At 67.0% G+C, this 378,475-nt stretch carries 363 protein-coding genes, 3 tRNA genes, 1 other RNA gene, 1 pseudogene and 1 riboswitch; of the genes and pseudogenes, 140 read left to right on the top strand and 228 right to left on the bottom strand.

All coding sequences use genetic code 11. The features are described 5' to 3' along the window. Positions 1-245: 245 nt before the first annotated feature. On the bottom strand, positions 246-665 hold the full coding sequence (locus GU927_RS04240) for a PaaI family thioesterase (protein WP_161761102.1): 420 nt from the start codon (positions 663-665) through the stop codon (positions 246-248). Positions 666-723: 58 nt separating this feature from the next. Between GU927_RS04240 and GU927_RS04235 the strand changes: the two genes are divergently transcribed. After that, positions 724-1,515: an enoyl-CoA hydratase gene (locus GU927_RS04235; RefSeq protein WP_161761101.1), complete on the top strand. Its 792-nt coding sequence runs from the start codon at positions 724-726 to the stop codon at positions 1,513-1,515. 263 nt (positions 1,516-1,778) lie between these two features. On the opposite strand, the gene GU927_RS04230 is transcribed toward GU927_RS04235, so the two are convergent. From GU927_RS04230 to GU927_RS04215, 4 genes are all read right to left on the bottom strand, one after another. Continuing rightward, a complete protein-coding gene (locus tag GU927_RS04230; RefSeq protein WP_161761100.1) occupies positions 1,779-2,948 on the bottom strand; it encodes an MFS transporter in 1,170 nt (389 codons plus the stop codon). Beyond that, entirely contained in the window at positions 2,938-4,410 is a 1,473-nt protein-coding gene (locus GU927_RS04225; RefSeq protein ID WP_161761099.1) for a carboxypeptidase M32, read from the bottom strand. Before GU927_RS04225 ends, GU927_RS04230 begins: the two co-directional genes overlap by 11 nt. Then, a complete protein-coding gene (gene ctaA, locus GU927_RS04220; protein WP_161761098.1) occupies positions 4,407-5,576 on the bottom strand; it encodes a heme A synthase in 1,170 nt (389 codons plus the stop codon). The genes GU927_RS04225 and ctaA overlap by 4 nt, the downstream gene beginning before the upstream one ends. A 215-nt stretch (positions 5,577-5,791) precedes the next feature. Next, on the bottom strand, positions 5,792-6,538 hold the full coding sequence (locus GU927_RS04215) for an RNA methyltransferase (protein WP_332838485.1): 747 nt from the start codon (positions 6,536-6,538) through the stop codon (positions 5,792-5,794). A gap of 128 nt (positions 6,539-6,666) precedes the next feature. Between GU927_RS04215 and GU927_RS04210 the strand changes: the two genes are divergently transcribed. After that, the gene (locus tag GU927_RS04210; RefSeq protein ID WP_161761097.1) at positions 6,667-7,284 is read left to right on the top strand and encodes a thiamine phosphate synthase; all 618 of its coding nucleotides are present in this window, start codon (positions 6,667-6,669) and stop codon (positions 7,282-7,284) included. Positions 7,285-7,380: 96 nt separating this feature from the next. Here the strand turns inward: GU927_RS04210 and GU927_RS04205 are convergent, their stop codons facing one another. The 3 genes from GU927_RS04205 to GU927_RS04195 form a co-directional block, all read right to left on the bottom strand. Next, positions 7,381-8,175 carry a lysophospholipid acyltransferase family protein gene (locus GU927_RS04205; protein ID WP_161761096.1) on the bottom strand — a complete coding sequence of 265 codons (795 nt, stop codon included), beginning with the start codon at positions 8,173-8,175 and terminating at the stop codon, positions 7,381-7,383. A gap of 32 nt (positions 8,176-8,207) precedes the next feature. After that, positions 8,208-8,981, bottom strand: coding sequence for a GNAT family N-acetyltransferase (locus GU927_RS04200; protein WP_394357656.1), 774 nt, complete (start codon positions 8,979-8,981; stop codon positions 8,208-8,210). Positions 8,982-9,105: 124 nt separating this feature from the next. Then, positions 9,106-9,285, bottom strand: a complete 180-nt coding sequence (locus GU927_RS04195) for a DUF3553 domain-containing protein (RefSeq protein WP_161761095.1) — start codon at positions 9,283-9,285, stop codon at positions 9,106-9,108. A 32-nt stretch (positions 9,286-9,317) separates the two neighbouring features. Between GU927_RS04195 and GU927_RS04190 the strand changes: the two genes are divergently transcribed. Then, positions 9,318-9,914, top strand: coding sequence for a histidine phosphotransferase family protein (locus GU927_RS04190; RefSeq protein WP_161761094.1), 597 nt, complete (start codon positions 9,318-9,320; stop codon positions 9,912-9,914). Here GU927_RS04190 and GU927_RS04185 read toward each other — a convergent pair. From GU927_RS04185 to GU927_RS04150, 8 genes are all read right to left on the bottom strand, one after another. Continuing rightward, entirely contained in the window at positions 9,904-11,199 is a 1,296-nt protein-coding gene (locus GU927_RS04185) for a glutamate-5-semialdehyde dehydrogenase (RefSeq protein ID WP_269770103.1), read from the bottom strand. The genes GU927_RS04190 and GU927_RS04185 overlap by 11 nt on opposite strands. An 8-nt stretch (positions 11,200-11,207) precedes the next feature. Continuing rightward, on the bottom strand, positions 11,208-11,732 hold the full coding sequence (locus tag GU927_RS04180) for an antibiotic biosynthesis monooxygenase family protein (RefSeq protein WP_161761092.1): 525 nt from the start codon (positions 11,730-11,732) through the stop codon (positions 11,208-11,210). Position 11,733: 1 nt separating this feature from the next. Continuing rightward, positions 11,734-12,837: a glutamate 5-kinase gene (gene proB, locus GU927_RS04175; RefSeq protein WP_232489123.1), complete on the bottom strand. Its 1,104-nt coding sequence runs from the start codon at positions 12,835-12,837 to the stop codon at positions 11,734-11,736. Positions 12,838-12,854: 17 nt separating this feature from the next. Then, a complete protein-coding gene (gene obgE, locus GU927_RS04170) occupies positions 12,855-13,877 on the bottom strand; it encodes a GTPase ObgE (RefSeq protein ID WP_161761091.1) in 1,023 nt (340 codons plus the stop codon). Between the two features lie 177 nt (positions 13,878-14,054). Beyond that, complete coding sequence (locus GU927_RS04165) at positions 14,055-14,615, bottom strand: GNAT family N-acetyltransferase (RefSeq protein WP_161761090.1); 561 nt, start codon at positions 14,613-14,615, stop codon at positions 14,055-14,057. A gap of 228 nt (positions 14,616-14,843) precedes the next feature. Continuing rightward, positions 14,844-15,113: a 50S ribosomal protein L27 gene (gene rpmA, locus GU927_RS04160; protein ID WP_161761089.1), complete on the bottom strand. Its 270-nt coding sequence runs from the start codon at positions 15,111-15,113 to the stop codon at positions 14,844-14,846. A 12-nt stretch (positions 15,114-15,125) separates the two neighbouring features. Beyond that, entirely contained in the window at positions 15,126-15,578 is a 453-nt protein-coding gene (rplU, locus tag GU927_RS04155) for a 50S ribosomal protein L21 (RefSeq protein ID WP_161761088.1), read from the bottom strand. Positions 15,579-15,772: 194 nt separating this feature from the next. After that, positions 15,773-16,723, bottom strand: coding sequence for a DUF2059 domain-containing protein (locus GU927_RS04150; RefSeq protein WP_232489118.1), 951 nt, complete (start codon positions 16,721-16,723; stop codon positions 15,773-15,775). 213 nt (positions 16,724-16,936) lie between these two features. Between GU927_RS04150 and GU927_RS04145 the strand changes: the two genes are divergently transcribed. Next, positions 16,937-17,026, top strand: a tRNA-Ser gene (locus GU927_RS04145). A gap of 93 nt (positions 17,027-17,119) precedes the next feature. Here the strand turns inward: GU927_RS04145 and GU927_RS04140 are convergent. Next, a complete protein-coding gene (locus GU927_RS04140) occupies positions 17,120-18,121 on the bottom strand; it encodes an urea transporter (protein WP_161761087.1) in 1,002 nt (333 codons plus the stop codon). A 443-nt stretch (positions 18,122-18,564) separates the two neighbouring features. On the opposite strand from GU927_RS04140, the gene GU927_RS04135 reads away from it, so the two are divergent. Then, entirely contained in the window at positions 18,565-22,314 is a 3,750-nt protein-coding gene (locus GU927_RS04135; protein WP_217765523.1) for a response regulator, read from the top strand. A 91-nt stretch (positions 22,315-22,405) separates the two neighbouring features. Continuing rightward, positions 22,406-24,376 (top strand): glucose/sorbosone family PQQ-dependent dehydrogenase, encoded by a 1,971-nt coding sequence (locus tag GU927_RS04130; RefSeq protein ID WP_161761085.1) that lies wholly within the window; start codon positions 22,406-22,408, stop codon positions 24,374-24,376. Here GU927_RS04130 and GU927_RS04125 read toward each other — a convergent pair. From GU927_RS04125 to tpa, 11 genes are all read right to left on the bottom strand, one after another. After that, positions 24,370-25,125 carry an SDR family NAD(P)-dependent oxidoreductase gene (locus tag GU927_RS04125; RefSeq protein WP_161761084.1) on the bottom strand — a complete coding sequence of 252 codons (756 nt, stop codon included), beginning with the start codon at positions 25,123-25,125 and terminating at the stop codon, positions 24,370-24,372. The two genes, GU927_RS04130 and GU927_RS04125, sit on opposite strands and share 7 nt — an antisense overlap. 11 nt (positions 25,126-25,136) lie before the next feature. Further along, a complete protein-coding gene (locus tag GU927_RS04120; protein WP_161761083.1) occupies positions 25,137-25,964 on the bottom strand; it encodes a sulfite exporter TauE/SafE family protein in 828 nt (275 codons plus the stop codon). A gap of 111 nt (positions 25,965-26,075) precedes the next feature. Further along, positions 26,076-26,705, bottom strand: a complete 630-nt coding sequence (locus GU927_RS04115; RefSeq protein WP_161761082.1) for a response regulator transcription factor — start codon at positions 26,703-26,705, stop codon at positions 26,076-26,078. 177 nt (positions 26,706-26,882) lie between these two features. Next, positions 26,883-27,755 carry a dimethyl sulfoxide reductase anchor subunit family protein gene (locus GU927_RS04110; protein ID WP_161761081.1) on the bottom strand — a complete coding sequence of 291 codons (873 nt, stop codon included), beginning with the start codon at positions 27,753-27,755 and terminating at the stop codon, positions 26,883-26,885. Beyond that, the gene (locus GU927_RS04105; RefSeq protein ID WP_161761080.1) at positions 27,755-28,492 is read right to left on the bottom strand and encodes a 4Fe-4S dicluster domain-containing protein; all 738 of its coding nucleotides are present in this window, start codon (positions 28,490-28,492) and stop codon (positions 27,755-27,757) included. Before GU927_RS04105 ends, GU927_RS04110 begins: the two co-directional genes overlap by 1 nt. A gap of 139 nt (positions 28,493-28,631) precedes the next feature. Continuing rightward, positions 28,632-31,403, bottom strand: coding sequence for a molybdopterin oxidoreductase family protein (locus GU927_RS04100; protein ID WP_161761079.1), 2,772 nt, complete (start codon positions 31,401-31,403; stop codon positions 28,632-28,634). After that, entirely contained in the window at positions 31,403-32,545 is a 1,143-nt protein-coding gene (locus tag GU927_RS04095) for an acetate/propionate family kinase (RefSeq protein WP_161761078.1), read from the bottom strand. Before GU927_RS04095 ends, GU927_RS04100 begins: the two co-directional genes overlap by 1 nt. Beyond that, positions 32,545-33,285, bottom strand: coding sequence for a sulfite exporter TauE/SafE family protein (locus tag GU927_RS04090; RefSeq protein WP_161761077.1), 741 nt, complete (start codon positions 33,283-33,285; stop codon positions 32,545-32,547). The genes GU927_RS04095 and GU927_RS04090 overlap by 1 nt, the downstream gene beginning before the upstream one ends. Next, entirely contained in the window at positions 33,285-35,060 is a 1,776-nt protein-coding gene (gene xsc / locus GU927_RS04085; protein WP_161761076.1) for a sulfoacetaldehyde acetyltransferase, read from the bottom strand. Before xsc ends, GU927_RS04090 begins: the two co-directional genes overlap by 1 nt. 201 nt (positions 35,061-35,261) lie before the next feature. Then, positions 35,262-36,722 carry a MocR-like pyridoxine biosynthesis transcription factor PdxR gene (gene pdxR, locus GU927_RS04080; protein WP_161761075.1) on the bottom strand — a complete coding sequence of 487 codons (1,461 nt, stop codon included), beginning with the start codon at positions 36,720-36,722 and terminating at the stop codon, positions 35,262-35,264. 291 nt (positions 36,723-37,013) lie between these two features. Beyond that, positions 37,014-38,396, bottom strand: coding sequence for a hypotaurine--pyruvate aminotransferase Tpa (gene tpa / locus GU927_RS04075; RefSeq protein ID WP_161761074.1), 1,383 nt, complete (start codon positions 38,394-38,396; stop codon positions 37,014-37,016). Between the two features lie 531 nt (positions 38,397-38,927). Here tpa and GU927_RS04070 point away from each other — a divergent pair. From GU927_RS04070 to GU927_RS04060, 3 genes are all read left to right on the top strand, one after another. After that, positions 38,928-39,998 (top strand): DUF475 domain-containing protein, encoded by a 1,071-nt coding sequence (locus GU927_RS04070; protein ID WP_161761073.1) that lies wholly within the window; start codon positions 38,928-38,930, stop codon positions 39,996-39,998. 104 nt (positions 39,999-40,102) lie between these two features. Then, a complete protein-coding gene (locus GU927_RS04065; protein WP_161761072.1) occupies positions 40,103-40,888 on the top strand; it encodes a ThuA domain-containing protein in 786 nt (261 codons plus the stop codon). Next, a complete protein-coding gene (locus tag GU927_RS04060; protein ID WP_161761071.1) occupies positions 40,888-41,952 on the top strand; it encodes a Gfo/Idh/MocA family protein in 1,065 nt (354 codons plus the stop codon). The genes GU927_RS04065 and GU927_RS04060 overlap by 1 nt, the downstream gene beginning before the upstream one ends. On the opposite strand, the gene GU927_RS04055 is transcribed toward GU927_RS04060, so the two are convergent. The 5 genes from GU927_RS04055 to kbl all read right to left on the bottom strand — a co-directional run bounded on the left by GU927_RS04055 (position 41,953) and on the right by kbl (position 47,519). After that, positions 41,953-43,722 (bottom strand): hypothetical protein, encoded by a 1,770-nt coding sequence (locus GU927_RS04055; RefSeq protein ID WP_161761070.1) that lies wholly within the window; start codon positions 43,720-43,722, stop codon positions 41,953-41,955. A gap of 443 nt (positions 43,723-44,165) precedes the next feature. Beyond that, a tRNA-Cys gene (locus GU927_RS04050) sits at positions 44,166-44,239 on the bottom strand. 15 nt (positions 44,240-44,254) lie between these two features. Beyond that, positions 44,255-45,232, bottom strand: coding sequence for an NAD(P)/FAD-dependent oxidoreductase (locus GU927_RS04045; RefSeq protein WP_161761069.1), 978 nt, complete (start codon positions 45,230-45,232; stop codon positions 44,255-44,257). Between the two features lie 57 nt (positions 45,233-45,289). Further along, positions 45,290-46,315, bottom strand: coding sequence for an L-threonine 3-dehydrogenase (gene tdh, locus GU927_RS04040; RefSeq protein ID WP_217765527.1), 1,026 nt, complete (start codon positions 46,313-46,315; stop codon positions 45,290-45,292). Positions 46,316-46,328: 13 nt separating this feature from the next. Next, positions 46,329-47,519, bottom strand: a complete 1,191-nt coding sequence (gene kbl, locus GU927_RS04035; RefSeq protein ID WP_161761067.1) for a glycine C-acetyltransferase — start codon at positions 47,517-47,519, stop codon at positions 46,329-46,331. Positions 47,520-47,856: 337 nt separating this feature from the next. Between kbl and GU927_RS04030 the strand changes: the two genes are divergently transcribed. Further along, the gene (locus GU927_RS04030; RefSeq protein WP_232489117.1) at positions 47,857-49,449 is read left to right on the top strand and encodes a phosphoethanolamine transferase; all 1,593 of its coding nucleotides are present in this window, start codon (positions 47,857-47,859) and stop codon (positions 49,447-49,449) included. A gap of 13 nt (positions 49,450-49,462) precedes the next feature. Here GU927_RS04030 and GU927_RS04025 read toward each other — a convergent pair whose 3' ends face one another. Together GU927_RS04025 and GU927_RS04020 are read right to left on the bottom strand one after the other, a co-directional pair. Beyond that, positions 49,463-51,433, bottom strand: coding sequence for an oxidoreductase (locus GU927_RS04025; RefSeq protein ID WP_161761066.1), 1,971 nt, complete (start codon positions 51,431-51,433; stop codon positions 49,463-49,465). 100 nt (positions 51,434-51,533) lie between these two features. After that, the gene (locus GU927_RS04020) at positions 51,534-51,953 is read right to left on the bottom strand and encodes a MarR family winged helix-turn-helix transcriptional regulator (protein ID WP_161761065.1); all 420 of its coding nucleotides are present in this window, start codon (positions 51,951-51,953) and stop codon (positions 51,534-51,536) included. Between the two features lie 113 nt (positions 51,954-52,066). Here GU927_RS04020 and GU927_RS04015 point away from each other — a divergent pair, with 113 nt between their 5' ends. The 10 genes from GU927_RS04015 to GU927_RS03970 all read left to right on the top strand — a co-directional run bounded on the left by GU927_RS04015 (position 52,067) and on the right by GU927_RS03970 (position 64,032). Beyond that, entirely contained in the window at positions 52,067-52,897 is an 831-nt protein-coding gene (locus GU927_RS04015) for an FAD binding domain-containing protein (protein WP_161761064.1), read from the top strand. After that, a complete protein-coding gene (locus tag GU927_RS04010; RefSeq protein ID WP_161761063.1) occupies positions 52,894-55,569 on the top strand; it encodes a molybdopterin-dependent oxidoreductase in 2,676 nt (891 codons plus the stop codon). Before GU927_RS04015 ends, GU927_RS04010 begins: the two co-directional genes overlap by 4 nt. Before the next feature lie 97 nt (positions 55,570-55,666). Next, positions 55,667-57,106, top strand: coding sequence for a 6-hydroxynicotinate reductase (locus tag GU927_RS04005; protein WP_161761062.1), 1,440 nt, complete (start codon positions 55,667-55,669; stop codon positions 57,104-57,106). Continuing rightward, positions 57,103-57,960 carry a UPF0280 family protein gene (locus GU927_RS04000; protein ID WP_161761061.1) on the top strand — a complete coding sequence of 286 codons (858 nt, stop codon included), beginning with the start codon at positions 57,103-57,105 and terminating at the stop codon, positions 57,958-57,960. Before GU927_RS04005 ends, GU927_RS04000 begins: the two co-directional genes overlap by 4 nt. A 133-nt stretch (positions 57,961-58,093) precedes the next feature. Further along, entirely contained in the window at positions 58,094-59,416 is a 1,323-nt protein-coding gene (locus GU927_RS03995) for a hypothetical protein (protein WP_161761060.1), read from the top strand. Positions 59,417-59,494: 78 nt separating this feature from the next. Then, on the top strand, positions 59,495-60,769 hold the full coding sequence (locus tag GU927_RS03990; protein ID WP_161761059.1) for an ABC transporter substrate-binding protein: 1,275 nt from the start codon (positions 59,495-59,497) through the stop codon (positions 60,767-60,769). Positions 60,770-60,835: 66 nt separating this feature from the next. Beyond that, the gene (locus tag GU927_RS03985; protein ID WP_161761058.1) at positions 60,836-61,717 is read left to right on the top strand and encodes a branched-chain amino acid ABC transporter permease; all 882 of its coding nucleotides are present in this window, start codon (positions 60,836-60,838) and stop codon (positions 61,715-61,717) included. Continuing rightward, a complete protein-coding gene (locus GU927_RS03980) occupies positions 61,714-62,640 on the top strand; it encodes a branched-chain amino acid ABC transporter permease (protein WP_161761057.1) in 927 nt (308 codons plus the stop codon). Before GU927_RS03985 ends, GU927_RS03980 begins: the two co-directional genes overlap by 4 nt. Then, on the top strand, positions 62,628-63,350 hold the full coding sequence (locus GU927_RS03975) for an ABC transporter ATP-binding protein (RefSeq protein ID WP_161761056.1): 723 nt from the start codon (positions 62,628-62,630) through the stop codon (positions 63,348-63,350). Before GU927_RS03980 ends, GU927_RS03975 begins: the two co-directional genes overlap by 13 nt. After that, positions 63,337-64,032 (top strand): ABC transporter ATP-binding protein, encoded by a 696-nt coding sequence (locus tag GU927_RS03970; protein WP_161761125.1) that lies wholly within the window; start codon positions 63,337-63,339, stop codon positions 64,030-64,032. Before GU927_RS03975 ends, GU927_RS03970 begins: the two co-directional genes overlap by 14 nt. An 18-nt stretch (positions 64,033-64,050) precedes the next feature. Here GU927_RS03970 and GU927_RS03965 read toward each other — a convergent pair whose 3' ends face one another. The 17 genes from GU927_RS03965 to GU927_RS03885 all read right to left on the bottom strand — a co-directional run bounded on the left by GU927_RS03965 (position 64,051) and on the right by GU927_RS03885 (position 82,089). After that, positions 64,051-64,962 (bottom strand): ABC transporter permease, encoded by a 912-nt coding sequence (locus GU927_RS03965; RefSeq protein WP_161761055.1) that lies wholly within the window; start codon positions 64,960-64,962, stop codon positions 64,051-64,053. Next, complete coding sequence (locus tag GU927_RS03960) at positions 64,959-66,038, bottom strand: ABC transporter permease (RefSeq protein ID WP_161761054.1); 1,080 nt, start codon at positions 66,036-66,038, stop codon at positions 64,959-64,961. Before GU927_RS03960 ends, GU927_RS03965 begins: the two co-directional genes overlap by 4 nt. Next, positions 66,035-67,546, bottom strand: coding sequence for an ABC transporter ATP-binding protein (locus tag GU927_RS03955; RefSeq protein WP_161761053.1), 1,512 nt, complete (start codon positions 67,544-67,546; stop codon positions 66,035-66,037). The genes GU927_RS03960 and GU927_RS03955 overlap by 4 nt, the downstream gene beginning before the upstream one ends. Positions 67,547-67,555: 9 nt before the next feature. After that, complete coding sequence (locus GU927_RS03950) at positions 67,556-68,650, bottom strand: BMP family ABC transporter substrate-binding protein (RefSeq protein ID WP_161761052.1); 1,095 nt, start codon at positions 68,648-68,650, stop codon at positions 67,556-67,558. 30 nt (positions 68,651-68,680) lie between these two features. Then, entirely contained in the window at positions 68,681-70,051 is a 1,371-nt protein-coding gene (locus GU927_RS03945; protein ID WP_161761051.1) for an amidohydrolase, read from the bottom strand. 2 nt (positions 70,052-70,053) lie between these two features. Next, positions 70,054-70,701: a glutathione S-transferase family protein gene (locus GU927_RS03940; RefSeq protein WP_161761050.1), complete on the bottom strand. Its 648-nt coding sequence runs from the start codon at positions 70,699-70,701 to the stop codon at positions 70,054-70,056. Then, complete coding sequence (locus GU927_RS03935; protein ID WP_161761049.1) at positions 70,698-71,543, bottom strand: aromatic ring-hydroxylating oxygenase subunit alpha; 846 nt, start codon at positions 71,541-71,543, stop codon at positions 70,698-70,700. Before GU927_RS03935 ends, GU927_RS03940 begins: the two co-directional genes overlap by 4 nt. Then, on the bottom strand, positions 71,540-72,163 hold the full coding sequence (locus tag GU927_RS03930; protein WP_161761048.1) for a Rieske 2Fe-2S domain-containing protein: 624 nt from the start codon (positions 72,161-72,163) through the stop codon (positions 71,540-71,542). The genes GU927_RS03935 and GU927_RS03930 overlap by 4 nt, the downstream gene beginning before the upstream one ends. A 174-nt stretch (positions 72,164-72,337) precedes the next feature. Then, on the bottom strand, positions 72,338-72,580 hold the full coding sequence (locus GU927_RS03925; RefSeq protein ID WP_161761047.1) for an acylphosphatase: 243 nt from the start codon (positions 72,578-72,580) through the stop codon (positions 72,338-72,340). Between the two features lie 75 nt (positions 72,581-72,655). Beyond that, entirely contained in the window at positions 72,656-74,281 is a 1,626-nt protein-coding gene (locus GU927_RS03920; protein ID WP_161761046.1) for an AMP-binding protein, read from the bottom strand. Between the two features lie 58 nt (positions 74,282-74,339). Next, the gene (locus GU927_RS03915; RefSeq protein WP_161761045.1) at positions 74,340-75,788 is read right to left on the bottom strand and encodes an APC family permease; all 1,449 of its coding nucleotides are present in this window, start codon (positions 75,786-75,788) and stop codon (positions 74,340-74,342) included. A gap of 88 nt (positions 75,789-75,876) precedes the next feature. Further along, complete coding sequence (locus tag GU927_RS03910) at positions 75,877-76,389, bottom strand: flavin reductase family protein (RefSeq protein ID WP_161761044.1); 513 nt, start codon at positions 76,387-76,389, stop codon at positions 75,877-75,879. Positions 76,390-76,394: 5 nt separating this feature from the next. Then, a complete protein-coding gene (locus GU927_RS03905) occupies positions 76,395-77,735 on the bottom strand; it encodes a glutamine synthetase family protein (protein WP_161761043.1) in 1,341 nt (446 codons plus the stop codon). Further along, entirely contained in the window at positions 77,732-78,412 is a 681-nt protein-coding gene (locus tag GU927_RS03900; protein ID WP_161761042.1) for a TetR/AcrR family transcriptional regulator, read from the bottom strand. Before GU927_RS03900 ends, GU927_RS03905 begins: the two co-directional genes overlap by 4 nt. Beyond that, the gene (locus tag GU927_RS03895; RefSeq protein WP_161761041.1) at positions 78,409-79,695 is read right to left on the bottom strand and encodes an alpha/beta fold hydrolase; all 1,287 of its coding nucleotides are present in this window, start codon (positions 79,693-79,695) and stop codon (positions 78,409-78,411) included. Before GU927_RS03895 ends, GU927_RS03900 begins: the two co-directional genes overlap by 4 nt. A 1-nt stretch (position 79,696) precedes the next feature. Continuing rightward, entirely contained in the window at positions 79,697-81,040 is a 1,344-nt protein-coding gene (locus tag GU927_RS03890; protein ID WP_232489115.1) for an acyl-CoA dehydrogenase family protein, read from the bottom strand. Then, positions 81,040-82,089, bottom strand: a complete 1,050-nt coding sequence (locus GU927_RS03885; protein ID WP_161761040.1) for a peptidase M29 — start codon at positions 82,087-82,089, stop codon at positions 81,040-81,042. Before GU927_RS03885 ends, GU927_RS03890 begins: the two co-directional genes overlap by 1 nt. A gap of 208 nt (positions 82,090-82,297) precedes the next feature. Here GU927_RS03885 and GU927_RS03880 point away from each other — a divergent pair, with 208 nt between their 5' ends. Then, complete coding sequence (locus tag GU927_RS03880; protein ID WP_161761039.1) at positions 82,298-83,302, top strand: LacI family DNA-binding transcriptional regulator; 1,005 nt, start codon at positions 82,298-82,300, stop codon at positions 83,300-83,302. Here the strand turns inward: GU927_RS03880 and GU927_RS03875 are convergent. The 3 genes from GU927_RS03875 to GU927_RS03865 are packed head-to-tail and all read right to left on the bottom strand — an operon-like array spanning position 83,299 to position 86,485. Continuing rightward, positions 83,299-84,456, bottom strand: a complete 1,158-nt coding sequence (locus tag GU927_RS03875) for a Gfo/Idh/MocA family protein (RefSeq protein WP_161761038.1) — start codon at positions 84,454-84,456, stop codon at positions 83,299-83,301. The genes GU927_RS03880 and GU927_RS03875 overlap by 4 nt on opposite strands. A gap of 12 nt (positions 84,457-84,468) precedes the next feature. Continuing rightward, positions 84,469-85,359 carry a sugar phosphate isomerase/epimerase family protein gene (locus GU927_RS03870; protein ID WP_161761037.1) on the bottom strand — a complete coding sequence of 297 codons (891 nt, stop codon included), beginning with the start codon at positions 85,357-85,359 and terminating at the stop codon, positions 84,469-84,471. A gap of 10 nt (positions 85,360-85,369) precedes the next feature. Next, positions 85,370-86,485 (bottom strand): Gfo/Idh/MocA family protein, encoded by a 1,116-nt coding sequence (locus GU927_RS03865; protein WP_161761036.1) that lies wholly within the window; start codon positions 86,483-86,485, stop codon positions 85,370-85,372. 107 nt (positions 86,486-86,592) lie between these two features. On the opposite strand from GU927_RS03865, the gene iolC reads away from it, so the two are divergent. From iolC to GU927_RS03850, 3 genes are read left to right on the top strand one after another with little or no spacing between them, the layout of a single operon-like run. After that, positions 86,593-87,603 carry a 5-dehydro-2-deoxygluconokinase gene (gene iolC / locus GU927_RS03860; RefSeq protein WP_161761035.1) on the top strand — a complete coding sequence of 337 codons (1,011 nt, stop codon included), beginning with the start codon at positions 86,593-86,595 and terminating at the stop codon, positions 87,601-87,603. Next, positions 87,584-88,423 carry a 5-deoxy-glucuronate isomerase gene (locus GU927_RS03855; RefSeq protein ID WP_161761034.1) on the top strand — a complete coding sequence of 280 codons (840 nt, stop codon included), beginning with the start codon at positions 87,584-87,586 and terminating at the stop codon, positions 88,421-88,423. Before iolC ends, GU927_RS03855 begins: the two co-directional genes overlap by 20 nt. Next, positions 88,420-89,262 (top strand): class II fructose-bisphosphate aldolase, encoded by an 843-nt coding sequence (locus tag GU927_RS03850; protein WP_161761033.1) that lies wholly within the window; start codon positions 88,420-88,422, stop codon positions 89,260-89,262. Before GU927_RS03855 ends, GU927_RS03850 begins: the two co-directional genes overlap by 4 nt. A gap of 73 nt (positions 89,263-89,335) precedes the next feature. On the opposite strand, the gene GU927_RS03845 is transcribed toward GU927_RS03850, so the two are convergent. Beyond that, positions 89,336-89,572 (bottom strand): hypothetical protein, encoded by a 237-nt coding sequence (locus GU927_RS03845; RefSeq protein ID WP_161761032.1) that lies wholly within the window; start codon positions 89,570-89,572, stop codon positions 89,336-89,338. A gap of 165 nt (positions 89,573-89,737) precedes the next feature. Here GU927_RS03845 and GU927_RS03840 point away from each other — a divergent pair. Continuing rightward, a pseudogene (locus tag GU927_RS03840) lies at positions 89,738-90,479 on the top strand (Crp/Fnr family transcriptional regulator). Positions 90,480-90,527: 48 nt separating this feature from the next. On the opposite strand, the gene GU927_RS03835 reads toward GU927_RS03840, so the two are convergent. After that, entirely contained in the window at positions 90,528-90,683 is a 156-nt protein-coding gene (locus tag GU927_RS03835; RefSeq protein ID WP_232489114.1) for a hypothetical protein, read from the bottom strand. Between the two features lie 274 nt (positions 90,684-90,957). Next, entirely contained in the window at positions 90,958-91,311 is a 354-nt protein-coding gene (locus GU927_RS03830; protein ID WP_161761031.1) for a hypothetical protein, read from the bottom strand. Positions 91,312-91,529: 218 nt separating this feature from the next. Between GU927_RS03830 and GU927_RS03825 the strand changes: the two genes are divergently transcribed. Genes GU927_RS03825 through GU927_RS03810 form a run of 4 tightly spaced genes read left to right on the top strand, consistent with a single transcriptional unit; the run spans position 91,530 to position 95,686 of the window. Then, entirely contained in the window at positions 91,530-92,453 is a 924-nt protein-coding gene (locus GU927_RS03825) for a sensor histidine kinase (protein WP_217765522.1), read from the top strand. A 49-nt stretch (positions 92,454-92,502) separates the two neighbouring features. Continuing rightward, positions 92,503-93,804, top strand: coding sequence for an HlyD family efflux transporter periplasmic adaptor subunit (locus GU927_RS03820; protein WP_161761029.1), 1,302 nt, complete (start codon positions 92,503-92,505; stop codon positions 93,802-93,804). Further along, positions 93,801-94,973, top strand: a complete 1,173-nt coding sequence (locus GU927_RS03815; protein WP_161761028.1) for an FtsX-like permease family protein — start codon at positions 93,801-93,803, stop codon at positions 94,971-94,973. Before GU927_RS03820 ends, GU927_RS03815 begins: the two co-directional genes overlap by 4 nt. 8 nt (positions 94,974-94,981) lie before the next feature. Then, entirely contained in the window at positions 94,982-95,686 is a 705-nt protein-coding gene (locus GU927_RS03810; RefSeq protein ID WP_161761027.1) for an ATP-binding cassette domain-containing protein, read from the top strand. A 44-nt stretch (positions 95,687-95,730) separates the two neighbouring features. Here the strand turns inward: GU927_RS03810 and GU927_RS03805 are convergent, their stop codons facing one another. The 5 genes from GU927_RS03805 to GU927_RS03785 form a co-directional block, all read right to left on the bottom strand. Then, positions 95,731-96,930 carry an HD-GYP domain-containing protein gene (locus GU927_RS03805; protein ID WP_161761026.1) on the bottom strand — a complete coding sequence of 400 codons (1,200 nt, stop codon included), beginning with the start codon at positions 96,928-96,930 and terminating at the stop codon, positions 95,731-95,733. A 34-nt stretch (positions 96,931-96,964) separates the two neighbouring features. Continuing rightward, positions 96,965-98,053: a GGDEF domain-containing protein gene (locus tag GU927_RS03800; protein ID WP_161761025.1), complete on the bottom strand. Its 1,089-nt coding sequence runs from the start codon at positions 98,051-98,053 to the stop codon at positions 96,965-96,967. Between the two features lie 240 nt (positions 98,054-98,293). Beyond that, a complete protein-coding gene (locus GU927_RS03795) occupies positions 98,294-99,196 on the bottom strand; it encodes a DMT family transporter (protein ID WP_161761024.1) in 903 nt (300 codons plus the stop codon). 153 nt (positions 99,197-99,349) lie between these two features. Beyond that, entirely contained in the window at positions 99,350-100,675 is a 1,326-nt protein-coding gene (locus GU927_RS03790) for a Tm-1-like ATP-binding domain-containing protein (RefSeq protein WP_161761023.1), read from the bottom strand. Positions 100,676-100,771: 96 nt separating this feature from the next. After that, positions 100,772-102,253, bottom strand: a complete 1,482-nt coding sequence (locus tag GU927_RS03785) for an aldehyde dehydrogenase (RefSeq protein ID WP_161761022.1) — start codon at positions 102,251-102,253, stop codon at positions 100,772-100,774. A gap of 110 nt (positions 102,254-102,363) precedes the next feature. Between GU927_RS03785 and GU927_RS03780 the strand changes: the two genes are divergently transcribed. Further along, complete coding sequence (locus tag GU927_RS03780) at positions 102,364-103,215, top strand: IclR family transcriptional regulator (RefSeq protein WP_161761021.1); 852 nt, start codon at positions 102,364-102,366, stop codon at positions 103,213-103,215. Further along, complete coding sequence (locus GU927_RS03775) at positions 103,212-104,564, top strand: aminotransferase class III-fold pyridoxal phosphate-dependent enzyme (protein ID WP_161761020.1); 1,353 nt, start codon at positions 103,212-103,214, stop codon at positions 104,562-104,564. Before GU927_RS03780 ends, GU927_RS03775 begins: the two co-directional genes overlap by 4 nt. Positions 104,565-104,623: 59 nt before the next feature. Here GU927_RS03775 and GU927_RS03770 read toward each other — a convergent pair whose 3' ends face one another. The 5 genes from GU927_RS03770 to hmgA all read right to left on the bottom strand — a co-directional run bounded on the left by GU927_RS03770 (position 104,624) and on the right by hmgA (position 110,126). Beyond that, positions 104,624-104,821, bottom strand: coding sequence for a DUF2783 domain-containing protein (locus tag GU927_RS03770; protein ID WP_161761019.1), 198 nt, complete (start codon positions 104,819-104,821; stop codon positions 104,624-104,626). A 2-nt stretch (positions 104,822-104,823) separates the two neighbouring features. After that, a complete protein-coding gene (locus GU927_RS03765; RefSeq protein WP_161761018.1) occupies positions 104,824-106,440 on the bottom strand; it encodes an FAD-dependent oxidoreductase in 1,617 nt (538 codons plus the stop codon). An 11-nt stretch (positions 106,441-106,451) separates the two neighbouring features. After that, the gene (locus GU927_RS03760; RefSeq protein ID WP_161761017.1) at positions 106,452-107,402 is read right to left on the bottom strand and encodes an MBL fold metallo-hydrolase; all 951 of its coding nucleotides are present in this window, start codon (positions 107,400-107,402) and stop codon (positions 106,452-106,454) included. An 11-nt stretch (positions 107,403-107,413) separates the two neighbouring features. Continuing rightward, positions 107,414-108,667: a fumarylacetoacetase gene (fahA, locus tag GU927_RS03755; RefSeq protein ID WP_161761016.1), complete on the bottom strand. Its 1,254-nt coding sequence runs from the start codon at positions 108,665-108,667 to the stop codon at positions 107,414-107,416. 103 nt (positions 108,668-108,770) lie between these two features. Then, a complete protein-coding gene (gene hmgA / locus GU927_RS03750) occupies positions 108,771-110,126 on the bottom strand; it encodes a homogentisate 1,2-dioxygenase (RefSeq protein WP_161761015.1) in 1,356 nt (451 codons plus the stop codon). 115 nt (positions 110,127-110,241) lie between these two features. Between hmgA and maiA the strand changes: the two genes are divergently transcribed. From maiA to GU927_RS03735, 3 genes are all read left to right on the top strand, one after another. Next, positions 110,242-110,880 (top strand): maleylacetoacetate isomerase, encoded by a 639-nt coding sequence (gene maiA, locus GU927_RS03745; protein WP_161761014.1) that lies wholly within the window; start codon positions 110,242-110,244, stop codon positions 110,878-110,880. Positions 110,881-110,930: 50 nt separating this feature from the next. After that, a complete protein-coding gene (locus GU927_RS03740; protein WP_161761013.1) occupies positions 110,931-111,398 on the top strand; it encodes a MarR family winged helix-turn-helix transcriptional regulator in 468 nt (155 codons plus the stop codon). Between the two features lie 107 nt (positions 111,399-111,505). Next, complete coding sequence (locus tag GU927_RS03735; protein WP_161761012.1) at positions 111,506-114,064, top strand: cation-translocating P-type ATPase; 2,559 nt, start codon at positions 111,506-111,508, stop codon at positions 114,062-114,064. 45 nt (positions 114,065-114,109) lie between these two features. Here the strand turns inward: GU927_RS03735 and GU927_RS03730 are convergent, their stop codons facing one another. The 3 genes from GU927_RS03730 to GU927_RS03720 all read right to left on the bottom strand — a co-directional run bounded on the left by GU927_RS03730 (position 114,110) and on the right by GU927_RS03720 (position 119,059). Continuing rightward, positions 114,110-116,773 carry a phosphoenolpyruvate carboxylase gene (locus GU927_RS03730; protein ID WP_161761011.1) on the bottom strand — a complete coding sequence of 888 codons (2,664 nt, stop codon included), beginning with the start codon at positions 116,771-116,773 and terminating at the stop codon, positions 114,110-114,112. A 1-nt stretch (position 116,774) separates the two neighbouring features. Next, a complete protein-coding gene (locus GU927_RS03725) occupies positions 116,775-117,746 on the bottom strand; it encodes a 2-hydroxyacid dehydrogenase (RefSeq protein ID WP_161761010.1) in 972 nt (323 codons plus the stop codon). A gap of 68 nt (positions 117,747-117,814) precedes the next feature. Beyond that, on the bottom strand, positions 117,815-119,059 hold the full coding sequence (locus GU927_RS03720; protein WP_217765521.1) for an aminotransferase class V-fold PLP-dependent enzyme: 1,245 nt from the start codon (positions 119,057-119,059) through the stop codon (positions 117,815-117,817). A 247-nt stretch (positions 119,060-119,306) separates the two neighbouring features. Here GU927_RS03720 and GU927_RS03715 point away from each other — a divergent pair, with 247 nt between their 5' ends. The 3 genes from GU927_RS03715 (at position 119,307) to GU927_RS03705 (ending at position 122,271) form a co-directional block, all read left to right on the top strand. Next, complete coding sequence (locus tag GU927_RS03715; RefSeq protein WP_217765520.1) at positions 119,307-119,954, top strand: response regulator transcription factor; 648 nt, start codon at positions 119,307-119,309, stop codon at positions 119,952-119,954. Between the two features lie 90 nt (positions 119,955-120,044). Then, positions 120,045-121,022 carry an HpcH/HpaI aldolase/citrate lyase family protein gene (locus tag GU927_RS03710; protein ID WP_161761009.1) on the top strand — a complete coding sequence of 326 codons (978 nt, stop codon included), beginning with the start codon at positions 120,045-120,047 and terminating at the stop codon, positions 121,020-121,022. 4 nt (positions 121,023-121,026) lie between these two features. Then, the gene (locus GU927_RS03705; protein WP_161761008.1) at positions 121,027-122,271 is read left to right on the top strand and encodes a glycerate kinase type-2 family protein; all 1,245 of its coding nucleotides are present in this window, start codon (positions 121,027-121,029) and stop codon (positions 122,269-122,271) included. 189 nt (positions 122,272-122,460) lie between these two features. On the opposite strand, the gene GU927_RS03700 is transcribed toward GU927_RS03705, so the two are convergent. The 7 genes from GU927_RS03700 to cycA all read right to left on the bottom strand — a co-directional run bounded on the left by GU927_RS03700 (position 122,461) and on the right by cycA (position 131,872). Further along, on the bottom strand, positions 122,461-123,498 hold the full coding sequence (locus tag GU927_RS03700; protein ID WP_161761007.1) for a GlxA family transcriptional regulator: 1,038 nt from the start codon (positions 123,496-123,498) through the stop codon (positions 122,461-122,463). A gap of 119 nt (positions 123,499-123,617) precedes the next feature. Continuing rightward, positions 123,618-126,464, bottom strand: a complete 2,847-nt coding sequence (gene gcvP / locus GU927_RS03695; protein ID WP_161761006.1) for an aminomethyl-transferring glycine dehydrogenase — start codon at positions 126,462-126,464, stop codon at positions 123,618-123,620. Between the two features lie 10 nt (positions 126,465-126,474). Then, a complete protein-coding gene (gcvH, locus tag GU927_RS03690; protein ID WP_217765526.1) occupies positions 126,475-126,834 on the bottom strand; it encodes a glycine cleavage system protein GcvH in 360 nt (119 codons plus the stop codon). A 14-nt stretch (positions 126,835-126,848) separates the two neighbouring features. Continuing rightward, entirely contained in the window at positions 126,849-127,985 is a 1,137-nt protein-coding gene (gene gcvT, locus GU927_RS03685) for a glycine cleavage system aminomethyltransferase GcvT (protein WP_161761004.1), read from the bottom strand. Then, positions 127,978-128,940: a lipoyl synthase gene (gene lipA, locus GU927_RS03680; protein ID WP_161761003.1), complete on the bottom strand. Its 963-nt coding sequence runs from the start codon at positions 128,938-128,940 to the stop codon at positions 127,978-127,980. The genes gcvT and lipA overlap by 8 nt, the downstream gene beginning before the upstream one ends. A 10-nt stretch (positions 128,941-128,950) precedes the next feature. Then, positions 128,951-130,339, bottom strand: coding sequence for a dihydrolipoyl dehydrogenase (gene lpdA, locus GU927_RS03675; RefSeq protein WP_161761002.1), 1,389 nt, complete (start codon positions 130,337-130,339; stop codon positions 128,951-128,953). A 72-nt stretch (positions 130,340-130,411) separates the two neighbouring features. Then, positions 130,412-131,872, bottom strand: a complete 1,461-nt coding sequence (cycA, locus tag GU927_RS03670; protein ID WP_161761001.1) for a D-serine/D-alanine/glycine transporter — start codon at positions 131,870-131,872, stop codon at positions 130,412-130,414. 264 nt (positions 131,873-132,136) lie between these two features. Between cycA and GU927_RS03665 the strand changes: the two genes are divergently transcribed. After that, positions 132,137-133,057, top strand: a complete 921-nt coding sequence (locus tag GU927_RS03665) for a LysR family transcriptional regulator (RefSeq protein WP_332838484.1) — start codon at positions 132,137-132,139, stop codon at positions 133,055-133,057. A 172-nt stretch (positions 133,058-133,229) separates the two neighbouring features. Here the strand turns inward: GU927_RS03665 and GU927_RS03660 are convergent. Next, a tRNA-His gene (locus GU927_RS03660) sits at positions 133,230-133,306 on the bottom strand. A gap of 118 nt (positions 133,307-133,424) precedes the next feature. Between GU927_RS03660 and GU927_RS03655 the strand changes: the two genes are divergently transcribed. Next, complete coding sequence (locus GU927_RS03655) at positions 133,425-133,637, top strand: DUF6324 family protein (protein WP_161760999.1); 213 nt, start codon at positions 133,425-133,427, stop codon at positions 133,635-133,637. 1 nt (position 133,638) lies between these two features. On the opposite strand, the gene GU927_RS03650 is transcribed toward GU927_RS03655, so the two are convergent. From GU927_RS03650 to GU927_RS03620, 7 genes are all read right to left on the bottom strand, one after another. After that, positions 133,639-134,109 carry an MmcB family DNA repair protein gene (locus GU927_RS03650; RefSeq protein ID WP_217765518.1) on the bottom strand — a complete coding sequence of 157 codons (471 nt, stop codon included), beginning with the start codon at positions 134,107-134,109 and terminating at the stop codon, positions 133,639-133,641. A gap of 284 nt (positions 134,110-134,393) precedes the next feature. Further along, the gene (locus tag GU927_RS03645; protein WP_161760997.1) at positions 134,394-134,687 is read right to left on the bottom strand and encodes a hypothetical protein; all 294 of its coding nucleotides are present in this window, start codon (positions 134,685-134,687) and stop codon (positions 134,394-134,396) included. A 107-nt stretch (positions 134,688-134,794) separates the two neighbouring features. Next, positions 134,795-135,121 (bottom strand): hypothetical protein, encoded by a 327-nt coding sequence (locus GU927_RS03640; protein ID WP_161760996.1) that lies wholly within the window; start codon positions 135,119-135,121, stop codon positions 134,795-134,797. Between the two features lie 119 nt (positions 135,122-135,240). Beyond that, positions 135,241-135,702, bottom strand: coding sequence for a transcription antitermination factor NusB (gene nusB / locus GU927_RS03635; RefSeq protein ID WP_161760995.1), 462 nt, complete (start codon positions 135,700-135,702; stop codon positions 135,241-135,243). Continuing rightward, positions 135,699-136,199 (bottom strand): 6,7-dimethyl-8-ribityllumazine synthase, encoded by a 501-nt coding sequence (locus GU927_RS03630; RefSeq protein ID WP_161760994.1) that lies wholly within the window; start codon positions 136,197-136,199, stop codon positions 135,699-135,701. Before GU927_RS03630 ends, nusB begins: the two co-directional genes overlap by 4 nt. A 1-nt stretch (position 136,200) precedes the next feature. Then, positions 136,201-137,298 (bottom strand): 3,4-dihydroxy-2-butanone-4-phosphate synthase, encoded by a 1,098-nt coding sequence (gene ribB, locus GU927_RS03625; RefSeq protein WP_161760993.1) that lies wholly within the window; start codon positions 137,296-137,298, stop codon positions 136,201-136,203. Positions 137,299-137,476: 178 nt separating this feature from the next. Beyond that, the gene (locus tag GU927_RS03620; RefSeq protein WP_161760992.1) at positions 137,477-138,076 is read right to left on the bottom strand and encodes a riboflavin synthase; all 600 of its coding nucleotides are present in this window, start codon (positions 138,074-138,076) and stop codon (positions 137,477-137,479) included. A gap of 158 nt (positions 138,077-138,234) precedes the next feature. Here GU927_RS03620 and GU927_RS03615 point away from each other — a divergent pair, with 158 nt between their 5' ends. The 3 genes from GU927_RS03615 (at position 138,235) to GU927_RS03605 (ending at position 142,808) form a co-directional block, all read left to right on the top strand. Continuing rightward, positions 138,235-139,527 (top strand): capsule biosynthesis protein, encoded by a 1,293-nt coding sequence (locus GU927_RS03615; protein ID WP_161760991.1) that lies wholly within the window; start codon positions 138,235-138,237, stop codon positions 139,525-139,527. A 96-nt stretch (positions 139,528-139,623) separates the two neighbouring features. Then, a complete protein-coding gene (locus GU927_RS03610) occupies positions 139,624-140,757 on the top strand; it encodes a polysaccharide biosynthesis/export family protein (protein ID WP_217765517.1) in 1,134 nt (377 codons plus the stop codon). 5 nt (positions 140,758-140,762) lie between these two features. Further along, positions 140,763-142,808, top strand: coding sequence for a capsular polysaccharide biosynthesis protein (locus GU927_RS03605; RefSeq protein ID WP_232489113.1), 2,046 nt, complete (start codon positions 140,763-140,765; stop codon positions 142,806-142,808). 351 nt (positions 142,809-143,159) lie between these two features. On the opposite strand, the gene GU927_RS03600 is transcribed toward GU927_RS03605, so the two are convergent. Beyond that, a complete protein-coding gene (locus GU927_RS03600; protein ID WP_161760989.1) occupies positions 143,160-143,657 on the bottom strand; it encodes a MarR family winged helix-turn-helix transcriptional regulator in 498 nt (165 codons plus the stop codon). Positions 143,658-143,726: 69 nt separating this feature from the next. Next, complete coding sequence (locus GU927_RS03595; protein WP_161760988.1) at positions 143,727-144,002, bottom strand: FAD assembly factor SdhE; 276 nt, start codon at positions 144,000-144,002, stop codon at positions 143,727-143,729. An 86-nt stretch (positions 144,003-144,088) separates the two neighbouring features. On the opposite strand from GU927_RS03595, the gene GU927_RS03590 reads away from it, so the two are divergent. Both GU927_RS03590 and GU927_RS03585 read left to right on the top strand, forming a co-directional pair. Continuing rightward, on the top strand, positions 144,089-145,291 hold the full coding sequence (locus GU927_RS03590; RefSeq protein ID WP_161760987.1) for a pyridoxal phosphate-dependent aminotransferase: 1,203 nt from the start codon (positions 144,089-144,091) through the stop codon (positions 145,289-145,291). Between the two features lie 11 nt (positions 145,292-145,302). Next, positions 145,303-145,719 (top strand): hypothetical protein, encoded by a 417-nt coding sequence (locus GU927_RS03585; protein ID WP_161760986.1) that lies wholly within the window; start codon positions 145,303-145,305, stop codon positions 145,717-145,719. 109 nt (positions 145,720-145,828) lie between these two features. On the opposite strand, the gene GU927_RS03580 is transcribed toward GU927_RS03585, so the two are convergent. The 4 genes from GU927_RS03580 to ppk2 form a co-directional block, all read right to left on the bottom strand. After that, positions 145,829-147,205, bottom strand: coding sequence for an MATE family efflux transporter (locus GU927_RS03580; RefSeq protein ID WP_161760985.1), 1,377 nt, complete (start codon positions 147,203-147,205; stop codon positions 145,829-145,831). Positions 147,206-147,388: 183 nt separating this feature from the next. Further along, on the bottom strand, positions 147,389-148,321 hold the full coding sequence (locus GU927_RS03575) for a nickel/cobalt transporter (protein ID WP_161760984.1): 933 nt from the start codon (positions 148,319-148,321) through the stop codon (positions 147,389-147,391). Next, the gene (locus GU927_RS03570; protein WP_161760983.1) at positions 148,306-148,935 is read right to left on the bottom strand and encodes a DUF1007 family protein; all 630 of its coding nucleotides are present in this window, start codon (positions 148,933-148,935) and stop codon (positions 148,306-148,308) included. Before GU927_RS03570 ends, GU927_RS03575 begins: the two co-directional genes overlap by 16 nt. A 63-nt stretch (positions 148,936-148,998) precedes the next feature. Continuing rightward, entirely contained in the window at positions 148,999-149,943 is a 945-nt protein-coding gene (gene ppk2 / locus GU927_RS03565; protein WP_161760982.1) for a polyphosphate kinase 2, read from the bottom strand. A 152-nt stretch (positions 149,944-150,095) separates the two neighbouring features. On the opposite strand from ppk2, the gene GU927_RS03560 reads away from it, so the two are divergent. Continuing rightward, complete coding sequence (locus tag GU927_RS03560; RefSeq protein ID WP_161760981.1) at positions 150,096-150,740, top strand: glutathione S-transferase family protein; 645 nt, start codon at positions 150,096-150,098, stop codon at positions 150,738-150,740. 36 nt (positions 150,741-150,776) lie between these two features. Here GU927_RS03560 and GU927_RS03555 read toward each other — a convergent pair whose 3' ends face one another. Then, positions 150,777-151,067, bottom strand: coding sequence for a helix-turn-helix domain-containing protein (locus GU927_RS03555; RefSeq protein WP_161760980.1), 291 nt, complete (start codon positions 151,065-151,067; stop codon positions 150,777-150,779). Next, positions 151,051-151,401 (bottom strand): type II toxin-antitoxin system RelE/ParE family toxin, encoded by a 351-nt coding sequence (locus GU927_RS03550; protein WP_161760979.1) that lies wholly within the window; start codon positions 151,399-151,401, stop codon positions 151,051-151,053. The genes GU927_RS03555 and GU927_RS03550 overlap by 17 nt, the downstream gene beginning before the upstream one ends. A gap of 255 nt (positions 151,402-151,656) precedes the next feature. On the opposite strand from GU927_RS03550, the gene GU927_RS03545 reads away from it, so the two are divergent. Beyond that, the gene (locus GU927_RS03545) at positions 151,657-151,923 is read left to right on the top strand and encodes a hypothetical protein (RefSeq protein WP_161760978.1); all 267 of its coding nucleotides are present in this window, start codon (positions 151,657-151,659) and stop codon (positions 151,921-151,923) included. A gap of 13 nt (positions 151,924-151,936) precedes the next feature. Here the strand turns inward: GU927_RS03545 and parE are convergent, their stop codons facing one another. After that, entirely contained in the window at positions 151,937-153,892 is a 1,956-nt protein-coding gene (parE, locus tag GU927_RS03540; RefSeq protein ID WP_161760977.1) for a DNA topoisomerase IV subunit B, read from the bottom strand. A gap of 99 nt (positions 153,893-153,991) precedes the next feature. Beyond that, complete coding sequence (locus GU927_RS03535; RefSeq protein WP_161760976.1) at positions 153,992-154,210, bottom strand: hypothetical protein; 219 nt, start codon at positions 154,208-154,210, stop codon at positions 153,992-153,994. A 91-nt stretch (positions 154,211-154,301) separates the two neighbouring features. On the opposite strand from GU927_RS03535, the gene GU927_RS03530 reads away from it, so the two are divergent. Continuing rightward, the gene (locus GU927_RS03530) at positions 154,302-155,186 is read left to right on the top strand and encodes an NAD-dependent epimerase/dehydratase family protein (protein ID WP_161760975.1); all 885 of its coding nucleotides are present in this window, start codon (positions 154,302-154,304) and stop codon (positions 155,184-155,186) included. A 132-nt stretch (positions 155,187-155,318) separates the two neighbouring features. Here GU927_RS03530 and GU927_RS03525 read toward each other — a convergent pair whose 3' ends face one another. From GU927_RS03525 to proS, 5 genes are all read right to left on the bottom strand, one after another. Next, positions 155,319-155,738: a c-type cytochrome gene (locus GU927_RS03525; protein WP_161760974.1), complete on the bottom strand. Its 420-nt coding sequence runs from the start codon at positions 155,736-155,738 to the stop codon at positions 155,319-155,321. A gap of 66 nt (positions 155,739-155,804) precedes the next feature. Further along, positions 155,805-156,482 (bottom strand): ABC transporter ATP-binding protein, encoded by a 678-nt coding sequence (locus tag GU927_RS03520; protein ID WP_161760973.1) that lies wholly within the window; start codon positions 156,480-156,482, stop codon positions 155,805-155,807. Next, the gene (locus GU927_RS03515) at positions 156,475-157,758 is read right to left on the bottom strand and encodes a lipoprotein-releasing ABC transporter permease subunit (RefSeq protein WP_161760972.1); all 1,284 of its coding nucleotides are present in this window, start codon (positions 157,756-157,758) and stop codon (positions 156,475-156,477) included. The genes GU927_RS03520 and GU927_RS03515 overlap by 8 nt, the downstream gene beginning before the upstream one ends. 106 nt (positions 157,759-157,864) lie before the next feature. Continuing rightward, positions 157,865-158,530 (bottom strand): PAQR family membrane homeostasis protein TrhA, encoded by a 666-nt coding sequence (trhA, locus tag GU927_RS03510; RefSeq protein WP_161760971.1) that lies wholly within the window; start codon positions 158,528-158,530, stop codon positions 157,865-157,867. 185 nt (positions 158,531-158,715) lie between these two features. After that, positions 158,716-160,053, bottom strand: a complete 1,338-nt coding sequence (gene proS, locus GU927_RS03505; protein WP_161760970.1) for a proline--tRNA ligase — start codon at positions 160,051-160,053, stop codon at positions 158,716-158,718. Positions 160,054-160,206: 153 nt separating this feature from the next. Between proS and GU927_RS03500 the strand changes: the two genes are divergently transcribed. The 9 genes from GU927_RS03500 to GU927_RS03460 all read left to right on the top strand — a co-directional run bounded on the left by GU927_RS03500 (position 160,207) and on the right by GU927_RS03460 (position 169,193). Continuing rightward, entirely contained in the window at positions 160,207-161,295 is a 1,089-nt protein-coding gene (locus GU927_RS03500) for an AI-2E family transporter (protein WP_161760969.1), read from the top strand. Further along, entirely contained in the window at positions 161,292-161,972 is a 681-nt protein-coding gene (locus GU927_RS03495) for a DnaA/Hda family protein (RefSeq protein WP_161760968.1), read from the top strand. Before GU927_RS03500 ends, GU927_RS03495 begins: the two co-directional genes overlap by 4 nt. A 130-nt stretch (positions 161,973-162,102) precedes the next feature. Then, a complete protein-coding gene (locus GU927_RS03490; RefSeq protein ID WP_161760967.1) occupies positions 162,103-164,298 on the top strand; it encodes an RNA degradosome polyphosphate kinase in 2,196 nt (731 codons plus the stop codon). An 80-nt stretch (positions 164,299-164,378) separates the two neighbouring features. Then, the gene (locus GU927_RS03485; RefSeq protein ID WP_161760966.1) at positions 164,379-165,932 is read left to right on the top strand and encodes a Ppx/GppA family phosphatase; all 1,554 of its coding nucleotides are present in this window, start codon (positions 164,379-164,381) and stop codon (positions 165,930-165,932) included. Further along, positions 165,932-166,543 carry a VOC family protein gene (locus tag GU927_RS03480; protein ID WP_161760965.1) on the top strand — a complete coding sequence of 204 codons (612 nt, stop codon included), beginning with the start codon at positions 165,932-165,934 and terminating at the stop codon, positions 166,541-166,543. The genes GU927_RS03485 and GU927_RS03480 overlap by 1 nt, the downstream gene beginning before the upstream one ends. Next, positions 166,540-167,028, top strand: coding sequence for a GNAT family N-acetyltransferase (locus tag GU927_RS03475; RefSeq protein WP_161760964.1), 489 nt, complete (start codon positions 166,540-166,542; stop codon positions 167,026-167,028). Before GU927_RS03480 ends, GU927_RS03475 begins: the two co-directional genes overlap by 4 nt. 31 nt (positions 167,029-167,059) lie before the next feature. Further along, entirely contained in the window at positions 167,060-167,758 is a 699-nt protein-coding gene (locus GU927_RS03470; RefSeq protein WP_161760963.1) for a molecular chaperone DjiA, read from the top strand. Further along, entirely contained in the window at positions 167,758-168,837 is a 1,080-nt protein-coding gene (locus tag GU927_RS03465; protein ID WP_161760962.1) for an endonuclease/exonuclease/phosphatase family protein, read from the top strand. Before GU927_RS03470 ends, GU927_RS03465 begins: the two co-directional genes overlap by 1 nt. After that, a complete protein-coding gene (locus tag GU927_RS03460) occupies positions 168,834-169,193 on the top strand; it encodes an AAA+ family ATPase (protein ID WP_161760961.1) in 360 nt (119 codons plus the stop codon). Before GU927_RS03465 ends, GU927_RS03460 begins: the two co-directional genes overlap by 4 nt. Here GU927_RS03460 and GU927_RS03455 read toward each other — a convergent pair. Together GU927_RS03455 and scpA are read right to left on the bottom strand one after the other, a co-directional pair. Next, positions 169,190-170,485, bottom strand: a complete 1,296-nt coding sequence (locus tag GU927_RS03455) for a flavin monoamine oxidase family protein (protein ID WP_161760960.1) — start codon at positions 170,483-170,485, stop codon at positions 169,190-169,192. The two genes, GU927_RS03460 and GU927_RS03455, sit on opposite strands and share 4 nt — an antisense overlap. A 69-nt stretch (positions 170,486-170,554) precedes the next feature. After that, positions 170,555-172,684, bottom strand: a complete 2,130-nt coding sequence (gene scpA, locus GU927_RS03450; RefSeq protein WP_161760959.1) for a methylmalonyl-CoA mutase — start codon at positions 172,682-172,684, stop codon at positions 170,555-170,557. Positions 172,685-172,789: 105 nt separating this feature from the next. On the opposite strand from scpA, the gene GU927_RS03445 reads away from it, so the two are divergent. Beyond that, a complete protein-coding gene (locus GU927_RS03445) occupies positions 172,790-173,242 on the top strand; it encodes a DUF4174 domain-containing protein (protein WP_161760958.1) in 453 nt (150 codons plus the stop codon). Between the two features lie 45 nt (positions 173,243-173,287). On the opposite strand, the gene GU927_RS03440 is transcribed toward GU927_RS03445, so the two are convergent. The 6 genes from GU927_RS03440 to GU927_RS03415 form a co-directional block, all read right to left on the bottom strand. Then, entirely contained in the window at positions 173,288-175,291 is a 2,004-nt protein-coding gene (locus GU927_RS03440) for an acetyl-CoA carboxylase biotin carboxylase subunit (RefSeq protein WP_161760957.1), read from the bottom strand. A gap of 120 nt (positions 175,292-175,411) precedes the next feature. Next, positions 175,412-175,618 carry a hypothetical protein gene (locus GU927_RS03435; RefSeq protein WP_161760956.1) on the bottom strand — a complete coding sequence of 69 codons (207 nt, stop codon included), beginning with the start codon at positions 175,616-175,618 and terminating at the stop codon, positions 175,412-175,414. Positions 175,619-175,814: 196 nt separating this feature from the next. Then, entirely contained in the window at positions 175,815-176,222 is a 408-nt protein-coding gene (locus tag GU927_RS03430; protein WP_161760955.1) for a hypothetical protein, read from the bottom strand. Positions 176,223-176,345: 123 nt separating this feature from the next. Beyond that, complete coding sequence (locus GU927_RS03425; RefSeq protein WP_161760954.1) at positions 176,346-176,483, bottom strand: hypothetical protein; 138 nt, start codon at positions 176,481-176,483, stop codon at positions 176,346-176,348. Positions 176,484-176,697: 214 nt separating this feature from the next. Continuing rightward, a complete protein-coding gene (locus tag GU927_RS03420) occupies positions 176,698-177,144 on the bottom strand; it encodes a DUF6497 family protein (RefSeq protein ID WP_232489111.1) in 447 nt (148 codons plus the stop codon). Between the two features lie 10 nt (positions 177,145-177,154). Next, on the bottom strand, positions 177,155-178,687 hold the full coding sequence (locus GU927_RS03415; protein WP_161760953.1) for an acyl-CoA carboxylase subunit beta: 1,533 nt from the start codon (positions 178,685-178,687) through the stop codon (positions 177,155-177,157). Between the two features lie 298 nt (positions 178,688-178,985). Here GU927_RS03415 and GU927_RS03410 point away from each other — a divergent pair, with 298 nt between their 5' ends. The 3 genes from GU927_RS03410 (at position 178,986) to GU927_RS03400 (ending at position 182,307) form a co-directional block, all read left to right on the top strand. Next, positions 178,986-179,339, top strand: coding sequence for a DMT family protein (locus GU927_RS03410; protein ID WP_161760952.1), 354 nt, complete (start codon positions 178,986-178,988; stop codon positions 179,337-179,339). Between the two features lie 66 nt (positions 179,340-179,405). After that, a complete protein-coding gene (locus GU927_RS03405) occupies positions 179,406-180,617 on the top strand; it encodes a multidrug effflux MFS transporter (protein ID WP_161760951.1) in 1,212 nt (403 codons plus the stop codon). A 292-nt stretch (positions 180,618-180,909) separates the two neighbouring features. Next, positions 180,910-182,307, top strand: a complete 1,398-nt coding sequence (locus GU927_RS03400) for a helix-turn-helix domain-containing protein (protein ID WP_161760950.1) — start codon at positions 180,910-180,912, stop codon at positions 182,305-182,307. A gap of 135 nt (positions 182,308-182,442) precedes the next feature. Here GU927_RS03400 and GU927_RS03395 read toward each other — a convergent pair whose 3' ends face one another. From GU927_RS03395 to betI, 6 genes are all read right to left on the bottom strand, one after another. Further along, positions 182,443-182,679: a YdcH family protein gene (locus GU927_RS03395; protein ID WP_161760949.1), complete on the bottom strand. Its 237-nt coding sequence runs from the start codon at positions 182,677-182,679 to the stop codon at positions 182,443-182,445. Between the two features lie 77 nt (positions 182,680-182,756). After that, positions 182,757-183,416, bottom strand: a complete 660-nt coding sequence (locus GU927_RS03390; protein WP_161760948.1) for a thermonuclease family protein — start codon at positions 183,414-183,416, stop codon at positions 182,757-182,759. A gap of 80 nt (positions 183,417-183,496) precedes the next feature. Then, the gene (gene betA, locus GU927_RS03385; protein WP_161760947.1) at positions 183,497-185,155 is read right to left on the bottom strand and encodes a choline dehydrogenase; all 1,659 of its coding nucleotides are present in this window, start codon (positions 185,153-185,155) and stop codon (positions 183,497-183,499) included. A 23-nt stretch (positions 185,156-185,178) separates the two neighbouring features. Next, positions 185,179-186,183 carry a threonine ammonia-lyase gene (locus GU927_RS03380; RefSeq protein WP_161760946.1) on the bottom strand — a complete coding sequence of 335 codons (1,005 nt, stop codon included), beginning with the start codon at positions 186,181-186,183 and terminating at the stop codon, positions 185,179-185,181. Next, positions 186,170-187,624 (bottom strand): betaine-aldehyde dehydrogenase, encoded by a 1,455-nt coding sequence (gene betB / locus GU927_RS03375; RefSeq protein ID WP_161760945.1) that lies wholly within the window; start codon positions 187,622-187,624, stop codon positions 186,170-186,172. Before betB ends, GU927_RS03380 begins: the two co-directional genes overlap by 14 nt. Continuing rightward, a complete protein-coding gene (betI, locus tag GU927_RS03370; protein WP_161760944.1) occupies positions 187,621-188,205 on the bottom strand; it encodes a transcriptional regulator BetI in 585 nt (194 codons plus the stop codon). Before betI ends, betB begins: the two co-directional genes overlap by 4 nt. Before the next feature lie 90 nt (positions 188,206-188,295). Here betI and choX point away from each other — a divergent pair, with 90 nt between their 5' ends. The 3 genes from choX to choV all read left to right on the top strand — a co-directional run bounded on the left by choX (position 188,296) and on the right by choV (position 191,175). After that, positions 188,296-189,222 carry a choline ABC transporter substrate-binding protein gene (choX, locus tag GU927_RS03365; RefSeq protein WP_161760943.1) on the top strand — a complete coding sequence of 309 codons (927 nt, stop codon included), beginning with the start codon at positions 188,296-188,298 and terminating at the stop codon, positions 189,220-189,222. Positions 189,223-189,310: 88 nt separating this feature from the next. Continuing rightward, positions 189,311-190,144, top strand: a complete 834-nt coding sequence (gene choW / locus GU927_RS03360; protein WP_161760942.1) for a choline ABC transporter permease subunit — start codon at positions 189,311-189,313, stop codon at positions 190,142-190,144. Further along, positions 190,141-191,175, top strand: a complete 1,035-nt coding sequence (choV, locus tag GU927_RS03355; RefSeq protein ID WP_161760941.1) for a choline ABC transporter ATP-binding protein — start codon at positions 190,141-190,143, stop codon at positions 191,173-191,175. The genes choW and choV overlap by 4 nt, the downstream gene beginning before the upstream one ends. Before the next feature lie 17 nt (positions 191,176-191,192). Here the strand turns inward: choV and GU927_RS03350 are convergent, their stop codons facing one another. The 3 genes from GU927_RS03350 to dprA form a co-directional block, all read right to left on the bottom strand. Continuing rightward, positions 191,193-191,831: a hypothetical protein gene (locus GU927_RS03350; RefSeq protein ID WP_161760940.1), complete on the bottom strand. Its 639-nt coding sequence runs from the start codon at positions 191,829-191,831 to the stop codon at positions 191,193-191,195. An 88-nt stretch (positions 191,832-191,919) separates the two neighbouring features. Next, complete coding sequence (gene topA / locus GU927_RS03345; protein ID WP_161760939.1) at positions 191,920-194,520, bottom strand: type I DNA topoisomerase; 2,601 nt, start codon at positions 194,518-194,520, stop codon at positions 191,920-191,922. A 340-nt stretch (positions 194,521-194,860) separates the two neighbouring features. Continuing rightward, the gene (gene dprA / locus GU927_RS03340; protein ID WP_161760938.1) at positions 194,861-195,976 is read right to left on the bottom strand and encodes a DNA-processing protein DprA; all 1,116 of its coding nucleotides are present in this window, start codon (positions 195,974-195,976) and stop codon (positions 194,861-194,863) included. 199 nt (positions 195,977-196,175) lie between these two features. Here dprA and GU927_RS03335 point away from each other — a divergent pair, with 199 nt between their 5' ends. From GU927_RS03335 to GU927_RS03320, 4 genes are all read left to right on the top strand, one after another. Then, positions 196,176-197,453: a 4-aminobutyrate--2-oxoglutarate transaminase gene (locus GU927_RS03335; protein WP_161760937.1), complete on the top strand. Its 1,278-nt coding sequence runs from the start codon at positions 196,176-196,178 to the stop codon at positions 197,451-197,453. Between the two features lie 146 nt (positions 197,454-197,599). After that, complete coding sequence (locus tag GU927_RS03330; protein ID WP_161760936.1) at positions 197,600-198,337, top strand: energy-coupling factor ABC transporter ATP-binding protein; 738 nt, start codon at positions 197,600-197,602, stop codon at positions 198,335-198,337. Continuing rightward, positions 198,312-198,911, top strand: coding sequence for an energy-coupling factor transporter transmembrane component T family protein (locus tag GU927_RS03325; protein WP_161760935.1), 600 nt, complete (start codon positions 198,312-198,314; stop codon positions 198,909-198,911). The genes GU927_RS03330 and GU927_RS03325 overlap by 26 nt, the downstream gene beginning before the upstream one ends. Positions 198,912-198,940: 29 nt before the next feature. Further along, on the top strand, positions 198,941-199,483 hold the full coding sequence (locus tag GU927_RS03320) for a biotin transporter BioY (protein WP_161760934.1): 543 nt from the start codon (positions 198,941-198,943) through the stop codon (positions 199,481-199,483). 99 nt (positions 199,484-199,582) lie between these two features. Here GU927_RS03320 and GU927_RS03315 read toward each other — a convergent pair whose 3' ends face one another. From GU927_RS03315 to GU927_RS03285, 7 genes are all read right to left on the bottom strand, one after another. Beyond that, positions 199,583-200,656 (bottom strand): thiolase family protein, encoded by a 1,074-nt coding sequence (locus GU927_RS03315; RefSeq protein ID WP_161760933.1) that lies wholly within the window; start codon positions 200,654-200,656, stop codon positions 199,583-199,585. 73 nt (positions 200,657-200,729) lie between these two features. Beyond that, positions 200,730-201,938 (bottom strand): AMP-binding protein, encoded by a 1,209-nt coding sequence (locus GU927_RS03310; RefSeq protein WP_161760932.1) that lies wholly within the window; start codon positions 201,936-201,938, stop codon positions 200,730-200,732. A 19-nt stretch (positions 201,939-201,957) separates the two neighbouring features. Further along, positions 201,958-202,725 (bottom strand): aldolase/citrate lyase family protein, encoded by a 768-nt coding sequence (locus tag GU927_RS03305; RefSeq protein ID WP_161760931.1) that lies wholly within the window; start codon positions 202,723-202,725, stop codon positions 201,958-201,960. Beyond that, a complete protein-coding gene (gene aroQ, locus GU927_RS03300; RefSeq protein WP_161760930.1) occupies positions 202,722-203,162 on the bottom strand; it encodes a type II 3-dehydroquinate dehydratase in 441 nt (146 codons plus the stop codon). The genes GU927_RS03305 and aroQ overlap by 4 nt, the downstream gene beginning before the upstream one ends. 114 nt (positions 203,163-203,276) lie before the next feature. Further along, positions 203,277-203,675, bottom strand: coding sequence for a universal stress protein (locus tag GU927_RS03295; RefSeq protein ID WP_161760929.1), 399 nt, complete (start codon positions 203,673-203,675; stop codon positions 203,277-203,279). Between the two features lie 97 nt (positions 203,676-203,772). Next, a complete protein-coding gene (locus GU927_RS03290) occupies positions 203,773-204,231 on the bottom strand; it encodes an Lrp/AsnC family transcriptional regulator (protein WP_161760928.1) in 459 nt (152 codons plus the stop codon). Beyond that, positions 204,228-204,686, bottom strand: a complete 459-nt coding sequence (locus GU927_RS03285) for an Lrp/AsnC family transcriptional regulator (protein ID WP_161760927.1) — start codon at positions 204,684-204,686, stop codon at positions 204,228-204,230. Before GU927_RS03285 ends, GU927_RS03290 begins: the two co-directional genes overlap by 4 nt. 129 nt (positions 204,687-204,815) lie before the next feature. Between GU927_RS03285 and ilvC the strand changes: the two genes are divergently transcribed. From ilvC to GU927_RS03270, 3 genes are all read left to right on the top strand, one after another. Further along, positions 204,816-205,838, top strand: coding sequence for a ketol-acid reductoisomerase (gene ilvC, locus GU927_RS03280; RefSeq protein WP_101922059.1), 1,023 nt, complete (start codon positions 204,816-204,818; stop codon positions 205,836-205,838). Positions 205,839-205,994: 156 nt separating this feature from the next. After that, positions 205,995-207,812, top strand: a complete 1,818-nt coding sequence (locus tag GU927_RS03275) for a hypothetical protein (protein WP_161760926.1) — start codon at positions 205,995-205,997, stop codon at positions 207,810-207,812. A 251-nt stretch (positions 207,813-208,063) separates the two neighbouring features. Further along, positions 208,064-208,210 carry a hypothetical protein gene (locus GU927_RS03270; protein ID WP_161760925.1) on the top strand — a complete coding sequence of 49 codons (147 nt, stop codon included), beginning with the start codon at positions 208,064-208,066 and terminating at the stop codon, positions 208,208-208,210. Positions 208,211-208,412: 202 nt separating this feature from the next. Here GU927_RS03270 and glmM read toward each other — a convergent pair whose 3' ends face one another. The 8 genes from glmM to GU927_RS03230 form a co-directional block, all read right to left on the bottom strand. Beyond that, positions 208,413-209,759 (bottom strand): phosphoglucosamine mutase, encoded by a 1,347-nt coding sequence (glmM, locus tag GU927_RS03265; RefSeq protein WP_161760924.1) that lies wholly within the window; start codon positions 209,757-209,759, stop codon positions 208,413-208,415. Beyond that, entirely contained in the window at positions 209,756-210,763 is a 1,008-nt protein-coding gene (gene folP, locus GU927_RS03260) for a dihydropteroate synthase (RefSeq protein ID WP_161760923.1), read from the bottom strand. Before folP ends, glmM begins: the two co-directional genes overlap by 4 nt. A gap of 47 nt (positions 210,764-210,810) precedes the next feature. Next, complete coding sequence (locus GU927_RS03255; RefSeq protein WP_161760922.1) at positions 210,811-211,719, bottom strand: dihydroneopterin aldolase; 909 nt, start codon at positions 211,717-211,719, stop codon at positions 210,811-210,813. Between the two features lie 102 nt (positions 211,720-211,821). Next, positions 211,822-212,514, bottom strand: a complete 693-nt coding sequence (locus GU927_RS03250; RefSeq protein ID WP_161760921.1) for a cell wall hydrolase — start codon at positions 212,512-212,514, stop codon at positions 211,822-211,824. A 198-nt stretch (positions 212,515-212,712) separates the two neighbouring features. Beyond that, positions 212,713-215,256 carry a putative PEP-binding protein gene (locus GU927_RS03245; protein WP_232843622.1) on the bottom strand — a complete coding sequence of 848 codons (2,544 nt, stop codon included), beginning with the start codon at positions 215,254-215,256 and terminating at the stop codon, positions 212,713-212,715. Positions 215,257-215,423: 167 nt separating this feature from the next. Then, positions 215,424-217,544 carry a glycine--tRNA ligase subunit beta gene (gene glyS / locus GU927_RS03240; protein ID WP_161760919.1) on the bottom strand — a complete coding sequence of 707 codons (2,121 nt, stop codon included), beginning with the start codon at positions 217,542-217,544 and terminating at the stop codon, positions 215,424-215,426. 4 nt (positions 217,545-217,548) lie between these two features. Beyond that, the gene (locus GU927_RS03235; RefSeq protein ID WP_161760918.1) at positions 217,549-218,022 is read right to left on the bottom strand and encodes a DUF6446 family protein; all 474 of its coding nucleotides are present in this window, start codon (positions 218,020-218,022) and stop codon (positions 217,549-217,551) included. Beyond that, positions 218,019-218,960 carry a glycine--tRNA ligase subunit alpha gene (locus tag GU927_RS03230; protein ID WP_161760917.1) on the bottom strand — a complete coding sequence of 314 codons (942 nt, stop codon included), beginning with the start codon at positions 218,958-218,960 and terminating at the stop codon, positions 218,019-218,021. Before GU927_RS03230 ends, GU927_RS03235 begins: the two co-directional genes overlap by 4 nt. Positions 218,961-219,119: 159 nt before the next feature. Between GU927_RS03230 and GU927_RS03225 the strand changes: the two genes are divergently transcribed. Continuing rightward, the gene (locus GU927_RS03225) at positions 219,120-220,874 is read left to right on the top strand and encodes a serine protease (RefSeq protein WP_161760916.1); all 1,755 of its coding nucleotides are present in this window, start codon (positions 219,120-219,122) and stop codon (positions 220,872-220,874) included. On the opposite strand, the gene GU927_RS03220 is transcribed toward GU927_RS03225, so the two are convergent. The 4 genes from GU927_RS03220 to metZ form a co-directional block, all read right to left on the bottom strand. Further along, the gene (locus GU927_RS03220) at positions 220,875-222,323 is read right to left on the bottom strand and encodes a TrkH family potassium uptake protein (RefSeq protein ID WP_161760915.1); all 1,449 of its coding nucleotides are present in this window, start codon (positions 222,321-222,323) and stop codon (positions 220,875-220,877) included. It abuts the gene before it with no gap. 76 nt (positions 222,324-222,399) lie between these two features. Continuing rightward, positions 222,400-223,845, bottom strand: coding sequence for a TrkH family potassium uptake protein (locus GU927_RS03215; protein WP_161760914.1), 1,446 nt, complete (start codon positions 223,843-223,845; stop codon positions 222,400-222,402). Positions 223,846-223,890: 45 nt separating this feature from the next. After that, the gene (gene folE2, locus GU927_RS03210) at positions 223,891-224,982 is read right to left on the bottom strand and encodes a GTP cyclohydrolase FolE2 (protein WP_161760913.1); all 1,092 of its coding nucleotides are present in this window, start codon (positions 224,980-224,982) and stop codon (positions 223,891-223,893) included. A 209-nt stretch (positions 224,983-225,191) separates the two neighbouring features. Next, entirely contained in the window at positions 225,192-226,370 is a 1,179-nt protein-coding gene (gene metZ, locus GU927_RS03205; protein ID WP_161760912.1) for an O-succinylhomoserine sulfhydrylase, read from the bottom strand. A 50-nt stretch (positions 226,371-226,420) separates the two neighbouring features. After that, a riboswitch (SAM riboswitch) is annotated at positions 226,421-226,498 on the bottom strand. A 146-nt stretch (positions 226,499-226,644) separates the two neighbouring features. On the opposite strand from metZ, the gene GU927_RS03200 reads away from it, so the two are divergent. Both GU927_RS03200 and GU927_RS03195 read left to right on the top strand, forming a co-directional pair. Continuing rightward, a complete protein-coding gene (locus tag GU927_RS03200; RefSeq protein ID WP_161760911.1) occupies positions 226,645-227,346 on the top strand; it encodes a glutathione S-transferase N-terminal domain-containing protein in 702 nt (233 codons plus the stop codon). Positions 227,347-227,673: 327 nt separating this feature from the next. Beyond that, entirely contained in the window at positions 227,674-227,880 is a 207-nt protein-coding gene (locus GU927_RS03195; RefSeq protein ID WP_101922075.1) for a cold-shock protein, read from the top strand. A gap of 202 nt (positions 227,881-228,082) precedes the next feature. Here GU927_RS03195 and GU927_RS03190 read toward each other — a convergent pair whose 3' ends face one another. The 4 genes from GU927_RS03190 to ftsY are packed head-to-tail and all read right to left on the bottom strand — an operon-like array spanning position 228,083 to position 231,083. Then, positions 228,083-228,532: a GNAT family N-acetyltransferase gene (locus tag GU927_RS03190; RefSeq protein ID WP_161760910.1), complete on the bottom strand. Its 450-nt coding sequence runs from the start codon at positions 228,530-228,532 to the stop codon at positions 228,083-228,085. Next, a complete protein-coding gene (locus GU927_RS03185; protein WP_161760909.1) occupies positions 228,533-229,147 on the bottom strand; it encodes an inner membrane-spanning protein YciB in 615 nt (204 codons plus the stop codon). Positions 229,148-229,149: 2 nt separating this feature from the next. After that, positions 229,150-230,049 carry an EamA family transporter gene (locus GU927_RS03180; RefSeq protein WP_161760908.1) on the bottom strand — a complete coding sequence of 300 codons (900 nt, stop codon included), beginning with the start codon at positions 230,047-230,049 and terminating at the stop codon, positions 229,150-229,152. Continuing rightward, complete coding sequence (gene ftsY, locus GU927_RS03175; protein ID WP_161760907.1) at positions 230,046-231,083, bottom strand: signal recognition particle-docking protein FtsY; 1,038 nt, start codon at positions 231,081-231,083, stop codon at positions 230,046-230,048. Before ftsY ends, GU927_RS03180 begins: the two co-directional genes overlap by 4 nt. A gap of 323 nt (positions 231,084-231,406) precedes the next feature. On the opposite strand from ftsY, the gene GU927_RS03170 reads away from it, so the two are divergent. Both GU927_RS03170 and GU927_RS03165 read left to right on the top strand, forming a co-directional pair. Continuing rightward, positions 231,407-232,438, top strand: coding sequence for an alkane 1-monooxygenase (locus tag GU927_RS03170; protein ID WP_161761118.1), 1,032 nt, complete (start codon positions 231,407-231,409; stop codon positions 232,436-232,438). A gap of 52 nt (positions 232,439-232,490) precedes the next feature. Beyond that, positions 232,491-232,910 (top strand): hypothetical protein, encoded by a 420-nt coding sequence (locus GU927_RS03165; RefSeq protein WP_161760906.1) that lies wholly within the window; start codon positions 232,491-232,493, stop codon positions 232,908-232,910. Between the two features lie 111 nt (positions 232,911-233,021). Here GU927_RS03165 and xseA read toward each other — a convergent pair whose 3' ends face one another. Further along, positions 233,022-234,581 carry an exodeoxyribonuclease VII large subunit gene (xseA, locus tag GU927_RS03160; RefSeq protein ID WP_161760905.1) on the bottom strand — a complete coding sequence of 520 codons (1,560 nt, stop codon included), beginning with the start codon at positions 234,579-234,581 and terminating at the stop codon, positions 233,022-233,024. Between the two features lie 246 nt (positions 234,582-234,827). Here xseA and purD point away from each other — a divergent pair, with 246 nt between their 5' ends. After that, complete coding sequence (gene purD, locus GU927_RS03155) at positions 234,828-236,090, top strand: phosphoribosylamine--glycine ligase (protein WP_161760904.1); 1,263 nt, start codon at positions 234,828-234,830, stop codon at positions 236,088-236,090. Between the two features lie 290 nt (positions 236,091-236,380). Here the strand turns inward: purD and GU927_RS03150 are convergent, their stop codons facing one another. Next, positions 236,381-237,469 carry a PA0069 family radical SAM protein gene (locus GU927_RS03150; RefSeq protein ID WP_161760903.1) on the bottom strand — a complete coding sequence of 363 codons (1,089 nt, stop codon included), beginning with the start codon at positions 237,467-237,469 and terminating at the stop codon, positions 236,381-236,383. Between the two features lie 157 nt (positions 237,470-237,626). On the opposite strand from GU927_RS03150, the gene GU927_RS03145 reads away from it, so the two are divergent. The 4 genes from GU927_RS03145 to GU927_RS03130 all read left to right on the top strand — a co-directional run bounded on the left by GU927_RS03145 (position 237,627) and on the right by GU927_RS03130 (position 239,713). Further along, positions 237,627-238,325 carry a corrinoid protein gene (locus GU927_RS03145; protein WP_161760902.1) on the top strand — a complete coding sequence of 233 codons (699 nt, stop codon included), beginning with the start codon at positions 237,627-237,629 and terminating at the stop codon, positions 238,323-238,325. A 164-nt stretch (positions 238,326-238,489) separates the two neighbouring features. Continuing rightward, positions 238,490-238,648, top strand: coding sequence for a hypothetical protein (locus GU927_RS03140; protein ID WP_161760901.1), 159 nt, complete (start codon positions 238,490-238,492; stop codon positions 238,646-238,648). Next, positions 238,648-239,289: a DUF1638 domain-containing protein gene (locus GU927_RS03135; protein WP_161760900.1), complete on the top strand. Its 642-nt coding sequence runs from the start codon at positions 238,648-238,650 to the stop codon at positions 239,287-239,289. The genes GU927_RS03140 and GU927_RS03135 overlap by 1 nt, the downstream gene beginning before the upstream one ends. Positions 239,290-239,329: 40 nt before the next feature. Beyond that, complete coding sequence (locus GU927_RS03130) at positions 239,330-239,713, top strand: DUF4440 domain-containing protein (protein ID WP_161760899.1); 384 nt, start codon at positions 239,330-239,332, stop codon at positions 239,711-239,713. Positions 239,714-239,935: 222 nt separating this feature from the next. Here GU927_RS03130 and GU927_RS03125 read toward each other — a convergent pair whose 3' ends face one another. The 14 genes from GU927_RS03125 to metF form a co-directional block, all read right to left on the bottom strand. Beyond that, positions 239,936-240,091, bottom strand: a complete 156-nt coding sequence (locus GU927_RS03125; protein WP_161760898.1) for a DUF3563 domain-containing protein — start codon at positions 240,089-240,091, stop codon at positions 239,936-239,938. Between the two features lie 126 nt (positions 240,092-240,217). Further along, a complete protein-coding gene (gene recN, locus GU927_RS03120) occupies positions 240,218-241,864 on the bottom strand; it encodes a DNA repair protein RecN (RefSeq protein ID WP_161760897.1) in 1,647 nt (548 codons plus the stop codon). 19 nt (positions 241,865-241,883) lie between these two features. Then, complete coding sequence (locus GU927_RS03115; RefSeq protein WP_161760896.1) at positions 241,884-242,717, bottom strand: outer membrane protein assembly factor BamD; 834 nt, start codon at positions 242,715-242,717, stop codon at positions 241,884-241,886. Between the two features lie 107 nt (positions 242,718-242,824). Beyond that, positions 242,825-243,763, bottom strand: a complete 939-nt coding sequence (lpxC, locus tag GU927_RS03110) for a UDP-3-O-acyl-N-acetylglucosamine deacetylase (RefSeq protein ID WP_161760895.1) — start codon at positions 243,761-243,763, stop codon at positions 242,825-242,827. Between the two features lie 251 nt (positions 243,764-244,014). Then, entirely contained in the window at positions 244,015-245,652 is a 1,638-nt protein-coding gene (gene ftsZ, locus GU927_RS03105) for a cell division protein FtsZ (protein ID WP_161760894.1), read from the bottom strand. A 207-nt stretch (positions 245,653-245,859) separates the two neighbouring features. Next, positions 245,860-247,194: a cell division protein FtsA gene (gene ftsA / locus GU927_RS03100; RefSeq protein ID WP_161760893.1), complete on the bottom strand. Its 1,335-nt coding sequence runs from the start codon at positions 247,192-247,194 to the stop codon at positions 245,860-245,862. Then, positions 247,191-248,093, bottom strand: coding sequence for a cell division protein FtsQ/DivIB (locus GU927_RS03095; RefSeq protein ID WP_161760892.1), 903 nt, complete (start codon positions 248,091-248,093; stop codon positions 247,191-247,193). The genes ftsA and GU927_RS03095 overlap by 4 nt, the downstream gene beginning before the upstream one ends. Further along, positions 248,081-249,001: a D-alanine--D-alanine ligase gene (locus tag GU927_RS03090; protein WP_217765516.1), complete on the bottom strand. Its 921-nt coding sequence runs from the start codon at positions 248,999-249,001 to the stop codon at positions 248,081-248,083. Before GU927_RS03090 ends, GU927_RS03095 begins: the two co-directional genes overlap by 13 nt. Positions 249,002-249,036: 35 nt before the next feature. Continuing rightward, on the bottom strand, positions 249,037-249,957 hold the full coding sequence (murB, locus tag GU927_RS03085) for a UDP-N-acetylmuramate dehydrogenase (protein WP_161761116.1): 921 nt from the start codon (positions 249,955-249,957) through the stop codon (positions 249,037-249,039). Next, complete coding sequence (locus GU927_RS03080; protein WP_161760891.1) at positions 249,957-250,214, bottom strand: DUF2484 family protein; 258 nt, start codon at positions 250,212-250,214, stop codon at positions 249,957-249,959. Before GU927_RS03080 ends, murB begins: the two co-directional genes overlap by 1 nt. Next, entirely contained in the window at positions 250,211-251,632 is a 1,422-nt protein-coding gene (gene murC / locus GU927_RS03075; RefSeq protein ID WP_161760890.1) for a UDP-N-acetylmuramate--L-alanine ligase, read from the bottom strand. The genes GU927_RS03080 and murC overlap by 4 nt, the downstream gene beginning before the upstream one ends. Next, positions 251,629-252,726: a UDP-N-acetylglucosamine--N-acetylmuramyl-(pentapeptide) pyrophosphoryl-undecaprenol N-acetylglucosamine transferase gene (locus GU927_RS03070; RefSeq protein ID WP_161760889.1), complete on the bottom strand. Its 1,098-nt coding sequence runs from the start codon at positions 252,724-252,726 to the stop codon at positions 251,629-251,631. Before GU927_RS03070 ends, murC begins: the two co-directional genes overlap by 4 nt. Then, positions 252,726-253,892, bottom strand: a complete 1,167-nt coding sequence (gene ftsW, locus GU927_RS03065; RefSeq protein ID WP_161760888.1) for a putative lipid II flippase FtsW — start codon at positions 253,890-253,892, stop codon at positions 252,726-252,728. Before ftsW ends, GU927_RS03070 begins: the two co-directional genes overlap by 1 nt. Before the next feature lie 573 nt (positions 253,893-254,465). After that, complete coding sequence (gene metF / locus GU927_RS03060; protein WP_161760887.1) at positions 254,466-255,332, bottom strand: methylenetetrahydrofolate reductase [NAD(P)H]; 867 nt, start codon at positions 255,330-255,332, stop codon at positions 254,466-254,468. Between the two features lie 97 nt (positions 255,333-255,429). On the opposite strand from metF, the gene GU927_RS03055 reads away from it, so the two are divergent. Continuing rightward, positions 255,430-256,347: a LysR family transcriptional regulator gene (locus tag GU927_RS03055; RefSeq protein ID WP_161760886.1), complete on the top strand. Its 918-nt coding sequence runs from the start codon at positions 255,430-255,432 to the stop codon at positions 256,345-256,347. Positions 256,348-256,441: 94 nt separating this feature from the next. Here the strand turns inward: GU927_RS03055 and GU927_RS03050 are convergent, their stop codons facing one another. From GU927_RS03050 to GU927_RS03040, 3 genes are all read right to left on the bottom strand, one after another. Further along, on the bottom strand, positions 256,442-256,687 hold the full coding sequence (locus GU927_RS03050; RefSeq protein WP_217765515.1) for a DUF6525 family protein: 246 nt from the start codon (positions 256,685-256,687) through the stop codon (positions 256,442-256,444). Next, on the bottom strand, positions 256,684-257,898 hold the full coding sequence (locus GU927_RS03045; RefSeq protein ID WP_161760884.1) for a GTP-binding protein: 1,215 nt from the start codon (positions 257,896-257,898) through the stop codon (positions 256,684-256,686). Before GU927_RS03045 ends, GU927_RS03050 begins: the two co-directional genes overlap by 4 nt. Before the next feature lie 237 nt (positions 257,899-258,135). Next, complete coding sequence (locus GU927_RS03040; protein WP_232489110.1) at positions 258,136-260,715, bottom strand: AMP-binding protein; 2,580 nt, start codon at positions 260,713-260,715, stop codon at positions 258,136-258,138. A gap of 168 nt (positions 260,716-260,883) precedes the next feature. Between GU927_RS03040 and GU927_RS03035 the strand changes: the two genes are divergently transcribed. Next, on the top strand, positions 260,884-261,672 hold the full coding sequence (locus GU927_RS03035) for an inositol monophosphatase family protein (RefSeq protein WP_161760882.1): 789 nt from the start codon (positions 260,884-260,886) through the stop codon (positions 261,670-261,672). An 18-nt stretch (positions 261,673-261,690) separates the two neighbouring features. On the opposite strand, the gene GU927_RS03030 is transcribed toward GU927_RS03035, so the two are convergent. From GU927_RS03030 to GU927_RS03010, 5 genes are all read right to left on the bottom strand, one after another. Continuing rightward, the gene (locus GU927_RS03030) at positions 261,691-262,452 is read right to left on the bottom strand and encodes a rhomboid family intramembrane serine protease (RefSeq protein WP_161760881.1); all 762 of its coding nucleotides are present in this window, start codon (positions 262,450-262,452) and stop codon (positions 261,691-261,693) included. Between the two features lie 57 nt (positions 262,453-262,509). Beyond that, on the bottom strand, positions 262,510-263,121 hold the full coding sequence (locus GU927_RS03025) for a LysE family translocator (protein WP_161760880.1): 612 nt from the start codon (positions 263,119-263,121) through the stop codon (positions 262,510-262,512). Between the two features lie 125 nt (positions 263,122-263,246). Continuing rightward, positions 263,247-264,485: a ribulose-bisphosphate carboxylase large subunit family protein gene (locus tag GU927_RS03020; RefSeq protein WP_161761115.1), complete on the bottom strand. Its 1,239-nt coding sequence runs from the start codon at positions 264,483-264,485 to the stop codon at positions 263,247-263,249. Positions 264,486-264,498: 13 nt separating this feature from the next. Further along, on the bottom strand, positions 264,499-265,380 hold the full coding sequence (locus GU927_RS03015; protein ID WP_161760879.1) for an SMP-30/gluconolactonase/LRE family protein: 882 nt from the start codon (positions 265,378-265,380) through the stop codon (positions 264,499-264,501). 28 nt (positions 265,381-265,408) lie between these two features. Continuing rightward, positions 265,409-266,239, bottom strand: a complete 831-nt coding sequence (locus GU927_RS03010) for a phosphogluconate dehydrogenase C-terminal domain-containing protein (protein WP_232489109.1) — start codon at positions 266,237-266,239, stop codon at positions 265,409-265,411. Positions 266,240-266,324: 85 nt separating this feature from the next. On the opposite strand from GU927_RS03010, the gene GU927_RS03005 reads away from it, so the two are divergent. Beyond that, complete coding sequence (locus tag GU927_RS03005; RefSeq protein WP_161760877.1) at positions 266,325-267,686, top strand: four-carbon acid sugar kinase family protein; 1,362 nt, start codon at positions 266,325-266,327, stop codon at positions 267,684-267,686. Positions 267,687-267,786: 100 nt separating this feature from the next. After that, entirely contained in the window at positions 267,787-269,076 is a 1,290-nt protein-coding gene (locus tag GU927_RS03000) for an O-acetylhomoserine aminocarboxypropyltransferase/cysteine synthase family protein (protein ID WP_161760876.1), read from the top strand. A gap of 70 nt (positions 269,077-269,146) precedes the next feature. Here the strand turns inward: GU927_RS03000 and GU927_RS02995 are convergent, their stop codons facing one another. Continuing rightward, the gene (locus GU927_RS02995; RefSeq protein ID WP_161760875.1) at positions 269,147-269,869 is read right to left on the bottom strand and encodes an SIMPL domain-containing protein; all 723 of its coding nucleotides are present in this window, start codon (positions 269,867-269,869) and stop codon (positions 269,147-269,149) included. A 166-nt stretch (positions 269,870-270,035) separates the two neighbouring features. On the opposite strand from GU927_RS02995, the gene GU927_RS02990 reads away from it, so the two are divergent. Together GU927_RS02990 and GU927_RS02985 are read left to right on the top strand one after the other, a co-directional pair. After that, on the top strand, positions 270,036-272,945 hold the full coding sequence (locus GU927_RS02990) for a translation initiation factor 2 (RefSeq protein ID WP_161760874.1): 2,910 nt from the start codon (positions 270,036-270,038) through the stop codon (positions 272,943-272,945). 75 nt (positions 272,946-273,020) lie between these two features. Beyond that, positions 273,021-275,012: a cation:proton antiporter domain-containing protein gene (locus tag GU927_RS02985; RefSeq protein ID WP_161760873.1), complete on the top strand. Its 1,992-nt coding sequence runs from the start codon at positions 273,021-273,023 to the stop codon at positions 275,010-275,012. A 70-nt stretch (positions 275,013-275,082) separates the two neighbouring features. On the opposite strand, the gene cobT is transcribed toward GU927_RS02985, so the two are convergent. Then, a complete protein-coding gene (cobT, locus tag GU927_RS02980; protein ID WP_161760872.1) occupies positions 275,083-276,099 on the bottom strand; it encodes a nicotinate-nucleotide--dimethylbenzimidazole phosphoribosyltransferase in 1,017 nt (338 codons plus the stop codon). An 82-nt stretch (positions 276,100-276,181) separates the two neighbouring features. Between cobT and cobS the strand changes: the two genes are divergently transcribed. Continuing rightward, on the top strand, positions 276,182-276,940 hold the full coding sequence (cobS, locus tag GU927_RS02975; protein ID WP_161760871.1) for an adenosylcobinamide-GDP ribazoletransferase: 759 nt from the start codon (positions 276,182-276,184) through the stop codon (positions 276,938-276,940). Between the two features lie 72 nt (positions 276,941-277,012). Here the strand turns inward: cobS and GU927_RS02970 are convergent, their stop codons facing one another. The 5 genes from GU927_RS02970 to GU927_RS02950 all read right to left on the bottom strand — a co-directional run bounded on the left by GU927_RS02970 (position 277,013) and on the right by GU927_RS02950 (position 281,978). Then, positions 277,013-277,522: a CarD family transcriptional regulator gene (locus GU927_RS02970; RefSeq protein ID WP_161760870.1), complete on the bottom strand. Its 510-nt coding sequence runs from the start codon at positions 277,520-277,522 to the stop codon at positions 277,013-277,015. Positions 277,523-277,833: 311 nt separating this feature from the next. Beyond that, on the bottom strand, positions 277,834-278,172 hold the full coding sequence (fdxA, locus tag GU927_RS02965; RefSeq protein ID WP_161760869.1) for a ferredoxin FdxA: 339 nt from the start codon (positions 278,170-278,172) through the stop codon (positions 277,834-277,836). A gap of 48 nt (positions 278,173-278,220) precedes the next feature. Further along, positions 278,221-278,556: an RNA-binding S4 domain-containing protein gene (locus tag GU927_RS02960; protein ID WP_217765514.1), complete on the bottom strand. Its 336-nt coding sequence runs from the start codon at positions 278,554-278,556 to the stop codon at positions 278,221-278,223. A gap of 1 nt (position 278,557) precedes the next feature. After that, the gene (locus GU927_RS02955) at positions 278,558-281,404 is read right to left on the bottom strand and encodes a helicase-related protein (protein ID WP_161760868.1); all 2,847 of its coding nucleotides are present in this window, start codon (positions 281,402-281,404) and stop codon (positions 278,558-278,560) included. Between the two features lie 13 nt (positions 281,405-281,417). After that, positions 281,418-281,978 carry a tetratricopeptide repeat protein gene (locus tag GU927_RS02950; protein ID WP_161760867.1) on the bottom strand — a complete coding sequence of 187 codons (561 nt, stop codon included), beginning with the start codon at positions 281,976-281,978 and terminating at the stop codon, positions 281,418-281,420. Between the two features lie 103 nt (positions 281,979-282,081). Between GU927_RS02950 and GU927_RS02945 the strand changes: the two genes are divergently transcribed. Then, positions 282,082-282,369 carry an SCP2 sterol-binding domain-containing protein gene (locus tag GU927_RS02945; RefSeq protein WP_161760866.1) on the top strand — a complete coding sequence of 96 codons (288 nt, stop codon included), beginning with the start codon at positions 282,082-282,084 and terminating at the stop codon, positions 282,367-282,369. Next, the gene (locus GU927_RS02940; protein ID WP_161761113.1) at positions 282,369-283,301 is read left to right on the top strand and encodes an alpha/beta fold hydrolase; all 933 of its coding nucleotides are present in this window, start codon (positions 282,369-282,371) and stop codon (positions 283,299-283,301) included. The genes GU927_RS02945 and GU927_RS02940 overlap by 1 nt, the downstream gene beginning before the upstream one ends. A gap of 153 nt (positions 283,302-283,454) precedes the next feature. Here the strand turns inward: GU927_RS02940 and GU927_RS02935 are convergent, their stop codons facing one another. Genes GU927_RS02935 through GU927_RS02920 form a run of 4 tightly spaced genes read right to left on the bottom strand, consistent with a single transcriptional unit; the run spans position 283,455 to position 287,362 of the window. Then, on the bottom strand, positions 283,455-284,177 hold the full coding sequence (locus GU927_RS02935) for a proteasome-type protease (RefSeq protein ID WP_161760865.1): 723 nt from the start codon (positions 284,175-284,177) through the stop codon (positions 283,455-283,457). A gap of 26 nt (positions 284,178-284,203) precedes the next feature. Next, positions 284,204-285,013: a transglutaminase family protein gene (locus GU927_RS02930; RefSeq protein ID WP_161760864.1), complete on the bottom strand. Its 810-nt coding sequence runs from the start codon at positions 285,011-285,013 to the stop codon at positions 284,204-284,206. Beyond that, positions 285,013-285,963, bottom strand: a complete 951-nt coding sequence (locus GU927_RS02925) for an alpha-E domain-containing protein (protein WP_161760863.1) — start codon at positions 285,961-285,963, stop codon at positions 285,013-285,015. Before GU927_RS02925 ends, GU927_RS02930 begins: the two co-directional genes overlap by 1 nt. 7 nt (positions 285,964-285,970) lie before the next feature. Beyond that, positions 285,971-287,362, bottom strand: a complete 1,392-nt coding sequence (locus GU927_RS02920; RefSeq protein ID WP_217765525.1) for a circularly permuted type 2 ATP-grasp protein — start codon at positions 287,360-287,362, stop codon at positions 285,971-285,973. A 185-nt stretch (positions 287,363-287,547) separates the two neighbouring features. Between GU927_RS02920 and GU927_RS02915 the strand changes: the two genes are divergently transcribed. The 3 genes from GU927_RS02915 (at position 287,548) to GU927_RS02905 (ending at position 292,138) form a co-directional block, all read left to right on the top strand. Further along, entirely contained in the window at positions 287,548-288,561 is a 1,014-nt protein-coding gene (locus GU927_RS02915; protein ID WP_161760861.1) for a ligase-associated DNA damage response exonuclease, read from the top strand. Continuing rightward, entirely contained in the window at positions 288,558-290,156 is a 1,599-nt protein-coding gene (locus GU927_RS02910; protein WP_161760860.1) for an ATP-dependent DNA ligase, read from the top strand. Before GU927_RS02915 ends, GU927_RS02910 begins: the two co-directional genes overlap by 4 nt. Before the next feature lie 155 nt (positions 290,157-290,311). Further along, positions 290,312-292,138, top strand: a complete 1,827-nt coding sequence (locus GU927_RS02905; RefSeq protein ID WP_161760859.1) for a M3 family oligoendopeptidase — start codon at positions 290,312-290,314, stop codon at positions 292,136-292,138. A gap of 7 nt (positions 292,139-292,145) precedes the next feature. Here GU927_RS02905 and GU927_RS02900 read toward each other — a convergent pair whose 3' ends face one another. The 7 genes from GU927_RS02900 to GU927_RS02870 form a co-directional block, all read right to left on the bottom strand. Further along, a complete protein-coding gene (locus tag GU927_RS02900) occupies positions 292,146-292,514 on the bottom strand; it encodes a baeRF12 domain-containing protein (protein WP_161760858.1) in 369 nt (122 codons plus the stop codon). A gap of 153 nt (positions 292,515-292,667) precedes the next feature. Then, positions 292,668-293,651, bottom strand: a complete 984-nt coding sequence (locus GU927_RS02895; protein ID WP_161760857.1) for a Gfo/Idh/MocA family protein — start codon at positions 293,649-293,651, stop codon at positions 292,668-292,670. Between the two features lie 71 nt (positions 293,652-293,722). Beyond that, on the bottom strand, positions 293,723-294,346 hold the full coding sequence (locus GU927_RS02890) for a class I SAM-dependent methyltransferase (RefSeq protein WP_161760856.1): 624 nt from the start codon (positions 294,344-294,346) through the stop codon (positions 293,723-293,725). After that, positions 294,346-295,113: a CDP-diacylglycerol--serine O-phosphatidyltransferase gene (pssA, locus tag GU927_RS02885; protein WP_161760855.1), complete on the bottom strand. Its 768-nt coding sequence runs from the start codon at positions 295,111-295,113 to the stop codon at positions 294,346-294,348. Before pssA ends, GU927_RS02890 begins: the two co-directional genes overlap by 1 nt. 3 nt (positions 295,114-295,116) lie before the next feature. Further along, on the bottom strand, positions 295,117-295,860 hold the full coding sequence (locus tag GU927_RS02880) for a phosphatidylserine decarboxylase (RefSeq protein ID WP_269770095.1): 744 nt from the start codon (positions 295,858-295,860) through the stop codon (positions 295,117-295,119). An 83-nt stretch (positions 295,861-295,943) separates the two neighbouring features. Next, positions 295,944-296,840, bottom strand: a complete 897-nt coding sequence (rpoH, locus tag GU927_RS02875; RefSeq protein ID WP_161760853.1) for an RNA polymerase sigma factor RpoH — start codon at positions 296,838-296,840, stop codon at positions 295,944-295,946. A gap of 183 nt (positions 296,841-297,023) precedes the next feature. Next, positions 297,024-298,070: an RluA family pseudouridine synthase gene (locus GU927_RS02870; RefSeq protein WP_161760852.1), complete on the bottom strand. Its 1,047-nt coding sequence runs from the start codon at positions 298,068-298,070 to the stop codon at positions 297,024-297,026. Between GU927_RS02870 and GU927_RS02865 the strand changes: the two genes are divergently transcribed. Then, positions 298,069-298,365 (top strand): DUF6476 family protein, encoded by a 297-nt coding sequence (locus tag GU927_RS02865; protein WP_161760851.1) that lies wholly within the window; start codon positions 298,069-298,071, stop codon positions 298,363-298,365. The genes GU927_RS02870 and GU927_RS02865 overlap by 2 nt on opposite strands. On the opposite strand, the gene GU927_RS02860 is transcribed toward GU927_RS02865, so the two are convergent. Beyond that, on the bottom strand, positions 298,344-299,129 hold the full coding sequence (locus GU927_RS02860; RefSeq protein WP_161760850.1) for a cobalamin-binding protein: 786 nt from the start codon (positions 299,127-299,129) through the stop codon (positions 298,344-298,346). The genes GU927_RS02865 and GU927_RS02860 overlap by 22 nt on opposite strands. Before the next feature lie 242 nt (positions 299,130-299,371). Between GU927_RS02860 and GU927_RS02855 the strand changes: the two genes are divergently transcribed. The 6 genes from GU927_RS02855 (at position 299,372) to GU927_RS02830 (ending at position 306,279) form a co-directional block, all read left to right on the top strand. Further along, positions 299,372-300,829, top strand: a complete 1,458-nt coding sequence (locus GU927_RS02855; RefSeq protein WP_161760849.1) for an amidase — start codon at positions 299,372-299,374, stop codon at positions 300,827-300,829. Positions 300,830-300,899: 70 nt separating this feature from the next. After that, on the top strand, positions 300,900-301,964 hold the full coding sequence (locus tag GU927_RS02850; RefSeq protein WP_161760848.1) for an ABC transporter ATP-binding protein: 1,065 nt from the start codon (positions 300,900-300,902) through the stop codon (positions 301,962-301,964). A gap of 4 nt (positions 301,965-301,968) precedes the next feature. Further along, positions 301,969-302,883, top strand: a complete 915-nt coding sequence (locus GU927_RS02845) for an ABC transporter permease (protein ID WP_161760847.1) — start codon at positions 301,969-301,971, stop codon at positions 302,881-302,883. Further along, entirely contained in the window at positions 302,876-303,679 is an 804-nt protein-coding gene (locus GU927_RS02840; RefSeq protein WP_161760846.1) for an ABC transporter permease, read from the top strand. The genes GU927_RS02845 and GU927_RS02840 overlap by 8 nt, the downstream gene beginning before the upstream one ends. 33 nt (positions 303,680-303,712) lie before the next feature. Then, positions 303,713-304,738 carry an ABC transporter substrate-binding protein gene (locus GU927_RS02835; RefSeq protein ID WP_161760845.1) on the top strand — a complete coding sequence of 342 codons (1,026 nt, stop codon included), beginning with the start codon at positions 303,713-303,715 and terminating at the stop codon, positions 304,736-304,738. 113 nt (positions 304,739-304,851) lie between these two features. Further along, on the top strand, positions 304,852-306,279 hold the full coding sequence (locus tag GU927_RS02830; protein ID WP_232489108.1) for an amidase: 1,428 nt from the start codon (positions 304,852-304,854) through the stop codon (positions 306,277-306,279). Here the strand turns inward: GU927_RS02830 and thpR are convergent. The 3 genes from thpR to GU927_RS02815 are packed head-to-tail and all read right to left on the bottom strand — an operon-like array spanning position 306,274 to position 308,470. Then, the gene (gene thpR, locus GU927_RS02825) at positions 306,274-306,813 is read right to left on the bottom strand and encodes an RNA 2',3'-cyclic phosphodiesterase (RefSeq protein ID WP_161760844.1); all 540 of its coding nucleotides are present in this window, start codon (positions 306,811-306,813) and stop codon (positions 306,274-306,276) included. The genes GU927_RS02830 and thpR overlap by 6 nt on opposite strands. Continuing rightward, a complete protein-coding gene (locus GU927_RS02820) occupies positions 306,810-307,955 on the bottom strand; it encodes an acetoin utilization protein AcuC (protein WP_232489107.1) in 1,146 nt (381 codons plus the stop codon). The genes thpR and GU927_RS02820 overlap by 4 nt, the downstream gene beginning before the upstream one ends. Next, complete coding sequence (locus GU927_RS02815) at positions 307,952-308,470, bottom strand: glutathione peroxidase (protein ID WP_161760842.1); 519 nt, start codon at positions 308,468-308,470, stop codon at positions 307,952-307,954. The genes GU927_RS02820 and GU927_RS02815 overlap by 4 nt, the downstream gene beginning before the upstream one ends. A 194-nt stretch (positions 308,471-308,664) precedes the next feature. Here GU927_RS02815 and GU927_RS02810 point away from each other — a divergent pair, with 194 nt between their 5' ends. The 3 genes from GU927_RS02810 to GU927_RS02800 all read left to right on the top strand — a co-directional run bounded on the left by GU927_RS02810 (position 308,665) and on the right by GU927_RS02800 (position 310,476). Then, the gene (locus GU927_RS02810) at positions 308,665-309,180 is read left to right on the top strand and encodes an NUDIX hydrolase (RefSeq protein WP_161760841.1); all 516 of its coding nucleotides are present in this window, start codon (positions 308,665-308,667) and stop codon (positions 309,178-309,180) included. 80 nt (positions 309,181-309,260) lie between these two features. After that, positions 309,261-309,692: a DUF1178 family protein gene (locus tag GU927_RS02805; protein WP_161760840.1), complete on the top strand. Its 432-nt coding sequence runs from the start codon at positions 309,261-309,263 to the stop codon at positions 309,690-309,692. A 136-nt stretch (positions 309,693-309,828) separates the two neighbouring features. Continuing rightward, positions 309,829-310,476 carry a Hint domain-containing protein gene (locus tag GU927_RS02800; protein ID WP_161760839.1) on the top strand — a complete coding sequence of 216 codons (648 nt, stop codon included), beginning with the start codon at positions 309,829-309,831 and terminating at the stop codon, positions 310,474-310,476. A gap of 3 nt (positions 310,477-310,479) precedes the next feature. Here the strand turns inward: GU927_RS02800 and GU927_RS02795 are convergent, their stop codons facing one another. Beyond that, entirely contained in the window at positions 310,480-310,803 is a 324-nt protein-coding gene (locus tag GU927_RS02795; RefSeq protein ID WP_161760838.1) for a 2Fe-2S iron-sulfur cluster-binding protein, read from the bottom strand. A 196-nt stretch (positions 310,804-310,999) separates the two neighbouring features. On the opposite strand from GU927_RS02795, the gene GU927_RS02790 reads away from it, so the two are divergent. From GU927_RS02790 to GU927_RS02780, 3 genes are read left to right on the top strand one after another with little or no spacing between them, the layout of a single operon-like run. Next, positions 311,000-311,389, top strand: coding sequence for an OB-fold nucleic acid binding domain-containing protein (locus GU927_RS02790; protein WP_161761111.1), 390 nt, complete (start codon positions 311,000-311,002; stop codon positions 311,387-311,389). Positions 311,390-311,433: 44 nt separating this feature from the next. Then, positions 311,434-312,021, top strand: coding sequence for a peptidoglycan-binding domain-containing protein (locus GU927_RS02785; RefSeq protein WP_232489106.1), 588 nt, complete (start codon positions 311,434-311,436; stop codon positions 312,019-312,021). Further along, positions 312,018-312,656, top strand: a complete 639-nt coding sequence (locus GU927_RS02780) for an HD domain-containing protein (RefSeq protein ID WP_217765513.1) — start codon at positions 312,018-312,020, stop codon at positions 312,654-312,656. The genes GU927_RS02785 and GU927_RS02780 overlap by 4 nt, the downstream gene beginning before the upstream one ends. 48 nt (positions 312,657-312,704) lie before the next feature. On the opposite strand, the gene GU927_RS02775 is transcribed toward GU927_RS02780, so the two are convergent. From GU927_RS02775 to GU927_RS02745, 7 genes are all read right to left on the bottom strand, one after another. Beyond that, positions 312,705-314,129 carry a DegQ family serine endoprotease gene (locus GU927_RS02775; protein WP_161761109.1) on the bottom strand — a complete coding sequence of 475 codons (1,425 nt, stop codon included), beginning with the start codon at positions 314,127-314,129 and terminating at the stop codon, positions 312,705-312,707. 270 nt (positions 314,130-314,399) lie between these two features. Further along, positions 314,400-314,594 carry a DUF2065 domain-containing protein gene (locus GU927_RS02770; protein WP_161760836.1) on the bottom strand — a complete coding sequence of 65 codons (195 nt, stop codon included), beginning with the start codon at positions 314,592-314,594 and terminating at the stop codon, positions 314,400-314,402. Beyond that, entirely contained in the window at positions 314,591-315,496 is a 906-nt protein-coding gene (gene hflC, locus GU927_RS02765; protein ID WP_161761108.1) for a protease modulator HflC, read from the bottom strand. Before hflC ends, GU927_RS02770 begins: the two co-directional genes overlap by 4 nt. Continuing rightward, a complete protein-coding gene (gene hflK, locus GU927_RS02760; protein ID WP_161760835.1) occupies positions 315,493-316,698 on the bottom strand; it encodes an FtsH protease activity modulator HflK in 1,206 nt (401 codons plus the stop codon). Before hflK ends, hflC begins: the two co-directional genes overlap by 4 nt. Before the next feature lie 77 nt (positions 316,699-316,775). Beyond that, positions 316,776-318,134, bottom strand: a complete 1,359-nt coding sequence (gene gor, locus GU927_RS02755; protein WP_161760834.1) for a glutathione-disulfide reductase — start codon at positions 318,132-318,134, stop codon at positions 316,776-316,778. Next, positions 318,131-318,916: a ribose-5-phosphate isomerase RpiA gene (rpiA, locus tag GU927_RS02750; protein ID WP_161760833.1), complete on the bottom strand. Its 786-nt coding sequence runs from the start codon at positions 318,914-318,916 to the stop codon at positions 318,131-318,133. The genes gor and rpiA overlap by 4 nt, the downstream gene beginning before the upstream one ends. Positions 318,917-319,010: 94 nt before the next feature. Then, a complete protein-coding gene (locus tag GU927_RS02745; RefSeq protein WP_161760832.1) occupies positions 319,011-319,574 on the bottom strand; it encodes a hypothetical protein in 564 nt (187 codons plus the stop codon). A 183-nt stretch (positions 319,575-319,757) separates the two neighbouring features. Between GU927_RS02745 and GU927_RS02740 the strand changes: the two genes are divergently transcribed. From GU927_RS02740 to GU927_RS02730, 3 genes are read left to right on the top strand one after another with little or no spacing between them, the layout of a single operon-like run. Next, on the top strand, positions 319,758-320,417 hold the full coding sequence (locus GU927_RS02740) for a glutathione S-transferase family protein (protein WP_161760831.1): 660 nt from the start codon (positions 319,758-319,760) through the stop codon (positions 320,415-320,417). Positions 320,418-320,419: 2 nt separating this feature from the next. Then, on the top strand, positions 320,420-321,799 hold the full coding sequence (locus GU927_RS02735; protein WP_161760830.1) for an L-serine ammonia-lyase: 1,380 nt from the start codon (positions 320,420-320,422) through the stop codon (positions 321,797-321,799). A 49-nt stretch (positions 321,800-321,848) separates the two neighbouring features. Then, the gene (locus GU927_RS02730) at positions 321,849-322,784 is read left to right on the top strand and encodes a DMT family transporter (RefSeq protein ID WP_161760829.1); all 936 of its coding nucleotides are present in this window, start codon (positions 321,849-321,851) and stop codon (positions 322,782-322,784) included. Here GU927_RS02730 and GU927_RS02725 read toward each other — a convergent pair. Then, on the bottom strand, positions 322,711-323,424 hold the full coding sequence (locus GU927_RS02725; protein ID WP_161760828.1) for a thiamine diphosphokinase: 714 nt from the start codon (positions 323,422-323,424) through the stop codon (positions 322,711-322,713). The two genes, GU927_RS02730 and GU927_RS02725, sit on opposite strands and share 74 nt — an antisense overlap. A 140-nt stretch (positions 323,425-323,564) precedes the next feature. Between GU927_RS02725 and GU927_RS02720 the strand changes: the two genes are divergently transcribed. Next, positions 323,565-325,856, top strand: coding sequence for a hypothetical protein (locus GU927_RS02720; RefSeq protein WP_161760827.1), 2,292 nt, complete (start codon positions 323,565-323,567; stop codon positions 325,854-325,856). 87 nt (positions 325,857-325,943) lie between these two features. On the opposite strand, the gene GU927_RS02715 is transcribed toward GU927_RS02720, so the two are convergent. Together GU927_RS02715 and GU927_RS02710 are read right to left on the bottom strand one after the other, a co-directional pair. Beyond that, the gene (locus GU927_RS02715; RefSeq protein ID WP_161760826.1) at positions 325,944-326,177 is read right to left on the bottom strand and encodes a DUF2842 domain-containing protein; all 234 of its coding nucleotides are present in this window, start codon (positions 326,175-326,177) and stop codon (positions 325,944-325,946) included. Positions 326,178-326,189: 12 nt separating this feature from the next. After that, a complete protein-coding gene (locus GU927_RS02710; RefSeq protein WP_161760825.1) occupies positions 326,190-327,482 on the bottom strand; it encodes an adenylosuccinate synthase in 1,293 nt (430 codons plus the stop codon). 182 nt (positions 327,483-327,664) lie between these two features. On the opposite strand from GU927_RS02710, the gene GU927_RS02705 reads away from it, so the two are divergent. From GU927_RS02705 to GU927_RS02695, 3 genes are all read left to right on the top strand, one after another. Then, a complete protein-coding gene (locus tag GU927_RS02705; protein ID WP_161760824.1) occupies positions 327,665-328,042 on the top strand; it encodes a VOC family protein in 378 nt (125 codons plus the stop codon). A gap of 65 nt (positions 328,043-328,107) precedes the next feature. After that, a complete protein-coding gene (secG, locus tag GU927_RS02700; protein ID WP_161760823.1) occupies positions 328,108-328,494 on the top strand; it encodes a preprotein translocase subunit SecG in 387 nt (128 codons plus the stop codon). A gap of 158 nt (positions 328,495-328,652) precedes the next feature. Next, the gene (locus GU927_RS02695) at positions 328,653-330,296 is read left to right on the top strand and encodes a CTP synthase (RefSeq protein WP_161760822.1); all 1,644 of its coding nucleotides are present in this window, start codon (positions 328,653-328,655) and stop codon (positions 330,294-330,296) included. A 168-nt stretch (positions 330,297-330,464) separates the two neighbouring features. Here the strand turns inward: GU927_RS02695 and GU927_RS02690 are convergent, their stop codons facing one another. Next, positions 330,465-331,127 carry a TerC family protein gene (locus GU927_RS02690; RefSeq protein ID WP_161760821.1) on the bottom strand — a complete coding sequence of 221 codons (663 nt, stop codon included), beginning with the start codon at positions 331,125-331,127 and terminating at the stop codon, positions 330,465-330,467. A gap of 181 nt (positions 331,128-331,308) precedes the next feature. Here GU927_RS02690 and rlmJ point away from each other — a divergent pair, with 181 nt between their 5' ends. The 12 genes from rlmJ (at position 331,309) to GU927_RS02630 (ending at position 343,079) form a co-directional block, all read left to right on the top strand. Next, positions 331,309-332,094: a 23S rRNA (adenine(2030)-N(6))-methyltransferase RlmJ gene (gene rlmJ, locus GU927_RS02685; RefSeq protein ID WP_161760820.1), complete on the top strand. Its 786-nt coding sequence runs from the start codon at positions 331,309-331,311 to the stop codon at positions 332,092-332,094. 70 nt (positions 332,095-332,164) lie between these two features. Then, on the top strand, positions 332,165-332,614 hold the full coding sequence (locus GU927_RS02680) for a tellurite resistance TerB family protein (protein ID WP_161760819.1): 450 nt from the start codon (positions 332,165-332,167) through the stop codon (positions 332,612-332,614). Next, positions 332,611-333,378: a phosphate/phosphite/phosphonate ABC transporter substrate-binding protein gene (locus tag GU927_RS02675; protein ID WP_161760818.1), complete on the top strand. Its 768-nt coding sequence runs from the start codon at positions 332,611-332,613 to the stop codon at positions 333,376-333,378. The genes GU927_RS02680 and GU927_RS02675 overlap by 4 nt, the downstream gene beginning before the upstream one ends. 104 nt (positions 333,379-333,482) lie before the next feature. Continuing rightward, positions 333,483-334,262: an ABC transporter ATP-binding protein gene (locus GU927_RS02670; RefSeq protein ID WP_217765511.1), complete on the top strand. Its 780-nt coding sequence runs from the start codon at positions 333,483-333,485 to the stop codon at positions 334,260-334,262. A gap of 44 nt (positions 334,263-334,306) precedes the next feature. Continuing rightward, the gene (locus GU927_RS02665) at positions 334,307-335,038 is read left to right on the top strand and encodes a transporter substrate-binding domain-containing protein (RefSeq protein ID WP_161760817.1); all 732 of its coding nucleotides are present in this window, start codon (positions 334,307-334,309) and stop codon (positions 335,036-335,038) included. Positions 335,039-335,077: 39 nt separating this feature from the next. Next, positions 335,078-335,962 (top strand): ABC transporter permease, encoded by an 885-nt coding sequence (locus GU927_RS02660; protein WP_161760816.1) that lies wholly within the window; start codon positions 335,078-335,080, stop codon positions 335,960-335,962. A 9-nt stretch (positions 335,963-335,971) separates the two neighbouring features. Further along, a complete protein-coding gene (locus GU927_RS02655) occupies positions 335,972-336,799 on the top strand; it encodes an ABC transporter permease (RefSeq protein WP_161760815.1) in 828 nt (275 codons plus the stop codon). A gap of 149 nt (positions 336,800-336,948) precedes the next feature. Beyond that, a complete protein-coding gene (locus GU927_RS02650) occupies positions 336,949-338,286 on the top strand; it encodes a glutamine synthetase family protein (RefSeq protein ID WP_161761106.1) in 1,338 nt (445 codons plus the stop codon). A 94-nt stretch (positions 338,287-338,380) separates the two neighbouring features. After that, entirely contained in the window at positions 338,381-339,061 is a 681-nt protein-coding gene (locus tag GU927_RS02645) for a type 1 glutamine amidotransferase (RefSeq protein ID WP_161760814.1), read from the top strand. Between the two features lie 41 nt (positions 339,062-339,102). Next, complete coding sequence (locus GU927_RS02640; protein ID WP_161760813.1) at positions 339,103-340,458, top strand: glutamine synthetase family protein; 1,356 nt, start codon at positions 339,103-339,105, stop codon at positions 340,456-340,458. 3 nt (positions 340,459-340,461) lie between these two features. After that, positions 340,462-341,763: an NAD(P)/FAD-dependent oxidoreductase gene (locus tag GU927_RS02635; protein ID WP_161760812.1), complete on the top strand. Its 1,302-nt coding sequence runs from the start codon at positions 340,462-340,464 to the stop codon at positions 341,761-341,763. Between the two features lie 128 nt (positions 341,764-341,891). Next, positions 341,892-343,079, top strand: coding sequence for a DegT/DnrJ/EryC1/StrS family aminotransferase (locus tag GU927_RS02630; protein ID WP_161760811.1), 1,188 nt, complete (start codon positions 341,892-341,894; stop codon positions 343,077-343,079). 119 nt (positions 343,080-343,198) lie between these two features. Here GU927_RS02630 and GU927_RS02625 read toward each other — a convergent pair whose 3' ends face one another. From GU927_RS02625 to phaC, 4 genes are all read right to left on the bottom strand, one after another. Beyond that, a complete protein-coding gene (locus tag GU927_RS02625; RefSeq protein ID WP_161760810.1) occupies positions 343,199-344,146 on the bottom strand; it encodes a LysR family transcriptional regulator in 948 nt (315 codons plus the stop codon). Between the two features lie 17 nt (positions 344,147-344,163). Further along, positions 344,164-344,727, bottom strand: a complete 564-nt coding sequence (phaR, locus tag GU927_RS02620; RefSeq protein WP_161760809.1) for a polyhydroxyalkanoate synthesis repressor PhaR — start codon at positions 344,725-344,727, stop codon at positions 344,164-344,166. A 152-nt stretch (positions 344,728-344,879) separates the two neighbouring features. Further along, positions 344,880-345,329 carry a Phasin gene (locus GU927_RS02615; protein ID WP_161760808.1) on the bottom strand — a complete coding sequence of 150 codons (450 nt, stop codon included), beginning with the start codon at positions 345,327-345,329 and terminating at the stop codon, positions 344,880-344,882. A gap of 142 nt (positions 345,330-345,471) precedes the next feature. After that, positions 345,472-347,277, bottom strand: coding sequence for a class I poly(R)-hydroxyalkanoic acid synthase (gene phaC / locus GU927_RS02610; protein ID WP_161760807.1), 1,806 nt, complete (start codon positions 347,275-347,277; stop codon positions 345,472-345,474). Positions 347,278-347,382: 105 nt separating this feature from the next. Between phaC and phaZ the strand changes: the two genes are divergently transcribed. Next, positions 347,383-348,660: a polyhydroxyalkanoate depolymerase gene (gene phaZ, locus GU927_RS02605; RefSeq protein ID WP_161760806.1), complete on the top strand. Its 1,278-nt coding sequence runs from the start codon at positions 347,383-347,385 to the stop codon at positions 348,658-348,660. Here phaZ and GU927_RS02600 read toward each other — a convergent pair. The 3 genes from GU927_RS02600 to GU927_RS02590 are packed head-to-tail and all read right to left on the bottom strand — an operon-like array spanning position 348,638 to position 351,086. Beyond that, positions 348,638-349,369, bottom strand: a complete 732-nt coding sequence (locus GU927_RS02600) for an alpha/beta fold hydrolase (RefSeq protein WP_161760805.1) — start codon at positions 349,367-349,369, stop codon at positions 348,638-348,640. The genes phaZ and GU927_RS02600 overlap by 23 nt on opposite strands. Next, positions 349,366-350,346, bottom strand: a complete 981-nt coding sequence (locus GU927_RS02595) for an alpha/beta hydrolase (protein WP_161760804.1) — start codon at positions 350,344-350,346, stop codon at positions 349,366-349,368. Before GU927_RS02595 ends, GU927_RS02600 begins: the two co-directional genes overlap by 4 nt. Continuing rightward, positions 350,346-351,086: an alpha/beta hydrolase gene (locus GU927_RS02590; protein WP_161760803.1), complete on the bottom strand. Its 741-nt coding sequence runs from the start codon at positions 351,084-351,086 to the stop codon at positions 350,346-350,348. The genes GU927_RS02595 and GU927_RS02590 overlap by 1 nt, the downstream gene beginning before the upstream one ends. Positions 351,087-351,258: 172 nt before the next feature. On the opposite strand from GU927_RS02590, the gene thrS reads away from it, so the two are divergent. Together thrS and GU927_RS02580 are read left to right on the top strand one after the other, a co-directional pair. Continuing rightward, positions 351,259-353,205, top strand: a complete 1,947-nt coding sequence (gene thrS, locus GU927_RS02585) for a threonine--tRNA ligase (protein WP_161760802.1) — start codon at positions 351,259-351,261, stop codon at positions 353,203-353,205. 289 nt (positions 353,206-353,494) lie between these two features. Next, a complete protein-coding gene (locus GU927_RS02580) occupies positions 353,495-353,701 on the top strand; it encodes a cold-shock protein (protein WP_161760801.1) in 207 nt (68 codons plus the stop codon). A 33-nt stretch (positions 353,702-353,734) separates the two neighbouring features. Here GU927_RS02580 and GU927_RS02575 read toward each other — a convergent pair whose 3' ends face one another. Beyond that, complete coding sequence (locus tag GU927_RS02575) at positions 353,735-354,058, bottom strand: arsenate reductase family protein (protein ID WP_161760800.1); 324 nt, start codon at positions 354,056-354,058, stop codon at positions 353,735-353,737. Between the two features lie 80 nt (positions 354,059-354,138). Next, positions 354,139-354,534: a DUF2177 family protein gene (locus tag GU927_RS02570; protein ID WP_161760799.1), complete on the bottom strand. Its 396-nt coding sequence runs from the start codon at positions 354,532-354,534 to the stop codon at positions 354,139-354,141. A 118-nt stretch (positions 354,535-354,652) separates the two neighbouring features. Between GU927_RS02570 and GU927_RS02565 the strand changes: the two genes are divergently transcribed. Both GU927_RS02565 and GU927_RS02560 read left to right on the top strand, forming a co-directional pair. Then, the gene (locus tag GU927_RS02565) at positions 354,653-354,931 is read left to right on the top strand and encodes a type II toxin-antitoxin system RelE/ParE family toxin (RefSeq protein ID WP_161760798.1); all 279 of its coding nucleotides are present in this window, start codon (positions 354,653-354,655) and stop codon (positions 354,929-354,931) included. Next, positions 354,909-355,205 (top strand): HigA family addiction module antitoxin, encoded by a 297-nt coding sequence (locus GU927_RS02560; protein WP_232489105.1) that lies wholly within the window; start codon positions 354,909-354,911, stop codon positions 355,203-355,205. The genes GU927_RS02565 and GU927_RS02560 overlap by 23 nt, the downstream gene beginning before the upstream one ends. 51 nt (positions 355,206-355,256) lie before the next feature. Here the strand turns inward: GU927_RS02560 and GU927_RS02555 are convergent, their stop codons facing one another. Beyond that, positions 355,257-355,619 (bottom strand): hypothetical protein, encoded by a 363-nt coding sequence (locus GU927_RS02555; RefSeq protein WP_161760796.1) that lies wholly within the window; start codon positions 355,617-355,619, stop codon positions 355,257-355,259. Positions 355,620-355,881: 262 nt separating this feature from the next. Between GU927_RS02555 and GU927_RS02550 the strand changes: the two genes are divergently transcribed. Together GU927_RS02550 and GU927_RS02545 are read left to right on the top strand one after the other, a co-directional pair. Further along, complete coding sequence (locus tag GU927_RS02550) at positions 355,882-356,115, top strand: ribbon-helix-helix protein, CopG family (protein WP_161760795.1); 234 nt, start codon at positions 355,882-355,884, stop codon at positions 356,113-356,115. A gap of 20 nt (positions 356,116-356,135) precedes the next feature. Further along, positions 356,136-356,444, top strand: coding sequence for a hypothetical protein (locus GU927_RS02545; RefSeq protein ID WP_161760794.1), 309 nt, complete (start codon positions 356,136-356,138; stop codon positions 356,442-356,444). A 10-nt stretch (positions 356,445-356,454) separates the two neighbouring features. Here the strand turns inward: GU927_RS02545 and GU927_RS02540 are convergent, their stop codons facing one another. Both GU927_RS02540 and GU927_RS02535 read right to left on the bottom strand, forming a co-directional pair. Continuing rightward, on the bottom strand, positions 356,455-356,928 hold the full coding sequence (locus GU927_RS02540) for a dihydrofolate reductase (protein ID WP_161760793.1): 474 nt from the start codon (positions 356,926-356,928) through the stop codon (positions 356,455-356,457). Positions 356,929-356,941: 13 nt separating this feature from the next. Beyond that, positions 356,942-357,721: a thymidylate synthase gene (locus tag GU927_RS02535; protein ID WP_161760792.1), complete on the bottom strand. Its 780-nt coding sequence runs from the start codon at positions 357,719-357,721 to the stop codon at positions 356,942-356,944. A 101-nt stretch (positions 357,722-357,822) separates the two neighbouring features. On the opposite strand from GU927_RS02535, the gene GU927_RS02530 reads away from it, so the two are divergent. Next, complete coding sequence (locus GU927_RS02530) at positions 357,823-358,251, top strand: VOC family protein (RefSeq protein WP_161760791.1); 429 nt, start codon at positions 357,823-357,825, stop codon at positions 358,249-358,251. A 72-nt stretch (positions 358,252-358,323) separates the two neighbouring features. Here the strand turns inward: GU927_RS02530 and ribD are convergent, their stop codons facing one another. The 3 genes from ribD to GU927_RS02515 all read right to left on the bottom strand — a co-directional run bounded on the left by ribD (position 358,324) and on the right by GU927_RS02515 (position 360,452). Next, the gene (ribD, locus tag GU927_RS02525; protein ID WP_332838482.1) at positions 358,324-359,409 is read right to left on the bottom strand and encodes a bifunctional diaminohydroxyphosphoribosylaminopyrimidine deaminase/5-amino-6-(5-phosphoribosylamino)uracil reductase RibD; all 1,086 of its coding nucleotides are present in this window, start codon (positions 359,407-359,409) and stop codon (positions 358,324-358,326) included. Then, entirely contained in the window at positions 359,406-359,873 is a 468-nt protein-coding gene (gene nrdR, locus GU927_RS02520) for a transcriptional regulator NrdR (protein WP_161760790.1), read from the bottom strand. The genes ribD and nrdR overlap by 4 nt, the downstream gene beginning before the upstream one ends. A gap of 186 nt (positions 359,874-360,059) precedes the next feature. Then, entirely contained in the window at positions 360,060-360,452 is a 393-nt protein-coding gene (locus tag GU927_RS02515; protein WP_161760789.1) for a rhodanese-like domain-containing protein, read from the bottom strand. A 167-nt stretch (positions 360,453-360,619) separates the two neighbouring features. Here GU927_RS02515 and GU927_RS02510 point away from each other — a divergent pair, with 167 nt between their 5' ends. Both GU927_RS02510 and GU927_RS02505 read left to right on the top strand, forming a co-directional pair. After that, complete coding sequence (locus tag GU927_RS02510; RefSeq protein WP_161760788.1) at positions 360,620-360,820, top strand: type II toxin-antitoxin system HicA family toxin; 201 nt, start codon at positions 360,620-360,622, stop codon at positions 360,818-360,820. Position 360,821: 1 nt separating this feature from the next. Continuing rightward, positions 360,822-361,025, top strand: a complete 204-nt coding sequence (locus GU927_RS02505; RefSeq protein WP_161760787.1) for a type II toxin-antitoxin system HicB family antitoxin — start codon at positions 360,822-360,824, stop codon at positions 361,023-361,025. Positions 361,026-361,050: 25 nt separating this feature from the next. Here GU927_RS02505 and GU927_RS02500 read toward each other — a convergent pair whose 3' ends face one another. From GU927_RS02500 to GU927_RS02480, 5 genes are all read right to left on the bottom strand, one after another. Continuing rightward, positions 361,051-361,569 (bottom strand): hypothetical protein, encoded by a 519-nt coding sequence (locus tag GU927_RS02500; protein ID WP_161760786.1) that lies wholly within the window; start codon positions 361,567-361,569, stop codon positions 361,051-361,053. Positions 361,570-361,610: 41 nt separating this feature from the next. Continuing rightward, positions 361,611-363,605 carry an RNA polymerase sigma factor RpoD gene (gene rpoD / locus GU927_RS02495; protein WP_161760785.1) on the bottom strand — a complete coding sequence of 665 codons (1,995 nt, stop codon included), beginning with the start codon at positions 363,603-363,605 and terminating at the stop codon, positions 361,611-361,613. A gap of 132 nt (positions 363,606-363,737) precedes the next feature. Beyond that, entirely contained in the window at positions 363,738-365,717 is a 1,980-nt protein-coding gene (gene dnaG / locus GU927_RS02490; protein ID WP_161760784.1) for a DNA primase, read from the bottom strand. Between the two features lie 40 nt (positions 365,718-365,757). Beyond that, complete coding sequence (locus GU927_RS02485) at positions 365,758-366,558, bottom strand: inositol monophosphatase family protein (protein ID WP_161760783.1); 801 nt, start codon at positions 366,556-366,558, stop codon at positions 365,758-365,760. Positions 366,559-366,668: 110 nt separating this feature from the next. Further along, positions 366,669-367,031, bottom strand: a complete 363-nt coding sequence (locus GU927_RS02480; protein ID WP_161760782.1) for a helix-turn-helix domain-containing protein — start codon at positions 367,029-367,031, stop codon at positions 366,669-366,671. 343 nt (positions 367,032-367,374) lie between these two features. Here GU927_RS02480 and GU927_RS02475 point away from each other — a divergent pair, with 343 nt between their 5' ends. Next, the gene (locus GU927_RS02475) at positions 367,375-368,337 is read left to right on the top strand and encodes an NADPH:quinone oxidoreductase family protein (RefSeq protein ID WP_161760781.1); all 963 of its coding nucleotides are present in this window, start codon (positions 367,375-367,377) and stop codon (positions 368,335-368,337) included. Here GU927_RS02475 and GU927_RS02470 read toward each other — a convergent pair. Further along, the gene (locus tag GU927_RS02470; RefSeq protein WP_161760780.1) at positions 368,334-369,185 is read right to left on the bottom strand and encodes a LysR family transcriptional regulator; all 852 of its coding nucleotides are present in this window, start codon (positions 369,183-369,185) and stop codon (positions 368,334-368,336) included. The two genes, GU927_RS02475 and GU927_RS02470, sit on opposite strands and share 4 nt — an antisense overlap. A 72-nt stretch (positions 369,186-369,257) precedes the next feature. Here GU927_RS02470 and GU927_RS02465 point away from each other — a divergent pair, with 72 nt between their 5' ends. The 3 genes from GU927_RS02465 to GU927_RS02455 all read left to right on the top strand — a co-directional run bounded on the left by GU927_RS02465 (position 369,258) and on the right by GU927_RS02455 (position 370,984). Then, positions 369,258-369,530, top strand: a complete 273-nt coding sequence (locus GU927_RS02465) for a DUF1127 domain-containing protein (protein WP_232489104.1) — start codon at positions 369,258-369,260, stop codon at positions 369,528-369,530. Positions 369,531-369,692: 162 nt separating this feature from the next. Then, entirely contained in the window at positions 369,693-370,415 is a 723-nt protein-coding gene (locus GU927_RS02460) for a Bax inhibitor-1/YccA family protein (protein WP_161760778.1), read from the top strand. A gap of 248 nt (positions 370,416-370,663) precedes the next feature. Continuing rightward, positions 370,664-370,984 (top strand): hypothetical protein, encoded by a 321-nt coding sequence (locus GU927_RS02455; RefSeq protein ID WP_161760777.1) that lies wholly within the window; start codon positions 370,664-370,666, stop codon positions 370,982-370,984. On the opposite strand, the gene GU927_RS02450 is transcribed toward GU927_RS02455, so the two are convergent. The 7 genes from GU927_RS02450 to gatC form a co-directional block, all read right to left on the bottom strand. Continuing rightward, entirely contained in the window at positions 370,981-371,520 is a 540-nt protein-coding gene (locus GU927_RS02450) for a GNAT family N-acetyltransferase (protein WP_161760776.1), read from the bottom strand. The genes GU927_RS02455 and GU927_RS02450 overlap by 4 nt on opposite strands. Positions 371,521-371,629: 109 nt before the next feature. Then, positions 371,630-371,797, bottom strand: a complete 168-nt coding sequence (gene rpmG / locus GU927_RS02445) for a 50S ribosomal protein L33 (RefSeq protein WP_023666545.1) — start codon at positions 371,795-371,797, stop codon at positions 371,630-371,632. Positions 371,798-372,094: 297 nt separating this feature from the next. After that, positions 372,095-372,484, bottom strand: an RNA gene (gene rnpB, locus GU927_RS02440) — RNase P RNA component class A. A gap of 11 nt (positions 372,485-372,495) precedes the next feature. Then, positions 372,496-373,170, bottom strand: a complete 675-nt coding sequence (locus tag GU927_RS02435) for an N-acetylmuramoyl-L-alanine amidase (RefSeq protein ID WP_217765510.1) — start codon at positions 373,168-373,170, stop codon at positions 372,496-372,498. After that, positions 373,167-373,976 (bottom strand): hypothetical protein, encoded by an 810-nt coding sequence (locus GU927_RS02430; protein WP_232489103.1) that lies wholly within the window; start codon positions 373,974-373,976, stop codon positions 373,167-373,169. Before GU927_RS02430 ends, GU927_RS02435 begins: the two co-directional genes overlap by 4 nt. A 29-nt stretch (positions 373,977-374,005) precedes the next feature. Next, a complete protein-coding gene (gatA, locus tag GU927_RS02425; RefSeq protein WP_161760775.1) occupies positions 374,006-375,484 on the bottom strand; it encodes an Asp-tRNA(Asn)/Glu-tRNA(Gln) amidotransferase subunit GatA in 1,479 nt (492 codons plus the stop codon). Next, on the bottom strand, positions 375,481-375,768 hold the full coding sequence (gene gatC / locus GU927_RS02420) for an Asp-tRNA(Asn)/Glu-tRNA(Gln) amidotransferase subunit GatC (RefSeq protein WP_161760774.1): 288 nt from the start codon (positions 375,766-375,768) through the stop codon (positions 375,481-375,483). The genes gatA and gatC overlap by 4 nt, the downstream gene beginning before the upstream one ends. 171 nt (positions 375,769-375,939) lie before the next feature. On the opposite strand from gatC, the gene GU927_RS02415 reads away from it, so the two are divergent. Further along, on the top strand, positions 375,940-376,632 hold the full coding sequence (locus tag GU927_RS02415; protein ID WP_161760773.1) for a metal-dependent hydrolase: 693 nt from the start codon (positions 375,940-375,942) through the stop codon (positions 376,630-376,632). On the opposite strand, the gene GU927_RS02410 is transcribed toward GU927_RS02415, so the two are convergent. Further along, complete coding sequence (locus GU927_RS02410; RefSeq protein ID WP_161760772.1) at positions 376,629-377,078, bottom strand: nucleoside deaminase; 450 nt, start codon at positions 377,076-377,078, stop codon at positions 376,629-376,631. The genes GU927_RS02415 and GU927_RS02410 overlap by 4 nt on opposite strands. A gap of 134 nt (positions 377,079-377,212) precedes the next feature. Between GU927_RS02410 and GU927_RS02405 the strand changes: the two genes are divergently transcribed. Beyond that, positions 377,213-378,475: pseudouridine synthase (locus GU927_RS02405; RefSeq protein WP_161760771.1), on the top strand; the 1,263-nt coding region annotated here is incomplete at its 3' end.

Genomic DNA, 378,475 nt, shown 5'->3' with positions numbered 1-378,475 from the left:
TGTAGACGGTAAGGCGGGCACCTTGGTGCGGGTTGTTCATCCTGCGGAATCCTCGGCTGGAGTTTGGCGATTGCAGCCTAACCCCGCTTCGGGTGAACAACCTCCCGAGAATTCACACCTAGCGGCGGAGGGGTGGAGGGGTCCACTGGACCCCTCCACCCCTCCTTGCGCTCCGGGATGCATAGGACGGGGTCCACGCCGCTATAAACGGGTTGCCCCCCGGCGCGGCCCCGGGCCTCACCCCCTCACCGCGGCGGGATCGAATAGGTCATCCCCGCCCGCGCCACAGGCTCCGCGCTGCCTTCCGAAAACAGCAGCACATCCCCCACCGCCAGCACACGCCCCAGCTTCAAAAGCCGCGCCTCGGCCAGCACATCGCGCCCCGCCACCGGTTTCCGCATGAAATCGATCGAACAATTCGTGGTGACGGCCAGTGCCACCGGTCCGATCCGGCTCAGGATCGCCAGATACATCGCCACATCCGCCAGCCCGAACATCGCAGGCCCCGACACGGTGCCCCCGGGTCGCAGATGCCGCTCCGCAACGCGCAGCCGCAGCGTCACCCCCGCCTCCTCGGCCCGCTCGACGGTGAACTCCCCCGCCACCTGCCCGAAATCGCTTTCCAGAAACGCCGCCAGCGCCCCGCGATCCATCACCAACGCCATCCGCTTCCCCTTGCCGCCATCTGCCCCTATCGTCTCGCCCAGACCAAAGGGGGATGCAATGACCGACGACCTGATCCAGCGCCACGACGAAGACCATATCGCCACCCTGACGCTCAACGCCCCCCACAGCCTGAACGCGCTCTCGCAGGCCATGATCGCGCGGCTCACCGCCGAACTCGACCGCCTCGCACAGGACCGCACCACCCGCGTCGTCATCCTGCGCGGCGCGGGCCGCGCCTTCTGCGCGGGCCACGACCTGAAGGAAATGCAGGCCGCCCGCGCCACCCCCGACAAGGGCGCCGCCTTCTTCCGCACCCTCTTCGACGCCTGCGCCGCCATGATGCAGCGCCTGCCCGCCCTGCCCCAGCCGGTGATCGCCGAAGTCCACGGCATCGCCACCGCCGCCGGCTGCCAGCTTGCCGCCTCCTGTGACATGGTCGTGGCCTCCGACGACGCCCGCTTCGGCGTCAACGGTGTGAACATCGGCCTCTTCTGCTCCACCCCCATGGTCGCCCTGACCCGCAAAGTGCCCCCCGCCGTCGCCTTCGAGATGCTGACGACCGGCGACTTCCTCCCCGCCCCCCGCGCCCGCGAGGTGGGCTTCGTCAACCGCATCGCGCCCGCGGGCCAACTCTCCGCCGAAACGCGCAAGCTCGCCGCAACGCTGGCCGCGAAACTCACCGCCGCCGTCCATATCGGCAAACGCAGCTTCTACGACCAGCAGGGGCTGTCCCTGGCCGAGGCCTACCGCCTGACGGGCGAGCGCATGACCGAAAACATGCTCTGGCGCGACACCGAGGAAGGGGTTGCCGCCTTCCTTGAAAAGCGCAAACCCGACTGGGCGGAATAGGCAGGATTTTCTGGCGAAAATCCTGCGCCCCGATCCTTCTGGCGAAGGATCACCCGCCCCCAGCGGCACCCGCTCCCCCGACACCACCCCGATCCTTCGCAGAAGGATCGTCCCCAAAATTCTTCGCAGAAGAATTTTGCCCCCCGACCGGATGGTTAACGCGCCCTTGGGGCACCGCGCGTATGCACAGCCGGCGGTACACCCGTCTGCACGACAACCGGACAACCGCCCTCGTCACAAGACCGACAGTAAATCCAGCGCCCTCAACGACTTGCCGCCAGCGCCCCCGCCGCCGCCAGCGCAAAGCAGAACCCCGTCCCGATCATCAGCCAGACCCCGCCAAGGCTCTCCAGCCCCGTCCCGATCAGGGGGGCCACCGCCATCGCCGCCAGCCCCGGAATGGCCATCATCCCCGCCACCGCGCCATAGCGTTCCTGCCCCAGCGTCTCGGCCACCAGCACGGGCCGCAGGATGGTGATGATCCCCATCGCCGCCCCCTGACAGGCCGCAAACCCCACCGCCGCCACAGGCCAGACCACTGCCAGCACAAGGAAGACCGGCGCCACGACCAGGGCCGACACCGTGACCCACGAAGCCAGCCCCGTCCCCATCCGCGCCCCTGCCCCCGCCAGAACCAGCCGCCCCGCCACCTGCGCCGGACCGATCACCGCCGCCGCCACGATCCCCAGTCCCGCCGGAACCGCCAGCGCCTCCAGCATGGGCCGGATATGGTTGACCAGCATCCAATGGTTCAGGTTCACCAGCGAAAACAGCGCCGCCAGCCCCAGAAACCCCTGCATCCGCAGCACCTCGCCCCAGCGCAGCCGCGCGGCCCCGCGCACCTCTGCCGCCTCGGTCCGCCGCACCAGAACCCGCGCCGCCCCGACCTGCAGGGGCAGCATCACGCCCACCACCACCGCCACCGCGCACCAGACCGCCCCGCGCCAGCCCAACGCCTCGGCCAGCCACGCCCCCGCCGGAAAGGCCAGCGTCGAGGCCAGCCCCGCCACCAGCGTGACCCGCGTGATCGCCCCCCGCGCCTCGGCCCCGAAACGCCGGATCATCATCCCGAAACAGACATCATACAGGCACAGCGCCTGCGCCAGCCCCAGCCCCGACCAGGCCAGCAGCCACAGCCCCGCCCCCCCGGACAGCGCCAGCAGCACCAGCGCGGCCGCCCCGATCACCGGCCCCGCCGCCATCATCGCCACCGCCTGCCCGCGATCCACAGCCCGGCCGACCGCAGGCGCGACCAGCGCGCTCACCATCGTCGCCAGCAGCGGCCCCGCCGCGATCACCCCGTCCGACAACGGCGTCCCCCGCTGCCAATAGATCAGCAGCGCCGCGAAAATGTAGAAGAAACAGGCATATCCCAGCGCCTGCGTCAGGGCGAGCGTCCAGACCGCCCGCCCCTCGCCCCGTTCAAAGGTCATAGATCGCCGCGAATTTCGCCTCGATGTAATCCAGAAGCGGCCCCTCGTCCGGCTCGAACCCGCAGGCATGGGCAATGGTCGCGCGCGGCTCCCTCAGCCCGCCATGCCGCTGCACCCTTTCGCGCAGCCAGCCCGTCGCGGGCGACGCATCCCCGCGCGCCAGCGCCTCGTCCAGATCGGGGATATCCGCCCGCAGCGCACGGTGCAGGCAGCCTGCGTAAACATTGCCCAGCGTATAGGTCGGGAAATAGCCGAACAGACCCACCGACCAATGCACATCCTGCAACATGCCATGCGACGGACGATCGACCTTAACCCCGAAATCGGCGGCGAACCGGTCGTTCCACGCCGCCTCCAGATCGCCCACCGCCAGATCGCCGCGGATCAGCGCGCGTTCCAGATCGAACCGCATCATGATGTGCAGGTTGTAATGCACCTCGTCCGCCTCGGTCCGGATGAACCCCGGCTGCACGCGGTTCACCGCCGCATGGAAGGCGTCCGCATCGTCAATACCGAATTCACCAAAGCGCGCGCGCATCTCCCCGAACATCCAGCCCGTAAAGGCGCGGCTCCGCCCCAGCTGGTTCTCATAGATGCGACTCTGGCTCTCATGGACACCCATGGATACGCCCGATCCCAAGGGAGTCAGGCGATAATCTAGGTCTATGCCCAGCTCGTAACAGGCGTGGCCCACCTCGTGGATGGTGGAATAGAAACAGTTGAACGGGTCCGTCTCCGCCACCCGCGTCGTGATCCGCGCATCATCGCCCGACCCCGACGAGAACGGATGCACCGCAATATCCAGCCGCCCCCGGTTCCAGTCATAGCCGAAGGCCGTAGCCAGATCGCGGGCGAAACGCATCTGCGCCTCTTCCCCGAATTTCCCTGACAATCCAGCGGGTTGCTTCGCAGCCCCCAGCACCCGCCCGCGCAGCGCCACCAGCCTCGGCCGCATCCGGTCGAACATCGCGCCGATGGTCGCGGCCGTCGCGCCGGGTTCGTAATCGTCGATCAGCGCGTCATAGGGATCGCCCCCCGCCGCCAGCGCCGCGCCCTCCTCCTGCCGCAGGCGGATCACCTCGGCCAGCACCGGCAGGAAGCCCGGCACATCCTCCTTGGCCCGCGCCTCGGCCCAGATCCCCTGCGCCATCGACGTCACCCGCGCGATCTCCTGCGCCAGCGACGCGGGCACCTTCGTCGCCCGCTCGTAGCTCCGCCGGATCAGCCGCAATTGCGCCGCCGCGACGTCATCCGCCGCCCGCGCCTGCCCCAGCCAATCCGCGATGCGACGGTCAGTGCGCCGCGCATGCAGCACGCCTTCCATCGCCGCCATCTCCTCGGACCGCTGCTCGGCCGCGCCGCGCGGCATCACCGTCTCCTGATCCCAGCCAAGGCGGCCCGCCACCTGCGCCAGCGCCTCCGTCTCGCGCTGGAAGGCCATCAGATCGTCATAGGCGCTCATGCCGTCCCCTCCCGGATCGAACCCGCCACGGGATAGCCCGCCAGATGCCGCGCGCGGATGATCAGCACCCACAGGATCACGGCGCCCACCTGATGGGTGATCGCCACATGCACATGCGCCGCCGTCAGCACCGCCGCGATCCCCAGCGCCATCTGCGCCACCATCATCGCCAGCACGGCATGAAACGCCGCCCGCGTCGCCCCATGCGCCGACCGCCGCCCGCGCAACCAGACCACCACGCCAAAGACGAACAGCAGATAGCCCGACATCCGGTGCATGAACTGCACCAGCCCGGGGTTTTCAAAGAAGGCATGCCATACCGGCAGGCTGCCGCCATTGCCATCCGGCACATAGAAGGCATCCGCCGGAAAGAACGACCCGTTCATGTCCGGCCATGTCGGAAAGGCCCGCCCCGCATCGATCCCCGCCACCAGCGCGCCCAGCAAGATTTGCAGGAAGGCGAAATGCATCAGGCCGGTGGACATGGAAAACAGCTTCGCCTCGCGCCCGCGCCGCGCCTGCATCAACTCTGCCTCGCTCCGCCCCAGCAGGAAGACATACCACGCGATCAGCCCAAGGATGACAAAGGCCAACCCCAGATGCGTCGCCAACCGATAGGACGCCACATCCAGCATCGTCCCCGTCAGCCCCGACGACACCATCCACCACCCGATGGCCCCCTGCAAACCACCCAGCGCCCCCAGCCCCAGCAGTCGCCCCGTCCATCCCGCGGGTATCTGCCACGCGACAAGGAACCCGAAAAAGCCCACAAACCAGACCAGCCCGATCGCTCGTCCCAGCTGCCGGTGCCCCCATTCCCACCAATAGATGACCTTGAATTCCTCAAGGCTCATCCCCTTGTTCTGCAACTGGTATTCGGGAATGGCGCGGTACTTCTCGAACTCCGCCTCCCACGTCGCCTGATCCAGCGGCGGGATGGCCCCCGTCACGGGCCGCCATTCGGTGATCGACAGCCCCGAATCCGTCAGCCGCGTCATCCCCCCCACGACGATCATCGCAGCCACCATCAGGAACAGCACCACCAGCCACAGCCGTATCCCGCGCCGCGCCCCCGGACGCTTCGCCGCGATCATCCCCCCCTGCGGCGGCGGGGCGGATGCCACCCCCTGCCCCACCTCTTCGAAGATGCTGCGCTTGCCTGCCATGCTGACGTCTCCCCGTTTCGGCGCGGAGGGTATGCCGCCCCCCCGCTCCCTTCAAGGCCCTGCGGCGAAGAGCGCACGGATGCCAACCCGTTCCGTCGCCTGCACATTTTCCGTCCCCAAATATCCTGCGGGGTCAGCCATCGAGTCGCCATCGGTTCGAGACCGATGGCTGACGGGGTGCAAAACCCCCGGTTCCGCCGCAGAACCGGAGAGACTCACTCCCCCATCTGGCGCAGCTTGTAGGCGATCTGCCGCAGCATCCCGTGGAAGGTCTGCACCTCGGCCCGCGTCAGGCCCAGCCTTGCGAACATGTTGCGCATATTCAGCTTCATATGCGGTGCCTTCGCGGGCGGATAGAAGAACCCCGCCGCCTCCAGCCGCTCCTCGAAATGGTCCGAGAGCCGCTCCACCTCCTGCCTCGTGGCAAACTCCGTCCGGGCCAGCCCCATCACCTCGGGCGCCACCACCTCGGTCTGCCGCCGCCACTCATAGCCCAGAAGCAACGCGCATTGGGCAAGGTTGAGCGAGGGGAAATCCGGATTCACCGGCACCGTCACGATGGCATTGGCGGGCGCGATATCCTCGTTCTCCAGCCCCGCGCGCTCGGGTCCGAACAGCACGCCCACCCGCTTGCCTTCGGCCACCATGGCCCGCGTCATCTCCATCGCACGCTCGGGTGTGACAACCGGCTTGACCAGTTCCCGCCCCCGCGCCGTGGTGGCAAAGACGAAATCGCAATCCGCAATCGCCGCCGGAATGTCGGGAAAGATCCCCGCATGGTCCAGCACGCGCCCCGCGCCGGACGCCATCGCCACGGCCTTGGGGTTCGGCCAGCCGTCGCGCGGGTCGACGATCCGCATCCGCTCCAGCCCGAAATTCAGCATGGCGCGCGCTGCCGCCCCGATATTCTCGCCCATCTGCGGGCGCACAAGGATGAAACAGGGCGGGATGATCTCGGTCACGGCGCGCACTCCGGCTCGGGGGTCTGCGCGCCAGATACGCGCGCCGCCCCTGCGCGGCAAGGCCAAGCCACCCTCGCCATCGCGCGAAATCTGCGCTAATGACCCCCGAAACCTCGCCGGAGCGCCCCATGTCCGACCAAGAACGCCCGCAGATCTATCTCGTCACCCCGCCCGAGCTGGACCTCGACACCTTCCCCGACCGGCTCGCCGCCGTGCTGGACACGACCGAGATCGCCTGCCTTCGCATCGCGCTGGCGACCAAGGACGAGGACCGCATCCTGCGCGCCGCCGACGCGATCCGCCTGACGGCCCATGCCCGCGACGTGGCGGTGGTGATCGAACGCCACGTGCTGCTGGTGGAACGTCTGGGCCTTGACGGCGTGCACCTGACCGATGGCGCGCGCTCGGTCCGCAAGGTGCGAAAGGACCTGCCCGACGCCATCATCGGCGCCCATTGCGGCACCACGCGGCATGAGGGGATGTCGGCGGGCGAGGCGGGGGCGGATTACGTCTGCTTCGGCCCCATCGGCGAAACGCCGCTTGGTGACGGCTCCCGCGCCGACTGGGACCTGTTCCAGTGGTGGTCAGAAGTGATCGAGGTTCCCGTGGTCGCCGAAGGCGCGCTGACCGCGGAACTTGTGGAAAAATTCGGCCCCGTCACCGACTTCTTCGCCGTGGGCGAGGAAATCTGGACCAAGGACGACCCCGCCGCGGCATTGAAGGCGCTGCTCGCGCCGTTAGGGTGATGGCGGGGCGATGGCGGGGTGAACCCCGCCCTACGGACGGCCCTCTTTCAACCCGAGTAGGGCGGGGTTCACCCCGCCACCGCCTGACAGCCGGTCCTACAACCGCCCCTCCAACCCCCGCCGCACCTCCGCCTCGCAATGCGCGGCCAGCGCCTTGCGGTCGGGGAAGGCATCCACCGGCACGGGGTCGTGGAACACCACCTCCACCCGCCCCTGCCGCCCCTGCGCCAGCACCATCAACAGGTGCCCCGCAAATTCCATATCCCCCCACCAGCCGTAAAAGCGCGGATCACACCCCGCAGGCGCGCGATAGGCCAGCGTCACGGGCTGGATCCACATCACCTCTTCCAATCCGTGCGACCAGAAGGCGGCAAAGAGCGTGGACTTGAACGGCAGCACCCGCACCGCATCGGTGCTGGTCCCCTCGGGAAAGAACATCAGGTGATGCCCCGCCCGCAGCCGCTCTTCGAACACCGCCTGCTGCTTTTTCGCCTCGGCCCCCTTCCGCGCGATGAAGACCGTCCCCGTCGCGCGCGCCAGCCAGCCGATCGCGGCCCAGTGCTCCACCTCGGACTTGGCGACGAAATAGCCCCGCTGCGCCGCGTTCAGCGCGAAGATGTCCAGCCAGGACACATGGTTGGCCACCACCGCCCCCCGCTGCCGCATCACCCGCCCCCGCACCACCAACGGCAGGCGCAGGATGACGAAGGCGGATTTGCAGACGAATTGGGTGATCCACGGCGTCCACGGCCGGCGCAGCCCGAACAGCGGCCGCTCCACCACCCGCACCATGAGAAGGATCGCCAGACAGCCATAGACGACACCGCCGAACAGCGCCCCCCGCCACAGCACCCGCACCCACCCCGCAAGGGTGATCGCGGGCACGTCCATGCGCGCCTCCTTCCAGTCCTCGCCGTCCCCCGTCACACGCGCCCCCGCGTGTAGAAATCGCGATGCCGTTCGGACATCCGCGCCGTGTCCATCACCAGACAGACATCCGTGGTGTTGAAGGCATGGTCGATGAAGGCCCCCTCGCCCACGAACCCGCCCAGCCGCAGATAGGCCTTCATCAGCGCGGGCGTCGCCGCCATCGCCGCGCGCCGGTCCAGCGCCGCCTCGGGCAGCAGGTCCATCCGCTGGAACCCCTCGGGCCGCGCCCAGACCCGCAGCGGCGGCGGCGCCAGATGATGGTGATGCAGCCAGGCCAGCGACTGCGTCAGCGGCGCGATCTCCGTGCCATGGAAACTCGCCACACCGAACAGGATCTCGATCTCCCGCTCCAGCACATAATCGGCCAGCGCGTTCCACAGATGGAACATCGCCGTCCCGCCGCGATGGTCGGGATGCACGCAGGACCGCCCCAGTTCCAGCAGCTTCCGCCCGCTCTGCCGCAACGGCGTCAGGTCATATTCCCCCTCGGAATAGAACCGCCCCCCCGCCGCCAGCCGGTCACTCGGCAACAGCCGGTAGGCCCCCACCACATCCTCCAGCGTCGCCGGATCGCGGCGTGTGTCGATCAGCAGAAGATGGTCGAAGATGTCGTCGAACTCGTCCCGCTCCAGCCGCGCATCATGGTCGACCAGCGGCCCGTCCGCGCCCAGCTCCTCGACAAAGACCGTATAGCGCAGCCTCTGCGCCGCCCGAAGGTCGCGCGCATCCCGCGCCAGACGCAGCGCAAAGACGGATTCCTCGGCAATCGTCGTCACGGCCAGCCCCGCATTCCTGCGGCTGATCTACGTCTCGCCCCCCTCCGATGCAACACCCGCCCCCCGCCTTCCCGCCACGAACAACCAAGGGTTGCAAATTCCGCGCGCCGCCCCATCATCCAGAGATATCGAAGACAAGACGCAACTCCACCTGCCGCGTATCAATGACGACCTTGCCCTGATGCTCGAAATTCACCGTCACCTTGCCGCCGATATTGGACTGGACCTGCCCCAGCCCCCAATCCGGCTGGGCCGGATGGCGCACGAACATGCCGGGTTCCAGAAGCCTGTCCATTTGTCCCTGTTCCTTTCCCGTAAAGGCGACCCATGCCCGCCACACCCGACCTTGCGGCCCTTCTCGGCTCGCGCCTCTGCCACGACCTTATCGGCCCGATCGGCGCCATCGGCAACGGGGTGGAACTGCTCCGCCTCACGCCCGCCGGAACAGGGGACGAGGTCGCGCTGATCGCCGACAGCGTCACCACCCTCTCTGCCCGCCTGCGCCTGTTCCGCGTGGCCTTCGGCATCGCCCGCCCGGACCAGAGCTTCGCCCGGGCCGAGGTGATGGATATCCTCCCCCCGCTCTTCCCGTCCCGCCGCGTGACGCTCGACTGGACCAGCCCCGCCTCCCTCCCGCGGACCGAGGTGAAGGCGGTCTTCCTCCTGCTGCTCTGTGCCGAAGGCGCGATGCGCGGTGGCGGGACGATCCGCATCCTCAGGGACGAGATCGGCTGGAACCTCACCCTCGCCTCGCCCCGCCTCAAGGCCGACCCGCGGCTCTGGCCGCTCCTGACGGGTGCGCCCCTTCCCGACAGCCTCGAACCCGGCGAGGTGCATTTCGCCCTTGCCGCCGCCGCCCTTGCCGCGCTCGGCCGCAGGGCCGACATGGAAACCGGCCCTGACAGCCTGCGTCTCAGCTTCTGATCGTCCCGTCGCCGGTCACCAGATACTTGAAGGACGTCAACTGCTCGGCCCCCACCGGCCCGCGCGCATGCAGCTTGCCCGTGGCGATGCCGATCTCGGCCCCCATGCCGAATTCCCCCCCGTCCGCGAACTGGGTGCTGGCGTTGCGCATCAGGATCGCGCTGTCCAGCCGCTGGAAGAACCGCGCGGCGGTGGCGTCATTCTCGGTCAGGATGCTTTCGGTGTGCTGGCTGCCATACTGGCGGATATGGGCAATCGCCCCGTCCACACCATCCACGATCCGCGCCGCGATGATCATGTCCAGAAACTCGCGCCCGAAATCATCGGCCTTGGCCGGAACCGTTCCCGGCACCGACAGAAGATCCCCCTCCGCCCGCACCTCGACCCCCCGCGCCATAAGGTCGGTCAGCAACACGCCCCCGTGGCGGTCCCAGAAGCGCCGGTCGATCAGCAGACATTCCGCCGCCCCGCAAATGCCCGTCCGGCGCGTCTTGGCATTGACCACCACCCGCCGCGCCTTTTCCAGATCGGCATCGCCATCGGCATAGACATGGCAGATGCCCTCCAGATGGGCAAAGACCGGCACCCGCGCCTCGCGCTGCACCAGCCCCACCAGCCCCTTGCCCCCGCGCGGCACGATCACGTCGATCCACTCCACCGCGCGCAGCATCGCCTCGACCATGTCCCTGTCCCGCGTCGGGACCAACTGGATCGCGGCCTCGGGCAGACCCGCCGCCCGCAGCCCCCGCACCATGCAGGCATGGATCGCGGTCGAGGAATGGAAGCTCTCCGATCCCCCCCGCAGGATCACCGCATTCCCCGCCTTCAGGCACAGCGCCCCCGCATCCGCCGTCACATTGGGGCGGCTTTCATAGATCACCCCCACCACGCCCAAGGGCGTCCGCACGCGGCGGATGTTCAGACCCGACGGCCGGTCCCAGTCGGCGATCACCTCGCCCACCGGATCCTTCTGCTCGGCCACCGCGCGCAGACCGTCCACGATCCCGCGGATGCGCCCCTCGTCCAGCGTCAGCCGGTCCAGCATCGACGGCGACAGACCCTTGGCGCGCCCGAATTCCATATCCTGCGCATTGGCCGCGATGATCCCCTCGCGGCTCTCCCACACATATTGCGCCGCAGCGACCAGCGCCGCATGCTTGCGCTCGGCGCTCGCATAGGCCAGCTCTGCCGCCGCCGCCTTCGCCGCCGCGCCCATCCGGCCCATCATGCCGGTTGCGTCTTCCTGTGCCCCGTCCGCCATCGTCCCAACCTTCCGCTCTGCCAGCCCGCCCCTCACAGGGACGGCGCCTCGGCCCTGTCCGTCATGCCGTAATCGCGCGAGACGGCAAAGATGCGCACATCCTCCGCCCCCTCTGCCCGCGCCCGCGCCGCGATCTCCCGCGCCACCTCACCCTGCCCCGCCTCGGCCAGCGTCAGGAACCGCCCCGCCCGCGTCACGCTCTCATGCACGCGCCCCGGCCCCGCAGGGCCGTCGCCATAGGCTGCCACGACGAACCGCCCCGCGCCCTCCGGCACGACCTCCGGCCCCACGCGGATGCGATAGCTCTCGAAATGCACTTTCCGCCCCGCCGCCTGACTGGCCCGATGCGTCCCGTCACAGCGCCATGCACGGATCGCCACCTCGCCCGCCCAATGCTGGTGCGACAGGATGGCGTCGGGCCGGTCCAGGGGCCGGAACCGCTCCAGATACAAAAGCCCCTCATGCGCCGCCAACAGCGGCCGCAGCCTGTCCACATGTTCGAAGTAATGCGGCATATGCCCTGCCTTCGGCTGCATGTCGAAGAAGAGCGCATGCATCTCAGACCACCATGTCATCCCGATGAATCAGCGCCGCCCGCCCGGCATAGCCGAGGATCCCCTCGATCTCGCCCGACTTGTGCCCCGCGATCGCCTTGGCCTCCGCCGCCGTATAGCGGATCAAGCCCTTGCCCAGCACGGCACCATCCGGCCCAAGGATCGCCACCGGCTCCCCCCGCCCGAAGCTGCCCTTCACCGCCCGCACCCCCGCAGGCAGCAGCGACTTGCCGCCGCGCAGCGCCACCACGGCCCCCGCATCCACCACGACCTCGCCCTTCGGCTTCATCGCGTTGATCCAGCGCTTGCGCGCCACCTGCGGATCGGCGCCGGGCACGAACCATGTCCGGTGCGCGCCCTCGGCCAGCGCCTTCAGCGGGCGCAGCACCGACCCTTCCATGATTGCCATGGCACAGCCCCCTGCCACGGCGGTCTTGGCCGCCAGAAGCTTGGTCTTCATGCCCCCCTTGGACAGGCCCGAAATCGGATCGCCCGCCATCGCCTCGATCTCCGGCGTGATCTGCTCCACCACGTCAAAGCGGACGGCAGACGCATCCTCTTTCGGATTGGCCGAATAGAACCCGTCCACATCCGACAGCAGGATCAACTGGTCCGCCCCCACCGTCACCGCGATCTGTGCCGCCAGACGGTCATTGTCCCCGAACCGGATCTCATCCGTCGCCACCGTGTCATTCTCGTTCACGATGGGCACGACCCCCAGCCCCAGCAGCGTCTCCATCGTCGCGCGGGAATTCAGGTACCGCCGCCGGTCCTCGGTATCCTCCAGCGTCACCAGAACCTGCGCCGTGGTGATGCCATGCGGCGCCAGCACCTCCTCATAGGCCCGCGCCAGCCGGATCTGCCCCACCGCCGCGGCGGCCTGGCTCTGCTCCAGCGTCAGCTCCCCCGCCGGCAGGCCCAGCACCTTGCGGCCCAGCGCGATGGACCCCGACGACACCAGCACCACATCGGCCCCGCGCACCTTCGCCTCGGCCACATCCATGGCCAGCGCCGACAGCCACCCCTGCCGCAGCCCCGCCGCGCGGTCCACCAGCAGGGCCGACCCGATCTTCACCACCACCCGCTTGGCCGCGCGCACATCCGGCACGGCCGCCCGCACCTCGCTCACGGCTGCCACGGCCCCGACTCCTTCTCCGGCTCCGCGCCCTGTATCTCGGCCCAGATCGCGCGCAGCACGTCCTGCAGACCCATCCCCGCCGCGCCCGAAATCACATGCACCCGCCCGCCCGACGCCTTCTCCAGCGCCTTCCTGCGCGTGGTGATGGTCTTTTGGTCCAGCGCATCGCATTTGTTCAGCGCCAGCACCCGCGGCTTGTCCCCCAGCACCTCGGAATAGGCCTCGAGCTCCTTCACGATGGTGCGGTAATCCTTGGTGATGGTGGATGACGTCCCGTCCACCAGATGCAGCAACACCTTGCACCGCTCCACATGGGCAAGGAACTGCATCCCCAGCCCCCGCCCCTCGGACGCACCCTCGATCAGCCCCGGAATATCGGCCATCACGAATTCGCGCCCGTCCACGCCCACGACCCCCAGATTCGGGATCAGCGTGGTGAACGGATAATCCGCGATCTTCGGCCGGGCATTGGACACGGCGGCAAGGAAGGTCGACTTCCCCGCATTGGGCAGCCCCACAAGCCCCGCATCGGCAATCAGCTTCAGCCGCAGCCAGATGGTCCGCTCCACCCCCTCCTGCCCCGGATTGGCCCGCCCGGGTGCGCGGTTGGTCGAGGATTTGAAGAACAGGTTGCCGAACCCGCCATTGCCGCCCTTGGCCAGCAGCACCCGCTGCCCCACGGTCACCAGATCGGCGATGACGGTCTCCTCGTCCTCGTCGATGATCTCGGTCCCCACGGGCACCTTCAGGATGATGTCATCCCCCGATTTCCCCGTGCGCTGGCTTCCCATTCCGGGCTGGCCGTTCTTGGCAAAGAAATGCTGCTGATAGCGGAAATCGATCAGCGTGTTCAGCCCGTCCACGGCTTCCGCCCAGACCGACCCGCCATTGCCGCCATCCCCGCCATCCGGCCCGCCGAATTCCACGAACTTTTCGCGCCGGAAGGACACGCAGCCCGCCCCGCCGCCGCCCGAGCGGATATAGACTTTGGCAAGGTCGAGGAACTTCATGGCATCAGGCTTTCATAAGGATCGCCCAAGGCGATAGTGGACAATCGGCAAAGGCTCAAGCCTTACGCAGCCAAAGGCCCGCGCCCTTCTGCACAAAGCCCCTTCATCTCGGCCCAAATACTCCGGGGGGTGCGGGGGGCTGGCCCCCCGCTCCGACGCCAGACACAGGCGGAACGCTCAATCCAGCTTGCGGATATAGGTCCAGGTCGGCACCCGCGCCCCGCGCGCGACCGAAAACGTCTCGGCATCGCCCAGATACTGGAAGCCCGCATTGGTCAGCACCCGCGCCGATCCGGGATTGTCCTGGAACACCTCGGCAAAGATCGTCCGGCTCTTCTGCGGATTGGCCGCGATCAGCGCCCGCACCGCCTCGGAGGCAAAGCCCGTATTCCAGAAGGCGGGCGCGACCCAATAGCCGATCTCGGACTGGTCGCGGTTCCACTTGGCCACATCCATGCGCTTCAGGCTGATCACGCCCAGCACCTCGGCCAGACCGGATGCCGCGCCGTCCATGACCCAGACATCCTCGTCCCCGCCCGCCTGCATGGCGCGGGTCACGAAAGCCTCTGCCGCGCCGGGGGGCAGCGGGTGCGGGATCGACCGCGTCGCCTCGGCCACGCGTTTGTCGCCCGCATAAAGCGCGAAAAGCCCTTCGTCGGAACGGCGCACGGGGCGCAGCACGAAACGTCCGGCGGCAATGGCCCCTTCGGGCAGCGCGGCGATCTTGTCCAGCATCATGGCTTCCCTCCTGACGAAGCACATGTCGGGGGCGCAAAACCCCCGTTCAAGGTCTAAACGGCCATACTGACGGCGGTTTGAGCCGCCCTCCGGCCTTTTCGCGACCGGCCCCGAAGGCCCGCCCGCCTGTCTCCTCCCGCCCCATCCCGGCCACAGCGCCGGAAAATGAGGAAGGGGACCGGCCTTTCAGCCGATCCCCCATCTACATTCCGAATGTAAAGGTTCGGCTTACTCGGCTGCCTCCGCGACGGGCAGAACCGAAATGAAGGTACGGCCTTTGAGGCCCTTCTTGAAGGTCACCTTGCCTTCGGTCACGGCGAAGATCGTGTGATCCACGCCCATGCCGACGCCCTGGCCCGGGAAATAGGTCGTGCCGCGCTGGCGCACGATGATGTTGCCCGGGATGGCGGCCTGACCACCATAGAGCTTCACGCCCAGACGACGACCGGCGCTGTCGCGACCGTTGCGGGAAGAACCGCCTGCCTTTTTATGTGCCATGGGTGTTGCTCCTTATTCCGCAGCGGCTTCAGCGGCCTTCTTGGCGCGCTTCGGTTTCGCAGCTTCCGCAGCCGGGGCGGCGGCAGCATTGTGGGCGGCGCGGCGCGCATCGGCGGTGCCGGTGGCGGCAGCCACGCCCGACTTCTCGGCGCCCGAAGCCAGAACCTCGGTCACGCGGACCAGCGTCAGCTGCTGGCGGTGGCCCTTGGTGCGCTGCGAGCTGTGCTTGCGGCGGCGCTTGACGTAGTGGATCGTCTTCTCGCCCTTGATCTGGTCGATCACTTCCGCGACCACGCCCGCACCCTTCACGGTGGGCACGCCGACGGTGACGGTGTCGCCGCCGACCATCAGGATCTCGTTGAACTGGATCTTGTCGCCAGCATTGGCGGCCAGCTTCTCAACGCGCAGCACGTCACCCGCCTGCACCTTGTACTGCTTGCCACCGGTCTTCAGGACCGCGAACATGGGTCTTCCTCTTCTTCGCTCCGCGCCCTGTGGCCCCCGATCTCTCGGGCGTTGTCGGGGTTTCCCCGCCTCGGACAGCGCGCCCTCGCGGGCGTCATTGAAATAGGCCCCGGACGAGACTCGCGCCTCGCCGGGATGCGCGCTTATCGGGAAAAGCCCCCCCGATGTCAAGCGCGATCCCCGCAGGCCGCGCCCTAGATATCCTGCCCCTGCATCTGCCGCGCCACCGCCACGCCCAGCGCCTCGGAAATCGGGGTAAAGACCCTGTCAAAGGCCCCGAACAGCGCGCGGTTGACCCGCTGCCCCGCGGCCGTTTCCGAGAAATCGGCATAGGCGCCCAGTTCGGCATCGCTCAACGGCCCGTAGGCAAGGTTCAGATAGGAATAGACCCAGTCCTCGGTCGATTGCCGGATCTCCGGCTCCTGCCCCCAGACGTCTGACAGCATCTGCTCCTCGGTCATCTTGTCCCCGAAGGCCCCGCCCCGCTGCATCCCGCGATAGAAGGCCAGATTGGCATTTAACGCGCCCGACACATTCGATTCGACCAGATCGTTGACGGTGACAAACCGCTCCAGCAGATCCAGCCGCGGCCCGTCCACGGCGCGCAGGTCCTCCAGCGCCGCCTTCGACGCCTCTTCCACCGCATCATCCAGCAAGGACCGCCGCCCCTCGATCTCCAGATCGACGACCTTGCGCCCAAGATCGGAGGCGAAGAATTCCGTGATCGGCGCGACGGCGGCGGGATCGGCGGCGAAATCCTCGACCAGCGCGGCGCGGAACGCCGCGCGCATCCGCGCCCCGTCATAGATCAGCGCGACAGTCGCCCCCCAGGACGCGCCACCCGCACCGGGGAACATGTCGTCCTCCAGCGTCTGGCCATATTCCAGCCCCTCCTCGCGCAGGATCGCGATGGTGTCGTCGATCCGGATCGCGGCCAGCAGCGCATCGACCTCGCGCTCCACCGCCTCGGAGGGGGCCTGCGCGCCACCGGTGGCGGGGGCCTCCTGCGCCACCGCGACCGCAGGGGTCAGGGACGGGCCCGCCACGGCAAGCCCGAGGACCAGCGCAAGCATCCCCGCACCGCCCGCCACCGGCCCTGTCCCGCGTCCCGCTCTTGCCCAGACACCTGCTCTTGCCCAGCCCATCGCCGCCGCTCCTTCTGTCCTTTCCGAACAGCTAAGGACTGCACCCCGCCTTGCCAAGTCACAGCAACGGCATCGCGCGCCGATCCGCCCGCCCGCGGCCCTGCCCTCGCCCCGCCGCCCGCCTCGGAAATTTCCCCGCCAAAAGCGCGAAATCGGCCTTGCAAGCCCCGAAGGACGCCGCTAAACCCCGCCGCACTGACGACCCCCAATCACGGAGAGGTGGCGGAGTGGTCGATCGCGCCGGTCTCGAAAACCGGAGTAGGTGCAAGCCTACCGTGGGTTCGAATCCCACCCTCTCCGCCATTACCCCCTGAACCAGAACGGCATTCCCGGCGTCCCTTGCGCCCCCCCCCCGCGACACGCCTCCCGAACCGCGCGCCTGCACGGATCCCGCCCCTATCGCGGCGGCCACAACCGCTCAAAGGGGCGCAGCGCAAGAAGGGCCAGCCATGTCGCGGTGATGAAGGGCACGCTCATCGTCGGCAGACCGGCCGACATCAGCACCTTGGCGCAAAGGATCTGGTAAAGCGGCATCGCCGCCGCAATGCCCGTGGCCAGCACAAGCGGGATCCGTCCCGTCCGCAGATAGACCACGCCCAGCGCCAGCCCCGCCAGCACCGCGTTGAAGCCGAACAATCCGGTGCGGATCGCCTCTTGCGGCACATCCGCCACCGACGCGACCGCCGCGCTGACAAGACCCGACAGGCAGGCAACCAGAAAGACCGCCCGCGACCCGACCAGCAGCGCCACCGCGATGACCAGCCCCGACAGCGCGCTCGGCTGGAGATAGACCTGCGCCAATCCGGCAAGCGCCCCCTCGACCACCGTCCAGTCCGCCAGAACACCCGCGGCAGGAACCGGCACGTCACGCAGGCTTCCCGCTCCGGCCGGCCCGACGGGATTCAGCGCGCGAAACAGCAGGATGACGACCCAGCTGCACAGGACGAAAGGCGCGGTCAGGACCGCAAACCCCGACGGCCCGTGGCGGCGCAGCGCCAGAAGCAGCAGCGACGACAGCCCCGCCCCCGTCACGGCCAGCAGCCAGACCGCAGCCCCCCCGCCCAGAAACAGCGGCAGCGCCATCCCCACCAGACAGCCGTTATAGCCGTAAAGCCCGCTCCGCACATCCGCGGCCTCCGCCCGGACCAGCAGCCCGACAGCGGTACCGGCCACCGTCCCGACCAGAGCGGCGGCACATTGCACGGGCGAATGCAGGAAGATGCCGATAAGACAGAGCAGCCCCGTATAGCTGTTGTTCAGGAAGATCACCTGCGCCACGCCGCGCAACACCGCATCGGCAAAGCCCGTCAGACCATACCTTCCGGCCGGATCGTCGACCTGCAATCCGGTCCGGCCCAACCGCGCCCCGTTTCCCCCCGAAATCGCCCTCGTCGGCATGTCTGGCGCCTGCTCCGGACCCTTGCTCTGCACCGGCAGGCTATACCGGCCCCGCCGGAAAGGAATAGGTCATCCCGACCTATAGGGAAATCAACGCGACACGGGGCGCGCGCCGACCCTGCCCACGACCGCGCTTCCCGCCTGTCGTTCTGTGACGGCGCGGCGTCACTCCCCTCCTGATTGTGAAAAGCCTTGCGATACCGCTTGCAGAGCGAGCCGCGCGACGATACCCGAAAGGACATATTCCTCTGGCGCCATTCGCAAATTTTCTGGGCGGGGCGCGCAAACCGCAGTTGATCTGCCGCAAGGCAAGACGAATTCTTCATGTTTATTTCTGTAAACAGAACCTAGCTTATCATATCGAGACCCTTCGCTTCGCTCCAACCCCGCCGCGACACCGACCGACCGAGGTTTGCATGACAAAGGTCTGGCATCCTGCCAGCTTGGCCAGATCCGCCACGGTCGCCCTTGCGGCCCTTCTCGCCAGTCCCGCACCGGCGCAGCAGGGCCAGCCGGTGGCCGAACTGGCGGACGGCCTGACCGTGGGCTTCACCGAACAGATCTCCCCCTATGTCATCGTGGACCCGACCGACCGCATCAGCGGCATCCGCGCGGAACTCTGGCAGCTCTGGTCGCGCCGCACGGGCATCCCCGTCTCCCTGGTCCATGTCGAAGCCGAAGACCTGCGCGCCGCGATGGACTCGGGCAGCATCGACCTTGTCGACATGACCAGCCCCGCCCTTGACCGCGAGGACTGGCTCGACTTCTCGCCGCAATATGCCGAGGTCAGCCTCGCCCTCTTCCACCGCACCGACATGGCGCGCCTTGTCGACATCGACGACATCCGCAACCGCCGCGTCGGCGTCACCTCCCGCAGCGCCTGCGAGGAACTGCTCGCCGCCCGCGGCATCCCGCTGGAAATCTACCCCACGCTCCACGAGCTCGGCACGGCGGCCAAGGCAGGACAACCCGCCCCCGCCATCTTCTGCCTGCCCGTCGTGGTGGGCGACACGCTCTTCTCCAGCCTCGGCATCGGCACGGTCTATACCCATACCGCCCCGATCGTCGTGGCAACCGGCCATTGGGCCGTCCTGCGCGGCAAGACCGATCTCTACGCTGCCGTGGAACAGGGCCTTTCCGCCATCCCGCCCGAGGAAATCACCGCCCTCGTGGAACGCTGGAGCGGCGAGAACCTCTCCTCCCTGCTGGGCTACTCCTCGCGCGACGTGCTGCGCCTGATCCAGACCCTCGCGCTTATGGTGGCGGTGGCCATCGCCACGGCGGCGATCCTGCGCTGGCGCCTTGGCCGCGCCATGGCTGCCCGCGCCGCCGCCGCCGATGCCCTGCGCCAGCGCATCCGCGAACAGGCCTGCCTGCACGACATCTTCATCGCCACCGAAGACATGGGCCGCCCCCTTCCGGTCATCCTTTCCGAAATGGCGCAGGCCCTGTCGCGTGGCTGCGACAGCGGCGGTCGCGCCCGCTTCCGCATCCGCCTGTACGACACGCTGCATGACGACTTCCCCGCAGGCCATACCCCCGCCTTCGTCCACCCCATCCTGATCGAGGGCGTCCAGCAGGGCGAGATCGCCGCTGCCTGCACGGGCGGCGAGAACGCCGTTCCGGCCGAGGCGCGGCTGCTGATCGAACTCGCCGCCTCGCGCCTTGCAGGGCGCAGTCTGGGTGCCATGGCCTCCCGCCGCCTCGCGCTCAGCGAAGAGAGGTTCCGCCGCACCTTCCGCCATTCCGCGCAGGCCACCGCGATCATCCAGGACGGCTATTTCACCGAAGCCAACGCCGCCGCCCTGCGGATGCTGGGCTATGGCGAAGGCGAAACCTTCGTGGGCCTCCGCCCCGACCAGATTTCCCCCGAATTCCAGCCCGACGGCCAGCGCTCGCGCGACAAGGCCGCCCTCCTGATCGCCGAGGCGCTGGAAGGCGGCAATATCAAGTTCGACTGGGAACACCTGCGGACCGACGGCAGCACCGCCCTGATCGAGGTGATGCTGACCGCCGTCGCCGATGGCGACCGCATCGACGTCTTCACCCTCTGGAACGACGTCACCGTCAAACGCCAGGCCGAGGCCGCGCTGTCGGCCTACCAGCGCACGCTGGAAGAACAGGTCGCCCAGCGGACCGAGGATCTCAGCAAGCTCTACGAGGAACTGCAGGCCATCCTCGCCACAGCCGACAGCGGCATCTGCCTTGTCCGCGACCGCGTCATCCAGACCTGCAACCCCTCCATGGCGCAGCTCCTGCTCCGCCCGCAGGAACAGCTGGTGGGGGCCTCCACCCGTATCCTGTTCAAATCGGACGAGGACTGGACCGAAGGCGTGGCCGAAGCCTATGCCCTCATCGCCTCGGGCCGGACCTTCACCGCGACCCGCGAGCTCACCCGCGGCGACGGCACCACCGTCTGGGTCAGCCTGCGCGCCACCGCCATCGACCCCGCCGATCCGGCGCGCGGCACGGTCTGGGTGATGCAGGACATCTCGAACGAACGCGCCGCGGCCCAGAACCTCGCCGCCGCCCGCGACCTTGCCGAACAGGCCGCGCGGCTGAAATCCGAATTCCTCGCGCATATGAGCCATGAACTGCGCTCGCCGCTCAATGCCATCCTCGGCTTCACGGAACTGCTGCTCGGCACGCCGCTCAGCCCCCACCAGATCGACCATATCCGCAAGGTTCAGGCCGCAGGGCGGCATCTCCTGATGATCATCAACGACGTGCTCGACCTCTCCAAGGTGGAGGCGGGCAAGCTCCGCATCGAACGCACCGAATTCCTGCTGTCCCAGTCGCTCAAATCCGCCGTCGACACGGTGGCCGCCGCCGCTGCCGACAAGGATCTCGAACTCATCGTCGATGTCGACCCTGCGGTCCCGCCCCGCCTCATGGGCGATCCGCTGCGGATCACCCAGATCCTGATGAACTACCTGACCAACGCGCTCAAATTCACCCAGAGCGGCGAAATCCTCCTTTCGGTGACAGCGGACGGGGCCGACCGCATCCGCTTTGCCGTGACCGACACCGGCATCGGCATGTCGCCCGAACAGGTCGACCGCATGTTCCAGAGCTTCAGCCAGGCCGAGGATTCCACCGCCCGCCTCTATGGCGGCACGGGCCTTGGCCTGTCCATCTGCCGCCAGCTTGCCCATCTCATGGGCGGCGAGGTCGGCGTGGAAAGCACCCCCGGTCAGGGCAGCACATTCTGGGCCAGCCTCCCCCTCGCCCCCGCCCCGCGCCAATCGGCAGGCCGCCGCACCGTGCCCCTGCGCGGCCGCCGCATCCTTGTGGCCGATGACAGCGCCCGCGCCGCCGCCGCCGCCGCCACGCTCCTGCGCGCCAGCGGGGCCGTCGCGGACACCGCCGCCAGCGGGGCCGAGGCGGTGACCGCCGCCACCGCCGCCCTGCGCGCAGGCCAGCCCTTCGACGTCATCCTGATCGACCGCACCATGCCCGAACTCGACGGCGTCGCCACCGCCCGCGCCCTGCGCCACGCGCTGGGTCTTGCGACCCCGCCACTGGTCCTCATGTCCCGCCGCGGCGGGCAAGAGGCGGTCGATCTGGCCTTCCGCGAGGGGCTCGATGACCTGATCCCCAAACCGCTGGAACGCGACGTGCTGGTCGACCGCGTCGGTGCCCTTGCCCGCGGGGCCAAACACGCGCCGCTCGCCCCCACTCCCACTGCCCGCGCGTCCCTGCCCGACGCCCCCGCGCCCGTACCCGCGCCCGTGCCCGCACCACCGCCACCGCCCGCGCCAGTCGCCACGCCGACCCCTGCCACGCCCGCCCCCGACCTGCCCTATTCTGGCCGTCAAGCGCTGGTCGTCGACGACAACCCGATGAATGTCGAAATCACCGCCGCCCTCCTGTCGCGTCAGGGCCTGACGGTCCGCACCGCCAGCAACGGGGCCGAGGCGCTTCAGGCCGTTGCCGAGCACAGCTTCGACCTCATCCTCATGGATTGCCAGATGCCCGTCATGGGCGGGATCGAGGCGACGCGCCGCATCCGCGCGCTTTCGGGCCCTGCCGCGCGGACACCGATCATCGGCCTGTCGGGCAATGCCGAAAGCGACGAACGCGACGCGGGTCTGGCGGCAGGGATGGACGACTACATCGTCAAACCCGTGCCCGCCGCAACCCTGCGCGCCCTGCTGGCGCGGATGCTGGTCCCCGACGAACCCGCGCGCTGACCTCGCGCAAGTTCCGCGCAGGTAACGCCCCCCCCGCGCAACCCTTCGCGCCGCACACCGTTCCCCCGTGACCCATGCCACGGAGGATCCCATGCCGCACCGCAGACCCGCCCCCGCAGCCGTCATCACCACCGCCACCGCCCGCACGCCACTCGCCCCCGCCGCCACCGCAATCTTCCTCGGCTGTGGCCTCGCGCTCGCCCTGTCCGCCGCCGCATGGGCGCAGGACACCCCCGACAGCGTCCAGCCCGGCACCGAAGGTTTCGACCTGCGCGTCGTGGCCGAAGGGCTCGAAGGCCCGTGGGAACTGGCCCTCGGCCCCGACGGCCAGCTATGGGTCACCGAACGCACCGGCAAGCGCATCACCCGCATCGATCCCGCCACCGGCGCCGCCACCACCCTCGCCACCCTCCCGCAGGTCGAGGCGCCGGGCGGACAGGACGGACTTCTCGGCCTCGCGCTCGACCCCGCTCTAGGTCAGGGCGCGGGGCGCGACCATGTCTATGTCGCCTATACCTATATCGACGAAACCCTCCCCGCCGACCCCACCGTGCAGGACCGCGCCAGCCCCTACCTGCACCTCTATACCAAAATCACCCGCCTCACCCTCGCCCCCGACGGCGCCACCCTGACCGACCCGCAGGACATCCTGACCGGCCTTCCCGCCTCGAACGACCACAATTCGGGTCGGCTGAAATTCGGCCCCGACGGGATGCTCTACCTGACCGTGGGCGATCAGGGGAACAACCAGCTCGGCAACTGGTGCATCCCGATCGAGGCGCAGCGCCTGCCCACACAGGCCGAAATCGACGACGCTACCTATCTCGCCTATGTCGGCAAATCGCTCCGCATCGCGCCCGACGGCACGATCCCCGTCGACAACCCCGAACTGGCGGGCGTGAAAAGCCACGTCTTCACCTATGGCCACCGCAACATGCAGGGGCTGGCCTTCGGCCCCGACGGCACGCTCTACGCCTCCGAACAGGGGCCAAAGACGGATGACGAGATCAACATCCTGCGCGCGGGCGGCAATTACGGCTGGCCCCATGTCTCGGGCTTTGCCGACAACAATGCCTATGTCTATGCCCGCTGGGCCGAATCCGAAGAAACCCCCTGCGCCGATCTGGAATTTTCCGACCTCGAAATCCCCTCGGGCGTGCCCTTCGACCGCGAAACCGACTGGAAGGGCGCCGACGCCATGACACCCCCCCTTGCCACCATGTTCACCGTCCCCTCGGACTGGACCTTCGCCGACCCCGCCTGCAAGGGCATCGACTTCATCTGCTGGCCCACCGTCGCGGCCTCCTCCATCGAACACTACCCCGCCACGGGCGGCATCCCGGGCTGGGGCAACTCGCTCCTCGTCACCACGCTCAAACGCGGCTCGCTCTACCGCATCGGGCTAGAGGCCGACGGTCAGGCGACCATCCCCCCCTTCGAACGCTATTTCCAATCCGAAAACCGCTTCCGCGACACCGCCCTCGCGCCCGATGGCCGCACAATCTATGTCGCCACCGACCCCGGCGGTCTGGCCGAGGCCCTGAACGGCGGCACCACGACCGACATGCAGAACCCCGGCGCCATCCTCGCCTTCACATGGCGCGCGGGCGGGGCGCGGCCCGACGACGGCCAGATGGTCACGGGCAGCACGACAGCCCCCGACAGCCCCGCCCCGCTGGAGCAATCCGAGGAAATCGCAACCGGCCAGTTCCTGCCCGCCACCTTCACCGAAGATCAGGTGAACGCGGGCAAGGCCAGCTACAACACCGCCTGCGCCGCCTGCCATGGCAACACGCTGCGAAACGGAACCATGGGCCCGCCCCTTGCAGGGGAAAACTTCGAGGCAAAATGGAAAACCCGCACCGTGGCCGACCTCTACGCCGACAGCCACGACCGGATGCCGCCCTCGCGCCCCGCCTCGCTGCCGGACGCAACCTATGCCGCCATCACCGCCTATATCCTGCGGGTGAACGGCACCGAACCGGGGGAACAGCCGCTGCTGACCGATCCCGACGCGCTGGCCAACCAGTATGTCATCCCGCCCGAAAAGCAGGATCAATAGGGCCAGGGCGCCTGCGAAAAGACGCCGCCATCCACCCACAGCGTCTGCCCCGTCACGAAATCCGCGGCGGACGAACAGAAGAACAGCACCGGCCCCGCGATATCGGCCGGTGTCCCCACCCGCCGCAAGGGCGTGAGGGGCGACCACAGCCCCGCGTAATCCCCCGCCTCCTGCGCCGTGCGTTCGGTGGCAATCGCCCCCGGCGCCACGCAATTGACCCGTATCCCGTGCGGCCCCAACTCCGATGCCGCCGCCTTGGTGAACTGCTCGATCCCGCCCTTGGACGCGGTGTAATCCACCAGCCTCGGGAAGGCGACCTTGTTGCACCCCGACCCCAGATTGACGACCGACCCCTTCACGCCGCCCTCGATCATCAACCGCGCCGCCGCCTGCGTGTTCAGGAAGGTGCCGCGCAGATTGGTCCGCATCACCGCATCCCACTGCTCGGCCCGCAGCTCCATCAGGCCGGCCCATGTCTGGATGCCCGCATTGTTCACCAGAACCGCGGGCGCGCATCCCGCCCAATCCGCCGCCGCCGCGTGAAAGGCGACCACCGCCGCCTCGTCCCCCGCGTCGCACTCCACCGCCATCAGCCGCCGCCCCAGCGCCGCCACCTCGGCCTCCAGCCGCGCCGCCACCTCGCCCGACCCGAGATGCGAGATCGCCACGTCATGCCCCGCCCCCGCCAGCGCCACCACCAGATGCCGCCCGATCTCGGACGTCCCCGCCGTCACCACCGCCAAACCCATGCGACCCTCCCTCAGCCAAGGATATCCCAAACGAACCGCGCGCAGACCGTCAACAGGAACAGCCCGAAAGCCGTCTCCAGCGCCCGCTTCGGCAGGCTATGCGCCAACCGCACCCCCAGCCGCGTCGTCAACAGCGTCGTGGGAATCGTCAGCGCGAAGGTCATCAGGCTCACGTAGCCCAGCGCATCCCCCGGCAGCCCGTCCTTGCCCCAGCCCGCCGCGACATAGCCGATCGTTCCGGGCAGCGCGATCAGCACCCCCACCCCCGACGCCGTGGAAATCGCCCGCCGGATGTCATAGCCGTGCAGCGTCAGGATCAGGTTCGTGATCGCCCCGCCGCCAATCCCCATCAGCGCCGACAGGAGCCCGATCCCCCCGCCATAGGCGCGCAGCACGCCCCGCGCGGGCAAGCCCTCGCGCAGCCGCCACCCCGCGCCCCCCAGCAACAGCTTGGCCGCATTCACCAGCGCGACAAAGATGAACACCAGCTGGAACACCACCGGATCGGCATGGCGCGCGATGGCCGACCCCGCCAGCACGCCCAACACCACAGGCACCGCCCAGAGCCGCAGCAGGTCCATGTCCACCGTGCCGCGCTTCCAATGCCCCCGCGCCGAATTCAGCGATGTCGGAATGATAACGGCCAGCGAGGTGCCGACTGCCATCGGCATCCGCACCTCTTCGGGATAATCCAGCACACGGAACAGCTCGAAAAAGACAGGCACCGAAATCGCGCCGCCCCCCACGCCGAACATCCCCGCCAACAGGCCGATGGCTCCCCCCGCCACGACCAGCGCCACGATCACCGGCCCCAGCGTCACCAGATCAAAGGCACCCATGCATCCCGCCCCCGCAAACGGGGTCTGCGCGCGACCCCGCCCCGTCTTAGGACCAAGCCCGCCCAAGGACAACCACGCCCGCAACCGGCAGGCGACCCCGCCCGCCCGCCGTCAGACCAGACCCGAGGTCAGCACGATCACCGCCGCATGGGTCCGGTTCGCCGCGCCCAGCTTGGTGCACAGCGTCCGCACATGCATCTTCACCGAAATCTCGCTCAGCCCCAGATCATCGGCAATGTCACGGTTCGTGGCCCCGGCACAAAGCCCGCGCAACACGTCGGATTCGCGCTTGGACAGAACGGGGTCCGCCTCTCCCGACCGCGTCTGCCGCATCGTCTCCGAGGCAGGGAAATAGGTCTCGCCCGCCACCACCAGCCGGATCGCGGCGGCAACGGCCGAAGGGCTCATCGTCTTGGGGAAATAGCCCGCCGCCCCCGCCTCCAGCGCGGCCAGCGCCCCCTGTGACCGCACCACGCCCGAAAACAGCACGACCCGCCCGCCATTCGCCGCGACCGCCCGCTCCAGCCCCGCGATCCCGGCCATGCCCGGCATGTCCAGATCCAGCAGCACCACATCGAACGGATCGCCCGCGCCGATCTCGGCCAGCGCCTCGTCCAGCGTCGCGGCATAGGCGACGGCAAACCCGCCCGACGCCTCCAGACAGGTCCCCAGCGCCTCGCCCAGCAACCGGTGGTCATCCGCGATCAGCACGGAAATGCGGTGGTCTTGCGGTCTTTTCATCAAGCGCCCCTTCCATCGCCACCCGACTGCGGCGCATGGCATCGACACTTGTTACAAATTCATTTTGATAATTATAACCTATCCTCGCGTCTGTCGCGCCCCCTGCGTCGATGCCGCGAAAGTCCGAAAAGCGCGGGCCGTGGCAACCTTTGGCCCCGCCCCTATTCCAAAGGATGATCAGCCCGCGCGCCGCCCGTAATACAGCCCCACCACATGCTCGGCCTCGGCAAAGAACAGCCAGCGATGCGCCAGCGCCCCCAGAAGATGCGCCCCCGCCGCCAGCACCCCCGCCGCAGGCCCGGGCACGAAGGCCAGCGCCAGCGCGGGCAGCATCACCGCCGCCACCATGGCGATCATCCGCACCCGCGCCGCATGCTTGCGCCCCACGGAGAAGATCATCTCGCGCATCAGGTAGTTGCCCCCCGTATGCGGCTGCTCGAAGACCGACACCCGCCCGATCCGGCCCAGCCCCGTCGCCGTCTCCATGCTCGACCCCGCCGCCGCGAACCGCCCCGCGCCGCCCTGCCACTGCACCGCCATCAGCACACCCAGCACGCAGAGCGCGGGCAGCCCGAAGACCGCATTCCCCGCCAGCACCAGCCCCCCCGCAACCGCAAAGGCCAGAAACACCGCCGGCGTCGTCCAGTGGTGCCAGCGCGGCACGCTCCGCAACTGGGCATAGATCATCGACGTGCAGAATACGGTCGCGACGCAACCCACGGCCCCCGCGATCCCGAACCCGCGCCCCCAGCCAAAGCCCAGCCAATCCGACAGCGCCTGCGGCGCCAGCAGCCCCAGCGTCACGACAGACGCCCATCCCTCGCGGCTCAGCCAGCTCGTCCGCCACTGGGTAAAGGCCAGCAGCGCCCGCTGCGGATTGCCCAGATGGAAGGTCGACGCCACCAGCCCCGCCACCGCCAGCCCGTATCCCAGCGCCCAGAGCGCAAAGCCCGTCCAGCCTGACGCGCCGAACAGCCCCATCAGCGCCAGAAACCCGAAGCCCATGCCCGACAGCACGGTAAAGACAATCACCGACGGTGCCGGATGCATTAGAACCTCCCCAAAACGCGGTCCAGCCATCCGGCCAGCCCCGTCGCCCTGATATCCAGAAGCGGCGCCAGCAGCGACGCCTCCTCGGGCCTGTCCTTCTTCCGCGGCGGCAGATAGCGGTTCACCGGCTTCGTCCCCAGCTCGGGCATCAGCGCGAACCCCTCGCGCTCGGCCACCAGACGGCTCACCGCGCTGTCCGGATCGCCCAGATCCCCGAAATGCCGCGCCCCCGTCGGACAGGTCCGCACGCAGGCGGGCTGACGGTCCTCTTCGGGCAGTTCCTCGTTATAGATGCGATCGACGCAAAGCGTGCATTTCTTCATCACCCCCGCCGCCTGATCCATCTCGCGCGCGCCATAGGGGCAGGCCCAGGCACACAACCCGCAGCCGATGCAGGCATCCTCGTTGACCAGAACGATCCCGTCCTCGGCCCGCTTGTAGCTGGCCCCCGTCGGGCAGACGGTGACGCAGGGCGCATCCTCGCAATGCAGGCAGGACCGCGGGAAATTGACGATTTGCGCCGCATTATCATCAGGTTGCACCGCATAGCTGTGAACGCGGTTCAGGAAGGTGCCCGAAGGATCGGCGCCATAGGGGTCCTGATCCGACAGCGGCGCGCCATAGCCCTGATCGTTCCAGCCCTTGCAGGCCGTCACGCAGGCATGACAGCCCACGCAGGTATCAAGGTCGATCACCAGACCCAGCTTCCTGTCGGTCTTGGGCGGCAGGCAGGTCATGCCGCACCCCCGTTTTCTGACACAGAAAACGGCGCGGAATTTGACGCAAATTCCGCCGACCCACCACCTGCGCCCCCGAATTCTGCGTCAGAATTCGGCGCGATTTCTGCGTCAGAAATCGCCTTCCCGAAGCCAGTCCTCACGCCCGCCCCCTCCCCTTCGGCACCACGCGCGGCAGCACAGGAAACACGGGCTCCGCCACCTCCCGCGGCCCCACCCGCTCCACCCGCACGCGCAGGTCGAACCACGCCGCCTGCCCCGTCACCGGATCGGAATTGGAAACCCGCCCCCCGCCCGGCAGCACCTCGGAAATCAGATGGTTCAGCAGGAACCCCTGATTGGCCTCCGCCGCCCCCTCGTCCAGCGCCCATGCCCCCCGCCGCTTGCCGATCGCGTTCCAGGTCCAGACCGTATCAGGGTTCAGCGCCGCCATATGCGCCACCGGCACCACGATCTGCCCATTGGGCGACGTCACCCGCGCATAATCCCCTTCGGCAAAGCCCTGCCCCTCCCAGATCGCGGTCGGGACATACAGGTAATTCTTCCCGTGAATCTGCCGCAGCCACGCATTCTGGCTGCCCCAGCTATGGTACATCGCCATCGGCCGCTGCGTGATCGCATGGACCGGATAGCCCTCCGCCGCCTCCTCCCCGAACGGGGGGTACCAGACCGGCAGCGGGTCCATCGCCACCTTCAACCGCGCGCGCAGATGGTCGGGCGGTTGCAGGAACCCGTGCCCCTCGGCCGCCAGCTGGAACTTCCGCATCGGCTCGGACCAGATGGAAAACAGATAGGGCTGCGGGCTTTCATAAAAGGACGTCGCCACCGCCCAATCCTGATAGGCCATGTTCCACGGCTTCATATAGGCTGCCCCCTCGGGCACATGCGCCTGATAGAAGCCGCCATTCTCGATATACCGCGCCAACTGGTCGGGGTTCGCCTCTCCCCGCCCCTCTGCCGTCCCGTCCGCACCACGGAACCCGATCAGCGGCCCCACACCGGGCCTGCGGATATGGTTCACGATGTAATCCGCGTAATCCCTGAACTTCGCGGACCCGTCCTCCGTCACCATCCCCGGCAGGCCCAGCCGCACCCCAAGGTCCAGCAGCACCGACTGGAACCCCCGCACGTCACGGTCCGGCTCCACCACCGGCCAGCGGATCGCATCCCCCGCCGCGTCCGGTTCGGAAATCGGGCGGTCCAGCAGGGAAATGCAGTCATGCCGCTCCAGATAGGTCGTGTCGGGCAGGATCAGGTCGGCATAGGCCACCATCTCGGACGCATAGGCATCGGAATAGATGATGCGCGGGATGACATATTCCCCGTCCTCGCCCCTGTCCGTCAGCATCTCCATGACGCGGGCCGAATTCATCGACGAATTCCACGACATGTTCGCCATATACAGAAACAGCGTATCCACCTTGTAGGGATCGCCCGCATGGGCATTGGGGATGACCATATGCATCAACCCATGCGCGGAAAACGGGTTCTCCCAAGTGAAGCCCTTGTCGATCCGCCAAGGCGTCCCGTCCTCCTTCAAGGCCAGATTCTCCGGCCCCCGCACATAGCCCAGATGCGGCCCGCTCAGGGGTTTCCCCGGCGCCGCCACGAAATGCGGCGTGGGATGCGCCTCCACGGGTTTCGGATAAGGCGGCTTCAGCCGATAGCCCCCCGGAACCTCCACCGTTCCCAGCAGGATCTGCAACAGATGCAGCGCGCGCGCCGTCTGGAACCCGTTGGAATGCGCCGAAATCCCCCGCATCGCGTGGAAACTGACAGGCCGCCCCGTCATCCCCTCATGCCGATCCCCCCGGAAATCCGTCCATTCGACAGGCAGCTCGAACGCCTCATCGAACGCCACCCGCGCCAGCTCCGCCGCCAGCGCCCTGATCCGCCCCGCAGGCACGCCACAGCGCCCCGCCACCGCCTCTGGCGCGTATTCCTCCGACAGATACCGCTCCGCCATATGCTGGAACACCGTCCGGTGCCCCTGCCACACCGCGCCAAGGTCCGGCTGCACCCCCGCCCCGTCCCAAGGCGCAGGCATCCCCGTCCGCTTGTCGATCACGAAGGGCTGGCTTTCCGCATTCTTCAGGATCAGCCCCTTGTCGGGCCCCTCCGTGCCATTCACCAGCAAAGGCGCATTCGTCCACCGCGCCAGATAGTCGAGGTCGATCTTCCCCGCCTGCAACAGGCAATGGATCAGCGACAGGATCAGCAGCCCGTCCGTCCCGGGCGTGATCCCCACCCATTCATCGGCCACCGCATTGTACCCCGTCCGCACGGGGTTCACGCCGATGACCTTCGCCCCCCGCGCCTTGAGCCGACCTATGCCGATCTTGATCGGGTTGCTGTCATGATCCTCGGCCACCCCGAACAGCACGAACAACTTCGTATGCGCCCAATCCGGCTGCCCGAATTCCCAGAACGCGCCCCCGATCGTGTAAATCCCCGCCGCCGCCATGTTGACGGAACAGAAGCCCCCATGCGCGGCATAATTCGGCGTGCCGAACTGCTGCGCCCACCACCCCGTGAAACTCTGACTCTGATCCCGCCCCGTGAAAAACGCCAGCTTCTCCGGCGCCTCCTCGCGCAGCGGCTTCAACCACGAAACCGCCGTCTCCAGCGCCTCGTCCCAAGTGATCTCTTCAAACGCCCCCGACCCGCGCGGCCCTACCCGCCGCAAGGGCGCGCGCAGGCGCGACGGCGCCGTCACCTGCATGATGCCGCTCGCCCCCTTGGCACACAGCACCCCCTTGTTCACCGGATGGTCGCGGTTCCCCTCGATATAGGTCACCTTCCCGCTGGTCAGATGCACATTGATCCCGCAGCGGCAGGCGCACATATAGCAGGTGGTCTTTTTCACCTCGTCCGACACCTTGGGCGATGTCTCGACCTTCGGCTGCCCCATCACGCCTCTCCCGCCATCACCTGCATGGCCTCCATCGCAATCTGCCGCTCTTCCTCGGCCGCCACGATCCGCACCGCGACCCGCGCCCCCGCCGGATGCAGCGCCAAGGCCCCCGCCCCGTTCGCCGCCTCGTCGAACTCTACGCCCAAAAATCCCAGACCGTGCAGGATTTCCGCCCTGACACCCGCGTCATTTTCCCCGATGCCACCGGTGAAACAGACCGCATCCACCCCGCCCATCGCCGCAGCCAGACTGCCGCCATGCCGCACGGCCCAGTAACAGAAATGCGCCACCGCGAACCGCGCCGCCTCCGTCCCCGCCCGCCGCAGGGCCCGCATGTCCGACGCCCCGCCAAGGCCCAAAAGCCCGCTCTCGCGGTTCAGGATACGCCCCGCCCCTGCCACCCCGAACACCTCGGCCAGCCGCAGCACCGCATTGCCGTCAATCCCCCCCGCCCGCGTCCCCATGGTCAGCCCGTCGAGCGGCGAATACCCCATCGTCGTCGCCACCGACCGCCCGTCCAGAATTGCACAGGCCGACGCCCCGTTGCCCAAATGGAACGCAAGAACCCGCCGCGGCAGCCCACCACCCCCCGTTTCCTGCACTTTTCGAACAAGCGACGCGTAACTGATCCCGTGAAACCCGTACCGCCGCAGGCCCAGCGCCTCTGCCTCCGCAGGCAGGGCATAGCGCGCCGCGACCTCTGGCATCCCCGCATGGAAGGCCGTGTCGAAACTGGCAAACTGCGGCAACTCCGGCACCAAGGCCGCCACCGCCCGCATCCCCGTCAGGTTCGCCGGATTGTGCAGCGGCGCCAGCGGCACGCAGGCCTCCACCTCCGCCATCACCGCCTCGGTCACGCGGCACGGCGCCACCAGCGCCGCCCCCCCATGCACCACACGATGCGCCGCCGCCCGCAGCGAGGCGACGGGAACCCCCGCCTCCTCCATCCCCTCGAAACACAGCGCCATCGCCGCCGCATGGGACGCCACCACCCGCGCCCCCTGCAACGGCCCGATCTCCACCCGCGCCTCGGCCCCGCCGATCTCGGTCACGCGCCCCGCCAGCACCTCGCGCAGGGCGTCATCGAACACCGCCACCTTCAGGCTGGACGACCCCGCATTGACCACCAGCACCGACATCAGATCACCGCCTTCACCAGCCCCATCCCCGCCAGCCCCGCCAAGAGGAGGATGGCAAAGCGCCGGAAATCCTGCGGATCGGTGTTCAGGAAATGCCGGCTGCCCAGCCAGTTGCCAAGGAAGGTCAGCGGCAGCGCGATCAGCGACGCCCACAGCGTGTCCCACGTCACCAGCCCGTGCCACCAGTAAAGCGGCGCCGAATACAGGTCCAGCAAGGGGAAATAGGCGATCAGCGTCGCCCGGAACACCGCCGCCCGCATCGGCTGCGCCGCGAAATAGGCCGCGATCGGCAGCCCCCCCATCCCCGGCGCATTGGCAAGGCCCGACACCACCCCCATCACCAGATTGGACCCGCCCCGCGCCTCGCCCGCCAGCCGCCATCCGGCCAGCAGCACGAAACACATGGTCAGGACATAGGCCGAAATCACCGCCCGCGCCGCATCCTCGGATATCCCCGTCAGCGCCCAGAGACCCAAGGGAAGACCCACCGCAGCCCCTGCCAGCAACAGCCCCACCCGCCGCCAGTCCACATCCGCCGACACGCCGCGCGCCGCCTGCACGGACATCGCGGTTTCAAGGATGACCACCACCGCCACCATATGCAGCGGGTTCATCACCAGAGAGGATGCCGCGATCACCATCGCGGAATAGCCGAACCCCGAATAGCCGCGGATGAAGGCGGCGACCAGAACCGCCACCCCCATCCAGACCGTCCCGATCAGGGACAGGTCAAAGGGCATCACACCACCTGCGGACGCATATCCGCCTTGGAAATCCCCGCCACGGCGACGGGCTTCTTCATCGCATCGCGGCGGAAGGGCTCGCCCAGTTCCTGATTGATCATCGCCTCGATCAGGGTGGTCTTGCCATGGACCATCTGGTCCTCGATGGCGCGGGCCAGCGCATCGCGCAGCCCCTCCATCGTCCGCGCCTGCACACCCTGCAACCCGCAGGCCTGCGCGATCCCGGCATAGCTCACATTGTCGTTCAGCTCGGTCCCGATGAAATTGTCATCGAACCACAGCGTGGAATTCCGCTTCTCCGCCCCCCACTGGTAGTTGCGGAAGACGACCATGGTCACCGCAGGCCATTCCGGCCGCCCGATGGCCGTCAGCTCCGTCACCGCGATGCCGAACGCCCCATCCCCGGCAAAGCCCACGACCGGCACATCCGGGCAGCCGATCTTCGCCCCCACGATGGCGGGCAGGCCATAGCCGCAGGGCCCGAACAGCCCCGGCGCCAGATATTTCCGCCCCGCCTCGAAGGTCGGATAGGCATTGCCGATCGCGCAGTTGTTCCCGATATCGGACGAGATGATGGCTTCCTTCGGCAGCGCGCTCTGGATCGCCCGCCACGCCATGCGCGGGCTCATCCAGTCCGGCTTCGCCGCCCGCGCGCGCTCGTTCCAGCTGGTGCCCGGATCGTCATCCTCGTGATCCATCGACGCCAGTTGCTGCGCCCAGCGGCTCTTGGTGGTGGAAATCAGGTCCAGCCGCTCCTTCCGCCCCGCCTCTCCGGCAGAGGCGGACAGCTTGCCCAGAATCCCCTCGGCCACCTTCCTGGCATCCCCCACGATGCCGACCGTGACGCGCTTGGTCAGCCCGATCCGCGCGGGGTTGATATCCACCTGGATGATCTTGGCCTCCTTGGGCCAGTAATCCAGCCCATAGCCGGGAAGGGTGGAGAACGGATTCAGCCGCGTCCCCAGCGCCAGCACCACATCGGCCTTTTGGATCAGCTCCATCCCCGCCTTGGACCCGTTATACCCCAAAGGCCCCGCAAACAGCGGATGGCTGCCCGGAAAGGCGTCATTGTGCTGATACCCCACGCAAACGGGCGCCCCCAGCCGCTCTGCCAGCGCCATCGACGCCGGAATCGCCCCGCCGATCACCACCCCCGCCCCGTTCAGGATCACCGGAAACTTGGCAGAAGACAGCAACGCCGCAGCCTCGGCAATCGCCGCCTCGCCCCCCGAAGGCCGCTCGAACTCCACCACCGCGGGCAGGTCGATGTCGATCACCTGCGTGAAGTAATCGCGCGGCATGTTGATCTGCGCCGGTGCCGAATGGCGCTTGGCGTTCAGGATCACACGGTTCAGCACCTCGGCCACGCGCGACGGATCGCGCACCTCCTCCTGATAGCAGACCATGTCCTTGAACAGGGCCATCTGCTCCACTTCCTGGAACCCGCCCTGCCCGATGGTCTTGTTCGCCGCCTGCGGCGTGACCAGCAAGAGCGGCGTGTGGTTCCAATAGGCCGTCTTCACCGCCGTCACGAAATTCGTGATGCCGGGCCCGTTCTGCGCGATCATCATGCACATCCGGCCACTGGCGCGGGTGAACCCGTCCGCCATCATGCCCCCCGACCCTTCATGCGCGCAGTCCCAGAACATGATCCCCGCCCGCGGGAACAGGTCCGAAATCGGCATGAAGGCCGACCCGATGATGCCGAAGGCATTGTCGATGCCATGCATCTGCAAAACCTTCACAAAAGCCTCTTCCGTGGTCATCCGCATGGGTCGCTCTCCGTCTGTCTGCACCGCACGCCGCACGGCGCGCCTTGCCCCCGTTCTACCCGCCCCTCCGCGCCCCCCTTAGGGCCAGACCGACAGGCCGCTTAAGTCCAGATCGCCCGCCCGCATTTTCCGTCCGCAAATATCCCCGGGGGGTGAATTGGCCGCAGGCCAAGAGGGGGGCAGGCAGCCCCCCTCGCCCGCTCAGACCTCGCGCATCGCCCGGGCCACCAGCGCGATCCCCTCGGGGATCTTGCCCAACGGGATCGAACTATAGGCCAGCCGGTAGAAATTCCGCCGCTCCGTCCCGGGGTGAAAGAACACCCGCCCCGGTTCGATCAGCACCCCCTGCCCCCGCAGCCGCAGCGCCAGCGCCTCGGTATCCACCGCTCCGGGGGCCTCCATCCAGAAGGACGACCCGCCAAAGCCCCCCTGCCCCGCCACCTTCAGCCCGTGTTCCGCAATCGCCTCCTCCATCGCCTGCCGCCGCTTGCGGAAGGCCGCCTTCATCCGGTTCACCAGCGCGTCGTAATGTCCAAGGCTCAGGAAATACGCCGCCGTGCGCTGCACATGCCCCGGCGGATGGCGCAGCACCTGCGCCCGCAGCGCGCGCGCCTCGCGGATAAAGGGCGCAGGCCCCACCAGCCAGCCCAGCCGCAACCCCGGAAACAGCGATTTCGAGAAAGACCCCGCATGCACCACACGCCCGCCGGTATCCAGGCTCTTGACCGACGGTGACACGGGTTTCAGGAAACTCATCTCGAACTCGTAATCATCCTCCACCACGATGAACCCCCGCTCCTCGGCAGCCCTGAGCAGCGCCTCGCGCCGCGCCACGGGCATGGTGGCATTCGTGGGGCTCTGGTGGCTGGCCGTGGTGAAGACCACATCCACCCCCCCGGGCAGCGCCTCCACCACCAGACCGCCCTCGTCCACCGGCACGGGCGTCACCCGTGCCCCCGCCTGCGCCACCATCGCGCGGAAGCCGGGATAGCCCGGGTTCTCCACCACCGCATGCCCGCCCGGACGCAGCAGCACCTGCGCCGCCAGCCACAGCGCGTTCTGCGCCCCCATCGTCACCAGCACCTCGTCGGGCCGCGCATCGATCCCGCGCCGCGGCAGGATGTTGCGCAGGATATATTCGATCAGCATCGGATCGTCGCTTTCATAGCGGTCCGCCGTCAGCGTCTCGAACTCCCGCCGCCCCAGCGCCTGCAACGCACACAGCCGCCAGTTCTGGTGATCGAACAGCGCAGGGTCCGCCTGCCCGTAGATGAAGGGATAGGGAAAGCCGCGCCAGTCCTCGGGCCGCTCCACCCGCTCCATCCCCGAAAAGCGCCGCCCCGTCACCGCCTCCCAGTCGACCGTCCCCGCCGCCCGCGGCGCGGGGCGGAAGGCGGGCTGCACCGGCACGCCTTCGCTGACGAAATAGCCCGACCTCCCGCGCGAGGTCAGGTAATCCGACGACACAAGCTCGGTATAGGCCAGCGTCACCGTGATCCGGCTGACGCCCAGATGCTCGGCCAACCCGCGGGACGAGGGCATCTTCTCCCCCGCGCGGAACCGCCCTGACAGGATGCCCTCGGCCACCATCTGCCGGATGCGCTGCTGCAACGTCCCGCTACCGCCTTGCGGCAGAAAGAAACTTTCGACCGGAATCGCCATCTGGCCTTATCTCCCCCCGATCTGGCCATAAGGCGCGCGCCTGCTGCGGGCGTCAAGGCCGGCCGCACCGGCGCAGGGGGGCTGTCTGCCCCCCACGGCCCTGCGGGCCTCCCCCCGAGAGTATTTTTCCCGAGATGAAGCCCATGGCCTTTTCATGTGGCCCCTTCATTTCGGCCCAAATACCCGAAACCTCCCGGGGCCGGCGCGCGTCCCGCGCGCGGGCGAGACAAAAGCAATGCGCGGCCCCCTCTTCAGGGGGCCGCGCATATCAAACTTGCCGACAGGTCAGGATCAGCCGAAGACGCGGGTCAGCGCGGCATCGATGGCGCCCGTGATGTGGTCGATATCGTCCTTCGTGGCGATCAGCGCGGGCGACAGGCACAGCGTGTTGTTCAGCCCGGGCAGGCTGCGGTTCGTCGCCCCGATGATGACGCCCTGCGCCATGCAATCGGCCACCACGGCCTGCACCTTCTTCTCGTCCGCCGCTTCCTTGGTGGCCCGATCCGCCACCAGTTCGGCGCCAAGGAACAGCCCCTTGCCGCGCACGTCGCCGATGACCTTGTGCTTCTCCATCAGCGCCTGCAGGTTCGACAGGCAATAGTCGCCCATCTTCACCGTATTCTCCAGCAGACCCTCGCGCTCGATGATGTTCATGTTCTCCAGCGCCGCCGCAGGCCCGCTGGTGCAGCCCCCGAAGGTCGAGATGTCGCGGAAATAGCTCATCGGATCGGTCGGGTCGTCCTTGAACATGTCAAAGACCCGCTCGGTCGTGACCGTGCAGGAGATGGCGGCATAGCCCGAGGCCACGCCCTTCGCCATGGTCACGAAATCGGGCTGGATGCCGTAATGCTGATAGCCGAACCACGTCCCCGTCCGGCCCACGCCGCAGACGACCTCGTCGATGGCCAGCAGGATGTCGTACTTCTTGCAGATCTCCTGAACCCGCTCCCAATATCCCTTCGGCGGGACGATCACGCCGCCCCCTGCCGTCACGGGTTCAAGGATCAGACAGCCCACGGTATCGGGCCCCTCGCGCAGGATCACCTCCTCGATGGCATCCGCCGCGCGCTCGCCATAGTTCTCCACATCCCATTGCTTGCGGTATTCAAGGCAATGGGGCACGCGGACGAACCCGTCGGGGAAGGGCCCGTACTGCATCGCGCGCTGGTCCTGACCGGCGCTCGCCAGTGCGGCGATGGTCGTGCCGTGATAGTCGCGGTCGCGATAGAGGATCTTCCACTTCTTGCCGCCGTGGTGACGGTGCGCGATCTGGCGCACCATCTTGTAGACCTTCTCGTTCGCTTCCGACCCCGAGTTGGAATAGTAGACCCGGCTCATCCCAGGCATCTTCTCGATCAGCCGCTGGGCAAAGATCGACCCGGGCACCGATCCGGCAGCACCCGCAAAGTAGTTCATCTTGATCAGCTGGTCGCGCACGGCATTGGCGATGCTCTCGCGGCCATAGCCCACATTCACCGTCCAGACGCCACCGGACACGGCATCGATATGCTCCTTGCCCTTGGCATCCCAGACCTTCATCCCCTTGCCTTCGACGATCACGCGCGGATCGACGCCGGTCTCGTATTGCTTGTGCTGGCTCAGGTGGTGCCAGACATGGGCGCGGTCGGCCTCGACCACCTCGGAAATGTCATTGAACCGGTCCAACCCTTCCATGGGCGCGTCCTTTCCTGAAATGCATCCGGCCCCGCAGACCAGCGGGGCGTTGGGCGCATAATCCCCCAGCGCGGCCCGCGCCGATAGGGCCAGAGGCCATATCGCCATAAGGCCAGATGCCCCGCGGGCCCACGTGACTCGCCCCCTCCGCCGCATGGTTAACGCCCCGTCACCGTTCGCTGCGTGCTGACAGGGTGCGGTACAGCCGCCTGCACAGGAAACGGACAACTGCGGCGGGCCGGAACCGGCGGGTTCACACAGCGTTCGCAAGGGGTTACGGGAAGGCGGGCAGAAATCGTTTGATTTTCATATCCGAACCCGTATGTACGACCCCAGCCGCGCCCCGATCCGGGGACGGGCGAAACCCTGGTGACCGGGCCCCTCTGGCGGACGTCCTGCGACGCGTCCGCGATGTCGGCACCTTGTGGAAACAGTCGCAAGGACCTGACCGACCCGCCGGACATCCACGACGCACCCCTTGCGCCGCGCCTCCGCCCGTCTGCCATCTCCGCCTCAGGCAAGGGACTTCCCATGACCCCGACCACCCAGAAATCCACGCTTCAGTATTTCACCTGGGCCTTCATCGTCACCGCCGCCGGCCTCGCCCTTGGCGCATGGCTTGGCTGGCAATCGACCGGCACCCTCTCGGGGATGCTGTCGATCTTCTTCATCTGCTGCGTCCTCGCCGTCCTCGAAATCTCGCTCTCCTTCGACAACGCCATCGTGAATGCCAACAAACTCAAGGACATGCGCCCCGAATGGCAGCGTGCCTTCCTGACCTGGGGCATCCTGATCGCGGTCTTCGGGATGCGGATCGTCTTCCCGCTGCTGATCGTCGTGATCGCCGCCAATATCGGCCCGTGGCAGGCCGTCGTCCTCGCCTCCACCCAGCCCGAGGAATACTCGCGCATCATGCACGAAGCCCATCTTCCCATCGCGGCCTTCGGCGGGGCGTTCCTCATGATGGTGGGGCTGACCTACTTCTTCGACGCCGAAAAGGACGTCCACTGGGTGCACTGGCTGGAACGGACGGTCGCCTCCACCGCCACCATCCGCGGGGTCGAGGTGGGGGTGGTCCTCATCACCATCCTCGTCTTCTCGAAGTTCCTGCAAGGTGCTGAATCCACGGCCTTTGTTTCGTCGGCCATCTACGGCCTCGTCACCTTCCTCGTGGTGGAAACCGTGGGGGGCCTTCTGGACAAGTCGCAGGAAACCATGTCGGCGGCGGCCAAGGGGGGCTTGGGTGCCTTCCTCTATCTGGAAGTGCTGGATGCCTCCTTCTCCTTCGACGGGGTGATCGGCGCCTTTGCCTTGTCGAACAACCTCTTCGTCATCGCCATCGGCCTTGGCATCGGGGCGATGTATGTGCGCTCCATGACCATCATGCTGGTGGAAAAGGGCACGCTGGCCCAATACCGCTACCTCGAACACGGGGCCTTCTACGCCATCCTGATCCTGTCGGTGATCATGTTCTGCCAGACGCTGGTCCACATCCCCGAAGTCATCACCGGCCTTGGCGGCGCGGCCCTGATCGGCCTGTCGCTCTGGTCCTCGATCCGCTGGAACAGGACCAATTCGGACATGGCGCTCGATCCGCGCTGACCAAAGCGATTTGACCGCAACAAGACCTCTGCCGCCCCACGAATCCTTGACAGTCGCGGGGCGGCGGCCCTAGCCCTTCCAAAGCGCTTTCAAGGGAGGGGCCAATGGCAATCCGCGTCACCGTCTGGGGCGAGAACGTCCACGAACGCAAGAACCGCATCGTCGCGGAAATCTATCCGAACGGGATGCACGCCACCATTGCCGAGGCGCTGGACCGCGACGCAGGCGTCACCGCCACCACCGTCACCCTGCAAGACCCCGACCACGGCCTGACCCCTGCCAAACTGGCCCAAACCGATGTCCTGATCTGGTGGGGCCACGCCGCCCATGGCGAGGTGCAGGACGAAATCGTCGACCGCGTCTGCGATGCCGTCTGGTCCGGCATGGGGATCATCTTCCTGCACTCCGCCCATTTCTCCAAACCTTTCAAGCGTTTGATGGGCAGCCCCTGCAACCTCACATGGCGCGAGGCGGGCGAACGCGAACGGCTCTGGCTCACCTCCCGCAACCACCCCATCGCGGCAGGACTTCCCGACAGCTTCGAGCTTGAACACGAAGAGATGTATGGCGAACCCTTCGGCGTGCCGGAACCCATGGAAACCGTCTTCGTGTCGTGGTTCCAGGGGGGCGAGGTGTTCCGCTCCGGCCTGACCTACAGGCGCGGCGCGGGCAACGTGTTCTACTTCCGCCCGGGCCACGAAACCTATCCGACCTATCACGACGCCAATATCCAGCGCGTGATCCTGAACGCGGTGAAATGGGCGCATAACCCCGCCGCGCGGATCGCAGATCCGAACGCCGCGCCCAACGTGCCGGTCGATCAAGCCCCTGAAAAGATACAGGAACGCGGCCCCCGCCTGCATCAGGCCGGCGAGGAAGGGTTCCGCTGATGTCTGACCCGAAACCCGTCCGCCTGCTGATCCTCGGCACCGGCGGCATGGCCGGCAACCATGCCGAAAGCTTCGCCGCCATCCCCGGCGTCACCCTCGTCGCGGGGGTGGACACCCGCCCCCAACAGCTCGCCGCCTTCTGCGACCAGCACCACATCCCCCACCGCTTCGACAACCTCGACGCCGCCCTCGCATGGGGCGAGTTCGACGCCGTCACCAACGTCACACCTGACGCCGCCCACTACCCCACCACCCTGCCGCTCCTGCACGCGGCCAAGCATGTGCTCTGCGAAAAACCCCTTGCCACGAACGAAGGCCACGCGGCCGAGATGGCAGAGCTCGCCCAGCGGGCGGGGGTCGTGGGCATGGTCAACCTGACCTACCGCAACGTTCCCGCCCTGCAGAAGGCCGCCGAAATGGTGGCAGAAGGCGCCATCGGCACCGTCCGCCATTTCGAGGCCTCGTACCTGCAAAGCTGGCTCACCCAGCCCGCATGGGGGGCGTGGAACGAACAGGCGCAATGGCTCTGGCGGCTGTCCACGGCCCACGGGTCCAAGGGCGTGCTGGGCGACGTCGGCATCCATATCCTTGATTTTGCGACCTATATCGCCGGTCTGGACGTGGCCGAGATGTCCTGCCGCCTTGCCACTTTCGACAAGGCACCGGGGGGCCGGATCGGGGATTACGTGCTGGATGCCAATGACAGCGCCACGATGCAGTTGCGCCTGTCGAACGGCGCACTGGGAACGGTTGCCGCCACCCGCTTTGCCAGCGGCCACCTGAACGACCTGCGCCTGCGGCTCTATGGCGACCAAGGCGGGCTGGAGGTCAGCTTCGAGAACCGCATCTCGCGCCTCTCCGCCTGCCTTGCGCCCGATCTGGAAACCGCCCGCTGGACCGAAATCCCCTGCCCGCCCGTCCCCACCGTCTATGACCGCTTCATTGCGGCAATACGGGGCGAAGGGCCCGCGACCCCCGACTTTGCCCGTGGCGCGGCGCTGCAACGCCTGCTCGACCGCGCGGAACACTCCGCCGCCGACGGCGCGCGCGCCCTGCCCGTCTGATCAAAGGCCGAAAAGGAACAGAAGCGGCATCAGCGCCAGCGCAAAGCCGCCTTCGCCAGCCCCGCCGGAGTCGTGATGCACGACTTCGGAATCCGCATGGGTCACGCTGTCCGGCTCGGGCTCTTCCATCGGCACCACGGGCAGGTCGGCCATCTGCGAATGCAGCATCACCTGCGGCCCGCCACCGGCCAGTTCGTCGGGCGTCCATTCCGGCCCGATCTGCAGTGTCGGCGCTTCGGTGAACGTGGCAATCTCGGCCGCACCGGCAGCCGTCTTGGCAAAGGACAGCCGGATCACCTCGTTGGGCGCGGAGAAGCCGACCTCCACCGCCCCGTCCATCACCACCGGCGTCACGGCCTGACGCACACCCAGCGCAAAGGTCCCCGCCTCGGGCGTTTCGTCCACCTCCGAATTGTCGGCAATGCCGAAACGGGCCATCCAGTCATCGGGTGTCCGCGCCGTCAGGCTTTCGGCCGTCACCTGCCGATAGACCGACCCCAGACCGGAAAGCTTCAGCGTCACCCCGTCAGGCGGAGTGGAATCCGCCGACAGGAAGATCACCAGCTTGTCATCATTCTCGAACCCGTAGGTCCAGATCTCGTCCGCGCGGTCGTTCTGCAGGTTGATCGACAGCGACCTTGTCCCGCCGATGCTTTCGGCCATCATATCAAGCATTTCCTGCCCGATGAACTTCTGCGCGACGCCCGATCCATCCTCCAGCGACAGCCGCCCCGGGTGGATCATGTCGGTCCCGTGGGACGAGGCCGCGACCATCCCCTCGGCCCCGTATTCCGACATCATCTCCAGCAGCAGGCGCGGATGCTCGGCCCCGTAGTCGCGCAGGCCAAGCTGTTGCTGCCAGAAAGTCTCGAACCCCGTATGGGTGCGCGCCTGCAGGTCCACATCCCGTGCGGACAGAGTGCCCCCCGCGGCTTTGTCTGCAGCCAGAAAGTCACGCAGCGCCTCGTCCCGCGTGTAGGACCCCACACCGTAGGCGCTCAGGAACAGGTCCGGCCCGTCGCCGCCAAGCTCTGCCGCATCCATGCGCCAGGCCTCGATCACGGTGTGGAACTGGTCCGCGCCCTTGTCCACACCCGTGGCGTTGAAGGCAAAGCGGTGATGAACGATCTGGTCCACCTCGACCAGCGCATCATCGGACAGCTGGTCGCGGATGATCTCGTCATCGGCCAGCGTCCGCCCCGCCTGTACCGCGATCACAGGGTCAAGCCCGATCAGGTTGACCGCCGGATTGTTCAGCGCTGCGGACAATTCTTCCATGTAGACATTGGCGATGTGGCCGTAATCCCGCGCCTCGGTCGCTCCGACGGGGAAGTTCACGTAATACTCGCTGCCGATCTCGAAGATTAGGTCCGACGGAGCCGCGCCATACTGGCCCGACAGAAGATCGCCCATGAAATTGCGGATGTCGGCCCGAAGCAGGGCATCATTGCCCACATAGCGCGCCGTCGGAAGGATGATCGCAAGGGCAGCCCCCTGCCGGTCGGCAAGGTCGAACATCTCGGCCAGCCCGGGGCGGTTCTCGCCCGGGTTGAACAGCCCGTCAAAGCCCAGCCCGTAGCGGCTCTCGGCCGTTTCCGAAAGATAGCCGCCCGGCCAGGTGATCAGCCCCGTCCCGTTCCCACCAAGCTGCTCTTCGAAGCGGTCGAGGCTTCGAAACCCCGTATACCGCGACCCGAACATCGCCTCGCTCCAGAGATGGCCCGTTTCTACCGCCGCCATCCCGCCCGTCTGTACCGTAAGCACCGTCATGACCGACCCTCGCACAGGGAGCCATTCTGGCCCCTCTTGCGACCGGAGGTTGCGAATTCCGTGCCCGCGCAGACCGCGCCCGCCCAATGTCCCGCCACGACCCATCCGGAAGTCGAGCCAACCAAGACAAACGCGTCCCCGCGCGCCACCGCGGGTCGGGAAACGGGGTCGAACCTTCTGGTCATTTTTTTCCGCCACTGCCCTAAAACGGCGCCAGACGGTGCCGTAAGAACAGTTAACGATCAGGCTGCGCCGCTGGCGAAGCGGCGTCCGTATGCCTTATTTGATCTTTCGATCATCAAGGCATCATTCGTCTGCAATTTTTCGATCTAAATATGTAGCTCTTTGAACCCTACGTTGGTTCCACCCAGACGAAAGAGTGTGGCAGCACGTCGCTGTGATTTGCGACCAACCGGAAGATGCCAGATTTTCGGGGACAGCTCTGGAGGCGGGTACCGGAATCGAACCGGTCTTCACGGATTTGCAATCCGCTGCGTAACCTCTCCGCCAACCCGCCGAGAGCACGCTTGACCTATACGACCCGCTTCCCGCGCGCAAGCCCCGCGCGTGCAAAACCCGCCGCCCGGCGGGCAGGCATATCGGAGTTGGTCAGGGTCATTCCTTCGGCCGTCCGCAGCCGGTTGTGGATCGCCACGGCTGCCACCTCGGCCTGCGCCATCGCTACGGCGATCTGGTTCAACCCCGTGACGACGTCCCCTGCCGCAAAAAGTCCGTCCACGTCCGTCTCCTGCCGCCTGTCGGTCAGGATGCGGCCCTCGCCGTCGCGCTGCGGGGCAAGCTTGCCCAGACAATCCAGCCGCGGCACCACGCCAAGCGCGGCATAGGCGCAGTCGAAACCGGTCGTGGTGCCATCCGCCATCCGCAACACAAGACCATCCTGTGCAACCATCCGCGCCACCGCCCGCTCCTCGATCCCGATATCCGCCCGCCGCAACCGCACGATGTCCTCGGGCGCGACCTGCAACGGCCCGCCCAGCGTGACCACCGTCACCGAACCGGCAAAGGGGCGCAGGAACAGTGCCTCGCCCGCTGTGCACGGCAGATCGCCGATCACAGCCACCCGCTGGCCGCGCACCTCGTACCCGTCGCAGATCGGGCATTGCCGGATCAGTCCCGCCCGCACATGGCCCGCCGCATCCGCCAGCGGCGGCAGCCTGTCTGTCACACCGGTGGCCAGCAGGACGAACCGCGCCTCCAGCCGCTCTTCGCCCGCGTCGAGAACGAAACCGTCTTCCCCTCGCGCCATGCCACGCACCCGGGCGGACACCGTGCCGGGGGCATAGCGCGCGAGCTGTTCGCGCATCCGCGCCAGCAGTGCCTCGCCACGTATGCCGTCAGGAAAGGCCGGATGGTTATGCGACCGCGGGATCAGCCGCGCGCGGCTTTCGCCATCCTCCAGCACGCAGACGCTGCGCCCGAAGCGGGCAAGGAATATGGCCGCCGTCAGCCCCGCAGGCCCCGCCCCGACAATCGCCACATCCGTCCGCATCCCGCCCTCCGGCCCCGCCAAAGGAGGGGAACGGACAAGGACGCCGCCTGTTCCCCGTCAGGTCCAGTCGAGCACGACCTTGCCCGACTGGCCGGATTTCATCGCCATGAAGCCGTCGCGGAACGCGTCCACCCCGAAGCGGTGGGTGATGACCTTGCGGACGTCCAGCCCGTTTTCAAGCATGGCGATCATCTTGTACCATGTCTCGAAGATCTCGCGCCCGTAGACGCCCTTGATCGTAATGGCCTTGAAGACGATCCGGCTCCAGTCCACGGGGCTCTTGCCCGGGGGGATGCCCAGCATCGCGATGCGCCCGCCCATGACCATCGCCTCGACCATCTGGTCGAGTGCAGCCTGATTGCCGCTCATCTCCATCCCGACATCGAACCCCTCGGTCATCTTCAGCCGCGCCTTGACGTCGGCCAGATTCTCTTTCGTGACATCGACCGGCACCACATCCGCCACCTGCGCCGCCAGCTCCAGCCGCGCCGGGTTCACGTCCGTGATGACCACATGCCGCGCCCCCACATGCCGCGCCACCGCCGCCGCCATGATCCCGATGGGACCGGCGCCGGTGATCAGCACATCCTCGCCCACCAGATCGAAGGAGAGCGCGGTATGCACAGCATTTCCCAACGGATCGAGGATAGCACCGATCTCGTCATCGATCGCATCGGGAAGAGGCACCACGTTGAAGGCAGGCAGGCGCAGATACTCGGCAAATGCGCCCTGTTCGTTCACCCCGATCCCGCGCGTGGCCGGGTCCAGATGGAACTTGCCCGCGCGGCTCTGCCGCGACTGCCGCCCGATCAGATGCCCCTCGCCCGAACAGCGCTGCCCGATGGCCAGCCCTTCGACGTTGCGCCCGATCTCCACGATCTCGCCCGCGAATTCATGGCCCGTCACCAGACCCACAGGCACCGTGCGCGCAGCCCAGTCGTCCCAGTTCCAGATGTGGATATCCGTCCCGCAGATGCCCGTCTTGCGGATGCGGATCAGCACGTCATCCGGCCCGATCTCGGGCACCGCGCGGCGCTCCATCCACAGCCCCGGTTCCGGCTTGGTCTTGGCCAGCGCCTTCATCATGTTCGACATGTCAGATCACCCCCAGCGCACGGCCAGCCCCAACAAAGGCCTCCAGCCCGAAATCCAGATCGTCCCGCGTCAGGCGCGCATTCATCTGCGTGCGGATGCGCGCGCGGCCCTGCGGCACGACGGGGAAGAAGAACCCCGCCACATGCACGCCGCGCCGGCCCAGCTCCGCGGCCATCTCCTGCGCCAGCCACGCCTCGCCCAGCATCACAGGCACGATGGGATGCTCGCCGGGCAGCAGGGTGAAACCCGCCGCCTCCAGCCCCGCGCGCCAGTAGCGGGCATTGTCGAACAAGCGCGCGCGCAAGTCATCGGCACCCTCGACAATGTCCAGCGCCGCCAGCGCCGCGCCCACCACCGCAGGCGGCAGCGCGTTGGAAAACAGATAGGGCCGCGCCCTCTGCCGCAGCAGGTCAACAACCGCCTGCGGCCCGGCGACATAGCCGCCCAGCGCGCCGCCCAGCGCCTTGCCCAGCGTGCCGGTCAGGATATCGACATCTACCCCGAAATGCGCGGGCGTCCCCTGCCCCTTCGGCCCCATGAACCCTGTGGCGTGGCAATCGTCCACCATCACCAGCGCGCCGTACTCTTCGGCAAGCGCCGTGATCTCGGGCAGGTTCGCCAGATAGCCGTCCATCGAAAAGACGCCATCCGTCGCGATCAGGATGAAGCGCGCACCATCCGCCCGCGCCTTGTCCAGTTGCGCCGCCAGATCGGCCATGTCGGAATTGGCATAGCGATAGCGCCGCGCCTTGCACAGGCGGATGCCGTCGATGATGCTGGCATGGTTCAGCGCGTCCGAGATCACCGCATCCTCGGGCCCCAGCAACGGTTCGAACAGCCCGCCATTGGCGTCGAAGCAGGCGGCAAACAGGATTGCGTCCTCCTTGCCCAGATAGCGCGCAAGCCGCGTCTCGAGCGTCCGGTGCAGGTCCTGCGTGCCGCAGATGAAGCGCACGCTCGCCATGCCATAACCGTGATCCGCCATCGCGGCGGCAGCCGCCCCGATCAGGCGCGGATCATCGGCCAGTCCCAGATAGTTGTTGGCGCAGAGGTTCAGCATGTCGCGCCCGTCCATGCGGACATGTGCCCCCTGCGCGCCAATGATCATGCGCTCGCGCTTGAAAAGCCCGTCACGGTCGAGCCCGGCAAGCTCGTCTTGAAGATGGGACAGGAAGGCGATCTTGTCTGCCATGTCGGAACCTCATCCGTTTTAGCGGATATACGTCCATTGCACCCGCTTCGTCAATATCACGGAAAACGATTCCGGCAAAACGGATACATCGGCAGCCGCGCGCCCGTAGCCGCCTGCAACTCAGGTTCTATCCCGTGCAGGCCGCACCTTCGGCCCATGGTGCGCGCCCGCACGACCCGCTAGCGGCCGGCGGAACGGCACCCGTCGCGGTGCGCCTTCAGGATGACATGACGTGACCGCACCGACCTTGCCCGCCGACCGGACCGGCACACCGGACGCGCCCCCCCGGACCTGGACACGCGGTCTTGCGGACAGGCGGCTGTCCCGTCGCCCCGAAGTGTCCGCACTGACCTATGCGCTGGGCGTGTCGGCCTTCATCATGGCGGCGGACAACGCCACCTTCTGGGGCCGCGCCTATGCGGTCTTCGGGGACCACCCGCTGCAACTGCTGGGCTGGGGGATGGCAGTCTGGATGCTGACGCTCCTGACGCTGGTCGTCTTCGGTCTGCGCGTCCTGTTGCGCCCCGCCGCCGTTGTCCTGCTCACCCTGTCCGCCGTCACATCCTACTACATGGACAAGCTCGGTATCGTGATCGACCGCGAGATGATCCAGAACGCGATGCTGACGACAGTGACCGAGTCGAAACACCTCGTCACCGCGAACTTCGTGATCCATGTGCTGGTCTGGGGCATCCTGCCCTCGGTCGCGGCCATGTGGTTCAAAGTGCGCCCGGCGGGCATGCTGGGTGGCCTTTGGCGCTGGGTGATGACCGTAGCGCTGACCGTTGCGGTGTTCGCCGCTGCGCTGTTTTCGGATTACAAGGCCTTCTCCGCCGTCGCCCGCGAGCGCAAGGACGTGCTGGCTAGCTACCAGCCCGGCGCAGCCATCGGCGGCGCGGCACGCTATGCAAAGATGATGCTGAAATCCCGCGACGTGACGGTCGCTCCGCTGGGCCGTGACGCAAGGAAGGGGCCGCTTGTCACTGCGGCAGCAAAGCCGGTGCTGACCGTGGTCTTCGTGGGCGAAACCGCCCGCGCGCAGAACTTCGCGCTCAACGGTTACGACCGCCCGACCACGCCGCAACTGGCGAAGCGCGGCGTCGTGAACTTCTCGGACGTCACCGCTTGCGGGACGTCGACCGCCGTGTCGGTCCCCTGCATGATGTCGAACCTGACGCAGGACGGCTATTCCTACGATGCGGCCATCAGGCAAGAGAACCTGATCGACGTGCTGGGCCATGCCGGTGTCGATGTGCTCTGGTGGGACAACAACACAGGCGATCAGGGCACGGCATCGCGGCTGGGCAGGGTGCGGCGGATGGGCCCTTCGGACGACCCCGCCGCCTGTGCCCAAGGCGAATGCACCGATGCGGTCTTCCTTGCCCCCCTCGCTGCCGCCCTTCCCGACATCACCCGCGACACGGTGCTGTTCATCCACATGATCGGCAGCCACGGCCCCTCCTACTACCTGCGCTATCCGCGCGAATTCGAAACCTTCAAACCCGCCTGCCACACCGCCGAATTTGCCGATTGCACGGCGGAAGAGATCACCAACGCTTATGACAACACGATCCTGTTCACAGACCACGTCATCTCGCGGACCATCGACATGCTGAATGCGCAGGAAACGGTGCTCCCCGCCGTCGTCTTCCTGTCCGACCATGGCGAGTCGCTGGGCGAGAACGGGCTTTACCTGCACGCCGCGCCCTACTTCATGGCGCCCGAAACGCAGACCAGCGTACCGATGGTCATGTGGCTTTCCGATGCCTACCGGAACGCGCTCGGGGTCGACGGGAGCTGCCTGGCGGCAAAGGCAGACGCTCCCGTCACACAGGACAACCTGTTCCACACCGTGCTGGGCCTGATGGACGTCACGACCGCGGTACGAAGCGCCGATCTTGACCTGACGCGCGGCTGCAACGGCACGTGAGCGGGCGCGCGGGTCAGACCGCGTTCCCCGCCTTCAGCCCCTCGAAGACCGCCTCTTCCGCCGTCCTCGGCGCAAGGCAGTCACCGGCCATCCACACCTCGATCCCCATCGCCTCGATGGCCGCCGACAGATCGTCCACGGGGCAGTGGCCAAGACAGAGCACCAGCGTGTCCACGCCCTCCACCTCCATCGCCTCGCCGCTGGGTGTGTGCTGGAGAAAGACGGTATCCCCCGCCGTTCCGAACAGCCGCGCATAGGGCCGCACCTCGACCCGCAGGCGATGCAGGTTGGCGGCGATGTCATCCCGCACGTAAAGGGGCAGCACCTCGCCCGCGTGCAGACCGTTGACGGCCAGCGTGACCGACGACCCCGCCCGCGCCAGCCGCTCGGCCACGCCCGGACCGATCCAGTCACAGCGCCAGTCGGCCACCACCACGCGCGCCCCTGCCGCCACCTCGCCGCGCAGGACGTCCCAGGCCGTCACCACCTGCACCCCCCCGTCGGTGGGCAGCTCCGGCACATGCGGCACTGCCCCCGTGGCAAGGATCACCGCATCGGGCCGCTCTGCCGCAACCAGCGCGGCATCCACCCGCACGCCCCGCCGCAGACCTACCTGCGCCAGTTCCATCTCGCGCATCAGGTTGGTGACGATCCCCCCGAACTCCGCCCGCCGCGGCAAAAGCTGCGCCAGAAGCGCCTGCCCGCCCGGTTGCGCGGACGCCTCGTAAAGCGTGACATCGTGCCCCCGCCTCGCCGCCGTGACCGCCGCCTTCATCCCCGCAGGCCCGCCCCCCACCACCATGACCCGCTTGCGCCGCGCCACGGGCCGCAACGTGCCATAGGCCAGTTCGCGCCCCGTTTCGGGATGCTGGATGCAGGACACCGGCAGCCCCTTGTGGAAATGCCCGATGCAGGCCTGATTGCAGCCGATGCAGGCGCGGATGTTGTCCACCGCCCCGCGCGCGGCCTTGGCAGGCATCTCGGGATCCGCGATCAGCGCCCGCGTCATGCCGCAGACATCCGCCCGCCCCGCGGCCAGTATCGCCTCGGCCTCCTGCGGCTGGTTGATGCGACCCGCAACAAAGACCGGAACCTTCAGCGCCTTGCGGAACGCCGCCGCATCGGGTGCGACATAGCCGGGGGCAAAGGCCATGGGCGGCGCGATATGCACGGCCCCGCCGACCGTGGCCGACGTGCCCGTCGTGACGTTCACGTAATCCAGCCCCTCGCCCAGCGCGACACAGGCCGCCAGCGCCTCGTCTGCCGTCAGCCCCTCGTCATCGCGCTCGCCCGCGCTGATCCGCAGGCCGACCACGAAGGTCTCGTCCGTCGCCGCACGGATGGCCCCCAGCACCTCGCGCAGGAAACGCAACCGCCCCGCCGCATCGCCGCCATATCCGTCGCTCCGCAGGTTCACGCGCGGGTTCAGGAATTGCGCGGGCAGATAGCCGTGACTGGCCACCACTTCCACCCCGTCCAGCCCCGCCTGCCACATCCGCCGCGCCGCCGCCCCGTAGCCCGCGACGATCTCGTCGATCATCGGCTGGGTCAGCGCGCGCGGCATCACATGGAACCGCTCGTTCGGCACGCTGGACGGCGCATAGGCCACGGCAAGCAGTCCGTCCGCGCTTTCCATGATCTCGCGCCCCGGATGGAACAGCTGCGAGAAGATCGCACAGCCTTCGGCCTTCACCGCCTCGGCCAGACGGCGGTATCCCGCGATGCAGCCGTCATCCGTCGCCATCAGCAGGTGCGAGGTATAGCGCGCCGTCTCGTGCACCCCCGCCACCTGCGTGACGATCAGCCCCGCCCCGCCCTTGGCCCGCGCGCGGTGATATTCGACCAGCGCCTCGTTCACCGTGCCATCCGTCGGCAGGACCGTATCATGCCCGGTCGACATGATCCGGTTGCGAAGTCGCGCGCCCCTGATCTGCAAGGGGCTGAAAAGATGCGGAAACGCTGCGGATCGGGCGGGGTCTGCCATGCCTGTCGCTCCTTCTGGCTGCCTGCAGGCTGCCCGTTCCCCCGCCGCCGCACATGCCCGCCCGCGACGACGGCTTGTCCCGCCGCGACCTCCGCGCCCGTCAGACCAGCCGCGCCAGAAGGTCCAGCAGGACGCGCCGCTCCTCCGGCCCCAGCGGGGCAAGCGTCTCGTCCGATACGCGGGCCGCGCTGGCCAGAGCCTCCTCGCAGAAGGCACGCCCTTCGCCGGTCAGCCCCACGATCAACCGCCGCCGGTCCGAGGGATCGGGCGCAGTCGCCACCAGCCCCTCGCGTGCCAGACGGTCCACCACGCCCTTCACGGTGGCGGCATCCATCGCCGTCTCGCGCCCCAGCAGGTTCTGCGACAGCGGTCCAAGTTCCATCAGGCGCGCCAGCACCGCCCATTGCGTCGTCGTCACGCGCGGGATGCGGGCCGAGAAAATCGCCAGATGCCGCTGCGTCGCGCGTCGCAGCAGATAGCCGATCTGCTCGTCCAGAAGATAAGCGGTCGCCTTGCCCATATCCCCTTATCCGCCCCGCTCCGCCGCCGTGCAAGTCTCGCCTGCAAGGCTGTTGACAGAATCCCCGGCACCACCCCAATCTCGTATGCATACCAACAATCGACGGTCCAAGGATGCGCTACTCCCGCCCCCAGACCCTGCCCGAGGCGGTCGCCCTGCTTTCGTCAGGCACGGCGCAGGTTCTTGCGGGGGGAACCGACCTCTATCCCGCCACGCAGGCGCAGGACCTTGCCGGTGACGTGCTGGATGTGACCGCCATTCCTGCCCTTTGCGGCATCGACCGGACTGCGGATGGTCTGCGGATCGGGGCCGCGACCACATGGTCCACCTTGGCCGAGGCCGCGCTTCCCCCAGCCCTGCACGCCCTGCAACAGGCCGCGCTGCAGGTGGGCGGGCGACAGATCCAGAACGCGGGCACGATCGGCGGCAACCTGTGCAATGCCTCGCCCGCCGCCGATGGCATCCCGCCGCTGCTGGCGCTGGACGCTGGCGTGGAACTCGCCGGACCTGACGGCAGCCGCCATCTGCCCCTCGCGGCCTTTCTGCTCGGCCCCCGCCGCACCGCGCTTGGGCAGGGCGAGGTGCTGGCCGCAATCCATATCCCCGCCGCCGCACTCGCGGGTCGCTCCTGCTTTCTCAAGCTCGGCGCGCGGGCCCATCTGGTGATCTCCATCGCCATGGTTGCCGCCAACCTCACGCTGGATGGGCCCCGCATCGCCAAGGCCCGGCTTGCCGTGGGCGCCTGCGGCCCCGTCGCCACCCGCCTGCCCGAACTGGAACACGCCCTGACCGGTCACAGCCTGCAAGACGCGCCCGCCCTGATCACCGAAGCGGCCCTTGCGCGGGCGCTTGCCCCCATCGACGACATCCGCGCCACTGCCGCCTACCGGCTGACGGCAGCGACCGAACTGCTCCGCCGTGCCGTTGCGGGGTGCGCGGCATGATCGACTTCACCCTGAACGGCCGATCCGTCTCGGCGGATTGCCCGCCCACCCGCCGCCTGACCGATGTGCTGCGCGAAACCTTGGGCCTCAGGGGCACCAAGGTCGGCTGCGACGCGGGGGATTGCGGGGCCTGCACGGTGCTCGTGGACGGGCGTGCCACCTGTGCCTGCCTCATCCCCGCCGCCCGTGTCGCAGGCCGTCGCGTGGAAACGGTCGAGGCGGACACCCCGACCCTCACCCGCCTGCGCGCGGCCTTCCTGCGCCACGGCGCCGCGCAATGCGGCATCTGCACGCCGGGAATGCTGATGGCGGCGGCGGACCTCCTGTCCCGCACCTCCGCCCCGACCACGGCCGAGGCGGAACAGGCCCTTGGCGGCGTCCTCTGCCGCTGCACCGGATACGCCAAGATCATTGCGGCGGTCTGCGACACGGGCTTGCCCGTGGACCCGCCTCCGGATGGCCCCGCCGTGGGCCAGCCGCTCCAGCGGCTGGACGGTGCGGCAAAGGTGGCGGGCGATCTCTTCGGCGCGGATGTGATCCCCGAAGGCGCGCTGACCCTGCACGCCATCCGCTCGCCCCATGCCCATGCCGCCTTCACCTTCGGCGACCTCGCCGCCTATGCCAACCGACCCGGCATCGCCGCCGTCTTCACCGCCGCCGACATCCCCGGCCGGAATGCCTTTGGCGTCATCCCGCCCTTCGCCGACCAGCCCGCCCTCGCCCCCAGCCCCGCGCGCTTCCGTGGCGAAGCCGTGGCCCTGATTGCCACCGAACCAGGCCACGACCCCGACCTCTCCGCCTTCCCGATCAACTGGACCCCGCTCCCCGCCCTGACCGATCCCGCCACGGCGGAAACCGCGCCCGACCTCGTCCACCCGAACCGCCCCGGCAACCTGCTCACGCAGGGGCGCGTGGTCAAGGGAGAGGTGGACAGCGCGCTCGCCACCTCGGCCCATGTCGTCGAAGGCTCCATCACCACCGCCTTCGTCGAACACGCCTATATCGAACCCGAGGCAGGCGCCGCATGGATGGAGGGCGACACGCTCTGCATCCGCGCCTGCACGCAGGCCCCCGTGATGGACCGCGACGACACCGCCACCATCCTCGCCCTGCCGCCCGACCGCGTCCGCATCCTCCCCTCTGCCGTGGGCGGGGGCTTCGGCTCCAAGCTTGACCTCTCGCTGCAACCGCTCCTCGGCCTGGCCGCGCTGAAACTGCGACGCCCCGTGCGGATGACCTATACCCGCGCGGAAAGCATGGCCTCCACCACCAAACGCCACCCCGCGCAGATGTCGGGCCGCATCGCCTGCGACGCCACGGGTCGCATCACCGCGCTGGACTTCGACGGGCGCTTCGACACCGGCGCCTATGCCAGCTGGGGCCCCACCGTCGCCAACCGCGTGCCTGTCCACGCCACCGGCCCCTACCTGACCCCCAATGTCCGCGCCACCGCCCGCGCGATCCACACCAACAACCCCGTCTCGGGTGCCTTCCGCGGCTTCGGCGTCCCTCAGGCCGCCATCTGGCAGGAAACGCTCTATGACCGCCTCGCCGAAAAGGCGGGCCTCGACCGCCTCGACTTCCGCCTGCGGAACGCACTGCGCGACGGCGACGCCTCCGCCACCGGCCAGATCCTGCACGCCACGGGCATCGCGCACTGTCTGGAGGCGCTCCGCCCCCACTGGAAGCGCGCGCTGGACGAGGCCGCCGCCAGCCCCCACCGCGGCGTCGGCATCGCCTCCTGCTGGTATGGCTGCGGCAACACCTCGCTGCCCAACCCCTCCACCATCCGGATCGGCCTCACCCGCGACGGCACCCTGACCCTGCATCAGGGCGCCACCGACATCGGCCAGGGCTCCAACACCGTCATCGCCCAGATCGCCGCCGAGGCACTGGGCCTGCCCGTCGCGCAGTTCCACCTCATCGGCCCCGACACCGCCCTCACCCCCGACGCCGGCAAGACCTCCGCCTCGCGCCAGACCTATGTCTCCGGCCGCGCCGCCCATGACAGCGCCCGCGCGCTGCGCGCCGCCATCCTGCGCCACGCAAACGCCTCCGACGCCGCCACCCTCTCGCTCGACGGTCCCGTGCTCACCATCACCGACGCGGGCACCACCCGCCGCATCGACCTCGCCTCCCTGCCCACCGACCCGCTCGGCTACGCCCTCTCGTCCGAGGCGACCTACGATCCCCCCACCGCCCCGCTTGACGAAAACGGCCAAGGCCGCCCCTATGCCGTCTACGGCTACGGCGCGCAGATGGTGGAACTGTCCGTCGACCCCGCGCTCGGCACCGTCACCCTGCACCGCATCACCGCCGCCCACGACCTTGGCCGCGCGATCAACCCCCTCCTCGCCACCGGCCAGATCGAAGGCGGCATCGCGCAGGGCATCGGCCTTGCCCTGATGGAGGAATACACCCCCGGCCGGACCGAGAACCTGCACGACTACCTCATCCCCACCACCTCCGACGTCCCGCCCATCACATCCATCCTGATCGAGGTCCCCGATCCCGAAGGCCCCTTCGGTGCCAAGGGCCTTGGCGAACACGTCCTCATCCCCACCGCCCCCGCCATCCTGAACGCCATCCGCCACGCCACAGGGGCCGAGATCACCCGCCTGCCCGCCCTGCCCCACCGCATCCTCGCCGCGATCAAGGGGGCAGAGACATGATCCGCCCCCTTCATCTGTTCCCAAATATCCTCGGGGGGTGCGGGGGGCAGACAGCCCCCCGCCGAGGCCAGCCCGGCAAAGCGGCGCGGGGCCGTCCATGACAGCCGCCCCCGAAAAGATCCGCTGCGATGCCTGCCCCGTGATGTGCTACATCGCGCCGGGCCAGACGGGGGCCTGCGACCGCTATGCCAATGACGCGGGCCGCATCGTCCGTACCGATCCCGTCGCGCTGCTGACCCATGCCCTTGACCAAGGGCACCGCATCATCCCCTTCGCCGCCGCCACATGGACCGACGGCCTCGTCCCCGACGACACCACCGTCACCGGCATCGGCTCGGGCACCACCTATCCCGACTACAAACCCGCCCCCTTCATCGTCAGCCAGCAGATCGACGGCGCCGACATGGTCACCGTGGTGACCGAGGCGATCTTCTCCTACTGCGGGGTCAAGGTGAAGATCGACACCGACCGCCACCTCGGCCCCGAAGGCGCAACCGTGCGGCACATGGGCGAACCCGTGGGACATGTGACCACCGCCGAATACGGCTCGCAGATGCTCTCGCTCGGCGGCGTCCACCACCTGACCGGCGGGGGCAAGGCCGAAGGCCGCCTCACCTGCTCGGCCCTCCTCGCGCTCTGCAACGGCGAGGCGGTGGAATTGTCCATCGACCACGGCTCCACCGTCACCGTGCAGGCAGGTCACCCCCCCATCGTGGACGGCACGCCCGAACGCCGCATGCGCGTCGGCTGCGGCTCCGCCACCATCGGCATGTTCGCCAGCCAGTGGCAGGGTCTGGTGGACGAGGTGGTGGTCGTGGACGACCACATCACCGGCGTCGTGTCCGAACATCAGGCAGGCAAGGTCATCGGCTGGGAACCCACGGGCATCCGGATAAAGGGTCACCGCTCCACCCCGGGCCGCTATTTCCGCGTCTCCGAACCCGGCCTCGGCTGGGGCGGGACGAAACTGACCGACCCGCTCGAAATCCTCGGCGACTGGAACCCGAAGAAAGGCGCGCGTCCCGGCCTGCGGCTCCTCATGGTCTCCACCACCGGCGAAGATTACGTATTTTACGTATTGGATGACAACCTCAAGCCGCAACGCCACCCCCTCCCCCCCGATCTCCTTCCCACCGTCGCCCTGATTGACGAGAATTGCGAACCCTCCCTCTGCACCGTCCTCTTCATGGGCGGCGCCGGCGGGTCGCTGCGGGCGGGCGTGACGAAGAACCCCGTGCGCCTTACGCGGTCCGTCCAGTCTGGCGAGACGCGGCTGACCTCCGGCGGGGCGGACTGCTACATCTGGCCGGGCGGCGGGATCACCTTCATGGTCGATGTCACCCGCCTGCCGCGCGGGGCCTTCGGCTATGTCCCCACCCCCGCGCTGGTGGCCCCGCTCGAATTCACCCTGCCCCGCGACGCCTACCTGCGCCTCGGCGGCCATGACGACGCGATCCGGTCGCTGCCCGACATCATCGACCGCGGCGGCGAATATCCCACCGCCGCGAAACTCCACCCGAGAGGCGGCCCGACATGACCGCCCGCATCGCATGGCTTCCCGGCAACCGGCTGCACCTGAACCACGGCCCCATCGACGTGATCCTGCAGGGCTGGGGCGACCCGCGCGCCCTGACCGAAGGCTACGCCGCCGTGGCAGACCGCTTCCCCGCGATCCTGCCGGAACTCTGCGCCGAACTCCCCGCCCTTCGCGCGCCCGATGCCCCCCTTCACGGCCCCGTCGCCCGCCGCATGGCCGCCGCTACCGCCCCCTTCCGCCCCGCCTTCATCACCCCAATGGCCGCCGTGGCGGGGGCTGTGGCCGAAGAAATCCTGCGCCTCTTCGTCCGCCCCGGCATCACTCGCGCCTATGCCAACAACGGCGGCGACATCGCGCTGCATCTCGACCGCGGCGAAAGCCTGACCTGCGCCATCGCCGCCCGCCCCCATCAGCCCCATCATCTGCCCGACCGTGTCACCATCCGCCACGCAGATCCCGTCCGCGGCATCGCCACCTCCGGCTGGCGCGGGCGGTCCCATTCGCTGGGCATCGCCGATGCCGTCACCGTGCTTGCCCGCTCCGCCCCCATGGCCGACGCGGCGGCGACCATGATCGCCAATGCCGTGGATCTGCCCGGCCATCCCGGCATCACCCGCCGGCCTGCCCTCGACCTTGCCCCCGACAGCGACCTCGGCCACCGCCTTGTGACGACGGCTGTCGGCACAATAGGCAGACAGGAAGCGGTCATGGCGCTTTGCGCCGGAGAGGCCGCCGCCCGCGCCTTCCGCACGCAGGGACTCATTGAGGCCGCCGCACTTTTCCTGCACCCTGAACACAGGACGGTCGGCCCCCTCGCCCTGTCCGTTCCCGAACCGGAGTCCACCCTTGCCTGACCCCACCCACCGCCGCGCGACGCTTACGGGCAGGACCCGCGGCACGATGGGCCGGAGCGGGTGGGCAGCACCACGGAATGGCCGGATTTGCCTAACAAAACAAAGTGTTGCAGCCTTCACGGCACAGGTTGCCGTGCTGTTGCCGACAGCCGCCTTCGCCTGCGCGCTGCCGCCTTCGGTGGTCCTGACGCTTCCCACGGGCTGGTACATCGCAGGGGCGGCCGTCACCGTTGCCATGACGGCCCTGATCGGCGCGGCCACCCGCGCCCTGCCCGATCCCCAGCCCCGCCGGATCATGGAACGGCGCGTCCTGCTGCCGGAAACCCTGAGTTCCTACCTGTCATTCCTTTGTTTTCTGGGACTTGTCCTTGTGGGCTGGCTTGGCGCCCGCGACCCGATGCACAACCTCATGACGCTGGTCTTCTGGACCGGCATCTGGATCGCGGTCCCGCTCGGCTCTATGCTTTTCGGGCACCTGTGGCGCCCGATCAATCCGTGGACCGGCCCCGTCCGGATCATGCGCACCCTGCTTGGCCGGACAGGCGGGATCGGCCTCGCGCGGCTCGGCCACCTGCCCGCCGTCGCGGGCTATGCGGGCTTTGTATGGTTCCAGATGATCTCGCTTTCGCCCGACGATCCCTTCGTTCTGGCGACGACGGCCCTGATCTATTGGGGCGTGATCTTTGTGCTTGCGGTGCTGGAGGGCGAGGACTGGCTGGAAAAGGGAGAGTTCCTGACCGTCCTCATGGGCTATCTCGCCCGCGTTGCGCCGCTCTGGCTCGACCGGTCGGGGGATCGCGTGTGGCTGATGCTGGGCTGGCCCGGCGCGCAGGTCCTGCGGATGGAGGCGCTGACGCCCAGCGCCACGGCCTTTGTGACGCTGGCCCTTGCCGCGCTGACCTTCGACGGGCTTATGGAGACCTTCTGGTGGATGGGCCTGATCGGGGAGAACCCGCTGGAACCGACGGGCCGGTCGGCGGTGATGGGGGTGAATACGGCGGGGCTTCTGGCAACATGGGCGCTTACCGCCACAACGATCCTCGGCGCGCTGCGGCTGGGCCAGTGGAGCGGCGGCAGCCTCCGCACCGGTCCGGTGATGCTGTCCTTCCTTGCCATCGCCGCAGGCTATCACGCAGCGCATTATCTGGTGACGCTGCTGACGGCGGGGCAATATACGCTGGCCGCCCTGAACGACCCGCTGTTCCGCGGCGACAGCCTGCTTGGCCTGTCGGAATTCTTCGTCTCTTTCGGCTTCCTGACCGATCCGACAGTCATGCCCGCCATCTATGGCGCACAATTCACGGCCATCCTGCTGGCGCATCTGCTGGCCGTCTACCTGACCCTGAAACTTGCCGGCCCTGCCGCCCGCGCGCTGTCACATCTGCCGATGACCGTGCTGATGGTGGGCTATACCAGCCTTGGCCTGTGGCTCTTGTCCACGGCGCGCAGCGGATGACCCGCCATGTTCAAAAGTGACCAGTTCCAACCCGAAGGCGCGCGACAGACGCGTCCCACCAACAGCGGAGAGTGAACCATGACCAACCTGATCACCCCGACCCGCCGCACCCTGCTGAAAGGCATGGGCGCGGGCCTTCTCGCCTCGGCGGCCCTGCCCGGCCATGTCTGGGGGCAGGCCGCCCCCATCAAGCTGGGCTTCCAGCTGCACCGCACCGGCATCGGCGCCGCCTATGGCCGCTGGTACGAACGCACCGCGCAGGCCGCGCTGAAGGTGGTAAACGACGCGGGCGGCATCAACGGACGCCCCGTGGAAATCGTCTTCGAGGATGACGCCACCGACCCCAAGCGCGGCGCGGAAGTGGTGGAAAAGCTGGCCTCGCAGGCCGGTTGCGACCTGATCTTCGGCCCGCTCTTTTCCCACGTCGTCATCGGGTCCGCCCCCCGCGCGGGCGAGTTGAAGATCCCCTACCTCGTCTGCTCCGAAGGCTATCACGTGGCCTCCGGCATGCTGAACCGCTGGACGATGCAGCCCGGTATCACCGACGTGCGCGCGCAGGTGTCGTCGATGGCGCCTTGGGTGACGCAGAACCTCGGCAAGAAGGTCACGATGGTCTATCCCGACTACGCCTTCGGCTATGACCACCGCGATTTCTTCACCGAAGCGGTCAAGGCGCAGGGCGGCGAGGTGATCGCCCAGATCGCCATCCCGCCGACCGAGACCACCTTCACCCGCTATCTGCCGCAGATCCCGACAGAGACCGAGGTGCTCTACCACGTAATGGTCGGCCCTGCCGTCCTGACCTTCGTCAAGGAACTGGGCGATTTCTACGGATCGGGCGCGCGGCCCCAGATCTTCGGCTTCATCGACAGCCTCGAGGCCGTCGACACCGCCTCGCCCGGTCTCGAATTCCTCGAAGGCACGCATTTCTGGGAAGCGCATAACCGCGTGAAACAGGCCGATGCGTCCGAGGCGGAAACCTTCTACCGCGCCGCCGTGGGCGTGGACGACAACGGCGCCTCGGTCAGCGATGCGGCGGATGTGGCCACCTACAGCCACATGTTCAGCGTCTGGGAAACCCTGTCGGTCATCAAGAAAGGGATGGAGGCCGCAGGCTACCAAGGCCCCGCCGACCGCCAGAAATTCGTCGAGGCGGTGGAAGCCATGACCACCTTCGACGCAGGGCAGGACCACCCGCAGGGGGCCAAGGTGTTCAACGGCAAGACCCATCAGGTCTTCGGCCACCAGTTCATATCGAAGGTCGAAGGGGGCAAGCTGATGCGCGTCCACCAGACCGCGATCGAGGACGGGCAGTACGCCGACGCTGTGGACTATTCGACCCAGTCGTTCTGACCGGTTCCCCTTCAACGCAACCAGAGGGGGCGGGTCCGCCCGCCCCCGACCAGAACGGGTGTCCCCTTGGGTTTCGGTCCCTTCCTCCTTCTCGCGCTGATGGAAAGCGCGGTCACGGCTGCCACGCTGGCGCTTACCGCCGTGGGGCTTTCGCTCGTCTTCGGCGTGATGCGCGTCGTGAACGTGGCCCATGGCGAATTCTTCATGCTGGGCGCGGTCTCGGCATGGTTCATCACCACATGGGTGGGCGGGCCTGCATGGGCCTCCTTCCTCGTGGCGCTGGCCGTGGCGCCGCTGTTCGTCGCGGCGCTGGCTGCGCTGGCGGACCGGATCGTCCTGAAACGGCTGGACTACGAACCCGAAGCGACCATCGTCGCCACCATCGGGCTGATGTATATCTTCCAGCAAGCCGCGCTGTCCTTCTACGGTCCGCAGGCCATGCCGGTGGAACCGCCCTTCAACTTCCGCATCCAGCTGCCATGGTTCGGCTATTCCGCCTACAAGCTGTCGGTGATCCTCTTTGCCACCCTCGTCCTGATCGGGGTCTGGCTGTTTCTGACCCGCACGAAGGCGGGTCTCGTGATGCGCGCCACGCAGGTAGACCGCGAAACCGCGCAGGCCTTCGGCATCGACGTGGACCGCGTCTATGCGGGCGTCTTCGCCCTTGGCGCGGGACTGGCGGCCATCGCCGCCGTGCTGATCGTGCCCATCCAGCAGGCGCATTACCTGATGGGACATGACCCGCTGCTGCTGGCCTTCATCACTGTCATCGTGGGCGGGCTGGGATCGCTGCGCGGCACCATCATCGCGGCCGTCTTCATCGGCCTGTCCGACGGGCTGATCGCCTTCTTCTGGTCGCCCACGCTGGCCAAGATCCTTGCCACGCTGCTTGTGGCTATGGTGCTGGTGTTCCGCCCGCAGGGGCTGTTCGGGGCGAAACAGGCATGAGGATCTGGACACTCCACCTTTTCACGCTGGCTGTGCTGGCCGTGCTGCTGGCGACCCTGCCGCCCTACCATGCCACCAACCTTGCGCGCATCCTCGTGCTTGCGGTCTTTGCCATCGGCTACAACCTTGCCTTCGGCTATACGGGGCTTTTGTCACTGGGCCATGCGCTGTTCTTTGCGGCGGGGGTCTATGGTGCGGCACTGCCGATCACCTATCTGGGACTGCCGCAACTGCCCGCCCTTGTCGCGGGACTGCTCGCCGGGGGGCTCGTGGCGGGGGTGACGGGCCTTCTGGCGCTGCGGACGGCAGGTGTAAGCTTCATGATCGTGACGTTGATGTTCGCGCAGGCCGGATACCTGACACTTTTGTATTTCGGCCCCGTCACCGGCGGGGACGAGGGGCTGGTCCTGCCCGATGCGGCGGCACTGCTGCCCGGCCTGTCAGCGGACGTTGCCCGCGCAACCATCGCCTATGCGCTCTTCTCGGCGGCGCTGCTCTCCTCGCTCGCGCTGGTGCAAAGCCGGCTCGGCCGGACGCTGGTCGCGATACGGGAAAACGAGGACCGATCGCGGATGCTGGGCTACAACACCTTTGCGGTGAAGCTGACCGCGCTGGTCCTGTCGGGATTGTTCTCGGGCGCGGCAGGGGCGGCCTATGCGCTGCTTTTCGGCTATGCGGGGGCCAGCTTTGCCACCATCCAGTATTCCATCCTGCCCATGCTCTGGGTGCTGATGGGCGGGGCGGGAACCGTCCTCGGCCCCTTGGTCGGTACGGCCGCCATGTTCTATCTTGTCGACATCGCGGGCAGCTACACCACGGCGACGCTCCTTTTCGTCGGGGTGGCGCTTGTGCTGCTGATCCTCTTCGCGCCGAAGGGCATACTCGGCACCATCCGCGAAAGGTGGCTGACATGGCTTCCGTGATCCTGTCCGCGCGAGGGCTGACGCGCCATTTCGGGGGGCTGCGGGCGGTCGACGGGGTGGATTTCGACCTGCAGACGGGCGACATCCATGCCCTGATCGGCCCCAACGGTGCGGGCAAGACCACCTTCGTCGGCCTCTTGTCCGGTCGTATTCCAGCCCAGTCCGGCACCATCGCGCTGGCGGGCGAGGATATCACCCGCCTGCCCGCCCATGCCCGCGTGAAGAAGGGCATCGCCTATACGTTCCAGATCACCTCGGTCTACCCGCGGCTGTCGGTCTTTGACAACGTCGCGCTGGCCGTCCAGCAGACCGCCACCCGCGATCTTGCCTCAGACGTTGCCGCCGCCCTGTCGCGCGTGAACCTTGCCGACCGCGCGACCCAGACGGCGGGCACCCTGTCCTATGGCCACCAGCGCCTGCTCGAACTGGGGATGGGCCTTGCCCTGCGCCCGCGCGTGCTGATCCTCGACGAACCGACACAGGGTCTTGCTTCGGGCGAGATTGCAAATTTCAAACAATTGGTCCGGTCCTTAGCGCCAGAAACAACCGTTCTTTTGATCGAACACAACATGGATGTGGTCATGGACCTTGCAACCCGCATCACCGTCCTTGCCGCGGGCCGCCACCTTGCCACGGGCACACCGTCGGAAATCCGCGCCAATCCTGCGGTGCAGGACGCCTATCTCGGGGGACATGATGCTTCGGCTTGAAGGGGTGAGCGCAGGCTATGGCGCCGTCACGGTCCTGCGCGACCTGACGTTCGAGGCGCGGGCGGGCGAGATCACCTGCGTCATGGGCAGGAACGGTGCAGGCAAGTCCACGCTGATGAAATGCATCATGGGCCTTGTGCCTGCCACGCGTGGCACTGTCACGCTGGACGGCACGGCGCTGCACGCCCTGCCTGCCCACCGCGTGCCCCTGCACGGCATCGCCTATGTTCCGCAGGGCCGTCGCCTGTTCGGTCCGCTGACTGTGGCCGAAAACCTGGGGATCGGGCTGATGACACGCGGCATGGGCGAGGAGACGCGGGAACGTGTCCTGACACTCTTCCCGCGGCTGCGCGAAAGGCTGGATCAGGTTTCCTCGACCCTCTCAGGGGGAGAGCAGCAGATGCTCGCCATCGGCCGCGCACTCTGTCTGGAGCCGAAGGTGCTGTTGCTGGACGAGCCGACCGAGGGATTGCAACCCTCGATGATCGCGCTGATCCGCGACGTGGTCGTGCAACTGAAAGAGACAGGTGTCGCGACGGTGCTTGTGGAGCAGCGCCCCGATGCCGTGCTGCGGATGGCAGATCGCATCGCCTTCATGGCGGGCGGCCGCGTGGCCGAGATGGTCGAGGCACGCGGACTCACCGCCGATGCGCCGCAATTCATGGCCTATGTCGGGGTCTAGGACAGGCCGTCGCGCGCATCAGGGACCGAAGGGTTCCCCCAGCGAGGCGACGCCGTTGACCTTGAGCAGCCGTTTGTTCGAGGTGATGATCCCGAGGACAATGATGGTCACGATATAGGGCAGGCTGGACAGCAGTTGCGACGGTACCGCCCAGCCTTCGGTCTGGGCCACCAGACTGGCCAGAGACACCGCCCCGAAGAGCAGCGCGCCGAAGAAGATGCGCCCCGTCAGCCATGTGCCGAAGACGACCAGCGCCAGCGCGATCCACCCCCGCCCCGCGATCATCCCGTCGGCCCAGAGCGGGGTATAGACGGTCGAGGCATAGGCCCCCGCCAGCCCCGCCATCGCCCCGCCGAAGGCCACCGCGCCATAGCGGATGGCGATGACGCGGTAACCGATGGCGCGGGCGGCCTGCGGGTTTTCCCCCACCGCGCGCAGGATCAGGCCCAGCTTGGAAAAGCGGAACATCCCCCAGATCGCCGCTGTCGCCAGCAGCGACAGCCACACCACGATGTCCTGCACGAAAAGACCGCCCACCACCGGCAGGTCGGCCAGCCCCGGCACGGCCCATTTCGCAAGACCCGTCACCGTCAGGCTTTCATAGGAATTCCCGATCAGCGACGACAGCCCCTGCCCGAGGATGCCCACCGCCAGACCTGCGGCCACCTGATTGGCCCTGACCCCCAGCGCAAGGAACCCGAAGACCAGCGACAGCGCACAGCCCGCCAGCGCCGCAACCGCAAAGGCCGCCGGATGCCCGCCGCCGTGATAGACCACGATGAAGGCCACCACCGCACCCAGCGCCATGATGCCTTCGAGGCCAAGGTTCAGCACCCCCGCCCGTTCCACGACCAACTCGCCCAGTGCCGCCAGAAGGAAAGGCGTCGCCGCCGCCAGCATTCCGGCAAGGATGAAGGACATGCCGCTCATACCCTGCCCCCCTCGACGCTTGCGCCAAAGTCCAGTCGGAACCGCACAAAGGTGACTGCCGCCAGATAACAGACCAGCAGCGTTCCCTGGAACACCCGCACCGCCGCGACCGGCAGGTCAGCCGACACCATCGCGTTGTCCCCGCCGATGTAGAGCGCCGCCATGAAAAGCGACGAGGCCACAATCCCGACCGGATGCAGCCCGCCCAGATAGGCCACGATGATCGCGGCATAGCCATAACCGGTGGAAATCGACCGCTGCAACTGGCCGATCGGCCCCGCCACCTCGGCCGCGCCTGCAAGCCCCGCCGCGAAGCCGCCGATCAGCAGCGAAAGCCAGATCGCCCGCGCCTCGGAAAAGCCCGCATAGGTCGCCGCCTTGGGCGCAAGCCCGCCCACGAGGAACTGATAGCCGCCGAAACTGCGCTGCATATAGGCCCAGGCCAGCAGCGCAGAAAACAGCGCGATCAGCAGCGATACGTTCACCCGCGTGCCGGGCAGAAGGATGGGGATCATCGCGTCATACTGGAACATCACCGATTGCGGGAAATTGAACCCCATCGGATCCTTCCACGGACCCAGCAGCAGGTAGTTCAGCACCTGAATGGCGATCAGGCTCATCATCAGCGTCACGAGGATCTCGTTGGCGTTCAGCCGCACGCGCCAGAAGGCGGGCACCACCGCCCAGAGCGCGCCACCCAGCGCGCCGAGGACCAGCATGGCGGGCCAGATCCACGCCCCCGTCGCCTGCGGGAAATAGACAGGAATGGCAGAGGCGAAAATGGCCCCGAGGATGAACTGCCCCTCGGCCCCGATGTTGAACACCTTGGCGCGGAAGCCGATCGCCAAACCTTGGGCGATCAGCAGAAGCGGTCCCATCTTCAACAGCACTTCCGAAAATCCCGCCCAGCTGGAAAACGGCTCCAGCAGCATTGCATGAAAGACCGCCGCAGGATCCTTGCCCATGGCAAGAAACAGCAACAGATTCAGAACCATCGCCGCCAGCAGGGCCAGCAGCGGTGCCAGAACCGCCATGCGGGTCGACGCTTTCTCCCGCCGGACCAGCCGCAGGGTCATGCCGCCACCCCGTCGGCACCGATCATCAACCGCCCGATCTCTTCCGCGCGGGTCGTGCGCGCATCGAGCGACGCGGACAGATGGCCCTTGTGCATGACCTGAATGCGGTCGCAGACCTCGAACAACTCTTCCAGTTCCTCGGAAATCACCAGCACGGCCACCCCTTCGTTTCGCATTGCCACCAGCCTTTGCCGGATCGCCGCCGCTGCCCCGACGTCGACGCCCCAGGTGGGCTGCGCCACGAAGAGCACCTTCGGGCGCAGCGAAATCTCGCGTCCCATGATGAATTTCTGAAGGTTGCCGCCCGACAATGCGCCCGCCTCTGCCTCGGGGCCCGGGGTGCGGACGTCGAAATCGCGGATGCAGGCAGCGGTGAATTCCGCCTCGCGCACGCGGTCGATGAAACCGCGACGGAGCATCCCCTGACCATGCGCCGTCAGCAGGCTGTTGTCCGACAGCGTCATCTCGGGCACCGCCCCGCGTCCCAGCCGTTCCTCGGGGACAAAGGCGAAGCCCAGCGCCCGCCGCGCGCCGGGGCCCAGATGGCCGACCCCCTGACCAAGCATCCGGACGTCATCCCGCCGCGCCTCGGACAGGCGCACCTCGCCGGAAATCAGTCGCGACAGCTCGGACTGTCCATTGCCGGAAATTCCGGCGATTCCCAGAACTTCACCCGCGCGCAGAGACAGGCTCACCCCCTGCAACGCCACGCCGAAAGGATCATCCGGCGCGTGGTCCAGCCCCGAAAGCTCCAGCCTGACCTCGCCCGGCTCGACCGGATCGGGGTGCAGCGGCGGGGGCATGTCGCGCCCGATCATCATGCGCGCCAGATCATGCGCGTCATGCTCGCGCGGGTCGACATTGCCCGTCACGCGTCCCGCCCGCAGGATCGTCGCGCGGTCGCAAATGGCCTGAATCTCGTCCAGCTTGTGCGAGATGAAGAGGATCGACACCCCGCGATCGCGCAGCCGCCGCAGTGTTTCGAACAGCAACCCCACCGCCTGCGGCGGCAGAACCGATGTCGGTTCGTCCAGAATGAGAAGCTTCGGTTCCGTCATCAGGCAGCGGATGATCTCCACCCTTTGCCGTTCACCGACCGACAGGGCGTGGACCTCGGCGAAGGGGTCCACCTCCAGCCCGAAGTCGCGGCCCAGTTCGCGGATGCGCGCGGCCAGCGTGGCCTTCGTGCCCGCCACGATGAGCGAGATGTTTTCCACCACCGTCAGCGTCTCGAACAGCGAGAAGTGCTGGAACACCATCCCGATGCCCAGACGCCGCGCCTCGCCCGGGGAATGCAGGTGGACGGGGGCGCCGTTCCAGAACACCTCGCCCGCGTCCGGCGCCTCGACCCCGTAGATCAGTTTCATCAGCGTGGATTTGCCCGCGCCGTTCTCGCCCAGGATGGCGTGGATGGAATTGGGGGCCACGTCCAGATCGATGGCCTGATTGGCCTTGACCGGACCATAGCCCTTGGTCATCCCCCGCAGGGACAGAAGCGGCGCGGACATGGGCCGCCCTTACTGCGGCAGCGGCGTCACGACGCCCTTCACGTGCCAGTCCATCGCCACGATCTCGGCATCCCCCATGGATGCGCCTGCGGCCACACCCTCGCTGTCATCGGCCTTGGTGATCGGGCCGGTGAAGGGGGTAAAGCTGCCGTCGGCGATCTTCGCCTCGGTCTCGGTGATCCTGGCCATGATGTCGGCCGGAATGTCGGGCGACCAGTCCACCACCTCGACCACCTGATCGGCCACGCCGAGGAAGGCGTTGGCGCCCACGAAATTGCCCGCCAGATGCGCATCGACGGACGCCTTGAAGAAGGGCGACCAGTCGGTGGCGACGCAGCCGAGGTATCTGGTCGGTGCGTAGGACTTCATCGAGGAGTTGAGGTTGAAGGCGTAGACCCCCGCCTCTTCGCAGGCCGCGATGACCGAGGGCGTGTCCTGCGCGTTCGAGAAGATCACGTCGCAGCCCTGCGCGATCAGGGCCTTGGCAGCCTCTTGCTCCTTGGCGGGGTCGAACCAGGTGTTCACCCAGACGACCGACACTTCCACATCCGGATTGACCGCCTGCGCGCCCAGCGTGAAGGCATTGACCGAAGTGATGAGTTCCGGAATCGCGAAGGCCGAGACGGAGCCGAGCTTGCCCGTCTTGGACAGCGCCGCCGCCGCCATGCCCAGCAGGTAGGTGCCCTGGAAATACTTGGCCGCGAAGGGCGAGAAGTTGGGGGCCACCATGAAGCCCGAGGCGTGCAGCACCGTCACCGACGGGTCGCGCTTGGCAATCTGCATCGCGCCGTTCTGATAGCCGAAGGAGCCCGCGATCAGGACCTTGTTCCCGTCGGCCACCGCCTTGTTCATGATGCGGTCGGCATCGGGGCCTTCGGCGATGTTTTCCAGCAGCGTGATCTTGACCGCATCGCCATAGGCGGCCTTCACCGGGTCAAGCCCCGCCGCCAGCGTATGCGACCAGCCCACATCGCCAAGGGGCGAAGGCAGCACCAGCGCGATGCCCAGCGGTTCCTGCGCGGAGGCCCCGCGCGCGCCGATGGCGGCAGCAACGGCGGCAAGGGCCGATGTCTGCAGGAAGGTCCGTCTTGCGATCATGTTCATATGTCTCTCCTGTTGGTCTGTTATTGTTGGTTAGAAGTCGATCTTTGCCAGCGCCGCCTCGGCCTCGGCGGCCATTTCGGCCTCGTCCAGCCCGGGGAATTCGCCCTTGGCCCAGACGATGCGGCCATTGACCATGGTCAGGTCAACGGGGCTGCCGACGCCCACCTTGGCGATCAGGCTGGCAGGGTCGTGGCGGGTGCCCACGTAATCCATCTTGCGGGTGTCGATAGCGAAAAGGTCTGCCGCCATGCCGGGGGCCAGACGCCCGATGTCGGACCGCCCCAGCAGCGCCGCGCCGCCGGTGGTGGTATAGGCGAGGAAATCCCGCGGGTCGGGCACGGGATGGGCGCGTTTCGACGCGACGAGGCATTGCAGCATGTAGGCCGAATGGATGCAGTGCATCAGGTTGGAATTGTCGTTCGACGCCGCCCCGTCGCAGCCCAGCCCGATGCGCACGCCATACGCGGCCATGGCGGGAATGTCCGTCACCTCTGCCCCCACCAGATAGACGGGTTCGGGGCAATGGGCGACGCCCGTGCCGCTGGCTGCCAACTGGCGCAATTCGGCATCGGTCAGTTCCCAGCAATGGGCGTAAAAGGTATCGGGGCCGCAGAAGCCGATCTTTTCCAGATAGTCGACCGTCCGCATCCCGTGGCGGGCCTTGATGACCTCGCTCTCGCCTTCGCCCACATGGCTGTGCAGGAAGACGCCTTTGTCACGCGCCAGTGCGACGGATTCGGTGAATGTGTCCAGATGGCAGTTCACCGGTTGGCAGGGCGACACCACGACCTGCCCCATGCTGAAGCGGCCCGCATCGTGATAGGTGTCGATCAGGCGCGCGCAATCAGCGATGAATTCATCGGTGGATTCCAGCATCTCGTCCGGGATCGTCGATCCTTGGGATTTCGGCAGGGTGTTCCCGCCGCGTCCCGCATGGAAGCGCAGGCCGATCTTCGCCGCCGCCTGAAACTGCCGGTCGACGATGCGTTTTCCGGCATGGCGGGGGAAGTTATACTGGTGGTCAAAGGCGGTGGTGCAGCCATGCTTGGCCAGTTCCGCCATGGCGGTGAGGGAGGAGTGGTAGAAGCAGTCCTCCGTCAGGCGCGAGAAGATGGGATAGATCAGGTCCAGCCATTCGATGACAGACAGCTTCGTCCAGTCAAGGTTGGCGCGGTTGCGCACGAAGGTCTGGAAGAAGTGGTGATGGGTGTTCACCAGACCGGGATAGAGGAACATGCCACGGGCATCGATCACCTCGGTCCCCTGCGGCGCGGAAAGGCCCGCGCCGATGGCGGTGATGGCCGGGCCCTCCACCAGCAGATCCACGTCGCGCAGCACGCCATCCGCCGCCCCCGCATCGGTGACGACTGCCGCGCAGCCCTTGAACAGGTAACCGGCCATGGTCATGCCTTTGCGGGTTCGGGTTTCAGGTCATGCAGGCGGTGGATGCCCGGCATTTCGACGAAGCCCGGAAGGGCGCGGATGCGGCGGGTCCATAGGCGGATCGCGGGGTAGGCATCCACGCTGATGCCGCCATCGGGGGCGAGCATGGAATGGGGGAAGCAGGCGATGTCGGCCAGCGTCGGGCGGTCGCCCGCGAGGAAGCGCGCGCCAAGGATATCCTGTTCGACCAGCGCCGCCTCGATCTCGCGCAGGCACTGGATGCCGCCAGCGCGGCAGGCGTCTATGTCGGCGGGCTTTTGCAGCATGTCATGGGTGCGCGCCTTGCCGATGCTGGCCGACAGGCGCTGCGCGAAGGCGAGCCATTGCGCCACCCGCGCGCGCATCCGCGCGTCGTCATCGCCCAGCCATTCAGGCCCCGCCTTGGCCGCGACATAGGTCAGGATCGCCGAGGAATCGGTCAGGACCAGACCGTCCTCCTCCATCACCGGAATGGTTCCGGCGGGGTTGATCTTCAGGAACTCCGGCTTGCGGTGTTCGGCGCCGGGGTGGAAATCCACCGCCCGCAGGGTGATCTTGGCCCCCGTCAGCGCGGCAAGGAGCCGGACCTTGTAGCAATCGGGGCTGAGGACGTAGTCGTAAAGGATCATGCCGCCACCAGTTGCGCGCCATAGGTATAGCCCCGCCGCTTGAGCCAGCGGCGATAGGCGACGGAGGTGAGGTCCGCCCGCGTCGGGATCTCCATCCCCGGATCCAGCGGCAGGAGGCGCGGCAGCTGGTTTTCGAGGATGGACCGGTCCTGCAGGAAGATGGTCTGCTGGAAGTGGATGAGGTCGGTCATCGGGGTTTCGTCATCAAACAGCGCCATCCACGGCCAGACCTCGCACAGGTTTTCTTCCAGCGGTTGGACGAAGAGCGTGATGACATCCCATTCGCCGGGGCGTGGAGGGCAGGTCTTGTAGAGGATCGACACGGTCGGCGCGGGCACGCGGTACATGTATTCCGTGGTGATCCCGCCCGCCGCCGATTTGGCGGCCTGCGGCTGGTAGAAATGCACCTTGGTCGCCCAGACCTCGTCCACCTCCTCGCGGATGGCGACGTCGTACTTGCCCACCTCGGTATGCGGTTCGGCGCCAAGGATGTCTGTGTGGACAAAGGGGAAATGCGCGATGTCGAGGAAGTTTTCCACCGCGCGCAGGGGCGAGCATTTCACGCGGACGACGCCCACGTCGACCAGACGGCGGCCGGGCTGGTCGGCCTCGGGGATGTCGAACAGCTCGCGCGAGGGGGTGCCGGGGCAGGCCCAGATGTGGCCATAGCGCAGGCGGGTGGCCATCTCGCGCCCGTCCGCCGCACGGACGCGGGGTCGGCCTTGGGCGGCCCAGTCGACGCGGATGGGTTCGCCCAGAAGGCGCGTGTCGCGGCCTTCGGGGCCAAGCTGGCTGGCCAGCGCCACGGGATACCATTCGTTGCGGATCGCTTCGCTTGTCATGCCGCCATCTCCCCCGCTTCCGCCCGCCGCCGCAGTGCGTCCAGTTCGCGCGACAGGGCGATCCGCTCTGCCGCCCCCGCCGCACCGGTCAGCACATGCAGCGCACAGCGCGCCGGACCGATCGGCTGGACGGCCACCGTGACCTCGACCCCCGCAAGGTGGCCGCGCGCAAGGGTGTCACCCGCCAGACCGGCCAAAGACAGCACCGCCGCCGTGCCCGCCTCGACCGTCAGCGACCGCAGCGGTTGCAGCGCGCCCGGATCGGGCGGGGGCGCCTCGGGTGCAGAGGGGGCAACCCAGATCAGCCCGCCCGCCTCGGCCGCGACATGGACGGCCACGCGGATCGTCTCGGGCGGTTCCAGATCGGGATGGGCAGGGATGCGCAGGCAGTTGCCCGCCGCGCCATAGCTCCAGCCGTGATAGATGCAGGACAAAGCCTCGCCCCGCACGAAACCGTGCGACAGGCGCATCCCGCGATGCGGGCAGCGGTCCGCCCATGCCGCGATCCGTCCCGACGCGCTGCGCCACAGTGCCAGTTCGCGGCCCCCCGCCACCACGGGCAGCACCACAAGCGGCGGCACATCCCGTGACAGCGCGACCGGCGTCCACATGATCGACATCCTGCCTTCCCACCCCATACGGACCCGAAGCTAGAACCGCCACCGCCCCCTTGTCCTGCCCTCGCGGGTCAGGAGCGGGTTTGCGGCACGGAATCGGGTCGCCTGCCCAAATCCTAGACCGGCCTGCCCGATAAAGCATCACAATGTGATCAATGAATTCGGAGGGGTCGGCCCCTAAAGGCTGTTGAGGGGGGCGCGCTCTATCGACTCGACCCAGGCCTCGATCGGGCCCAGCGACACGCCCATCTCCAGCGCGTCGATCAGGTCGGGCGGGCCTTCGACCCGCAACTCCACCAGCGCCTCGCCGCTCTGGCCCAGTTCGCCCGTCAGGCCAAGCTTGCCCATGTGCCGACGGACCCAGGGAAGGAAGGTCGCGGCGCCAAGATCGCCCCGGATGATGAACCGTTCCGCCGCCAAGACTACCCCCCGCCACCGTGCCCGCCGTCGCCCAGCATGGACCGAAGCGGCGGCAGGCGGAAGTCCCGTCCCGTGTCAGGTCCGCAGGCGGAACCGCTGGATCTTGCCCGTCTGCGTCTTGGGCAGGGCCTCGGTGAAGACCACGCGGCGGGGATACTTGTAGGGGGCAATGACCTTTTTCACATGATCCTGCAACAGCTTGACCATCAGCGCGTCGCCCGTCTGCCCTGCGGCCAGAACCACATGCGCCTCGACGATCTGGCCGCGATCCTCGTCCGGGGTGCCCACCACGGCACATTCCAGCACTGCGGGATGGGACAGGAGCGCCGCCTCCACCTCGGGCCCCGCGATGTTGTAGCCTGAAGAGATGATCATGTCGTCCGAGCGGGCGGCAAAGTGGAAGCGCCCCTCCTCGTCCTGCCAGAAGCTGTCGCCGGTCAGGTTCCAGCCGTCGCGGACATATTTCGTCTGCCGGTCATCTGCCATGTAACGGCAGCCGGTGGGGCCGCGCACCGCCAGCCGCCCGACCTCGCCCCGCGGCAGTTCCTCCATATCCTCGCCCACGATGCGCGCCTCGTATCCCGTGACGGGGCGGCCGGTGCAGGCGGGGTGGTGGTCGTCGAAGCGGTTGGTGATGAAGATGTGCAGCATCTCGGTCGCGCCGATGCCATCGAGCATGGGCTTGCCGGTCCTGGCCATCCATTCCTCGTAGACCGGAGCGGGCAGGGTTTCGCCCGCGCTGACGGCGGCGCGCAGCGACGACAGGTCGGCGCCCTCTTCCATCGCCTTGAGCATGACGCGATAGGCGGTCGGCGCGGTGAAGCAGACGGTCGCGCGGTGCTCCTCGATGATCTGCACCATGTTCGGCGGGCTGGCCTGTTCCAGAAGCGCCGCCGCCGCACCGAAGCGCAGGGGGAATATGGCAAGCCCGCCAAGGCCGAAGGTGAAGGCCAAGGGCGGAGAGCCCACGAAGACATCCTCGGGCGTCACCCCCAGCACCTCGCGCGCGTAGCCGTCCGCAATGATAAGCAGGTCGCGGTGGAAATGCATCGTGGCCTTGGGCTCGCCCGTGGTGCCGCTGGTGAAGCCCAGAAGCGCCACGTCATCGCGGCCCGTGGGTGGCGGGGTGAATTTCACGGGCTTCTTCAGGGCGATGCGGTCCAGTTCTGCGTCATGGTTCGCCGTGCCGTCAAAGCCCACGACCGTTTTCAGGAAGGCGGATCCCTTCTGGCAGGCGACCAGTTCCTCCATCAGGCGGGTGTCGCAGAGGGCGTGGGTGATCTGCGCCTTGTCGACGATCTTTCCCAACTCGCCCGCGCGCAGCATGGGCATGGTGTTGACCACCACCGCCCCCGCCTTGGTCGCGGCCAGCCAGCAGGCCACCATCGCGGGGTTGTTGGCCGACCGGATCAGCACACGGTTGCCGGGTTTCACCCCGTAATCCTCGACCAGCGCATGGGCGATGCGGTTGGACCAGTCGGTCATCTCCTTGTAAGTGCGCGACCGGCCATTGCCGATCAGCGCCACATGATCGCCGAAGCCGCGCTCGACCATACGGTCGGACAGTTCCACCCCCGCGTTCAGCCAGTCGGGATAGTCGAAACCCTCCACCCGCAAATCGGGCCATTGGCCGGCAGGCGGCAGGTTGTCACGCGCGAAACTGTCGACATGGCCCGTCGGGCCGAGCGATGCGTTGGACATCGGATCTTCCTCTCTCGGGCAGACAGGGGCGCGCGCAAGGCGCGCACCCCCTTTTGCGTCAGGCGCGGTTCTCGCCCATACGGGCAAAGCCGGCGGGATCAGCCTTTTCCAGTCGCATCGCCGCGATCCATCCGATCACCGCCGCCAGCGGGATGAGGCCGGGAAGGATCCAGCTCAGCCCGCCGCCCGCCGTCCCGGTCAGGTCACCGAAATTGGCGAAGATATAGACGAAGAGCGCCGCCATGATCAGTCCCGACAGGGCCGGAAGGATCACCGTCGCGATCGCCGACCCGCCGCCCTGACGGCGGAAGAACATGATCACGGCCAGCGAGGTCACCGTCATCATCCCCAAAACGCCCAGCGTGCCGATCTGGCTGATCCATGTGAACATATTCAGCACCGGATCGAGGCCGAGACCGGCAAAAACCGCCAGCACCGCCAGCGCACCCACCGTCTGCACGACAGACCCGACATGCGGGCTGGAATGTGCGTCATGGGTGCGCCCGAAGGCGGCAGGAAGCAGCCCCTCGCGCCCTGCCACATAGGAATAGCGCGCGATGTAGTTGTGAAAAGCCGACAGCGCGGCGAACAGGCTGGAGACCAGCAGGATGCCCGCGATCGGCGGAACGGGGCCGCCCACATACATGTCGGCCAGCATGAAGAAATATTCCGTCGGATCGGCCAGCCCGCCGATGGTGGGCAAAAGGTTCTCTGCCCCCACACCGGCGATCATCAGCCATGTAGTGAAGACGAAGAACAGCCCGATCATCAGCACCGACAGATAGGTCGCGCGCGGAATGGTCTTTTCGGGATCCCGCGCCTCTTCGGCATAGATCGTCGTCGCCTCGAAGCCGATGAAGGACCCCAGACAGAACAGGATCGCCGCGGTGAGCGACCCCGAGAAGATCGCGCCCGTGTCGAACAGGTTGACCGAAAGCCCCCCCGCATCGACCGCCCCGCCCTGGGCAAGGATGGCGAAGTCGACGACCAGCACGATCAGATATTCCAGCGCCACCAGAACGATCAGCACCTTGGCCGACAGGTCCACTTGCCGGTAGCCCAGGATGCCGACAAGGGCGATGGCGATCAGGCTCCACCCCCACCACGGCAGGTTGATGCCGAAACTGCCGAAGACCCCGGCGGCGATGCCGCCCAGAAGCCCGATCAGGCCGAATTGCATGGCGTTGTATGCGGCCAGCGCGGTAAAGGCCGTGGCCCCCGCCCAGCGCCCGCCAAGGCCGCGCGCGGCATAGGCATAGAAGGCGCCCGCGTTCTTCACATGTCGCGACATGGCCACGTAACCGGCCGCAAAGGCCAGCATGACCAGCGTCATGAACAGGAAGGTCGCCGGAACCCCCGTTCCGTTCCCGAGAAGGAAGGCGATGGGCACTGCGCCCGCCACCCCTGTCAGCGGGGCCGCCGCCGAAATCACCATGAAGGTGACCGCGATCAACCCCAGCGAGTTCCGGCGAAGCTGGTTCGCCCCGTCCCCCGTTTCATTCGTCATCCACTCACTCCTTGTTGGTTGCAGGCACCGGTCTTGCGCCGGTTGCCCCCGTTTTCCCCCGGCCTCTCCGTGCCGGTGGGTATCCCGTTCAGACCTTGGCAGCGGGCAGGTGCACCGCCCGTCGATAGGCCCGTTGACCGTATAGCAGCGCCGCCGGGCTCTCTGACAAACGGACAGACATGACACGGCCGACGATGATGTGATGCGTCTCCCACAAAAGCGCGGTCGCCAGACGGCATTCGAACACAGCCGTAGCCCCTGACAGCAGCGGCTGGCCCAGAGGCCCCGCTTCCCAGTCCGTCCGATCAAAGCGCAGCGCGTGGTCACCACCGGCGCGTCCCGCGAAAAGGTCGGAAACCGCCTGCTGATCCTCGGCCAGCAGATTGGCGCAGAAGGCGCGGTTTCTCAGGATGGCCGCAGCCGCAGGACTTTGATGATGGATGCAGGCCAGCAGCGACGGCCCCTCTCCATCCGCCGAGACAGAGGTCAGCGACGAGATCGTGACCCCCGCCCGTCCACCCTCGCCATCGGTCGTGGCGACCGCGACAAAGGTGGCCGCGCGGCTCATGCCTTCCAGAAAGCGGGCGCGCAGGTCATCCATGCCCGTCATCCCAGATCGAAGAAGCGTTCGAGTTCGACATCCGGCACCTTGCGCCGGAATTCGTCATACTGCCCCTCGCGCGTGGCGGTGAAGGCCTCGACAAAGCGCGGACCCAGCCAGTCCTTGGCAAAATCGGACCCGCGCAGGCGGTCGATCGCCTCGGGCATGGACCGCGCGAAATCGCGGGGCGGGGTCTGGGCATAGCCCGAGCCTATGGTTTCGGGATCGGGTTCGACCTGTTCCATGATGCCCGCCACGCCCGCCGCAATGGTGGCGGCGGTGGTGAGGTAGGGGTTGGTATCCGCCCCCGGCAGGCGGTTTTCCACCCGCAGGCTGCCCGCGTCATGGCCCACGATGCGGAAGCAGGTCGTGCGGTTCTCGTATCCCCATGTCAGACCGGGCGGCGCAAAGGTGCCCGGCGCAAAGCGGCGGTAGCTGTTCACCGTGGGCTGGAAGACCAACGTCATGTCGCCGATGTATTTCTGCAACCCGCCAAGGAAGTGCAGGAAGGTCCGGCTGACCCCGTTCTTTCCGGCGGGATCGTGGAACAGCGGCTTTCCAGCCTTGTCCTTCAGGCTGACATGCAGGTGGATCGACTGGCTGTCGGCCTGTTCGTTCCAGCGCGGCATGAAGGTGACGGACCGCCCCTGCCGCAAGGCCAGCGCGCGGATGAAGTTCTTGAGCAGCACCAGCTGGTCCGCAGGCTCCAGCCCCTCGCCCGCGCCGATGCAGGCCTCCATGAAGCCCGCGCCGATCTCCTCGTGCATCTTGGCAAGGTCGATGCGCAGGGGTTCGCACATGGCCGCAATCGCCTCGTACCATTCGGTCTGCACGGCCTGATAGATCGTCAGGTCATGGCTGGCATGCTGTGTGGCGGGTTTGAGATTGCGGTATCCTTTGGCCCGCGCGCTTTCGGGGCTTTCGTCGAAGAGCGTGTATTCCAGTTCCATCCCGTATTTCGGAACGAACCCCGCCTCCCCCGCTCGCGCCAGCACGGATTTCAGGATGGAACGGGGGCACATCTTGGCAGACTCGCCCGTGAAATTCGACAGCACCAGCAGGTCATGCCCCGGCTTCGACCACGGCAGGCGGCGGACCGTGGCGGGGTCCACCTGCAAGGGGTCGTCGTGGAAATCGCCCGTCTCGTCATTCACCCCCGGGATGGTCAGCAGAACATCCGTGGGGTCCAGCGACAGTTGCGCGGGCGCCATGCCCATGCCGTTCTTGGCGATCCCCTTCAGGCTGTTCACCGACACCATCTGCCCGCGCAGCAGGCCGTTCGTGTCGGCCATCGCCACGGTGGCAAATCGGCTGGCGGGATCGGCAATGTACTCTTCCAGTTTCATGGTTCTGTCCCTGTCATTCGGACGCTTGCAAGCGTCTCTAGCTTTTTCAGATCGGTGGCCGGATCGGTAGAATAGGCCCGCAGGAACACCCGCAGGCCGTTCAGGATGTATCGCGCCAGTTCATCCCGCGACGGCATGGCATCAGGTTGATAGAGCGCCTGCGTCCGCGGTGCCGACAGGATCAGACCCCAGAAATCCTGCGCCGCCAGTTCCGCATCGTCGAATGCCAGCCGCCCCTCATCACGCTGCGCCGTCATATAGGCCATGATGCCGGCCAAAAGACGATCCGGCCCGCTGGCCTGATAGGCGCGCCCGATCTCGGGGAAGCGCTGGACCTCTCCGATGATCAGCCGCGCGAGAGAGAGCATGTCGGGGCTCATCACCACATCGGCGTAATCCCATGCGAAGGCGTGCAGGTCATGCACCATGCCCTGCGGCGAGGGATGGTCGAACACATCCATCATCCGGTCACGCAGGCCCGCCATCATCGCCTGGAACAGCGCATCCTTGCTGTCGAAATACTGGTAGAGCGTGGGTTTCGACAGCCCCGCCGCCGCCGCCACGGCATCCATCGTGGTGCCAGAATAGCCTGCCCCGGCAAAGACCCGCAGCGCGCCGTCAAGAATGCGCCGCGTCCGCTCCATGCGGTTGAGTTCACGGCGCGAGGGGGCGTTCATGCCGGCAGCCCCTGCAGGAAGTCGGTGAGGTGACAGGAATAGGTGTCGGGCCGTTCCACGTTGCAGACATGGCCCGCGCCCGCGATCACCTCGAAGCGCACATCGGGGCGGCGGGCACTGTCCCAGATGCGGCCCGCGACGCCCCGTATCTCGGTCGGCGGGGCCAGACGGTCATGCTCGCCCGTTATCATCAGGACGGGCATGGTCAGGCGGGAAAAGTCGAACCGCTCGCGCGGATTGGTGAAGCAGACCAGCGCGTCGCGATAGGTCGCCGCCGGAATGGCCGACATGGAGGCAAGGAGGTCTGCCCTGACCGCTTCCGATGCATCTGGCCCCGCAAGCACCTTGACCACGGCGGGGGCGAAATCCGCCGGAACCTGCCCCGCGTTCAGCGGCACCTCGCGGCTGACGCGGAACGCCTCGCGTTCTTCCGGCCCTGCCTCGGACATGCCGGTGCAGCCGCCGGACAGGACCAGCCCGTCCAGCAAATCGGGATGGCGCATGGCAAAGGAGGTGGCGATCCACGACCCGTAGGACAGGCCCGCAAGGACCAGTCGTTTCGCCCCCAGCACCTCCATCACCCGCAGGATATCGGCGCAATAATCGTCGACCATGGATTGGCGGGGGCCGAGCGTGCTGTCGCCATACCCCCGCAGGTCCATCGCGGCGGCGCGGATATGGTGCCCCGCTGCACCGAGTTGCGCGCGCCAGTTCACCCGCCCGCCGCCGATCCCGTGCAGGAACAGGCACAGCCGCACGTCCCCGCGGTCGGGCGTCACATCCAGCGCAAGGCGCGGCAGGTCGTCGAAAACGACCCGCTCCACCGCCACCGGCGCGGGCAAGGGGGCCGCATCCTGTGGCGCGCGGGCCAGCCCGCCCAGCGCGTCGATGCCCGCGCGGAACACCGCCGCCGTCCCGTCGCAGATCGGCGCCAGACGCGCCACGGGCGCGCTGACCTGCGCGGTCCAGGTCACCACGCTGCCGCCCTGCTCGGACGGGGATACGGTTACGCGGGCATCATAGGCCTCGCAGCCCGCGATCCCCTCCAGATGGGTATAGGCCAGCACGCGGTCGCTGTCCGACAGATAGGTCCGCTGCTCGCGATAGACCGTCACCTCGCCTGCCACCGTAAAGGCGCGGATCAGGCTGCCCCGCGCGTCGCGTTCCGCCTGCATCGTGGCGATCCACGGATGCCACGGCGCGCAGAAGTCGCGCAGCACGGCCCAGACCGCCGCCGGATCGGCGGCGAGGTGGCCGTGGACATGGACGCTGTCCTTCGGCACCTCAGCGCAGCCCCTTGAGCGACCCCGCATCCCCGCGCCAGAGCGAGTTGCGCGCGCCCCCCTCGTCGCCGGGGGCATCGTCGATCTCGTCCATGTCGTAAAGCGTCAGGATGGACAGGTAATCTTCCATGATCTCCGACGTATAGGGCAGCATCAGCGCGCCGCAGCGGCTGTCGCGATACATCCGCTCCAGCGGCAACGACCGCAGCATGGATTGCCCGCCGCAGGTGCGGATGGCCATGCTGGTCATTTCGGCCGCGCCTTCCATCACGTTGTACTGCGCGGCATACATGCGCATCACCTCGGCCTTGGTCGGGAACCCCTTCGCTTCGGAAAATGCCTGCCACCAGAGCGCGCGCATGTTGGCCAGACGGGCATACATCTTGCCCACCGCGATACGCTTGGTCGCATACATACGCCGGTCGATGGGCGGCTGACCGGGGACCTGACCCTTCAGATAGGCCACGGTAAAATCGAAGGCCCCCTGCGCCACACCCATATAGGTGGGCGACAGCGTCGCCATCATATGCGGCCAGTTGGGCAGGGTCTTGCCAAAGATGCCACGCGGCATCAGCAGATCATCGGCGGTGACGAAGACATCCTTCAGGATCAGGTCGCGGCTGTTCGTCCCGCGCATCCCCAGCGGGTCCCACTCGCCCTTGACCGACAACCCCGGCGCGTCCTTGTGGACGACGAAGAGCATCGTGTCCTCATGCCGCGGCTCCACGCCTTCGAACACCTCGGTGCAGACGATGGTGTAGTAATCGCAATAGCCCGCAAGCGAGGCGAATTTCTTGAACCCGTTGATCTTCCAGCCGCCTTCGACCGCACGGCACTGGGTCTGGTTCGGCTTCGACGTCCAGTTCTGCCCGCCTTCGGAAATGGGCTGCGAATAGATCGCCCGCTCCGCCACCGCGCGCCGGAACTGCCGTTCGCGCATCGGGGCGAAGGCGGCCTTCTCCTCGACCGTCAGGTTGGGCATGTCATACATGAAGCGCGACCATGCCATGGATGAATTGTGCATGTTGAAGGTCAGCGCGGTCGCCCCGCAATACTTGGCGATTTCGGCCCCGACCATGGCATATTCCCACATGGAAAAGCCCATCCCGCCATATTCCTCGGGGATGCACAGCGTCAGGAACCCTTCCGCCGCCAGATCGCGGTAATTCTCGACCGGAAAGGACGCCTCGTCATCCACCGCCTTGGCCCGCGCGGCAAAGGTTGCGCCCAGCGCGTTCACCTTTTCCAGCATCGCCAGAACCTCGGGGCGGATGCGCGACAGGTCGTAATAGTCGCCGGGATGGCTCATCGGCATGGCGGCGGCGATGGGGCGCTGTTCGGTCATCAGGCAAGCTCTCCCTGCAAAACGCCGTCGCGCACGACGACGCGCCCGTCCAGGGCGATGGTGCAATTCCTCATCGGAAGGTCGAAATGGCCGAGCGTGTAGCGCCCCGCATACTGGTTCGCGCCGGTGGACCAAAGGAAGGATCCCGCAATCGCGCGGAACTCCACCGCCTGCATGTCGCGCTTGTCGTACATCGTAGCCGACACCCATTTCGCGCCGTGGTTCATCCCCCAGCCGACATGGGACATGCCAAAGGCGTTCCGGTCCTCCCAGGCCTCCATGTATTCGCGCAGGTGCAGTGCATCGATGCCGTCGCCGCCGATCTGCGTGACGAAGTCGTTCTCGATGGTGAAGTCGACACGGCTGGTCAGAAAGGTCTTGAACGTCAGGTTCATGTCGCCCACGTCCATGACGATCCGGCCGTTCACCGCATCCTTGCCGGGAAAGGCCAGACAGAGCCCCCCCGGCCAATGCGCCACCGCCCCCGGCGTGGTGCCGAAACCCGCCGTCCCGCCGCAGGGCGCGCCGCGCAGGTCCACCGTCAGGTCAGTGCCGGCCTTCGACGTCACCCGCATCTCGGACGCCTCGCGCAGCATCTGGATGCCCAGTTGCAGCTTGATGTTGTCCTCGGCCTTCGGCTCTGTCCGTTCAAGGATTTCGGGGTGTTCGTTGGTGATGACGAGCAGGCGCGTTCGCCCCGCCTCCTCGATTTCCGGCCATTCGGGGGCGTGGATGATCCCCTCGACCGTGCAATCCACGATCACCTCGACCAGTTTCAGCGCCTCGACCACTGCGCGGTTGCCGGCGATGGCCCAACTGGTGCCGGTGGATTTCACCGGAACGGGCGCGCTTTGCGGCGGGGTGGGCATCTGGATCATGCAGAACTCGGCGCCAAGGTCATAAGCTGCCAGTTCCGACAGATGTACCAGAACGGGGCGAGACTGCGTTTCCGACAGGATCGCCACCCGCGTCCCCTGCCCGATCCCGTTCAAGGCAAAGACACGCCGGAAAGCGGCAAGCCATTTGCCCTCGATGCGTTCCTGAAGCATCGGACCATCCCTGATATACGATTCGCCGTGATGCGAAATTCTTAACTCTTGGGTTAAGATTTTACGGGGCCATCCGTTCTGTCAACGAAAATTTCGAACTCAAAATTCCTGTCCGCCCCGCAGCCCCCGCTTCCACGCTGCCGGACAGCAAGGTTTTTCCTTTCGGCTCCGCCATGTATAGTCACGGCGGAAAAGGTTGGATGGGTCGATGGCGATAACCCTGAAAGAGGTGGCCGCGCGCGCGGGCGTGTCGCGTTCGGCGGTGTCGCGCACCTTTACCGACGGTGCCTCGGTGTCGGCCAAGACCCGCGCCAAGGTGGAAAAGGCCGCGCGGGAACTGGGCTATGCGCCGAACGCGCTTGCCTCCAGCCTGACGACGGGGCGCACAAAGCTCGTCGGTCTGATCATCAACAACTTCCGCAATCCCCTGATCCTTGAAGTCTGCGACCTCTTCACCCGCGGGCTTCAGGATCGCGGCCTGCGTCCGCTTCTCGTCAATCTCAGCGGTGCAACGGACCCCGCTGCCTCGGTGCGGATGCTGCGCCAGTACTCGGTCGACGGCGTGATCGTCGCGTCATCGACCTTGCAACCCGACTTCGCCGCTGCCTTCCAACGGGCGGGCCTTCCGGTCGTCCATGCCTTCGGGCGCGGCAGCCCACGGCCGGATGTCCATGTCGTCGGCATAGACAACATCGCCTGCGGGCGGATCGCGGCCAGCGAACTCTTGCGACGGGGATATCGCAGGCTGGGCTTTCTGGGCGGGCCGGAAAGCGCAAGCTCGACACAGGACCGCGCCGCAGGCTTCCTCTCGGCCCTTGCCGACGCGCCCGACGCCACCGCGACCGCCAGTTATGCAGCCGCCTACACGCATGACGCAGGCCGCGCCGAAATGGCCCGCCTGCTGCGCGCCGCACCGGCCGAGGCCTATTTCTGCGGCGACGACCTGCTCGCCGTCGGCGCGCTGGACGCTATCCGCGCGGCGGGGCTGTCCGTGCCACGCGACATAGGCCTGATCGGACTGAACGGGATGGAGATGTCGGGCTGGGACATGATCGGCCTCACGACGATCCGCCAGCCCTTGGCGCAGATCATCGACGCCGCCATCGATCTCGTGACAGCCGCGATCGACGATCCTGCCCGCCCCCCCGAAATCCGCCTCTTCCCCTGCGAGGTGGTGGAGCGCGCAACCCTGCGCGCCCCCGCAACTCCCTAGCGGAACATCGGCGGGCGCGCATCCAGCCAGACGCCCTGCGCCTTGCCGCTGGCCGCAACCGCATGGACCGCCGCCATCGACCGCAGCCCGTCCTCGGCACGGGGGAACAGATCCGCCGCCGGATCGGGTGTCCGCCCCGCCTTCCGCGCCGCAATCACTTCGGCCAGATCCTTGTAGATATTGGCAAAAGCCAGCGGCATCCCCTCGGCATGGCCAATGGTCACGCGGCTGCTGCGGTCCGCCTCGGGCGACAGTCCCGCCTCGCCGCGTTCGATCACCTGCAACCGCTCGCCCAGCGGCATCCAGTAAAGCTGGTTCGGCTGCTCCTGCGCCCAGCGCAGCCCGCCCTTCTCGCCAAAGACCTGCAAGGTCAGCCCGTGCTGCCGCCCGATGGCAATCGAGGATGTCCACAGCCGCCCCGCCGCGCCACCGTCAAAGCGCAGGTTCACCTGCGCGTCATCCTCCAGCACCCGCGACGGCAGACAGGACACCGTATCGGCCGCCAGACGCTCGACCTGTTGGCCGATCACGAAACTGGCCATGTGCAGCGCATGGATGCCGCAATCGGCAAACTGCGCGGAGATTCCGGCCTGCGCCGGATCATAGCGCCAGCGCACACGCGGATTGTCCGCATCCGCCGCATCGGCATGATGGCCATGGGCAAATTCCGCCACCACCATCCGAACGCGACCCAGATCACCGCGCGCCACCATCGCCCGCATGTGCCGCACCAGCGAATAACCGGTATATCCGTAATTCACCGCGCATATCCGCCCTGTCTCGCGCGCCAGCGCGACGATCTCCTCGCCTTCTTCCACGGTCATGGTCATGGGCTTTTCGCACAGCACATGGAATCCTTCCTTCAGGAAGGCGCGCGTGATCTCGAAATGCGTGGCGTTGGGCGTGGCCACCGTCACCAGATCAACGCGGTCCGCGCGTGCGCGCTCGCCCTCCAGCATCTCGCGCCAGTCGCCATAGGACCGGTCCGCCGCCAGCCCCAGCCGCCGCCCGTAGTCGCGCCCCGCCTCGGGCCGGTGATCCAGCGCGCCCGCTACGAAGTCGAACAACCCGTCCACTCGCGCGCCCAGCCGGTGGGCCGGCCCGATCTGGCTGCCCTCCCCGCCGCCGATCATCCCCCAGTTCAACACAGCCATGCCATTCCCCTCTCAGAATCCGATCGACCGCAGATAGGCGCGGTTTACCGCCGCATCGCCCGCAGGGTCCACATCCAACGTCGGGTCGCAATCCTGCTCCACCGTGCACCAGCCATCGAACCCGGCCTCCAGCAGAATCCGCCGTACCGCCGGAAAATCCACATCCCCCGTGCCCAGATTGCAGAAGATGCCCTGACCGCAGGCCTCGTAGAACCCCGTGCCGCGGGCGATCACATCTGCCTTCACCTTGGGATCGATATCCTTGAAATGCATATAGCTGACCCGCCCGACGTGACGGCGCAGGAAGGCCACGGGATCGAAGCCTGCATAGGAATGGTGCCCCGTGTCGAAACAGATCTTCAGCAGACGGTCGTCCACCTCGTCCAGCAACCGCTCGAGCTCGGGCTCGAAATCGATGAAGCCCGCCGCATGGGCATGGATGCCCACGGTCAGCCCGAACTCTTCCACCCCGAGCCGCGCCACCTGCACGATCCGGTCGCGGAAGGCCGTCCATTCCGCGCGGTCCATCTGCTCGGCCGCATCGGCCCGCCCTGCCGTCGGCGCACGGCGGGGCGAGATGGAATCGATCAGCACCAGATGCTGCGCCCCGTGTGCCGCCAGCGCGCGGCAGGTCCGCCATGCCGCATCCCGCACGTCATCCCATGCCGCCGGATCGTGGAAGGGACGGAACACAACCCCGCCGATCAGTTCCAGCCCGTTCTCCTCCAGCGCATCGAAGAGTATGGCTGGGTCCTCGGGCATATAGCCGATGGGTCCCAGCTCGATGCCCGTATACCCCGCCGCCGCGCAATCGCGCAGCACCTGCCGCCACGGCGGGTTGCGCGGGTCACCCGCAAACTCCACGCCCCACGAACAGGGCGCATTGCCGATCCTGATGCCCATTCTCCGCCCCCTATGCCCTGACCACGTCCTGCCAACGTCCCGTATCCTGCGACCGCCATGCCGCCTCGATCACCTCGGACACGGCCAGCCCGTCGCGGAAGGTCGGCCAGACCGGCTGCCCCGTCGCGACGGCCTGCAGGAAATCCCGCGCCTCGATGATGATCTGGTCCTGATACCCCGTCCCGTGCCCGGGCCCGAGGCAGAAATTCACGTAATCCGGATGCGACGGCCCCGTCAGGATGCGGGTATACCCCCGCCCCGCCTCGGGCCCTTCGGCGCGATAGAGCCAGACCGAATTCTGGTCTTCCTGATCGAAGCGTATCCCGCCCTTGGTCCCGAAGATCTCGTAGGCGTAGCCCATCTTCCGCCCGGTCGCGATGCGGCTGACATAAAGATGGCCCATCACCCCCGAGGCAAAGCGCAGCATCAGTTGCGCCTGATCGTCATTGTCCACCACGACCCGCCCCGCCGGTCCGGGACGCGAGACATGGACCGTCTCGATGCGCGCCGACACCTCGGCGACCGGCCCCATGAGCGCCAGCGTCAGGTTCACGATATGCGGGGCAAGATCACCCATCGCCCCGTTGGCCCGTCCGCTGGTCCGCCATGTCGCGGGCAAGTCCGGATCGGCCAGAAAATCCTCGGCATGTTCGCCACGGAACAACGTCACCTCGCCGATCGCGCCTTCGGCCAGCAACTGACGCACGAACCGCGTCGCAGGTGTGCGGACATAGTTGAAGCCGATCATATTGGGCAGCCCCGACGCCTCGGCGGCGGCGACCATCGCCTTCCCGTCCGCCAGCGATGCCCCCAGCGGCTTTTCGCAGAACACGGGCTTTCCCGCGGCAAAGGCCGCCTCGGCGATCTCGCGGTGGGTCCACTGTGGCGAGGCGATGACCACCGCCCCGACCCGCGCATCCGCAACCAGTTCGCGCCAGTCCGCCGCGGCGCGCGCAAATCCGTAGGCCCGCCGGTATGTCTCGGCCGAAGCAGGGGTCGATGCCGCCACCATCTCCAGCCGTGGCCGCAAGGCCGTGCCGAAGACTGCGCCGACGGCGGAATAGGCCACGGCATGGGCCTTGCCCATATAGCCGCCGCCGACCAGACCAATACCGATTTCCGTCACGGCCGCCCTCCCGAAGCACCGGTATTGCAACCGGTTGCAAAAAATGTATCCTCACCCGACACCCCGCGCAAGCCCGTTGCGCGGTCCACAAGACGGGGGCACAGGCCATGCCGGACCTTTCACGACTGTCGGGCGGCTCCTTCCTCGTGCTCGGCCGCGCCGGAATGGACCTTTACGCCGACCCGCCCGGCACCCGCAGCCACGAGGCGACGCGCTTCACCACGGCGCTTGGCGGTTCTTCGGCCAATATAGCGGTGGCGCTCGTCCGTCAGGGCGCCCGCGCCGCCCTCGTCACCTGTGTCTCGGACGATGCCATCGGCCGCTTCGTGCTGGACCAGCTCGACCGGTACGGCATAGACCGTCGCCACGTCCGCATCACGCGCGACGAGACGCGCACCTCGCTCGCGCTGGTGGAAACGCGGATCGAGGACCACCAGTCCGTCATCTACCGCAACGCGGCCGCCGATTTCGCCATGTCGGTCGCGGATGTCGAAGCGGTGGATTACGCGGCCTACTCCGCCCTTGTGGCAACGGGCACGGTCCTTGCCGCCGAACCCTCGCGCGGGGCGACCGTCCGCGCCTTCGACCTTGCCCGTGCCGCAGGATTGCCGCTGGTCCTCGATATCGACTACCGCCCCTATTCCTGGCCCTCTGCCGCCGTCGCCTCGCAGTGCTACACCCGCGCCGCCGCCCTGTGTGACGTGATCGTCGGCAATGATGTCGAGTTCGGCTTTCTGGCAGGCGACCCCGCCCGCGGACTGGATGCCGCCCGCCGCCTCGTGCAGCAAGGCGCGCGGCTCGTGATCTACAAGATGGGCGAAGACGGGGCGATCACCCTGACGCCCGAAGGCGAATTCGCCACCGGCATCTTCCCCACTGCCGCGCTCAAACCGACGGGCGCGGGTGACAGCTTCCTCGGCTGCCTTCTCGCCGCCCTCATGCGCGGACTCCCCCTGCACGAAGCCGTGCTGCGCGGATCGGCGGCCGCAGCGATGGTGGTGGCCCGCGTCGGCTGCGCCCCCGCCATGCCCGACCGCGCCGAGCTTGACCATTTCCTCGCCACCCATCCCGGCCCGACTTCGCCGCGAAAGGACGCCGATGCACATTCCGCCCCATGACAACGCGAACCGCCCCATCGTGGACCGCGACGACGCGCTCGTCCCGCTCGTCTATTTCAACCGTATCCGGCTGAAGGCCGGAGAGCATTTCGATTACCGTGTCGCCGGCTATGAAACCTGCATCGTGCCCGCGACCGGCACGGTCACGGTTGAAACCGGCAACGACACCTTCGCGGCCATCGGCAACCGCGGCGTCGACGTCTGGGACGGAGAACCCGAGGGCGTCTACATCCCCACCGACACCCCCGCCCGCATCACGGCGCTGACCGACACCGAAACCTTCATCGCCGGTGCCCGCTTTGCCGAAACCCTGCGCCCCTTCGCGGTCCGCGCCGCCGACCTCGATCTCGTGCAATACGGTTCGGACGACACCAAGACACACCGCAAGATCAAGCACATTCTCGGCACGAAGTACCACGACCGCGTCGGCCGCCTGCTCGTCTCGGAGCTTTTCACCGTCGGCACCGGCGGCTGGTCCGGTTTTCCCAGCCACAAGCACGACACCGACCGCCTGCCCGACGAGACGCGCCATGACGAATGCTACAACTTCCGCTTCCGCCCCGACACCGGATCGGGATTGCAGATGCTGCAACGCACGGAAATCGATCCGGGCGATGCCTATCATGTCATGAACGGCTCCACCGTGCTGATCGACCGCGGCTACCATCCCTGCTGCGTCCTGCCGGGATACGAGATGTATTATTTCACGATCCTTGGCGGCCTGTCGCAACGCAGCCTCAAGCAGCATTTCCAACCCGCCCATGCCGCACAGGTCCATACCATCCCCGGCATCCTCGACATGGTGGCCAAGTTCAAATGACCCTCGCCACGCTCGCCTCGGTCCTGCAGCCCGCCCTTGCGGGCGGCTATGCCGTACCGGGCTTCGTCTGTCTGGGGTGGGAGGATGCGCGCGCCTTCACCCTTGCCGCACAGGCCGAACGCGCCCCTGTGATCCTTCAGGCCGGACCCGGCGCGCGCGCCCACATGCCCTTGCCGCTCTGGGCCGCCCTGTTCCGCCAGCTTGCCGCCAGCGTGGATGTGCCGGTCGTCGCCCATCTCGACCATGGCCTCACCCTCGAGGAATGCCGCGCCGCGATCGGAGAGGGCTTCTCATCGGTGATGTTCGACGGCTCGCGCCTGCAGCTGGATGCCAACATCGCCGCCACCGCCGAGGTCGCGGCACTGGCCCGTCGCGCGGGCATCTCCTGCGAGGGCGAGATCGGCCTTGTCGGCTATTCCGGCGGTGCGGCCTCGACCGGCACCGATCCTGCCGAAGCCGCCCGCTTCGCCACAGAAACGGGCGTGGATGCCATGGCCATCTCGGTTGGCAACCTGCATCTGCAGACCGGCCCTTCGGACGGGATCGACCTGCCCCGCCTGCGCGCCATCGAAGCCGCAAGCCGTCTTCCCCTTGTCATCCATGGCGGCTCGGGCGTGCCACCGGCCCAGCGCAGGCAACTCTCGGCCAGTTCGCATGTGTGCAAGTTCAACATCGGCACGGAAATCCGCCAGATCTTCGGCGCTGCCCTGCGACAGACGCTGGCTGTCCACCCGGACCGCTTCGACCGGATCGAAATCCTGCGCGACACCGAACAGCCGGTCACGACCGCCGCCCGCGCCATCCTCGCCAACCTCGGGGCCTCGGGCCGCGCCCCCTGACCCGACACGCCGCCCCCCAAACCGCGCACCCTACACCGCTCGCAGGCCTCTCCCCCCCCACGCGGCCGGCGGGTCACGCGTCCTTGCGTCGAACCGAATTTCCGCCATCGATGATGCGCTCGATCAGCCGCACCACCTCGCGGTGCAACGCGTCATCCCCGTCCGTGGCCTGTTCATGGGCGGATGCGGCGTCGCGCAAGATGCCCATGATCTCGGTCTCGGGCAGGATGTCACGGTCGTTCAGGGCCAGAAGCAGGGACTCGCAGATGGCGAGCGCGGCATGGCCTGCGGGATCTGTGTTGGCGGTCATGTTTTTCGACTTTCCAGCGGTTTTGTGGCAGTGTCGGTGAATGATTGGTGATCGTGGCAGGAAATCTGTCCGGCATCATGATGTGGATCAGCCCCGGCCCGGCTCATCTGCGGAACATGGGGCAGAGTTCGCGCGCAACCTGCGTCGCTCCGGGAAAGCAGTGGCATGAAGGAACGGACCCTTACGCCTTCGGTTCAGGACAGCCCCTTCGCGCGCAAGCTGTCGGCTTTCGTTCGCCTGTCGCAGGACGACATCACGGTGATGTCAGACCTCTACCGCCGCAGGCGCCGGTTCCCGGTCGGCTTCGACATGATCCATCAGGGCCAGAAGGACCAGTCGGCCTTCGTCCTCGCCTCGGGCTGGGCCTCGTCCTACAAGATCCTCCCCGACGGCACCCGCCTTCCAGATACCCGGCGATTTCCTCGGCCTGCGCTCGGTGCTGTTCCGGACCTCGGACCACAATGTCGAACCGATCACCGCCGTCCAGGCCTCGGAAGTGCGGCCGCAGGACCTGCTCGACGCCTTCTCGCGCACGCCGCGACTGGCCACCGCCGTCCTCTGGGCCGCCTCGCGGGACGAGGCGATGGTGGTCGAGCATCTGGTCAATGTGGGCCGTCGCTCGGCCACGGTCCGCATGGCGCATTTCCTGCTGGAACTCGGTTCAAGGCTCCGGCTCGTCGGGCTGGCAGACCATCAGGGCTATGCCTGCCCGCTGTCACAGTATCTTCTCGCGGATGCCCTCGGCCTGACGGCGGTGCATGTGAACCGCGTCCTGCGGCAGTTGCGGGAAGAGGGTCTGGTGACCTTCCAGCGCGGACGTGTCACCTTCGACAATTACGACGGTCTGGCCGATTTCGCCGGTTTCGACAGGTCCTATCTCGATCAGGACGGGCCGATACTGCAATAGACGGGCGGCCTTCCCGCACCCACTGCGGGCCGGAAAGGCCGCAGGCAGTCACGCCAGCGCTTGCTTCGCCGCATCCAGAGATTTCAGGCAATCGGCATCATTCTTCGCCGTCTGGGCCTTCTCGGCCGCCTGATAATGCGTCAGCGCCGCATCTTTCTTCGGACCGGCGGGCGCCTTGTCCCACGCGGCCTTGACGGCCTTCATCTGGTCTTGGGTAGAGGTAAAATTGTTCATCGACATGTGGTCTGTCCTCGGTTGTGCGCAGCCCCGGCAGCCTCAAATGCTCCGCCACCGCGGGGACGGGATCGGTTTGGATCGAGACTGCCGGGAACTGGCATCGGTACGGGTCGCAAACATTCACGACCCGCACTGACCTTGCGCCGATTCGCAGGTGACCGGACTGATGCAGGTTGGCGTGTGGGGCGGATGGCATCACCCCCGCCCCCTGTCGGCCGGATCCCGCCCGAGACGGACCCCGTCAGGGCGTCTTGATGGCCAAGGCATCCAGACAGGCCTGAGCGATGTCACGATCCGCACCTGCCGCCCCCGGCATGGTCGCCCAGCCCGTGTCCATCATCAGGTCCCTGCGCGTCGTGCTGCTGGCCTGCGCCAGCAGCGCAAGGCGCGCGTCCCGCGACGGGTCGCGGCTCGACCGGTCCAGACAGACGGGCACCATGGCGGCGACGACGGCGGCCCTCGACTCCGTCGCGGCCCGCTTGGAACTGCTGCGCCCCGTCTCCCACCCGCCCCAGGAAAATCCCACGAACGCCACCGCGGCCATTCCCGCTGCCGCGCCAAAGATAGCGGGCCTGATCCACTGCATATCGCTCATGTCCTGTCCTTTCGGGGCATAGATCCATCCGCCGACGCGGTTTGTGTCGCAAGCTCGTCCCTGTGCCGCGCCGCCTCGAGATCGGCCTCGGCGATCGGCCGCAACTCGACCTGCCCTGCCAGTGCCCCCTGCCCGCGCACACGAAGAAAGGTCGCCAAGCGGCGATAGGCATCGAAGGTCAGACCTTTAGCCGCCTGCGCGGCCCGTGAAACACCATCATGGACCAGTTCCAGTTTCCCGTGCTGATGCAGGTCAGCGTCCCCCGACCTTCGCCCTTCGCCCTTCCGGCGGGCGGACGGCCCCGCGCAAACCGCAAGAACCCGGCGCCCCCTAACGTGGGTCAGCGCAATCAGCAGGCGAATCGACTAGCAGTCAAAACGACACCCGACCTCGTGCCAACCAAGGAGACCAGAATGTCGCTTACCGCTTCCGGTGGAGTCTCAGGGTCGTATCACTCCGCACACCGCGCCGCGCGCGCCCTGCGGCAAGAGCGGTCGCCGAACCTCCCGAAAACCAACGTCAGGAACCTTCGCATCGCCCGTCACGAGGCCGAGCACCGTATCCTCAACAGCCTCCAACTGGTCGCCTGCCTGCTGCGCGACAGCCTGCGGCACAGCTCCTGCGACGAAGCGCGGCAAGAAATAAATGCCGCCCATGACCGCATCCTGTCCGTCGCCTCTCTCCAGCGCGCACTGTTCATCGAAGACGGTCAGGTGCCCCTTGCCACCCACCTTGACGCCATTGCACGCAACCTCGGGCAGACCCTCATCGCCAAAGACCGGCACCTGACCATCACGGTCGCCTGCCCCGAGATCAATTTGGACGCCACAACCGCGACATCGCTCGGGCTTATCGTCAGCGAACTGGTGATCAACGCGATCAAACATGCCTTTCCGGACAATGCAGCGGGCACCATCACCGTGTCGTTCACCTCTGACGGCTCGGGCTGGCACCTGTCCGTTGCTGATGACGGGATCGGACGGGGAACGCATCCCGCGACACGGGCGGGCAGCGGTATTGTCGCGGCCCTTGCGGTGCAGCTCGACGCGCGGCTCGTCACCCGCTCGGGCACTGGCGGCTTCAGAACCGACCTGACGGGGTCCACCCGCCGAACTCCCACATGCGGAACCCATCTGCGCTGAGCGGGGGTCGCGGCAGGGACAAGGGCTGCAGGGATCAGGCATTCCCCGCTTGACCGACGTCAAGGTCGGCGCCGTGCAGGCATGCGACAAGCGGGAAATCTTCCTCCGCATTCAGGATTTTCCCGACATGCCCGCCCACAGCCCCGACGACCTGCCGCTGGAGATCAGATCGACGGGCCCCGCCGGATCGCCCCGCCTGCCGCCGCGCAGATTCCGGCGCCGCTACCTTCTGGTCCTGCTCGTCCCCCTGCTCATGTTCACCGGCGCGGTCATCGGCATGTATTTCCAGCCCCCCCTCCTGCGCGCCTTCTACGGCATCACCGGCCTGCAGCCCGGTGGCGGGACCGAAACACCCATCGCCCTTCCCCCCAATGTCGACCTTCCGCCCCGCATGGCAGAAACCATGCTGCCCAGCGACGTGATCGGACTGGCACGCATCATGCCGGCCGGCGATGTCTCGGTCGTTGCAGCCCCCTATGGCGCGGGCGACGCGCGCATCTCGGAAATTCTCGTTTCGATCGGCCAAAGGGTCATCAGGGGCGATGCCCTTGCGCGGCTCGACAACGCGCCCGCCCTGCAGGGCGCGCTGCTGACCGCCGAGGCGAACCTCGCCATCCGCGAGGCGACCCTGATGCAGACCCGCGCCGCCGTTCTGGCCAGCCGCGACGAGGCAAAGGCTGCCCGCGATCAGGCCATGGCATCCGCATCCGAGGCGGCGACCGCCCTGCAGCGCGCCGAAGACCTGTTCCAGCGTGGCGTCGCGCCGCAGGAAACCCTCGACGCGGCCCGCACCGCCGCGGAAAGCGCCCGCCTCGCCGTCACCCGCGCCAATGCCACATTGGCCCGCTTTTCCTCGGTCGCACTGGACGACCAGCCCGACATCGTGGTCGCAATGCGCAATGTCGCGGCCGGCAAGGCCGATCTGGCCCGCGCGCGGCTGGACCTGCAACGCGCCGTCGTCGTCGCCCCGATCAGCGGCGCGATCCTCGACATCAACGCAAGACCGGGCGAACGTCCGCCCTCCGGCGGCATCATGCAGATGGGCGACACCAGCCGCATGATGGCCGAGGTCGAAATCTGGCAGGACCGGATTGCCCGCGTTTCGGTGGGCCAGCCGGTGGAACTCGTCTCGCCCGTCCTGACCCGCACCCTGCAGGGCAGGGTCCACGCCATCGGCCTGACCGTGGGCCGTCAGGGGCTGATCTCGGACGATGCAGCCGAAAACAAGGACGCCCGCGTCATCCGCGTTCTGGTAGCCCTCGATCCGGCCTCATCGGTCATCGCGGCGCGCTTCACGAACCTCGAAGTCATCGCCCGCATCGACACCTCTGCCGCGACGGCTGCACCATGAGCGGCCTCTTCCAGCGCCTGCTCGGCCGCCTGCCCATCGGCTGGCTGCAACTCACCCACAATCCCATGCGCTTTGCCGCCGCCCTCACCGGCGTGGCCTTCGCCAATGTCCTCGTCTTCGTGCAACTCGGCATCATGAACTCGATGGGCACCGCCGTGCTGCGTCCCTACACCTTCTTCAAGGCCGACGTGATGATCTCGGCCACGGATGCGAACGGGCTGACGGACGGGGGCAATGTCGCGCGCCAGTGGCTGCTGCAAGCCCTGGCCGACCCCGATGTCACCGGCGGCACGGGCCTTTTCATCGGCACCGTTCCCTGGGATCGTGCCGAGGCGGATATCGGCTTCACCACCTTCGGCATCGATCCGGCCCGGACGGATTTCGTGGCAGACGGCATCGCAGGCGACCTTGCCCTGCTCGAGGTGCAGGATGCCGCACTCATGGACCGCCTCGCCCGCGGCCTCACCCGCGAGGAGGCAGCCGCGATCCGCCCGCAATCCCCCCGCGCCTTCGAAACGCAAGGACGCACACTGACCGCCTATTCCACCTTCGCCGGCGGCGGCGGCTTCGGGGGGGATGGCTACATGATCGTCTCGGACCAGACCTTCCTGTCACTCTTTCCGGCGCGCAACTCGGCCGCACCCGACCATATCCTGCTCCGCCTGCGTACGGGGGCGGACAGCGCCACAGTCGTCGCGCGCCTGAAGGGTCTCATTTCCGACGAAACCCTGCGTATCCGCAGCTATGCCGATGCCGGACAAGAGGAACTGACCTTCCAGCAGACCCGCCGCCCCACCGGCATCATCTTCGGCTTCGGTGTGCTGATCGGCGTTCTGGTCGGTCTGGTGATCGTCTATCAGGTCCTGTCCACCGATGTAGCCGACCATCTGCGCGAATACGCGACCTTCAAGGCGATGGGATATGGCCCGTCTTTCTTTCTGGGCATCGTGCTGGAAGAGGCCCTCATCCTCGGCACGCTGGGTTTCCTTCCGGGCTTTGCCATCGGTGCGACGATCCTGACCGTGATGGGCAAGGTGACCACGCTCCCCCTCGCCATGACGCCGTCCATGGCGGCGATCGTCTTCGCCGGAACGGTGGCCTTCTCGGCCCTCTCGGGGGCCATCGCCACAAGACGGCTCGCCGCCGCCGATCCGGCCGACCTGTTCTGAGGCGCGCCATGGACACCGCACCCATCGTTACCATCCGCGCCCTGAACCACTGGTTCGGCGACGGCGCGGCACGGAAACAGGCGCTCTTCGACATCAACCTGCGGCTTGAACCGGGCAGTTTCACCGCGCTGGTCGGACCCTCAGGTTCGGGCAAGACGACACTGCTCACCCTGATCGGCTGTCTCCGGATGGTGCAGGACGGCAGCCTGCGACTTCTGGGGCAGGAACTTCACGGCGCGTCCGGGGCGCAACTTGTCGCCATGCGCCGCAGGCTCGGCTTCATCTTCCAGGCCCACAACCTGCATGAAAGCCTGACGGCAGGGCAGAACGTCATGATGGGCGCGCAGGTCGACGGCGGCGTTCGTCACGACAGGGCCACGCTGGCGGCGCACCACCTGCTCGGGCTGGTCGGACTGGCCGGTCGCGTCGACTATCTGCCCGCCAACCTGTCAGGCGGCCAGAAGCAGCGCGTCGCCGTCGCCCGTGCCCTTGTGGGCAACCCCGACCTGCTTCTGGCAGATGAACCGACCGCCGCACTCGACCGGAACAGCGCCTCCGACGTCGTCGACCTGCTTCGCCGCATCGGCAGCGCGCGGGGCATGACCACGCTTCTCGTCACCCACGACACCCGCATCCTCGACCGCGCCGACCGCATCCTGACCCTCGAAGACGGGCGCATCGTCGGAGAGGAGGACCGGCAGGGCAAAGGCTGACCCCCCGATCCTGTCGCGCGGCACACAGAACTGCCGTGCCCGCCCTAGCTTTGCATCGCCGTCCAGGCGTGTTCATACTGACGCTCGTTCTTCAGAAACAGGTCGAGCAGATGCGGGTCGAATTTCTGGCCCGTGACCGCAATCTCCTCGAGCGCGGCCTGATGCGACCAGCCCTTCTTGTAGGGCCGCTCCGAACGCAGCGCGTCATAGACGTCGCAGATCGACACCATCCTCGCGGCCAGCGGTATATCCTTGCCCAGCAATCCCGCCGGATATCCGCCCCCCGACCAGCTTTCGTGATGGGAAAGCGCGATATCGGCCGCAAGTCCCATGGTCTTGCGATCGGCCTCGCCACAGTTCGAAAGGATTTCCTGGATGATCCGCGCCCCGATCGAAGTGTGCTCTTTCACGACGGCAAACTCGGCCTCGGTCAGCTTTCCGGGTTTTCGCAGGATATCGTCAGGAATGGCGATCTTGCCGATATCATGCAGGATCGACGCCAACTCCAGATCCTTGCGCGAAAATCCCACATCCGCTTCGGTCAGCCCCTCGGCCTGCAGATACTGGTCATAGAGCAGACCGCAATACCTCGAAATGCGCCGCAAATGCGATCCGGTCTCCGTATCGCGCGCCAGTGAAATCAGGCCGACACCGACGTAAAACATCTCCCGCGTGCTGGAGGCAACCTCGACATAGAATTTCACCAGAGCGGCTGTCGAATAGACAACCAGCAATGCACAGACCCCGAAAAGGATGGTGTGGAATATCCACATCCGGGGATTTGAAAGATAATCCGCCCCTTCGATCGGCACCGCGACAATCTGCAATTTGAACATGAACACGACCATCGCCGCCAGCATCATCACCTTCAGGATCACAAGAAGGATCACATGCGGATACCTGAACCCGAGCGAGGCGCAGGAGGTTGCGATGATCAGGAACACAGGGCCCATCGAGGCCAGACCGAAGAACAGGAAGGCACTCATGGACATCACGGTCCACACCAGCCACATCAGCAGCGACAACCGCTGGAAGCTCAGATAGTCGGAAAAGACAAAGGCCAGCAGCGTGATGAAGGACGCGATCCAGATGGCCGGAAAGATCGGCTGCCAGCCTTCCAGCAAAAAGCGGGCGATGGTCACGCAGACCAGAACACAGGCCCCGAGCGTCATCGCAAGAAGGATGTCCTTCACGATCTTGCGTCGCAGCGTCTCGGCCGTCAGCGTAAAGGAAATTCCGTCCATGGCCGCAAAGCCCTTCGAACCGGCCCGAAGGGCTTTAGGAAGAAATCGTCTGCTCATGGATCACCTTGGATGTTGAACCTTCGATCCGTTCAGCAGCAACGTTCAGGGTGACAAACCCCTTCTTTGTGCGCTTGGCCTCGTAAAGGGCCTGATCCGCCGCACTCAGGATCTTTTCCGGCGAACAACTGTCGGGCGAGGCGCAATGCGCCAATCCGATCGTCGCCCTGATCGCCATGGCCGTGCCATCGGGGGCGACGATCTTGTTGTTGCCGATCGCGGCGTGGATCCGGTTTGCAATGCCGGTCGCCTCGAAAATGGACGTCCCCGTAAGCACCACCGCGAACTCGTCCCCGCCAAGCCGCGCAAGCCTGTCATCCTTGCGGATCTGCGACTGCACGATCTCGGCCAGCCAGATCAGCACGCTGTCCCCGAACGGGTGGCCATGCGTGTCATTGACGGCCTTGAACTCGTCCAGATCCAGCAGCAGCAGCGCATTGCCCGACGCGCGGATGTTCTTGGGAAAGCGGTCCATCAATTCGGTGAACCCGCGACGGTTGAGCGCCCCCGTCAGCGCATCCATCCGCTGCGTCTTCCGCAATTCGTCGATCTGCCGGTGCCTGAAACGGGTCAGGGCATGGGAATGGTGGATGTAAAAGACCGCCATCATACCTACGAGCAGCACCAAACCCGCCTGTTGCCCGTCGGAGGAAGCGATGGCACCCTGACCGAAGAGCCAGCAGGCTCCGTAAAGGACCGCCAGTCCCACCACCGCGACCGCAGCCCATATGTATCGCCCCGAGGTCACAAGGCCGATCAACGCGACCATCGTCCAGACCAGCGGACCCGCCGACTGACCCGCCAAAACGCCCAGCACCGTCCCGCCCAGAGTGGCACCGACCAGAAGGGCCAGTGCAATGCGGGCCTTGTGGATGAACTGGAACACGGCCGCCACGACCGATAGCGCAGCCACCGCAGCGGCAAGCCAGATTTCACCCTGCCCGCCGGAAACCAGAAGATGCTTGGCGATCAATATCAAGGAAAGCAGGATCGACCAGATTATTGCAATCCTTGTCGCTTCGACTTCGTCATCCCAATATGTCTCGCGCGCAAATTGCTCAGCCAAAACCGGCCCCCCTTGAAGCGCTCCTAATTGGCACCAAAGAAGGCAGGGTCAAGCGGGGCCAGACGTCCGTCACTCGTTACGCGGATCGCCGGGAAATCATGATCTTTTGATTATATCTAAATCGTCAATTTTAATATAAATGGCGCCTTCATCTCTTCCGGATAAAATTCATCCGCAATGGCCTGATCCGGAATTACGACACCAAACGGTGCACAGGGAATTGCGCGCTGGACGAGATGATTACGCCCGTCGGCTCTCCGTTCCACGCTCCGACCCTGCCGCGGTCGGCCAGACCTCGAGCAGCCCTGACAGGATCACCAGCGCGCCGCCAGCCAACTCGCTGGCCGAAAGGCTTTCGCCCGCAAAGATCGCGGCGGACGCCGCTCCGAAGACGACTTCGGTCATCAACAGGATGCCCACGCGCGCCGGGTCCAGCCGTACGGCAGCCCACATAAGGGCAGCGATCGACAACACCCACCAGAAGGCGCCGGTCATCAGGACGGTCATCGCGACAGCGGGCAGGTCAGGCTGTGCAATCGTCGGAAACGGCTCCAGAAACGGCGCGCTCGCAAGCGACGTTACAGTCGCGCCCAGCGCGAACAGAAAGGCCGAGGGCAAGGGTGTCACATCCGACCTCAACCGCATCCCAGCCGTTGCAAAGGCCCAGATGAAGCCGCCGATGAAAGCCATCCACTCGCCCAGATCGCCCGGAACCGGCAGCCCTCCATCGCCCCCCAGCATGATGAAAAGACCGGCAAGCCCGACCGCGATCGCGATCAGGCGCAGCAAGGGCACCTGCAGGCGCAGCAAGTAGCGTGCGATCAGAACACTCCAGACAGGGCTGAAGAACCACAAAAGGACGACAAGCGCGACCTTGCCGTAAAGAAAACCGATGGAATAAAGGGCGAATGCCGCCCCTCCCAGCGCGACGGACAGCACGCCAACCACGTCCCTGCCACGCAGCGCGCCACGGTTCGCAAGGACGAAGGGCAGCAGGAACAGGGCCGCGGCAAGGGTGATCGCACCGGTCCCCCAAGCCCCATCCAGCCCCAGCCGGGCGACCTCGCGCACCGGCACCCAGTACACGCCCCAGAATATGCCGGTCAGCAGCACGACCGCAGAGGCCAGAACAGTCTTGCCCATCCGTCTCGCCCCTCCCGATCCCTGCTCCGGCCAGCGCACCGGCGCCACCCGCCCTACGGCCTTAGGGATACCAGCGAAAGGGGATTGCTTCCCGCCGACGTCACCGCGCCCGCAAGCGACAGGATCGCCGAACGGTCCGAAGATGCGTCGGGCTCACCATGGTGGTGACGGTTCCGTCATCGGGCCCCCGATCCGACGGCTGCCCACCCCGCCGGAACGGACCGGCGCGGATCGGCCCCGCCTCACCGAAAGGGCGATGGTGCCGTCGGCGATCCATCCGTCGATGATTTCCAGCACCCTGTCCGAGAAGGCCCGGTCATTGATGTGGCAGTCCAGTACCGACAGCGCGACCGGATCGGTCATCACTCGGGAATATTCGTCCACCATCTCGGCCAGCGCGTCAGGGTCATGCGCCGGCATCCCTTCCACATCCCAGGCATGGATGCCCTGCGTGGGAAGGATGAAATGGACCGGCCCGCTCGACCGCTTCAAGCGCCGCGCAACCTCGCGTGCCAATTCCCGACGCTCCTCTCCCGTCAGCGAGGCCGATGCAAGCAGCCTGTTATGTGCGTGATAGGGGCGGTCGCGGAACCGCTCGGGCACAGGCTGCCACGTCGCGAAGTCGATCATGTCGCCAAAGCCGGGGGCGGCGATGATGGGCGTTCCCTGTCTGGCTGCGGCCGTCATCCGGTTTGCCCCTGCATTGACAACGGACCCGACCATCAGATTGCCGATCTCGGCCACGGCAAGCTCCAGCACCGCCGCGAAATAGCCCTGCTCCGTCAGGCTTTCCATCGCCATCCCGCCCATTCCCGTGCCATGGAACACCGCGACAGAGAAACCGCGCTCCATCAGCGGTTCACGAAGGTGGACCATGTATTTCAGCGCAGAGGAGCCGAAACTGATCATCCCGATCACCGGACGGTCAGGGTTGGGCGGAACAACCGCAAGCGCCGCACCATAGACGGCGCCCGCCGCCTGACTGAGGGTCGCCATGCAGACGTCGTTCAGTCCGTAAAGTCCGCCAGCCCAAAGGATCATCTGGATATCCGCGGACAGCCGGTCCGGCGGGATCAGCGGAGAGAAGGCGATCGTGGACACCACATATTTCGGCACACCGATCGGCAGGGCGCGGGCGCAATCCAGGGCAAGGTCGGTTCCCATCGTGCCGCCAAGCGCGATCATGCCATCCATGCGGCCCTGTGCATAAAGCTCTGCCGTCAGCCGCGACGCGCCAAGCGCCATGATCTGCATGGCATGGTTCTCGTCGCCCGCGTCGATGGCATCCTGAATGGTCTTGCCGGCTGCGGCAGCGACCTGATGCTTCGAATAGTCCGTCGGCCGCGACGGATCGCCCAGAACGCTGACATCCATCTCGATCACCGACCCGCCCATCTTGCGGATGCAATCCGCAACAAAGTTCAGTTCGGGATCCTTCGTGTCATAGGTTCCAATGACGAGGATCGTCTTCCGCTCCATCCTATCCCCCCTGTAATCCCCTCGGTTTCGAACGGCACGCCACACCGCCCCCTCCGGTGCCCGCAGGGCCAGCCTTGGGGAAAGATCGGGCTTCCCTCACAACTGGATCCAGGCCGTCTTCAGGTCGACGAACTTGTCGAGTGCATGGGGTGACTTGTCCTGCCCGTTGCCCGACTGGCCGTGGCCGCCAAGCGGAACGGTCAGGTCCGATCCGCCATAGGTGTTCACATGGACGATACCCGCCCGAACCGAACGCACCATCCGGTGCGCGCGCGACAGATCCGCGCTCCAGACACCCGCCGCCAGTCCGAATTCCGTCCCGTTGGCCAGACGCACCGCCTCGGCCTCGGTCGCGAAGGGCATGACGGCCAGAACGGGACCGAACACCTCGTTCTGTGCCACGTCCGTATCGGGCCGCACATCGGCCAGGACGGTCGGGGCCATGTACCACCCGCCCGTCTCCTGCAGGATCGCATGTCCCCCTGTCAGAACCCGCGCGCCCTGCCCTGTGGCGCGCGCGACGAAGCCAAGGTTGCGGTCAAGCTGTGCAGGCGAATTGATTGCGCCCGCCTCGGTCGTCAGGTCCAGCGGATCACCCACCTTCATCGCAGCGGCGATCCCTGCCACGCGCGTCGCGAAGTCTTCTGCAATCGATGCCTCGACCAGCAGGCGCGACCCCGCGATACAGACCTGCCCCGAGTTGCGGAAAATCCCGTAGGCCGCGACCTTGGCAGCCCTGTCCAGATCGGGCGCATCCGCGAACACGATGTTCGGGCTTTTCCCGCCAAGTTCCAGATAGACCCGCTTCAGGTTGGACCGTGCCGCATAGTCCAAAAGCCTGCGCCCCACAGCGCCCGATCCGGTAAAGGCAAGGACATCGACCTCCATCGACAACCCCAGAGCCTCGCCCGCGACGGCCCCCCGCCCTGTCACGACGTTGAACACCCCCGGCGGAAGGCCCGCTTCCACCGCCAGTTCCGCAAGGCGCAGCAGCGTCAGCGAAGCCGTTTCCGCGGGCTTGAGAACGACGGAGTTTCCCGCAGCCAAGGCAGGCGCGACCTTCCACGCCCCGATCATCAGGGGAAAGTTCCACGGAACGATGGCCCCGACGACCCCGACCGGCTCTCTGTGCACAAGGGCCAGCACGTCGTGTCCGGTCGGGGCAATCTCGCCATAAACCTTGTCGATCAGTTCACCATAATAGCGGAAGGTCGCGGCGGCACTCGCCGGTTCGGCCTTCAGCGCCATGCCGATCTCGGTGCCGTTGTCCCGAACGCCCAGAACCGCGAGTTCAAGGGCATTCGCCTCGATCAGTTCGGCCAGACGGAACAGAACCTTCTTTCTGTGCGCCGGTGCGGCGCGCGACCAGCCGCCGGCATCAAAGGCCACACGGGCCGCAGTGCAGGCGCGCGCCACATCTTCCGCTGCGGCATCGGAAATCGTGGTCAGGACCGATCCGTCAATCGGGCTGAAAACATCCAGCACCGCACCGGACGCCGCAGGAACCGATTTCCCGCCGATGAACAGACCCTGCACAGGAACCGGTCGTGTGCGGAGGAGATCGATCTTGTCCTGCATCTGTGCGCCCTGTCGGATCTGCGGCGGTGAATTTGTTTCGTTATTATCTACAGCGTTTCAAAATTGTTGCATTTGCGACCAAGTTCTGTCAAGCTTGCAGGACGCAAGGGATGGACACCGTGGCCGCACCCACCGAAAACCGCACGCGGACGACGCTGAAGACGGCGGACAAAGCCCTGATGTTGCTCAACTTCTTTTCCCCCGAAACACCCGAGTTCCGGCTGAGCGATCTTGCCCGCGCGGCGCAGATGGACAAGGTGACGACGATGCGGATGCTTGCCTCGCTCGGCAGTGCGGGCTTTGTGGAACAGCATCCCGAAACAAGGAAATACCGCCTCGGAACGGCCGTGCTCCGCCTCGCACGAATCAGAGAGGCAAGCTTTCCCGTGATCTCGGTCGTCCAGCCCATTCTCGACGCGCTGACCGAGGTGACGGGTGAAACCACACATGCGGGGCTGATCGCGGGCACGTCCATCACGACGATCGCCGTCGCCGAACCGCACCGCGCGACGCGCGTCTTCGTCGATCCGGTGCAGCCATTGCCCCTGCACGCAACCGCATCGGGTCTGGCCTATCTGGCCCACCTGCCCGAAGACCGGCTTTGCGAAACGCTGAAACGTCTGGATACCAAGCCGTTCACACCGCTCACCCTGCAAAGCGAGACCGACCTCCGCGCAAAGCTGGACACCGTCCGCGCCAACGGCTGTGCCGTATCCAGCCGGACCTTCGAAGCCGAAGTGACAGGTATCGCCGCGCCCATCTTCGACTGGCACGGCGCCGTGCAGGGAACCCTGTCCGCCGCCTGCATCGCAAGTCGCCTGACCGACGACCTTCAGAACCAGATCGAACACCACGTGCTTCGCGCCGCCGTCAAGGCGACGCGGGCCATGGGCGGCGATCCCCCGTCAAGGCTGCTCGCCCTCATCGAAACCAGAGAGACGAACCGGAAGGCACAGTCATGAAGGACGGCAATTTCCTCAAGGCGAACAACGCGCGCAGCCTCTGGCATCCGATGACGGCCCCGTCGGACAGCCTGAAGAACGCGCCCACCATCATCACCGGCGCATCGGGCACCCGCATCCGCGACGTGGACGGGCACGAGGTGGTGGACGCTGTGGGCGGCCTGTGGAACGTGAACCTCGGCTATTCCTGCCAACCGGTAAAGGACGCCATCGCGGCCCAGCTTGACGCGCTGCCCTATTACTCGATCTTCCGCGGCACCTCGAACGACAAGGTCATCGAACTGGCCGAAGTGCTGCGCGACTTCTTTGCCCCCGACGGCCTTACGCGGGCCTTCTTCACCTCGGGCGGGTCGGACAGCGTGGAAACCGCCCTGCGCCTTGCGCGCCAATACCACAAGATCCGGGGCGAGGCGGGGCGGGTCAAATTCCTGTCGCTGAAAAAGGGCTATCACGGCACGCATATGGGCGGCGCCTCGGTCAACGGAAACGCGAACTTCCGCACCGCCTATGAGCCGCTCCTGCCCGGATGCCACCACATCCCCGCCCCCTATACCTACCGCAACCCCTTCAACGAAACCGACCCCGCGCGGCTGGCCCAGCTCTGCCTTCAGGCGCTGGAGGACGAGATCGCCTTCCAGGGCGCAGGCACCATCGCCGCCTTCATCATGGAACCGATCCTCGGCGCGGGCGGCGTGATCCCGCCCCATCCCTCCTTCATGCCGGGGGTCGAGGCGATCTGCCGCAAGAACGGCATCCTGCTGATCGCGGACGAGGTCATTACCGCCTTCGGCCGTACCGGCGCATGGACGGGCAGCCGCCTCTGGGGTGTCAAACCCGACTTCGCCTGCACGGCCAAGGCCATCACCAACGGCTATTTCCCCTTCGGCGCGGTGATGATCGCCGAAAGCGTGGCCGCAGTGTTCGAAGGCGATGACACGGGCCGCGCCGCCATCGGCCATGGCTACACCTATTCCGGCCACCCCGTGGGCGCCGCCGCCGCGCTGGCCTGTCTGGCCGAGACGAAGCGGCTGAACGTCATCGAAAACGCCGCCGCGCGGGGCAGGCAGCTTTGGGACGGGATCAACCGGCTGAAGGAGAAATACGCCGTCATCGGCGATGTGCGCGGCGGGCACGGGCTGATGCTCGCCATCGAACTGGTGGGCGACCGTGCCACCAAGGCCGCCCCGCCCAAGGCCCAACCCGGACAGGTGCAGGCCACCGCCTACACGGCGGGCGCGATGGTCCGCGTCTCGGGGCCCAACATCATCCTGTCGCCGCCGCTGGTGCTGACCCCCGCCGACGCGGACACGATCCTTGCCGCGCTTGACGCAGGTTTCGCTTCACTGTGACAAAGCCCCGCCCGTCACCGACTTGATCGGCTGGACCCCGCCGCGGGCGGATGATCGCGTCAGCGCCCGCCCTTGGGGTTCCGCGCCAGCGCCATCGCCTCGGCCAGCACGGCGTCATCCCCGATATGGTTCATCAGGATCAGGATCAGCCGCGCGTTCAGCGCGTGGCTCTCCGCCTCGCTCAACCCCTCATGCGTGGCGATCAGGCGGGCATAGGACTCGTCCGGCCTGCTCAGGTTCGGTTTCGTGACCAGCATCCTCACCCCTTTCCGATGGCACGGCCCAAGGCCGCCGCCACCGCCGTTCCGTCGAACCGATCCCACCGCGCCGCGACATGCTGGTCGGGCCGGATCAGATAGACAGCCCCTGCCGCCCCGCCCAGATAGCGCGCCGCGATCTCGGGCGTCGGCTCCAGCCGCAGGCAGGGCACCGTCAGCCCATGGGCGGACAGGGCCTCGGGCGCGTCCGCCCCGATGGCCAGCAGGGTAAATCCCCGCCCCAGATATGACAGCAGCCACCCGTCCGCCACGGGCGCATCCGGACAGGGCGACCCCGGCCTTGTCCGCGCGGGCATGGCGGCATGGTCCGCCCCGTTCAGCGCCGACCCGTCATAGGTGCAAGGCAGCGACAGCCGCCCCGAATTCACCACCGTCCGCGCGAAAGGCACCGTTTCGGCCAGTGCCAGCACGGCATTGCGGAACATCTTGGACACGGGGCTTTTCGGCGTGATGAAATCCGTCGCGCGGGTGGAGTTCAGGATGTTCTCCTCCGCCCCGTAGACCCGCTCGGCATCGTAGCTCTCCAGCAGCCCCTCCGGCGCGACCCCCTCCAGCACCAGCGCCAGCTTCCACGCCAGATTGTCGACGTCCTGTATCCCGGAATTCGCCCCGCGCGCGCCGAAGGGCGAAACCTGATGCGCCGCGTCCCCCGCGAACAGCACCCGCCCGTGCCGGAACCGCTCCATCCGGCGGCACTGGAAGGTGTAGATCGAACACCAGTCCAGCTCATATTCCACATCCGGCCCCAGCATCGCATCCACGCGGGCGCGGATGCGGTCGGGTTCAAGCTCCTTTGCGCGGTCGATGTTCCAGCCAAGCTGGAAGTCGATGCGCCAGATATCGTCGGGCTGCTTGTGCAGCAGCGCGGAATCGCCCGATCTGAAATGCGGCTCGAACCAGAACCAGCGTTCGGTCGGGAAATCGGCCTTCATCCGCACATCGGCGATCAGGAAATTGTCCTCGAACACCCGCCCGTCGAACCCCAGCCCCAGCATCCCCCGCAGCGGACTGCGCGCCCCGTCGCAGGCGATCAGCCACTCCGCCTCCAGCCGGTAGGGACCGTCCGGCGTCATCACCTCCAGCGTCACATGATCCCCCGTAGGGACCACCGCATCGACACGGTTCTTCCCCCGCAACTCGATCGGCACCCCCTCGGCCTGCGCCGCCACGATGGCCTCATGCAGGAACTTCTCGAACCACGGCTGTTGCAGGTTGATGAAGGCAGGCATCGCATGGCCGCCCTCGGGCAGCAGGTTGAACTCGTACAGCAGCCGGTCGTCATGGAACACCTTGCCAAGGTTCCATTGCACGCCCTTGTCCAGCATCGGCCCCGCCGCCCCCAGCCGGTCGCAGATCTCCAGCGTCCGCTTGGCGAAACACAGCGCGCGGCTGCCCAGCCCCGCCCCCTCGTGATCGTCGAGCAGCACCACCGGCACCCCCCGCCGGCCAAGATCCAGCGCCATGGCAAGGCCCACAGGCCCGCCCCCCACGACCACCACGGGATGGCGCACCGGCGCGGGCGCGTCCTGATCGGGGGACTTCGCATAGGGGTAAAGACGGAAGGCCAGCGTATAGCGGTCCGGAACCTCGTGCTTCATCGCGCGCCCTCTTACCCCTGCAACGCCGCCCACATCTCCAGATCGCGCTGGGCGGTCCAGATGCGCGGATGGTAGATGCCGCGCGCCTCGTCATAGGCGCGGGCCACGTTGAAGGGCAGGCAATGCTCGTAGATCGCGTAATCCTTGAACTTCGGGTCGCATTCGGCCCGCACGGCATCCCATGCCTCCTTCAGCGACCCGCCCCGCGCCACGATCCGCGCCACGGGGCGATAGGTCGACGCGACGAAATCCTTGGTCCGGTCCAGCGCCCCGTTCACCGCCGCGCGCCCCACCACCGCATCGCCCCGACCGGGCGCAATGGCATCAAGGTCATAGGCCCGGATCGCCTCCAGCGTCGCACCCCAATCCGCGAAATGCCCATCCCCGCAATAGCAGGCCGAATGCGCCTCCACGATATCGCCGGTGAACATCACGTTCTGGTCGGGCACATGCACCACCGCATCCCCCGCCGTATGCGCGCGGCCAAGTTGCAGGATATCCACCCGCCGCTTGCCCAGCCAGACCGTCATCTTCCCGTTGAAGGTCGTGGTGGGCCAGGTCAGCCCCGGAATGCTCTCATGCCCCTGGAACAGCCGCGGAAAGCGCTGAAACTCGCTGTCCCAATCCTCCTGCCCGCGCTCGGCCACCATGTTGCGTGCCGCCTCGGACATGATGACCTGCGGCGCGTGGAACGCCGATGCGCCCAGCACCCGCACCGCATGGTAATGCGTCAGCACGACATGGCTGACGGGCTTGTCCGTCACCCCCCGGATGCAGTCGATCACCTTCTGCGCCAGCCGCGGCGTCGCCTGCGCCTCGACCACCATCACACTCTCGTCCCCGATGATGACGCCGCTGTTGGGGTCGCCCTCGGCGGTAAAGGCGTAAAGCCCCGCGCCGATCTCGGTGAAGCTGATCTTCTTCTCCGCCATGTCGCCCTGCGAGGCGAAAGCCTTTGCCATGTCCCTGTCCCTTACCGTGCATAGGGGTCGGCCAGCGCGGGGATCACCGTCCCCGCACAGTCGCCGAACCCGATCCTATATCCCTCGCCCCTGCACTCCCCGCGCAGGATCAGCGTGTCGTTATCCTCGATGAAGGTCCGCGTGCCGCCGTCGATGGCGACAGGCTCCTTGCCCCCCCATGACAGTTCCAGAAGGCTGCCGCGGCTCTCCCTCACCGGCCCCGAAATCGTCCCCGACCCCAGCAGGTCGCCCGTATTCATCGCGCAACCGCTCGTCGTGTGATGCGCCAGTTGCTGCGCCGCCGAGTAATACATCTGGGCATAATTCGTCCGCGCGATCACCGTCTCGGCCCCGCCCTCCGGCTGCAGGGCCACCTCCAGCGCGATGTCGTAAAGCATCGGCCCGGGCTCGTGCAGATAGGGCAGCAAGGGCACCTCGCGCGGCGGCGTCGGCACGCGGAACGGTTCCAGCGCGGCCTTGGTCACGATCCAGGACGAAATCGTCGTCGCCGTGGCCTTCGCCTGGAACGGCCCCAACGGCTGGTATTCCCAGGCCTGTATGTCCCGTGCCGACCAGTCGTTCAGCAGCACGTAGCCGAAGATCATCGCATCCGCCTCGGCCACCGTCACCGGCCCCTCGGACGGCACGCCCACCACCGCGCCCATCTCCAGCTCGATATCGAACCGGCGCGAAGGCTGGAAGAACGGCATGGCATGATCCGGCCCCTTCACCTGCCCCCAGGGCCGCCGCACCGGCGTGCCCGAAACGACGACCGACGACGCCCGCCCGTTATAGCCGATGGGAATATGCAACCAGTTTGGCGGCAGGGCATTCTCCGCCCCGCGGAACATCGTGCCCACATTGGTCGCGTGATGCCGCCCCGCATAGAAATCGGTATATTCGCTGACGAGGAAGGGCATATGCAACGCCACCCCCGCCAGCGGATGCAGCAACGGCTCCACCGCCCCCCGCTCCGCCGACCCCTCGGCCAAAAGCGCCGTCAGACGGTCGCGAAGCGCCGCCCACACCGCAGGCCCCGCCCCCATCACCTCGTTCCAGAAGGGCACATCCAGCAGCGGCCCGCCCTCTAGCTGAAGCAGCCCCTCCTCCTCCAGCCCCGCCACATCCAGCACGAAATCCCCGATGGCCACGCCGCAGCGCGGCTCGTCCTGCCCCACGGAAAACACCCCGCAGGGCAGGTTGTTCAGCGGAAACGGCCCCTCCGCCGCATTGGCACTTTCCACCCAAGACCGGATCAGTCCCACCTCGACCTCTTCATCTGTTCCCAAATATCCCACGGGGGTCGGCCAGCGCGTTCGCCATCGGTTCGAGAACCGCTGGCCGACGGGGTGTGAAACCCCCGCCTCCTCACTTCACATCCGGCGTGCCGTCGAACTTCTTGGAAAGGCTCTCCCAACAGTCGATGTAGTCATCCTGCAACGGCGCCGCCTTCGCCGCCCATTCCGTCAGATGCTGCGGAAAGCGCGTCTCGAACATGAAGCTCATCGTCTCGTTCAGCTTCTCGGGCTTCAGCGCCGCATTGGACGCTCCCTCAAAGGCGTTCCGGTCCGGCCCGTGCGGCAGCATGCAGTTGTGCAAGGACATGCCCCCGGGCACGAATCCCTTGGGCTTGGCGTCATAGACGCCGTAGATATTCCCCATCAGCTCGGACATGACGTTCTTGTGGTACCACGGCGGGCGGAAGGAATGTTCCGCCACCAGCCAGCGTTCGCGGAACAGGACAAAGTCGATATTCGCCGTCCCCTCCAGCCCGCTCGGCGCGGTCAGCACGGTAAAGATCGACGGGTCGGGATGGTCGAACAGGATGGCGCCGACGGGGGAATAGGTCCGCAGGTCATATTTCCACGGCGCGTAATTCCCGTGCCATGCCACCACATCCAGCGGGCTATGCCCGATCCGCGTGCGGTGGAACTGCCCGCACCATTTCAGCACGACCGAGGACGGCACTTCCCGATCCTCGAAGGCCGCGACGGGCGTCTTGAAGTCGCGCGGGTTCGCCATGCAATTCGCGCCGATGGGGCCACGGTTCGGCAGGGTGAAGGGCACGCCGTAATTCTCGCAAACGAAGCCCCGCGCCGGACCCTCCAGCACCTCCACCCGATAGACCAGCCCGCGCGGCAGGATGGCGATCTCCTTCGGCTCCAGATCGATGATGCCAAGCTCGGTGCAGAACCGCAGCCGCCCCTCCTGCGGCACCACAAGGATTTCCCCGTCGGCGGAGTAGAAATACTCGTCCTCCATCGAGCGCGTCACAAGATAGATGTGGCTCGCCATGCCCGTCTGCGTGTTCACATCCCCCGCCGTGGTGACCGTCCGCATCCCCGTGATCCATGTCAGGTCTTCCTGCGCATGCGGGATCGGGTCCCAGCGATACTGGCCCAGCGAAATGACATCGGGCAGCACATGCGGCGCGGATTTCCACAGCGGCACGTCGATCTTCTCGAACCGCGTCGTGTGCTTCACGCTGGGACGGATGCGGTAACACCACGTACGTTCGGGATGCGGCTTGGTGAAGGCCGACCCCGACAGCTGTTCGGCATAAAGCCCGTAGGCGCATTTCTGTGGGGAATTCTGACCCTGCGGCAGCGCGCCCGGCAGCGCCTCGGTTTCGAAATCGTTGCCGAAGCCCGGCATGTAACCGGCATGGACCCCGTTCGAGGTGACGGCGCGGATCATCCACGCGGGAAGGCTGTGGCTGGTCATGGGCTTCTCCTGCCTCGGCTTTCGACGCTGTCGCTCGACTGCCAGTAATAGTTGCATACGCAACCAAGTCAAGCTAAACATCAATCCGTGCCGTCCCTTTGCGAAAGGCTGATCGATGTCGGACAAGATCGTGCTGCACGACTACTGGCGGTCCTCCTCGGCCTATCGCGTCCGCATCGCGCTGAACCTGCTGGGACTGACCTACGAGAGGCGCCCCGTCGACCTCGTCGCGGGCGAACACCGCTCGGCAAGCCATCTGGGGGCCAATCCGCAGGGCCTCGTCCCCGTGCTGGAAATCGACGGCCTGCGCCTGACCCAATCCCTCGCCATCATCGAATATCTCGACGAGACGCGGGACGCGGGCTTCCTGCCCGCCACGCCCGCCGCCCGCGCCGAAGCCCGTGCGCTGGCCCATGCCATCGCCATGGAAATCCAGCCCGTCTGCAATCTCCGCGTCGCGCGCCATGCGGCGGACCTTGGCGGGACCGCCACGATGGAGGGGTGGATGACGCATTTCATCCCCCTCGGCCTGCACGGGGTCGAGGGGTTGCTGTCCCGCCAGCCCGACACCGCCTTCTGCCATGGCGACCGCCCGGGCCTTGCCGATCTCTGCCTTGTCCCGCAGGTCTACAACGCCCGCCGCTGGGGCGTGGACCTGTCGCCCTTCCCCCGCCTCGCAGCCATCGCCACACGCGCCGAAGCCCTGCCTGCCTTCGCCGCCGCCCATCCCGACCGTGTCCGCCCGCAGGGGTGACAGCCCGCCCCGCCTGTGGCAGGGTCCGCCCGCATCCAAGGACCGTACCGATGCCCGAACCCGCCGATTTCGACCTTGAAACCTTCCTTCCCTACCTGCTCAACCAGGCGGCCGAGGCGACGTCACGGTCCTTCCACGCCACCTACAAGGCCGCCTATGGCATGACCCGCACGCAATGGCGGGTGCTGGCCAATCTCGGCAAGTTCGGCTCCATGACCGCGCGGGACATCTGCGCCATCAGCCATATCGAAAAGACCAAGGTCAGCCGCGCCGTCTCGGCACTCGAGGAAGACGGTCTCCTCTCCCGCTCCCCCAGCCCGCAGGACCGCCGCGCCGAGATCCTGTCCCTCACCCCTCGCGGCCGCGAGGTCTTTGCCGATCTCGGCCAGCGGGCCATCGAATACGACACCTCCCTGCGCGCCCAGATCGGGCCGGAAATTGCCGCACGCCTCGACGGACTCCTGCGCCGCATCATCGCCGCAGGCGATCCCGACGCCGACAGCGATCAGGACAGTTGACCCGCCCCGGGTTGCAGCCGGTTCTGACGGGCATTCACACCAATAAACGGCGATAACCCGCGGTGTGGCTTGTATCTTCGCCACTATCCTGAAAACCTGATCGCGCGATGACAGACGATCCGGAACCCGACAGCGACGCCATGTCCGGGCTGACCGAGGCAGAGGCCAGAGCACGGCTCGCCGCAAATGGACCCAACGCGCTACCGTCCGGTGATCACCGGACGGGGCCCCGCATACTGCTCGAAGTGATCAGGGAGCCGATGCTCGCCCTCCTCCTCGCGGGTGGTGCAATCTACGCCCTTCTCGGCGAGACGCGCGATGCGGTGGTCCTTATGGCCTTCGCCTGCCTTTCCGTCCTCATCACGCTCGTTCAGGAATGGCGGAGCGAGAGGGTTCTGGACGCCCTGCGCGACCTCAGCAGCCCGCGCGCCCTCATCATCCGCGACGGCAAGCGACAGCGCATCGCGGGTCGAGATGTGGTGCAGGGCGACGTCATCTTCCTGTCCGAAGGCGACCGCGTCCCCGCCGATGCACGGCTGCTTTCGGCGCATGACCTGCAGGCCGATGAATCGCTGCTTACCGGCGAGGCGGTGCCCGTCCACAAACGCGCAGCCCCCGGACCGGAAGACGCGCCACCGATCCCGGGTGGGGACGATCTGCCGACCGTGTTCTCGGGAACACTCGTCGTCCGTGGCAAGGGGACCGCCATCGTCACCGCCACGGGTCTTTCGACCGAGATCGGCAAGATCGGCATATCCCTCGCCTCGATCAGGTCGGAAACCCCGCGCCTCTACCTTCAGACCCGCCGGATCGTGGTCCTGCTTGCCATCGCCGGAACCATGGTCAGCCTGCTGGTCGGCGGGCTCTATGCCTATTTCCGCGGCGACTGGCTGGAGGCGGTGCTGGCGGGCATCGCCATCGGCATGTCGATGCTGCCGGAAGAGTTCCCCGTGGTCCTTGCCATCTTCATGGCCATGGGCGCGTGGCGGCTGTCGAAGGCGCGCGTCCTGACGCGCCGCTCGGCAGCCATCGAAACACTCGGGGCCGCAACCATCCTGTGCACCGACAAGACCGGCACGCTCACGCAGAACAGGATGGCGATCCGCCAGATCCGGTTGCCGGACGGGCGGGCCTTCGACATCGACGGACCGCAGGCAGCCGGAACAGTCTGCGCCGATGTCCTGCAGACCGGCCTTCTCGCCTGCGATCCGCAGCCCTTCGATCCGATGGAGCAGGCATTCCACACCATCGCCCCGCAGGATGGAAAGCCCTCGGGCATGACGCTCCTGCGCTCCTACGGCCTGCGCCCCGACCTTCTGGCCATGTCGCAGGTCTGGCGCGGCGATGCCTCCGCCCCGCCGATGATCGCCGCAAAGGGCGCGCCAGAGGCAATCGCCACCCTCTGCGCCCTGCCCGAAACCGCACGGGTGGCAATGGCCCGCGACGTGGACGCCATGGCGGCGGCGGGCCTTCGCGTTCTGGCCATCGCGCGGGGTACGGCGACCGGCACCCTTCCGGACAACCAGCACGACCTGCACCTGACATGGCTCGGCCTCGTGGGACTGGCCGATCCGCTGCGCGAAAGCGTCCCGCAAGCTATCGCGGAATGCCGCCGCGCAGGGATCGAAGTGAAGATGATCACGGGCGATTACCCCGTGACCGCCACCGCCATTGCACGCGAGGCGGGGCTTGACGGGCATTTTCCGCTGACGGGCAAAGAACTGGATACCCTCGACGACGCGGCCCTTGGCAAAAGGCTGCAAGAGGGTGACGTATTCGCCCGCATCATGCCGGCCCAGAAGCTGCGCATCGTCAATGCGCTCAAGGCCCGCAACGAAGTCGTCGCCATGACGGGCGACGGGGTCAACGACGCGCCCTCCATCAAGAGCGCCCATATCGGCATCGCGATGGGCGGACGCGGCACCGATGTGGCGCGGGAAGCATCGGCCATCGTCCTGCTCGATGACGATTTCGGCTCCATCGTCCGTGCCATCCGTCTGGGCCGCCGGATCTACGACAACCTGCGAAAGGCCGTGGCCTTCATCCTCGCGGTCCATCTGCCGATCGCAGGGCTCGCGCTCGCCCCGCTTCTGCTGGGCTTTCCGGTCATTCTCGGGCCGATCCACATCGCCTTTCTGGAAATGGTGATCGACCCCGTCTGCACACTGGTCTTCGAGGCCGAAGATGAAGAGAAGGACATCATGGATCGCCCACCCCGCGACCCCGCAGAACGCCTCTTCTCGGCACGGCTGATCGGCTGGAGTGTCACCCAAGGCGTCGTCGCCTTCGCGGCGGTCGTCGCAATCCTCTTCTGGGGCGTCGGGCGGCAGATGCCAGAGGACGAATTGCGGGCCCTGACCTTCTTCACGCTGGTCATCGTCATCATCGCCCTGATCTTCGTGAACCGCTCCTTCAGAGCATCTCCCGTCGCAGCGCTCGGCCGTCCGAAGCCCGCACTGCTGCTCGTCCTCGCCGCGGTGGCGGGGATCCTTGCCACCGTCAGTCTCTGGCCCGCGGCGCAGGACATCTTCCGCTTCGGCCCGCTCCATCGCGACGACCTGATCCTGACAGCAGGCGCGGGGCTCGCCGTCCTCCTGCTCCTCGAGGCCATCAAGCCCCTCTGGCACCTCCGCCGCACCACGGGCGCATCAGGCACACGGTCATGACGCGCCGGACTTCCGCCTCGCTCCCGCCATGGACCCCGCCCGGCCCTACCCCGTCCAGCCCAGCCCCGCCGCGATGCAGTTCATCGACTGCATCAGCGGGATATGGGTACGGCCCTTCGCCTCGGTCCGCGTGCGACGCAAAAGCGCGACCTGCAAGCGGTTGATCCGGTCCAGATCGGGCCGCGCTCCGGCAAAGCGTAGGTGCATGTTGGGAAAGCGCGCGCCGGGTTCGGCGTTGCCCGTCAGGTCGCGCAGCGCGTCCAGCGACAGCGCATGTTCCGCGCGGATGCGCCCAAGGATCAGGTCGCGCGTTGCCGCATCCTCCACCAGTCCGGCATAGGCGGCACCGATTTCGAGATCCGTCAGCATCAGCGACTTCTCCACCTCGTCCACCATAAGCCTGAACAGGCGGTGCCGGTCGAACATGGCGGCAAGCAACCTGTCCCCCGCCGCCCCGCGCACCCGCCGGAAGGCCGCAATCGCCGAGCCGAAGCCGTACCAGCCCGACACCATGTGCCGGTTCTGCGACCATGCAAAGACCCATGGAATGGCCCGCAGATCCGCCAGCGACCGCGCCCCGAAGCGGCGCGGCGGGCGCGAGCCGATCTTGAGCATGGCCAGTTCCTCGACCGGACTGGCCTGCTGGAAATAGTCGATGAAGCCCGGCGATTGCAAAAGCGCGCTGTAGGCGGTCTGCGACAGGCCCGAGAGCGCCTCCAACGCGTCGATATGTTCGGGATCGGCGGCGGGCTGCACCGTCTGGGGCAGATGGCGCAGGACGGAAGAGGCAAGCAGTTCCAGCTGGTTCACCGCCGTGCCGCGGTTGGCGTATTTCGACGACACCACCTCGCCCTGTTCGGTCAGACGCAGCCGCCCCTGCACCGTGCCCAGAGGCTGGGCCGCGATGGCCCGTCCCGTGGGCGCGCCGCCACGGCTGACCGACCCGCCGCGGCCGTGGAAGAAGACAGGCCGCAGCCCGTGGCGGGCAAGCGTCTGCGTCAGTCGGCGCTGCGCCTTATCCAGTTCCCATGTCGAGCAGAGGAAACCGCCGTCCTTGTTGCTGTCCGAATAGCCCAGCATGATTTCCACCGTCGCATCCGCCGACCGCAAGCTGCGCTGCGCCAGTGGCACCTTCAGCAACGCGTCGAACACCGCAGGCGCATTGCGCAGGTCTTCGATCGTCTCGAACAGCGGCACCACCCGCAGGTCCAGCTTTTCCGCCCCGAAACCGGCATGGCGGGCCAGCAGGTAGACGCCGAGGATGTCGTCGGCCGAGCGTGTCATGGACAGGATGAAGGGACCGATGGAGTCGGGATCGTCCGACACCCGCGCCTCGCGCATCAGCGCCAGCAGGTCGAGAAGTTCGTTCGCCTCGGCGCCCAGCCTGCGCCGTTCCGCAAAGGTCAGGGCGGGGCGGCCCAGCTCCTCGCGCAGGCGGCGGGACCATTCGGGGCTCCCGAAGGGGGGGGCCGTACCCGTCAGCGCCCATATTTCCGTCAGCACCGCCGTGGTGACTGTAGAATTCTGCCGCACATCCAGCGTGGCGGTGCGGAAGCCGAAAGTTTCCGCCTGCCAGCGCAGGGACGCCAGATAGCGCAGCGCCAGACGGTCCGCCCCGATGGCCATCAGCCCCTGTTCCAGCGCCGCCAGATCGGCGGTGAACTGCGCGACCGAGGCATAGCCCCCCGCCCCGCCCCCGACCATCGCGCGCAGGCGTTCGGCGATGACGGTCAGGCCCTGCCGGAACACCTCGCCGGGGTTGCGGGCGGCAAGTTCGGCGGCCTGCGGGCTTTGGTCGATCACGGCGCGGATGCGCGCCTCTGCCTCGGGCGGCAGGGCCACGATGCGCGATGTGATGGAGATGCGCGCGGCGGCGGCGGTGACGCCGTCGAGATAGCGTTGCAGGATGGCCCTGCGCGCACGCGTCAGCGCCTCGCGCGTCACCTCCGTCGTGACGTTGGGATTGCCGTCGCGGTCGCCGCCGATCCACGAGTGGAACTTGACGCAAGGGGTGATCGCCAGCCCGTCGCCAAACCGCTCCCGGCCCGCCGCGATGAAGCGTTCAAAGAGCTGCGGCACAGCGTCATAGATCGCATCCCGATAGAATTGCAGGCCCCATTCGATCTCGTCCCGCAGGCTTGGCCGTTCCAGCCGCAATTCGCCCGTCATCCACAGCAGGTCGATTTCGCCTTCAATATCCGAAAGGATGTCGTCGCGTTCGCGGGGGGTCCAGCGCTGGGTTTCCAGCGACACCAGCAGCCGGTAGATGCGGCGGTGGATTTCCAGCACGGTGACGCGCTTCGCCTCGGTCGGGTGGGCGGTGATCGTGGGGCCGACCGACAGCTTGGCGGTCAGCGCCGAAAATTCCGCCTGCGTCATGGCGGGGTCCATCTCGGCCATGGCCTGCGCGAAACTGCCCTCCACCCCCGATGCGCCCTGCGTCGCCTCGACCAGACGGCGGGCGCGCATGGCGGTGTTCTCGTCGACAATACGCTTGAGCTGGAACCAGATGTTGATCGCCTGAAGGCAGGGGATCGCCGCGTCGCCTTCGGGCAGGATCAGCCCAGGATCGCGCACGAGGTCCAGCACCTGCGGCGCGCGTCGGGCGATGACGTTGCACCACAGCCGGTGCAGCTCGTCGCGGAAGGCATCGGCCTGCCGGTCTTCAAAGACAGGGGCGGGGTCGGCGGGGCTGGGCAGCGCCGTCATCTCAGACCACCCTGTCGCGCGGGGGGCGCCCTTCGAAGAAGGCGGTCAGGTTCTCCACCGCGCGGAACCCCATCGCCTCGCGCGTGGCGCGGGAGGCCGAACCCAGATGCGGCAGCAGTACGGTATTCGGCGCGGAGAGCAGGTCGTCCGGAACGTGCGGTTCGCGGTCAAACACATCCAGCCCCGCCCCTGCGATGGTGCCCGCGCGCAGGGCGGCGGCCAGCGCGGTTTCGTCCACCACCTCGCCCCGCGCGGTGTTGACGAGGAAGGCCCCCTTGCGCATCAGGCCAAGACGCCGTGCGTCGATCAGGTGGCGGTTCGCCGCCCCGCCCGGACAGTGGAGCGAGACGAAATCGCACAGCGGCAGCAGCTCGTCGACCGATCCGACCTGCACCGCACCGTAGCGGGCAAGGGTTTCTTCGGCCACGCGGGACCGGTTCTGCACGACGATCCGCATGCCAAAGCCGAAATGCGCGCGCTGCGCCACGGCCTGCCCGATCCGGCCAAAGCCGATGATCCCCAGCGTCGCGCCCGTTACCTTTGTCCCGATCAGGTGGGTGGGCCGCCATCCGGCCCAGCGTCCCTCGCGCAGTTCACGCTCCCCCTCGCCCGCGCGTCGCGCGACCGACAGAAGCAGCGTCATGGCGATGTCGGCGGTGCAGTCGGACAGGACATCGGGCGTGTTCGTCACCACCACACCGGCGGCCCTGGCGGCCTCGGTGTCGATATGGGAAAAGCCCACGCCGTAATTGGCAAGGATCTTCGTCCGTACCGCCCCGCCCGCAAAAACCGCCGCCGACAGCCGGTCCGTCACGGTGGGAAGGATCGCGTCATAGTCCCGCATCGCGGCGCGCAAGGCCTCTTCGCCCAGCGGCGTGTCGGGGGTGTTGAGGTGCAGGTCGAAATCCTCGGCCAGCTTGCGCTCCACCGCCTCGGGCCATCTGCGCGTCACGAGAATCTTCGGTCTGGTCATCCTGTCCCCCTCGTTGCTTCCCAAAGGCCGAACCGCCCTGCAAAGGACATGGTCCGGCCCGCCCGCCCTCAGGCCGCGGCGCGCGTCGCGTAATGGTCGCGCAGCGCGGCCAACGCGGCACCAAGGTCGGCGCCCGCCCCCATCTCGTTCATCGCGGCACCGAAGCGTTCGACGATGTCAGTAATGGCCGCGACCGAAAGCTGGTTCAGGATACCGATCCGCACCTGCACCGGTTCCGAGAGCGTGGGCCAGATGCCAAAGCCGCGCGACCGGCACATGGCGACCAGATCCTTCTCGCGCCCCGCCAGCGCGGGCGGCAGGTTCAGCACGACAAGACTTGTCATGTTCGAGGTCACGTCGCAGCCCAGCGCGATGACGGCCTTGCGCAGCGCCGCCTCGTGATGGGCGTAATCCGCCGCCTTCTGCGCCTTGCCATGTTGCAGGTTGATCCGCAGCGCCTCGTGAAAGGCGGCGACGGCATAGCCGGAATGGGTGCGGTGATAGGTGCCTGCAGGCGCGTCCTTGCCGTCAAGGATGCCCCAGTGCCGCGCCTCGAGGATCGGGTGGTGCACATAGCTGGGGCAGCCATTCGCCCGCAGATGCGCGATGTAGCGGTCGCTGAAGGAAACCGGCGCATAGGTCAGCGGCAGGCAGAGCACGCCCTTTTGCGGGCAGGAGGCCCAGCCCGCCACGCCCGGATAGTCGTCGATGCTGAAATCCGCGATTCCCAGCGACGACACCGCATCCACCAGCCCCATCACGCCATGCTTCACGCAGGCATCCGAAAAGGCGCGCAGGTCGTTGATCCGGCCCGATCCGGTTTCCCAATGCGCCATGACGGCCCATGTCGGCTTGTGCGCCGCCAGCGCCGCCTCGATCACATCCGCGGTGACGGATTGCCCGTGCGGGACGTTGACGACGGTCACGTTGGCGGGTTTGGGATCCATGCTATTGGCCGCCAGATCCTCGCGCGTGGCGGCCTTCATCCGCACGGTCAAGGCGTCGATCCCGCTGAAGGTGCCGTTGACGAAGGCCACGACCGTATCCCCCGGCAGGATGGCCGAGAAGAGGCAGTCCAGCCCGCTCCACCCGGTTCCGGCGACCCCGAAGGTGTGGACGTTCCGCGTCCCCCAGACCGAGCGCAGCATGTGCTTGCATTCGATCATCCCGCGCAGGACATCGGCCTGCATGTGATCGGCCAGCCCCGCATTGGCAAAGCTGGCCAGCACGCGGGCATCGGTATTTCCGGGCCCGGGACCGGCGGCCAGGGTTTCGGGGATGGTCAACTGCGGGAAGATCTGCATCTCGGTCATCTGGGCCTCATTTGACTATATCCGCGCCGGATATGGGTTGCGGGGATCACGGGCAGTGCATGGCAGGCACGTTTTTCACCCATGATAAAAATTTATAAACAAGATGAAATTTCATCGACGGACCGCGCAACACCCGTTTATCCTGCCCGCAACAAATCTTTCGGGTGGGCGCAGACCTACCCGAACCGGCAAATCGCCATAGCTATGGCCAAGACCCGCCCCGCAGGCGGGTCGAGAGGAGGAAGTGATGGACGAACCACCTCCGGTTGGCTGGTCCAGCCGCATTCCGGTGCTGCTGGGCGACGACAACCCGCTGATTCTTTCCGCCCTGTCCGAAGTCTTCGGACGCGACCCCCGCTTCACGCTGGCAGGCAGCGCCGCGACGGCAGAAACATTCCTCGCCCAGGCCGCCAATGGCGCGGCCGACCTTGGCGTCGTCAGCTGGACCCTGCCCGTGCTTGGCGCGCAAAAGCTGATCGACCTCTTGCGCGACACTCCCGATGCGCCGCGCGTCGTGGTCTACGGCGACGCCGGCCCCGATGTCGCGCGCAAGGCCATGGCGGCAGGTGCGGCAGGTTTCGCCGCGCGCTCGGCCCCGGTGGAGGTGCTGGTGGATACCTGCCTTGCCGTGGCACGGGGGCAGATGGTGTTTCCCTTCCTCGACGTGCGCCGTCTGCATCAGGACCCGATCAACCTGCTGTCACGGCGCGAGCGCATCCTTCTGGAACTGCTGGCAGGCGGACGGACCAACCGCGAACTCGCCCGAAAGCTGGACATCAGCGAGAACACGGTCAAATTCCACCTCTCGAACCTCTTCGAAAAGCTGGCCGTGAAGAACCGCGCGCAGGCCATCGCCTTCTATTACGGAAGTGCGGCGGGGAAGGAGATAACATAAGGTAAAATTTTTTTCTTGACTGGAAACACGTCCTGCGGGGATGCCTATGGTACAGCCCGCCCCATTCCGCACCCTTGCAAGGAGTCCAGCATGTCCTTCCACGTCATCCAGCAGGCCCCCGCCCGCCTCAACCGCAGCGAGCTGGCCGTTCCGGGCAGTGCGCCGCAGATGTTCGAAAAGGCGGCGCAATCCGATGCCGACGTGATCTTCCTCGATCTGGAGGACGCCGTCGCACCCGATGACAAGGCACAGGCGCGCAAGAACATCATCAAGGCCCTGAACGAGATGGACTGGGGCAAGAAGACCATGTCGGTCCGCATCAACGGGCTGGATACGCATTACATGTACCGCGATGTGGTGGATGTGGTGGAACAGGCGGGCGAACGGCTTGACCTCATCATGATCCCGAAGGTCGGCACTGCCGCCGATGTCTATGCCGTGGACATGATCGTGACCCAGATCGAAGACGCGATGGGCTACAGGAAAAGGATCGGCTTCGAACACATCATCGAGACCGCCTTGGGGATGCAGAACGTGTCCGAGATCGCCGCCGCGTCCAAACGCAACGAAAGCCTGCATTTCGGCGTGGCGGACTATGCCGCCTCGACCCGCGCGCGCACCACGATCATCGGTGGTGTGAACCCCGATTACTCAATCCTGACCGACCCGCTGGTCGATGGCAGCCGCGCCGTGCATTGGGGCGACATGTGGCACTACGCGCTGGCCCGGATGGTGGTCGCCGCCCGTGCCAATGGCCTGCGCCCCGTGGACGGACCTTTCGGCGACTTCTCGGATCCCGAAGGCTACCGCGCCGCCGCCCGCCGCGCCGCCGTCCTGGGATGCGAGGGGAAATGGGCCATCCACCCCAGCCAGATCGCCATGGCGAACGAGGTGATGAGCCCCAGCGAGGCCGAAGTCACCCGCGCCAAGCGCATCCTCGAGGCGATGGAAAAGGCCGCGGCCGAGGGGAAGGGTGCCGTGTCGCTGGACGGTCGCCTGATCGACTACGCCTCCATCCGTCAGGCCGAAGTGCTGGTCCAGAAGGCCCGCCAGATCGCGGGGGCCTGATCCGATGGGATTGCGCGACAGGGCAAGACAGCTTTTCGACGTCGCCTGCCGGGCGGCGGATCCCGGTCTTGCCCTGACGCGCGCCCTGCGCGACGCGCCCCTGCCCCGGCCCGATGCGGGCGGGCGGCTGATCGTTGTCGCGGTGGGCAAGGCCGCCGTACCCATGGCCGAGGCGCTGATCGCCGCCCTGCCCGATCCGGCGCAGGCGGTGGTTCTGGTCGTCACGAATTACGAGAATGCGCGGCCCGTGGCAGGGGCCGAGGTGATGGCCGCCGGTCACCCCGTGCCCGATGCCAACGGCGCCGCCGCCGCCGTGGCGGTGGAACGGCTGCTGGCGGCTGCGTCCGAAGCCGACCGCGTGGTTGCCCTCGTCTCGGGCGGGGGATCGGCGCTGCTGCCCGCTCCTGTCGACGGTGTCACGCTCGGGGACAAGGCAGCGACCAGCCGCCTTTTGCTGGGGGGCGGGCTGGACATCACGCAGATGAATCAGGTCCGGCAGGGCCTGTCGCGTCTGAAAGGCGGCGGCTTCCTGCGCGCCGCCGCCCCCGCACCGGTCTGCGGCTTCATCCTGTCAGACGTGATCGGGGATGACCTGCGCGTCATCGCCTCGGGCCTGACGGTCGCGCCCATCGCCACCCATGCCGCCACACGCGCGCTCTTGCGCGAGGCGGGACTGTGGGACCGCCTGCCGCCATCGGTGCGGACGGCCCTTGCCCGCCCCGACCCCGCCACCGCCCCCCCGCCCGCACGGAACCACCTGATCGGGTCGAACCGACTGAGCCTTGAGGCCGTGCAAGCCGCCGCAGGCCCCTCTGCGCGGATCGCAAGCGACCGCCTGACCGGCGACGTGGCCGACGCCGCCGCCATCATAATCGCCGCCGCGCGCGAGGCAGAGGCGGACGCCTGCCTCATCTTCGGCGGCGAGACGACCGTCACCCTGCGCGGCACCGGCCTTGGCGGGCGCAATCAGGAACTCGCCCTGCGCGTGGCCCTTGCCATGCCCGACCTTGGCCGCGACTGGTGCTTCCTGTCAGGCGGCACGGATGGCCGCGACGGCCCGACCGACGCGGCGGGCGGCTTGGTCGATGCAGGCACACCCCGCCGCCTCCGCGACGCAGGCGTAGACGCGCAGGCGCTCTTGGCCGACAACGACAGCCACCGCGCCCTCGCAGCTGCGGGCGACCTGCTGCTGACGGGGGCCACGGGGACCAATGTGGCGGATGTCCAGATCCTCCTGACGGGGCGCTGAGGGGACAGGTATCGGACCAAAGACTGCGGTCAGTCTAAGGCACGTGCGCAAGTGCACTGATCATTTGAGTTTCGCGTTATGCCCGACCCCCGAGAAGTCGTCCGACCTGCCATGCAAACCCCGCCACGCTGCGCCAAACTCGGCGCGACTGCGTGCATGGCTGAAGCCCGGCAATGGGCCCAGCTTCGATCATCTGCGCCCCAGACCTTGCCGGTGCAAGGCAAAGGGCGAATATCTGGAGGGTGACATGCCAAAGCGTTCACGGAATACCTTGGTGAAGGTACCAAGGGAATTGTAACCGCAAGCCAGCGCAACGTCCTGCACCGGCAGTTCCGTCTGGGCCAGCAAGATACGCGCCTGGTTCAGCCGCACTTCCGTCAGATACTGGATGGGGCGCAGACCAAGATGGATCCGGAACAGCCTCTGGAGCTGGCGGGCAGAGGTGCCGGCGACACTGACCGCCTTGGGAAGACAGTCCGGATCGGCGAAGTTCTGTTCGATCCACTGCACGGCACGGCGCAAGCTGGGATTTCGGCTCTGCACACGCTGGGCCACGGGGGAAGCCTGCGGGGTGGCTTCACCGCGCGGCGAGGTCACAAGGCAGGCGTGCATCGCATCATGGGCAACGGCCTGACCCGCGCTGTCATGGATAAGCCGCAGGCTCAGATCGGCCATGGCAATGCCGCCCGCACAGGTCACGATCCGGCGATCCAGACAGAACAGATTGGCGACAGGCGTCAGCTCCGGCCATTGCGTGGCAAGGATCGGCAGGTGGTCGCGATGCGCCGCAAAGCGGTGCCCGCCAAGGATGCCCGCCCGGGCAAGCGCAAAGATCCCTCCATGCACGGCCCCCACCTGTCGGCCCTGCCGCCAGATGCGTCGAAGATGTCCCGTCAGCACCGACGGCAGATCGGCTTCTGCCGTCTCTCCCCCGACGACCAGGGTCAGGTCCGCCGCGGCATCATCCGACAAGCCGCCATCCACCGGCATTGCGATGCCTTGCGCCGAAACAACCGGCGCGCGGTCAGCCGAAAGAAGCCGCAGCCGGAAGGCCCCGCGCCCGCCCTGACGCCCGGCGACGCGAAAGGGCTCCATCCCCGCGATGAGGGCAAGCATATCGAACCCCGGCAGCAGGACGAAGGCCACGCCGAAGGCAGAGTGACGGACGCCGGACACGGCGCGGGTCGTCCCCTGTTCGGGATCACAGGACCGGGGCAGCGCGTTCATCGGGCAAGACATTCCTTCTTCGTAGTCGGGCCTTCTTCGCAGTCGGGCCTTTTTCGCAATCGGGCCTTTTTCGCAATCGGGCGGCCCGTGCGGGCCGCCCGAACGTTCATGGCAGGCGTTTACTCCGCCGCCTCGGCGTAGCTTTCCAGCGGCGGGCAGGAGCAGATCAGGTGCCGGTCGCCATAGACGTTGTCCACGCGGTTCACCGGCGACCAGTACTTGTCCACCCGGAAGGCCCCTGCGGGGAAGCAGGCGCTTTCGCGGCTGTAGGGGCGGTTCCAGTCACCCACCAGATCCTCCACCGTATGCGGCGCGCGTTTCAGCGGGTTGTCCTCGGGGTCGAGGGTGCCGTTGGCCACCGCATCCACCTCGGCCGCGATGCCGAGCATGGCCGCGATGAAGCGGTCGAGTTCGGCCTTCGGTTCGCTTTCGGTGGGTTCCACCATCAGCGTGCCCGCCACCGGCCAGCTCATCGTCGGCGCATGGAAGCCGCAATCGACCAGACGCTTGGCCACGTCATCCACGGTGATGCCCGCACGGTCCTTCATCACGCGGGTGTCAAGGATGCACTCATGCGCCACGCGCCCACCCGCCGAATAGAGGATCGGGTAAGCAGCCTTCAGGCGGCTGGCGATGTAGTTGGCGTTCAGGATCGCCACCTTCGTCGCCTGCGTCAGCCCCTCGCCGCCCATCAGCAGGCAGTAAGCCCACGAGATGAGCAGGATCGACGCCGACCCGTAGGGTGCTGCCGACACCGCACCCCCATCGGCCAGCATCGGATTGCCGGGCAGGAAGGGGGCGAGATGCGCCTTCACCCCGATCGGGCCCATGCCGGGGCCGCCGCCGCCATGCGGGATGGCAAAGGTCTTGTGCAGGTTCAGGTGCGACACGTCGGACCCGATGTCGCCGGGGCGCGACAGGCCCACCATCGCGTTCATGTTCGCGCCGTCCAGATAGACCTGCCCGCCGTGGCGGTGCGTGATCTCGCAGATCTCGCGCACGGTCGTCTCGAAGACGCCGTGGGTCGAGGGATAGGTGATCATGCAGGCCGCCAGATTGGCCGAATGCGCCTCGGCCTTGGCGCGGAAGTCTTCCACGTCGATGTCGCCATTCGCGGCCACGTTCACCACGACGACCTTCATCCCCACCATCTGCGCCGAGGCAGGGTTGGTGCCATGCGCCGATGTCGGGATCAGGCAGACGTCGCGATGCCCTTCGCCGCGGGCGCGGTGATAGGCCTGGATCGTCAGAAGGCCCGCATATTCGCCCTGCGCGCCCGAATTGGGCTGCATCGAGAAGGCGTCATAGCCGGTGACGAGGCAGAGCTTCGCCTCCAGATCACGCAGCATCTCGGCATAGCCTTCGGTCTGGGAGGCCGGGGCGAAGGGGTGGACGTCGGCGAATTGCGGCCAGCTCAGCGCCATCATCTCGGCCGTGGCGTTCAGCTTCATCGTGCAGGACCCCAGCGGGATCATCGCCCGGTCCAGCGCAAGGTCGCGGTCGGCCAGACGGCGCATGTAGCGCGTCATCTCGGCTTCGGCGCGGTTCATGTGGAAGACCGGATGCGTCAGGTATTCGCTCGTCCGCACCAGCGCGGCAGGCAGGCGATAGTCGTGCGAAAGGTCGTCATCGCGGCGATCTATCCCGAAGGCGGCCCAGATCGCCTCGGTATGGGCGCGGGTCGCGCGTTCGTCATAGGTGATGCCGATCTTCGTCAGCCCGACGCGGCGCAGGTTGATGCCCGCGGCTTCGGCCGATTTCAGGATCGCACCCTGCACGGCACCCACTTCGACCGTGATCGTGTCGAAGAAGGCTGCGGGTTCCACCTTGAACCCCGCCGCTTCCAGACCCTTGGCCAGACGCACCGTCTTGCGGTGGATGCGTTCGGCAATGGCCTTCAGCCCTTCGGGACCGTGGAACACCGCATACATCGACGCCATCACGGCCAGCAGGGCCTGTGCCGTGCAGACGTTCGAGGTCGCCTTTTCGCGCCGGATATGCTGCTCGCGGGTCTGCAGCGACAGACGGTAGGCACGGTTGCCCCGCGCGTCGATGGACACACCCACGATCCGCCCCGGCATGTTCCGCTTCAGCGCGTCCTTGACGGCCATATAGGCCGCGTGCGGACCACCATAGCCCATCGGCACGCCGAAACGCTGGGTGGTGCCGATGGCGATATCCGCCCCCATCTCGCCCGGCGCCTTCAGCACGGTCAGCGCCAGCGGGTCCGCCGCGACGCAGGCCAAGGCGCCCGCCGCATGCAGCTTGGCGATCACATCGGTGAAGTCATGCACATGGCCATAGGTGCCGGGATACTGGAACAGCGCGCCGAACACCTGCGCGGGGTCCAGATCGGCAAAGGGATTGCCCACCACGACCGACCAGCCCAGCGCCTCGGCCCGCGTCTTGACCACGGCGATGGTCTGCGGGTGGCAGTCCTGATCCACGAAGAAGGTCGTGGCCTTCGACTTGGCCGACCGCTGGCACAGCGCCACGGCTTCGGCGGCGGCGGTGCCCTCGTCCAGAAGCGAGGCGTTGGCGACGTCCAGCGCGGTCAGGTCCGCGATCATGGTCTGGAAGTTCAGCAGCGCTTCAAGACGCCCCTGGCTGATCTCCGGCTGATACGGGGTATAGGCCGTATACCACGCCGGATTTTCAAAGATGTTGCGCTGGATCGGCGGCGGCGTGACCGTGCCGTGGTAGCCCTGCCCGATGAAGGACACCATCACGCGGTTCATATCCGCGACCGACCGCAGCTTGGCCAGCACCGCCTGTTCCGACAGCGCCTTGCCCCATGTCATCGGGGTCTTCAGCCGGATATCATCCGGCACGATCTCGTCGATCAGCGCGTCGAGGCTGGACGCGCCCACCGCCTGCAGCATCTCGGCCATCTCGGCCGGAGACGGCCCGATGTGGCGGCGGTTGGCAAAGTCATAGGGGGCGTAAACCGTTTCCTTGTAGGTCATGACCCCGCCCTCACCCGACCAGCGCCAGATAGGCGGCTTCGTCCATCAGAGCCTCGGCCTCCGCCGGATTGGCGAGCTTGAGCTTGAAGAACCAGCCATCAGCCTGCGGCGCCGAATTCACGATCGACGGGTCGTTGCGGATCGCCTCGTTGACCTCGATCACCTCGCCCTCCAGCGGGCAATAGACGTCGGACGCCGCCTTGACGGATTCGACCGTCGCCGCCGCATCGTTCTTGGCCAGCGTCGCGCCCACTTCGGGCAGGTCGACGAAGACAAGGTCGCCCAACTGCTCGACAGCGTGGGTGGTGATGCCGACGGTCGCGACACCGTCAGCAACGTTCAGCCATTCGTGGTCATCGGTGAATTTCAGCATGATGCGTTTCCTCAGCGCTTGTAACGGGGAGTGATGAAGGGAAGGGTTGCAACGGTCACGGCCACGCGCTTGCCGCGCAGGTCCGCAAACAGCCGCGTTCCGGCAGCCGACAGGGCGGTGTCCACATAGCCCATCGCCACAGGAGCTTCGGTCGTCGGGCCAAAACCGCCCGAGGTGATATGCCCGACCGGATCGGTCGAGGTTTCGTCGCGGAACAGCGCCCCGCCACGGATCGGCGCGCGCCCTTCGGGGGCGATGCCGACGCGGCGGCGCGCGGCGCCTGCCTCGAATTCCGGCAGGATCACATCGGCACCGGGGAAGCCGCCCGCACGGGCACCACCCGCACGCCGCACCTTCTGCACGGCCCATTCAAGGGCAGCAGCAACCGGCGTGGTCGTGGTGTCGATGTCATTGCCATAAAGGCAGAGACCAGCCTCAAGCCGCAAACTGTCCCGCGCGCCCAGCCCGATGGGGTGCACATCCGCATTGTCCAGAAGCGCCCGCACAAGGGCGACGGCGGCGCGGGCGGGAACGGAAATCTCGTAGCCGTCCTCGCCCGAATAGCCCGAGCGGGACACGATGCAATCCGCCGACAGGATCGACACGCCGCGCACTTCCATGAAGGCCATTCCGGCCACTTCGGGCGCGAATTTCGCCAGCGCCGCCTCGGCCGCCGGCCCCTGCAGCGCGACCAGCGCGCGGTCGGTCAGCTCCTCGACCTCGCACAAGTCGGACAGATGCGCCCGCATATGCGCCACGTCCTGCGCCTTGCAGGCCGCGTTGACCACGACGAACAGATGGTCGCCACGGTTCGCCACCATCAGGTCGTCAAGGATGCCGCCCTTCTCATCGGTGAACAGCGCGTAACGCTGGCGGCCCTCTTTCAGGCCCAGAATGTCAACCGGCACCAGACGTTCCAGCGCAAGTGCTGCATCCTCGATCCGCCCCGATTTCGGGCGCAGGATCACCTGCCCCATATGGGACACATCGAACAGCCCCGCCTTGGCGCGGGTGTGCAGATGTTCCTTCATCACGCCTTCGGGGAACTGCACCGGCATCTCGTATCCGGCAAAGCCCACCATCTTGCCGCCAAGTTCGATGTTCAGCTCGGTCAGCGGGGTTCGTTTCAAAGGTTCGGCGTCAAACATCGGCATTTTCCTTGGCTTGGGTTGCGGCGGCCCGGCGGGCGGCTTGCAGGCGGGCGAAATCCTCGCCCGCATGGAAGGAGGAACGGGTCATCGGCGTGGCAGAGACGGCAAGAAACCCCTTGGACCGCGCCATGTCGGCGATCCGGCGGAATTCGTCGCGGGGAAGGAAGCGGTCCACCGGATGGTGGTGCGCGGTCGGTTGCAGGTATTGGCCCACGGTGATGAAATCGACGCCCGCAACGCGCATGTCGTCCATCACCTGACGCAGTTCCTCGAAGGTCTCGCCAAGGCCCACCATCAGGCCCGATTTGGTGAAGATGCTCGGATTGCGCCGCTTCGCCTCGTCCAGCAGCCGCAGCGACTGGTAATAGCGCGCGCCGGGCCGGACCGAGGGGTAAAGGCGCGGAACGCATTCCAGATTGTGGTTGAACACATCCGGCGCGGCATCGACCACTTCGGTCCAGGCCTCGCCCTTGTGCAGGAAATCGGGCACCAGCACCTCGATCGTCGTCGCGGGGTTGCGGTGTCGCGTGGCACGGATGGTCTGCGCGAAATGCGCCGCGCCGCCATCCGTCAGGTCGTCGCGGTCAACCGAGGTGATGACAACATGGCGCAGCCCCAGCTTCGCCACCGCATCCGCCACGCGCCCCGGTTCGAACGCGTCCAGCGCGTCGGGACGCCCCGTCGCCACGTTGCAGAAGGAACAGCCGCGCGTGCAGGTCTCGCCCATGATCATCATGGTGGCATGGCGCTGCGACCAGCATTCGCCGCGGTTCGGACAGGCCGCTTCCTCGCAGACGGTGGTCAGCGCATTGTCCTTCAGGATGCGGCGCGTTTCGGCATAGTCGCGGCTGTCGGCGCGCGACACGCGGATCCAGTCCGGTTTGCGCGCCACGCCAGAGGCGGGCCGATGCGCCTTTTCGGGATGGCGCGGCTTGTCGGGAAAATCCTTCATCGCCTCCCCCTCACGCGTGCAGCGGCTTGCCAAGCGCGGCAAGGCAGGCTTCTTTCACCGCCTCGCCCATGCCCGGATGGGCGTGCGAGGACGCGGCAACCTGCGCCAGCGTCGCACCGGTCGCCATGGCCAGCACCAGCTCCTGGATCAGCTCGCCCGCATTGCGGCCAAGGATATGCGCGCCAAGGATGCGGCCCGACTCGGCGCAGCCCAGCACCTTGACCAGCCCGTCCGTCGCCCCCATCGCCCGCGCGCGGCCATTGGCGATGAACTGGAAGCGGCCGACCACATGGGGACGACCCGCCTCTTTCAGCGCCTCTTCCGTGGCGCCAAGGCTGGCAATCTCGGGCGCGGTGTAAACCACGCCGGGCACCAGCCCGTAATCGGGCGCGGCATGGGCGTGACCGGCGATCCCCTCGACCGCCGCGATCCCGTCCTCTTCGGCCTTGTGGGCCAGCATCGGCCCCGGCACCACGTCGCCGATGGCATAGATGCCCGCAACACTGGTGCGGAACTGCCCGTCCACCGCGATGAACCCGCGCCCGTCCAGCGCCACGCCCAGCGCATCCAGCCCCAGCCCCGCCGTGCGCGGGCGGCGACCGATGGCCACCAGCACGGCATCGGCGTCGATCGTCTCGACCGCCCCGTTGTCGCGCCGCTCCACCGTCACGGCGGCCCGTGCGCCCTCGCGCGTGACCGAGGCCACCTTGCGCCCAAGCTGGAAGGCCAGCCCCTGCCGCTGCAACAGGCGTTGCGCGGTCTTTGCAATCTCGCCATCCGCGCCGGGCAGGATGCGGTCAAGGTATTCGACCACCGTCACCTTGGCCCCCAGCCGCGCCCAGACCTCACCAAGCTCCAGCCCGATCACGCCCGCGCCGATCACCACCAGATGCTCCGGCACCCGCCCCAGCGCCAGCGCACCGGTCGAGGTCAGGATGACCTCCTCGTCGACCGATACACCGGGCAGCCCCGCCGGATCGGACCCCGTGGCGATCAGGATGTTCTTCGCGCCAACCACCTCGTCGCCCACCCGCACCTGCCCCGCAGCGGGGATGGTGCCGCGACCGTTCAGCCATTCGACGCCGTTCTTCTTGAACAGATGCGCGATGCCCTTGGTCAGGTCGCCCACCACCTTGTCCTTGCGCGCCATCATCGCGCCAAGATCGAACCCCGCTTCGCCCACGCTGATCCCGTGCGCCGCCAGATGCTTCACCTCGGCCCAGTGCTCGGACGACGACAGCAGCGCCTTCGAAGGAATACAGCCAACATTCAGGCAGGTTCCCCCCAGCGTGGCGCGTTCCTCGACACAGGCGACCGAAAGGCCCAGTTGCGCCGCACGGATCGCGGCCACATAGCCGCCGGGTCCGGCACCGATGACGACAAGATCGAAATTCCGCATGTCAGGCTCCGCAAAGCGCGTTGGGGTGGGGTGGGACGCGGACCTTGGCCCGCGTCCCGTCTGCATCGCCGGTCAGACGGCGGGGTCCGCTTCGTCCAGTTCGTGACGGAAGGCCTCGTACTGCTTCAGATGGCGCGGCTGCTTGCGGATGATGGCCCAAGCCACGCCCAGCACCGCGAACCACACCGGCGTCACCAGCAGCGCCTGCAACGTGTCCGCCTGCTGCGTCAGCGCCCAGATCAGGAAGCCGAAGAAGGCCAGCACCGCCCAGCACATCGCCACGCCGCCCGGCATCTTGAACTTCGACGCCGCGTGCAGCTCGGGCCGCTTCTTGCGATAGGCGATGTAGCTGACCAGGATCATGGTCCAGACGAACATGAACAGCAGCGCCGAGATCGTGGTGACCAGCGTGAAGGCCGCCAGCACCGTCTCGCCCGAGAACAGCAGGAACAGCGAGGTCAGCAGGAACAGGCAGGAGAACAGCAGCGCGTTCACCGGCACGTGGCGGCGGCTCAGCTTGCCGAACAGCGCGGGTGCATCCCCCTCCTGCGCCAGGCCATACACCATGCGCGAGGTGGAATAGATGCCCGAGTTGGCCGAAGACGTGGCCGAGGTCAGCACCACGAAGTTGACGACCGAGGCCGCAACGCCAAGGCCCGCCAGCGCGAACATCGACACAAAGGGGCTCTGGCCCGCCACCATTTCGCGCCAGGGCGTCACCATCATGATGGCAACCAGCGCGCCGATGTAGAACAGCATGACGCGGATCGGAATGGCGCGGATGGCGCGCGGCAGGGTCTTTTCGGGATCCTTCGCCTCGGCCGCCGTTGTGCCGACCAGTTCGATCCCGACAAAGGCAAAGACCGCGATCTGGAAGCCCGCGACAAAACCCATGAAACCCTGCGGGAACATGCCGCCGTCATTCCACAGGTTCGACACCTGCGCCACCGCCCCGTTCGGCGCGACGAAGCCGCGCATCACCATGACGGTCCCCACAAGGACCAGCGCTGCGATGGCGATGATCTTGATGATGGCAAACCAGAATTCCAGCTCGCCAAAGGCCTTCACGGACGGCAGGTTCAGCACGAGCAGCAGCAAGATGGTCGCCAGCGCCGGAATCCACAGCGCCAGTTCCGGCCACCAGAAGGTGAAGTAGCCGGTGATCGCCACGATGTCCGCCACACCCGTCACGATCCAGCAGAACCAGTAGGTCCAGCCGACGAAGAACCCGGCCCAGGGACCGATCAGGTCGGCGGCGAAATCGGCAAAGGATTTGTAATGCAGGTTCGACAGCAGGATTTCCCCCATCGCCCGCATGACGAAATAGAGGAAGAACCCGATGATGGCGTAGACGAACAACACCGAGGGACCGGCAAGCGAGATCGTCTTTCCGGACCCCATGAACAATCCGGTCCCGATGGCCCCGCCGATCGCGATCAGCTGGATATGCCGGTTCGTCAGGTTCCGCTCCAGATGGTCTCCACCATCTGCGGTCTTGCCCCCTTGGCCGCTTTGGCCGCTCGAGGTGGTCATTCGTATCTCTCCTCTCTTATTCCACAGTCCCTCGCACTCCGGCACCGCAGGCGGTGACGGTCCCCGGCGTGCATCGCGCCGGGATGTTCTCGTGCTTGCAAAAGTCGCCTCCTCGACGACCCGCGCTAGAATGGCCGCCCCTCCGGCTGACAGAGATCCGCGCGGGATCAGGCGGTCAGAAACGAAGTGCTGCCGCAGACATCACAGCGGGCGACGCCAAAATAGGAAAACTTTGACATTTGTGAAATTCATAGTACAAAACTTATGTTGAGCGTTGCTAATGATATAACCCGGATGCAAAATATCCCGACGGATCTCCTGCGGACCTTCGTGACAGCCATCGACCATGGCAGCTTTACCCGTGCGGCAGGCATCGTCGGACGCACCCCCTCGGCTGTCAGTCTCCAGATCAAGCGACTGGAAGAGACAGTGAATGCCGTGCTTTTCCAAAGGGATGCTCATAACCTGCACCTCACCTCGGAAGGCCGCACCGTGGCGCAGCATGCGCGGCGCATCCTTGCCTTGAATGACCAGATCATCGCCAGTCTGCGGCAACCCACGGTCGCCGGCCGCGTCCGTCTGGGCGCGCCGCACGAATACACGGCCTCCCTTTTGCCCGACTTCCTCGGCAAATTCGCGCAGACCCATCCCAACGTGATGCTCGAGGTGACGAGCGACCTGAGCAAGAATCTCCTGCGCCGCCAGCTTGCCGGAGAGTTCGATCTGGTCGTCGCCCTCCACGAGGATTCGTCCGAGGAAGGGGGGACATCGATCCACAACGAACCGTTGGTCTGGGTCGGCAGCGAGGATCATTCGAGCCACACCCGCAGCCCGCTGCCGCTCGTCCTCGCGCCGCCGCCCTGCATCTATCGCACGCGCATGCTGCGCGGACTGAACCAGATCGACCACCCCTGTCGGATCGTCTATCTCAGCTCCAGCTACAACGGAATTTCCGCGGCGGTGCAGGCTGGAATTGGCATCACCGCCATGGCAGCCAGCACCATCCCGCCCGGAACGAAAAGCCTGACCGAGGCGGACGGGCTTCCGCCCCTGGGCCATCTGCAACTGCGCCTGCACCGCATGGCGGGCATCAGGTCCGAAGCCCTTTCGCGCCTCGAGGAATACATCGCCGGCAGCTTCGCCAACTCCGCTCCGCCGCGCGCCAGCGTCAGGGGCGGCGACTGAAACGGGGCCGATCGACTGGTGACGGAAGGGGTGATCCAGCCTCACCGGTTGCCGTGCCCGATCCCGCGGCGCATCCCCGCGGCGCGCCACGCCCCAGCCCTCTGCCTGCGACCCACGGCAAAACGGGCCGCCCGGGGGCCTGCACTTCGTCCAACAAAACAGGTGGTTCAGATGGTACCGCCTCCCCGGCTCGAACGGGGGACCCCCAGATCCACAATCTGGTGCTCTAACCAACTGAGCTAAGGCGGCACTTGCGGGGGCGTTTACCCCTGCCGTCAGGGGATTGCAAGAGGCGGAATGCACCCCATGCCTTGCCTCTGCCCCGCGCCCGCGCTACGCCAGTCCAAGACCGGACAGGAGGCCACCCATGGGCATCGACAAGCAAAGCGACATCGCCGCCAATATCCAGATCGGGCCCACCGATCTCGGCATGGTCCGCATCTATGTCGAGGCCGAGGGCGGCATCGAACTGCCGCTGGACTTCGACCCCGACGAGGCCGAGGAAATCGCCGAGGAACTCCGCGCCGCGGCCGAGGCCGCCCGCAGCATGGGCACAGGCGCCAAGCCCAAGCGCCGCTGAGTCAGACCCAGCCCGCCCCCGAACCGAAGGCAGCGGGGTCGCGCAGGGCCTGCAGCCGTGTCGCGGCATGGCGGGCGAATTTCTGCACCATGACCTTGCGCCGCGCGGGGGCCAGCGGCGTTTCCGGTCCCATCCGCAAGACTTCGGCATCATAGGGATCGGCCAGAATCAGCCCCGTCTCGGCAGGTAGCAGCTCGACAGGAAACTCGGCATCCACGGCCCAGAAGAACCGGTCGCACCAATCCAGATAATGCTGCCACTTGCGATCCGACCGGTAATCCGCGCGGCCCGACTTGCATTCCACCACCCAGACCTCGCCCCGCGGGCCCAGAGCCATGACATCCACCCGCAGTCCCGGCGCGGGCACCAGTTCCTCCACCGTCACGAAATCCATTCCGCGCAGCGCACGGCAGACCCCGCGCGCAAGGCGCTGGCCGGGCATGGCGGGCAGGGTGTCCACGGTCTGGTCCATGGCGCCAAACATGAACCAATCGTGAACATCGCGCAAGACCCCGCCGGCATTGCACCCAGCACGGCCCGCCGCGCTTGCGCCCGTGCCCCCTTCGCCCTATCTCGGTGGGTGGCGGGTGCTGCTCTTCGCGTGTGAGGCTCTTTTCCAGTGGCCGATAAGCAAGCGAACGGGGGCTGGCTCTGGCAGGATTCTGGTCCTGCTACCTGGCGCCCACCTGAGACCTCTGGCTCTCGGGAAAACCATGCCGTCCACGGCTGCTGCGGGCCCGCCACCCGCCCCTTCCCTCAGTCGTCGCGGCGGTCGCGCGGGCTGCGGCCCCGGCCATGCCGCCGACGGTGTTCCACCGCGCGGTCCTCCGCCACGTCCAGCAGCACCACCCGCACCGCGAACTGCACCGACGAGAACAGCCCCCCGAAGAACAGCACGACCATGCCCGCGGCCAGAAAGCCTCCCTCGGCCCCCAGCACCAGCCGTTGCAGATGCGCGATGTCCAGCACCACCAGCACGGCCATGAAAGCCACGGCAAGGGCCAGCCCGACCAGAACGCTGTCGATGTAAAGGCGGATGAGCTTCGGCATGGCTGACCTCCCGTCCATGGAAAACCAACTAGGGGCCATCGGTTCCCTGTCCAGTCGCACACTTGCACGAAGGACAGGGGAAATGCCTGAAACGTCCTGACGCCCGCTTAACGGCGGCTGCGCGGCTGGCCGACCCGCGCCTTGGCGACGACCGGCACGCGCACCGGCACCAGCGCCCTGCCCTGCCTGCGGCCACCGCGCAGGGTATCGCTGCGCTCGGCCATGCCCATCACGGCATAGGCGAACTGCGCCCCCGCAAAGATGATCCCGTTGAAAACGATCATCATCGCCGCCGCCACCGCGCCCATCTCGGACCCCAGGATCAACCCCCGCAGCCCCGCCACATCCAGCGCGACCAGCGCCACGACGAACCCGCAGGCCAGGCCGAAGCCGATGGCGATGCTCTGGATATACAGACGGACAAGCTTCGGCATGGCGCGACTCCCGTGATCATCAAGGGAAAGCCTAGCCCCCTTGCGCCGGATCGCCAGCCCCATTTTGCCGCAGGTCGCGGCAAGGGCCCCGTTCGGGCGGAAATCAGCCACAAAAAGCGTCAGAAAGCCGCAGGCTTCGCCTCGCGCGCCATGTGGTCAAGGACGGCATTGACGAATTTCGACTCCTTCCCGTCCGGGAAAAAGGCCTTCGCGACCTCGACATATTCGTTGATCGCCACCTTGGGCGGGGTGTCCATGCCCACAAGCTCGGCGCCGGCCGCGCGGAACAGGGCGCGGATGACGGGGTCGATGCGGTCGATGGGCCATTTCGCAACCAGCGCGCGGTCGGTCATCTGGTCGATCTTCGCCTGCCAGTTCACCGCCCCGTCCACGACCTTGCGGAAATGCGCCGGATCGCCCTCGGCCATCTCGCCCTCTTCCAGCACCTCGCCGAAACGGTGCGTCTCGAACTCGCGTACCACGGATTCGACGGTCTGGCCCGTCGTCTCCATCTGGAACAGCGCCTGCACGGCATAAAGCCGCGCGGCCGATCTCATCTGCTTCTTGTCAGGCGCGCTCATGCCCGGAATCCGATCCCCTTGGTCTGGCCGGCCCACTTGCGCGAAAGCGCGACCAGATGCAAGGCCGCAGCCGCAGCCCCGCCGCCCTTGTCCTGCCCCTCGGGATCGGCGCGCACCTCGGCCTGCGGGCGGTTCTCCACCGTCAGGATGCCATTGCCGATGCAGGCCCCCTGCAACCCCAGCAGCGACAGCGCGCGGCTGGAATCGTTGCAGACCGTCTCGTAATGCGTCGTCTCGCCCCGGATCACACAGCCCAGCGCGACATAGCCGTCATATTTCGCCAGCCGTTCGGCCATGGCGATGGCCGAAGGCACCTCCAGCGCGCCGGGAACCTCCACCACCTCGACCTCGGCCCCCGCCTTTGCCGCGACCGTCCGTGCGCCCTTGATCAGGTTGTCCGCGATGTCGCGGTAATAGGGTGCCACCACGACCAGCAGGCGCACCGGCCTGTCGAACTGCGGCAGCGGCAGGATGTAATGCTGTTCCGCGCTTGCCATCTCAGGCCTCCCTGATCGCGCGCGTACCGGTGATGGTCAGACCATAGGCCTCCAGCCCCACCACCTTCGGCGCCTGCGAATTCGTCACCAGCGTGATCTGCGACAGGCCCAGCGCCGACAGGATCTGCGCGCCCAGCCCGTATTGCCGCAGCGTCTGGGGCGAATGTTCGCCCCCTTCGACCATCTTCATCGCCGTATCGCGCAGCAGGACCACCACGCCCCGCCCCTCGGCCGCGATCAGCCGCATGGCGGCGGGCAGGTCGCCGCCGCCACCGATGCCCAGCACATCCTCCAGCGGGTTGAGCGAATGGACACGCACCAGAACCGGCGCATCTCCCGTCAGATCCCCCTTGGTCAGGACCACATGCTCGGCCCCCTGCGTGTCATCCGAATAGATCCGCATCAGCCAGTCGCCGCCATGCACCGACTGCACGGCCTTCACGGCCTTTTCGTTGACCAGATTATCATGCCGCCGCCGATAGGCGATCAGGTCCGAGATGGTGCCGATCTTCAGCCCGTGCCGCTGGGCAAAGGTGATCAGGTCCGGCAGGCGCGCCATCGTGCCATCGTCGTTCATGATCTCGCAGATCACCCCCGACGGGTTCAGCCCCGCCAGACGGCTGACATCCACCGCCGCCTCGGTATGGCCTGCCCGCACCAGCACGCCCCCCTCGCGCGCCCGTAGCGGGAAGATATGCCCCGGCGTCGCGATATCCGCGGCCCCCTTCGTCGGATCGATCGCCACCGACACTGTCCGCGCGCGGTCCGCCGCCGAAATGCCCGTGGTCACCCCCTCGCGCGCCTCGATCGACAGCGTGAAGGCCGTCTCGTGGCGGCTCGAATTCTTCGGGCTCATCAGCGGCAGGCCCAGCGCGTCGATCCGCGCCCCCGGCATCGCCAGACAGATCAGCCCGCGCCCGTGGGTGGCCATGAAGTTGATCGCGCTCGGCGTGCACATCTGCGCGGGGATCACCAGATCGCCCTCGTTCTCGCGGTCCTCGTGATCCACCAGAATGAACATCCGCCCGTTGCGGGCATCCTCGATGATCTCTTCGGTCGAAGAGATCGCGTCGGAAAAGTCGGTCTTGGTCTGGCTCATGCGCGTTGCCCTTGCAGCTCTCTGCGCCGTCCTAGCGCGCAGCGCCACCAAAGGCCAGTGCAGAGGCGACGCACAAGTGCTGTGCATCGACACGACCGCAGGCTTCAGGCCGGTTCCGCATCGCGGGCAGCCCGCGTTCCGTCCCGCCCCGCGACCGCCGACTGCGCGCCGCGCCGCCTTACTGCCCCCAGTCCCGCAGCCGCGCCACATAGCGCGCCATCGTATCCACCTCGAGATTCACGCGGTCCCCCACCTTCACCCCGCCCCATGTCGTGGCCTTCTGCGTATGGGGGATGAAGTTGATCCCGAAATCCGTCCCCTCCACCTCGTTCACCGTCAGCGAGGTGCCGTTCAGCGCGACCGACCCCTTCGGCGCGATGAATCCGGCCAGCGCATGCGGCGCGCGGAAGGTCACGCGGACCGAGTCGCCCTCGCCCCGCACCGCCACCACCTCGGCCAGCCCGTCCACATGGCCCGACACGATATGCCCGCCCAGCTCGTCCCCGACCTTCAGCGCGCGTTCCAGATTGATCCGCGTGCCCTTGGCCCAATGGTCCAGATTGGTCTTGGACAGCGTCTCGGCGCTGATCTCCACATCGAACCAGTTGCGCGGCGCGCTGCCCAGCGCGATCACCGTCAGGCAGACCCCGTCACAGGCGATGGACGCCCCGATATCGATGCCGCCCACATCATAGCCCGTGCCGATCCGCGCCCGCAGGTCGCCCCGCCGCTCCGTCTCCAGCACCTCGCCGATATCCGTGACGATCCCCGTGAACATGCGCGCCTCCTGCCATCTGCTCCCCCAGACCTAGCCCCGCCCGCGCCGATGGGCAATCCCGCCCCAATTTTGCCGCGACCCTCCGTCATGGTGGAACGGGTAACGATTACACCCTATCCTGCCGTCATTGTGCAGGGGGGCCGTCCAGCGTGGGGCGCATGATGCGAGTTTCCGGCGAAAGCCGCAGTTTCCTGTTCCTGCAAGGGCCGCATGGTCCCTTCTTCCACCGTCTGGGCCGGATGCTGCGCGCCGCAGGCGCCACCGTCCACCGCGTGGGCTTCAACCGCGGGGATCAGGCCTTCTGGCCCGACCGCGCCAGCTACATCCCCTTCAAGGACGCGCCGGAGGATTGGCCCGCCACGCTCGACCGGCTCCTCGACGCGCATGGCGTCACCGACATCGTCCTTTACGGCGACACCCGCCCCGTCCATGCCACTGCCGTCGCCGCCGCCCGCAGCCGCGGCCTGACCGTCCATGTGTTCGAGGAAGGCTATCTCCGCCCCTACTGGGTCACCTATGAACGCGGCGGCTCGAACGGCCATTCCCGCCTGATGCGGCTCTCCGTGCCCGACATGCGCGCAGACCTCGCCCGATCCCCCGCGGACCAGCCCGACGCCCCCACCTCATGGGGCGACATGCGCCAGCACATGTTCTGGGGCGCGCTCTACCACTGGTTCGTCTTCGCGGGCTTCGCCAGCTACCCCCGCTTCCGCCCCCACCGGTCCCTCACCGTCTGGCAAGAGGCGAAGCTGCACCTGCGCCGCCTGTTCCTGCAACCCGTCCACCGCTGGGAACGCATCCTCAAGACGGCGGCGATCCGGCAAAGCGGGCATCCCTTCCACCTAGTCCTGCTGCAACTCGAACACGACGCCAGCTTCCGCACCCATTCCCCCTTCCGCTCGATGACCGAATTCCTCGCCGTCGTCATGGACGGCTTCGCCAAGGGCGCGGCACCCCACCACCACCTCGTGTTCAAGGCCCACCCGCTGGAAGATGGCCGCGCCCCGATCCGCTCCGAAATCACCCGCCTCGCCCGCCTTCACGGCGTCGCGTCCCGTGTCCACTACATCCCGGGCGGCAAGCTCGCGCAGCTTCTCAACCTCGCCCGCTCGGCCATCACCGTGAACTCCACCGCGGGCCAGCAGGTGCTCTGGCGCGGCCTGCCGCTGCGCACCTTCGGCGACGCGGTCTATGCCAAGCCGGAATTCGTCAGCCACCAGCCCCTGCCCGACTTCTTCGCCCAGCCCGCGCGCCCCGACCTGCGCGCCTATCGCGACTACCGCCGCTATCTTCTGGAAACCTCACAGGTCCCGGGCGGCTTCTACTCGGCCCGCGGCCGCCGCGAACTCCTGCGCCACGTCACAGACATGATGCTCGCTCCCGACGATCCCTATGACGCACTGCGCCTCGGCATCGCGGCCCATCGGCAACAGTTGCACCCCGCCGACTGACCGGCAAACAGAGTATTTGCCAGATTCCCCCATCCTCCTGTAGGGTTGTCGGCAAAACTTGAGGCAAACTCCACCCAAGGAGCCCGAGCAGTGAAAATGTCGGTATCTACCGGGGCCAGGGCCGTGGCCCTTGTCGTGCTTGTGGGCACGGTCGCAGCCTGCGGCCTGCCCCGCAGCGGCCCCACCAAGAAGGAACTCTTCGCAGGCTCCGTCCTGCGCGAAGGCGACGCCTTCGTCGTGACGGTCAACAGCCGCGTCACGCAGGCCACCGCGGTCACCCCCTCGCTCGGCTTCTCGGGCAGCTTCATGACCGCGGGCCGCATCGGCTCCGACACCATCGCGGCGGGCGACCGGCTGTCGGTCACCGTCTATGAAAACGTCAAGGACGACCCGCTTCTCGGCAATACCGGCCAGCGCCTGTCGCAGCTTCAGGAATTGCAGGTCGACGGCGAAGGCTTCATCTTCATTCCCTATGCCGGCCGCATCCGCGCCGCCGGTGCCACGCCCGAGGAATTGCGCACCGAGATCGCCGCCAAACTCGACCCCCAGACCCCCGACCCGCAGGTCATCGTCCAGCGCGTCGCGGGCGATGGCGCGACCGTCACCGTCTCCGGCTCTGCCGGCCAGCAGGGCGTCTTCCCGATCGAACGGCCCACCCGCACCCTGTCGGCCATGGTGGCCCGCGCGGGCGGCGTGACCATCGACCCCGAAACCGCCATCGTCCGCCTGACCCGCCACGGCCAGACCGGCAAGGTCTGGCTGCTCGACCTCTACGAAGACCCGCGCCTCGACATCGCGCTACGCCCCGGCGACCAGATCGTGATCGAGGAAGACACCCGCGCCTTCGTCGCCATGGGCGCGACCGGCGCACAGAACCGCGTGCCCTTCGAAAGCCAGAACCTCTCCGCGATCGAGGCGCTGGCCATCGTCGGCGGGCTGAACACCAACCTCGCCGACCCGACCGGCGTCTTCGTCCTGCGCAACGAACCGGCCGAAATCGCCAATGTCGTGCTTGGCCGCAACGACCTCGTCGGCGCGCAGCGGATGATCTACGTCCTCGACCTGACCCAGCCCACCGGCATGTTCGAGGCGCGCGATTTCCTGATCCGCGACGGCGACACGGTCTATGTCACCGAAGCCCCCTACGTGCAGTGGCAAAAGACCATCGGCGCGCTGACCGGCACGGCCACGGCCGCAGACTCGCTCACCAGCGCGGCCGGCGGCAACTGACGCCCGTGTCGCGCAGCGCCGACAGCACCGCCGGGGAAATTCCCCGGCGTCTGCGCTATCTGAACGGCGGTTTCCTGAACCCCGCCCTGCGCCGCATCCTCGCCGCCGCAGGGCACGAGTTGCGCTTCGGCCTGCCCCGCCCGGGCGAAGGCGTGGCAGTCTGGGGCCGCTCTCCCACCGCCGGACGCGGCGAACGCGCCGCCGCCCGCAGCGGCGCCCCCCTGATCCGGATCGAGGATGCCTTCCTCCGATCGCTCCGCCCCGGCCGTCAGGGCGACGCGCCGCTCGGCCTGCTGATCGACCCGTGGGGGGTGCATTTCGACCCCTCCGCCCCCTCGCTGACCGAGCGCCTCCTCGCCACCAATCCCTTGGACGATTCCAACCTTCTGTCCCGTGCAAGGGACGGAATAGCCCGTCTCATCGCCTCAGACCTGTCAAAATACAACATCCACGACCCCGACCTGCCGCCCCCTCCCGCGGGCTATGTCCTCCTCCTCGACCAGACCCGCGGCGATGCCTCGATCCGCCATTCCGGTGCCTCGGCCACCACCTTCGCCACCATGCTCGTGCAGGCGCGCGAGGAACATCCCTCCGCCCGCATCCTCATCAAGACCCATCCCGAAACCCGCCTCGGCCTGCGCGCGGGCCATTTCGACGCCGCCACCCTGCCCCCTGGCGTCACCCTCTGCACCGATGCCGTCTCGCCGTGGAAACTGCTCGAAGGGGCCATCGCCGTCTACACCGTCTCCTCCCAGATGGGGTTCGAGGCGATCCTCGCCGGCCACCGCCCCCGCGTCTTCGGCCAGCCCTTCTATGCGGGCTGGGGCCTGACCGCCGATGAACACGCCTTCCCCCGCCGCAAGCGCACCCTCACCCGCGCGCAACTCTTTGCCGCCGCGATGATCCTTGCGCCCACATGGTTCGACCCCTGCCGCCAACGCCTGTGCACCTTCGAAGAGGCGGTGGACCAGCTCGAAGCCGACACCTTCGCATGGCGGCAGGATCGCCACGGCCATGTCGCGCCGGGACTGCGGCTGTGGAAACGCCGCCCCCTGCAACAGGTCTTCGGCCAGCACCGCCCGATGGTCTTTGCCCGCAGCCCCGATCAGGCCGCCCGCATCGCCGACGCCACCGGCCGCCGCCTTCTCCTCTGGGGCACCGCCTTTCCCGACCTGCCCGCCACGCGCATCGAGGACGGCTTCCTCCGCTCCCGCGGCCTCGGCGCCGACCTGATCCCGCCCCTCTCCCTCGTCACCGACGACACCGGCCTCTACTTCGACCCGACCCGCGAAAGCCGCCTCGAACGGCTCATCCTCGCCCCGCCCCCCGCAGGCGGCATCGCGCGCGCCGAACGGCTGGTCGCGCGCCTTACCGCGCTGGGCCTGTCCAAATACAACCTCCCCGCCGCCCCCCTGCCCGACCTGCCCGCAGGCCACCGCATCCTCGTCCCCGGACAGGTCGAGGATGACGCCTCCATCCGCCTCGGCGCGGGCGAGATCCGCACCAACCGCGCCCTGCTGGAAACCGTCCGCGCCGCCAATCCTGACGCCACCATCCTCTACAAACCCCATCCCGACGTCGAGGCGGGCCTCCGCCCCGGCGCGATCCCGCCTGCGGACCTCGCCGCGCTGGCCGATGCCGTGCTGCACCATGCCGACCCCCTCGCCCTCGTCGCCGCCAGTGACGAGGTCTGGACCATCACCTCCACCCTCGGATTCGAGGCGCTGCTCAGGGGCAAGCCCGTCACCACCCTCGGCGCGCCCTTCTATGCCGGATGGGGCCTGACCCGCGACCTCGGCCCCGTGCCACCCCGCCGCCTGCGCCGCCCCGACGGCAGCCTGCAACCGCGCCCGACACTGGCCGCACTGGCCCACGCCGCCCTGATCGCCTATCCGCGCTATTTCGATCCCGTCACCCGCCGCCCCTGCCCGCCCGAAGTCGCCCTCGACCGCCTCGCACAAGGCCCGATCCCGCATCCCGGCCTGCCCAACCGCCTGCTGGCAAAGCTTCAGGGCGCCCTCGCAGGCCATGCCTGGCTCTGGCGTCGCTAGGGCGGAGTTTGACGCAAACTCCGCGCAAATTCCTGACGCAGGAATTTGCCCCGCGCCCCCGCCCGGACCAACGCCCCCTCTCCGCGCCGTGGCGGAACCGGAATTTGCGTCAACGGTGGCGGAACCGGAATTTGCGTCAAATTCCGCCGCGAAGTCTGCGCCAGACTTCGCCCGCGCCCCCCGCCGCAACGTTCAGGCAAGGGAAACCTTTGCAGCCTTCCCGCCGCATCCGCACGACTCCATCCCCCCGAAAAACAAAAAACCGAAGCCTGCGCCCCGGTCCCCGATCCTGTCGCAACGTCACACCCTGCTGGGAACGCCGACCCGTTCTAGGTCGCGCCCCTTCGCGCCTCAGTAGATATAGCGGATCTGGTCCAGCCAGAACCGCTCCGTGCGGCGCAGGCCCTGCCCGACCCCGTCCAGCATGGCCATGTCCAGCACCGCCTTGCGATGCATCAGCCCCGCATGGCGCCCGAACAACTCCGCAATCACCGCGCGCAGCCTGCGCCCCTTCTCGGTCAGGCGCACCCGCACCGACCGGCGGTCCACGTCAGACCGCTGATGGTGCATATACCCCGCCTCGACCAGCTTCTTCAGGTTATAGCTGACATTCGATCCCTGATAGAACCCGCGGCTCTTCAACTCTCCCGCGCTGACCTCGTTCTCGCCGATGTTGAACAGCAGCAACCCCTGCACGGGGTTGACCTCCACCACACCCAGCCGCTCGAACTCGTCCTTGATCACGTCCAGCAACAGGCGGTGCAGCCGCTCCACCAGCCCCAGCATTTCCAGATACTCCGCGTGAAAGGCCCGTTCCGACCCGTCCAGCACCGTTTCCTGCATCGTCATGGCAAACCTCCGTCTCGCCGCCAATGGGCAGAGACTCGGTCGAAATTGCCAAAATCCGGTAAAGGCGGCTCAGCCCTTCGCCGCCAGCCGCCCCCGCGCAAAGGCGGCGATCTCGGCCAGCAGCGCCGCGATGGTCGCGGGCGGCTCGGCCTGACCCAGAATCCACGACATCAGATCCTGATCGTTCTCGGCCAGCAAAAGGTCATAGACCCGCAGCCGTTCCTCATCCAGCCCCGCCAGATGCGCGTCGGCCCATGGCCCCAGCACAAGGTCCATCTCCTTGGTCCCGCGCCGCCAGCTCCGCATCGCCATCCGCTTCAGGCGTGCCTCCGCCGTCTCTGTCATGCCCTGCCCCGTTCCAGCTTGAACCGCACTCGGCCGCACCCTAAGACAGCACGCGACCGAACTCCACCCTGCCACCAGAGGTAACCATGGCCTTCCTGTCCGACACGCTCGCCCGGGTGAAACCCTCGCCCACCATCGCGGTGACGAACAAGGCGCGCGAACTGGCCGCCGAAGGGCGCGACATCATCGGCCTCGGCGCGGGCGAGCCGGATTTCGACACGCCCCAGAACATCAAGGACGCGGCCAAACGCGCCATCGATGCTGGCAAGACCAAATACACCGCCGTGGACGGCATCCCCGAACTCAAGGCCGCCATCTGCAACAAATTCCTGCGCGAGAACGGCCTGACCTACACCCCCGCCCAGATCACCGTGGGCACCGGCGGCAAGCAGACCCTCTACAACGCCTTCATGGCCACCCTGAACCCGGGGGACGAGGTCATCATCCCCGCCCCCTACTGGGTCAGCTATCCCGACATGGTCCTTCTGGCGGGCGGCACCCCCGTCCCCGTCGTGGCGGGGATCGAGACGCAGTTCAAACTGACCCCCGCCCAGCTCGAGGCGGCGATCACCCCCAAGACCAAGTGGTTCATCTTCAACTCCCCCTCCAACCCCACCGGCGCGGGCTACACGCGCGAGGAATTGAAGGGCCTGACCGACGTCCTGATGCGCCACCCGCATGTCTGGGTGATGTCGGACGACATGTACGAACACCTCGTCTTCGACGATTTCAAGTTCTGCACCCCCGCCGAAATCGAACCGGGCCTCTACGACCGCACCCTCACCTGCAACGGCGTGTCCAAGTCCTACGCCATGACCGGCTGGCGCATCGGCTATGCCGCGGGCCCCGTGGCCCTGATCAGGGCGATGGGCACGATCCAGTCGCAATCCACCTCCAACCCCTCCTCCGTCTCGCAATATGCCGCGCTCGAGGCGCTGACCGGCCCGCAGGATTTCCTGGCCGAGAACCGCGCGGTCTTCCAGCGTCGCCGCGATCTGGTCGTCTCCATGCTTAATCAGGCCAAGGGCATCACCTGCCCCGTGCCTGAAGGCGCCTTCTACGTCTATCCCGACATCTCGGCCTGCATCGGCAAGGCCACGGCGGGCGGCAAGATCATCACCAATGACGAAGTCTTTGCCGACGCGCTGCTGGAAGAAACCGGTGTCGCGGTGGTCTTCGGCGCCGCCTTCGGCCTTTCCCCCAACTTCCGCGTCAGCTACGCTACCTCCGACGCGGTATTGGCCGAGGCATGCTCCCGTATCCAGAAGTTCTGCGCGGGGCTGGTTTGAGGGATTGGTGAATGGCGGGCGATCTGCCGGATTACTATTTCCGCATCCGCGAGAACGGCGCCGTCGTGTTCAAGGTCGATACCGAGAACCGCCAGCGCCGGATCGAGCTGGACGAGATCGCCACCGTCAACATCCGCAACGGCAACATCAAGCCGCATGGCGACCGCGCATTGTCCGATGAGGAACGCCGCGTGATCACGGACTGGATGGCGGCCCGTACCGCCACCCTCGCCCGCCGCGACATGGACGACATCCACCGCGCCATCGACCACCTGAACCTCACCGCGCAATGGGTCCAAAGCCGCGCGACCGACGAGGAACTGGACGAGGTGACGGATGCCCTCCTCCTTGCCATGCACGACCTGCGCTCGGTGCTGGTCCGGCGCAAGGCCGACCGCATCACCAAGGGCACCAAAGCCGCAGAGTAGGGCGGGGTTCACCCCGCCACGCCCGCCCCCCGTCGGGCGGCGTCCCCCCACCAAACCCACCCGTAGGGCGGGGATCACCCCGCCACGCGCACGCCCCCCCGTACGGCATTTACCCCGCCAAACCCGCCACCATCCCGCGCCGCCGATACCCCGCCCAGAACCGCCACATCAGCCCCGTCGACGCAAAGACCAGCCCCACCACCAGCCCCAGCCAGACCCCCACCGCCCCCCAGCCAAGGCCAAAGGCCAGCACATAGCTCGACGGTATCCCGATCCCCCAGTAACTCACCGCCGCCAGCGCCATCGGCACCTTGGTGTCCTGCACCCCCCTCAGCAGACCCAGCGCCATCACCTGCATCGCATCGGCCAGCTGGAACAGCGCGGCCAGCGCCAGCAGGACCGTTCCCATCACCACGATCTGCGCGCTCTCGGGTTTTGCCATGTCCAGAAACAGCGCGATGATCGGCGCGGGGATCACAAGGAACAGCACCACCATCGCCAGCCCGAACAGCACCGACAGCGCGATCCCCACCAGCCCCCCGTCCCGCATCCCGCGCATGTCGCCCGACCCGTCGGCATGGGCGGTGCGGATCGTCACCGCATTGGACAGGCCCAGATGCACCATGAAGGCAAGCGCCGCCACCTCCATCGCGATCCCGTGCGCGGCCAGTTCCACCGTCCCGATCCAGCCCATCATCAAGGCGCTCGCCTGAAACATGCCGCTCTCCGCCAATCCGGTCAGCCCGATGGGCCAGCCCAGCCGGAACACCCGCCCCATCGCCACAAGGTCCGCCCGCCAGAACCGCTGCCACAGCCGGAACCGCCGCAACGCGGGCAGCCAGCCGGCATAAAGCCCCAACGCCAGCACGCTCGCCCCCTGCACGACCAGCGTGGCCAGCGCGGCCCCCCGCACCCCCATCTCGGGCGCGCCCCAATTGCCGAAGATGAAGGCCCAGTTCATCCCCACGTTCAGAACCACCGCCCCCAGCGTCACCCACAGCACGACCTGCGTCCGCCCCAGCGCCGCCAGATAGCTCTTCAAAGCCATGACCATCAGCGCAGGGATCATCCCCAACCCCGCGATCCGCAGGTAATCCTGCCCCAGCGCCGCCACCTCCGCCTTCTGGCCAAGCGCCAGCAGCACCGGCCCCGACCACCAGAACAGCGGATAGCAAACCAGCCCGTACAGGATCGACAGCCACAGCCCCATCCGCGTGTCGCGCCTGACCTGCGTCTCGTCCCCCTCGGCCAGCGCCGCGGCCACCATCGGCATCACCGCCTGCGCGAAACCGGACCCGAGGATGAAGATGACAAAGAAACTCGACGCGCCCAGCACGGTCGCCGCCAGTTCGGTGACGCCATACCAGCCCATCATCACCGTATCGGCCACATGCAGCGCCATCTGCGCCAGATGGCTGCCGACAAGCGGCAGTCCCAGCGCCAGCGTCACCCGCGCGTGCTGCCTATAGGTCAGGGGTTGCGTCATGCCACCGGCTTACCGCCCCGCGCCAACCGGAACAAGCCACCACCCACGCCGCAGCGCGGCGCAGCGTTTTCTGACGCAGAAAACGCGCCGGAAAATGACGCATTTTCCGGATCCGCCCCCTCGCCACGCCTCCCCGACGTTTTCTGCGCCAGACAACGGCGCGAAATCTGCGTCAGATTTCGCCTATCCGACCGCCCGCATCATCCCCGCCGCAAAGGCGGCGATCACCGCCCCGCCCGCCATCTCCACCACCGGCAGCACGCGCCAGACCCGCGCCTCGCCCAATCCCGCCAGCGCCCCCTCGCGGGACCAGACGGCCAGCACGGCCACCGCCACGGTGACGACCGCCACGCCCAGCCCCATGGCAAAGGCCCCCGCCACACCTGCCGACCCGATCCCCATCTGGAAGGTCAGGACCAGCAGGAACAGCGCCCCCGAACAGGGCCGGACAGCCACCCCCCCGATCAGCGCCAGCGTGTCGCGCCAGCCCTTTGCCTCGGCCACCTCCGCCGCGCTCGGCCCATGGGCATGGCCGCAGCCACAGTCCTCATCATGGTGGTGGTCATGGCCATGGTGATGATCGTGATGAGCATGGTCATGGTCCCCCACCCCGCCCGCCCGCACCTGCCGCATCACCCCGCGCCCGCCCCGCCAGACCAGCCACAGCCCGATCGCCCCGATTGCCGCCCAGCTCACCGCGGCCAGCGCCCCCTCGGCCAGCCCCACCATCCGCTCGCGCCCCCAGCCCAGCGCCAGCACGCCGGCATAGACCAGCCCCACCGCCACCCCCGCCTGCGCCAGCGACGCCGCCAGCGCCACGACAGACAGCCGCAGCACTGGCACCCGCCGCGCCACGCCATAGCCGCCGATCACGAATTTCCCGTGCCCCGGCCCCGCCGCATGCACCACGCCATAGCCGAAACACACCGCCAGCAGCCCGCCCCAGGCCGCAGGCTCGCCCGCCTTCACCGCCCGCACCGCCCCCGCCAGCGGCGCCTGCAAGGCCCGCTGCGCCTCGGCCGCCAGTCGCCCCAGCGCGTCGAAGCCGCCCATAAACCACACCAGCGCCAGCCCCGCCGCCACGCCGATCCCCGCCAGCGTCAGGACGCGCCGCATGTCACCCGCACCTCCTGCGCGAAAGCCTCTCCCACCTCGGGGAAACCCATCTCGACATCGACATCCGCCGGTATCTCCGCCAGCGCCGCCTGCAAATCGCGCTCCGCCTCCGTCAGGTCCGGCGCGATGATCTCGGTCGCGCAGCCGCCAGCCGTCACCTCGCGGATGGTGTATTCGGTGTAATAGGTCGGATCGTAATTCTTCACGACCAGCAGCCCCGCCACCGGACGGCCCAGATCGCGGATATGGGACGACACGATCCGCCCCCCCTCATACCGCGCCACCCCGTCGCGCGGCCCCGACAGCGCGACCGGCTCCTCCCCCGCAAAGGCATAGGTATCCCCGGGAAATCCCGGCTCCCAGTTCATGTCGAACCCCTGCAGCGCCGCCGTCTCCGCCCCGGTCAGGCTGCCGTCGCCATCAGGGTCCAGCCCCCGCTCCGTCACCAGCACCAGCGAGAAGAACGGGTCATAGGTCCAGGTCACCCGCAGCGACACCGCCCGCCCCTCGCCGTCGCGGATCACCTCCAGCGCGGTCTCCATGAAGACATGCGGATGCGCGAAGGCAGGCCCCGCCAGCGCCACCATCCCCGCCACTGCCACAGCCAGACGCATCACCCCTCCGGACCCGCTCACGGGTCCAGAGTTAGGCCGCAGCCCCCGCCCCCGCAACCACCCTCAGCGGCGAACCGCCGGATGCATCGCGGTATCGAGGATATGCCCCGCCCCGTGGATCACCTGCGACGCCCGCCCCACGATCAGCGGGTCCGGCGTGCCGATCACCGACCAGTCCTTTTCGGGATAGTCCACTGTGGACAGGAAATGCCGCATCGCGTTCAGCCGCGCGCGCTTCTTGTCGTCGGACTTGACGATGATCCACGGCGCGTCCGCCGTGTCGGTATAGAAGAACATCGCCTCCTTCGCCTCGGTGTACTCCTCCCACTTGTCCAGCGACGCCTTGTCGATGGGCGACAGCTTCCAGCGTTTCAGCGGGTCGGTCGCGCGCGCCTCGAAGCGCTTCCTCTGCTCCTCGCGGGTGACGGAAAACCAGTATTTGTGCAGCCTGATCCCCGACCGGACCAGCATCCGCTCCAGCTCCGGCACCTGCCGCATGAATTCAAGGTATTCGGAGGGCGAGCAGAAGCCCATCACCCGCTCCACCCCCGCGCGGTTGTACCAGCTGCGGTCGTAGAACACCATTTCACCGGCGGTGGGCAGATGCGCGATATAGCGTTGAAAGAACCACTGCCCCTTTTCCACATCCGACGGCTTGGTAAGCGCGCAGACGCGGGCATAGCGGGGGTTCAGATGTTCCATGAACCGCTTGATCGTGCCGCCCTTTCCGGCCGCATCGCGCCCTTCCATCAGGATGACGAATTTCTCGCCCGTCTCCTGCGCCCAGATCTGCACCTTCAGAAGCTCGGCCTGCAGCGCCGCCTTCTCCTCCTCATAGGCCTTGCGGCCCATCGGGCGGTGATAGGGATAGACGCCCCCCTCGAAGGCCGCGCGGATCGTGTCGGCATCGACGGTCGGATATCGCGTCGGCCCCTGCGGATGGTCATCCGGCACGGGCGCCACCGCCGTGGCTGCGGTTTCGGTCAGGGTCACGCTGTCGCCGTCCATCGGGGCCTCCCTCTCGGATTGATCGCGCCCCACCTGCCACGGATCGCCCCGCCCCGCCTTGATCCCCGTCAATCCGCCGCGCGAAACCCGTTTGCCTTGCACGGGGGCCACGCTACCCTCGGCCCCGACACTCGCTGCCAAAGGTCCAACCGATGATCACGCTCTACGGCGTCTACCGCTCCCGCGCCTCGCGCCCGCTCTGGGTGCTGTTCGAATCCGGCACGCCCTTCACCCATGTGCCCGTGATCCAGGCCTACCGCCTGCCCGATCCCAAGGCCCCCGACGCGCCCCTCAACACGACCAGCGCGGAGTTTCTCAAGATCAACCCGCAGGGCCAGATCCCCGCCATGACCGACGGCGACCTGACGCTGACCGAAAGTCTCGGCATCGCCACCTACCTCGCGCGGCGCTACGGCGGCCCGCTCGGCCCGCAGACGGACGCGGACTCGGCGCTGATCGACCAGTGGATGCTGCTCGCCGCCACCGCCATCGAAACCCCCGCGCTGGAAATCCTGCAGGCACCGCAGGTCGCCATGGGCGAAGGCATCACCGCCGTCGCGGCCGAGAAACTCCGCCGCCCCCTCGCCCGCCTGAACGCGCATCTGCGGGGCCGCGACTGGCTTCTGGGCGACCGCTTCACCGTGGCCGACATCACGGTTGCCGAATGTGTCCGCTACGCACAGGGCCACCCCGGCCTGCTCGCCGAATTCCCCGAGGTGCACCGCTGGCTCACCACCGCACAGGCCCGACCGGCGTTTCAGCGGATGTGGGCCGGCCGCATGGCCGAACCGGCATGAGGCGCAGGATGGGCGACAGCGCCCATCCGCCCCCCCCTACCCCAGCATCCGCTGCACGATTCCCGGGTCCTTCGCGATCAGCGCCAGCAGCACACGCGCCGGCCCGTCCGGCCTGCGCCGCGCCTGCTCCCAATTCAGCAGCGTGCCCTTGCTCACCCCGATGGAGCGGGCAAACTCCGCCTGACTGAGACCGGTACTCGCCCGGATCGCGCGGACATCGGGGGCGGGAACGTCGATATGGTGGGTGACGCTGCCTTCGGTCTGGCCCTTCAGATAGGCCTCTGCTTCCTTCAGGCCGCGCATGATGCTGTCAAATGCTTCGCTCATTCCTGCCTCCGTAGGTCCGGGCGATGCGTTCGCCCGCCATCTGCATCAACGCCTGTTCCGCCGGGGTCAGGTTGGCCTTGCCGGACTTGGCAAAGACCGAGAGCAGGAACACCGGCAGCCCCCGACCCGGCGCGTAAAAGTGGATCGAACGAAAGCCCCCGCTCTTTCCACCACCTCCCCGCGCAACGCGAAGCTTCCTCAGACCACCGCCGAGAGCGACGCCCGCCTCCGGATCGGCGGGAAGGATGCTGACAAGGGCAATGCGCTCCTCCTCGCTGATCACCGCCTTTGCCTGCCGCAGGAATTCCGAAGTCTCCACCACCGTCACCAACATGCCTTCACCGTGAAGTATGCGCCATTGGCGTATGTGTCAATGGCTTATGGGTTCGGGTGGGGAGTGTGGGATGGGGAGAGTTAAGGTGGGGTTAAGGGAAACCCCGCCCCGGGCTTGACCCGGGGCCTCTCTACCCACTGTTGCGATGGCTGCTAGCGGAACTCCCGATCAATCGCGAGACAGGGGTTCGCCCATTGCGCAAGGCACCGTCAACGTATCAACTAGGGAGATAGTGCCGAAACCAGGAGAACACTTGTGAGTAATGAACGCTTTGACGCTGCTTATGCACTAGCACAATCCGCGATGGCTTCCTTAAAAGCCTCTGTTCGTACAGTCCTGCTGCATGGTCCGGCAGAAGGAATGAAGAACGCAGAACTCGGACGGACCCTCGGCATCTATTCCGGGCACGTGGACCATGAAGGCCATATCTCACGCACCATTCTGGCCATGATGGAACGTGAGGGCGTGGTGGAACAGGATGAAACCACAAAGAAATGGCGGCTCCGCCGTCATGTGGACTGAATGTCGGCAGACCTCACACATCCAACTCCTCCACAAACCGAGCGTTCTCCTGGATGTATTGGAACCGCAGCTCCGGCTTCTTGCCCATCAGGCGTTCCACCAGATCGCCCGTCTCGCCCGGCGCGTCCTCGTCGATCGACACGCGGATCAGCTTGCGGCTTCTGGGGTCCATCGTCGTGTCCTTCAGGTCCTTGGCATCCATCTCGCCCAGCCCCTTGAACCGCTGCACGTCGATCTTGCCCTTGCCGCCCAGACCCTTGGCCAGCCACTCCTCCTTCTCGGCGTCCGAGGCGACATAGATCCGCCGCGCCCCCTGCGTCAGACGGTACAGCGGCGGGCAGGCCAGATAGAGATGCCCCTTGTCGATCAGCGGCCGCATCTGCGTGAAGAAGAAGGTCATCAAGAGGCTCGCGATATGCGCGCCGTCCACATCGGCATCGGTCATGATGATGATCTTGTCATAGCGCAGGTCGTCGACCTTGAACTTCGTGCCCATCCCCACGCCCAGCGCCTCGCAGATGTCGCGGATCTCGCTGTTGTCATGCAGCTTGGCAGAAGCCGCGCCCAGCACGTTCAGGATCTTCCCCTTCAACGGCAACAGCGCCTGCGTCTCGCGGTCCCGCGCCCCCTTGGCCGACCCGCCCGCGCTGTCGCCCTCGACGATGAACAGCTCCGTCCCCTCGCGCGATTTCGCCGTGCAATCGGTCAGCTTGCCGGGCAGGCGCAGCCGCTTGGTCGCGGATTTCCGCGCCGTCTCCTTCTCCTGCCGCCGCCGCAACCGCTCTTCCGCGCGCAGCACGAGGAAATCGAGGATCGCCCCCGCCGATTTCGTATCCGCCGCCAGCCAGTTGTCGAAATGGTCGCGCACCGCGCCTTCCACCCATTTCGCAGCCTCCTCCGTGGCCAGACGGTCCTTAGTCTGCCCCACGAATTGCGGCTCGCGGATGAAACAGGACACCAGCGCGCAGCCCCCCGCGATCAGGTCGTCGCGGGTGATCAGCTCGGCCTTGCGGTTCTTCACCAAGTCGCCATAGGCCCGTATCCCCTTCAGGATCGCCGCCCAGAACCCGCCCTCATGCGTGCCGCCCTCGGGCGTCGGCACCGTGTTGCAATAGGACTGGATGAACCCGTCCCGCGCGGGCGTCCAGTTGATCGCCCATTCCACCGATCCCGGCACGTTGTATTTCTCGGTGAAACTCACCTTCCCGGCAAAGGGCCGGTCGGCATAGGTGGATGTCTTGGCCAACTGGTCCGACAGGTAATCCGCCAGCCCCCCGGGGAAGTGGAACACCGCCTCCAGCGGCGTCTCGCCATCGTTGATCGCGGATTTCCAGCGGATTTCCACGCCCGAAAACAGATAGGCCTTCGACCGCACCATCTTCAGAAGCCGCGCCGGCTTGAAGGTCTGCGACCCGAAGATCTCGGCATCCGCATGGAAGGTCACGGACGTGCCCCGCCGGTTCGGTGCGGGCCCCACCTTCTCCACCGGCCCCTTCGGTATCCCGCGCGAAAACTCCTGAGCGAAAAGCTCGCGGTTGCGCGCCACTTCGACCCGCATGTGATCGGACAGCGCATTCACCACCGACGCCCCCACCCCGTGCAACCCGCCCGAGGTCGCATAGGCATCGCCCCCGAACTTGCCCCCCGCATGCAGCGTGCACAGGATCACCTCCAGCGCCGACTTGCCGGGAAACTTCGGATGCGGGTCGATCGGAATGCCCCGCCCGTTGTCGCGGATCGTCACGGCGTAATCGGCGTGCAACTCCACCTCGATCCGCGTGGCATGGCCCGCCACCGCCTCGTCCATCGAGTTGTCGAGGATTTCCGCCACCAGATGGTGCAGCGCGCGTTCATCCGTGCCGCCGATATACATGCCCGGCCGCTTGCGCACCGGCTCCAGCCCTTCCAGCACCTCGATGGAGGACGCGTTGTAGGACTGCTCTCCGGCGGAAAGAAGGTCGTTTGCCATGCGCTGTGCTCGATTCTTTTTGGGTGCCCTCGGGGCCGCGATTAGAGCATTGCGCGGGGGGCGGGCGCAAGATGTGGGGGTCAGACCACGCCGCGCCGATCAACCGGCGGCCATCACCCTATCGGCCTGACCGGCAAGATAGCGACGCATCGCCAGCGCCGGATCCTCGTCCGGAAAGGCCAGCAGGTCCGGCGGCACGATGTATCCGATCGTTGCGCCATGCCTGCGTATCGCAACGGGCCGCCCTCCGGCGGCATCCAGAACCCGGCCGGGGTTCCGCATTTCCGTCAGCGAAGCGGTGTGAACCGGATTTTCCATCGGCGCGACCCTTGCCTTTGCCCGGAAAGATGACTGTTCTGTCGACAAGCGCAAGCACGGCGCACGACATTGGTAAACGGAGGATGACGCAATGCGGGTTCTGTTCACGGGCGGTTCGGGCAAGGCGGGCAAGCATGTGGTGGCCTATCTGGCCGCGCAGGGCCACCGCGTGGTGAACGTGGACCGCGTGCCCCTCAACCATCCCGGCGTGCATGATTTCATCGCTGACATCACCGATGCGGGGCAGATGTTTTCCGTCATGTCCGGCCATGCGGGCTATGACGAGCTGGACGACGGCCCCGCGAAACCCTTCGACGCCGTGGTCCATTTCGCCGCCATCCCGCGGCTGATGATGTGCGCCGATACCGAAACCTACCGCGTCAACGTCATGGGCACCTACAACGTGATCGAGGCGGCGGTGAAACTCGGCATCCGCAAGATCGTCATCGCCTCCTCCGAGACGACCTATGGCGTCTGCTTCTCCGAAGGCGTGGTCGATCCCAAGGTGCTGCCCCTGGACGAGGACTATGACATCGACCCGATGGACAGCTACGGCATGTCCAAGAAGGTGAACGAGGTGACGGCGCGCAGCTTCCAGCGCCGCTCGGGCGCGGATATCTACGCGCTACGCATCGGCAACGTGATCGAACCCCACGAATACGCCACCGTCTTCCCCCCGCTCAAGGACGACCCCGGCCTGCGCCGCCGCATCACCTTCAGCTATATCGACGCCCGCGATCTGGGCCAGATCGTCGACCTCTGCCTCGCGAAATCGGGCCTCGGCTTTCAGGTGTTCAACGCGGTCAACGACACCAACTCCACCCCGCAGCCGAACAGCGAACTCCTCGCCCGCTTCTTCCCCAACGTCCCCCTATCGCGCGAGGTGGGGCCTTACGAAAGCCTGCTCTCCAACCGCAAGATCCGCGATGTTCTGGGGTTCAAGGAACAGCACAACTGGCGCGACTACGTGAAGTGACGCCCTGCGGGATGGGCAATCCTGCCCGTCCCGCGCCTTGCGCCAGCGCACAGAACTACGCCTAACCGCGTAATGCGTGCGAAAATCGCGTATGTACAGTTTGCGGCACAGCCGTCTGCACAACCGTCGGTCCTATTTCTGAAGCACCTTCAGATACTCCGCCAGCTCGACCAGCCGCACCGGCGTCGGCGTCTCGATCCCGTCGCCGCCGTCATAGGGCACCAGCGCCCCGTCCAGCAGCGCGGCGAATTGCGGCATGACCCGATCGCCTTCCTTGCCACCGGTATAGCCCCAGATCTGCGCCATCACCCGCGTCGTCGGGAACAGCCCGCCATTGCGCGCCGACAGCCCCGTCAGGTCCGCAGGCTTTTGCGCCAGCCCCGCCGCCATCTCGCCGTCACCGACCCCGCCAGCCCCGTGGCACCCCGCGCAGAACGCGGCATAATCCGCCGCGCCCGATGTCTGCGGCTCTGCCCCGCCCTGCGGCAGGACACAGGCCGCCAGCCCGAAAAGCGCCGCCATGCCAAGGGGATAAAGGAACACGCGCTGCATCTGGGCCTCCGTTCAACGTGGTTAAGGCGCAGCAAACCACGAAGCGCACGCCGCATCAAGGCGCGCTCAGACCACCCGCCCCTGATCCAGCCGCACCACACGGTCCATCCGCGCCGCCAACTCCAGATTATGCGTGGCGATCAACGCCGAAAGCCCCGTCTCGCGCACCAGTTCCATCAGCGCCGAGAACACCTGCTCCGACGTGGCAGGGTCCAGATTTCCCGTCGGCTCGTCCGCCAGCAACAGCTTCGGCGCATTGGCCAGCGCGCGGCAGAAGGCCACCCGCTGCTGCTCGCCCCCCGACAGCGCCGCAGGCCGGTGATCCGCCCGTGCGGCCACGCCCACCCGCCCCAGCAGATCGCGCCCCCGCGCCTCGGCCTCGCGCTGCGCGACGCCATTGGCAAGCTGGGGTAACACGATGTTTTCCAAGGCGGAAAACTCCGGCAGCAGGTGGTGGAACTGGTAGATGAACCCCACCTCCGCCCGCCGCGCCTCGGTCCGCGTGCGGTCAGACAGCCCCCCCATCTCGCGCCCGCCATGGACCACACGGCCCCTATCCGGCGTGTCCAGCAACCCCGCGATATGCAAAAGCGTCGACTTCCCCGCCCCGCTGGGTGCGACCAGCGCCACCACCTCGCCCCGCGCCACCGACAGCGTCGCGCCGCGCAGCACGATCACCTCGGACGGCTTGCCGCGGTTATAGCCCTTCTCGATCCCCTCCAGAACCAGCGCCGCCTCACTCATAGCGCAGCGCCTCCACAGGGTTCATCCGCGCCGCCCGCCGCGCGGGAAACAGCGTGACGACAAAGGACAAGAACAGCGACAGCCCCACCGCCGACAGCACATCGCCCACCTGCAACTTGGCAGGCAGCGCATAGATGCCGCGGATCGACGGATCCCAGACCCCGCCCCCCGCCATGTAGTTCACGAAGGAAAAGATCGGGTCGATATAGATGGCGAAAAGGCACCCCAGCACCACCCCCGCCGCCGTCCCGACCAGCCCCGTCGAAGCCCCGCAGATGAAGAACACCCGCAGCACCGCCCCCTCGGTCAGGCCCATGGTCCGCAGGATGCCGATGTCCCGCCCCTTGTTTTTGACCAGCATGATCAGCCCCGAGATGATGTTCATCGACGCGATCAGCACGAGGATCGACAGGATGACGAACATGATGTTGTCCTCCACATCCAGCGCCCGCAGGAAGGACCCCGCGCTGTCGCGCCATGTCCACAGCATCCCCTCGGGCCCTGCCGCGCCCAGCAGGGCGGGGGCCAGATCGTCCACCTTCTCCGGTTCGACCACCATCACCTCGATCTCGTCGGCGCGGCCTTCCTTGTTGAAATAGGACTGCGCCTCGTCAAAGGGCATGTAGATGCGGGTGCGGTCGATGTCATAGCGGCCGGCGGTAAAGATATAGACCACCTCATAGGCATTGACCCGCGGGCTGGTGCCGAATGCGGTCTTGACCCCCGAAGGCGCGATGACCCGCAGCCGGTCGCCCAGCCCCACGCCCAATTCGCGCGCGATGCCCGACCCGATGGCGATCCCTTGGGCAAAGCGGCCCACATCGCCCTCGGCCTCGGCCCCGCGGCCCACGCGGGGGATCGCCTCCAGATCGGCGGGGCGGATGCCAAAGACCTCGGCCCCCGTCGACCCCTCGCCCGCGGTGACCATGACCTGACCCTTGATCAGCGGCGCCGCCCGCGTGACGCCTTCGACCCCTGCCAGCCGCGCGGCCAGCGCGTCATAATCGTCAAACCCCCGCACAAGCTGGCCGTTCTCGGTCACGCGGCCCGTGGAATAGACCGTCACATGGGCATTGGCCCCAAGGATCGTGTCGACGAATTCCGCGCGAAACCCCGCGCGGACGGCCAGCGTGGCGATCAGGGCAAAGACGGCCAGCGTGATGCCCACAAGGCTGATCCATGTCATCACCGACACGCCGCCCTCGGCCCGCCGCGCCCGCAGATAGCGCCACGCGATCATCCATTCAAAGCGCGAGAAGGGGGCAGTTACCGCCATGTCCAGCCTGTCCAGACGCCCCGCAGGGCAGATGCGCGCGGACCTTGTCCGCAACGCCCCCCAAGGTCAAGCCACGCCCCCGTGAAACGGACGCGTCGGGGATGGTTCACCCCGCAACCGCCACTGCCACCGCCGCGAAATGCAGCCCCGCCGCCACCGCCACGAACAGATGCCAGATCGCGTTGTGGAATTTCAGCCCGTGCCAGCGGTAGAACCCCACCCCCGCCACATAGGTCACCCCGCCCAGCACCAGCAGCCACAGCGAAACCCCCGGCAGCGCCTCGCGCGCCGGCCCCACGGCGGCAACGCCCACCCAGCCCAGCGCGATATAGGCCAGCACCGACAGCCTGTCATAGCGCCCCGGCAGCGCGATCTTGACCACCGCGCCAAGGATGGCCCCGCACCAGACCACCCCCGCCAGCACGGCGGCAAAGCGCCAGTCCTCGAACTGCACCACCACTGCCGTATAGGTGCCTGCGATCATCACATAGATGGCCGAATGGTCGAACCGCCGCAGCACCCATTTCAGCGCCGAATTCGGCACCATGTTATAGGCCAGCGAAAAGCCGAACATGGCGAAATACCCCGCCGCATAGACCGCCAGCGCCGCGAAGAGCCCCACCTCGCCCCGCCCCAGCACATGGCCCAGCAGCACCGCAAAGGCGATCACCCCCGCCAGCAACGCCACCGCATGGACGATCCCGTCCGCCAGCAACTCGCCGGCGGAAAAGGGTCGCTTCTTCAGGCGTGGATGGTCGGCGGGCAGCGACATTCAGAGATCTCCGTAACTCCATCCGGCAGGATGCGCCGCCGCACGGAAAGGTCAACGCGACATCCCGTGCCCTGACGCCACGTCACGCCAGCCTCGGAAACGGGTACGGGTTCCCGCACATGCATGAAGAAGGGGAAAGGGCACAGCCCTTTCCCCGAATTTTCGCCAGAAAATTCGTCCGCCGGTCACCGCCCCGCGTAGATCTGCGCGATCCGGTCCACCGCCGCCTCGGGCGACATCTCCTCGCTTTCGCCCGTCCGGCGCGAGGTGACTTCCACCACGCCATTCGCCAGCCCGCGCGGGCCGACCGTGATCCGCCACGGCAGGCCGATCAGGTCCATCGTGGCGAACTTCGCCCCCGCCCGTTCGTCGCGGTCGTCATACAGCGCCTCCAGCCCCCGCGCGGCCAGCGCCTTGTAAAGCCCCTCGCAGGCCGCATCCGCCGCGCCATCGCCCTGCTTGAGGTTCACGATGCCCACAGGGAAGGGCGTCACACCCTCGGGCCAGATGATCCCCTTGTCGTCATGGCTCGCCTCGATGATCGCGCCCAACAGACGCGACACGCCGATCCCGTGCGACCCCATCTCGACCGGCACACGCGACCCGTCTGCCGTGACGACCGTCGCCCCCATCGACTCGGAATACTTGGTCCCGAAATAGAAGATCTGCCCGACCTCGATCCCGCGCCCGACCTTGCGGTGCGCCTCGGGCACGCCCGCGAACACCGCCTCGTCATGCGTCTCGTCGGTGCGGGCATAAAGGGTGGTGAACTCCTCGCAGACCTTCGCCACCTGTGCGCGGTCGTCATAGTCGATGTCCCGCGCGCCCAGCTTCAGCCCCGTCACGCGGTCGTCATAGAACACCTCGGACTCGCCCGTCTGCGCCAGCACGAGGAATTCATGCGTATTGTCCCCCCCGATGGGGCCAGAGGCCGCGCGCATCGGAATGGCGGTCAGACCCATCCGCTCATAGGTCCGCAGATAGGAAACCATGTGCCGGTTATAGGCATGCAGCGCCGAGTCCCGATCCACGTCAAAGTTATACCCGTCCTTCATCAGGAACTCGCGCCCGCGCATCACGCCGAAACGCGGCCGCATCTCGTCGCGGAACTTCCACTGGATATGGTAAAGCGTCAGCGGCAGGTCCTTGTAGCTGTTCACATGGGCGCGGAAGATGTCGGTGATCATCTCCTCGTTCGTGGGCCCATAGAGCATCTCGCGCTTCTGCCGGTCGGTGATCCGCAGCATCTCCTGCCCGTAATCGTCGTACCGCCCCGACTCCCGCCACAGGTCCGCCGGTTGCAGCGTGGGCATCAGCAGCGGGATATGCCCCGCCCGCACCTGCTCCTGATGCACGATCTCCTCGATCCGGCGCAGCACGCGATAACCCAGCGGCAACCAGGAATAGATCCCCGCCGCCTGCTGCTTGATCATCCCCGCCCGCAGCATGTAGCGGTGCGACACGATCTGCGCCTCGGCAGGGTTTTCCTTCAGGACGGGCAGGAAGTAGCGGGTCAGACGCATGGGACGGGCCTCGTGTGAAACGTTCGGCACGTTCCTAGCGGGAAGCGGCGGGGCAGGCAACAGCGCCGCACCCTGCCACGCCTTGCGACCCAATCCCCTTGCGCCGCGTCGCGGCAATGGTGATATGCTCCCCGCACAGCGAAAGGCGTGACAATGGCCCTGCCCGTCCGGCAACAGCTTCTCTACTGGGGGATCGCCTCGGCGGTGTTCCTCATCCTGCTCTGGGCGCTTGGCAATGTCATGCTGCCGTTTCTGGTCGGTGGGGCCATCGCATATTTCCTCGATCCGGTGGCCGACAGGCTGGAACGGGCCGGACTGTCGCGGGTCGGCGCGACGGTCACCATCTCGCTCGTGGCGCTGCTGATCGCGGTCCTTCTTATCCTTGCCATCATCCCCACCCTGATCCAGCAGCTCACGGGCCTCATCAACGCCGCCCCCGAGATTGCCCAGCGCCTGCAGACCTTCCTGACCGAACGCTTCCCCGAACTCTCGGACAGCACCTCGACCATGCGCCAGACCCTCGCCCAGATCGCCGAGGGGATACAGGCCAAGGGCGGCCAGCTTGCCGAGACGCTGATCTCCTCGGCCATGTCTCTGGTGTCGGCGGTGATCTTCATCGTCGTGGTGCCGGTCGTGGCCTTCTACATGCTGCTCGACTGGGACCACATGGTGGCCAAGATCGACAGCCTCCTGCCCCGCGACCATGCGCCAACGATCCGCAGGCTGGGGAACGAGATCAACGCGGTCCTCGCGGGCTTCGTGCGCGGGCAATTGTCCGTCTGCCTGCTGCTCGGCACCTTCTATTCCATCGCGCTGATGCTGGCGGGCCTGCAATTCGGCCTGATCGTGGGGGCCATCGCGGGCGCGATCACCTTCATCCCTTACGTAGGCTCCTTGGTGGGCGGGGCGCTGGCCATCGGGCTTGCGCTGTTCCAGTTCTGGGGCGACTGGGTGTCGATCGCCATCATCGCGGGCATCTTCGCCGCGGGGCAATTCTTCGAAGGCAACATCCTGACGCCGAAACTGGTGGGCAATTCCGTGGGCCTGCACCCCGTCTGGCTGCTCTTCGCGCTTTCGGCCTTCGGCTCGCTCTTCGGGTTCGTGGGGATGCTGGTGGCCGTCCCCGTCGCCGCCGCCATCGGCGTCTTCGCCCGCTTCGGCATCCAGCAATACCATGCAAGCCTGCTCTACAAAGGCTATGCCGGCCGCGCCCAGCCCCCCGAGGACGAGGCGGCCGAGTGATCCGCCAGCTTGCCTTCGACCTGCCCGTGGCCGAAACCTTCCGCCGCGAGGATTTCTTCATCTCCCCCGCCAACGCCCCCGCGCTGGCCGCCATCGACGGCTGGCAGGCCTGGCCCAGTGCCAAGATGCTGGTCGTGGGGCCGCGGGGCAGCGGCAAGACCCACCTCGCCCATATCTGGGCGCAGCAGACAGGCGCGGCGCTGGTGCGCGGCGCAGCGCTGGCCGATGCCGACATCCCCAGCCTGACCGCCGCCGGCCCCGTCGCGGTCGAGGATGCCGAAACCGTCGCCGGCAACCGCGCGGCCGAGGCCGCCTTCTTCCACCTGCACAACATCGTCACCCAAGGGGCGGCCCTGCTCGTCACCGCCACCAGACCCCCGCGCGACTGGGGGCTGACGCTGCCCGACCTTGCCAGCCGCCTGATGGCCGCGCCCCTGACCCGCCTCGACGCGCCCGACGACGCGCTCCTGTCGGCGGTGCTGGTCAAGCTCTTCTCCGACCGCCAGATCGTGGTGCCGCCGAACCTGATTCCCTACATGGTCCTGCGGATGGAACGCTCGCTCGCCGCCGCACGGCAACTGGTGGCGGCGCTCGACGCCGTCGCACTGGCGCAGGGCCGCCCCGTCACCCGCCAGCTTGCCGCCGACCTGATCGGCCGCGACGTGGCATATCCGTAGGACGGGCAAGACCGCCCATCCCGCCCCCTGCATCACACCGGCCCGCTTCCCCGCTGGACAGTCCCGCCCCGCGATGCTCACATGGCCGCATGTCACAGAACCGTCGCATGTCTCCGGTAGCCCCCGCCCCATGACCCAGGCCGATTTCCTCAAATCCTCCTTCCCCGCGCCCGTCGCCATCGCGGAAGCGGACCGCACTGGCCCCCGCCGCTTCTTCAACCGCGAACTCTCGTGGCTCGCCTTCAACTGGCGCGTGCTGGACGAGGCGTCGAACCCCGCCGTCCCCCTGCTGGAACGCCTGCGCTTCCTGTCGATCTCTGCCACCAACCTTGACGAATTCTACACCGTCCGCGTCGCGGGCCTGCGCGCGCTTGTCCGCAACGGCAACGCCACCCTGTCCGAGGATGGCCGCAGCCCCGCAGAACAGCTTGCCCTCATCCATGCCGATGCGCGCCGCCTGATGCAGACGCAACAGACCGTCTACAACAAACTCCGCCGCGAGATGGAGGGGCAGGGCATCACGCTGCTCACCCGCTCCAAACTCACCGCGCGCGACCTCAAACACCTCGAGGCGCATTTCCTGCACAAGGTCTTTCCGGTCCTCTCGCCGCTTGCCATCGACCCGGCCCACCCCTTCCCCTTCATCCCCAATACGGGCTTCTCCCTCGCCCTCGAACTCGAACGCGAAAGCGACCACCGCACGCTTCAGGCCCTGCTCCCCATCCCGCAGCAGATCGCCCGCTTCGTCCCCCTGCCCGGCAAACCCGGCGAGAACCGCTATCTGCCGCTGGAAGAGCTGCTTCTCCTGCATCTCGACATGCTCTTCCCCGGCTATACCGACCGCGGCCACTGCATCTTCCGCGTCCTGCGCGACAGCGATCTCGAGGTGGAGGACGAGGCCGAAGACCTCGTCCGCGAATTCGAAACCGCCCTGAAACGCCGCCGCCGGGGCGAGGTGATCCGGCTGAAGATCTCCGCCGGCGCCCCCCCCGAACTGCGCGCCCTCATTATGGACGAGCTTGGCGTGACCGAAGACATGGTGGTCGAGGTGCGCGGCCTGCTCGGCGTGGCGGACCTGAAGGAACTCGTCCTCTCCTCGCGGCCCGACCTGCTCTGGCCCCCCTTCGCCTCGCGCGTGCCGGAACGGGTGCAGGACCATGACGGCGACCTCTTCGCCGCGATCCGGCAGAAGGACATCCTCCTGCACCACCCCTACGAATCCTTCGACCTCGTGATCCGCTTCCTCGAACAGGCGGCGCGCGACCCGAACGTGTTGGCGATCAAGCAGACGCTCTACCGCACCTCCTGGGACAGCCCCGTGGTCAGCGCGCTCTGCGAGGCGGCCGAGGCCGGCAAATCCGTCACCGCCCTCGTCGAACTCAAGGCCCGCTTCGACGAGGCCGCCAACATCCGCCAGTCCCGCCGTCTGGAACGCGCGGGCGCCCATGTCGTCTACGGCTTCATCCAGTACAAGACCCACGCCAAGATCAGCACCGTCGTCCGGCGCGAGGGCGAGAATCTCGTCACCTACACCCATTACGGCACGGGCAACTACCACCCGATCACGGCGCGCATCTATACCGACCTCAGCTTCTTCACCTGCGACCCCGCGCTGGGGCGCGATGCGACCAAGGTGTTCAACTACCTTTCGGGCTATGTGCAGCCCGAGGGGCTGGAAAACCTCGCCATCTCGCCCATCACCCTCAAACCCCGCCTGCTCGGCCTGATCGCGGAAGAGGCGGACCATGCCCGCAAGGGCCGCCCCGCCGAAATCTGGGCCAAGATGAACTCCCTCATCGATGCCGAGGTGATCGACGCCCTCTACGCCGCCTCACAGGCCGGGGTGAAGATCAGCCTCGTCATCCGGGGCATCTGCGGCCTGCGGCCGGGCGTGAAGGGCATGTCGGAAAACATCCGCGTCAAATCCATCGTGGGCCGCTTCCTCGAACATTCCCGCATCGTCTGCTTCGGGTCGGGCCACGGCCTGCCCTCGCAGAAGGCGCGGGTCTTCATGTCATCGGCCGACTGGATGGGCCGCAACCTGACCCGCCGCGTCGAAACGCTGGTCGAGGTCAAGACCCCCACCGTCAAGGCCCAGATCGTCAGCCAGATCATGGCCGCCAATCTGGCGGACGAGGCGCAAAGCTGGGTCCTCCGCCCCGATGGCAGCTACAACCGCGACCTGCGCCCGCAGGACGGCGCACTTTTCGCCTGCCACCGCTTCTTCATGGAAAACCCCTCGCTCTCGGGGCGCGGCACGGCGGGGGCCAAGGACGTGCCCCGCCTTGCCCAGTTGCGCGACGAAAGCCCCGCTTCCGACCTGTGACCCGTACCGGTAACCGCCCGAATCCTTGACCCTGCCACCGGTTCCGCGCACCTTCCGCGCGAAAGATTAAGGACTGCCAGATGACCGACACCACCCCCGCCACCGACACCGGCAGCGACGAGGAATGGGGTCCCTTCGGTCGCCCGATCTTTGACGACCCCTCGGCCCGCGCCCTGTCGCGGGTGGGCGTAGTCGATGTCGGCTCGAACTCGGTCCGCATGGTGGTCTTTGACGGCGCGGCCCGCAGCCCCGCCTATTTCTTCAACGAAAAGATCATGTGCGGCCTGGGCAAGGGCCTGCATGAAACCGGCAGGCTCAACCCCGAAGGCCGCAAGCGCGCGCTTGCCGCCCTGAAACGCTTTGCCCTTCTGGCCGAAGGCATGGGCATCAACACCCTGACCGTCGTCGCCACCGCTGCCACGCGCGAGGCCGCCGATGGCCCCGATTTCCAGGCCGAGGTCCTGCGCGAGACGGGGCTGAAACTCTGGGTGGTCGATGGCGACGAAGAGGCGCGGCTCTCCGCACAGGGCGTGCTGCTGGGCTGGCCAGAGGCAAAGGGTCTGGTCTGTGACATCGGCGGCAATTCGATGGAACTCGCCCGCATCGGCGACGGCAAGGTGGGCAAGCGCGTCTCCACGCCCCTTGGCCCCTTCCGGCTGCAACAGGTCAAGGGGGGCGAGAAGAAGCGGCAAAAGCTGATCGAACGCGTCCTCAAGACCGCGCAGGCAGAGATCAAATCGACGGGCGAACGCATCTACCTTGTCGGCGGCTCATGGCGCGTCATCGCGCGGCTCGACATGGAACGGCGCAACTATCCGCTGACCGTGCTTCACGAATACCGCATGACGCCGCAAAGCCTGCTCGACACGCTCGACTGGATCGCTGCCAATGACCTTGCACTCCTGCGCGCGCGCACGGGCACCTCGACCGAACGGATGGAACTCGTCCCGCTGGCCTGCGAGGTGCTGCGCGAACTCATCCGCATCCTCAAACCCTCCGAGATCGACGTCTCCGCCTATGGCATCCGCGAGGGGCTGCTCTACGAACAGATGCCCCCCCGCCTGCGCCAGCGCGACCCGCTGATCGAAGCCGCGCGCATGGCCGAGATGACCTCGGCCCGCGTGCCGGGTTTCGGCAAGAAGCTCTACGACTTCCTGCTTCCGCTCTTCAAGGATGCCGACCGAGACCGCCTGCGCCTGATCAAGGCCGCCTGCCTGCTGCACGACACCACATGGCGCGCCCATCCCGACTACCGCGCCGAGGTCTGCTTCGACAACGCCACCCGCGCCAATCTTGGCGGGCTGGACCATCCGGGGCGCGTGTTCCTCGGGCTGTCGCTGCTGCACCGCTACAAGAACTCGCGCGCCGGATCGCGGCTCGAACCGCTCTTCCGCCTGCTCACCGACCAGCAGATCCAGGAGGCCGAGGTGCTGGGAAAGGCCATGCGCTTCGGTGCCATGTTCTCCATCGCCGATCCGGCCGAGGCGGGCGCGCTCCGCTGGCTGCCCAAGAAGCGCGTCCTCGAACTCTCGCTGACCGAACGCGGCAAGTCACTCTTTGGCGAGGTGGCGCAGGCCCGCTTCTCCTCGCTCGCCCTGTCGATGAAGGCCACGACCAAGGTGGTCGACGCCTGATGCTGGTGCTCGACCACCTTGCCGTTTCCTGCACCGGTCTGGCCGAAGGCGTGGCGGCGGTCGAGGCAGCGCTTGGCCTGCCGCTGGCGGCGGGCGGGCAGCATCCGCATATGGCGACGCACAACCGCCTCCTGTCGCTCGGCCCCGACCTCTATCTCGAAGTCATCGCCGCCGACCCGTCGCAACCCCGCCCCGCCTGGCCGCGCTGGTTCGACCTCGACCGCTTTTCCGGCCCGCCGCGCCTGACCAACTGGATCTGCCGCACCGGCGACCTTGACGCCGAACTGGCCCAATCCCCCGCAGGCACCGGCACCCCCGTCGCCCTGCAACGCGGCGATTTCCGCTGGCGCATGGCGGTCCCCGCCTCCGGCATCCTGCCCTTCGACAACCGCTTCCCCGCCCTGATCCAGTGGGAGGGCACCGCCCACCCCGCGCCCCGCCTGCCCGACCACGGCGCGCGGCTGACCGCCCTTCACATCACCCACCCGCAGCCCGACGCCCTGCGCGCGGCCCTCTCGCGCCTGTCCGACCCCCGCGTCCACGTCACCGCAGGCCCCCCCGCCCTGCGCGCCACCATCACCACCCCGCAGGGCGAGCGCGTGCTGACATGATCCGCGACGCCACCCCCGCCGATGCCGCCGCCATCGCGGCCATCTGGAACCCCGCGATCCGCGACACCGCCGTCACCTTCAACTCCGCCGAAAAGTCCCTTGCAGACATCGCCGCCATGATCCGCGACCGGCAGGGCGCAGGCCATGCCTTCCTCGTGGCCGAACAGGACGGCACCGTCGCGGGCTTTGCCACCTATGCCCAGTTCCGCGGCGGCGTGGGCTATGCCCGCACGATGGAACACACCATCCTCCTCGCCCCAGCGCATCACGGCGCGGGCCTCGGCCGCGCCCTCATGTCCGCGATCGAAGATCACGCCCGCGCGGGCGGTGCCATCTCGATCTTCGCCGGCGTCTCGGCGGAAAACCCTGCCGGACGCGCCTTTCACGCCCGCATGGGGTTCGAAACGGTGGCGATCCTGCAACGCGTGGGCTTCAAATTCGGGCGGACGATGGATTTGGTGCTGATGCAGAAGTTCCTCCGCTGACTTCCGCCCCGACCCGCACTATCATCCGCATATGTCGATTTGGACCCGCATCGCCGAAGCGCTCTCAGCCCTCGCGCAAGGCGAGCCGCTTTCCGTTGTCTTCGACAAGCTGACCGGTCATGTCGACCACCAGCCCGAACTGTCCGTGGGCTTCACCATCGCCGTCCTCGCCCTCGGCGCCAAACTCGCCAAGGCCGACGGTCAGGTGACCAAGGACGAAGTCACCGCCTTCCGCCGCGTCTTCACCATAGACGAGGCCGAAACCGCCAACGCCGCCCGCGTCTACAACCTTGCCCGTCAGGACGTGGCGGGCTTCGACGCCTATGCCCGCAAGATCGCCGCCATGTTCGGCCCCGCCCATCGCGACGTGCTGGAAGACGTGATGGAGGGGCTGTTCCTCATCGCCCTCGCCGACGGCACCTACCACCCGCGCGAGGATGAATTGCTGCACGAGGTCGCGCGCATCTTCGGCCTGACCGACGCCTGTTTCAAATCCCTGCGCGCCAGCTTCGTCGAAGGCGCGCCCCGCGATCCCTACGACGTCCTCGGCATCCCCGCCGGAACGCCGGTCGAGGAAGCCCGCGCCGCATGGAAACGCGCGGTGAAGGAAAACCACCCCGACCGCATGCTCGCCCGCGGCGTCCCGGAAGAGGCGATCCGGCTGGCCGAACGCCGCCTCATCGCGCTCAACGCCGCATGGGAAGAGATTTCGGCAAAAGAGGCCGCCTGATGGGCGGGGCGCGGCCCCTGCGCCTTGCGACCTACAATGTCGAATGGTTCAACGCGCTTTTCGACGATGCGGGCCGCCCGCTGGACGATGCCCGCCCCTCGGCCCGCTACGGCATCACCCGCGACCGGCAACTCACCGCGCTGCGCACCGTCTTTTCCGCCCTCGACGCCGACGGGATCATGGTGATCGAGGCGCCCGATACCGGCACGAAACGGTCGACCACCCGCGCGCTGGAACGCTTCGCCGCCAGCGCGGGGATCCGCGCGCGCAAGGCGATCATCGGCTATCCGTCCGAAACCGAACAGGAAATCGCCTTCCTCTACGACCCCGACCGCCTGACCGTCCACCACGACCCTCAAGGCGCCCCCGCGCCCCGTCAGGGCGGCCACGACGCCCCCCGCTTCGACACCGCCTTCCGCTACGACCTCGACGCCGACGGGATCAGCGAGGTGATCCGCTTCTCCAAGCCCCCCCTCGAACTCGCCGTGACATGGGACGGCCACCCCCTGCGCCTGATCGGGGTCCATGCCAAATCCAAGGCCCCCCACGGCGCGCGCGACGGGGCGGAACTGACCCGCCTTGCCATCGACAACCGCCGCAAGCAGCTTGCCCAGTGCCTCTGGCTGCGCCAGCGCGTCACGGCCCATCTGGCGGCGGGCGACGCGCTGGTCGTGCTGGGCGACCTGAACGACGGTCCGGGGCTGGACGAATATGAAAAACTCTTCGGCCGCTCCGGTGTCGAAGTGATCCTCGGCCTCGATGGCCCGCCGGAATTGCGCCTGCACGACCCCCACGCCGCCATGGCGATCACCCAGCGCCTTGGCGTCGCCCCGTCCACCGCGCGCTTCTACATCGCCCCGCAGGACCGCTGGTTCGACGCGCTTCTGGATTTCGTCATGGTCTCGCCCGACCTCTGCCCCCGCGCAACATGGCGCATCTGGCACCCGCATGACGACCCCGCCATCGCCCGCACCCCCGCGCTCTGGGCCGCCCTTCTGGACGCATCGGACCATTTCCCGGTCACGCTGGACCTTGCGCCGGTTGAATCCGCCGCCCCCGCCCCCATCTTGGGTCCATGAGACACGCAGCCCTCGCCCTCCTGCTCGCCCTCTCCCCCCTCGCCGCCACGGCGCAGGAGGCAGCGCCCGACCCCGCGCCCGAAACGGCAGAGGACGGCCCCTCGCTCATGGAACGCGGGCTTGCCCTGTTCTTCGAAGGCTTCACGCAGGAAATGGAACCCGCGCTGGACGAGATGCGGCAGGCGCTGGATCAGCTCGGCCCCACCATCGCGCCCGCGATGGAAAAGCTGATGGCATTGGTCGACGACATGACCAATTACGAACTGCCCGAAATGCTGGAAAACGGCGACATCATCATCCGCCGCAAACCCGACGCGCCGCCGGTCGAAACCCCGCCCGACGGCGTGGAACTCTAACCCGCCAGCATCGCCCGCGCCACGGCGCGACCCGACAGCACCGCGCCATGCGCCGTGCCGTAATGCTCCGCCTCGCAGGCCTCGCCCGCGAACCACAGCGCGCCGTCCCAGTCCGCCCCCGCCAGCGCGCGGCGGTCCTTGGGCCCCGACCCCACGGCGTGGAAACTGTAGCTTCCCAGACTGAACGGATCGCGCCCCCAGCGCGTCACCTGCGCCGCCACGGGCGCCGGAAAGCCGCTGCCGAACATCGCCCGCAGCGCCGCCACGGCCTGATCCACCGTCGCGCGATCCTCCAGCGCCTCGATCCCCGCCGCCTGATCCCCCGCATTGAACCCCAAGAGGACCGGCGCCCCCGTCACCCGCGCCAGCGACACCCATTCCGCCCAGACACCCGCCTCCGGCCCCAGCCAGCCGATCCAGTCCACGTCATCCGGCCATGCCACGCGGTCGAACCGCAGCCAGCACTTGTTCAAAAGCCCCATGCCCAGCGCCCCGATCGCCGCCTGCCGCCGCGCGCCCAGTGCTTCGGAAAAACGCACGCGCCCCGCCTGCAACACCCCCAGCGGCAGCGTGCACAGGATCGCCCCCGCCGCCACCGCCGATCCGTCGGCCAGTTCCACCCGCCCCGGCGCGACGGTCACCACCTCGGCCCCCGTGCGGATATCCAGCCCCCGCGCCAGATGCCGCGCCACCGCGTCGAACCCGTCGGGAAACAGCTTGTCCGCCCCGTCGAATTCCCCGCCCTCTGCGCCATACCATGCCGAAAGGCGCCGCGCGGGCCCGCCATATTCCTGCTCCAGTGTGCTGTTGACCAGATAGTCCACCAGCCGCCGCTCCCGCGCATCGGCCTTGCGCCATGCCGCCGACGCCTCGACCGCCGCGCGCACCGACAGGTCGGCCCCCGCCTCCCCTGCTGCGGCCAGCGCGCGTGACAGGATGCGCTCCGCCCCGCGCAGGTCCGGGTCAATCTCGCGCCCTGCGGCATCGATCAGGATGGACCGGTCATAATCGGTCGCCACCAGCCGCGCCCCCGCCTCGCGCGCAAGCGCGGTCAGCGGGTTGCCCTTGGTTCCGTGGATCCAGCTTGCCCCCAGATCGACCGGCAAGCCTGACCAGAGGCGCGAGCTATGCAGACGTCCGCCAACCCTATCCCGCGCCTCCAGCACGGTAACGGCCCGGCCCGCATCGGCCACCACGCGCGCCGCCGACAGCCCCGCCAGCCCCGCGCCGATCACCACGACCGGCGCATCACCCTCTCCGGCGCGTCCCGCGCGCGACGCCCACGGTCCCATCGCCGCCGCCCCCAAACCAGCCACTACCGAACGACGCGACACCAAAGGCGACACGGACAGGACCCCGACCTAGCCCCGCGCCTGCCGGATCAGGTCAAGGATTTCCCGCGCCGCCTCGGGGATGTTGGTCCCCGGCCCGAAGATCGCCTTGACCCCGTGGTCATAGAGGAACTGGTAATCCTGCTGCGGAATGACGCCGCCGCAGATCACCAGTACATCATCCGCCCCCGCCTCCTTCAGCGCCTGCACCAGCTTGGGCGCGAGCGTCTTGTGCCCAGCCGCCTGGCTCGAGATGCCGACGACATGCACATCATTGTCGATGGCATCCTGCGCGGCCTCTTCCGGCGTCTGGAACAGCGGCCCCACATCGACGTCGAACCCGATATCGGCAAAGGCGGTCGCGATCACCTTCGCCCCGCGGTCATGCCCGTCCTGCCCCATCTTTACGACCAGCATCCGCGGACGCCGCCCCTCGGCCTCGGCAAAGGCTTCCACGTCCTTCTGGATCTGGGCGAAACCCTGATCCCCCTCATAGGCCGCGCCATAGACTCCGGCCAGCGTCTTAACCTCGGCCCGATGCCGCCCGAACACCTTTTCCATCGCGTCCGAAATCTCCCCGACAGATGCCCGTGCACGGGCTGCCTCCACCGCCGCTTCCAGCAGATTGCCACCCTCGCCCGCGCGCCGCGTCAGTTCCGCCAGCGCCGCCTGACAGGCCGCCTCGTCCCGCTTGGCACGCGTCGCGCGCAGCCGCGCGATCTGCGCCTCGCGCACGGCGACGTTGTCGATGTCCAGGATGTCGATCGGCTCTTCCTTGTCCTTGCGGTACTTGTTGACGCCGACGATCACCTCTTCGCCCCGGTCGATCATCGCCTGCCGCCGCGCCGCCGACTCCTCGATCCGAAGCTTCGGCATCCCCGAGGCCACGGCCTTCGTCATGCCCCCCATCGCCTCGACCTCTTCCATCAGGGCCCAGGCATCCTCGGCCAGCTTGGCGGTCAGGCTTTCGACGTAATAGGACCCTGCCAGCGGATCGATGACCTTCGTCACCCCCGTTTCTTCCTGCAAAATCAACTGCGTGTTCCGCGCGATCCGCGCGCTGAACTCCGTGGGCAGGGCAATCGCCTCGTCCAGCGCATTGGTGTGCAGCGACTGCGTCCCGCCCAGCACCGCCGCCATCGCCTCATAGGCCGTGCGGATCACGTTGTTATAGGGATCCTGCTCCTGCAAGCTGACGCCGCTCGTCTGGCAATGTGTCCGCAGCATCAGGCTGGATGCCTTCTTCGCCCCGAACCCTTCCATGATCCGGTGCCACAGCATCCGCGCCGCGCGCAGCTTCGCCGCCTCCATGAAGAAATTCATCCCGATGGCAAAGAAGAACGACAGCCGTCCCGCGAAATCGTCCACATCCATCCCCCGCGCCAGCGCCGCACGGACATATTCCCGCCCGTCGGCCAGCGTGAAGGCCAGCTCCTGCACAAGGTTCGCCCCCGCCTCCTGCATGTGATAGCCGGAGATCGAGATGGAATTGAACTTCGGCATCTCGCGGCTGGTGTATTCGATGATGTCCGCGATGATCCGCATCGAAGGTTCGGGCGGATAGATATAGGTGTTCCGCACCATGAACTCTTTCAGGATGTCGTTCTGGATCGTCCCCGAAAGGGCTGCACGCGGCACCCCCTGCTCCTCGCCCGTGACGATGAAATTGGCCAGAATCGGGATCACCGCCCCGTTCATCGTCATGGACACGCTGATCTTTTCCAGCGGGATGCCGTCAAACAACACCTTCATGTCCTCGACGCTGTCGATGGCGACACCGGCCTTGCCCACATCGCCCACAACGCGCGGATGGTCGCTGTCATAGCCGCGATGGGTGGCAAGGTCGAAGGCCACCGACACCCCCTGCTGCCCCGCCGCCAGCGCCTTGCGGTAAAAGTTGTTGCTCTCTTCCGCCGTCGAAAACCCCGCATATTGCCGGATCGTCCACGGGCGCCCCGCATACATCGTGGCCCTGACCCCCCGCGTGAAGGGCGCCACCCCCGGCAACTCGCCCATCTGCGGCAGCCCCGCCGTATCGGCCGCGGTATAAAGCGGCTTGACCGCGATCCCCTCCAGCGTGTTCCACGTCAGGGTCTCGGGATCAGCCCCCTTCAACTCCTTCGCCGCCAGCGCGCGCCATTTCGACAGGTCTTCCGACATCTCTCTTCCTTCCTTCACACCGGCCCGACACATCGCGGTCGGCAACCGGCATATCCCTTGGGTTTTCAGTCCCCTGCCCTATATTGGCAGGCAAAGGGGAACCGAATGAAACTGCTGCGCATCCTGCTCGTCGCCGCCCTTCTGCCGCTTGCCGCCACCGCGCAAGAGGCCGCGGAAGAGACGGGTTTCGCCCCCGTTCCCGCCGACGCCATCGTCTGGGAGGAGCTTCTGTATGTGAAGCGCCCCGTGGTCGTCTTTGCCGACAGCCCCAACGACCCGAACTTCATCCGCCAGATGGAGCTGATCGCCCGCGATGCCGCCGAACTGGCCGAACGCGACGTGATCCTCATCACCGACACCGACCCCGCCGCGCGGACCGAGGTGCGCCAGAAACTCCGCCCCCGCGGCTTCTCGCTTGTGCTCTTGGACAAGGACCTGAAACCCGTGATCCGCAAGCCCCTGCCGTGGGAGGTGCGCGAAATCACCCATGCCATCGACAAGTTCCCCCTGCGCCGGCAGGAAATCCAGCAGGGCGCAGGCCGCGGCGCGGGGGGCTGACCGCCCTCCGCCACCTTGGCCAAGGTCACGCCCCGCCGGACCACCTCACTCGAACTCCATGATCACGTCATCCACCTTCAGGCTCGCCCCCGCCGCCGCGTTGATCTTGCGGACGACGCCACGCCGTTCGGCCTTCAGGATGTTCTCCATCTTCATGGCCTCCACCGTCGCCAGCGCCTGGCCTTCCTGCACCTCGTCGCCCTCGGCCACGTTGATCTTCACGACCAGACCGGGCATCGGGCACAGCAGGAATTTCGATGTATCGGGCGGCAGCTTTTCGGGCATCAACAGGGCCAGATCATGCTGGCGCGGCGTGCGCACATGCACCTTCAGGTCCGCCCCCCGCACCCGCAGCCGGAAGCCCATCGGCACCTTGCCCACCTTCAGAACCAGCGGCGCGCCATCCACCATCAGCCGCGCCAGCGCCTGACCGGGGGTCCAGTCGCTTTCCACGCGGTGGCTGGTCCCTTCGGCGAAAGTCACGGTGGACCCGCCCTTGTCTGCGCGGATCGTCACGGGGAAGGCCTCGCCCTGCACCGACACGACCCAGTCATCGCCCACGCGGCGCTGGTGGTTGTCCATCGTGCCGGTGATCTTCGTGCGCCGGATTTCCGCCACGCGGTTCATCGCCGCCGCCGCCGCCGCCACGCGGCGCAGCATGGCCCCATCCAGCGCGACACCCTGGAACCCCTCGGGATATTCTTCCGCGATGAAGGCCGTGGTGATGTTGCCAGACACGAAACGCGGATGCTCCATCACCGCCGAACAGAAAGGCAGGTTGTGCCCGATCCCTTCCACTTCGAAGGTATCCAGCGCCAGCCGCATCTCCTCGATCGCCGCCTCGCGCGTCTCGCCCCATGTGCAGAGCTTGGCGATCATCGGGTCGTAATACATGGAAATCTCGCCGCCCTCATAGACGCCGGTATCGTTGCGCACGATCCCCCCGCCCGCGGTCGGCCCCTCGACCGGCGGGCGATAGCGCGTCAGCCGCCCGATGGAGGGCAGGAAGTTCCGGTACGGATCTTCCGCATACAACCGGCTTTCCATCGCCCAGCCGTTGATCTTCAGATCCTCTTGCCGGAACGGCAAAGGCTCGCCATTCGCCACGCGGATCATCTGCTCCACAAGGTCCACGCCCGTGATCAGCTCCGTCACCGGATGCTCAACCTGCAGACGGGTGTTCATCTCGAGGAAATAGAAATTCCGGTTGCCGTCGACGATGAATTCCACCGTCCCCGCACTCGTATACCCCACCGCCTTGGCCAAGGCGCAGGCCTGTTCCCCCATCGCCTTGCGCGTCGCGGCATCAAGGAAGGGCGAAGGCGCCTCTTCGATCACCTTCTGGTTCCGGCGCTGGATGGAACATTCCCGCTCGTGCAGGTAGACGCAGTTGCCGTGCTTGTCGGCCAGCACCTGAATCTCGATATGGCGCGGTTGCGTCACGAATTTCTCGATGAAGATGCGGTCATCCCCGAAGGACGCCGCCGCCTCGTTCTTGGACGACTGGAAGCCCTCAGCCGCCTCCTGATCGTTCCACGCGATCCGCATCCCCTTGCCGCCGCCGCCCGCAGAGGCCTTGATCATCACCGGATAGCCGATCTCGCGGGAAATCTTCACCGCCTCGTCGCTGTCCGCGATCAGGCCCATATAGCCCGGAACGGTCGACACCCCCGCCTGCTGCGCCAGCTTCTTCGAGGTGATCTTGTCCCCCATCGCCTCGATCGCGGGGCTGGGCGGGCCGATGAAGACGACGCCTTCCTTCTCCAGCGCAGCCGCGAAATCCATCCGCTCGGACAGGAAGCCATAGCCCGGATGCACCGCCTCGGCCCCCGTGGCGCGGATCGCCTCCATGATCCTGTCGATCACGATGTAGGACTGGTTCGCAGGGGGCGGGCCGATATGCACCGCCTCATCCGCCATCTTGACGTGCAGCGCGTTGCGGTCGGCATCGGAATAGACGGCAACCGTCTTGATGCCCATCTTGCGCGCGGACTTGATGACGCGGCAGGCAATCTCGCCCCGGTTGGCGATCAGGATCTTCTTGAACATCTCTCTCCCCTTCCACCGCGCCCGGGCCGGGGCGCGGAAATGACAAAGGCCACCGGGGCATGACGCCCCGATGGCCTTCTGGATTGCGGATCCGCCACCCCCGAAGGGGCGGCGATCAGATCAGTAGCTCCGGCAGCCGCCGACCACGTTGCAGCTCGCAGCACCGGCGATACCGCCCAGCGCCGCACCGGCAACCATGTTTTCGTCCATTGCATCGGCAAGGGCTGCACCGGCGACCGCGCCGGCAAGGCCGCGTTCGGTCGGGGTCTGCATGCAGCCCGCAAGGGTCGTGGTGGCAAGTGCAAGAATGACAATATATTTACGCATGGCTCGTTGCCTCTCGGGGTTGTTCTTGCGGCGCATGATACCGCAGCCCGTGTAGCAATAAAGAAGAATTCGCGCCGCTGCATCCGGTCCGCAACGCCATAGGCAAATCCGCGCCCATCGTCCCGCACCGCCCCGCTTGCGCCCGAAGGCACGGGACGCAGCACCCGAAGGCGCGCGGAACAGGGCGCGGCACGGCTCACCGGTCCTCCTCCCCGTCCCAGTCGTCGTCATCCTCGAACCCGAAATCCGGCGCATCCGGCGCAAAGATCTCGGGGAAGGCCATCTCCGCCCGCTTGCGGTCGATCCTCAGCAACGCCTCGTAGGAACAGGGATCGAACGGGTCCTCTGCCGGCACGACCTCGCGCCCGAACAGCCAGGAAAGCCGCCCCGCATCCAGATTGCCCCGCTCGAACGGCTCTTCCCCGAACTGCGCCCAGAGCGCCGCCATGAAGCCCTGATCCGCCATGCGGTCGGCATGCTTGCGGTCCTTGAACCGCTCGCGCCGCGTGATCTTCGTCGCGCCGTCCTTCTTGTTGGCGCGGCGGATGGTGAACTGGAAATCCGTTCCGGGAAGGCGGCCCGGAAACCCGCGATGCTTCAGCATGACTGGCCCCTCTCATGTCCAAGGGGGGCGTCATGGCGCATCACCAGCCCAAGGTCAAACCCCGCGCCAGACAGAATAAGGGCGGGCCGGGGCGCATCCGCCCCGATGGCCCGCCCAGATCCATTACTTGTATTTGCCGGTGTAGGTCGGCTCGGTCGTAACCGGCTCTTCCACATAGACGACTTCTTCTTCCTTCGCAGCGCAGGCAGCCACAAACGCGACCATGCACAGGGCCAGAAGGGTTTTCGTGCTCTTCGACATCCTCTACTCCTATTTTCTTGGAGGGCAGGGTCGCACGGACCTCCGCACGCCCGCCCCCGATGCGAGGCATAGGCCGCTTGGGATCGGCCTGCTGGCACCATAACGGAAAATCCGCCCGATGCACATGCAGGCTCTGCCAAGTTCTCGGCCTGTGGCCCTGCTACATCAGCAAGTGCATATGCGGCAAGAGATTTCGCCTTGCGCGGGATGTCCATCAGAACACCTCCCACTGGCAGGCGCCGTCAACGACGCTGTAGGATTCGAAGAATTGCACCACATCCGGCGCGGCGGTCCCGAACTCCACAGCCGCAGCGGACAGCGAAATCACCACCTGCTGCGCCTCGACCCCGAACTCGGGCAGCCGCGGCACGGCAAAGCGGTCGCACAGGTGCTGCATGTCGGCGCTGGCGGTGTCGAAATCCACCCCGCCTCCGTCGGCGATGCCCGGCGCGATGAAGCGGAACCGCATCACCATCCCGTCTGGCCCGGGCACGTTCCAGATCACGTCCTGCCACGTCACCTCTTGCCCCGAGGGCACATCCACGCGCAGCCCGTTGCCCGCCACCACCTCGGCTGCGGCGGTGGCGGCATCCTCCTGTGCAGCCGCAAGCCCCGCCCAAAGGGCGACTGCTGCCGTCACAAGAAAGGACACCGCGCGCATCACCGGACCCTTACAGCGGAATGTTGTCGTGCTTCTTCCACGGGTTGACCTGCTTTTTCGTCCGCAGGCTGGCAAAGGCGCGCGCCACGCGGCGGCGGGTGGAATGGGGCATGATCACCTCGTCGATGAACCCCTTTTCCGCCGCGACGAAGGGATTGGCGAAACGGTCCTCGTAATCCTTCACCCGCCCCGCGATCTTGTCCTTGTCGCCCAATTCGCTGCGATACAGGATCTCGACCGCACCCTTCGCGCCCATCACGGCGACCTCTGCCGTCGGCCAGGCATAGTTGAAATCGCCCCGCAGGTGCTTGGACGACATCACGACATAGGCCCCGCCATAGGTCTTGCGCGTCAGCACCGTCACCTTCGGCACCGTCGCCTCGCCATAGGCAAACAGCAGTTTCGCGCCGTGCTTGATGACCCCACCATATTCCTGGCTGGTCCCCGGCAGGAAGCCCGGCACATCGACCAGCGTCAGGATCGGCACCTCGAAGGCATCGCAGAACCGCACGAACCGCGCGGCCTTGCGGCTTGCATCGATGTCGAGGCATCCCGCCAGAACCATCGGCTGGTTCGCCACCACACCCACGGTCTGGCCTTCCAGCCGGATGAAGCCGGTGATGATGTTGCCCGCAAAGTCCTTCTGGATCTCGAAGAAATCGCCCTCGTCGGCGATCTTCAGGATCAGTTCCTTCATGTCATAGGGCTGGTTCGGATTGTCCGGCACCAGCGTGTCCAAGGACATCTCCACCCGCGCCGGATCATCGAAGAAGGGCCGCACCGGCGCCTTCTCGCGGTTGTTCAGCGGCAGGAAGTCGAACAGCCGCCGCGTCTCGGCGATCAGTTCCACGTCATTCTCATAGGCGCCATCCGCGACCGACGACTTCTTGGTATGCGTCGAGGCCCCGCCCAGTTCCTCTGCCGTCACATGCTCGTTCGTGACGGTCTTCACCACATCCGGCCCCGTGACGAACATGTAGGAGCTGTCCTTCACCATGAAGATGAAGTCCGTCATCGCGGGGGAATAGACCGCGCCCCCCGCACAGGGCCCCATGATCAGCGAAATCTGCGGCACCACGCCCGAGGCAAGGATGTTGCGCTGGAACACCTCGCCATAGGCCGCGAGGGAACTCACGCCCTCCTGAATCCGCGCCCCGCCGGAATCGTTCATCCCGATCACCGGCGCGCCGTTCTGGATCGCCATGTCCATGATCTTGCAGATCTTGGCCGCGTGCGTCTCCGACACCGACCCGCCCAGCACGGTAAAGTCCTGCGAGAACACATAGACCATCCGGCCATTGATCGTGCCCCATCCGGTCACGACCCCGTCGCCGGGATGCTTCGTCTCTTCCATCCCGAAATCCGTGCAGCGGTGCTGCACGAACATGTCGAATTCCTCGAAACTGCCCTCGTCCAGCAGCAGCTCGATCCGCTCGCGCGCGGTCAGCTTGCCCTTGGCGTGCTGCGCCTCGACCCGGCGCGCGCCACCGCCCGCGCGGGCCACGGCGCGGCGGTCTTCCAGTTCCTGCAGGATATCCTTCATCGGTGCTCTCCCCCCGAATTTGGCCGATACATAGCGGGCCGCAGGGGGGCATCAAAACGGAGTCTGGCATATTTGCAAATTCTTGGCATGGCAGGGCGCGCAAAACGCAAATCCGCAAACCCCTCGCCTTCCGCCCCGCGCCGCCCTAGAACGGGGCCAAGCGGACGGGACATGGCCCTAACCCCTTCATTTTCTGTCCACAAATATCCCCGGGTGGGTCCGGGAGGGCAGGCCGCCCTCCCGGGGCCTCCACCCGCGCAACGCCGGTCCGTTCCGCCACCCGCCCAAGAAGGCCAACATGTCGCAGCTTCCCGTCCCCGTCACCACCATCGGCCTCCTGCTGGCCTCCAACATCTTCATGACCTTTGCATGGTATGGCCACCTGAAGTTCAAGACCGCCTCGCTGGTCACCGTCATCCTCGTGTCATGGCTGATCGCCCTGCCGGAATATATCCTTCAGGTTCCGGCCAACCGCATCGGGCACGGCCATTTCTCCGCCGCCGAACTGAAGACGATACAAGAGGTCATCACCCTGTCCGTCTTTGCCGTCTTTTCGGTCTTCTACCTCAAAGAGCCGCTTGGCTGGAACCATGCCATCGGATTCGGCTTCATCGCGCTCGGGGCGTTCTTCATCTTCCACAAATGGGGATAGGTGTTACACGAAGCCGTGCATAGCGGCGCATGGACAAGCGTCACGCGCGGGCGTAGCCCTTGGGGAATGAGCACGACCCGCTTCCTCGATCGCCGCACACCCCCGCACATTGCCACGCTGATCCTGATGGCGGGGCTGTCCGCGCTGACCATGAACATCTTTCTGCCCTCGCTGCCGGGGATGGCGGCATGGTTCGACGTGCCCTATGCGCTCATGCAGCTGTCCGTCGCCCTCTACCTCGCGCTGTCGGCCGTGCTGCAGGTCGTGATCGGCCCTGTCTCGGACCGGTTTGGCCGGCGCAAGGTGCTGCTCGTTTCGCTGGTGCTCTTCCTGATCGCCACCGTGGGCACGCTCTTTGCCCCCGATGCGACCAGTTTTCTTGTCTTTCGCATGGCACAGGCGGTGATCGCCGCGGGCATGGTGCTGTCGCGCGCCGTGGTGCGCGACATGGTGCCCGATGCACAGGCGGCCTCGATGATCGGCTATGTCACCATGGGCATGTCCATCGTGCCGATGATCGGCCCCGTGATCGGCGGCGTGCTGGACGAAACCTTCGGCTGGCAGGCGAACTTCGCGCTGCTGCTGGCGCTCGGCCTTGCGACCTTCGCGCTGATCTGGGCCGATCTGGGCGAAACCGCCACGATCCGCCGCATCTCCTTCATGGATCAGGTCCGCACCTATCCGGCGCTGCTGAAATCCCGCCGCTTCTGGGGCTATGTCGGCTGCGCCTCCTTCGCCTCCGGCTCCTTCTTCGCCTATCTGGGCGGCGCGCCCTATGTGGGCAACGTGGTCTTCGGACTGTCCTCGTCGGAAATCGGCGTGCTCTTCGCCATCACCGCCGTGGGCTATGCGGCGGGCAACTTCATCGCGGGGCGCTTCTCGGTGCGGGTCGGAATGAACCGGATGGTCCTGATGGGCTCTCTCGTCACGGCCAGCGGCCTTGGCTTTCTGCTGCTCCTCACGCTCGCGGGCTTCCATTCGGCCTATATCTTCTTCGGCTCCACCATCGCCGTGGGCCTGGGCAACGGCATGACCCTGCCCAATGCCAATGCGGGGATGCTGTCGATCAAGCCCGAACTCGCAGGCACAGCCTCAGGCCTTGGCGGCGCGATCCAGATCGGCGGGGGCGCGGCGCTGGCGGCGCTGGCGGGGGCGCTGCTGACCGAAGGCGCGACCGAGATGCCGCTGGTCCTGCTGATGCTGGGGTCGTCGGTGCTGTCGGTGCTGTCGATCCTTGCGGTGATCCGCAGGGCGCGGGCGCTGGGGCTTTCAAACTGACTCAAGGCGCAAGGGGATTGCGAGGGCTCCTGTGCAGCCATCGCAGTCCCCGCCGTTAGGGCCGCGCATGACACGCCAGGGCGGGCGCCCATGGCGCAGGACCCGAGGGGGTGAGGCGGGGAGAGAAATCGTCCAGTGGACGATTTCCCCGCCGAACGCGCGGCCCGTGGCCGCGCCGGGAGGTCGTGCGCGGCCCATGCCTTGAGCACGGGCCACTCCTGACCGTTGCGCCCATGCGCCAAATTTGCAAAGCATAGCGAAAGCGAACCCCGTGTTTTGCAAAGGCCACCCCATGCCCACCCAGAAACTCTACGCCGGTGCCAAGCTGCGCGAGATCCGCGCCCGCCTCGCCCTCACGCAAAAGACCTTCGCCGACAAGCTGGGCGTGTCCCTTCCCTACCTGAACCAGATGGAGAACAACCACCGCCCCGTCTCGGCCGCCGTCGTCCTTGCCCTCGCACAGGAATTCGGCCTCGACGTCACCGAACTGACCGTGGGCGAATCCGAACGCCTCGTCTCGGACATGCGCGAGGCCCTGGCCGACCCCGTCTTCGCCGCCACCACGCCCCCCTTGGCCGACCTGCGCCTCGCCGCCTCCAACGCCCCGGCGCTGGCCCGCGCCTTCCTCGACCTGCACCGCGCCTACCGGCAAACCCACGAACGCCTCGCCTCGCTGGACGAAGCCCTGGGCCGCGAAGACGCCTCCCTCCGCCCCAGCCCGTGGGAAGAGGTGCGCGACTTCTTCCACTATTGCGACAACTACATCGACGCCGTCGACCGCGCCGCCGAACATTTCGCCTCCCTCGCCACCCCCGCGCAGGACATCACCCGCGCGGCCCTGTCGGCGCTGGAAAAGCGCGGCATCACCACCACCTTCACTGACCAGCCCGAAACCCGCCGCTACGACCCCGCGACCAAGCGGCTCACGCTATCCAACCGCACCGCAGGCCCGACCCAGCGCTTCCAGCTCCTGCTGCAAGTCGCCCTCCTGACGCAGAACGAGCTGATCGAGGCCACGCTCGACCTCGCCCGCTTCGCCACGCCCGAGGCGCGGGACATCGCCAAGATCGGCCTTGCCAACTATTTCGCCGGCGCAGCCCTCCTGCCCTACCGCGCCTTCCAGCAGGCCGCGCTGGAAACCCGCCACGACCTCGAACGTCTGGCCGATCTCTTCGGCGCCTCCATCGAACAGGTCGCGCACCGCCTGTCGACCCTGCAACGCCCGGGCGCCAAGGGCATTCCCTTCTTCTTCGTCCGCGTCGATCAGGCGGGTACCATCACCAAACGCCACTCCGCCACCCGCCTGCAATTCGCCCGCTTCGGCGGGGCCTGCCCGCTCTGGAACGTCCACCGCGCGTTTGAAACCCCGGGCCAGTTCCTGCGCCAGCTTGCCGAAACCCCCGACGGCGTGCGCTACCTCTGCCTTGCGCGCGATGTGTCGAAACCCGGCGGGGCCTTCCTCGCCCCCGTCAAACGCTACGCCATCGGCCTTGGCTGCGAAGTCCAGCACGCCCCGCAACTCGTCTATGCCGACGGGCTGGACCTGAAGGGTCATTTCGAACCCATCGGCATCTCCTGCCGCATCTGCGAACGCCCCGCCTGCCACCAGCGCTCCGTTCCCCCCCTCGAACGCCGCCTGAAAGTCGACCCCGACCGCCGCGGCCTCCTGCCCTACGAGATCGCGGAATGACAAAAGGCCCCGGCGAATACCGGGGCCGTTCTCACGAAAACCCGTCCCGGGCTTGACCCGGGACCTCCCCTCAAACCCGCACCACGCTCCGCAGCACGAGGCCCCGGATCAAGTCCGGGGCGGGATCATGGGGCATCACGCGGCCAGCTGCTTCCAGATTTGGTCCTTCAGCTTCATCCGCTTGTGCCGCAGTTCCGTCTCGTGTTCCGGTGTGGTGGGCTCCACAAGCGTCTCGGCCCGATGCACGGCGCGGTTGATCTCGTGATATTCCTCCACCAGCCGCGCGAAATGCGCGTCCTTGGCCTTCAGCGCATGGATCGCCTCGGCCTTCTCGGGGAAGTCCTCATAAAGGTCATGGGGCGTGTTCGACATGTGCATTCTCCTTCGCGTCGTTACGATTCGACCCTAAAGGTGAATGACCGCCGCGACTTTGACCTCGGTCAAACCGGTTAACGCTCGGCCCGCCGGAACCCCGCCGCCCGCGCCTCGGCCTCGGTGCAGAACCACCGCTCGCCTTTCTTCTCGTTGATCCGCGTCGCCTCGTAATCCGCCTGCCCCGGCAGATGGTAGATGCGCCCGCCCTTGCCACCGATATTGCCCTTGATCGCGCAGGCGGGGTCCGGCGCGGGCTGCCCCTCGCCCGCATGGCGATAGGTCTCCGGCTCCACATAGACCGACGACCACAGGCCAAGTCCTTCGGCCCGCGCGGCAGCCTCGGCATTCACATAGCGCCCCGAATAGCGGCGATAGGCGATGGCCAATCCCTGCCGCACCAGCGCCGCCCCGACATCGTCGCCCCCCGCGAGGCACACCGCCACATTGCGCCCGTAACGGTCGGTATCCTGCACAGTGCAGACCACGCGCTTGCGTCCCAGCAGCCCCTCGAGCGCCGTCTTCGCCGCCTGCCCGCAGGCCCATCTCCGCCCGCCTCGCGCGCAGCTCTGGTCCAGCTCCGGCGCATCCACGCCGAACAGCCGCACCTTCTGCCCCGCCACGTCCAGCGTATCGCCATCCACGGCCCGCGCACGCCCCGCGATCTCCGTCGCATGGACAGGCAAGGCCAGCGCGAGGGCCGCCAGAACGATCAGGGAACGAAAGGTTAATGCCATGCCCCGACTTCCGCCGGAGTACGGCGGAAATCAAGGTTAAAGTTAACGGATCGTTAACGCGTCCGGACAAAGCCGGAACATCACCGCTGCGCCGTGCGCCAGTTCGGGTTGATCCACGGCTCGGCATTGGACCGCGGCAGGGGCGTGTGGCCTAGCAGATGGTCCGCCGCCTTTTCCCCCACCATGATCGACGGCGCGTTCAGGTTGCCGTTCGTCACCTGCGGGAAGATGGAACTGTCGGCGACCCGCAACCCCTCGACCCCGATCACGCGGCATTCCGGATCGACCACCGCCAAGGGGTCGTCCCGCCGCCCCATCCGCGCCGTGCCGCAGGGGTGATAGGCGCTTTCCACATGCTCGCGGATGAACCCGTCCAACTCCGCATCGCTCTGCACCCCCGCCCCCGGCTGGATCTCGTGCTTCACATAGCCCGCCATCGCCTCCTGCCCGAAAATCTCGCGCGTCAGGCGGATGCAGGTGCGGAAATCCGCCCAGTCGTCGGGATGCGACATGTAGTTGAACAGGATCTTCGGCGCATCCTTCGGATCGCCCGACCGCAGCGTCACCGCCCCCCGCGATTTCGACCGCATGGGGCCGACATGGGCCTGAAACCCGTGCCCCTCGGCCGCGGCCTTGCCGTCATAGCGCACCGCGATGGGCAGGAAGTGGTACTGGATATCCGGATACTCCACCCCCGCCTTCGACCGGATGAAGGCGCAGGCCTCGAACTGGTTCGACGCGCCCAGCCCCTTCTTGGTGAACAGCCACTGCGCCCCGATCACCGCCTTGCCCCAGAGGTTCCAGTATTTGTACAGCGTCACAGGCTTCTTCGACGCGAATTGCAGATAAAGCTCCAGATGGTCCTGCAAATTCGCCCCCACACCGGGCCGGTCCGCCACCACCGTGACCCCATGCGTCCGCAGATGCGCGGCATCGCCGATGCCCGACAGCATCAGGATCTTCGGCGTGTTGATGCTGGACGCCGCCACCACCACCTCGCGCGCGGCGCGGATCACCTCGATGGCCCCCCCGCGCTCCACCTCCACGCCCACGGCGCGACCGCCTTCGATCACCACCCGCCGCGCAAAGGCGCGCACCACCTGCACCTTCCCCGTCTTGATCGCAGGCTTCAGATAGGCATTCGCCGCCGACCAGCGCACGCCGTTGTGGATCGTGGCCTCCATCGGCCCGAACCCTTCCTGCTGCTGGCCGTTGTAATCGCGCGTCACAGGATAGCCCGCCTGCTCCCCCGCCCGGATGAATGCATCGAACAGCGGGTTCTCCCGCGGCCCCCGCGTCACGTGCAAAGGCCCGTTCGCGCCCCGCCACGACGGATCGCCCCCGTCCCGCGCCCCGTGCCAGTTTTCCATCCGCTGGAAATAGGGCAGCACATCCGCATAGGCCCAGCCTTGCGCCCCCATATCCGCCCAGGTGTCGAAATCCCGCGCATGGCCCCGCACATAGACCATCCCGTTGATAGATGACGACCCCCCGATCACCTTGCCCCGCGGCGTCGCCAGCACGCGGCCGCCCAGATGCGGTTCGGGTTCCGTATGGAAACCCCAGTCATAGCGCGACATGTTCATCGGATAAGACAGCGCTGCGGGCATCTGGATGAAGGGCCCCGCATCCGTCCCGCCATGTTCGATCACCGTGACCGTCGCGCCCCCCTCGGCCAGACGCCACGCCATGGCCGATCCGGCCGAGCCCGCCCCGATGATCACGAAATCCGCAGACATTGTCCCCATTTCCTTCTTTTTCTTCAGTTCTTCCGCATTGCCATCGCCAGACATTCGGCAAAGCGGTCAAAGGCGATGTTCCCGCCCGAGGCGACGACCAGCACCGTCCTGCCCGCCACCGGCACCGCCCCCGACAGCACGGCAGCCAGTCCCACCGCCCCCGACGGTTCCAGCACCAGCTTCAACACCTCGAAGGCGCGCGACATGGCCTGCACCACCGCGGCATCATCCACCGTCACCCCGCGCACCCCTGCCGCGCGGCAGGCGGCAAAGGTCGCCTCGCCCGGAACCGGCGCCTGCAGCGCGTCACAGACCGTCGGCCCGCCCGCCGCTGCCACCCGTTCACCCGCCCGCAGCGACCGGCCCATGCCGTCATACCCCTCGGGCTCGGCCCCCCAGATCGCCGCATCGGGACAGGCATCCCGCACCGCCAGCGCGACACCCCCCGTCAATCCGCCCCCGCCCACCGGACAGACCACGACCTCGGGCACGGCGCCGGCCATCTGCGCCAGCGCCTCGATCCCTGCCGTGCCCTGCCCTGCAATTACATCCGGATCATCGAAAGGATGCAGCAACACCAACCCCCGCGCCGCGGCCAGATCGCGCGCCATCGCCGCCGCCACCACCTCGCGCGGGGCGTCGCCATGATGCGACAGCACGACCTCCGCCCCCAATGCCTCGGTCGCGCGCCGCTTCGCCTCGGGCGCATCGACGGGCATCACGATGGTCACCGGCACCGACAGCTCACGCCCCGCCGCCGCCAGCCCCTGCGCGAAATTGCCCGAGGAAAACGCCACCACCCCCCGCGCCCGCGCCGCCGCGTCCAGTTGCATCAGCCGCCACAGCGCGCCACGCAGCTTGAACGACCCCGTCCGCTGCAAGCCTTCCGCCTTCACGAAAACCCGCGCCGCCCCGCACTCCTCGGCCAGCACATGGGACTCGAGCAGGGGCGTGCGGCGCACGATCCCCCGCACGCCCTCATGCGCCGCGACGATCCGCGCAGGGCTGGGCAGGTCAATAGGGCGCATCCACCGGCCCCATCCCCACATAGACGGACTTCACCTGCGTGTAATGCTCCACCGCCGCGCGCCCGTTCTCGCGCCCCACGCCCGACATCTTGGACCCGCCGAAGGGCCCCTCGACCGGCGTCAGGTTATAGGCGTTGATCCAGCAGGTTCCCGCCTCCAGCTTTGCAATTACCCGATGCGCCCGCGTCAGGTCCGCCGTGAACACCCCCGCCGCCAGCCCGAATTCGGTGTCATTCGCCCGCGCGACGACCTCCTCCTCGGTCTCGAAATCGAGGACCGCCATCACGGGGCCGAACACCTCTTCCCGCGCGATGGTCATGGCGTCGGTTACATCCGCGAACACCGTGGGCTGCACATAGAAGCCGGTATTCGGCGCCGCGCGCCCGCCCCCCGTCACCAGCCGCGCGCCCTCAGCCTTTGCCGTGGCAATATAGCCCAGCACCTTGTCCAGCTGCACCGCACTCACCAGCGGCCCCATCTGCGTCGCCTCGTCCAAGGGATCGCCCAGAACGATCCCCGCCGTCCGCTCGGCCAGCCGCGCAAGGAACCGCTCCTTGATCCCCTTCTGCACGAATACCCGCGTGCCGTTGGAACAGACCTGCCCCGCGGAATAGAAATTCCCCAGCATCGCCGCGCCCACCGCATCCTCGACGCTCGCATCGTCGAACACGACCAGCGGGGACTTGCCGCCCAGTTCCATCGTCACGGCCCGCACGCCATCCGCCGCCGCGGCATAGACCTTGCGCCCCGTCGGCACCGACCCCGTCAGCGACACCTTGGCCACCCGCGAATCCGTGACCAGCGCGGCCCCCACCGCACCCCGCCCCTGCACGACGTTGAACAGCCCCGCAGGCAAGCCCGCCTCGACAAGGATCTCGGCCAGCTTCAACGCGCCCAGCGGCGTCACCTCCGACGGCTTGAACACCATCGCATTGCCAAGGGCCAAAGCCGGCGCGGCCTTCCAGCAGGCGATCTGGCTGGGATAGTTCCACGCCCCGATGCCGACACAGACGCCCAAGGGCTCGCGGATCGTATAGACGAAATCGCGCCCCAGCGGCACCGTCTCGCCCGTCACCGTGGGCGCCAGCCCCGCGAACCATTCCAGCGCGTCAGCCCCGCTCGGCCAGTCCGCCACCACCGTCTCCTGAATGGGCTTGCCGGTGTCCAGCGTCTCCAGCCGCGCCAGCTCGTCCCCCCGCGCGCGGATGATATCCGCCGCGCGGCGCAGGATGCGCGACCGCTCCACCGGCTTCATCGCCGCCCAATCCGCCTGCGCCCGCTTGGCGGATGCCAAGGCCCGCTCCACCACCGCAGCCGTCGCCTCGTGCACGACCGCAATCACCTCGCCCGTGGCCGGATAGACCACTTCGATCGCAGCCCCTGCCTTGTCCTCGACATAGGCACCATCGACAAAATGGCTCGCCTTCGGTTGCGCCTTCATGCACCCCGCCCCTTCAGTTGAACATCCAGATAGTCCAGCGCCGTCGCCACCGCCGCCGCCGCATCGGGCGGCCCGCTTTTCAGCACCTCGCGCAGATAAAGCCCGTCGATCAGCGCGCCCAGCCCCTCGGCCACCTCATGCGCCCGCGCGCCTGCAAGCGGCCGCAGACAGACCAGCAGGTTCGACCGCAGCCGCCTCTGATAGACCGCCAGCAGACGCTTTGCCTCGGGCACGGTCTGGGCCAGAACGTAGAAATTCAGCCACGCCCCCACCACCTCGCGCCGGAAATTCCCCGCGCTGAAACTGGCGGCCAGAATCGCCCGCAGCCGCGCCTCGGGCCCCGTCGCCACCGCCAGCGCCCCCCGCACCTCGGCCCCGTAAAGCGTCAGGACATGCCGCATGGCGGCCAGAAAAATCTCGTCCTTCGACCCGAAATAATGATGCGCCAGCGCGCTCGACATGCCCGCGCGCTTGGCGATCTGGCTGACCGTGACGTCCAGCGACCCCACGCGCCCGATCTCGCTGATCGTCGCTTTCACAAGCGCCGCCTTGCGGATAGGCTCCATTCCAAGCTTCGGCATAGCGGTGCGGCCTCAAAAAATCCTTGCCAAACCGAGTAAGCGTGAAGTCTATTGACTCGTCAATCAACAAAAACCGACTGGGAGGTCGACATGCTGAAATCCACCCTTCTTGCAAGTGCCGCCACCTTGGCGCTGGCCAGTGCTGTCGCTGCGGAAGGCTGCGACAAGGTCATCTTCTCGGACGTGGGCTGGACGGACATCACCGCCACCACCGCCGCCACGACCCTCGTCCTCGAGGCGCTGGGATACGAGACCGAGACGAAGGTCCTCTCCGTCCCCGTCACCTATACCGGCCTTGCCGAAGGCGACATCGACGTTTTCCTGGGCAACTGGATGCCCTCGATGGAGGCCGACATCGCCCCCTACCGTGACGCGGGCACCGTCGACACCGTCCGCGCCAACCTCGAAGGCGCGAAATACACGCTTGCCACCAACGAACACGGGGCCGCGCTCGGCATCACCGACTTCACCAAGATCAAGGACCACAAGGACGCGCTCGGCGCCGAAATCTACGGCATCGAGCCGGGCAATGACGGCAACCGTCTGGTGCTCGAGGCGATCAACTCGCCCGATTACGGGATGGACGGCTTCGAACTGGTGGAATCCTCGGAACAGGGCATGCTCGCCGAAGTGGCCAGCAAGACCGAGGCGGGCGAACCCATCGTCTTCCTCGCCTGGGAACCCCACCCGATGAACGCCAACTTCAAGCTGACCTACCTGACCGGCGGCGACGCGCTCTTCGGGGCCGACTTCGGCGCGGCGACGATCTACACCAACACCCGCAAGGGCTATGTCGCGGAATGCCCGAATACCGGCAAACTGCTGCAGAACCTCGTCTTCTCGCTGCAGATGGAGAACGAGATCATGTCCGCCATCTCGGACGCGGGCGAAGACCCGCGCGATGCGGCCAAGGCATGGCTTGCCGCCAATACCGGCGCGTGGGAACCGTGGCTCGACGGCGTGACGACCAAGGACGGCGGCGACGCCAAGGCCGCCGTCGCGGCCGCGCTGCAATAAACGGTCCTCTCCGCGGCGACCCCGGGGGCTTCGCGCCCCCGGACCCCCGCGGAGTATTTGTTTCCGAGATGAAGGGGGAAGGCTGCGGATGGAGTGGCTGACCGATCACAAGATACCCGTGGGCAAGGCGGCCAAGGCCGTCTTCGACTGGATGAACACCCATCTCGGCCCGCTTTTCGACGCCATATCGGTGGTGATGGAAGGCATGATCGCGGGTATCCTCTGGGTGCTGCAATCGCCCCATCCCCTGATCATCGTCGCGGCCTTCCTTGCCCTGACATGGTATCTGCAACGGTCGTGGAAGGTCTGCCTCGGCGTTCTGCTCGGGTTCCTCTTCATCCTCAACCAGGGGTATTGGGAAGAAACCACCGAAAGCCTGACCCTCATCCTCGCCTCCTGCGTGGTCTGCATGGGGCTGGGCGTGCCGATCGGCATCGCCGCGGCCCACCGCCCGCGGCTCTATCAGGCGCTGGTCCCGATCCTCGACCTGATGCAGACGCTGCCCACCTTCGTCTACCTGATCCCCGCCATCGTCTTCTTCGGTCTGGGCATGGTGCCGGGCCTGATCGCCACGGTGATCTTCGTCCTGCCCGCCCCCATCCGCCTGACGCATCTGGGCATCTCCACCACCCCGCAGGCCCTGTTGGAGGCCGCCACCGCCTTCGGCGCCACCCCGCGCCAGCGGCTGTGGAAGGTCGAACTTCCCTACGCCTTCCCGCAAATCATGGCGGGCCTGAACCAGACCATCATGCTGTCGCTGTCGATGGTCGTGATCGCGGCCCTCGTCGGCGCGAACGGCCTCGGCGTGCCGGTGGTGCGGGCGCTGAACTCGGTCAACACCGCGCTCGGCTTCGAATCCGGCTTCATCATCGTCGTCGTCGCCATCCTTCTTGACCGCATGCTCCGGGTGACCCGCCAATGACCGCGCGCAATGCCGTAGAATTCGACCGCGTCTCCATCGTCTTCGGCGACAACCCCGACCGCGCCCTTCCCCTGATGGACGAAGGCAAATCGCGGGCCGAGGTGCAGACTGCCACAGGGCAGGTGCTGGGCGTCCATGACTGCACCCTGAACGTGGCCGAGGGCGAGATCCTCGTCCTCATGGGCCTGTCCGGTTCGGGCAAATCCACCCTGCTCCGCGGGGTGAACGCCCTGAACCCCGTGGTGCGGGGCGAGGTGCGGGTCTGGGACGGCGACCGCATGGTGTCCGTCACCAAGGCTGACCCCGACACCCTGCGCAAGCTGCGCCTGTCGCGCATCGCCATGGTGTTCCAGCAATTCGGCCTTCTGCCGTGGCGTACGGTGCGCGAAAACGTCGGCCTCGGCCTCGAACTCGCCGGCATCCCGCCCGAAGGTCGCCGCGCCAAGGTGGACGAACAGCTTGCGTTGGTGAACCTCACGCAATGGGCCGACCGCAAGGTGGGCGAGTTGTCGGGGGGCATGCAGCAGCGCGTGGGCCTTGCCCGCGCCTTCGTCACCGACGCGCCCATCCTGCTGATGGACGAACCCTTCTCGGCCCTCGACCCGCTGATCCGCGCGCGCCTGCAGGACGAACTCCTCGACCTTCAGGCGAAACTCAAACGCACCATCGTCTTCGTCAGCCATGACCTTGACGAGGCGTTCAAGATCGGCAACCGCATCGCGCTGATGGAAGGCGGGCGCATCGTGCAATGCGGCACCGCGCGGGACATCATCGCCAATCCTGTGTCGGAGTATGTGGCCGATTTCGTGGCGCACATGAACCCGCTGGGCGTCCTGACCGCGCGGGATGTCATGGCCAAAGGCGCCACCGCCACGGGCCGCGCCATCGATGCCGAAACCCCCGTCCGCGCGGTGATGGAGATGCTGCGCGACGGGGCCACCGACCTGACCGTCACCGAGGCAGGCCAGCCCGTCGGTGCCATCCGCGCCGCCGATGTCATGGCCCGCCTGATCGACCCGCGCGGGGCCTGACCCCCGCGCGGCCGCGCTCACTTCACGGCGGTAAAGACCAGCGTGTTGCCGCGCGCCGTATAGGTGGCCTCCATCCGGTCCGCGTCCACCACAAGGCCGGAATAGCACAGCGACCCCGCGTCCAGCGACCCGATGGCGAACAGCTCCATCACCTCGCCCGCCGCCTCACTGCCATCCGAACAGCCCTCGCCCAGCGAGATGACGGAAGCGGCGACCTCTTCCCCGTCATAGAGATCGGTCCAGACCAACCCCTCGACCCTGACCCGCGCCTTTGCATCCTCGGCCGACACCCATTCCCCCTGCATCGCGCGCAGCGTCCGCCCGTGCGGATCGCCGGCCGCATCCGCCGCGGCAATCGCGCCCAGCGCGAATTCGGCATGGGAATCAAAGACGTTCAGGATATCGCCGCGGAATTCCACATAGGTCAGCGGCGCCATGGCGCGCAGCGTTGCCATCACCTCGGGCGGGGTCGGCCCGTCCAGCGGCACCACGAATTGCGACCCGCCCGCGATGATCGTGCAGGCGGGCAATTCGCCCCCCTCGGTGCAGCCCTGAACATGGCCGGTATCGCGGTAATGGTCGCCCAGCGAACCGGGCTCGAAGGCAAGGGCGGGGGCAGAGACAAGCCCGACAAGGGCGGCAACGGACAGACGCATGGGAAATCCACTGGTTGACATCACAGCGCGCAGCCTATCACGCGCGCTGCCGCCGTCACCCCCCGACCTGCGCCCCCCGACCTGCGCCCTATTCCGCTGTCGCGGCCTTTGCCTTGGGCTTGGCTGCCGCCTTCTTTGCAGGTGCCTTCTTGGCCGCCGCCTTCTTGGCCGGTGCCGCCGCCGCCTTCTTCGCGGGCGCCTTGGCCTTCTTGCCGCCCGACTTGCCCGCCTTTTCCGCGATCAGGACCAGCGCCTCGTCCAGCGTCACGGCCTCGGGCTCCACCCCCTTGGGCAGGGTGGCATTGACCTTCGCCCATTTCACATAGGGCCCGTATTTGCCGGGCATCACCTGCACCTCGCCGCCATCGGGATGCTCGCCCAGAACCCGAAGCGGACCGGCAGGCGCACTCGCCCCCCGCCCCCGCGTCGCCTTCTGCGCCAGAACCTCGACCGCGCGGTTCATCCCGATGGTGAAGACCTCCTCCACATCCGGAATGTTGGCATAGACCGTGCCGTGCTTCACATAAGGCCCGAACCGCCCGATCCCCGCCTCGACCAGAACGCCATCCGCCGGATGCGGCCCGATGGGACGCGGCAGGTTCAGCAGTTGCAGCGCCCGCTCAAGGTTCATCGACTCCGGCGACCACCCCTTGGGCAGGCTGGCCCGCGGCGGCTTGGGATTGGCCTCGCTCGCCTCGCCCTTCTGGACATAAGGCCCGAACCGCCCCGCGCGCAGCGTGATGGGCTGGCCGTCGTCATCATGGCCCAAGACCGTGCCATCTGCGGAAATCGCGCCGCCCTCGTCCCCGCCACCGATGGGGCGGGTATAGCGGCATTCGGGATAATTCCCGCAGCCGATGAAGGCCCCGCCCGACCGCGCCGTCTTCAGATGCAGCCGCCCGTTGCCGCAGACAGGGCAGGACCGCGGGTCGCTGCCATCCGCCCGCGCGGGGTAGAGATGCGGCGCAAGGAAATCGTCGATCTTCTCCAGCACCTCGCCGATGCGCAGATCGGCGGTTTCCGCAATCGCGGCGGAAAAATCGCGCCAGAACTGCGACAGCACCTCCTTGTAATCCCGCTCGCCCGCAGACACGTCGTCCAGCTGCGTCTCCAGCGCGGCGGTGAAGTCGAAATCGACATAGCGGCGGAAGTAGTTGGTCAGGAAGGCCGTCACCAGCCGCCCCTTGTCCTCGGGGATCAGGCGGTTCTTGTCCTTCCTGACATATTCGCGGTCCTGGATCGTGCCGATGATGCTGGCATAGGTGGACGGCCGCCCGATCCCCAGCTCTTCCATCCGCTTGACCAGCGTCGCCTCGGTATAGCGCGGCGGGGGCTGGGTGAAATGCTGCTCGGGCGCGACGCCCCGCTTGTCCACCGCCTCGCCCTGCATCACCTGCGGCAGGCGGCCCTCATCCTCGCCATCGTCGTCGCGGCCCTCGTCATAGACGGCAAGGAAGCCGTCGAACAGCACCACCTGCCCGTTGGCACGCAGCATCACCTCGCCATCCGCGCTTCCCACATCCACCGCCGTCCGCTCCAGCCGCGCCGCCGCCATCTGGCTGGCGATGGTCCGCTTCCAGATCAGCTCGTAAAGCTTCCTCTGGTCCGCCTCGACCAGACGCAGCTTTTCGGGGCCCGCCGACATGTCGGTCGGGCGGATGCATTCATGCGCCTCCTGCGCGTTCTTGGCCTTGTTCTTGTACATGCGGGGGCTGTCGGGCACGTAATTCGCCCCGAACCGCCGCTTGATCTCGTCCCGCGCGGCCATCACCGCCTCGGGCGCCATGTCGATGCCGTCGGTCCGCATATAGGTGATGTGCCCCGCCTCATAGAGCCGCTGTGCGGCACTCATCGTGGCCTTGGCGCCCATGCCGTATTTCCGGCTCGCCTCCTGCTGCAGGGTCGATGTCATGAAGGGCGGGAACGGGTTGCGCGTGGCAGGCTTCGCCTCCACCGATTTCACCGCCAATGTCCGGGAAGTGACAGCCCGCACCGCCAATTCCGCCGCCTCGGCCGTCGGAATGTCGAATTTCGACAATTTCTTCCCGCCCAGAACCGTCAGCCCCGCCTCGAACTCCTGCCCGCGCGGGGTGACCAGCACCGCCTTCACCGTCCAGTATTCCTGCGCGCGGAAGGCCTCGATCTCCATCTCGCGCTCGACGATCAGGCGCAGGCAGACCGACTGCACCCGCCCCGCCGATTTCGCCCCCGGCAGCTTGCGCCACAGCACGGGCGACAGGGTGAACCCCACCAGATAGTCCAGCGCGCGCCGCGCCAGATAGGCATCGACCAGTGCCTCGTCCACCTCGCGCGGTTCCTGCATCGCCTTGGTCACCGCATCCTTGGTGATCGCGTTGAAGGTCACGCGCGAGACCTTCTTGCCCTTCTTGATGGACGAGGCCAGCGCCTCCTTCAGATGCCACGAGATCGCCTCGCCCTCGCGGTCGGGGTCGGTGGCAAGGATCAGCGTGTCGTCGGATTTCAACGCCTCGGCAATCGCGCGGACATGCTTCTTCGACTCGGGCGCGACTTCCCATTCCATGCGGAAATCCTGCTCGGGATCGACAGACCCATCCTTGGCGGGCAGGTCGCGGACATGTCCGTAAGAGGCCAGAACCGTGAAATCGGACCCGAGATACTTGTTGATGGTCTTCGCCTTGGCCGGGCTTTCCACAACGACGACAGCCATCAAATATCCTTCCAATCCGCCCCGAACAACAGCGCGGCAACATGTGGGCGAACCCCTGCCCTTGTCAATGCAGCCAGATGACAGGGCCCGCCGCGCAGGCCCTTGCGTCGCGGCGAGGGGCCGTCTGCCGCCCGCACCGCCCGAGGATATTTGGACAGAGAAGAAACGGAGCGCCAACTTCCAGCGCCTGCCTCAAACGCACAGGTCGGAACCTCCGCCCGCCCTGCATCCCGACCGCGCGGGTCGAGGCCGCCGCCCCCGATTGCCCCTTCCCATGAGGACGGCGCCGCCATCCCCCTCACCGCCACACGCCTGTAGATGCGCCCGCAGGTGCCATGCCCTAGCCGCGCGCCAGCATCCCGCCCGCGTGCCGGATCACCTGCCCCTCCATCTCCAGCGCCACCAGCGCCTGCGCCACCGCCCCCGCCGGAATCGCCAGATCGCGAATCAGCGCATCCTCCGCCATCGGACTTGGCCCCAGCCGCGCAAGGATCGCCCCGTGCAGCGCCGCGATCTCGGCCAGCGGGCGGCGTGCGGGCACCGGTCCGGGCAGCGGCGCGGGCGCGGGCACCTCCGGCTCTGCCGCCACGGGAACCGCCTGCATCCCCAGCGTTTCCAGAACATCGGCCGGACCGCGCACCAGCACCGCCCCGTCGCGGATCAGCATGTTGCACCCCGCCGCCCGCGCATCGAAGGGATGGCCCGGCACCGCCATCACCTCGCGCCCCAGATCCAGCGCATCCCGCGCCGTGATCAGCGACCCCGACCGCGACGCAGCCTCCACCACCACGACCGCCCGCGACAGCCCCGCCACGATCCGGTTGCGCAGCGGGAAATGCCGCGCCTGCGGCACCGTGCCCATCGGCTGCTCCGACAACAGCGCGCCCTTTGCCGCGATCCGCGCGGCAAGCCCCGCATGTTCCTCGGGGTAGACGACATCGACGCCCCCCGCCATCACCGCCACCGTGCAGGTCTCCAGCGCCGCCTCATGCGCCTCGGCATCGATACCGCGCGCCAGACCCGACACCACGACCTGCCCCGCCGCCGCCAGCCCCGCCGCCAGCCGCCGCGCCATCCGCAGACCCAGCGACGAGGCATTGCGCGCCCCCACCATCGCCACCATCGGCCGCGCCAGCACGCCGGCATCGCCCCGCAGCCACAGCACGGGCGGCGCATCTGCCATCTGCGCCAGCAGCGCCGGATAGACCCCGTCCCCGGGCACCAGCATACGCGCCCCCGCGATGCGCGCCTGCGCCATCTCGTGCCGCGCCACCTCGACCGGACAGGGGGAATAGTCCTCCACCCCCGCCGCACGCGCCACATCGGGCAACGCGGCCAGCGCCGCCGCCACCGACCCGTGCTCTGCCACCAGCCGGTGGAATGTCACCGCCCCCACCCGCCGCGACCGGATCAGCCGCAGCCGGTCCAGCGGATCGTCCTCCTGAAAATCGCGCATCTGGCCACCTTCTGCCGACCGTTCCCCCGATCCTGCTCCCGACTCCTTAATGTCCGGTAAACCGCAATGCTCACTTCGGACTTTCCTGACGGAAAATCCCGACGCCCCGTCGCCTTCCGCATTGAAGCCTGACGCAAAGTTTGATCAAATGCGCCGCAATTTACGGGTCCGCACCGGACCCCGCATGATGGAGCTTGCCATGCAGAATGCCGAAGTCGCCCGCCGCCGGGATGAAGCCATCTCCCGCGGCGTGGGCATGATGACCCAGATCTACGCCGACCGCGCCAAGAACGCGGAAATCTGGGATATCGAGGGCAACCGCTACATCGACTTCGCCGCCGGCATCGCCGTGGTGAACACCGGCCATTGCCACCCCAAGGTCATGGCTGCCGTGACAGAACAGATGTCGCGCTTCACGCACACCTGCCATCAGGTCCTGCCTTACGAGAATTACATCCGCCTTGCCGAACGCCTGAACGCCGCCGTTCCGGGCGACTTCCAGAAGAAGACGATCTTCGTGACGACCGGGGCCGAAGCCTGCGAGAACGCGATCAAGATCGCCCGCATCGCCACGGGCCGCAACGCCGTCATCGCCTTCGGCGGCGGCTTCCACGGGCGCACCTTCATGGGCATGTCGCTGACCGGCAAGGTCGAACCCTATAAAAAGGGCTTCGGCGCCATGATGCCCGATGTCTTCCACGTCCCCTTCCCGATGGGCCCGCACGGCATTTCCACCGAGGATTCGATGAAGGGCATCGAAAAGCTCTTCAAGGCCGACCTCGACCCCGCCCGCGTCGCCGCCATCATCTTCGAGCCCGTGCAGGGCGAGGGTGGCTTCTATGAGGCGCCGACCGACCTTGTCCGCGCCATCCGCGCGCTCTGCGACAAGCACGGCATCGTCATGATCGCGGACGAGGTGCAGACCGGCTTTGCCCGCACCGGCAACCTCTTTGCCATGCAGATGCACGGCGTCGCCGCCGACCTGACGACCATGGCCAAGGGCCTTGCGGGTGGCCTGCCCCTCGCCGCCGTGACCGGCCGCGCGGAACTCATGGACGCCGCCAACCCCGGCGGCCTTGGCGGCACCTATGCGGGCAACCCGCTGGGCATCGCGGCCTCCCACGCCGTGCTGGACGTGATCGAGGAAGAACAGCTCTGCGCCCGCGCCAACGAACTGGGCTCGCGCCTGAAGCAGCGGCTGGAATCGATCCGCTCCACCACCCCGGAAATCATCGACATCCGCGGCCCGGGCTTCATGGTCGCCGTCGAATTCGCCAACCCGTCCAGCAAGGAACCCGACGCGGGCTTCACCGGCCGCGTCCGGATGGAGGCATTGAAGCGTGGCCTGATCCTGCTGACCTGCGGCGTCTACGGCAACGTGATCCGCTTCCTCGCGCCGATCACAATCCCCGACGCCCACTTCGCCGAGGCGATGGACATCCTCGAAGAGTCCGTAGCGGCGGCGCGTCAGGGCTGATGCCGGCCGCGGGGGCCAGCCCCGTCTGCCATCGGTTCTTGTACCGATGGCGAATCCGATGGCCGACCCACGGGATATTTCCGGACGGAAAATGCACAGGGCCGTTTCTTCTGGAACGGCCCTTTCGCTTGCGCTAATCGCGGGGCATGGCAGGGGTTGGCGCACAGACGGATCAGGGCATCGTCCTTTCGGGCGCGTCCTTCGCCATCCGCGGCAAGCCCATCCTGTCCGACCTGACCCTGACCCTGACCGAATCCCGCATCGGCATCATCGGGCAGAACGGATCGGGCAAGACCACCCTCCTGCGCCTGATCGCCGGGCTGATCGCCCCCACCTCCGGCCGCGTCACCGTCGACGGCATCGACCCCGCCCGCGACCGCAAGGGGATGCTTACCCATATCGGGATCCTCTTCCAGAATCCCGACCAGCAGATCCTCTTCCCCACCGTGGCCGAGGAGCTGGCCTTCGGCCTGCGCCAGCAGGGCCATGCCGACGCCGAACCCCGCGCCCGCGCCGCCCTCGCCGCCGAGGGCCGCGCCGATTGGGCTGACCTGCCCGTCTCGACCCTCTCGCAGGGGCAGCGGCAATGGCTCTGCCTGCTCTCGGTCCTGCTGATGCAGCCGCGCACCATCCTTCTCGACGAACCCTTCGCAGCGCTCGACCTGCCCACCGCCGCGCGGCTGACCCGCCGCCTTGCCGCCCTGCCGCAGCGCCTGATCACCATCAGCCACGCCCCCGCCGCCGTCGCCACCTGCGACCGCATCCTCTGGCTCGACGCAGGCCGCCTGCGCGCCGACGGCCCGCCCGGCACCGTCCTGCCCGCCTTCACCGCCGAAATGGCCAGATTGGGAGAGGCCGATGCTGACCCTCACCTCCCCCGTTGAAACGCCCCTGCACCGCCTGCCCGCGGGGCTGAAACTCGCCCTGCTCTGCGCCTTCACGATCCTGCTCTTCCGCCTGTCCTCGCCCCTCCCCCTCGCCGCAATCGCGGGGGCCCTTGCCATGGCCCACCTCGCCCTCGGCACCGCCATCGCCGCGCAGGCCCTGCGCCAGCTCCGCCCGCTCTGGCCCTTCCTCGCCCTCCTCGCCCTCTGGCACGGGATCACGGGCGACATCGCGGGCGGCACCGCCATCGCCCTGCGCCTGACCACCGCCGTCGCCGCCGCGAACCTCGTCACCATGACGACGCGGCTCGCAGACATGCTCGCCACGCTCGACCGCCTTGCCGCTCCCCTCGCACGCCTTGGCCTGCCCATGCGCCGCGTGACGCTGGCCCTCGCGCTCTCCATCCGCTTCATCCCCGTCCTGTCGGACCGGATCGACGCCATCAGCACCGCATGGTCCGCCCGCAGCCCCCGCCGCCCCGGCTGGCGCATCCTGATCCCCGCCGCCCTCGCCGCGCTGGACGAGGCCGATCACGTGGCCGAATCCTTGCGCGCCCGCGGCGGCGCAGGCTAAGGGGACCGGCGCAAGAACAGGAGTCCGCCATGGAACGCAGCCTTTCCCACATCGCCCTCTTCGCCGCCCTGATCGCGGTTCTGGGCTTCGTTCCGCAAGTGATGCTGCCCTTCGGCGTGCCGATCACCGCGCAATCCCTCGGCATCATGCTCTGCGGCACGGTGCTGGGCGCGAAACGCGGCGCGCTGGCGGTCCTGCTATTCCTCGCGCTGGTCGCGGTGGGCCTTCCGCTCCTCTCGGGCGGGCGCGGTGGTCTGGGCGTCTTCGCCTCGCCCACCGTGGGCTTCCTCCTTGGCTTCCCCGTCGCGGCCTTCGTCGCGGGTCTGGTGACGGAAAAGCTCCGCACCGCGATCCTGCCCGCCGCCGCGCTGGGGGCTTTCCTCGGCGGGGTGGTGGCACTCTATGCCTTCGGCATCCCGGGCCTTGCCCTGATGCTCGACAAGTCCCTGACCGAGGCCGCCGTCATGGTCGCGGCCTTCCTCCCCGGCGACCTGCTGAAAGTGGCCCTCGCCGCGCTCATCACCCAAGGCATCGCGCGCATGCGCCCCGACGCGCTCCTGTCGCGCGGCTGACCGGTTCGCAACGGCCGCGCCTTCATCTCGGCCCAAATACTCACAGGGGGTGAATTGGCCGCAGGCCAAAAGGGGGCGCGTGCGCCCCCTGCCTCCGCCCTACCCCCCGAACACCACCGCCGTCCCGATCCCCCCGGCCGAGGCGATGGCAGCCACCCCCGACCCGCGCTCCAGATCGGCAAACATCCGCACCGCCAGCACAGCACCGGATGCCCCCACCGGATGCCCCCGCGCCAGCGCGCCGCCCTTCACATTCACCCGCGCAGGGTCCAGCCCCGCCCCCTCGACACAGGCGATCGCCTGTACCGCATAGGCCTCCATCACCTCCGCCCGCTCCAGATCGCCGGCGCGCAGGCCACAGGCCCCCAGCGCCTCCCCGATCGCCGCCACAGGCGCCAGCCCCGGTTCCCACGGCACGCCGCCCCGCGTGACACCACCCGCGATCCGCAGCGCCCGCGCGGCACCAGCCGCCACCCGCGCGGACACCACAAGGACAAAGGCCGCCCCGTCCGCCGCCACCGCCGCATTGGCCGCCGTCACATCCCCCGCCACCACCGCCGCCCGCGCCGCCACCGCCCCCGTCAGCGCCCGCGCAAAGGGATCGTGCACCACACCCGCCACCGGCACGATCTCGCCCGCCATATCCGCCCGCAGCGCCCGCGCATGGCTCTCCACCGCCCAGGCGTCCGCCCGCGCCCGCGAAATCCCCAGCCGCCGCCCCAGCGCATCCGCCGCCACCGCCATGTCGGGGTCGCGCTCCGGCCACGGGGTGAAGGGCGCCTGCCGATAGAGCGCCCCGCCCCGCACCCGCCGCTCGGGCGCGGTGGAATAGCTCTCCCCCCCCCCCGCCACCACCACTTCGGCCAACCCCGCCAGCACCAGCGCCCGCGCCAGCAGCACCGCATCCAGCCCCCCCGCGCATTGCCGGTCCACGGTCAGCCCCGCCACCCGCTCGGGCAACCCCGCCGCCAGCGCCACCCGCCGCGCGGGATTCCCGCCAAGGCCGATGGCGTTGGACAGGATCACCTCGTCCACCCGATCCGCCGCGATCCCCGCCGCCTCCAGCAGCGCCCCGATCACCGGCGCCGCCAGATCCTCCACCCGCAGCGCGGCAAAGGCCCCGCCGCGCGGCACCACCGCCGTCCGTTTCCCCCCGATCAGCCAGGCAGACAAGACCCGCCCCCTTCATCTCGGCCCAAATACCCATAGGGCAGCGCCGCAAGCGCCACGCCGCCAGCAAGGCCCCTCACAGCCCCGCCTCCGCCGCCAGCCGCGCCAAGTCTGTCTTGCCCGAGGCAAGCTCCGGCCAATCCTGCCGCCACACCACCGCCCGCGGCGCCTTCAGCGCCCCCAGCCGCGCCCGCGCCGCGCGCAATATCTCCTCCTCGCGCCCCGCATCCCCCATCATCACCGCCACCAGCACATGCCCCCGCATCAGGTCCGCCCTGGGCAGCACCGCCACCCGCCGCACGCCCTCCATCCCCGCCAGAAACGCCTCGATCTCCTCGGGAAAGACGTTCTGGTCCGCCACCGTCACCATCCGCCCGCGCCGCCCGGCCAGCCACAGCTCGCCCCGCTCCATCCAGCCCATCTCGCCCACCGACAGCCAGCCGCCCCGCCGCAGCACGCCGGTCCCCCGCGCGCCATAGCGGTCACACAGATAGGGCGAACGCACCCAGACCTCGCCCACGCCCCCGGGGCCCAGCACCGCGCCATCCGCCCCCCGCACCTCGATCCGCACGCCGGGATAAGGCCGCCCCACGCTGCCCGCGTCACAACCGCCATCCGACAGCGTCACGAAACTCGCCTCCGCCGCGCCATAGAACTCGCGCAACTCGGCCGCCGGCGCCACCGCCGCCAGCGCCGCCCGCAACACCCCGTCCAGCTTCGATCCGCCCACCAGAACCAGCCGCAGATCGGGCAGCGCCACGCCCCCCGCCTCGACCAGCAGCCGCAACTGCGCGGGCGTGCCATAGACCACCCCCACCCGCCGCGCGACCATCTCGCGCGCCTGCCCATCCGGCCGCAGCCCCGCCAGCAGATGCACCTCCGCCCCCAGACAGGCCCCCTCCAGCGCGCCGTAAAGCGACAGCGAATGCTCCATCCGCCCCAGCACGGCCACCTGCACACCGGCCCCGATCCCGAACAGCCCCTCGTTCACCGCAAAGGACGCACACCACGACCGCTGCGAGCGTCTGATCCGCCGCGGCACCCCCGTCGATCCCGATGTCAGCGTCTCGAAGACCGGCCGCGCCCCCGCCTCGGGCGCGGGCAAGTCCACCGCCCCCACGCGGAACGGCAACCCCGCCGCCCCCCGTGCCAGCGCAGCCGCCACCGCAGCACCGCAAGGCGCAGAGGCGATCACTGCCGCCCCGCCCGCCGCAACCACCGGAACCTCCGCCCCGTCCGGCCCGAAAATCCGCGCCGCGGCATGGCGACGAAACCTGTCCGCCACCCCCCGCGCCATCACGGCCTCACTCGGCCCGGAACTTCGCCGACAGGGACCGCGCCGCATTGGCCAGCAGCGCGATATCCATCCCCACAGCGGTAAAGGTGGTCCCCCAGCCGATGCAGCGCTGCGCGAAATCATGGTCCAGCGTCAGGATACCCGCAGGCTTGCCCGCCGCCACGATGTCGCGGATGCCCAGCTCGATCGCCGCCACCACCTCGGGATGGCCGGAATTTCCGACATGCCCCATGCTGGCCGCAAGGTCCGCAGGCCCGATGAACAGCGCATCCACCCCGTCCACCGCCGCGATCTCGCGCACACGGCCCAGCGCCTCGATCGTCTCCACCTGCAGGATCAGGCACAACTCCTCCTCGGCGCGCTGGTGGTATCCCGCCACCTGCCCGAAGACGCTCGCCCGCGTCATGCCCGCGACACCCCTGATCCCGCGCGGGGCATAGCGGATCGCGGCCACCGCCGCCCGCGCTTCCTCCGCGGTCTGGACATAGGGCAAAAGCAGCGTCTGCGCCCCCAGATCCAGCACCCGCTTGATCAGCACCGGATCATTCGCCGCAGGCCGCACCACCGCATGGGTGCGATAGGGCGCCATGGCCTGCATCATCGCCATCGTGTCGGGAATATCCGTCACCGCATGTTCGGTGTCGATCACCACCCAGTCGAACCCGCAGGTCGCCAGAAGCTCTGCCACCAGCGGGCCGGGGATCGAATTCCACAGCCCGATCTGCTGGCGCCGCTCGCGCAGCGCCTTCTTGAACCTGTTCTGGGGAAGCATCATGTCGTCACCAGCGTCTTCATCCGGCGCAGGGCCAAGAGATAGCCTTCCGTCCCGAAACCCGCGATCACCCCCTCGGCGCGCAAGCTGACATAGGAATGGTGCCGGAACGCCTCTCGCTTGTGCACGTTCGAGATATGGACCTCCAGCACCGGCCCCTCGAATGCATTGAGCGCGTCAAGGATGGCGACCGACGTATGGGTATAGGCCGCAGGGTTGATAACGATGCCCGCCCCCTGCAACCGCGCCTCGTGCACCCAGTCGACGATCTGCCCCTCGTGGTTGGACTGGTGGAAGCGGATCGAAAGACCCAGTTCCTCGGCCAGCGCAGCACAGGCATCCGCCACATCCTCCAGCGTCTCGCGCCCGTAGATTTCGGGCTGGCGCAGACCCAGCAGGTTCAGGTTCGGTCCGTTCAGGATGTAGATGGGCTTCGTCACGGCGGGGCGGTCCAGTGCGTTAAGGATCGGGCAAGGATAGTCCCGCCCGCACCCCCCTCACAAGCCCGCCCGCCGCAACACGTTAACGCCCGTGGCGGAAATACCCGACCGCCCTCAGCGCGCGACCAGAACCGAACAATGCGCCCGCCCCGACACATCCGCCGCGACCGACCCCAGCATCAGCCGCGACAGCCCGCGCTTGTCACCGGTGCCCATGACGATGCAGTCATACTCGCCCGTCTCGGCATATTGCACGATGGCAGGCCCCACCTCGCGCGCCACGATCTGCACCGTCTCGGCCCCCTTGGCCTGCGCCACGGCATCGGACAGGATCTTGGCGACCTGCTCGTCGGTCCAGTGGTTGATGCGGGGGCTGCGCCCCGTTCCATGCGCCACGTTGACCACGCAGACCGTCAGCGACGCGCCATATTTTCCGGCCAACTCCACTGCCCGCTCCAGCGCCAGCGTGGCATGCTCCGTCCCGTCGACAGGACACAGGATCTTGCGGAACATCTTTCCATCCTCCGTTCAATTCCAGACCCCGCCATCCTACACCCGTCCGCAGCGCCGCACCTTGACGCAGGTCAGGCGGAAACCGCCAAACCCGACCTCAGCCCAGCGGCCCGGGCCGCCGCTCCTCGGTCAGCAGGACATTGGCCTCCACGTTCCCCACCCCGGGCAGCGTCATGATCCGCCGCCGCAGCACCCGCTCGAAATCCGCGATGTCGCGCGCCACGACCCGCAGCCGGTAATCGAACAGCCCCAGCACGTGCTGCACCACCTGCACCTCGGGAATGGCCGTCACCGCCCGCTCGAAATCCTCCAGTGAAACCCGCCCCCGCGCCGCCAGCTTCACCCCCAGAAACACCGTCACGCCAAAGCCCAGCGCCGCGCGGTCCACCTCCACCCGCCGCCCCGCGATCACCCCCGCCTCCTCCAGCCGCCTGACCCGCCGCCACGCCGCAGGCTGGCTCAACCCCAGCCGCCGCCCCAGCTCGCCCGCCGACAGCCCGCCATCCCCCGCCAGCGCGCGACAGATCGCGCGGTCCACATCATCCAGATCGATCACAGCGGCAGCGCCTCCTGCTCCTTGATGGTGGAAATCAGCATCAACGCCTCCAGCTCCGCGATATGCGGCAGGGTCAGGATGCGGGCGCGGTAGATCTCCTGATAATGCGCCATGTCCCGCGCGATGACGTTCAGCCGCACATCCACGCGGCCAAGGAAAGTCTCGATCGCCAGAACCTCCGGCACCTCCCGCGCCGCCGCGATGAAATCGTCAAAGGCCCGCGGGTCCGTCTTGTCCAGCGTGAAGCGCAGGCTGACCTCCACCCCGTATCCCAGCGCGCGCCAGTCGATCACCGCCTGCTCCGCGCGGATCACCCCCGCCCCCTGCAACCGCTCCAGCCGCCGCCACAGCGTCGCCACCGTCACCCCCGCCCGCGCCGCCAGCTCCGCGCGCGGCAGCGCAGGCTCCGCCAGATGATGCCGCAGGATGCGCCGGTCCGTCTCGTCCAGTTGCATGATCCATCCACCTATGCGCCTATCCGCGCATGATCCTTCCCACATTCCCGCAAAAACATCAAACAATGCACAGCCCGCAGCGCGAAAACCCCTATCCTGCCGCCATCAACCAAACGAAGGACCGCCCCAATGCGCGTTTATTACGACCGTGACTGCGACGTGAACCTCATCAAGGACAAGAAGGTCGCCATCCTCGGCTACGGCTCCCAAGGCCACGCCCACGCCCTGAACCTGCGCGACTCCGGCGCCAAGAACCTCGTCGTGGCGCTGCGCGAAGGCTCCCCTTCCGCGAAAAAGGCCGAAGCCGAAGGCCTCAAGGTCATGGGCATCGCCGAAGCCGCCGCCTGGTGCGACCTCATCATGTTCACCATGCCCGACGAACTGCAGGCCGCCACCTACAAGCAATACGTCCATGACAACCTCCGCGAAGGCGCCGCCATCGCCTTTGCCCATGGCCTGAACGTCCACTTCGGCCTGATCGAGCCGAAAAAGGGCGTCGACGTCATCATGATGGCCCCCAAGGGCCCCGGCCACACCGTCCGCGGCGAATACACCAAGGGCGGCGGCGTCCCCTGCCTCGTCGCCGTCCATCAGGACGCGACCGGCAAGGCCATGGAAATCGGCCTCTCCTACTGCTCCGCCATCGGCGGCGGCCGCTCGGGCATCATCGAGACGAACTTCCGTCAGGAATGCGAAACCGACCTCTTCGGCGAACAGGCCGTGCTCTGCGGCGGCCTCGTCGAACTGATCCGCATGGGCTTCGAAACCCTTGTTGAGGCGGGCTACGAGCCGGAAATGGCCTATTTCGAATGCCTGCACGAGGTGAAGCTGATCGTGGACCTGATCTACGAAGGCGGCATCGCGAACATGAACTACTCGATCTCGAACACCGCCGAATACGGCGAATACGTCTCGGGCCCGCGCATCCTGCCCTACGATGAGACGAAGGCCCGCATGAAGGCCGTGCTGACCGACATCCAGACCGGCAAATTCGTGCGCGACTTCATGCAGGAAAACGCCGTCGGCCAGCCCTTCTTCAAGGCCACCCGCCGCATCAACGACGAGCACCAGATCGAGAAGGTCGGCGAAAAGCTCCGCGCCATGATGCCCTGGATCGCCAAGGGCAAGATGGTGGACCGCGCGCGGAACTGATCGACGCGTTATGGTTGAGTCAGGGGGGCGGTCCGAGAGGGCCGCCCCTTTTCATTAAGCAAGCTATACTCCTACCCCACAGCCATAGCGGTTGCCGACAGACCACTTCCGCTGCTACAGATTGCAAATCGCGAAAATCATTCTGAGCACTGCAACATGAAGTATAGAAAGATAGCCAACTGGACGAATATTGATGAGATGCGCGGATTGCTCTTCTTCGCGCAACGCCTAGACGAACTGAGCTATCCTTATTCACTCGACAGTTACAAATCAGCCACTATCTCTCTGCGAGGCTTGGTATTTGAAGCGATGGAGCTAGTCGAGGAGGCACAAGGTCTAGATGATGATAAGAAGAACGCTGCTCTCTCAAAAGCAGCAAAGATACTTGATGAACTTAAATTTCGAATAAGCGGAAATCAAATCTTAAGGCGCTGCTCGACAATAGACCTTGATGCCCTGCTAAATTTTGACTCAAAGGAACACAACACCACAGACACGCTGCGGAGGTTAACTGTTACTTTCTCCGAAATTGGAGATGAGCATTATATCTCTGAACTTGTCGAGGAAGTAATCAAACTCGCAGCGACAAACAGCAAGGACCAAATAGATCTATGCGCCCGCGAGCTTTGCTCCACCTTGCAGTTGCGAGGCATATCGCGGGACCACATTAATTCAACGGTATGCGATTTTTTCTTTGGAACGCGGCAGATCGACGATGCACTTTGCATTAAGGATTTTTGCAGGCTAGTCTACCCGCACCATCACCAGTTCCGGGTTGTTTTAGGAGTTGACTCGAATATCGCCGCCTTAGATCCAACAATTTTGCAGCGCCGCGGCATAGATCGAACTGGCGAAGACGGTCTTTTCCCTGTCATGCCTGACGAAGAGCCATTTAACAACGAACTCTTAGAGAAACTACGAAGCGATACAGACTTGGACACCCTAATTCTTGCAAGAGTCCAAGCTGCTGACTATGAGTCAGCCGTAATGCGGGCCAAAATGAAAATTGAAGAGGTGGAGAATCTATTTAAGCTTTTCAACCACAAGGCAAGCTTCCCGATCACAAGCTACGCTTTAGTTGAGCAGGCTTGCTGCGGCGGAATAGTTAAATCAATCGATGCACCCCGCAATCAGATGCACTACATCCGTGATATGCGGCAAACCAAAGCCTCAAGCGTACTCAAACGCTTTGATGATTCCATTTCACTCGATACTGGCGCAGACTCGTCCAGGTTTAATAACATTGTTAACATTCATGGAATGAGTTTGTCTTCTGATAACCCAGATGTTCAAATCGTCAATCTTTGGACATGCTTGGAAACCATGACGCCAAGCGAAGGCTACAGCACAAACATATCTAAGGTAGTTGACAGAGTGATACCTCCACTCATGCTGGGCTATATCAACCGCCTTGTTGTGAATCTACTCTTTGATATTATCAGGTGGGATAGAAATTCGCTTAAGTCTTCGCTCAGAATCGCCGGCATCGACAAGAGGTTAGACCTTAGGACACGCTTCATAATCCTACTGGTGGACAAGGCGTCGGAACCTGCGCTCCTTAACTTGCTTGACAGATGCCGTGACTTTGAGTTGCTGAAGCACCGAATCAAGGAGATTGCCGAACTTCTAAGAAGCACAAAAAAGTCTGCTAGGAAGATCCGAGCTCATGAAGAAATGGTTCGATGGCAGTTGCACAGAATCTATCGAGCACGAAATCGCATCGTTCATGCAGGCTCTGGCCCTGAATATGGCCGTTATCTTGTCGAGAATGCGCACGACTTCTTTGATAGTGTGCTTATGTTCTGCATGGAACTGTCCTCGTGGAAATCCGGATTCTCAACATTCAGTTCTTGTTTTGCATATGCGGAACACCGCTATCGGCAGTACCTAGTAGAGTTAGACGAAGAGCAGGTAACGCATGCGGCATGGACGCTCCCGAAAATGAAGGGGCGCCAGTACATTCTCGGATACTAAACCTACGCGCTGTCTTGGTTCCGAAGATCTCAAATGATGGCGAGCATACCCTAGATAGACGGTCACATGAAGTAGGGGTTGTGTGCGCTCCGCACACAACCCCACCCACCCCACCCCCCTATCTTTCCCCCCCGAAAAGGCGCATACCCTCCCCACGCCCCCTTCTCCCCGGGGGCGCAACCCCGTACCTCGGTGGCCGGCTCTGCCTATGCCCCCCGTCGTCGTCCGGTCTGACCCCGAAAGGACGACCCATGGGTATCTCCACCCCCAAGCCCCCCTTCAACCTTGCCGAATTCCTCGCCCAGCCCGCCCCGCCGCGCGCGCGGCGCAAGCCGACATGGACCCGCCCCGCTCCGGCCCCCGAAACGCTGGAAGACGACACCCCGGCCGAGGAATAGGCGACGGCCAGCGACCCACCGTAGGGCGGGGTTCACCCCGCCATGCGCGGGGTCACCCCGCCGCCCGCGCCGGACGCATCCCCGCGACACGCGGGCCTGACCGCCTGCCAAGGCGGTAAACGACCCCCTCACGCAACGCCCGCTGCGTGCTGACAGGTTGCGGTACAACCGTCGGCACAGCCGCCGGCACGGTCGAAGACTCTCAAATTGCGGCTTTTTCCACCGCCGCCACGATGGTTCCCACCACATCGTCCAGCAGCGCGGAATCCTCGCATTCCGCCATCACGCGGACCAGCGGCTCGGTTCCCGATTTGCGAATGAGGATGCGCCCCTTCCCTGCCAGCCGCCGCTCCTGCGCCGCGATGACATCCTGCACGGCGCTATCGGCAAGGGGTTGTTTTCCCTCACCGAAACGGACGTTCTTCAACAGCTGCGGCACCGTCTCGAACTGCCGCGCAAGGGTCGCCGCGCTCTCCCCCGTGCGTGCCATTTCGACAAGGAACTGCAACCCCGCGACCAGCCCGTCACCGGTTGTGGCATAGTCGGTCATCACGATATGCCCCGACTGCTCGCCCCCAAGGTTGAACCCCTTTTCCCGCATCCTTTCAACGACATAGCGGTCGCCCACGGCGGTCCTCTCCAACCGCAGCCCGCGCGCTTGCAGATGCCGCTCCAGTCCCAGATTGGACATGACCGTGGCGACCAAAGCCCCCCCCCGCAACCGCCCATCCTCCGCCCACCGCGTGGCCATCAGCGCCATGATCTGGTCGCCATCCGCAACTTTTCCCTGCGAATCCAGGATCATGACGCGATCCGCATCGCCATCCAGGCAGATGCCCACATCCGCTCCATGCGCCACCACCGCCTCGGCTGCCGTCTGAGTATGGGTCGATCCGCAGCGGTCGTTGATATTGGTCCCGTTGGGCGAGACGCCGACCGGAATGACCTCTGCCCCCAGCTCCCACAACACCTCGGGCGCCGCCTTGTAGGCCGCGCCGTTGGCGCAATCGATCACCACCTTCAACCCGTCCAGCCGGACACCGGCGGGGACCGTCGTCTTGACGAATTCCTGATACCGTCCGCGCCCGTCCTCGATCCGCTTGGCCCGCCCGATATTCTCGGGCCGCGCGGGGGTGATCTCGCCCGCCACGATCGCCTCGATCTCCGCCTCGGCCTCGTCCGACAGCTTGAACCCGTCAGGCCCGAAGAACTTGATCCCGTTGTCGTGGTGTGGGTTATGCGAGGCCGAGATCATCACCCCCAGATCCGCCCGCATCGACCGCGTCAGGAACCCCACCGCCGGTGTCGGCACCGGGCCCAGCAGCAGCACATTCATCCCCGTGCTGGTCAGCCCCGCCGTCAGGGCGTTTTCCAGCATATAGCCCGACAGCCGCGTATCCTTGCCGATCACCACCCGGTGCGCCGATCCGCCGTCGCGGCGGAAATACCGCCCCGCCGCCGCGCCCAGACGCAGCGCCATCTCGGCCGTCATGGGATAGGTGTTGGCTGTACCCCGCACGCCATCCGTCCCGAAAAGCTTCCGCGTCATCCCGCCACCCCATTCACCGCCTGCCACAGCCGCAACGCCTGCCGCGTCTCGGCCACGTCATGCACCCTGACAACCTGCGCGCCCTGCGCGACGCCGGCCAGCGCAACCGCCACCGATCCGGCCACCCGCCGCTCGGCCACAGGCTCGCCCCCGATGTTGCCGATGAACCGCTTGCGCGACACGCCCAGCAGCACCGGCACCCCCAGATCGTGGAACAGCGACAGCCGCCGCACCAGAGCCAGATTATGCTCGGCCGTCTTGCCGAAACCGATGCCGGGATCGACCATGATCCGCTCGCGCGCGATTCCCGCCGCGACGGCTGCGGCGATCCGTGCCTTCAGGAAATCGTAAACATCCAGAAGCACATCGTCATAGCGCGGGTCATCCTGCATCGTTGCCGGGGTCTTGATCGAATGCATCAGGATCACCGGCGCGCCCGACCCCGCCACGACAGACGCCATTTCCGGATCAAACCCCATGGCCGCCACATCGTTGACGATCCCCGCCCCCGCCGCCAGCGCCGCCCGCGCCACGCCCGCCTTTCGCGTATCGACCGAGATCGGGACCGTCATCCCCCCCGCCCGCAGCGCGGCGATCACGGGGGCGGTGCGCTCCACCTCCTCGGCCACGGGCACCTCGGCGGCGCCGGGGCGCGTGCTTTCCCCGCCGATGTCCAGCACATCCGCGCCCTCAGCCATGGCCTGCGCCTGTGCCAGCGCCGCCTCCGGCGCCAGAAACCGCCCGCCATCGGAAAAGGAATCCGGCGTCACGTTCAGGATGCCCATCACCTGCGGCACATCCATCCGCAACCCGCCAAAGGCCGCGCGGGGCGCGCTCAGCCTCTCGCGCACCTCTGCGGGCAGGGCCGAGACGGGCACCACTTCGGGCGGCGCGTCGCGCCGCAACACCTCGACCTGCGAAAACCAGCACCAGCCACCGGCCAGCGGCAGCGCCCCCGCAGGGCGCGAGGGATCGACGGATGCAATGGGGCGATAGTATTCCATGCGCCCTGCCTAGGCGCAGCGCAGCGCCCGTGCAAGCCCCGCGCCCCTCAGGCGCGCTCCACCGGCACGCGGCTTCCTGCCGGCAGTGCAACATCCCCGTGAACGACGATCCCGCTGGCCGCCATCACCTCGGCCAGCCACAGCGCCAGCGCCACCGGCTCGCGGCTTTGCGGGCCGTCCACGGCATCCAGCACCAGCTTGGACGGCGCCCAGACGATCATCTGCCCGCGCTTCACGGCCCAGTCGATTTCCGTCCGCGTGGCCACCACGACGCAGCGGTCATCCTTCGCCGCCAGCGTCCAGGCGTTCTGTTCGATCGCCAGCAGATCGACGCGCCGCTGCGTCGGCTTGTGCCCCGTCTGCGGGCGCGGCAGATCGGGCAGCCCCACGGTCAGGATCACCGGCACGCCACGCGCCTGCAGCGCGTCCAGCCGCGACGCCAGATCGCCCGCATGGATCGCCGCATTGTCCAGAAAGACCACCAGCGGATGCAGCGCCGACTCCACCCCGTCCTTGCCAACCGCGCGCAAGGGCGCCTCGGCACGGCTCCGCACGATTTCCACGCCCAGCTTGCCGGGGCCACGGTCCAGCTTTTCCACCCGCACGAAGGCGCGCATCGCCTGCGGCTCGGCAAGGATGCGCTCTGCCACCCGCTCGGCCAGCGTCTCCAGCAGGTTCAGCCGCTCGGCGGCCAGTTCCGCCGCGATCGCCTCGGTGATGCGGTCATAGCTCAGGATCTTGTCCACATCGTCGTCCAGCGGCTGCGGCTGCGGGCGCACCTCGACCACCACATTGAACTGGATGCGCTGGCGCGTGCCGCGTTCCTGCTGGAAGGCGCCGATCTCCACCTCGACGACATGGTCGCGCAAAGAGATACGGTCGCGCGGGTCGGCACTGGCCGAAGCCACGGCCCTTTCCTCGGGATGCGCAAAGGCGAGGCGGATGTCGCTGGTCATGGTCTCGCCTCCTTGGGCGCCGGAAATTTCAGGGGCAGGTTAACACCTGCCCCCGCCGGCTCCATGTCGGATATCGGCATAAAGGGCAACCAAGACGACTCGTCAGGGCTGCCGATAGAACAGATGCGCCCCGATCGAGGCCGTCTGCGGAAACCGGTTCGACCAGCCCGGCCGCACCGCCCGCGTGTGGAAATGCGTGGCCCCCATGGTCAGCGCGCGCGGCGCGCCGTCCATCATCACCCGCGCGATGCGTCCCGCGCGCCATGTCGCCTCAGGGTCGCGCATCGCATCGGCCCGCCCGTCGCAGGAATAGCTGAACTGGCAGCCGCCAGAGCCACCCTGCTGGACCACGGCGCAGATCGACTTGGGGTAATCGGGGCTGTCCACGCGGTTCAGGATGACCTCGGCCACCGCGAACTGGCCGCGCAGCGTCTCGCCGCGCGATTCGAAATAGATCGCCGTGCGCAGGCATTCCCATTCCGCATCGCCCGAGGGTTCGGGCAGTTGCGCCAGCCATGCATCGTCATAGCGGATCACCGCCGGCGCCGCGTCCTTGCCGCGCGCCTTGGCGGTCGTCGTCTTCGTCTCGATCTCCGGCCCGACGGCCAGCTCGGTCAGCCGCTGCTCGGGCAATGCCGCCAGCGCCTGCTTCTCGGCCCCGAGAAGCGAGGTCAGCGCCCCCCCGATGGCCGCGGTCGGATCATTCGATTGGCTCACCGTCACGTCGGCGAAGGCCGCTCCATTCAGGATCACGGCGGCAATCGCCCCCGTCATCCAGCCTGTGTGCAAGCGCATGGTCTCGTGTTTCCCGGTCTGTTTCAGCCTCACGCCCGGACGCAACCGCCCGGACGAGGGGCGGGGTTAGACGACCCGCGCGGCCCGAGTCCACCAATGTGGCAAAATTACAACGTAATTTCGGCAGATTTCGGCGGATATCCGCCGAAAATCTTGATAACCTTGATTAACAAACTCCGGCAAACACATGATATTGTGTCAGTTTTTGCCCGACACCCTCACCTCCTGCAAGGCCAGATGCGCGGCGGCCAGCCGTGCCAGCGGCACGCGATAGGGCGAACAGGAGACGTAATCGAATCCCGCCTTTCGACAGAAATCGATTGATTCGGGATTACCACCATGCTCGCCGCAGATCGAAAGGACCAGATCGCCCCGCGTCTTGCGGCCCCGCTCCGCCCCGATATGCAACAGCTCGCCCACCCCGTCCACGTCAAGGATGTGGAACGGATCCTCGGGGAAAACGCCCTGCTGCACATAGGTGTTCATGAACCGCCCCGCATCGTCACGGCTTAGCCCATAGGTCATCTGCGTCAGGTCGTTCGTGCCAAAGGACAGGAAGGCCGCATGCTGCGCGATCTCGCCCGCCCGCAGCGCGGCGCGCGGCGTTTCCACCATCACCCCCAGCTTGTAGGCGAAGTCCACCCCCGCCTTGGCGCGCACCTTGGCCGCCACCGCATCGACGCGGCCCTTGACCAGCTCCACCTCGCGACGGGCAGAGACCAGCGGGATCATGATCTCGGGCACCACCGCCGCGCCGCGCCGCGCGATCTCGACCGTCGCCTCGAAGATGGCCTGCGCCTGCATGTCATAGATTTCCGGCAGCACGACCCCCAGCCGCACCCCCCGCATCCCCAGCATCGGGTTGAACTCGGCCAGCGCCTCGGCCCGCCGCGTCACCTCGGACAGCGGACGGTCCAGCGCCTCGGCCAATTCGCGCAGGCCCTCGCGGCTGTGGGGCAGGAATTCGTGCAGCGGCGGGTCGAACAGGCGGATGCAGACGGGCAGCCCCTGCATGATGTCGAAAAGCTGCACGAAATCGTCCCGCTGCATCGGCAACAGCCGCGCCAGCGCCGCCGCGCGATCCGTGGAACTGTCGGCAAAGATCATCTCGCGCATGACGACCAGACGGTCATCCTCAAAGAACATATGCTCGGTCCGGCACAGCCCGATCCCCTGCGCCTCGAACTGGCGCGCGGTGGCGGCGTCCTGCGGCGTGTCGGCATTGGCGCGGATGCCGATGTCACGGAACGTATCCGCCCAGCCCAGCAGCTTGCGGAAACTGTCGTCCAGCGCAGGCGCCAGCATCTCTGCCGCACCGGCCAGCGCCTGCCCCGTGGTGCCGTCCACCGTGATGATGTCACCCTCGCGGAAGACGCGGCCATCGGGGGCGACCAGCTTCTTCTCCTTGGTGTCCAGCTTCAGGTCCGACGCCCCCACGATGCAGGGCAGGCCCAGCCCGCGCCCGATCACCGCCGCGTGCGAGGTCATCCCCCCCCGTTCCGTCAGCACACCGACCGCCGAATGCATCCCGCGGATATCCTCGGGCGCCGTCTCGCGCCGGACAAGGATGCAAGGCTCGCCCCGCGCCGCACTGGCCTGCGCCGCCTGCGAGGTGAACACGATCCGCCCCACCGCCGCCCCCGGGCTGGCCGCGATCCCCTTGACGAACACATCCCGCGCCCCCCGCGGATCGACCTGCGGGTGCAAAAGCTCCGACAGCGCCCGCGGCTCCACCCGCAGCACGGCATCGGCCTCGGTGATGATCCCGTCCTCGGCCAGCGCCACGGCGATCTTCAACCCCGCCCGCGCCGACCGCGCCACCTTCACCGCATCCAGCACCGACAATTGCCCGTCCTCGATGGTGAATTCGATCTGCATCTCCTCGCGCAGCCGCGCACGGCAGACCGCGCCGAACCGCACCAGTTCCCCGAACAGCTCCGGCGCCAGCTCCTCCAGCGACGGGCCGCGCGGATCGCGGGTCAGATAGATCGCCTCGGTCCGCTTCAGCGCGTCGCGCCCCTGCGACTGGCCCAGATAGCGCCCCGTCACCTGCGGCAGCCCCGTCACCGGATCGACGAACTGGATCACGCCGGACCCCGACACGCCCTTGCCGATCCCCTGCGCCATCTGCTGCACGACCAGCCCCAGCGCCGCATTCTCCGGCGCGCCCTTGGCCTGCCGCAAAAGCCGCGCCGTCGTCCCCTCCCAAGCCCGCGCCATGGACCGCAGCACCTCGGCCAGTTGCCGCGCGGGGTCCTGCGGGAAGGGTTCGTCCATCTCCATCTCGTAGACCCGCAGCGCATCGCGCAGGCTTTCGGCCGACGGGGCGGCGGCGTCGAACATGTCGGGGTCCAGCCGCGCCACATGGGTCGCATAGGCCTGCACGAACCGCAGATAGAGCGCATCCGCCGCCGCCTGCCCGTGCCGTTCCACCAACTCGGCATGGCGCACGGTGTTCATGCCGATGTTCAGGATGGTCGCAGGCCCGCCCCAATCGGGGTTCTCGGGGCTGGGCCGCACGGAAATCAGCGCATCCGCCCCGAAATGGCCAAGGATCGCGGCCACATCCACCTGATGCCCCGCCGCGATGGCCCGCACCGTTGCCGCAGGCAGCGCCACGGTTTCGGGCACCGGCAGGTCCAGCCGCACCAGCCGTTGCAGGCACTTCGCCCGCCAGCCATGCGCCGTCGTCTGGATCCGCGCCGAGGGCGTGATCTCGGCGAAATCGGGGAGCGCGTCCATCTTCTGCACTGCGGCGACCTTTCTTTTGCAGCCGCAGGATACGCCATGCGGGCTGTCACGCAAGCCTGACATTGCCCGATTTTCAGGCGTTCCGCGGGCAACCGGCCGCCGGGGGTTTCACACCCCCGGACCCCCGCGGGATATTTGGGGACGGAAAATGGACAGGCTCAGCCTTCCACCTGTCTCAGGTCCGCCACGCCCGCACAGATGGCGCGGATGCGGTGCAGCAGGTTCAGACGGTTGCGCCGCACCACGGCATTGTCCGTGTTGATCTGCACCGCCGTGAAGAACGCGTCGATCGGCGCGCGCAGTTGCGCCATGGCCCCCATGGCGGCGGCGAAATCCTCGGCCTTCATGGCGGGACCGATGGCCTGTTCGGCGACGTCCAGCGCGTTGAAGAGCGCGCGTTCCTCGTCGCTTTCGGCAAATTTCGGGTCCGCGCCGAAGGAATATTCGACACCGTCCTTGGCCTCGGCCTGCGTCAGGATGTTGTTGGCGCGCTTGAAGCCTTGCAGCAGGTTCGTGCCGTCGTCCGAGGACAGGAAGGACTGCAACGCCTGCGCGCGCTTGACCAGCAGCGTCAGGTCGTCATTGCCGGGCATGGCAAGGCAGGCGTCGATGACGTCATGCCGGATGCCCTGATCGCGGAGAAAGACCTTCAGGCGGTCGTGGAAGAACTCAACTAGCTGGACTGTTGCGACGCGATCATCAAGTTCCCGCAGTTCTGGGTTGGCATCGCGTTCCGGAAAGGCTGCCGATTTTGCACGCCGCATGGGTGCGTCCATCAGTTGGAGCAAACTTCCCCGCACCCCGTTCACCAACACCAGCCGGATCACCCCCAGCGCCGCGCGACGCAGCGCGAAGGGGTCCTTGCTCCCCGTCGGCTTCTCGTCGATCGCCCAGAACCCCGTCAGCGTGTCGATCTTGTCGGCCAGCGCCACGGCCACCGACACCGGCTCCACCGGCACGGCATCCGACGGGCCCAGAGGCGAGTAATGGTCGCGGCACGCATCCGCCACCGCCGCAGGCATCCCCGCCTCCAGCGCGTAATAGCGGCCCATCACGCCCTGCAATTCCGCGAATTCGCCCACCATCCCCGACCGCAGGTCCAGCTTGGCAACCTCTGCCGCCTTGCCCGCCATGTCGGCATCGGCCCCCACCAAGGGCGCGATCTCGCGCGCCAGCGCGGCGATCCGCGCGATCCGCTCGGCCTGCGAGCCCAGCTTGTTGTGGAAGGTCACCGCGCGCAGCCCCTCGGCCCATTCGCCCATGCCGCCCTTGGCCACCCGCAGGTCATTCTCCCAGAAGAAGCGCGCATCCGACAGGCGGGCGCGCAGCACCTTCTGGTTGCCTTTCAGGATCGCCGCCCCGCCATCCGCCGCCTCGATATTGGCAACCGTGACGAAGCGCTCGATCCGGCCCGTCTTGGGGTTCCGCACCGAAAAGAACTTCTGATGCTCTTTCATCGAGGTCTGCAGAACCTCGGGCGGCAGACCCATGAATTCCTCGCCGATCTGCCCCATCAGGACCACCGGCCATTCCACCAGCCCCGCCACCTCGGCCAGCAGACCGCGATCCTCGACCACCTCCAGACCTGCGGCGAAGGCCATGTTGGTGGCCTCCTGCCAGATCTGCGCCTCGCGCTCGGCGGGGTCCAGCATCACCTTGGCCCGCGCCAGCTTTACGCGGTAATCGTCAAAGGACGCGACGGCAAAGCGCCCCGCCCCCATGAATCGGTGCCCCTCGGTCGTGTTGCCAGAAACGATCCCGTCCACATCGACCGGCACCACCCGCGCGCCGCCCTCGTCCACCATCAGGCACAGGATGGAATGCAAGGGCCGCACCCAGCGCAGACTGCCCGCCCCCCAGCGCATCGACTTGGGCCAGGGGAAGGTGCGGATCGCCCCCTCCAGCACCTCGGCCACGATGTCCTCCGCCTTGCGGCCCGGCTTTTCGACCACCGCGAAATAGACCTGCGCCTTCTTGTCGTCGCGGATTTCAAGCTGGTCCTTGGTCAGCCCCGTCGACCGCAGGAACCCCTCCAGCGCCGCCGCCGGCGCATCGGTCCGCGGCCCCTTGCGCTCTTCCCGCACGGGCTTGCTCTCGGCCGTCAGCTCCTCCACCGACAGCACCAGACGGCGCGGCGTGGAAAAGGCACCGGCCGAGGCATAGGTCAGCCCCGCCTCCACCAGCCCGTCCGTCACCATCTTCTTCAGATCGGCGGCGGCCTTGCCCTGCATCCGCGCGGGGATTTCCTCGGAGAAGAGTTCAATCAGAAGATCAGGCATCGTGTCACTCGCTCGCCGAGGCGTTCAACTGGTGCCAGGCAAAGGCCCGGCCATCGGGAAAGACCGCGACGACGCGGTCCACGCCCGGGTGGATGTCGGCTTCCGACAGGAAGGGGATGGCCTCGCCCCGCTCGATCGCCGCGCCGATCGCCTCGGCGTCGAAACAGTCGAACCAGCCGGGCGCGATATTGGGCACCGCGCCGTCATAGATGCGGTAGGTCTCGGTCAGCATGGCCTGCGTCATCGGCGTGCGGAAACAGGCGCGGAACCGGATGGGCGAGCTGTCGCTGTCGATCCCCGTCACATCCTCGGCGATGATGGGCTCGGGCTGGCCGCTTTCGATCAGCGTCAGCCGGATTTCCTCGCCCGGAACGAAGGCCGCCTCCTCGTAAAAGGCATAGACCTGCAGCCAGTACATGGCCACGCCCGCGACCGCCCCGATCAACACGATGCCACCCCCGACAATCTTGCCATTCACGCCGCCGCCCCCCCCAAGGCACCACCGGCCTCGGTGGTGACAAAGGCATCGGCGCATTTCTTGGCCAAGGCCCGCACGCGGCCGATATAGGCCTGCCGCTCGGTCACGGAAATCACGCCCCGCGCGTCCAGCAGGTTGAACAGGTGGGACGCCTTGATGCACTGGTCATAGGCGGGATGGGCCATGACGATGCGCTTGCCGGTCTTCGGATCGACCGCGTCAAAGGACAGCAGCCGCTCGCATTCGGCCTCGGCATCCTTGAAATGCTGGAACAGCATCTCGGTCGTCGCGCCGTCGAAATTGTGGCGGCTGTATTCCTCTTCGGTCTGGCGGAAGATGTCGCCGTATTTCAACGGGATGGGCGCCGCGGGATCGTTGAAGGGCATCTCCATCACATGGTCGATCCCCAGCACATACATCGCCAGCCGCTCCAGCCCGTAGGTCAGCTCGCCCGACACGGGGCGGCAGTCGTGCCCGCCCACCTGCTGGAAATAGGTGAACTGCGACACTTCCATCCCGTCGCACCAGACTTCCCAGCCCAGCCCCCATGCCCCCAGCGTCGGGGATTCCCAGTCATCCTCGACAAAGCGGATGTCGTGCAACATCGGGTCCAGCCCGATGGCCCGCAGCGACCCCAGATACAGCTCCTGCAGATCGGGGGGCGAGGGTTTGATGATCACCTGATATTGATAATAGTGCTGCAACCGGTTCGGGTTCTCGCCATAGCGCCCGTCGGTCGGGCGGCGCGAGGGTTGCACATAGGCCGCCGCCCATGGCTTCGACCCCAGCGCGCGCAGGGTCGTCGCGGGGTGGAAGGTGCCAGCGCCCACTTCCATGTCATAGGGTTGCAGCACGGCACAGCCCTTGGCGCCCCAATAGGACTGCAGGCGCAGGATGATCTCCTGAAAGCTGCGGGGAAGCGTCGCGGTATCAGCCATGCCGGGGCCCTCTTGAAAACCGCCCCCTCCATAGGCAAGAGGCGCACAGGGGTCAATCCTCGCAGGGCCGCGGCGCGACCCGTGCGGGGGCGCAGATAGGGGGATGCATCCCGCATCCGCTCTGCTAGTCTCCGCCGCGAATTTGATGGGACCTTCCTTATGCTGCGCCTTGCCCTCGTGATCCTTGCCCTTGCCCTTGCCCTGCATCTTCCCGCCCCCGCCACGGCACAGGAACAGGTCTGGATCCAGATCGAGGCCAAACCCGCCCTCGCCCCGGCCGAAGAACGCGCCACCGCATGGTCGACCATGTTCGACAACGTTCAGGGCTTCATCGCGGGCACGGGCTGGCATGTCATCAGCCTGGGCCCCTATTCCCGCCCCGAGGCCGAGGCCCGCCTTGCCGAACTTAAACGCGAAAACCTGATCCCCGCCGACAGCTTCATCTCGGACGGCGCCAGCTACGACGCCCCCTTCTGGCCCGTCGGCGCGCCGGTCGAAGACCCCGCCGCCACCGCACCCGAAGCCCCGACAGGCACCGACACGGCCACCACGCAAGCCGCCCCCGAACCCGTCCCCGTGATCGACGAATCCCCCGAACAGGCCCGCCAGTCCGAAACCGTCCTGACGCAGGACGAACGCGAACTGATCCAGACCGCACTCAAATGGTTCGGCCATTACGACAGCACCATCGACGGCGCCTTCGGCCGCGGCACCCGCGCCTCGATGGCCGCCTGGCAAGAGGCGATGGGCTATGACCCGACGGGCGTCCTGACCACCCTGCAACGCAACACGCTTGTCGCCAACTATCAGGCGGAAGAGGCCAGCCTTGGCCTGACCACCCTCACCGAACCCGAAGCGGGGATCGAGATCACCATCCCCTCCGCCCTCGTGGCCTTCGACCATTACGAACCACCCTTCGTGCATTTCACCGCAAAGGACGGCTCCGACGCGCTGCGCATCACGCTGATCAGCCAGCCGGGCGAACAGGCCGCGCTCTACGGGCTTTACGACACGCTCCAGACCCTCGCGATCATGCCCGTCACCGGCCCGCGCGAGCGGGGCGAGCGCAGCTTCACCCTGCGCGGCGACAGCGCGACCCTCTCCTCGGCCGCCTATGCCGAAACGGCGCGCGGGTTGGTCAAGGGCTGGATCGTGACATGGAACCCCGCCGCGGGCTTGCCCATGGACCGCATCCTTCCCGCGATCGAGGCCTCCTTCCGCGGCATCGGGGACCGCGCGCTCGACCCCGGCATTGTGCCGATGGACGGCGCGACCAAGACCGGCCTCCTCTCGGGGCTCGAGGTTCGCAAGCCCCGCCTCACCGCCTCGGGCTTCTTCCTCGATGCCACGGGCCGCGTCCTGACCACGGCGGATGCCGTGGCGCAATGCAGGCGCATCACCCTCGACGGCGGCACCGACGCGACCGTCACCCTGTCCGACACCGCCACGGGCCTTGCCCTGCTCGCCCCGTCCGCGCCGCTCTCGCCGCCTGCCGTGGCCGAATTCCAGCTTGCCCCCGACCGCATCGGCGCGGAAATCGCCGTGGCGGGCTACAGCTACGGCGACGCCCTGCCCGCCCCCGTCCTGACCTTCGGCACGCTCGCCGCGACCGAAGGGTTGCAGGGCGAGACGGGGATCAAGCGCCTCGCCCTCGCAGCGCTGCCCGGCGATGCGGGCGGCCCCGTGGTCGATGCCACCGGCGCGGTTCTGGGGATGCTCCTGCCCGCGCCCTCCAGCGGTGCACAGGTCCTGCCCGACGGCGTCACCTTCGCAGCCACCGCGCAGACCATCGCCACGGCCCTTGCCCCTGCAGGCCTCACGCTGGCCCAATCCGCGCGTCAGGGCGCCCTGCCCCCCGACGACCTTGCCGCAGTGGCCACGAAGATGACGGTCCTCGTCTCCTGCTGGGACTGATCAGCCCCGCCAGAAACGCGGCATGAACAGGACATAGACGGCCAGCAACTCCAGCCGGCCGATCAGCATCCCGCCGACCATGATCCACTTGGCCGCATCCGGAAAGGCCAGCAAGGCGCCGGTGGGATGCACTTCGGGTCCGAAGGCGGGACCGACATTGGCAATCGCCGTCCATGCCGCCGTCACCGCCGTTTCGAATTCCAGCCCCGCAAGGCTCAACGCCACCGAGAGCAGACCGAAGGTCAGCATGAACAGCGTGAAGAAGCTGATGACGGCATCCACCACATCCTCCTCCACCGTCCGGCCCTCGTAGCGCAGCATGTTCACCGCGCTCGGCGCATAAAGCCGCCTGAGCTGCAGCTTCACCGCCTCGAACAGGATCAGCCAGCGGAAGACCTTGACCGAACAGCCCGTGCTCGACGTGCAGCCCCCGATCAGGCCCACGGCAAACAGCAACGCAAAGGGAAAGGCCCCCCAGGACGACAGATCGGCACTGGTGAACCCCGTGCCCGAAAAGACCGACACCACGTTGAAGGCCGTCTCCCGCAGCACGGTTTCAAAGGGCAGGTCATGCGTCAGCAGCTCGTAACCGACGATCGCCCCCACCGCATAGGCATTCCAGCGCAGATAGGCCCGCACCTGCCGGTCGCGCCACAAGGGCTGCCATTCCCCCTGCCACGCCTGGATAAAGCGGATGAAGGGCAGGCTTCCCGCCAGCATGAACACGATCGCCGCATATTCCAGCGGCCCCGCGAATTTGGCAAAGGACTGGTCCGAGGTGGAAAATCCCCCCGTCGACACGGTCGACAGGGCATGGACCACCGCATCGAAACCGCCCATGCCCAGCGCGGCATAGGTCACGGCACAGGCCAGCGTCATCACGACATAGATCTGCACCAGCGCCGAACTGATATCCAGCGCGCGCGGCAGCACCTTGCCCAGCGTGTCGAACCCTTCGGACCGGAAGAACTGCATCCCGCCCACCTTCATCACCGGCAGGAACAGCATGGCGATGATGACGATCCCCAGCCCGCCCAGCCAGTGCAGCATCCCCCGCCACAGGTTCGCCCCCGGCGGCAACCCGTCCAGCCCCACGATCACCGTGGCCCCCGTGGTGGTCAGCCCCGAGGTCGCCTCGAACACCGCATCCGTCCACCCCAGCCCCGGCGCGCCGAGGATCAGCGGCAGCGCCCCGAACAGGCAGGCCGCAACCCATGTAAAGACCGTCAGGACAAAGACCTGCTGCAAGGTCAGCCCGCTGCGCGCCGCATTGGCCGTGGCCAGTGCCGCCGCCCCGCCACAGACCACGCACAGGATTCCCGACTGCAGGAAGGCCAGCCAGTTCGGGTCACCCGCATACCAGTCCAGCGCAAGGGGAAAGAGCATCATTCCCCCCAGCGCAACGATCACCAGTCCAATGACGTAAATGGCGGGGCGAAGATCGATCATGGCCCGAAGGTGGAACCCCCGCCCGCCACTGTCAACCGGCCAGCGCCCCGCGGAATTTTACGCAAATTACGTAATTTCACCGCCAGAAGCTCGGCAGGACCAGCACGAAGATCGCCAGCAACCCCAACCGTCCCAACAGCATCGACAGGGTCATGATCCACTTCGCCGCATCGGGAAAATCGACGAAGGTGCCCGTCCGCTCTACCAGCGGGCCGAAGCCGTAACCGATATTGCCCAGCGCGGTCCACACCGCGAACAGGGACGAGGTGATGTCCACCCCCGTCAAGGTCATCGCGACCGTCAGCACGCCCAGCGTCAGGACAAACCCGCTCACATAAAGGATCAGCGCATCCAGCACGTCCTGCTCGACCGTCCGCCCCTCGTATTTCACCGGTGCCACGCGGCCGGGCAGGATGATCCGCCGCACATGCTGGATCAGCGCCGCCCAGACCAGCTGCGCGCGAAAGATCGTCAGACCGGCGGCGGAAGATCCCGAACAGGCCCCGATCATCCCCACCAGAAAGGCCACGACCAGCATATAGCCGCCCCAGACGGGGAACGACCCCGAGAAGAACCCCGTCGAGGACATGATCGACGTCATGTTGAACAGCGCCTCGCGGAAGGTGTCCTCGAATCCCATGTCCGACGTCCACCACCGCCACAGCGTGACCGTCCCCACCGCCAGACCCAGCACCTTCACATAGGCCCGCACCTGACTGTCGCGCCACAGCGGGCGCGTATCGCCGTTCATCATTTGCACATAGCGGACATAGGGCAGCGACCCGAGGAACATGAACAGCGCCCCGAGATACTCGCCCGCCCCTGCATATTCGTTGAAGCTCGCATCGCGCGGCGAAAATCCCCCCGTGGCGATCGCCGCCATCGCATGGACCGTCGCATCCAGCGCGTTCATCCCGATCGCGGCAAAGGTCAGCGCGGCAATGACGATCAGCCCCAGATAGACGCCCAGCAACTGCTTGGCCAGATCGGTGGCCCGCGGCACCGCCTTGCCGAAGGTGTCGAATCCTTCCGTCCGGAAAAACTGCATCCCCCCCACCCGCATGACCGGCAGGAAGATCATGGCGACAAAGGCGATCCCCAACCCGCCTGCGGCATTCAGCAGCCCCCGCCACAGGTTCATCCCCGCAGGCATCGAATCCAGACCGTAAATCACCGTGGCCCCGGTGGTGGTGATGCCGGACACGGCCTCGAAATAGGCTTCGGTGAAATGCAGCCTCGGCACGCCCAGCATGAAGGGCAGCGCACCGAAGACGGGCACGCCGAACCAGATCACCGCGGTCAGCAGATAGGCCTGCCGGATGTCGAAGGCCCCCTTCAACCCGTTCACCGAGGCCAGCGCGATCAGCCCGCCCACACCTCCGGTGATGCCAGCGCTGAAGAAGATCGGAACCGCATTCGCGTTGCCCGCGCTCCAGTCCACAATGGCTGGCGCCAGCATCAGGATCGCCAGCACGATCAGGATGCGCCCGAAGACATAGGCTGTGGGCCGGAAATCAACCATGGTGGGCGCGTTGCTACAGCCCCGCGCCACACCCGGTCAACGGAATCATCCGACGTGGAACAACGTCGAGAACAGCCGCGGGTCCAGACTTTCCTGCGCGAAGGTCGGCCCCTCGGTCAGGACCGACACCGCGTCATGGCTGTGCAGGCTTTCCTGATGGCTGGCGATCACACGGAAATCCCCGATCCGCCCGTCGCCCTTCAGCGCCTGGCAGAAGGACCGCGCCGCATCCTCGACGAAGATGGGATTGGCCGCATTCAGCTCGGCAAAGGCCTGCTCGTCCTCGCGCTTGACCATGACCTGCGTCTCGGTCGGCACTGCGGCGCGCGCCAGTTCGATCAGATCCTCGAACCACAGGCACTTGCCTTCCTTCACCTCGACCGAGATGCGCGCCACCGACCGCTGCGAATGCGGCGTCGCCAGCTGCCCGCGCGTGCGGCGGGCATGTTCGCTCAGCTCCAGCGAGCAGGGGCAGGTGGAGGAATAGACGAAATCCAGATGCATGATCTTCTTGCGCTGCCCCGCCACGTCGACCAGTTCCAGCGCGATGTCGTAATACTGCCAGCCCGACAGGCCCGAGCGCAGCGAATTGACCTTCACAGGGAAGGAAAACCGCATCTGGATGCGTGCGTCAAAGCTCTCCAGATCGCGCTTGTAATCCTCCAGCGCGTGCTCGATCACGCCAAAGCTGAAATCGCGTTCGGCATGGGCATAGAAGGACCGCATGATGCGGCTCATGTTGATGCCCTTCTTCTCGGCCTCGAGGCTGACCGTGCCCGTCACACTCGTCTCCAGCACCACCTCGCCCGCGTCGCGGGTGCGATAGCGGATCGGCAGGCGGAAATTGGAAATCCCCACATGCTGGATCACCTGCTTCTCGCCGCGGATCAGGCTGGACGGCCCGTTCTGAAGGTCGGGCAGAGTATCCTTATAGGCCGCATCGGCCACGAATCCCTCGGGATAGACGCGGCTCAGCGCGGGATAGCCCGCGCCCGGCGCCAGATAGCCCAGCGCCGAATCCAGCCCCGCAATCTCGTTGTCGGAAACCAGACCGGCCCAGCGGCGCAGCACGGCCAGCGCCGCTTCGGCCTCCTCGCGCGAGGGGGGCAGGTCAAGTTCGGGGGTATGGATATTCATCGCAATCGCCTTTCGGTTCGGGCAGTCACAGGACCGCCGTCAATGTCAGCAGGTATACGTCGCACCGGTCCGTCCGGATCACATGCCGCCGCCATCCGTGGTCGGGGCAGGGACTGAATATAGGATGCCCGGCATCACAATGAAATGACGCCGGACGCACAGATTGCAGCCGAATCCGACATGCCCTTACGCCTTACGGGGTAGCCCGTTCAGGCCCGGCCCAGCGCCTGTTGCAGATCCGCGATCAGGTCGCCTGCATCCTCCAGCCCCACCGACAGCCGGATCAGCCCCGGCGTGATGCCAAGCGCGTCCTTCTGCTCTTGCGGCAGGCGCTGGTGCGTCGTCGTCGCAGGATGGGTGGCGATCGTCTTGGCATCGCCCAGATTGTTGGAAATCTTGGCAATCTCCAGCGCGTTCATGAAGCGGAAGGCCGCCTCCTTGCCGCCCTTCACCTCGAAGGTCACAAGCGTGCCCCCCGATCCCATCTGCGCCATCGCCAGATCATGCTGCGGATGCGACGCCAGCCCCGGATAGATCACACGGCCCACCCGCGCATCCCCCTCCAGCGCCTCTGCCACCTTCAACGCGCTGTCCGCCATTGCGCGACAGCGCAGGTCCAAGGTCGCCATCCCGTTCAGATGCATCCACGCCGTGAACGGGCTCATCGACCCGCCCGTATGCTTCATATAGGGCTCCAGCACCTTGCGGATCCACTCCTTCGACCCGCAGACCACACCGCCCAGCGCGCGGCCCTGCCCGTCGATATGCTTCGTGGTGGAATAGACGACGACATCCGCCCCCTGATCGACCGCGCGCGAAAAGATCGGGGTGGCGAAAACGTTGTCCACGATCACCACCGCCCCCACGGCATGGGCGATCTCGCTGACCGCGCGGATATCCACCAGTTCCAGCGTCGGGTTCGACATCGACTCGAAGAACACCGCCTTCGTCCCCGGCAACACCGCCGCGCGCCACTGGTCCAGATCGGCCCCGTCCACGAAGGTGACCTTCACCCCGTAACGTCCCAGCACCTCTTCCAGAATGTAAAGGCACGACCCGAACAGCGCGCGGGACGACACGACATGATCCCCCGCCCGCAGCATCGACACCAGCGCCCCGTTCACCGCCGCCATTCCGCTGGCCGTGGCAAAGGCATCCTCGGTCCCCTCCAGCCCCGCGATGCGCTCCTCGAACATCCGCGTGGTGGGGTTGCCGTAACGGGCATAGATGAACTCGTCCTCACCCGCCTTGACAAAGCGCGCCTCGGCACTCTCGGCGCTGTCATAGGCGAAGCCTTGCGTCAGGAAGATCGCCTCGGCCATCTCGCCATACTGGCTGCGGCGGGTTCCCTCATGCACCAGCTTCGTGCGTGTCTTCCAGTCGGTCATCGTCAGCGGCCCCCGGCCAAGAAAAAGCCCCGGCAAACCCAGAGGTGCCGGGGCGAAATCCCCTCACCTCTTTAGCGGCTTGTTTAACGTGGCCCGCAATCCGGTAACAAAGCGCCACACCCGCCCGATACGCCCAGCAAAGCCAAAGGTCAACGCCCGACCGCCCCCGCCTTGCACCGGCGCACAGCCCTGTGGCGCATTTTGCGCCGCTTTTGCACCTTGCCCCCGCCGCACCCAAACGCAACATCAGGGCCGACAGGAACAGGAGCCCCCAATGACAGCCCCCATCCAACTGCATTACTGGCCCACGCCGAACGGGAAAAAGATCACCATCGCGCTCGAGGAGATGGGCCTTCCCTACGAAGTCCACTTCGTCAACATCGGCGCAGGCGACCAGTTCAAGCCCGACTTCCTCGCCATCGCCCCGAACAACCGCATGCCCGCCATCACCGATCCCGAAGGCCCCGACGGCGCGCCCATTTCCCTCTTCGAATCCGGCGCGATCCTGCAATACCTCGCCCGCAAGACGGACAGGTTCGGCGGTTCCAACGCCCGCGAACAGGCGGCGGTGGAACAGTGGCTCATGTGGCAGATGGGCGGCGTCGGCCCGATGGCGGGGCAGGCGCACCACTTCCTGAAATACGCCCCCAGCATGGACCCGCCCCACGACCTGCCCTATGCCAAAGACCGCTACCGGCGCGAGGTCGGGCGGCTCTACGGCGTGCTGGACAGGCAGCTTGCCTCCAACCGCTATGCGGCGGGCGATTTCCTCTCCATCGCCGATTTCGCGATCTGGCCATGGGCCATGGGCTGGCAGGGGCAAGAGCAGGTGCTGGACGACAAGCCCAACTTCAAGCGCTGGCTCGACGAACTCGCGGCGCGGCCCGCCTTCGAGAAGGGCGCGGCGGTGGGCATGGACCGGCGCAGCGACGCGGCAACGGACAAGAAGGCGCAGGAGATCCTCTTCAAGCGCTAAGGCCCGGCTCGGCGCAACGCCAGGGCGGCGGCCGCACCGCGGGGTGGTCGCACGTATACGTGCGGCCGCCCCGTGGGGGCGGTGCGGCCGCCGCCCGTGGCTTTGGGCCACGGGCGATGCCCCATCGTTGCGCCCATCCGCCCAAATTGATGCCACAAACCCACCCCCGCCGAATTCGCTTGCTATCTGCCCGGAAAAGGCGCAGGGCTTGTGGGCTTTCTTCTTCTTTCGACCTTCTGTCTCCCCTCGGGCTTCAGTCGCGACCTTGATGACTAAGCCAAGCCACCGCAGTTCCGCGGGTGGCACTTCGACACAGGAGACATCACGATGGCCAACGGCACCGTGAAATGGTTCAACGCCACCAAAGGCTTCGGCTTCATTGCCCCCGAGGGTGGCCAGAAGGACGTTTTCGTCCACATCACCGCGCTGGAACGCGCCGGCATCCGCGCCCTGAACGACGGTCAGGCTGTGACCTTCGACCTGGAGCGTGACCGCAACGGCCGCGAATCCGCGACGAACCTCGCCCTGGCCTGATCGGCCCAAGGCACCGAATTCGAAAAGGGCGGCCTCCGGGCCGCCCTTTTTCATCGCCGACAGAGCGCAACACAAGGGGCGCGGCCGTCACGCTGGGGTGGCTGCACGGACCCCGTGCGGCCGCCCCGGGGGGGCGGGACGGCCGCGCCCCGATGCTTTGGGCATCGGGTCATGTCCAACCAAAGCGCTACGGCGTAGCTGTTTATCTTTCGGGAAAGTCCAAAACCATCGAAACCCCATCCAGACCCGGCCCGAACCGCTCCGGCACCACCTGCGTCACCCGGAACCCGATCCCTTCGTAGAAACCGCAGGTCTTCTGCGACGTCTCCAGCCGCACTCCGCGCACGCCCGGCATCCCCCGCGCCATCTCCAGCCGCGCCTCAAGCAACCGCCGCCCCAGACCGCGCCGTTGCAAACCGCGCTCGACCATACCCCAGTCCAGCGTCACCCAACCAAGGGAGTCGACACTCACTCCCCCGGCAGCTACGACCACGTCATCCCGAACCAGAACGAGGTAGGGCGTAGCAGGCCCGTCCTTCAGAAAACCCGTGAACTCGGCCCGCTCCACCGCAGCAAAGAACTCAGGCACATTCCCGTCGAACAGGGCGAGGCAGGCGTCGAAGTCCGCACCCTCATAAGGCCGGACGATCACCTACTCCCCCTTCTTCTTCTCCTCCTCCACCCCGTACCGGCTCAACACCCCGCCCTGCGTCATGAAGAACAGGAACAGCGCCGCCGTCAGGCCGAAGGTCTTGAAATTCACCCAAGCTTCGGTGGACATCGTCCGCCAGACGACCTCATTCGCGACCGCCAACCCGAAGAAGAACGCACACAGCCGCCGCGTCAGGATCATCCACCCTTCGGCCTGCAAGGGCAGCGCCTCCTCCATCACCGCCTTCAGATAGCTCTGCCCCCGCAGCAGTCCGAACCCCAGAATCCCGCCGAACAGCAGATAGATCATCGTGGGCTTCATCTTGAAGAACCGCTCGTCGTTCAGCCAGACCGACAGCCCGCCGAACAGCACGACCAGCACCACGGTCGCCACCTGCATCTTCGACAGCTTCCCCGTCAGTCCCCACAGGATGCCCGTCGTCACCACCATCAGCGGGATGAACAGCGCCGTCACCACGATGAAGCCGCCATATTCGGCCCCGCCGATGGTAAAGACCTGATCCTTCAGCTTCAGATAGCCCGCAAAGAACAGCGCCACCGGCCCCAGTTCCAGCGCCAGCTTCACCCCCGGATGCAGTTTCTTCGGTTCCGACATCTTCACCCCGCCCATTCCATCACCACGGCACCCGCCGCGATCAACCCCATCAAGGCGGCACGCACCGCGCCCACCTTCTCGCCCAGAACCCACCAGCCGATCAAGGCGGCAAAGACGGTGGACGTCTCGCGCAGCACCGCAGCCTCCCCCACCTTGTCCAACCGCGTCGCCAGCATGATCGACCCGAAGGACAGATAGGCCACCATCGCCCCCGCCACCCCCCGCCGCAACAAGGGCAGCGCCTCGGCCAGCCGCAACCGCGCCAGCCGCCGCGCCATCAGCAGGGGAAACAGCACCCCGTCGATCATGAAGAACCACGCCAGAAAGGTGAACGGGTCCGCCGTCGCCCGTATCCCGTAGGCGTCATAGGTCGTATAGAGTGCGACGAAGGCCCCCGTCACCACCGCCAGCCCCAGCGCGGGCACCAGCGTCTCGCGGTCCACCACCACATGCCGCAGGTTATAGGCCGCAAGCCCGAAGATGCCCGCCATCAGGACGCCAACACCGGCCCATTGCCCTGCCCCGTAGCTCTCGCCAAAGACGATCCCTGCCCCGATCAGCGCGAAGAACGGCCCCGTCCCGCGCACCACGGGATAGACCACCGTATAGGCACCGCGATCATAGGCCATGGCCTGCAACAGCTTGTATCCCGCATGGATCACGAAGGCCCCCGCGAAGATCGGCCACATATGCGGCTCCGGCCACGGCACCACGAACAGCGCGAATGGCACCGCGATCAGCCCGTAGCACCCGTCAATCACCGCCCGCGACAGCCACGGATCATGCCGCCCCTTCTGCAAGGCCCCGAACAGCGCATGCAGCACCGCCGCCATCAGGGCCAAGGCCAGCGCCAGATCGCGCCCCGCCTCCGTCCCCTCCAGCGAGATCAGCCAGCCGCTCACTCCTGCCCGACCAGCGCCTTTGCAAAATCCTCGGGGTCGAAGGGGGCAAGGTCGTCGATCTGCTCGCCCACACCGATCGCATGGATAGGCAGCCCGAACCGGTCCGCCAGCGCGACCAGAACGCCGCCCTTGGCCGTGCCGTCCAGCTTCGTCATCACCAGCCCCGTCACATCGGCAATCTTGCGGAAGATATCGACCTGGCTGATCGCGTTCTGCCCCGTCGTCGCATCCAGAACCAGCAGCGTGTTGTGCGGCGCGGTCGCATCCACCTTGCGGATCACCCGCACGATCTTGGCCAGTTCCTCCATCAGGTCCTGCCGGTTCTGCAACCGCCCCGCCGTATCGATCAGCAGAAGGTCCGCCCCCTGCGCCTGCGCCTGCGTCAGCGCGTCAAAGGCAAGGCTGGCCGGGTCCGACCCCTCTGCCGCCGTCAGGACGGGCACGCCCGCCCGCTGCCCCCAGACCTGCAACTGCTCCACCGCTGCCGCGCGGAAGGTGTCGCCCGCGGCGATCACCACCGACTTCCCCGCCGCCTTGAACTGGCTTGCCAGCTTGCCGATGGTCGTCGTCTTGCCCGACCCGTTCACCCCAACGACCAGCACGACCTGCGGCCGCTTGGGATAGATCGGCAGCGGCCGCGCCACGGGCTCCATGATCCGCGCCACCTCGGCCGCCAGCGCCGCCTTCAACTCGCGCGTCGAAATCCGCTTGCCGAACCGCCCCTCGGCGATGTTGGCCGTCACCCGCACCGCCGTCTCGACGCCCATATCCGCCTGGATCAGCACCTCTTCCAGACTTTCCAGCATGGCATCATCGACCAGACGGCGCGGCTCCTCCGCCCCACCCCCGCCGAAGATGCGCCCCAGCAGACCCGGCTTGCCCGCCCCGGCCTCCGGCGCGGCAGGCGCGGAAGGGGCAACGGCCGGAGCGGCATCCCCCGCCCCGCCCTCGTCCGCGACCAGCGCCTCCAGCCCCTCGCCGATCTTGTCGGAAGACCGGAACATCCGGTCGCGCAGTTTCTTGAAGAAGGACATACCGCCCCTTTCCGCCAATGGCCCTTGCGTGACCTAATCCCTATCGCGGGTGAACGGAAGCGGGGGCAGGATTTTCTGGTGAAAATCCTGCAAGGCGAAGTTTCTGCGAAACTTCAGCCCACCCGACGCGCGCGCGCCCCGATATACGGCCCCGCGCCATCGCGTATGCCTCCACGCCCCCCTGCGCGCGCGCCCCGATCCTTCGCCAGAAGGATCGCCGCGAAGATTTTTCGCCAGAAAAATCTTCGCCCCGCAGCCCACATGACAGGCCCGCCCCCCGATGCTACCTTTCCCGCGTCATGAGTATCCGCGCCCCCCTTCCCATGCCCGCCTTCGCCGCCGCGACCCTCGCCCCCCTGCCACTCATCGCCACCGGCGCAACGCTCGGCGGCCCGCTCCTCTGGGCCGGCCTCGCCTACATGGCCGCGCTCTCCATCCTGCTCGACCAGCTCCTGCCGCTCGTCGAAGCCGACGCCCCCGAAGACGCCGAATTCCCCGCCGCCGACACGCTCCTCATCCTCCTCGCCCTTCTCGGCCTCGCCCTGCCGCCCGTTGCCATCCTCGGCGCGACCAACCCCGCCCTCTCCCTGCCGGAAAAGGCAGCACTCCTCTTCGCCACCGGCCTCTGGCTCGGCCAGATCGGCCACCCGACCGCGCATGAACTGATCCACCGCGCCACGCGCGGCAAGACGCGCCTAGGCGTCGCGCTCTACGCGTGGCTCCTGATCGGCCACCATGCCTCCTCCCACCGCCTGATCCACCACCGCCACGTCGCAACGCCCCTCGACCCCGCCAGCGCACCCAGAGGGCGCGGCTTCTGGCGCTATCTGCCCCGCGCCGCCATCGGCGGCTTCACCGAAGGGCTGCGCGCCGAAACCGCCCTTCGCGACCGCCACGCAAAGGGCCTGCACCCCTACACCACCTACGCCCTGATCTCTGCCACCGCCCTCGCCCTCGCCCTCGTCCTCGCAGGCCCGACCGGACTTGCCCTCTGGCTTCTCCTCGCCGCCCATGCCCAACTCCAAATCCACCTCTCGGACTATGTCCAGCACTACGGCCTGACCCGCGCCACCGGCCCAGACGGCAGGCCCGAACCGGTGAACGCCCGCCACTCCTGGAACACCGCGCACTGGTTCTCTTCCGCCCTCCTCCTCAACGCCCCGCGCCATTCCGACCACCACGCGCACCCGACGCGCCCCTATCCCGCGCTGCGCCTGCCCGACGACGCCCCCCGCCTGCCCTGGCCCCTCCCCCTTGCCGCCGCCATCGCGCTTGTCCCGCCGCTCTGGCGCCGCCTCATGCGCCCGCACCTCGCCCGCCTCGCGCAACCGCAGCGGAACGAAACGCAAGGGTGACTCGCCAAAGCATCCGCGCCGTGGCATGGTCCGCGCGAACCAAGGACCCCCGATGCACCGCCCCGCAGCCCTGCTCCTCGCCGCCACGCTCTGCCTGCCCGCCCTCGCGCAGGAGGCCACGCCCGTCGCCGACGCCCCCCTCGCCGCCGCCGAGTTCGAGGCCTATGCAACCGGCAAGACCCTCTCCTACGCGCAGGACGGGGTGATCTGGGGGGCCGAGCAATACCTGCCCGGCCGCAAGGTGATCTGGGCCTTCACCGAGGATGACTGCCAATACGGCCACTGGTTCGAGGACCGTGGCAACATCTGCTTCGTCTACGACGCCGATCCCGAACCGCAATGCTGGCGCTTCTTCCGCGAGGCGACGGGCCTGCGCGCGATCTTCATGGGGGCCGACGGCAGCACCTCGCTGTCGGAAGTGGGCCAGAGCAGCGAACCCCTCCACTGCCCCGGCCCCGATCTGGGCGTCTAAGTCACACCCGCGCGCCCCGGGCCTGACCCGGGGCCTCCCGTCCTTACGACGTCAGAACGCGGGCATGGACCGCGCGGTCCCGGATCAAGCCCGGGACGGGGTTGGCACGGATCAGAACAGCGATCCCTGCTCCGGCCCCCCGTCCGCCTTGCGCGCCTTGGGTTTACCACCCAGGGCCACCCGCCCGTCGGCAAATTCGATCTCCAGCGCCGCTGCCCGCTCTGCCGCCGCCTTGGACGTGACCACCGCCCCGTCGCCCCGCACCACGGCAAAGCCCCGCTTCAGCGTCTCGGCATAGCCCAGCGTCACGCGCGTGCGGTCCAGCGCCTCCAGCCGCTGCTCCAGCCGCGCAAAGCGCGCCGCGGGCGCCGCTTCCAGCCGCTCGGCCACATCCGCCAGCTTGCTCCGCCCGTCCCGCACCTTGCGCTCGGCATCCCCGACGATACGGGCAAGCGACGGCTCCAACCGTCCCGCCAGACCATCCAGCCGCGCCCGCAACCGCTCGCCGCGACGCTCGGCCAGACCATCCAGCCGCGCCGCCCGCTCGCCCAGATCGCGCCGCCGATGCGCCACCAGCCCCAAGAGCAACTCCGGCCGCACCAGCCCCGCCTTCGCGCCAAAGACCTGCCGCTTCCGCGCCGCCGCCATCCCCAGCGCTGCACCCAGCCGCCCCGACCACAGGTCCAACCGCTGCGCCGGCCCCTGCACCAAAGCCTCCAGCCGCGGCAGCGCGCGGCCCAGATCGCGCAGCCGCTGCCCGCGCAGCCCGACGCCATTCACCGCCGCCCGCACCGCCCGCGCGCCAAGGCCATCCACCGCCGCCAGCAACTCCATCCGCACCGGCACCGCCATCTCGGCCGCCGCCGTGGGCGTGGGCGCGCGCCGGTCGGCGGCAAAGTCGATCAGCGTCGTATCCGTCTCGTGCCCCACGGCGGAAATCAGCGGGATCCGCGACGCCGCCGCCGCGCGCACCACGATCTCCTCGTTGAAGCCCCACAGATCCTCCAGCGACCCGCCACCCCGCGCAACGATGATCAGGTCGGGCCGCGGCACCGCCCCCCCGGGTTCGATCGCGTTGAACCCGCGGATCGCGGCGGCCACCTCGGGCGCGCAGGCCTGCCCCTGCACCGCCACGGGCCAGACCAGCACATGGCGCGGGAACCGGTCGCGCAGCCGGTGCAGGATATCGCGGATCACCGCGCCACTGGGCGATGTGACAACCCCGATGACCTCCGGCAGGAACGGAATCGCCTTCTTCCGCGCCGGATCGAACAGCCCCTCCGCCGCCAGCGCCGCCTTGCGCTTTTCCAGCATGGCCATCAGGGCACCCGCCCCCGCAGGCGCCACATCCTCGACGATCAGCTGGTACTTGGACTGCCCCGGAAAGGTGGTCATGCGCCCCGTGGCGACGACCTCCATCCCCTCCTCGGGCCGCACCTGCATCCGCGCGACCTGCCCTTTCCAGCTGATCGCGGCAATGACGGACCGGTCATCCTTCAGATCGAAATACAGATGCCCCGAGGCAGGCCGCGACACCCGCCCCACCTCGCCCCGCACGCGGACAAGGCCGAACTCCCCCTCGATCACCCGCTTCACCGCGCCCGACAGCTCGGACACGGTATATTCCGGCTGGTTGCCCTGCGGGGCGGCGGCGTCTTCGAACAGGTCCATGGGCATCTCCGTCATCTTCCGCAAGACTAGGACCCGCAGCACGCAAGGAAAACCCGAAAGCGGTTTCTGACGCAGAAACCGCGCCGGAATTTGACGCAAATTCCGGCCCCTACCCCGGCCAACCGATTTCTGCGTGCAGAAATCGCCGCGAAATCTGCGTCAGATTTCGCCCTCCCGACCTCTCGATCTTGCGCCCTCCCCCCTCCCCCCCTATAGCCCCACCAACCAGCGAAGGGGGCGGCACGCATGAACATCCTCATCCTCGGCAGCGGCGGGCGCGAACATGCCCTCGCCTGGGCGGTCAAGCAGAACCCCAAGACCGACCGCCTGATCGTGGCCCCCGGCAATGCGGGCATCGCCCAACTTGCGGAATGTGCCGATATCGACATCCTCTCCGGCGCGACCGTGGTGACCTTCTGCGAGGAAAACGCCATCGATTTCGTCATCATCGGCCCCGAAGCCCCCCTCGCCGCGGGCGTGGCCGATGCCACCCGCGCCGCGGGCATCCTGACCTTCGGCCCCTCGGCGGCGGCGGCAAGACTCGAAGCCTCCAAATCCTTCACCAAGGACATCTGCGACGCCTGCGCCGCCCCCACCGCCGCCTGGGCCCGCTTCACCGAAGCAGCCCCCGCCCGCGCCTATATCGCGCAAAAGGGCGCCCCCATCGTGGTCAAGGCCGACGGCCTTGCCGCAGGCAAGGGCGTCATCGTCGCCATGACCGAGGCCGAGGCGCTCGCCGCCATCGACGACATGTTCGGCGGCGAATTCGGCGCGGCCGGCGCGGAAGTCGTGATCGAGGAATTCATGGCGGGCGAGGAAGCCTCCTTCTTCATCCTCACCGACGGCACCAACGCCCTGCCCATCGGCACCGCGCAAGACCACAAGCGCGTGGGCGACGGCGACACCGGCCCCAATACCGGCGGCATGGGCGCCTATTCCCCCGCCCCCGTCCTGACCGATGCCATCGCCGCGCAGGCCATGGCCGAAATCGTCCTTCCCACCATCCGCGAAATGGCCCGCCGCGGCACGCCCTATCAAGGCGTCCTCTACGCAGGGCTCATGATCGAAAACGGCCGCGCGCGGCTTGTCGAATACAACGCCCGCTTCGGCGACCCCGAATGTCAGGTGCTGATGATGCGCCTTGGCGCACAGGCGCTCGACCTGCTGCTCGCCTGCGCCGAGGGGCGGCTCGATCAGGCACAGGTCCACTGGGCCGAAGACCATGCCCTGACCGTGGTCATAGCCGCGCGCGGCTATCCCGGCGCCTACACCAAAGGCAGCGTGATCAAGGGCCTCGACGCCCTCCCCGAAACCTCGTCGCAGATGGTGTTCCACGCAGGCACCACCGCAAAGAATGGCGCCATCACCGCCACCGGCGGCCGCGTCCTCAACGTCACCGCCCGCGGCGCGACATTGGCCGAGGCGCAGGCAAAGGCCTACGCGATGGTCGATGCCATCGACTGGCCCGAAGGCTTCTGCCGCAGGGATATCGGCTGGCGGGCGCTCTGACCTCGACTGACCGGGGCCGTCGCCCCGGTCACGCGATGCCGTCGAAATCCGCACCGCGGGGTGCCAAGGCACCCGGCCAGCGCCGTTCGTCGGGCTTACGCCGCGCCACTGGCGCGACGTTCCCTCCTCACCGCCCATGGCGGGCGCTTCTCGCCCGCCGGGTCGGGCGCTGGCCTCTCGCATCGCGTGCCGCAGCGGCCCAGACGCACCTTGGTCACGGCGGGCGGGGAAACGCAGTGCGTTTCCTTCATCCGCCCGAACCACCGTCAATCGGCCAAGCCCTCCCCCCCTCAAAACAACCGCAACTGATCCCCCGCCCGCTCCGGCGGCCGGAACAGATCACAGCGCAGCGCGGGCAGCGCCTCCTCCAACCCCAACCGCGCCACAGCCTTGGCAAACCGCTGCCCGATCAGCGCGGCAAACACCCCCTCGCCCCGCATCCGCTTGCCCCACTCCGCGTCATAATCCTTCCCCCCGCGCGCCTCGCGCACCCGCGCCATGACCTTCGCCGCCCGCCCCGGTTCCGCCGCCTCCAGCCATTCCCGCCACAGCCCCGCCACCTCCAGGGGCAGGCGCAGCATGATCCACGTGGCCCCCACCGCCCCCGCCTCCCGCGCCGCCGCCAGTATCCCCTCCAGCTCGTGATCCGTCAGCCCGGGCACCACGGGCGCCACCATCACCCGCACCGGCACCCCCGCCGCCGTCAGCCGCCGGATCACCTCCAACCGCCGCGCTGGCACCGCCGCCCGCGGCTCCATCCGCCGCGACAGCCCCGCATCCAGCGTCGTGACCGACACCCCCACCCTGAGCAGCCCCTTCGCCGCCATCGGCCCCAGCAGGTCCAGATCCCGCTCGATCAACGTCCCCTTCGTGGTGATCGCCAAAGGGTGGTCACACCCCGCCAGCACCTCCACCACCTCGCGCATCACGCGCCATTCCGCCTCGCAGGGCTGATAAGGGTCCGTATTCGTCCCGACGGCGATCGGCGCCACCCGATAGCCCTTCGCCCGCAACTCCCGCTCCAGCACCGCCCCGATCCCGGGCCGCGCCACAAGCTTCATCTCGAAATCCAGCCCCGGCGACAGGTTCAGAAAGGCATGGCTCGGCCGCGCGAAACAATAGACGCAGCCATGCTCGCAGCCCCGATAGGGATTGACGGACCGGTCGAACGGCAGGTCGGGCGACCGGTTCCAGGTGATCGCCGACCGCGCCCGCTCCACCCGCACCTCAGTGCGCAAGAGACGGTCCTCCTCCACCATCTCCCAGCCGTCGGCAAACCCCTGCACCCCGTGCCGCTCGAACCGCCCCGCCGCATTCGACAGCACGCCCCGCGCCCGTGCCCTCCGGCCCGGCAGAATCCCGTCCCGCTCGCTCTCCATACCCCGCTTATAGAACAAAAGATGAACATTTGTCACCCGCAATCCGCCCGCGACCCCTTGCTGTCGGCTTTCAATCGGGGCATGTCGTAAACCGAAAAGTCCGCATGACGCTTTCAGCCCATGCATCCTGCGAACGCTTACCCGAAGGGATCACCCGATGGCCGACGAAGACGAGATCATCCTCTCCGAACTCTCCGACGACGAACTCGTCCTTCAGATGCATGACGACCTCTACGACGGTCTCAAGGAAGAGATCGAAGAGGGCGTCAACATCCTGATCGAACGCGGCTGGACCCCCTATGACGTGCTGACCAAGGCGCTCGTCGCCGGCATGACCATCGTCGGCGCCGACTTCCGCGACGGCATCCTCTTCGTGCCCGAAGTGCTGCTTGCCGCCAACGCGATGAAGGCCGGGATGCACATCCTGAAACCGCTGCTGGTGGAAACCGGCGCGCCGCGCATGGGCAAGATGGTGATCGGCACCGTCAAGGGCGACATCCACGACATCGGCAAGAACCTCGTCGCCATGATGATGGAAGGCGCGGGCTTCGAAGTCATCGACCTCGGCATCAACAACGCGGTCGAGAAATACCTCGAGGCGCTGGAAACCGAAAAGCCCGACATCCTCGGCATGTCCGCCCTGCTGACCACGACCATGCCCTACATGAAGGTCGTGATCGACACGATGAAGGAAAAGGGCCTGCGCGACGATTACATCGTCCTCGTCGGCGGCGCGCCCCTGAACGAGGAATTCGGCAAGGCCATCGGCGCCGACGCCTATTGCCGTGACGCGGCCGTGGCGGTGGAAACCGCCAAGCAGTTCGTCGCGCGCAAGCACAACCAGATCGGCGCCTGATCCGTCAGGCAGCCGCAGATTTGCTCCCCCCTTCCGGCCCCGCCCGCACCCGCGCGCGGGGCCTTTTTCTGCCCGATCCGACAGGCATAATGGAACGGTTTTCGACGGGGGGGCTTGGCATAGGGGTCGCAAAGGACCAGATTGATAGGGAAAGGATGCCGCCGATGATGCCGCTTACCCATTTCCTGCTGCTCGTCAGCTTCGTCCTGCTCGCCGCCGGTGCGACCATCGGGCTGGCCGTCTGGGCCGAACTCCCCCTCGCCGCCCTTGCCCTCGCCGCGCTGGCGGGCAGCCTGATCCTCGGCGCGCGCCAGTTGCGCTGATGGCCCTATCGGACGAGATCCTCACCGAACAGGGCCTTGCCCCCGCGGCGCAGGGCCGCGTCCTGCTGATCGCCTGCGGCGCGCTCGCGCATGAAATCCTCGCGCTCAAACGGATGAACGGCTGGGACCACCTCGACCTGCAATGCCTGCCCGCCAACCTGCACCTCTGGCCCGACCGGATTCCGGCCGCCGTGGAACAGGCCGTCACCGACCGCCGCGCGTCATACGAGCAGGTCTTCGTCGTCTATGCCGATTGCGGCACCGGCGGGCTCTTGCAGCAAAAGTGCAAGGAACTGGGCGTGGGCATGGTCGAAGGCCCACATTGCTATTCGTTCTTTGAAGGCAACACCGCCTTCGCCGCCAAGGCCGAAGAGGAATTCACCGCCTTCTACCTGACCGATTTCCTCGTCCGGCAATTCGATGCCTTCGTCTGGCGGCCCATGGGGCTGGACCGCCATCCCGAATTGCGGTCGATGTATTTCGGCAATTACACCAAGCTCGTCTATCAGGCCCAGACCGACGACCCCGCGCTCGATGCCAAGGCCCGCGACTGCGCCGCGCGTCTGGGGCTGGACTATGAGCGGAGATTGACCGGTTACGGCGACCTTGTGCCCGCCCTTGCCCGCGTCGCTGGCCCCTGACCGCGCGACCGCCTATCCTGCCCGCAAAGTAGGAACCGCCATGACCCCCGAAGACTTCCCCCGCGCCTTCGCCTCGGCCTTCTCGACGCAGGACGCCGCCGCCATCGCCGCCCTTCTGGACAGCGGGGCCGATCTCGTCACCCCCACCGGCCAGCACGCCGAAGGGCGCGAGGCGGTGACCGCCGCCCTCGCCGCCGAATTCGCGGGCGTCTTCCGTGCGGCGCGTCTGGTGAAGGGCAAGCTGAAGCTGCGCCCGCTCGGCGCGCAATCGGCGCTGCTGGCCCAGCGCTATGTGGTGACGGGGGCGCAGGATGCGGGCGGGGCGGAACTGCCGCGCTGCTCGCTCCTGCTGACCGCCACGCTCGCCGCCACGCCGCAGGGCTGGCAGGCGCTGTCGGCGCAATTGTCGATGCTTGCGGAGTAGTCGCAACGGTCAGGTCCGGCCCGTGCTACAGGCACGGGCCGCGCACGACCCGCCCCCTCGGGTCGTGCGCATGAAGCGCCCGCCCCGGCGTGTCGTCCGCGCCCCTACCGGCGGTCACGCGAAACGCGCCACTGGCGCCTTTCGCGCGCCCTTGCGCGCAAACAGGCAATCTCTGCGTAGGGCGGGGTTCACCCCGCCGCACCCCCGCAAGTCAGGTCTCCCTCACGCCCCGATATTGCGGAACATGCCGCGATCCACCTGCCGCTGGCGGAATTCAAGGTCCACGCGGTTCGCCGCGCCGTTCAGATATTCCCGCTCCAGCTCTGCCGCCGTCGGGATGTGGAAGGCCCGGAAGAAACTTCTGACGCTCTCGAACATGGCTTTATCCTTTCTGCCGATGCCCGGAAGATAGGATGCCGCAGCGCAGCATTGAACCGCCAACGCGCCAATCCCGCCATGCGCCCGCTGCAAGGCTCGTCCACCAACTGCATGGAAAACCGGCAATCAGGCCGACAGCAGCGCCCGCGCCGCCTGCCGCGCGGCCTCGGTGACGGTATCCCCCGCCAGCATCCGCGCCACCTCCTCCACCCGCTCGGCCTCGCCCAGCGGCGTGACGGTGGACAGCGTCACATCCCCCGCCACCCGCTTCTCCACCCGCCAATGCGACGCGCCCAGCGCCGCCACCTGCGGGCTATGCGTCACCACCAGCACCTGACAGCCCTCGGCCAGCGCCTTCAGCCGCCGCCCCACGGCATCCGCCGTCGCCCCGCCGACGCCACGGTCGATCTCGTCGAAGATCATCGTCAGCCCCGGCGCATCGCCCGTGAGACAAACCTTCAGCGCCAGCAGGAACCGGCTCAACTCCCCGCCCGACGCGATCCGGTTCAGCGGCCCCGACGGCGCGCCGGGATTGGTCGCCACGGTGAAGGTCACCGCATCCACCCCCTCCGGCCCCGCATCACCCGCCGCGACCTCGGTGGCGAACACCGCCCGCTCCATCTTCAACGGTGCCAGCTCCGCCGCCATCGCCGCATCCAGCCGCGCCGCCGCCGCCCGCCGCGCGGCGGTCAGCTTCGCCGCCTCGGCCGCATAGGCCGCCTCGGCCTGCACCGCCGCCTTGGCCAGCGCCGCGATCCCCGCAGCCCCCCCGTCCAGCGCTGCCAGCCGCGCCCGCAGGTCCGCCGCCAGCACGCCCAATTCATCCGCCAGCACCCCGTGCTTGCGCGCCAGCGCGCGGATGGCGAACAGCCGCTCTTCCAGCGCCTCCAACTCCCCGGGGTTGAAGTCCAGCGCCGCCAGCGTCTCCTCCACCCCCTGCTGCGCCTCGCCCAGCTCGATCAGCGCGCGGTCTAGCGCCGCCAGCGCCCCCTCCAGCCGCCCTTCGGCCCGCTCCGCCGCGCCGTCCAGCCAGCGCAGGGCATCGCGCATCATCCCCTCGGCCCCCTGATCCGACAGCGCCTGATGCGCCCGCGCGATATCGGCGCGGATCTTCTCTGCCCCCTGCATCATGCGCCGCCGCGCATCCAGCGCCGCCTCCTCGCCCGGCTCGGGGTTCAGCTTGTCCAGTTCCGCCACGGCATGGCGCAGGAAGTCCTCTTCCTTCCGCGCCGCCTCCAGCGCGGCCTCCGCCGCCGCCAGTTCGGCCCGCGCCGCCGCCTGCGCCCGCCACGCCGCGCGGCACCCCGCCACATCCACCCCCGCAAAGGCATCCAGCAGCGCCCGATGCCCGCGCGGGTTCAGAAGGCCGCGGTCGTCATGCTGCCCGTGCAACTCCACCAGCGTCTCGGACAGGTCACGCAACACCTCGCCCGACACGCGCCGGTCATTGACCCATGCCGTCTTGCGCCCGTCCACCGTGTTCACGCGCCGCAGGATGACCTCGTCCTCCTCGACCGCGATCCCCGCCTCTTCCAGCACGGCCCGCCCCGCATGGCCCGCCGGCAGATCGAAAACCGCCGTCACGGCCCCCTGCTCGGCCCCCTGCCGCACCAGTTCCGCCCGCCCGCGCCAGCCAAGGACAAAGCCCAGCGCATCCAGCAGGATCGACTTCCCCGCCCCCGTCTCGCCGGTCAACACATTCAGGCCCGGCCGGAACTCGAGGTCCAGCCGGTCGATGATCAGCACATCCCGGATTTCGAGCGTCCGCAGCACCGCAGGGCCCCCCGCTGTCTTACAGCCACTCGCCCTTGATCATCTGGCGATAGACCGCGCGCAGCCAGCTATCCCCCTTCGCCTCGGGGTTCAGACCGCGCCCCTTCAGCAGCCGGAAGCTGTCGTCATAGAAGGGTGAGGACTGGTAGTTATAGCCAAGGATCGCCGCCGCCGTCTGCGCCTCGTCGGTGAAGCCCAGCGCCAGATAGGATTCGACCAGCCGGTGCAGCGCCTCGGCCGTGTGGGTGGTGGTCTGGAAATCCTGCACCACGGTGCGGAAGCGGTTGATCGCCGCCGTGTAATTGCCGCGCTTCAGGTAATAGCGCCCGATCTCCATTTCCTTCGCCGCCAGGTGGTCGAAGGCCAGCTCGAATTTCAGCATGGCAGACCGCGCATAGTCGCTGTCGGGATACTGCTCGATCACGTCACGCATCCCCGTCAGCGCCTGGAAGGTCACGCCCTGGTCGCGGCCCACATCGTCGATCTGGTCGTAATAGCTCAGCGCCATGAGATACAGCGCATAGGGCGCATCCTCGTCGCCCGGATAGAAATCGAGATAGCGCTGCGACGCCGCCCGCGCCTCTTCGTATTTCTTGGCCTTGTGATAGCTGAAGGCCTGCATGATCAGCGCGCGCTTGGCGAATTCGCTATAGGGGTAAAGCCGCTCCACCTCCTGGAAATAGCGGATCGCCCCGTCGGGACGGCGCTCCGATGCCAGCGCCAGCTCGCCCTGCTTGTAGATTTCCTCGGCGGTATAACTGTCGAGTGGCCGCTCCTGCGGTCCGCATGCGACAAGGACTGAGGCAAGCACCGCCAGCCCCAGGATCCGCACGCCCGACTTCACGACTGCCATCTTCCGCCTACCCCACGCCATTCCTCGCACGGGGCCGGATGCAAAGCACCGCTCCCGTGTTCTTGCAGCCGTCCTAGCACAGAAAAATCCGGACCGCAAAACGGCTTTCACGCCGCAGGCACGGCCTCGGCGCGTTGGGGCAGATCGGCCTCGTGCACGCCGATGCCGGGCAACTTGCAGCCCGTCTGCTCGCCCACCTCGACCAGCATCCACGCCTCGGGACGCGCGAAGAGCGCCCGCAAAAGCCGGTTGGTCAGCGCATGGCCCGCACGGATACCCGTGTACCGCCCAAGGATCGGCGCCCCCGCCAGCGACAGGTCGCCCACCGCGTCCAGCATCTTGTGCCGCACGGGTTCGTCCCGATGGCGCAGCCCGCCGGGGCTCAGCACCTCGTCGCCGTCAAACACGACCGCATTCTCCAGCGTGCCGCCCAGCGCAAGGCCATTGGCCCGCATCGCATCCACATCCGCCTGACGGCAGAAGGTGCGGCTGTCCGACAACTCGCGCACAAAGGCGCCATTGGCCAGCGACATGCGCTTTTCCTGCCGCCCGATCGCGCCCTCGGCAAAATCGATGCGGAAATCGATCTCCAGATTTTCGGCTGGCTCCAGCCGCGCCACGGCCTCGCCCTCGCGCACCTCGACCGTCTGCAGCACGCGGATCGCCCGCACCACCGCATCCTGCCCCACCGTGCCCGCCGCAAGGAACCCTTCGACAAAGGGAACCGCCGACCCGTCAAGGATCGGCACTTCCGGCCCGTCGATCTCGATCAGCGCGTTGTGGATCGCACAGCCCGCCAGCGCCGCCATCACATGCTCGATGGTCGAGACCGACACGCCCTCGCCATTGGCGACCAGCGTGCACAGCTTGGACGGCACCACCGCATCCCAGCGCGCCACGATCCGTGCATCACCCCGCGTCACATCCGTCCGCTGGAACACGATCCCGTGCCCCGCAGGCGCCGGACGGACCACCATGCGGACCGGTTGCCCCCCGTGCAGGCCAAGGCCCGTGAAGGTGACAGCGGATTTGAGGGTGCGTTGCAACTGGTTCGTCCGTGCTTCGTGACAGGGGCTTCGTGACATGGGCCTCGTGACAGCCGCCGCGCGGCCATGCCACCGGAAGGACACAGCTTTCCGGCGAGTTTGAGTTAAGTTGCCGCGCCTGCAAACTCAACTCACTCTTTATGACCGAGTGTGACAACAGCAGAACCACGCCAAGCCGTTGTTTTCAAACGAAAAGCCCGGACCTTTCGGTCCGGGCCCAAGCGCGCTGTAACAATCCGTCAGCGCGGGTTTCAGTTGGCCTGACGCCGCAGGAAGGCGGGAATCTCGATCTTTTCCTGATCCGCATTCATCTCCGGCTCGTCATCATAGCCCTGCACCTGCGGCTGCTGGCGCATCGCATTGCCCTGCGGTTCGGCACCGCCTCCGGCCATGCGGTTGATCAGCGACCCGATGCCGAACCGCGGGCGCGGGGCCTCGGCAGGCTTGGGCGCGGGGGCCTGGACGCGCGGCTGCGCGGCCATCGGGCGCTGCGCGGCAGGGGCGGCCGGTGCCTTGGTCACGGCTGCCTGCAAACGGGCCAGAGCTTCGGGCGACGGCGTCCCCGGTGCACGCGGACGCGGCGCCATGAAGGCTGCGGCATCCTGATCCATCGCTGCCGTCGGGCGCTGCTGCGGCGCAGGCTGCGGGCGATAGGCGGGCGGCGGCAGATCGTCCATCGCGTCCATCTCCGGCTCGACCTCATAGCCGGGCTGCGCGTCAAAGAGCGACGGCGCCTGCTGCTGCGGCACGGGCTGCTGCATCACCAGCGGCTCGGGCTGCGGGGCGGCGTGCTGCGCGGCGGGGGCCATCTGCTGCACGGTCAGCGGCACCTCGCGGCGCGGCTCCGGCGCGGGGGTCGGCTGCGGCAGCGGCGCCGCCATGCTGCGACGCGCCACCGGCGCCTCCTGCTTGGCGGCCTTGCTCACATCGATGCCGGTCGCCACGACCGACACGCGGATCGCGCCGCCCATATTCTCGTCCAGCGTGGACCCCACGATGATATTGGCATCCGGATCGACCTTCTCGCGGATGATGTTCGCCGCCTCGTCCAGCTCGAACAGCGTCAGGTCGTAACCACCGGTGATGTTGATCAGAACACCGCGCGCGCCGTTCAGGGAAATCTCGTCCAACAGCGGGTTGGCAATCGCCTTCTCAGCCGCCTGCACCGCGCGATCCTCGCCCGTCGCCTCGCCCGTGCCCATCATGGCCTTGCCCATCTCGTCCATCACCGCCCGCACGTCGGCGAAGTCGAGGTTGATGAGGCCCGGCCGCACCATCAGGTCCGTCACACCCTTCACGCCCTGATAGAGCACATCGTCGGCCATCGCGAAGGCTTCGGTAAAGGTCGTGCGCTCGTTCGCCAGACGGAACAGGTTCTGGTTCGGGATGATGATCAGCGTATCGACGACCTTCTGCAGGGCTTCGATGCCCTCCTCGGCCTGCTTCATCCGCTTGGCGCCTTCGAACTGGAAGGGCTTGGTCACCACACCCACCGTCAGCACACCCAGCTCGCGCGCCGCCTGCGCGATGATCGGCGCGGCCCCCGTGCCGGTGCCACCACCCATGCCGGCGGTGATAAAGCACATATGCGCGCCCGCCAGATGGTCCACGATCTCCTCGATCGTCTCCTCGGCCGCCGCCGCCCCGACCTGCGGCCGCGCACCCGCGCCCAGCCCCTCGGTCACCTTCAGACCCATCTGGATGCGCGCATGGGCCTTGGAATGTTTCAGCGCCTGCGCGTCGGTGTTCGCCACCACGAACTCCACGCCCTCCAGATGCTTGTCGATCATGTTGTTGACGGCATTCCCGCCCGCACCGCCGACACCAAAGACGGTGATGCGCGGCTTCAGCTCTTCCTGCTGCGAGGTCATCATCAGATTAAGGGTCATTGCCACTCCGCCTGCTGTTCGTTGAGCCGCCGTTTTTTGGTGTCCGGCTGTAAGTCGCGCCTGTCCCGGGCGCAGGAATCCGAATTTATCCACGATTCTATCCACAAGGGTCGATCAGGTCACGCAAAAAACGCGAAACGCCCACAAAATATGGGATGTCCACGCCCGCAATCAGCGGGATTTCGCCGCAAGCACCGTATCTTGCCCTTACCAGTTGTCCTTGAACCATTTGAAGGCCCGTTTCAGGGAACGCGCGGGGTACCGCTCACTCGGAATTTCAAAGTCCCACCATTCGTCCTGCGGATGCGCCGCAAACAGGCACAGGCCCACGGCGCTGGCAAAAGCCGCCCCCGTCGCCGCCTGCGGCAGTCCCTGCACGCGCAGCGGACGGCCCAGCCGCACCTGCTGGCCCAGAATGCGCGCGGCCAGCCCGTCCAGTCCGGGGATCTGGCTTGCGCCCCCCGTCAGCACGATCTGCTGGCTCGGCAGATGGTCAAAGCCCGCCGCATCCAGCCGCGACCGCGCCTCTTCCAGAATTTCCTCGACCCGCGGACGCATGATCCCGATCAGCTCGGTCCGGCTGATCTGGCGGCGGTCCTTCTCCCAGTCGCCGCTCTCGCCGCCCATCTCGATCATCTCGCGGTCATCCATGCTGGTGGCATAGACCCCGCCATGCTTGGTCTTGATCTTCTCGGCCACCGCCGTCGGGATATGCAGCCCCTTCGAGATGTCAGAGGTCACATGATCCCCGCCCATCCGCACGGAATCCGCATAGATCATGTGCTTCTTCATGAAGATGGAAATGCCCGTGGACCCGCCGCCCATGTCGATGCAGGCCGCGCCCAGCTCCTGCTCGTCCTCCACCAGCGACGATATCCCCGACACATAGGCCGAAGACGCGATCCCCGCCAATTCCAGATCACAGCGCTTGATGCAGTAAAGCAGGTTCTGCACCACCGACCCCTCGACCGACAGCAGATGCATGTCGCAGGCCAGCCGGTTGCCGATCTGCCCGCGCGGATCGCCCAGGCCCGTGCGGTGGTCCAGCGCGAAATTCACCGGCTGGGCATGCAGCACCTCGCGCCCCGGCCCAAGGTCCGGCACGTCACAGGCCGACAGCACCCGCGCCACGTCCTGTTCCGTCACGACCGAATCCTGCAAATCCCACTCGCCCGCAAGGCCATAGCTGCGCGGCTCTGCCCCGCTGAAACAGGCGATCACGTGATCGACCCGCACATTGGCCATCTTCTGCGCCGCCTGCACCGCCGTGCGGATCGCGCGCTCCGTCTCGTTCATCACGGCGATCTCGCCGAACTTCACGCCGCGCGACCGCGTCGTCGCCGCGCCGATCACGCGGAAGGACGACTGCCCCGCCATCGGCCCCACGCCATCCACCTCGCGCAGCCGCTCCGGCCCGTCGAACCGCAGGATCAGACAGGCGATCTTCGATGTCCCCACATCCAGAACCGCGACCACACCGCGCTGCATCGCCGCGCGCCGCATGTGCCGCATCGCCCGCTGGGATTGGTAAAGCCCGGTCATAGTTCACTCCCGCTCGTATCAATGCCCTGTGCCTTGCGGTGTTCGTTCAGCGCATAGGGCGCCAGCCGCAGCACGGGTCGCTTTTCGTTTCTCAAATCCACACTCAATACATCACGCGCCAAAAGGTCTTCGGCCTTGTCCAGCGCCATCAGCCGCTCCAGCGCCGCCACCGCATTCTCTGCCGGAAGCAGGATCTTCTGGTTGCGGTCCAGCACCAGATCCCACCGCCGCTCGCCCACGCGCACCAGCCCCCGCACGCGCGGCAGGATGGGCTGGGCCGCCGCGAAAATCTCCAGCGCCTCGCCCGTGGCGACATCCGCGCCCGCGCCCGCCACCAGCGGCAGGTCCGGCCGGTCTGTCCGCGCGGCCAGCCCCGCCACGCGATGCCCCGTCTCGTCCAGCATCTCCAGACGCTCGTCCTCCAGCCGCCACAGCAGCACGGGCATCCGCTCGGTGATCAGCACCTGCAACACCCCGCCCGACCGCACGCGCAGTTCGGCATTGGCGACCGCGTCCAGCTCCTCCACCCGCGCCTTGACCGCATCCAGATCGATGTCAAAGGACGACAGCGGCAGCTTCAACCCCACCCGCGCGCGGATCGCCTCGGCCAGTTCGGGCGAGGCGCCTTCCACGGACACCAGCCCCACCATGAATTCGGGCCGGTTCTGGAATTTCTCCTTCAGCTCGGTAAAGGTGCCGGTCAGCGCCGCGCGCCGCCCCTCGTCGCTGGCATAGATGCCCACCACCATCGCGATCACAAAGCAGGGCAGCCCCACGCGGAACAGCACGCGGAACAAGGGCGTCAGCCACAGCCGCTGCATCCGGTATTGCCAGCGCGACGGCGCAGGGTCGCGCCGCGGCTGTCGGGTATAGACGCGCGGACCGCCTAGCGATTGCATGACGCATCCTCCACGATCCAGCGGCAGAGTTCGGGGAAGGAAATCCCCACATGCGCCGCCTGTTCGGGCGACAGCGAGGTCGGCGTCATCCCCGGCTGGGTATTCGTCTCCAACAGGATCAGCCCCGCCAGACCGCGCCCCTCGTCCCAGCGGAAATCGGTCCGGCTCAGGCCACGGCAGCCCAGCGCCTTATGCGCCCGCAGCGCATAGTCCAGACAGGCCGCCTCGATCTCGGCAGGGATATTCGCGGGCAGTTCATGCCGGCTGCCCCCCGGCTTGTATTTCGCGTCATAGTCGTACCAGCCATCGGTGATGATGTCGGTCACGCACAGCGCGCGGTCCCCCAGCACGGACACCGTCATCTCCCGCCCCGGCGCATAGGTCTCCACCATCACCCGCGCGGGCATCTCCGCCGACAGGCGCGGCGCGTTCGACCCTTCGCGGACGATATAGACCCCGACCGACGATCCCTCGTTCACCGGCTTCACGACGTAAGGCGCGGCCATCACATGCCCCGCCTCCACCGCCTCGCGCGCCACGACGACGCTTTCCACGCAAGGCAGCCCCGCCGCGCGATAGGCTTCCTTGGCCCGCTGCTTGTCCATCGCAAGGGACGACGCCAACACGCCCGAATGGGTATAGGGGATGCGCAGCCATTCCAGCATCCCCTGCACGCAGCCATCCTCGCCCCAGCGGCCATGCAGGGCGTTGAAGCAGACATCGGGGGAAATCTCGACCAGCCGCGCAGCCAGATCGAGGCCGCAATCGACCTCGACAACCTCGTATCCCGCCTCGCGCAGTGCCTTGGCGCATTCACGCCCTGTCGAAAGAGAGACCTCCCGCTCTGCGGAAAGCCCACCTTTCAAGACCGCCACAAGGGGGACGTTTCTGCCCGAACCGCCCGCCATCTTCGCCTCAACCGGGTCTACGCCCGTTTTTGTCGTTATTTTGCCGCCGGTTCACCGACGCGCATGATTTCCCACTCTAGCGTGATCCCGCTGTGTTGGAAAACCCTTTTTCGCACGTCCTCGCCCAAACCTTCCAGATCCTCGGCCGTCGCCCCGCCCGCATTGATCAGGAAATTGGAATGCATCTCGCTCATCTGCGCCCCGCCGCGCCGCGCGCCGCGCATTCCGGCCTCGTCGATCACCTTCCACGCCTTCAACTCATGCGTATCGTCGGCGCGGCCGGTGGACGACCGCCCCAGCGGATTGCGGAAGGTCGACCCCGCCGACCGCTCCTTCGTCGGCTGGCTCGCATCGCGCTTGGCGATCTGCTCGGCCATCCGCGCCTCCAGCGCCGCAGGCTCCCCGCGACCGGCGCGGAACGTCGCCTCCACGATCACCCACCCCTCGGGCAGGGTGGATTGGCGATAGCGCAGCTCCAGCTCCGCCGCAGGGATCACCACCACATCCCCCGCCCGCGTCACCGCGCGCACCGACACCAGATGATCCGCCACATAAGACCCGTAGCAGCCCGCATTCATCCGCACCGCGCCGCCGATGCTGCCGGGGATCGTCCGCAGGAAGGTCAGGTCCAGCCCCGCCTCCGCCGCCCGCCGCGCCACATGCGCGTCCAGCGCCGCCGCGCCCGCCGTGACCCTGTCGCCCTGGACCGAAATCGCGTTGAACCCCCGCCCCAGCCGGACCACCACCGCACGGATGCCGCCATCCCGCACGATCAGGTTCGACCCGACCCCCATGGGAAACACCGTCACCGCAGGGTCCAGATCGCGCAGGAACCCCGCCAGATCGGCCTCGTCCGCAGGCTGGAACAGCGCGTCCGCCGGCCCGCCCACGCGCAGCCATGTCAGATCGGCCAGCGCCCGCTGCTCGGTCAGCACGCCCCGCACCGCAGGCCACATCATTCCGCAGGCTCCGCGCCCTTCCGGCGCATCCAGCGCCACGCGAACACCACCGGCCAGCGCAGCACGCTCGCCCCCGCCGCCAGCAGCACCATCCCCCAGATCGGCCCGCTGTCCCACGTCACCCAGCCAAGGATCGGAATCCCGCAGGCGATCAGGACATAGGCCCATGTCCAGTGCTGGTCGCGGCTGGGAAACATCGCCACGACATTGGCCACGATCAGCCAGAGAAAGGCCGCCGCCAGCCCCCAGCTCATGCCGCAGCCCCCATCAGCCGCGCAGGCAGCGCGTTCGCCCATGCGCTGATCGTGCCCGCGCCCAGACAGACCACCATATCCCCGGGCCGCGCCTGTTCCTTGACCAGCCGCGCCAGATCGGCCTCGTCGCTGATGCCCCGCGCGTGGCGGTGGCCATGCGCGATCAGACCGGAAATCAGGTCATCGCGGCTTGCCCCCGGAATGGGCTCCTCGCCCGCGGCATAGACATCGGCAATCGCCACCACATCCGCCTCGTTGAAGCAGGTGCAGAATTCCTCGAACAGATGCGACAGCCGCGTATAGCGGTGGGGTTGATGCACCGCGATGATCCGCGCGCCCGGCACGCCCTGCACCGCCTGCCGCGCCGCCTTCAGCACGGCCGCGATCTCCACAGGATGATGCCCGTAATCGTCGATGATGGTGACGCCCCCCACCTCGCCCACACGGGTAAAGCGGCGGTTCACGCCCCCGAACCCCGCCAGCGCCTCGCGGATCTCGTCCTTCTTCATCCCCAGATGCCGCGCCACGGCGATGGCGGACAGGGCGTTGGACACGTTGTGGTCCCCCGGCATGGGCAGCGTGCAATCCTCGATCACCGCGCCCTCCTCGTTCTGCAACAGCACGTCGAACCGCGCCTTGCCGCCCTCGTAGCGCAGGTTCACCGCCCGCACATCCGCCTGAGCATTGAACCCGAATGTCACGATCCGCCGGTCCGTCACACGGCCCACCAGCGCCTGCACCTCGGGATGATCCGTGCAGCAGACCGCCAGCCCGTAGAACGGGATGTTCGACACGAAATCCAGAAACCCCTTCCGCAGCGCGTCAAAGGATCCCCAATGCTCCATATGCTCGGGGTCGATGTTGGTCACGATGGCAATCGTCGCGGGCAGCTTGTTGAACGACCCGTCGCTCTCGTCCGCCTCTACCACCATCCACTCGCCCGCGCCCGCCCGCGCGTTCGACCCATAGGCATGGATCACGCCGCCATTGATCACCGTGGGGTCAAATCCCCCCTTGTCCAGCAGCGTCGCCACCATCGTCGTGGTGGTCGTCTTGCCATGCGTTCCCGCAATCGCGATGTTCGACTTCAACCGCATCAGCTCGGCCAGCATCTCGGCCCGCCGCACGACGGGCAGCTTCCTGCGCCGCGCCTCTTCCAGCTCGGGATTGCCCTTCTTGATGGCGGAGGAAATCACCACCACCGCCGCCTCTCCGATATTCTCGGCCCGCTGCCCCTCGAAGAACCGCGCGCCAAGGCTCACAAGCCGGTCGGTGATCTTGGACGCCTTCGAATCCGACCCCTGCACCGGATAGCCCAGCGTCATCAGCACCTCGGCGATCCCCGACATGCCGATCCCGCCGATCCCCACGAAATGGATGGGACCCAACTCCCCCGGAAGCTTGGTGGCCGCGTTCATCGCTGTGTTCCCTTCGCCAATTCCTCGACCAGCGCCTGAAGCCGCTCGGTCGCATCGGGGCGTCCCTGCCCCAGCGCATGTTGCGCCATCGCCACCGCCGCATCGGGCTGGCCCAGCACAGCCTCCAATTGCAAGGCCAGCGCGGCAGGGTCAAGCAGCTTTTCCGGGATCAGCACCGCCGCCCCCGCATCGACCAGCCCCCGCGCATTGGCCGTCTGGTGATCCCCCGTCGCCGCCGCAAAGGGGATCAGGACCGACGGCCGCCCGATCACGGAAATATCCGCAACCGACGACGCACCCGACCGCGACACCACCAACTGGCATTCCGACAGCCGACGCGGGATGTCGCGGAAGAACGGCTCCACCTCCGCCAAGATCCCCGCCGCCTCATAGGCCGCGACGACCCGCCCCATATCCTCCTCGCGCGCCTGATGGGCCACGCGCAGATGCCGCCGTATCCCCTCGGGCAGCGCCGCCACGGCGGCAGGCACCACATCCGACAGGATGCGCGCCCCCTGCGACCCGCCGATCACCAGCAGACTCATGGGATAATCGCCCGGCGGAATATAGCCCGCCCCCGCCCGCTCCAGCACCGCGCCGCGCACGGGGTTGCCGGTATGGATCCCCTCAACCCCCGCAGGCAGGGCCGTGGGCCATGTCCCGCAGGCGACCCGATCGACCCGACGCGCGAAAACCTGATTGACCCGCCCCAGAACCCCGTTCTGCTCGTGGATCATCCGTGGCCGCCGCAGCACCCATGCCGCCGCCAGCGCGGGGATCGTCGGGTATCCCCCGAACCCCACCACCACCGCGGGCCTGTCGCGCATCATGGCCCAGACCGCCGACACCACCCCGCCGACAATCCGGAACGGCACCGCCAGCTTGGCCAGCGCGCCCCCACGGGCAAAGGTGGCCGACGCCACCTCTTCCACCTGCACCACATGCGGGAACCCGCCCGCATAGCGCGCACCCCGCGCATCGGTGGACAGCTTCACCCGCCACCCCTTCCGCACCATCGCCTCGGCCAGCGCCTGCGCGGGGAACATGTGCCCCCCCGTGCCACCCGCCGCGATCAGCAGAAGCGGCCCCGCCATCAGCGCCCGCCCCGACCGAAGATGTCGCCCATCCGCCCCTGCGGCCGCGCCCGCGTCATCGCCAGAAGCGCGCCCACCGTAATCCCTGCCGCAATCACCGAAGACCCCCCGTAACTCACGAATGGCAGCGTCATGCCCTTGGCGGGCAGCAACCGCACCGCCACACCCATGTTGATCATCGCCTGCACGCCGAAGATGCAGGCCAGCCCCGTCCCCGTCAGACGGATGAACGGGTCGCGCTCCTTGGTCAGCCGCATCAGCGACCGCACCACCACCGTGGTGTAAAGCGCGATGATCACAAGGACGAGGATCAGCCCGTATTCCTCGGCCGCGACCGCGATGATGAAATCCGTATGCGCGTCGGGCAGCGACCACTTCACCTGCCCCGCGCCCACGCCGACCCCGAAGAAACCGCCCTCCTGGATCGCGTTCGTGGCATAGCCAAGCTGCGTGCGCGGGTCCACGTCGGGGGTCAGGAAGCCGTCGATCCGGCGCGCGAAATGCTCGCTGCTCTCATACGCGCCGAACCCGCCCACGACCACCAACCCCAACACGACACCGATCAGCGTGATCGGCGCACCCGCCACGAAATACACCACACCCCAGCCGAACAGGACCAGCGCCGCCTGTCCGAAATCGGGCTGCATGGCCAGCATCCCTACCACCGTCATCGCTAGAAGGAAACTCGCCGACTTGCCCGGCGGGCCGTTCAGGTCATAGCTCGCCGCCATCAGCCAGGCGACGACGATGATGAAGGCGGGTTTCAGGAACTCCGACGGCTGGACCGAGGCAAACCCGAACGAGAACCAGCGCACCGCGCCCTTGCCGAAATCCGTCCCGAAAACCGGCAGCAGGCACAGCGCCACGAAGGACAGCAGGAACCCCAGCACCCCGATCCGGCGCACCATGGCGGGCGACATCATCGACACCCCCACCATCGCCGCCAGCGCCAGCCCCCCGAAGAAGGCCTGCCGCTGCACATAATAGAACGGCTCCAGCCCATTACGGCTCGCCAGCGGCACGCTCGCGGCCAGCCCCAGCAGCAGCCCGATCCCGAACAGCAAAAGGATGCAGGTCATCGACCACTTGTCGATCGTCCGCCACCAACGGGGAAGCACCGGCTCCGTCACCCGTGAGGGCATGGAGCCATAGACCATCTCAGTCATGGATATACGCCTGTCGCTGCTCTGCTCGGATGCCCGTTAACCGGGCTTGGTCGGAATCCTAGCGGTTTTCCGACTCACTTGCCAGCGCAAAGCGCGCCGCGATTCGGGCGATTCGGCGGGACCATGCCGCCACGGCGCGACACGAGGGTGGCGGCCGCACCGCGGGGTGGTCGCACGTATACGTGCGGCCGCCCCGTGGGGGCGGTGCGGCCGCCACCCGGGCCATTGGGCCCGGGTGAAGCCCGACCGTCACGCGAAACGGCAGGTTCGGGCCCGTGGCCCAAAGGTCCGCAGGACGGCCGCGCACGACCCGCCCCACCGGGTCGTGCGCCCAAGGCGCCCGCCCCGGCGTGTCGCGCGCGTCCCTACCGGCGGTCACGCGAAACGCCCCACCGGGGCCTTTCGCGCGCCCTTGCGCCCAATGTCCAGAAATCAGCAAAAAAAGGCGCCCGCCCCCTTCGCGATCCCCACCCCGCCCTGCGGGAGCCGTGCAGACGGCGGGAACGGAAAGATCAGGAACGGACGCCCTAGTCGAAGCCACCTCCCCGGGGACGGGGAAGCGTCCAGAAAGCCTTACGCCACCTTCTCCAGCGCCACCTCCGGCGTGATGCCCAGCGCGCGCACCACCGCCTGCGTCAGATGCGGACGGTTCAACGTGTAGAAATGCAGATCCTCCACGCCCCCCTCGATCAGACGCGCGCAGAGCGTCGTGCACTGCGTCAGCGCCAGCAGATCCTCGCGCCCGTCCCGCGCCGCGACGCGGAACCCCTCGTCCAGCGCCGCAGGCACCTGCGCCCCGCAACGGGCGGCAAACTTCTTCGCCCCCTCCCAGCTGATGACCGGCAGCACGCCGGGAATGATCGGTACATTGATACCCGCCTTCACACAGGCATCCCGAAACCGGAAAAAGGTATCGGCATTGAAGAAGAACTGCGTGATGGCACTTGTCGCCCCCGCATCCACCTTGCGCTTCAGATGCTCCACATCCGCGCCCGCAAAGCCCGCATCGGGATGCGGCTCGGGGTATGCGCCCACGCGGATCTTGAATTTCCCCGTCCGCGCCAGCGCCTCCACCAGCTCGACGGATGACGCGAACCCCTCCGGATGCGCCACGAACCGCTCCGCCCCCTTGGGCGCATCGCCGCGCAGCGCCACGATCTCGGTCACCCCCGCCGCCGCATAGGCCTCGGCAATCTCCAGCGTCTCGGCGCGGGTGGCATCCACACAGGTCAGATGCGCCGCCACGTTCAGCCCGTAATTCCGCCCGATCGCCCCCACCGCCTCATGCGTCAGCTTCCGCGTGGTGCCACCCGCCCCATAGGTCACCGACACGAAGGACGGCTTCAGCGGCGCCAGCATCTGCACCGTCTCCCACAGCCGGAACGACGCATCCAGCGTCTGCGGCGGAAAGAACTCAAAGCTGATGCGCGGGGTCGACATGGGAAACACCTCATCTGTGATGCCCCCTTGTCGCAAATCCCGTGATGTGAGACAAATTCATAATACTCATCATCAACATGAAATCTCCGCATAACCCATGCATCTCGAATTCCGCCACCTCCGCACCATCCGCGCCATCCATCAGGCAGGCGGCCTCGCCCGCGCGGCAGACATCCTGAACATGACGCAATCCGCCCTCTCGCATCAGGTGAAGGGGTTGGAAGATCAGGCCGGGATCGAACTTTTCGTCCGCCGCTCCAAACCCATGCGCCTATCCGCGGCCGGCCTCAGGATGCTGAAACTCGCCGAACGCATCCTTCCTGAGATCGACGCGCTGGAAGAGGAATTCCGCGCCCTGAAATCCGGCAAGACGGGGCGGCTGCACATCGCCATCGAATGCCACGCCTGCTTCGACTGGCTCTTCCCCGTCCTCGAACAATTCCGCCACGCCTGGCCCGAAGTGGACGTGGACATCCGCGCAGGGTTGGCCTTTGACGCCATCCCCGCGCTGCTGCGCGAGGAAGTGGACCTCGTCATCTCCTCCGACCCCCTCCGCCTCGACGGGGTCGTCTACAACCCGCTCTTCGACTACCACCCCACCTTCGTGGCGTCGAAAGACCATCCCATCGCCGCCAAACCATGGGTCGGGGCCGAGGATTTCCGCGACGAGGTCCTCATCACCTACCCCGTCAGCCGCGACAAGCTCGACATCTTCACCGAACTCCTGACCCCGGCCAAGATCGAACCCCGCGGCCAGCGCCCGGTGGAACTGACCGCCGTCATCCTGATGCTGGTGGGATCGAACCGCGGCGTGGCGGTCCTGCCCGACTGGGTGCTGCGCGACGTGCGCAGCCATGCCGACTACATCACCCGCCCCCTTGGGCCGAAGACGATCACCCGCCGCCTCTACGCCGCCACGCGCCAAGAGGACGCCGCCAAACCCTTCATGGCGCATTTCCTGCGCCTGGGCCGGACCGAACCGGTGAAACTGCAACGCGGGCAAGGCGGTTCTTGACGCAAGAACCGCGCCGGAATTTGACGCAAATTCCGGTCCCCGCACCCTCCGCGTCCCCCGATTTCTGCGTGCAGAAATCGCCGCGAAATCTGCGTCAGATTTCGCCTCTCCGCCCCCGCTCCCGCGCCAGCGTCGCCGCCTCCACCTCCGCCAGCCGCCGCAGGGCGCCCGCCACCCCCGACCGCCGCACCTCCCGCTCCCAGATCCGCCGCGCGCTCTCGGCACTCCACGGCAACACCGCCCCCTTCAGCCACAACCGCAAGGGCGCGGGCAGCGCGTCATGCGCCCGCATCGGGCAGCCTTCCCGCCACCGCGCCAGGGGTGATCGCAGATTCCTCATGCCGCGCGCCATGCCGGAAACGGGTCCGCCATCCCCGCCCAATCCTCCGGCAGCAATCCCGCCGCAGGCACCAGCGCCCCCTCCAGCGCCGCCTCGATCGCCGCGCGGTCCATCCCATGCCCGATGAACACGATCTCCTGCCGCCGGTCCCCCCATGGCTCGGCCCAGACCGCCTGCACCGACGCCAGCCCCTCGCCCCCCTTGGGCCAGCGCGCCGCAGGCACCGCCGCCCACCACTTGCCCAAAGGCGCAACCGAACTCACCGCCCCCGCCAGCGAAAACTCCGCCGCCCAGTCCGGCCGCGTCGCCAGCCAGAAATGCCCCTTCGCGCGGATCACCCCCGGCAGATCACCGTTCAGCACCGCATGGACCCGCGCCGGATCGAACGGTCGCCGCGCACGAAAGACAAAGCTTTCGATCCCGTATTCCTCGCTTTCGGGCACATGCGACGCGAAGCCGTACAACTCCTTCGCCCACAAGGGATGCTCCGCCGCGCGGTCGAAATCGAACAACCCCGTCCCCAGCACCGCGTCCGGATCGACCGCCCCCCGATCCACCTCGATCACCCGCGCATCGGGGTTCAGCGCCGCAATGATCCGGCGCGCCGCCGCCACCCGCTCCGGCCCCGCATCGCCGACCTTGTTCAGCACGACCACATTGGCAAACTCGATCTGCTCCACCAGAAGGTTGACCAGCGTCCGCCCGTCCTCTTCCGGCACCTCCACCCGCGCCGCCAGAAAATCGTGGCTAGAGAAATCGCGCAGCAGGTTCACCGCATCCACCACCGTCACCATCGTATCCAGCCGCGCCACATCCGACAGGCTCACCCCCTCCGCATCGCGGAAATCGAAAGTCGCCGCCACGGGAAGCGGTTCCGAAATCCCGCTCGATTCGATCAGCAGATGGTCGAACCGCCCCGCCTCGGCCAACACCCGCACCTCGGCCAGCAGGTCATCCCGCAGGGTGCAGCAGATGCAGCCATTGGTCATCTCGACCAGCTTCTCCTCCGCCTGCCGCAACTCCGCCCCCGCGCGGATCAGGTCGGCATCGATATTCACCTCTGCCATGTCATTCACGATCACCGCCACGCGCAGCCCCTGCCGGTTGTTCAGCACATGGGACAGAAGCGTGGTCTTCCCCGCGCCAAGGAAACCGGACAGGACCGTGACCGGCAAGCGGAAATCGGCAGGGGTGGCAGGGGTGGCAGGCATGGGCGACTCCGTAATGTTATACTATAACACACATGCCGCAGACCAGGCCCCGAGTCCAGCCCCACGGCCCCGCAAACCCTTTCGATAGGATTTGCAGATTCTGCCAAAGCCCGCGCTGGCCGGCCCCCCGCCAGAGACGTGGTTAACGCCCCCTGACCCCGCCGCGCGTATGTACAGCCTGCGGCACAGCGCGCGGCACAACCAACGCACAGCCCCGAACCGGCCCGCCAAACGGATTTACACAGCGCCCGCAGGCACTTGCCCCGCCCCCGCGCCCCGCCGCGCCCACCACGCCCCGATCCGCCGCTGCCCCCATGTCAGCGCAACACCCACCCCGACCCCCGCCACAACGGACAGCGCCGAAAACGCCCATGCCGGCAGCCACGCCTCCCACCCCGCCATCGCCACCTCGGGCACCAGACGGTGGGTCAGGTAGATCAGGTAACTCGACGCCGCGACCGGCAGTACCAGCCCCCGCAGCCATGCCGGACAGCGCAGCCTCGGCACGAACAACAGCAACGCCAAGACCCCGAAAATGCAGGAATATTTCAGCCACGCCCCGTACCAGTTCCCGCCAAGGAAAGCGACCAGCGGCATCACCACCCCCGCCAGCCCCAGCACGACCCACCGCCGCCGTGCCGTATCCGCACAACCCACAAGCCAGCCGAAACAGGCCAGATAGGCCACCCAAGGCACGGTGAACAACCGCCGCCCCCCAAGGCCCAGCAGGTCCGCCCCCCACAGCCGCAGCACCATCGCCCCGCCCAGCGCATAAAGCCCCGCACGAAAGGGATTTTCCCGCACCACCCGCCGCACCGCAGGCACCATCGCCAGCCCTGCCAGCAGCAGCAGCATCTGCACATAGGCCTCGACGAACCAGTACAGGAACGGCAACCGGTCATGCGTCACCGGATCCCCGATCCCGAAATTCGACACCAGAAACAGCGACCCCCACGGCACCTGCCCCCATGCCAGCGCATAACCCAGCAAGATCAGATAGTAAGGCACCAGCACCCGCCCCAGCGGCCGCAGCAGATGCATCCAGTCCCCCGCCGCGACCGCCGCCCGCTGGAACCGCGCCCAGACCAGCCCGACCAGCACCACCATCGCCGCCGCCCCGCCATAGACCGGCCACAGCGTCTCATGCGTCACGACGACCGCCAGAATGGCCCCCGCCCGCACGGCAAGCTCCGTTGACACCTCCGACCGCCCCGCGCCCCGCTCCAGCCGCGACAGGGTGGCAAGGCTCGTCTCCTCCCACCCCTCCGGCACGCGGCCCAAGGCCCGCTCCAGCGCCAATGCCAGTTCCACATGCCGCAGACTGTCGCCCCCCAGCGAGGCGAAGCTGTCACCCCCCGTCACCGGCACCGGATGGAAACAGGCGCGGAACGCGGCCTCGACACCCTCGACCGCATCCGTCCGGTCGCGGGGCAGGTCCATCCGACCCAGTGCCGCATAATCCACCTTGCCCGACGGCAGTCGCGGCAAGGCCCCGACCGCAAAGGCCACGACCGACCGCCGCATCACCCCCGCGATTTCCGCCGCGATTTCCGCAACTTCACCGCAATCCGCCCCGCCCTCGTAGGCCACGCGCAACCCGTCATCCCCGCCAAGGACCGCCGCCCGCAGCCCCCGCGCCGCCAGCCCCGCCTCCACCGCGTCATGCCCGATCCGCACGCCCGCGATCTTCGACATCCGCCGCTTGCGCCCGACGATGCGCCAGACCCCGTCCGCCTCGCAGCGCGCGATGTCTCCGGTGGCCAGTTCCGCCACATCGTGCCCCCGCGCCAGATCGGCCCGCGCGGTGGCGTAACCCATCATTACATTCGGCCCGCGATAGACCAGCTCTCCCTCGCCCCCCGCCGCATCCCGCAGCGACAGAGCACCCCCCGGAACCGCAAGACCGATGCACCCCGCCCGCTCCACCGCCATCTCCGCCGGCAGGCAGGCAATCCGCGCCACCGCCTCGGTCTGGCCATACATCGCATGGAACCGCCCGCCCCGCGCCGCCATCGCCGCGGCAAACCGCCGCTGCACCGCAGGCGCCAACCCGCCCCCCGCCACGGCCAGAAACCGCAGCGCGGGCAGGTCCGCGCCCAAAAGACCCGCACGCTCCAGCAGGTCATACCCCATCGGCACGGTCTGGATGTTGCTGATCCGCAACGCCGTGCAGCGATCCAGAAACCCCGCGCCCAGTATCCCGCCCCCTGCCAGCCAGACCGACGCCCCCGCCGCCAGATGCGATGTCAGCACCGACAGTCCAAACGAGTACTGCAATGGCAAGACCAGCGCCGCCCGATCCCCCGCCACAAGGCCAAGCACCTCTCCGATCTGGCGCGCATTGGCCGCCACCGCCGCGCGCGACAGGCGCACCGCCTTGCCATGTCCGGTCGATCCCGACGTCATCAGCACCAGCGCCAGATCGGGATGCGGCGCCACCGCCCCGCCCCGCCCGTCCAGCATCAGCCGCCAGCGCCCGCCCGTCCGCGCAAACACCGCCTCCGGCGCGAAATCCCGCCGGAACCGCGCCATTGCCGCGCCGTCACCTGCGGGCAGCAAGGCCACCGCATGCCCCGCCGACCAAGCACCGAGCAGCGCCGCAATCCCCTCTTCCGACGCTTCGGCCTCCAGCGCGACCAGCTTGCGCCCTGCCCCCAGCCGCCGCCCGACCTCGGCCGCGCGCGCGGCCACACGGGCATAGCTCACCACAGCGCCGCCATGGGTCACCAGACAGGGCGCATCGCCACGGGCAGCAAGGTCGTCCAGATCGAAAGGCATGGCAGGGCACGTCTTGGCAAAGGGCAGGAGGGGTCGCATTTCCGCCCTGATAGATTTCCCAAGTTTTTCAGTCAACATAAATTCCCGACTGTTTGACTTGGATTTATCCGCCCCCCATCCTGCACGCGGCCCACAGTCCCCCTTCCCTTCCCCCCCGCCCCCGTGTAATGCACCGCCCCTGATCCCTCACCTCCCGGAGCCCCTGCAATGCAAGGCAGCGCGAACCTCAACCTGATGATCAAGGCCGCCCGCAAGGCAGGCCGCTCGCTGGTCAAGGACTTCCGCGAGGTCGAGAACCTTCAGGTCTCCTCCAAAGGCCCCGGCGACTTCGTCTCCCGCGCCGACCGCGAGGCGGAACGCCTGATCAAGGAAGAACTGTTGGGCGCCCGCCCCACCTATGGCTGGCTGGGCGAAGAGACGGGCGGTCAGGACGGGGCCGATCCCACCCGCCGCTGGATCGTCGATCCGCTGGACGGGACCACCAATTTCCTGCACGGCATGCCGCACTGGGCCGTGTCCATCGCGCTGGAACACAAGGGCGACATCGTCTCGGCCGTGGTCTATGACGCGGCCAAAGACGAACTTTTCTGGGCCGAAAAGGGCGCAGGCGCGTGGATGAACGACCGCCGCATGCGCGTCTCCGGCCGGCGCGAGATGCACGAGGCCGTCTTTGCCACCGGCGTCCCCTTCGGCGCGAAATCCACCCTTCCCGCCACCTTGCAGGATCTTGCCCGCCTGATGCCCGCCTGCGCGGGCGTCCGCCGCTGGGGCGCGGCCTCGCTCGACCTCGCCTATGTCGCGGCAGGCCGCTACGACGGCTATTGGGAGCGCGAGCTTCAGCAATGGGACATCGCCGCGGGCCTTCTGCTGGTGCGCGAGGCGGGCGGTTTCGTCTCGGCCATCCGCGACGGTGACGACCCGCTGGTCAAGGGCGCGCTGATCTGCGCCAACGAACCCCTGTTCGAACCCTTCCGCAAGATCATCCGCGGCGAATAATCCCGCCGGACCAAGGCGTTACCCCCAAGGCCCCCGCCCGCCCCGCCTGACCCGCGGGACGGATGTCCGCACCATGCGATACTCCGCCTCCGGATGCGGCGGCGCGCCATGCGTCCGGCTCCAGAACCCCGTCCCGCCACGGCGCAGCCACAGCGGCACCGACGCCGCCAGCCCCGCCACGAAACCGCCCACATGCGCCCAATAGGCCACGCCTCCCATGTCGGCAGGCGTCATCCAGCCGCTGCCCAGCTGGATCGCGAACCAGATGCCCAGAACGATCCATGCGGGGATCGGAATGATCCGGAAAAACACCACGAAAAAGAAGAACACATCCACCCGCGCCTTGGGAAACAGCAGGAGATAGCCCCCCATCACCCCCGCAATGGCCCCCGACGCCCCCACCATCGGCACCATCGATTGCGGCTCGGCCAGATACTGCAACACCGCCGCGCCAAATCCCGACAGCAGATAGAATCCCAGATAGGGCAGATGCCCCATCTCCTCCTCCAGATTGTCGCCGAAGATGTGCAGAAACAGCATGTTGCCCAGCAGATGCATCCATCCCCCGTGCAGGAACATGGAACTGACAAAGGTCCAGTACCCCTCGCCATAGCTGATCCGCGCGGGCACCAGCCCGAATTCCATGAAGAACCGCCCCAGCGCCTCTTCCGATGGCAGGCCCAGCCAATAGGCCACAAAGATCAGGACATTCGCCCCGATCAGGCACAGCGTGACGATGGGCCTGCGGCCCGACGGGTTATGGTCGCGGATCGGGAACATGTGACCAGCGTCCCGCAGCCCGCCCCCGCCGTCAACCCCGCCGTCACCCCCGCCCGCTCAGATCTCCATCATCACCACGGGGATCAGCGACAGGACCAGCAGCCCCGCCATCGCCCAGTTGAACGCCCGCAGCCGCGCCGGATGGTCCAGCCAGCGCCGCAGCCCCTGCCCCGCCGCGGCCCAGACCGACACGCTGGGCAGGTTGACCGCCGCGAACACCACCGCCACCGCCGCATAGGCGCCGACCGAAGGCTCCGGCACATAGGCCGCCACCGCGCCCAGCGCCATGGCCCATGCCTTGGGGTTCACCCATTGAAAGGCAGCCGCCTGCAGGAACGTCATCGGTCGCCCCGCCGCCTTGCCCCCTCGCGGCGCGCCCGGCCCGTTCGTCGCATGGGCGATCTTCCACGCCAGCCACAGCATATAGGCCACCGCCCCCAGCTTCAGCGCGACCAGCGCCAGCGGATGCGCCAGAAACACCCCCGCCACGCCAAGCCCCACCAGAAAGACCATCACCGAATGACCGACCGAGATGCCCAGCATATGCGGCACCGTCCGCCGCAGCCCGAAATTCACACCCGACGCCAGCAGCATCATGTTGTTCGGCCCCGGCGTGACCGAGGTGACGAAGGCAAAGCCCAGCAGGGCAAAGAAAAGCTCGTATGTCATGCCGCGATCCCTAGCACCCTGCCGCAGGCGCGATCCATCATCATCATCACGCCCCCTCGCCACAGGAATTTACGTATTTTACGTAAATGTCTGCCTGCGGTCCGGCCCCGCGCGGCAAGGCACCGCTACCCGAACCCACGCACTGCCGCTGCCAGAGCGGGACTCTCTTTCGCCGCCTGCGCCAGAGACACCCCCGCCATCGCCGCCGCCCATGCATCCTGCAACGACCGCACCCCCGCCGCAGGCCCATCGGGATGCGCCATGATCCCGCCGCCCGCCGCAAAGATCAGATCCGCCGTCCCCAGCGCCGCCCATGTCCCATGCGCCTGCAAGGCCGTCTGACCGGATGAAAAGACAGGCATCGTCACCCCCGCATGCCCCCCCGACAGCGGCGACAGCAATGACCGTGCCGACACCATGACACTGTCATCGCCTTCGCAGAACTTGTTGGCCAGACCGTTGACATGCATGTGATCCGCCCCCGCCAGCCGCCACAGCTTGGACCACGCCGCATAGTCGAACCCCAGCGCGGGATGGCGCGACAGATACCCCCAGCCGTTGCGGTGCAGATGGATCGGCAACCGCGCATGCCGCCGCAGCGCCAGCATCCCCGTCAGCCCCACCGAATTTGCGCTGACCATCACGCAGCTACCCCCCTCGCGCAGCACCAGATCATGCCGCGCCCGCATCTCGTCCACCTCGCCGGTCAGGTTGAAGGCATACATCACCGCCTTCCCCGTCCGCTCGGCATGGGCGCGGATCACCGCCATCACCGCCCGCACGCGGTCGTCGAAGGGGCAGACCGCGCCGTCCGCCTGCAACTCGTCATCCTTGATGAAATCGATCCCCGCCGCGCAGAGCGTGTCGACCATCGCCGCCGTCTCTTCGGCCGTCAGCCCGATCGACGGCTTGATGATCGTGCCGATCAGCGGCCGCCCCTCCACCCCCGACAGCGCCCGCGTGCCCGTCACACCAAAGGCCGGACGCGGGCATCCCGCCACGAAGCCTTCGGGAAAACGCAGATCGACCAGCCGCAACCCCGCCACGCAGTTCAACTCGAACAGGTTGCCCGCCACGGTCGCCATCACGTTGGGCAGGCTGATCCCCGTATTGGCCACCGGCCATGACAGCACCAGCCGCGCCCGCCGATAGGCCCCGCCCGCCGCCCCGGGCAGCGATGGCCCCGCGCAAGGCCCCAGCTCCTCCAGCACCTCCACCCGCGCGGCCGACCGCGCCTTCAACGCCTCCGTCTCCCCCGGCACCGGCCTGAACGTGCCCGAGGACTGCTCGCCCGCGATCACCGCCGCCGCCTTCTCCGGCGGCCACGCGGTTTCCAGCATGTATTCCGCCTCGAACCGCTCCATCACGCTCCCCACCTCAGGCCCCCGTCACATTCAGATAGACCGCCATCAAGGCCCGCGTCGCGCAGATGAACAGCCGGTTGCGCGCCGGTCCGCCAAAGCACAGGTTCGCCGCCACCTCGGGCAGCCGGATGCGCCCGATCAGCACCCCGTCCGGCGCGATGCACTCCACCCCGCCCTCTGCCGCCACCCAGACATTGCCCAGCCGGTCGCAGCGCAGCCCGTCATAGAACCCCGTCGACGCCGCATGGAACAGCCGCCCCGCCACGGGCCGCCCCCCCTCCATCCGGTAGACACGGATGCAGGACGGCTGCGCCCCGCTGTCGGCCACGTAAAGCACCGCCCCGTCGGGCGAAAAGCACAGCCCGTTCGGCTGCACCAGATCGTCCAGCACGGCCTCAACCCCGCCCTCCACCGCACGATAGACCCGCCGCGCGCCGATCTCGCTTTCGGCCCGCGCGCCCTCGTATTCGGTGGAAATGCCGTATGTCGGATCGCTGAACCACACCGCGCCATCCGGCCCCTCGACCAGATCGTTTGGCGAATTCAGCCGCCTGCCCTGCCACTCTGCCGCGATCACCGTGACCGACCCGTCATGTTCGAACCGCACCACCCGCCGCGTCTGGTGTTCGCAGGCCAGCACCCGCCCCGCACGGTCCAGCGTGTGGCCATTGGCAAAGCCCGACGGCACGCGGAACGGCCCCACCGCCCCCGTCATCTCGTCCCAGCGCAGCACGCGGTCGTTGGGGATGTCGGAAAACAGCAGATGTCGCGCGGCGGGCACATAGACCGGCCCCTCCAGCCACCGCCCGCCGGTCCACAAGGTATCGACATGAACATTGGGCAGGATCAGCGCGGCAAAGCGCGCATCCAGAACCTCGAACCAGTCGGTGATCATCCGCGCCCCCCCGTTCCGCGTCACCCCATCAGGTGATGCGCCTGATACTGGCCGTGATCTCGTCCCAGTCAAAGACCCGCTTCCAGTCGTCCTTCATCAGGACCGGAATCCCGTATTGGATCGCCTTGTTGCAGGCGTCCGAAAACACGCCCTGACGTTCCTCGAACAGCACAGCGCCAAGGATGTTCATATGGCCCAGCAGGAAATCCCGCGCGCATTCTTTGCTGACGCCACTGCGCGCCACGCATTCATCCATCGCCTCGCGCATCACCGTCATCAGCGACGCGCAGACCGTTTCCGACAAGCCGGGTTCCAGCATCGCCATCTGCGCCACCGTCACCTCGTGGCTGCGCACCACCGGCGCATAGATCGCCCGCGCGATGGCCTCGCCCACCGCATAATGCGCGCGCGGGCCCTGCATCAGCGCGCAGACGATCCCCTGCTTGGCCGCCACGCCGCCGAAATGGTCGGCCTTGCCCTCGGGCGTGACCTCGTCGTTATAGATCGGCGGGTGGCAGGGATGGGTGATGAAATAGGTGATATCCGCCCGTTCCGGCAGATGCCCCGCATAGGGCGCCGCGGCGTCGAGGATCACCACCACCGTCCCCGCCGCCAGCTTCGGCACGACCTCCTGCGCGACCTTGCCGATATGGGTGTCGGGCACGGCAAGGATCACCGCATCCGCCCCCGCGATCGCCGCCTCTGCCGGCACGCAGTCGAAACCCAGCGCCTCCTTCAGCCGCGCCTGCCCCGCCGCACTCACCTCGACATGGGCGACATGATAATCGGTCTTGGCCAGATTGGTGGACAGGCGAACACCCATCTTTCCGCCCGCGCCGAACAGGGCAATCTTGGTCATCGCTGGGTTCCTCTCGGGAAGGGTTGATGCCAACTGGTATGATCTCATAACATCCCTTGCGTCAAGCCAGCACGAAGGACGCGCCATGACCAGCCCCTCCCCCCTCATCGCGTGGTATGGCGACGACTTCACCGGATCGGCCGCGGTGATGGAGGTTCTCGCCTTCGCGGGCATCCCGTCGGTCCTCTTCACCGCCATCCCCGACGCGGCCCTTGCCGCCCGCTTCGCCCATTGCCGCGCGCTCGGCATTGCCTCAACCGCCCGCAGCCACGGGCCGGACTGGATGGGGGAAAACCTCCCCGCCCCCCTCGCATGGCTCCACGCCACGGGGGCAGAGCTTTTGCATTACAAACTCTGCTCCACCTTCGACTCCTCCCCCACGCTGGGCAGCATCGGCCGCGCGCTGGAAATCGCCCTGACCATCCGCCCCGCCCGCGCCGTTCCCCTGCTGACCGCCGCCCCGCAGATGCGCCGCTACCAGTCCTTCGGCCACCTCTTCGCAGGCAGCCCCGACGGCGTCTTCCGCCTTGACCGCCACCCCGTCATGTCCCGCCATCCCGCCACCCCGATGGACGACTCCGACCTGCTGCGCCACCTTGCCCGCCAGACCGCCCTCGCCTCGGCACTGATCGACCTCGAAGCCCTCTCCACCGCCCCGCAAACCCGCTGGACCGAGGCGATGGCGACGGGCGCGCGCATCCTGTCCATCGACAGCATCGATGCCGAGACCGAGACCGCCGCAGGCCGCCTCATCTGGGAAAACCGCAAGGATTGCAGCCTTGTCGCGGGCAGTCAGGGGGTGGAATACGCCCTTGTGCGCCAGTGGCAACAGACCGGCCTCCTGCCATCCGCGCCCCCCGCCCCCTCGGCCGGTGCCGTTGCACGGATCATCGCCGTCTCGGGTTCCGTCTCGGCCGTCACGGCGGCGCAGATCGGATGGGCGGGTGCCAACGGCTTTGCCCTGATCCCCTTCGACGCAACCGCCGCCTGCCGCGACGACAACAGCCTCGCGGCCGAGGAATCCCGCCTCACCGCCGCCGCGGCCGAAGCCGCCGCCCGCGGCCAAAGCCCGCTCATCCATTCCGCCGCGGGCCATGACGACCCCGCCGTCGCCCGCTTCCGCGCGGCCCTGTCCTCTGCGCGGATCGCCCCCGAAACCGCCAACCGCCGCATCGGCGAAGCGCTGGGCCGCATCCTGTCGGCCACCCTGCGCGCCACCGGCATTTCCCGCGCCGTCATCTCGGGCGGCGACACCTCGGGCCACGCCCTGCGCCAACTGGACCTGCAGGCGCTCACCGCGCTGGCCCCCACTATCCCCGGCGCGGCGCTGTGCACCGCCCATGGCAGCGCCCCGCATGACGGGTTGCAGATCGCGCTGAAGGGCGGACAGATGGGATCGCAGGATTACTTCGGCTGGATCCGCGCCGGCGGCGGCCCCCGCATCTGACGCCGCAGTCATCATACCAGTGCCGCGACTTAACCCACCTTCACAGCCCGCGCCCCATCCCCTACCCTGCCTGCGTCACAACCCATGGGAGGGACAGGCCATGACCGAACGCCAACTTGCCTTCGAAACGCTGCAAATCCACGCGGGCACAGCCGCCGACCCCGCCACCGGCGCGCGGCAGGTGCCGATCTACCAGACCACGGCCTATGTCTTCCGCGATGCCGACCACGCGGCCAAACTCTTCAACCTGCAGGAAATCGGCTACATCTACTCGCGCCTGACGAACCCCACCGTCTCGGCGCTCGCCAACCGCGTCTGCGCGCTGGAAGGCGGGGCGGGGGCCATCTGCTGCTCGTCCGGTCACGCCGCGCAGATCATGGCGCTCTTCCCGCTGATGGGACCGGGCAAGAACATCATCGCCTCCACCCGCCTTTACGGCGGCACGATGACCCAGTTCAGCCAGACCATCAAACGCTTCGGCTGGTCGGCCAAGTTCGTCGATTTCGACGACCTCGCCGCGCTCGAGGCCGCCGTCGATGACGACACCCGCGCCATCTTCTGCGAGTCGATCGCCAATCCGGGCGGCTACATCACCGACCTCGACGCCGTCGCAGGCGTGGCCGACAAGGTCGGTCTGCCGCTGATCGTCGACAACACCTCGGCCACCCCTTATCTCTGCCGCCCCATCGAACATGGCGCGACGCTGGTCGTCCATTCCGCCACCAAATACCTGACCGGCAACGGCACCGTCACGGGCGGCATCGTGGTCGACTCAGGGAAATTCGACTGGTCGAAATCGGGCAAGTTCCCGTCCCTCTCCGAACCCGAACCCGCCTATCACGGGCTGGCCTTCCACCCCGCGCTGGGGGCGATGGCCTTTACCTTCCACTCCATCGCGGTGGGGCTGCGCGACCTTGGCATGACCATGAACCCGCAGGGCGCCCATTACACGCTGATGGGGATCGAGACGCTCTCGCTCCGCATGGACCGGCATGTGGAAAACGCCCGCAAGGTGGCCGAATGGCTGGAGAAGGACCCCCGCATCGACTACGTCACCTATGCGGGCCTGCCCTCCTCGCCCTATCACCACCGCGTCGCGCGCATCTGCCCCAAGGGGGCGGGCGCGCTTTTCACCTTCGCGGTCAAAGGGGGCTATGACGCCTGCGTCAAGCTGATAGACAACGTCAAACTGTTCAGCCACGTGGCAAACCTTGGCGACACCCGCTCGCTCATCATCCACTCGGCCAGCACCACCCACCGCCAGCTGACCGAGGAACAGCAGATCAAGGCCGGCGCCGCCCCGAACGTGGTGCGCGTGTCCATCGGCATCGAACATGCCGACGACATCATCGCCGATCTCGATCAGGCGCTGGCCGCCGCCACCGCCTGACCACGGCGCAACAGACGCAAAGGGGCGCCACCGGCGCCCCTTTTGGTGTCCGGAGCGATCCGGAACCGCGCTACTGCGCGATCTCCCAGGTGATCGTCACCGCCGCCACCATCCCGACCTCGCCCGCCTCCACCGGCACCGCCGCGTCCGACGCCATGGCCGCTTCCATCCGGTACATCGGCATGGGCGGCGCCATCCCGCCGCTCTCGCTGATCGACAGGATGCGCCCCAGCGACGCCCCCGCTGCCCCCACCAGCAGCTCCGCCCGCGCCTTCGCCTCGGCAACCGCCTCCTTGCGGGCCTCGTCCATCAGCGGATCGGGATCGGCCAGCCCGAAGGAAATACCGTTCAGCGTATTGGCCCCGTCCGCCACGACCGCATCCAGAACCCCGCCCAGCCCCTCCAGCGCGCGCACCCGCACCGTCACCATGTTCGACGCCACATAGCCATCGATCACCGCCGCGCTGCTGCCATCGGCGGGCGCCACCCAGTTGGGGTTGAGGCTCAAGTTCGAGGTCTGTATATCCTTCGCCTCCACCCCCGCGCCCTTCAACCGCCCGATCACCGCGGCCAGCGCGGCACTTGCCCCCGACATCGCCTCGGCCGCCGTCTCGCCCTGCGCCGTCACGCCAAGGCTGACCGTCGCCAGATCGGGCGCGGCCAGAACCTCGCCCTCGCCCGTCACGGTGATCGTGGCAGGGGGCGCTGCCGTCTCTGCCGCAAGGGCGGGCAGACCCGACGCCGCCACCCCCGTCAGGGCCGAGGCCACCAGAAGGCCGGAAAGGATGCGCATGAAACGAACTCCTGTGCTAAGATATGCCGACTACACCCCCGCCCGTTCCGGCAGGCAAGCCACAACCCCGTGTCCCGTGCTTTCCTTCGGCAAAAAGCTGCTGTAGGAACTTCCCGACCTCCGCGCCGCATTCCCGCATCGCCGAAAGCTGTGCTAGACCCCCGATATGAAGCCGAATTTCGCCCTGAACTTCACCGATGACAGCATCGCGCTGCTGCACCGCACCAAGCGCGGCTGGACCGAAATCGGCAGCACCCCCTTTGCGGTGGACGACCTGCCCGCAGCGCTGGCCGCCCTGCGTGCCCGCGCGCTGGACCTCGCGCCCGAGGGCATCTCGACCAAGCTCGTCATTCCCAATTCCCAGATCAAATATCTGACGATCGACGCCCCCGGCCCCGATGCCGCCAAGCGCCGCGCCCAGATCGCCGCCGGGCTGGAGGGGCAGACGCCCTATGACGTGGCCGATCTCGTCTGGGATCACTGGGGCAAGGGGCCGACCGTGCAAGTCGCCGTCCTCGCGCGCGAGACGCTGGAGGAGGCCGAGGGGTTCGCGGTAGCCAACGGGTTCAACCCGCTGTCCTTCGTGGCAATCCCCGCCGACGCCTCCTATGCGGCCGAACCCTTCTTCGGCCCGACCGCCCATGCCGCGACCGTGCTGAAGGACGGGGCCAAGGTCGACCGCGACCAGGACCCGATCCGCATCCTTGCCGCAGAGCCCGAAAAGACCCCCGAACCCCCGCAGCCCGAGGTTCAGCCCGAACCCGCCGCGCCGGAAGAGGAACCGCAGCCCGACCTGCCGGAAACGACGCCGCTGCCCGATACCGAACCCGTGCAGGTGCCGCCCCCCGCGCCCGAGGTCGTGCCGGAACCGGAACCGGCCAATGTCCCCGATCCGGGCCATGATCCCGAACCCGCGCCGGAACCGCTGCCCATCCCGGAACCCGATCCGGCCCCGCCCGCGGATCCGGTGGAAATCCCACAGGACCTGCCCGCCTACGATCCGGTGACAGAGCCGCTGACCGCCGTCCTCGACGCCGCCGCGCGCCCCGAACATCCGCTGTCCGAGGCGACGGTGGACCCGGCCCGCATCGCCGCCACGCTCAGCGCCGAAGACCCGCCCGCTGCTGTCGAAACAGCCGGCATGGCCAAGGCTGCCGTCCTCGACCCCGCCATCCCCGAGATGGACGAGGCACCGATGGCAATCGATGTCGACGATACAGCCGACAGCGCGGCCCCGCCGCGCGCCTCGGTCCTCGTCGATCCCGCCGTGGCCGACGACCTCCCGCCCCTGCCCTCGGGCGCGGCCCTGGCGGCCTTCAACGCCCGCAAATCCGGCGACGGCACGGCCCCCCGCATCGGCCAACCCGCCCCGCGCCCCGTCGCGCCGGTCGCCGAACGCCCCGCCGGTCTGGCCAAGACCGACCGCCCTGTCGCGGCACGTCCGGCCCCGAAATTCGGCTACGAAACCCCCGGCGCCAAACCGGCCAAGCCGCAGGGCACGGGGGCCAAGGCGCTGCGCGGCCTCGGCGCGCTTGTCACCGCCCCCACCATCCCGGGCAGCCGCAAGGCCCGCGTCGCGGCAACCGGCGCCGCCACCGCCGCCGTGACGGCCGCCACCACGGCGGCAGGCGCAGCCACCGCTGCGGCCACCACAGGCACGACCGCGCGCCGTCCGGCGGGCCTCGGCTCCCGCCCGATGCCCACGCGCGGAAAGCCGCGCCATTTGGGGCTCATCCTGACAGGTCTCCTTCTGATCATGCTGGCGCTCGCCGCAGGGCTGTCGACCTTCTATGTCAGCCAGTCCGACACCGATCCCGTCACCGACACCGCCGCCGCCGATCTGCCCGCCCCCGAGGACGAGATGCTGGCCGATATCGGCACGGACCAGCCGGAATCCGAAACCCTGCCCGCCGATGGCGTGCTGATGCAGGCCGAAGACCCCAACGCGGCACCACCGGCCACGGGCGCGGATGTGGAAACCGCCACCGCCGCGTCTCCCGCTGCGGCTCCGGCGGCGGCCCTTCCCACCGCCTCCCCCGCACCGGAAGCCGCCGCGCAGGATGAAATCTTCCTCGCCGCCACCGACACCGCCCCCGAACCGGTCGATGCCGCCGCCCTTCCCCTGCCCGCCGCCCGCGCCGACCCGCTGCCACAGGCCTCGCCTGCCCCGCTGCCCTTCGGCACGGTCTACCAGTTCGACGAGAACGGCCTTGTCCGTGCCACGCCCGAAGGGATCACCACCCCCGCGGGCGTTCTGCTTACCGCAGGCCGCCCCGCCCGCGTGCCCCCGTCGCGCCCCGAAGCCTTTGCCGCCCTTGCCGCAGCCGCCGCTCCGGCGGCCCCCGCAGGCAGCGACCCTGCCACCGCTCCGGCTGGCGACCCTGCCGTGATCATCCCCGCCGATCCGGCCCTTGCCGATGCGCGCCCCCTGCCGCGCCCCGCCGCTCTCGCCCCCGCCGCCGCCGCGCCGCAGGATGACGGCGCCACCCTTGCCCCCCTTGCCGATCCGCGCCTTGCCGGTCTGCGCCCCGCCCCGCGTCCCGCCAACGCGGCCGAGGCCGCCGCCGCCGCGGGCCTCACCGCCCCCGTCGTGGCCAGCAGCAATGGCAGCCTTGCCCTCGTCACCCCGCAAGGCGCCGTCAGCCCCGTCGGCCTGACCATCTCGCGCCGTCCCGCCGCCCGCCCCGAGGATATGCGCCGCGCCATCGAAGAGGCCGTCGCCGCCGTCGCCCGCCTCCCCGAACCGGAGGCCCCCGCAGACCCCGACTCCGCCCCCGAGGCCGAAGCCGAACCCGAGCCCGAAGTCGCCTCCGCCGCGCCCCGCATCCCCAGCACCGCCAGCGTCTCGAAACAGGCGACGATCAAGAACGCGATCGACCTGCGTCAGGTGAACCTGATCGGGGTCTACGGCACCCAGTCGGAACGCTACGCGCTGGTCCGCAACCCGAATGGCCGCTACGTCAAGGTCTCGGTCGGGGACCGTCTGGACGGTGGCCGCGTCGCCGCGATCAGCGCTTCGGAACTGCGCTATGAAAAGCGCGGGCGGATGGTGGTGCTCGAACTGCCGAACAGCTGATCCGCAACAGGGTTTCCCGTTGCAGTCGACAGACCGCTCCGTCCATCATGGGCAGGGGCGTGAAGGAAGGAACCGATGGAAGGTCTGCTGTTCGAGGCGAGCATCTATCTCGGCGCGGCAGTCCTCGTGGTGCCGCTGGCCATCCGCCTCGGTCTTGGCTCCGTCCTCGGCTATCTCGCCGCGGGCATCCTAGTCGGTCCGGTCTTCGGCCTGACAGGCGCCGATACCGCCGACCTCCAGCATTTCGCGGAATTCGGCGTTGTCCTGATGCTCTTCCTCATCGGGCTGGAACTGGAACCCCGCACGCTCTGGGACATGCGCCATCGCCTTCTCGGGCTGGGCGGGGCGCAGGTGGTCCTGACCGGTGCCGCCCTCGCTCTGGCCGTGGGGGCCATGGGCTATGCCTGGCAGGTCGCGCTGACCTTCGGCATGATCCTGTCGCTCTCCTCCACAGCCATCGTGCTGCAAACGCTGTCGGAAAAGAACCTGATGCGGACCGCAGGGGGGCGCGCCTCCTTTTCCGTGCTCCTCACGCAGGACATCGCCGTCATCCCGATGCTGGCCTTCCTGCCGCTGCTGGCGCTGCCCGCCATCATCGGCCCCACCGCAAACCAGTTCGGCGTGTCCAATCCCGTCGACGACGCCGCCGCACATGGCAGCGAGGGAGCCGCCGAACCCCTGTTGACCCTTGTCGACCAGTTGCCCAACTGGGCCGCCGCCACCCTGACCCTCGCCATCGTCGCGGGCATCGTGCTGGCGGGACACTTCCTGTCCCGCCCCGTCTTCCGCTTCGTCCACGCCTCGCGCCTGCCCGAGATGTCGACCTTCATCTCGCTCCTGATCGTGCTGGGCATCGCCTTCCTGATGATGATGGTGGGCCTCTCGCCCGCGCTGGGAACCTTCGTCGCGGGCGTGGTCCTCGCGAACTCGGAATTCCGCCACCAGATCGAGGCCGACATCAAACCCTTCAAGGGGCTGCTCCTCGGGCTTTTCTTCATGACCGTGGGCATCGGGATCGACACGCAGGAACTCTTTGCCCAGCCCGCGACCATCCTCGGCCTGACGCTCCTGCTCATCGCGATCAAGGCCGCCATCCTCTACGTCATCGCGATCCTGTTCAAACTGCGCGGCCATGACCGCTGGCTCTTCACCCTCGGTCTGGCACAGGCGGGCGAATTCGGCTTCGTCCTTGTCAGCTTCGCGCGCCAGCAGGGAATCCTCTCGCTCAATCAGGGGCAGGTGGCGCTGCTTGTCATCAGCCTGTCCATGCTCCTGACCCCTGCCCTCTTCATCGCATATGAACGCTTGGCCACCCGCCTGCGCGGCCGCGCGGCACCCGAACGCGCACCGGACACGATCGACGAAAAGGGACGCGTCATCATCGCAGGCATCGGCCGCTTCGGTCAGGTCGTGAACCGCCTCGTCCGCATGTCGGGCCTGTCGACCGTGGTTCTGGACAGCGACATGGCCACGATAGAAACCATGCGCCGCTTCGGGGTAAAGGGCTTCTTCGGCGACCCCTCGAACCCCGCCCTGCTTGACAGCGCGGGTCTCGACGAGGCCGCGATCCTCGTCGTGGCCGTGGATGACCGCGACAACGCCACCCGCATCGTCCGCTATGCCCGCTCCAAACGCGCCGACCTCCACATCGTCGCCCGCGCCCGCGACCGCGTGCATGTCTACGAACTCTATCAGGCGGGCGCCAATGACATCGTCCGCGAAACCTTCGACTCCTCCATCCGCGCAGGCCGCTACGTGCTGGAAAACATGGGCTTCACGGAATACGAAGCCGCCAAGCTCTCGCAAACCTATTACAAGGTCGACCGCGCCGCGATGCGCGATCTGGCAAGCCTCTGGATCCCCGGCCAGCCTGTCCACCTGAACGAGGCCTATGTCGACCGCGCCAAGCAGCTTGACCGCGACCTCGAAACCGCCCTGATCGACGAGCTTCACGAAACCCAGCCCATGGCGGGCGAGGATGTCCCCGCCCCCTTCACCGAGGCCCTACCGGACGAGACCGACGCAGACCTCCTCGCCGACCATTCGCCACGGGCCGAGGCGTCCTGAAACCCGCCCCCTTCATCTCGGCCCCAATACCCCACGGGGGCGCGGGGGTGTGAAACCCCCGCTTGCGCGCTCAGGCGCCCGAAACCCCCGCCTCGGCAAAGGTCGCCATGCCCGAATGGCAGGCCAGCGCGCCCTTCACGACGCCCAGCGCCAGCGCCGCCCCCGACCCCTCGCCCAGCCGCAGGCCAAGGTCCAGCAGCGGCGCCTTGCCCAGCGCCGCCAGCAGCCGCCCATGCCCGCCCTCGGCGCTGACATGGCCTGCCACGCAATGGTCCAGCGACCCCGCCGCCGCCTTTTCCAGCACCGCAGCCGAGGCCGTGCAGATGAACCCGTCCAGCACGACCGGAACCCGCTCCACCCGCGCCCGCGCGATGGCGCCCGCCATGGCGGCCAGCTCGCGCCCGCCCAGACAGCGCAGCACCTGCAACGGATCGCCCAGCCGCGCGGCATGCAGCGCCAGCCCCCGCGCCACCGCATCCGCCTTGCGCGCCAGCCCCGCATCGTCGACGCCCGTGCCACGGCCCACCCATCCGGCAGGCTCGCCCCCGAACAGCGCCGCAGCGATGGCCGCCGCAGGGGTCGTGTTGCCGATCCCCATCTCGCCCGTCACCAGCACATCCGCGCCCGCGTCCACGGCCTCCCAGCCGCAGCGCAGCGCCGCCACCACCTCGGCCTCCTCCATCGCGGGGGCCACGGTGAAATCCGCCGTCGGCCGCTCCAGCTCCAGCGCATGGACCGACATGGTCGCCCCGAACGCCTTGGACAGCTGGTTGATCGCCGCCCCGCCATGGCGGAAATTCGCCACCATCTGCACCGTCACCTCGGCCGGAAAGGCCGAAACCCCCTGCGCCACCACCCCGTGATTGCCCGCAAAGACCAGAACCTGCGGCCTCTCGCAGCGCGGCCTGTCCGTCCCCTGCCAGCCCGCGAACCACACTGCCAGCTCCTCCAGCCGCCCCAGCGCCCCCGGCGGCTTGGTCAGCTGCCCGTTGCGCGCCACCGCCGCCGCATGGGCCGCCGCGTCACGGTCAGGGGCCGCCGCCAGCAGGGCACGGAATTCGGCAAGCGAGGAAAAGGCATGGCTCATGGCAAAGGTCCGTCATTGAAGGTCAGGCTGCGCTTGGCTAACTGGAAGCAGGGCCGAAGGCCAGTCGGGAAAGGACACACCCATGACGAACCGCGACACCGCAAGCCTTGCCTTGGCCGACCTCGCCGCCGCCTTCGCGCTGCTCACCCGCCTGCCCGTCGCCGCGCAGGGTGCGCCCTCCCCCCGCGCCGCCTGGGCCTGGCCCGTCGCGGGGGCTGCCGTGGGCGCTCTGGCGGCTCTTGCCACCTCTGCCGCGCTGATGCTGGGCCTGCCCGCCGCCACCGCCGCCGCCGTCGCCCTCGTCACCACGGCCCTGCTGACCGGCGGGTTGCACGAGGACGGTCTGGCCGACACCGCCGACGGCCTGATGGGCGGGCGGACAAGGGAACGCCGGCTCGAGATCATGAAGGACAGCCGCATCGGCAGCTACGGCACGCTGGCCCTGCTGCTCATCACGCTGATCCGCTGGTCCGCGCTGACCGCGCTCGTCACCACGGGCCACCACTGGGCGGGGCTGATCGCCGCGGGCGCGCTCTCCCGCGCACCGATGGCCGTGCTGATCGCCACGCTCCCCAATGCCCGCGGCACGGGCCTGTCGCAGCTGACCGGCCAACCCCCGCGCAACGCCGTCACCGCCGCGCTGGTGATCGCCGCCACCTTCGCCTTCCTCTCCACCGGCCTCACGCTCGTCTCCATGGCGCTGGCCGCCGCCGCAACCACCGCCCTCCTCGCCCGCGCCGCGCGGGCGCGCATCGGCGGCCAGACCGGCGACATCCTCGGCGCCTCCCAGCAACTGGCCGAGGCGGCGGCCCTGTCGCTCGCGGCGGCAAGCCTCGCCTGACCGGCAGAACCGCGCCAAAGCAAAAGGGCCGCAGGTTCCCCCGCGGCCCGTCCACCATCCTGTCCGGAAATATCAGGCCGCGCGGCTCAGCAGCACGTCGTCGACCTTCTTCTGCGCCCCGGCCTCGTCCACGCCGGACACCGCCGCCACTTCGCGCGTCAGCCGCTCCAGCGCCGCTTCGTAAAGCTGCCGCTCGGAATAGCTCTGCTCGCGCTGGTCATCGGTGCGGTGCAGGTCGCGCACGACCTCCGCGATCGACAGCAGGTCGCCCGAGTTGATCTTCTGTTCATATTCCTGCGCGCGGCGCGACCACATCGCCCGCTTCACCCGCGCCTTGCCCTTCAGCGTGTCCAGCGCCTTGGTCACGATATCGGGCGAGGACAGCTGCCGCATCCCGATCTCGGTCGCCTTGTGCGTCGGCACCCGCAGGGTCATCTTGTCCTTCTCGAAGGAAATGACGAACAGCTCCAGATGGAGCCCCGCAATCTCCTGCTCCTCGATCGAGATGATCCGGCCGACACCATGCGCCGGATAGACAACGAACTCGTTGGGGCGGAACTCAGGCTTCTTGGTCTTGGTCATTCAGAGACATCCTCGAAGGGACCGCCTGCCTTATGCGACAAATAAACGTGCCGTGGCCCACCGGACCCCGCCATTCCCGCCGATTTGTCACAGAAAGACCCCGCTCAGGCGAGCAGCGCTGAGCCAGGCATCAGGCTTCCGTGTGGTTTGTAACGAATTGTATACCACAGAATCACCCTGATTCCAACAACGGCATCAGGGCAGGCGTTCCGTGATCGCCTGTATTTTCCGCATTTATCCACAGCTATTCCGAATCGACAAAGCAGGTTTGCCGAATCGGAATGTCCGAATGTCACACCGTGACAGGCGGCTCAGTTCCCCTCGCCGGGGGCCTCGCTGAAATACTTGGCCAATTTGCCCGTCTCGCCGTCGCGGGCCTCGGCCTCGGGCAGCGGGTCCTTCTTGACGGTCAGCACGGGCCACATCTCGGAATATTTCCGGTTGAAGGCCACCCACTCGTCCATGTCCGGCTCCGTATCGGGGCGGATGGCATCGGCGGGGCATTCCGGCTCGCAGACGCCGCAGTCGATGCACTCATCCGGATGGATGACCAGCATGTTCTCGCCCTCGTAGAAGCAGTCCACCGGGCAGACTTCGACGCAGTCGGTGTATTTGCAGGCGATGCAGTTGTCGGTCACCACATAGGTCATGGCGGGTCTCCAAGGATGTCGGACGCCTGACTAGTGGGCTTTTGTGGATCATTCAAGCGGTTCGGGCGTGTCCTTTTGCGCGTCCATGTCCAGATACAACATCTGCGCCTCGCTCGCGGGTCCGCGCCGCAGGCCGAGTGCGACGATCCGCACCACACGGATGCGCGCGCCCTGCGGAAAGGTCAGCACATCGCCCGCCGCGACCCCCGCCCCCGCCTTGCGCGTGGGCTGGCCGTTGATCCGCAGATGCCCGCTCTCGGCCGTTTCGGCGGCAAGGGCGCGGCTCTTGAAGAACCGCGCCTGCCACAGCCACTTGTCCAGCCGAATCGTCTCGCGTGCAGGGGCGGCCGCGCGGCCCGTCTTCTGCGCGCCCGGCCCCGCCAAATCAGGACTTGGTCTTCAGCGCCGCCAGAACGGCAAAGGGATTGTCCGGATCGATGGGCTTCTCGGCCCGCGGCGGACGCGCCTCGAAGGATTTGCCACCCTCGCGCCGCTCGGGCTTGCCGCCGCCATGGCCCTTGCCACCCTTGGGCTTGCCACCCTCGCGCCGTTCGCCCTGCGGACGGTCCCCGCCCTCGCGCTTGGGCCGGTCCCCCCGACCCTCGCCCTGCGGACGCTCGCCTTGCGGACGCTCTCCGCGGTTGGGCCGGTCGCCCTGCGGACGGTTGCCCCGCTCGGGCCGCTGGAAGCGCGGCTTGGGCGCCCAGGTGAAGGTGTAAAACACCTCCATCTCCTGCGGCGCGGCCTCGGCCCCTTCGGCCACCGGCTCGGGCTCCGGCGGCGGCGCCAGAACCGACACCTCCTCGGGGATCGGCGCGGTCGATTGCGGATCTTCGGCCTTCGGCGGCTCTGCCGCCTTGACCTTCACCCGCTCGCCCTTCTCGCCCTTGTAGCCAAGGCCCGCCATCAGGTCCGCGAACTGCTCCAGCGTCATGCCGGTGATCGACAGCATCTCGGGCGCGGCCTCGAAACCCGCGCGGCTGTCCTTGCCGCGCAGCAGATCCGCCAGACGCTCCAGCATGTCGATGCGGATCGCGCGGCTGCCCGCCGGATGATAGCCCGACAGCGTGTAATGCTGCTTGGGCACTTCCGCGATATTCGGGATCGTCACCAGACCGGGCGGCGGGCTTTCGGGGAACTCGTCCAGCCCGTTCGCCAGCGACCACAGCACCAGCCGCAGCCGCGTCGGCGCGGGCTTCAGCAGGGCCGGCAGGAACACCGTAAACTGCCCGAACCGCACGCCATGCTTGCGCAGCGCGCCCCGCGCCTCCTGATCCAGCTGCTTGACCTCTTCGGCCACCGCATCGCGCGGCAACACGCCCAGCCCCTCGACCAGACGGAAGGCAAAGCCCCGCGCCAGCCCCGTCAACTGCTCGTCGCGGCTCATCGCGGCCAGCGGCTCGAACAGTGCGGCCACCTTGCGGTCGATGAAATGCTGCAAGCGCCGCTTCACCTTTTCCGCGACATCCGGCCCCGCCTCGTCATCGACAAAGGCCTCGACCGTCGGGCGCAGCGCCTCGGCCCCCTTCACCAGCTTGCCGACCGCCGTGGTCCCCCACATCAGCCCGCCCTGCTCGGTGAAGTCCAGCTCGGTATCCGGCGCGTTGTAGAACCGGTCCGCCCGCAGATGGAACTCCGGCCGCAGCGCCTGCACCGCCGCCTGACGCAGCGTGCGCGCCTCGTCGGGTGACGCCGAGGCATCCTGCCGGAACCGGAATCCCTCCAGCCGCCCGACGAATTCGCCCTCGACCATCACTTCACCCTTGTCATTCACCTCGGCCACGAGGGTCTCCTTCTGCTTCAACCGCCGCAACAGAACGCTCGTCCGCCGGTCAACAAATCGCTGCGTCAGCCGCGCGTGCAGCGCATCCGACAGGCGGTCTTCTACAGCGCGCGTCTCTTCCCGCCAATGGCTTTCGTCTTCCACCCATCCCGACCGCTGCGCGACATAGGTCCACGTCCGGATATAGGCCAGCCGCTTCGAGATGGCGTCGATGTCCCCGTCCGTCCGGTCGATCCGCGCCACGGCCTTGGCCAGCCAGTCCGACGGCACCCGCCCGCCCTTCACGAACTCGAATATACGCGCAAGCAGCCCCGCATGTTCCGTCGTCGACGAAGACCGGAAATCCGGCACACGGCAGACATCCCACAAAAGCTTGACATCCGCGGGTGCCTTCACGCGATCCCGCACCTCCGGCATCTCCGACAGCGCCTTGAGCGCCACCACATCATCCGCATCCCGCGCCCGCGTCAGCCATTCGTTGCTCGTCGGCGCCTCCAGCGACCGCACCAGCCGCTCCACCGTCCCGAATTCCAGCCCCGCATTGCGCCACTGCAACTTCTTCACCGGCGCGAAACGGTGGTTCTCGATGGCCTCCACCATCTCCTCGTCAAAGGGCCGCGCCTCGCCCGTCACCCCGAAGGTGCCGTTCTCCGTATGCCGCCCCGCCCGCCCCGCGATCTGCGCAAGCTCCTGCGGATAAAGCGCCCGCATCCGCCGCCCGTCGAACTTCGCCGTGCTGGAAAAGGCCACATGCCGGATGTCGAGGTTCAGCCCCATCCCGATGGCATCGGTCGCCACCAGATAATCCACGTCCCCGTTCTGGTACAAAGCCACCTGCGCGTTCCGCGTCCGCGGGCTCAACGCCCCCATCACCACCGCGCAACCGCCCTTCTGCCGCCGGATCAGCTCGGCAATCGCATAGACATTTTCAACCGAAAACCCGACGATTGCGCTCCTCGGCGGCATCCGGCTGATCTTTTTCGAACCTGACCACGTCAGCGTCGACAACCGGTCGCGCTTGACGAAACTCACCCCCGGCACCAGCGCGGCAATCGCGCCCCGCATCGTGTCCGATCCCAGAAACAGCGTCTCGTGCAGCCCCCGCGCCCGCAGCAACCGGTCCGTGAACACATGCCCCCTCTCGGGATCGGCGCAAAGCTGGATCTCGTCCACCGCCACGAAATCCGCCCCGATCTCCAAAGGCATCGCCTCGACCGTGCAGACCCAGTACTGCGTCCGCTCGGGCACGATCCGCTCCTCGCCCGTGACCAGCGCCACGACCGACGGCCCCCTCTGCGCCACGATCCGGTCATAGACCTCGCGCGCCAGCAGGCGCAGCGGCAGGCCGATCACCCCCGTGCGATGCGCCAGCATCCGTTCGATCGCATAATGCGTCTTGCCGGTGTTCGTCGGCCCGAGGACCGCCGTGACCCGTCCGGTCATGGCCATGTTCTTGCTGCCCTTACAGGTCCTGTCCGGCGGTCTGCTTCTCCAGCCGCTCCACCGACTCGATTACCCCCTGCAAATGGGGATGTATAGCCAGCGCCGCCTTGTAGGCCTCCAACGCCTTTTCCGGCTGGTCCAGTTCCTCGAAGATCATGCCCAGCCCCGACAGCGCCCCGAAATGCCGCGGGTTCAGCGTCAGCACCCGCGCGATGTCGTTGACCGAGGGGCCAAGCTCGCCCACCGTGAAATAGGCCGTCGCCCGCGCATTCCATCCTTCCGCGAAATCCGGCGCATGGTCGGTCAGCGCGGTGAAATGCTCGATCGCCGCCTGCGGATCGCCCGCCGCCATCGCATCGCGCCCCCGCTTCAGCAAAAGGTCCATCGCCGGAGAGCCGGACTTCGACCACTCGTTCCAGATTTCCCGTTCCAGCCGCGAGGCCTCCTGCGCGTCGGACTCCTTCAGCTCGGCGAACAGCGTCTCCAGATCGGCCGCCCCCGCGCCCGTCCCTGCAAACTGGGTCAGCAGCACGAGAAGTGCCGCAACGACAATGTTGTGTAACGGGCGATGCGCTTTCATAACGTGAAAGGTAACGCAACCGCACGGAAACGCCAGTGGCGCCGCATCAAAAGCAGGCGATTGGCCAAGGCGCAGGACGGGCGGCCCAAGGAAAGGACAAGACATGACCGAAGTGATCGACGCGGCCGTCGCCGCCCTCTCGGCCAAGCTGAAAGGCGGCTTCGACGGCGTGGCGAAATTCGTCATCCCGGGCGAAGGGGCCATCATGATGGACGCAACCGGCGTGCGCGCCGGGGATGAGGAGGCCGACGTCACCCTCACCGCCTCGACCGAGGTGTTCCGCGCCATCCTCGAAGGCGACATGAACCCCACCACCGCCTTCATGACCGGCAAGCTGTCCGTGGACGGCTCGATGGGCATGGCGATGAAGCTGGGCTCGGCCCTGTCGTGATCGCCGACGCCCCCCTTTTCGCCGATCTGGCCGAAGGCCCGCAGGGTGGCCGCGCGCTGTGGTTCACCGCCGCCGACGGCGTGCGCCTGCGCGCGGGGATCTGGCCCGATGGCGAAAGGGGGACCGTCCTGCTCTTCCCCGGCCGGACGGAATATATCGAGAAATATGGCCGCGCCGCCGAAGACCTGCGCGCGCGCGGCTATGCCACCGTGGTGATCGACTGGCGCGGCCAGGGTCTGGCCGACCGCGCCTATGCCGACCGTCTGGTGGGCCATGTGGGCGACTTTGCCGAATTCCAGCGCGATGTCGACGCGCTGGTGGACCTTGCCCGCGCCCAAGGCTTGCCCGAACCCTTCCACCTGCTCTGCCATTCGATGGGCGGCTGCATCGGCCTGCGCGCGCTGATGCGGGGGCTTCCCGTCCGCTCGGCGGTCTTTTCCGCGCCCATGTGGGGGATCAGCATGGCCGCATGGATGCGCCCGCTGGCCCATGTTCTGGGCCACCTTGCCGGCCCCTTCGGACAGGCCCATCGCTACGCACCGGGCACGGGCGGAACGACCTATGTTCTGGATGCGCCCTTTCAGGGCAATGTGCTGACCACCGATCCCGACATGTGGGACTACATGCGCCGGCAGGTGGCCGCCCAACCCGACCTTGCGCTCGGCGGCCCGTCGATGGGCTGGCTCCACGCCGCCCTGCGCGAATGCGCGGCCCTCGCCGCCCGCCCCGCCCCGGCGACCCCCGCCATCACCGCGCTCGGCACCGCCGAAAAGGTGGTGGATGTCGCCCCGATCCATCTGCGGATGTCGGGCTGGTCCAACGGTCGCCTCGACCTCTATTCCGGCGCCGAACACGAGGTGCCGATGGAAACCCCCGCCCACCGCGCCCGGTTCTATGACGAGGCTGCCGCACTCTTCGACGCGAACGGCTGACGCGCCAAATTTCTTCGAAGAAATTTGCAAAAATCTTCAAATATTTTTGCCCCCCCGCCGCAGCAGCGCCCGTTGCGCGCGGACGCCCTTACCGTGCGCTGCGTGCTGACAGGTTGCGGTACAACCGTCTGCACAGCCGCCGGTACGACCCGCTTACAGGTTGATCTGCCGGAATCCGTCGCGCAGCGCCTTGCTCCACGCCTCGGACATGGCGCGGAACTGCTCGTCCCCCGCCTCGATCCGGCGCGTGGAGGACACCTTGCAGGCATCCTTCTCGATCACGCAAAGATCCAGCGGCATTCCCACGGAAAGGTTTGATCTCAAAGTGGAATCCATCGACAGAAGCACCGCCTTCTGCGCGTCCGACAGGCTGGTCGACGGCTTCACCACGCGGTCGAGGATGGGCTTGCCATATTTATGCTCGCCGATCTGCAGGAAGGGTGTGTCCTCTGTCGCTTCGATAAAGTTCCCCTCGGGATAGATCAGGAAAAGCCGCATCGCCCCCCCCTTCCTCTGCCCCGCCACGATCATCGACGCACTCGCCCCCTGCATCGCCGACAGCTTCTCGTCGATCTCGCCACGCACTTCGGCCAGCATATTCCCAACGATATCAGCGACTTTCAGCATGGTGGGCGCCAGCATGATCGACGTCTCGCCCGTCGCCTCGGGTGCCTCGATCGCCTCGCGCAACCGCGCGATGGTGGTCTGCGTGACTGACAGACTTCCGGCGGTCATTATCGTAATGACACGCTCACCCGGGTCCTCGAAGTGGAACATCTTGCGGTAGGTCGAGATGTTGTCCAACCCCGCATTGGTGCGGGTGTCCGACAGCAAAACCATGCCGTCATTCAGCAGAAGTCCCACGCAATAGGTCATCGTCCAGTCCCCAAGGATGCCCGACCCTATTGCTGCAAGGCCAGAACCGCAACCGTCACATCCAGCGATTCCGCCCCCGTCCCCCGCGCGATCCCGCGGATCGGGGCCGCATCCTGTGCGTCCAGCCCCGACCCCAACCGGATATAGCGGTCATCTGGACAGCAGCGGTTCGCCGGATCGAACCCGACCCAGCCAAGGCCAGCCACGAAAATTTCGGCCCAGGCATGGGCGGCCTCATGCGCGACGCCGTCGGAATCGGCGAACAGATAGCCCGACACATAGCGCGCCGGCAGCCCCGCCACGCGCGCCGCGGCGATGAGGGCATGGGCATGGTCCTGACAGACCCCCTCGCCCAGCGCCAGCGCCTCGGCCGCGGTCGTATGGGCATGGGTCGCGCCGGGGCGATAGGCGATGGCATCGGCCACCGCCGCTGCCAGCCGGTGCGCCACGGCCAGTGGCCCGTCCGTGCCCATCGCGGCGGCAGCCACGGCGCGCAGCGCCGCGTCAGCGGCCGTGGGGGCAGTCTCCACCAGATAGACCTCGGGCGGGACGACCTCGCGGTGGCCGCGCAGAACCCCTGCCAGATCAAGGGTTTCCACCGTGCCCGTGACGCGAACCTCGATTCCCGACACCGGCCCCTTCACCGTCCAGCCCTGCACGCGGTCCCCTGCCCCGTCGCGGAAGGCCCCGCCCGGGATGCCATCCGTCACCGTCACGGTCCAGTCGCGCACCTTCTGCCCGTCAAAGACCGACGGGGTCAGCCGGTGGCTCTGCATCACCGCCCGCACGGGGCGGTCATAGCTGTAGCGCGTCACATGATCGACCGTCAGCAGCATCAGCGCATATCCCCGCTCAGATAGGTGTCATGGATCAGCGACCCCAGCGCCGCCGCCTCGCGGATGAAGCGCGACAGGAAGTCATGCAGCCCCTCGTCGAAGATATCGTCCGTCCGCGTCACCCGCAGCGCATCGACCATCGCCCGCGCCCGCGCCTGCGCGTCGGTCGTGGCGCCATAAGCCTTTGAAAGCCTGTCCAGATGGCCCGAAATCCCCTCGGCGCAGGTGATGAGCGAGCGGGGGCATTGCGGGTTCAGGATCAGGAAATGCGCGATCTTGGCCGCCGTCACCTCGCCGCCATAGGCCCAGTGGAACGCCCGGTGCGCCGACATCGCCCGCAGAAGCGTCGTCCACTGGTAATTGTCCAGACCGGAGCCGACGAATTCCACCCGCGGCAGCAGGACATAATACTTCACATCCATCAGACGCGCCGTGTTGTCCGCGCGTTCGAGGTTGTAACCAAGGTTTAGGAAATCCCACCCATCATTGCGCAGAAGGGTCGCGTCGATGGCCCCCCGCACCATCGCGGCATGTCGCATCGTCCATTCGGTCAGGCGCGACAGCTCCAATTCGCTGCGGGGGGTGCGCTCCAATTGCCGCAACTCCTGGAACGCGGTGTTCAGCGCGTCCCAGACCTGCGCGGTCAGCGCGGTGCGGACGATGCGCCCGTTCTCGCGGGCAGATGTGATGCAACAGGCCACCGATGACGGGTTGTCACGGTCGAAGAACAGGAAGCTTTCGATGTTCCGCTGCACGGGGTCGCCATATTTCTTCGCAAAGGCATCGGCATTGCCCGACGCCTGCAACAGCGAATCCCACTCGTTGCGATATCCCGCGGCGGATGGCAGCAGCGCGATGCGCGATCCCACCTCCAGCAGTCGCGCGGCGGTTTCGGCGCGCTCCATGTATCGGGCGATCCAGAACAGATTGTCTGCGGTCCGGCTCAGCATGTCTCGATCACTCCGCCAGCACCCAGGTATCCTTAACCCCGCCCCCTTGGGAGGAGTTGACGACCAGTGACCCTTCCTTCAGCGCCACCCGCGTCAGCGCGCCGGGCACCAGTTCGATCCGTTCGCCCACAAGGCAATAGGGCCGCAGGTCCACATGGCGCGGGGCCACGCCTTCGGCAACGAAGGTGGGCGTGGTGGACAGCGCCAGCGTCGGCTGGGCGATGTAATTGCCAGGATCGGCCATGATCTTGGCGCGGAACGCCTCGACCTGATCCTTCGTCGATTTCGGCCCGACCAGCATGCCGTATCCGCCCGATCCGTGGACTTCCTTAACGACCAGTTCAGAAAGGTTATCAAGGACATAACGCAAGTCATCGGACTTGCCGCATTGCCATGTCGGCACGTTCTGCAAGATCGGCTCTTCCCCAAGGTAAAAGCGGATCATCTCGGGGACGAAGGTATAGACCGCCTTGTCATCCGCCACCCCTGCGCCGGGGGCTGAACAGATCGTCACCCCGCCCGACCGGTAGACATCCATCAGCCCTGGCACGCCCAGCATGGAGTCGGGGCGGAAACACAGTGGGTCGATGAAGGCGTCGTCGATCCGGCGGTAGATCACATCCACCTTCTTCGGGCCTTCGGTCGTGCGCATCCAGACGAATTCGCCTTCGACGAACAGGTCCTGCCCCTCGACAAGTTCAATCCCCATCAGGTCGGCAAGGAAGCTGTGCTCGTAATAGGCGCTGTTGAAATGGCCGGGGGTCAGCAGGACTACAGTCGGCTCGCCGCTGCACTTCTCGGGCGCGACCGAGGCAAGGGTGCGGCGCAGGATTTCGGGATATTTTTCCACGGGTTCGATCCGGTTCTCGCGGAACAGGTCGGGGAACATCCGCATCATGATCTCGCGGTTTTCCAGCATGTAGGACACGCCCGACGGCGTGCGGCAGTTGTCTTCCAGCACGAAGAACTCGTCCGGGCCGGTGCGCACGATGTCGATGCCCACGATATGGGAATAGACGCCCTTGGGCGGCCTTATGCCCGCCACGGCCTTCTCATAGGCCTCGTTCTGATAGACCAGCCGCGACGGCACGCGCCCTGCGCGCACGATCTCGCCCCGCTGGTAGACATCCACCAGAAAGGCGTTCAACGCCCGCGCACGTTGCTTGATCCCCTTTTCCAGCCTTGCCCATTCCGCCCCCGTGAAGACGCGGGGGAACATGTCGAAGGGGATCAGCCGGTCGGGATCGCCGCCCTCGCCATAGACGGCGAAAGTGATGCCGATGCGGCGGAACAGATCCTCGGCCTCGGCCTGTTTCAGCGTCCGCAAGGCGGCGGGCATCGCCTTCATCCAGTCTTCCAGCCGCGCATAGGGCGCCCGCACCTTGCCGCCCTGATACATCTCGTTGAAGTATTGCGTCACCCTCACCGCCCCCCGAACCTTATGGTCTTGGTCCGAGTTAATCAGCGCAACCCGCGGCGGGGAAGCGTTTGGCGAAAAGGAAACGGGTGCGACATGTGCAACCGCACAATATTTGGGCAAACGCGCCGGCTGGCCCCGCCCTGCCACAGCCCTAGGTTTCGCGCATGGCCGATCCTGTCCTGACCTTCACCGATCGCGGCATCTACTGCCCCGCAGGGGATTTCTTCATCGACCCATGGCGCCCCGTCGACCGCGCGCTGATCACGCATGGCCATTCCGACCACGCCCGCTGGGGCCACCGCCGTTATCTGGCCACGCATCAGGCGCTGCCCGTGATCCGCCACCGCCTTGGCCAGATCGACGCGCAGGGGATCGGCTATGGCGAAGCCTTCCGGATTGGCGGGGTCACGGTCAGCTTCCACCCCGCAGGTCACGTGCCGGGATCGGCCCAGATCGCAGTGGAACGGGACGGCGAGGTCTGGGTCGTCTCGGGCGATTACAAGGTGGAACCCGACGGTCTGGCCGAACCCTTCGCCCCCGTCCGCTGCCATGCCTTCATTTCCGAATGCACCTTCGGCCTGCCCGTCTTCCGCTGGCGCCCGCAGGCGCAGGTGATGGCCGACATCTCGCGCTGGTGGGCGGCCAATGCAGCGGCGGGCAAGACCTCGATCCTTGGCGCCTATAGCTTCGGCAAGGCGCAGCGGCTGATGGCGGGGGTCGATCCGATAGGCCCAATCCTGACCCATGGCGCGGTGGAGGAGACGACGGCGATCCTGCGCGCCCAAGGCTATGCCCTGCCCGACACGATCCGCGCAGGGCAAGGGGTGGACGCGAAAACTCATCCCGGCGCGCTGGTCATCGCGCCCCCGTCGGCGCTGGGGTCGGCATGGGCGCGCAAGTTCGGCCCCGTGGACGAGGCGTTCGCCAGCGGCTGGATGGCCGTGCGCGGCATAAGGCGGCGGCGGTCGCTGGGCACCGGCTTTACCGTATCCGATCATGCCGACTGGGACGGCCTGAACGCCGCCATCCGCGCCACGGGCTGCGAAAGGGTCTTCGTCACCCACGGCTACACCGCCCCCTTCCGCCGCTGGCTGGCAGAACAGGGCTATGACGCAGGCATCGTCGCCACCGAATTCGGGGACGACGCCGAAGAACCCCTGCCCGAGGTCGCGGAATGAGGGACTTCGCCGCCCTCTTCGCCGCGCTGGACGGGACCACCAAGACGGGCGCCAAGCTGGCGGCCCTGACCGCCTATTTCCAGAGCGCGCCGGAGCCCGACCGCGTCTGGACCATCGCGCTCCTCTCCGGTCGCAGGCCCAAACGCAGCGTTACCGCGACCGAGCTGCGCGAATGGGCGGCGGGTGCGGCGGGGCTTCCGCTTTGGCTGTTCGAGGAAAGCTACGCGATGGTGGGGGACCTTGCCGAAACCATCGCCCTGATCCTGCCCGCCCCATTGCACGAGGACGAACCGCCGTCGCTGGACCAGACAATCCGTGCGCTGATGGCCCTGACCGGCCAGTCATCCGAAGCGCGGCGCGAGGCGATCCTGCGCGTCTGGGACAGGCTGGGCCAGACCGAACGGCTGCTGTTTAACAAGCTGATCACCGGCGGTTTCCGGATGGGCGTCAGCCAGGGCCTGATGACCCGCGCGCTGGCACAGGCGACTGGCGTGGACGAGGCGGTGCTGGCCCACCGCCTGATGGGGGACTGGCTGCCGCAGCACACCGCATTTGCCGATCTGGTGGCCGAGGACACGGCGACAGGCCTCGGCTCGCGCCCCTATCCCTTTGCGCTGGCAGCACCGCTGGAGGACGGCCCCGAAACACTCGGCGATCCGCAGGACTGGCGGGCGGAATGGAAATGGGACGGCATCCGCGGGCAACTGATCCAACGCGAGGGGGCCTTCGCCCTCTGGTCGCGGGGGGAAGAGTTGATCACCGACCGCTTCCCCGAATTCGCGCCCCTCGCCGATTTCCTGCCCCGGGGCACCGTGATCGACGGCGAGGTGGTGGCATGGGGCGCGGACCGCCCGCTGCCCTTTGCCGAATTGCAAAAGAGGATCGGCCGCAAGACCGTGCCCAAAAGGCTGCTGCTGGACGCCCCCGCACGCCTTCTGGCCTATGACCTGCTGGAGGACGGGGGCGAGGATATCCGCCCCCTCCCCTACGCCACCCGCCGCGCGCGGATGGAGGCGATGGTGGCGGCCCTGCCCGCCGGTCTGCCGCTGGGCCTTTCGCCCGACATCGCCTTTGCCGGTTGGGCCGATCTGGCCGCGATCCGCGCCACGGCGCGCGCGGCGCAGGCAGAGGGGCTGATGCTGAAGCGCGCGACCTCGCCCTATTTCGTGGGACGCAAGCGCGGAGACTGGTGGAAATGGAAGCTCGACCCCTGGTCGGTCGATGCGGTGATGATCTATGCGCAGGCAGGGCACGGGCGGCGGGCCAACCTGTTCACCGACTTCACCTTTGCCGTGCGGCAGGGGAACGAACTTGTCCCCTTCACCAAGGCCTATTCCGGCCTGACCGACGCCGAATTCGCGGAAATCACCCGCTGGGTGGGCAAGAACACGCTGGAACGCTTCGGCCCCGTGCGGCGGGTAAAGCCGGAACTGGTCTTCGAGATCGCCTTCGAGGGGATACAGGAAAGCCCCCGCCACAAGTCGGGCATCGCGCTGCGCTTTCCGCGCATGGCGCGCTGGCGGCGGGACAAGCCGGTGGACGAGATCGACACGATCGAGGGCCTGCGCGACCTGTTGAACGTCGCGCGGGGTTGACCCGTCGGACGCGGGGGTTTCACACCCCCGCACCCCCGTGGGATATTTGGGAACGGAAAATGAGGCCGCGATTGCGCCGAATTGACCTCGCTTCCCTTGCGCCTGCCGCTGCCCCCGCCCTAGATGCTTTTCAAGCAAACGCGATGAGGTTTCCCATGACGCTTCCCCTGCCCCGCCCCGTCTTTGACGCCAACGCAACGGGCGGTGGCCTCGGCAAGCTGCCGGATTGGGATCTGACCGACCTTTATCCCGCGACGGACGCGCCGGAATTCACGCGCGACATGGGCTGGCTGGAAAAGGCCTGTGCGGATTTCGCCGCCGATTACGAGGGCAAGCTGGCCTCGCTGGACGCGGCCGGGATGCTGACCTGCGTCAAGCGGTACGAGGAGATCGACGTGATCGCGGGGCGCATCATGTCCTTTGCTGGACTGCGCTACTATCAGAACACCATGGACAGCGAGCGGGCAAAGTTCATGGCCGATGCGCAGGACCGCATCACCACCTTCACCACGCCGCTGGTCTTCTTCAGCCTCGAATTCAACCGGCTGGAAGAGGATCATCTGGCCGGTCTGTTGGCCGCCAATGCCGACCTTGCCCGCTACAAGCCCGTCTTCGACCGGATGCGCGCCATGCGCCCGCACCAGCTGTCGGACGAGCTGGAGCGGTTCCTGCACGACAATTCGGTCGTGGGGGCCAGCGCGTGGAACAAGCTGTTCGACGAGACGATGGCGGGCCTGATGTTCAAGGTCGCGGGCGAGGAAGAGGAGCTGAACCTCGAGGCCACGCTGAACCTCTTGACCGACACCGACCGTACCAAGCGCGAGGCGGCGGCGCGGTCGCTGGCCGAGGTTTTCGACCGCAACATCAAGCTTTTTGCCCGCATCCACAACACCTTGGCCAAAGAGAAGGAGGTCGAGGACCGCTGGCGCAAGATGCCCACGCCGCAGACCGGCCGCCACCTGTCCAACCATGTGGAACCCGAGGTGGTCGAGGCGCTGAGGAATGCCGTCGTCGCCGCCTATCCGAAGCTGTCGCACCGCTATTACCGGCTGAAGGCCAAGTGGATGGGGCTGGAAAAGCTGCAGGTCTGGGACCGCAACGCCCCCCTGCCGATCGAGACGCCGAAGACCGTGGACTGGGACACAGCGACCAGGACCGTGCTGGATGCCTATGGCGCCTTCGATCCCAAGATGGCGGATCTGGCCAAGCCCTTCTTCGAGAAAGGCTGGATCGACGCGGGCGTGAAACCCGGCAAGGCGCCCGGTGCCTTTGCCCACCCGACGGTGACGGTGGTGCATCCCTATGTGATGCTGAACTACCTTGGCAAACCGCGCGACGTGATGACGCTGGCGCATGAGCTGGGCCATGGCGTGCATCAGGTTCTGGCGGCGGGTCAGGGGGAACTTCTGTCCTCTACCCCCCTGACGCTGGCCGAGACGGCATCGGTCTTTGGCGAGATGCTGACCTTCCGCAAGCTGCTGGATGCGGCGAAAACCCCGGCGGAACGCAAGACGCTGCTGGCGGGCAAGGTCGAGGACATGATCAACACGGTCGTGCGCCAGATCGCCTTCTACGATTTCGAATGCAAACTGCACGCCGCGCGTCGTGAAGGCGAACTCACGCCAGACGACATCAACGCGCTGTGGATGTCGGTACAGGCGCAAAGCCTTGGCGATGCCTTCGACTTCATGGACGGGTACGAGACGTTCTGGGCCTATATCCCCCATTTCGTCCATTCGCCCTTCTACGTCTATGCCTATGCCTTTGGCGACGGGCTGGTGAACGCGCTTTACGCGGCCTATGCGGACGGGCTGCCCGATTTCCAGACCAAGTATTTCGACATGCTCAAGGCGGGCGGATCCAAGCACCACAAGGAGTTGCTGGCACCCTTCGGTCTGGATGCCAGTGACCCGAAGTTCTGGGACAAGGGCCTGTCGATGATCGCGGGCTTCATCGACGAGCTGGAGGCGATGGAGGGCTGAGGCCCCGTCAGATCGCGTGGATTTCCCGAAGCTGGCCCGCGATATCGCGGACCGGCCGGTCGATCAGGTCGCGGTCCAGCACGGCCGAGATGCGGTCGCGCAGGCGGTCGGGCAGTTCCTGCCGCAAGTCGCGCAGCATCGCCGTTCCGGCGACCAGCGTCAGGCGGTCATAGCCGCCCTTGCGCCATTCCGACTCGGCATAGTCGGCGATGCCCTTGGCAAAGCGGGAGATGCGGCCGGGATCGGCGCTGCTGCGGGCCAGATCGGCGGCGCGGACGTGGCGCATCTCGGTCACGCCTTTGCCTTCGCCTTCCGAGACCAGCAGTCGAAGGTCCTTTTCAGCGGCCACAAGGATCATGTTGCGACGGGTTTTCATGGCTCCGCCTCCTGTTGACGGGGTATGTCCCGCCTATCGAAAGACGGCCCGAGTCGCTTTGATCTGAGGCAGCTTTGGTGCGATTTATCCTAATGAATGCAAAAAATCGCGAAAGTCTGCCCCGCCCCTGCGGGCAGGGCAGACATGGGGGGCTTACCAGCTGATCTCGCGCGCGGTCTCGAAGGCGCGGTCGATCATCACCTGCGTGCCGCGGGTGAATTCCAGAGGGCAGGGATAGGCGGCACCGGTGCGGATGGAGCGGCTGAAGTTTTCCACCTGCAGCTTGTAGTGGTTGGCGGCTGGCCAGCGTTCCGAGGTGACGGTTTGGCCGTTGTGCAGCTCGATCCGCGCCTCGGCGAAGAGGTTGGCGTTGAAGGGGCCGTTGGCGACCTTGAGCAGACCCTTGTCACCGTGGAAGGTCACTTCCTGCCGGTTCTGCAGGCGCATGGAGGTCATGGCGGTATAGGTCGCGCGGCCGAGCGGGCCTTCCATGATCGCGTCCACCTCGGCCCAGACATCCACGCCGTTTTCACGGATCAGGCGGCAGGACAGGTCCGTTGCCTCGGCCCCCGAAACGAAGCGGGCAGAGCCATAGGTATAGACCCCGATGTCACGGATGCCGCCGCCACCGGTTTCGGGGCGGTTGCGGATGTTCTGCGTTTCCTCGGCGTTATTGTAGCTGAAGAAGGCGTCGATGTGGCGCAGCGTACCGATGGCCCCGCCCTGCACCAGTTCGCGGGCGCGGATCCATTGCGGGTGGTGGACGATCATATAGGCCTCGGCCGCCAGAAGCCCCGACTTGTCACGCGCGGCGATGATCGTGTCGATCTCTTCGGCGCGCATGGAAATGGGCTTTTCGGTCAGCACATGCTTGCCCGCCGCCAGCACCTTGAGCGTCCATTCCACATGGATGTGGTTCGGAAGCGGGATGTAGACCGCGTCGATGGTGGGATCGGCCAGCAGGTCGTCATAGGAGACCTGCTTGAGGCCGGGGCAGAAATCCCATCCCTCGGCCTTGCCGGGGGACGACGTGCCCAGCGCGACGAGTTCGGCATTCTCGGCCATGTGGATGGCGGGGGCCATGTGGTCACGGGCGAATTTGGCATTGCCAAGCACGCCCCAGCGGACGGGTTTCATCTGTCTTCCTCCCTTGCGGTGACGCGGCGCAGGCTAGGCGTTGGCGCTAACGGCTGCAAGGGTGCGGAAGGTCAGTCCTTGCGAAGGCGAAGAAAGGTCATCATGCCAAGGGGTGGCAGATGCGCCTCTTCAATCAGCGTCAGGCCGGGGGTGGACAGCACCCGCGCGCGGTCGAAATCGCTGTGCCAGCCCAAGAGGTTCGCCAGCGGTGCAAGCTTGCGTTCGAACCACGGAAGCCAGCCGTTTTCATGCGGTTCGCGGGCGAAGTGGTTGACGATCAGGATCGTCCCGCCGGGGCGCAGGACGCGGGCCATTTCGGCCATCACGCGTTCAGGTTCCGGTACGACCGACATGATGTGCATGGCGGCGATGTGGTCGAAGCTGCCATCGGGGAAATCGAGCTTGCGCGCATCCATCTCGCGCAGGGCCCTGACATGGGTCAGGCCCAGTTCGGCCACCTTCTCGCGTGCCTTTTCCAGCATCTCGGCGCTGGCGTCGATCCCCGTCACCTCGACCCCGGGGCGATAGGCCGGAAGGGCAAGGCCCGTGCCCACGCCCACCTCCAGCACCCGACCGCCCAGCGCGTTCAGGACACTGACTGCCCGCTTGCGTCCCTGTCCGGTGATCCGACCGAAGGTCAGATCGTAAATCGGCGCCCAGCGGGCGTAGGAGCGGCGGACAGCTTGGATATCCATCAGGGGCCTTTCGGTTTGAACGGAGCGAGCAGATCGTGTCGCGCGAGGAAAAGGATTGCAGCAAGGTAGATGCAGGCCAGCGCCAGAAGCGTGACCCACGGGTAGGTCAGCAGTGCCGCGACGACCGCCGCGACACCGACGAGGATGTAGCGCGCATCCTCGGCATAGATCGTGACGCGCTTGAGCGAGGGCGTACGGATGCGGCTGATCATCAGCGCACCCATCGCCACCATCCACAGCGCGACCGCCGCCACCGGAAGGCGCAAGTCACCCGGGAAACAGAAGGCCAGATACATCGGTGCCAGCACCAGCATCGCCCCGGCCGGGGAGGGAACGCCGATGAAGGAGGTGCGTTCCGCAGGTTCCGCCCCGTCGGTCCGCTTGTTGCCGACGTTGAAGCGGGCAAGGCGCAGCATGCAGCAGATGGCGTAGATCAGCACGGCGATCCAGCCCAGCGAGGCCTCGCCCTTCAGCGCCCAGAGATAGAGGACCAGCCCGGGCACCACGCCGAAATTCACGAAATCGCCAAGGCTGTCGAGTTCCGCGCCGATCGCGCTTTCGGATTTCAACATCCGCGCAAGGCGGCCGTCCAGCGCATCGAGCGCCGCGGCAAGGCCGATCAGCGCGATGGCGGTGACGAAGCGGCCTTCCACGGCGAAACGGATCGCGGTCAGACCGGAGCAGAGGCCGAGGATCGAGACGAGATTGGGCAGCAGTTGCAGGATGTGCAACTTGCGGCGCGGGCGGGCGGGCTCCTCGGTGGGCATGGATCACTCCATCCGGGCAAGGCGCTGGGGCATGTCCTGTCCGACCAGCGCGATCACGGTCTCTCCTGCCACACAGGTCTGGCCCAATGCAACCTGCGGCTGCACGCCTTCGGGAAGATATATATCCAGACGTGAACCGAAGCGGATCAGGCCGAAGCGTTCGCCGGTGCGGATGTCCTGCCCCGGCTTGGCGAAACAGACGATGCGGCGGGCGACAAGGCCCGCGATCTGCACCACGGCGATGGACCGGCCGTCGGCCATGTCGATGCGCAGCGAGTTGCGTTCGTTGTCCACCGACGCCTTGTCCAGCGCGGCGTTCAGGAATTTGCCGGGGCGGTAGCTGATGGCCGAGATGCGGCCCGCGATGGGGGCGCGGTTCACGTGGCAGTTGAAGACGTTCATGAAAACCGAGACGCGCATCATCGCCTCGGGGCCCATGCCAAGTTCGGGCGGAGGAACGGCGCGTTCGATCAGCGAAACCACGCCGTCGGCGGGGCTGACCATGAGGCCCGCGTTTTCCGGCACGGCGCGGCGCGGGTCGCGGAAGAAGTAATAGCACCAGACGGTCAGGCCGGTGCCGACCCAGCCCAGCGGTTCCCACAGCCAGAACAGCACGAGCGTCACGGCGGCAAAGGCCGCGACGAAGGGGATGCCCTCGCGGTGCATGGGTTTGATGAAGGTTTCGAGCATGGTCATCGGCGGCCTCCGGCTTTGCTGCCGTCTATCCTTCCCGCCCTGCCCGCGCAACCGTGCAGAGCCGGTCGCGGATCCTGCGGGGATCGAGGGGATCGCCCCCCGCAGGATTAAGGTTCCGTTAACGGCGCGCGGTGTCAGGCGGGGATCGCCATGCCCTTGCCGCGGGCCAGTTCGCGCATCCGCGCCTGCAGCTTTTCGAAGGCGCGCACCTCGATCTGGCGGATGCGTTCGCGGCTGACGCCGTAGCTTTCCGACAGTTCCTCCAGCGTTACGGGCGTTTCGGCCAGACGGCGCTGCATCAGAATGTCCTTCTCGCGGTCGTTGAGGACCGAGATCGCCTGTGCCAGCAGCGCGCGGCGGGCGTCGAGTTCGTCGCGTTCCTCATAGGCGCCGGCCTGATCGCTGTCCTCGTCCTCCAGCCAGTCCTGCCATTGCGTCGCGCCTTCGCCGTCGGACCCGACGGTGGCGTTGAGCGAGGCGTCGGAACCGGCCAGACGGCGGTTCATCTCGATCACCTCGTCCTCGCTGACGGACAGGTCCTTGGCGATCTGGGCGACATTCTCGGGCCGCAGGTCGCCGTCTTCCAGCGCGCCGACCTTGGCCTTGGCCTTGCGAAGGTTGAAGAACAGCTTTTTCTGCGCCGAGGTGGTCCCGAGTTTCACAAGGCTCCACGACCGCAGGATGTATTCCTGGATCGAGGCGCGGATCCACCACATGGCATAGGTCGCAAGGCGGAAACCCTTTTCGGGGTCAAAGCGCTTGACGGCCTGCATCAGGCCCACATTCGCCTCGGAGATCACTTCTGCTTGAGGCAAGCCGTAGCCGCGATATCCCATCGCGATCTTGGCCGCGAGGCGCAGGTGCGAGGTGACGAGCTGGTGCGCGGCGCCAGCATCCTGATGGTCGACCCAGCGCTTGGCCAGCATGTATTCCTGTTCAGGTTCCAGCAGCGGAAATTTGCGGATTTCCTGAAGATAGCGGTTCAGCCCCTGCTCGGGGCTGGGTGCGGGAAGGTTTTGGTAGGTGCTCATGTCGTGCCCCCTGTTCTTCCCCCGGTCTTTCCTGAAGCCCCGGAGGATTTGCGACGTTAGGAAAATGCCCCCTGCGGATCAAGGGGCCGTCCTTCCTATTTCACGGTAGATGGGAAAGGTTCCGTTAGCGTTAAAGGCCCGCTTCGGTGCGGTCACGCACATGTCAGCCAATGTTTCAGCAGTTCAGGCCTGTCCGTGCAGGGCGTTGACCAGCTCTTCCATGTCGGGCGGAAGGGGGCTTTCGAACTCCATCTCCTCGCCCGTGACGGGGTGGACGAAGCCCAGCGTGGCGGCGTGCAGGGCCTGACGGGGAAAGCCGTTGCCCATCGCGGCGGCACGGTCGCCCACGAGTTTCGGGGACAGGCGGCGGCGGCCGCCATAGGTCTGGTCCCCCAGCAGGCCGTGGCCCGCATGGGCCATGTGGACGCGGATCTGGTGGGTGCGCCCCGTCTCGAGCCAGCAATCCACCAGTGCGGCGGCGTCGCCGTAGCTTTCCACGACCCGCGCGCGGGTGACGGCATGGCGGCCCGCGCCGTCCCAGACCACGGCCTGCCGCTGGCGGTCGGTCTTGTGGCGGGCAAGGCCTGTGGCGATGCGGACGATGCCGCCGGATTCGAAGGTCACGCCCTTGGTCCCGCGCAGGCGGGGATCGGCGGCATCGGGCCTGCCGTGGACCAGGGCGATGTAATGGCGATTGACGCTGTGCTGTTCGAACTGCTTTGCCAGCCCGTGATGCGCGCGGTCGGATTTCGCCACGACCAGAAGGCCGGTCGTGTCCTTGTCGATGCGGTGCACGATGCCCGGACGCTTTTCGCCGCCGATGCCCGACAGCGTGTCGCCGCAATGGTGCAAAAGGGCGTTGACCAGCGTGCCCGACGGCGTGCCGGGCGCGGGGTGGACGACCATGCCGGCGGGCTTGTCGATGACGATCAGGTCGGCGTCTTCGTACAGGATGGTCAAGGGGATGGCTTCGGGGCGGGCGTGGTATTCCTCGGCCGGAGCGAGCTGGAGGGTGTATTCCTCGCCCTCCGCCACCTTTGCCTTGGGGTCGGTGACGGGCGCGCCGTCCTTCAGCACATCGCCTTCGGCGATCATCTTCATCAGGCGCGAGCGCGAAAGTGCGACTTCCTCTGGCACCTCGCGCGCCAAGGCCTTATCCAGACGGTCGGGCGGGTTTTCCCCGATGGTGACGGTCAGGGTGGGTGCGCCCTCTTCGGAAAGGTCTGACATGGACGACACTCCTGATCAGGGCGGGTTGCCGCCCAGCCTGATGTTCCTGAAATGGCTGGTCATCGTGCTGATGGTGGCCATGATCGGCGGTGTCATAACCATCGTTTCCCTTCTTGTCACCAGAATGCCGGACGGATCGGCGGTGGCGCTGCCGGAAAATCTGGCCCTGCCCGAGGGCGCGCGCGCGCAGGCCGTGACGGTGGCCAAGGACATGATGCTGGTGGTGACCGAGGACGGGCGGGTGCTGGTCTTTGGCCGCGACGGGCGGTTGCGTCAGGAAATCACGCTGGACTGACCCCAGAGCGCGGCCTGTATGGCGTCGAGGCCGTCGGTCAGGGCGGCGGGGCCGGGTTGCAGGATCAGGGGCGACTTGATCTCGTGGATGCGGCCGTCGCGGATGGCGGGGATGTCCTGCCAGCCGGGGCGGGCGGCGATGTGGCCGGGGACGACCCGTCTGCCGCACCACGAGGCGAGGATGACGTCCGGTCTTTCGGCGGCGACGCGGTCGGGGTGGACGATGCGGTTTCTGGCAAGGCTTTCGGCGGCGAGGTCGGGGAAGATGTCCTGACCGCCCGCGATGGCGACCAGTTCGGACACCCAACCTATGCCTGAAATCAAGGGGTTATCCCATTCCTCGAACCAGACGCGGGGGCAAGAGGGGCGGGGGGTGGCGGCGATGCGGGCGAGGCGGTCGCGGTAGGCGGCGATCAGGCGGTCGGCCTGCGGGGCGGCGTCGGCCAGCGCGCCGCAGGTGCGGATCATGCGGAAGATGCCTTCGATGCTCCGGTGGTTGAAGGCGTGAACCTCGATCCCGTCGCGGATCAGCTGGGCCACCACATCCGCCTGAAGGTCCGAGAAGGTCAGGACGAGGTCGGGGTGCAAGTCCTTGATCCTGTTCACATCTGCCGTGGTGAAACCGCCCACGCGGGGCTTTTCGCGGCGCACGCGGGCGGGGCGGACGGCGTAGCCGGTGACGCCTGCGATGCGGTCCTGCCGGCCGAGGAGATAGAGCGTTTCGACCGTTTCCTCGGTCAGGCAGACGATACGGGAAAAGGTCATGTCGCCCCCCTTTGGCGGGTCCATCCTTGCCCAAGCGGGGGGCGGGCACAAGCATCCGGGCTGTACCGCCGGTTGTGCAGACGGTTGTGCAGACAGTTGTACATACGCAGCGCACGCCCTTTGGCCGGAACCGAAACGGCAAGGCGGAGTCTGGAAAGCGACGTCGTGATGGCGGTTGCAGGCATGACCGCGCCCTGCGGCGGGGTCCAGCATGGGCGCGGAACTGGCAAGGAGCGGCGGGGATGATCGGGGATCTTGGGGCACGGGATGCGACGGCGCTGGCCGAGTTGGTGGCGGCGGGCGAGGTGACGCCGACCGAGTTGCTGGACGCTGCCCTTGCCGCGGTCGAGGCGCGCAATCCGGCGATCAATGCCGTCGTGCTGGTGCAGGAAGAGGTGGCGCGGCGGGCCATCGCAAGCGGCCTGCCGCAGGGGCCGTTCCGCGGGGTGCCTTTCCTGCTGAAGGATCTGGGCTGCGAGGCGGTGGATTTCCCGTCGCATAACGGATCGCGGCTGCTGGCCGATACGCGATACGACCGCGACTCGGCCATCTATGCGCGGATGCGGGCGACGGGGGTGGTGACCTTTGGCCGGACCACCAGCCCCGAAGGCGGGATCGGGGCGGCGACGGAATCGGCGGTCTATGGCGGGCCGACGCGAAACCCGTGGAATACGGAACATACTTCGGGCGGATCGTCGGGGGGTGCGGGGGCGGCGGTGGCGGCGGGGATCGTCGCCATGGCGCACGGGTCGGACGGTGGCGGGTCGGTGCGGATACCGGCGTCAAGCTGCGGGCTGTTCGGGTTCAAGCCGACGCGGGCGCGTCTGCCGGACGGGCCCTATGTCGGCGAGGGCTGGGCGGGCATGGCGATCGACGGCTTCCTGACGCGGTCGGTCAGGGATACCGCCGTCATGCTGGATGCCTGCGCGGGGCCGGACCTTGGCGCGCCCTATGTGGCCCCTGCCCTGTCGCGCAGCCATTCGGATGCGATCACCCGCCCGCCGCGCCGTCTGCGGGTGATGATCTGCGACACGACCTTCACCGGCGCGCCGATCCCCCCGGAGGTGAAGGCCGCGGTGCATCAGGCGGGGCGGCTGCTGGAAGGTCTGGGGCACCATGTGGAGCCGGGGCGGCCTGCGGCGGATGTGCCGATGATGATGCGCGCATGGACGGATATCGTGGGGGTGGGCACGGCGCTGGGGGTGCGGCGCGCGCTGAAGGGGCGCGATCCGGCGGGGCTGGTCGAGGGGGTGTCGCGGGGGGCCATGGCCCATGCCGAGACGCTGCATCCGACGCGCTATCTCGAGGCGGTGGGGGAAATCCATGCCTTCGGGCGGCAGATGGCGGCGGTGTTCGGGGAACGGGCGGGGGACGGGCCGGACGTCATCCTGTCGGCCACGCTGGCCGAGCCGCCCGCGACGGTGGGGCGGTTCAGCCACGAGACAGAGGATTACGTGGGCTATCGCATCGGACCGGGGGGCATCTTCGAATATTCGCCCTTCTGCGCGGTGTTCAACGCCAGCGGGCAGCCTGCGGCGAGCCTGCCTCTGGGCTGGTCGGGCGGGGATCTGCCCATCGGGGTGCATCTGGCGGCCCGTTTCGGCGCGGATGAGGAGTTGATCGCGCTTTGTGCAGAACTGGAGCGCGCGGCGCCATGGGCGGCGATCCGCGCGCCGATGGCGGGGGCTGCGCGTTCTTAATGCTTGCCAAGCGGGGATTCGGGCGGTCAGATATGATCAAAAGAAAAGAACCAAAGGGGAGCGCCGCAGAGTGACCGAAGCCGTCACGATCGAAGCCCGTCACGCCGTCAAGGCCTTCGGGCAGGGCGAACATGTCGTGCGCGCGCTGGACGATGTGTCGATCCAGATCCGCAAGGGCGAGTTCTTCACGCTGCTGGGGCCTTCGGGTTGCGGCAAGACGACCCTGTTGCGGCTGATCGCGGGGTTCGAGATGCCGACATCGGGCACGATCCTGCTGGACGGGGCGGATATCACCGACCTGCCGCCGAACCGGCGGCCGGTGAATACGGTGTTCCAGAGTTATGCCCTGTTCCCGCATCTGACGGTGGCCGAGAATATCGGCTTTGGCCTGACGATGCAGGGCCGCCCCAAGGCCGAGGTCAAGGCGCGGGTGGCCGAGATGCTGGCGCTGGTGAAGCTGGAGGCGATGGCGGGGCGGAAGGTCAGCCAGCTGTCGGGCGGGCAGCAGCAGCGGGTGGCGCTGGCCCGGGCCCTGGCGCCGCAGCCCAAGGTGCTGCTGCTGGACGAGCCCCTGAGCGCGCTGGACCTGAAGCTGCGGAAAGAGATGCAGGTCGAGCTGAAGCGGTTGCAGACCGAAACGGGGATCACCTTCATCTTCGTGACCCACGATCAGGAAGAGGCGCTGACGATGAGCGACCGGATCGGGGTGATGAGCGCGGGCAAGTTGCAGCAGGTGGGCAGCCCGCGGGACATCTATACGCGGCCCGTGAACCGCTTTGTCGCCAGTTTCATCGGCGAGACGAATTTCCTGCCTGCGACGGTGGTGTCGGGCGGGGTGCGGCTGTCCACGGGCGATGTGGTGGCGGTGGAGACGGCGGCGCAGGGCGCGGTGACGCTGGCGGTGCGGCCGGAACAGGTGCGGATCGTGGCGGCGGAGGAGTCGGGGGCCATCGTGGCGACGGTCAGGATGCTGGTCTATTTCGGGACGGATACGCATTGCCATCTGGCGCTGGCCGACGGGACCGAGGTCGTGGCGCGGGTGCAATCGCCTGCCAGCGGCGAGGCGGGGATCGAGGAAGGATCGACCGTCGGCATCCGTTTTGCGTCCGGCGCGGCGCAGGTTCTGGAGGATTGAGGCGATGAGCAGCGCGGCAGAGGAACGGCTGCGGCGGCAATCGGCCCGCAACGGGTGGCTTCTGTCGATGCCCGCGCTGGCGCTGCTGGCCGTGGCGGCGATCGGGCCGCTGGCGATCATCGTGATCTATTCCTTCCTGACGCCCGGGCAGTACGGCAATGTGGTGTGGGAGTTCAGTTGGGACGGCTGGGTCAGCATCCTGTTCACGCGCGACATCTTCGACGGGACGCTGGGGCTGGCGGACGCGCATCTGACGATCTTCTGGCGGTCGGTGAAGCTGTCGATCCTGACGACGCTGGTGGCGTTCGGGCTGGGGTTCCCGACGGCGTGGTTCATCGCGACGCGGCCCGCGCAGCAGCGGGCGATGTGGCTGTTCCTGATCACCATCCCGTTCTGGACCAACCTTCTGATCCGCACCTTTGCCATCATGGAGGTGATCCGCGCGGAAGGGGTGCTGAACACCGCGCTGATGTGGTCGGGGATCATCGAGCGGCCGCTTGCGATCATCTATACCGACGTGGCGGTGCTGATCGGGATGGCCTATGTCTATCTGCCGCTGATGGTGCTGCCGCTGTTTGCGGCGATCGACCGGTTCGACATGCGGCTTCTGGAGGCGGGGTATGACCTTTACGCCAGCCGCTGGCAGGTGCTGCGGCGGGTGATCCTGCCCATCGTGAAGCCGGGCATCGTGGCGGGGTCGATCCTCGTCTTCGTGCCGTCGCTGGGCGCCTATGTGACGCCGCGGGTGCTGGGCGGCGGCAAGAACATGATGATCGGGAATTTCATCGAGTTGCAGTTCCTTGCGGGGCGCAACTGGCCCTTGGGCGCGGCGCTGTCGGTCACGCTTCTGGTGATCGTGACGGCGGCGCTGCTGGTCTATGTGCGGGCGGCCAACCGGGGGAGCAATCCGCATGGCTGAGCGGCGGTTCGAGATCGCGCGGATACCGGGTTTCGCCACCATCGCCGTGGCGACATTCGTGATGCTTTACCTGCCCATCGCGGCGCTGGTCACCTTTTCCTTCAACGAGGGCAATTCGGTGGCGGTGTGGAGCGGGTTCTCGCTGCACTGGTACGAGAAGGCATGGGCCAATCAGGCGGTGAAGGATGCGACGGTGCGGTCGCTGACCATCGCGGTCTGCGCGGCTTTGATTTCCACGACGGTCGCCACGCTGGCCGCCATGGGCACGACGCGGCGCGCGAAGTTCCGGGGCGAGACCTTCATCTATGTCGCCATCAACCAGCCGCTGATGGTGCCCGAGATCGTGACTGCGGTGGCGCTGATGATCCTGTTCGGGATGGTCAAGCAGGCGACGGGGTATCAGGGCCTTGGCTACCTGATCCTGGCCCATTCGGCCTTCTGCATCCCCTTTGCCTATCTGCCCATCCGCGCGCGGCTGGAGGGGATGGACCTGAGCCTTGAAACCGCGGCGGGCGATCTTTACGCGACGCCCTGGCAGACCTTCCGGCATGTGACGCTGCCGCTTCTGGGGCCGGGGATACTGGCCGGGGCGATGCTGGCCTTCGTCATCAGCCTTGATGATGTCATCATCACCGAATTCGTGAAATCGGGGGGGCAGGACACGCTGCCCACCTACATGCTTGGCCAGTTGCGCCGGACCATGACGCCCGAGGTCAACGCGATCTCGACCGCGCTTCTGGGGCTGACGGTGGTGCTGCTGACGGCGTTCTTCCTGCTCACCAGAAAGCGGGACTGAAAAGGGGAAAACTTCAACATGGGAGCGACTGCAATGAAGAAACTGCTGGGTGCAACCGCACTGCTGCTGGCGACGACCGCCATCGCGCAGGCGGAGGGGCAACTGAACCTGTACAACTGGGGCAACTATACCAGCCCCGAGCTTCTGGAGAAGTTCAAGGCCGAGACGGGGATCACCGTGACGGTCACCGACTATGACAGCAACGACACCGCGCTGGCCAAGGTCGAGGCGGGCGGGCATGGCTTTGACCTTGTGGTGCCGTCGGCGAACTATGTGCCGATCTGGGTTGAGAAGGGTCTGATCGTGCCGCTGGACCTGTCCAAGCTGCCCAACCACGGCAATATCGCACCGGAATGGAAGGATGTGGCCTGGGATCCGGGCCGCGCGCATACGGTGCCGTGGCAGTGGGGATCGACCGGGATCGCGGTGGATACCGCCGTCTATCCGGGCGACATCAACACGAGCGCGGTGTTCCTTGAAGTTCCCGAAGAACTGAAGGGCAAGATCAACGTCGTGCCCGAGATGAACGACATCGTGGCCATGGCCACCATGTATGCGGGCGGCGAGCCCTGTTCGGAAGACCCCGAGGTGCTGAAGAAGGCGCGCGACCTGCTGGTGGCGGCCAAGCCCAACTGGATCAGCATGGATTACGGCGCGACCGAGCGGCTGTCGAATGGTGACTGGGCGGCGAGTGTGAACTGGAACGGGTCGACCATGCGGGCGCGCATCGCCAATCCGACCGTGGCCTATGGCTATCCGAAGGAAGGCTATCCGCTGTTCATGGATTCCGTCGCCCTGCTGGCGGACGCGCAGAATGTCGAGGAGGCTTACAAGTTCCTCGACTTCATCATGGTGCCGGAGAATGCGGCGATGATTTCGGCCTTTGCGCGCTATGCCAACGGGATCGCGGGGTCCGAAGCCTTCATGCCCGAGGACATGAAGACCGCGCCGGAGGTGGTGATCCCCGAAGAGCACAAGGCGGCGGGCGTGTTCCTGCCCACCTGCACCGGCAAGGCGCAGGAATATGTGACGGCGATCTGGACCGAGTTGCAGAAGTGATGCGGCGTGCCGCAGCCAATGGCTGCGGCACAAGGCTTTGAGGTCACGGGCGCGGGCTTGGATGCCCGCGCCCGTTCCATGCGGGGGCCAGCCCCCGCGCCCCCGGAGTATTTATGGCCGAGATGAAGAGCATGGATCTGGTTGAGCTTTCCGCGACCGCGCTGTCGCGGCTGATCGCGGCGCGCGAGGTGAAGCCTTCGGAGGTGATGGAGGCGACGCTGGCGCGGGTGGCGGCGGTGAACGGGGCGGTCAATGCGATCGTGTCGATGCCCGATGCGGATGCGCTGATGGATCAGGCGCGGGCGGCGGACGGAGCGGCGCGGGCGGGGTGGCTGCATGGCATCCCGATGGCGGTGAAGGACCTGATGGCGGTCCGGGGGATACGGACGACATGGGGGTCGCCTTTGTTTGCGGACCATGTGCCGGTGAAGGACGACCTGCTGGTGGCGCGGATGCGGGCGGCGGGGGCGATCTTCATCGGCAAGACCAATACGCCGGAATGGGGGCATGGCAGCCATTCCTTCAACCCCGTGCATGGGGTGACGCGCAATCCCTATGCGCCGGACCGCACGGCGGGGGGGAGTTCGGGGGGGGCTGCGGTGGCGCTGGCCACGCGGATGGTTTCGGTGGCGGACGGGTCGGACATGATGGGGTCGCTGCGCAATCCTGCGGGGTGGAACAACGTCTATGGGTTCCGGCCGAGTTACGGGTTGGTGCCTGCGGATGCGGTGGGGGATACGTTTCTGGCGACCATGGCGACGGAAGGCCCGATGGCGCGGACGGTGGAGGATCTGGCGCGGCTGCTGGAGGTGCAGGCGGGGGTGAACCCCGAGGTGCCCTTCGGGCGGGCGTGGGAGCCGTTCGGGGACCGGCTGGGCATCGAGATGAAGGGCAAGCGGATCGGCTGGCTGGGCGACTGGGGGGGCGCGTGGCAGGTGGAGCCGGGGATATTGGAGCAGTGCGAGGCCGGCTTGCGCGTCTTCGAGGCGATGGGGGCGGTGGTGGAGCCTGTCGCGCCGCCCTTTCCGGCCGAGAAGCTGTGGTATTCGTGGGTGACGATCCGCGCCATGCTGAATGCGGGGGACAAGCAGGCGATGTATGCCGACCCCGCGAAGCGCGCGCAGATCAAGCCCGAAAGCCTGTGGGAGATCGAGCAGGGAGCACGGGTGACGGCGGCGGAGTTCCATGCGGCAAGCGTGATCCGGTCGCGGTGGTATGCGCGGGCGGCGAAGCTGCTGGCGGACTATGACCTGCTGGTGCTGCCCACGGCGCAGGTCTGGCCCTTCCCGATCGACTGGCGATGGCCGCAGGCGATCAACGGGGTGGCGATGGACACCTATCACCGCTGGATGGAGGTGATGATCCCGCCCGGGCTGGCGGGGTTGCCCTGCCTGAACCTGCCGGTGGGGTTCGGGGCGGCGGGGCTGCCGATGGGGATGCAGGTCTTCGGCGCGCATGGGGCGGATGCGAAGGTGCTGGCGATGGGGCATCAGTACCATCTGGCGACGGATTGGCCGGGGAAGCGGCCCCCCGCGCTATAGGTCGTAGCGGGCGAGTTCGCTGTAGACGCTGCCCTGTTTGGTCTGGCGGCTTTCGTAGAGGCAGAAGTGGTCCACCGTCCATGCGGGGGTGGCGAAGGTCGCGCCTGCGGCGATGGCTCGTTCTAGGCGGAAGGTTTCCTCGGGCGGCGGGGGCGGGAAGCGGCCGAGGGTGACGTGGGGGGTGAAGCGGCGCGCCTCGGTTGCGATGCCGGCGCTGCGGGCGGCGTGGTCGAGTTTGGCTTGCAGGCGGTGGAGCGGTTCGGAGGGGGACACGCCTGCCCATGCGGCGCGGGGTTTGGTGCCGCCGAAGAGGCCGAGGGAGTGCAGCGACAGCGGGAAGGGCGGGACGCGGATTTCGGCGAAGAGGTCGTGGGCGGCCTGAAGCACGGGTTCGGGCTGTTCGCCCAGGAAAACGAGGGTGAGGTGGAAGCCGTCGGGGTCGACCTTGCGCGGGAGGGGCAGCAGGAATTGCTGCACGCGGAGAGCGGAGAGCGCCTGTTCGGGCAGGGGAAGGGCGAGGAAGGCGCGGATCATCGGGCCGCGAGATGGGCGAGGCGGTCGCGGAGGTCGTCGCGGATCGGGCCTTCGCGGGGGGGATCGAGGAGGGTTTCGGTCATGTGCGGGTCCGGCGGCGGGCGGCCACCGCCACCCCATGAGAGGGCGCGGAGGACGTGGGCGGCATCGTCGGGCAGGCGGTCGGGGATGTCGAGGCCCGCGAGGGTGGCCCAGAGCGCGGACCAGCATCGCCCCACGGACCACGGGTTGTAGCCGCCCCCGCCGAGGAGGAGGAGGCGGGGCGAGAGGGGGCGGATTTCGCGCAACGCCTCGAGATAGGCGCGGTTGGAGAGGGCGAGGCGGGAGAGCGGGTCTTCGAGGAGCGAGTCGGCGCCCATTTGCAGGACGATGGCATCCGGACGGTGGGCGGCAAGGCGGGGGAGGATGAGGGTGTGGAGCACCGCCCGCGCCTCGGTGTCGTTATAGGCGCGGGGGACGGGGAGGTTGAAGGCATTGCCGCCCGCGTCATCGGTCAGCCGGCCGGTGAAGGGCCAGCGGTTTTCTTCGTGCACCGAGATCATCAGGGTGTCGGGGTCACCCGCGAAGGCGGGCTCCACCCCGTCGGGGTGGTGGGCGTCGAGATCGACATAGGCGAGCCGTTGCAGCCCCGCGCGGCGCAGCGCCATCAGGGCGAGGACGGGGTCGTTGAGGTAGCAAAAGCCATTGGCGCGGTCGGGCAGGCCGTGATGGGTGCCGCCGCCGGGAACGTGGATCGTGCCCGCGCCGTGGGTGGCGAGGAGTTCGGCGGCGAGCATCACCCCGCCCGCGCCGGTGGCGGGGCGGCGGAACATCTCGGGGAAGACGGGATTGGAGGCGGTGCCGAGGTTGTGGCGGGCGCGGGTGTCGTCATCGACCTGCCCCGTCTCTTCGGCCCGCTGGAGGGCGGCGAGATAGGCGGGGGTGTGATAGGCCGCAAGGGCCGCAGGTTTGGCGCGGGGGCTGGTGCGGAAGCGGTCGGGGGGCAACCAGCCCAGAGCCGTGCAGAGGTCCATGACGGTAGACACGCGGGGAACGCGCAGCGGGTGGTGGCGGCCATAGGAGGAGCCGCGATAGATGCCGGAGCCGAAGAAGAGCGGGGCTGGAATGGCCGCCCGTCCAGCAGCCGGAGGTGGGGCTGTCACGGAAGCAGGGCCTCGATCCTGTCGACCACGGGGGCGGCGGTGGGGCGCATCACGCTGCCCCATGTGGCGACAACCTCGCCCTCGCCGTCGAGCAGCACCTTGTTGAAGTTCCAGCCGGGGGTGAACCCTTCGGTCTCGGCAAGCCATTTGTAGAAGGGATGGGCCTGATCGCCAAGGACGGGGGTGATATCCGTCATCGGAATCGTCAGGTCGAAATTGACGGCGCAGAATTCCTTTACCTCGGCGGCGGAGGCGAGTTCCTGGCGGAAATCGTCGGAGGGCACGGCCAGTACGACAAGACCGCGCGCGGCGTAATCGTCATGAAGCGACTGCAGGTCGTCGAACTGGGGCGCGAAGCCGCAGAGCGAGGCGGTGTTGACCACGAGGACGGGGCGGCCCTTGAAGCCGTCAAGGTCGATGGTGCCGCCATCGATGGAGGGGAAGGTGAAGCCCGCAAAGGCGGCAGCAGGCAGGGTGGCGGCGATCAGGGCGAGGGGGAAAAGGGGCGCGCGCATATGAGCTTTGTCCAAAAGATTGCCTTGCAGCCGAAAGGTAAGGCGGGCGGGGGCGAGGTCAAACACCCCTTTCGTCGCAGTCGGACGCGGCGGGCTGCGGGAATTGTGGAAATCGGGCGAAACAAATGCCATATACTGTCGTTGAGCAGGAAATACCCGGACCAAGAACCGGATCGAATGATCGGGCGGGACATATGAAACGCAACAGGACGAGCCATTTCCTCGGCCACGGGGATGAGGGGCCGCGCAGCCAGTTCGGCGCGCTGTGCTGGCGGATGCACAGGGGTCGGGCTGAGGTTCTGCTGATCACCAGCCGCGACACGGGGCGGTGGGTGATCCCCAAGGGCTGGCCCATCGAGGGCAAGACACCGGCCCAGTCGGCGGCGCAGGAAGCGTGGGAAGAGGCGGGCGTGACCGGTGCTCCGGCGGCAGAGGCGCTGGGGCTTTATGCCTATGCCAAGACGCGCAAGACCAAGGAGGCGCTGCCCTGCGTGGTGACCGTCTATCCGTTGCGGGTGGAGGGGCTGGCCGCGCGCTTTCCCGAGCGGAAAGAGCGGCGGCGGCGCTGGTTCGGGGCAGAACGTGCGGCGCGGCTGGTGGCGGAACCCGAGTTGCGGGCGCTGTTGCAGGCGATTGCGGAGGATGCGTCGGTGCTGGATGCTGCCGCCATGGCGGTGGCGACGGCGGCGGGACAGGTTGCATCTGCCTGAACTTCGGTCTTGAATGACGCGCCTGATCGCCCAGATCGGGTATGAGATCCACCTTAACCCCCGTCAGCGGGTAGACCGGAATGATCCGTTTCAGCCTGAGATGCACAGCCGATCATGCCTTTGAAAGCTGGTACCGTTCCGGCGAGGCCTTTGACGCGTTGAAGGCTGCGGGGCATGTGACCTGTCCGGTCTGCGGGTCGGCCGAGGTGGAGAAGGCGCTGATGGCCCCCGCCGTGCGGCCCGCGCGCAGGGCCGAGGTGGCGGCGCGACCGTCGCTGCAGGAGCCGGCGTCCGAGCTTGAGGCGGCGCTGGCCGAGCTGCGCCGTCAGGTGGAGGCGAATTCCGAATATGTCGGGATGAACTTTGCCGCCGAGGCGCGGGCGATCCATGCCGGAGACGCGCCCGAACGCGCCATCTATGGCGAGACGCGGGCCGAGGAGGCGAAGAAGCTGATCGAGGAAGGGGTGCCCGTCGCCCCCCTGCCCTTCCTGCCCGCGCGCAAGGCGAATTGAGTTACGCCTGCGGCGGAGTCGCCATGTTTTGTTAACCATATTCCCGCGCATCGCGCCGTTGCTGCCGCATTTCGGGCACAATCGGGGGCGAGTCTCGTCCTTGTCGGGCGTGTTGCCCATGTGTGGAGTGCGAGTGATGGACGAGGTTCTGCGCGAGACGATGGCCGAACGGGCGGTGACGCTGGCGGTCGAGGTGTTCCGGACGACGGAACTGGCCTGTTTCCTGCGCGGGACGCGGATCGAGACGGCGGAGGGGCTGGTCGCGATCGAGGAGATCGAGGAGGGGATGCTGGTCGAGACGCTGGACCGCGGGTTGCAGCCGGTCCGGCGGGTGCTGTCCAAGACGGTCGACGCGCGCGGGCGGCTGGCGCCGGTGGTGCTGGAGGCTGGCGTTCTGGGCAATTCGCGCCCGATCCGCGTGTCGCCGCATCACCGGATGGTGGTGACCGGCTGGCGGGCCGAGCTTATGACCGGAGAGCCGGAGGTTCTGGCGGCGGCGGTCGATCTGGTGGATGGCGCGCGGGTGCGGGTGGAGCCGCAGGAGACGGCAGAATATTTCCACCTGCTGTTCGACCGGCACGAGATCGTCTTTGCCGAGGGCGCGCCGACCGAAAGCTATCACCCCTTTGCCGCCGATGCCGGTCAGGTCGCGCCCGAGACACTGGCCGAGATCATGGCGATCTTCCCCGGTCTGGGGCTGGAGTTCTGGGAAGGCACGCTGCTGGGCGGGACGGTCCGCCCCTGCGCCACGGCAGAGGCGTCCCGTCTGTTGCTGGCGGCGTAGGCGTCAGATCTGCTTTTCGGGCATCTGCACGCGCAGGCCGTCCAGCGCGTCCGACACCTTGAGCTGGCAGGTCAGGCGCGAGCGGACCGGATCGGGGTTCCAGGCGAAGTCGAGCATGTCTTCCTCCATGCTGTCCTTCTTGGGCAGGCGGTCGACCCAGGCGGGATCGACATAGACGTGGCAGGTCGAGCAGGCGCAGGCGCCGCCGCAATCGGCCTCGATCCCCGGGATGCCGTTGTCGCGGGCGCCTTCCATGACGGTCAGGCCGTTTGCAACCTCGACGACATGTTCCTTGCCGCCATGTTCCACATAGGTGATCTTCGCCATTCTACCCTGTCCGTTTTCGCCAGATATGCGCTTTCCTGCCCGACATAGGCCATTCGCGCGGGCTTTGCCAGTGGCGGCTTGACGCGCAGGGGGGCAGGTTCGGGGTGCGGCGGGGCGGCTTGTCCCGGCGGGGATTTGTTCTATATTTGTTCTCATGACTGCCCTGCCCCCTGCCCATCGCCCGATCACCGACTGGATGCGGCCCCTTGCGCGGCCGGGGTCGTGGCCGCGCCCGCCTGCCGCGCTGGTGGCGGCGCGGCTGGACGAGCCGCCGGCGGGCGCGCGGGTCTGCGTGGCGGGGCTGGTGCTGGTGCGCCAGCGGCCCGGCACGGCGAAGGGGGTGATCTTCGTGACGCTGGAGGACGAGACGGGCACCTGCAACGTGGTGGTCTGGGCCAAGGTATACGAGCGTTACCGCCGCGCGGTGATCGCGGGGCGGATGCTGCGGGTGACGGGGCGGGTGCAGCGCGAGGCGGGGGTGGTGCATGTGGTGGCCGAGGTGATCGAGGACCTGTCGGCCATGCTGGACCAGTTGCTGCGCCCCGATTTCCGCCATGACGGCGTGCGGGCGGGGGACCAGCCCTGAGGCGGGCGCCTGCGGAGTGTTGGCAGGGGGCGGGCTTTGCCGCTATGGTGCGCGCGGTTGATCCGGGCGAACCGGACGGAGGGCGGGACGCGATGCGGCAGGCAGGTCTGGTGATGCTGGCGGTGCTGGCGCTGGCGGCCTGCAGGCCCGGGGGCGCGGCGCTGCCCGCGCCGGAAAAGCGCGATCTGTCGGCGGAAGTGGTGCGGCTGGACCGTCCCGGCCCGCCGGAAAAGCCCGCGGGGGCCTGCTGGGAAAGCGATGTGACGCCCGCGGTGATCGAGACGGTGACGGAACAGGTCGTCGTCTCGCCCGAGACGCGGGGGCCGGATGGCGCGCTGCTGACGCCTGCCACCTATCGCACCGATACGCGCACGCGCATCCTGCGCGACCGCGAGGAAATCTGGTTCCGTGCCCCCTGCCCCGCGGAATACACGCTGGAATTCGTCACCACGCTGCAACGGGCGCTGAAGGCGCGGGGGCTGTATCTGCTGCCGCTGACGGGGGCGATGGATGCGGGCACGCGCGATGCGGTGCGGCGGTTTCAGGCCGAGCGGGGGCTGGACAGCGCGCGGCTGTCGCTGACGGCGGCGCGCGAGCTGGGGCTGGTGACCGTGTCGCCGGAGGAATTGTGACCCTCTGGGCCGCGCGGGCGCGGGCGCGCATCGCGGAGCTGTGGGCCGGTGCGGCGGCGGACGGGGCGCATGATCTGGGCCATCTGGACCGCGTCTGGCGGTCCTGCCGTCTGATCGCGATGGACGAGAGCGGCGCGGATGCCGATGTGCTGGCGGCGGCGGCCTATTTCCACGATGCGGTGAACCTGCCCAAGGACAACCCCGACCGCGCGCGGGCCTCGGTCCTGTCGGCGGATCTGGCGGTGCGGGAACTGGCGGCGCTGGGATTCGACGCGGCGCGGCTGGGGGCGGTGCATCACGCCATCGCGGCGCACAGCTTTTCCGCCCGTATCGCGCCCGAAACACCGGAGGCGCGCATCCTGCAGGATGCCGACCGGCTGGAGGCGCTGGGGGCGATCGGGATTGCGCGCATGTTTCTGGTGGCGGGGCAGATGGGGGGCGGGCTGTTCGACGCTGCCGACCCGATGGCGATGGGGCGGGCGCTGGATGACCGGCGGTTCGCGCTGGATCATCTGGAGGTCAAGCTGTTCCGCGTGGCCGAGACGATGCAGACCGCCACGGGCCGCGCCATGGCGGCAGAGCGGGCCGAGTGGATGGCCAGTTTCCGCACGCGGCTTCTATCCGAGATCGAATGAAAAAGGGGCGGACCGTGCCGCCCCTTTTGCCTGCCGATCCCTGCGCCGTCACTGTTCGGCGGGGGCGGGTTCATCCACGCCGAGCGCGACGAAGCGGGGATCGCCGCCGCGGCGCACCAGAAGGAGCAGCGACTTGCGGCCTGCATCGCGGGCTTCGGTCACGCGGGCCTCGAGATCCTCGATCCGTTCGACGGGCTGCTGGCCTGCCTCGGTGATGACATCGCCTTCCTGCAGGCCCTTGGTCGCGGCCTCGGACAGGGGATCGACCTTGGTCACGGCCAGACCCTTGGCATCGGCGTCCAGACCCAGCGACTTGGCGGTTTCCGCCGTCAGCGGGGCCAGCGTCAGGCCAAGGAGTTCCAGTTCCTTCGGCTCTTCGGGTGCGCCGGCGGCGGCGGGGACGGCTTCGTCGGCCTCGGCCTCTTCGCGGCGGCCAAGGGTAACGGAGAGCGTGGTGGTCTTGCCGTCGCGCAGGACGATCACCGGAACGGCGGCACCCACGGGGCTGTCGGCCACGGTGCGGGTCAGGTCGCGGACGGAGCCGATCTCCTTGCCGTCGAAGGTGGTGATGACGTCACCGGCGAGCATGCCCGCATCCTTGGCCGGACCGTCGGGCACGTCGGTGATCAGCGCGCCCTTGGCGTCCGTCAGACCCATCGCCTCGGCCACGTCGGGGGTGACGTCCTGGATGCGGACGCCCAGCCAGCCGCGGCGGGTCTCGCCGAACTGCTTGAGCTGGTCGACGACCTTGGACACCACGTTGGAGGCCATGGAGAAGCCGATGCCGATGGAGCCGCCATTGGGCGACAGGATGGCGGTGTTCACGCCGATCACCTGCCCGTCCATGTTGAACAGCGGGCCGCCCGAGTTGCCGCGGTTGATGGCGGCGTCGGTCTGGATGTAGTCGTCATAGGTCCCCGACAGCTCGCGCCCGCGGGCCGAGACGATGCCCGCACTGACCGAGAAGCCCTGACCCAGCGGGTTGCCCATCGCCATGACCCAGTCGCCCACGCGCATCAGGTCGGAATTGCCGAACTGCACGAAGGGAAGCGGGGTGTCGGAGGTGACTTTCAGTAGCGCGATGTCGGTCTTGGGGTCGGTTCCCACGATCTCGGCCTTGAGCCGGTTGCCCGAGAAGAATTCGACCTCGATCTCGTCCGCGCCTTCGATGACGTGGTTGTTGGTGACGATGTAGCCGTCTTCGGAGATGACGAAGCCCGATCCCAGCGCCTCGGACCGGCGGGGTTCCTGCGGGCCGCCGGGGCCGCCGCCTTCGGGATCCATGAAGTCGCGGAAGAAATCCTCGAAGGGGGAGCCTTCGGGGACCATCGGGCCACCTTCGGCAGGCGAGGCCACGACGGCAGAGGTGGTGATGTTCACCACCGAGGGGCTGATCTGTTCGGCGAGATCGGCAAAGCTTTCCGGTGCCGTGCGGGCGGCGACATCCATCGCGGAGCCCAGCGCGAGCGACATGCCCAGCGCAAGGGCGAGGAAGAGGCGCGGAACGGAACGCGGAACGGCAACCCCGTGATCTGCGGGGATCGCCTTGGCGTGATTGTTGGGGTGCACTCCGAACTCCTTTCGTTTGGCTGCCGACGGTCACTGACCGGCCGTCCGGCGGAGCACTTCTGCATCATCAGTTAGGCAGGGCGGAACGCAATGCAAACCGGGTCGCGGGCTCTCAAGACCATGTGAACCTGCGGGGGCAAATGTTTCAAGCGCGGATGCGGGCGGCGGCGGCGGTCAGGCCAGAAGGCGCTGCGCGATCCAGACGAGGAGCGTGCCCCCCGCCACGGCGGCAAGGCCGATCTGGCGGGCGCGTTCGGCCGGAAGGGAGGCGAGGAAGGCCAGCGCCTGTTCGACACGCGAAGGGGCCAGCGCAAGCGCCAGCCCCTCTGTCACGAAGACAAGGCCAAGGCCGAGGAGGACCCAGCTCATTCCTGAACGGGCGCGGCCCCGCCGGGCGGGTTGCCGCGGCCACCGTCAGAGCGAAGATAGTCGAAGAATTCGCTATCGGGCTGCATGACGATCGACGAATTCCCCGATTGCAGCGCGCGTTCGTAGGAGGTGAGCGAGCGGGTGAAGGCGAAGAATTCCGGATCGCGGCCGAAGGCTTCGGCATAGATGGCGTTACGTTCGGCGTCGGCCTCACCCCGGATGACATCGGCCTGACGGCGGGCGTCGGAGGTGAGTTCGACGACCGTCCGGTCCGCACTGGCACGGACGCGCTGCGCGGCTTCGCCACCGCGGGCGATTTCATCCGCCGCCTCGCGTTCGCGTTCGGCGCGCATCCGGGCGAAGGTCGCCTCGAGGTTCTGTTCGGGCAGGTCGGTGCGGGTGAGGCGGACGTCGATGACTTCGATCCCCAGTGCGGCCGCCTGACGGCGTGCGATGTCGCGGATCTGGTTCATCAGGGCGGTCCGGTCCTCGGACAGCACGCGGCTGGAGGGGACGGAACCCAGAACCTGCTGGATCGCGGGGTTCACGATGCCTTCAAGACGGCGGAGCGCCTGAAGCTCGCCCCCCGCGCCGACAGCTTCGCGGAATTCCACGAGATCGGTGATGCGCCAGCGCGCGAAGGCATCGACGACGAGGCGGCGGTCGTCGAGCATGGTGACTTCGACCGGGGCAGTCGGCAGGCCGAGGATGCGTCCGTCGTAGCGGACGACTTCCTGGATCAGGGGAAGCTTGAAGCCCAGACCGGGGTCCTGCTTGACCTGCTTGACCTGACCGAATTGCAGCACCAGCACCTTTTCGCGCTCGTCCACGATGAAGACCGATGAAAGGGCCGCGGCGCCGAGGATGGCGACGATGGGTAGAAGGATCGCGCTTTTCATCAGTTGGTCCCTCCGGTGGTAGCGGCAGCGCCCTGTGCCGGGGCCGGACGGTTGAGTTCGTTGAGCGGCAGGAAGGGCACGACGCCCTGACCGCCACCTTCGCCGGAGGCGACGCCATCGAGGATGACCTTGTTCATGCCACCCAGCACCTTTTCCATCGTTTCCAGATACATGCGGCGGCGGGTCACTTCCGGCGCCTTCACATATTCCTCGTAGACCGACAGGAAGCGGGACGCTTCACCCTGTGCCACGTTCACGACCTGCGCGCGGTAGGCTTCGGCTTCTTCCAGAAGACGCGCGGCCTCACCCCGTGCGCCTGCCGTCACGCGGTTGGCATAGGCATCCGCCTCTTTCTCCAGCCGGTCACGTTCCTGCTGGGCGGCCTGCACTTCGCGGAAGCTGTCGATGACTTCGCGGGGCGGGGCGGCGCGTTGCAGGTTGACGCGGATCACGCTGATGCCCGCCTGATAGCTGTCGAGCGTGCCTTGCACGGCGGCCTGAAGGTCGGTCGCGATGACGCCGCGGTCGCGGTTAAGGATGGGCGAGAGTTCCGAGCGCGCGATGATGTCACGCATGGCGGATTCCGACACCGCGCGGATCGTGTCGTCAGGATCGGCGAGATTGAAGAGGAAGGCGGAGGGGTCCGCCACGTTCCAGACCACCTGAAAGCCGATGTCGACGATGTTCTGATCGCGGGTCAGCATCAGCCCGTCACCGATGGCCCCGTCGCCCACGGCACCGATGTCGGTGGTGCGTTCGCCCGTCACCGACACGATTTCTGCAGTGACCACGGGCCAGGGCGCGAAGTTGAGGCCCGGATTGCCCACAGCCGAGAATTCGCCAAGGAAAAGTTCGACCGAGCGTTCTTCGGGCCGGACCGTGTAGAAAGACATGAAGGCCCAGAGGCCGACCGCTGCCAGCGCGCCGAGCATCAGGCCCTGCTTCGTGAGGAGCGGGCCGTTCGGATCGCGCCCGCCGCCGCCACCGCCGCCATTGAAGCCGCCGCGGTTGCGACCGCCCATCAGGACGCGCAGCTGTTCCTGACCCTTCTTCATGATCTCGTCGATCTCGGGGATCTGGGGGCCGCCTTCGCCGGGCCTGCGGTTGCCGCCGCGGCGATCATCGCCGCCGCGCCCGCCGCCATTGTTCCGGTCGTCGTCGCCCGGGCCGCCACCGCCGCCCCACGGACCTCCGCTACCTGCCATAGATCGTACCCTTTTTCTTGTCTTCCGGCTTTAAACTGGTCATGCGCGCGGCGAATTCAAGCAGTCGATGCCCCGCGTCAGGCTTTTCGGGTCGGCTTTCGCATCGTCACGAGTTCCTCGGCCATCGTGGGATGGACGGCGACGGTGCGGTCGAAGTCTTCCTTGGTCGCACCCATGCGGATGGCGATGGCGGCAAGCTGGATCAGCTCGCCCGCGTCGGGGGCGACGATGTGGCAGCCCAGAACCTTGCGGGTGGCGGCGCTGACGATCAGCTTCATCAGCACGCGGTCGGGGCGGCCTGCAAACAGCGTCTTCATCGGGCGGAAGGTGGCGGAATAGACCTCGATCTCTTCCTGCTCGCGCGCCTGTTCCTCGGTCAGGCCGACGCTGCCGAGTTCGGGCTGGGTGAAGACGGCAGAGGGGATCAGGTCGTGGTCGAAGCGCGTGGGCACGCCGCGGAAGACGGTGTCGGCGAAGGCGTGGCCTTCGCGGATGGCGACGGGGGTGAGGTTGACGCGGTCGGTCACGTCGCCCACGGCATAGATCGAGGGGACGGCGGTCTGGGACCAGTCATCCACGAGGATCTCGCCATTGCGGCCGAATTTGACGCCGAGTTCTTCGAGGCCCAGCCCCACCGAATTCGGGCGGCGGCCGGTGGCGTAGAGGACGAGGTCGAATTCCCGTTCCGTCCCGTCGGTCGCCACGGCACGGATGCCGGTGGCGGTCTGTTCCAGACGCAGGACATCGGTGCCGCAATGGATGTCGATGCCGCGCGCCTGCATGGCATTGGCGACATGGCCGCGGGATTCGTCGTCAAAGCCGCGCAGGATCGCCGCGCCGCGGTAGTATTGGGTGGTTTCCACGCCAAGGCCGTGCAGGATGCAGGCGAATTCCGACGCGATGTAGCCGCCGCCCACAACAAGGGCGCGTTTCGGCAGGGTGTCGAGGTGGAAGATCTCGTTCGAGGTGATGGCAAGCTCGCGCCCCGGGATGTCGGGGACGAAGGGCCAGCCGCCGGTGGCGATGAGGATGTGCTTGGTCGTGACCGTCTCGCCGGTGGACAGGCGGACGGTGTGGGGGTCCACCACGGTGGCGCGGGCGTCGTGGATGGTCACGCCTGCCGATTTCAGCGTGTTGCGATAGGCGTTTTCCAGACGGTCGAGTTCCGCTTCCAGCGAGGTGCGGAATTTCGGCCAGTCGAAACCTTCGGATTTCACGCGCCAGCCATAGGCGGCGGCATCCTCGACCAGTTCGGGGAAGGCGGAGGCGAAGACCATCAGCTTTTTCGGCACGCAGCCGCGGATGACGCAGGTGCCGCCCATGCGGCTTTCCTCGGCCAGTGCCACACGCGCGCCGCCCTCGGCCGCCGCGATGCGGGCGGCGCGGACCCCGCCGGACCCGCCGCCGATGACGAAAAGGTCGGTGTCGAACGTCATTCCATATCCGCGAAGATGTTGTCGGTCGGGGCGAAGTGGACCTGTTCTTCGCCCTCGGTCCCCTGATTGATGTCGCGCACGGTGACGCGGCCGTCGCCATGGCCGATCACCACGATGTCGCAGATGTCGATGAAGAGCCCGTTTTCCACCACACCGGGGATCTGGTTCAGCACCAGTGCAAGTTGGCGCGGGTTGCCGATGCGTTTGAGGTGCAGGTCGATGATGAAGTTGGCCTCGTCCGTCACCAGCGGGCGGTCGCCGTTCATGCGAAGGGTGCAGTCGCGGTGGAGGACGTCGAGGGAAACCAGCGTCTCCTCGATCAGGGCCTTGGTGGTCTGCCAGCCGAAGGGGATGACTTCCACGGGCAGGGGGAAGGCGCCGAGCTGGGCCACCTCTTTGGCGGCATCGGCGATGACGATCATCTGGTCCGAGGCGGTGGCGACGATCTTTTCCTGCAACAGCGCCGCGCCGCCGCCCTTGATGAGCGCGAGGTTGGGGTCGAATTCGTCGGCCCCGTCGATGGTCAGGTCAAGCCATTTGACATCGTCGAGCGAGGCGATCGGCACGCCCAGCGAAGAGGCGAGTTCGGCGGTGCGGGTGGAGGTGGGAACCCCCACGACCTTCAGCCCTTCCTCGCGGATGCGTTCGGCAAGGCAGCGCACCATCCATGCGGCGGTCGACCCCGTGCCGAGGCCCAGTTTCATGCCGTCCTCGACGAATTCGGTCGCGCGCTTGGCGGCGACGAATTTTGCCTTGTCGATGGGGGAAAGTTCGGCGGGCATGGGCAACTCCTTCGCGGTCGTGCCCATGCTTATAGGCAAAGCGGGCGGGTGGTGTAAGGGCGAATTGCCGCCCTGCCCCGCTGCCGCGCCGCGGTCAGCCCTGTGAAAGGGCGTCGGTGGCCTGCCGGATTTCCGCCGCGGTGACCCGCCCGTCGCCATCGCCGTCGAAGGCAAGGATGGCGCGCAGGAGCGCCTCGTCCTCGGGGCGGGTGGCGCGGGCGGCTTCGGCGGTGGCATGGGCGCGGAGTTCGTCGGGCGTCAGGGTGCCGTCGGCATCCGTGTCGGCGGCGTCGCGGTCGCGCAGCAGGCGGGCGCGGGCGGGGGGTGTCAGGGTGGCGGCGCGGGCGGTGATTTCGGGCAGGGCGACGGCACCGTCGGCGTCAAGGTCGGATTCGTGGAAGGACCGCAGCGCGCGGGTGCGGAAGAAGGCGCGGTCGAGAGCGAGGGCGCGGTCGATCCCCGCCGCGTCTATGGCCCCGCCCGTGCCATGGCCGTGGATGAGGTCGATCGCAGTATCGGCAAAGCGGTCGGGGCGGGCGGCGATGCGTTCGGCCACATCCGGCGGCAGGGTGGCAAGGGCGGTCTGCACATCGGCCTGCTGGGCAGTGGCGGGCAGGGCGGGGAGGAGGAGGAATAGGGCAAGCAGGGGGCGGATCATCGGCGGCTCCGTTCTGGAGGGGTCTGCGCGGAGGGTGCGCGCATCGGGTTAACGCAAGGTGAACGCGCGCGGGGGCAAAGCGGTCCTTCGTGCGGAATAGGTCGCAAGACTGTCGCTTTCCGCACCACGCACCATATTGTGGCGTCGCATCTTGTCGCGGCGCAGGGAGGCGCGGGAATTATCATGGCGTACCGGTTGTATGGAGTTCAGGATTTCGCGAATCTGGCCGCCCATGTGGCGCTGGAGGAAGCGGGCGTGGCCTATGAGGCGGTCTTTCTGGACCCTGACTCGGGCGCGCTGAAATCCCCTGACCATGTCGCGCGCCATCCGATGGGGCTGGTGCCCGCGCTGGACACGCCGGACGGCCCGATGTTCGAGACGGGGGCGATCCTTCTGTATCTGGGCGAGCGGCACGGGCTGGCGCCGTCGCAGGGGGCAAGCGACCGCGCGGCCTTCCTGTCGTGGTTCGTCTTCGTCAACAACGGGCTGCATCCGGTGGTGATGGATCTGATCCATCCCTATCGCGTCAGCGAGGAGCATGCCCGCATCGTGGCCGGGGTCGCCCGCGCGCGGCTGGTGGAGCGACTGGCCGCGCTGGAGGCAGTGGCCGGAACCCGCCCGCGCTGGCTGGACCCCGCACAGCCGGGGGTGCTGGGGATATACATTTCCATGCTCCTGCGCTGGATGCGGGCCTTCCCTTGGGCGGCCGATCTTGCCATTTCCGCGCAGGACTTCCCTGCGCTCCATGCCATCGCCGCCGCCTGCGAGGCGCGGCCTGCCGCAATCAGGGCCGCCGCAGCCAACGGGCTGTCGGGGCGGTTCTTCACCGATCCGGAGGGTTAGGGATGTTTCTGTCGGTCTTCGACATGTTCAAGGTGGGCGTCGGCCCGTCATCGAGCCACACAATGGGCCCGATGGTGGCCGGGGCGCGGTTTCTGGAGAAGATGCGCGCCTCGCCCTTCCATTTCCACGGGCTGCGGGCGTCGCTGCATGGCTCGCTTGCCTTCACGGGCGTGGGACATGCGACGGACCGCGCGACGATCCTTGGTCTGGCGGGGTTCGAGCCTGCGACCTATGACGCGGCAAAGGCCGAGGCGACCCTGGCCGATATCAAGGCGCGCAAGGTGATCAACGTGCCGGGGATGGGCGAATTGGTCTTTGATCCGGGCAAGGATCTGGTCTTCGACTATGGCCCCGCGCTGGCGGGCCATGCCAACGGGATGATCCTGAAGGCCACGGACGCGCAGGGCGACGTGATCATGGAAGAGACCTATTATTCCATCGGCGGGGGCTTCGTTCTGACCGCAGGGGAATTGGCCGAGGCGGGCGGGTCCAAGGCCAAGGCGCGGGCGGATGTGCCCTATCCGTTTGAAAAGGCCGACGAGATGCTGGCCATGGCCAAGGCGTCGGGTCTGTCGATTGCCGCGATGAAGCGGGCGAACGAGTTGAAGTTCCGCTCTGCCACCGATCTGGACCGCGGGATGGAGCGGATCTGGCAGGTGATGAACGACTGCATCACGCGCGGGATGGCGGGCGAAGGCATCCTGCCCGGCGGGTTGAAGGTGCGCCGCCGCGCCAAGGGCATCCATGACGCGCTGATGGCCGAGCGCGGGCTGAACATGACGCCGCCGCATACGATCAACGACTGGATGTCGCTTTATGCCATGGCGGTGAACGAGGAGAACGCGGCGGGCGGGCAGGTCGTGACCGCGCCCACCAATGGCGCGGCAGGCGTGGTGCCTGCGGTGATCCGCTATTGGCTGGACCATGTGCCGGGGGCGTCGTCCAGCCGTGTGGGGGAGTTCCTGCTGACGGCGGCGGCGATTGGCGGTCTGGTCAAGCACAATGCCAGCATCTCGGGCGCGGAATGCGGCTGTCAGGCAGAGGTCGGGTCTGCCGCGGCGATGGCGGCGGCGGGGCTGTGTGCCGTGCTGGGCGGCACGCCCGAGCAGGTGGAGAATGCGGCGGAAATCGCGCTGGAGCACCATCTGGGCATGACCTGCGATCCGGTGAAGGGTCTGGTGCAGGTGCCCTGCATCGAAAGGAACGGTCTGGGCGCGATCAAGGCGGTGTCGGCGGCATCGCTGGCGCTGCGCGGGGATGGCATCCATCTGGTCAGTCTGGATGTCTGCATCGAGACGATGCGCCAGACGGGCCGCGACATGCACGAGAAATACAAGGAAACCAGCCTTGGCGGATTGGCCGTGAACGTGCCGAACTGCTGATGTCGGTTTCGGGATGGACGGGCGGGGGACGGGCGGCTAGGCCGGTGGCATGACACAGGACCGCACCTTCCCCGGCATCGTCTTGATGCTTGCCTTCTGCGCGCTGGCGCCGCTTCTGGATGTCGCATCCAAGCTGGCGGCGGAGAATGGCATTCCCGTCGGCCAGATCACCGCTGCGCGCTTTGTCGTGCAGGGCGCGCTGATGCTGCCCGTGGTGCTGTGGATGCATCTGCCATGGGCGGTCAGCCCGCGGGTGCTGGGCTTTGTCTTCCTGCGGGCGGTGTTCCTGATCCTGTCCACCTTTTCCTTCGTGTCGGGGATCGAGGTGATGCCGGTTGCCGATGCACTGGCCATCGCCTTTGTGGAGCCGTTCATCCTGCTGATCCTTGGCAGCCTGATTTTTGGCGACGAGGTTGGCCCGCGCCGGATCGCGGCGAGCGCGGTGGGTTTCGGGGGCGCGCTGCTGGTGATCCAGCCGTCGCTGGCGGCCTTTGGCTATGTGGCGCTGTGGCCGCTGGGGACGGCGTTCTTCTTTGCCTTCTACATGCTCGTGACGCGGGCGATGGCGGCCTATATGCATCCCGTTACGATGCAGCTTCATACCTCGCTGGCGGGGATCGTGATCTGCGTGCCGCTGATGGTCGTCTTTGACGGGACGGGCTGGGGCGAGTTGGATCCGGTGATGCCTGCGGGGCTGAACTGGCTGTGGCTGTTCGGGGTCGGGTTCTGGGCGGGGGTCAGCCACATGTGCATGACCTATGCGCTGAAATTCGCGCCTTCGGCCACGCTGGCACCGCTGCACTATACGGAGATCGTGGCGGCGGTGGCGCTGGGCTATCTGATCTTCGGGGATTTCCCGAACGCGATGACATGGGCGGGGATCGTGGTGATCGTGTCCTCGGGGCTTTACATCATCCACCGCGAGCGGATCGGGGCAAAGGCGAAGCGGCGGGCGGCTGCCAATCCGGCCCCAGAAGCGATCTGAGCGCCGCGTCAAGCCGCGCGCGGGGCAGGATCACGAGCATCCCCGACCCGTCGAAGTCCAGCCGCACGCGGGGGGCGCTGACGCGGTTCGAGGTGCCGATCATGCCGTCGGGCGCGAAGGCCAGCCCGTCGATGGGCCATTCGAGCCCCGTGCTGCGCCCCGTCACGGCGGCCATGGGAAAGAGCGACAGCCGGTCGCCCGCGCGCAGCGACAGGTCGAGCCGTGGCGGGGCGTGGAACACCACGTCGCGCGGGCCGATGACGATGCAGCGCCGGTCGGGATGGCGGACGAGCGCGTTGAACACGGCCAGTCCGTGATCGATTCTGGCCCCCGCGAATCCCAGTGCCAGCGTGAAGGGGGCGGCTACGGACCGTAACGCCTTGTCGAAATCTGTCGTCAATTGTTCCGCGATAGGGAACAGACGTCCAGAAAGGGCCGCGCGCGCCATGTCCGAGATCGAATCGAAATCGCCCACCACGGCGTCGGGCCTGTATCCGGCCGCCAAGGCGCGGTCCGCCCCGCCGTCTGCGGCAAGAATCCTTGGGGCGCGGGCAAGGGCAAGGCGGAATTCGGCGCGCGAGACGGGACCGCCGCCGACAAGCGTGACCCCACCGGAAGATTCGACAATGGGGGCGTTCATGGCGATACTGTTTTCCGAATTGAGGCAAATCGAGCGTTCGTGGGCCATAATCAATCCTTCAAATTACCCCCATCTGTCCATGAAAAGGATCAGGACAACGGCAAGTTTGGGACACCGAACCTGGGCAAAGCGAGCATCCGATGAACGGGGCGAGTAAGATTCTTACGGTCTCATACGGGACCTTCTCCTGTACCCTTGAAGGGTTCGACGATCCCTTCAACACGATGAAGGCGATTGCCGAATACTTCCGCGACCTCGCGGCAGGGGACCGGTATTTCGGGGCCGAACCGCCGACACCGGATGCCGCGATGCTGCACCGGATCGCCGAGCGCGAGATCCAGCGCAGGGTCGAGGCGAAGATACAGGAAAACGGCGTGGTGCTGCGCGCCTCGGACGGGGCGGAGCCTTTGGCCGCGCCGGTGCCGGTTGCAGCGGTACCGGCGGTGGCGGCCGATCCGGTCGCGGCCGTGGCGGCGCCGGTCTCAGCGCCGGTCGTGCAGCCTGAAGCACCGGCGGTGCAGCCCGCTTCGGCCGCGATGGCCGAGACGGTGGCGGAAAAGCTGTCGCGCCTGCGGTCGGAAGTGGCGGCACAGCCTGCGGTGCAGCCGCCTGCCGTGACGATGCCCGCGGTGAGCTTTGCCATTCCGGATTATGTCGAGGATGACGTTTCCGATCTGGTGGCCACGACCCGGCCGGAAGAACCGGCCGCCACGGCGGCAGAGGGGATTGCCGCGGCGGAGACGGCGGACGAGGATTATCTGCCAGAGGCATGGTCCGGCGATGCGCCGGAGGAGGGGCTGGCTCTGACCGATGATCTGGCGCTTGCGCTGGCGGCGGATGAGGCGGCAGAGGCGCGACCCGCGCCCGTCCTGCCCGAGGAGACCGACCTTGGCGAGGCGGCGGACGCGTTGCCCGGTTCGGTTCTGGCTGCTTTGGCAGCATCGGCGGAAGAGGCGATCGGGGCGGATGAGGGCGAAGGCGTGTCGTCCGAGCCTGACATGGCCGAGCTGGCCGCCCCTGCCCCTGTTTCCCTGCCGGATGTGGCCGAGGACGGGTCGGCAGAGGATGACGCGGCGCTGCTGGCAGCGATCGGCGGTCTGGACGATATGGCGGCGGCCCCGCAGGACGCGGCCCCTGTCGCGCCCTCTCAGGCAGAGCTTGCGGAGGTGGACGCGGTCGCCGATGACCTGCAAGATGCGGATGCAGAGGAGCCTGTGCCCGCCGGGGTGATCGAGGGTCTTGCCCATCCCCCCGCCGGAGAGACGGTTCCGGACGCGGCGGACGAAATCCCCGCCATCGACGCCGGCGAGACATCGGTCGCGACGGAAACCCGCCCCGGTGCGGTGGAAAAGGCGCAGCGGGCGCGGGCGCGGGTGATCCGCATCCGCCGTGGCGAACCCGATCCGGAGGCCGAAGCCGCGCCCCTGTCGATCTTTGCCGAGGTGGAGGACGAGCCTGCACCCGCCAAGGCCGCGCCCGTTGTGGCCGAGGAGACCGCAGCCGCCGGCATCGAAGCCCTGCTTTCGGCCGAGGACGAGGCGGAGTTGCAGCGCGAGTTGGCCGCACTGCGCGCGAATGATCAGGATATCGTGGCGGATACGCCCGACGAGGTTTCGCGCCTTGTGATCCAGCAGGAATCGCGACGGGGCTTTGACGGGCCGTCGGCGGACGAGGCGCTGGGTCGGCTGATGCAGCAGACCGATACCGAAATGGAGGGCAGCGACATCAAGCGCCGCCAGTCGGCGATTGCCCATCTGAAGGCCGCCGTCGCCGCGACCGTGGCCGAGCGCAAGGTGACGGGCGAGGCCGCGAATGATACGGCGACGGTGTCGCGGCTGGCGCGCTATCGCGACGATCTGGCGCGGGTGGTGAAATCCGCCCTGCCGGGTCGTGGCGCGACGACCGCGGCACCGTCGGGCGACCGCCCTGCCCCGCTGGTTCTGGTGTCCGAGCAGCGGATCGACCGGCCGCGCGCCCTTCCCACGGCCCAGCCCTCTGCCGCGGCCGGCCCGATCCGCCCGCGCCGCGTGACGGCGGCCATGGGCGGACTGCGCGCTGCGGGCGAGATTGCCCAGCTTGCCATGGAAGAGGAAGAGGACGAGGACGATCAGACGGGGGCGGCGGATGTCGCCGCCGTGCCGCAAGGCTTTGCCGAATTTGTCGAAAAGGTGGGCGCGCAGTCGCTGGAAGAGGTGCTGGAGGCATCGGCGGCCTATCTGGCGGGTGTCGAGGGCCTGCCGCAGTTCAGCCGTCCACAACTGATGCGCCGCGTGAGTGCCGTGATGCCGGGCGGCACGCTGCAACGCGAGGACGGGCTTCGCAGCTTTGGCACCTTGCTGCGCGACGGGCGCATCGCCAAGGTGCGGCGCGGCCTGTTCACCCTGTCGGACGGATCGGCCTATCTGGCCGAGGCGCGCAAGATCGCCGGATAGGCGCAAAGGGATCGCGGGCCGGGAGCTGCCACTCGGGCCCCAGGGAAAAGGCGGACCTTTGCGGGTCCGCCTTTTTCTGTCTGCGCGTCAGTCGTCGTTCCGGTCCGGCGCGTCGGGGTCGGCCTGTCCCACACCCTTGAACACCGCCTTGAAAGGCAGCGCCCAGAGGATGCCGAGGCCCACATAGACCAGAAGCTCCAGCCAGATCGGCGGGCGGTCGAAGAGGCCCACCACATTGACCGCCACCACGATGTAAAGCGGCAGCCCGACCAGCAGGATCAGGAGCGACAGGCGGCGGCGGGTCTTGTAGCCAAGCGTCATGGGGGCCTTTCGTCAGTCGGCGAAGGGGTCCGTCACGAGGATGGTGTCATCGCGTTCCGGCGAGGTGGAAAGTAGCGCGACCGGGCACTGGATCAATTCCTCGATCCGGCGGACATATTTGATCGCCGCCCCCGGCAGGTCGGCCCAAGAGCGGGCGCCTGCGGTGGATTCGGTCCAGCCTTCCATTTCCTCGTAGATCGGGGTGACGCGGGCCTGCAGGTTGGCGGCGGTGGGCAGATAGTCGAGCCGCTGGCCGTCCAGTTCGTAGCCCGTGCAGATCTTCAGCGTCCTGAACCCGTCCAGCACGTCAAGCTTGGTCAGCGCGATGCCCGAGACGCCCGAGGTGGCGCAGGTCTGGCGCACCAGCACCGCGTCGAACCAGCCGCAGCGGCGCTTGCGCCCCGTGACGGTGCCGAATTCATGGCCGCGCTCGCCAAGGCGTTCGCCGTCGGCGTCGAAGAGTTCGGTGGGGAACGGGCCTTCGCCCACGCGGGTCGTGTAGGCCTTGACGATGCCGAGGACGAAATCCACCGCGGTGGGGCCAAGGCCCGTGCCGGTGGCGGCCATGCCGGCCAGCGTGTTGGAGGAGGTGACGTAAGGATAGGTGCCGAAATCCACGTCGAGGAGGGAACCTTGCGCGCCTTCGAAGAGGATGCGCTTGCCGGCGCGGCGCGCCTCGGTCAGCACTTTCCAGACGGGTTTGGCATAAGGCAGGATTTGCGGCGCGACGTCGAGGAGCTGCGCCTTGAGCGCGGCGGCGTCGATGGGGTCAAGGCCGAGGCCCGCGCGGAGCGCGTTGTGATGGGTCAGCAGGCGGCCGATGCGCAGGTCAAGCGTCGCCTCGTCCGCAAGATCGGCCACGCGGATGCTGCGGCGACCGACCTTGTCCTCATAGGCCGGGCCGATGCCGCGGCCGGTGGTGCCGATCTTGGCCACGCCCACCTGCCCCTCGCGGGCGCGGTCAAGCTCGCCATGGACGGGCAGGATGAGGGGGGTGTTTTCCGCGATCATCAGGCTTTCGGGCGAGACGTCGACACCTTGGCCGCGCAGCTTGTCGATCTCCGAGAGCAGCGCCCAGGGGTCGAGCACAACGCCGTTGCCGATGACCGACAGCTTGCCGCCGCGCACGATGCCCGAGGGCAGAAGCGAGAGCTTGTAGACGTTGCCGTCGATGACCAGCGTATGGCCCGCATTGTGGCCGCCCTGGAAGCGGGCGACGATGTCGGCGCGCTCCGACAGCCAGTCGACGATCTTGCCCTTGCCCTCGTCGCCCCACTGGGCGCCCACGACCACCACGTTTGCCATCGGGACTGTCCTTTTCGGTCCGGTGAAACCGTGCGTCCTATAGCGGGGTCATGGGGGGATGGAAACGGGGAAAAGGTCGCGGCGGCGGGGGTGGGGAGCAAATTCGTCGGAACGGATTTGCAGGTTTCCCCGAAGGAATTTGCACCTTGCGGCGGGCGCGGGGCGGCGGCAGGGTGGCGGGCATGTTCCTGTACATCACGCTTGGCACCAACGATCTGGATCGCGCGATCCGCTTTTATGATCCCGTCATGGCGACGCTGGGTCTGGTGCGGGCGCGGACGCTGGAGACGGAGGCGGGTTATGCCGCGCCGGGGGATGTGCGGTGCAGGCTGTGGGTGACGCGGCCCTTCGACGGGAAACCGGCCACGGTTGGCAACGGGTCGATGCCCGCGCTGGTGGCCGACAGCCGCGCGGCGGTCGATGCCTTCCACCGCGCGGCGCTGGTGCATGGCGGGACGGACGAGGGCGCGCCGGGTCTGCGGCCCTTCGGGGCGTCCTTCTATGCCTGTTACGTGCGCGATCCCGACGGCAACAAGCTGTCGGCCGTCTGCGAGGAATGACGCGCCCACTTGCGCCCTATCCGGCTTGCGCCTAGATAGGCGCGTCAGTTCCGGAAAGCGCCCTTATGGAAAACGTCGTCCTTACCATCCACCTGATCCTTGCCCTGCTGCTGGTCGGCGTCGTGCTGCTGCAGCGGTCCGAAGGCGGCGGTCTGGGCATGGGCGGCGGCGGCAATTCGGTGATGACCGGACGCGGTGCGTCGACCGCGCTGCAGAAACTGACTTGGATCTTTGCTGCGGCTTTCATCGTGACCTCGCTCACGCTGACGATCATGGCGGCGCGCAAGGCGGATTCGGCCTCGGTCCTCGACCAGATCGGGGCCGATGCTCCGGCCGCGCAAGAGGGCGAGGCACCGGCAGGGTCCGACCTGCTGCCGCCCGCTCCGGCAGATGCGCCGCTGGCCCCGCCGGCTGCGGATGCGCCTGCAACGCCGCCGGCTGCGAACGACTGACCACCACGTATTGACTGAAATGCCACGGGCGGGACTGCATCTAGCGGTCCGGTTGCGCGCAGGGCGATCCTGCGTTACAGCTTAACTCCCGTGATGATGCGATTCCCTGCGGGCGAATCGGATCGCCCCTAGCGACACGAATTCACGGGAGACCCACCTTGGCACGCTATATCTTCATCACTGGCGGCGTGGTCTCGTCCCTTGGCAAGGGGTTGGCCTCGGCCGCGCTGGGGGCGCTGTTGCAGGCGCGGGGCTATACGGTGCGGCTGCGGAAGCTGGACCCCTATCTGAACGTCGATCCCGGCACGATGTCGCCGTTCGAGCATGGCGAGGTCTTCGTCACCGATGACGGGGCGGAAACCGATCTGGACCTTGGCCATTACGAACGCTTTACCGGCGTTTCGGCGCGGCAGACGGATTCCATCTCGTCGGGCCGGATCTATTCCAACGTGCTGGAGAAGGAGCGGCGGGGGGATTACCTTGGCAAGACGATCCAGGTGATCCCGCACGTCACCAACGAGATCAAGAATTTCCTGCGGATCGGGGATGACGAGGTCGATTTCATGCTGTGCGAGATCGGCGGCACGGTGGGCGACATCGAGGGGCTGCCCTTCTTCGAGGCGATCCGCCAGTTCATCCACGAACGCCCGCGCGGCCAGTCGATCCTGATGCACCTGACGCTGCTGCCCTATCTGGCGGCGAGCGGGGAGTTGAAGACGAAGCCCACGCAGCATTCGGTGAAGGAGCTGCAATCGATCGGTCTGGCGCCCGACGTTCTGGTCTGCCGGTCCGAACATCCGATCCCCGACCGCGAGCGCGAGAAGATCGCGCTGTTCTGCAACGTGCGGAAGGATGCGGTCATTCCGGCCTATGACCTGAAAACCATCTACGAGGCGCCGCTTGCCTATCACCGCGCGGGGCTGGATCAGGCGGTGCTGGATGCCTTTGGCATCACGCCCGCGCCCAAGCCCAACCTTGCGCGCTGGGAAGATGTGATGGACCGCCTGACCCATGCCGAGGGCGAGGTGCGGGTGGCCATCGTGGGCAAGTACACGCAGCTGGAGGATGCCTATAAGTCGATCGCCGAGGCGCTGACCCATGGCGGCATGGCGAACCGGACGAAGGTGCGCGCCGAATGGATCGATGCCGAGATCTTCGAGCGCGAGGATCCGGCGCCGTGGCTGGAGAATTTCCACGCCATCCTCGTGCCCGGCGGCTTCGGCGAACGGGGGACGGAAGGCAAGATCAAGGCCGCGCAATTCGCGCGCGAGAAGAAGATTCCCTATCTGGGCATCTGCCTTGGCATGCAGATGGCGGTGATCGAGGCGGCGCGGAACCTTGCCGGTGTGAAGAACGCAGGGTCCGAGGAATTCGACCACGAGGCGGGCGAAAAGCGGTTCACGCCGGTCGTCTATCACCTGAAGGAATGGGTGCAGGGCAACCATGTCGTGGCGCGCAAGCTGACCGATGACAAGGGCGGCACGATGCGTCTGGGGGCCTATACCGCGCATCTGAAGGACGGGTCGCGTGTGGCAGGCGTCTATGGCGCGCCGGTGATCGAGGAGCGGCACCGCCACCGCTACGAGGTCGACATCCAGTACCGCGACAAGCTGGAGAAATGCGGGCTGATCTTTTCGGGCATGTCGCCCGACGGGCGGTTGCCCGAGATCGTGGAGGTCAAGGACCATCCGTGGTTCATCGGCGTGCAGTTCCACCCCGAGCTGAAGTCGAAGCCCTTTGCCCCCCATCCGCTGTTTGCCGATTTCGTGCGGGCGGCGGTGGATGTGAGCCGGTTGGTATAGGGCGAAATCTGACGCAGATTTCGCGCCGATTTCTGACGCAGAAATCGGTCGGCAGCCGAGGGTGACCGGAATTTGTGTCAAATTCCGTGGCGATTTCTGCGTCAGAAATCGCCTGTTGCAACCATGCGTTCTTCAACGTCCCATCGGCGCGCGGCAGGGCGGACGGGGTCACCCCATCATGTGGGCCATCGCGGGCCCGACCTCGTGCCAGCCCTCCCAGATCATCTTGAGCGCGACATAGAGGATGATCGCCAGTCCGACATAGGCGATCCAGCGGTACCGGCCCAGAAGGCGGGCGATGAAACTGGCGGCAAGGCCCATCAGCGCGATGGACAGGGCAAGGCCGATGATCAGCACGGACGGATGTTCCCGCGCGGCACCGGCCACGGCGAGGACATTGTCGAGGCTCATCGACACATCGGCCACCACGATCTGGATGGCGGCCTGACGGAAGGTCTTGCGCGGGGCGGGGGCGATGGTTCCGTCGCGGTTCAGGTCGGCATCGGCAAGGGCCTCTTGCGCGGTTTGTTCGTCGGCCTCGTGCCCGACGCGCAGTTCGCGCCACATCTTCCAGCAGACCCAGAGCAGCAGAACGCCCCCCGCGAGGACAAGTCCGGTGACCGCCATCAGCTGTGTGGTGATCAGCGCGAAGAATATCCGCAGCAGGGTGGCGGCAAGGATGCCGACAAGGATCGCCTTTGTGCGAAGCTCGCGCGGCAGGCCGGCGGCGGCGAGGCCGATCACGACCGCATTGTCGCCCGCAAGGACGAGGTCGATCGCAATCACCTGAGCAAGGGCACCCAGCCCTTCGGCGGTGAAGAGTTCCAGCATTTCCGTGTCCCTCGTGGCGTATGGCCCGGCCTTTGCGGCCCTGTGCATTGGGGGCTGGCTACGCCTCGGGGGGTAAGCTGTAAACCGGTCGCTTCGTCGCGCTGGAAGAAAAGCCCCGCCTTGCAGCGCCGCCGCATCAGGAGGCGTTGCGCCGCGCAGGGGTTCCGGGTTAGGCGGGGGGATGCTTTCCTATCAGCACAGCTATCACGCCGGAAACCTTGCCGATGTCCAGAAGCACGCGCTGCTGTGCTGGACGCTGGATTATCTGACGCGCAAGGACAAGCCGCTGTCCTATATCGAGACGCATTCGGGGCGCGGGCTTTATGCGCTGGACAGTGCCGAGGCGGAAAAGACGGGCGAGGCCGCGCAGGGCATCGCGCGGGTCGAGAACGGATTTCCGGCGGATCATCCCTACCGGCGGTCGCTGGCGGGGGTGCGGGCGCTGCACGGGGCGGCGGCCTATCCCGGATCGCCCGTGCTGGCCGCGATGGCGCTGCGCGAGGGCGACGTGATGCATCTGGCGGAACTGCACCCGCAGGAACATGCGGCGCTGGTGGCGCTGTTGGGGCCGTGGGGCGCGCATGTGCAGAAGCGGGACGGGTTCGAGATGGCGCTGGCGGTCACACCGCCGACACCGCGGCGGGGGATGCTGCTGATTGATCCGTCCTACGAGGTGAAGGCGGATTACCAGACGATCCCGAAATTCATCGCGCAGGTGGTGCGCAAGTGGAACGTGGGGCTGGTCTATCTGTGGTATCCGATCCTGACTGACGCGGCGCACCGCCCGATGCTCGAGACGCTGATGGAGGCGCATCCGCAGGCGGTCCGGCACGAGGTCCGCTTTCCGCCGGTGCGGGACGGGCACCGGATGGTGGGCAGCGGCATGTGGATGCTGAATGCGCCTTTCGGGATCGAGGCGGAATGCGCGCGGCTGGACCGGATTTTCGCGGAGATCGCGAGGGGATGAGGGCGGCGGGGCAGCACGGCTGCGTGACCCCGTCTTGCCGCCCCCGCCGCGCCCGCCTATCCTGCGCCGCATGCTGCAAGCCATCCTTCGCGCCCTGAGCGCGCCCGAACCCGCCCGACTGCCCGAACCCGATGCGCGCCTTGCCCTTGCGGCGCTGCTGGTGCGCGTGGCCAAGACCGACGGCCTGTATTCCGCCGAGGAGGTCGAACATATCAACCGCGTCCTCATGGCGCATCACGGGCTTGGCCCGTTCGAGGTGGCAAGGCTGCGTGCCGAGGCGGAGGAGCTGGAGGCGGTGGCGCCCGACACGGTGCGCTTTACCCGCGCGCTGAAATCCGCGACGGCGGTGGAGGATCGCGCCGCGCTGATGGAGGCGTTGTGGAAAGTGGCGCTGGCCGACGGGGTGCGCGATGCCGAGGAGGACCGGCTGCTGAGGATGGTGGCCTCGCTTCTGGGGTTGACGGATGTGGAGTCGGGGCTGGCGCGGCAGCGGGCCGAACGGGGGGCCGAACGGGGATGATCGCGTCGTTGCCGATGTATGACCGCCCCGAATTGCGGGGCGAGACGGACCGTTACTGGGCGCTGATCCGCAAGGGGTTGGTGGCGCGCGGGATCGACGCGCCCGAGGCGCTGCGGCGGGGGGATGCGGTGCTGATGCCGCAATGGGAGGACCCCGCGCTGGTCCTGTCGCAGACCTGCGGCTTTCCCTATCGCGCAAGGCTGCACGGGCGGGTGGATCTGGTGGGCACGCCCGATTTCGGCAACGAGGGCTGTCCTGCAGGGTACTACCGGTCGGTGCTGATCGCGCGGGCCGACGATCCGCGCGGGGATTTCGCCGCCTTCGACGGCGCGCGGCTGGCCTATAATGACGGGCTGTCGCAGTCGGGATGGGCAGCGCCGGTGAACCATGCCGCGGCGCGGGGCATCCGCCTTGTGGCGGGGGTGGAGACGGGGTCGCACCGTGCCTCGTTCATGGCGGTGGCCGAGGGGCGGGCCGATCTGGCCGCCATCGACGCGCTGACATGGTCACTGATTTCGGAGTTCGAGGATGTCTCTGCCGTGAAGGTGGTGGGAGCGACCGACCCGACCCCCGCCCTGCCCTATATTACCGCGCGGGGCCGTGATGCGGCGGCCATCCATGATGCCGTGGCCGAGGCCATCGCGGCGCTCGATCCGGCCGACCGCGCCCGCCTGCGGCTGCGCGGCATCGTGCGGATCGCGGCGGAGGATTACCTTGCCGTTCCGATCCCGCCCGCACCTGACCGGATCGCGCAAGAAAATTGATCAAAATGTTCATGACGCGGCGGCGGCTATACCGAATGGGCGTTGCAAAGCGCCGTTCGTTGCGCCTTACTCGTCCGTCATAGATCATCAGCCTGCACAGACTCGTGACCGCAACACCGAACGATACGCCCGTCATCCGCATCCGCAACCTGCACAAGAGCTATGGCCAGCTCGAGGTGTTGAAGGGTGTGGACCTGACCGCGCCCAAGGGACATGTCGTGTCGCTGATCGGGTCGTCGGGGTCGGGGAAGTCGACGCTCCTGCGCTGCTGCAACCTGCTGGAAGAAAGCCAAGACGGCGAGATCGAGTTCGAGGGCGAGGCGGTGCGCTGGCGCGGCAAGGGGATGGACCGCCACCCCGCCGATAAGGCGCAGGTGATGCGGATGCGCACGAACCTGTCGATGGTGTTCCAGCAGTTCAACCTGTGGTCCCACATGACCATCCTGCAGAACGTGATGGAGGCACCGGTGACGGTGCTGCGCCGCGATCCGAAAGAGGTGGAGCAGACGGCGCGCGGCTACCTGGCCAAGGTGGGCATCGCGGAAAAGGCCGATGCCTGGCCCGCGCAACTGTCGGGCGGGCAGCAGCAGCGGGCGGCGATCGCGCGGGCGCTGTGCATGGAACCGCGGGCGCTGCTGTTCGATGAACCGACATCGGCGCTGGACCCGGAGCTGGAGCAGGAGGTCGTGAAGGTCATCAAGGCGCTGGCCGAGGAAGGCCGGACCATGATCCTTGTGACGCATGACATGAAACTGGCCGCCGATGTGTCGGACCATGTGATCTTCCTGCACAAGGGCAGGATCGAGGAAGAAGGGCCGCCAGAGCGGCTGTTCGGGAACCCGCAGACCGAGCGTCTGCGCGGATTCCTGTCGGCAACCGCCTGAGACGGGCCACGAGGGGCATAACAATCCAAGATGGGAGCTTGACCATGAAGACTATGATGCTTGCCACCGCCGTGATGGCGCTGACGGCCGGTGCCGCGCTGGCGCAGGACGTGGTGCGGATCGGCACCGAGGGCGCTTATGAGCCCTACAACTATATCGATCAGGCGACCGGCGAACTGACCGGCTACGAGATCGAGCTGGGCAACGAGCTGTGCAAGCGCGCCGAGCTGAAGTGCGAATTCGTGCAGAACGCGTGGGATTCGATCATCCCGAACCTGCAGTCGGGCAACTACGACATGATCATGGCCGGCATGTCGATCACCGAAGAGCGCGAGGAAGTCATCGACTTCACGCAGAACTATTACCCGCCGACCGCGTCGATCTACCTTGCGCTTTCAGCCGACCAGAATGTCGGCGAAGGCGCGGTGGTGTCGGCCCAGACCGGCACGATTCAGGCGGGCTATGTGGCAGAGTCGGGCGCGACGCTCTTGGAATTCGCGACGCCGGACGAAACCGTGGCAGCCGTGAAGAACGGCGAGGCGGATGCGGTCTTTGCCGACAAGGACTATCTGGCCCCGATCGCTGCCGACTCCAACGGTGAACTGGTCGTGCTGGCCAATGAAGTACCCCTTGGCGGTGGGGTCGGCGTCGGTCTGCGCGAAACCGATACTGAACTGAAAGAAAAGATCAACGCAGCCATCCAGTCGATGAAGGATGACGGCACGCTGAACACCATGCTCAAGAAGTGGTTCGGCGACGATACCCAGACCTTCTAAGGAAAAAGGGGGCGGCCTTCGGGCCGCCCCAGCCCAGAGATGTTCGAATATTGCGTCGATCCCAGCCAACTGTCCGGCCTTGCGTGGCTGAGCTGCTACCTGACCACGGGGACGCATTTCAATTTCTATTGGTCCTTCGTGACAGTGCTGATGCTGCTGGCCGTGACGGCGCCCGTGGCGCTGGCCTTCGGATTTGGCGGCGCTATGGCGGCGCGGTCGCATCTGACGCCGCTGTCCCTGATCGGCAAGGGCTATATCGCGGCGGTGCGGGGCGTGCCCGACATCGTCTATTTCCTGTTCTTCGTCATCGCGCTGGATCAGGGCGTGGAATGGGCCAAGCACCTGTTCGTCTGTGACGACCTTTCGCAGCCGGTCTGGAACGGGTCGGAATTCAAGGTCTGCGCGGCGGCCAAGGTGCCCTTGGCGACATCCTCGGCGATCTGGCATTCGGCCTATGCCTTCGCGCTGGCCGTGTTCACCTTCGCGCTGGTCTTCGGGGCCTTTGCAGCCAACGTCCTTTACGGCGCGATGCAGGCGGTGCCGCGCGCGCAGCTTGAAACGGCCGAAGCCTATGGCATGACGCAGCGGCAGGTGTTCCGCCGCATCCTCGTGCCGCAGATGTGGGTCTATGCCCTGCCCGGCCTGTCGAACCTGTGGCTCATCCTGATCAAGGCGACGCCGCTGCTGTTCCTGCTGGGGATACAGGACATCGTCTATTGGGCGCGCGAACTGGGCAGCGCCAAGACGAGCGGGAACAACCCCTATCCGCATGGCGACTGGCGGGTGTTCTACTTCCTTGGCCTGCTGGTCTTCTATCTTGCCTTCACCCGCGTGTCGGAAATCTTCCTGTCGCGCCTGACGCGCCGCCTGTCGCACGGGCAGGCCACGCTGGGCGGCGAGCAGTTGCGCAAGGCGGGGGCATAGGCCGTGGCAATGACCTGTATCGAGACCATCCAGGCCTATGCCCTGCGGTCCATCGGGATCGGCGAGCGGCTTTTGCCGCGCGACGACTTCACGCTGTGCCAGCATTTCACGCTGATCGGGTCGGGGCTGATCTGGAACGTTTATTTCGGCGTGCTGGCGCTGCTGTTCGGGTTCTTCCTTGCCAATGCGCTGGCGCTGGCAAAGGCCGCGCATTCGCCGTGGCTCCGCAAACCGGCCGAATGGTTCATCTTCCTGTTCCGGGGATCGCCGCTCTTCATCCAGTTCTTCCTTGCCTACGAGATGCTGGTCCTGCTGCCCAAGGCGGGGATCGAGGTTCTGGGGATCACGGTCGCGACATCATGGACGACGAAGGCATGGGCGGGGGCGCTGTTCGTGCTGTTCCTGAACACGGCAGCCTATTCGGCGGAAATCTTCCACGGCGCGCTGAAATCGGTGCCCAAGGGGGATGTGGAGGCGGCGGATGCCTATGGCATCACCGGCTGGACGCGGTTCCGCCGCATCCTGTGGCCGACCATGCTGCGCCTTGGCTGGCCCGCCTATACGAACGAGGCGATCTTCCTGTTCCATGCGACGACGCTGGTGTTCTTTTCGGGCTTTCCGGCGTTCCAGCAGCGCGGCGACGCGCTTTATTACGCGAACTACTTTGCGGACAAGACCTTCAACCCCTTCATCCCCTATCCCATCGTCGGCTTCTACTTCATCTGCCTGACGCTGCTCTTGATCTGGGTCTTTGGGCGCGTGAACAGGCATCTGAACCGGCACCTGCCGTCAAACATGCGCGGCAGAATTCGCTTGCGTCCTCAACTGATCCGATAGTAGCCTATATTTGATCAAATTCCCCGGAACCTGTTTCCGGGTCCGCCAGACGGGCGGCGCGGGGCATGGGGCCCTGTGGATATGGGGTCGAAACACAGGGGAAGGATCGGGGCCGGGCAACTGCTCCCCCGCCTGAAAAACATATGACGATGAAGGATTGGCTGAGGAAGCATCCGGACGTGCGGACCATCCGCGTGGCCGCTGCCGACCTGAACGGACAGGCGCGCGGCAAGCGCATTCCGGCGCGCTTTGCAGAGAACGTGACGAAGAACGGGACGCGGTTCCCCTTCTCTGTCCTGAACCTCGACATCTGGGGCGAGGATATCGACGACAGCCCGCTGGTGTTCGAACAGGGCGATCAAGACGGGGTGCTGAAACCGACCGAGCGGGGCTTCATGCCCATGCCATGGCTGGAGGCGCCGACCGCGCTGCTGCCGATCTGGATGTTCCGCGAGAATGGCACGCCCTATGAGGGCGACCCCCGCCACGCCCTGCGCGCGGTGGTGGAGAAGTTCAAGGAACGCGGCCTGACGCCCGTGGTGGCGATGGAGCTGGAATTCTTCCTGATCGACGATTCCGGCAAGACCCTGCAGGTTCCGCCCAGCCCCCGTTCGGGCAAGCGCCGGAAGGCGGCAGAGACGCTGTCGATCCGCGCGCTGGATGCCTTCGACACCTTCTTCACCGATCTTTATGACGCCTGCGAGGCGATGGACATTCCCGCCGACACGACCACGTCGGAAACGGGGTTGGGCCAGTTCGAGGTGAACCTGATGCATTGCGACGACGCCCTGCGCGCCGCCGATGATGCGTGGCTGTTCAAGATGCTGGTCAAGGGTCTGGCGCGGCGGCACGGCTTTGCCGCGAGTTTCATGGCGAAACCCTATCCGGAATATTCCGGCTCGGGCCTGCATACGCATTTCTCGCTGGTGGACGAGGACGGCAAGAACGTCTTTGACTCGGGCGGTCCGAAGGGCACGGCAACGCTGAAATCGGCCGTGGCAGGGTGCCTGAACGCGATGCATGACAGCACGCTGATCTTTGCGCCGCACCAGAACAGCTATGAACGGCTGGTGCCCGGCAAGCACGCGCCCACCGCCATCTGCTGGGGATACGAGAACCGCACGGGCGCGATCCGGATTCCGGCGGGCAATCCGGCGGCGCGGCGGATCGAGCATCGCGTGGCGGGGGGCGACGTGAACCCCTATCTCATGCTGGCCGCCATCCTTGGCGCGGCACTGGACGGGATCACGCAGGCGATGGAGCCGCCCGCGCCGATCACCGGCAATGCCTATGCGATGGAAGACCTGCCGCAGATCCCCGCCACATGGGAGGGCGCGATCGAGGCGCTGGAAAAATCCACCATCGTGCCGCGCTTCATCCATCCCGAGCTGATCAAGAACCTGATCCACACCAAGCGGCAGGAACTGCATTACATCGGGGAATTGAGCGAGAGCGAGCGGGTGGAGCTGTACCTCGACACGGTCTGAGCGGGGCGCCCGAATTTTCGCCAGAAAATTCGGCCCCCTTGCCCAAGGCAGGGCCAAGTGACTACCTTTCAGGGAACGGACAGGCAGGCAGGACATGCGGATCGGCATCCTTCAGACCGGATTGGCGCCCGAGGCGCTGGCCCCCGAGATGGGGGATTATCCCGACATGTTCGCCCGCCTGCTGGACGGGCACGGCTTCACCTTCCGCACGTGGCGCGTGGTGGAGGAGGAGTTTCCGGCCAGCGTCCACGATGCCGACGGCTGGCTGATCACCGGATCGCGGCACGGGGTCTATGAGGACCATCCGTGGATCCCGCCGCTGGAGCAGTTCATCCGCGACGCCTTTGCGGCGCGGGTGCCGGTGGTGGGCATCTGCTTTGGCCACCAGATCGTGGCGCAGGCCATGGGCGGCAAGGTCGAACGCCATGCAGGCGGCTGGGCGGTGGGGGCGACCGAGTATGATTTCGGCGGCGAAACCCTGCGGCTGAACGCGTGGCACCGCGATCAGGTGGTCAAGGTGCCCGAAGGGGCGCGGGTGATCGCCACCAACGATTTCTGCACCAATGCGGCGCTGATCTATGACGACCGCGCCTTGACGGTGCAGGCCCATCCCGAATTCCGCCCCGAATTCGTCGATGGGTTGATGAGGACGCGGGGCAAGGGTCTGGTGCCCGACGAGGTGATGGCAGAGGCCGCCGCCCGTCTGTCGCTGCCCATCCAGGACAGGACCATGGCGGGCCGTATTGCCGCCTTCTTCAAGGAACCGCGCGCCTGATCATGGGCCGCGCGGGCAACCGCAAAAACATAGTGTGACACATGTCCAAATGGACCGAGAAACTGCCCGAGGCAGCGCGCGAATTCATCGCAGGCCGCCGCGTGGACGAGGTGGAATGCATCATCGCCGACATCGCCGGCGTGGCGCGGGGCAAGGCGATGCCCGCCTCGAAATTCGCCAAGCAGGCCAATTACTTCCTGCCGAATTCGATCTTCCTTCAGACGATCACGGGGGAATGGGCGGACAATCCGGCGGGGTCGTTCACCGAACCGGACATGATCCTCGTGCCGGATTTCAGCACGGCCACCGCCGCGCCGTGGACGGCGGATGTGACGTTGCAGGTCATCCATGATGCCGAGGATCAGGCGGGCCGCCCCGTCCCCACAGCGCCGCGCAACGTGCTGAAGCGGATCGTGGAGCTTTACAACGCCGAGGGCTGGCAGCCCATCGTCGCGCCCGAGATGGAATTCTTCCTCGTCGCGCGCAACATCGACCCCAACATGCCGATCATCCCGCCCATGGGCCGGTCGGGCCGCCGCGCGGCGGGCAAACAGGCCTATTCCATGAGCGCGGTGGACGAATATGGCAAGGTGATCGACGACATCTACGACTTCGCCGAGGCGCAGGGGTTCGAGATCGACGGCATCCTGCAGGAAGGCGGCGCGGGGCAGGTGGAAATCAACCTTGCCCATGGCGACCCCGTCGCGCTGGCGGATGAAATCTTCTTCTTCAAGCGCCTGATCCGCGAGGCGGCGCTGCGGCATGACTGTTTCGCCACCTTCATGGCCAAGCCGATCGAGGGCGAACCGGGCAGCGCGATGCATATCCACCATTCGGTGGTGGACAAGAAGACCGGCAAGAACATCTTTTCCGACCGCAAGGGCGGCGAGACGCCGGAATTCATGCATTTCATCGCAGGCATGCAGACGCATCTTCCGGCCGCCGTGGCGCTGCTGGCACCTTACGTCAACAGCTATCGCCGTTACGTGCCGGACTTCGCCGCGCCGATCAATCTGGAATGGGGCCGCGACAACCGCACGACCGGTCTGCGCGTCCCGATTTCGGGACCAGAGGCGCGGCGGCTGGAGAACCGTCTGGCGGGGATGGATTGCAACCCTTACCTCGGCATCGCGGCCAGCCTTGCCTGCGGCTATCTGGGGTTGAAGGCGGGCAAGATGCCCCGCGCGGAATGCACGCAGGACGCCTATAACATGGAAACCGACCTGCCCTACAACCTTGGCGATGCGCTGGACCTGCTGGAAGAGGACGCCGCCCTGCGCGAGGCGCTGGGGGTGGAGTTCTGCAACGTCTATGACAGCGTGAAGCGCAACGAATACAAGGAATTCCTGCAGGTCATCAGCCCGTGGGAGCGCGAGCATCTTCTGCTGAACGTGTGACGCATGAACCTGCTGCATGTGAATGACAGGGCGGGGGAATATCCCCCGTCCTGGTACGCCGCCACACGCGCCGACTTCCCGCCGCAGCCCGCCCTTGCGGGGGCGGTGCGGGCGGATGTCTGCATCGTGGGGGGCGGCTATACGGGGCTTTCCGCCGCGCTGCATCTGGCGGAGCGGGGGCTTTCGGTTATCGTGCTCGAGGCGCATCGCGTGGGCTTTGGCGCATCGGGGCGCAATGGCGGGCAGGTGGGCAGCGGGCAGCGGCTGGATCAGGACGCGCTGGAGGCGGCGGTGGGTCTGGACGATGCGCGCAAGCTGTGGGACTTCGCGCAAGAGGCGAAGGACATGGTGCGCGGGCTGATCGCGGCGCATGACATGCCGGTGCGGTTCCATCCGGGCATTGCGCACGCCTGCTGGCAGGCCAGCGAGGTGCGGGACGCCCATGCCTATGCCGAGAAGCTGCGCCGCGATTACGGCTACGATCAGGTGGAGCCGCTGTCGAAAGAGGAAATCGAGCGGCTGATCCCGTCCGGCGTCTTTGCGGGCGGCGAGATCGACCGCGGCGCGGGGCATGTGCATCCGCTGAACTATGCCATCGGGCTGGCGCGGGCGGCGCTGGCGGCGGGGGCGGTGATCCAGGAACGGTCAGAGGTCACGAAGATCACCCATGGCGCGCAGCCGGTGGTGGAAACGGCGGGGGGGCGCGTCACCTGCGACCACCTGATCCTTGCCTGCAACGGCTATATGGGCGGGCTGGAACCGCAGGTGGCGGCGCGCGTCATGCCGATCAACAACTTCATCGTGGCGACCGAACCGCTGGGCGACCGCGCGCGCGAGGTTCTGTCCGAACCCGTCGCGGTGGCGGATACAAGATTCGTCGTGAACTACTGGCGGCTGTCCGAGGATAACCGCCTGCTTTTCGGTGGCGGGGAAAGCTATGGCTACCGCTTTCCCGACATCATCAGGACCGTCCGCAAACCTATGCTGGAGATCTACCCCGCCCTGCGGGACGTGAGGATCGACCACGCATGGGGGGGCACGCTGGCGATCACCATGACGCGCAACCCCTGCTTCCTGCGGGTGGCGCCGAATGTCCTGTCGGCCTCGGGCTATTCCGGCCATGGCGTCGCGCTGGCAACGCTCGCGGGGCGGATACTGGCCGAGGCGGTGGCGGGTCAGGCGGAACGCTTCGACCTGATGGCGCGCCTGCCCACGCCGCGCTTTCCCGGCGGGGTGGCGCTGCGCTGGCCGCTGCTAGTCCTTGCGATGACGTGGTATTCCATGCGCGACAGGTTGGGGCTGTAGCCCTGCCTGTCGGCGGTTTCCTGCAGGGTGACGTGGGGAAAATCCTTCTGCCCTGCACTTGTCACTGGAAATGTGGCACGCGCCCCTTTACAGAAAAACAGAACAAGAGTTTCAGAAAAGGTGCAGGGATGGCTCCGGACGGACAGACGCTCGCCCCCAATGTCTATGATGCCGAACCGATCCCCGAGGCCGCGCGGGCCGAGATCGACAGGCTGCTGAGTTCGGGCGACCTGTTCCGCTATACCGCGCCCGAGAACGCGCCCGTGGCCCTGCTGGAGGCGGAATTCGCGGCCCTGCTGGGGTCGCGCTATGCGCTGGCGGTGTCGTCCTGTTCGGCGGCGCTGTTCCTGTCACTGAAGGCGCTGGACCTGCCGCGGGGCGCGAAGGTGCTGATCCCCGCCTTCACCTTTGCCGCCGTGCCGTCGTCCATCGTCCATGCCGACTGTGAGCCGGTTCTGGTGGAAGTGGGCGGGAATTACCGCGTTGACATGGCCGATTTCGAGGCGAAGCTGGACGATGCGGCGGCGGTGATGATCAGCCACATGCGCGGCCATACCTCGGACATGGATGCGATCATGGCGCTGTGTCAGGCGCGCGGGATTCCGGTGATCGAGGATGCGGCCCATTCGCTGGGCACCACCTGGAACGGGCGGAATATCGGCACCATCGGCAAGGTCGGCTGCTTCAGCTTCCAGTCCTACAAGCTGGTGAATGCGGGCGAAGGCGGGATCATGGTGACCGATGATCCCGAAATCGCCGCGCGGGCCATCATCATGTCGGGCGCCTATGAGGAAAACTGGAAAAAGCATCCGGGGCTGTCCAATTCCTGCGCGCATTGGCAGAACAAGCTGCCGCTCTATAACCTGCGGATGCAGAACCTGTCGGCGGCGGTGATCCGCCCGCAACTGCCCGAGGTGGCGCGGCGGGTGTCGCAGGGTCTGGCGAACCATGACTGGGTGGCAGAGCGGCTGAATGCCTGCGGTCTGCTGTCCGTCCCCCCTGCCCTGCCGCAGGAAAGCCGCGCGCCGGATTCGATTCAGTTCAACCTTGCGGGCGACTGGTCCGACGATCATGCGCGCGAATTCCAGAAGGCCGCGAAACGGCGCGGCGTGTCGGTGCAGGTCTTCGGCCTGTCCGAGGGCAATGCGCGGGCCTATTGGAACTGGCAGTTTCTGGGGGAGGTGCCGGACCTGCCCAAGACGCGCGCCATGCTGATGCGGGCCTGCGATGTGCGCCTGCCCGCGCGGCTGACCGAAGCGGAGCTGGATTACATCGCCACCGCGCTGGTCGATGCGGCGCGCGAGGTGAAGGCCTAACAAGGAAATTCTGGCGAATTTCCTTGCGACGATCTTTCTTGCGAAAGATCGGGCGCAGGCGGTGGCGATCCTTCGCCAGAAGGATCGGTTGAAGATTTTTCGCCAGAAAAATCTTGCGGTTACAGGGTCCGCAACGCCTCGCCCAGCCACGGCCACGCGGCGCGGGAGGGGTCCACCACCTGTCCTTGCAGCAGGCGGCGCAGGCGTGCTGCCACCTCGGCCGGCATGTCGCGCAGCACGCCCGCGCGGGCATGGAGCGACAGGGTCCGGCCAAAGGGATCAAAGGGCAAGGGCCGCACCTCGACCGCGTCGCGGAAGCGGGCGGCGTGGTGCAGCGCGAGGGGGGTGAGGATCGTCCAGCCCGCACCGGCGGCGACCATGGCAAGGATGGGCGTGTAGCTGTCCAGTTCGAAGCGGGTGCCGATGCGGATGTTCTGGCGTGCCAGATGGGCGGCGATCTGGCGGCCCATCAGGTGGCGGGTGGTGTACTGGATCAGCGGCAGGGCCGTGACATCCCCTGCCCCGCGCGGGGCCACGGCGACGAAGGGTTCGGCAAGGATGGGATGCACCTCGCGCCAGCCTTCGGGCGAGTCGAGCGCGGCATCGGCGGCCACGACGATATCCAGCGCGCGGTTCGACAACTGTTCCAGCAGGTGGTGGCTTGCCCCCGTTTCCAGCAGGAAGCGGCAGCCTTTCAGCCCGCCCGCCAGTTCCGCCAGAAGCTGCGGCGTCACCTCGGCATCGAGATCCTCGATCATGCCCAGACGCAGGGTCGTCAGACCCGACAGGTCGGACAGGGCCAGTTCGGCGCGCGCCTCGGCCTCGGCGTTCAGGATGACTTGCGCGTGGCGGCGGAACATGGTTCCGGCGGGGGTCATGGTCATGGGCCGCGCGCCACGGTCCAGAAGCACCGTACCCAGCGCGGATTCGAGCGAGGCCAACTGCTGGCTGACCGCCGAAGGGCTGACCCCCAGCCTGCGCGCGGCGGCGGAAATCGCGCCTTCCTCGGCGGCGGCCAGAAACACCTCGATCCCCCAGAGCGTGACGCGCCCCTGCCCTTCGGTCATGGGCCGCCCCTCTGCGGTCAGAGTTTGGACAGCTTCTTCTGAAGCTCGGCCAGCTGTTTCTTGATCTGGGCGAGTTCGTCATCCTTCGATGCGGCCTCGGCGGGGGTGTCCTCTTTCGCGGGGCCGGAGGCGCCCCAGCCCGGGATGCCGCCCATGAAGGCCTGCATGAAGACTTCCTGCTGCTTTCGCATCGCCTCGAACCCCGGCATGGCGGCCATCGGGTTGGGGATCTTGGTCAGGTTTTCCATCATCTTGGACTGGCCGTCGCGCAGCATCTCGAAGGAGGCGGCAAGGAATTGCGGCACCACCGACTGCATCTCGGTCGTGTAGGAGCGGACGAGGTCGGTCAGCACGTTGATGGGAAGGACATTCTCGCCCTTCGCCTCATGCTCGGCCACGATCTGGAGAAGGTATTGGCGCGTCAGGTCATCGCCGGATTTCAGGTCGACGATCTGCACCTCGCGCCCTGCGCGGATGAAGCCTGCGATGTCTTCCAGCGTGACGTAATCCGACGTCTCGGTGTTGTAGAGGCGACGGCTGGCGTAACGCTTGATCAGCAGCGGCTTGTCGGTATCGGCCATGCGGCCCCCTCCCTGTTCTTTTCGCAGTTGCAATGGCTGCATTGCAGAGAAGTCTAGGGCAGGCATTTACAAAAAGAAAGGGCGGGCACAGGGCCCGCCCGAGAGCGCGTCAATCCGACAGGGAGGAGTTGGAGACGCGTATATCCGTCAGATCACTTCGCAGCCGCAGCGGCCTTCTTGGCCACCGAGGAGACTTCCGCGGTCGCCTTCTTCACGGCGGCGGTCGCGTCTTCCGAGAAGTCCTTGCCGGCGGCGAGCATCAGCTCGACCGTTTCCATCTGGACCTTCTTGGCGACTTCGGCGAAGGCGGCCATGTTTTCGGCAGCCATTTCGGCAGCGGCCGAGGCGAAATCGGTCACCGACTTGGTGTAGTCGGTCGGTTCGGTCTTGGCCTTGGAGACGTCGCCCAGCTTGGCGATGGTGTCCTTGGTCCACTTGGCGGTGATCTCGGTCGACTTCTCGGCGGCTTCGAGGGCCACTTTCGACAGCTTCTCGCCCATCGCGGCCTGGGTCTTGAAGGCGTTCTGGAGGGCCGATGCGTCAACCGGGAAGGACGCCATCATGTCCTGCACGACTTTGGTGAAATCGGTGGTCTTGGTCATTTCTTTGCTCCTGGCGTTCCGGGTCGGGCCCGTTTCCTGATGAGCAAGATATACATGCTGCAGTGCAGCATTTCAAGATTTATTCTGCAATGCAGCATTGCAATTGCGGAATGGATGGGGCAGCCGCAAAAGCGGCTGCTTATCAATCGCTTGGCGTGGCGGTCACATAGGTGCCCGGCGCAGCGGCCAGGACTTCGGCCCCCGAATCACCGGGAACCCGGGCCTTGATCTTCTTGCCGGACCGCGCCGCCAGCCATTCGCCCCAGCGGGGCCACCAGCTGCCCTGATTGTAGGTGGCGGCGGCCTTCCACTCCTCGGGCTGGCCGTCGACAGGGCCGTCATTGGTGTAATGGCCGTACTTGCCCTTGGACGGCGGGTTGATGATCCCCGCGATATGGCCGCTTTCGGACAGGATGAAGGTCTTGTCGGCGGACCCCATCTGCTTCACTCCGTTGAAGCTGCCGCGCCAGTGGGCGATGTGGTCCGTCTCGCAGGCGATGGCGCAGAGCGGCAGTTTCACGTCCGACAGGGTGACGCGGTTGCCGAAGACGGGGAAGCCCTGCGTGGCGAATTCGTCCTTCTGGCAGAGGCCGCGCAGATATTCGACGGCCATCTTTGCCGGAAGGTTGGTGCCGTCGCCGTTCCAGAAAAGCAGGTCGAAGGCGGGCGGCGCCTCGCCCATCATGTAGCTCTTGATGGCGGGCTGGTAGATCAGGTCGTTCGAGCGCAGGAAGCTGAAGGTCCGGCTCATGAAGAATTTGGACAGAATGCCGTCATGCATGGACTGGCGTTCGATGCCGTCGACGAAATCGTCGTCGAGGAAGACCCCCACCTCGCCCGGGTCCGAGAAGTCGGTCAGCGTGGTGAAAAGCGTGGCGGATTTGACGGATGTATCGCCCGCCTTTTGCAGATGGCCCAGCGTCAGCGACAGGGTCGTGCCCGCGATGCAATAGCCCACGGCGTTGATCTGCTTTTCGCCGGTGATGCGGCGCACCTCGGCCATGGCGCGCAGATAGCCGTCGCGGATGTAGTCATCCATGCCCACGTCGCGATAGCTGCTGTCGGGGTTGACCCAGGACACGACGAAGACGGTAAAGCCCTGATCCACAACCCATTTGATCAGGCTGTTGGCGGGTTTCAGGTCGAGGATGTAGAACTTGTTGATCCAGGGCGGGAAGATCAGCAGGGGCGTCTGGTAGACCTTTTCGGTCGTCGGCGTGTACTGGATCAGTTCGAACATGCGGTTGCGGTAGACCACCGCGCCGGGGGTGGTGGCGATGTTCTGCCCGACATGGAACGCCTCCTTGTCGGCCAGCGTGACCACGAGATCGCCCGAATTCGCCTCGATATCGTGGACGAGGTTTTCCAGCCCCTTCACAAGGCTTTCGCCATCGGTCTGCACCGCCTTTTCCAGCGCGTCGGGATTGGTGCCGAGGAAGTTGGTGGGCGAGAACATGTCGACGATCTGGCGCGTGAAATATTCGACGCGCTTCTTTTCGGACGGGTCCAGCGTCTCGATGTCCTTGACCGCGGCGGCGACGGCCTCGGCATTCATCAGGTATTGCTGTTTGAGGTAGTTGAAGAAGGGGTGCGACTGCCACAGGGGGTTGGAGAAGCGGCGGTCGTTCGGGGTGTGGTCCTCGGGGGCCTTGAGTTCGCCGCTGGCCAATGCCTGCTGCGCCTCGACATAGTGCTTCAGGCTTTTGCCCCAGTAGTTGATCTGATGCTCGAGGATCTTGGCGGGGTTCTGCATCATCTCGGCCACATAGGCGGCGGCGGCCTTCATGTAGACTTCGGGGGCAGGTCCGTGCAGCGAGTTGTCCACCTGCTTGCGGGCCGCCAGCGCAACCATGAGGCGTTTGTTCAGCTCGTCAAGCTTGGCCAGATTGTCGTTCAGCTTTGCAAATCGGTCGCCTGCGTCACTTGTGCCATTCTCATCCGTTGTCATGCGAATATTTCCCCCCTATCCTCGCCGCTGTGCAGCATACCGCCGCCCGTCCGGGGGGGAAAGCTGTGAATGCCGGTGTTGGCCCACCCGGACAAGGAGACGCACGTGCGCTACATGATGACTTACGACCTGATGGAGACGGCACGCAACACGAACGAGTGGCTGGGTGCCACCGCGCGTGCCATGGCGTCCTATCCGGCCTTCGCGCTGTCGATGAACCCGATGCTGCCGATGATGGCTGCCTGGGGCGAGGTGACCGAGCGCACCTTCAGCCGCATGGTGGCGAAACCGGACTGGGGCATCCGGTCCATCGTCGGGCCTGACGGGCAGGACCATCTGGTCGACGTCAAGACCGTGGTGGAACGGCCCTTCGGCAATCTGGTGCAGTTCTTCGTCCGCCGCCGTGCGCCCATGGCGCGCAAGATCATGCTGGTCGCGCCCATGTCGGGGCATTACGCGACGCTGTTGCGGTCCACCGTCGCCTCGCTGCTGCCGGATGCGGATGTCTATGTCACCGACTGGCACAATGCGCGCGACATTCCGGTGTCGGCGGGCAAGTTCGATGTCGAGGACTATACGCTTTACCTTGTGGATTTCATGCGGGCGCTGGGGCCGGATACGCATGTCATCGCCGTCTGCCAGCCTGCGCCGCTGACGCTGGCCGCGACGGCCTATCTGGCGGGGGAGGACCCCGACGCGCAGCCGCGGTCCCTTACCCTCATCGGGGGGCCGATCGACCCGGATGCCGCCGCGACCGAAGTCACCGATTTCGGCCGCCGCGTGACGATGGGCCAGCTGGAGCAGACCGTGATCCAGCGCGTGGGGTTCAAGTACAAGGGCGCGGGGCGGATGGTCTATCCGGGCCTGATGCAGCTGCAGAGCTTCATGTCGATGAACGCCGAGCGGCATTCCAAGGCCTTTGCCGAACAGATCATGCGCGTGGCGCGCGGCGAGGCGTCGGATCACGACGCCCATAACCGGTTCTATGACGAATACCTTGCGGTCATGGACATGACGGCGGAATTCTACCTGTCGACGGTCGAGCGCATCTTCAAGAACCGCGAGATCGCGAAGAACGAATTCACCGTGAACGGCAAGAAGGTGGATATCGGCGCCATCACGCAGGTGGCCGTCAAGACGGTCGAGGGCGCGAATGACGACATCTCGGCCCCCGGGCAATGCGTGGCGGCGCTGAAGCTGCTGACCGGCCTGCCCGAGGAGAAGAAGGCGTCGCATCTGGAACCCGGCGCGGGGCATTACGGCATCTTCGCGGGCAAGAGCTGGCGTCTGAACATCCGGCCGCTGGTGTTGAACTTCATCGACGCGAATTCCGGCGCGCCCAAGGCGAAGGCGGCAAAGATCAGCCTCGCGGCTTCGCAATAGTCCGCAGCATCATCGGGCCGTTCAGGAAGTCCGCGATCACCTGCGACACGGTCTCGGGCTGTTCCAGCGTGGGCAGGTGGCCCGCGCCTGCGATCACCTCGGTCCGGCCGTGGGGCGCAAGCTGCGCGGCAAAGTCCTGACGCCGCACGGGGACCAAACGGTCCTCGGCCCCCGCGATCACCAGAATGGGCAGGTTGGCGCGGCGCAGCGTCTTTTGCTGGTCGGGGCGGCGTTGCAGGGCACGGATCTGGCGCTGATAGACACCCTCGCCCAGACCCATGGCCATGTCGTGGATCAGCGCCATGATCTCGTCCCGCCAGTCGCTGGCGGCGAAGGCCGTGGCGGGATAGTCCTGCGCCACCGCCTCGCGCAGGCGGCCCGATTTGGCGGCGACCACCCGCGCCTCGCGCGCGGCGGCGGTGGCGGGGGGTTCGGCCAGCGGGTCCGTCCCGATCAGCACGGCGCGGCTGGTGCGGCCATTGTCGCGGCGCAACAGGTCGAGCACGACATCCCCGCCCAGCCCGTGGCCGATGGGCACGAATTTCGGCGGCGCGGTGGCAAGGATCGCCTCGGACATCTGTTCCACCGTCTCGCCCTGCACGGGAAGGGCGATGTGGACGGGGTGTTTCGCGCCCAGATGCACGATCTGCGGCAGGAAGATGCGGGCGTCGCACATCAGGCCGGGGATGAAGAGCAGCGGTTCCGTCACAGCCCGCGCGCCCAGTCGGTCAGGATGCGGATGGTCTCCTCGGTCTGGCCGGGGCTCATGATGTCGCCGGCGATGACATGGGCGAAGGGGTCGTCGTCGCCCTGCATCTGCCGCTGTTCCACCTGCACGGGGCCGGCCCATGCGTCGATCACCGGCGGGATGCGGGCGGGGTCGATCACCTGATCGGCGGGGGCGTAGAGGACCAGCGCGGGCGTCCTGGCCTGCGCGTAATCCGCCGCGCGGGCGGCGCGGATCAGCCGCGCCATGGGGAACAGGGCGGCGGTGGGGTATTCGGTCGTCCAGTGCCGCCCCTGTTCGGCATTGAGCGGGGTGAAGCTGCGCCTTTCGCCCGCGACGGCCGTCGCCCAATGTTCGGCAAAGGGCGCGTCGAGCAGCCATTGCGCAGGCGCATGGACCCCGAAATTGGGCGAGATCAGCACCGTCCCCGCCAGCCCCTGATTGAGCGCGGGGTCCGTCGCCGCCAGTGCCGCCAGCGTGCCGCCGGTCGAGGTGCCGATGACCACCACCCGCTCGCCCAGACGGCGGCCGATGGCCATCGCCTCGGCCATGTCGAAAAGCCAGTCCTCGGCGCTGGCCTGCGCCAGTGCGTCCCCGTCGCGGCCATGACCGGCAAGGCGGGTGAAAAAGAGGTTGGCACCCAGTTCCCGCGCCACCTCGTCCGGGACGGGGCGGATTTCGGCGGGGCTGGCGGAAAATCCGTGGATATAGACGATGGACAGTGGGGTTTTGGCGCCCTTCACCCCCGCCCAGATGATGCGCTTGGCGTCGCCGGGGCGGATGTCGGAAAACTGCTGTTCACGCCCGATCAGCCATGCCTCGGGGTCGGCGGGAATGTCCGTTTCGGAAAAGGGGATGCTGCGGTCGACACCCGGTCGCGGCATCCCGAACCACAGGGCCAGCAGCAGGACGGCCAGACCCGCCAGCACCCGCCCCAGCATCTTGCCGAATGCCCGCATTACCCGCTTACCTCGTCCACCGCTGCCGCGATCATGGCAAGACAGGCGGGCGTTGAAAAGCGGTGATCGGCCCCTTTGACCAGCGTGACGCGCAGGTCGGGGCAATCGGCATGGTCCATCAGGCGCAGCGCGACGGCGGGGGGAACGTCGGTATCTGCCGTGCCCTGCAGGATGCGGACGGGAAAGGGCAAAGGCAGCGGCGCGCGCAGGACAAGGCGCGACCGCCCCTCTTCGATCAGGCGGCGGGTGACGGGATAGCCTTCGGGCGAATAGTCCGACGGGATGGTGATCTGCCCCTGTGCCAGCAGCGCCTCGCGCTGTGCGGGGGAGAAGCCTGCCCACATGCTGTCTTCGGTGAAGTCCGGCGCGGGGGCAATGCCCACCAGCCCCGCGATGCGGTCCGGGATGACGCGGGCCAGCAGGAGCGAGATCCACCCGCCCATGGAGGACCCCACAAGGATCTGCGGCCCGTCGGTCAGGGTGGTGACGGCAGCCAGCGCATCCTCGAACCAGTCGCCGATAGAGCCGTCGGTGAAGGCGCCCGAGGATTGGCCGTGACCGGAATAGTCAAAGCGCAGGAAGGCGCGGCCTGTCCGTTCGGCCCAGTCCTGAAGATAGACCGCCTTGGTCCCCGTCATGTCGGACATGAAGCCGCCAAGGAAGACGACGCCCGGCCCCTGCCCCGCCGTCCGGTGATAGGCGATGCGGCGGCCTTGGGGGGTGGTCAGGGTGTCGGTCATGGCATGCTCCGCGTTTTGCGCCCTGTCATAGCGGGTGACGGGCGGGCATGCCACAGGGCATGGCGGCGCCGGTGGCGGGCTGTTGACAATCGCCCCCGCCCCGCGCAGGAAAGGCGCGACATAACCCGCAACCGGGCGTTCCGTGGGCGCCAAACCGACGAGGAGCATGGCCATGAGCCAGATTTCCCTGACCTTTCCCGATGGCAACAAGCGTGTCTATGACGCGGGCGTGACGGCGGCCGAAGTGGCCGCCTCCATCGCGCCGTCGCTGGCCAAGGCCGCGATTTCGGCGCAGGTGAACGGCGCGCATTGGGATCTGGCATGGCCGATCACGGAAGATGCCCGCATTTCCATCAACACCATGAAGGATGACGGCCCCGCGCTGGAACTGATCCGCCACGATCTGGCCCATATCATGGCCCGCGCGGTGCAGGAGATCTGGCCGGATGTGAAGGTCACCATCGGCCCCGTGCGCGATTACGGCTGGTTCTACGACTTTGACCGCGCCGAGCCCTTCACGCCCGAAGACCTTGGCCAGATCGAGGCGAAGATGAAGCAGATCATCAACGCCCGCGACCCCGTGAAGACCGAGGTCTGGAGCCGCGCGGACGCCATCGCCTATTACGAAAAGGCGGGCGAGCCCTACAAGGTGGAGCTGGTCAACCGGATTCCGGCCGATCAGGACATCCGCATGTATTGGCACGGGGCCTGGCAGGACCTGTGCCGCGGGCCGCATTTCCAGCATACGGGGCAGGTTCCGGCGGATGCGTTCAAGCTGATGAACGTGGCGGGGGCCTACTGGCTGGGCGACAGCTCGCGCCCGATGCTGCAGCGCATCTATGGCGTGGCCTTCAAGAACCGCGACGACCTGAAGGCGCATCTGACCATGCTGGAAGAGGCCGCCAAGCGCGACCACCGCAAGCTGGGCCGCGAGATGGACCTGTTCCACATGCAGGAGGAAGCCCCCGGTCAGGTGTTCTGGCACCCCAACGGCTGGACGATCTATACCACGCTGCAGGACTATATGCGCCGTCGCCAGATGGCGGGCGGCTATGTCGAGGTGAACACCCCGCAGGTGGTGAACCGCAAGCTGTGGGAAGCCTCGGGTCACTGGGAAAAATATCAGGAAAACATGTTCATCGTCGAGGTGGACGAGGAAGGCGCGCGGGAAAAGGTCATCAACGCGCTGAAGCCGATGAACTGCCCCTGCCATGTGCAGATCTTCAACGTCGGTCTGAAATCCTATCGCGACCTGCCCTTGCGGATGGCCGAATTCGGGTCCTGCGCGCGCTATGAACCGTCGGGCGCGCTGCACGGGATCATGCGGGTGCGCGGCTTCACGCAGGACGACGCCCATATCTTCTGCCGCGAGGACCAGATCGAGGCCGAGACGAAGCGGTTCATCGAATTCCTGTCCTCGGTCTATCGCGATCTGGGGTTCGAGGCGTTCAAGATCAAATTCTCGGACCGGCCGGAAAAGCGGGCAGGCACCGACGAGACATGGGACAAGGCCGAGGCGGCGTTGGCCAACGCGACCACCGCAGCGGGTTACGAGTTCCAGTTGAACCCCGGCGAGGGGGCCTTTTACGGGCCAAAGCTGGAATTCGTGCTGACCGACGCCATCGGGCGCGACTGGCAGTGCGGCACGCTGCAGGTGGATTTCGTTCTGCCCGAACGGCTGGATGCGTCCTATATCGGCGAGGACGGGGCCAAGCACCGGCCCGTCATGCTGCACCGCGCGACGCTGGGGTCGTTCGAACGATTCATCGGCATCCTGATCGAAAGCCATGCGGGCAAGCTGCCCTTCTGGCTGGCGCCGCGTCAGGTGGTCGTCGCCTCCATCGTGTCGGATGCCGATTCTTATGTGGCCGAGGTGGTCGCCGCCCTGCGCGCGGCGGGGGTCCGGGCCGAAGCGGATGTGCGCAACGAGAAGATCAACTACAAGGTCCGCGAACATTCCGTGGGCAAGGTTCCGGTCATCCTTGCCATCGGGATGAAGGAGGTCGAGGAGCGCACGGTGTCCGTCCGCCGGCTGGGCGAGACGCGGACCGAGACGGTCGCGCTGGAGGCCGTGGTGGCCGAAATGGCCACCGCCGCCCTGCCGCCCGACCGCCGCTGAGACGGGTGGAAAAGGCGCGGATGCGCGTCTTTTCCGCCTTTGGCGCGAGGCTGCGCGGCACCGCGCAAACCGGCTGATACGCAGTTTTTCCCCTTGTTTCATTGGGTTGCGGGGCGCGTCCCGTGGCCCTTTTCTGGCTTGATTTTCAAGCGCGCTTTGGCATGATTTTGCCCAGTGACGACAGACTTTCGACCGCCTCCTGCAACGCACAGGCAGCCGGACACGTAAGACCTGGCTGCACGGCCTGACGGCAATAACGCCGCAGGGAGGTAGATGAAGGAGACGCGGCATGCCGACCGGCACCGTTAAATGGTTCAACACGACGAAGGGCTACGGGTTCATTGCGCCGGATGATGGTGGCAAGGACGTGTTCGTCCATATCTCGGCGGTGGAACGCGCCGGGCTGAAGGGCCTGAACGACAACCAGAAGATCGGCTATGAACTGCAGTCGGGCCGCGACGGGCGCGCCTCGGCCAGCGATTTGAAATTGCTGTGAAATCAGACCGTAGGATGGGCAAAAATGCCCATCCTACAACAGCTTGGCCTGAACCGCGTCGTCCCAGCCAAGGTGCCAGTCGGACCCGTTCTTGATCAGCGGGCGCTTCATCACCGTGGGTTGGGCGGCAATCTGCGCCTCGGGCTCGGAGGCTTTCAGGAAATCGTTGAAGCCGCGATAGGTGGTCGACGCCTTGTTGATCACGCGGTCGCCGAATTCGGTCACGATTTCCGCTATTTCCGCATCGGACAGGGGATTGGCGCGGATGTCGCGGAAGGTGACGTCATGCCCCGCGCCCTCGAGCGCGCGGATGGCCTTCTTGCAGGTGTCGCAGGTGGGGATGCCGTAAAGGATCATGGGTCTTCCTGTGCCGTTCGCCGTGCCGCCGGTTGTGCCGCACGTTGTACATACGCAGCGCGCGGCGGCTTGGCCAGTTCCTAACCGGTGACGGCCCGCGTGATCGCCACCCCCGCCCAGGCCGACAGCGCCGTCAGAACCGTGCCCCAGAGCGTATCGGTCGCCACCATCTGCCAGTGCCAGTCCTTCATGATGGCATAGGAGGTGAATTCGTAGGTGCCATAGGCCATGGCCCCGATCACCGCCGCAGGCAGCAGCACCGGCGCCCCTGTCCGCAGCGCGGGGATCGAAACGAGCCAGAGCAGCCCCGCCACATAGGCAAGGTAGAAGGCCGCCGCCGGAAGGGCGCGGATGTTGTCCAGCATCAGCGGCCCGATATGGCGGGAGAAGAGCGGCTTCATCACGAGGGTCAGCATGATCGCGTCGAGGATCAGGAAGACGGCGGCGGTGGACAGGTAGAGGACGGCGATCTGCATGGGGCGCTCCGGTTAGGGGGCACAGGTAGCGCGGGGGGCGGTGGGGGAAAGGGGTTGTTAACCAAGGGATGGGAGGGTGGATGGACAGGTAGCAGTCAGTATGGGATACGTACAACGTATGATTCTCGGCTTTGCGGATCGGGACACGGAGCGGCTTTTCCGGCTGGAACGGGTGGCGCGGTTCCACGGTGTGGAGCGGGTGGCATTGAGGAAGCTCGCGATGCTGGATGCGGCGATCCGGGTCGAAGACCTGCGCGCCCCGCCCGGCAACCGGCTGGAGGCGCTGCGCGGCGACCGGGCGGGCCAATGGTCCATCCGCGTCAATGATCAATGGCGGCTCTGCTTCCGCTGGAGGGATGGGAATGCTTCAGACGTTGAACTCACCGACTACCACTGACGCGCTGGACCCCGTCCACCCCGGCGAGGTGCTGGCCGAGGAATTCCTTGCCCCCAAGGGCCTCAGCGCGGCGGCGCTGGCGCGGCATATCGGCGTGCCCGCCAACCGCGTGTCCGAAATCGTCGCGGGACGGCGCAACATCACGGGCGACACCGCGCTGCGGCTGGCGGCGGCCTTTGGCACGTCGGCGGAGTTCTGGATGGGCTTGCAGATGCGGTGGGAGTTGGCGGTGGCGGCGCGGCGGGGGGTGGGTATGATTAGTCCGGCACAATAAGTTAGTGATGACGGCCAAACGCTCGCGCTCATGCATCGGATCAAGCCTTTGTCAGAGTGCCTGAGACGTATAGTGGGCAAGCAACCCTCTACTCTTTATTCGACGGATTGTTACATGTGGAGCGTCACCCGACAGGTCAATTTCACACACAAGAACATGGTTACCAACATCAACGATTACGTTTTCTTGGGCCAATGGAATGAGGCGGAGGTTCATCTCCAAGGGCGAAAACGGCATCATTGCCATTTGCACCAAGAGACGCATGAACTTTCCATAGAAGCGTATGAAGCCGTCTCGAATTTCTTCTTGGTCAACTTCACCAAGCGAACTCATCGTCAACGCGGCCTCGTCTGAGAGCGTGTATAGCCTTGAACCTCCGCATCCATCCACGGACGAGAGAACAGTCGCCTTCATGTTACCCCCCTATAGGTAGCGTGCGCATGTACAAATGCTCCTCCCAACCCACAAAATAGGCGGTCACAAGACTTTTGGTCAAGCGTTTTTTCTGTATTTTTTCCGCCTCCCGTCAGTAATCGCCATTGCTATTTTACACCGGACACGCTATCTACTTCCTCGGGAGCCTTGCCTAGCTCCCCCCAAAGACCGCAAGCCAGCGCGGTCGCCTGAGGCCAGAATGTCAGGTCTAACATGTTTGGGAGTTTAAGAGAGGAAAGCCATGAGCAACGCAGCCGAGAATGCTCGTTTTCGGTTCACAGTAGACGTGTCCAAACGCTTGGCGGACGAAATCGAAAACATCGCAAAAGAAACAGGTCGGACCAAGGCAGATGTGTTTCGTCTTGCTATCGAACTGCTTTCCGCGGCTAGGGACGCACGCGAAGAAGGAATGAACGTTGGCGCTTGGCAGGAAACGCCTGAACGTCGGCGCGAGCGTTCATTCGTGAACTTTTAACGATTACAAGAGGCGCTCAAGTGAAGCCAGTCGAAGTTGAACAGGTTGACATTGAGCAAGAAGCGTCGAGAGCGCCGATCTACGGAGACGGCGAGCTTGAGCGCCTTGATGGCAGATACAAAGTTATGTTCAGGTGGCACAAAGCTAGAATAATTCTCTGGCTTAGCGTCCTCACGATCGCCGCCGTATTGCTCGCTTCGATGTTGTCGCTTGCGCTGTCGACAGACGAAACGACCAGGGACTGGTCAAGGCAGATTCTGACAACTTTGGTAGGCTTCGCCGCAGGTGCAATTTGGACAAGCGCACAGCGCACGGACAAAGACGAGTGAGTGGATTACCCTACCTCACCCACTCCCGCACCACGCAGCCCGGCCCGCTCTCCCTCAACCGGCGCTCCCAGATCACCCGCCATGCCCCCTCGTCAAACGCGGGGAAGAAGGCATCCGCCCCCTCCACCTCCACATCCACCTCGGTCACCAGCAGGCGATGGGCCAAGGGCAGCAGCGCGTCATAGATCGCCTGACCGCCGATCCCGTAGATGCGTGCATAGCCGGCCCCTGCCGCCATCGCGACTGCGGCCTCTGGCGACGGCGCCACCGTCTCCCACACCGATGCATCCCGCGACACGACGATGTTCAGACGGTTCTTCAATGGCTTGAACGGCAGGCTTTCCCATGTGCGCCGCCCCATGATGACGGCGCCGCCCGTCGTTTCGCGCTGGAAGGCGGCGAGGTCTTCGGGCGCGTGCCATGGGATGGTGTTGCCCTTGCCGATGGCCCCGTTGCGGGCGCGCGCGACGATCAGGGTCAGCATCGGACGGCCCCCTTCATACGGCCACCGGCGCCTTGATGGCGGGGTGCGGGTCGTAGCCCGTGATCTCGAAATCCTCGAACCGGAAGTCGAAGATCGACGTCACCTCGCGCGTGATGCGGAGTGTCGGCAGCGGGCGCGGGTTGCGGGCCAGTTGGGTTGCCACCTGTTCCATGTGGTTGGAATAGATATGCGCGTCGCCGATGGAGTGGATGAAATCCCCCGGCTCATAGCCCGTGACATGGGCCAGCATGACGAGGAGCAGCGCGTAGGAGGCGATGTTGAAGGGCACGCCGAGGAACATGTCGGCGCTGCGCTGGTAGAGTTGCAGGTGCAGCTTGCCGCCGAGAATGCGGACCTGCCACATCGTATGGCAGGGGGGCAGCGCCATCTGCGGCACATCCGGCGGGTTCCAGGCGGACACGATCAGGCGGCGCGAGTCGGGGCTGCGGCGGATCATGTCGATCAGCGTTTCGATCTGGTCCACGCCCCCGAAATCGCGCCACTGGCGGCCATAGACGGGGCCGAGGTCGCCGTTTCCGTCGGCCCATTCGTCCCAGATGCTGACCCCGTTTTCCTTGAGATAGGCGATGTTGGTGTCGCCCTTCAGGAACCACAGGAGTTCGTGGATGATGGATTTGACATGCAGCTTCTTGGTCGTCACCAGCGGGAAGCCGTCGGCAAGGGGATAGCGGGCTTGCAGGCCGAAATGGCTGATCGTGCCGGTGCCCGTGCGGTCGGTCGAGGGGATGCCCTGGGTCAGGACGGTGCGGAGCGCGTCGTGATATTGCTGCATGTGCCTGCTTTGGGGTGAATGAGTCGCGCCACCACTATATCTTGCGGTGGCGTCGGGGGCGACGGGCTGTGTACTGTGGGGGCAGGAAAAAGGAGGATGCGATGGGCATCAGGTATCTGCACACGATGGTGAGGGTTCTGGATCTGGAGAAGTCGATTGCCTTCTACCGGCTGCTGGGGCTGGAGGAGACGCGGCGCTATGACAACGAGGGGGGGCGGTTCACGCTGGTGTTCATGGCGCCTCCCGGGCAGCCCGAGTGCCCGGTGGAGCTGACCTATAACTGGGATGGCGATGACGGGCTGCCGAGCGACAGCCGCCATTTCGGGCATCTGGCCTATGAGGTGGACGACATCCACGCCACCTGCGCGCATCTGCAGGCGAATGGCGTGGTGATCAACCGCCCGCCGCGCGACGGGCGGATGGCTTTCGTGCGGAGCCCCGACAACATCTCGATCGAGTTGCTGCAGAAGGGCGGCGCGCTGGTGCCGGTGGAGCCGTGGAAGTCGATGCCCAGCACGGGGCATTGGTGAGGATGGCGGAGCCGGGGGCATTCTGCCCCCGGACCCCCCTGAGGATATTTGGACAGAGAAGACCCGGGGCGGTCAAAAGGCCCAGCGCGTGAGGGTGTCGGGGCCGCAGGTCGTGGCCTCGACCAGGGTCGGGCGCGGGGCATCCTTGAGTGCGGTGAGGTCGAGGGGGCCGAGAACGGGCGTGCCTTCGGCGCCGATCAGGCAGCCCGCCTGAAAGAGGGCGAGTTCGTCCACGAGGCCCGCGCGGATCAGGGCGGCGGCGAGCGCGCCGCCGGCTTCGATCAGGATGCGGGTCAGGCCTTCGGCGGCGAGGAGGCGGAAGGTTCCGGTCAGATCGAGCTGCGGGCCGTGGGCGGGGGCGGTGATGAGGCGGGCGCCGGTCATGGACCATGCGGCGCGGGCCTCGGCGGGGGCGTCGGGGCCGTGGAGGAGCCAGACGGGGTGACGTGTTGCGGTCTGGCCGAGGCGCGCGGTGGCGGGCACGCGCAGGCGGGCGTCAGCCAGGATGCGGAGCGGCTGGTGGGTCGCGCCCATGTCGCGGGCGGTCAGGTCGGGGTCGTCCGTCAGAGCGGTGGCCGAGGAGGTGAGGACCGCGTCATGGGTCAGCCGCATGAGGTGCACGCGGCGGCGCGCCTCGGGGCCGGTGATCCAGCGGCTTTCGCCCGTGCGGGTGGCGATGCGGCCGTCCAGCGTGGCCGCGAGTTTCAGCGTGACGAAGGGCAGTCCCTGCGTGACGCGTTTGAGGAAGCCCGCCTGCAGCGCGCGGGCGCGGGGTTCGAGGATGCCTTCGGTCACGGCGATGCCCGCCGCGCGCAGCATGGCGTGGCCGCGGCCCGCGACGCGCGGGTCGGGGTCGGTCTGGGCTGTCACCACGCGGGCGATGCCGGCGGCGACCAGCGCCTCGGCGCAGGGGGGGGTCTTGCCGTGATGGGCGCAGGGTTCCAGCGTGACATAGGCGGTGGCACCGGCGGCCAGCGGCCCTGCCTGATCCAGCGCCATGCGTTCGGCATGGGGCCGCCCGCCCGGTTGCGTCCAGCCGCGCCCGACGATGCGGCCGTCCTTGACCAGCACGCAACCCACCGCCGGATTGGGCCATGTGCGGCCAAGCCCCCGCGCGGCCAGCGCGAGGGCGTGGGACATATGGGCGTCGTCGGTCACTCGTCCGGGGTTGCGCCGGGGCGCAGTTCGCTGACGAATTTGTCGAAATCGTCGGCGGCCTGGAAGTTCTTGTAGACCGATGCGAAGCGCACATAGGCGACCGTGTCGATCCGAGCGAGGGATTCCATCACGATCTCGCCGATGACCTTGGACGATATGTCGGTTTCGCCAAGGCTTTCCAGACGCCGCACGATGCCCGAGATCATCTGGTCGATGCGTTCGGGGTCGATGGGACGTTTCTGCATCGCGATGCGGATGGAGCGTTCCAGTTTCGAGCGGTCGAAATCCTCGCGCTTGCCGGAGGATTTGATGACGACGAGGTCGCGCAACTGGACGCGCTCGTAGGTCGTGAAGCGGCCGCCACAGGCCGGGCAAAAGCGCCTGCGGCGGATCGAGACGTGATCCTCTGCCGGACGCGAGTCCTTTACCTGGGTGTCGATATTGCCGCAGAACGGGCAGCGCATGGGCCCCCTCCTTGCTTGTTGGATGTTTACGCCTGCCTCATGCCGGAGTGTTGCCCCCCGGTCCGATACGCAAACTATAGGGGCGGGGGCGAGGTTTCGCCTAGGGGGAAGTTGACGGCCCCAGATGCAGGGCGCGCGGGGTGTGGCGGCGGAGACTCAGGCATACCTTTGGCAGGCGGGGCCGGATCACATGCCGCTGTCGACGGGATGGTCGACGGGACCGCCCGCCTCGACCCAGTCCTTGAAGCCGCCGATGTTGTAGACGCGGGGGTAGCCCATATCCTTCAGAGTCTTGCCCGAGAGGGCCGAGCGGCCTCCGCTCGCGCAATAGACGAGGATCGGGCGCGCGGGGTCGAAGGCGGGGTTGTGATAGGGCGAGGCAGGATCGGCGCGGAATTCCAGCATCCCGCGCGAGACGTGGAGCGCGCCGGGGATCTTGCCCGAGGTTTCAAGTTCGGGCGCGTCGCGCACGTCGAGGAGCAGCGCGCCCTGCGCGATGAGGTCCTGTGCGGTGGCGTGGTCGACCTTTTCGACGGCCGCATTGGCGGCGGCGAGCATATCCTTGACGGTGGCGGGCATCGGGGGACTCCGTGGTGGGGTTTGGCACGGGGACGCGAGGGCACGGGGAATGGGGGAAGTAAAGCAGGGGTGGGGGCGGGTTGGCAATCGGGAGAGGTTGAACGGGGGTGTTCAGAGTTTCTTAACGATAAGGGGCGTTCATGGCTTGACCCTTGCCGGAGCCCGCCATGCCCGTCGTCAAGATACGCCACGTGCTGCGAATGTTGGCCGAGGATGGCTGGGTTCTGGTTGCGACGCGGGGCAGCCATCGGCAATTCGCGCATCCGGTCAAAGCAGGGCGGGTTACGGTGGCGGGAAAGGACAGCGATGACTTGGCACCCGGGACGTTCAATTCTATCTTGAAGCAAGCTGGGCTGAAGGGGCACTGAGATGCGTTATGCCGTGGTGATCGAAAAGGCGGGGGACGGGTATTCAGGCTATGTGCCGGATTTGCCCGGCTGTGTAGCGGCGGGCGAGACGGTCGAGGCTGTGAAGGCTGAACTGGCCGAGGCGATCCCGTTCCATCTGGAAGGGATGGGGAAGGATGGGCCGCTGGCGGTGCCGGAGAGTGTGGTGGGGTGGGTGGAGGTTTGAGGGGTAGGCAAGCGCCAAAATCCTGCTAACCAGTCCTATGTAGCTTTCGAAATTTCGGGTCGGAAGCTTTCTCCGAAATATCTCTTTCGTCTTTTCGATACTCTACCCACAGAGCCTGCATGTCAGACTGAACATATTGGACGCTGCGATAGGTATCCAGTTTCCAATGTGCCGGAATAGCGCGTGTCGAGGTGCGACGACCCTTTCGGTTAGGCATGTGTCCGAGTTGCTGAAAGCTAAGTCTTAGGAAAGTTGCCGAAAAGGCAGAAAATGCATCAATCAATGATGCGGATTTACGAACATCATGTCGCCCCTGATCAATTATTGACCGTAAGCTTTCTAGTTGATCGCAATCCGTAATTTTTATTGTAGCGCGGATAGCTACCTCTGACGAATTCATTACCCGAAGAAACGACGCCTTCCACTTAGCAACAGATCGGGTGTCCTTTAACCGATACCACTCATCGGCCCCCAAAAGCTCTTCAATTGCCGCCTTCAAGTTCAATGCGTCCGAATAGCTTGTATTCTCGGCTTCCTGCTTCATGTGGCACCCTACGAAAAAAGCGCCCCGCAGGGCGCCCTTAATCACTGATCCAGGAAACTCCGCAACTTCCGGCTCCGGCTCGGATGCTTCAGCTTGCGCAGCGCCTTCGCCTCGATCTGGCGGATGCGTTCCCGCGTGACGCTGAACTGCTGGCCGACCTCTTCCAGCGTGTGGTCGGTGTTCATCCCGATGCCGAAGCGCATCCGCAGCACCCGCTCCTCGCGCGGGGTGAGGGAGGCCAGAACGCGCGTCGTGGTTTCCTTCAGGTTTTCCTGAATGGCCGAATCCAGCGGCAGGATGGCGTTCTTGTCTTCGATGAAATCGCCGAGCTGGCTGTCCTCTTCGTCCCCGATGGGGGTTTCGAGAGAGATCGGTTCCTTGGCGATCTTCATCACCTTGCGGACCTTTTCCAGCGGCATCTGGAGTTTTTCGGCCAGTTCCTCGGGCGTGGGTTCGCGGCCGATCTCGTGCAGCATCTGGCGGCCGGTGCGGACCAGTTTGTTGATCGTCTCGATCATGTGCACGGGGATACGGATCGTGCGGGCCTGATCCGCGATCGAGCGGGTGATGGCCTGACGGATCCACCATGTGGCGTAGGTCGAGAATTTGTAGCCGCGGCGGTATTCGAATTTATCGACCGCCTTCATCAGGCCGATATTGCCTTCCTGGATCAGGTCGAGGAATTGCAGCCCGCGGTTGGTGTATTTCTTGGCGATGGAGATGACGAGGCGGAGGTTGGCCTCGACCATTTCCTTCTTGGCCTGCCGCGCCTCTTTCTCGCCCTTTTGCACCTGATTGACGATGCGGCGGAATTCGGAAATGTCGACGCCGATATATTGGCCGACCTGCGCCATCTCGGCGCGGAGTTCCTCGACCTTGTCGCGCGACTTTTCCATCAGCGCCTGCCAGCCGCGACCCGCCTTGGCGGCCATGCGGTCCAGCCATGTGGGGTCAAGCTCGTAGCCCTGATATTCGTCGATGAATTCGCGGCGGTTGATGCGGGCGGCGTCGGCCAGTTTCACCATGCCGGAATTGATCGACATGATGCGCTTGTTGATGCCGTAAAGCTGGTCGATCAGCGCCTCGATCCGGTTGTTGTGCAGATGGAGCGCGTTGACGAGCGTCACGATTTCCGAGCGCAGCTTTTGATAGGCGGCCTCGTCGGCGGCGGAATAGGTCGTGGTTTCGGACAGGGTGGCCGACATGCGGCGGTCCTGCATCTCGGCCAGTTTGACATAGTCGCGCGCGATGATGTCGAGGGTTTCGAGGACCTTCGGCTTCAGCGCCGCTTCCATGGCGGCAAGCGACATGTTCGAGGCTTCGTCATCCTCGTCCTCTTCCTCGGCCCGCATGATGGGGTTGCCGTCGGCGTCGAGTTCGGGTTCCGACGCGCCACCGCCCGCGCGGCGGGGGGCGGCGGAGGAGACGTCGACATCGTCCAGAACCGGACCGTCCATCTCGTCATCGCCGTCAAGCGATCGGCCGAAGGTGGCTTCGAGGTCGATCACGTCGCGCAGGAGGATGTCTTCGTTCAGAAGTTCGTCGCGCCAGATGGTGATGGCCTGAAAGGTCAGCGGGCTTTCGCACAGGCCCGCGATCATGGTGTTGCGGCCTGCCTCGATCCGCTTGGCGATGGCGATCTCGCCCTCGCGCGACAGGAGTTCGACCGAGCCCATCTCGCGCAGGTACATCCGCACGGGGTCGTCGGTGCGGTCGAGCGTTTCCGAGGTCGCGCCTACCAGCGCCACTTCGCGCGAGGTGGAGGCTTCCACCAGTTCGCCCGCGCTTTCGCCCTCTTCCGCCTCTTCGTCCTCGATCACGTTGATGCCCATTTCCGAGAGCATCGACATCACATCCTCGATCTGTTCCGAGGACACCTGATCGGGCGGCAGCACCGTGTTGAGCTGTTCGTAGGTGATGTAGCCACGCTCGCGCGCGTCGGCGATCATCTTCTTTACGGCGGCCTGGCTCATGTCGAGCGAGACATCGGCCTCTTGCTCTTCGGGCTTCGCGTCGTCGGTGTCTTTGAGTGCCATGTGTGCTCCTCGGGGGCGGGGCGGGCGAATCGAGTCGCCGTGCATCGAATCAATAACGCGAATCACGTCAGGTAAAAGGGTGCGAGCGGTGATTCTTTCTGGGACCGGCCCGCAAAGGGCGGTTTGGCGGGGTCAGTTGCGGCGGTTGGGCCGTTCGAAGCGGATGGAGTCGTAGACCTTGCGCGCCTCTTCCAGTTCCTCCTTGTCGAGCGCGACGCCGTTGGGGCTGATCACGGCCTCGCCCGTCTTGTCCTGCGGGCCGCGATGGGCCTCGGCGCGCGCCTCGTTCGCCTTGGCGATGCGCCATGTCAGCCCTTCGTCCACCACGCCTTCGATATCCTGCGCGGCCTCTTCGATCTCGCGCCGGCGGCCGCGTTCGGCCTGCAGGATGAAGAAATCCTGCGCCAAAGCGAATTCGGCCTTTTCACCGTCGGACGGGTCAAGGATCGCGGGCGTGTTGCGGACATGGGGATGGGAGAGGATCGCGTCAAGCGGAGCGGGGGCGGCGGCGGCGATTTCGGCGCGGGGATCGGGGGCGTCGGCATGGGCGAGCAGCAGGTCGCGGATCAGGCCGTGGCCTTCGCCCGTGCAGTCGAGGGATTCAAGAGCGGTTTCGAAGCGGTGGATCAGGCGGGGGTGGATGACGAGGGTGGCAAGGATCACCGCCTCGCGCAGCAGTTCCTCGACCGGCGCGGTGGAGGAGGCGAGCAGGGAAGAGCGCGTCGAGGGCATGGGCGCGACGGGCTGGAAGGGGAAGCGGCCCCCTGCCTTGCCCCCTGCGCCCCCCTGCGCGCGGGGAGTGTATTCGCGGAACGGGCGCGCGTTCTGGCCGAAGAGGTCGAGGCGCAGACGCTTGATATCCTCGCCGTAATGGGCGCGGATCGAGGGGTCGGCGATCTTTTTCAGCGCGGCGCGGAGGGTCTTGTCGAGCGCGGCCTTGCGTTCGGGGCTGTCGAAGACCTTGCCTTCGGTTTCGCGCCGCCAGAGCAGGTTGACCATGGGCTGGGCGGCGTCGAGCACGGCCTTCATCGCGGGGGCGCCTTGCGCCTTGATCAGGTCGTCGGGGTCCAGCCCTTGGGGAAGGATGGCAAAGCGCAGGCCCTTGCCGGCCTCGAGCAGGGGAAGGGCGAGGTCGATGACGCGCAGCGCGGCGCGGAAACCGGCGGTGTCGCCGTCCAGTGCGATGACGGGTTCGTCATGGATGCGCCAGAGCAGGCGGAGCTGGTCTTCGGTCACGGCGGTGCCCAAGGGGGCGACGGTGGCGGTGAAGCCCGCCTCGGACAGCGCGATGACGTCCATGTAGCCTTCGGCCACGATAAGCGGCTGGCCTTTTCCCGCCGCCTCTCGCGCGGGCCCCTGGTTATAGAGGTTGCGGCCCTTGTCGAAGAGGTCGGTTTCGGGGCCGTTGAGGTATTTGGCCGGATCATTGGCAGACATGGCACGCCCGCCAAGGCTAATTGCTTTTCCCCGAGCATCACGTATCGGGAAGATTATGCGATTGCGAAACCGATCATACGGCCCCCGCTTTGCATCATCCGGCTTGGCGCAAAGTCCCGCATCAACAAGAAGTTCAGGAGCGATGCCTTTTTGGGTCATGGCATTGAACAAGCCATGCCACCCGTCCGGCGCGAAGCCGATTTCCCAGCGGTCCTGCGCGGCGGGGGACATGCGGCGCTTGTCCAGATAGGCGCGCGCCTCGGCGGCGGCAGAGGTTTTCAGTTGCAGGCGGAACCACTTGACCGCCTCTTCCATCACTTGTGCAAGCTGGGTGCGGCGGTCGGCCTTTTCCGCCGCTTTGGGGTCGCGGGCGGGCATCTGCATGCCTGCCTCGCGCGCAAGGATTTCGACCGCCTCCATGAAGGAGACGTTGTCGTTTTCCTTGACGAAGGTGACGGCGTCGCCTTTGGCGTGGCAGCCGAAGCAGTAGTAGAACCCCTTGCGGTCATCGACGTGGAAGGAGGCGGACTTTTCCTGATGGAAGGGACAGGGCGCCCACCAGTCGCCCTTGGCCATGTTCGACTTGCGCATGTCCCATGTGACCTTGCGGCCCACCACCTGGCTGAGGGACACGCGGGTGCGGAGTTCGTCGATGAATCCGGGCGGCAGGGACATGCCCCCTATATCGGGCGGGCGGGGGCGGGTGTAAAGCGGTTCAGCCCTTCAGGAGTGCCAGCGCCGCCGCATGGATGTCGCGGTTGGCGGCGGCCAGCACCTGCCCGCCGTCATGGCAGGGGTTGCCCTGCCAGTCGGTCATGATGCCGCCCGCGGCCTCGATCACGGCGATGGGGGCCTGCACGTCATAGGCCTGCAAGCCCGCCTCGATCACAAGGTCGATCATGCCGGCGGCGATCAGGGCATAGCCGTAGCAGTCGGTGCCATAGCGGGTCAGGCGGACATTGGGGACAACGCGGCGGAAGGCGTCGCCCTCGGCCTGTGTGCCCACCTCGGGGAAGGTGGAGAAGAGGATGGCTTCGGACAGGGCGCGGGGCGGGCGGCAGCGCAGGGGGCTGCGGCCCGACGGACCGTTCACCTCGGCCCGGCCAAGCCCGCCTTCGAAGCGTTCGCGGATATAGGGCTGGTCGATCAGGCCATAGACGGGGCCCGTCGCATCGCGGACCGAGATCAGGACGCCCCATGTGGGCGTGCCCGACAGATAGCCACGCGTGCCGTCGATCGGGTCGAGCACCCATGTCAGACCGCTGGTTCCTTCGGTGGTTCCGAATTCCTCGCCCAGGATGCCGTCCTGCGGGCGGCGGCGGGCGAGGATGGCGCGCATGCGTTCCTCGGACAGGCGGTCGGCCACGGTGACGGGGTCGAAGCGTTCGGCCTCCTTCGTGTCGGCGGTCAGGTCGGTGCGGCGGAAATGCAGGAGCGTCGCCTCGCGCGCGGCATCGGCCAGTTCGTGGGCGGTCGCGATGATATCGGCTGCGTCCTGTTGCGAAACCCGTGCCATGCCAGCGCCCCCAAGCCATGAAAAGCAATGTCCCCCCGCGCTATCCGCACGGGGGGACAGGGTCAAGCCTGACGGTGGAGGCGTCCGTCAGGCCATCGAACCTCGGGGCCTCAGGCCGCGTCGGACAGGACGCGGGCCAGATCGAAGAGGCGGCGGCGCTGCGCCTCGGGGATGGCGTAGTAGGAGCGGACGAGTTCCAGCGCCTCTTTGTCGGCCATGAAATCGCCTTCGGCGGCGGCGGCATTCTCGCGGCTGTCATCCAGCCCTTCGAAGAAGAAGCCGATGGTCACGCCGAGGGCATCCGCAATGTCCCAAAGACGCGAGGCCGAGACGCGGTTCATGCCGGTTTCGTATTTCTGGATCTGCTGGAACTTGATGCCGACCTTGTCGGCCAGTTGCTGCTGGGTCATCCCAACCATCCAGCGCCGATGACGGATGCGCTTTCCGACATGGGCGTCAACCGGGTGCTTCATAATCTTCTCCTAGACATCGTCCCCTGCGTATCAATAAGCATATTTCGTGCCAAAACGGCGAGGCGGTCAATTTTCCGGAAAAAACTGGAATGTCCGGTAAAAACCTGTCTTTTTGGACAGGTCGGGTTATACAACCGGTCAACAAGACCCTGTCTGAATCGGTAGGACAGCCTGAACGGTCTGTGTGGATAAAAGATTCGCGCATGAGGTGTTTTGCAAAACGCATCGCAAAATGCAAAGGACGGGGCACGATGTTCGCATTTCGCAAATAATTACGGGCTTGACGCCCCCTTAGTGGCAAGCTGGATTGCGACAGGACACGCTCAGGAAGAAGGTTAACCACATGCGCGGCTGGCAGATCGACACCCTTGGCCACCCTGCCCGTCTTGTCACCCTGCCCGACCGCGATCCCGCCCGGGGCGAGGCGCGGGTGGATATTGCAGCCTGCGGGTTGAACTTCGCCGATCTGCTGATGGCCGAAGGCAAATATCAGGACAGGCCCGCGCTGCCCTTTGTGCCGGGACTGGAGCTGGCGGGAACGGTGGCGGATCTTGGGCCCGATACGGCGGGACCGGCGGCGGGGACGCGGGTGGCGATCTATGCGGGGCATGGCGGTCTGGCCGAGCGGGGGTGCTTTCCCGTGGACAGCCTGATCCCCATTCCCGACAGCATGACGCTGGCCGAGGCGGCGGGGTTCCAGATCGCCTATGGCACCTCGCATCTGGCGCTGGAGTACAAGGCGCGGCTGCAAAAGGGCGAGACGCTGCTGGTGCTGGGTGCGGCGGGGGGCGTCGGGCTGACGGCGGTGGAGATCGGCAAGCGGATGGGGGCGCGGGTGATCGCCTGTGCGCGCGGGGCAGAGAAGCTGCAGATCGCGCGGGCGGCCGGGGCGGACGAGGTGATCGACAGCGACCACCCCGACCTGAAGGGCGCGCTGAAGGCGCTGGGGGGCGTGGATGTGGTCTATGATCCGGTGGGTGGCGATGCCTTTGACGCGGCGCTGCGCGCCACGCGGCCGGACGGGCGCATCCTTGCCATCGGCTTTGCCTCGGGGACCGTGCCGCAGGTGCCGGCGAACATCCTGCTGGTCAAGAACATCACCGTGATCGGCTTCTGGTGGGGCGGCTATCTGGCCTTTGCGCCGCAGGTCCTGCGCGACAGCCTTGCCACGCTGATGCGCTGGTATGACGAGGGGGGACTGCGTCCCCATATCTCGCACCGTTTGCCGCTGGAGCGGCTGCCCGAGGGGCTGGAGCTGCTGCGGTCGCGGGCGGCGACGGGCAAGGTGGTGATCGAGACCGCCTAGCAGCAATAGGCGTTGCGGATTTCCTGACAGAGCAGGTCCGCCGCATCACCCCGCAGGGTGGGGGCCGCATAGAGGCAGATGGTCTGCGACCCCAGATCGGGAAGGACGCCCTTGACGTCGATCGGGTGCAGGCCGGGGGGCATGGCGTTGGTCAGGCGGGCCGAGATGGCCAGATCGGCGGCCACCGTCGCCTCGATCGCCTGCTCGCTTTCGCCATCCACGGCCATTTCCCACGGAATTCCCGCCGCATCCAGCGCGGTGACCGCGCGGCGGCGGAAGATGCAGGTGTCCTTGAAGCCCAGCCGCAGGGGGCGCTTTTGCCAGACCATCCCCTCTTCGGCGCCGACCCAGACCAGCGGGCGGGCCGCCAGTTCCTCGGCCCCCTGCCCCGCCGCATCCTCGGTCGTCAGGATCAGGTCCAGTTCGCCCCGCTGGAATGCGTCTTTCAGCAGGAGGGTGAAGGAGGAGACGAGGTTGATCCGCACGCGGGGAAACTGCGCCGATAGCCGCTTCAGGATGCCGGGGATCGCGGGATAGACGATGTCATGCGGCACACCGAGCCGGATTTCGCCCTCGAATCCGGACGAGGTCAGGCGCGAGAGGGCCTCGTCGTTCAGGGCCAGCATCCGGCGGGCAAAACCCAGAAGCTGCTCGCCCTCGGGCGTCAGGGTCAGCTTGCGCGCGGCACGGGCGAAAAGGCCGAGATTCAGGCCCTCTTCCAGACGCTTGAGCTGCATGGAGACGGCCGATTGCGTCAGGTTCAGCAGCCCCGCCGCACGGGTCACCCCGCCCGCATCGACCACCGCCACGAAGGACCGCAGGGCCACCAGATCCAGAGTGCGCGCCACATCAATTCTCCTGATGATCGACAGAACAATCATTCATTTCCCAAATGCCACAGGTGGGCGCATATTTCAAGCATGCTGATGCAATCCGGCATTTCCATCATCCAGACACATGAAACGGAGCCCGCCATGACCCTCGCCCTTGCCCGTATCGCCCGTCACCTTCCCCTTGCCCTCCGCCTGTCGCCGCTGCGCCTTCTGGCGGCGCTGGCTGCAAACCGCCGCTCGCGGCAGGCGCTGGCGCGGCTGGACGCGCACCTGCTGCGCGACGTGGGCCTGACCCAAGACAGGGCCCGCGCCGAGGCTGCGCGTCCGGTCTGGGACGTGCCGCCGTCGTGGCGGCTGTGACGACGGGCGGGCAAAACCCGGCGGCGCACGGAAAAATCAGACATTTTCCGTGAATCCTTTGGCCTTCGGCTTCTTGAAAACAGATCAAGACGTCCCGATATTGACGGCATCCCGTCTGTGGGGGCGCCAACCCGCAGCGGCACGCAACATCGGAGGCTTCACATGGCTGAATATCAGACGATCCGTTCGGTCGGCGCAGGCGCCCGGACCGCCCAGATCGACGCAGGGCTGCGCGCCCATATGAACAAGGTTTACGGGCTGATGTCCGTGGGCATGCTGCTGACCGGCGGCGTGGCCTGGGCCGTCGGCACGAACGAGGCGATGGTTTCGGCCATCTTCGGCACCCCGCTGAAATGGGTGGTGATGTTCGCGCCGCTGATCATGGTCTTTGCCTTCAGCGCGATGATCAACAAGCTGTCCTATGCCGCGGCGCAGCTGTTCTTCTATGTCTATGCCGCGCTGATGGGGCTTTCGATCAGCTTCATCTTTGCCGCCTACACCGGCGTGTCGATCGCGCAGACCTTCCTTGTCACCGCCATCGCCTTCGCGTCGCTGTCGCTGTACGGCTACACGACGAAGAAGGACCTGTCGGGGATGGGTACCTTCCTGATGATGGGTCTGATCGGACTGATCGTCGCATCGCTGGTCAACATCTTCCTCGCCTCGTCGGCGGTTGCCTTTGCGATCTCGGTCATCGGCGTGCTGATCTTTGCGGGTCTGACCGCCTATGACACGCAGTCGATCAAGAACGAGTACATCCAGCACGCCCAGTACGGCGATCAGGACTGGCTGGGCAAGTCGGCGATCATGGGGGCGCTGCGCCTGTATCTCGACTTCATCAACATGTTCATGTTCCTGCTCCAGTTCCTCGGTAACCGCGAGTGATCGGGGCCTGATCGTGACGCTTCCGCGGGGCCGGTCCGAAAGGACCGGCCCTTTTCCTTGGGCCTATAAAACTGCAGGCGGCGGTGCCGTTAAGACGAGTAAGGAAACTGCACCGGAACGGAGAAGACGATGACCTGCCCTGCCACAGGTCACCCTCAGGACCGCCCCGAGGATGCCGCGCGCGATGCCCGCGCCGGACGGGTCGGCGTGTCCCTTCGCGCACCGGTTCCGACCGTCGCGGGGGCGTGATGTTCGTCAAGGTCTTCAACCTGAAATTCGCCAATATCACCGACGCGAAAATCGCGGCGGCCTATATCTCGGAACAGCTGGCGGGCTGCATCGCGGAATATGACCTGCATTCCATGACCGTGCTGATGTGCAAGGACGGCAATGTGTCGATCACGGCGAAGTTCGACAACAATGCCGACCTGCAGCATTTCATCCGCGAGAAATGCGATTTCATCAACGACCTGCGCCACAGCCTGCTGTTCAAGATGGACCATTACTCGGCGGTGGCGGTCTTCAACTTCGAACGCGACGATCAGGGCCGCGCGGCCACGCGCCACTAGGCCGTGTGGGGCGAGGGCGGCGCGTCGGGCGCGATCTGGCGCATCATGCGGACGGCCGGAAAGACGATGCCGGGGCGCAGGTTCACGTCCATCTCGTGCAGGACGCGGAAACCGAGCGATTCGTAGAATGGCACCGCGGTGCGGGTGGACAGGCAGTCCAGCCAGCGGATGCCGTGGCGCAGGGTGTCGACGATGATCTCTCCCATCACTGCGCGCCCGACGCCGTGGCGGACATGGGCGGGATCGACTGCCACATGCCGCACATGCCCGACCGAGGGCTGCTCGTCCCCGCCCACGGGCGAGGCCGCGCTCCACCCGCCGCCGCCGATGACGGTGCCATCCTCGCACTCGGCCAGAAAATAGCGGCCAGATGCCAGCAGGTCGGGCCGGGCCCGCACGATGAGGGGAAGGGCCATCACCATGACCGAGGGCGGGTAATCCGGCCGCAGAAGGCGCGGATAGCTGCGCCCGAGCAGGGCGTCGACCGCATCCAGATCCGAGATCCGCGCGCGCCTTAGGGTGAGTGTGTGGTCCATCGCCGGAAACTAGGGCAAGCGGACCGGAAGGAAAGGGCAAAAGCGCCAAGGACCAAAGGAAAAGGGCCGCCCCACGGGACGGCCCTGCATTCCGGATGGAAGGGCGATCTTACTTGATCTTGCCTTCCTTGTATTCCACATGCTCGCGCTTGACGGGGTCGTACTTCTTCACGACCATCTTTTCGGTCATGGTGCGGGCGTTCTTCTTGGTCACGTAGAAGTGCCCGGTGCCCGCCGTCGAGTTCAGACGGATCTTGATCGTCGTCGGCTTCGCCATAGTCGTCTCTCCTGCAACGGGGAAACGTGTGGCCCCCGCGAAATCTCTTGAAGCCCGCCTTTTACTTGGGGAAGCGGCAGAGTCAACAGCCAAACCGCCCGCCCGCCATCAAATTGCGCGCCTTGCGGCGCAAGTCTTTCAGGTCGCCTGCGCGGCATGTGCCGCTTGGCTCCGCCAAGGGTATTTGGGCCAAGGTGAAAGGGCAGGTTGCTTCATCTCGGTCCAAATACTCCGGGGGTGAGCCGCCGCAGGCGGCGAGGGGGCTGGCCCCCTTTTTTGCGACGGTTACCGAAAAGAACGCGCGGATAGCCTGTAAGCCGGATTCTGTCCCGGGGTTGCCCCCTTGGATGACCATTCCTCTGCCGTCCGTGTTGCCACGGCGGTCAAGCTGCCAACCCGGGCCTCTGGGCTGAAGCGTCCCTGCGGAGGTCTCTGACGATCGCCAGACCTTTCCGCGCGAGGCCCCTATTCGGCATTGCTCCGGGTGGGGCTTGCCGTGCCGTCCTTGTTGCCAAGTCCGCGGTGGGCTCTTACCCCACCGTTTCACCATCACCCCGCAAGCGGGGCAGACTCTTCTCTGTGGCGCTTTCCCTGGGGTTGCCCCCGCCGGGCGTTACCCGGCACCCTTGCTTCATGGAGTCCGGACTTTCCTCGAAGGTCGCCCCCCGCGGTCATCCGGCCATCCGCGCGGGGTGGGCTTACGCCCCTGCGGGCGGGGCGTCAACGGGGAAGCGGGCGGCGAGCGCCGCCGCCATGCCCGCATCGGTGGCATCGGGCGGGCCTTCGGCATGCGGGCGGAAGCGCAGGCGGAAGGCGCGCAGGAGAAGGGCGTCGTCGGCGGGCGGATAGCCGAAGGCGCGGGCATGGGCGGGGAAGGTGGCGGGGTCGGCGGAGGCGGCGTCATCGGGCCAGACCGACAGGCCCGCGCGCGCAAGGCGGCGCCAGTCGAAGCGGGGGCCGGGGTCAGATTTGCGGGCGGGGGCCATGTCGGAATGGCCGATCACCCGTTCGGGCGGGATGGACCAGCGCGTCAGGATGCCCGCCAGCAGACGCTCCAACGCGGCCATCTGCGGTTCGGAAAAGGGCTGCGCGCCGGTATTGGCAAGCTCGATCCCGATGGAGCGGGAATTGACATCGGTCACGCTGCCCCACTGCCCCGCCCCGGCGTGCCAGGCGCGCAGGGATTCATCGACCAGCTGCTCCACCCCGCCCCGTTCCGAGATCAGCCAATGCGCCGACACCTCATGCGCGGGATCGCAGAGGCGGGCGCGCGCCTCGGCCAAGGTGGCCATGGCGGTGTAGTGGATCACCACAAGGTCGGGCGTGGCGCCCCCCCGTCTTTCGCCGCAATTGGGCGAGGGGAAGGCCGTCACTGCAGGCGGAAGGGCCGCGGATCCCAGTCGCAGGCGAAGCCGTCGCCGTCGGGGTCCAGCCCCTTGCGGTCACGGTCGGGGCCACCGGCGGCGAGGAAGGCCTGCTGCGCCAGATCGGGCGAGCCATAGCGCGCGCAGACCGCCATCGGGTCGGTAAAGCGCAGCGAGGACCGCTTGTACATCTGCGTGCCGGGATTGTGGGTCGTGGACAGCGCGTATTGCACGATGTTCGGGCCCGTCTCGGTCCGTTCGGGAACGGCGGTGGGCTGGATCACGGTATATTGCGCGCGGTTGCGTGCGATGCGTTCGGCGTCGGATTCGATCGTCTCGCGTTCGGCCACGGCGGCGAAGTCCTGTTCGTCCGAGATGCCGGTGCCGCTGTGCACCATTTCACCCGACTGTTCCTGGATCGTCGTCGGGGCGTTGCCGCGCGGACGGTTCGGATCATTCGGGTCGAAGGCGGCGACGGTGGTGGGCTGGGTCACGGGCGAGATTGCCGAAAGCGGCGCGCCGGTCGTGACCAGCGGGGTGTTGCTGGCAAAGGGATCGGTCGCGGCCAAGGGGGCCGTGCCCGTGGCACGGTCGATCGCGGCGGCGGCAAGGTCGGGCGAGAAGCCGCCCGCAGGGGCAGCCGTGGCCGTGCCGAAGGGCGCGACCGGCGTGGCGGTACGCGGGGCCGCGGCGGCCTGTTCGCGCATATAGCTGTTGTAGTCCTGAAACCCGACGCCCGCGCCGGACTCCGGCACGCTTTGCGAACAGGCAGCAAGTCCGCCCAGAACCACACAGATCACAGGAAGCCGCATCATTCCGCCCCGTCCCATTCCGATCCGCGCCATTACCACCATTTCTGCGGCTTTGCCACAAAGCCCGCCGCACGTTCCAGCACATAAGCGTGATTCAGCAATGCGCCTTCCTCCCACGGGCGGCCGATCAGTTGCAGCCCGAGCGGCAGCCCCTGCTTGTCCAGCCCGACGGGGACGGCAACGCCCGGAAGGCCCGCAAGGTTCACCGTCACGGTGAAGACGTCGTTGAGATACATCTCGATCGGGTCGGCGCTGGACATCTCGCCCAGACCGAAGGCCGCGCTAGGGGTGGCGGGGGTCAGGATCGCGTCCACTCCGGCGGCGAAGACCTGTTCGAAGTCCCGCTTGATCAGCGCGCGCACCTTGCGGGCGCGGTTGTAATAGGCGTCGTAGAAGCCTGCCGACAGCACATAGGTGCCGATCATGACGCGGCGCTGCACTTCCTTGCCGAAACCTTCGGCGCGGGTCTTTTCATACATCTCGGTGATGCCGTCGCCTGCGGACAGCGTGGCGCGGTGGCCGTAGCGGACGCCGTCATAGCGGGCGAGGTTCGACGATGCCTCTGCCGGCGCGATGACGTAATAGGCGGGAAGGGCGTATTTCGTGTGCGGCAGCGAGATATCCACGATCTCGGCCCCCGCATCCTTCAGCATCGCGGCGCCGTCGGACCAGAGCTTTTCGATCTCGGCCGGCATCCCGTCCATGCGGTATTCGCGCGGAAGGCCGATCTTCTTGCCGCGGATGTCGCCGGTCAGCGCGGCCTCGAAATCCGGCACCGGCAGGTCGGCAGAGGTGCTGTCCTTCGGGTCGTGGCCCGACATGGCCTGCAGGAAGATCGCGGCGTCGCGGACGGATTTCGTCATCGGCCCCGCCTGATCGAGGCTGGAGGCGAAGGCCACGATGCCCCAGCGCGACACGCGGCCATAGGTGGGCTTGATCCCCACGATGCCGGTGAAGGCGGCGGGCTGGCGGATCGACCCGCCCGTGTCGGTGCCGGTCGCGGCAAGGCACAGGTCGGCGGCCACGGCAGCGGCAGAGCCGCCGGAAGACCCGCCCGGCGTCAGGGTGCGCCCGTCCACCTTCCACGGGTTGACCGCGTTGCCATAGCAGGAGGTTTCGTTGCTGGACCCCATGGCGAATTCGTCCATGTTCAGCTTGCCCAGCATCACCGCGCCCGCATCGAAGAGCTTGGTCGTGACGGTGGATTCATATTCCGGCCTGAAGCCGCGCAGGATGTTCGACGCCGCCTGCGAGGGCACGCCCTTGGTGCAGAACAGGTCCTTGATCCCCAGCGGGATGCCGCACATGGCGGGCGCATCGCCCGCCTTGATCCGCGCATCCGCCGCGCGGGCCTGTTCCAGCGCGATCTCCGGCGTCTTGTGGACAAAGGCGCCCAGCGCGTCGCCCGCGTCGATCGCGGTCAGGCAGGACATGGTCAGGTCGGTTGCCGAAATCTCGCCCTTGCGCAGCGCGTCGCGGGCTGCGGCGATGGTCCATGTGTTCGCGCTCATTCCACCACCTTCGGCACGGCAAAGAACCCCTCGCGCGCATCGGGCGCGTTCTTCAGGACGGCGGACTGGATGTTGCCGTCCGTCACCACGTCCTTGCGGCGTTTCAGACGCATGGGCGTGACCGAGGTCATGGGCTCCACCCCGTCGACATTCACTTCGTTCAGCTGTTCCATGAAGGTCAGGATGCCCGACAACTCTCCGGCGAGGGCCGGAAGATCGGCCTCCTCGACCCGGATGCGGGCCAGCTTCGCCACACGGCGCGCGGTATCGATATCGATGGACATGGGCTTCCCCGTTCTGATCCCCGCCCGTTTAGCCCCGCGCCCCTTGCCCCGCAAGCCTGTCGCGCCACGGAAAACCGGCAGAAGCGGCCAAAGCGCCATTCCCCCGCGCGCTTTGCCCGCTAGTTTCGCAGGCAAGGACGGTCGCAGGCGACATGAGGGGAGGAACTGACGATGCAGATCATCTGGCTTGGCCATTCCGGCTTCCGGATCGGGATCGAGGGCGCGGTGCTGCTGGTCGATCCGTGGTTCACCGGAAACCCGATGTTCCCCACCGACCGGCGGGCCGAGGCGGTGGAGGGCGCGACCCATGTCCTTCTGACCCACGGGCATGGCGACCATTCCGCCGACGCCGCCGCCATCTGCAAGGAAAAGGGCATCCCGCTGGTGGGGATCTACGACCTCGTCTCGTGGATCGGGGCGCGCGAGGGGATTTCGACCATCGGCTTCAACAAGGGCGGCACGGTGGACCTTGGCGGGGCGCAGGTGACGATGGTCAACGCCTGCCATTCCTCGACCATCACGGGCGAGGCGGGGCCGGTCGCGGCGGGGTCGGAGGCGGGGTTCATGATCGCGGGCGAGGGGCACGTGATCTATGTCTCGGGCGATACGGACATCATGGCGGATATGGCGTGGATGGGCGAATTGCACGCGCCCGATATCGGCATCCTCTGCGCGGGCGGGCATTACACGATGGACATGGCCCGCGCGGCATGGGCGGCGAAGCGGTATTTCAACTTCCGCACCGTGATCCCCTGCCATTACCGTACCTTCGGCGCGCTGGCGCAGGATGCGAAGGTGATGGTCGACGCCCTGCCCGGCGTGCGGGTGATCGAGCCGCAGGTGATGGAGGCGGTCCCGCTCTAACGCCTGCCCGCGAAGAAGTCCTTGAGCATCGCCCCGGCCTCGGTCGCGGCGATGCCGTCATAGACCTCGGGCACGTGGTGGCATTGGGGGTGCGAGAACACCCGCGCGCCCACGGCCACGCCGCCGCTCTTGGGGTCCGCCGCGCCATAGTAGAGCCGCCCGATCCGCGCCGCCGAGATCGCCGCCGCGCACATCGGACAGGGTTCCAGCGTGACGTACAGGTCGTGTCCCGCCAGCCGCTCCGACCCCGCCGCGGCACAGGCGGCGCGGATGGCAAGTATTTCGGCATGGGCGGTGGGATCGTTCAGCTCGCGCGTGCGGTTGCCCGCCCGCGCCACCACCGCGCCCGAAGGCGCCACGACCACCGCACCCACCGGCACCTCGCCCCGCAGGGCGGCGGCGCGCGCCTCTTCCAGCGCGATATCCATGTGGGACCGGAACTCCATCCGCCTTTCCTGCCCTGCCTTGCCCGTCGGCGCAACCTTGCACCATTTTCCGTCCCCAAATATCCTCCGGGGGTCCGGGGGTGGAAAACCCCCGGCGGTTGGTCTAGGACCGACGCTTGCCGCAGGGGATCCCCATGAAAAAACCGCATCCGCCCACCCGCCCGCCCAAGACGGGGGCCGCGCCCGCCGCTGCGGCCGAAGGTGACCGCATTGCCAAGGTGCTGTCGCGCGCCGGTGTCGCCTCGCGCCGCGAGGCAGAGCGGATGATCGCGGCAGGCGAGGTTGCGGTGAACGGCAAGGTGATCGACAGCCCCGCGCTGAATGTCGGCCCCAAGGACCGCATCACGGTCAATGGCAAGCCGCTGGCCGCGCCGGAACCCGCGCGGCTGTGGCTCTACTACAAGCCCGAGGGGCTGGTCACATCCGCCGCCGATGAAAAGGGCCGCGACACCGTCTTTGACCACCTGCCCGAGGATATGCCGCGCGTGATGTCGATCGGGCGGCTTGACCTGAATTCCGAAGGGCTTTTGCTCCTGACCAATGACGGCGAGCTGAAGCGGCGGCTGGAATTGCCTTCGACCGGCTGGCTGCGGAAATACCGCGTGCGGGTGAAGGGCAATCCGGTCGATCCCGACCTTGACCCGCTGCGCAAGGGCATCACGGTCGAGGGCGAGACGTTCCAGCCGATGCAGGTCGTGCTGGACCGAGTGCAGGGGGCCAATGCCTGGCTGACCGTGGGCCTGCGCGAGGGGAAGAACCGCGAGATCCGCCGCGCCATGGCGGCGATCGGGCTAACGGTGAACCGGCTGATCCGCATCAGCTATGGCCCCTTCCGGCTGAACGAGTTGCAGCCCGGCGAGGTCGAGGAAGTGCGGCCCAAGGTCCTGCGCGACCAGCTTGGCCTGACCGGCGAGGCATCGGACGAGCACGCCGTCGCCCCCAAGGGCAAACCCGCGCCGCGCCGCGACGAGGCATCGCGGAGCATCCGCGCGCCGAAGGCGGGGGCGACCTTCTCCACCCGTTCCACGCGCGGCGAAGGTGACGAGCGTGGCGCAAGGCCCGCGCGCAGCCCGAGGGGCGAGGACACCGCCCGCCCCGCCCGCGCGCCGAAGGCGGGGGCGACCGTCTCCACCCGTTCCGCCCGCAGCGAAGGCGACGAGCGCGCCACAAGGCCCGCGCGCAGCCCGAAGGGCGAGGACTCCGCCCGCCCCGCCCGCGCGCCGAAGGTGGGCGCGACCTTCTCCACCCGCTCCACCCGCGGCGAGGGTGACGAGCGCGCCGCAAGGCCCGCGCGCAGCCCGAGGGGCGAGGACTCCGCCCGTCCCGCCCGCGCGCCGAAGGCGGGGGCGACCTTCTCGACCCGCTCCACGCGCGGCGAGGGTGACGAGCGCGGCGCA

This window comes from Paragemmobacter amnigenus (genome assembly GCF_009908265.2).
In the GTDB taxonomy this organism is placed as follows: domain Bacteria; phylum Pseudomonadota; class Alphaproteobacteria; order Rhodobacterales; family Rhodobacteraceae; genus Paragemmobacter; species Paragemmobacter amnigenus.
The sequence above is the reverse complement of the archived record's forward strand: the minus strand, read 5'-3'. Positions and strand labels throughout refer to the sequence as shown.

What these genes read in the sequence shown, in the direction of transcription:
- GU927_RS04240 (WP_161761102.1), bottom strand. Translation starts at nt 665, where the DNA reads ATGGCGTTGGTGATGGATCGCGGGGCGCTGGCGGCGTTTCTGGAAAGC.
- GU927_RS04235 (WP_161761101.1), top strand. Translation starts at nt 724, where the DNA reads ATGACCGACGACCTGATCCAGCGCCACGACGAAGACCATATCGCCACC.
- GU927_RS04230 (WP_161761100.1), bottom strand. Translation starts at nt 2,948, where the DNA reads ATGACCTTTGAACGGGGCGAGGGGCGGGCGGTCTGGACGCTCGCCCTG.
- GU927_RS04225 (WP_161761099.1), bottom strand. Translation starts at nt 4,410, where the DNA reads ATGAGCGCCTATGACGATCTGATGGCCTTCCAGCGCGAGACGGAGGCG.
- ctaA (WP_161761098.1), bottom strand. Translation starts at nt 5,576, where the DNA reads ATGGCAGGCAAGCGCAGCATCTTCGAAGAGGTGGGGCAGGGGGTGGCA.
- GU927_RS04210 (WP_161761097.1), top strand. Translation starts at nt 6,667, where the DNA reads ATGTCCGACCAAGAACGCCCGCAGATCTATCTCGTCACCCCGCCCGAG.
- GU927_RS04205 (WP_161761096.1), bottom strand. Translation starts at nt 8,175, where the DNA reads ATGGACGTGCCCGCGATCACCCTTGCGGGGTGGGTGCGGGTGCTGTGG.
- GU927_RS04195 (WP_161761095.1), bottom strand. Translation starts at nt 9,285, where the DNA reads ATGGACAGGCTTCTGGAACCCGGCATGTTCGTGCGCCATCCGGCCCAG.
- GU927_RS04190 (WP_161761094.1), top strand. Translation starts at nt 9,318, where the DNA reads ATGCCCGCCACACCCGACCTTGCGGCCCTTCTCGGCTCGCGCCTCTGC.
- GU927_RS04180 (WP_161761092.1), bottom strand. Translation starts at nt 11,732, where the DNA reads ATGCATGCGCTCTTCTTCGACATGCAGCCGAAGGCAGGGCATATGCCG.
- obgE (WP_161761091.1), bottom strand. Translation starts at nt 13,877, where the DNA reads ATGAAGTTCCTCGACCTTGCCAAAGTCTATATCCGCTCGGGCGGCGGC.
- GU927_RS04165 (WP_161761090.1), bottom strand. Translation starts at nt 14,615, where the DNA reads ATGATGCTGGACAAGATCGCCGCGCTGCCCGAAGGGGCCATTGCCGCC.
- rpmA (WP_161761089.1), bottom strand. Translation starts at nt 15,113, where the DNA reads ATGGCACATAAAAAGGCAGGCGGTTCTTCCCGCAACGGTCGCGACAGC.
- rplU (WP_161761088.1), bottom strand. Translation starts at nt 15,578, where the DNA reads ATGTTCGCGGTCCTGAAGACCGGTGGCAAGCAGTACAAGGTGCAGGCG.
- GU927_RS04150 (WP_232489118.1), bottom strand. Translation starts at nt 16,723, where the DNA reads ATGGGCTGGGCAAGAGCAGGTGTCTGGGCAAGAGCGGGACGCGGGACA.
- GU927_RS04140 (WP_161761087.1), bottom strand. Translation starts at nt 18,121, where the DNA reads ATGCCGACGAGGGCGATTTCGGGGGGAAACGGGGCGCGGTTGGGCCGG.
- GU927_RS04130 (WP_161761085.1), top strand. Translation starts at nt 22,406, where the DNA reads ATGCCGCACCGCAGACCCGCCCCCGCAGCCGTCATCACCACCGCCACC.
- GU927_RS04125 (WP_161761084.1), bottom strand. Translation starts at nt 25,125, where the DNA reads ATGGGTTTGGCGGTGGTGACGGCGGGGACGTCCGAGATCGGGCGGCAT.
- GU927_RS04120 (WP_161761083.1), bottom strand. Translation starts at nt 25,964, where the DNA reads ATGGGTGCCTTTGATCTGGTGACGCTGGGGCCGGTGATCGTGGCGCTG.
- GU927_RS04115 (WP_161761082.1), bottom strand. Translation starts at nt 26,705, where the DNA reads ATGAAAAGACCGCAAGACCACCGCATTTCCGTGCTGATCGCGGATGAC.
- GU927_RS04110 (WP_161761081.1), bottom strand. Translation starts at nt 27,755, where the DNA reads ATGCATCCGGCACCGTCGGTGATTGTCTTTACCGTGCTGTCGGGCATG.
- GU927_RS04105 (WP_161761080.1), bottom strand. Translation starts at nt 28,492, where the DNA reads ATGACCTGCCTGCCGCCCAAGACCGACAGGAAGCTGGGTCTGGTGATC.
- GU927_RS04100 (WP_161761079.1), bottom strand. Translation starts at nt 31,403, where the DNA reads ATGGGGCAGCCGAAGGTCGAGACATCGCCCAAGGTGTCGGACGAGGTG.
- GU927_RS04095 (WP_161761078.1), bottom strand. Translation starts at nt 32,545, where the DNA reads ATGTCGGTGCTGGTGGTCAATGCGGGGTCGTCCAGCCTGAAGGTGGCG.
- GU927_RS04090 (WP_161761077.1), bottom strand. Translation starts at nt 33,285, where the DNA reads ATGCCCTTTGACCTGTCCCTGATCGGGACGGTCTGGATGGGGGTGGCG.
- xsc (WP_161761076.1), bottom strand. Translation starts at nt 35,060, where the DNA reads ATGCGGATGACCACGGAAGAGGCTTTTGTGAAGGTTTTGCAGATGCAT.
- pdxR (WP_161761075.1), bottom strand. Translation starts at nt 36,722, where the DNA reads ATGGCGATTCCGGTCGAAAGTTTCTTTCTGCCGCAAGGCGGTAGCGGG.
- tpa (WP_161761074.1), bottom strand. Translation starts at nt 38,396, where the DNA reads ATGGAAGGGTTGGACCGGTTCAATGACATTTCCGAGGTGGTCGAGGCC.
- GU927_RS04070 (WP_161761073.1), top strand. Translation starts at nt 38,928, where the DNA reads ATGACCCCGACCACCCAGAAATCCACGCTTCAGTATTTCACCTGGGCC.
- GU927_RS04065 (WP_161761072.1), top strand. Translation starts at nt 40,103, where the DNA reads ATGGCAATCCGCGTCACCGTCTGGGGCGAGAACGTCCACGAACGCAAG.
- GU927_RS04060 (WP_161761071.1), top strand. Translation starts at nt 40,888, where the DNA reads ATGTCTGACCCGAAACCCGTCCGCCTGCTGATCCTCGGCACCGGCGGC.
- GU927_RS04055 (WP_161761070.1), bottom strand. Translation starts at nt 43,722, where the DNA reads ATGACGGTGCTTACGGTACAGACGGGCGGGATGGCGGCGGTAGAAACG.
- GU927_RS04045 (WP_161761069.1), bottom strand. Translation starts at nt 45,232, where the DNA reads ATGCGGACGGATGTGGCGATTGTCGGGGCGGGGCCTGCGGGGCTGACG.
- tdh (WP_217765527.1), bottom strand. Translation starts at nt 46,315, where the DNA reads ATGAAGGCGCTGGCCAAGACCAAGCCGGAACCGGGGCTGTGGATGGAG.
- kbl (WP_161761067.1), bottom strand. Translation starts at nt 47,519, where the DNA reads ATGGCAGACAAGATCGCCTTCCTGTCCCATCTTCAAGACGAGCTTGCC.
- GU927_RS04025 (WP_161761066.1), bottom strand. Translation starts at nt 51,433, where the DNA reads ATGGCAGACCCCGCCCGATCCGCAGCGTTTCCGCATCTTTTCAGCCCC.
- GU927_RS04020 (WP_161761065.1), bottom strand. Translation starts at nt 51,953, where the DNA reads ATGGGCAAGGCGACCGCTTATCTTCTGGACGAGCAGATCGGCTATCTG.
- GU927_RS04015 (WP_161761064.1), top strand. Translation starts at nt 52,067, where the DNA reads ATGCGCTACTCCCGCCCCCAGACCCTGCCCGAGGCGGTCGCCCTGCTT.
- GU927_RS04010 (WP_161761063.1), top strand. Translation starts at nt 52,894, where the DNA reads ATGATCGACTTCACCCTGAACGGCCGATCCGTCTCGGCGGATTGCCCG.
- GU927_RS04005 (WP_161761062.1), top strand. Translation starts at nt 55,667, where the DNA reads ATGACAGCCGCCCCCGAAAAGATCCGCTGCGATGCCTGCCCCGTGATG.
- GU927_RS04000 (WP_161761061.1), top strand. Translation starts at nt 57,103, where the DNA reads ATGACCGCCCGCATCGCATGGCTTCCCGGCAACCGGCTGCACCTGAAC.
- GU927_RS03990 (WP_161761059.1), top strand. Translation starts at nt 59,495, where the DNA reads ATGACCAACCTGATCACCCCGACCCGCCGCACCCTGCTGAAAGGCATG.
- GU927_RS03980 (WP_161761057.1), top strand. Translation starts at nt 61,714, where the DNA reads ATGAGGATCTGGACACTCCACCTTTTCACGCTGGCTGTGCTGGCCGTG.
- GU927_RS03975 (WP_161761056.1), top strand. Translation starts at nt 62,628, where the DNA reads ATGGCTTCCGTGATCCTGTCCGCGCGAGGGCTGACGCGCCATTTCGGG.
- GU927_RS03970 (WP_161761125.1), top strand. Translation starts at nt 63,337, where the DNA reads ATGCTTCGGCTTGAAGGGGTGAGCGCAGGCTATGGCGCCGTCACGGTC.
- GU927_RS03965 (WP_161761055.1), bottom strand. Translation starts at nt 64,962, where the DNA reads ATGAGCGGCATGTCCTTCATCCTTGCCGGAATGCTGGCGGCGGCGACG.
- GU927_RS03960 (WP_161761054.1), bottom strand. Translation starts at nt 66,038, where the DNA reads ATGACCCTGCGGCTGGTCCGGCGGGAGAAAGCGTCGACCCGCATGGCG.
- GU927_RS03955 (WP_161761053.1), bottom strand. Translation starts at nt 67,546, where the DNA reads ATGTCCGCGCCGCTTCTGTCCCTGCGGGGGATGACCAAGGGCTATGGT.
- GU927_RS03950 (WP_161761052.1), bottom strand. Translation starts at nt 68,650, where the DNA reads ATGAACATGATCGCAAGACGGACCTTCCTGCAGACATCGGCCCTTGCC.
- GU927_RS03945 (WP_161761051.1), bottom strand. Translation starts at nt 70,051, where the DNA reads ATGGCCGGTTACCTGTTCAAGGGCTGCGCGGCAGTCGTCACCGATGCG.
- GU927_RS03940 (WP_161761050.1), bottom strand. Translation starts at nt 70,701, where the DNA reads ATGATCCTTTACGACTACGTCCTCAGCCCCGATTGCTACAAGGTCCGG.
- GU927_RS03935 (WP_161761049.1), bottom strand. Translation starts at nt 71,543, where the DNA reads ATGACAAGCGAAGCGATCCGCAACGAATGGTATCCCGTGGCGCTGGCC.
- GU927_RS03930 (WP_161761048.1), bottom strand. Translation starts at nt 72,163, where the DNA reads ATGTCGATCATGTGGACGCCGGTCGCGCTGTCACGGGATGTGCCGCCG.
- GU927_RS03920 (WP_161761046.1), bottom strand. Translation starts at nt 74,281, where the DNA reads ATGTCCAACGCATCGCTCGGCCCGACGGGCCATGTCGACAGTTTCGCG.
- GU927_RS03915 (WP_161761045.1), bottom strand. Translation starts at nt 75,788, where the DNA reads ATGACGAATGAAACGGGGGACGGGGCGAACCAGCTTCGCCGGAACTCG.
- GU927_RS03910 (WP_161761044.1), bottom strand. Translation starts at nt 76,389, where the DNA reads ATGGATGACCTGCGCGCCCGCTTTCTGGAAGGCATGAGCCGCGCGGCC.
- GU927_RS03905 (WP_161761043.1), bottom strand. Translation starts at nt 77,735, where the DNA reads ATGAAACTGGAAGAGTACATTGCCGATCCCGCCAGCCGATTTGCCACC.
- GU927_RS03900 (WP_161761042.1), bottom strand. Translation starts at nt 78,412, where the DNA reads ATGAACGCCCCCTCGCGCCGTGAACTCAACCGCATGGAGCGGACGCGG.
- GU927_RS03890 (WP_232489115.1), bottom strand. Translation starts at nt 81,040, where the DNA reads ATGACCGAACAGCGCCCCATCGCCGCCGCCATGCCGATGAGCCATCCC.
- GU927_RS03885 (WP_161761040.1), bottom strand. Translation starts at nt 82,089, where the DNA reads ATGCTTCAGGAACGCATCGAGGGCAAATGGCTTGCCGCTTTCCGGCGT.
- GU927_RS03880 (WP_161761039.1), top strand. Translation starts at nt 82,298, where the DNA reads ATGGCGATAACCCTGAAAGAGGTGGCCGCGCGCGCGGGCGTGTCGCGT.
- GU927_RS03875 (WP_161761038.1), bottom strand. Translation starts at nt 84,456, where the DNA reads ATGGCTGTGTTGAACTGGGGGATGATCGGCGGCGGGGAGGGCAGCCAG.
- GU927_RS03870 (WP_161761037.1), bottom strand. Translation starts at nt 85,359, where the DNA reads ATGGGCATCAGGATCGGCAATGCGCCCTGTTCGTGGGGCGTGGAGTTT.
- iolC (WP_161761035.1), top strand. Translation starts at nt 86,593, where the DNA reads ATGCCGGACCTTTCACGACTGTCGGGCGGCTCCTTCCTCGTGCTCGGC.
- GU927_RS03855 (WP_161761034.1), top strand. Translation starts at nt 87,584, where the DNA reads ATGCACATTCCGCCCCATGACAACGCGAACCGCCCCATCGTGGACCGC.
- GU927_RS03850 (WP_161761033.1), top strand. Translation starts at nt 88,420, where the DNA reads ATGACCCTCGCCACGCTCGCCTCGGTCCTGCAGCCCGCCCTTGCGGGC.
- GU927_RS03845 (WP_161761032.1), bottom strand. Translation starts at nt 89,572, where the DNA reads ATGACCGCCAACACAGATCCCGCAGGCCATGCCGCGCTCGCCATCTGC.
- GU927_RS03835 (WP_232489114.1), bottom strand. Translation starts at nt 90,683, where the DNA reads ATGAAGGCCGTCAAGGCCGCGTGGGACAAGGCGCCCGCCGGTCCGAAG.
- GU927_RS03830 (WP_161761031.1), bottom strand. Translation starts at nt 91,311, where the DNA reads ATGAGCGATATGCAGTGGATCAGGCCCGCTATCTTTGGCGCGGCAGCG.
- GU927_RS03825 (WP_217765522.1), top strand. Translation starts at nt 91,530, where the DNA reads ATGGACCAGTTCCAGTTTCCCGTGCTGATGCAGGTCAGCGTCCCCCGA.
- GU927_RS03815 (WP_161761028.1), top strand. Translation starts at nt 93,801, where the DNA reads ATGAGCGGCCTCTTCCAGCGCCTGCTCGGCCGCCTGCCCATCGGCTGG.
- GU927_RS03810 (WP_161761027.1), top strand. Translation starts at nt 94,982, where the DNA reads ATGGACACCGCACCCATCGTTACCATCCGCGCCCTGAACCACTGGTTC.
- GU927_RS03805 (WP_161761026.1), bottom strand. Translation starts at nt 96,930, where the DNA reads ATGGACGGAATTTCCTTTACGCTGACGGCCGAGACGCTGCGACGCAAG.
- GU927_RS03795 (WP_161761024.1), bottom strand. Translation starts at nt 99,196, where the DNA reads ATGGGCAAGACTGTTCTGGCCTCTGCGGTCGTGCTGCTGACCGGCATA.
- GU927_RS03790 (WP_161761023.1), bottom strand. Translation starts at nt 100,675, where the DNA reads ATGGAGCGGAAGACGATCCTCGTCATTGGAACCTATGACACGAAGGAT.
- GU927_RS03785 (WP_161761022.1), bottom strand. Translation starts at nt 102,253, where the DNA reads ATGCAGGACAAGATCGATCTCCTCCGCACACGACCGGTTCCTGTGCAG.
- GU927_RS03780 (WP_161761021.1), top strand. Translation starts at nt 102,364, where the DNA reads ATGGACACCGTGGCCGCACCCACCGAAAACCGCACGCGGACGACGCTG.
- GU927_RS03775 (WP_161761020.1), top strand. Translation starts at nt 103,212, where the DNA reads ATGAAGGACGGCAATTTCCTCAAGGCGAACAACGCGCGCAGCCTCTGG.
- GU927_RS03770 (WP_161761019.1), bottom strand. Translation starts at nt 104,821, where the DNA reads ATGCTGGTCACGAAACCGAACCTGAGCAGGCCGGACGAGTCCTATGCC.
- GU927_RS03765 (WP_161761018.1), bottom strand. Translation starts at nt 106,440, where the DNA reads ATGAAGCACGAGGTTCCGGACCGCTATACGCTGGCCTTCCGTCTTTAC.
- GU927_RS03760 (WP_161761017.1), bottom strand. Translation starts at nt 107,402, where the DNA reads ATGGCAAAGGCTTTCGCCTCGCAGGGCGACATGGCGGAGAAGAAGATC.
- hmgA (WP_161761015.1), bottom strand. Translation starts at nt 110,126, where the DNA reads ATGACCAGCCACAGCCTTCCCGCGTGGATGATCCGCGCCGTCACCTCG.
- maiA (WP_161761014.1), top strand. Translation starts at nt 110,242, where the DNA reads ATGTCGGACAAGATCGTGCTGCACGACTACTGGCGGTCCTCCTCGGCC.
- GU927_RS03740 (WP_161761013.1), top strand. Translation starts at nt 110,931, where the DNA reads ATGCCCGAACCCGCCGATTTCGACCTTGAAACCTTCCTTCCCTACCTG.
- GU927_RS03735 (WP_161761012.1), top strand. Translation starts at nt 111,506, where the DNA reads ATGACAGACGATCCGGAACCCGACAGCGACGCCATGTCCGGGCTGACC.
- GU927_RS03730 (WP_161761011.1), bottom strand. Translation starts at nt 116,773, where the DNA reads ATGACGGCGCTGCCCAGCCCCGCCGACCCCGCCCCTGTCTTTGAAGAC.
- GU927_RS03725 (WP_161761010.1), bottom strand. Translation starts at nt 117,746, where the DNA reads ATGACCAGACCGAAGATTCTCGTGACGCGCAGATGGCCCGAGGCGGTG.
- GU927_RS03720 (WP_217765521.1), bottom strand. Translation starts at nt 119,059, where the DNA reads ATGACCGAGATGCAGATCTTCCCGCAGTTGACCATCCCCGAAACCCTG.
- GU927_RS03715 (WP_217765520.1), top strand. Translation starts at nt 119,307, where the DNA reads ATGGACGAACCACCTCCGGTTGGCTGGTCCAGCCGCATTCCGGTGCTG.
- GU927_RS03710 (WP_161761009.1), top strand. Translation starts at nt 120,045, where the DNA reads ATGTCCTTCCACGTCATCCAGCAGGCCCCCGCCCGCCTCAACCGCAGC.
- GU927_RS03705 (WP_161761008.1), top strand. Translation starts at nt 121,027, where the DNA reads ATGGGATTGCGCGACAGGGCAAGACAGCTTTTCGACGTCGCCTGCCGG.
- GU927_RS03700 (WP_161761007.1), bottom strand. Translation starts at nt 123,498, where the DNA reads ATGAACGCGCTGCCCCGGTCCTGTGATCCCGAACAGGGGACGACCCGC.
- gcvP (WP_161761006.1), bottom strand. Translation starts at nt 126,464, where the DNA reads ATGACCTACAAGGAAACGGTTTACGCCCCCTATGACTTTGCCAACCGC.
- gcvT (WP_161761004.1), bottom strand. Translation starts at nt 127,985, where the DNA reads ATGTTTGACGCCGAACCTTTGAAACGAACCCCGCTGACCGAGCTGAAC.
- lipA (WP_161761003.1), bottom strand. Translation starts at nt 128,940, where the DNA reads ATGAAGGATTTTCCCGACAAGCCGCGCCATCCCGAAAAGGCGCATCGG.
- lpdA (WP_161761002.1), bottom strand. Translation starts at nt 130,339, where the DNA reads ATGCGGAATTTCGATCTTGTCGTCATCGGTGCCGGACCCGGCGGCTAT.
- cycA (WP_161761001.1), bottom strand. Translation starts at nt 131,872, where the DNA reads ATGACCACCTCGAGCGGCCAAAGCGGCCAAGGGGGCAAGACCGCAGAT.
- GU927_RS03665 (WP_332838484.1), top strand. Translation starts at nt 132,137, where the DNA reads ATGTTGAGCGTTGCTAATGATATAACCCGGATGCAAAATATCCCGACG.
- GU927_RS03655 (WP_161760999.1), top strand. Translation starts at nt 133,425, where the DNA reads ATGGGCATCGACAAGCAAAGCGACATCGCCGCCAATATCCAGATCGGG.
- GU927_RS03650 (WP_217765518.1), bottom strand. Translation starts at nt 134,109, where the DNA reads ATGGACCAGACCGTGGACACCCTGCCCGCCATGCCCGGCCAGCGCCTT.
- GU927_RS03645 (WP_161760997.1), bottom strand. Translation starts at nt 134,687, where the DNA reads ATGCCGAAGCTCATCCGCCTTTACATCGACAGCGTTCTGGTCGGGCTG.
- GU927_RS03640 (WP_161760996.1), bottom strand. Translation starts at nt 135,121, where the DNA reads ATGCCGAAGCTTGTCCGTCTGTATATCCAGAGCATCGCCATCGGCTTC.
- nusB (WP_161760995.1), bottom strand. Translation starts at nt 135,702, where the DNA reads ATGAGCGCGCCTGACAAGAAGCAGATGAGATCGGCCGCGCGGCTTTAT.
- GU927_RS03630 (WP_161760994.1), bottom strand. Translation starts at nt 136,199, where the DNA reads ATGGCAAGCGCGGAACAGCATTACATCCTGCCGCTGCCGCAGTTCGAC.
- ribB (WP_161760993.1), bottom strand. Translation starts at nt 137,298, where the DNA reads ATGAGCCAGACCAAGACCGACTTTTCCGACGCGATCTCTTCGACCGAA.
- GU927_RS03620 (WP_161760992.1), bottom strand. Translation starts at nt 138,076, where the DNA reads ATGTTCACGGGGATCGTCACGGATATCGGCGAGGTGCTGGAGACGGAG.
- GU927_RS03615 (WP_161760991.1), top strand. Translation starts at nt 138,235, where the DNA reads ATGATGCGAGTTTCCGGCGAAAGCCGCAGTTTCCTGTTCCTGCAAGGG.
- GU927_RS03610 (WP_217765517.1), top strand. Translation starts at nt 139,624, where the DNA reads ATGTCGGTATCTACCGGGGCCAGGGCCGTGGCCCTTGTCGTGCTTGTG.
- GU927_RS03600 (WP_161760989.1), bottom strand. Translation starts at nt 143,657, where the DNA reads ATGACGATGCAGGAAACGGTGCTGGACGGGTCGGAACGGGCCTTTCAC.
- GU927_RS03595 (WP_161760988.1), bottom strand. Translation starts at nt 144,002, where the DNA reads ATGACAGAGACGGCGGAGGCACGCCTGAAGCGGATGGCGATGCGGAGC.
- GU927_RS03590 (WP_161760987.1), top strand. Translation starts at nt 144,089, where the DNA reads ATGGCCTTCCTGTCCGACACGCTCGCCCGGGTGAAACCCTCGCCCACC.
- GU927_RS03585 (WP_161760986.1), top strand. Translation starts at nt 145,303, where the DNA reads ATGGCGGGCGATCTGCCGGATTACTATTTCCGCATCCGCGAGAACGGC.
- GU927_RS03580 (WP_161760985.1), bottom strand. Translation starts at nt 147,205, where the DNA reads ATGACGCAACCCCTGACCTATAGGCAGCACGCGCGGGTGACGCTGGCG.
- GU927_RS03575 (WP_161760984.1), bottom strand. Translation starts at nt 148,321, where the DNA reads ATGCGGCGCGTCCTGACGCTGGCGGGGATCGGCGTGGCGGCGGGGCTG.
- GU927_RS03570 (WP_161760983.1), bottom strand. Translation starts at nt 148,935, where the DNA reads ATGCGTCTGGCTGTGGCAGTGGCGGGGATGGTGGCGCTGGCGGGGCCT.
- ppk2 (WP_161760982.1), bottom strand. Translation starts at nt 149,943, where the DNA reads ATGGACGGCGACAGCGTGACCCTGACCGAAACCGCAGCCACGGCGGTG.
- GU927_RS03560 (WP_161760981.1), top strand. Translation starts at nt 150,096, where the DNA reads ATGATCACGCTCTACGGCGTCTACCGCTCCCGCGCCTCGCGCCCGCTC.
- GU927_RS03555 (WP_161760980.1), bottom strand. Translation starts at nt 151,067, where the DNA reads ATGAGCGAAGCATTTGACAGCATCATGCGCGGCCTGAAGGAAGCAGAG.
- GU927_RS03550 (WP_161760979.1), bottom strand. Translation starts at nt 151,401, where the DNA reads ATGTTGGTGACGGTGGTGGAGACTTCGGAATTCCTGCGGCAGGCAAAG.
- parE (WP_161760977.1), bottom strand. Translation starts at nt 153,892, where the DNA reads ATGGCAAACGACCTTCTTTCCGCCGGAGAGCAGTCCTACAACGCGTCC.
- GU927_RS03535 (WP_161760976.1), bottom strand. Translation starts at nt 154,210, where the DNA reads ATGGAAAATCCGGTTCACACCGCTTCGCTGACGGAAATGCGGAACCCC.
- GU927_RS03530 (WP_161760975.1), top strand. Translation starts at nt 154,302, where the DNA reads ATGCGGGTTCTGTTCACGGGCGGTTCGGGCAAGGCGGGCAAGCATGTG.
- GU927_RS03525 (WP_161760974.1), bottom strand. Translation starts at nt 155,738, where the DNA reads ATGCAGCGCGTGTTCCTTTATCCCCTTGGCATGGCGGCGCTTTTCGGG.
- GU927_RS03520 (WP_161760973.1), bottom strand. Translation starts at nt 156,482, where the DNA reads ATGAGTGAGGCGGCGCTGGTTCTGGAGGGGATCGAGAAGGGCTATAAC.
- GU927_RS03515 (WP_161760972.1), bottom strand. Translation starts at nt 157,758, where the DNA reads ATGGCGGTAACTGCCCCCTTCTCGCGCTTTGAATGGATGATCGCGTGG.
- trhA (WP_161760971.1), bottom strand. Translation starts at nt 158,530, where the DNA reads ATGTCGCTGCCCGCCGACCATCCACGCCTGAAGAAGCGACCCTTTTCC.
- proS (WP_161760970.1), bottom strand. Translation starts at nt 160,053, where the DNA reads ATGCGTCTGACCCGCTACTTCCTGCCCGTCCTGAAGGAAAACCCTGCC.
- GU927_RS03500 (WP_161760969.1), top strand. Translation starts at nt 160,207, where the DNA reads ATGGCCCTGCCCGTCCGGCAACAGCTTCTCTACTGGGGGATCGCCTCG.
- GU927_RS03490 (WP_161760967.1), top strand. Translation starts at nt 162,103, where the DNA reads ATGACCCAGGCCGATTTCCTCAAATCCTCCTTCCCCGCGCCCGTCGCC.
- GU927_RS03485 (WP_161760966.1), top strand. Translation starts at nt 164,379, where the DNA reads ATGACCGACACCACCCCCGCCACCGACACCGGCAGCGACGAGGAATGG.
- GU927_RS03480 (WP_161760965.1), top strand. Translation starts at nt 165,932, where the DNA reads ATGCTGGTGCTCGACCACCTTGCCGTTTCCTGCACCGGTCTGGCCGAA.
- GU927_RS03475 (WP_161760964.1), top strand. Translation starts at nt 166,540, where the DNA reads ATGATCCGCGACGCCACCCCCGCCGATGCCGCCGCCATCGCGGCCATC.
- GU927_RS03470 (WP_161760963.1), top strand. Translation starts at nt 167,060, where the DNA reads ATGTCGATTTGGACCCGCATCGCCGAAGCGCTCTCAGCCCTCGCGCAA.
- GU927_RS03465 (WP_161760962.1), top strand. Translation starts at nt 167,758, where the DNA reads ATGGGCGGGGCGCGGCCCCTGCGCCTTGCGACCTACAATGTCGAATGG.
- GU927_RS03460 (WP_161760961.1), top strand. Translation starts at nt 168,834, where the DNA reads ATGAGACACGCAGCCCTCGCCCTCCTGCTCGCCCTCTCCCCCCTCGCC.
- GU927_RS03455 (WP_161760960.1), bottom strand. Translation starts at nt 170,485, where the DNA reads ATGGGACCGTGGGCGTCGCGCGCGGGACGCGCCGGAGAGGGTGATGCG.
- scpA (WP_161760959.1), bottom strand. Translation starts at nt 172,684, where the DNA reads ATGTCGGAAGACCTGTCGAAATGGCGCGCGCTGGCGGCGAAGGAGTTG.
- GU927_RS03445 (WP_161760958.1), top strand. Translation starts at nt 172,790, where the DNA reads ATGAAACTGCTGCGCATCCTGCTCGTCGCCGCCCTTCTGCCGCTTGCC.
- GU927_RS03440 (WP_161760957.1), bottom strand. Translation starts at nt 175,291, where the DNA reads ATGTTCAAGAAGATCCTGATCGCCAACCGGGGCGAGATTGCCTGCCGC.
- GU927_RS03435 (WP_161760956.1), bottom strand. Translation starts at nt 175,618, where the DNA reads ATGCGTAAATATATTGTCATTCTTGCACTTGCCACCACGACCCTTGCG.
- GU927_RS03430 (WP_161760955.1), bottom strand. Translation starts at nt 176,222, where the DNA reads ATGCTGAAGCATCGCGGGTTTCCGGGCCGCCTTCCCGGAACGGATTTC.
- GU927_RS03425 (WP_161760954.1), bottom strand. Translation starts at nt 176,483, where the DNA reads ATGTCGAAGAGCACGAAAACCCTTCTGGCCCTGTGCATGGTCGCGTTT.
- GU927_RS03420 (WP_232489111.1), bottom strand. Translation starts at nt 177,144, where the DNA reads ATGCGCGCGGTGTCCTTTCTTGTGACGGCAGCAGTCGCCCTTTGGGCG.
- GU927_RS03415 (WP_161760953.1), bottom strand. Translation starts at nt 178,687, where the DNA reads ATGAAGGATATCCTGCAGGAACTGGAAGACCGCCGCGCCGTGGCCCGC.
- GU927_RS03410 (WP_161760952.1), top strand. Translation starts at nt 178,986, where the DNA reads ATGTCGCAGCTTCCCGTCCCCGTCACCACCATCGGCCTCCTGCTGGCC.
- GU927_RS03405 (WP_161760951.1), top strand. Translation starts at nt 179,406, where the DNA reads ATGAGCACGACCCGCTTCCTCGATCGCCGCACACCCCCGCACATTGCC.
- GU927_RS03400 (WP_161760950.1), top strand. Translation starts at nt 180,910, where the DNA reads ATGCCCACCCAGAAACTCTACGCCGGTGCCAAGCTGCGCGAGATCCGC.
- GU927_RS03395 (WP_161760949.1), bottom strand. Translation starts at nt 182,679, where the DNA reads ATGTCGAACACGCCCCATGACCTTTATGAGGACTTCCCCGAGAAGGCC.
- GU927_RS03390 (WP_161760948.1), bottom strand. Translation starts at nt 183,416, where the DNA reads ATGGCATTAACCTTTCGTTCCCTGATCGTTCTGGCGGCCCTCGCGCTG.
- betA (WP_161760947.1), bottom strand. Translation starts at nt 185,155, where the DNA reads ATGTCTGCGGATTTCGTGATCATCGGGGCGGGCTCGGCCGGATCGGCC.
- GU927_RS03380 (WP_161760946.1), bottom strand. Translation starts at nt 186,183, where the DNA reads ATGCGCCCTATTGACCTGCCCAGCCCTGCGCGGATCGTCGCGGCGCAT.
- betB (WP_161760945.1), bottom strand. Translation starts at nt 187,624, where the DNA reads ATGAAGGCGCAACCGAAGGCGAGCCATTTTGTCGATGGTGCCTATGTC.
- betI (WP_161760944.1), bottom strand. Translation starts at nt 188,205, where the DNA reads ATGCCGAAGCTTGGAATGGAGCCTATCCGCAAGGCGGCGCTTGTGAAA.
- choX (WP_161760943.1), top strand. Translation starts at nt 188,296, where the DNA reads ATGCTGAAATCCACCCTTCTTGCAAGTGCCGCCACCTTGGCGCTGGCC.
- choW (WP_161760942.1), top strand. Translation starts at nt 189,311, where the DNA reads ATGGAGTGGCTGACCGATCACAAGATACCCGTGGGCAAGGCGGCCAAG.
- choV (WP_161760941.1), top strand. Translation starts at nt 190,141, where the DNA reads ATGACCGCGCGCAATGCCGTAGAATTCGACCGCGTCTCCATCGTCTTC.
- GU927_RS03350 (WP_161760940.1), bottom strand. Translation starts at nt 191,831, where the DNA reads ATGCGTCTGTCCGTTGCCGCCCTTGTCGGGCTTGTCTCTGCCCCCGCC.
- topA (WP_161760939.1), bottom strand. Translation starts at nt 194,520, where the DNA reads ATGGCTGTCGTCGTTGTGGAAAGCCCGGCCAAGGCGAAGACCATCAAC.
- dprA (WP_161760938.1), bottom strand. Translation starts at nt 195,976, where the DNA reads ATGCGCGATTTTCAGGAGGACGATCCGCTGGACCGGCTGCGGCTGATC.
- GU927_RS03335 (WP_161760937.1), top strand. Translation starts at nt 196,176, where the DNA reads ATGCAGAATGCCGAAGTCGCCCGCCGCCGGGATGAAGCCATCTCCCGC.
- GU927_RS03330 (WP_161760936.1), top strand. Translation starts at nt 197,600, where the DNA reads ATGGCAGGGGTTGGCGCACAGACGGATCAGGGCATCGTCCTTTCGGGC.
- GU927_RS03325 (WP_161760935.1), top strand. Translation starts at nt 198,312, where the DNA reads ATGCTGACCCTCACCTCCCCCGTTGAAACGCCCCTGCACCGCCTGCCC.
- GU927_RS03320 (WP_161760934.1), top strand. Translation starts at nt 198,941, where the DNA reads ATGGAACGCAGCCTTTCCCACATCGCCCTCTTCGCCGCCCTGATCGCG.
- GU927_RS03305 (WP_161760931.1), bottom strand. Translation starts at nt 202,725, where the DNA reads ATGATGCTTCCCCAGAACAGGTTCAAGAAGGCGCTGCGCGAGCGGCGC.
- GU927_RS03295 (WP_161760929.1), bottom strand. Translation starts at nt 203,675, where the DNA reads ATGTTCCGCAAGATCCTGTGTCCTGTCGACGGGACGGAGCATGCCACG.
- GU927_RS03285 (WP_161760927.1), bottom strand. Translation starts at nt 204,686, where the DNA reads ATGCAACTGGACGAGACGGACCGGCGCATCCTGCGGCATCATCTGGCG.
- ilvC (WP_101922059.1), top strand. Translation starts at nt 204,816, where the DNA reads ATGCGCGTTTATTACGACCGTGACTGCGACGTGAACCTCATCAAGGAC.
- GU927_RS03275 (WP_161760926.1), top strand. Translation starts at nt 205,995, where the DNA reads ATGAAGTATAGAAAGATAGCCAACTGGACGAATATTGATGAGATGCGC.
- GU927_RS03270 (WP_161760925.1), top strand. Translation starts at nt 208,064, where the DNA reads ATGGGTATCTCCACCCCCAAGCCCCCCTTCAACCTTGCCGAATTCCTC.
- glmM (WP_161760924.1), bottom strand. Translation starts at nt 209,759, where the DNA reads ATGACGCGGAAGCTTTTCGGGACGGATGGCGTGCGGGGTACAGCCAAC.
- folP (WP_161760923.1), bottom strand. Translation starts at nt 210,763, where the DNA reads ATGGAATACTATCGCCCCATTGCATCCGTCGATCCCTCGCGCCCTGCG.
- GU927_RS03255 (WP_161760922.1), bottom strand. Translation starts at nt 211,719, where the DNA reads ATGACCAGCGACATCCGCCTCGCCTTTGCGCATCCCGAGGAAAGGGCC.
- GU927_RS03250 (WP_161760921.1), bottom strand. Translation starts at nt 212,514, where the DNA reads ATGCGCTTGCACACAGGCTGGATGACGGGGGCGATTGCCGCCGTGATC.
- GU927_RS03245 (WP_232843622.1), bottom strand. Translation starts at nt 215,256, where the DNA reads ATGGACGCGCTCCCCGATTTCGCCGAGATCACGCCCTCGGCGCGGATC.
- glyS (WP_161760919.1), bottom strand. Translation starts at nt 217,544, where the DNA reads ATGCCTGATCTTCTGATTGAACTCTTCTCCGAGGAAATCCCCGCGCGG.
- GU927_RS03230 (WP_161760917.1), bottom strand. Translation starts at nt 218,960, where the DNA reads ATGGCTGATACCGCGACGCTTCCCCGCAGCTTTCAGGAGATCATCCTG.
- GU927_RS03225 (WP_161760916.1), top strand. Translation starts at nt 219,120, where the DNA reads ATGCTGCGCCTTGCCCTCGTGATCCTTGCCCTTGCCCTTGCCCTGCAT.
- GU927_RS03220 (WP_161760915.1), bottom strand. Translation starts at nt 222,323, where the DNA reads ATGATCGATCTTCGCCCCGCCATTTACGTCATTGGACTGGTGATCGTT.
- GU927_RS03215 (WP_161760914.1), bottom strand. Translation starts at nt 223,845, where the DNA reads ATGGTTGATTTCCGGCCCACAGCCTATGTCTTCGGGCGCATCCTGATC.
- folE2 (WP_161760913.1), bottom strand. Translation starts at nt 224,982, where the DNA reads ATGAATATCCATACCCCCGAACTTGACCTGCCCCCCTCGCGCGAGGAG.
- metZ (WP_161760912.1), bottom strand. Translation starts at nt 226,370, where the DNA reads ATGACCGACTGGAAGACACGCACGAAGCTGGTGCATGAGGGAACCCGC.
- GU927_RS03200 (WP_161760911.1), top strand. Translation starts at nt 226,645, where the DNA reads ATGACAGCCCCCATCCAACTGCATTACTGGCCCACGCCGAACGGGAAA.
- GU927_RS03195 (WP_101922075.1), top strand. Translation starts at nt 227,674, where the DNA reads ATGGCCAACGGCACCGTGAAATGGTTCAACGCCACCAAAGGCTTCGGC.
- GU927_RS03185 (WP_161760909.1), bottom strand. Translation starts at nt 229,147, where the DNA reads ATGTCGGAACCGAAGAAACTGCATCCGGGGGTGAAGCTGGCGCTGGAA.
- ftsY (WP_161760907.1), bottom strand. Translation starts at nt 231,083, where the DNA reads ATGTCCTTCTTCAAGAAACTGCGCGACCGGATGTTCCGGTCTTCCGAC.
- GU927_RS03170 (WP_161761118.1), top strand. Translation starts at nt 231,407, where the DNA reads ATGCCCGCCTTCGCCGCCGCGACCCTCGCCCCCCTGCCACTCATCGCC.
- GU927_RS03165 (WP_161760906.1), top strand. Translation starts at nt 232,491, where the DNA reads ATGCACCGCCCCGCAGCCCTGCTCCTCGCCGCCACGCTCTGCCTGCCC.
- xseA (WP_161760905.1), bottom strand. Translation starts at nt 234,581, where the DNA reads ATGGACCTGTTCGAAGACGCCGCCGCCCCGCAGGGCAACCAGCCGGAA.
- purD (WP_161760904.1), top strand. Translation starts at nt 234,828, where the DNA reads ATGAACATCCTCATCCTCGGCAGCGGCGGGCGCGAACATGCCCTCGCC.
- GU927_RS03150 (WP_161760903.1), bottom strand. Translation starts at nt 237,469, where the DNA reads ATGGAGAGCGAGCGGGACGGGATTCTGCCGGGCCGGAGGGCACGGGCG.
- GU927_RS03145 (WP_161760902.1), top strand. Translation starts at nt 237,627, where the DNA reads ATGGCCGACGAAGACGAGATCATCCTCTCCGAACTCTCCGACGACGAA.
- GU927_RS03140 (WP_161760901.1), top strand. Translation starts at nt 238,490, where the DNA reads ATGATGCCGCTTACCCATTTCCTGCTGCTCGTCAGCTTCGTCCTGCTC.
- GU927_RS03135 (WP_161760900.1), top strand. Translation starts at nt 238,648, where the DNA reads ATGGCCCTATCGGACGAGATCCTCACCGAACAGGGCCTTGCCCCCGCG.
- GU927_RS03130 (WP_161760899.1), top strand. Translation starts at nt 239,330, where the DNA reads ATGACCCCCGAAGACTTCCCCCGCGCCTTCGCCTCGGCCTTCTCGACG.
- GU927_RS03125 (WP_161760898.1), bottom strand. Translation starts at nt 240,091, where the DNA reads ATGTTCGAGAGCGTCAGAAGTTTCTTCCGGGCCTTCCACATCCCGACG.
- GU927_RS03115 (WP_161760896.1), bottom strand. Translation starts at nt 242,717, where the DNA reads ATGGCAGTCGTGAAGTCGGGCGTGCGGATCCTGGGGCTGGCGGTGCTT.
- ftsZ (WP_161760894.1), bottom strand. Translation starts at nt 245,652, where the DNA reads ATGACCCTTAATCTGATGATGACCTCGCAGCAGGAAGAGCTGAAGCCG.
- ftsA (WP_161760893.1), bottom strand. Translation starts at nt 247,194, where the DNA reads ATGACCGGGCTTTACCAATCCCAGCGGGCGATGCGGCACATGCGGCGC.
- GU927_RS03095 (WP_161760892.1), bottom strand. Translation starts at nt 248,093, where the DNA reads ATGCAATCGCTAGGCGGTCCGCGCGTCTATACCCGACAGCCGCGGCGC.
- GU927_RS03090 (WP_217765516.1), bottom strand. Translation starts at nt 249,001, where the DNA reads ATGGCGGGCGGTTCGGGCAGAAACGTCCCCCTTGTGGCGGTCTTGAAA.
- murB (WP_161761116.1), bottom strand. Translation starts at nt 249,957, where the DNA reads ATGTGGCCTGCGGTGCGGGGCGTGCTGACCGAGCAGCGGGCGCTGGCC.
- GU927_RS03080 (WP_161760891.1), bottom strand. Translation starts at nt 250,214, where the DNA reads ATGAGCTGGGGGCTGGCGGCGGCCTTTCTCTGGCTGATCGTGGCCAAT.
- murC (WP_161760890.1), bottom strand. Translation starts at nt 251,632, where the DNA reads ATGAACGCGGCCACCAAGCTTCCGGGGGAGTTGGGTCCCATCCATTTC.
- GU927_RS03070 (WP_161760889.1), bottom strand. Translation starts at nt 252,726, where the DNA reads ATGGCGGGGCCGCTTCTGCTGATCGCGGCGGGTGGCACGGGGGGGCAC.
- ftsW (WP_161760888.1), bottom strand. Translation starts at nt 253,892, where the DNA reads ATGACTGAGATGGTCTATGGCTCCATGCCCTCACGGGTGACGGAGCCG.
- metF (WP_161760887.1), bottom strand. Translation starts at nt 255,332, where the DNA reads ATGTCGACCCCGCGCATCAGCTTTGAGTTCTTTCCGCCGCAGACGCTG.
- GU927_RS03055 (WP_161760886.1), top strand. Translation starts at nt 255,430, where the DNA reads ATGCATCTCGAATTCCGCCACCTCCGCACCATCCGCGCCATCCATCAG.
- GU927_RS03050 (WP_217765515.1), bottom strand. Translation starts at nt 256,687, where the DNA reads ATGAGGAATCTGCGATCACCCCTGGCGCGGTGGCGGGAAGGCTGCCCG.
- GU927_RS03045 (WP_161760884.1), bottom strand. Translation starts at nt 257,898, where the DNA reads ATGCCTGCCACCCCTGCCACCCCTGCCGATTTCCGCTTGCCGGTCACG.
- GU927_RS03040 (WP_232489110.1), bottom strand. Translation starts at nt 260,715, where the DNA reads ATGCGACCCCTCCTGCCCTTTGCCAAGACGTGCCCTGCCATGCCTTTC.
- GU927_RS03035 (WP_161760882.1), top strand. Translation starts at nt 260,884, where the DNA reads ATGCAAGGCAGCGCGAACCTCAACCTGATGATCAAGGCCGCCCGCAAG.
- GU927_RS03030 (WP_161760881.1), bottom strand. Translation starts at nt 262,452, where the DNA reads ATGTTCCCGATCCGCGACCATAACCCGTCGGGCCGCAGGCCCATCGTC.
- GU927_RS03025 (WP_161760880.1), bottom strand. Translation starts at nt 263,121, where the DNA reads ATGACATACGAGCTTTTCTTTGCCCTGCTGGGCTTTGCCTTCGTCACC.
- GU927_RS03020 (WP_161761115.1), bottom strand. Translation starts at nt 264,485, where the DNA reads ATGGAGCGGTTCGAGGCGGAATACATGCTGGAAACCGCGTGGCCGCCG.
- GU927_RS03015 (WP_161760879.1), bottom strand. Translation starts at nt 265,380, where the DNA reads ATGATCACCGACTGGTTCGAGGTTCTGGATGCGCGCTTTGCCGCGCTG.
- GU927_RS03010 (WP_232489109.1), bottom strand. Translation starts at nt 266,239, where the DNA reads ATGACCAAGATTGCCCTGTTCGGCGCGGGCGGAAAGATGGGTGTTCGC.
- GU927_RS03005 (WP_161760877.1), top strand. Translation starts at nt 266,325, where the DNA reads ATGACCAGCCCCTCCCCCCTCATCGCGTGGTATGGCGACGACTTCACC.
- GU927_RS03000 (WP_161760876.1), top strand. Translation starts at nt 267,787, where the DNA reads ATGACCGAACGCCAACTTGCCTTCGAAACGCTGCAAATCCACGCGGGC.
- GU927_RS02995 (WP_161760875.1), bottom strand. Translation starts at nt 269,869, where the DNA reads ATGCGCATCCTTTCCGGCCTTCTGGTGGCCTCGGCCCTGACGGGGGTG.
- GU927_RS02990 (WP_161760874.1), top strand. Translation starts at nt 270,036, where the DNA reads ATGAAGCCGAATTTCGCCCTGAACTTCACCGATGACAGCATCGCGCTG.
- GU927_RS02985 (WP_161760873.1), top strand. Translation starts at nt 273,021, where the DNA reads ATGGAAGGTCTGCTGTTCGAGGCGAGCATCTATCTCGGCGCGGCAGTC.
- cobT (WP_161760872.1), bottom strand. Translation starts at nt 276,099, where the DNA reads ATGAGCCATGCCTTTTCCTCGCTTGCCGAATTCCGTGCCCTGCTGGCG.
- cobS (WP_161760871.1), top strand. Translation starts at nt 276,182, where the DNA reads ATGACGAACCGCGACACCGCAAGCCTTGCCTTGGCCGACCTCGCCGCC.
- GU927_RS02970 (WP_161760870.1), bottom strand. Translation starts at nt 277,522, where the DNA reads ATGACCAAGACCAAGAAGCCTGAGTTCCGCCCCAACGAGTTCGTTGTC.
- fdxA (WP_161760869.1), bottom strand. Translation starts at nt 278,172, where the DNA reads ATGACCTATGTGGTGACCGACAACTGCATCGCCTGCAAATACACCGAC.
- GU927_RS02955 (WP_161760868.1), bottom strand. Translation starts at nt 281,404, where the DNA reads ATGGCCATGACCGGACGGGTCACGGCGGTCCTCGGGCCGACGAACACC.
- GU927_RS02950 (WP_161760867.1), bottom strand. Translation starts at nt 281,978, where the DNA reads ATGAAAGCGCATCGCCCGTTACACAACATTGTCGTTGCGGCACTTCTC.
- GU927_RS02945 (WP_161760866.1), top strand. Translation starts at nt 282,082, where the DNA reads ATGACCGAAGTGATCGACGCGGCCGTCGCCGCCCTCTCGGCCAAGCTG.
- GU927_RS02935 (WP_161760865.1), bottom strand. Translation starts at nt 284,177, where the DNA reads ATGACCTATTGCGTGGGACTTCTGCTGAATGACGGCATGGTTTTGCTG.
- GU927_RS02930 (WP_161760864.1), bottom strand. Translation starts at nt 285,013, where the DNA reads ATGCTGCTGACGGTCGATCATGTGACGCGCTACAGCTATGACCGCCCC.
- GU927_RS02925 (WP_161760863.1), bottom strand. Translation starts at nt 285,963, where the DNA reads ATGCTGAGCCGGACCGCAGACAATCTGTTCTGGATCGCCCGATACATG.
- GU927_RS02920 (WP_217765525.1), bottom strand. Translation starts at nt 287,362, where the DNA reads ATGTATCAGGGCGGCAAGGTGCGGGCGCCCTATGCGCGGCTGGAAGAC.
- GU927_RS02915 (WP_161760861.1), top strand. Translation starts at nt 287,548, where the DNA reads ATGGCCGATCCTGTCCTGACCTTCACCGATCGCGGCATCTACTGCCCC.
- GU927_RS02910 (WP_161760860.1), top strand. Translation starts at nt 288,558, where the DNA reads ATGAGGGACTTCGCCGCCCTCTTCGCCGCGCTGGACGGGACCACCAAG.
- GU927_RS02905 (WP_161760859.1), top strand. Translation starts at nt 290,312, where the DNA reads ATGACGCTTCCCCTGCCCCGCCCCGTCTTTGACGCCAACGCAACGGGC.
- GU927_RS02900 (WP_161760858.1), bottom strand. Translation starts at nt 292,514, where the DNA reads ATGAAAACCCGTCGCAACATGATCCTTGTGGCCGCTGAAAAGGACCTT.
- GU927_RS02895 (WP_161760857.1), bottom strand. Translation starts at nt 293,651, where the DNA reads ATGAAACCCGTCCGCTGGGGCGTGCTTGGCAATGCCAAATTCGCCCGT.
- GU927_RS02890 (WP_161760856.1), bottom strand. Translation starts at nt 294,346, where the DNA reads ATGGATATCCAAGCTGTCCGCCGCTCCTACGCCCGCTGGGCGCCGATT.
- pssA (WP_161760855.1), bottom strand. Translation starts at nt 295,113, where the DNA reads ATGCCCACCGAGGAGCCCGCCCGCCCGCGCCGCAAGTTGCACATCCTG.
- rpoH (WP_161760853.1), bottom strand. Translation starts at nt 296,840, where the DNA reads ATGAGCACCTACCAAAACCTTCCCGCACCCAGCCCCGAGCAGGGGCTG.
- GU927_RS02865 (WP_161760851.1), top strand. Translation starts at nt 298,069, where the DNA reads ATGGACGACACTCCTGATCAGGGCGGGTTGCCGCCCAGCCTGATGTTC.
- GU927_RS02870 (WP_161760852.1), bottom strand. Translation starts at nt 298,070, where the DNA reads ATGTCAGACCTTTCCGAAGAGGGCGCACCCACCCTGACCGTCACCATC.
- GU927_RS02860 (WP_161760850.1), bottom strand. Translation starts at nt 299,129, where the DNA reads ATGACCTTTTCCCGTATCGTCTGCCTGACCGAGGAAACGGTCGAAACG.
- GU927_RS02855 (WP_161760849.1), top strand. Translation starts at nt 299,372, where the DNA reads ATGATCGGGGATCTTGGGGCACGGGATGCGACGGCGCTGGCCGAGTTG.
- GU927_RS02845 (WP_161760847.1), top strand. Translation starts at nt 301,969, where the DNA reads ATGAGCAGCGCGGCAGAGGAACGGCTGCGGCGGCAATCGGCCCGCAAC.
- GU927_RS02840 (WP_161760846.1), top strand. Translation starts at nt 302,876, where the DNA reads ATGGCTGAGCGGCGGTTCGAGATCGCGCGGATACCGGGTTTCGCCACC.
- GU927_RS02835 (WP_161760845.1), top strand. Translation starts at nt 303,713, where the DNA reads ATGAAGAAACTGCTGGGTGCAACCGCACTGCTGCTGGCGACGACCGCC.
- GU927_RS02830 (WP_232489108.1), top strand. Translation starts at nt 304,852, where the DNA reads ATGGCCGAGATGAAGAGCATGGATCTGGTTGAGCTTTCCGCGACCGCG.
- thpR (WP_161760844.1), bottom strand. Translation starts at nt 306,813, where the DNA reads ATGATCCGCGCCTTCCTCGCCCTTCCCCTGCCCGAACAGGCGCTCTCC.
- GU927_RS02815 (WP_161760842.1), bottom strand. Translation starts at nt 308,470, where the DNA reads ATGCGCGCGCCCCTTTTCCCCCTCGCCCTGATCGCCGCCACCCTGCCT.
- GU927_RS02810 (WP_161760841.1), top strand. Translation starts at nt 308,665, where the DNA reads ATGAAACGCAACAGGACGAGCCATTTCCTCGGCCACGGGGATGAGGGG.
- GU927_RS02805 (WP_161760840.1), top strand. Translation starts at nt 309,261, where the DNA reads ATGATCCGTTTCAGCCTGAGATGCACAGCCGATCATGCCTTTGAAAGC.
- GU927_RS02800 (WP_161760839.1), top strand. Translation starts at nt 309,829, where the DNA reads ATGGACGAGGTTCTGCGCGAGACGATGGCCGAACGGGCGGTGACGCTG.
- GU927_RS02795 (WP_161760838.1), bottom strand. Translation starts at nt 310,803, where the DNA reads ATGGCGAAGATCACCTATGTGGAACATGGCGGCAAGGAACATGTCGTC.
- GU927_RS02790 (WP_161761111.1), top strand. Translation starts at nt 311,000, where the DNA reads ATGCGGCCCCTTGCGCGGCCGGGGTCGTGGCCGCGCCCGCCTGCCGCG.
- GU927_RS02785 (WP_232489106.1), top strand. Translation starts at nt 311,434, where the DNA reads ATGGTGCGCGCGGTTGATCCGGGCGAACCGGACGGAGGGCGGGACGCG.
- GU927_RS02775 (WP_161761109.1), bottom strand. Translation starts at nt 314,129, where the DNA reads ATGTCGCTCGCGCTGGGCTCCGCGATGGATGTCGCCGCCCGCACGGCA.
- GU927_RS02770 (WP_161760836.1), bottom strand. Translation starts at nt 314,594, where the DNA reads ATGAGCTGGGTCCTCCTCGGCCTTGGCCTTGTCTTCGTGACAGAGGGG.
- hflK (WP_161760835.1), bottom strand. Translation starts at nt 316,698, where the DNA reads ATGGCAGGTAGCGGAGGTCCGTGGGGCGGCGGTGGCGGCCCGGGCGAC.
- gor (WP_161760834.1), bottom strand. Translation starts at nt 318,134, where the DNA reads ATGACGTTCGACACCGACCTTTTCGTCATCGGCGGCGGGTCCGGCGGG.
- rpiA (WP_161760833.1), bottom strand. Translation starts at nt 318,916, where the DNA reads ATGCCCGCCGAACTTTCCCCCATCGACAAGGCAAAATTCGTCGCCGCC.
- GU927_RS02745 (WP_161760832.1), bottom strand. Translation starts at nt 319,574, where the DNA reads ATGATCCGCCCCCTGCTTGCCCTATTCCTCCTCCTCCCCGCCCTGCCC.
- GU927_RS02740 (WP_161760831.1), top strand. Translation starts at nt 319,758, where the DNA reads ATGGCGTACCGGTTGTATGGAGTTCAGGATTTCGCGAATCTGGCCGCC.
- GU927_RS02735 (WP_161760830.1), top strand. Translation starts at nt 320,420, where the DNA reads ATGTTTCTGTCGGTCTTCGACATGTTCAAGGTGGGCGTCGGCCCGTCA.
- GU927_RS02730 (WP_161760829.1), top strand. Translation starts at nt 321,849, where the DNA reads ATGACACAGGACCGCACCTTCCCCGGCATCGTCTTGATGCTTGCCTTC.
- GU927_RS02725 (WP_161760828.1), bottom strand. Translation starts at nt 323,424, where the DNA reads ATGAACGCCCCCATTGTCGAATCTTCCGGTGGGGTCACGCTTGTCGGC.
- GU927_RS02720 (WP_161760827.1), top strand. Translation starts at nt 323,565, where the DNA reads ATGAACGGGGCGAGTAAGATTCTTACGGTCTCATACGGGACCTTCTCC.
- GU927_RS02715 (WP_161760826.1), bottom strand. Translation starts at nt 326,177, where the DNA reads ATGACGCTTGGCTACAAGACCCGCCGCCGCCTGTCGCTCCTGATCCTG.
- GU927_RS02710 (WP_161760825.1), bottom strand. Translation starts at nt 327,482, where the DNA reads ATGGCAAACGTGGTGGTCGTGGGCGCCCAGTGGGGCGACGAGGGCAAG.
- GU927_RS02705 (WP_161760824.1), top strand. Translation starts at nt 327,665, where the DNA reads ATGTTCCTGTACATCACGCTTGGCACCAACGATCTGGATCGCGCGATC.
- secG (WP_161760823.1), top strand. Translation starts at nt 328,108, where the DNA reads ATGGAAAACGTCGTCCTTACCATCCACCTGATCCTTGCCCTGCTGCTG.
- GU927_RS02690 (WP_161760821.1), bottom strand. Translation starts at nt 331,127, where the DNA reads ATGCTGGAACTCTTCACCGCCGAAGGGCTGGGTGCCCTTGCTCAGGTG.
- rlmJ (WP_161760820.1), top strand. Translation starts at nt 331,309, where the DNA reads ATGCTTTCCTATCAGCACAGCTATCACGCCGGAAACCTTGCCGATGTC.
- GU927_RS02680 (WP_161760819.1), top strand. Translation starts at nt 332,165, where the DNA reads ATGCTGCAAGCCATCCTTCGCGCCCTGAGCGCGCCCGAACCCGCCCGA.
- GU927_RS02675 (WP_161760818.1), top strand. Translation starts at nt 332,611, where the DNA reads ATGATCGCGTCGTTGCCGATGTATGACCGCCCCGAATTGCGGGGCGAG.
- GU927_RS02665 (WP_161760817.1), top strand. Translation starts at nt 334,307, where the DNA reads ATGAAGACTATGATGCTTGCCACCGCCGTGATGGCGCTGACGGCCGGT.
- GU927_RS02660 (WP_161760816.1), top strand. Translation starts at nt 335,078, where the DNA reads ATGTTCGAATATTGCGTCGATCCCAGCCAACTGTCCGGCCTTGCGTGG.
- GU927_RS02655 (WP_161760815.1), top strand. Translation starts at nt 335,972, where the DNA reads ATGACCTGTATCGAGACCATCCAGGCCTATGCCCTGCGGTCCATCGGG.
- GU927_RS02650 (WP_161761106.1), top strand. Translation starts at nt 336,949, where the DNA reads ATGAAGGATTGGCTGAGGAAGCATCCGGACGTGCGGACCATCCGCGTG.
- GU927_RS02645 (WP_161760814.1), top strand. Translation starts at nt 338,381, where the DNA reads ATGCGGATCGGCATCCTTCAGACCGGATTGGCGCCCGAGGCGCTGGCC.
- GU927_RS02640 (WP_161760813.1), top strand. Translation starts at nt 339,103, where the DNA reads ATGTCCAAATGGACCGAGAAACTGCCCGAGGCAGCGCGCGAATTCATC.
- GU927_RS02635 (WP_161760812.1), top strand. Translation starts at nt 340,462, where the DNA reads ATGAACCTGCTGCATGTGAATGACAGGGCGGGGGAATATCCCCCGTCC.
- GU927_RS02630 (WP_161760811.1), top strand. Translation starts at nt 341,892, where the DNA reads ATGGCTCCGGACGGACAGACGCTCGCCCCCAATGTCTATGATGCCGAA.
- GU927_RS02625 (WP_161760810.1), bottom strand. Translation starts at nt 344,146, where the DNA reads ATGACCGAAGGGCAGGGGCGCGTCACGCTCTGGGGGATCGAGGTGTTT.
- phaR (WP_161760809.1), bottom strand. Translation starts at nt 344,727, where the DNA reads ATGGCCGATACCGACAAGCCGCTGCTGATCAAGCGTTACGCCAGCCGT.
- GU927_RS02615 (WP_161760808.1), bottom strand. Translation starts at nt 345,329, where the DNA reads ATGACCAAGACCACCGATTTCACCAAAGTCGTGCAGGACATGATGGCG.
- phaC (WP_161760807.1), bottom strand. Translation starts at nt 347,277, where the DNA reads ATGACAACGGATGAGAATGGCACAAGTGACGCAGGCGACCGATTTGCA.
- GU927_RS02595 (WP_161760804.1), bottom strand. Translation starts at nt 350,346, where the DNA reads ATGCGGGCATTCGGCAAGATGCTGGGGCGGGTGCTGGCGGGTCTGGCC.
- GU927_RS02590 (WP_161760803.1), bottom strand. Translation starts at nt 351,086, where the DNA reads ATGACCGACACCCTGACCACCCCCCAAGGCCGCCGCATCGCCTATCAC.
- thrS (WP_161760802.1), top strand. Translation starts at nt 351,259, where the DNA reads ATGAGCCAGATTTCCCTGACCTTTCCCGATGGCAACAAGCGTGTCTAT.
- GU927_RS02580 (WP_161760801.1), top strand. Translation starts at nt 353,495, where the DNA reads ATGCCGACCGGCACCGTTAAATGGTTCAACACGACGAAGGGCTACGGG.
- GU927_RS02575 (WP_161760800.1), bottom strand. Translation starts at nt 354,058, where the DNA reads ATGATCCTTTACGGCATCCCCACCTGCGACACCTGCAAGAAGGCCATC.
- GU927_RS02570 (WP_161760799.1), bottom strand. Translation starts at nt 354,534, where the DNA reads ATGCAGATCGCCGTCCTCTACCTGTCCACCGCCGCCGTCTTCCTGATC.
- GU927_RS02565 (WP_161760798.1), top strand. Translation starts at nt 354,653, where the DNA reads ATGATTCTCGGCTTTGCGGATCGGGACACGGAGCGGCTTTTCCGGCTG.
- GU927_RS02555 (WP_161760796.1), bottom strand. Translation starts at nt 355,619, where the DNA reads ATGAAGGCGACTGTTCTCTCGTCCGTGGATGGATGCGGAGGTTCAAGG.
- GU927_RS02550 (WP_161760795.1), top strand. Translation starts at nt 355,882, where the DNA reads ATGAGCAACGCAGCCGAGAATGCTCGTTTTCGGTTCACAGTAGACGTG.
- GU927_RS02540 (WP_161760793.1), bottom strand. Translation starts at nt 356,928, where the DNA reads ATGCTGACCCTGATCGTCGCGCGCGCCCGCAACGGGGCCATCGGCAAG.
- GU927_RS02535 (WP_161760792.1), bottom strand. Translation starts at nt 357,721, where the DNA reads ATGCAGCAATATCACGACGCGCTCCGCACCGTCCTGACCCAGGGCATC.
- GU927_RS02530 (WP_161760791.1), top strand. Translation starts at nt 357,823, where the DNA reads ATGGGCATCAGGTATCTGCACACGATGGTGAGGGTTCTGGATCTGGAG.
- nrdR (WP_161760790.1), bottom strand. Translation starts at nt 359,873, where the DNA reads ATGCGCTGCCCGTTCTGCGGCAATATCGACACCCAGGTAAAGGACTCG.
- GU927_RS02515 (WP_161760789.1), bottom strand. Translation starts at nt 360,452, where the DNA reads ATGCCCGCCACCGTCAAGGATATGCTCGCCGCCGCCAATGCGGCCGTC.
- GU927_RS02510 (WP_161760788.1), top strand. Translation starts at nt 360,620, where the DNA reads ATGCCCGTCGTCAAGATACGCCACGTGCTGCGAATGTTGGCCGAGGAT.
- GU927_RS02505 (WP_161760787.1), top strand. Translation starts at nt 360,822, where the DNA reads ATGCGTTATGCCGTGGTGATCGAAAAGGCGGGGGACGGGTATTCAGGC.
- GU927_RS02500 (WP_161760786.1), bottom strand. Translation starts at nt 361,569, where the DNA reads ATGAAGCAGGAAGCCGAGAATACAAGCTATTCGGACGCATTGAACTTG.
- rpoD (WP_161760785.1), bottom strand. Translation starts at nt 363,605, where the DNA reads ATGGCACTCAAAGACACCGACGACGCGAAGCCCGAAGAGCAAGAGGCC.
- dnaG (WP_161760784.1), bottom strand. Translation starts at nt 365,717, where the DNA reads ATGTCCCTGCCGCCCGGATTCATCGACGAACTCCGCACCCGCGTGTCC.
- GU927_RS02485 (WP_161760783.1), bottom strand. Translation starts at nt 366,558, where the DNA reads ATGGCACGGGTTTCGCAACAGGACGCAGCCGATATCATCGCGACCGCC.
- GU927_RS02480 (WP_161760782.1), bottom strand. Translation starts at nt 367,031, where the DNA reads ATGAAGCACCCGGTTGACGCCCATGTCGGAAAGCGCATCCGTCATCGG.
- GU927_RS02475 (WP_161760781.1), top strand. Translation starts at nt 367,375, where the DNA reads ATGCGCGGCTGGCAGATCGACACCCTTGGCCACCCTGCCCGTCTTGTC.
- GU927_RS02465 (WP_232489104.1), top strand. Translation starts at nt 369,258, where the DNA reads ATGCTGATGCAATCCGGCATTTCCATCATCCAGACACATGAAACGGAG.
- GU927_RS02460 (WP_161760778.1), top strand. Translation starts at nt 369,693, where the DNA reads ATGGCTGAATATCAGACGATCCGTTCGGTCGGCGCAGGCGCCCGGACC.
- GU927_RS02455 (WP_161760777.1), top strand. Translation starts at nt 370,664, where the DNA reads ATGTTCGTCAAGGTCTTCAACCTGAAATTCGCCAATATCACCGACGCG.
- GU927_RS02450 (WP_161760776.1), bottom strand. Translation starts at nt 371,520, where the DNA reads ATGGACCACACACTCACCCTAAGGCGCGCGCGGATCTCGGATCTGGAT.
- rpmG (WP_023666545.1), bottom strand. Translation starts at nt 371,797, where the DNA reads ATGGCGAAGCCGACGACGATCAAGATCCGTCTGAACTCGACGGCGGGC.
- GU927_RS02430 (WP_232489103.1), bottom strand. Translation starts at nt 373,976, where the DNA reads ATGATGCGGCTTCCTGTGATCTGTGTGGTTCTGGGCGGACTTGCTGCC.
- gatA (WP_161760775.1), bottom strand. Translation starts at nt 375,484, where the DNA reads ATGAGCGCGAACACATGGACCATCGCCGCAGCCCGCGACGCGCTGCGC.
- gatC (WP_161760774.1), bottom strand. Translation starts at nt 375,768, where the DNA reads ATGTCCATCGATATCGATACCGCGCGCCGTGTGGCGAAGCTGGCCCGC.
- GU927_RS02415 (WP_161760773.1), top strand. Translation starts at nt 375,940, where the DNA reads ATGCAGATCATCTGGCTTGGCCATTCCGGCTTCCGGATCGGGATCGAG.
- GU927_RS02410 (WP_161760772.1), bottom strand. Translation starts at nt 377,078, where the DNA reads ATGGAGTTCCGGTCCCACATGGATATCGCGCTGGAAGAGGCGCGCGCC.